This window comes from Bradyrhizobium sp. 192, from assembly GCF_023100965.1.
Classification (GTDB): Bacteria; Pseudomonadota; Alphaproteobacteria; order Rhizobiales; family Xanthobacteraceae; genus Bradyrhizobium; species Bradyrhizobium symbiodeficiens.
On sequence record NZ_CP064690.1, the window covers coordinates 114904 to 576276 of the forward strand.

Sequence of the window (461373 nt, forward strand, 5' to 3'; positions counted from 1 at the left end):
GCCGAACGTCGCCATCATCACCGGCGAGGGTATGTCGGGCGGCGCCATCGCCATCACCACCGCCAACAAGGTGCTGATGCTCGAGCACGCGATCTACAGCGTGATCTCGCCCGAAGCGGCGTCCTCGATCCTCTGGCGCGACGGCACCAAGGCCCAGGAAGCCGCCAACAACATGAAGATCACCGCCCAGGACATGCTGCGTTTCGGGGTGATCGACAGCATCCTCAAGGAGCCGGTCGGCGGCGCCCACCGCGACCCCGCCGCCATGATCGCCACCACGGGCGACGCCATCGCCAAGGCCTTCGACGAGCTCCGGGGAATGGACGGAACCGCCATCCGCCAGCAGCGGCGGCAGAAATTCCTCGATATCGGCCGCAAACTGGGTTGATTCGGGCTGGTTTAGCGCCGCAACGGCGGTGCGCTCCCTCCCCCGCCTGCGGGGGAGGGTCGGGGAGAGGGTGTCTCCACTCGCGACACTCCCAATGCCGAGCGAGCCCTCTCCCGGCCTCTCCCGCAAGCGGGAGAGGTGAAGAGCTCCCCCGGTAACCCCGCGTTAACCCTTTTTCTGCCCAAATCAGCGATCTCAGTGAGGGTTCGGCCGCAAGGCCCAAGTTCCGGCCTGATTTAAGTCTCTGTTGACCACACCATTGGGCCAACGGCCTCGTGATCCCCGCTCGGGTTGCGACCACATGACCCAGCGGTTAGAATTTTAATCAATGGCTTCAGGGCATAGCGCTGGGGCGTGAGCTGACAAAGCCCGTCACGACGGGTCCGGTTCGCCGGTCGGATCATGCGCCAAACGAATTGGGGTTCGCGCATCCATGCCCGGCACGCTGTGGGGTCCGTCTTGATTTCTCGTTCGCTTGCTCGCGCGCTTTTGGCTTCGGTTGCGCTGATGACGGCCAGCGTGCTGCTGGCCGGCTGCGACACCGACCAGGTCTCGCTCGCGAACAACGCCAAGGCCAACCAGCCGGTGCCGCCGAAGCTACTCGCCGCGATGGTCGAGAAGGACATGGATCTGCAATCGCCGATCCTGGTGCGCCTGTTCAAGCAGGAGGCCGAACTCGAGGTCTGGAAGCAGACCCGCAACGGCCAGTTCGCGCTGCTCAAGACCTATCCGATCTGCCGCTGGTCGGGCGATCTCGGCCCCAAGGTGCGCGAAGGCGACCGCCAGGCGCCGGAGGGATTCTACTCGATCAACCCGAGCCAGATGAATCCGCAATCGGCCTATTACCTCTCCTTCAACACCGGCTATCCGAACGCCTTCGACAAGGCGCTTGGCCGCACCGGCTCGCAGCTGATGGTGCATGGCGACTGCTCCTCGCGCGGCTGCTACGCGATGACGGACGAGCAGATCGCCGAGATCTATTCGTTGGGGCGCGAGTCCTTCTTCGGCGGCCAGAAGGCGTTCCAGCTGCAGGCCTATCCGTTCAGGATGACTCCGGTGAACATGGCCAGGCACCGCAACAATCCGAACATGCCGTTCTGGAAGATGATCAAGGAAGGCTATGATCATTTCGAGGTGACGCGGCAGGAGCCGAAGGTCGATTTCTGCGAGAAGAAATACGTCTTCGACGCGACCCGCGCGCCCGATGCGAAGCGCGATCCGGTGTTCGACGCCTCGGCAAAGTGCCCGGCCTATGTCATCCCCGAGGACGTCGTCGCCGCCGTGCGCGGCAAGCAAGCCAGGGACGAGGCGGAATACGCCAAGCTGGTCGCCAAGGGCACGCCGGTGGCGCGCATGAACACTGGCATCGACGGCGGCATGAACAAGATATTTGCCGCGAAGATTCCGGAAGGCTCGACCGGCCTGTCCGAAGGCGCCGAAGGCACCACGCTGCAGATGCTGGCCATGGCCAAGGCGCCGGGCACGATCCCCGGCCACGTCAATCCGCCCAAGCCGAACCTCGACAGCGTGGCGTCCGCGCCTGCGCCGCAGGAAGAGCCGGTCGTCGCCGTCAGCGCGCCCGCGACGAACGCCCGCGTCGCCGCGGTTCAGCCGGCCGAGAAGCCCCAGGAGAAGTCCGGCGGCTTCTTCTCCAATCTCGGCCGCAAGATGGGCATGGGCTCGTCCGAGACGACCGCCACCACCCCGCCGCCGCAAGCGACCGCGTCCGTAGCCCCGGCCACGACGACGCCGACCACCGCGGCGTCGCGGCTCAAGGCCGCCGTGACCCGGTTCGTGCCGGGGCATGACAAGTCCAAGGAAGCGGCGAAGGAAGCTGCGAAGCCGGCCGCGACCGTGGCCGCCAAGCCCGCCGAGCCGGCAAAGCCCGACACCCGCCTCGCCCAGACGCGGCCGACGCTGAAGCCGTCGGTGAGCGATGGCGCGAGCGAAGCGACCCAGATCATGGGCGCCGCGCCGGTGGTGTCGTCGAACTCGTTCGAGAGCCGGTTTGGGGCGGTGAAGTAGGCGGGCAAGCGATGCTGCCCCTTCCAAAGTGGGCCAAGCACAACGTGCTCATGTTCCTTCCCTGCGGATGGGCTCACCGCTGGAATAGCCGCATGCGATCCGCCAGCCTGTCGGGACGTTTGATCGCGCAAAGCGGAACACAAGAAATCGCGACTTGAGAACGGCAGGAGAAAAGTTCGTTGTAGAGTACGAACGCATCCGCTCCGACGACGCCGCCCTGGTGAGGATTGAGAAAACAATTAGTTCCCTACAAGGATCCGCAGCGCCTTTCGATGTGCCGGATTGCATCGCGCGGTCACCCAACTATAGTTACGCTGTTGGCTCTTTCGCGCTGCACATGAGTGGATTTGGGCATCTCGATCATCTGATTGACCGCATCTACGAGGCCGGGCTCATACCGTCATTGTGGCCCGATGTCCTCAACGAAATCGCCAACGCTATCGGCGGCAATGGCGGACTGCTTTTCGCGGTACGCGACGGCTATGTCAGCGGGGTCAATTCCGTCAATCACGACCAGACTATGCCCCGTTTCTTGCAAGAGGGATGGAGTGAGCGCGACCCGCTGCTGCCGCGCGCCGCCGCTCTCAACTACGCCGGCTTCCTCAATGACGGCGACCTTCTATCGGAGGAGGAGATCGCGACCAATGACGTGTACTGCAATTTCTATCGCAGGCACGGAATCGGCTACAGGGCCGGGACCATCATTTCAATACCGAGCGGGGATTCGATTGCGATCGTCATGCCGCGACACCAGGACAACGGACCGGTCCCGCGCGACGTCGTCGCGTTCCTTGATGGCCTGAGGCCTCATCTGGCTCGGGCGTCCTTGACTGCAAACCGCCTTGGCTTCGAGCGTGCGCGCGCGCAAGCCGATGCATTGCAGGCCATTGGGCTGCCTGGAGCGATATTGCGCGAACGAGGCAAGTTGCTCGCGGCGAACGGCCTGTTCGAAGCGCTGATGCCGTCGCTGTTCCAAGATCGCGCAGAGCGGTTGACCCTGGCCGATGGCACTGCAGACGGATTGTTCTTGGCGGCGCTGGGGACCTCGTTCGGTGGCAACAGCCCGGCCGTCAAGTCTCTCGCCATCGCAGCGGGGATGGATCGCGTACCGATGGTCCTGCATGTCGTGCCGGTGCGCGGATCCGCACGCGATATCTTCACGCAAGCCACCTTCATGCTCATCGTAACGCCCGTCGATCGCGGCGCGGTACCGAGTGCGGAAGTCCTGCAAGGTCTGTTTGACCTGACGCCGGCAGAGGCCCAGGTTGCACGTGGCGTTGCACAGGCGGGATCGATCGATGCACTCGCAGCAAAAATCGGCGTGACGCGGGAGACGGTGCGCACGCAGCTCAAAGCTGTGTTTTCGAAGACCGGCCTTTCCCGTCAGCAGGAGCTCGTCAGCTTGCTCGCTGGCAAGGCATTGCGCGGCGGTTAGACTGTTCCGTCCGCAGACACATCCCTCATTGCCTTTGCGCCCGGCGCACCAATCGGGCTTTGCCTTGGTCTGTGCAAACCCCCTTTCACCCAAATGGGTGAAGACAGGGGTCAGACCTCCGGGTTCAAGTTTGTCGGGTTGGATGCATGGCGAGAAGCGGCAACAATGGTCAGGCCGGAGTTTCCGACATTCGAAGTGACTTTGGTGCCGCGCAGGCGAAAAAGATGGGCCTGGAGCATCTGCAACAGCCAGGGAGCAGTTGTGGCGCAGGGGCGAGAATCAACTCGATCTGCCGCAAAGTACCAAGCCGAACGAGCGCTTTTCATGCTGCTTCTGACCGCGCCCTATCGGTCGCGACTTCCCGTATAGCAAGCAGGCTCCCGGCGCGGTGCTGCGCATCGCCCCACTCGCACCTCAGGATGACGGAACACCCGGGGGCCCAAGACAGATGGTGTCGGCAGCACTTGCTTACGGCGCCAGATACCGCACCAGCTCCGGATTGTCCCTCACCTCGCCCGCCTGCCCCTGCAGCGCGACGCGACCGCGGTCGAGCACATAGGCGTAATCGGCGACGCGGAGCGCGAGGTCGAGGTGCTGCTCGACGATGATGACGGAGATGCTTTGGGCGAGCTCGATCAGTCGCTCGGTGATCTCCTCGATGACGCCGATCCAGACGCCCTCGGTCGGCTCGTCCAGCAGCAGCAGCTTGGGATCGCCGAGCAGGGCGCGGCCGATCGCGAGCATCTTGCGTTCGCCGCCGGAGAGCGTGCCGGCGGGCTGGTCGAGGCGCTGGCCGAGCTTGGGGAAGATCGTCAGCACGTGGTCGACGGCGTCGGCCTTGCTGCTCGCGAGCGAGCCGACCGCGAGATTGTCGCGCACCGACAGGCGTGCGAACACCGAATGCTCCTGCGGCACGTAGCCGATGCCGGCGCGGACGCGTTCCTGGGTGGCGCGGCGGCTGATGTCGCGGCCGTCGAAGGCGACCTCGCCCTTCCACGCCGGCAGCTCGCCGACGATGGTCTTCATCAGCGTGGTCTTGCCGGCGCCGTTGCGCCCGAGCACGGCGACACCGCCGCGCCAGGGGATGCCGAGGGTGACGTCGAACAGGACCTGGCTGCGGCCATAGCCGGCGTCGAGATGCTTGATGTCCAAAAATTCAGGCACGGCGCAGATAAATCTCCTGGACGGCCTTGTTGGCCTGGATCTCCGACACCGTGCCCGACGCCAGCACCTTGCCCTGGTCGAGCACGGTGAGGCGATCGCAGATGTCGCGGATGAAATCGAGGTCGTGCTCGACGATGACGAGCGAGCAATGCTGCTTGATCGGCTGCAGCAACTCGCCGGTGACGCGGCGCTCCTCGAGGCTCATGCCGCCGGTCGGCTCGTCGAGCAGCAGCAGCTTCGGCTTGCCGGCAAGCGCCATCGCGATCTCCAGCCATTGCTGCTGGCCGTGCGACAGCGCCGCTGCGGGCTCGAAGGCGCGATCAGCGAGGCGGAACTGCGTCAGCATGGTCATGACCTGCTCGTGCAGCGCATCCCGCGTGCGCGAGAACAGGAGGTCGATCAGCGAGGACTGCGCCTGCAGCGCGAGCAGGATGTTGTCGTACAGCGTCAGCGACGGCAGCACGGATGTGATCTGGAATTTCAGGCTCATGCCGGCGCGCGCCCGCTCGGTCGGCGTGAACGCGGTGATGTCGGTGTTGACGAACGAGACCTTGCCTTGCGTCGGCACCTCGGCTCCCGCGATGCACTTCATCAGGGTGCTCTTGCCGGAGCCGTTCGGGCCGATCAGGCCGTGGAACTCGTTCTCTCCGACGCTGAGCGCGGCGCCGTCGAGCGCGGTGAGCTTGCCGAATATCTTCGTGATGCCGGCGGCTTCAAGGAGCATTGCGCTTCTCCTTGACGTTTTCTTTGGGTTTCGCACCGAAGCTGCCGACGCGCTCGCGCTCACCGAGCACGAAGCTGATCAGGCCGAGCGGCCGGAACAGGATGACGAGCAGCAGCAGCACGCCGAGAATGATCGGCCAGACGTCACGGTAATTGTCCGAGAGCCAGAAGCTGACGCCCTCGACGATGACGGCCCCGATGACGGCGCCGATCAGCGTGCCGGAGCCGCCGAACAGCACATAGAGCACGACTTGCGTCGAGACCACGACGCCGACCATGTTGGGCCAGACGAAGCCTTCGTGGAAGGCATAGAGGCTGCCCGCCATCCCCGCAACGGCGCCGCCGATCGCGAAGATGATCGCTTTCAGGTGCTGCGCCTTGTAGCCGAAGAAGGCGATGCGCTGTTCGTTCTCGCGCAGCCCTGCGAGCGCCAGCCCGAATTGCGAGCGCACCAGGAAGCGGCAGAGCAGGTAGACGACCACGAGAATGCCGAGCACCAGATAATAGAAGGGCGGCCCTTCGGTGAACTCGTAGCCGCCGAGCGTCATCGGCGCGATCGAGGGGATGCCGTTCTGGCCGCCGAGATAATACCAGCCGCGCGCGAGGCGATCGGCTGCGTAGGAGCCGGTCAGCGTGCCCAGCGACACGAAGATCACGCTGGAGGGATGCCGACCCAGCAGCAGGAAGCCGCCGAGCAGCAGCGCGAAGGTGAGGCCGATGATGGTGCCCGCGGGCAGCACCAGGAAGATGTTGGTGATGTCGAGGTCGCGCGCGAGCAGCGCGACGCCATAGCCGGCCGAGCCGAAGAACAGGGCCTGGCCGAAGCTCATGATGCCGGCGTAGCCCCAGACCAGGTCGAACGACAGCGCAAACAGCGCCAGGATGATCACGCGCGTCGCGAACACCGTGAGATAGTCCTGCAGCAGCAACGGCGCGAGCAGCGCCGCGACCAGCACGACGCCCTCGACGATCGGCAGGATTTTCCGCGTCGATTTTTGCTTCGCCGCCCTGCTGCTATCCATGGCGACGTCCGCCTCCCCGCCGATTGCGGCGGGGATCGCCTGTTTCACTGCGCCCATCGACTTCGGCATTCCGCTTTAGCATTCCTTGGGATCGACGAGCCCGTTGCTGCGTCCGACGATCTCGTAGTTCCCGGCCTTGGCGACCGCGGTGTACATCTTCATCTTGCAGTGCCGCTTGCCCGGCACCATCTCGGCCGGCCCGCCCGGGCCTTCCGCGATCTTGGCATGATCGAGCGCGGCCGCAACGGAGTCGCGATCGACCTTGCCGGCTTCCTTCACGGCGGCTTCCCACAGCTTGAGGCCGCGATAGGTGCCAGTCGCGGCGCTGCCGGCGGCGAACAGGAAGTTGCCGGGGAAATCCTTCTCGTAGGCCGCCTGGATCTTGGCGTCGAACGGGTTCTCCTTGGTCAACACCTTGAAATAGTCGAGACAGCTGGCGAGGCCCTCGATCTCGGCGGCCTGATTGATGTTGAGCGTGTTCTCGTCATAGTAGACGCAGGCGAGACGGCCGCCGTTCTTGAGGAAGCCTGCTTCATAGAGCTGCTTGAAGAACGGGCCGACGCCCGGCGGAATGACCGTGTTGAAGACGACGTCGACCTTGTTGGAGATGATGCGGTTGACGGTCGAGGAGAAGTCGACCTGATCGAGCGGGTAGTATTCCTCGAACACGACCTCGCCGCCGTTGGCTTCGATCACCTTGCGGGCATAGACGTTCAGGGTATGCGGCCAGACGTAATTGGCGCTCGGCAGCGCGAACTTCTTGCCGCCGTTCTTGATCAGCCAGGGAATGAATTCGTCGCACTGCTGCGCCGGCGTCGGCCCGGTGCAGAACAGATAGGGCGTGCACTCCTTGCCCTCGTAGAGCTGCGGATAGATGTAGAGCGTCTTGCCGCGCGCCACGATGGGGTCCTTGATCGCGTTGCGCATCGAGGAGGTGATGCCGCCCAGCACCATGTCGACCTTGTCGCGCTGGATCAGTTTTCGCACGTTGCCGACGGCGACCGATTCGTTCGAGGCGGTGTCCTCGATGTAGAGCTCCAGTGGTCGGCCGAGCAGGCCGCCGGCGGCGTTGATCTCCTTGATCACCATTTTCGCGACGTTGGCGTCGGCGTTGCCGGCATAGGCGATCGGGCCGGTGAGGTCGGTGGCGATACCGACCTTGATCGGGGCTTCGGCCGCATTGGCCCAGGGCGCCGGGATCACCCAGCTGCCGACCCCGGTCGCGACCGCGCCGGAGGCAAAGGCAAAATTGGAGAGAAAGCGGCGGCGGGAGAGCTGAGTACGATCGAACATGTGGTTAAACCCCTTTTCCAGCGATGAGGCCCTGCGGGCGGAATTTGATGAAGGCAATGGCGAGAACGAAGACGAGGACGTCGGCGACGACGGGCGCCATGATCCACGGCAGCGCAGCGCTGAGCGTGCCGATGACGCCGGCGCCCGCGACCGGCCCGATGAAGGAGCCGACGCCGCCGACCATCACCGCGACGAACCCCTGGATCAGGAAGCGCAGGCCGAGATCGGCATAGAGGCTGAACACCGGTACGATCAGCGCACCGGCAAGGCCGGCGAGCGCGGAGCCGAATGCGAAGGTGGCGCCGTACATCAGGGGCGTGGAAATGCCCGAGGCCCGCGCCAGCGATGGATTTTCGAGCGTGGCGCGCATGCGCAGGCCGAAGTTGGTGCGCGACAGCAGGAGATAGCAACCGGTCATCACCAGCAGCGTGATGACGATGATGGTGAAGCGCCAGGCCGAGATGTGCATGGCGCCGATGTCGATCGAGCCGCCGATCGGCTCGGGCACGGTGAGATAGAAGCCGCCGATCAGGCCGCGGACGGATTCGCGGATGATCAGGCCGAGCGCATAGGTGCCGAGCATGGCGACGATCGGCGCGGCATAGAATCGCCGGATGATCAGAGCCTCCAGCACGAAACCGAGTGCGCCGACCACGAAGGGCGCCGCGACCATGCCGGCCCAGATCGGCAGACCCTTGGCGTAGGCGAGATAGGTGATGTAGGCCCCGAGCAGGACGAACTCGCCCTGCGCGAAGTTGAAGATGCCCATCATGCTGGCAATGATCCCGAGCCCCAGCACGATCAGGACAATGATCGCGCCGAAGCTCAGGATCTCGAACGCCGCGACGAACGCGTTAGCCATACCTTGCTGCCCCGTCCGCCTGCATCAATGCCGCGCTCACATCTTCTTCCAGTCGCCGATCTGCTCGAACGCATGCGCGGCGCGATAGATGGTGGATTCCTCGAACATCCGGCCGACCAGCATCAGGCCGACCGGCAGGCCGTCAACCATGCCGCAAGGCAGCGACATCGCCGGATGATGGGTGATGTCGAACGGCGCGGTGTTGGAAATCATCTCCAGCGCGCGGGCGACATAGTCCTCGCGACTGGCTGTCGGCTCCGGCAGCTTGGTCGCCTTCATCGGCGTCGTCGGCAGCAGCAGCAGGTCGTAGTCCTTGAAGGCCTTGTCGTAGGCCGCGGTCAGGCGCCGCGAGATGTTGAGCGCCTTGCCGTAATAGCGCGGACCAAAATTGTTGTTGATGTAGGTGCCGAGCAGCAGGAACAGTTTTGTCGTTTCCGACAGCGAATCCGCCTGGCGCCGCCAGCCGCGATGGAAATCCATCAGCGTGGTCGAATAGAGGTCGGACCGGCTCAGGCCATAGCCATCGCCATACATCATGGTCTGGGTCATGCCCTCGGTGCCGATCGGGGTCCAGATCGCGGGGCCGGCGAGATGCATCGGGATCGAAACGGTCTCGACCGTCGCCCCCAAATCCTTGAAGCGCTTGGCGGCCTCGCGGACGCTTTCGTTGACGGCGGCCTCGGCGGTCGCCTGCTCGAAGCCCTCCTTCAAGATGCCGATCTTCATGCCCTTGACGCCCTGGCCGAGCGCCTTGGTGTATTCCTCGACCTTCGGCGCCTTGATGCGGGGATCGTAGCCGTCGTCGCCGGCGAGCACTTCGAGCATCAGCGCGTTGTCGGCGACGGTGGCCGTCATTGGGCCGGTGTGGTCCACGAAGATCTCGATCGGCATGATGCCGGTATACGGCACGAGGCCCCAGGTCGGCTTCATGCCGTAGGTGCCGCAGAACGACGACGGCATGCGGATCGAGCCGCCCTGGTCGCCGCCCATCGCCATGTCGGCTTCGCCGAGCGCTACGACGACGCCGCTGCCCGACGACGAGCCGCCGGCCGAATAGCCCATCTTGTAGGGATTATGCACCGCACCGACCGCGCCGGTGTGGCTGCCGCCGGACATGCAGAAGGATTCGCAATGGGTCTTGCCGAGGATTTCCCCACCGGCGTCCAGGATGCGCGTGACGACCGTGGCGTCGAAATCGGGGATGTAGCCCTCGAGCGTCGCCGAGCCGTTCATCATGGGAACGCCGGCGAGCATGATATTATCTTTCAGCGCAACCGTCTTGCCCTTGAGCTTGCCCGAACTGGCGCCCTTCACCGTCGACTTGCGATACCAGGCGTTGCGCGGATTCTCCTCCGCCGACGGCCGGTAGCCCGGCGTGCGCGGGTATTTCACCTCCGGCACCTCGTCCGGCATCGCCCCCACGAGATTGTAGGCCTCGATCGAGCCCTGCATCAGGCCACGGAACGAGGTGACGTCGTCGTCGGTCAGCGAAAGGCCGCACTGCTTGGCGACATCGAGAAGCTGGGCTGGTGTGGGAAGGACAACTGTCACGGGCGTTCTCCTGAAGTTTCTTGAACGGCGCGCGGCCACGATTTGCGCGACATGCGCATCGGCCGGCCGAAACATTCAAGGCGGAAATATTTTCCTTTTCAAGTATTATTTTGCGAAAGGGCGAGAGCGGATTGCCGCGCCGGCGTCAGACCGGCTTGATCAGCTTGAAGTCGAGGCCGTCGGCCTCAGCGAGATACATCTGCATCCGGGCGTGACCGTCGCGCACCGTCACCGGGCCGCGCGCGCCGCCGTAGACGATGTTGCGACCCGCGGCGAGCATCGGCGCCATCGACAGCGAACCGGCCTTGTTCGCGACGGCTTCGAGGAAGCGCAGGCCTTCATAGCTGGACTGGCCAAGCGAGCCGATCGGCGGCGCGTTGGCGCCGAACATCGCGCGATAGCGGCCTTGGAAATCATCATTGGCGCGCGAGCCGACGCCGGGGAAGTAGCCGGAAGCACAGAACATGTTCTCGCTGTTGTCGGCGCCGATACCGAGCAGCACGGTCTCGTCCATCGCACCGGCGAGCCGCAGCGCGGTTGCACCAAGGCCGCTTTCGCCAAAGGCGCGGTTGAAGGTGATGCTGTCGGTGCCGATCAGCGAGATCAGGACCACATCCGGTCTCGCAGCGCGGATACGCTCCAGATGAGCTTCGTGGTTATCCTCACCGAGAGGAACGAACTCCTCACCGACGACGCATCCTCCGGTTTCCTTGATGTAGCGCTTCACCGCGCGATGCGACTGCCAGGGCCAGACATAGTCGCTGCCGATCAGGTACCAGCGCTGCGCCTTCTTGACGTCGGCGAGCCAGTGGATCGACGGCCTGCTCTGCCAGCGCGGCGTCTCGCCGATCGCCATCACGCCGGGCGTACGCTCGCCGCCTTCATAGACGGGCGTGTAGATGTAGGGGATCCGGTTCGCGGTGGTGATCTTGCGCAGCGCGACGCGGACCGCGCTGGTGTGCATGCCGACGATGAGATCGATCTCATCGTCGACGACCGCCTGCTCTGCGCGGTTCAGAACACCGTCGAGCGCGCCGCCGGCGTCGTAGATCGACAGCTCGATCTCACGTCCCAGAATGCCGCCACGCTTGTTGATCTCGGCGACCGCGAGCTGCGCGGTGTTGGTCGCGCATGGCCCCCAGATGCCGGGCGGACCGCTGCAGCAGATGAAGCAGCCGACGCGCAGCTTGTTGGCGCCGCCCCGTCGAAGGAAAGCGTGATCGCTCGGCGACACCGCACCGTTGGCCGCCGGTGACGACAGATTCCTGAGCAGCAGGGACGGCGGCAACGCCGGACCGCCGTGAGCCGGGAAGTTTACCGTCGCGCGCACGCCAACTCCTGTCTGGCACCAGACTTGAAAGCACATTGTTCGGGCGGCCGCGGCCTCCGCCCTTTTGTTAGGCAAACATCCTATTTTGAAAATATTGAATGTTCAACAATTGAAGTGCATATAGATGCAGCATTGATTGCAAGACATTCACTCATTCGGGTCAAGACGAAGTCTTAGCCGTGGCAAAACCAAACACTCCAATCACCGAACACCTCGCTTATCTGCTCGCGCAAGCCAACCGGGAGATCAACCGGCAGCTGGAACTGCGTTTGAGCAAGGAAGGCGTTCCCGTCGAACAATGGCGCATCCTTAAGGTGCTGTCGGACGGTAATGGCCACTCGATGGGCGAGCTTGCGGACGCCGTGCTGCTCAACCATCCGACGCTGACCAAGATGATCGACCGCATGGTCTCCGACACGCTGGTCTATCGCGTGCAGGACCCGAACGACCGCCGCAAGGTGCTGATGTTCATCTCCGACCGCGGCAAGGTGCTGAGCAAGAAGCTCAACTCGCTCGCGGTCGATCAGGAAGAGCACATCCTGGAAAGCTATGGCGACAAGTCGACGAGCGAGCTCAAGCGGCTGCTGGAGAGCTTGATCGACAGTTCGAATTAGACCTCGTGATTGGAGCGTGGGGGCCTTGCGAAGCCGCCACGCTCATCCGCCATTCATCATCGCCAGCACGAGAGGCGATAGCGTTGGCCGTTCCATGTCGTCCAGCCCGCGGCCTTGTTGCTGACCGGTTTGGCTAAATACCATTTATTGCCGTCGGCATGGTTGAAGTATACGCCGCCCTGCGTTCCGCTGCGTGGATTTGTCAACTTCACCCATCGCGAGCCATTATCCGAGAAGCTGCCTGCCCAGCGTGCTCCCGAGCTGGTGGTGCAAGTGTCGCCGTCGCAGCTTGTCTGACTGTCATCAACGGCGGCCCATTTCATCCGGGCCGGCCGGCCGTCTATGTTGCACGACCATGTTCCGCCCCACCATCCGCCCACTTGGCTCGCAGGGGCGGAATCGCAAGCGTAGAAACTCAGGACAAGAACACACAAGGTGGTTGGCAGCGCGCGTCTGGACATTGTCTGGCTCCCAATTTTCGGCCCCCCTGCAATTCAATCAAAACACGGATTGAGCGCAGGTGAGGTGAACCAGATCACAATGAGCAGTAGCAAAAGATTGAATGATCTACCCGCAGGCGTTCTCCGGGACACGATGCTGCGCTTTGACCATCGGCTTTCCGGGCTTCAGCTGCGTGCGCCTGCCATTCGAGATGCCCCTGAAGATCAGCAGGCACCGATCGGAAGCATTTCAATCCCTCGCGAACTCGCAGGCCAATGCGGCACCGCGAGTTCGCCGGGTATCGAGATCATCGATCAGGCATACCGCCCATGGCAGTGCTTGTACTTCTTGCCTGAGCCGCAGGGGCAATCCTCGTTGCGGCCGACCTTGCCCCAACTGGCGGGGTTGTTGGGATCGCGCAGCGCGGCATCGGAGGTCTGGGCTCCGAGCGTGACGCTGGCGAGCGCCATTTCGTCCTCGCCGGTATTGGGGTCGAACTTGTGCGCCTCCATCGGCGGCAGCACGGGCGCTTCCTGCTCCGGCGGGACGATCTCGACCCGCATCAGCTGCGCCGTGACCGCCTCGCGCAGATGCGCGCTCATCTCCTGGAAGAGATTGAAGGCTTCGGTCTTGTACTCCTGCAGGGGATCGCGCTGGCCGTAACCGCGCAGGCCGATGACCTGGCGCAGATGGTCGAGCATGATCAGATGCTCGCGCCAGAGATGGTCGAGCGTCTGCAGCAGGATGGTCTTCTCGACGTAACGCATCACGTCGGGGCCCCATTGCGCCACCTTGGCCGCCATATGCTCGTCGGCGCGGTTCTCGATGCGGGTGAGCAGCTCCTCGTCGGCGATGCCCTCTTCCTTGGCCCATTCGTCGACCGGCAGGTCGAGATCGAGCACGCGCTTCAGCTCTTCCTTCAGGCCGGCGACGTCCCACTGCTCGGCATAGGCATGCTCCGGCACGTGCTTGGCGACGAGATCGTCGATGAAGGCGTGGCGCATGTCGTTGACGGTCTCGGCGACGCTCTCGTCCTTCATCAGGTCGATGCGCTGGTCGAAGATCACCTTGCGCTGGTCGTTCTGGACGTTGTCGAACTTCAGGAGGTTCTTGCGGATGTCGAAGTTGCGCGCCTCGACCTTCTGCTGCGCCTTCTCCAGCGCCTTGTTGATCCAGGGATGGATGATGGCCTCGCCCTCTTGCAGGCCGAGACGCTGCAGCATGCTGTCGAGGCGATCCGAGCCGAAGATGCGCATCAGATCGTCTTCCAGCGACAGGAAGAATTTCGAACGGCCGGGATCGCCCTGACGGCCGGAACGGCCGCGCAGCTGGTTGTCGATACGGCGGGATTCGTGGCGCTCGGAGCCCATGATGTAGAGGCCGCCGGGCTTGGTCACGGTCTTGGCGGGCTTGTTGCCCTTCGCCGGCTCGATCTCGACGGTCTCTTCGGCCTTCAGCACGATGTCGCGGAAGCGCTCGACGTCGGCCTTGATCTGCTCGATCTTCCTGGCCTTCTCGGCCTCGTCCTCGATGCCCGCGGTCTCCTTCGGGACGCGCATCTCGAGCGAGCCGCCGAGCTTGATGTCGGTGCCGCGTCCGGCCATGTTGGTCGCGATCGTGATCGCGCCGGGCACGCCGGCCTCCGCGACGATATAGGCTTCCTGCTCGTGGAAGCGCGCATTCAGCACCGCGAACAGTTTCGCCGGCTTGCCGGCGCGGGCGGCAGCGTAGAGCTTGTCGAGCGCGTTCTCCTTGCCGAAATCGATCTGCTTGTAGCCGTTCTGCTTCAGAAACTCGGCCAGCACTTCCGACTTCTCGATCGACGCCGTGCCGACCAGCACCGGCTGGAGCCGCGAATTGGCCCGCTCGATCTCGGCGAGGATGGCCGTGTATTTCTCCTTGTGGGTGCGGTAAACCTCGTCGTCCTCGTCGAGACGGCCGATCGGCACGTTGGTCGGGATCTCCACGACCTCGAGCTTGTAGATATCGAACAGCTCGTCGGCTTCCGTCAGCGCCGTGCCCGTCATGCCGGCGAGCTTCTCGTACATCCGGAAATAGTTCTGGAAGGTGATCGAGGCGAGCGTCTGGTTTTCCGGCTGGACCTGCACGTGCTCCTTTGCTTCCAGCGCCTGGTGCAGGCCTTCGGAATAGCGGCGGCCGGCCATCATGCGTCCGGTGAACTCGTCGATGATGATGACCTCGTCGTCGCGCACGATGTAGTCCTTGTCGCGCGTGAACAGCGTGTGCGCGCGAAGCGCCTGGTTGATGTGGTGCACGACGGAGACGTTCTCGACGTCGTAGAGCGACTCGCCCTTGAGCTGGCCGGCATCGCGCAGCAGGGTCTCGATCTTCTCCATGCCGGCTTCGGTCAGCGTCACCGTGCGCTGCTTCTCGTCGACGTCGTAGTCGGTCTTGTCGAGCTTGGGCAGGAAGCCGTCGATGGTGTTGTAGAAATCGGAGCGGTCGTCGAGCGGACCGGAGATGATCAGCGGCGTGCGCGCCTCGTCGATCAGGATGGAGTCGACCTCGTCGACGATGGCGTAGAAGTGCGGGCGCTGGACCATGTCCTCGAGCCGGTACTTCATGTTGTCGCGCAGATAGTCGAAGCCGTATTCGTTGTTGGTGCCGTAGGTGATGTCGCAGGCATAGGCGGCCTTGCGCTCGGCATCGTCGAGACCGTGGACGATCACGCCGGTGGTCATGCCGAGGAAGCCGTAGATCTGGCCCATCCAGCCGGAGTCGCGGCGGGCGAGGTAGTCGTTGACGGTGACGACGTGGACGCCCTTGCCGGCGAGCGCGTTGAGGTAGACCGCAAGGGTCGCCACCAGCGTCTTGCCTTCGCCGGTCTTCATCTCGGCGATGTCGCCCTCGTGCAGCACCATGCCGCCGATCAGCTGGACGTCGAAATGGCGCTGGCCGAGCGTGCGCTTGGCGGCCTCACGCACGGTGGCGAAGGCGGGCACCAGCAGGTCGTCCAGCGTCTTGCCCTCGGCGAGCTGTTTCTTGAAGTCGGCGGTGCGGGCCTTGAGCGCCTCGTCGGAGAGCTTCGAGACCTCTGCCTCCAGCGCGTTGATCGCGGTGACGCGGGACTGATATCCCTTCACCCGCCGGTCGTTGGCGGAGCCGAAAAACTTGCGGGCGAGCGCGCCGATCATGCCTGGTTCCTGTGTTCGCGATTCAACCGCGTTGGGCCTAAGAAGTTGTCACCCGCCTGCCCATCAACTCACCGTGACGCCTCGCGGAGTCAGAGCCCGGACTGCGGGTTCATCCGCTATATGGGTGGGAATTGGACAAGTCTGGGTTCAACGGCCAAAAACGCAGCAAAATAAACGCCATCGCCATGGTCGCGACCGGGCAGAGATATGGCCCGGTCAGGGCCTTGTCAACGGCGGGCACATTGCGGCTAATTCATCATTTTGACAGACTTTTCGCGTTGCCAAGCCCCCCTGAATTGGGCGAGTGTCCGCCCCGCTTCGAGCAGCCCCCTGCTTCAACATAAGGATTTTCCATGACCACCTCGTTCCCGGCAACCACCGGCCAGCGTTTCCGCCATGCGTCCGCCCTGGCTGGCTGCCTCGCCTTGGGGCTGTCCCTGGCGATCGCGGGCCCGCTCCGGGCCGCCGACGATCCGGTGCTGGCGAAGGTCAACGGCGCGGAAATCAAGAAGAGCGACGTTGCCATGGCCGAGGAGGAACTCGGAGCGAGCCTCGCCCAGATGGACCCGGCAACCAAGGACGAGAACGTCCTGTCCTTCCTGATCGACATGAAGATCGTCGGCAAAGCCGCCGAGGACAAGAAGATCGCCGACAGCGAGGAGTTCAAGAAGCGCCTGGCATTCGCCCGCACCCGCCTGCTGATGGACAGCCTGCTGGCTCAGGAAGGCAAGGCCGCCACCACCCCCGACGCCATGAAGAAGGTCTATGAGGAGGCCTCCAAGCAGATCACCGGCGAGCAGGAAGTGCGCGCCCGCCACATCCTGGTCGAGACTGAGGACGAGGCCAAGGCGGTGAAGGCCGAGCTCGACAAGGGCGCCGATTTCGCCGAGCTGGCCAAGAAGAAGTCCAAGGATCCGGGCTCGGCCGACGGCGGCGATCTCGGCTTCTTCACCAAGGAGCAGATGGTGCCGGAATTCTCGGCTGTCGCCTTCGCGCTGGAGCCGGGCAAGATCTCCGACCCCGTCAAGTCGCAGTTCGGCTGGCACGTCATCAAGGTCGAGGAAAAGCGCAACCGCAAGGCGCCTGATTTCGAGCAGGTCAAGGCCCAGATCGAGCAGTACGTCACTCGCAAGGCCCAGGCCGACTACGTCGCCAAGCTGCGGACGGAAGCCAAGGTCGAGCGGCTGGACAAGCCGGCGGCGGACGCCAAGCCAGACGCCAAGCCGGCGGACGCAGCCAAGCCGTCCGACAGCAAGATGGCGCCGCCTGCAAAGAAGTAAGCCCGCGAAGACGTAAGAATTCGCTGTCACTTCACGGACGCCAAGAGTATCTAACGTCGCAATGGCCGGGCCACTTGATGGTCCGGCCATCTGCATATCCAGACCCCACCAAGGCGCCCCCGCGATGTCCTCCTCCGTCTCTCCCCTCGCCCCGAAAAACGTTCCCGATATGCCCGTGATCGCGGGCATTCGTCTTGCGACGGCCGAGGCCGGCATCCGCTACAAGAACCGCACCGACGTGCTGCTGGCGGTGATGGACAAGGGCACCGCGGTTGCCGGCGTCTTCACCAAATCGAAGTGCCCCTCCGCACCGGTGGAATGGTGCCGCGCCAAGCTGAAGGGCGGCAAGGCGCGCGCGCTCGTCGTCAATTCCGGCAACGCCAATGCCTTCACCGGCAAGACCGGCCGTGCCTCCACCGCGCTGACTGCGAAGATCGCGGCCAAGGCGGTCGGATGCAGCGAAAGCGAGATCTTCCTGGCCTCGACCGGCGTGATCGGCGAGCCGCTCGACGCGACCAAGTTCGACGGCGTGCTGGGCCGGTTGGCCGAAGCCGCCGAGCCCGGCGATTATCTCAATGCTGCCAAGGCGATCATGACCACCGATACCTTCCCGAAGGTCGCGACCGCGACCGTCAAGCTCGGCAAGGCCAGGGTCACCATCAACGGCATGGCCAAGGGTGCCGGCATGATCGCCCCCGACATGGCGACGATGCTGTCCTTCGTCTTCACCGACGCACCGATCGCGCCCGCGGCCTTGCAGGCGCTGCTCAAGGCCGGCGTCGAAGACACCTTCAACGCGGTGACGATCGATGGCGACACGTCCACGTCGGACACGCTGCTGGCCTTCGCCACCGGCGCTGCCGCCGAGCACGGCGCCCCGAAGATCAGCCGCGCCAGTGATCCGCGCCTGAAAGCGTTCGTCAAAGCCTTCAATCAAGTGCTCGCCAATCTTTCCGAGCAAGTGGCCCGCGACGGCGAAGGCGCGCGCAAGCTGGTCGAGATCACGGTCGAGGGCGCCAAGACCAAGGCCTCGGCGCGCAAGATCGCGATGTCTATCGCCAACTCGCCGCTGGTCAAGACCGCGATCGCCGGCGAAGACGCCAATTGGGGCCGCGTCGTGATGGCAGTCGGCAAGGCCGGCGAGCCGGCCGATCGCGACAGGCTCTCGATCTCCTTCAACGGCATCCGCGTCGCCAGGAGCGGCGCGCGCGATCCTGATTATGACGAGGCGCAGGTCTCGGAAGCGATGAAGGCGCCGGAGATCGCGATCAAGGTCTCGCTCGGCCTCGGCAAGGGCCGCGACCGCGTACTGACATGCGACCTCACCAAGGAGTATGTCGCGATCAACGGCGATTACAGGTCGTAGCTCCCGCTTGCGGGGAGAGGTGAGCAACTCACCCCGAGATGCGCGCGTCCGCAACCGCCTTCTTGAACAGCGCGTTCATGGCATCCGCGATGCCCTGGGTCGGGCTGACCTCGAAATAGAACCCGGGTGAGGCGCAGCTCTGCATGTTCTGCGCGACTTGGCTGTTCGGCGATGGGCCGAACGGGCCCTGGTTGAATGGGTCGATCCAGTCCATGTACCACTTGTTGGTCGGCAGTTTCAGATACGTTGTGTACAGCACTGCAATCTTGACCCCGCGATCTTTCATCGCCTTGCAAAGCGAGGCATTGAGCGGCGACTGACATCGCGAGCTTCCCGAGAGCGGCTTCAGGCAGCCCGCGTTGCTTTCGTCGGCAACGCCATCGGAAACGAAGAATAGATATTTCAGGGGCGAGTTGGACGTGCCGCTTCCGGGATTCGGGATCTCGTTGCTGATCGCCGGAAAGAGCGTACTGAACTGCGTATCCTGGTCCTTGGTATAGCTGTCGTTGTTGCCGTAGACGCCCATCAGGTCAATGTTGCCGGCCGCCGTCTTGGCGCTCGACAGACTCGACGAGAGCGAGAACAACGCGCGCAGACCGATCGTCTTGGACGAGGCGCCGAAATCGTAGATCGCCATGCGAAACTGATTGGAATAGGTCTGCGTGGCAGCGGCCGTGTCCATCAGCGACTGCGTCGCGCTGCGGAGCACGTCGATCCGGGTCGTCACGCCGAGCGTCTTGGCGAGATTGTAGTAGTTTTTGGAGTCGTTGTAGTCGTGGCAGGCGAAGGCACATTTATCGGACGTGTTGTTGACCATCTTGGTCACGTCGTCCGGCGTCGCCGCGACGCCCATCGACGGCGAATTGTCCAGCAGCAGGTAGAAGTCGATATAGAGCGGCATGCTGGCCGTCGCTTTCGACGTACCGGTCAGCGCCAGTGCGGTCTTGCCGATCAGGCCGAGAAACATGGTGTTGATGGTGGCGTTGAACGCGACAGTCGAGGTGACGGTCGAGCCGGTCTTGACCACGGTCGGCGTGACGCTGTTGAGGGTATAGCCGGTCAGATTGGCGCGATTGGCGTTGAAGATGTTGTTGGCGTCGGTGACGCCGACGGAAATCGAGCCATCCGACGTCATGGTGCCGGCGGCCTTGAAGGCCGGCGACGCCTTGGCGATCGAGCCGACGCTGGCGGCGTCGGCCGCGGCCTGAAGCTTGGCCCGGGTCTGCGTCGCGCGCGAATAGTCGACCGCGCAGCCGACCGCGGTGATCAGTGGGACGCAGCCAAGCGCGAAGATCACCGCGATATTGCCGCGCCGGTCGTGAACGAACCGGCGGATGATGGTGGAAAGCGCAGCGCGCATGGTTCGGGCCCGGAGTGGTTAAGCGTTTCCACTCTAGGAACCCCGGATTAAATATGACTTATGGAACTTGGAAACCCCGGCCGCAACGGGGTTAACTAACCGTTGCGGGTGATCTTCAGCGAGCGACATTCACGTATGGCCGATCTGAAACTGACATTGGTTGTGGCCTGCGCGCTGATCGACGCCGACAAGCGCGTCCTGATCGCGCAGCGCCCCGAGGGCAAGACGCTGGCCGGCCTCTGGGAGTTTCCCGGCGGCAAGTGTGAACCGGGCGAACGGCCGGAGCAGAGCCTGATCCGCGAGCTGCACGAGGAGCTCGGCATCACCGTCGCCGAGCCGTGCCTGGCGCCGCTGACCTTTGCGAGCTACGGTTACGAGACCTTCCACCTGCTGATGCCGCTCTATGTCTGCCGGCGCTGGGAGGGACAAATGGCGCCGCGCGAAGGCCAGACCCTGGCCTGGGTCCGCGCCAACAAGCTGCGCGACTACCCGATGCCGCCCGCGGACATTCCGCTGATCCCGCATTTGATTGATCTGTTGATGTGAGCACGGGCCTCATCCTGAGGAGACCGCGAAGCGGTCGTCTCGAAGGATGGCCAAACGGCAAGAGCCGGGCCTGCATGGTTCGAGACGGCGCTTACGCGCCTCCTCACCATGAGGATCACTCCTTCCCCGCCTTCTTCACCGCGTCCGCCAGGCTCGCCTTCGCCGATCCCGGCTTCAGCGGCTGCTGCTGGCTCGCATGCGGGGACCAGCCGGAGAGCCAGATGATGTCGAAGGTCGCACGGATCCGGCCGTCGGCATCGGCAAAAAGCTCGGCATAAATCTCCGCCATCCGCAACAGCGTCGCGCGCCGGCTCGGCGTGCGACGCCGCTCGATCAGCACATTGGCCGCGCCCATGCGGCGGAGATCCTGCATCAGCGCGAACGCATTGCCGTAGCGCACCACGACACGGTCGACGTCGGTCACCGGCAGGGCAAATCCCGCCCGCTGCAATAGCGCGCCGATGTCGCGCAAATCGGCGAACGGCGCCACGCGCGGCGAGACGCCGCCCTCGCATTCGGCCTCCGCCGTGGCAAAGGCCTGTCGCAGCTCGGTCAGGCTGTCCCCGCCGAGCATCGCGGCGAGCAGCAAGCCATCGGGCTTCAGCGCGCGCCGAACTTGCGCGAGCACGCCAGGCAAATCGTTGACAAATTGCAGTGCCAGCGCGGAGACGACGAGATCGAGGCTTTCCGGCGCGAAGGGCAGTTTCTCAGCACCGGCCGCATCGAGAGCGATGTGCGCGATAGACGGAAGCCGCGTACGCAGGTCCGCAAGACCTTCGCCGGGCGTCCAGAGATCGGCCGCCGCGTGGAAATCCCGCATCACCGCGGCCAGCCGGTCAGACATGTCCTCGGCGACTCGATCGAGCAGGAAGCCCACGGCACCTTGCGCCTGCGCCCGCCGTTGCCGCGCATGCAGCAAGGCACGATCGAATAAAGCGGGCGGGGTTTGGGGTGTCTGGGCCATGCCGCTGGTTATGCCGATCTCGACGGTTCTGGCAATCCGGCCTGTGCGGCGCTAGCCTTCCCCTATGGAAGCCGAGACCGCCCCCAACCGTTCCATCGCCGCACCGCTGCGTGCCGCATGGACGGCCGGCCGCCACATCCTGTCGCGCGCGGCACGGCTGGCGCTCGACATCGCGCTGCCGACGCTGTGCGTGTCGTGCCGCGAGCCGGTCGACGGCGAGGGCGTCTGCGCGGCCTGCTGGGCGCGACTGTCGTTCATCGAGCGGCCCTATTGCCCGCGGCTCGGAATTCCCTTCGTCTATGATCCCGGCCCCGACATGCTGTCGATGGAGGCAATCGCGAGCCCGCCGGCCTACCAGCGCGCCCGCGCGGCTGTCCGTTACGACGACGTCGCGCGCACGCTGGTGCATGCGCTGAAGTACCAGGACCGCACCGATCTGGCGCCCGCGATGGGCCGCTGGATGGCGCGGGCGGGCGGCGAACTGCTTGATGGCGCCGACATGCTGTTGCCGGTGCCCCTGCATTGGCGGCGGGCCTGGCGCCGCCGCTACAACCAGTCCGGGGCGCTGGCGCAGGTCATCGAGCGGCAGAGCGGGGTCAAGGCGAGGACTGAGGTGCTGCGCCGGGTGCGCGCCACCGAGCAGCAGATAGGCCTGTCGCGGGCCCAGCGCGCCACCAATGTGCAGGGCGCGTTCCAGGTATCCCCCGACCGTCAGGCGGAAATCCAGGGCCGCCGCCTTGTCCTGATCGACGACGTCCTGACCTCGGGGGCGACGCTGGATGCCTGTGCGCGGGTCCTGCTCCGGGCCAAAGCCGCCCAGGTCGACGTGCTGGTCTTCGCCCGGGTTGTCGAGAGCGGCCCTCGTCCCATATAATTCAATGACTTCATGACATGAGAGCGCCGGACGCCATGACTGCTGCTGTCGAGATCTACACCAGGCCGGGCTGCGGTTATTGTTCCGCGGCGAGGTCCCTGCTGACCCGCAAGAAGGCGACTTTTACCGAATTCGACGTCGCTAAGAACCCCTCCTGGCGGGACGAGATGTACGACCGCGCCGGCGAGGGCTCGACCTTTCCGCAGATCTGGATCGGCGGAACCCATATCGGCGGCTGCGACGATCTCTACGCGCTCGATCGCGAGGGCAAGCTCGACGGCATGCTCGAAGGTGTGAAGGCCACGTCATGAGCGAGAACCGCACGTTCACCGCCGCCATGGTGCAGATGCGCACCGGCCTGATGCCCGAGCCGAGCTTGGCCCAAGCGACGAAGCTGATCCGGCAGGCGGCCGCCAACGGCGCCGACTACGTGCAGACGCCCGAAGTCAGCAACATGATGCAGCTGAACCGCAAGGCGCTGTTCGAGCATCTGCAGAGCGAAGAGGACGACACTTCGCTGAAGGCCTACCGGGCGCTCGCGGCGGAACTGAAAATCCATCTCCATGTCGGCTCGCTGGCGCTGCGCTTTTCGCCGGAGAAGGCGGTCAACCGCTCCTTCCTGATCGGGCCCGAGGGCAATGTGCTCGCGAGCTACGACAAGATCCACATGTTCGACATCGAGCTGCCGGACGGCGAGAGCTATCGCGAATCCGCCAATTACCAGCCGGGCGAGACCGCGGTGATCTCCGATCTGCCCTGGGGCCGCGTCGGATTGACGATCTGCTACGATGTGCGCTTCCCGGCGCTTTACCGCGCGCTGGCCGAGAGCGGCGCATACTTCATCACCGTGCCCTCTGCCTTCACCCGCAAGACCGGTGAAGCGCATTGGCACGTGCTGCTGCGTGCGCGCGCGATCGAGACCGGCTGCTTCATCTTCGCCGCGGCCCAGGCCGGCACCCACGAGAACAAGCGCGAGACTTACGGCCATTCGCTGATCATCGATCCCTGGGGCGAGATCCTCGCCGAGGGCGATGTCGAGCCCGGCATCATCATGGCCAGGATCGACCCGGCCAAGGTCGAGACCGCACGCCGCGCGATCCCCTCGCTCCAGCACGGCCGTCGTTTCGGCGTCGCCGACCCCAAGGCGGGGCCGGATCATTTGCACCTGGTGCGAGGATCGGCATGATCCGCTACGCGCTCCACTGCGACAAGAGCCACGAATTCGAAAGCTGGTTCCAGAGTTCGTCGGCGTATGATTCGCAGGTTAAGCGCAAGCTCGTGACCTGCCCGATCTGCGGCTCGGCCAAGGTCGAGAAGGCGATCATGGCCCCGCGCATCGTCGGCAAGAAGGGCCGCGGCCGTGCAACGCCGCCGCCTGAGCCCGCGGCTGCTCCCGCGCCCGAGGCTGCACCGTCAGGACCGACCTCGCTGTTGATGGCGCAGGAGAAAGAGCTGCGCAGCAAGCTGAAGGAGCTGCGCGATCACATCGTGAAGAACGCCGACAATGTCGGTGAGCGCTTTGCCAACGAAGCCCGCGCGATGCATTACGGCGACAAGGAGCACCGTCCGATCTACGGCGAGGCCTCGCCCGAGGAGGCGAAATCGCTGATCGACGAGGGCATCAAGGTATCGCCGCTGCCGACATTGCCGGAAGACAGGAACTAGGCTCCCACCAGCACCGCCACGCCGATGATGATCAGCGCGATGCCTGCAAGCTCGCGTGGCGCGATCGGCTGCTTGAACGAGTAATACGCCACGGCTTGCGCGAACAGCACCTCGATCAGAGCGAGTGTGCGGACATTGGCGGCGGCCGTCAGCGCGAACGCCAGGAACCAGAACTGCGAGGCGAAGGCGCCCATGAAGCCCGCTAGCATCGACGGCTTCCACAAGCCCAAAATCGCCTGCAGCACCTTTGGCGCGCGCCAGAGCAGATAGATGGTCAGGATCAGCGTCTGCACGAACAGGCCAAGCACCAGCGTGAGCGAGGCCGCGGTCACGAAAGAGACGCCGGGAACATTGATAATGGCGCCGCGAAAGCCGACAGCGGACAACGCGAAGGCCGCCGCGGCAACGAGCCCGGTAATGGTCGGCTTCAGCTCCGCAAAACTCTTCTCGCCGCCGGACCTGAGCGCGGTGATGACGACGCCGATTGTCGCGATGACGATCGCCAGCACCTTCAGCCAGGTCAGGTGGTCGCCGAGGAAGACGAAGCCGAAGATCGCGGTCTGGATCGCCTCGGTCTTCAGATACGCCGTCGTCACCACGAAGGAACGGTCGTTCATCGCGAGCAGCATCAGGCCGGTGGCGACGATCTGGCTGAGCGCACCCAGCAGCAGCCACGGCCAGAACACGGAGGGCGGCGGGCCGAGATGATCGCCGGTCGCGATCAGCACCACGCCCAGAAACAATAGCGAGAACGGAAAGCCGAACAGGAAGCGGATATTGGTCGCTCCCCAGGTCCCCAACGGCTTCGTCAGCGACCGCTGCATCGCATTGCGCGCGACCTGCCCGAGCGCGGCGACGACGGTGAAGGGAATCCAGAGGCTGGCGACGGTGAACATGAGGGGGCTATGCAGGGAAGGGACCGCAGCCAACCTGCCGCTAGCGCTCAAGCCCGTCAATCACGCCCACGTCATAGGAGCGATGCTTGAGCCTGCTTGCGCCCTCACACCATCCCTTCCGCCACCACCATGTAGTTCACGTCCATGTCCGACGAGAGCGACCATTTGTCGGCGAAGGGCGAGTAGACCACGCCGGTCTGCTCGGTGATGACGAGGCGGTTGTCGAGCAGGTATTTGGCCAGCTCGTCGGGGGTGACGAACTTGTTCCATTCGTGGGTGCCGCGCGGCAGCCAGCGCAGGACGTATTCGGCGCCGACGATGGCGAGCGCAAAGCTCTTCCAGTTGCGGTTCAGCGTCGAGACCACCATGAGGCCGTTCGGCTTCAGCATCGCGGCGCAGCGCTTCAGGAAGACGCCGACATCGACGACGTGCTCGACCACTTCCATCGCCAGCACGATGTCGAAGCGCTCGCGCGGGTCGATCTCCTCGACCGTGGTGCAGCGGTAGTCGATCGCGAGATGGCCCTTGTCGGCATGCAGCTTCGCCGCGGCGATGTTGCTCTGGGAGGGATCGACGCCGATGACCTGCGCCCCGAGCCGCGACAGCGGCTCGCACAACAGGCCGGCGCCGCAGCCGATGTCGAGCACGCGCAAGCCGCCGAGGCAATTGAGGCTGCGTAAATTGCGCTCGAACTTGCGGCAGGCGGCATCGCGGATATAGCCGAGCCGCAGGGGATTGATCCGGTGCAGCGGCGCCATCTTGCCGTTGGGGTCCCACCACTCCGCCGAGAGTTTTGAAAATTTCGCGATCTCGGCGGCATCGACGGTCGAGCCCTGCTGCGGGCTTGTGGTTGCGGAAGTATCTTGCTGCATGCTCATGGTTACGCGCGGTCCTACCGCGTGGTGATCGAACTACGGAAGGCGAGCGGCGAGGCGATGGTCTTGATCGTCTCGATCCCCTCGCCGACGCCGCGAATCGTCACGTCGCCGTAGTTGAGAACACGTCCAAGGATGGTCTGATCGACGTCGACGCTTTCGACCTTGTCCAGCGCCATCTCGAAGGTGCGGCGCTTGATGAAGCCGGTCTTGTGCACGACCCTGAGATTGGTGACGTCGGTCTCGGTGGTGAAGCGGTGGAACCAGCCCTTCAGGGTCCAATAAAGCGCGGCAAGCGCAACGAGGCCGGAGGCGACCAGACAGAGCAGGACGAGCCAATCGGCGATCGGCTGCCGGGATGCCACGAAGAGCGCGCCGGCCACGATCCAGGCCACGATGGCCGGGAAATAGAAGATCCAGTGCGCATTGGTCGAATACAGCACCCGTTCGCCGGGCTGCAGAATCTCGTCGATGTAACGCGCCATGACCTCGGTTAACCCATTGCCGCACCCGGTCCCGCAGGAACCCGCTTGCCCCCGGCCCCGCCGCTATGTATACGCGCGGTCGGTGTCCACAGGCACCCGTCCGGTGCGGGTCACCATACTGATCCCTTTGAAGGAATGCACGCGTCGTCATGAGCCGCCTCGTGATGAAATTCGGCGGCACATCCGTCGCCAACATCGAACGTATCCGCAACGTCGCACGCCATGTGAAGCGTGAGGTCGACGCCGGCCACGAAGTGGCCGTGGTCGTCTCGGCGATGTCCGGGAAAACCAACGAGCTGGTGGCCTGGTGCACCGAGGCCTCGCCGATGCACGACGCGCGCGAATACGACGCCGTCGTCGCCTCCGGCGAACAGGTGACATCCGGCCTGCTCGCCATTGCGCTCCAGGGCATGGGCATTCAGGCCCGCTCCTGGCAGGGCTGGCAGATCCCGATCAAGACCAGCGACGCCCACGCCTCGGCCCGGATCGAGGACATCGACGGCACCGAGATCATCAAGCGCTTCAGGGAGCGCAAGGAGGTCGCGGTCATCGCCGGCTTCCAAGGCATCGAGCCCAAGACGGGCCGCATCACCACGCTCGGCCGCGGCGGCTCCGACACCTCGGCCGTGGCGATCGCCGCCGCCGTCAAGGCCGACCGCTGCGACATCTACACCGATGTCGACGGCGTCTACACGACCGACCCGCGAATCGTTCCGAAGGCCAAGAGGCTCGACAAGATCGCATTCGAAGACATGCTGGAACTGGCCTCCCAGGGCGCAAAAGTGCTCCAGGTTCGCTCGGTGGAACTCGGCATGGTCCACAACATGCCGATCTTCGTCCGTTCGAGCTTCGACAAGCCCGAGGATATCGACCCGCATGCCAACCAGCCGCCCGGCACGCTGATCTGCAGCGAGGAGGAGATCATGGAAAGCCACGTCGTCACCGGCATTGCCTTTTCGAAGGACGAGGCCCAGATCTCGGTGCGCCAGATCGAGGACAAGCCGGGCGTTGCCGCCTCGATCTTCGGCCCGCTGGCGGATGCCAACATCAACGTCGACATGATCGTGCAGAACGTCTCGGAGGACGGCAAGACAACCGACCTCACCTTCACGGTGCCGGCAGCCGATTATACCCGCGCCAAGGACACGATTACCGCCGCCAAGGCCAAGATCGGTTATGCACGGCTGGATACCGCTACCGACGTCGCAAAAATCTCGGTGATCGGCAGCGGCATGCGCAGCCATGCCGGCGTCGCCGCCCAGGCGTTCTCGGCCCTTGCGGGGCGGAATATCAACATCCGGGCCATTACAACCTCCGAGATCAAGTTCTCGGTTTTGATCGACACCGCCTATACCGAGCTTGCGGTGCGCACCCTGCATACGCTCTACGGTCTCGATCAGGCCTGAAGCGCGACCATCGTCACGCTTCAGGTTGTTGTTTGAGCATGGTCTTTCCGGAAAACCGCTTCGCACTTTTCCGGACCATGGCTGGACTAATTTTCTCTTAGCGGTCGCAGCAAACGCTGAGGTCTCCACACATTCGCGTTTGGCAGGCGTTTTGCTTGGCAAAACAAGCCTCAATTCGCTATACGGCGAACAGGGTGGGCTGCCGCAGACTGTGTCCCAGTTCAGGGCGGCGCTGATTCGGTACAAGCGCTGATCTCAAGTAGATTTTGGGTTTGTGCCTGCGCCGGACGAACAATTTGGTTGTTTTTCTGGATTTTTGGGCCAGCCGCCGGCCGATACCGCCGGGCCGGGCAGACGGAGGAGATTGAGGGGACATGCGGAGCGCGTCGGGAGGTCCCCGCGTCTTGTTGAGACGGCTCCGCGAAACCATGGCGGAGCAGGTCTCGGCCCAGGAGCGGCTGGACAAGATCGTGGTGCTGATCGCCGCCAACATGGTGGCCGAGGTGTGCTCGGTCTATGTGCTGCGCGTCGACAACACGCTGGAGCTCTACGCCACCGAAGGCCTCAACCGCGAGGCCGTGCATCACACTGTGCTGAGCGCCCATGAGGGCCTGGTCGGCCTCGTCGCCAGCGAAGCGACGCCGCTCAACCTCAGCGATGCGCAGAGCCACCCGGCCTTCTCGTTCCGCCCCGAGACCGGCGAAGAAATCTACCACTCCTTCCTCGGCGTGCCGATCCTGCGGGCCGGCAACACGCTCGGCGTGCTGGTGGTGCAGAACCGCGCCAAGCGCAATTATGTCGAGGAGGAGCTCGAGGCGCTGCAGACCACCGCGATGGTGCTTGCCGAGCTGATCGCCTCGGGCGAGCTGTCCGCGCTGGCGCAGCCAGGCCAGGAGCCGGCCGCGCGCCATTCCGCGCAGAAGGTCGGCGCCATCCTGTCGGAGGGCATCGCGCTCGGCCATGTCGTGCTGCACGAGCCACGTGTCGTCATCAAGGACTACATCGCCGAGGACCTGCCCAAGGAGATCAAGCGGCTCGACACCGCGCTGGCCAAGCTCCGCGCCGATCTCGACCGCATGCTCGAGCGCGGCGACGTCGCCGAGGGCGGCGAGCATCGCGAGGTGCTGGAAGCCTACCGCATGTTCGCCAACGACCAGGGCTGGTCGCACAAGCTGCATGAGGCGGTCGCCACCGGCCTCACCGCGGAAGCCGCGGTCGAGCGCGTGCAGTCCGACACCCGCGCGCGCATGCTGCGCTCGACCGATCCCTATTTGCGCGACCGGCTGCACGATCTCGAAGATCTCGGCTACCGCCTGATGCGTCAGCTGGTCGGTCAGGACCACGCGCCGTCACGCGAGCAGTTGCCCGACAACGCCATCGTCATCGCCCGCGCGATGGGGCCGGCTGCGCTGCTCGACTACGACCGCAAGCGCCTGCGCGGCATCATATTGGAGGAAGGCACCGCCAATTCCCACGTCTCGATCGTGGCGCGCGCACTCGGCATTCCCGCGGTCGGCGAGGTGCCGAACGCGCCTGGTATCGCCGATCCCGGCGACGCCGTCATCGTCGACGGCACCTCCGGCATGATCTATGTGCGCCCGTCGCAGGAGGTCGAGGCGGCCTTCGCCGAGCGTGTGCGCTTCCGTGCCCGCCGCCAGGCGCAATATCTGGCGCTGCGCGACCGGCCCTGCGTCACCCGGGACGGCCAGAAGGTCGAGCTGATGATCAATGCAGGTCTCGCCATCGACCTGCCGCATATCGAGGACACCGGCAGCGCCGGCATCGGCCTGTTCCGCACCGAGCTGCAGTTCATGGTGGGCCAGAGCCTGCCGCGGACCAGCGACCAGCTGGCGCTGTATCGCACCGTGCTGGATGCCGCCGGCACCAAGCCCGTCACCTTCCGCACCCTCGACATCGGCGGCGACAAGGCGCTGCCCTATATGGAAGCGGTGATCGAGGAAAATCCCGCGCTCGGCTGGCGCGCGATCCGGCTTGGGCTCGATCGTCCCGGCCTGTTGCGCGGCCAGATTCGTGCGCTCTTACGCGCCGGCGGCGGCCGCGCGCTGCGCATCATGTTCCCGATGATCTCGGAGGTCGCCGAATTCGATTCGGCGAAGGCGCTGGTCGAGCGCGAACTCACTTACCTGCGCCAGCACGGCCACACGCTGCCTGAGCGAATCGACATCGGCACCATGGTCGAGGTCCCCGCGCTGCTCTATCAGCTCGACGAGCTCCTGAAGAAGGTCGACTTCATCTCGGTCGGCTCCAACGATCTGTTCCAGTTCCTGTTCGCGGTCGACCGCGGCAATGCAAAGGTCTCTGAGCGCTTCGACACCATGTCGGCGCCGATCCTGCGCGCGCTGCGCGACATCGCGCGCAAGTCGCAGGCGGCGAAGAAGTCGCTCTCGCTCTGCGGCGAGATGGCATCCAAGCCGATCGGCGCACTGGCCCTGATTGCGCTCGGCTACCACTCACTGTCGTTGTCGGCTACCGCACTCGGCCCGGTCAAGGCGATGGTCATCGATCTCGATGCCAAGAAGGCCGAAGCCATGCTCGGCCCGCTGCTGGACGCGCCGGCGGGCAGCGTCTCGATCCGGCAGAAACTGACGGAATTTGCCGAAGCCGAAGGCCTGGCGTTGTAGCGGGCCTCGTCGCCGCTCCTTGCCGCCTCGCCGCCTTCCGCCATTTGAGACTGAACCGATGTCGTCACTCCCCGAAGCCAAACTGGACCTGCTCCTTGCACATCATGCCTCGCTCGAGGCCGAATCGCTGGGGCAGCTCGCCTCCGAGCGCTATGTGCAGATCACGCGCGAGCTCGCCGAGATCACCCCGCTGATCGACGCCGTGAAGGCCTATCGCGCGGCGGTCAAGGAGCTCGCCGACACCGAGGCGCTGATCTCCGATCCCGCAACCGATGCCGAGATGCGCGCCATGGCGGAAGCCGAGCGTGACGAACTCACGCCGAAAATCGAGGAACTGGTCCAGAAGATCCGCGTCGCGCTCTTGCCCAAGGACGCCATGGACGACCGCAACGTGGTGCTGGAAATCCGGGCCGGCACCGGCGGCGACGAGGCCTCGCTGTTTGCCGGCGACCTGTTCCGGATGTACGAGCGCTTCGCTGCCTTGCAGGGCTGGAAGGTCGAGGTGATCTCGGCCAGCGAAGGCACCGTTGGCGGTTACAAGGAAATCATCGCGGAGGTGCAGGGCCGCGGCGCGTTCTCCAAGCTGAAGTTCGAATCCGGCGTGCACCGCGTGCAGCGCGTGCCCGACACCGAGACGCAGGGACGGATTCATACATCTGCCGCGACTGTCGCCGTGATGCCGGAGGTCGAGGAAGTCGACGTCGACATCAAGAACGACGATCTCAGGATCGAGACCATGCGCGCGCAAGGCGCCGGCGGCCAGCACGTCAACAAGACCGAATCGGCGATCCGCATCACCCACATTCCGACCGGCATCGTGGTGATGATGCAGGACTCGCGCTCGCAGCACAAGAATCGCGCCTCCGCCATGAACATCCTGCGCTCGCGCATCTATGACGCCGAGCAGCAGCGCCTCGACGCCGCGCGGTCGGCCGAGCGCAAGGAGAAGGTCGGCTCGGGCGACCGCTCCGAGCGCATCCGCACCTACAATTTTCCGCAAGGGCGCGTCACCGACCACCGCATCAATCTGACGCTCTACAAGCTGCCGCAGGTGATCGCAGGCGAAGCGCTTGGCGAGTTGACCGACGCGCTGACCACGGAGCATCAGGCAGCCCAGCTCGCCGCCCAAGGCGCGGCGGCCTGACCGGCGCGATCGGCCGCGAAGTCAGCTTTCGCTGAAGACCCGGAACGACTTCAACAGACGACTCAAGGCCGGGCTCGCAGCACGGCGAAGCTCTTCGAGGTTCTTCCGCGAGAGCGCCCGAAGCTTCTGCTCGCCCTTCCTGGTGAGCTTGAGGTGCACGCGCCGGGCGTCGTCGGGGTCGGCAAGCCTGCTGACCAGTCCGAGCTTGGCCAGACGGTCGACCAGTTCGACTGCGGAATGATGCCGGATCAGCAGGAAGCGCGCGACGTCGCCGACGCTCGCGGGCCCCGGACGGACAAAGCCCTTGATGCCGAGCAGCGCCTGGTGCTGCGTCGGCGTCAATCCCTCCTTCGCCGCAGCCTTCTCGCTGAAGGCGAGGAAGCTCCGGATCTGATAGCGGAACTGCGCCAGCGCCGCGTAATCGGCATCATGCATCGTGCGGCTATTCGAGCGCGATGGGGTGACCGTTGCCTTGGATCGCTTGGCTTGCATCCTGGACCATGTCGAGCCGCCCTACCTCGGGCTTCCAGCTCGAGAAGGCGGGCGACTTAGACAAAAGTAGCAAGACGCCGCCCCGAAACCAACCGGACGAGGCCGTGGATGCACAGCTATCCGGTCGCTATTCGAAGCTCGACAGCAGGATCTTCACCAGGATGACCTGAAAGGCGATCGGAATTCGGACGCTCTTGCGCCTGATCGAGCGCTGCAGCGCTCCGGCGATCTGGGCGCTGGTCAGGCTGCCGGCCGACGCTTTGGCGATCAACTCGCCCCACATCTGCGACAGCGAGCCGCCCGGCGGGAGCACCGGGCCGATGGTCACGCCACAGCCCTGCGCCCAGTCCACGATCTCCCGCATGGTATGAGGACCGCAGTTGCGCGCCGTCGCGAGGCGTTCGGCCGTCAGCGCGCGAAGCAATTTCTGTGAGGGCGACCAAGTCCCTTTCGGCGGCTGTTCGCCGGTGAGTTCGACCGCAAGCTCCTTCAACACGTTCTGGGCGCGCACGCTGAGCTTCTGCATCGGGCCGGGCTCGCGCTTCGAATGAACGCTGCCGACGACGAGCCCGTGTCGGCCGGTGGACCGATTGCGCGGTTCGGCAGTGCGGGCGGCATCGCCAGGCTGCGGCGCCGCATGCCGATCGCTCCCCTCCGTTGCCTGTCGCTCCGCCGCTTGCGGCCATGCCTGCTGCTTCCGGGCACCCGCCACTGGTGTCTGCCGCGCCATTTTCCTCCGCCGAACCCGCCAGCCTCGTACTCACAAAGACTAATATATATCGTGATCCGATATGTTTTCACGCGATAATCTCGATCGTTCGACCAAAGACGAAATTGACAGAAGGTGTTCACAAGCAATGTTTACGTCTGGGAGCCACACGCGGATGTGACATGCCCGGCGCAGACAGGCCCTTCGAGGCCGGTTGCCGCCGGACAAGTTGTGTTTTGCCTGCAAACAAGAACGATATCCGGAGGAAACGATCATGACTGACCATCTCATTCGCCGTGGCCTCTCGCGCCGTGGTCTGCTCCAGACCACGGCGGGCCTCATCGGCGGCTCGGTGCTGCCGGCAATGCCGGCCTTTGCCGAGGACAAGCCGATCGGCTCGTATCCCGCGGGCGTCTCGGGTTCCACCGCCTTCATCGGCATCTCGGTTCCGCGCACCGGCACCTATGCCGTGCAGGGCGAGGACGAGCTCAAGGGCTATCAGCTCGCGATCGAGCACATCAACAGCGGTCACGACCTGATCAAGAAGATCTCGCCGAAGACCAGCAAGGGCGTGCTCGGCAAGGAGCTGAAATTCGGCGTCGCGGATTCCGCGGCCAAGCCGAACGAGGCGGTGCAGGCGCAGCAGCGCTTCATCAGCGAGAACAAGGCGATCATGATCACCGGCGGCACCTCGAGCGCCGTTGCGGTCGCACTCAACAAGCTCGCCCAGCGCGAGAAGGTGATCTTCGTGTGCGGCATCTCCGGCTCGAACGACACGACCGGAAAGGACTGCGTCCGCTACGGCTTCCGCCAGAACTTCTTCGGCCAGACCGCCGCGGCGGCGATCGGCCCCGTGATGGTCAAGGAATTCGGCAAGGGCAAGAAGGCCGCCTATCTCACGCCGGACTACACCTACGGCCACACCGTCACCAAATCGATGCAGGACTTCCTCGCGACCGCCGGCTGGACCACCGTCACCAACCAGGTCGCGCCGCTGGGCGCGCCCGATTATTCCTCCTATCTGCTGAACGTCGCGAATTCCGGCGCCGACGTGCTGATCAACGTCAATTGGGGCCACGATGCGGTGCTGTCGACCCAGCAGGCCAAGCAGTTCGGCGTGCTCGACAAGATGAAGCTGGTCGTCCCCTACCAGGTGCCCTTCATCGCACGCGAGACCGGCGGGCTGATGCAGGGCGTCTTCGCCGCCACCGACTATTGGTGGACCCTCGAGGACAAGTTCCCGCTCGCCAAGATGTTCAACGAGGCTTTCGAGAAGAAGCACGGCTACAAGCCGGAATGGGGCGCGGAGAACGCCTATGTCAGCTTCGCGCACTGGGCGCGCATGTGCGAGCAGGCCGGCAGCTTCAACCCGCCCGACGTGATCAAGGCCTATGAAAAGGGCGAGACGCTGCCGTCACTGGTCGGCGACGTACATTACCGTCCCGAGGACCATCAGTGCGTCCGTCCCGTGATCATCGTCAAGGGCAAGCAGCAGAAGGACATGAAGAACAAGGAAGACTGGTACGATGTGGTCGAGATCGTCCCGGGCGAAGGCTTGATGCAGAAGCCGGACGCCTTCGGCTGCCATCTCGGCGATTACAGCTGAGCTCGCGCTAACCCCTGTGACGCCGTAGGTCGCCTCCGGCTCCTGCGGCGTCACCCTTTTTTGCGCACCGCCGGAACGCGCCACAACCGTGACCATTGCATGATTAGTTGGCCCAACCTCGTCTCGCAGCTCTTCAACGGGCTCGCGCTCGGCGCGCTGCTCGCGCTGATCAGCTCCGGCCTGACCATCATCTACGGCACGCTCGGCGTGCTCAACCTCGCGCATGGCGCGATGTTCATGATCGGCGGCTATGCCGGCTTCGTCGCCTACCAGTATACGGAATCGTTCATCATCGCCGTGATCGCCGGCTCCCTGTTCGTGATGCTGCTGGGCGTCGCGATGGAACGCGTCATCATTCGCCATTTCTATCATCGGCCGCACGAGGATCAGCTGCTCGTGACGTTCGGGCTCGGCATCTGCTTCGTCGAAATCATCCGGTTGATCTTCTCCAGCCAGTCGCAGCTGGTCCCGCCGCCGGCGATATTCCAGGGCATCACCAATCTCGGCTTCATGTTCTATCCGACCTACCGCCTCGCCGTGGTCGGCATCGTCGCGATCGCGCTCGGGGCGCTGTTCATCATCCTCTACCGGACCCGGCTCGGCATGATCGTGCGGGCCGGCATTGAGGATTCGGTGATGGTGGATTCGCTCGGCATCAACGTCTATCGCGTCTTCATGGTGGTGTTCGGCATCGGCGCGATGGCCGCCGGCTTTGCCGGCATCGTCAACGCGCCGGTGGTGTCGCTGACACCGGGCATCGGTGACGACATCCTGGTCCAGACCTTCGTGGTGGTCGTGATCGGCGGCGTCGGCTCGTTTCCGGGCGCCATCCTCGGCGGCCTGATCGCCGGCGAAATCATCAGCGTCACCTCCATGTTCAACCCCGGCTACGCCTATGTGATGCTGTTTGCGGTCATGACGCTCGTGCTCGTGGTGCGACCGCATGGCCTGCTCGGCGTCCAGGGCCGCGAGTAAGCGATTTCCCATGTTCAAGCAACGCCCGTTCCTGATCGAGACACTGACGGCCGTTGGCCTGATCGTGGCTCCCTTCGTGCTGCCTCATCTCGGCTTCGCGCCCAACACTGTGAACCGGATCCTGGTCTGGGGCCTGTTCGGGCTCGGCTTCGACATCCTGTTCGGCTTCACCGGACTGTTGTCGTTCGGCCAGTCGGCCTTCTACGGCACCGGCGGCTTCGTCGCGGCCTACCTCCTGACGCGCGCCGGCTTCGGCAACGTGCTGGGTGCACTGATCATCGGCATGATAGCGGCCGCCGCGACCGGATACCTCGTCGGCCTGATTGCACTGCGCCGGACCGGCATCTATTTCGCCATGATTACCGTGGCGATCGCGCAGGTGTTCTTCTTCGTCGAGTTCAATCCGCTGTCCGATTTCACCGGCGGCGAGAACGGTCTGCCGGGGGTGCCGACGCCGAGCTTCAATCTCGGCTTCACCACGCTTCACTTCACCAATGGCTGGTCGCTCTATCAGTTCATCGCGCTGTGCTACTTCGTCGGCGTCATCATCGCGCTCAGGATCGTGCGCTCGCCGGTCGGCGCTATCTTCAGCGCGATCCGGGATAATCCGCTGCGCGCCACCGCGGTCGGGCACAACATCCACGGCTACAAGCTGACGGCCTTCGTGATCGCCGCCGCTTACGCCGGTTTCGCCGGCGGCCTGCTCGGCGTGCTCCAGGCCTTCATGCCGCCCGATGCCTTCACCTTCGACACCTCCGGCCAACTGGTGATGCAGACCGCGATCGGCGGCCGCGGCACGCTGTTCGGGCCGCTGGTCGGCGCGACCGTCTGGCTGTTCCTGCAGGATTTCCTCCAATCCGCGCTGGGCCTGGGCGCCGCCTGGAAGCTGGTGCTGGGCGTCGTGTTCGTGCTGCTGGTGTGTTTCCTGCGCGGCGGCATCATCGGCGGTCTTGCGGACCTCTATCGCCTCGTCTCCGGCAGGCGTCAGCGGAGCGATACGGAGTCTGAGCCGGACGCTGAGGCGACACTGCAACCTCCGCCGGCGCCCATGCAGGCCAAGGAGGTCGCGCACCCCGTCTATTCCGGGCCGATCCTGAAAGCCACCGGCCTCACCAAGCGCTATGGCGGCCTCGTCGCCAACAGCGACATCGATTTCAGCGTCAATCAGGGCGAGCTGTGCGGCATCATCGGCCCCAACGGCGCCGGCAAATCGACCTTCTTCAAGATGCTGACCTGCGAGATCGCGCCGACCTCGGGCCAGATCGTGCTCGAGGGGCGTGATATCACGGGATTGAAGGTCACCGAGGTTTGCCAGCTCGGGCTCACCAAGAGCTACCAGGTCAACCAGCTCTTCACCGGCCTCACCGTACGCGAGAATCTGACGATCGCCGCGCTCGCCGAGCTGCGCGGCAAGTTCCGGCTCGACCTGTTCCGCAAGCTTTCCAGCGTCAAGGGCCTGGACGAGCAGGTGGAGCATACGCTCGCTTTGGTCAACTTGACCCGCCGCGCGGACACGCCGGTCGCCGAGCTCGCCTATGGCGAGAAGCGCAGGCTCGAGATCGGGCTCGCGCTCGCGACCTCGCCGCGCCTGCTGCTGCTCGACGAGCCGCTCGCGGGCATGAGCCCGCGCGAACGGGTCGAGACCGTCAAGCTGCTCAAATCGATCGCGCGCGGGCGCACCATGATCATCATCGACCACGACATGGATTCGCTGTTCGAGCTGGTCGAGCGCGTCACGGTGCTTCAGGAGGGCAAAGTGCTGGTCTCCGGCACACCCGAGGAAATCAAGACCAACGCCGCGGTGCAGGAGGCCTATCTCGGCGGCGTGCATGGGGAGATCGCCGCATGAGCCTGATCGAGGTCAACGGCCTGAACAGCTATTACGGCGATTCCCACATCCTGTTCGACGTCGCCATGCACGTCGAACGTCACGAGGTGGTGGCGCTGCTCGGCCGCAACGGCGCCGGCAAGAGCACGACGCTGAAGAGCCTGATGGGCGTCGTGACGCCGCGCAGCGGCAGCGTGAAGTTCGACGGCATCGACATCGCCGGACGCAGGAGCCACAGGATCGCGCAGGCGGGAATGCAGCTCGTGCACGAGGAGCGCCGCGTCTTCGGCAGCCTGTCGGTGGAGGAGAACATCGTCCTTGCCGGGATCACCGCTCCGAAGCGCTGGCCGCTCGGCCGCATCTACGAGATGTTTCCGCGGCTGAAGGAGCGGCGCAGCAACCGCGGCACCGAGCTCTCCGGCGGCGAGCAGCAGATGCTCGCGATCGCGCGGGCGCTGGTGCGCGATCCCAAGATCGTGCTGCTGGACGAGCCGTTCGAGGGACTTGCGCCCGTCATCGTCCACGATCTCGTCAAGGCCTGCCGCGAGCTGGCGGCGGCCGGCCAGACCATCGTGCTGGTCGAGCAAAATCTGGCCGCGACGCTGGCGCTGGCGAGCCGGATCTACATCATCAACAACGGCCACATCGTTCACGAAGGCCCGGCTCAGGAGCTCAAGGCCCAGCCGGAGCTGCTGCAGCGCTATCTCGGCGTCTAATCAGTCGCCGCAATCAGTTGCCAAGCGCCGCGATCATGCGCTTGGCGTGATCGGCGAGCACGGCCATATCTTCCTTGCGCGTCTGCGCCGGCAACAGTTCGACGCCGGCCCTGACGGGCATGACGTGCATGTGCAGGTGAAGCACCACCTGCCCGCTGGCCGGCTCGCTGAACTGCTGAAGGATAATTCCCTCCGCGTCAAACGCCTTCATCGCCGCAAGCGCGATCCGCTTGGCCGTCCGGGCAACGGCGGCGAGATCATCCTCCGCGATATCCAGAATGCCGCGCGCCTGCGCCCGCGGAATCACCAGCGTGTGTCCGGGTGCGCGCGGCATGATGTCGAGGAAGGCCAGGCTGCGGTCGTCCCTGAAAACCTCGAAGCAGGGAATCTCGCCGCGCAGGATCTTTGCGAAGACGTTCTGGTCGTCATAGGCCGTCATGGACCCCTCCACGCTTGCGAGGCGCGATCAAACGCGCTCCTTTCCGTTGACGCAAGCAAGCCTGCCGATCTATCCACGATGCCAAGGCAGGATGGTTCCATTGACGACAGGCTTCGGTCCCGGACATGACGTCGAGAGTGCGCGGCGCGCGCTCGCGGCACGGCTGCAATCGGCCGGCATCGAGGACGCCGCCCTCGATGCGCGCCTGCTCGTCGGGGCAGCGCTGGAGCTCGATCTGACCGGCATGGTGACGCAGGCATCGCGACGACTCACGCCTGACGAGGCCATGCGGCTCGAACGATACGCGCAGCGCCGGCTCGCGCATGAGCCGGTCGCCCGCATTCTCGGCGCGCGGGAGTTCTGGGGCATGCCGTTGCGGCTGTCCGAGGCGACGCTGGTACCGCGGCCGGACACCGAGACCGTCGTCGAGCTGGCGCTCGAGATTTTTCGTGGGCTGGCGATATCGGGGCGGCGCCCGCTCATCGCAGATATCGGCGTCGGATCGGGCGCCATCCTGCTCGCATTGCTGCGCGAGATTCCCGACGCGTTTGCGGTCGGCACCGATGTCAGCCTGACGGCGCTCGATACGGCGCGCGACAACGCGGTCGCCCTCGGCCTCGCCGGCCGCGCCGGCTTCGTCGCCTGCTCCTATCTGGCGGCGCTGCGCGGCCCGTTTGACCTGATCGTCTCGAACCCGCCCTATATTCCCTCCGCCGAAATCCCGATACTTAGCATCGAGGTACGCGACCACGATCCGCATCTGGCGCTCGACGGCGGCAATGACGGATATGACGCCTATCGCGCCCTGATCCCGCAGGCCGCCGAGCGTCTCGCCCCTGGCGGAGCGCTGATCGTCGAGGCCGGACAGGGGCAGGCCCGGACTATTGAAACCTTGATGGCGGCCGGCGCGTTAACGGCGGACAGGCCGCCCAAGGCCGATCTGGCGGGCATTCCGCGGGCCGTTTCAGCCCGAAAAATGCCTCCATAAAAGCCGGATTGGCCTGCAAAAAGCTCTTGGAATATCCCTTGGGAACGACTACCTTCCGATCAACAGATCGGTGCCGGCCCCGTAGACCTACGGGTGAAAGCCGGGCTCTCGGGCGAGAGCTTTACTGATTAACGGTTCCAAGCCGCAGGTCCTGTTGAGCGCGATGGCCATTGGAGCTGCGCCGCTCTCCGACCGCAAAGTGAACGAAAGCCTGATATTGCGCTTGAAGACTTACGCAACACAGCTGGGCTTGTTTCGACAAGCAAAATGAATGGGTTCGCTGGCGATCAGTGCTGGCGGGTGGGGAACGCGTCCTTGTTGAACGCGACGGTCGACGTACATCGGCAGGGTTCGATCCGCTCTTGCGCGCGGTGCGCGCGAGCGATGTGAACCGCTGTCACCAGGTCACTCCTAGCAATCAGTAACGCGTGCAACGTTTAGGGCTGGAATTAAAGGCAGGACATGAGAAACGGTCAGAACAAGCAGCGGATGCGCAACCGCAATAATAACAATAATAACAACAACAATAACCGGCGCAGCCAGAACCCGATGACCCGGGTCTACGAGTCCAACGGACCCGACATCAAGATCCGCGGCACCGCCTCGCACATCGCCGAAAAGTATCTCCAGCTCGCACGCGACGCGCGCTCCTCCGGCGACCCCGTTGCGGCCGAGAACTACTACCAGCACGCCGAGCATTATTTTCGCCTGATCGCCGCGGCCCAGGAGCAGTTCCGCCAGAACCAGCAGCCGCGCGGTGACGAGCCGATCAGCAGCAATAGCGACGACGGCGACGACGACGGCGAGAATTTCTCGAATTTCGGCCAGGAGCCGGGCTTCGTCCCGCAGCCGCAACAGCAGCAGCCCTTCGCGCGCGACCGCGACGGCCAGCGCGATCACCAGCGTGATCATCAGCAGCGCGAAAACCAGCCCTATCAACGCGAGAACCAGCAGCCGCGCGAGCACCGCGAGCGCGAGCACCGTCCGCAGCCGCAATATCAGCCCCAGCCTCAGCCGCTGCCGCTGCCGCTGAACCAGCCGCAGCCCGTCGTTGCCGACGCCGGCAGCGTCGACCGTCTGCCCTCTTTTATCACCGGCCCGCAGCCGCAAGTGAATGGTGGCGCGAATGTCCCGGGCGCCTTCGAAGGCGGTGGCGCCGGTGAGCGTTTTCCGCGGCGGCGCCGCCGGCCGCATGGCCCGCGCCCCGAGCGCGAAGCTGCTCCGGCCGCCTCGAGCGACGAAGTGGCCCCCGGCGAGTAGACTGCAAAGGCGTCGCCAGACGTCCTGAACCAGATTTCCTGAACTGAATCGTCCCGGCCTCGCCGGGACGATTTGTTTTCAGCCGCGCGTCGCCGTCGTCGAGGACGGCACCAGCACCGGCTTGGCCAGCGACGGAATCAACCGCGCCCGCTCGCGCTTGGCGGGAATGGCGCGGTAGACCTGCTTGGTGGCCTCGACGATGTGCACGCCGGCGAAGGGCAGCGACAGCGCCGCACCGGCGCGCTCCCACATCTGCGCGGATTTCAGCACCCAGCCGCCGGCATAGGGCGGCATGAAAAGCGCCTCGCCCCAGGCGGTCGGGGTGAACCAGGTCTGGCGCAAAAGGTCGGTGATCTGCGAACGCGAATACGGTCGGCCGTGACCGAACGGCGTGCTGTCCGTGCGGGTCCACACCCCGCGCCGGTTCGGGATGACCGCGATCACGCGGCCGGATGGCGACAGCACGCGCCACGCCTCGCGCAGCAGCGCGGCCGGATCGTCCGACATCTCCAGCGCATGAACCAGCAGGATGCGGTCGACCGCGGCGTCAGGAAGCGGCAGCGAGAATTCGTCGACCAGCGAGGCCAGCGCCGGCCGCCCCGTCGGCCATTTCAAGACACCCTGGGCCGCCGGCATGAAGGCGAGGCAGCGCTCGGCATCTTCGCGGAACAACCCCAGATAGGGCGTGGGATAGCCGAGGCCGAGAACGCGCTGGCCCACCGCGCTCGGCCAGCGTTCCCTGATGCCGCGATTGATCATTTGCCGCGCCACGATCCCGAGGCGGCGGGAATAGAACTCGCGGAGGTCGACGACGTCGATGGTCATGACGGCAATGTAACATGCGCGAGAGCGCCGCCGCGTGCGGAATATTGCATTGCCTGCGCAACGTTAACGCCATATTTGTCTGGCGGGGCTGAGCCCGATGGAGATGACATGGCCGCCGAAATTCGTACTTTCAGCTGTTTAAACGACAATTTCGGCTATCTGATCCACGATGTGGAAACCAAGGCGACGGCGTCGATCGACGCGCCCGAGGCTGGCCCCATCCTGGCGGCGCTGGAGCGCGAGGGCTGGCAGCTCACCGACATCCTGATCACCCATCATCACGGCGATCATGTCGGCGGGGTCGCCGAACTCAAGCGGAAATACAATTGCCGCGTCGTCGCGCCGCACGACAAGACCACTGAAATCGCCAATGTCGATCTGCGTGTCGCCAATGCCGACGTGGTCAAGATCGGCAATTTGCTGGCGCGCGTTCTGGAGACGCCGGGCCACACGCTCGACCACGTCTCCTACGTGTTCGACACCGAGAAGACGGTGTTCGCTGCCGACACGCTGTTTTCGATCGGCTGCGGCCGCGTGTTCGAGGGCACCTATCCGATGATGTGGGATTCGCTTCTGAAGCTGCGTGCCCTGCCCGACGACTTCAATCTCTATTGCGGCCACGAATACACGGCCTCCAACGTCAAGTTCGCGCTCACCATCGACCCCGACAATGCGGCGCTCCAGGCGCGCGCCGCCGAGGTGACGAGATTGCGGGCCGAGAACAAGGCCACCATTCCCTCACTGCTTGGTGACGAGAAGCGAGCAAACGTGTTCCTGCGCGCTGATGCGCCCGAGGTCGCAGCCAGGCTACACATGAAGGGCGCGGATGCCGCCGCCGTGTTCGGCGAATTGCGCGAGCGCAAGAACAAGTCGTGAAGCATAAGTCGCGAAGAACAAGTCCTGACGGGGATCGATGCCGACCGCAGCCGAGATCATCGCGCGCCTCGAATTGCGGCCGCATCCCGAAGGCGGCCATTACCGCGAGACGTTCCGCGACCAGGCCACGGACGCCAACGGGCGTTCGCGCTCGACCCTCATTTACTTCCTGCTGACGCGCGGCGAGCGTTCGCACTGGCATCGCGTCGATGCGGTCGAGACATGGCACTATTACGCCGGCAGCCCCCTGATGCTGCGCATCGCGCATGAAGGGTGTTCGCAGCACGAAGTGCGGCTCGGTACCGACCTCGTCGGCGGCGAGCGGCCGCAGGCCATTGTGCCGGCGGACGCTTGGCAGATGGCGGAGACGACCGGCGATTGGACGTTGGTCGGCTGCACCGTCGCACCCGCCTTTGAGTTCGCGAAATTCGAGCTCGCACCGAAGGGCTGGCAGCCGTAGGTCCACTCCGCCCCGGAATGACGATCATCGCTTCCGCAGCACCATGTCCTTCGCCGCGATCAGGCCGCCGCCGGCAATCAGGATGGCGGCAAGGGCGATGTTGGCGCTGGCCTTGGCAAAACCGGCCGCGATGAGGAAGCCGGTCGAGAGCAGCGGCGTCGCGTAGGAGGCGGCGCCGAGCACGCGGATGTCACCGCGCTTCATGCCGATGTCCCAGGCATAGAAGGCGGCACCGACGGGACCGATGCCGAGCGCGATCACAGAGAGCCATTGCAGCGTGGTCTCCGGCCAGACGGTGGTCTCGAGCAGGCCGTGCATCAGCGCGGCAAGCACGGCGGTGGCCAGGCAGAATCCGGCGACCGCATCGGTCGGAACGGCTTTGAGCCGGCGCGACAGCACCGAATAGGCGGCCCAGACGAATGCAGCGATGAAGGCCGCTGCCAATCCCGGCACCTGCCCCGCCGCGAAGCCGGAGGTGTTGCCGGCGAACAGCAGCACGGTGCCGACGAGCCCGAGCATCGCGCCGACGATGTGATGCAAGGCGAGCCGCTCGCCGGGCAGGAAGGACGAGAACAGCACGATCAGCAGCGGCCACAGATAATTCAGCAGGCCGGCTTCGGCCGGCGGCGCAAAGCGCAGCGCGAGAAAATACAGCGCGTGGTAGCCGAACAGGCCGCCCACGCCGGCCGCCCAGACGACCAGCGGCTGACGCAGGCTCTTCGCCGCCTCGCCGCGGCCGATCCAGGTGAGCAGGCCGACCAGGCCGCCGATAGCGAAGGTCATCGCAGCAAGCTGGAACGCCGGGATCCTTCCGGTCGCCACCGTCATCACCGACAGCAGCGACCACATCAGGATCGCGGTCAATCCGATCAGCGTGGCTGTGCGCGGGGTCATTGACGAAGGCTCTGAGGACAACGATGCCCGGCACGAGGCCGGGCATTTTCATCTTCACTATCGCCTTGTCGCGCTTGAGGCTACAGGCTTTTGACCTGATGGCCTGGCGCCATATCAGGTCTGATATTGGCCGCCGTTGATGGTCATCGTCGAGCCCGTGATGAAACCGGCCTCGTCGGCTGCGAGGAACACCACCGCGCGGGCGATCTCCTCGGGCTCGCCGAGCCGGTTGACCGGGATCTGCGGGATCACGTTCTTCTCCAGAACGTCTTTCGGCACCGCCTGCACCATTTCGGTGTTGATGTAGCCGGGGCAGATCGCGTTGACGGTGATGCCGCCCTTGGCGTTCTCGAGCGCGAGCGCCTTGGTGAAGCCGATGTCACCCGCCTTCGCCGCGGAATAATTGACCTGACCGAACTGCCCCTTCTGGCCGTTGATCGACGAGATCGAGATAATGCGGCCGAATTTGCGCGAACGCATGCCCTCGATGACCTGGCGTGTCATGTTGAACAGCGAGCCGAGATTGGTGTTGATGACCGCGTTCCACTGCTCCAGCGTCATCTTGTGGAAAGCGGTGTCGCGGGTGATGCCCGCATTGTTGACGAGCACCTCGATCGGCCCGAGGTCGGCCTCGACCTTCTTCACGCCCTCGGCGCAGGCATCGAAACTGCTGACGTCCCATTTGTAGACGGCGATGCCGGTCTCGGCCTTGAACTTCTCCGCCGCCGTATCATTGCCGGCATAGCTCGCCGCAACCTTGTATCCCGCCGCCTTCAGTGCCTTGCTGATCGCAGCACCGATGCCCCGCGTACCACCCGTCACCAACGCAACTCGTGCCATGTCGTATTCCTTCCCTTGGACTCTTCGGACGTTTCTGACGTGATTGCTTTTTAGCGTTGGATTATGCGGTTGGTTTGACGGACATCAAGAACAAACGCCCGGCGTTGAGCCGGGCGTTTGTATTTAATCGAGGCCTGCGCGGTTGCGAAGAATATTTGATTTGCAACCGCTGCCTTTTTAGTCGCGTGCAACGCACTCACTGACGTGTGCAGCGCACGCGCAAACTGCGCGTCAGCTACGTGTCAGCAATCTTCAGTCGCGCGCGATGCACATCGCGATACCCATGCCGCCGCCGATGCACAGCGTGGCGAGGCCCTTCTTCGAATCACGCTTCTGCATTTCGTGCAGCAGCGTCACCAGCACGCGTGCGCCGGACGCGCCGACGGGATGACCGATCGCGATCGCGCCGCCGTTGACGTTGACCTTGGAGGTGTCCCAGCCGAGGTCCTTGTTGACGGCGCAGGCCTGCGCCGCGAAGGCCTCGTTGGCTTCGATCAGGTCGAGATCGCCGACATTCCAGCCGGCTTTCTTCAGCGCGGCACGCGAGGCCGGGATCGGGCCAGAGCCCATGATCTTCGGATCGACGCCGGCCTGTGCCCACGACACGATCCGCGCGAGCGGCTTCTTGCCTTCCTTGGCGGCCTGCTTGGCGGTCATCAGCACCACGGCGGCCGCGCCGTCATTGATGCCGGATGCCGAGCCTGCGGTGACCGTGCCGTCCTTCTCGAAGGCGGGCTTGAGCTTGGCCATGCCATCGAGCGTGGCGCCATGACGCGGATATTCGTCGGCGCTGACGACGATGTCGCCCTTGCGGCTCTTGATGGTGACGGGGACGATCTCGTCGTTGAACTTGCCGGCCTTCTGCGCCGCCTCGGCCTTCTGCTGCGAGGCGACCGCGAACTCGTCCTGCTGGGTACGGGTAATCTGCCACTGCCGTGCGACGTTCTCGGCGGTGTTGCCCATGTGGTAGCCGTTGAAGGCATCCCACAGGCCGTCCTTGATCATGGTGTCGACGAACTCGACCGGGCCCATCTTGACGCCGCCACGCAGATATTGGGCGTGCGGAGCCATGCTCATGGATTCCTGGCCGCCGGCGACCACGATCTCGGAATCGCCGTTGAGCAGCGCCTGGTAACCGAGCGCAACCGTGCGCAGGCCCGAGCCGCAAAGCTGGTTGACGCCCCAGGCCGGGCTCTCCACCGGGATCCCGGCGGCGATCGAAGCCTGACGGGCCGGGTTCTGGCCCTGGGCGGCGGTCAGGATCTGACCCATGATGACTTCCGAGACCCGGCCGGGCTCGATGCCCCCGCGCTCCAGCGCGGCCTTGATGGCGATGGCGCCAAGGTCATGGGCGGGAAGGGTCGCGAACGCTCCGTTGAAGCTTCCGACCGGGGTGCGGGCGGCGCTGACGATGACGACATCGTCTGACATGGGCATCTCCTGGGTTTGAAAGGGGGCAGGCGTGGCTGTGGAAACGGCTCGCCAGTCTCGAATGGCATCCTGTTAACGTCGTTGAGGCATGTCAATCGAACCTTCACCGAATTCATGCCGCAGCGCATTCAAAATAGCGTTCTTGGCGCTTTCGCAAGCAGGATTTTGCTGTGCGATTAACCGTGCCGCACAAAACGGTAGCGTGAGCCCTTTGAAAATGCTTATTTTGTTGCGTTGCGTACTCTTCCCGCCCTGCGGCATAGCCCGCTCGGTTCCCGTTCTCCGCGTTTGCAAGTGAGAGCCCATGGCGAAATCAGACCAACCCACCACCATCAAGAAATACGCGAACCGCCGGCTCTACAACACCGGAACGAGTACCTATGTGACGCTGGAAGACCTCGCCTCGATGGTCAAGGATGGCGAAGATTTCCTGGTCTATGACGCCAAGACCGGCGACGACATCACCCGCTCCGTGCTCGCCCAGATCATCTTCGAGCAGGAGAACAAGGCCGGCCAGAACCTGCTCCCGACCACGTTCCTGCGCCAGTTGATCCGCTTCTACGGCGACAGCATGCAGATGGTGGTTCCGAAATATCTGGAGCAGGCCATCGCGTCGCTGACCCAGGAGCAGGAGAAGTTCCGCAAGCAGATTGCCACCTCGCTTTCCGGAACCCCGTTTGCGCCGCTGGAAGAACAGGTCCGCCGCAACATGGAGCTGTTCCAGCAGACCTTCTCGATGTTCAAGCCGTTTGTTCCCAATGCGGCCCGCCCGGCGACCGCCGCCGAGCCGGAGGCCGATGCGACTGTCGAGACGCCGAAGGACAGCAACATCGACGATCTGCGCCAGCAGATGAAGGACATGCAGGAGCGCCTGGAGCGCATGTCGAAGAAGGAGGAGTAGTTCCTCCTTCGCCGCCGGGCAGCTGAGCCGGAGGACGCGCGATGTGCGACCGAAACGCCCATTGGGAGAACGTGTACGCCACCAAGGGCGAGGCGGAAGTCAGCTGGTTTCAGGACAGCCCGGCGATTTCGCTCGGAATGATCCGCGCGGCCAGGCCCGATCAGCGCGCTGCGATCATCGACATCGGCGGCGGCGCTTCGCGGCTGGTCGACACTCTCTTGCAGGGCGGATATCGCGATCTCGCCGTGCTGGACCTCTCCGCCAACGCGCTTGACGCCGCCAAGCGCCGTATTGGCCAAGCCGCTTCGACCATCGACTGGATCGTCGCCGACGCCACGACATGGCGGCCGGCGAGGATCTACGATGTATGGCACGATCGCGCGGCGTTTCACTTCCTGACCGATCCCCGCGACAGGGCGGCTTATGTCGAGCGCCTGCGGTCTGCGGTTGCGCCCGGCGGCCACGTCATCATCGCGACGTTTGCGCCCGACGGTCCGGAGAAATGCAGCGGCCTGCCGGTGCAGCGCCATGACAGCGCCAGCCTCGCAGCGGAGCTCGGGCCGGAGTTTGAGCTGGTCGAGACGCAAAGCGAGACACATCATACGCCGTGGAATTCGACACAGGCGTTTCAGTTCAGCCGGTTTCGGCGCAGCAGCTGACTGCCCCTCAAGCCGCCAGCTTCACCGCATGCGCAAAGTCCCAATAGAGCTTGCGCGCTTTGGCGTAGAACGGGCCCGGCTTCAGCTCGCGTTCGTCAATACGAATCACCGGCGCGACTTTCGCAAAATTGCCGGTTGAGAAGATCTCGTCCGCGGCCACGAAATCCGCATAGCGCAACGTCTTCTCGACCACGGTGACGCCGTCGCCGCGAAGCAGGTCGATAACGCGCTGGCGCGTGATGCTGGTGAGGAACGTGCCGTTCGGCACCGGCGTATAGACCACGCCGTCCTTGGCCATGAACACGTTGGAATTGCCGAACTCCGCGACGTTGCCGAGCATGTCGAGCATCAGCGCGTTCTGGAAGCCGCGGGACGCGGCCTCCGCAAGCGCGCGCGAATTGTTCGGATAGAGGCAGGCCGCCTTCGCCTCGACCGGCGCGCATTCGGCCGTGGGCCTGCGGAACGGCGACAGCGTGATCGCGTTGCCGACAGGTTTGGGCATCGGCGCCTCGTAGATGCACAGGCACCAATTGGTGGTCTCGGGGTCGAACAGCACGCCGCCGCCCGAGCCGTTCTGCGCCCAGTACATCGGACGGACGTAGAGCTCGGCATTGGCCGCAAAGCGCGCGATGCCTTCGGTTGCGAGCGTCAGCCAGGTGCCGGTATCGACTACCGGCTTCAGGCCGAAATTGATCGCGGATTGATTGGCGCGGGCAACGTGACGGTCGAGATCTGGCGCGACACCCTCGAACGCGCGTGCACCGTCGAACACCACCGAGCCGAGCCAGGCCGCATGCGTGCGCGGACCCATGATCGGGACATTGCCGTCGTGCCATTTGCCCTCGAAGAAGGTCCAGCTCGGCGAATATTCGATCGGCTTCCTGATTTCGGCCATGACCGGCCTCCCCTTGGCGTGATGCCGCAATATCGCGCCACTATTGGACGCAACATCTAAATGATTCCCTGCGGTCAAGGGGTGGGTTACCCTCGCTGCCGGGGGAGAAAGGAAGCAGCATGTCGCTCGATCCGCTCGCAAAGCGCTTGTTGACCATGATGGCGGCGGCCGCTCCGGAGGCGAGGGGCCGGCCGAGCGTGGAGGCGCGGCGGCAATCGCTGGCGAAGCTGATGCAGTTCGCACGCGTAGATGCCCCGGATGTGACCTCGCGCGACAGCATGCTGCCCGGCCGCGCCGGCGAACTGCCTTATCGGCTCTACACGCCCGCAAATGCCGATGAGCGAGCGCCCGGCTTCGTATTCTTCCACGGCGGCGGGCTGGTCGCAGGCGGTATCGCCACCCATGATCGCATCGCGGCGGCGCTGGCGCATGCCACCGGTTGCCGCCTCGTGTCGGTCGACTACCGGCTCGCGCCGGAGCACAAATTCCCGGCTGCGATCGACGACGCGATCACCGCCACCGAATGGGTCGCGCGCGAGGCCGCATCGCTCGGCATCGACGCGGACCGTCTGGTGGTCGGCGGCGATTCCGCCGGTGCAACGCTCGCAGCCATCGTGTGCCAGGAGGCGGCGCAGACCGCGGGCCTCGCCATCGCCGCGCAATGCCTGATCTGCCCGGTGCTGGATTTCGAGGAAACCTCGCCCTCGCGCGAGGCCTTTGCCGAGGGCCATCTGATCGACCGCGTCACGATCGAGGCCGATCTCTCAGACTATCTGCCCGAGGGCATCGACACCGCCGACCCCCGCGTTTCTCCCTTACGGGCAACGCGGCTCACGGGCCTGCCGACCGCGATCATCCACACGGCCGAGTACGACCCGATGCGCGATGAAGGCAATGCCTATGCCCGCAAGCTGCTCGCCGCGGGCGTCGCCGTCGAGCACGTCTGCCACGACGGCATGGTTCATAATTTCCACGCCATGGGCGCGATCCTGCCGCAGGCTCAGCTGGTGCTGTCGCAGATCGGCGAGCAGGTGCGGCGAGCGGTTGCGAGGTAAGTGCGCGAATCAGACGCGCGCATCGATCACGGCCCTGGCTGCCATGACATAGTCAGGCCAATGCGCGTCCGCATAGCGCGCCGCCTGCCGGGCGCAGGTGACATCCGGCGCATGCGCGGCTGCGATCGTGCGTGCAAAGCGTTCTTCGGCCACCGTCACTTCGCCAGGCTCGCGAGACGACACGGCGGCAGCCACCGCCGTCGGAGCGACAGCGAGCCCCGCCAGACCGGTGAGCAGGATGCGGCGTGACGTATTCATGGCTGTCGTCCTTCCAATGTCCGGCCTGCACTCGGGCCGGCGCGTGTGTCAGTGCGATTCCCCGCAGAGTAACCGCGCACGTCCGTGCCGTCCATCGCTTGCGGATAGCGCTTGACCGCGGCAACGATCACGTTCCATCTAGCACACGATCCCGCCACCGCAGCCCTACGCGTCGGATTATCACTTGTCCCAGCACAGCCCATCGCACCATCAGGCTTTGCGCGCTACCGCGATGGGGCTGGCCTGTCTGGCGATTTCGACCGGCACCGCCTTCTCCTCCGAAGCGGATGAGGACGCACCGGCAAAACCAGCGGTTCCGAACATCTACCTCGATCTGCGCATGACCTATGCGACGATTCCGGCGGGCACGCTCGGGCTCGGCTTCGGCAGCACGTCTTTGTCGGCCGCGTTCGAAGCTCTGGCGGTACGAAGAGGCACAACGCTGCCGAACGGCTTGCCTGCCGCGAAATCGATTGCGATCGACCTGCCACTGACCGTCGACGTCAACGACCGCGTCTCGCTCTACGGCGGCGTGTCGGGCTCGACGACCGACATCGGCGGCGGCTGGTCGACGTTCGACATTACGAGCTGGAACATCGGCTTGCAGGCCGACCTTTATCAGCAGAATGGCGGAAACGTTCCGACCATCACGCTGCAATCGACCCTGACGCAGTCGGTGCCCAACGAGCAGGGCATGACCAATTCGTTCAACAACATCCTGGAATTCGACTACGCGCTCGACGAGGATGAAACGCGGGGCTGGCTCGCGGGCATGCAATATACTTACACCACCATCGCCAGCCCGTTCGCAAGCATCCGGCCGAACACGATCCTCTATGCCGGCGGCTACTACCAATGGCCGAGCAACTGGAAGTTCACGGGACGCCTCGGCGTGCAGTCGTTCGGCGGCGCAGAGCTCGCGGGCCGGACGATCGCGGAGTCATTCACCCAGCCGGTCCTGCGGCTCGACCTCGACCGCATGGACGACAATGACAACCGCTTGTTCGGCATCACGGCGCAGATCGCGTGGATTCCGAAGCCGTCATATCAGGTGACGCTGCGCACGCCGCTCTACGCCGTGCGCAACTAGTCCGGCACCGGCACGTCGAACGTGTTGAGTGTGACCGAGACCATGCAATAGACGCCGACGAGATAGGACAGCTCGGCCGCGCCGTGCTCGCCGAATTCCTTCACCGCAGCCCGATAAGTCAGCTCCGGCAGCACGCCGCCGCTCACCAGTGCCGAGGCCATGTCGTAAGCGACGGCCTCCTGCTTGGTGAGATCCACCGGCCGCTGGCCGGCGACGATGGTCGCAAGCTTTTCGTCGGAGAGGCCGCGCTGCTCGGCGACCAGCACGTGAGCATAGAGCTCGTAGCCGGATCGGAAATGCGAGCCGGTGACGAGGATCGCGACCTCGCGCACCGGGGCCGGCAGCAGCGGGTTCGACGCGATCGCCTTGACCAGCTCCCACACCGGCCCGCCGAAGCGCGGCTCGCGGATCCAGGGATTCCAGGGCCCGAGCAATGCGCCATCGTCGCGCATGTTCACGAAGCCCTTGAAATGATCCTTGATGCCGGCTTGCATGTCCTCATAGAGCGGCTTCTGTTCAGCACTCAGGTCTTTCGGATCGAGAATGGGAAGGCGCACGGTGGAGATCTCCTCGTTGAGACGATGAGGCTTGCCCGCATGTGCGCGCAAGGCAAGTGAAGTTGCCGTGACATCGCACCCCCGTCGGGCGTTCCGACAAATTCGACTATGTCGTCTCGGGGATTTGAGCGCTCTGGGGATTTGCGACGTCGTCGACGGCGAGCGTCATCGGCTCACCGGTGGCGAGGAACGACGACAAGGTCGCCTCGAACGGCGCCGGATCGAGGCCGCGCGCCTTCAGCCATTCGGGCTCATAGTAGGTTTGCCGATAGCGCTCGCCGGAATCGCAGATCAGCGTCACCAGCGACCCCGTCGCGTTCGCCTGCCGCATCTCCGAGGCGAGCCGGCACAGCGCCAGGAAATTTGTGCCGGTTGACCCGCCTACCGGGCGGCGCAGCCGGCGCGATAGCACGTTCATCGCCGCGATCGTGGCCGCGTCCGGGATCTTGATCATGCGGTCGACCACGCCAGCCACGAAGGAGGGCTCGCAACGCGGCCGGCCGACGCCCTCGATCAGCGACGGGCGGTCGCAAACATGGGAGCGGTCCTGCGAGCGGAAGCAATCGAAGAAGGCGGAATGCTCGACATCGGCGACACACAGCCGCGTCGGATATTGGCGATAGCGCAAATAGCGTCCGATGGTGGCCGACGTGCCGCCGGTGCCCGCGCCCATCACGATCCAGTCCGGCAGCGGGCGCGGCTCGCCCTGCAATTGCGTGAAGATCGATTCGGCGATGTTGTTGTTGCCGCGCCAATCCGTTGCGCGCTCGGCGAAAGTGAACTGGTCCATGTAGTGACCGTTCAGGCGCGCGGAGAGCGCGGCCGCTTCCGCATAGAGAGCGCGGCCGTCGTCGATCAGGTGGCAATTGCCGCCATAATGCTCGATCGCGGCGATCTTCTCCGCCGAGGTCGTGCGCGGCATCACGGCGTAGAATGGTACGCCGATCATTTGCGCGAAATAGGCTTCCGACACCGCCGTCGACCCGGACGAGGCCTCGACGACAGGTGTGCCTTTGCGGATGTGGCCGTTACAGAGCGCATACAGGAACAACGAGCGCGCGAGCCTGTGCTTCAAGCTGCCGGTCGGATGGGTGGACTCATCCTTCAGATAAATGTCGATGCCTGACAGCGCCGGCACGATCAGCCGGATCAGATGCGTGTCGGCGGTGCGGCACTGGTCGGCCTCGATCGCCGCCACGGCCTCGTCGACCCAGCCGCGCCGATAGGCCGGCCCGGCCGGATTGGGGTGGCGGAAGGGAAGCGGCTCCATCGGCATGACCAGGCGATTCCTTGAAAAGCGACGTCCATCTAGCATGAGGACGCTTGTGCACCCCGCTCAAAATTCGAGCGGCGCGTTGTCGACGACCTCCTTCATCACGAAGAAAGTGCGGGTCTGGCGCACGCCGGGCAGCGCGATCAGCTGCTCGCCGTGGATGCGGTTGAAATCCTCCATGTCGCCGACGCGGATCTTGAGGAAGTAGTCGAAGTCGCCGGCGACGAGATGGCAGTCGAGCACGAATTTCAGTTTGGCGATCGCCTGCTCGAAGATCGCAAAGCTCTCCGGTGTGGAGCGGTCGAGCACGACCCCGACCATGACCAGGGTGCCCTTCGCCACCTTCTTCGGCGCGACCATGGCGCGCACGGCCGCGATGAACCCGTCCTCGAACAGGCGCTGGGTGCGGCGATGGCAGGTCGCGGGGCTGATTGCGACTGATACGGCCAGCTCGGCATTGCTGAGCCGACCGTTGTTCTGCAGCAATCTCAATATCTTAAGGTCGATGCGATCAAGCCGGGCGGCCATGAAAGAAACTTCCGGAAAAAGGCGACATCCTGGAAGATATATCAGCATTGATCGCAGTAAATGCAAGAAAAATCGCAATATTGGCGCAACATTCGAGAGCACCTTCTTCCGACGCGATGCTAGGCAAATGGCAACACCAACGCCAATCGGGATGACCCATGAAGCTCGACAAGTTTCCGCGCTACAAGCTGACCTTCGGCCCGACCCCCATCGAGAAGCTGGAGCGGCTGTCAAAGCATCTCGGCGGCAATGTCGAGGTCTATGCCAAGCGCGAGGACTGCAATTCCGGCCTCGCCTATGGCGGCAACAAGCTGCGCAAGCTCGAATACATCATCCCCGATGCGATCGCTTCGAACGCCGATACGCTGGTCTCGATCGGCGGCGTGCAGTCGAACCACACCCGCATGATCGCGGCGGTCGCGGCCAAGATCGGCATGAAGTGCCGGCTGGTGCAGGAAGCCTGGGTGCCGCACGAGGACGCCGTCTATGACCGCGTCGGCAACATCATGCTGTCGCGGATCATGGGCGCCGACGTGCGCCTGGTCGATGACGGCTTCGACATCGGCATCCGCAAGAGCTGGGAGCAGGCGATCGACGAAGTGAAGGCCGCGGGCGGCAAGCCCTACCCGATTCCCGCCGGCGCCTCGGTGCACAAGTTCGGCGGCCTCGGCTATGTCGGCTTCGCCGAAGAGGTGCGCAAGCAGGAGGCCGAGCTCGGCTTCAAGTTCGACTATATCGTCGTCTGCACTGTCACCGGTTCGACCCATGCCGGCATGCTGGTCGGCTTCGCCGCCGACGGCCGCGCCCGCAAGGTGATCGGCATCGACGCCTCTTTCACGCCGGCGCAGACGAAATCGCAGGTGCTCGAGATCGCGCAGAACACGGCTGAGCTGGTCGAGCTCGGCAAGGATCTCGTCGCTGACGACGTCGTGCTGATCGAGGACTACGCCTATCCCGCCTATGGCGTGCCGTCGGAAGAGACCAAGGAAGCGATCCGCCTCACCGCGCGTCTCGAAGGGATGATCACCGACCCCGTCTACGAGGGCAAGTCGATGCAGGGCCTAATCGATCTCGCGCAAAAGGGCTATTTCGAGAAGGGCGCGAAGATCCTGTACGCCCATCTCGGCGGTGCGCCCGCGCTGAACGGGTACGCATATGCGTTCCGGAACGGGTGAGTGAGGGCTTAGCTCTCGCCCGCCCTCTTCGCAGCCCGGATGGAGCGCACGCTCCATCCGGGCTGCGTCATCTATTCCTACCGCGTCCTGACGATCTGCAGCAGCTCGTCGCCGTAATGCTCGAGCTTCTTGTCGCCGATGCCGGGCACGTTGCGGAGTTCGTCGAGGGTCGTCGGCCAGGCCCGGACGATGCCGTCGATGGTGGCATCGTGCAGCACCACATAGGCCGGCACGCCGCGCTCGCGCGCAATGTCTGAACGCCAAGACCGCAGCCGCGCGCGCAGTTCGGGATCGACATCGCCTTGCGGCGCGTTCGCCGCCGGCGCGAGATCGCCGCGGCGGGATTTGCCGCGGCTCGCGCGAAGGCGCGTGCCGGGCGCCTCCTCGCGCAGCCACACTTCGGTTTCGCCGCGCAGCACGCCGCGCGCGGTCTCGGTCAGCTTCAGCGCCCCATAGGCTTCGCTGTCGCTCAGCAAATGCCCCATCGCCACCAATTGACGCAGCACGGTGCGCCACTGCTTCTCGTTGAGCTCGCGGCCAATACCGAACACGGACAATTTGTCGTGGCCGAACTGCGTGACCTTCTCGGTCAGGCGTCCGATCAGCACGTCGATCAAGTGCATCGCGCCGAAACGCTGCCCGGTGCGGTAGACGCAGGACAACAGCTTCTGCGCCAGCACCTTGCCGTCGCGCATCTTCGGCGGCGTCAGGCAATTGTCGCAATTGCCGCAGGTCTCGCCCATCGCGATCTCGCCGAAATAGGCGAGCAGCCGGTGGCGCCGACACTGCGCGGTCTCGGCAAGGCCTACCAGCGCATCGAGCTTGCCGATCGAGACCCGCTTGAATTCGTCGGAGGCGCTGGATTCGTCGATCATGCGGCGTTGCTGCACGATGTCGGAGAGGCCGTAGGCCATCCAGGCCGCCGACGGCTTGCCGTCGCGGCCGGCGCGGCCGGTCTCCTGGTAATAGGCCTCGATGCTCTTGGGCAGGTCGAGATGGGCGACGAAGCGCACGTCGGGCTTGTCGATGCCCATGCCGAACGCGACGGTCGCGACGATGACGATGCCGTCCTCGTTGAGAAAGCGGTCCTGGTTGCGCGAGCGCACCTGGCTGTCGAGCCCGGCGTGGTAGGGCAGCGCCGCAATGCCGGCCTCGTCGAGCGCGGCGGCGACCTCCTCGACCCGGTTGCGGGACAGGCAATAAACCACGCCGGCATCGCCCGCATGCCGCTCCCGGATGAACTCCTTGAGCTGCGACACCGCACTGCGCTTGTCGACGATCTCGTAGCGGATGTTCGGCCGGTCGAAGCTGGAGACGAACTGCGGCGAATCCGCGAGCTGAAGCCGCGCCACGATCTCCTTGCGCGTCAACTCGTCGGCGGTTGCCGTCAGCGCGATGCGCGGCACATCGGGGAAGCGCTCGGCGATGATGGAGAGGCCGACATATTCGGGGCGGAAGTCATGGCCCCATTGCGAGACGCAATGCGCCTCGTCGATCGCAAACAGCGCCACCTTGGCCTGCGCCAGCAGCGACAGGCAGCGCGGCGTCACCAGGCGTTCAGGCGCGACATAGAGCAGATCGAGATCGCCTGCGAGCAGGCGCCGCTCGATGTCGGAGGCCTCCTGGAAGCTCAGCGACGAGTTCAACGCGGCGGCGTTGACGCCGGCCTCGAGCAGGCCCGCGACCTGGTCGCGCATCAAGGCGATCAACGGCGACACCACGATGCCGCAGCCTTCGCGTAGCAGTGACGGGAGCTGGTAGCACAGCGACTTGCCGCCGCCGGTCGGCATCAGCACCAGGCAATTGCCGCCGTCCGTGACGTGCCGGATGATCTCGCCCTGCGAACCGCGAAAACCCGGCAGGCCGAACACCGAATGCAGCACCGACAGCGCGTCGCGGCCGTTGGCCGGCGCAGGTCGCGGGACGGTGGAGGGGGCGGACATGAGAGGGCTGGAACCAGAGCCGTGAGATTCGTCACAAGGCCAGTCGCATGGCGCTGCGGCCGTGGCAAGACTGTTTGAGGGGCGGGCGCGACTCTTCCCCTCTCCCCTTGTGGGTGCTCATCCGGCGCTTCGCGCCACCTTCTCCCACAACGGGGGAAGGGAAAAAGAAACTACGCCCCGATCCTGCGCAGCGCCTCTGCGACCGTCACGATCGGCATGTTGCGCTGTCCGGCAGCTTCCAGCGCATGACGCATCAGGTCCGGGGTGCAGCCATAGGGGCTCGGCGCCTTCGCAACGTCATGGCCGTAGAAGATCAGCCATCCGCCGCTCGCGATCGCTTGGTCGAAATAGCGATCGACGCCCGCCTTGTCGATCTCGCAATCGACCAAGGGCGACGCACGCAGGAACTGGAGATCGATGACGTCGCTGTTGACGCCGGGAAGGATGCCGCGCGCCGAACGGAAGGCCTTGGCGAGCTGCGGCTTGCGCCAGACCGAGGCGATCCCGTAGGGATAGGCGAAATTCTCCAGATTGATCGAGGAATCGATATTGCGGAAATAAGCCCGGTTCCGCTCGATCTCGCGCGCCATCGCGGTCTCGTCGAGATTGGCCGAGCTCTGGTGCGAGAAGGTGTGGCAGGCGATCTCGTGACCGGCGCGGTGAAGCCGCACGATCGCGTCATCCGACAGGCCATGCCAATGGTCGGAGGGCTGATCGATCAGGCTGCCGGCGAGATAGAACGTACCTCGGCCGCCATGATCTTCCAGAAGCGCGGCGCCCTCGCCTGCAGCGCTATCCGGGGCATCGTCGAAGGTGAAGCTCACGATCGGCGCATGCGCGGGCAGCCGATGCGGCGCGGCGCGGAAATGCCGGGCCAGCCGATTGCTCACGCGTCTCTGGAGTGCCGACCACACGACTGCATTTCCCGTGATTGACGTATCTCTGTACTGAAACATTCGCGCGCCGGTTGAGGCAAGCTTAACGCCTGAGTAATCCTAACGCGGAACCAACACCTTGGGCTGACGCGCAAGGACCGGCGCTTCGACCTCCATACTGAGGTATTGCAACCAATTGCGGAAAAGCACCGCCGCCGCGCTGCCGGCGTCGATATCGGCGCGCAAATTCAACCCGGGCAGCTCGTTGGTGAGCGCCGGGTGGCGCTGGTGAACCGCCTTCTTCTCGAAGCGAGCCAGTTTGTCTTCCGTCGCTGCGTCAAAATAGCTCACGGGCAGTCGCGGATAAGTCTCGCGCTCCCGCGCAAGGTAGCGGCCGATGTCGCGAAGATATTCGCGCTGGAGCGACAGCGCGTCGTATTCCGGATGCCCCTGGAAGAACACGAAGCGGCTGGCATACTGGCGAACGAAAACGTCGACGCCTGCGTGGGCCGAGCGTGTCAGCACCTGATAACCGGCCTGCGCCAAGTCCCTCTCCGCGAGTTCGTTCAGGCGCGAATGCGACACTTTCAACGGCGCCGGCGCGGCGAGCGTCAGGGCATCGCTCGTCACGGCGTCGCAATCGAAGATGCCATGACATTTGGCCGGCAGCCGCCGCCGTGCGATGCCGTCGAGGTGCAGCACCGCCGCATGCGCGGCAAGACACGACCAGATCGTCGAGCGCGTGTTGGCCTTGGCCCAGTCGATGAGGTCGGTGAGGTCGCGCCAGTACGGCTCCTGGTCGAGCTCGGGCGCAACCGGCTCGGCGCCCGTCACGATCAGCCCGTCGAATTTCTGGCGCTTCAGGTCGGAAAGGTCGGAATATTCGCTCTCGACATGCCACTTCGCTTCCGGTGAGCGCTTCACGCTAGGAAGCGAAAAGCAGTGGAGGCGGATGCGGCGCGGACCGGCCGCAGCCTGAAGCAGCTTCAAGAACTGCCGCTCGGTCGCCTTCAGCGCCGGATCCGGCATATTGTTGACGAGCCCGATCGTGAGCTCGCCGCCGCCATCTCGCGCGAGATCGCGTTCGGCCGGCACCAGCGCCGGGCTCGAGATGACTTGATCCCCGTCGATCAGGATCGTCATGGGCGCCGCCGCCTACTCCGCGGCCTCGAGGCGCGCTGACCGACAGGCCTTGTCCAGCGCCTGGTCAATGTCCTCGATGATGTCGGAGACGTGCTCGATGCCGATCGAGAGCCGGATGGTTTCCGGCAGCACGCCGGCCACGCGCTGTTGCTCTGCCGACATCTGGCGGTGGGTGGTCGAGGCCGGATGGCAGGCCAGCGACTTGGCATCGCCGATATTGACGAGGCGCGTGATCAGCTTCAGCGCGTCATAGAAGGACTTGCCCGCCTCCATCCCGCCCTTGATGCCGAAGGTGAACAGCGAAGAGGCGTTGCCGTCGAGATATTTCTGCACCAGCGGATAATAGGGGCTGTCGGGGAAGCCGGTGTAATTGACCCAGGCGACGCGCGGATCCTTGCGGAGGAATTCGGCGACCTTGCGGGCGTTCTCGACATGGCGCTCCATGCGCAGCGCGACGGTCTCGATGCCCTGGAGCAGCAGGAACGCGTTGAACGGCGACAGCACCGAGCCCATGGTGCGCTGATAGACGCTGCGCGCCCGCTCGATATAGGCGGTCTTGCCGAAGCGATCGGCATAGACGAGGCCGTGATAGGAGGCATCCGGCTTGTTGTAGGCAGGGAAGCGGTCGGCGTATTTCGCCCAGGGGAAGTTTCCGGAATCGACGATGGCGCCGCCGAGCGTGGTGCCGTGACCGCCCAGGAACTTGGTCAGCGAGTGCACGGCGATATCGGCGCCGTAGTCGAACGGCTTGAGCAGAATCGGAGTTGCGACGGTGTTGTCGACGATCAGCGGCACGCCATGCGCATGCGCGATCTTGGCCAGCGCCTCGATGTCGCAGACATTGCCGGCAGGATTTCCGATGGTCTCGGCGAACACCGCGCGGGTGTTCTCGTCGATCAGCTTCTCGACCGCCTCCGGCTTGTCGCTCTCGGCGAAGCGGCCGGTGATGCCCTGGCGCGGCAGGATGTGCGAGAGCAGCGTGTGCGTGGTGCCGTAGAGCTGCGGCATGGAAACGATGTTGCCGCCGTGATCGGCGACGTTGACGAAGGCGAAATGCAGCGCCGCCTGGCCGCTCGCGACCGCGAGCGCGCCGACGCCGCCTTCGAGCTCAGCGATACGCTTCTCCAGCACGGCGCTGGTCGGATTGGCGATGCGGCTGTAGCGAAAGCCTTCGGCCTCGAGATTGAAGAGCGCCGCACCGTGATCGGCGCTGTCGAAGGCGTAGGCCGCGGTCTGGTAGATCGGCACGGCGACCGCGTGCGTGGTGGCTTCGGGCTCGTAGCCGGCGTGAATAGCGATCGTCTCGTTGCGCATCGTGCCACCTCCGCGTGGTGCGGGCCGCACTTATTGGCCTAGAATGAGGCATGTGCGTTGTCCGCCGCCCTCCTGTTAGAGGCGGGTGGTAAAGCGGACAATAATTCGCTTAGAGATCGAGGAAGTAACCCTAACGCTTGTGGGCGAATTGGCCGGGATTCGGGTTAAAGCCCATTAACGAAGTTCGACCCGCATGGCGGTGACGGCGCCATGCCTTCTCCTTGCGGAGAAAGATGGCGCCGCCAATGCGGCAACGAAGAGCTTGGACTATAGGCTCTCCCAGAGCCGATGGCTGAGCACGCCAGCGCGCTTCTCGATCGCGGCCGCCGCATCGAGCGCGAGGTCCTCGCGATAGCGCCCGGCAATGAGCTGCACGCCGATCGGCTTGCCGTCGTGAAGCGCCACCGGCACCACGGCGCCGGGCAGACCCAGCACGTTGATCGCAGAGATGAAGCGGATCTCGCCCCAGAAGATCTCGCGCACGCGCTCGGCGCTGACGGTGTCGTCGCGCGGCCCCGGCGTCGGCTTCACCGTGGTCGGCGCCAGCACCACCGGATATTCCTCGAAGAACAGCTGCCAGGCGCGGATGTGGCCGCTGCGCGCCGCGGTCGCCTGCATCCAGGCCTTGAGGTCGAGCACGTTCGCCTTGTCCTTCATGCCGCCCCAGGCCTTGTGGAAGTCCTCCGAGGTGACCTTCAGCATGCCCGCTTCCTGCATCACCACGGTCTCGTTGGTGATGATGTCGCACCAGGTCTGCCAGACGCCGTTGATGTCGGGCACCTCGACCTCGCTGACGCGATAGCCGGAGCGTTCGAGATGGTCCGCGGCCTGGCGCAGCGCCGCCCGCACGGATGGGTCGACCTCCATATCCTCGGGGATCTTGGCCAGCGCCACCTTGATCGGCCCCTTCGGCCTCTCGCCGACCAGCGGCGCCGGCACCCACCAGGGATCGCGCGGATCGCGACGGCTCATCACCTCGAGTGCAAGGCGAACGTCCGCGACGTGGCGGGCGAGCGGCCCCTGCGCCGACATCAGATGCGCCAGCATCGGCCGTTCGGCCGTTGCGCTCGCATTGAACGCAGGGATGCGTCCCTGCGTCGGCTTGATGGTGGCGACGCCGTTGCAATGCGCCGGCCAGCGCAGCGAACCGCCGATGTCGTTGCCATGGGCGATGGTGCCGATGCCGGCGGCGACCGCCGAGCCTGCGCCGCCCGACGAGCCGCCGCAGGTGATGTCGGGATCCCAGGGATTGAGCGTCAGTCCGTGCAGGGGATTGTCCGTAAAGCCGCGAAAGGAGAATTCCGGCGTGTTGGTGAGCCCGATGACGATCGCACCTGATTTCTTCAGGTTGCGCACCACTGGCGCGTCCGACGGCGCGATGAGGTCCTTGTTGGCGGGCACGCCGTTGAAGTTCGGCCGCCCCTCGTAATCGACGTTTTCCTTGATGGTGACAGGGACGCCGTGCAGGAGGCCGAGCTCGCCGCCCTTGGCGCGCTGCTTGTCCGCGGCATGCGCAGCCTTCAATGCCTCTTCCGAGAGATCGACGACGACCGCGTTCAGCTTCGGATTGACGGCGCGCATCCGGTCGAGATGTGCTTCGACGGTCTCGACCGCGGAGATTGCGCCGGAGCGGATCGCAGCCGCGGTCTCGACCGCGGACCATTGCCAGGCCGGTCCCTTGGGACGGCGCGGTGAAGCCGGTTTGCGCGGGATGGCCTTCTTGGCAGAAGCCTTCTTCGCCCCAGACTTCGCAGCAACGCCCTTCGGGGTGGAGGATGTCTTGCTCGATGCTTTCGTCGTCGGCTTCCTGGAAGCAATTGTCTTGCCCGAAACCTTCTTGCCTGAAATCTTCTTGGCCAAAACCTTCTTGGCCGCCGCCTTCTTCGCCACCTGGTATCTCCTGAAATTACGCGGCGCGAGGTTACGGAGGCGGATCGGGCATGTACAGGTGCGTTTCTGCATGGCGCGTTGGCGCGAGCGCCAATGCGAACAATCCTCAGGAATGGTCGCTGCGACTTCGCTTCATTCGGCGGGACACGCCGCGATCGCATCCCGCGCGCGGTCGAGCCGGAGGCTCCACAGCGCCAGCACGAGCCCGACAGCGGTAATACCGGCTGCAACCAGCGGCAGCGCCGAGAGGCCGAGCCCGCGATCGATGGTGGCGCCGCCAACCCAGGCGCCGAGCGCGTTGCCGAGATTGAACGCGGCGATGTTGAGGCTCGAGGCGAGCGTGCGCCCGCTGGGGCCGGCCGCCTCCAGCACGCGAAGCTGGAGTGGAGCGACGGTCGCAAAAGCGGCGATGCCGAGCAGCAGGATCAGCACGATCGCCCCGACCTTGATCGACAGCACGGCGGCGAGGCCAAGGAGCACGATAGCGAGCGCGGCAAGCGTGCCGATCAGCGCGCCGGCGAGGCCGCGGTCGGCGAGCTTGCCGCCAGCGACGTTGCCGATCGCGAGTCCGACGCCGAATACCAGCAGGATCGGCGAGACCGCCGCCTCCGAGAATCCGGTGAAGCGCGTCAGAATCGGCTGGATGTAGGTGAAGACGACGAACAGGCCGGCAAAGCCGAACACGGTCATGGCTAGGCCGAGCAGCACCTGCGGCTGTCGCAGCACCGATATCTCCTCAGCGAGCGAGATCGGCTTGTCGCCGCTGCCGACATGGCCGGGCACGAACACTGCCACCACCGCGAACGCCATCACGCCGATGACCGTCACCGCCCAGAACGCCGCGCGCCAGCCGAGCATCAGCCCGAACCAGGCCCCGAAGGGCACGCCCAGCAACGTCGCGACCGTGAGGCCGATGAACATGGTGGCGATCGCGGAGGCGCGCTTGTTCTCAGCGACCAGGCTGGTCGCCACCACCGATCCGACACCGAAGAAGGTGCCGTGGGCCAACGAAGTCAGCACCCGCGCCGCCATCAGCAATTCGTAGTTCGGCGCGGCCGCGCAGGCCGCATTGCCCACTGTGAAAATCGCCATCAGCGCCAGCAGCACGGTTTTGCGCGGCATCCGCCGTGTGGCGAGCGTCAGCACCGGCGCTCCGACGAACACGCCGAGCGCATAACCGGAGATCAGCAGGCCCGCGATCGGTATCGAGACGTGCATGTCGGCGGCGACCTGGAGCAGGAGCCCCATGATGATGAATTCGGTGGTGCCGATGCCGAAGGCACCGGCGGTGAGAGCGAGGACGGCGGGAGGCATGAGTGGCTCCAATGGATGAGACGAGCCACGCAGATAGCCGTGCCGCGGCGAAACCGATAGGATGTCCGCAATCCAATCATTTGTGACGTGAATTCACCATGGCCCGTTTCGACACCAACCGCTCCGCCGAGATGGAAGTTTTCCTCCGCGTCGTCGATCTCGGCGGGTTCACCCCGGCCGCGCGAAAACTGCGCCTGACGCCGTCGGGCGTGAGCAAGCTGATCTCGCGGCTCGAAGCTCGGCTCGGCTCGCGGCTCGTCAACCGCACCACGCGCAAGCTGACGCTGACCGAAGAAGGCCAGGCGTTCTACCAGCGGGCTGTTCGGATCCTCGCGGAGATGGAGGAAGCCGAACGCGAGGCAGCCTCCGGCGCAGCCCCGCGCGGCCGCCTAACGGTGAACAGCAACATTCCATTCGGCATGCTGCATGTGATGCCGCTGATCCCGCGCTTCCTGAAAGAGCATCCCGACGTCACGCTCGATCTCATGCTCACGGACACCCTGATCGACCTGATGCAGGAACGGGCCGACGTTGCAATCCGTGTCGGCCCATTGCGCGCGTCACGCCTCATCGCACGAAAACTCGGCACCAGCCGCATGGTCGTGGTCGGCGCGCCGGATTATCTCGCCCGCTGCGGCACGCCGAAGACCCCGGCCGATCTCGCCGATCACCGCGGCATCGGCTGGACCTTTCCGCGCGCGATCCGCGGCTGGCCATTCAAGCGCGGCGATCACACCGAGGAAGCCGTGCCGCCGCCCGTGGCGCGCGCCAGCGACGGCGAAGTCGCCCGACGCCTCGCACTGGGCGGCGTGGGCCTTGCCCGCCTCGCCCTCTTCCACATCGGCCCCGACATCGAATCCGGCCGTCTCGTGCCGGTGCTGCAAGGCAACAATCCGGGCGACCGCGAAGACATCCACGCGGTCTATGTCGGCCATAGCGCGCCCCTGCCCGCGCGCGTGCGCGCGTTCATCGATTTCCTCGCCGAGCATGTGCGTGTGAGCGACCCCACGCTGAAGCGGACGGGGGATGGGAAGTGGAAATTGGTGGGATGAGGCCTATGGCGGAGGGAGAGCAACCGGGCTCGAACATTCTCCATGTTGAGCCGCCCCAGCCAACTAAAACGGTTTTAATTGCAATCACTTAGTGTGGCGGATAGAACCGCGTAGGTAGGATCACTTAGCTGACCGGCGAAGCGAACGAATGAGCTGCTGCCGGTTTGATGGACACCAGGTTAAGCTAATCCCACCTTACGCTCGAACTCAACGGGGCTGAGATAGCCGATGGTCGAATGACGCCGGACGGCGTTATAGAACCGCTCGATGTAGTCGAACACATCTGCTCTTGCCTCGTTCCTGGTGCGATAGGTCTTGCGCTCGGTGCGCTCGGTCTTCAACGACGAGAAGAAGCTCTCCATCGCCGCGTTGTCCCACACATTGCCGGATCGGCTCATGCTGCAAACGATCCCGCTGTCGGCCATCAGGCGCTGGAACTGTTCGCTGACGTATTGGCTGCCGCGATCGGAATGATGCATCAAAGCATCCGGGTTGCCGCGGCGCCAGACTGCCATCAACAGGGCATCGGCAACCAATTGCGCTGTCATACTAGAGCTCATCGACCAGCCGACCACACGGCGCGAGAACAGGTCGATCACGGCCGACACGTAGAGCCAGCCCTCGGCGGTCCAGATGTAGGTGAAGTCGGCGATCCACTTCTGGTTCGGCCGCTCAGCCACAAACTGACGATCCAGAAGGTTCGCCGGCACGTTCGCTATCTGCCGGTCGCCTTCGTCCTTCGGCAGGCGCCGGCGCCTTGGTCTCGCCCGCAAGGCCTGCAGGCGCATCAGCCGCTCGATTCGATGCAGGCCGCAGTCGACGCCGTCTGCCAGAAGGTCTCTCCAGACGCGCCGTGCGCCATAGGTCCGGTCGCTGGCAACGAAGCTCGCCTTGACCCTCTGGCCTACCGTCTCGTCGCTTCGGGATCTGGCGCTGGGCGATCGGTTCAGCCAGGCATGGAAGCCCGACCGCGATACGCCCATTGCTTCGCATAGCCATGCCACCGGCCAGATGGTCCGGTGCTTCGCGATGAAGCCGAACTTCATGTCGCTTCCTTCGCGAAGTAGGCAGCGGCCTTTTTTAGGATGTCCCGCTTCGCCTTCAGCTTGGTGACCTCGCGCCGCAGCCGCTCGATCTCCAATTGCTCAGGCTTCATTTGCCCGTGGCCGGGGAAGGCCTGAACGGGATCGGAGCCGAACTCCTTCACCCATTTGCGCAGCACGTTCTCATGAACCCCCAGGTCGCGGCCGGCTTGCGCCACCGACACCCCTCGTTCCCTGACAAGCTTGACCGCCTCGACCTTGAACTCTCGACTGAACTTCCGTCTCTGCATGACCACCTCCGGCTTCATGAAACACCCAATCTCGGTGTCCATCAAACCGGCAGCAGCTCAGATGCTGCCAGCGCCGCGGTAACCTGCAGGACTAGCGTCTCGGACTTGATCTGGGCGGATGACAAGTTAACGGCAACGGCGATGCTTTGAGGCCACGGGCCGCGGCAACGCGGGCGTTACGCAGTGCCCAGTGGCCTAGTTGGCTGATGAGGCCGCATTCCTCGGCAACAGGAATGAATTCTGCGGGAGGCACCATGCCACGCACCGGATGATGCCACCGCAGCAGCGCCTCGCAGCGTTTCACCTCCCCGCTTTTAAGGTCAACAATAGGCTGGTAGCAGAGTTCGAACTGCTCTTTCGCCAGCCCGACACGCAAATCTGCCTTAATCTGACGACGCGCCTTGATGCGGGCGTCCAGCTCCTCCCGGTAGAAATGATAGGAGCCCCGCCAGACGCGAGAAGGCCTCAAAAATTCACTGCAGACTTCCAGCAGCACGATCACTGCCAGTGCGGAACTGACCGGGGCTCAGGTCGCAGCGCAAGCTCGGGCTGCTCGGCCGTCGCTCAAGGTCTTGGTTGGATACGCGCGAAATGAGCTGATGCACCAAGGGCGCCTAGACAAGGGTGTCCACCTCATCACCAAGCCATTTGGCTTTGCCGAGCTGGGAGCAAAGGTCCGAGACATAATCGACAACTAGAGGCCCAGCTCAAATCAATAGTTCTGTTGAACTCAGACACCCTTCGGATGGCTAGCGCGATTCGCCGACCGACCATGTCGTTGGCGGCAAAAAGCCGCCGCGATGCAGATCAACGATGGATCAGGCGGCTCCGACGTACCGATTACCCTCCAGGATCCGGCTTCTCTGCTTTAGGTATTTGGGTTTCCAGATCCTCTGCGAGACGGTTTAGTTCGGCCGCGGCCTCGGCGTCGCTCACTAGAATCGCGAGATTCCGGAGTTGGTCAGACTTGGGTGTGGTTTTGTCAGATGCTTGCACGCACAAGCAACGCGCCGCACGATCAACCGTTGCACATTGGGCGGATTCAACCGTTCGTCGCAACAGTCTAACAAGGAGGTTGCGATGGAGAAGGGTGTGCGGGCAGGTCGTGCTCGAGAGGCGCTTCGAGAGGATTACAGACCGTTCTGGGCTGCGATTGCCTTGGGACGATCGAGCGGGGATGCTGCAGTTGAGGCCGGGGTGTCGCCGTCGGTCGGAGTACGCTGGTTCCGGAGGGCGGGCGGTATGCCGCCAACACATTTGTCGCGATCGTCCAAACCTCCGTCGGCGCGCTATCTGTCGTTTGCCGAACGTGAGGAGATTGCCATCTTGCGTGCGCAGGGGCATGGGGTGCGAGCCATCGCTCGTCAGCTCGGTCGGCCTCCATGCACGATCTCTCGTGAGCTCCGGCGCAATGTGGCGCGCCGCCGCGGCGCTCCAGAGTACCGAGCGACCACGGCCCAATGGCACGCTGATCGGTCCGCCCGACGGCCCAAGTTGGCGAAGTTGGCAATCAACCCGACCCTGCGGGATTATGTGCAGGACAGGCTTGCCGGTATGATCGCCAAGCCAGACGGGTTGCCCCTCGTTGGTCCGAAGGTCGTGTGGAAGGGACGCCGGGCCGTGCATCGGCAAAACCGACGCTGGGCGAGGGCATGGAGCCCGGAACAGATTTCTCGGCGTCTTCGGCTCGACTTTCCCGAGGATGAGACGATGCGCATCAGTCACGAAGCAATTTATCAGGCACTTTATGTGCAGGGTCGAGGAGCTTTGCGCCGCGAACTGACGGCCTGCTTGCGCACCGGGCGGGTCTTGCGGATGCCGAGGGCGCGCGCCTGCAAAGGCAGAAGCTTCATTCCTTCCGAGATCATGATCAGTCAACGTCCGGCGGAAGCCGCCGATCGAGCTGTGCCGGGTCACTGGGAAGGTGACCTCATCATGGGGCTTGGTAGTTCCGCGATCGGCACCTTGGTGGAGCGCACGACCCGTTTTACCATTCTGCTGCATCTGCCGCGCATGACCGGTCAGAAACAGGAAGCTCGCGTGAAGAACGGACCTGCACTCGCCGGACATGGCGCTGAGGCCGTGCGCGACGCCATCACCCGCGCAATCTTCACCATGCCCGAGCAACTGCGGCGGTCTCTAACTTGGGATCAAGGAGCTGAGCTGGCTCAGCACGCGCGTCTGAAGATTGATGCAGGCGTGCAGGTCTACTTCTGCGACCCCCATAGCCCGTGGCAGCGCGGCACCAACGAGAACACGAATGGGTTGTTGCGCCAGTACTTTCCAAAGGGGACGGATCTCAGCATGCATGATGCCGACGATCTCGAGGCCGTGGCTCTTGCACTTAACACCAGGCCCCGGAAAACCCTCGGCTGGAAAACACCGGCAGAAACCCTCGACGAACTGCTCCAAGTGAGCGATACACAGACTGTTGCGACGAACGGTTGAATCCGCCTTGTCCCCGCTAGTCAGGTTGCGGAACCAACAGAAGGTGGCTATCGAGAGCCCCTCTGATCCAACCCACTGCGCAGCTCTTTGCCTACCCGCAGAATGTCCAAGTGAGCAACAACGAATACAGATTTGGTCGGATTAGCAAAGAAAGAGGCTCCCGGCAGAAACGGGAGCCTCCGGCGCAATCAGGGGTACATCCGCCCTGACCACGTAAAACAAATCTCGGTGCTGCTCTTACCGGAGCAGCATAATCAGGATAATCAGTGGGATCGGAATTCCGATTAGCCAAAGCAAAATGGGCATGATATTTCCTCCTATCGACGTCGCAGATGCCAGGTACCATCACGAAGACCGCCGCCCTCGGTTGCTGCAAGGCTGGCGCAGAAAGCTCCAAGGAGCATTGCTGCCGTCAACCAAAAGGCAAGAGAGGCAGTCGCCTTTCGAGCCGCATCCATATCGGCTTTCACTTGGGTCACGACGTCATTGACCCGCTTGTCCGCATCCGCCTGGCTCATCCCTGTGCGGGACGCGACGACCTTCGCTGCATATTCACGGTCGGAGCCCTTCAGGTCGCTGCCGTCGCGAAAACTTCGCGTGAAGAGGCGCACCATCTCACTGCGAGAATCTGCTGCGCTGGTCATTGCTGCCGAGGTTGCACCCGTTGCACCCCCTGCCCCAGCCGGGTCAGGTCGTAGAAGCGTATCAACATAGCCATCCATGGGCCCGCTGATCTGCGCGGCGTTCACGGCCCCCTGAGATGCGCCGACGGCGCTTCCTCCTAATAGACTCGTTGCCGGTATGGCAAGAGCGGTGGCGCCGAGAATAGTTGCCAAAGCCCAGGCGATGAAGCCGTGGGCCGTATCGCGGAAATAGACCTCGTCACGCTCGACATCGGTCCAGCTCGAACGCAGCCGTCCGGCGATGTAGCCGCCAACCGACGAAGAAAGCATAGCGATGACGATGAGATAGAGGCCGGTTGTAATCTTGAACGTCGTTGCTGAAACGCCTGATCCCGACCACGGCGAGACCATGGTAAGGCCAAGGCCAGTCCCGAAAGCCAGCAACACTAACGTCAGCGCGAAGGCAACGACCGCACCCGCCACGATGGACGGCCACGATAATCCCGTAAGCGTGGACGAAGACGTTCCTCCCGGGGTGGGAGCAACCACGACAGTATCAATCATCAAACTCTCCTCAGCGAGCCCGTCAGTGGCGCGTTAATGAGCAGCTGAGTCAAAAGTTCCTTCGAAGTTCGGGTCGCGGGCCGCGGGACGGCAGCAGGCCGGCGGAGCTCGCGTCCGCTTCTGGGTGCAGCGCAGAATTTCGGTGATGAGTTGCTGAGCTCGTTTAGCCGAGCCTACGACCCGCCTACGGCGGAGGGTCCACGTCGAGGCGGCTTTGCTCTCCAACGGCCTCTCATGGTCGGCCTTTGAACCAACTTCGTATAACCCCCGCAATAGTCCGCCTCACCCGAGATCTTGAATTTTTCGTGTTCCATGGGGTAAAGTTTATTCTTCGGGGAACGATCGCCGTGGACTATCGGGCATACATCCTGGACGACGAAGGGCACATAACCGGCGTGCATGAGCTACAGTGCGCTGGTGACGAAGAGGCCAAACAGGAGGTGGCCAAGTTGCTGGATGGGCATGACCTGGAAATCTGGCAGCGACAACGGCGCGTGGCTCGATTGAAGCACCATACCCGACAGTAGACCCGCCTCGGTTCCAGGTGCCTGAAGGCCTTAGTGATCCGATTGAACGCTATAGGAGTCCACATGCGTTCGCTAAAGGGTATCGATGCCCGTCGTGTCAAACTAAGAGCAGTGCATTCGGCCATGCCCGATTCCAATAGACCGAATGAGAATAAGGAAGCCAAGTCGTCCCGCTCCGACGAGGCGCGGCACATCATCGAGGACTACGTCGCCGACCTCCGCGAGTTGATCAGAAAACTAGCCCCAAAGCTACATTGAGCCGCCTTAGCTGTTTTTCCCAAATTCCGCCTGAACTTACACGAGGCTTGGGCCTTTAAGTTTCCAGTACTTGGCGAACCTTTTTCGCCAGTGCCTCAACGCTGAAGGGTTTCCCGAGCAAGTCGATCCCACGGTCGAGCGTGCCATTGTGCACAATCGCGTTTCTCGTGTAGCCCGTCGTGAACAGTGCCTTGAGACCGGGTTGCAGTTTACGCGCTTGTTCGACGAGTTCACGACCATTGACCCCGCCCGGCAGCACGACGTCTGTAAAGATGAGTTCAACGTGAGAGTTCGTTTTGAGCTGTTCGAGCGCTGAGCGGGCTTCACTTGCCTCCAGCACAGCGTAGCCGAGCTCCTGAAGTGCGCTGCAGCTAAAAGAGCGAAGAGCTTCATCATCCTCGACCACGAGGATGCACTCCGACCCCCTGTAGTAGCCAGTCGCATCGCGCTCTTCGGGTTGGAAAGTGGCGAGGTCGGCATCTGCACGGGGCAGGTAGAGCTTTACAGTCGTGCCATGACCGACCTCGCTGTATATGCGAACGTGGCCGCGGCTCTGTCGCAGGAATCCGTACACCTGACTTAAGCCAAGCCCTGTGCCCTTGCCCACTTCCTTGGTGGTGAAAAATGGCTCGAACACCTTGGCCAAAGTGTCTTTGTCTATGCCATGCCCTGTATCCGAGACCGCGATCATAACGTATTGCCCGGGCTCTACCGGCTCGTCCAATGCTTCGACATAGGCTTCATCCAGATGGGCATTGCCAGTCTCGATGGTAAGCTTGCCTCCACTGGGCATTGCATCCCTTGCGTTCACCGCAAGATTCACAATCGCATTTTCGAGCTCTGCCGGGTCCGCCATCGCGAGCCATGTCCCTGCTCCAGTCACGACCTCGAAAGCGATGTTCTCGCCAATCGTTCGCTGCAGCAGTTCGGCGATACCCTTGATCAGCAGGTTAGGATCGACAGACTTAGGGTCCAGCGCTTGCCGGCGTGAAAAGGCCAACAGACGTGCCGTCAGGGTGGCTGCGCGCCGTGCCCCGTGAGCTGCCATGTCTCTTAGCCGGTTTAAGCGGGCGGTTTCCGGTGAGGCTGGTAACCCCTGCAATACTCGGCCCATGGATTCGATGCTGCCGATGATGACCGTGAGGAGGTTATTGAAATCATGAGCCACGCCGCCAGTCAGTTGGCCGATCGCTTCCATCTTTTGGCTTTGGCGCAACGCGGCTTCTGCTTTCATGCGCTGCTCGACTTCCGCAGCCACGCGTGCTTCCAGCGTCGCGTTCAATTGCTGCAAAGCTTCGCTGGCTTCTTCCGCTATACGCTTCGCCTTCAGAAGCTCGGACTCATACCGTCTTCGGTCAGTTGAATTAAACACAGAGATCCGAATAAACTCCACCTGACCGTCAGAGTTTTTGCGCTCAATCGCATTCACCAGGACAGGCATTCGCTCGCCCGCCGAATTGACCAAGTCGAGCGCAACTTCATTGAATGTCCCTTGCATCCTTAACAAAGGTGCAAAGTGAGTTTCAAAATAGATGCGGCCCGGCAGCGTCAGTAGTTCCTGGAAGCGCTTGCCGGCCAGATCCGCCTTGGTAAATCCAGTCCACAAGCAGAAGGTGGCGTTCGCGATACTAATCCTGCCTTGCGGATCGGTCGCGAGATAGCCGCACGGGGCGTGCTCGAACAGGTCGGCGAAATCCGGAGGTGCGGCGTGATTAGTGGACAAAGGACCGGATCGCGGCAACAGTCTCAGTTGGCGCACTCAGGTTCGGGCAGTGCCCCGTTGCCTCCATGAGCGCAAGCCGGCTGCCAGGAATTTGAGCGTGGACGTACTCCCCCACGCAAGTCGGCGCGATGACGTCCTCGCTACACTGCAGAATGAGGGTCGGCTGGGTCACTTTCGCTAGGTCGCTCCGGTTATCGGAAAGGAATGTCGTTCGCGCGAAGTGCTTTGCGATCTCAGGATCCGTCCGGCAGAAACTGTTTGTCAGTTCTTCTGCCAGCTCGGGCCGGTCGGGATTGCCCATAATGGTCGGGGCCATGGCCGCAGACCAGCCCATATGATTGCTCTCAAGAAACTCCAGCAGCTCATCGATCTGCTGCCGCGAGAAGCCGCCAACATAGTCCTCATCGTTTACATAGCGTGGCGAAGGTCCAACGAGGACCAGCGCCTCAAACAGCTCGGGGGCTTCCGCCGCGGCAAGGACTCCGATCATGCTGCTGACGGAATGCCCCACGAACACGGCCCGCCGGATGGCAAGATCATTGCAGATTTCGACGATGTCGGTCGCATATCCGCGGAGACTTGAATACTTGGAGCGATCGTAGGCAGAAAGGTCGGATCGGCCGGCGCCGACATGATCGAATACGATGGTTTTAAACTCGTCTTCGAAAGCGGGAGCTACGAAGCGCCACATGTTCTGATCGCAACCAAATCCATGGGCGAAGATCATCGGACGGCTTCCGTTGCCGCCAACCACGACGTTGTTCCGCGACAGACTTGTCATGGGGTCCCCGATCGCTGCGGCTACTTTAGGTGCCTTGCTACCACACGCTGGGGGAATGTCTACCTGAACCGCCGTCCGCGCGTGGGCGCTGGCCTATTCCGTATAAGCTCACCGCTTCATCGGCTCGACAACTACCGCAATTGGGGGGACGGCGCGTCAATGAGATGGCGATTGTCGATCCGCGTGAGGGGCGTCAGATCGCATCTTATCAGTGCTGACCTGGCCTCGGCTCGCTTGGGAAGACTGATCGTGAACGCTGTCAGCCGGGCTAGGAGCAGGGAGGCCGTATTCCCTAGCTCGCTTTGCGGCAAGCTTTCGATATGCGGCCGCCTGCTCGAGCAATTGCGATCTAAAGGCGGAGTCGCATTCACTGGCTACAAGTCTTTCAAGCTGCACCGCACGCTCGAGATACTCCGTCAGCAGCTTCATGGCATTTCACGCGTCGTTTTCGCTGTGAATTGCTCAAGTGCAGAGGGTGGCCGTGCACCCGGCGCAGCCAGCCAGTCATTGATTTGCAATGCGGCTTCAGCCTGTCTCACCCTCTTCATCAGCAGCTCGCGCGCAGTCCCGGGGGGCAACTCTTCAGCGGCTTTACGGAATTTGGCAGCCTCATCCGCGAGCCGCTGACTAAAAGAGATAGTCTGTTTGATCCGGCGCCGCATGCCAAAACCTCCGCGGGGTCGCCCCCAACCCGCCCCCACAACGCGCCACGTTCGACTTGGGTTCCTAGCGGGGAACTAGCGGCTTGGCCAGATGGGAAGCCAAGGGCAGGAGCGCGAATCTGCCTCAGGCGAGCAACCGCGCCTTCCGATGCAAAGCCTGTGGGGTAGAATGGAACCATTCATTATCTCAGGCGTTCTGGTTTGTTGGTCGGCCCAACGGGGGTGTCCGTCAAACCCTTCCAAGCAGAATGGCCCCAGCGGCCGCCTCATCTCGCCCCGAGAGACCATTCATGTCCAATGTCGAGGAGTTTCCGCTCTCCGCCCGTCGCCAGCCGACGGAGTTCGAGGCGCTGGTGGCAGCCGGCCAAGCCGCACTGGATGCCATTCCGGGGGCGGTTTACCTATGCGATGCAGCTGGATTGCTGGTCGCCTACAACACAGAGGCGGTTCAATTGTGGGGCAGGACCCCCAACCCTGCCAGAAAGGAACGCTTCTGCGGCTCGCACCAGCTCTTTCTTCTCGACGGAAGTCCGCTGGCCCATAGCGAATGTCCTATGGCCATGGCGGTTCGGACTGGAACGCCCACGCGCAACGCCGAAGTCATCATGGCGCGGCCGGACGGCTCTCGCTTTACGGCCCTGGTCAACATCCGAGCGTTGCGCGACCATTCCGGGATCATCCAGGGCGCCATCAACTGCTTTCAAGACATCACTGAACGAAAGCAGATCGAGGAGGAGGTCAGACAGAAAACGCAGGACTTGGAGGACTTCTTCGAGAACAGCGCGGTCGGTCTTCATATCGTCAGTGGTGAAGGCATCATCCTTCGCGCAAACAGAGCCGAGTTAGCTCTGCTCGGGTATAGCCCAGAGGAGTACATTGGCCGCCACATCGCGGAACTTCATGCCGACGCTCCTGTGATTGGCGACATCCTTCAGCGCCTTTCCTGCGGCCAGCCGCTCGAACGTTATCCCGCGCGGTTGCGGGCGCGCGACGGCTCGGTGAAGCATGTGCTGATTACGTCAAACAGCCGGTTTGTGGACGGCAAGTTCGTCAACACACGTTGCTTCACCGTCGACGTCACGGATTTGCAGGCCGCCAATGAGGCGCGTCAGGCCAGCGATGCTCGACTCGCGGCAACGTACGAGGCCGCCATCGTCGGGATATCCGAGGCGGACGAGAGCGGCCGCTTCTTGCGGGTGAATGATTCTCTTTGTCGGATCACTGGGCGGTCACGCGACGAACTGCTCGCAATGACCTTCTATGACTACACCGATCCGGATGACCGGCCAAAGGACGCCGAGCTCTATGCAGCTCAGGTGCGCGGCGAGGTCGATAATTACACGATCCGCAAGCGTGTCCTTCGCCCCGACGGTTCGGTACGCCACCTCGATATCTCGAGTTCGTCGGTGCGCGACCCGAGTGGTCGTTTTCTCTATGGGGTGCGTGTTGCCCAGGACGTCACATCCACAAAGCAGCTGGAGGATCGGCTGCGTGAAGGCGAGCAGCGCATGCGCGAGCTCCTTGAGGCTCTGCCCGCGGCGATCTACACCACTGATGCCGAGGGCCGTATCAATTTCTTCAATCGCGCCGCGGTCGAAATGGCGGGCAGAACCCCCCAGCCTGGCGATGAATGGTGCGTAACCTGGAAGCTTTATTGGCCCGACGGTTCGCCTCTGCCACACAATGAATGTCCAATGGCGGTTGCGCTGCGTGAAAACCGCCCGGTTCGCGGGGCGGAGGCCATTGCCGAGCGTCCGGATGGCAAACGCGTGCCTTTCATCCCTTATCCGACGCCGCTGCGCGATGCGGAGGGAAACTTGGTCGGCGCCATCAACATGCTCGTCGATATCAGTGAGCGTAAGCAGGCAGAGAATGCCCAGAAGGTGCTCATCGACGAGTTGAACCACCGTGTTAAAAATACGCTTGCCACTGTGCAGTCCCTTGCGAGTCAGACCGCCCGCCATGCTGTCGATCTGCAGGAGTTTCTGCCGACATTTACAGGACGGCTGTTGGCCCTGGCGCGTGGGCATGACCTTCTGACGAGACGAAATTGGCAAGATGCCCCCTTTGAGCAATTGGTCCACGATATCGTCACGCCGGTCTCCGGCGGACGGGTTGTCACTGGCGGACCGAACGTCCATCTAGACGCGCGCACGGCGCTAAGCGTCACCATGGTGCTCAACGAGCTTTTGACCAACGCAGCAAAATACGGCTCCCTGTCGGTACCGGGTGGAACCGTGTCGTTCGTCTGGAGGGTCGTCGAAGGCGAACGGACCCAACTCACGTTAGTATGCGAATGGTGCGAACGCGGAGGTCCCGGGGTTGCGCCACCCAAGCGGCGCGGGTTCGGCACGCGGCTGATGGAGCGATGCGTCGAACATGATCTCGCCGGCGAGTTCGACTTGGTGTTCGAGTCGGAAGGTACGCGCTGCCGCATGGACTTTCCCATTAGGGTCACGTCCGCCAATGTCTGAGTTATTGGCCGCCAGGGTTCTCCTCGTCGAGGATGAGGGCTTGGTCGCCCTTATGATCGAGGACATGCTGGACGAATTGGGCCTCAGAGTTGTTGCCTCTGCGGCTCATCTCAAGACCGCATGCGAGTTGGCGACGACCGGCTCCTTCGATCTAGCCCTGCTGGATGTCAACTTGGCTGGAGAGCTGGTTTTCCCTGTGGCTCGCGTCCTACGCGAGCGGGGGATTCCCTTCCTGTTCAGCACGGGCTACGGCGCACCGCCCCTCGACGAGGAGTTCAACGGTGCTCCCGCGATTGGTAAGCCCTTCTCCATAGACCAATTGAATGAAAAATTACGGACGCTTCTGTCGCCTTCGTGAGCAGCCACAGTGTCAAGGACGTCTTCCAGCACTAAGGCCAATTATTAATTGGGCAGGTGAGTTAGATCTGGCTGGGCCAAGCCGGACAATCGTGAATATGAATGAGAATTGGCCGGCCGGATCGGCGTTCAGCTCACTTTAATCTTGACTGACGGCAACCTAAAGGAAAACACCGCGCCGCGCGTTCGGTTCTCAGCCCAGAGCTCGCCCCCATAGCTTTCAACGATTGTTCTGGCGATTGGAAGCCCCAGCCCAGTCCCATGTGGTTTCGTTGTAACAAACGCATCGAAGATCTTGGTTAGCTGCTCTTTGGAGATACCAGGCCCAGAATCGGAGATCCTAGTTTCGACCTTGCCAGTATCAGCCAGTTTCGTTCGGATCGTCAATTCATGCGGGTTGGCAGCCTCTTCCATAGCGTCAATGCCGTTCATCACCAGGTTGATCATGACCTGCTGCAAATGAATTGGATCGCAGCGCACCCATAATCGCTCCGTTGCCAGAATGGTGCGTAAAACAACTCCCCGCCTTGTGATTTCAGGAGATACGATCCTGACGACGTCGCGAACGGTGGCGTTCAAGTCGAGAGGCTGCAGATCAGCTCCTGTTCTGTTGTTGAGCAAGTTCCGCAATCCGTTGATGATTTCGCTCGCACGTTGCTCATCACGGACGATGTCGGAAAGGATTTCTTCAAGCTGAGCGACATCTAATGGATGAGCCTTGATCAACATCTGCGCGGCCTCGGTGTTGCTCAAGATCGCACCAAGCGGCTGATAGAGTTCGTGAGCAATGGAAGACGAGAGAACGCTGGCGGTCGTGATCCTGTTCAAGCGAACAACCTCGTGCCGCCTACTGGTCGCCTCCCCCTGGGCGACAAGCCGTCGTCGTCGCTCGACGAGCAGCAATGCAATGATGCCAGCTTGCAGCAAGAGGGCGGCCATGATGGCCGTCAGCTGCGGCCGATACTGCTCCCAGAGGCTGGGAACGCGAAAGAACACTTCGCTGCCCCGCGGCAATTGGCTTTCGCTGATGTTCCAGCGGTTCAGCTCCCTCCAGTCGAATCTGGGATGAGCAGCGGGGATTGGAGGCGTTTTGATGCTGTCCGGCGACTCGCCGCCCAGAATGCGGACGGCAACTGCGGCGGTCTGGCGGCTTACAGCGGATATGTTCGTCATCCGGCCACCGACGATCCCTCGGCCGAAGAACGCGTCTTGTTCTGAAAAGATCGGAGCATTGGCAACCGCGTGAATCCGATCTATGGCTTGCTTGCCCTCGTGTACGACGCCGGCCGCATCCACCAACATCTGCCCGTAGACGATGAAAGTGTGGGGTGCCAAGGTAGCGACTTGCCTAAGGATCTGCTCCAACGACAGTGCATTCGAATAAGTGATTTCGACCCGGCTTGCAAACGGCTGGAACAGCTTGCGCATTTCCTCCAACCATAGCTTCTCGATGGGAGAATTTCCCATCACGACGAAGACCTTGGTCGTCTCCGGAACCAGATTCAAAATTTGGTGGAGAGTGCTTAGCACATCGACATCAACCGAAACCATTGCATCGTTCGCTGGCGCAACAGCAGACATCTGCTGCGCGAGGGCAGCGTACAATGTTGGGACTGAGGGAAAAATCTGTTCCCGGTTCTGCTGAAAAAATCGTGCTGCAGGACCGCCTATCGTCATGATCAGGTCGAGCTTGCGCTCCGAAAATACCGCGTTCAAGTAGCTGACAAAGGCATCCTCATTCCCGTCAGGGAAGCGGGCCGTCGACAGGGACACCTCAAAGATGTCAACGGGATCTTTCGACTGAATTCTCAACTCTTCGCGTATCATTCTACCGTAATCATCCCACGGCGAAAAATCGCGACCTACAGAGTGAACAATCAGCACCCGCTTTGGCTGGGATAAAGCGGAATCCGACATCGCCAAGAGCAGAACGATCGAACTGAAGATGATTCGAGCTATCATGCGAAAAGGCAGCCAATGCGCTGGACATCAAACTGTGACCCGTAACCCAATTCAACGCAATTTAGGCAGCCCGCACGAAGCATTCATGACCATCAACTGCCAGTACAATTCGCCGAAATCTTTAAGGAACTGGGCTGCCTTCGTGGGTAATCCTATCCAGCGCATCGATGAGCAGCTTCGATAGAAACGGCTTCTTCAAAAAGTCAGTGCAGCCTGCGTCAAACGCTTCTTGCCGAATGGCTTCACTATCGATCGCTGTCATGATGATGACCGGAACATCTCGGCCCGACGAAATCAATTGTCGTTGCAGTTCGATGCCTGAGATTCCGCGAAGGTGAACGTCCAGGAGCAAACAATCAGCTTCACACTCGGCATCGGCCTCCAAAAACGACTCCGCCGATGCAAACGTCAGAACTCGGAATCCATAGGCTGACAAAAGGCGATTTAAACCTTGCAGCATGCTCGGGTTATCATCGACTACCGCTATAGTGCGCATGGCGACACATCATTGCAGTTTACAGTATTCCCTATGACAAGATCTCCCAGACTAATTGCACTGGCAAACCGCCAGATCTCAGGGCTTCAAGTCGATTCCCAGCTTCGTGCGCATGTCCTTGAACACGACCGCGATCGCCTCGATGATCAGTCGTTCGCGGTTCGCCTTGCAATAGACAATTAGTTCGTGCTCGGCCTCTTTGGCTTTGACGATATCCATATAGTGCTTGTGGGCGAGTCCGTTGTACCAGCCGCTATACCAGGCTGCCAACCGGTCTGCATCGCCCTGCCAAGTCCCCGCGAGTTGAGCGCACGTCAGTTTCTGAACATCCAAGAATCCGTTACCGTCGGCATAGGTACTGAGATCGACCTGTGAGCGAGCAGGCAAGATCCCTGCTCCGCATAGCACTACCGTCATAGCGAGTAGTCTAAGCATTTCAGCTCTCCCGACTGCCCCTGAACGACCGCTGGCGCGGCCAACATCTGCTACGCCAGCGCTCGATACATCGCGCGACACCTGATCAAGATACCTTTTTCACGGGCGGTACCTTCCAAGATCCTTTGAGGATTGATGGACTGTTCTCGCGGGGCCAATACAGGCGCATCATCAAAATGAAATCTCCGGGAGGTGCCGGCAACCAGTTCGATTCCTTGTCTTTGCCGGGCGACTCATTCTGGATGTAGAGATCAGTGGAGCCGTCCGGGTTAGACTTCAGTTTCTCTCGCGCGCTGATTGAATATCGGTTGAGCGGATTGTTGACGAAGAAATAGCTGGAGTCGTACATCGTGAGCGACCAGAATCCCTCAGCCGGTGGCAGTTGTCCCTTGGGATAATGCATCACGTACTTGTTGGCGCCGTTATATTTGCGGCCTTCCCCGTCCTTCTGTGACGTCGGATAGACTGCATCTTGCGGCCGGTTAGCCCCCAGCCCTATTGCGGTGACGAGCGCGCGCATCAGATAGTCAGTGCCGTAGATGCCGGTCTTGGTCGTAAAGGCCCAGCCGTTCTCGTCAGTCACGTCCTTATTTACCTTGAACTGCAGCATGATTCGATCAAAGGCAACCTCGGGTATGCGCTTGACGAAATCCGCCTTGAGCTTGCTCGAGTCGAAATCTCGTCCGGGGACGATGCCGAGCTTGCCGAATTTTGCCAACTGCGGTGCATCTGCCGCCGACGGAGGATTATCCTTCATCAGCTTGCAAAGAAGCGTGAAGTACTCGACCGCATCCATCCGGTTGACTTGCTCGCGCACCGCCGTCTTCATGTCCACCGATGAGTCGACAGTTCCTGGAGGTGGGATGTAAGGCTTGCCGTACGAGCTCAGCGGCACCAGCTTGAATTCATCCTGCAGCTTGTGAACTTCGGCGTAGTCCTCCGTTGTGCCGGTGCAGTAAATGCGCCCAAGTAGCCATACGATTGCCGTGGGCGACTTGTACTGCTTAACTCCCTCGGGCAGCGTGCCCTTCCAGCCAGGGCCGGTGATCGCATAGATCTGGGCACCAGTGCCAGTTGTGCGCTTGCCCGGGACCTCGAAGACGGTGGTCCAGCCGTCCAGCATCGGAAATAGCGCGTAGCGGCCCTTCATGTCAGGGATGCTGAGCACCCACGGCTCTTTGCTGACATCGAAAAACGATGTCGTGTAAAGGGTGTCGGCGTTCGGCGCGGTCACGTCACGAAAGGATGCGTCCGGATATTGCCGCAGCTTGATTATCTGACCCATCGGCCCGCGGGTTCCGACCGGAGACGCCACATTGGTGATCACTCTGCGCGTCATCTCCATGGTCACAAGCGGATAGCCGAAGATGTAAGCATCGGTGGCAAGCAAAAAATCCTCAACGCCCTCCCCGATGCCGAGGAAAGAACCGAGTTCGGCTCGGCTGATGGTGCTTGCGGAGGCGCCCATCAGCAGGCTGATGCCGCCTAGTGTGAGATTGCGTCGCGTGAGGTCCATTGAAGAGTCTCCGTTCGAACGGGATCGTTGCTTGGGTGGTATCTTCTTCAAGATCAAAGGGCCGGACGAGCCGGCGAAACTTCGAGCCAACGGGAGAGAGCGCCTCCCGTCGTCATCTCAATAGCAGGGCGGATACGGGTAGTAGCCACAGACCGGACGGGCGTAGGCATATGGATGGTAATAAGCAGCCGCACCATACGCCGCCGCACCAGCTGCGCCAGCATACATCGCGCCCCGGAATGCCGAACGCCGCGCGACACCGGCAAAAGACATCGGCGTGAACGGCCGGCCGATGATGTCAATGAACAGAGCCGCCCCGCCATCCGCACCGGCGATATCCCCTTCAAGGGTCTGAACCGCAAATGTCAGCTTGTCGCCATCGAGCTTCGGGTTCTTCAGTACCAGCACCGCGTCCTTCACCGCGCCATCCTTGCCGAACACAGACAAAGTCGCGTTGGGAGGATTCTTGGCAAAGCTGTCATCGCCCGATCCCCATTCCGCAATAACGTCCGCCGTCGGCTGATGACCTGCGGATCGCACCGGGCGATCGGCAAAGATGATGGAGCTGGGGGTTACACCTGTCAGGATCAGGGTGTCCCCCTGCAGAGTTGCCCCACGCGAATTGAACACGAACAATGACGGGACTATTTCGGGTTTGGCCGGAGCGGAAGGAGTGCCGATGGTCTTCATGGCAGACGACGCTGGGGCATTCTGAGCGAAGCTTACGTCCGCGCCCCCTATTGCTACCGCTGCGGCCATCAGTCCTGCGATCAGTCTCAGTCTCGCGCGCATCATGTCCATCTCTCCTGTCGGATTTCGGTGAGTTATCGCGACGTCGTCGCTCAGCATCACGTTCGTTGCCAACTATGGAAGGCCCAAGCAGCATCCCGCTATGCAAAAACGACCAGTTTTGAAATGTCGCGGGGTGCTTAGCAAGAAGAGAAGGCCGCGTCGTTTTTGCATAGTTCGGCCATTGAACGTTGTGCAGAATAGATTTGGCATCAACCAACGACGGGAGGCTCACCGTGGTCATTATCCTATGCCTCTATGTTGTAGCGTTGTGGGCGGTATTCTCGAGGTTCAAGCTCGTGCGCTGGGACTGGGCCTCAGGCACAGTCGCGACGCTTGTCGGCGCGTTCATCCTCGCGACATTTATGGCACTCTTCAATTTTCTTACTCCGGCAGGAAAGGTTACGGTGGCGGGCAAGGTTGTCGAGGTGACCCCGAATGTAACTGGCCAGGTCATCGCCATTCCGGTCAAGCCGAACCTGCCGGTGAAGGCTGGTGACGTGCTGTTTCAAATCGATCCGACCCCGTTCCAGTACACCGTGAAGCAGCTTCAAGCGTCCCTTGCCGGAGCACGGCAGCAGGTGCAGATCTTAAAATCCAACTATGATCAGGCTACGGCGAACGTAGCGGGCCTTTCCGCACAGCTAAAGTACAATACGAAACGCCTCGCCGACATCCAGACGCTCTCGACAGAGGGGGCAAACACCGAGTTCAAGGAGCAAGACACCCAGGTCCAGTTCGAAACGGTGACCGCGCAAGTCAATGCCGCGAAAGCAACGCAGCAGAGCGCGAAGCTTGCCATGGAATCCGAGATCGGCGGCGTCAACACGACCGTCGCGCAAATTGAGACTCAATTGGAGAATGCGAACTGGGAGCTATCGCAGACGACCGTCCGTGCACCGGCGGATGGTTATGTGACCGCGGTGGCTCTGACGGTGGGTGACCGGGCCAAGCAGCTGCAATCCGCAATGTCGTTCATCGTGGAAAATGAGATTACAATTGTCGGGATGTTCTCGCAGAACGGCTTCCAAACCATCAAGCCCGGCACTCACATTGATATCGTGTTCGACAATGATCCCGGACGAATTTATCACGCAAGAATTGCCGCCATTCCCAAAGGAGTGGGCCAGGGGCAAATTTCTGTTTCCGGCACGCTGGCACGCACTAACGCACTCGGGGGTGCATCGGCGTTTCCGGCGGTCATTTCCATACCCGACGAGATGAGCCGAGACTCGCTGCGTCTCGGAATGTCAGGCACGGCCACAGCATTTTCTGAGAAAGCGGGCGTGATCGGTCTCCTCGCCTCGATTCTGGTCTGGGTCAGTGCCTATACTGCCTATCTTTAGCCGCACGGCGTCGGGATAGCGCTGCCTGCGGCAAAGTGACCGGCGCCGCGGTGCACAACGCTGAGTTGACCGCTCAGCCCGGGCCGAGCTATGCTCATTCCGCATTGTCTCACTGAGGTTCAGCCGCCGCAGATCGCGGTTGACACGGCTGCAGCATCGAAGACTTTTCGGATTTGTCCGGCGGTCCTTGAGAAAGCGAAAAACCGTATGAGCAGCGGCCCGGTGGTTCATGTCGTGGACGACGACCCATCATTCCGTAGCGCGATTTCTCGCCTGCTCAAAATCGCGGGTTATCAAGTCGCTGACTACGAGACCGCTGCCTTCTTCCTGCAAAACATCAAGGAGGCCAAGCCGGGCTGCCTCCTCCTCGATGTCCAGATGCCCTCTCTGAACGGATTGCAGTTGCAGGAAGAGCTTGCCAAATTGTCCCCGGATTGGCCCATTATCTTCATGACCGCGCATGGGGATATTCCGACCAGCGTACGCGCTATCAAGGCCGGCGCCGAAGACTTTCTCGCAAAACCCGTCGCCAAGGACACGTTGCTTCCGGCAATTGAGCGGGCGCTCGTTCGCTCCGAGTGTATGCGCGAGAGCCAAAGTCAGCAAAAGTCGCTTAAATCCCTGGTCGAGACATTGACGGCCAGGGAAAGCGAAGTTTTTTCCTTGATGGTGCGCGGCAAATTAAACAAGCAGATTGCCCACGTACTGGGTACGTCCGAGCGAACCGTCAAGGCCCATCGGCAAGCGGTTATGCAAAAGCTGCAGGTTCAATCATTTGCACAGGCCGTTTCTGTTGCGGAGCGCGTCGGATTGCTGGCGGCGCCCTCCCCCGGCGCCAATTCATAGAGACGTCCCGCTTACACCGAGTCCGCACAAGATCCTCCAACTTGGTTTTGCCCCCAAGGACAATACCCCCGGGACGTCCGGAGTGTTGTCTTTCCTCCAAAGAGCCCGTTGTTCGGCTCACGGTCGGGGGTTTTTTCGATGGCGATGCATCGGGGGGCTGCAAGGGTGCCGGGAATGCTATCCAAGCCGACAAACCGGGCCTGCTACGATCTTGTGGTGCAGGCGGAAACCCTTGCGCTTTCAGAGCCGGACGAACCGCTTAACATTTCGGCCGTTTGTAGCGCGCTTGCGGTCAGCGAGCGAACGCTGCGCAAAGCCTTCCATAAGGTCCGTGGCATCCCACCATGCCGGCATCTCCGGATGTTGCGATTGTCCGAGGCTCGACGCGCCCTGTTGTCAGCAGACGGCCAGCTCGTAACTGTAACGGAAATCGCAACTGGCTTTGGTTTTGCGGAGCTGGGGCGCTTTTCCGTCGAATATCGCAAACTGTTCGGCGAAAGTCCCTCGAAGACGCTGCATCAGGCGTCTCTCGGTAGGCTTTCTGTCAAAGGTGCTGCCGACATAGATCCAGTCTTCAACTTGGATTGTAGGTCGGCGTGACTTTCCTGCATCAGCTTGGGCCGATTTTGCATAGCGCCGATTTGTGTCGAGACATTCAATCGCTCGACTGACACAGTCCAGTTCTCGGGGGATTAGAGATGACACGCAAGACATCCGAACGAAAAATCAGTCGGCGGGTCTTGCTCGCCGGCTTTGGCTTGGCTGTGACGATGTTCGGGTCTGCATCTGTTCCAGCCTACGCCGACGAAGGCGGAGTTTCATACTGGCTGCCGGGCCGGTTCAGCAGCCTCGCAGCCACGCCTCAGGTGCCCGGATGGTCCATGGCGGAGGTCTACTATCATACGTCGGTCTCGGCATTCGGTGCCGCGGCCGCAGCCAGAGAGATTCAGATCGGCAGATTTCCCGCGGCGGTCAACGCCAATTTGAATCTGCATCTAAACGCGCAGGCCGACTTGGTCCTGCTCAACCCTACCTACACGTTCGCCACGCCGGTGCTAGGGGGGCAACTCGCGATCGGCATCACGGGCATATTCGGCCGAGCAAGCACCAGCTTGGACGGGACGCTCACCACCGCAATCGGTCCGCTGGTCACAACCCGCACAGGAAGCATCTCGGATTCACTTACATCAGTCGGAGACCTGTATCCGCAAGCGACCCTGAAATGGAATGCCGGCGTACATAATTTCATGACCTACGTCACTGGAGACATTCCAGTTGGGGCCTACGATTCCAGCCGCCTCTCCAACCTTGGCATCGGTCATGGTGCTATCGATGGTGGCGGCGGCTACACCTATTTCAATCCGGCTACCGGCCACGAATTTTCCGTCGTTGGCGGGCTGACTTACAATTTCAAGAACCAGGACACGCAATATCAGAACGGGGTCGATTTCCACGTCGACTGGGGCGCGTCCCAGTTCCTTTCGAAGCAGGTATTTGTGGGCCTTGTCGGATATGCCTATCAACAGATCACGGACGATTCCGGTCAGCATCCGATCCTCGGCGGGTTCCGCTCTCGTGTCCTCGGAATCGGTCCCCAAGTCGGGTATCTCTTCCCGGTGGGAGGCATGCAGGGTTACTTCAATCTGAAGGCATACGGCGAGTTCGCCGCGGAGAATCGGCCGGCTGGGTGGAACACCTGGCTGACATTCTCGATCTCGCCCATGGCGCCTGTCAGCACCGTGGCGCCGACCCGGCGAATGGTGACAAAATAGGAGTCTTTGGCGGATCGCCAAGCCTCGCTTGAGATTCGCTGTACAGCGCCACGACTGGACTTCCTGCATGCATGACGGTTTCAATGAATATTGGCTCTAAGGGCCGCAAACGTCCGATTGTCCTGCTTCTAAATCGCAAAGATCTCTTTTACGTGACACTCACTCACCTCGTTCTGCCCGCGACATGGTCGCGGATCGAGCGAGAGCCGGGGCTCGCAAAGCGAGCGATGTTGCCCGCGACCGCACAAGGAATACCCGGAGGCCCTATCAACGTCGGCCTCATCGGAAGTTGCCAGGACTGTCCGCGCCTTTCACGCTGCCGCTTGGAATTCTGCCGATCCCATCTCGTTGCGAACCAGTTTGGGGATTGTCGGGAGTGTGTTACTCGATCGCTCTTACAAAGATGCGCCAGTCGGTCCGCTGTTCTTTGAAGGCTGCCAACAGGATCTAGCCTTGAAAAGCCCGACGGGATCAGCGCCGACTGTCGTCAGCATGTCCGGCTATGGACAACCCTGGAAAATGGCAGCGAGGATAGACCAGTCTGGTTCGGAGCCGTCACTTTCGACGACGGAGTCACGCTCAGCCGCGATACCGGCAAGGTGACGCATCGCATCGCTCCAGACATCGACAACGAGCGAGACAGGCCAATCGACTCGCTCAACGATGCTCCTATGCTCACTGCCATTTACCAGATGAAGGGAGTGGGCCCGACCCTGAATGGACGCAATGGTGAAGGTGACCCCTACAGCACGGATGGAGAGATATGGATTGCCAAGCTCGTTCGGAACGGAGACAAGGCTGATTAGCGTGCCGAAATGGTCTCTCCGCCCGTATTGATTCAGATGAAGGATGCGCTGTTTTCCTGGTCTCTTACCGGCAGCTAGGCCATTGGGCAGATCCCACACTGAACTCTGCGACCTCTCGCTGCATCTATTTGCCCGTCGTAGCAGCCCCATCTGTGATCAGCCCCAACGGGTTCGCGGCGCCGGAACGCTGGTCGGCCAGCGACTGTCCTTCACTCAAACGCTGTTTGATCATCCCCATGACCGAAGTAACGTCCTCGAATGCCCGATCGTGAGCATCGTCTCCAGCTTGGGCAAGAGTTGTCAGGTCGAATGTGACTATTCTGTCTCGAGCAAGTTCACTTCGATATGGCTCCAGCTTCGGATCGATGTCCCCCAGTCGCGGCACATCACCCCAGAGTGTCTTGGAGAGACCAAGTGCCTCATCATCCTGCGATACGAACAAGCCAATCTGCGGTCGTGCCGATCCCATGCGTTGGATCTGTGCGCGGAAGACATCGACATCGACGTCCGGGGCCACGAGCAGGACATTCTTTAATTTGTCCGGTTTCAAGCGAGCAGCAGCAAGCTCTCGGCGTATCGATCGCCCGCGCAAAGCTTCCAGCGCCACCCAATTTCCCATCGAGTGGGCCAACAGGGAAACCTCGGTGACGGCAGGATGGGCCGTTAGCGAGCCGAGCAAGCCTTCAAGTGCATCGCGAGAGTAATTCGCACTTTCCCGGTCATATGTATAAGCGCGCAACCGCAATTCGCCGCGAGATGGCCAAGTAAACAGCACGGGGATGACGGGCGTCTTCGAATCATGAACGATTTGCGCAAACCGGTACACCGAATCGTCGAAACGATTATTGAAGCCATGCACAAGACCAGGACTTTGCTCCGGCCCGACTTTTTGGCGAATGCAGCGATCGAAGCGGCGAAGGTTTGTTTCTCGATGTAGTCAGCTGACACCGTCATGAAGTTGGTGCGTGGATCTCCAGGAAGCGTCGTCGGCCACTGCACTTCTCCAATTTTTCGAAACGCATCCGCCGGTATCGATACCGTGACGGCAGCGTAGGAGACCGTGGCGGCACGCTCCCCGCTGAACATTTCGCCGGGGTCTGTTGCTGAACGCTGTCGTGTTGTGGCGACAAAGATAGGAACGATCGACGTTCCGGCGACGGTGGCGGTCGGTATCATGACGCCTTGTGAGGGACGTCCAGCACAGGCTGCGAGAACAAGCACAGTCAAGCCCATCGATGCCGCGGAGATGATCCTCGACTGTGTCAACTCGATTTACCCCGTGGACACGCCGGAGCAGCAGGCATTATTTGGCTGCCGCAAGAGCTTCGACTCTTTGGATGGCATCCACACAGTCCTTCGAGGCCGTGGATTTGTTTGTCATCAAACAGGCTGCGATACGGCCTTGGCCCGGCACAGTCTTGCCGCAGATACCGTTGATCTCCGACTTACATGCGATCACAGCTTCCTTCAGAGTATCTGCCGCAATTTGCACGGTCGACGCTGTTTCCTCGAGCTCGTAGGTGCACTTGGGACTAATTTTGTCCTCATGGGCTTGCAGGCAATAGATCACGCGCCCCTCCCCCGGGGTCACGGTCTTACAGTATTGCTTAATGTCGCGTCCGCATGCGCCCTGAAGCTGCGCAACCTTTGCGGTGAGCTTTTCTACAATCGTTTTGCCGATCTCCCCCTCTGCCGTCGCGGATCCACTCCCCAGAATCGAGTAAATCACAGCGAATCCGAGCGCGGCCAAGGGCTGCATTTTGATCTTCATCGAACATCCTCTAAAGACTAGCTGGAGCGAAGGGGTTGCTGAACGCGACTCGCGGACCAGGCGAACCTACGGTTATGACAGCCAACTCTTCATTGCGCGGACGCCAGCGTGAGGCCGGAGACCCCAAGCGAGATATTGATTCCGACCGACCCTTCTACCGAGAGCGGTTGGAGTGCGATCGAGCGGCCACTCCCGCCGAATAGAAGGTTGGCGCCGACGCCTACACCGACGCCTATTGCCCCGCTGCCTCCAACATAGGTGCCCGCGAGTCTACCCGGCATCGGCCCGGAAGAAGGAGCGAATACTCCCCATGCCATCACGCCGCCGCCAGTGATGCCGATGTCAAGACCGATCGTATTCATGACGCCGACATATGCTTCCGGTTGGTAGGGACCGTTCGGCGTGAAGCGGCAGGCCATTCGCTGTCGAGACCCGAAGATCAGGCCGATAGACGGGGCCAATTTGCAGGTCAGCGATCCAACATTTGTTCCTGGCGGGGTCTGCGCGGATGCTGGAGAAGCGGACAAGAATGCGAGCGCAGTCAATGCCGGAACGATACAAGTCTTGATCATGGCAGACTTCCCGACTGAGCTCTGAGAGCCCTACCCTAGAAAGTCGGTGTTGCCATGACTATGCAATTTCGACCCGCAGCTCGCTAGTCAGGAGGACCACCCAACCCTTTGCCCGATAGCATCTCAACAGAACACATCTCCGTGTAGGGTTTTACAACTAAGAGCTTGGCACTTATTTGGCCTTTGTAAACTCTTCAACTGCCGGTGCCTCGCGAAGCAGAGTTCGGCGATGACCCATCAGATATTGCAGTCTATGAGCCGCTAAACTCAGAGCGGCAACATCGGCATTATCGGCCCCCTCGCCGTTTGCATTCCTGGCGAGCTCAACTTTCAGGATATCGTCAATCTTCTTTTCGATCTCCTGCAATTCAGCCTCGCTATCGGCACCCTTGATCTCGCGGCCGAGTTCGTACAGCGGTTCAAGCATGCTTTTGGATTCAACGCCCGAGCCGGCGAAGCGCCAGGCCGCTACGACGATCGAAATCAGGGACCCAAGCAGTAACGGTAAATAATAGAGCCTGTCATCGTATTTATCGAGGAAGCTTTGCTGGTTGCCGTTGTAGTAGGTGGCGACCCCCGGATGGATTGGAATTAGCGCATTAGCATCGGTACTGGGCGCGCCGGCTTGGGCTAAGATTGGATATTGCGACAGCAGATCCCGGCGAACATCCACCAACGATTGCGTCAGGTCTGTTATCGTGTCCGCATCGACGGATTTGGTGGCGACAGACAGAAAGAGACTCGCAGCGAAGTGAGATCATCTGGCGGTACCGGCGGAGCTCCGCGCAAGGTTCCCTTTGGAATGTCGTAGCTCTCATAGTATTGCGCAACGTTGGCGACCGCCCCGGCCGATTCGATTTCAATCGGCTTCGGAGCCGATGCCTTGGCACCATTCTGCTGAAACATCTCTCGGATTTTCGCCAGGTAGTTCTCGGTCAGAGGAACGACAGCAAGCAGGGCGTGAACCTTTCCCGACGACAGCGCGGCCGCCGCCTCCGCAACGAAAACGTTCTGGAAGCTCACCTTGGCACGATCGAACTGATAGACTTGCTTCAGGGCTTCGACGACCGTCCGATTAGCCTGTCCTCCGATCACGCCAATTGTTGTGTTGTGCAGATCGCCCAGACCTTCGGCGCTCACAGTTGACGAAGCCACGATGAGAACCACACCGTGGGTCACAAGAAGCACGCTTCGCGCGTCTGAAAGGCCGCCTGTATCGGCACGAATCACAGCAAGGTCCGCTCTGCCCCTAGTCAGCATATCGGCGGCCTCCGCGGACGTGCCTGCATTGACGACTTTAAGTCGGACAAGAGCGCCTGATGCAGTTAGCCGGGCCGAGATCGTGGAGGTGAGCAGTTGCGCTTCACCGTCAGACGATCCCGTTGCGACCGTTAGAATCACCGGTCTGGTAAAATGGCGATAAATGAACCAGCCGCCGCCAATGATGGCAGTAGTTGCAACCCCGACAACGACGATCCGGAGCCATCGCGGCAGGTCGGTGACGAGAGTCGGCATAGCCCTCAAGCCCAGCGAACTACGTCCACATCCTTGATACGAACACGCGAGATTGTTCGTCTATGCAAATCGGACGTCAGAGAGATGCTCTTCGGGGGGATTTTCCGCGCCTTGTGCTCTGGTTTTGCCGATTGTCAGCCGCAGCGGTGCTCACAAACAAAGGAGATGACCGTTTTTGCATAGTCGCCGCAGCCATGCAGCCGGTAGGATTGCGGTCAAGTTCCTCGAGGCTGACACCAAAGCCCGAATACATTTTAGGGAATGTTCACATGTTAACGAAACGCGACCTGCTTCGCTCCGCTGCGGTAGCCGTAATCGTCGCCCCGATCGTGAAGTCTGCCCCTGCAGAGGCACAGAACAAAGCCGACTGGCCCCATCTATTGGAGGCCAAGGACATCGCCGAAGAAGGCTTCATCTACGGCCTGCCGATCGTAATGAACTACGCGGTAATGCAAGAGTATGCCGTGGACAGAAATTCAGGGCAGTTCAAAGCGCCGTTCAACGAAATCAAAAATCTGCATCACGTCGCTACCCCAGAGGATACTGCTGTTATTACGCCGAACAGCGACACCCCCTACTCGGTGCTGTGGCTGGATTTGCGCGCGGAACCCGTGGTTGTCTCGGTGCCGGCGATCGAAAGGGACCGCTACTACGCGGTCATGCTAATCGACGGCAACACCTACAATTACGGCTACATCGGCACGCGCGCCACGGGGACGGAGGCAGGCGACTATTTGGTAGTCGGCCCTGACTGGAAAGGCGGAACGCCGAGCGGAATCAAGAAGGTCTTCCGATCGACGACGCCGTTCACGCTCGCGGTTATCCGCACCCAACTCTTCAATCCCGGCGACATGCCGAACGTCGAGAAAATTCAGTCCGGCTACAAGGCGCAGCCGCTTTCTGGTTTCCTCAAACAGCCAACCCCGCCCCCTGCACCGAAGATTGATTTCCTCCCCGCCACCACGGCCGGGATTAAGGATAACTTCTTCCAATATCTCGACGCGGCCCTGCAGTTCGTCCCAGAGACGCCCAAGGACAAGGCGATACGCGCAAAACTAGCGAGGATTGGCATTGGTCCCGGAAAGACCTTCGTGTTCAAGGATCTCTCGCTCGAACACAAAGCCGAAATCCTGGTGGGTATGAAGCAGGGCGACGACAAGGTCGATAAATGGCTGGCTACCGGAAATAAAACCATCAACGGCTGGAGCGTCGGCTCGTTCTTTGGCGACGAGGCATTCTTCAACGGCGACTGGCTGATGCGGGCCGGCGCTGCCAAGGGCGGTATCTATGGCAACGATGCCGTAGAAGCCATGTACCCGTATACCCGAACGGATGCGACCGGTGACGCGCTCGATGGCAAGCACAAGTACACACTCACATTCGCGCCCGGCCAGTTGCCGCCAGTGAATGCGTTTTGGTCCGTTACCATGTACGACGGCAAGAGCCAGCTCTTGGTCAAGAACCCGATCAACCGCTATCTAATCAACTCCCCGATGTTGCCGGGGATGAGAAAGGAGGCGGACGGCTCAGTGACGCTGTACATCCAGAAAGACAGTCCCGGTACGGACAAGGAAGCAAATTGGCTCCCGGCACCCGATGACAAGATCTATCTCGTGATGCGCCTGTATTGGCCAGACCCGAACCCCCCATCGATCCTGCCGGCTGGACAGGGAACATGGCAGCCACCTGGCATAAAGCGGGTTTCGTAGCAGGGTTGGTCCCTCGCGCAGATAACTGACTGAGTGCAATGTCCCCAGATACACCGACGGTCAGCCAGCTATCGCATGTCATCTCCCAATCGGCAGCGCCAGCGTTCCTTCTTGGAGCGCTGGCCGCCTTCATTTCTGTCCTGATTTCCCGCTTGAATAGGATCATCGATAGAACAATCCTCTTGAACGGCATCGCCGACGAAGACACGGGCAGGTCCCGGCTGAAGATGGATCTTCCGCGGCTCATGCGTCGAGCAGCGATGCTGAACCGGGCGATCTTCTGGGCAGTAACCGGCAGTATCGCCGTGACCGTCCTTGTGATGGTCGCGTTTGCGAGCGCTTTCCTTGAGATCCGCCACGAGCACGGAGTGGCTATTCTTTTCATGGTTGCACTTGCCGCGTTCGGGGTAGCACTTGTTGATTTTGCGCGGGAAGTGCGGATTGCGCTGGGCGAGCTAGATCATTTCGCTTGATGCCGTTGCTCAGCCCAGCGCCAGACGTCAGCATGAGTATGCATTATGGCTGACGAGCCCACTGATCCATCTGAAGACATGTCAGCAAGCTGACGTAGCTTGGGGTCCCACCGACGGCCTCCTGCCCGACGCAGCTCTCCTTTTGCAGCCCCGGCATTTTTGACCATAGGGAGCCGAGCTGCCGCCGTGCCTTTTGCTCATCATTGACGCAGCTCTTGAGCGACTGACCTACGCTGAGCCCAGCCGTCGCAGCTAGGTCGAGCTTGCAACTGCGGGCAACGTCGAATTTCGGCACGGTGTCAGCTACGGGGACAAGCAGCTGTGAGCCCACAATCAGCACCGAGATTGAAATTGGCATGATGGCACCCTGCCCGTTCGAGGTCGCTCGCTAGAGATCTCCTTCTCCAGCATGTGCTCAGTTCGGGCGGAGGTCTATGCAAAAACCGACAGGCTGACGTCTCAGGCGCAGAAGGAAGGATTGGGACCGATCCATCAAACCACAACAAAAACGCTTATTTACTGCTGCACCAACTCCATTGCTTGTACCACAGGACTGTGCTCGTGTCGATTGTGCCCTGTGGGTCCTTCACAATGCCGGATAGCGCAGCAATACCTATAAATAAGCGTGGGAGGCTGGGCAGTTTGTCCAGCACTCGGACGCGCGACGGCCACCGCTCCTAGACTCGCACCCTTTGGTCTGCTCTTCCACTACGAGGGGACGTTATGGCCCAGCACCTGCGATGCCGGCTTCGGGCCGATTTTGTTGCAAAAGTCGGTTGAGACAAGTCACGAAGCGTGATTCCGTTGTGTTGACGCGAATCTCGGCGAGGTCGATCCATGATGGGCCGTCTGAAGAGTGACCAAGGTCAACTGTTCTACGAGTTTTGTCTTGGCGACGCGGTTCCTGAAGATCATTTGGTGCGGAAGATCGATGCTGCTCTCGATCTGTCCTGGCTTCGCGGTGAACTAGCATCTCACTATTCGTCGATGGGGCGCCCGTCGATTGATCCGGAACTGATGATCCGGATGCTGGTCGTGGGGTATGTCTTTGCGATCCGCTCGGAACGGCTGATCTGCCGTGAAGTGCAGGTGAACCTCGCCTATCGCTGGTTCTGTAAGCTCGGTATCGAGGACGCTGTCCCGGATCATTCGGCGTTCTCGCGCGCCCGCAACGAGCGCTTCCGCGATGGAGATGTTCTCCGCCGCGTGTTCGAACGGATTGTCGAGACATGCATTGCCGCCGGTCTGGTTGGTGGCGAAGGATTTGCAGTCGATGCGAGCCTGATTGCGGCCGACGCGAACAAGCAGCGCTCGATCGCAGGTCACGATTGGCGCAGGGATCGCGATCCGGCCAGGTCTAGCCGCGCGGTGAAGGAGTATTTGGCAACCCTCGACGATCCGGCGTGGGGAGCCGCCAGCGATGTCATCCCGAAATTTGTCTCGCCATCCGATCCGGCAGCGCAGTGGACCGGCGCTCACAAGGGGCCGGCATTCTTCGCGTACTCCGACAACTATCTCATCGACGTGAAGTTCGGCGTCATCGTTGATGTCGAGGCCTCCCGCGCCATTCGCCAGGCCGAGGTCGGTGCAGCAAAGACCATGATCGAACGGACCGAGGAGCGCTTCGGTCTCAAGCCAGAGCGACTTGTCGGGGATACCGCTTACGGAGCGGCTCCAATGCTGAACTGGCTGGTCGAGGAGAAGGGCATCGCGCCACATATCCCTGTGTTCGATAAGTCGAAGCGGGATGATGGCACTTTCTCGCGGAGCGACTTTCGATATGACCCGATCGGCGACGTTTACCACTGCCCGGGTGGTAAGCGGCTTGGGACGAGCGGTACCGTGCACGAGGGCAAGACCCTTCTGTATCGTGCAAGCAAGCTCGACTGCGATGTATGCCCGCTCAAGCCGCAGTGCTGCCCAAAGGAACCATCACGCAAGATCCCGCGCGATATCCATGAGCATGCCCGAGACGTTGCCCGGTCGTTCGCTGGCACCGAGGGCTTCGAGCTCTCTCGGCGTCAGCGCAAGAAGATCGAGATGAGGTTCGCACACTTGAAGCGCATCCTGAAGCTTGGTCGGCTCCGATTGCGCGGCCCGCAAGGTGCCCAGGATGAGTTTGTTCTAGCCGCCATCGCCCAGAATCTGAGGCGATTTGCATCGCTGGTCGCACGACCGCCACCGGCTCAGGCTCTGCGCATCGCGTAGCGTAGCGTCGAAGTTGCGTAAAATGCGTCAGGGCCAGCGCTTCAGAGCGCGGCTCAACGAAAGGCCCAGCGGCCAAATCCATTGCAGCCGACTTTTGCAACAAAATCGGCCAGTTGCCGACATCGCGGGCCAAATAGCCCAGACGACCACGGGCGCGAACTAGCGAGCCAAGGCGGCTATTTGCGCCGGTCGAGAGATTATCCTGGCCCATGAAGGCGGCGCACAGTTTTGGGCGGGCGAGCCTGCATATCGCGCTCATGCCGTTCTTGGCAGGTACCCCGCTTCAGGGTTACGCAGCCCTCACTGTGCTAAGAAACTTGCCAACCTCTAGCTTGAGACGATTAGAATCACCGGAGAGTAATTGCGCAGCAGATAAAACTTGCGAGGAAGCCGACCCGGTCTCGCTGGCTCCCCGCTGCACATCCATGATGTTGGAGGAGACCTGCTGGGTGCCTTGCGCCGCCTGCTGGACATTGCGGGAAATCTCCTGCGTCGCCGCGCCCTGCTCTTCCACCGCCGCGGCAATGGTCGACGAAATCTCCGACAGCCGCTCGATGGTGCCGCTGATTTCCTTGATGGCGCTCACCGATTCCTGGGTCGCCGCTTGAATACCGGTGATCTGCTGACCGATCTCGCCGGTCGCCTTTGCGGTCTGCTCGGCCAGGGCTTTAACCTCCGACGCCACGACTGCGAACCCGCGACCGGCTTCACCGGCACGCGCGGCCTCGATGGTGGCATTGAGAGCCAGCAGATTGGTCTGGCCGGCTATGGTATTGATCAGTTCTACGACGTCGCCGATGCGCGCGGCGGCCCTCGACAATTCGCCGACGCGATCATTGGTAGTGCGCGCTTGATTGACGGCGTCACTGGCTATCCGGGCCGAGTCCTGCACTTGGCGGCTGATCTCGTTGACGGACGACGTCAGTTCTTCGGTGGCCGACGCCACGGACTGCACATTAGTTGAGGCTTCCTCCGAGGCCGCCGCAACCATGGTGGTGAGCTTCTGCGCTCGCTCGGCAGTGGAGGTGAGCGTGCTCGCGGAAGCCTCGAGTTCGGTCGAGGCCGAAGACACGGTATCGATGATCTCGCCGACAGCGCCTTCAAAACTATCCGCGAGCTTGATCATGTCCGCCTTGCGCTGCTGCGCGGCAGCTTGGTCTTGCTTGATCTTGGCTTCGGCTTCCGCTTGGGCCTTCTTTGCTGACACCACCTTGAATTTCTCGACCGCGCCAGCGACCTGGCCAACTTCGTCCTTACGGCCGAGGCCGGGCAGCACCACTCCGAAATCACCCTCGGCAAGCTTCTCCATGGAAAGGCTTAATGCGCGCATGGGACGGGCGATAGTAAAAATCGAGAACAGGCAGCTTGCGATCAAAAGCAACGCCGCCGACAGTCCTATCGTCAGCGAGAGGAGCTCGGCCGAAGCCATTTCCTTTGCCGCAGTGGCGTTGGCCTCATCCGCGCTGCTCTTTGCAAATTCAACAATCTTATTGGCAAGGGCCTCAACTTCATTCGCGATGGGCAAAGTCACCTCGCGAGCGACGCGGACGGCTTCGTCGTTGAGTTTCGCGATCTTTGCAACAGCCTCAGCCGGCAGTTCGCCGCCGGCGGCACGCTTAGCTTCGATGCCGATGATCTCGGTCCTGATCGTTGCGATCTGCTGGGCACCCTTGGCGTATTCGCCAATACCGCCCTTGAGCTTCTCCATGCGTCCGCGATTTTCCGAGGAATGGCTCAGCTTCAACATCGCATCGGCAAATCCGTGGGCCCGCGTCACTCGGGCCGCAAGGTACTCGCTGGCCGCTTTGAAATTCTCAGGGCCGTTGGCGAGGCGCATGTCGCGAACGCCGATCTGCATACCGCGCTGGGCCGCCTTCGCCTCGGCAGCAGTGAGCGCGATTGTCTGTTGCTCGGTCGCGGTCTGACTAGCTTTTTTAACGGCCCAATTGCCGGACATCTGCGCGTAGATCATGAGGCCCACCAGAAGAATGCTCAGAGCCGAAGCGATCCCAATCTTGGTTCCAATGCGCAAATTCTGGATCATGCCAATCATATCGGTACCTCAAATTGTGTTCAGCACATCTACGATGTCCAGTCCGCAATTGCTGATTTTGGGGGGCGAGCGACGGTGCTCCTGGCTAAACCTGAGGCACGACCGGTGTCATTAGTGTTAACACTTGGTTACGTAGAATTACGGGTGCGTCCCCGCATGCCGTTGCGGACGACCTCGCCGCAACGGCATAGTTGGACATGGTCGTGGTCGGGGAAAGATGGTCTGCAGTGGCGGGATACCAGGCGATCCTGGCTCGTAAGCGCCGCTATCGAGTTCAAAGAGAAGTCCGTTATGGGTCAAAGGCTGCCCTACCAGGGCTGCTTCACCTGGGTCGGCTCATCTGTTGCAAGCCGGCGGCTCTTCGAGCACAGGGCGGCAACGGGGCCACAACCAGAAGTCGGGGTCCGCCAAATAGCGGGGCGCACATCAAGATGCAGCAAGCGCGATTCATGCGCTGGCTTTGGTCGCAGCCCTAGTGCTCGACTGGTGTGCCAGCCGGGACCTGAGCGCCTGACGCAGTCCACTGGTCGTAAGTCTGAAACTTCACTCCAACCATGTCATAAGAGACTCGTAGGTAACCGTCGCTCCCGCGGAGCACCGCACCGGGTATTATCGTCTGCACTTCCTGAGCCATCACTCCGACGTAGGCCTTATTGCCGCCGTTGTAAGTGAAGCGATAGAAGCCGATTCCATTTTCGAGGTGTCCAATAAGGGAGATGTCGTGCTTGAGCATCATGTCGGACCTGCGGACTACCCGGCGCGTAGTTCGCCGTGCAACACCTCGCACTCCGACTACTGGTGCGACAACGGCCGCGCCCACGGGTCGGACGACGCAGCCGGCGCGGTAAACACCCGCGGCACAATAAACAACAGCGTTCGCTTCAGGTATCTCGACAGCCATGATTGCGGAGAAGGTCGTAACGCCGAGCACTGCGAGGAGGATCGAACGCATCATTTTCTCCCTCATCTTATGTTGACTGGTAAGAGGTTCTCACCAGGATAGGAACAGACTTCTGTCTGGCGAGCAAGCGTTCTTAGAAGAAGTACCTGCCGCCAGTGCGCGATATACGATCGAAGTAGCAGGCATAAACGCCCCTCAATGTCCGCTCAGCACCAGGGTCCTGTCTGGCAGGACCAAGGCCTGGATGCGCAGCAATGTTGCGCGCACGATACCGGTGGTGTCAACGGCGTGTAGCGCAAAGACACCCTCGACAATGCGTTCAATTGAGGTGTTTGCGCAGCTTCCTGAGGATCTCCCGTAGATCGGGCGCGTACTCTTCGACTATTTCCCGAATTTCAGTGGCGGGCGGCAAAGTCGGCTCCACTGACCTCTGCCCGATGGTGGTTTCTTGTCGGTAAATCGATGCTTGCCTTGGGTTCGCGCCCACCGTTACTCGTGGAGCTTGATGTCGCGCACGCCTTCTTCACCGGGCGTATGTGGCTCTTTTCCGGTGAGCACGCATTCGCCACATGTCCAGTTTCAATGCGAACTCGTCCTTCGCAGAGGCTTCGATCGTCATGAAGGCTAATAGCAGGGATGCAACCGGCAGCCTCGCGCCTGCGAGTTGGCGGCGGAAATGCAGCGACTGAATGGTGATTGCTCGGCGAAAGGTTTTTCAGCATCATGCGAGGCCTTTGTTCGCGAGTTGGCGGGAAGCCTTTGAAACCTCTGCTAAGGGCCGATTTTGTTGCAAAAGTCGGTTGAGACAAGTCACGAAGCGTGATTCCGTTGTGTTGACGCGAATCTCGGCGAGGTCGATCCATGATGGGCCGTCTGAAGAGTGACCAAGGTCAACTGTTCTACGAGTTTTGTCTTGGCGACGCGGTTCCTGAAGATCATTTGGTGCGGAAGATCGATGCTGCTCTCGATCTGTCCTGGCTTCGCGGTGAACTAGCATCTCACTATTCGTCGATGGGGCGCCCGTCGATTGATCCGGAACTGATGATCCGGATGCTGGTCGTGGGGTATGTCTTTGCGATCCGCTCGGAACGGCTGATCTGCCGTGAAGTGCAGGTGAACCTCGCCTATCGCTGGTTCTGTAAGCTCGGTATCGAGGACGCTGTCCCGGATCATTCGGCGTTCTCGCGCGCCCGCAACGAGCGCTTCCGCGATGGAGATGTTCTCCGCCGCGTGTTCGAACGGATTGTCGAGACATGCATTGCCGCCGGTCTGGTTGGTGGCGAAGGATTTGCAGTCGATGCGAGCCTGATTGCGGCCGACGCGAACAAGCAGCGCTCGATCGCAGGTCACGATTGGCGCAGGGATCGCGATCCGGCCAGGTCTAGCCGCGCGGTGAAGGAGTATTTGGCAACCCTCGACGATCCGGCGTGGGGAGCCGCCAGCGATGTCATCCCGAAATTTGTCTCGCCATCCGATCCGGCAGCGCAGTGGACCGGCGCTCACAAGGGGCCGGCATTCTTCGCGTACTCCGACAACTATCTCATCGACGTGAAGTTCGGCGTCATCGTTGATGTCGAGGCCTCCCGCGCCATTCGCCAGGCCGAGGTCGGTGCAGCAAAGACCATGATCGAACGGACCGAGGAGCGCTTCGGTCTCAAGCCAGAGCGACTTGTCGGGGATACCGCTTACGGAGCGGCTCCAATGCTGAACTGGCTGGTCGAGGAGAAGGGCATCGCGCCACATATCCCTGTGTTCGATAAGTCGAAGCGGGATGATGGCACTTTCTCGCGGAGCGACTTTCGATATGACCCGATCGGCGACGTTTACCACTGCCCGGGTGGTAAGCGGCTTGGGACGAGCGGTACCGTGCACGAGGGCAAGACCCTTCTGTATCGTGCAAGCAAGCTCGACTGCGATGTATGCCCGCTCAAGCCGCAGTGCTGCCCAAAGGAACCATCACGCAAGATCCCGCGCGATATCCATGAGCATGCCCGAGACGTTGCCCGGTCGTTCGCTGGCACCGAGGGCTTCGAGCTCTCTCGGCGTCAGCGCAAGAAGATCGAGATGAGGTTCGCACACTTGAAGCGCATCCTGAAGCTTGGTCGGCTCCGATTGCGCGGCCCGCAAGGTGCCCAGGATGAGTTTGTTCTAGCCGCCATCGCCCAGAATCTGAGGCGATTTGCATCGCTGGTCGCACGACCGCCACCGGCTCAGGCTCTGCGCATCGCGTAGCGTAGCGTCGAAGTTGCGTAAAATACGTCAGGGCCAGCGCTTCAGAGCGCGGCTCAACGAAAGGCCCAGCGGCCAAATCCATTGCAGCCGACTTTTGCAACAAAATCGGTCACAAGCTGACCATGCCAGGCGTTCACGACAAGTCAGCTGTTGATGCAAAACCGGCCCGGTGCGTCGCCGGGGTGTGCGGCCATGCTTTGGTAGGCAGCCCTCCTTGAATGTCCTTTGCAAATTCTGCGGCATCCAGCGGGCCGATCGCTTCATCGCGGTCGATCCCTTTTGTTTCATGGGTCCTTCTGGCTTCTCGACCGGCCGCGGGTAATTCGCACCCCTCAGTATCGCTAGCCGGAGCACTCCAAAAGTTAGGTTGACACGGTTGACAAGGTTGACACCCGGTTGACATCGAACCTGCGCGCGCTCCGACACTTCAGTGTCCTGAGCTAGTCCTTCCTGCGCGCGCGGGCGCGCGCTTAGGGGGTTATGTGCAAAGAAGTGTCTAAAGTGTCGAAACTGTCGGAAAGCCTCAGTTTTCTCGGTGTTTTTGGGCCCCGACACTTCCTGACCTCTCGCATTCCCCGACACTTTCAACTGTCGTTTTCGGCCTCATCGCCGTCCAAATCGTCCTCAGCCGGGGCGCCAACCGCGATGTCAGCCACAGCCTTGGTGGCCACGATGTCCTTCCAATAGCGCTCCTCCCCTCGGGATTGCTCGTAGTCTCGCTCCTTCATCGCGCTGGTGAGGCTCTTCTTCGTCCACGGCCGCTCGCCGTTCCTCCTGCTCCAAACTACAAACAGGTTATGGAGCTCCGCATTGGACAGACGCTGCCCCTCCGCCCGCATAGTGCATTCTTGGAGGAAGCGACCGAGAACGTCGCTATCACTGCGGTATTCCTCCGTCGTCTCCTTGATCTCATCGGGGACAAGAAGGCCGCGGTCCATCCAATCGCGCAGCCCATCAAGCAATCGGTTTAAGATGCCCGAAGCCTCCGCCTTGAGCTTCGTCGACAGCTGCCTATCAACATCTTGTTCGGGAACGGTAATTGCCCAGCGGACCATGATCAGGCGGCGCCACGTCCCCTGAGACGCCTCACCACCGTCCACTTTCGGCCGGTAGTTGCCCGACATCGTCAACTTGAACTGCGGCTTAAAGCTGAAAAAGCCCTTGTTCAGCTCACGGGCTTGGATCGTATCGCCTCCGGTCAGAAGCTTTACGTGGCTTTCCGACAAACGCGCGTTGCGCGCCGGCTCATCAGTATGAACGAACCTGATCCCTGGCAGGAGCGCGAGATCCGGCGTCGCCTGGCCTCCGCTCCGTCCCCTGCCGTTGTCCATGAAAGTTTCAACGGCGAGCGAGCACGCATAGTCGCCGTAAATCGACGCCCACGCCTCCACCAGCGTTGTCTTGCCGTTGCGTCCCTTTCCCCAGAAGAACAGCAGCTTTTGTTCTGACGTGTCGCCGGTCAGCCCGAGTCCCGCCCATTGGTGTAGGAACCGCTGCACTTTAGATGAGGGCTGAACCTTCTTCAGGAAGGCGTCATACACCGGACACGTCGCGCTTGCCTCGTATTCGGCATCGATGACCTTTGTGATCAGATCGGCGGGATCATGAGGATAAAAGCTGATCGGATCCTCGTCTGCGCAGTTGCGATTGACCTTAAGAGTCCCGTTCTTTGTGTTGATCTTCATGGGATCGGCATCGAGCCGCGCCTGGTCGACCGCCATCATCGGCCCGGCCTGCTTGCGCAATGCGGTCAAATGCCGATCGTTTTCTGTTTCTCTGCCCCAATCCCTCAACTTGTCGGACAGCCTGATTTCGCGCTCGCATTTGGCGCCGGGAGATCGAACTTCAACGACTGCATCTTCATCGCTCCCGCACAGCGCATCCGCCTCGCGCTGGATGGATCGCGCCACGTACTGAGCCGCAATTCGCGCCGCGTCCTCTGCGCCGTTCATCGTCCATCGGCAGCCGTCCCACTGAAACCACCCTCGCGTCGGCACCGCCATGAGCCGATCCTGCATCCGGCGGGCAAAGCGTTCGGCATTACCTAGATCCGTAAGGGGACACTGAGCCAGTTCTCTGTCGAGCAGGATTTGATGATCCTCATCCAATCCGAGGCGCTCAAGGACAGAGGCGGCGATATTCGGTGCCGCTTGCGCGACGTGGGCGACCTGCTCAGCAGGACGGCTTTTGGCCGCGCGCGCCGGGACTGACCTCGGTTCCGCGAGACCGCGCGCAAAGCCGGAGGCGATTGTCGTTTTTGACTTTTCAATGTTTGGCCATTGCCGAGCGACCGCTTCCAGGGAGGCGCGGGCCAAAAGCTCATCAAGATGTCCCGAGGCTGCAAGTTGCGCCAGCTTTATGGAGCTATGAAATAGCGTATCATTGCGAGTGCCATCAGCCGCGTTTCGCAAGGCGCTGATTTCATCGGCAAGTGCTTTTAGCCCGTAGGTTTCTTTAGCCGATGCGCCGGCGGTCTGGGGCGAACTCTCGCGTCGAGGTGTTATCGCCAAGAAGCGCAGGAGTTCGGCGGGAGCGCAGGCCACGGCGGCATCCTCCTCGCCTTGCCAAATATAATCGGCGCCGTCTGATCGAAGTGAAGGAGGAACAACGACATATCCGCCGTCCCCTCTCACATCGATGCGCTTCAAGATGCCGGCACGATTGCGCAGCATCGCTCCGCCGCCCTCCGGCAATCGAAAGTACAGATGCAAACCACCACGCGGGGTGCGGCAGACCCGTGTCGGCGGCAGTGGGCAGCCCAGCGTGGCTTCGAGGCGACCGAGGATTTCCGCCGCGTCATAGATCTCGCCTGTCTTGCTATCCGTTCCGGCGTCGATATCGACCACGAAGGCGCCAATGGGCGCGCCAGTCGGCACCCCGATCATCGCGGCAGGATATTTTCGCCACCAAGCTTCGATCTGCGCCTTGTCTTTGGTCGCCTTCTTGAGACCCCCAGACCCTGGGATGGCTTTGCCAGTGGCCGGATCAGCGTCTCCCTTGACGAGCGGCTGCTTAGTCTCGGGATGACACGGGAAGACCGGCCAGCCCCTGGCAGCGTACGCCAGCGCCGCGGCCTTTATCCTGCCGGGCTGTCCAACCCGCCCCCGTTCCCGGCTATTCATCGTGCACTCCTTCCACCTCGAAAACGAGGTCGAAGAAGGCCGTTACCCGGATGATTCGAGCACGCGGCCTACTTGCCGGTTTTTTGAGGAGGTAGGCCTTTTTGACCGAGGGCTGGGACGAGCTTCCTTTCGTGCAGCTCCATCTGCCTCTTCGCTTTCCTTTGGCGCCTTTTGAGATCGTCCCTGGTTGGGTCGCTTTGGTCGCCGGCGTCGAGCATCAGCTCAATGGTCCAATATTCAGCCTTTGCCCGGCTATAGCCGTGCAGCGCGCTAATGAGCTCTCGCAGCTTATATCCAAGGGCCATCTTGTCTTCGTCATGCTCGCCGGTTGCAAACTCAAAGACCTTGTGTACGAAGCAGAAAAACGGCGAGCCGTCCGACGAGCTCGCGCTTCCAGGGTGATAGGCGTCGAACACATCGAAGGCCTCCCGAATGAACCTGTTCTTCACCGGGCCGAGAAATCGGTCTTCATAGTTTTGAGCACCGCCGCGGTCAGCGACCTGACCGTCGCCAAACACCTTTTGCAGCGTGCCGACAACCTCGTCCATCTGGTCGGCTATGCGCGAGGACAGTTCAACAAACTCGCCGGCATTTTCGTCTTCGTAGGAAGGCAGCCAGCGAAGCGCCACGCCATCGCTAGAACGTTCCGAAAGGCCCCGAAGATGGAAGCGAGACCATCCTCCGAGTGAGGCAATCGCCGAATTGGTGTGTTTCGGCATGGAATAAGGACCCCGTTTTCGGGGTGATCGGCATCCAATCGGGACCCCGGGATAAGGGTCCACAGTGGCTTCCATCGAGTCATGGAAGCCGAGGTTGGGATGCTGGTGGTGGAGACGATTGGTAAGATCCGTCGCGCCTACTTTGTTGATGGTCGTCCGATCAAGGCGATCTGCCGAGAACTTGGCGTATCGCGGAAGGTGGTTCGCAAGGTCATTCGTTCTCAAGCGACGGAGTTCCGGTACGAGCGCGAGACGCAGCCGCTCCCGAAGATGGGTGCCTGGAGTGCCGAGCTTGATCGGTTGCTGGCAGGGAATGAGAGCAAGGCGGCGCGGGAACGGCTGACACTGATCCGGCTATTCGAGGAGCTTCGCGGCCTGGGTTATGCCGGCGGCTATGATGCGGTTCGTCGATACGCCAGGCGCTGGAGCAAGGAACGCGGGCAATCGACCGCGGCCGCTTATGTCCCGCTGAGCTTTGACCCAGGCGAAGCCTACCAGTTCGACTGGAGCCACGAGGTGGTCCTGTTGAGCGGCACCACGGTAATGGTGAAGGCCGCCCATGTCCGGCTCTGTCACAGCCGCATGCTGTTCGTGCGGGCCTATCCGCGGGAGACGCAGGAGATGGTGTTCGACGCCCACGACCGGGCGTTCGCCTTGTTCAAAGGCACCTGCACCCGCGGCATCTACGACAACATGAAGACCGCCGTAGAGACGATCTTCGTCGGCAAAGGGCGTCTCTACAATCGTCGCTTCCTGCAGATGTGCAGCCACTATCTGGTCGATCCGGTCGCCTGCACGCCAGCGTCGGGCTGGGAGAAGGGGCAGGTCGAGAACCAGGTCGGGCTGGTCAGGGAACGCTTCTTCACGCCGCGGCTGCGGTTCAAAAACCTCGAGGAATTAAACGCTTGGCTGCTCGACAAATGCATCGCCTACGCCAAGGCTCATCGCCATCCGGAGCTAGTCGATCAGACGATCTGGGACGTGTTCGAAGCCGAACGCCCCAAACTCGTTCCCTATGCCGGCCGCTTCGACGGCTTCCATGCGGTGACGGCATCGGTCTCGAAGACCTGCCTGGTGCGCTTCGACAACAACAAATACTCGGTCGCAGCCAGCGCAGTCGGACGACCGGTCGAGGTTCAAGCCTATGCCGATCGCATCGTGATCCGTCAGGATGGACGCATCGTTGCCGAGCACCCGCGATCCTTTGGGCGCGGCGATACCGTTTACGACCCCTGGCATTATGTGCCGGTGCTCGCCCGCAAACCCGGCGCCTTGCGCAACGGTGCTCCCTTCAAAGACTGGGTGTTGCCGGCCGCGATCGAGCGGATCCGGCGCAAGCTTGCCAGCACCGACGATGGCAATCGGCAGATGGTCGATATCCTCAACGCGGTGCTGACTGACGGTCTGCCCGCGGTGGAAGCGGCCTGTGCCGAAGCGCTCAGTCACAGCGTCCATTCCGCCGATGTGGTGCTCAACATCCTGGCCCGTCAACGTGAACCCGCCCCACCGGCCAACATCATGACACCGGCCGCACTGACGCTCCGTCATGCACCGATCGCCGATTGTGCCCGCTACGACAACCTCCGGAGGACCATCTGATGGAACGAACCCAAATCTTCGACCTCATGGGCGAACTCAAGCTCTACGGCATGAAGGCTGCCTTCGACGAGATCATGGCAACTGCCGTCAAGCGCCAGCACGAACCTCAGCGCATTGTCGGCGATCTGCTCAACGCCGAGATCAACGAGAAGCAAGCCAGGTCGATCAAATATCAGCTCACCATTGCCAAGCTGCCGCTTGCCAAGGACATCGCCGACTTTCAGTTCGACGGCACGCCGATCAATCAGACTCTCGTCAATGATCTCGCTGGCGGCGGCTTCATCGCCCAGCAACGCAACGTCGTGCTGGTTGGCGGCACTGGCACCGGCAAAACCCACCTGGCCATTGCAATTGCAAGAAGCTGCATCCGATCCGGTGCCCGCGGCCGCTTCTTCAACGTCGTCGACCTCGTCAATCGCCTCGAGACCGAGACCCGCAACGGACGGCAAGGACGGCTCGCCGAGCATCTGACCCGGATGAACTTCATCGTGCTGGATGAACTCGGCTATTTGCCCTTCGCCCAGTCCGGTGGCCAGCTTCTGTTCCATCTCGTCAGCCGGCTCTATGAGCGCGCCTCCGTCATCGTGACCACCAATCTTGCGTTCGGCGAATGGCCGAGCGTGTTCGGCGATGCCAAAATGACCGCCGCGCTACTCGACCGATTGACCCATCACTGCGACATCGTCGAGACCGGCAACGACAGCTGGCGATTCAAAAGCCGCGACGATGTTCAAACAACCCGCGCTCGCGCCGTCTCCGCAACCCCGACCAGCTCCGACGACCCGAGCGCTACCAGCAGAGCACGCCGATCAAAGGGGTCCATTTTGGATGCCGATAGGGGGTCCCAGTCAAACGCCGATTGACACCCCGCCCTCAAGCGCCTCCTGGTCGACATAGAGGCGGGCAAAGTCGACGTGGTCGTCGTCTACAAGATCGACCGCCTGTCGCGGTCACTGATGGATTTTTCCAAGCTGGTGGAAGCGTTCGACCGACGCACGGTCACCTTTGTCTCCGTCACACAGGCCTTCAACACCACGACGTCGATGGGAAGGCTGACGCTCAACATCTTGCTGTCCTTTGCACAGTTCGAGCGCGAGGTCACCGGCGAGCGCATTCGCGACAAGTTCGCGGCTTCTCGCAAGAAGGGCATGTGGATGGGCGGTTGGGCCCCATTCGGCTACGAGGTCAAAAATCGGAAGCTGGTGATCAATGAGCAGGACGCGGAGACTGTCCGGTGGATCTTCCGCAGGTTCGTGACCCTCGGTTCTGCCACCCTCCTCGCCCGAGAGCTCAAGCAGAAGGACGTCCGCAATCGCTACGGCCAGGCCATCGACAAGGGCGTCCTCTACAAGATGCTCAACAACCGGACCTACATTGGAGATGCCGTACACAAGGGTACCGCGTATCCCGGCGAGCACGATGCGATCATCGAACGCAAGCTTTGGGACCAAGTGCACTCCATCCTGCAGGAGAGCCCTCGCAAGCGTGCCGCAAAGCACCGGGCGCAGACCCCTGCCCTGCTCAAGGGCCTGATTTTCGATCCCGCTGGCGTTGCAATGTCTCCCACTCATACCCGCCGCCGTGGCAAGCTGTACCGCTATTACGTCAGCCAGCAGACCATCAAAGGCGCGGCTGCATCCAGCGCAGCCTTCCGCGTCCCTGCAGGCGAGATCGAGGAGATTGTCGTCGACCAAGTCCGGCGCGTACTCGCTTCGCCCGAGCTGATTGTCGCGACCTGGAAGCAAATGCGTGTCCACATGCCCGGGGCCACCGAGCGATGGGTCCGCGATGCCCTCGTCGATTTTGACCAGGTGTGGGGCGAGTTATTCCCAGCTGAGCAATCCCGCATCCTCCATCTGATTACCGCCAAGGTGGTCGTCGGCGCTGCAAAGGTGGATTTGCACCTTCGGGTGGATGGCTTCGCTTCGCTTGTCGCGGACCTGAAGGGCAACGGGACAATCGCGGAGGCCGCGTGACAGCCAAACTCAAACAGAATGTGCGGCTCAGCCGCGATGGACGCGAGCTAGTCGTTAGCATCCCGGTCGATTTCCGGCAGAGCGGCGGCAGGAAGCAAATTGTAGTCCCTGCCGGCGTGGAGGCCTGGACCGCTCCTCGATCACGACCAAGCAACAGCCTGATTACTGCTCTGGCGAAGGCGCACCGATGGCGCCGACTTATTGAGATTGGACATTATGCTTCGGCCGCAGAGCTTTCCAAACGCGAGGCAGTTAACGAGTCCTACGTCTGCCGAGTGCTCCGCCTTACTTTACTCGCTCCGGATCTGATCCAGTCGATCTTGGATGGTCGGCAAAGCAAAACACTTGAGCTGAAATCGTTACTGAAACCATTCCCCGCGGACTGGTCGGCGCAGCGGAAGCACTTCATTCAATAGCGGCAGGCAGGCATCCGGCCTTCGGCCGGCCAATACGTGTTCGGCAATTAAGGCGAGCCTCAACCGAGTTCTTGATAGTGTTTCTTGAGAAATCGGTTGCTCTTGGTAAAAGACGCTATGACGCTCTGCTCCAGTTCGTCGAACCAGACCTCTTGCCGGCAGTGCTCAATTCGGTCGATGTTTAGCGTCAAAATATACTGCTGATCGTCGTCAAAATCGGCCCGAGTAAGCAGAAATTCCAAGCTCCTTTGCAAGGTGTCATCGTCTACATCAAAGATGTTATCGTGCACCAATAATCCAGGATGGCGAACCTTGGTGAAATCGTTCAGCATCAGCGCGACGTCGTAGATGAAGACCTTTTCCCTCTCGACACTATGGCTGCCATCGTCGTCTATCCGTAGCACGATATCGACGACGTGCTTCTTGTTTGTGGTGCGAACGTCGAATGATGCTTTGCGACTACCTTGAACAAACTGATGAATGGCCAGGATCGTCCGCTCGAAGGAGCGAAGCCGGTCCGCAGCGCTCGATATACTCGCCTGAAGCCTCAACCTTTCGGCCTCAATCTCCGACTTTTTGGTTTGGCGTTCGATCAGCAATTGGTCGTACCGGCTGAAAAACCCTTTGAGTTGACCGAGTTCGTCGCTCTTGGCTTGGAAAGATGCGTAAGTCTGACGTAGATTGCGCAACTGGCCCTCTTGGTCGAGGACGGTCACGAGCTTGCCATAGCGCCTGTCGAACTCAGCAAGCTGCTTGTTGATATCCCGGATCTCGATGTCGAGAACTTTCGACTTCTCATTCAAGAGGTGCCGCTGAAACTGTTCGATCTTCGACTTGAACGAGATGACCTCCGTTAACTCGCGAACGATGCTGGTACCCAAGCCGGCACGCAGCTGGTCGTAGAAGTCGCGAATCTCTTCGCTGTCTATGCTTGGTTCGACTGCGATCGGTGCCAAACTGGCCGAACGCCGAACCAGCACCTCCTTTCGACTGCGCAACTCCCCCATTTGGTCTTCGATCTCAAGAATCTCGTCTTTTACTATGTCGTAGGTTGGCGCATTCTCTAAAGCGTCAATGCCTTGACGTATTGTTTCGACTTCCTCATCGAGGGCATTAAGGTCGGACCTGGCATCGTCGAGATCCTTCTGACGGACGAGCCTCACGCTTTCCTTGATCCGAGCCTCCTCGATGGCGATCGCGTCGAGCTCTTTCTGAGTGCGCTTGATTGCCCGGTATATGCCGAGGTCGACTCCGAGCAGCATTAGGTGAGGTGCGTAATTGTCTGGAATGCGGGCCTTGGTGTCGAAGCAGGATACGATCGACTTGAATTCTGACCGTTCGTCTCTGATCAAAGGGCCGAGGATCTCCCGAAACCCAACGCGCGTATCACCTCCTTGGAAGAGCCTCCCCGTGAGGAACTCGGTTGCGTCCTCAACCTTGGCGTACACCGTTTCATGTCCGTTCACCACAACACGAGGATGCTCCGACTCCTGAAGGGACCTTTTAATGGTGTAGCGGACGGCATTCAGCTCAAAGTCGACGCAGATAAAAGTACCTGGATCAAAGCTCGCCTTTGGAATTTTGGCCACTCGGCTCTCTGCTTTGCGCTTTAGCAAAGCGAAGTTTAGGAACTCGATGCAAAGCGACTTGCCGACACCATTGTTCTTGGAACTGGTGTCGTCACTTTCCCCCAATATGACGTTGACCCTCGGTTCGAAAACGATGGGGTCGATAGTGGGGGGCTCGGTGTAGAGGCGATTAATCCGCATCGCGGACGACCACGTATGGTTCGTCAAACTCGATGAGTCCGACAGCGTAGAGGAAGGTTAGGCCAAAAAGGAACGAATTCGAGGAGAACCAAGCCTCGCGCTTGAAATGGTCTACGACATCAAAAATGCTCATCCGGCCCCCGCCAGACTTTTTCAGATAGCGCGCAATCTCGAAGCCGATGATAGCCGGGGCCTTAGTCAAAGCTTCGTCCTTAAGGAAAATATTAGGCATCGAACGCCCGCTTGTTCGGGAATATGTTGCACGCGATCAACTGATCAATAAGGTAGTAGCCGATGGCCCCGTCATCGAACGGCACTTCACTGGCGCCCATCATAAGAAGCACCTTCCGCGCCAACACATCCAGCGCAGCCTTCGGGTCGCCTCCGCAGTCGGTAAGCACGCGGTCGCTCCAGTTCATGAGGTAGACTTGTAGCTTGCGCACGCGAACGTGTCCGAGGTCGGAATACTTGTTCACTTCTGCAAGAGCGCGTCCGTATATCTCGTGTAGGTCCACGTACCTGCGCTCAAGAAATGCAGCGTGGTCCGCGAACCTGTCTCGGATTTTTCCCTCAGGATCGGGATCTTCCCGGTTGTCGGACGCCGACTGCCCTCCTTCGGCAGCGCTGAGGACCTCGATAACTCGGATCAGTGTGCCAACCTCATTCGCTTGGCGGGGCACCGCTATAGCGAGCTCATCCCGAAGGAAGTCCCGGCAACGTTCGAGCTTCCCTAAGGACAAATCTCCAATCTTCCTCAGCAGTTCTCGGACGTCCCAGACGTCGTCTGTCAGGGACAAGCTAAAGCCGCCATTCCCTACGAGCGTCTCGCGGTATCTCTTCTTCTCCCCGATTATCAGGACCACCAACCGATCGTACTTTCCGTTGAGCCCGGAAGCGACGAAGCCATTGTGGGTATGCTTGATCTTGGCAAGGTCCGAGGTCGAAGTCACCTGGATGGCGATCCGCCCCGTTTCATCGCCCAAGTCGATTGCCCGGGCGTTCTTTTCCACGATGTTGATATTTTTGAGCTGGTATCCAAGCGCCAAGTTTAAGAAATCACGGAAGAACGTCTCGGCATGAATGTTGATGTCTTGAAGATTGAGACCATTGAGGTGCTCGACCGACATCCTCAGGTGCGTCAGGTAATGAGAGATGTCTTCGAGAAGGCGTGCGCGGTTCATAATGATGCCAGACCCGTCTCGTAAACCTTCATTAGTGTTAGCGTTAGGGGGCCTCGTTAGCTACTTCGAACTTGCCAAAGGACAACCTTGCTGTGGAGTGAGGCTTCGACGCAGATTAGCTTTTTGCTTCGCAATCAGCGGCTCCGAACACAGCATTCGCGCGAATTTCTCAACTCGGCAGGGGGGCGAAGCTGCAATCGTCCGAGCATTAAGCACAGCGCGGGCAAGTTGTTTTTGGCGTTCTTGCGGGGCGAGTGGACGAGAAAACCGGCCGCTTGTGGGGAAAGTAAATACCTGCATCGCAATGCTTTTTGACGTCCGTTCCTTATCGACGAAGTACAGAGGTCTGGAGAAACCAGGCGCGAGAGAGAACAGCCTGGGTGCAAGCTTACTGCCCGAGTACGGTTTACCTGTAGAAGGCGAGCCATATCAGCGGCTAAAAGCGCCCTCAAATACTCCAGAGAGGACGTTCGAAACTGAGGGTGGCGGAGAGAGTGGGATTCGAACCCACGGTACGGTTTCCCGCACACACGCTTTCCAAGCGTGCGCCTTAAGCCACTCGGCCATCTCTCCGGAGCGCCCTCTCTTGAAGGGGCGCCGATGATTTTGCAAGGGATCGCAGGGAAATCGGGCGATTTTTCCGTAAGATATTGTATTTACGAGATAATATCTGGCGTTGCGGATGTCCTGACCCGCCTACCGGCTGAACCCTTGACGGGTTTGGCGCGACGATTCACGTGAGAACAGCAAACCCGACTGGGGACGCCATGACCCTCCGCAGCACCATCGCCGCCCTCAGCCTGATTTCGGCCCTCGGCCTCGCCTTCGCTGTGCCGGCCGCCGCCCAGATCTGCAACCGGCAAGGCGTCGACGTGAGCTGCGACGACGGGCGGCGCGGGGTGCTGTCCGGCGATGCCATCCTCTGGCGGACGGCACGCGCTCGAGCTCGACGCCGCATCAGAGCGTGATCATCGGCAACAAGAGCTCGGTGCATGTCGGGCCCGGCGTGTTCGTCGGCCAGGGCAAGGGCGTGGTGCCGATGGACGATCCCAATGCGCCGAACAAGCGGCAATGCGCGATTCTGGATGGAGTGTCTTATTGCTATTGACGTCTTTCCTTCGCCCCTTGCGGGAGAAGGGAAGAACATCGAGCGGCTCTCGAGAGCTAAATCAACCGCACGCCTGAGATCGCCGACTTCAGCCAGCGCAATGCCTGGGGCGGCTGCGCGGCGAGCGGGGCGACCGCAGCCTTCTCGGTCCGGCACTTCTCCAGTTCCTCGACGAAATCGGCCGACCATTGCTGGATGGTGTGGCCGCGCAGCTTCTTCATCATCGCGTCCCAGCGCATCTTGCGCTCGGTGAGCGGCATCGCTGCGGCGACCGCAATCGCGCGCGCCATGCCGTCGATGTCGTGCGGATTGACGAGCAGCGCGGCATCAAGCTCTTTGGCCGCGCCGGCGAACTTCGACAGCACCAGCACGCCGGGGTCGGCCGGATTTTGGGCTGCGACATATTCCTTGGCGACGAGGTTCATGCCGTCATGCAGCGGCGTCACCACGCCGATCTGCGCGGTCCGGTACAGGCCCGCCAGCACGGCCTGGCTGAAGCCCTTGTTCAAATAACGTATCGGCGTCCAGTCGACCTCACCGTGGCGGCCGTTGACGTCGCTGACGAGGCGAGCGACGTCTTGCTGCAGATTGCCATAGGCTTCGATGCCGCCGCGCGAGGGGTTGGCGATCTGGAGCAGCGAGATGCTGCGCGAAAACTGCGGCTGTTCGGTCCAGAGCCGGTCGAACGCGCTGATGCGGTTGACGAGGCCCTTCGAATAGTCGAGCCGGTCGACACCGATTGCGAGGCGCTCGCCATTGAGGCTGCGCCGCAGCCGCGACACGTCGGGATGCGTGGCTGATTTTGCCGCGTATTGCGCGAACTTCTCCGCATCGATCCCGATCGGGAAGACCTCGCAGCGGGTGCGGCCGTGCTGCGAGATCGCAACGCCGTCCTCGACAGCGAGGCCGAGCTCGCTTGCGACATAGCCGAGAAAATTCTGGCAATCCTCCGCGGTCTGGAAGCCGAGCAGATCGTAGGCCAGCATTGCCGTGACCAGCTCGCGATGATTGGGCACGCCCTGCATCACCGCGGCGACCGGCCACGGCGTATGCAGGAAGAAGCCGATGGGGTCGTCGACGCCGAGATCGCGCAGTTCGGCGCCAAGCGCGAGGAAATGATAATCCTGCACCCAGAACGCGGTTTTGTCCTTTCGGAAGCGCATCAAGGCGCGCGCCATGAAGGCGTTGACCTCGCGATAGCTCACGTAATCGTCGCGCGAGACGCGGATCAGATCGCTGCGCGAATGCAGCGCGGGCCACAGCGCCGAATTGGCAAAGCCTTCGTAATAGCCACCGTAATGCGCCGCCGGCAGATCCAACGTCGCAATCGCGCCCGATCCGAGCGCCTCGATCTCAGCGAACGGTTCCTTCTGATGGCCGTCACGCACGCGGCCCGAAGAACCCACCCAGATCGCGCCCGAATGTTCCACCACCGGCAATAAGGCCGCCGCGAGGCCGCCCGTCATGGGCTCGTTAGGCTTGCCGCGCGCGACGCGATTTGAAACGACGACTAAGTTCACAGGTCGTCCCCTCCTGTTTCATTCCACCCCATTTAACTGCCGTTCATCAATATGGTTCCTGTCATCGTTTCAACCAATTGAAACCAAAATCAGGCACGCGCGTTGGAACGGGTTTCCCTTTTTGGAACCCGGGATTCCACTGCAAAGTCAGCTTATGCCGCCAGGTTACGCAGCACGCATCGCGGCGCGCGACGGCCCCGCTCCCAAAACATCATGTCTGCGGCGTGGCGTTGCCTTTGTTTCACCTTGGATCGAGCAGGCGGGCAAGAAAGGCACGCACGTCGTTCGGTGCGTCGAAATGGCCATTCACGCCCATCGCACGGCGACCGACCGAGAAGGCAAGCCCGTTCATGTCGGGCATGATCGCGAAAACGGTTTCGTCGGTGACGTCGTCGCCGATGAAGATCGGACGCCGTCCCTTGAACGGCTCGCGCGTCATCAACTCACGCACGCCGGTCGCCTTGGTGAAGCCGGAATGCTTGATCTCGCAGACGAACTTGCCGGGCAGCACCTCGATCGGCGCGTTGGGCAGATCCGCACGGATCACCGAAACCGCTTCGTAGATCGCCTTCTCCGCATGCGGCGCGAGGCGGTAATGCAGTGCGAGCGAATAGCCCTTGTCCTCCAGCAGAATGCCGGGGCTGAGCTTTGCGATCGCAGCTAGCCGCCGCTTCAGCTCCTTGTCCAACGGGGGCGCGGGTACGTCTTCGGCATCATCACCCACGGACAACCGCAACTCGGCGCCGTGACCGCCGACGGCGCTGAACACTTCGGGAGCGAAGATCAGATCGATGTCGTTGAGCGAGCGGCCGCTGACCAGCGCCAGCGCCCCGGAGGTGCGCTCTGTCAGCCGGTTCAGCGTGTCCGACAGGCCCGGCGGCACCCACACTTCGCGCGGCGTCGGCATCAGGTCCAACAGCGTGCCGTCGATGTCGAGCAGGATCGCGATGTCGTCGAGATGCGGCACCAGCGCGTGCGGCACCGGCACCGCGTCGGGCGCTTCGTCATCCAGCATGGTGCGGTTCTGGTCCGATGCCATTTCTGCAAGTTCCGATTTCATCAGTCTACTCCATAAAGGCGAGCGGCCGGGCGATTTGTTCGAGCGATTTGCGTTCGGCGGAGACGGCGTAGCGCCACGCCACGATCGCGGCGGCGATCATCAGGGCCGACCCCAGCAGATAGCCGGCGAACACGCTGGTACGAGAGCCGGTATCGATCAGCACGCCGAACAGCGCGGGGCCGGCCACGCCGCCGATCCCGGTGCCGACCGCATAGAACACCGCGATCGCCAGCGCGCGAACTTCAAGTGGAAAGGTCTCGCTGACGGTGAGATAGGCCGCGCTGGCGGCCGGCGAGGCGAAGAAGAAGATCACCATCCAGGCGATGGTCTGCCCCTGCGCCGTGAGCACGCCGATCGAGAACAGATAGCCCGAAAGCGCCAGCAACAGGCCCGATGCGCCATAGGTGAACATGATCATGACGCGGCGCCCCAGCGTATCGAACAGCCGGCCGAGCAGCAGGGGCCCAAGGAAATTGCCGGCGGCGAAGGGGAGCAGGTACCAGCCGACGTGATCGGCCTTGATGCCGTAGAAATCGGTCAACACCAGCGCGAAGGTGAAGAAGATGGCATTGTAGAAGAACGCCTGCGCGCTCATCAGAACGAGGCCGACCACCGCGCGCTGCCGGTATGCCGAGAACAGCGTGTGAACGACCTCGCGGATCGGCGTGTGATCGCGCATCTTCAGCCGCATCTTGGCAAAGCGTCCATCGCTCGCGTCCTGGTCGTGTCCGATCACGGAGCGTTCGATCTCGTCGACGATGGTGTGGGCCTGCTCGGGGCGACCATGAATCATCAGCCAGCGCGGACTTTCCGGAATCCACATTCGCATCAGGAGCACGAAGAGACCGATGACGGCACCGATCAGATAGGCGAGACGCCAGCCGTAATCGGGCGCGATCACGGCGGGATCAAGCAGCACGATGGACGCGACCGCGCCCATGGCGGCGCCGATCCAGAAACTGCCGTTGATGACGAGATCAGTCCAGCCGCGATAGCGCGCCGGCACCAGCTCCTGGATGGTCGAGTTGATCGCGGTGTATTCGCCGCCGATGCCGGCGCCGGTGAGGAAACGAAACAGCGCGTAGCTCGCGACATCCCAAGACAGCGCGGTCGCGGCCGTCGCCGAGAGATAGAGCGCCAGCGTGATGAAGAACAGCTTCTTGCGGCCGATGCGGTCGGTGAGCCAGCCGAAGCCGAGCGCGCCGAGCACCGCGCCGGCGAGATAGGCGGAATTGGCAATGCCGAGATCGAAATTCGAGAAGTGCAGCGACGGACTTTGCTTCAGCGCGCCGGAAAGCGCGCCGGCCAGCGTCACCTCGAGCCCGTCGAGGATCCAGGTGATGCCGAGCGCCACCACGACTCGGGTGTGAAAGCCGCTCCAGGGCAATGCGTCGAGCCGCGCGGGAATATCGGTCTCGACGATGCGACCGGTCACGGCTGCCGCAACCAGAGGAACATCATTCGGCGCTGGGCTTCGCTGCAATTCCATCGGGCCATTGCGTTCGATCAATGGAAACGACCCCGGTTCACATGGTGCGAAACGGGGACGATCCGATCATTGGGGGTGCGGCATTCCGCCTGCCACCTGCGACAACGTCTGCGGCAAGGCCGGGTTCCCGCGCAAGGGCGCTTGTGGTTGCCCGTTTCGGCTGACGCCGCAGGGAGTTGACGCATGACCGGTGTCGGAAAGACGACACAATCGTGCTGGTCAACGCACGAAGGCGCAAGCGCCCTGCTAAGGCGCGCTTGCTCAAAGACGATACCGAATTGACGGCGCGGCGAGCCTTACGCCGCCCGGATATTTCCCATGAACCGATCGAGCTCGGCGCGGAGGCGGGTGCTTTCGGACGACAGCGTCTTGGCCGAGTGCAGCACTTCCTCCGAGGCCGAGCCGGTTTCAGCGGCGCCGCGGTTGACCTGACCGATATCGGTGGCTGCGGTCTGGGTCCCCTGGGCGACGGTCTGGACGCTGCGCGCGATTTCCTGCGTCGCGGCGCCCTGCTGCTCGACCGCGCTGGCGATCGACGTCGAGATCGAGGAGATCTGGCCGATGGTCGCGCCGATCTCCTTGATCGCGGCGACCGATTCGGCCGTGGCGCCCTGCATGCCCGTGATGTGCGAGGAGATCTCGTCCGTCGCCTTCGCGGTCTGGCTCGCCAGCGACTTCACTTCGCTGGCAACCACCGCGAAGCCGCGGCCGGCTTCACCGGCGCGCGCCGCCTCGATGGTGGCGTTGAGCGCCAGAAGATTGGTCTGCTCGGCAATCGCGGTGATCAGCTTGACGACCTCGCCGATCTGCTGGGCGGCATGCGAGAGCTTGCCGATGCGGCCGTCGGTCTCCTTGGCCTGGACCACGGCAGCTTCCGCAATGCGGCTGGAGTCGCGGACCTGACGCCCGATCTCCTCGACCGAGGCGGACAGCTCTTCCGTCGCGGTGGCGACCGACTGCATGTTGGAGGAGGCCTGCTCGGAGACGCCCGCGACCTGGCTCGACAGGCTCTGGGTGGTCTCGGCGGTGCGGGTCAGCGTGGAGGCCGCCGATTCCAGCTGCACGGCCGAGGCCGACACGTTGGAGACGATGGCGCCGACCGCGCTCTCGAAATCATCGGCGAAGCGAATCAGCTCGGAGCGGCGGGCAGCGCTCGCCTCCCTGTTCTGCGCTTCGCTGGCGGCGGCATCGCGCTCGGCTTTTGCCACGGCCTGGACCTTGAACTCTTCGACGGCGCCGGCCATCTCGCCGATCTCGTCCTTGCGGCCGAGACCCGGCAGCACCACGTCGAAATTGCCCGAGGCCAGCTCGCGCATCGCCTTGCACATCGCGATCATCGGACGCGAGATGCCGTTGCCGAGCCACAACGCCAGCACGGCCCCGACGGCAAGGCCGCCGAGCGCCAACATCAGCATCAGCTGCTCGGTTTCTCCAATGGTCGCGTTGGCGCTCGCCTCGATGCGCTGCTGGTCGGCGGTCAGGTCCGAACGCAGCTCGGCCGAGAGCTTGAGAATGGTCGCCGCCGTCTTGGTCATCTCGCCGTTCGACTTGGCGATGATCTTCACGTTCTCGGTCAGCTTCGCGAACGAGGTGCGGTACTGCTTCAGCAGAGTGCCGATCTCGGTGACGCGGTCGGTGATCTTCTGGTCGTTGGCATAGATCGAGACCAGCAGGGTCTCCAGGAATTTGATGCGGGCGATCACGCCATCGGCGGTCTTCGGCTCCGGCTTGGCCACGAAGGCACCGACGGAGGTGGAAACCGCCAGATATTGCGAGGTGATGTCCTTGGCCGTGGTCTGGACCGATGCCAGCCCCCCCAGCGCGGCAGTGTCGGCGAGATCGTCGAACTTGAAGCGGATCTTGTTGCCGACGCTGTTGAGCTCATCGGCCGCGATCTTGTTGTTCTCGCGCGTCAGGACGATGATCTCCCCGAACACCTTCGTGAAGCGCTGGAACTCCGCCTCGAGCTTGCCGACCTGCTCACGGCGGGCGGCGCCGGTCGTGGCCGACACCGACTTGGCGATCGCGCTCTTCAGATTGTTTTCGGCGGCCTTGGCTGCAGTCTCGTCATCTGCCGCCCCCGTCAGGGTATAGGCCCGAGCCAGTCCCTGATAGGCAACCAGCTCGCGATCGACCGTCCGCGCGAGGTCGGCTTCCGACACGCTGGCGCGGTAGGAAGCCACAGCGGCCTGGATCCGCTCGAAGCCGAAATAGGCGAAGGCCATGCTGACGGCGAGGATGGCTAGCACCGCCACGAAGCCGAGGATGATTTTTGCGCGAAAGCGCAAGGTTGGCAGCTTCGATTGGTTCGATTTCGACGTCGACTTGGACTTGGACTTGACCGACATTTCCCCCACCCCATTCCATTCGCGGAAAACCAGGCGCAGCCCGGAAGCAGCCCGCTTCCTGACTCGCCTGCACGGTAATTGGCAAAGGATAAGCTGTGGTAAATTTGTGGCGCCGCAACTCGCGGTTAGGTGACGCCGGAAATTGTTAAGGTGCGCTTTCTCGCGCCGTTATAAATCGACCGTCGCGCCAATCTCCGCGGTCGTCCCGAACAAGCGGAGTGTGGGGCGACGGCTGAGCGTCTGACGCGCAACGAAGCCAGGCAACTTACGCCGCCCGGATATTTCCCATGAACCGATCGAGCTCGGCGCGCAGGCGGGTGCTTTCGGACGACAGCGTCTTGGCCGAGTGCAGCACCTCCTCCGAGGCCGAACCGGTCTCGGCGGCGCCGCGGTTGACCTGACCGATATCGGTGGCCGCGGTCTGGGTCCCCTGGGCGACGGTCTGGACGCTGCGCGCGATTTCCTGCGTCGCGGCGCCCTGCTGCTCGACCGCGCTCGCGATCGAGGTCGAGATCGACGAGATCTGGCCGATGGTCGCGCCGATCTCCTTGATCGCGGCGACCGATTCGGCCGTGGCGCCCTGCATGCCCGTGATGTGCGAGGAGATCTCGTCCGTCGCCTTCGCGGTCTGGCTCGCCAGCGACTTCACTTCGCTGGCAACCACCGCGAAGCCGCGGCCGGCTTCACCGGCGCGCGCCGCCTCGATGGTGGCGTTGAGCGCGAGAAGATTGGTCTGCTCGGCAATCGCCGTGATCAGCTTGACCACTTCGCCGATCTGCTGGGCGGCATGCGAGAGCTTGCCGATGCGTCCGTCGGTCTCCTTGGCCTGAACCACGGCAGCCTCCGCAATGCGGCTGGAGTCGCGGACCTGACGGCCGATCTCCTCGACCGAGGCGGACAGCTCTTCCGTCGCGGTGGCGACCGACTGCATGTTGGAGGAGGCCTGCTCGGAGACGCCCGCGACCTGGCTCGACAGGCTCTGGGTGGTCTCGGCGGTGCGGGTCAGCGTGGAGGCCGCCGATTCCAGCTGCACGGCCGAGGCCGAGACGTTGGAGACGATGGCGCCGACCGCGCTCTCGAAATCGTCGGCGAAGCGAATCAACTCGGAGCGGCGGGCAGCGCTCGCCTCCCTGTTCTGGGCTTCGCTGGCGGCGGCATCGCGCTCGGCTTTTGCCACGGCTTGAACCTTGAACTCTTCGACGGCGCCGGCCATCTCGCCGATCTCGTCCTTGCGGCCGAGACCCGGCAGCACGACGTCGAAATTGCCCGAAGCCAGCTCGCGCATCGCCTTGCACATCGCGATCATCGGACGCGAGATGCCGGTGCCGAGCAGGAAGGCGAGGACCACACCAAGCAACGTACCGCCGATGGCGAGCATCAGAACCAGTTGCTCGGTCTTCCCGATGGTCGCTTCCGACTCCGTGTCCAGCCGTTGCTGTTCGGCGACGAGGTCCGCCTTCATGGCGGTCGCTCCTTGCAGGATCGCACCGGCTGAACCGTTCATTTCGGTGACGAGCTGGTCGACCAGCTTGGCGTTGGCAATCAGCTTCTCCAGCGCCTCGCGATAGGCGGTGAGGATGGCCTTGGCGTCCTTCAGGCCGGCGACGATCTTCTCGTCCATGGAATAGATCGCGCCGAGCGAGTTCTCGACGAATTTCAGCCGCGCCAGCGCGCTGGTCGCGATCGCCTGATCGGACGTCAGCACGAAATTGGTGGCGGCAGCGCTCGCGGTCTGGAATTGGGCGTTGACCTGCTTGGTGCCGAACTCGATCGCCTGCGCCTCGGAATCGGAAGCGTTGTTGCCGACGTCATCGAGCTTGTACTTCAGGAGATTGGCTTGGCGCTGCAACTGGTTCTGCACCAGCAACGTGCTGTCACGCTTGGCCTGGAGGACCTTGCCGAAGGTCGCTGAGAAATTCGCGAACTCCTTGGCGAGCTTGTCGAGCCCTTCCTTTCGCGCCGGGGTCTTGGCGCTCTTGACGGCCTGGTCGATGGCATTTTTCAGGCTGGCCTCGGCATCGAGCGCCGCCTTGGCATCGTCTTCCTTGCCGGTCACGACGAAATATTTGGCGGCCGAACGGTAGCCGAGCAGCTCGCGGTCGATGTTACGGGCGAAATCGGCCTCCGACACGCTGCTGCGGTACGACCCGACTTCGGCCGAGACCCGCTCGAAACCGAAATAGGAGAAGGCCATGCTGCCGGCGGAGATCGCCAGCACGACCGCAAAACCCAGGATGATCTTGGCGCGGAACCTGAGAGTCGGAAATATTGTGCGCTTAGACGGCGACGCGATACGTCCGGTCATTCCCACCCCCAAAAGATCGGTTCTTGCACGTGCAGCACGGTCCGGGAGCAGCCCTCCCCGATCCGGATGCGCAAAACTAGGGCAGAATCAATAAAGGGCGGTAAATTCGGCTGACCCGCGCAATTTCGGTCTCATCGGCCAAAGGCCGGTCCATCCCAGGGCGGAAAACGGTTGGCATCCCAGGTTGGCCAGACCGCTGGTTTCGGGCCCGCGCACCATGCAAATCCTCACGCGCCCGGGGCATCAATGACTTTTCCATGACGCAGGCGACCAAAATCCTAGTTGCAAAGTTCCGGGCCGCTGTCTCTAATTAGAAGCAATCAAAATCAATCCCGGGAGGACTACACCGTGTCTACAGTCAAAATGACAGTGAACGGCAAAGCCGTTGCTGTCGACGTCGAGGACCGCACGCTGCTGGTCCAGCTGCTGCGCGATCACCTCAACCTCACGGGGACCCATGTCGGCTGCGACACCAGCCAGTGCGGCGCCTGCGTCGTGCACATGGACGGCCGCGCGGTAAAATCCTGCACCATGCTGGCGGGACAGGCCGACGGCGCCAGCATCACCACCATCGAAGGCATCGCCAAGGGCGACGAGCTGCACCCGATGCAGGCCGCCTTCCGCGACAATCACGGCCTGCAATGCGGCTATTGCACGCCGGGCATGATCATGTCGGCGATCGACATCGTGCACCGTCACGGCGGCCAGCTCGACGAAGCCACCGTCCGCACCGAGCTCGAAGGCAACATCTGCCGCTGCACCGGCTACCACAACATCGTCAAAGCCGTGCTGGATGCAGCCGGGCGCATGAAGGTCTCGCAGGCAGCCGAGTAAAGCGGCGCGCCTCGAACGAACACAAAATCACCGCTGCCGCTCTCGAAGGAAAGCGCAGCCATAAAATTTCCGGTCGGGAGGACCAGACATGGGTGTTGAAGGCATTGGCGCACGCGTCGTGCGCAAGGAAGACAAGCGTTTCATTACCGGCAAGGGCCGCTACGTCGACGACATCAAGCTGCTGGGTATGACCCATGCCCATTTCGTCCGCAGCCCGCACGCACACGCCAAGGTGAAGGGGATCGATTCCTCCGCCGCGCTGAAGATGCCGGGCGTGGTCGCCGTGCTCACGGGCCAGCAGATCGTCGACGACAAGGTCGGCAACCTCATTTGCGGCTGGGCCATCACCTCCAAGGACGGCAGCCCGATGAAGATGGGCGCATGGCCGGCAATGGCACCGGAGACGGTGCGTTTCGTCGGTCAGGCCGTCGCGGTCGTGATCGCCGAGACCAAGAATCTGGCGCGCGATGCGGCGGAGGCCGTCGTCGTCAGTTACGAGGAACTTCCCGCGGTCGCCGACGTCCACGCCGCGATCAAATCGGGCGCGGTGCAACTTCATCCCGAGGCTCCCGGCAACCAGGTCTATGACTGGGTGATCGGCGACGAGGGCGCCACCGATGCCGCCTTCGCCAAGGCGGCCAATGTGGTGAAGCTCGATGTCACCAACAACCGTCTCGCCCCGAACGCGATGGAGCCGCGGGCGGCGATCGCCGACTACGACGCGGCGGAAGAGCATTTCACGCTCTATACGACCTCGCAGAACCCGCACGTCGCCCGCCTCGTGCTGTCGGCGTTCTACAACATCGCCCCCGAGCACAAGCTGCGGGTGATCGCGCCCGACGTCGGCGGCGGCTTCGGCTCCAAAATCTTCATCTATCCCGAGGAGATGGTGGCGCTGTGGGCTTCGAAGAAGGTCGGCCGTCCCGTGAAATGGACCGGCGATCGCACCGAAGCCTTCCTCACCGACGCGCATGGCCGCGACCATGTGACCCATGCCGAGATGGCGTTCGACGCCCAGAATAAGATTTTGGGCCTGAAGGTGAAGACCTACGCCAATTTCGGCGCCTACATGTCGCTGTTCTCGTCGTCGGTCCCAACTTACCTCTACGCGACGCTGCTGTCGGGCCAATACAACATCCCGGCGATCCATGCCGAGGTGGTCGGCGTCTACACCAACACCACGCCGGTCGACGCCTATCGCGGCGCGGGCCGTCCCGAGGCGAGCTATCTGATCGAGCGGCTGATGGAAACGGCGGCGCGGCAGCTGAAGGTCGATCCGGCCCAGCTACGGCGGAGCAACTTCATCACCCAGTTCCCGCATCAGACGCCCGTCATCATGGCCTACGATATCGGCGACTTTAACGCCTCGCTCGATGCCGCGATGAAGGCGATCGACTATGCCGGCTTCCCCGCCCGCAAGGCCAAGGCGAAAGCCGACGGCAAGCTGCGCGGCATCGGCTTGTCCTGCTACATCGAGGCCTGCGGCATCGCGCCGTCGAAGGCGGTCGGCAGTCTGGGCGCCGGCGTCGGCCTGTGGGAATCGGCCGAGGTACGCGTCAACCCGGTCGGCACCATCGAGATCCTCACGGGGTCGCACAGCCACGGCCAGGGTCACGAGACCACCTTCTGTCAGTTGGTCTCCGAGCGGCTCGGCATTCCCATCAGCCAGGTCTCGATCGTCCACGGCGACACCGACAAGGTGCAGTTCGGCATGGGCACCTACGGCTCCCGCTCGGCCGCCGTCGGCCTCACCGCGATCCTGAAGGCGATGGAGAAGATGGAATCGAAGGCCAAGAAGATTGCAGCGCATGCGCTGGAAGCTTCCGAGGCCGACATCGTCATCGAGAACGGCGAGTTCAAGGTGACAGGCACCGACAAGGCGATTGCGCTGCCGATGGTCGCACTCGCGGCCTATACCGCGCACAATCTGCCTGACGGGATGGAGCCGGGTCTGAAGGAAAGCGCCTTCTACGATCCGACCAACTTCACCTTCCCGGCCGGCACCTATATCTGCGAGCTTGAGGTCGACCCCGGCACCGGCAAGACCTCCTTCGTCAACTTCGTCGCGGCCGACGATTTCGGCCGGCTGATCAACCCGATGATCGTCGAAGGCCAGGTCCATGGCGGCCTCGTTCAAGGCATCGGGCAGGCGCTGCTGGAACATGCGATCTACGACGCAAGCGGCCAGCCGGTCACGGCCTCGTTCATGGACTACGCCATGCCGCGCGCCGACGACGTGCCGTCCTTCAACCTCTCCCACACCACGACGCTGTGTCCGGGCAATCCCCTGGGCATCAAGGGTTGCGGTGAGGCCGGCGCGATCGGCGCCTCTGCGGCCGTGATCAACGCGATCACGGATGCGATCGGGACGAACAATCTGGAAATGCCCGCAACCCCTGACAGGGTGTGGCGCACGATCCACGCGGCTTGAGAGGAGCATCGAAGATGTACCAGACCACTTATCATCGCGCATCCTCTGTCGACGAAGCGGTAAGCCTGTTTGCCAAGGGCAGCGAAGCAAAATTCCTCGCAGGCGGCCAGACGCTGCTGCCTGTGATGAAGCAGCGCCTCGCCAGCCCGTCGGACGTGATTGACCTCGGCAAGATCAAGGAACTGCAGGGCGTCGAATTGTCCGGCGACACGCTGACCATCAAGGCCGGCACGATCTATTACGACATCATGACGAATGCAGATGTGAAGAAAGCGATTCCCGCAATCGCCCATCTCACCTCGGTGCTCGGCGATCCCGCGGTGCGCTATCGCGGCACGATCGGTGGCTCGATCGCCAACAACGATCCCGCGGCGGACTTCCCCGCCGCGCTGCTCGCACTCGGTGCCACCGTGAAGACCAACAAGCGGTCGATCTCGGCCGAGGACTTCTTCCAGGGCCTGTTCACCACGGCGCTCGAAGATGGCGAGATCATCACCGCCGTGTCGTTCCCGGTGCCGGCGAAAGCGGGCTACGAGAAGATGCGGCATCCGGCCTCGCGCTTTGCGCTGACCGGCGTGTTCGTCGCGCAGACCAAATCGGGCGAGGTTCGGGTGGCCGCTACCGGTGCCTCACAGAGCGGCGTGATGCGGGTACCCGCGATCGAAGCCGCGCTGAAGGCGAACTGGTCACCGGCGGCGATCGACGGCGTCAGCATTTCGGCAAGCGGATTGCTGGCCGACATCCACGGCACCGCGGAGTACCGCGCCAACCTCGTCAAGGTGATGGCGCAGCGCGCGGTCGCGGCTGCCGGCTGACGCTCACGCGCTAGCGTCTCAACACAAATTTTCCGCGGCGCGCACTTCGGTGCGCGCCGTTTTATTTTGACCGTGCGGCATGAAAACCGCTTGCCTCGCTGGCATGAAGGCGAGAAAAGTTAATCAGACGATTAACTCGCTCCAAAGAAGAACGTCAGCGGCGATTGCCGAACCAGCGGCATCGGCTCCGCGACCCGAGGAAACAACAACGTGCTCGACAAATCAGCTCCCTCCGCATCCGTCCGCGCCTCCGGCCCGCTCTCGGGCTTCCGCATCGTCGAATTCGCCGGCATCGGCCCCGGCCCCTTCGCCTGCATGATGCTGGCCGACATGGGTGCCGACGTCGTCACGCTCGACCGCGTCGGTGCGAAGAAGAGCATGAAGTCGGTGGCGGGGCGGGGCCGCAAGGTGATCGAGCTCGACCTCAAGGATAAGGCGGCGATCGCGCAAGTGCTGGATCTGCTCGCCAGCGCCGATGCGCTGGTCGAAGGCTTCCGCCCCGGCGTGATGGAACGGCTCGGTCTCGGGCCGGACGTCGTGCTCGCGCGCAACCCCAAACTGGTCTATGGCCGCATGACCGGCTGGGGCCAGGAAGGCCCGCTAGCCAATGCCGCCGGCCACGACATCAACTACATCTCCATCACCGGCGCGCTTGCCGCGATCGGCACCAAGGAAGCGCCGGTGCCGCCGCTCAACCTGGTCGGTGATTTCGGTGGCGGCGCGCTCTATCTCGTCGTCGGCGTGCTCGCCGCGCTGCTGGAAGCCCCGCGCTCCGGCAAGGGCCAGGTGGTCGATGCCGCGATGTGCGACGGCGCGGCATCGCTGATGTCGTTCTTCTTCGACATGACGACGCTGGGCCGCTGGACCGAAGGGCGCAACCAGAACTTCCTCGACGGCGGCGCGCATTTCTACGGAGTCTATGAATGCGCCTGCGGCCACTTCGTCTCGATCGGGTCGATCGAACCGCAGTTCTACGCGCTGCTGCGCGAGCACGCAGGCCTCACCGATGCCGATTTCGACGCACAGATGAATCCCAAAGCCTGGCCGGCGCTGAAGGAGAAGCTGAAGGCGGTGTTCAAGAGCAAGACGCGCGAGGACTGGTGCAAGATCATGGAAGGCACCGACATCTGCTTCGCACCGGTGCTGACCATGTCGGAAGCAACCCAGCATCCGCACATGATCGCCCGCAACGTCTTCGTCGAGCGCCACGGCGTGAAACAGCCCGCGCCGGCGCCGCGCTTCTCGCGGACACCATCGGCGGTGCGCGAACCGGAAGGCGCCGAGATCGGCGCTGTGATGGCTGCGTGGAAGCGATAGATCTAGCTGCGGCAAAGATCGCGCAGGGTGGGCAAAGGTGCGAAGCGCCGTGCCCACCATCTACCCTCGATAGTAGCGAAATTGGTGGGCACGCTTCCGCTTTGCCCACCCTACGGCACTGTGCCCGAGAGCAGCGTCCTTACGCCGCATCCACCTTCAACACGCCGCGCCGGATCTGATCCTCCTCGATCGATTCGAACAGGGCCTTGAAATTGCCCTCGCCGAACCCGTCGTCGCCCTTGCGCTGGATGAACTCGAAGAAGATCGGGCCAATCGCGTTGGCCGAGAAGATCTGCAGCAGCACCTTGGTCTGGCCGCCTTCCACCACGCCTTCGCCGTCGATCAGGATGCCGTTCTTCTGGAGGCGTGCGATGTCCTCGCCATGCCTGGGCAGGCGCGTGTCGACCTTCTCGAAATAGGTCGCGGGCGGCGAGGGCATGAAGGGCAGGCCGGCATCGCGCAGGCCCTCGATGGTGCGGTAGATGTCGCGGCAGCCGCAGGCGATGTGCTGGATGCCCTCACCGCGATAGGTCTTCAGATATTCCTCGATCTGGCCGGCATCGCCGGCGTCCTCGTTGATCGGAATCCGGATCTTGCCGTCGGGGCTGGTCAGCGCGCGCGAGAACAGGCCGGAGGCGCGGCCCTCGATGTCGAAGAAGCGGATCTGGCGGAAGTTGAAGATCCTCTCGTAGAAGCCGGTCCAGACATCCATGCGGCCGCGATGGACGTTGTGGGTGAGATGGTCGAGATAGAACAGGCCGGCGCCGGCAGGCCGCGGATCGTGCGCGCCGAGCCATTCGAACTCGGCATCATAGGCAGAGCCCTTGGCGCCATAGCGATCGACGAGATAGAGCAGGCTGCCGCCGATGCCCTTGATCGCGGGCGCGTCGAGCGTCTTCTGCGCCGATGGCACATCGGCAGGTTCGGCGCCGAGCGAAATGGCGCGGTCATAGGCCGCCTTCGCATCGACGACGCGGAACGCCATCGAGGGCGCGCAAGGCCCGTGCGCGGCGACGAACTCGTAACCGTGGGTGCCGGGCTGCTCGTTGACGAGGTAGTTGATGTCGCCCTGACGGTAGACCGTGATCTTCTTCGTCTTGTGGCGCGCGACGGGCGCGTAGCCCATCAGGTTGAACAGCGCATGCAGCTCTTGCGGATCGGGATGCGCATATTCGACGAACTCGAACCCGTCGGTGCCCATCGGATTGTCGGCGCTGACGGTGGCCGGCGGTGCATCGTGCGGAAACGGTCCCATTGGCGGCTCTCCCAGATTGCTGCAGGGAGGAACTATCCTTCATGGGGCCTGCAATGAGCGTGCAAACGGGACGGATCCTGGCTATCGTATGCACGATCCATGCATGGAATGGACAAATGACGCATGATTTCGGTTGACGCCTTCGACCTCAAGATCCTCCGTGCGCTCCAGGACGATGGTCGCCTCACCAATCAGGAGCTCGCCGACCTCGCGGGACTTTCGGCCTCGCAGTGCTCGCGCCGGCGGATGCGGCTGGAAGAGGAGAAGATCATCGCGGGCTATCATGCCGACCTCTCCAGCGAGGCGCTCGGCTTCGGCGTGATCGCCTTCATCCAGGTGACGCTTGCGACGCACTCGCCGGACAATTCGAAGCGGTTTCGCGCGCTGGTTGGCCGTATCGACGAGATCCAGGAGGCCTATTCGCTCACCGGTGACGCCGACTACGTGTTGAAGGCGGTGCTGCGCGATCTCAAGGGCCTCTCCAACCTCGTCAACGACGTCCTGATGCCGCACCAGAGCGTGGCCCATGTGCGCTCCTCGATCGTGCTCGACCGGCTGAAGGAGAGCACGCGGCTGCCGCTGAGGGAGATCAAGGCCGGCTGAAATCGAGGGAACTACGTCATTCGCGCTCCACGCAGGATCTGCGATGATCGCAGCCAATCCGGAGATTCAGCCATGGCGCTCCAGCTTCGACCGAACTGCGAGTATTGCGACCGCGACCTGCCGCCGAACGCAGTGGAGGCGCGAATCTGCTCCTATGAATGCACGTTTTGCGCGGATTGCGTCGAGACCAAACTGTCCAACGTCTGCCCGAACTGCGGCGGCGGCTTTGCCCCGCGCCCGATCAGGCCCGCGCAGGAATGGCGGCCGGGCGTCTGCGCTGTGAAACAGGCGCCGTCGGACAAACGGGTGCACTTGAAGTACACCCTCAAGGAGGTTGCCGCGCATTGCGCGCGGATACGCGATGTGCCGCCGGAGAGACGGTGATCGAGCCGGTCACTCCGCCGGCAAAATCATCCCCTCCACCTCCCCAAAACCGACGCGGTAGCCGTCGGCCTGGCACCAGCCGCGCATCACGAGGCTGTCGCCGTCTTCCAGGAACGAGCGCTTGACGCCGCCGGGCAATTCGACCGGCTCGGTGCCGTTCCAGCTGATCTCCAGGAGGCTGCCGCGCTGGTTCTTCTCGGGGCCGGAGATGGTGCCGCTGCCGAGGAGATCGCCAACGTTCATGGCGCAGCCGGAGGAAGCGTGGTGCATCAGCTGCTGCACCGAGGACCAGTACATGTATTTGAAATTGGTGCGGCTGATGCCGGCGGGCGCGTTGGCGCTCGCCGCACGCAAGGAGACGTCGAGCGCGACATCGTAATTCTGCGGCTTGCCCTGCTTGAGATAATCGAGCGGCACCGGCTCCTGCTCTGGCCCCGTCAGCCGGAACGGCTCCAGCGCCTCGCGCGTCACTACCCAGGGACTGATCGAGGTCGCGAACGCTTTGGCCAGGAATGGACCGAGCGGCACGTACTCCCATTGCTGAATGTCGCGCGCGCTCCAGTCGTTGAGCAGCACAAAGCCGAAAATCATCTCTTCGGCCTGTTGCTCGGTGAGCATCCCGCCCATCGGCGAGGGCTGGCCAATCACGACGCCCATCTCCAGCTCGAAATCGAGCCGCTTGCACGGGCCGAAGCTCGGCGCGTCCACATTCGGCGGCTTCAGCTGCCCGCGCGGGCGCTTCACCTTGGTGCCCGATACGACGACGGTCGAGGCGCGGCCGTTATAGGCGATCGGCATGTGCAGCCAGTTCGGCTGCAGCGCGTTGTCCTTGCCGCGGAACATCACGCCGACATTGGTGGCATGCTCCTTGGAGGAGTAGAAATCGGTATAGCCGGAGACAGTGAACGGCAGATGCAGCCTTGCGTCGCGCATCGGCACCAGCGCGCGGCTGCGCAGCTCCTCGTTGTCGCGCAGCTCCGGATGATCCTGGCGCAACAGCTCACTGATGCGCGCGCGCGTCCTGGTCCAGACTTTCGGTCCCAGCGCCATAAAGGGATTGAGCGAAGCCCCCGAGAATACGCCGAGCGGGCCGACATCGAGCCGGCAGTCCTGCTCGAGCTCCCAGAGATCGAGCACGTAGTCGCCGATCGCGACGCCGACCCGCGGCGTCGGATTCGCCGCGGTGGAGAACACGCCGTAGGGCAGGTTCTGGATCGGGAAGTCGGAAGAAGGATCGACGTCGATGAAGGAGCGGAGGGTGGGGTCGTTGGGATGGAGCATGGGTTTCCTGCCGGATGTTTCTTGACGGTTTTTCCGCCATCATTCCGGGGCGCGCGGAGCGCGAGCCTGGAATCCATACTCACGATCGTGGTTATGGATTCCGGGCCTGCGCCTTCGGCGCATCCCGGAATGACGAAGCAACGAACTACGGCTTGCTCGGATCGAACCGCTTCTCCAGGCCCTTCCAGCAATCCGCGTAATCGTCCTGCAGCGTGGACGCGTTCGCGGCATGCGCGGTGACGCGCTGCGGGTAGCGGGTCTCGAACATGAAGGCCATGGTGCCCGTCAGCTTCACCGGCTTCAATTCGCCGTTGCTGGCATGCTCGAAGGCGTCGCGGTCGGGGCCATGCGGCAGCATGCAATTGTGCAGGCTCATGCCGCCGGGGACGAAGCCCTGCGGCTTGGCGTCGTAGACGCCGTAGATCAGGCCCATGAACTCGCTCATGATGTTCATGTGATACCAGGGCGGACGGAAGGTGTTGTCCGCGACCATCCAGCGCTCCGGGAAGATCACGAAGTCGATATTCGCGGTGCCCGCGGTCTCTGACGGCGAGGTCAGCACCGTGAAGATCGAGGGATCGGGATGGTCGAAGCCGATCGCGCCTACGGGAGAGAAGGTGCGCAGATCGTATTTGTAGGGCGCGTAATTGCCGTGCCAGGCGACCACGTCGATCGGCGAATGCGGCAAATTGGTCTTGAACAGCGCCCCGCCCCATTTCACGTAGAGCTCGGTCGGCGTGTCCTTGTCCTCATAGAACGCAACCGGCGTGAGGAAGTCGCGCGCATTGGCCAGGCAATTGGCGCCGATCGGCCCGCGCTCCGGCAGCGTGAACGCGCCGCCGTAATTCTCACAGAGATAGCCGCGCGCCGGCCCGTTCGGAATCTCGACGCGGAACTTGACGCCGCGCGGGATCACCACGATCTCGCCCGGTTCGGCATCGATGCGGCCGAACTCGGTGACGAGACGCAAGTTTCCCTGCTGCAGCACGAACATCAGCTCGCCATCGGCATTGTAGAAATGCTGGTTCACCATCGATTTGGTGATGAGATAGACATGCGCGGCCATGCCGGCTTGCGTATTCACATCGCCCGCCGTCGTCATGGTCTGCACGCCCTGAACGAAGGTCACGTCGTCCTTCGGGAGCGGCGTCGGATCCCAGCGCATCTGCGCGATCGGCAGATCGTATTCATGGCACGGCGCCGAGCGCCACAGGCCGGCATCAGCCTTCTCGAACCGGCCGGAGTGTTTCACCGAGGGGCGGATGCGATAGAGCCAGGAGCGCTCATTGCTGCCGCGCGGCGCCGTGAAGGGCGAGCCGGACAATTGCTCGGCATAGAGCCCATAGGCGCAGCGCTGCGGCGAGTTGCGCCCGATCGGCAGCGCGCCGGGCAGCGCCTCGGTCTCGAAGCTGTTGCCGAAGCCGGACATGTAGCCCGGGGTGACCTGCGCCGAGCTGCGGATGATCTGATCAGGCGAGGTGTTGATGTTCATGTCTATCCTCCTCCTTGCAGGGCGGCCCACATCTCCTGGTCGCGCTTGTCGGTCCAGATCACGGGATCGTCGATCCCCGATGCTTCGTCATAGGCGCGCGACACGTTGAACGGCAGGCAGTGCTCGTAAATGGCGAAGCTATGGAATTTCGGGTCCATCACCTCGCGCGTCGCGGCCATCGATTCCTTCAGCGTGCGCCCCTTGGCGACCGAAATTTCGGCGGCGCCATAGAGCGAGGTGACGAAGTCGCGCGTCATCGCGATGGCTTCGCGCACGGTGGCCGTGCCCTTGAGCGCATCGCCACGCCCCGGCGCGATCGCCTTGGGATTGAAGTTGCGGATCTCGTTCAGCGTCATCGGCCACTCGCGCAAGTGCGCATCGCCACAGTAGCAAGCCGAGTGATATTCGATGAGATCGCCGGAGAACATCACCTCGGCATCCGGCACCCAGGCGACGATGTCGCCGGAGGTGTGGCCGGCGCCAAGCTGCATCAGCCGCACCTCGCGCTTGCCGAGAAAGATCGACATCTCGCCTTCGAAGGTCAGCGTCGGCCAGGTCAGGCCGGGAATGCTCGATGCGTCCTGGAACAGCCGAGGGAAGCGGCCGTATTCGGAATCCCAGTCCTGCTGGCCGCGCTCCTCGATCAGCCGATGGGTCTCCTGCGAGGCGACGATGCCTTGCGCCTTGTAGGCGGAGGCCCCGAGCACGCGCACGGCGTGATAGTGCGACAGCACGACATACTTGATCGGCTTGTCGGTGACGGCGCGGACGCGCTCGATCACCTTGTTCGCCATCGCAGGCGTCGCCTGCGCGTCGAACACCAGGCAGCCGTCGTCGCCGACGATCACGGCCGTGTTCGGATCGCCCTCGGCGGTGAAGGCGTAGAGATCGGTGCCGATCTCGGAGAAGGTGATCTTCTTCTCGGAGAGATCGCCGGTGGATGCGAAGTTCTTCGCCATCAATTCGTCCTTTGAGTCTTCTGGGTTATTGCTGTTGCTGTTGCTGTTGCTGGCCGTCGATCATGCGGCGCTTGGCGAGCCCGATCGCCTCACGCAGCACATCGATGTCGCCGATATGGTTGGCGAGGATCAGCACCAGCGCCGAATCGAAATCGGCGCTCTGCTCCTCGGTGAACCCGCGATGCGCTTCGACGATGGCACGGAAGGCATCATCAGGTCGCGCGAAGTTGGAGCTGGTGGACAGCGGCATGCGAAACCTCAATTGAGACCTTGGGCCTGCGACAACGCCGCCGCGATCGCAGCACGCGTCGGATGGCGGAAACGCGCGGCGACATAGCCATCGGGCCTGAGCAGATAGGCCGTATCAGGCGCGGCGTCGTAGCGCTTTGCGACAAGGCCCGAGGAATCGGCAAGTCCGCCCTCGCCGCCGATGCGGATATTCCTGATGCCATCGGGCCCATCGATCGCCGCGCCATTGCTGAACGAGAGCAGGGTGAAGTCCGTTCCACCCTTGCGGAAGGCGTCCGTCAGATAGGCCTGCCCGGCGATTGGCGCGTCGAGCATGGAACAGCCGGGCGGCGGTCCGCCGCCCCACACATCTTTATCCGGTGACGACAGCGGCGAATCATAGCTGCACGGCACCGACAGCCGCCCACCATTGACCATACGCTTGCCGAACTCGGTCTCCTTGGCAAGCGACAGCACCGCCTTGCGCAGCCGCGCTTCCTGATGCGAGTTCGGCGCCATGAAATCGGTCGAGCGGGTGGATTCGCGGATGTTCTCGTCGGCCGCAAGGCTCCGCTCGGCATGATAGCTCTCGAGCAGGCTTGCGGGCGAAGTGCCACGCAGCACACGGTCGAGCTTCCACGAAAGATTTTCCGCGTCCTCCAGGCCGGAATTTGCGCCCCGCGCGCCGAACGGCGAGACCTGATGGGCGGAATCGCCGGCAAAAATCACGCGGCCATGGATGAAGCGATCCATCCGCCGGCACTGGAATTTGTAGAGCGAGATCCACTCGAACTCGAACGCGTCGTGGCCGAGCATGCGCGCGATCCGCGGCCGCACGTTCTCCGGCTTCTTCTCGACGAGAGGATCGGCGTAGCGGTTGAGCTGGAGGTCGATGCGCCAGACGTCGTCGGGCTGCCGGTGCAACAGCGCCGAGCGTCCCGCATGGAACGGCGGATCGAACCAGAACCAGCGCTCGGTCGGGAATTCCGCGGTCATCTTGACGTCGGCGATCAGGAACTGGTCCTCGAACACCTGCCCCGCGAAGTCGGCGCCGACCATCTGCCGCAGCGAGGAGCGCGCGCCGTCGCAGGCGATCACATATTGCGCATGCAGGCGATAGGCGCCTTCGGGTGTCTCGATCGTCAACGCGACGGAATCGTTGCGGCTCTCCAGCGCCGTCACCTTGTTGCGCCAGCGCAGGTCGATCTCGGGCAGATCCTGGATGCGATCGACCAGATAGGCTTCGGCATAGTATTGCTGGAGGTTGATGAAGGCGGGCCGCTTGTGGCCGTCCTCGGGCAGCAGGTTGAACTGGTAGAGCAGGGACTCCCCGTGGAAGATCCGGCCGACGCTCCACACCACGCCCTTGGCGACCATGCGGTCGCCGACGCCGAGCCGGTCCCAATATTCCAGCGAGCGCTTCGAGAAGCAGATCGCGCGCGAACCCTCCCCGATGCGATCGGCGTCGTCCAGCAGGACGACCCGCTGGCCGCGCTGGGCGAGATCAATCGCGAGCGACAGCCCGACCGGGCCGGCGCCGACAACCACGACCGGATGCTCGGCCGGATTCTGACCGGGACGATCCTGATCGGAGTGGCGGCGATAGCCGAATTGGATTTTGGCCTGATGCGTATTGGCCTGCGCCATGCGCTAACCTCAGCTCTGGTCAGAAGAGGGCTGATCTGCTAGATAGTCTCACGTGCAACTATTTTGGACCGGAGCCGGCCGGCCGTCAACTGGAATTCGGAGCGCGCTCCTTTGGCGAGGACATCTGGCGATATCGAACTGAAGGCACACGAGGCCGATGAAGCCTCAACGCGGCCAAAGGCACGGCTCGACCTGTTCAAGTTCGTGCCGTTCCGCCTCAACCGGCTCGCAGCGGAAGTCAGTTCCGCGCTCTCGGTCGAATATCAGGAACGGCATGGTCTCGATATTCCGGCCTGGCGCGTGATCGCCACGCTCGGGTTCCGCAACGATGCCTGCAGCGCGCAATACATCGCGCAATGCACCCGCACGCACAAATCCACCATCAGCCGCGCGGTGACGACGCTGCTCGGCGAGGACATGATCGAGCGGGTCGAGAACGAAGCCGACCGCCGCGAATTCCGCCTGCAACTGACGAAGAAGGGCCGGGCGCTCTATGAAGAGCTGTTCCCACAATTGCTGCGGCGAGAGGACGAAATCCTCGCCTGCCTCTCCGCGCAGGAGCGCAAGCAGCTCTCGGCGCTGCTCGGCAAGATCGAGGACAGTCTCGATCTGATCCAGACCAGCAAAGAGGCGGACGCCAAGCAGGCGTATTAGCTCGTTCTGTCATTCCGGGGCGCCGCGCCAGCGGCGAACTATGGTGCGCGATTGCGCACCTGAGAATCCATCCCGCCACCGGTTACGATGATCAATGGATTCCGGGCTCGCGCTTCGCGCGCCCCGGAATGACAACTTCTATTTCGCAAACGACCGCGACGGCGGCAGATGCAGCGCCCAGGCGTCGACCTTGTCGCTGGCGCGCGGATAGATCTCCGTCACGATCGGATCGTGGCCGGGGATGAATCTATCGGGATGGCCGGCGAGGCGCTCGATCGTCTCCCAGCCGACCGCCATGTCGCCGACATTGTAGACGATCGGGAACGGGCTCTTGCGCTGCAGATTGGCGTAGTAATGCGCGGCATCGGATGCGAGCACCACCGGCCCGCGTGCGGTTTCGACCCTGACCACCTGCAGGCCGTCGGAATGGCCGCCGACACGATGCACGGTGACGCCGGGCGCGACCTCGCCGTCGCCGGAATAGAAAGCGACGCGCTCGCCATAGACGTGGCGCACCATCTGCGTGACGTGCTCGACCGAGAACGGATGTCGCAGCAGGCCGTTGCACATGCAGCGTCCCGTCGCATAAGCCATCTCACGCTCCTGGAGGTGGAAGCGCGCATTGTGGAAGCGGTCGAGATTGCCGGCATGATCGTAATGCAGATGCGTCACGATGACGTCGCGAATGCTCGAGGCCGCGACGCCAAAACGCTCCAGCGCATCGACCGGATTGAGTGTCAGCTTGCGCGCCCGCGCGCTCGCCTCCTCGGCATTGAAGCCGGTGTCGACCAGGATGTCGCGGCCGTGCCCTCGGATCAGCCAGACGAAATAGTCGAGATCCTGCGCCGCACTGTCATGCGGATCGGGCTGAAGGAAGTTCATGCTGGGGGTGCGCGGCGACATCGTCGCGTAGCGCAGGGCGTAGATTTCGTAGGCGTTTCCCATGATTCTTGCTTTTGCTTTGCTTTTCTGAGTGGACCTTCCGGGACGACCCTGCGCACCAAGCCATTGTCCGCTGCAAAGGTCAAACGCCTCGCGGCGCGACGGAGCTACGCTCTCAATGTGAGACCAATCACATTTTTATCGCCATGGAGGCCCTAACGTGCCGCCGGTAAGATCGAGCCGGACCACGTCGAGCACAAGCATGACATCCCCTTTATTCCCCTTGCGGCACACCCGGGCGTTGCGGTCAATCGTCGCGATAACGCCGAATCTCCAAGCGGTTGACGCGATCCGTCCCCGGTTTGATAATGCAGGAAGCGTAAGTTAAGGTCGCCGCGGCGCAAGCTGGTAACGGCGCCTTTTTGGCTGGACCGCGCTGATTATGAAAATTCGCTTCTTTTTTCTTCTGCCCTTGCTCGTCTTGCTCGTTCCGACTGCCCCGTCGCTTGCGGCCGGTGATCGCTTTGCGCTGGTCATCGGCAACGCCAAATATCCGGACGCGGATGCCCCGCTGAAGGAACCGATCAACGATGCCCGTGACGTCGCCGACGAGCTCAAGCGCGATGGCTTTTCGGTCGAGATCGCCGAGAATCTGACCGGCGACGGAATGCGCCGTGCCTTCGACAAGCTCTACGGCAAGATCAAGCCGGGATCCGTGGCGCTGGTGTTCTTCAGCGGCTTCGGCATCCAGTCGGCGCGCCAGAGCTACATGCTGCCGATCGATGCGCAGATCTGGACCGAGTCCGACGTGCGCCGCGACGGTTTCAGCCTCGAGACCGTCCTCGGCGAGCTCAACACCCGCGGCGCCGGCGTCAAGATCGCCCTGATCGACGCCTCCAGGCGCAACCCGTTCGAACGCCGGTTCCGCAGCTTCTCGGCCGGCCTGACCCCGGTGATCGCGCCGAACGGCACGCTGGTGATGTATTCGGCAGCGCTGGCCTCGGTGGTCTCCGACGCCGGCGGCGAGCACAGCCTGTTCGTCCAGGAGCTCCTGAAGGAAATCCGGGTCCCCGACCTGATGGCCGAGGAGACGCTGAACCGGACCAAGATGGGCGTCACCCGCGCTTCGCGTGGCGAGCAGGTGCCGTGGATATCCTCTTCATTGGCCGAAGATTTCTCCTTCAGTCCGGGAGGTGGCGGATCACGTCCGGCACCTGGCGCGACGCCTGCGCCTCCCGCCCCGCCGCCGTTCGTCGCCAAGACCCCGCCGCCGGCACCGCCCGCCCCGCCGACACCGCCGCCGCCGTCAAAGCCGGTCGACACCGCCGCGGCGCCTGCGCCTCCTCCACCACCTGCGCCCGCACCGGCTCCTGCGCCGAAGCCGCAGGTCGAGGCTGCTCTGCCCCCGCCGTCACCGCCGGTAATACCGGCTGATCCCGCTCCGGCGCCGAGCATGGACAGCGGGCCGAGTGCCGCCGCGCTGGCTGACGATCCCACGATCAAGAGCCTGACCACCAAGATCGCGGCCAATCCGGACGACGTGAACGCGCTGTACCGGCGCGGCCAGGTCTATGCCAGCAAGGGCGCCTACAGCCTCGCCATCAAGGATTTCGACGACACGCTCCGAATCAACACCAAGGATGTCGAGGCGCTGAACAACCGCTGCTGGACCCGCACCGTGGTCGGCGACCTCCAGGGCGCGCTGAAGGATTGCAACGAGGCGCTGCGGCTGCGGCCGAACTTCGTCGATGCGCTAGATAGCCGGGGCCTCGTCAACCTCAAATCGGGCGCGGTCAAGAATGCCATCGCCGATTTCGACGCGGCCCTGAAGATCAACCCGCGCCTGACCTCCTCGCTCTACGGACGCGGCCTTGCCAAGCAGCGCAACGGCTCCGCCCAGGAAGGCGCGCTCGATATCGCCAATGCCAAGGCGATGGATCCGAACATCGTTCAGGAATTCGCAAGCTACGGAGTGCGCTAGTATTTTTTTGAATTGAGGCAGGCGGCGCCTCGAACCCTTGGTGGCCCCGGGAAGACTAACGAACGGATGCCGCAGGCGGCCTTCCCCGGGGGGCTCATTGCAGGAATTTTGGAACCGCGCGAAGCTGGCTGCGCAGGAGGGACTGGCTATGAAATCGGCTGCAAGAGGACTTATCGCGATCCTGTCCATCATCACCCTTGGCACCGCCCTGTCGCTGCCGCCCTCGTCCGCATTCGCCGGCGATGACGGCAACAGCAAGAACCTCACCGAGGACGACATCGTCCGCGCACTGGCGCCGGCGCCGAAGAAGCCCCTGACCCGCGGCCTGTCGATCGGCGCCCCGCAAGCCGACCTCGCGCCGAACGCGGCGGAGACCAAGCTGATCCAGTCCGTGCGCGGCCGCTCGACGCGTTCGCTGTCGTCGACCGAGCGTGAGGAGATCGCGTCCGTCGCCAAGGACAAGCCGAACATCGATCTCGAGATCACGTTCGACTACAACTCGGCCAATATCAGCGCCAAATCGCTTGCTTCAGTGCAGGCGCTCGGCCGCGCGCTGACCAGTCCCGACCTGAAGGGCTCCACCTTCGTGGTCGCCGGCCACACCGACGCCGCCGGCGGCGAGGCCTACAACCAGGACCTGTCGGAGCGCCGCGCGGATTCGATCAAGCGCTACCTCGTCGAGAAGTACAGCATCTCCGCGAGCGATCTCGTCACCGTCGGCTACGGCAAGAGCAAGCTGAAGGACCCGAGCCAGCCGATGGCGGAGGCCAACCGCCGCGTCCAGGTCGTCAACATGGAAAACAAGACCACCGCATCGAAGTGAGCACGACGTAATCCTTTGAAGTGACAAGTCGTGATGTGGTGTAAAGTCTTGCTTCCAGAGCGCGTCCCGCAGCCTTGCGGGACGCCGCTTTGTTTCAGGGAAACGCTTTCCATGGGCCTCGCGCGGCCGGCCGTGAGCCAGGCCAGGATGATCCGGCGATGAACCTCTCCGAATATCTCAAGCCCGCCGGAACCGTGGTGTTCGTCGTCGCGCTCGGCGTCGGCTATTACCTGTTCGAGCATCGCAAGCGTCCCGAGCCTAAGGAGACGCAGAGCGAGGCGCTGGTCATCGTGACGAAGTCGACCAATGCCTGCTTCTCCGATCTCGTGCGCGTGACCGGCTTCTTCGTGCCGCGCCGCGAGGCCGTGGTCATCGCCGACCAGGAGGGATCCAGGGTCACCGATCTCTTCGTCACCGAGGGCGCCGTCGTCACCGACAACCAGGAGCTGGCGCGCCTGACCGCGCCGCCGCAAATCCCGGGCCAGCCGCAGCGACCCGGTCCGCAAGGCCCGATCTCGCTGAAGGCACCTGCACCGGGCCTCGTCACCGAGATCCGCACCATCGTCGGCGCGCCCGCTTCGCCGCAGGCCGGCCCGATGTTCCGCATCGCCGTCAACAACGAGATCGAGCTCGATGCCCAGGTGCCGGCGGTGCACATGCCAAAGCTCAGCGCCGGCGCCACCGTGCGCATCAGCCGCGACGACGCGCCCGATCTGATCGGCCGGGTCCGGCTGGTTGCGCCCGAGATCGACCGCGCCACGCAGCTCGGCCGCGTCCGCATCAGCGTCACCAACAATCCGTCGCTGAAGATCGGCGTGTTCGCCCGCGCCTCGATCGACGCCAAGCGAAGCTGCGGCGTCTCGATCCCCAAGACAGCCATCGACCATCTCACCATTCAGGTCGTCAAGGACAACACGATCGAGACGCGCAAGGTGCGGGTCGGACTGTCGTCCGACAGTGCCACGGAAATCCTGGAAGGGCTCGAGGTCGGCGAAATCGTCGTAGCCGATGCCGGCTCTTCGCTCCATGACGGCGACCACATCAAAACCATGTTCGCCGATGAACTCGATCGCACGCGGGTACGCTGATGGCACTCAATATCTCGGCATGGTCGATCCGTAATCCGCTGCCGTCGGTCGTCTTCTCGATCATCCTCCTGGTTCTCGGCTGGGTCTCCTTCACCAAGCTCGCCGTGACGCGGCTGCCGTCGGCCGACATTCCCGTGATCTCGGTCGTGGTCTCGCAATTCGGCGCTGCGCCCGCCGAACTCGAATCGCAGGTCACCAAGACGGTCGAAGACGCGGTCTCCGGCGTCGAGGGCGTGCGGCACATCACCTCACAGATCACCGACGGCGTGTCGGTGACCACGATCCAGTTCGCGCTGGAGACCAACACCGACCGCGCCCTCAACGACGTCAAGGACGCGGTGACGCGCGTGCGCTCCAACCTGCCGCAGAACGTCACCGAGCCGCTGATCCAGCGCGTCGACGTGATCGGGCTGCCGATCGTCACCTATGCCGCGATCTCGCCCGGCAAGACGCCGGAGCAGCTCTCCTATTTCGTCGACGACGTGGTCAAGCGCGCCCTGCAAGGCGTCCGCGGCGTTGCCCAGGTCGAGCGCATCGGCGGTGTCGAGCGCGAGATCCTGGTCTCGCTCGATCCCGATCGCCTGCAGGCGATGGGCCTGACTGCCGTCAATGTCAGCCAGAGCCTGCGCGGCACCAATGTCGACGTCGCCGGCGGCCGCGCCGAGATCGGCAAGAACGACCAGGCGATCCGCACGCTCGCCGGCGCCAAGACGCTCAGCGACCTCGCCGGCACCATGATCCCGCTGTTCGGCGGCGGCGAGGTCCGGCTCGACGATCTCGGCACCGTCACCGACACCATCGCCGACCGCCGCACCTTCGCCCGCTTCAACGGCGAGCCCATCGTCGCGCTCGGCATCAAGCGCTCCAAGGGCGCCAGCGACGTGAAGGTGGCCGAGGCCGTGCAGAAGCGCGTCGACGCGCTCAAGGCCGCCTATCCCGACGTCGACCTCAAGGTGATCGACACCTCGGTCGAATACACCAACGGCAATTACCACGCGGCGATCTCGACCCTGTTCGAGGGCGCCATCCTCGCCGTCATCATCGTGCTGCTGTTCCTGCGCGACCTGCGCGCGACCATCATTGCCGCGATCTCGCTGCCCCTGTCGATCTTCCCGGCGTTCTGGGCGATGGACCTGCTCGGCTTCTCGCTCAACCTCGTCAGCTTCCTCGCCATCACGCTGTCGACAGGCATTCTCGTCGACGATGCCATCGTCGAGATCGAGAACATCGTCCGGCACATGAACATGGGCAAATCGCCCTATCGCGCCGCCCTCGAAGCCGCCGACGAGATCGGCCTCGCGGTGATCGCGATCTCGCTGACGATCATCGCGATCTTCGCACCCGCAAGCTTCATGTCGGGCATCGCCGGACAGTTCTTCAAGCAGTTCGGCATCACCGTCTCGGTGCAGGTGTTCTTCTCGCTGCTCGCCGCGCGCTTCGTCACGCCGGTGCTGGCGGCCTACTTCCTCAAACACCATACGCACGAGGAGCCGCCGCCCGGCCGCATATTGCGGTCCTATCACCGGCTCGTGGCCTGGTCGGTGAAGCATTATTTCATCACGGTGCTGATCGGCTTCGGCGTGTTCGCCGCCTCGATCTGGAGCATCACGCTGCTGCCGCAGGGATTCCTGCCGGCGCAGGACAGCGCACGCTCGCTGCTGGCGCTCGAGCTGCCTCCGGGCACTCAGCTCGCCTACACCGAAAAGGTCACCGAGGACATCGTCGCACGCCTGCGCAAGCGGCCCGAGGTAAAGAGCATCTTCGTCGACGGCGGACGTGTCCCGCCGGGCACGCAGGAGGTCCGGCGCGCCGCGCTGATCATCAACTACACGCCCAAGGATGCCCGCGACATCACCCAGCGCGAGCTCGAATTCTCGATCAGCCAGGAATTGGAGAACATCCCCGACATCCGCTTCTGGTTCCTGGACGAAAACGGCCTGCGCGCCATCTCGCTGGTCGTGACCGGTGTCGACGCCAACATCGTCAATAATTTCGCGAGCGAGCTCGCGACGCAGATGAAGCGCATTCCCACCATCTCCAACGTGATCTCGGAAACCACGCTGGAGCGGCCCGAGCTACGCGTCGAACCGCGCGCCGATCTCGCCGCGCGGCTCGGCGTCTCGACCGAAAGCCTGTCGCAGACCATCCGCGTCGCCACCATCGGCGACGTCGGACCCGCGCTCGCCAAGTTCGACGTCGGCGACCGTCTGGTGCCGATCCGCGTGCAGCTCGAGGACGCCGCGCGCGGCAATCTGAAGACGCTGGAACAGTTGCGCGTGCCGCTCGGCGAACACGGCGAGAAGGGCGGCGTGCCGCTCTCGGTCATCGCCGACGTCAAGCTCGACCAGGGTCCGACCAGCATCAACCGGTATGATCGCGAGCGGCAGGCGACGGTCGCCGCCGACCTCGTCGGATCCGCTGCGCTCGGCGACGCCACCAAGAAGATCTACGACCTGCCGGTGATGAAGAGCCGGCCGAAGGGCGTGAAGGTCTCTCCCTCCGGCGACGCCGAAAGCCTCAACGAGCTGTCCGACGGCTTCGCCACCGCGATCACGGCGGGCCTGATGATGGTCTACGCCGTGCTGGTGCTGCTGTTCGGCACCTTCCTGCAGCCGATCACCATCCTGTTCTCGCTGCCGCTCTCGATCGGCGGCGCCATCGCGGCCCTGCTCCTCACCGGCAAGCAGCTGACCACGCCGGTGTGGATCGGCATCCTGATGCTGATGGGCATCGTCACCAAGAACGCGATTATGCTGGTGGAATTCGCGATTGAAGCGATTCACGCCGGCAAGCCGCGCGAAGAGGCCATGATCGACGCCGGCATGAAGCGCGCCCGCCCGATCGTGATGACCACCATCGCAATGGCCGCGGGCATGATGCCGAGCGCGCTCGCGGTCGGCGCCGGCGGCGAGTTCCGCTCGCCGATGGCGCTCGCAGTGATCGGCGGCCTGATCTTCTCGACCATCCTGTCACTGGTGTTCGTGCCCGCGATGTTCATGGTGATGGACGATCTCGGCGCCCTGATCTGGCGCTTCGCCAAGCGGCTGATCGTGCACAGCGAGGATGCGGAGGCGGACGCTCATCACGGATCGGCACCGGCGGAAGCAGGGCCAGCGCCGAAGAATATCATCCACCCCGCTGCGGAGTGAGGCTCCGAACGAGCGAGCTTAGAGTCACACGCTGGCGCAAGTCGTTCGTTCGCGCTAGCCTATGCCATGGCTTTTGTGCGTATCACGATGGACCCTGCCGTCTGCGCTGGCAAAGCCTGCATTCGCGGGCTGCGGTTTCCAGTCGCGCGATTGCTCAGCCTACTGGCAGCCGGCGAGACGCGCGAAGCCATCCTTAATGACTACCCGTATCTCGAGCGCGAAGACTTTGGCGAGGCATTGCGATACGCGGCCTTCCTCGCAGAGGACATGGCCGTCGATCTGCCTCGCCCGTCCAAGCGAAGTGAAATTCGCTAGACTCACTCGTTCCGCGCGATCGCGGTCAGCTTGGTCATGTTCCGCAGCAGGATGCGGCCGCGCTGCAGATCGAGGATCGCTTCCTTGCGCCAGGCCTGCAGCTGGCGGTTGACGCTCTCGCGCGCGGCGCCGACGAAGACGCCGAGCTGCTCCTGCGAGATGTGCACCTCGGAACCGAAATCGGCAGCGAGCGCGCAAAGCCGCCGCGCCAGCCGCACCGGCAGCGGCTGCAGCATGGATTCCTCCATACGCTCGCTCTGCCAGCGGATGCGCTGGCACAGCAGCGCGATGATCTTGATCGCCACCTTCGGCTCCCGCTCGAGGAAGGCGAGAAAATCTTCGCGCCGCAGCACGAACAATTCGCTGGCCTCGCCCGCGGTCGCATCCGCGGTGCGATTCTGGCCGTCCAGCACCGCGACTTCACCGAACAGATCGCCCGGTCCCATGAAATTCAGCGTCAGCCGGCTGCCGTCGGACGAGCCGGTCTCGATGCGGACCTGGCCGCGGCGCACGCCGAACAGCGCGTCGCCGGCATCGCCCTTCTGGAACAGCACCTCGCCGTTCCCCAGATGCTGGGTGTGGCAGAGATTGGACAACCGCTGGAGCTCGTCCGTACCGAGATCAGCGAACATGGCGTTCATCTTCAGAATGACCGCAAATTCGGCCTGCTTGCTCATTTCAATGTCCTTGTGAACGTCCTGGTCAGTCTTGTTGGCAAATCGCTTGAAACCATCAACATCAGCATCGCGTAAAACCGCGCCGGCGAAGTGTGTCATAAGTCACATAACTTTGCAGCACCTCCTGATTATTTTTACGCGCTTGGAGCCGCTTCCCGTCCGGGGATAAACTCGGGCGCGAAGGATGGTCAGCCGGCGGCATTCGACGCCGATTGTCCGTCAGTGGAAAGTCGATATGAGAGCAGTGAAATTCGCCGGCGCGGCTTTGGCCGCCGTCATCATCGTGGTCGCAATCCTGCTGGTGATCGGGATCCCCTCGGGCTTCCTGACCTCGACGATCGCCTCGCGCGTCGAGAGCGCGACCGGCTATCGCCTGTCGATCGACGGCACCACCAGGATCAGCCTGTGGCCGACGCTGAACGTCACGCTGAACGACCTCTCGCTTGCCGACCCCCGGGATCGCAGCGGCATCACGCGCTTGACGGTCGACAGCGTGCAGGCCGACATGTCGCTCTCCAGCGTGTGGTCGGGCCGCCCCGAGATCAAGGAGCTGATCGTCACCCATCCCGTGCTCTACCAGCCGCTGCTGCGTGAGCGCCTGCCGAATACCGGAGGCTCGTCGAAGCCGCTGGCGATCGACGTCGACGGTGCGTCCATCGGCCGCGTCAAGGTCACCGACGGCGAAGTCGCATTCGCGCGCATGCGCGATCGTGTCGAGGGCCGCATCAGCGCCATCAACGCCGACGCGACCATCGGCCGCGACCGCAAGGTCAGCATCACCGGCACCGCGCGTGTCGGCGACCACCCGACCAAGTTCGACATCAAGGCGACCACGCCAGCGCCGCCGGTCGACCGGCCGACGATCCCGGTGGATTTCGCCATCGACATGCCCGACGTGCTGAAGTCTCAGCTCACCGGTCATGCCGAGATGCGGATGAACGGCGATATCGTGATGATCAACGGCGTGAATGGCCGGCTCGGCGACGACGCCTTCAACGGCTGGGCTTCGGTCGACATCGCCAGCAAGCCGCTGGTCAAGCTCGACCTCGACTTCCAGCGGCTGGCTGTACCGCTGGCGAAATCGCCGCAGGGCACGGCCGGGCAGCCCTGGAGCGATGCGCCGATCAACGTGTCCGGGCTCAACTATGTCGATGCGCAAGTGAGGATCTCCGCGAACGAAGCCGTGATCGGCGATGCCCGCATCGCGCCGCTGGCGCTCGATGCCAAGCTTGCCGGCGGCGTGCTGAAGGTCGGCACCGCCAATCTCGGCGCCTATGGCGGCCAGGTTTCGGGCGAGGTTATCCTGGACGCGACCACCGGCGCGCCGAGCTTTGCCATGCATTCCGACCTCGTCGGCGTGCGCGCATTGCCGCTGCTGCAGGGCCTCGCCGAATTCGACCGCATTGACGGCAAGCTGCAGGCCAAGCTCGCTTTGCGCAGCGCCGGCACCAGCCAGCGCGCGCTGATGGCGAACATGCAGGGCACGGCGTTCGTCAATTTCCAGGACGGCGCCATCCGCGGCATCAACGTCGCGCAGATGATCCGCTCGCTGACATCGGGCACGCTGTCCGGCTGGCAGGACAGCCATAATGCCGGCCAGGAGCAGAGCACGGATCTGTCGCAGCTCTCGGCCTCCTTCCGCATCGACAAGGGCCAGGCGGTGACGACCGATCTCAACCTGATCGGACCGCTGGTGCGCGTCACCGGCGCCGGCACCATCGCGCTCGATACCAAGATGATGGGTTTTCGCGTCGAGCCGAAGCTGGTGATGACGACCGAAGGTCAGGGCCGCGCCAATGAGCCGGTCGGCTTCGGCATTCCCGTGATGATCCAGGGCCCCTGGTCGCAGCCGAAGATCTACCCCGACATGGCCGGCATGCTGGACAATCCGGATGCCGCCTATGCCAAGCTGCGCGAGATGGGCAAGGGCCTGTTCGGCCCCGACGGCGCCGGGCTCGGCAACATCCTGGGCAGTCTGGGCAATCTCGGCCTCGGCGGCACGACCGCACCCGGCGGCAACGCAGCCGGCAATGCCAATCCGCAGGCGCAGCAGCCGGGGCAGAACAATCTGCTCGGCGGCCCCTTGGGCGAGGCGATCGGCAATTTGCTTCAGCAGGGACTGTCCAATGGCGCGGGAAGCAGCACCGGCGCCGCGCCAGGCAGCGGCCGCAGCCGCAGCCTGCCGGCGACGCCTTCCACACCGGCGCCGCAGGCCTCGCCTGCAGCTCCGGCCCTCGACGACCCGCCGGTCGCGCAGCAGGACAGTCAGCCAATGAACGACGTGCTGCGGCAACTTTTCAACCGGTAATGGGCGGATTCGCAGGCCTGGCTCCAAGGCCATCCGCTTACACCAGCCGCCCCGCTTCCGGCTTCCTCCGAACGGATGAGGCAGGGGCAATCCGTCCCTTCTTACCTGCCACCGCGAGTAACCACGCCGGCTGCTCGGCGGCCCTTTGGCCCGAATTGTGATAGAAGGACCCCGCAGCGCCGGCGTCGATGGCGGCGCAAGAGGATCGGGATGGCAGGAGCGAACGACAAGACACGGTTTCTGCGCGAGGGTCTGTTCGCCAAATACGTCGTCTCCCTCGTCGGCCTCGTCGTGTTCGTGCTCGCCGTCAACGGCGCGATGGAGACCTGGATCTCCTACCGCGCCACGAGGACCCAGCTGACCGACGGGCTGGAGGACAAGGCGCAGGCCGCCGCCCGGCGGATCGAGCAGTCGATCTCGGAGCTCGACCGCCAGATCAGCTGGGTGACGCGGGCGAGCCAGGACACGCTCGAAAAGCGCCGCGCCGATTACGCGTCGCTGCTGCACCAGGTCTCGGTCGTCAACCAGCTGTTCCAGCTCAACGGCGAGGGCCGCGAGGTGCTGCGCGTCTCGCGCCAGTCGACCACGACCGGCAGCAACGCCGATCTCTCCCGCGACATGCGCTTCACCGACACGGTCGCCCGCGGCGTCAGCTATGCGCCGGCCTGGTTCGCCGACAAGACGCCGTTGATGTCGATCTCGGTGGCGCATTCCGGCTTCAATGCCGGCGTCACCGTGGCCGAGATCGATCTCGGCTTCCTCTCCGACTTCCTGTCCGACGCGCAGGTCGGCAAGGCCGCCTTTGCCTATGTCGTCGATCCCCGCGGCCGCGTGCTGGCGACGTCGTCCAAGGGGCCCGAGATCGGCAAGGATCTGTCGAAGCTGCCGCAGGTCGCAGCCGCGATCGCGCCCGGCCATGAGGGCGACAGTTCGGGCACCGACTTCAACGGCCAATCGGTGATGAGCGCCGCCAGCACCGTGCCGAAGCTCGGCTGGAGCGCGCTGTTCGAGCAGCCGACCACGCAGGCCCTGATGCCGATCCGCGACCAGCTGGTGCGCATCGCGCTGCTGATCGGCATGGGCCTGATGGTCGCCATCCTTGCCGGCACGCTGCTCGCGCGCCGCATGATCATCCCGATCACGGCGCTGCGCGACGGCGCGCACAGGCTCGGCGAGGGCGATTTCAGCCACCGCATCGACGTGAAGACATCGGACGAGCTGGAAGATCTCGCCAGCCAGTTCAACCGCATGGCCGGCCAGATCCAGGAGACCTATTCGGACCTGGAGACCAAGGTCGAAGAGCGCACGCGCGATCTGGCGCAGTCGATCAACGAGCTGAAGGTGCTGGAGGAAGTCGGCCGCGCCGTCGCCTCCTCGCTCGATCTCAACGCCGTGCTGCCGACGATCGCCGCGCGCGCGATCGAAATCACCCATGCCGACGCCGTGCTGATCTACGGCTTCGATGCGGAGACGCGCCGCTTCAACCTGGTCGAGGCCGGCGGCATCGACAGATCCGCCGACGGCGCCCACGTCACCATCGACGAAGGCGAGAACATCCTGAGCGATGCCGCGAGATGCGGCGAGCCGATCGCGCTTGCCGACATCGACCGGGCCAGCGAGCAGCCGTTGCGCGAGGTCGCGATCGCGGCCGGCTTCCACTCGGTGCTGGTCGTGCCGCTGGTCGACCAGCAGGGCACGCTCGGCGCGCTGGTGGTGCTGCGGCGCGCGAGCGGCGAGTTCGCGGCCAGCATCATCGGCCTGATGCGCACCTTCGCCAACCAGGCCGTGCTGGCGATGCGCAATGCGCGGCTGTTCACCGAGGTCGACCACAAGAGCCACGCGCTGGAGACCGCGAACGAGACCGTGCGCGCCCAGGCCGACAAGCTGCGGATGCAGACCGAGCAATTGAAGGACTGGAACAAGTCGCTGGAGGAACGCGTCAAGACCCAGCTCGGCGAGATCGAGCGCATCCGCAAGCTCGAGCGTTTCCTGGCGCCGCAGGTGGCGCAGCTGATCGCATCCTCCGACAGCCCGGAAGGATTGCTCACCAGCCAGCGCCGCGAGGTGACCGTGGTGTTCTGCGATCTGCGCGGCTTCACCGCGTTCACCGAAGCGACCGAGCCGGAAGAGGCGATGAACGTGCTGCGCGAATATCACGCAGCGCTCGGCAAGCTGATCTTCAAATACGAGGGCACGCTCGACAAATATGCCGGGGACGGCGTGATGATCCTGTTCAACGCGCCGATCCAGTTCGAGGATCACACCCAGCGCGCCGTGAAGATGGCGGTGGAGATGCGCGAGACCATCGGCCCGCTGACCGAGCGCTGGCGCAACCGCGGGCACAGCCTCGGCTTCGGCATCGGCATCGCGGTCGGCTATGCCACGCTCGGCCAGGTCGGCTTCGAGCAGCGGCTGGAATATGCCGCGATCGGCAGCGTCACCAACCTCGCCTCACGACTCTGCGGCGAGGCCAAGCCCAACCAGATCGTGGTCAGCCGCCGCGTCTACGGCATCGTCGAGCAATGGGTCGAAGCGCAGCCGCTCGACGATCTCCAGCTCAAGGGCTTCAATCATCCTGTGCTGGCGATGGAGATCCTGAACTGGCGCGAGGAAGTCGAGAACGTGGTGGACGCGTCGGTGGCGCGGCGGCGCGGGTAGTCGCTGGCGAAAAACGCGAAAACAACCCCATGCACAGTAGACGGGGCCTGCAAGATCAACGAGTTACAAATGGCGTTTGGACGCTCGCTTGCACGGCTGTTTGACACGTCGGGCAGAACACCGAGGGAGCGCTTTACCTCGCCTCCCCTCACGAACCCCATCCCCGTTCCCCGCGACTAACCTTCGCCTCAACGGCGAGGCAACGATCCGGATGGAGACCACCCGTGGCGCTTGCCTTGCCTTCGCGTGCTTATGATCTGCAGATGCTGGGGCGTCCCGTCGACCGGGCGCGCGACCAGGGCTGGGTGTTTGGGCTGCCGCCGGGCATCACGAGCGCGCAATGGCCGCTCGATCCCGTCACCGGCTATCCGCTGATACACGGCTTCACGCTGCTGCTGCCGGAGGATTATCGCGTGCATGGGGCGGACATCGTCGCATTGTCGTTCTTTGCCACCGCGCCGATCACAATGACGGCGGCGCGCCTGACGATCCTGAAGTGCGCGAGGCCGTGCTGGCGAGGCCTTCTCATCCGCGCCTGTCGCGGATGACCGACATTCTCGACTACGACTATGCCGCGCTGCTGCTGACGCGCGCCGAATATGAAGGCCCGTTCGCGACACCGCCGGCGCCGCTTGCACTGGCGACCGCCGAGCGGCCACGCTGGCTCGATGTCGGCGGCGCCAGCGCCTTCTTCGAGGCTGCTCCGACTTTCGCCAAGAAGATGCTCGGCGCGTCGCCGCGCGCCGATCTCGGCGAGACCCGCGCCATCGTGCTCGCGCCGCGCGCTGATGACCCCAACGCCGGCAAGGGCCCACAGGACGAGCACGTTCGCAGCAACCCGCCGACCGGCTATCAGCCCTATTACTATTATGTCGGCGGCAAACCGGGCCGCGACAATTTCCGCCTGCACGAGTGGAGCAAGGACCACGCCCCGAACCATCTCGGCGGCACCATGCGGCCTTGCCAGGCGGTGCCGGAGATGAGCCCGTTCTACGTCGAGTTCGAGGAATATTTCGGAGGCTATAATTTCGGCGGCGGCAATGCGCAGCTCGATTTCAAGGCGATGAAGTTCGACTGGGCTTGCGGGTGATCGCGGCGAGCGTGCGGCTTGTGCCCGCGCTCAACCAGGAGGCTACAAAAAATCGATTTTCGATTTTCTGTTGACCCGTCGGCGCGTGCTTGCGATCATCGCCGGATGGGTCCGCTTCAGTTCGATATGTCCGGGAGCCCGGGCGATGGTCCGCGCAGCCTGACCTCGGCGCTGCATGAGCGGCTGCGCGCCGATATCCTGGCCGCGCGGCTGCTGCCGGCGCAGAAGCTCCATATCGCAGGCCTCGCCAAGCAGTTTTCGGTGAGTCTTGCCGCGGTCCGCGAGGCGCTGTCGCGCCTGGTCGCCGATGGCCTGGTGCAGGCCTCGGACCAGCGCGGCTTTCGCGTCAGCCCGGTGTCGCTCGCCGATCTCGCCGACGTGACGCAGACGCGGATCGATATCGAGGGGCTCGCGCTGCGGCGCTCGATCGAGCGCGGCGACGAGGCCTGGCTTGCATCGGTGAAATCGACCTGGTCGGCCCTGAAGGCCGTCCCCTATCACTATCCCGACGATCCCACGGTGCATTACGAGGAATGGGTGATCCGTCACCGCATTTTCCACCGCGCGCTGGTCAATGCCTGCGGCTCGCCATGGCTGCTCGGCTTCCGCGACGTGCTGCACGAGCAGAGCGAGCGATATCGCCGCCTCTCGATCCGCCGCGAGCCCGGCGTCAAGCCGCGCGACGTCGAGGCCGAGCACGAGGCGATCGTCGCCGCCGTGACGAAGCGCGATGCCGATGCGGCAGTTCACGCCTTGTCAAAGCATTTCGGCACCACCAAGGAGTTCGTCGAGCTCGCCGCCTCGCGCATCGCGGAGGTGAGCCGCACGATTTGACGATCCGGACAAATCCGGCACGTAAAAAACAGAAACCGGGAGAAAACAATGAAGATCAATCGACGCCACGCGATCCTGTCGCTGGTTGCCGCCACCATGCTGGCCGGCCCTGCGAACGCTGCCGACACCATCCGCGTCGGCCTGCCCACCAAGACATATTGGCCGACGACGATCGCCGAGACCGCGGTGCGGCAAAAGCTGTTCGAGAAGGAAGGCATCCAGGCCGAGCTGACGATCTACCGCAGCGGCGCCGAAACCTTCGAGGGCATGGCCGCGGGCGCGGCCGACATCATCCTCGATCCGCCGTCGCTGGTCTCCGCGGGGCGCAAGAAGGGCGTGATGTCGCGCATCGTCGCCAACGCCGCGATGGGCAATTTCGGCTGGCAGCTGATGGTGCCGACCAAATCGACGCTCGAGGTCAAGGATCTCAACGGCAAGAAGGTGGCGATCACCGCGGCCGGCTCGGGCTCGGACCTGCTCGCGCTGTGGACCATCCAGGACAAGAAGATCGACTTCACGCGCGTTCCCGTCGGCGGCGGCGGCCTGGTGCCGAACCTGCTCGCCGGCAATGTCGAGGCCGCCGTGGTCTATTCGCCGCTGAGCTTCCAGATCTCGAAATCCGGCGAAGCCAAGTCCATCCTCGACTATTCGACCGCGGTGCCGCCGAACCTCACCGCGGGCTGGATCGTGCTCGACAAGCTCGCGGAGGCGAAGCCTCAGCTGGTGCAGAAGGCGGTGAACGCGCTCTACGGCGCGGTCGCCTTCATGCGCGCCAACCGCGAAATCACCGTCAAGCTGATCGCCGAGCTCTACGAAATGCCGCCGGAGATCGCCGCCCTCGAATACGACAACACGATCATGAAGCTCGAGACCAGCGGCGACATGGGCGCGGCCAATGTGAGCGCCGCCGTGCAGCTGTCGCTCGATCTCGCCAAGCTCGGCGGGCTCAAGGACATCGTGCCGGCCGAGGACGTGATCTCGACCAAGTTCAAGCCCGTCCCGACCAAGCCGTAACGATGCAGGGCTCGCTTGCCATCAACCTCGCCAGGATCGCGATCATCCTCGCGGTCCTGGCGCTGTGGGAGGCGCTGTCGCGCACCGGCATCGTCAATCCCCGCCTGCTGCCGTCGGCGTCCGACACGTTCGCGACGCTCGGCGAGCTCTTGCAGCGCGCCGCGGTGCAGAAGGACCTGATGGTCACCGCGACCGAGGTGCTGACGGCGTTCGCGCTGGCCGTGCCGTTCGGCGCGCTGATCGGTTTTTTGGTCGCGGAGAACCGCTACTTCGCAGACGTCGCCAAGCCGCTGCTGTTCTTCGCCTTCAGCATCCCGAAATCGATCTTCCTGCCGATGTTCATCCTGGTGTTCGGCGTCGGCTTCGCCCAGAAGGTCGGCTTCGGCTTCTTCTCGACGATCTTCATCGTGATCATGTCGACCACGACCGCAGTGGAATCGGTCAAGGTCGAGCATCTCACGGTGGCGCGCTCCTATGGCGCCACGCGGATGCAGACCGCGTTCCGCGTCTACCTGCCGAGCATGCTGCCGGTGCTGCTGGAGGCGCTGCGGATCTCCATGATCTTCAACCTCACCGGTGTGATCCTCGCCGAGATGTATGCCTCGCGCGACGGCATCGGCCATCAGATCGCGACCTGGGGCGAGAATTTCCAGATGAAGCAACTCCTCGCCGGCGTCGTGATGGTCGCCGCGATCGCCATGACCTTCAACGAACTTGTCAGATGGGTGGAAACGCGATGCAGCCATTGGCGAACGTGACCCAATTGAAGCCCGCGGCGCGCGCCGGCGCGATCGAGGTGAAGAACGTCGGCCAGGTGTTCAAGACCCGGTCGCAGGACGTCGTCGCGCTGGAGGACGTCTCGCTCGAGGTCAAGCCCGGCCGCTTCGTCGTGCTGGTCGGCCCCAGCGGCTGCGGCAAGTCCACGCTGCTGATGATGATGGCGGGCCTGCGCCAGCAGACCGCGGGCACCATCACCATCAGCGGCGCGCCGATCCTGCAGCCCGACCCTGATAGAGTCGGCGTGGTGTTCCAGGAGGCGAGCCTGTTTCCGTGGCTGACCGCCGAGGACAATGTCGAGTTTCCACTGGCGCTGCGCGGCGTGCCGAAGGCCGAGCGACACGCCAAGGCGCAGGATGCGCTCAAGCTGGTCGGGCTCGACGGTTTCGGCAGGCGCCATCCGCACGAGCTCTCCGGCGGCATGAAGCAGCGCGTCTCGATCGCGCGCGGCCTTGTGCAGGACCCGCCGGTGCTCTTGATGGACGAGCCGTTCGCCGCACTCGACGAGCAGACCCGCATGACCATGGGCGACGAGCTGCTGCGGATCTGGGCGGCCACCGGCAAGACCGTCGTGTTCGTCACGCACAGCCTGACCGAAGCGGTCTATCTCGCCGACGAGGTGATCGTGATGTCGGCGCGGCCCGGCCGCATCGTCGACCATCTCCAGGTCCAGCTGCCGCGGCCCCGCACCTACGAGATGCTGAGCGGCGATGCGTTCGGAACCTTGCGCGACCGCATCTGGCGGCACATCCGCAAATCGGCGTGAGACGACGATGAGCGCGAGAATCAGTGCGAAGTCGTTGCGATATCTGATCGTGATCTGCTTGATCGCGTTGTGGGAGCTACTGCCACGCACCGGACTCATTGCCGAGCTGTTCCTGCCTTCGCTGTCGTCCACGCTGATCGCCGGATGGACGGACGCGGGCGAATACGGTCATGCGCTGGCGGTCACGCTGTACGAGGTCGTGGTCTCCATGGCGTTCGCCTGCGGCGGCGGCATCCTGCTCGGCGCGATCGTCGGCAGCCTGCCGCGGCCGCGAATCCTGATCATGCCGATGGTGTCGAGCCTGTATGCGGTGCCATTGGTGATCCTCTATCCCGTCTTCACCGTGTGGCTCGGCATCGGCTCGGAATCCAAGATCGCGTTCGCCTCGATCTACGGCTTCCTGCCGACGATGCTCGCGACCGCCGCCGGCATCCAGACCATCGACCCGCAGCTGCTGCTCGCCGCCCGCAGCATGGGCGCGACGCTCAGCCAGCGGCTGGTCCGCGTCATCATCCCCGCTGCGATCCCGACGGTGCTGTCGGGCCTGCGCGTCGGCGGCGCGCTTGTCATCGTCGGCGTGGTGGTCTCGGAGATGCTGATCTCCTCGGCCGGCATCGGCTATCTGATCTCGCGCTACCGCACCATCCTCGACAGCCCACACGTGTTCGCGGGCGTGCTGCTGGTGCTGTTCCTCGCCATCGGCTTCAACGCCGTGATCCGCTGGATCGAGCGCAAGGCGGCGATCTGGCAGACCGGCACCCGCGCCGGCCAGGCCAACGACGAGATCGCGGTGAACGCGATGCAGCCGGCGACCTGAGGTATTGGCGTGTACGATCTGACCCTGACATTCGACAACGGCCCCGATCCCAACGTGACGCCGCGCGTGCTCGATGTTCTGGCCGCGCGCGGGATCAAGACCACGTTCTTCGTCATCGGCGAGAAGCTTGCCGATCCCGCGCGGCGCGCGCTTGCGGAGCGCGCCCATGGCGAGGGACACTGGATCGGCAACCACACTTTTACGCACAGCATTCCGCTCGGCGAGCAATCCGGGCGCGACACCGCGGAGAACGAGATCGGCCGCACGCAAACTGCGATCGGCGACCTCGCGCATCCCAATCGCTGGTTCCGGCCGTTCGGTGGCGGCGGCAATCTGGACCAGCGGCTGCTCAAGCCGTCAGTGGTCGGCTATCTCACCCGCAACAGACACAGCTGCGTGCTCTGGAATTCCATTCCACGCGACTGGGCCGATCCTGACGGCTGGACCGAGCGCGCACTTGATCAGTGCAGCCGGCAACCCTGGACGCTGATGGTGCTGCACGATCTGCCGACCGGCGCGATGGCTCATCTGGAGCGCTTCCTCGACCGCGCCGAAGCGGCCGGCGCCCGCTTCCGCCAGGACTTCCCGCCATCATGCGTTCCGATCCGCAATGGCGATATCGCGCTTCCCATCAACGACTTTGTTTCCTCCATCGAAGAGAGTGTTTGATCCATGAAAGTCGCAAGCTTCACCATCTCAGGCACCGCGAGCTACGGCATCGTCACCGACAAGGGTGTCATCGACGCCGGCAAGCGCCTGAAGGCCACTCCGACGCTGAAGGCGCTGCTGACGAAGGGCTCGCTCGACGCGTTGAAGAAGCTGGCCGGCGATGCACCCGACTACGCGCTTGCGGACGTCGCCCTGCTGCCGACCGTGCCCGATCCCGACAAGATCTTCTGCATCGGCGTCAATTACGCCACGCATCTGGCCGAGAGCGGCCATCCGACGCCGGCACATCCGATGATCTTCACCCGCTTCGCCAACAGCCAGGTCGGTCATGGCCAGCCGATGATCCGGCCGCTGGAATCCGAGCGTTTCGACTACGAAGGCGAGATGGCCGTGATCATCGGCAAGGCCGGCCGCCGCATCTCGCGGGAAGCCGCGCTCGGCCATGTCGCCGGCTATGCCTGCTACAATGACGGCAGCATCCGCGACTGGCAGCGCCACACCTCGCAATTCGCGCCGGGCAAGAATTTTGCCGGCACCGGCGGCTTCGGGCCATGGATGGTCACGACCGACGAATTGACCGACGTCACCAAGCAGACGCTGATCACACGGCTCAACGGCGTCGAGGTGCAGAAGGCGCCGATCTCCGATCTCGTCTTCGACGTACAGGCTTTGATCGCCTATTGCTCGACCTTCACCGAGCTCGTGCCCGGCGACGTGATCGTGACAGGCACGACCGGCGGCGTCGGCGCCTATCGCACGCCGCCACTGTGGATGAAGGGCGGCGACACCGTCGAGATCGAGATCTCCGGCATCGGCATCCTCAGTAATCCCGTCAAGGACGAGGGTTCAGTCGCGGCAACGCGGGCGGCCTGAACTCACGCGTTCAATAACAATAAGAAGGAGAACCCCATGCCCATGCCAACGCACATCCTGCCGACCACCGTGGTCGGCAGCTATCCGCAGCCGGAATGGCTGGTGAATCGCGCCATGCTGTCGAAGGTGGTGCCGCGCACCCGCCTGCACGACATGTGGCGGTTGCCGGCGGAGCATCTGGAGGAAGCTCAGGACGATGCCACCATCGTCGCGATCCGCGACATGGAACGCGCCGGCATCGACATCGTGACCGACGGCGAAATCCGCCGCGAGAGCTATTCCAATCGCTTCGCCACCGCGCTCGACGGCATCGACGGCGACAATCCCGCGATGATCGTGGCGCGCACCGGCAACACTCAGACGCCGGTGCCGCGCGTCGTCGGCCCCATCAAGCGCAAGGGACCGGTCGAGCTGCACGACATGCAGTTCCTGCGCAAGAACACCGAGCGTGCGGCGAAGATCACCCTTCCCGGCCCGTTCACGATGAGCCAGCAGGCCAAAAACGAGTTCTACAAGGACGAGGAAGAGCTGGCGATGGCGCTCGCCGAAGCCGTCAATGCCGAGGCGCTCGATCTGCAAAAGGCCGGCGCCGACGTGATCCAGCTCGACGAGCCCTGGGTTCGCAACAATCCCGAGCTCGCCAAGCGCTACGCCGTCAAGGCGATCAACCGCGCGCTGCAAGGCATCACGGTGCCGACCGTGGTGCATCTCTGCTTCGGCTACGCCGCCGTCGTGCCCGGCTCGAACAAGCCGGCCGGCTATTCTTTCCTGGCCGAGCTCGACGACACCATCGCCGACCAGATCTCGATCGAGGCGGCACAGCCCAAGCTCGACCTCGGCGTGCTCAAGGATCTGTCGTCCAAGAAGATCATGCTCGGCGTGCTCGACCTCGCGGACCCTGCGATCGAGAGCGTCGACACCGTCGCCGAGCGCATCCGCAACGGGCTCAAGCACGTGTCGCCCGATCGCCTGATCGCAGCGCCCGATTGCGGCATGAAATACATGCCGCGCGCGACGGCGTTCGGGAAGCTGAAAGCGATGTGCGATGCGGCCGCGAAGATCAGGCGGGAGATCGGCTGACGGTTTTCAGGTGAGGCGCCGTTGCCGTCGCGCCTCACGCTCCCCGCTTCGGTCCGATCGCCTCGAAGCCGGCCTTCTGCTCGTCACTCAGGTCGGCCTCGAAATCGTCGAGCGCATCAGCGACGCCGTTCACGGCCTGCAGCATCGTCTCCAGCCGCGCTTTCACGGCGGTGAGGCGGGCCTGCGGGGTCTCCGGCGTCTGTGACGGACAGGCGCTGAGCGTTTGCATGGTGCGCAGGGCGGTGTCCTGGAGCACTTCGAAGCGAGCGCGGGCGGTGTCGTCGAGGCGGAGCGTGGTGGCGATGTCGTTCGCCGGCCATTGCTGCTGCACCAGCTGCTCGTATTGACGCTGCAGCTTTTCGTCATAGCGGGGATCGCTGTCGGGGTCGCAGGCGCTCGACGCCTTGGCGTCCTTGTTCACATCCTTGCGCTGCATGGCCGCGAGAGCGACGCGGCGGCCCTTGCCGAGCGCTTCGAACTTTGCCTTCTGATCGTCGTCGAGCAGGTCGGTGAATTTGGCCAGCGGCGGCGCGACCGCGTCGATGGCCTTGATCATGGCCTCGAGCCGCTCGCGCATCAGGCCGAGGCGGTCCGCGGCCGTAGTGGGGACCTGTGCCGGGCAGGCCGCGCGAATGGTGTCGCGCGCGGCATTCCAGGCCGATGCGAGCTCGTCGAGCGCGGTGCGCTGCAGTTCGTTCGGCTGCACCGCCTCTGCGATGCGTTCGACGGGCAGGCCGCCGGTGTCGCTGGCGTCGCAGAGTGTCTCCGCGGTCGGGACGCGCCGGCCGCGCCGGCCTTGCGATGCCGTGTAGGCCGCGAGCTCGGTCGCAGCATAGGGCGCGAAGATCGCGGCATAGATGTCGCCATAGCCGTAGAGCGAGAGGCTGGTCGCATCGCCGAGGACGACGGCATTGGTGAGGTCGTCATGCGCGAACGGCCAGAACACCGGGCCGACCCAGCCATAATTGCCATCCGGATGACGCCACCAGCCTTGCGCGCGGCGGCCGCCGTGCCAGCCCGCAAGTGCGGCTTGCGCCGTGAGCGCAGCGCGCAGAACGTAAGGATTGGCAGGCTGCCCGCGCTCTGCGCCGCGCGGATCTTGTGACCTCAGCGCGGCGGAGCGGTATCGGCTGCTTCGCACCGCCATGCGGGAATGGCGCAGGCGCGACAGGCCCATCATGTGACCGACGGCGAAGCGCGCGACGCCGAGCGGACCGCCGCGCAGTCCGAATTGCGCCTCGGCTCTCGCAGGCAACAGCACCGCCGCGATCAGGACGGTCGCGCCCGCCAGCGCCAATCCCATGCGTCCCGACATGACCGCTGACCTGACCAATTCGGCCTCCCTCCCAGCTGCCCACGCGCGCACTGCGCCGTATCGGGATGACTCGCGAGGGAACCGATCGTTCCGAAAGGACACAGGGCAAAGCGTCGCGGGCGTCTGGAAAGATCGCCGCGGCGAAGCTCTCTCAAACGCGGCCGCCCCCAGTAAGACGGGAAGGAAGACGCCCTCACTCCGCCTTTTGCGGCATCACGAAGGTCTGGCCGGGGTAGATCAGATTGGGATTGTGGATCTTGTCGCGGTTGGCCTTGAAGATCACGGCATAGCGGGCGCCGTCGCCATAGGCGAGCCGGCTGAGTGCCCACAGGCTGTCACCGCGGGAGATCACCCGGCTGCCTGTCTCCGCCGGGGCGGCATTGAGGATTTCCGCGGGCGAGGCGGATGCAACCGTCGTCGCCGCCGGCGCCCGCGCCATCACCCGGGGTTTCGGCGCGCCGACTGGCCTCGGCCGCGCCGCGGGCCTGTCGGAGGCCGAGGCGAGATGCGACGAGGCCGACGGCAGGGACGCCACGACATCCGATTTGTCGTCCGGCTTCTCGGCCTGCTTCGGCTCTTGCCTTGCAACGGGTGCCGGGCGCGCGGGCGGCGGCGCCGCCTCGGCGATGGTGACCGGCATGGTCCGGCCCGACTGCGTGACCGTGCCATCCGGCGCCCTGGCCCGCAGCGTCAATTCATAGGAACCTGCGGGAAGCTGCGGCGGGGTCATCACGAACTGACCCGAGGCGTCGGCAGTCACGGTATCGAGTGGCTTGCCGTCGCGCAGCAGCTCGACCTTGGCACCCGGCACGGCACGGCCCGCAATGACAGCCGCCTCGCCGTGATCGTCGACGCGGGCGACGTCGAAACGGGGGCCGGTGTCCGCGACCGCTGCCGGCGGCTTGGCCGGTGCGAGGTCGGGCAGCGCCGTGACCTGTTTCTGGATCTCGGCCAGCGCACCTGGCTCGGGCTTGGGCTCGGGCGCCGGGACCGCCGCCGGCGCGGATACAGGCGCAGACGGCGTAACGGCGGCCAGCTTCGGCTGGTCCGGCTTCAGGTCAGCCTTGAGGTCAGGCTTGAGGTCAGCCTTGGCCTCAGCCTTGGCCTCGACCTTGGCTTCTGGCTTGGCGGCAACAGCGGTCTTGGTCCCGTCCGACAGCAGGCGTCGCAGCTCGGTCGGACCGATCACCAGAACCGTGCCGGCCATCGCGAGCAGGCAGAAAGCAATGAAGGCCTTGGATGCGGTCATCATCGGAAAAGAACCTTGGGTGGCAAATCAACCGAGGGCGGCAAGGTGCGCCGAATTGGCTGCGGCATCAAGACGGTCGATGGGATGATAGCCCGCCCTGGCGCCTATCAAGGATGAACCGGCACCACGGCGCCGGCGTCAAATCATGCGAGGCCGCATCGCGGCATTCTTTAAGGAATTTTCCTGTGACCGCATTTCGCCGTCCTGACTGGTGGCTGGCGCTTGCCCTGACGCTCGCCGCCGCCCCTGCCCTTGCGGCCTCCGGCCCGCCGTCCGGCTTCGTCCTCTCCGATGATACCGAGCTCGCCTTCACCTCGCCGGACAAGACCGTCAGGCTCGAGCAATACATGAAGGACAGCGGGGATTTCGACATCAAATGGCAGGCCTGGGCGCGGCACGGCGAGCAGATGACGGAGCTGAAGCCCGAGCAGGGCTATCCGGCCGGCTTCCGCTTCACCAGCGACTCGCAATGGCTGGTGCGGATGCAGAAGACCGGCTCTGGCGAGCAGGATCTGTTTCTCTATCACGTCGAGAACGGCGCCTTCGTCAGCGCGACCAAGAAATCACTCGGCGATCTCGCCTGGGCCTATTTCCACAGCCGTCCCGACACCAGGAAGATGAAGCTCGACTACCACATCTCGGCCAATCTGATGAAAGGCACCGAAACCGCCTATCGCTGGCTCGGCGTCGACTGGCCCGACAACCGCTATTTGCTGATCTCGCTGTCGGGCGAAATGGACAAGTATCCGAAGAACGTCGCCGTGAAGGGGCTGGCCGACTGGAAATGCCGCTATGACCTCAAGACCGGCCAGTTCGATGTCCCCGAGATGTTCGCCAAGGGCAATGCGGAAGCGCTGAACTGGGAGATCAAGCGGTGAAAACTGCACCGCGATCGTCGTGCTCGGGCTTGTCCCGGGCATCCACGTTCTTTGTGCCGCGAAGAAAGACGTGGATGGCCGGGACGAAGCCCGGCCATGACGCTGCGGAGGGTTTGGTGCCCAACAAAACTCCGCGCCGGAACCAACCCACTGATTCCACTCCGATTCATAGTTCCTTAACCTTCGCTGGTAACGGGGTCTTGTCGGTTTTGCTGCACCTTGCGTGCCACGGGAGGGCTGCATGGGCACATCGATCCGATGGACCGCACGCATGCGCGCGTTGCTCCGTCGCTGGCGGGGAGCGCCACTGACATGGCTGATCGCGGGCGGCTTCGTGCTGATGGTCGCAATGGCCATCGGCACCGCGCTGACCGTCGACCGCTTCAGGCAGAACGCGATCGAGAGCGGCCGCGACAGCCTTGAAAGCTCCGTGCGTCTGCTGGCCCGGCATTTCGACCGCGAGTTCGAGGATTTCGCGGTGCTGCAGAAGAGCATCCTCGCCGAACTTGAGAGTCACGGCATCGAATCCGCCGACATCTTTCGCAGCGAGATGGGCACGCTGGCGATGCACGAGGTGATGCGTGCAAAAGCCAGCGGCTGGTCCGACGTCGCCGGCGCAAATCTGTTCGATTCCAGCGGCATGCTGATCAACTCGTCGCGCCGCTGGCCGGTCGCCGATATCTCGGTCGCCGACCGTGGCTACTTCAACCGCCTCAGGAACGATCCTGCCGCGCAGGAAGAGGTCGAGGTCGTCCCCGGCCGGCTCGGCAACGGACCGGCGATCGTGTTCGCCCGGCGCGTGTCCGGCCCGCATGACGAATTTCTCGGGGTAATCTCGCGCGCGATCACGCCCGACCAACTCGAATCCTTCTTCGCCTCGACCGGGCTCGGCGAGGACTCCTCGATCGCGATGCACCACCAGAACGGCCAGTTGCTGGCGCGCGTTCCGCGTGTCGATGCGATGATCGGCCAGAACTTTCGCAAGGGCACGCCGGAGCAGATGGCGGTGTTCGAGCGCACCTTCGTCACGATGCAGCTCGCCAGCCCGATGGACGGCAAGGACCGCATCGTCGCCTCGCGCATGTTGACCGGCGAGCCGCTGGTCGTGGTTGCGACCAGGTCGCTGGATGCGACGCTCGCCACATGGCATACGCAGACGAAATTCTTCGTCACCATCGCCGTGCTCTCGATCGGCCTGCTGGTGCTGACGCTGTTCCTGATCTTCCGCCAGGTCACGCACCGGCTCTCGCTGGAAAAGCAGCGGCTCGACACCGCGATGAACACGATGACGCAAGGGCTGCTGATGTTCGATCAGGACCAACGACTGATCGTCTGCAATAGCCGCTACATCGAGATGTACGGCCTGTCCCCCGCAGTGGTGAAGCCCGGCGCCGATTTCCGCGACGTGATCCGGCACCGCCATGACACCGGCTCGTTCCACGGCGACGTCGAGGCCTATTGCGACGACATTCTGAGCCATGTCGGACGCACCCAGAGCTCCATCGTCGAGACCGCGGACGGCCGCCTGATCGAGATCAAGAACCAGCCCGGCGCCGCCGGCGGCTGGCTTGCGACCCATGACGACGTCACGGCGCGCATCCGCGCAGACGAGCGCATCGCGCATATGGCGCATTACGACGCGCTGACCGACCTGCCCAACCGCGTGCTGCTACGCGGCCATCTGGAGCGGCGCGTCGCCGAGCTCAGCCAGGGCAAGCCGTTCGCCATCCTCTATATCGACGTCGACGAGTTCAAGGGCGTCAACGACTCGCTGGGACATGAGGTCGGCGACGAATTGCTGCGGCAGGTGGCGAACCGCCTGCGCGCCTGCGTTTCCGGCAACGACCTCGTCGCGCGGCTCGGCGGCGACGAGTTCGCCATCGTCAAGGCCGCGACCTGCGATCCGGCCGAGCTGTCGGCACTGGCGGAAGAAATCCTCAAGGCGTTGCGTACGCCGGTGGATTGCAAGGGCCTGGACATCCCGACCGATGCCAGCATCGGCATCGCGATCGCGCCCGATCACGGCGACAATCTCGACGATTTGCTCAAGCGCGCCGATCTCGCGATGTATGCGGCGAAGTCGGAGGGGCGCCGCACCTACCGCATCTTCACGCCCGAATACGACGCCAAGGCGCGGCTGCGCCGTCAGCTCGAGCTCGATCTGCGCCAGGCGCTGGCTCGCGGCGAGTTCGAGGTGCACTACCAGCCGCTGGTCGATCTCGCGGCCAATGTCGTCACCGGCTGCGAAGCGCTGCTGCGCTGGCGCCATCCCGAGCGCGGCATGGTCTCGCCCGCGGACTTCATTCCCGTCGCCGAAGACACCGGGCTGATCGGCGAGATCGGCGAATGGGTGCTGAAGCAGGCCTGCCATGAGGCCGCCTCCTGGCCCGACCAGATTCACATCGCCGTCAACGTTTCGCCGGTGCAGTTCCGCTCGCGGACGCTGGCGCTCAAGGTCGCCGCCGCGCTCGCGGAGTCGGGACTCGCGCCCGGACGGCTCGAGCTCGAGATCACCGAGACCGTGCTGATCCGCGACGACGAGGAGGCGCTGACGATCCTGCAGCAATTGCGCGAGCTCGGCGTGCGCATCGCGCTCGACGATTTCGGCACCGGCTATTCGTCGCTGAGCTATCTGCACCGCTTCCCGTTCGACAAGATCAAGATCGACCGCAGCTTCATCAGTGACATCGGTCAGTCCGAAGATTCATCGCCGATCGTGCAGGCGGTGGTGCACATGGCCGCCGCGCGCCACATGGCGACGACCGCCGAGGGCGTCGAGACCGAAGCCCAGCGCGAGGTGCTGCGCCAGCTCGGATGCAGCCAGATGCAGGGCTGGCTGTTCAGCCCGGCCGTGCCGGCGGCGAAGCTGAAGCAGTTGCTGGCCGCGCAGGCGGCGGCGGCTTAACGCGGCGACGCTCCCTCGTCGGCCAGATGTCCAGCCCTTCGCGTGCAGACTCTAGGAGTCGATCGGCTAAGTTCCTCACGATTCAGCAGCGAGAGCTGCCGTTGTGTCGTCCCAACGAAGTGCAAGAGCCGGCGTCGCGAAGGATAGAGATCTCGCGCGACACGGTTTCGAGCGTCAGTCCAAGGTAGTCGCCAATGTCACGACGACTCGTTGGCCCCAGAAGCAACATGTGGCTTTCAGCATGCTGCAAATTCTGGGTGACCAGCCGGATAAGCTTGGTCGTGCCGCCTGCCTGATCAGCCATGCTGCAAAGCAAGGCACGCTGTCTGACAATCCGCACTTTGGTTTCGACGAGAGCTTCTGCGGAAAAGCGGTGGGATTTGTCGCTCTCGAAACCGAACATGTCGCCCGGCAAATGGAACGAGTTGATCTGGCGGCGACCGTCCGAGAGCAGCCGGTAGGTTCGCACCGCTCCGGAGACGATCTAGTAGACGTACTCCGGCTCGTCTCCTTCGCCAAACACCTCGGTACCCCTGCGATACTTGAACTCGCTGGATGAGACGCGGTCTCCTGCCAAAGCCGCCAAATGCCCATCGTTCAAGCGACGCCCTGTTTCGTTAGTCCTGATGAGCATCGCAACGCCACCCGGAAATGTTAACGTAGGGAGACGGCGGCGGCCGGAATTGAGCCGGCCCAAATGCGGCGCACAAAAAGAGTAAGCCGCCAGCCTTGGGGAAGCTGACGGCTCAGCTTAGGAAACGGCGCAGCTGGGCTACGCGCTGTCCTCGTGCTCGCTTCCCGAAGCCGGAGGGAAACGCTAACTCACCATACCGATCCTCACCCTCGCTTGCCCGCCGCCTGGCTCCGAAAATTTAGGATCGAACCTTTGATGCCCGGCAGCATGACGTAAACCGAGACCTCACTGCGAAGTCGGGACGTTCACACCTACCGCCTGTCGGCCTGCACTTCGACAAACTCGGAATCGGGGTGGCTCACGATGGTGGCGACCATGATGCCGCTGATGATCAGCGACCAGGCGGTGTTCCAATAAATCCAAAACACGAGCCAGCCTCCGTTTCCATCTGTCACGCCTGCGGGGACGGGTAACGGCACGGCAATGCCGCCGTTCCCAACACGAGGCGCGGCACGACCGCGCGGCAAGACGCTATTTTGGTTTGGTCGGCGGCGAGGCGCGATCGGTTTGGCCGGTGTGGCGCTTTGCCACGACGTCCTCATCGCGCTCGCCTTCGCGCGGCCGAGGCGGCGGCTCGGGCTGGCCGGCTTGACCGCCATGCTTGCCGCCCATGTCGGGCTTGCCTTCGAGATCGTTTTCACTGGGCATGCCGGTTCAATGCGCTCGCGCACCATTGGTTCACAGCCGCATCGGCTGTTTTCGCCCTGTGTACGGACTCATGGGATCGCCGTCCTTTGCAGTGCGGGATGACTGGCGCGCGCCAGCGCGGCGCAACGCATCTGTCCTCCTGCTCCGCAGCAGTGCGGCAGCCCACCCCGGCGCGACCGATACAATTTCGGCATCGATCGATCCCAATTGGAATTTGGTGCGACGGCGCGCCGCCCGCTAACCTCCTGGGCAAAACAACAAGGCCGCGACCGGCCCGCGAGGAGGAGCCCCATGTTGAGACCGACCCGACGACGCATCGCATCCAAAGCGCCACGCGCTGCGATCGCCACCACCCTCACCTTCCTCGCCCTCGTTTCTGGAGTCCGCGCCGGCATGGCCGAGACCTTCGCCTATGTCGGCAACGCCGACAGCAACGACATCAGCGTGTTCAAGATGGATGACAGCGGCGAGATGATTCCGGTGCAGACCGCCGCCTTCAAGGGCGTCGACAAGCCCGGCTCCTCGACGCCGCTCGCGATCACGCCCGACCACCGCGTGCTGATTGCCGGTGTCCGCTCGCAGCCGTATCTCGCGGTGAGCTTTGCGATCGATCCCGGGACGGGCCAGCTCAGCCCCATCGGCAACGGACCGCTCGCCGACAGCATGGCGAACATCGCCGTCGACCGCGGCGGAAAATTCCTGTTCAGCGCCTCCTATGGCGGCAACAAGGTCGCGCTGAATCCGCTTGCCGGAAATGGCGTCGCCGGCGAGCCGAAGCAGGTGATCCCGACCGGGCTGAACGCCCACGCCTTCCTGCCCTCGCCCGACAACCGCTTCGTATTCGCGACCAATCTCGGCTCGGACCAGGTGCTGGCCTTCGCGTTCGATGCCACAGCCGGCACGCTGACGCCGAACGATCCGCCGGCTCACAAGGTGCCGGAAAAATCCGGGCCGCGGCACTTCGTATTCCACCCCAATGGCAAATTCGTCTATCTCGTCCACGAGTTGAACGGCGACGTCGCTGCATTCAGCTATGAAGCCAGGAGCGGCGCCTGGGACGAGATCCAGCGCACCACCGCGCTGCCGGACGGCTTCAATGAGAAAGAGACTGGCAAGAAGCCCTGGGCCGCCGACATCCACATCACCCCGGACGGCCGCTTCCTGTACGCCTCCGAGCGCACCACCAACACGCTCACCGCCTACAAGGTCGATGCCGCCAGCGGCAAGCTGACCACGATCGGCAGCGTGCCGACCGAGAAGCAGCCGCGCGGCTTCCAGATCGATCCGACGGGACGCTACCTCGCCGCGGTCGGCGAGCTCTCCGACAGCATGACGGTGTATGCGATCGACCAGGGCAGCGGCGCGCTGGCCAGGCTGAAATCCTACTCCACCGGCAAGAAGCCGAACTGGGTGGAGTTCCTGAAACTGCCGTGACGGGCACCGCCGCCGACCTACGTAAACATCCGTAATTTCGTTGGCCGCACCTTGGCTTCATATCTCGCCGATGGACCGTCAGATCGTCTTCAAATGCCCGCAGACCGGGATGAACGTGCAGCATCGGCTCGGCGAGGAGCCGGCCGACCACACCCATGTGTCGGTGTCCTGTCCGGCCTGCACGCGCCTGCATTTGATCGACCGGGCCACCGGCAAGCTGCTGGGTGAGCGCCGCGGCTGACGAGGCGTTTACGGCCGCGCCGCGACCTGCGCGGTGACGTCTTCGACGTGGTGCAGCAGGTAAACCAGATGGCCCGTGGTGTCGTGGATCGGCGAGTTGATCGGCTGCCAATGACGCTCGACGAAGGTGCCGGCGGGATCCCGGATGTCGTAGCGCTGGATCGCCATGGCATGCGCGCGCCCGGTTTCGCCGACGATCCTCAAGCTGCCGTAGAGATTGCTGACGCCGTCGGCGAGCGGCTCGTCGGGATTATCAGGGAATATCTCGAACAGCGAGCGGCCGACGATGTCGGCGCGGCCGGTCAAGGTCGCGGCTGCATAAGCGTCATTGACGTCGACGATCAGCAGGCCCGGCCCGGGGTCCAGCAGCAGGTAAGGATGCGGTGAGGCATCGAATTCCGGCTGGAATTGTTGCCGGATCGTGTCGGCGTCACCGTGCTGCCGCCGACGCTGTTCGAGCGGCGTCGTATCGGCCCCTGATGCCGCCGAGTTCAGCAGCGCCAACTGGCGCCTGGCCGACGCCAGCAGCGCGCGCACGGTGCTCTGCACCGTCGGGTCGGCCGTTTCGTTGAGCAACCGCTCGAAATGAACGATGTTCTGCTCGCAAACGAACCGCTGCATCCCACCACGACCAAAAGTTGTGCGACCGCGATGCCGCGTCATCTTGATCCTAGTTCAATACAGGCGGCCCGGGCAGATGAGAAGACGGTGAGCCACGGCACTTTGGGAGTAGTGCCGACCACAGCGCGCCGCCCGGGAAAAGCGAACCTGTTCTCCAATCGCGCGACTAATCAAAGACTTGCTGCGACGGCCAGCGGCGGTGTGGCCTTCCTTTTTGAGGCAACGCTGCCATAGTCCGCCGCCCTGCCATCTGCTATCGATTGGAGGCATAGCCCCCGTGGAATTTCCGATGCGTCATTTGCCCCGCGCCGTTGCTCGAAGCCTGTGTCCCGCGGCCATCGCCGGTATGGTCATCCTCGGTCCCTCTCCGGCCGGAGCCGATGACGACGCGCCCAAGGGGCCGGCGGTCACGGTGCTGAAAGTCGCAAAATCCTGCTTCTCCGACATCGTCGAGGCCGCCGGCACGATCATCGCGCGGGCGGAGACGTCGGTGCGGCCCGAACGTCCGGGTCTGAAGGTTACCGACGTGCTGGCGGAAGCCGGCGACACCACCACCGCCGGCCAGGTGCTGGCGCGGCTGGCGCTTCCCGAGGGCGGCACGCTGCAGGTCGCCGCGCCGGTGGCGGGCGTGATCGCGACGTCGACCGCCCAGATCGGCAATTTCGCCTCGACCAAGGGCGAGGCCCTGTTCACCATCGTGGCGCGCAGCGAATACGATCTCGTCGCTCTGGTGGCGACCACCGATATGCGCAAGCTCGCGGTCAATCAGCCGGCGACCGTGCGGATCGCAGGCGCCGGCGACATCGACGGCAAGGTGCGCCGCATCGGCCCGACCGTCGAGCCGAACATCCAGCAGGGCATGGTCTATATCGGCATCTCCTCGCAGAAGCGGCTGCTGCTGAAGGCGAGCGGACGTGCGCTGATCAAGACCGGGCAGAGCTGCAACGTCGCGGTGCCGCTGACATCAGTGCAATATTCATCCGCCGGCACCGTGGTGCAGGTGATCCGCCGCAACCGCGTCGAGACCAAGCGTGTCGAGGTCGGCTTGATGTCGGGCGGCAATATCGAGGTCCGCGACGGCCTCAATGAGGGCGATGTCGTCGTCGCCCGCGCCGGTGCGTTGCTGCGCGAAGGCGACCCGGTGCGTCCGGTGATGGCCGCGGAAGCGGCGAAGTAGGCTTCCTCGTGTCCCGGACGCGTGCAGCGTGTAACGCTGCTGCGCTGAGCCGAGACCGTTCTCGTCACACAGCGGCAGTCAAAAAAACTGGGCCCCGGCTCAGCGTCGCATCATTGCATGATGCGCCGCGTCCGGGGCACGAGAGATCGTTGATTTGAAAAAAACTAGCCGCCGGCTGCGTCGAAATGGACGTCTTCGAGCAGCGAGGAGGAGACTGTCGGGACCTGATCGCCTTCGCTGGCGCGGGAGATGGCGACGCGGGTCTTGTTGAAGACGCTCTCGGCGCTGCCCTTCGCACTGAGGTTGTTCAGGAACTCGCTGACCAGCACGCTGTGCTCGCCCTTGCCGTCGTCGACGACCTTGCCGGGCGAGGCCGAGGTGAGGATCAGCGCGTTGTCGGACGCGCTGATCGGCGCGAGGCCGTGGCTGTAGGAGCGGAAGCGGCGCTCGTATGGGTTACGGCGGGAGGCGTCGACGACGACGAGCTTGGCCTTGGCGCCCTGCTCCTTCATCATGTCGATCACGCCATCGATCGAGACGCCCTGGCGGCGGACGTCGCTTTCCTTCCAGATCACGGCATCGACCGGCAGCATGTAGCTCTCGCGTCCGGCTTGCACGCCGTAGCCGCCGAAGAACAGCATGACGACGGTGTCGCGCTTGATCCGGGACTTCAGGCGGTTGACGGCGCGGACCATGTCGTCCTTGGTCGCGTCTTCCACCATGTCGACGTCGAAGCCGTTCTTGCGCAGCGAGGAGGACAGCGCGCGGGCGTCGTTGATCGACTGCGTCAGCGGCGCGCTGGCGTCGGGATAATGTCCATTGCCGATGACCAGCGCGAGGCGCGAGGTCTGGCCGATCGAGCCGGTGATCTGGTCGGTCGAGACGGCCTTGGCAGCATCGATCGCACGCATGTTCAGAGCAGCATGGGCGCCGATCACCAGCGAGGCCGTGCCGATCAGGGCGGCGGCCAACGCGATGGTGCGTCGGGAAAGGTCGAGCTGCTTTACATTCATCTCGGTTCGTTCCTGTGCCAAAGACCAGCCAAGCGCGCGCACACTGTTTGAGTAGCGCGATAGCGTCTTTAGGTTTGAGGGATTGGCCGGGGAAGTGCCCCCGAATTGCGCGCAATTTGCGGCGCCGCACCAAACAAACCTTTAACCGCATATAGGGTGGCGGGCAATAGATTGCCCAAAATTTGAGCTAAGCGGTTGAACCCGTTGGTTAATTCCCCGCCGCAAATCGTTCCTTTTTCGCGTCCCCGTAGCCTTCCGGGGGCTCATCATGCAGCCCTCGTGCCCACTTTTTCTGTGACTTTTATCACATTTGTATTTCCTGCGAATCCGGGTAGCTTTTTCAACGACTTGCTGGGGGTGGCGCGTGGCTGGAGCGCGCTTGGGGCCCCCGGCCAGAACCCGCCCAAGTGCCCGCGACCAGGTATTTCATGAACTTTCATTATTTTGCCGGCGCCGCCTGCCGGGCGCTGCTGGCGCCGAAGGACGGCCCCTCGCTTTACGATGTGTGCGATCCCGTATTGTCGGGGCCAGCCAGCGGCGATCCGCATCTGGCCAAATTCTACAAGACCGCGCTCGGCAATCCCGCGCTGCGGATGCTGCTGCGGCGGGCCGGACTGCCCGAGCTGCGCGACGAGGCCACGCTGACGGCGCTGCGCCAGGCGCTGGTGCGCGCCCGCGACGAGGCCGAGCCCGATTGGGCAGCGGTCGGCCAGCCGGTCGCCGACCTCGTCGACAGCATTGCGCTCGACCATCCCAAGCCGCCGCCGGCGATGTTCACGGGCTCGGCGCCGCCCGCGCCGCAGATCGACGGCGTCATCCGCGACTGCGCGCAGCATCTGCTCGGCTCCTACCGCAAGAACGGTTTCCTGCCGACCTATGCCGCCTTCAACCTGATCGGCGATCCGGATTTCCGCGGCCGCGAGCTGATCATGGCGCTCACGGGGCTGAACGCCCGCGGCTACAAGAATTCCTCGCTGCTGTTCAACCTCGCCCGTGTCTTCATCGCGCGCTCGCCCGCGCATGCCGTGGTCAATCCGCCCTGGCGAGGGATCGCCGAGCCGATGTGGGAGCCGGTGCAGATCCGGCACCGCTCGGCCTATTACGATGCGTTCTTCATCGAGGCGCTGCTGAGCTATGGCGAGTCCGGGCTCGCCTCGCCGGCCGACAAGATCGCGGCCGAGCGGGCCATCGCCGACATGGTGGATTTCTGCGTCAACATCAGCCGCGAGGAGGTCGAGGGCATCGACGGCGCGCGCTTCAACGTCGTCACCGCGCTGGCGCCGCCGCCGCATCCGCGCTTTTCGCGCTACTTCGCGCAGATCAAGCAGGACCTCGGCTTCGGCATCTACGTGCCGGATTGCGACACCACGGCCTGCTCGATCTCGGCGGCGACGCAGGCCGGCTGCACCGATCCGATCATCGATCAGCCGCTGCTGGATTTCTACGCCGGCTACCAGGTGCGCGCCGGCGTCAATGAACCGCGCGTGACCGTGCCGCTCAACGAGAATATCGACTACGAGGGCGGCGTCGCGACCTGGATCGACAACCTCCGGGGCGAGCGTCCCTACGGCAACGATCTCGATCCGACGCTCAATCTCGACATTCTCGAAGTGAGCTTCCGCAACCTGGCGCGCTGGAAAATCCTGGAGACGCCGGCGCGGCTCGCCACGGTGCACCGCATCATCGGCTTCCAGAAGCGGCTGGCGGCGAGCGGCGCCTTCGCCAATCCGCGCTCGCACATCTATTACCTGCCGGAGCTCTACAGCGCCTATTTCGGCCGCTGCTATGCGGCCTTCCTGGCGCTGCCGCTGGCGGCGCAGGCCGCGATCGACCCGAACGGCGATTTCGACTTCATCCGCCATCGCGTTCTGTCCTACGTCAAGGGCGAGCTGATGGCCGCCGAGATGAACGTGTTCGACGCGGCGCTGGCGCTGATCGCGCTCGGCCATCTCGGCGCCGACCCGCGCGCCTTTGCACCGGCGTTGAACGTGATCGTCGGCGCCATCGGCGAGGGCGGCCGCCGCGGCCCGTTCCGCGCCTATGAGTGGAACAAGATGAAGACGCCGACGCGGATCTTGGTGGGTGGTCCGGAGGTGACGTCGGCCTTCGTACTGATGGGGCTGGCATTGGCGAAGCGGGCGATGGCGCGGGGGTGAGGCGCTCTCGTGCCCTGGCTCTGCGGAGCGGCGATGCACGCCGCACCGCGTCCGGGACACGAACCGAGTGACCGCCGCAATGACGGGAAGTTGAAAGCCTCTCTGTTAGGCATAAGCTGGCCCGACGGCCAAAAGCCGACCACAATTGCGCGATCTATCGAATTGTCCTGAACACGCGGGCCGGCATGTTGCGAAAAGTCCTGATTGCGCTGTCTCTCCTCGCTCTCCCCTCGCTGGCTGAGGCCGCCGATATCACCGGCACGGCAAAGGTCCGCGCCGGCGATGCCGTCGTGATCGGCAACACGCGGATCCGGCTCGGCGGCATCGACGCGCCCGCGGTCGATCAGCTCTGCCTCAACACCAAGGCCGAACGCTGGACCTGCGGCGTCGCGGCGCGCGACGAGCTCGCCAAACACGCTGACGGCAAGAGCTGGGCCTGCCATGCCCGTTCGATCGACCGGCGCGGCCGCACCGTGGCGCGCTGCGAGGTCGGCGGCGAGGACATCCAGAAATGGCTGGTGCGCAGCGGCTGGGCGCTTGCCTACACCCGCCTCTCCAGGGACTACGAGCTCGACGAGGCGGCTGCGCGCGAGGCAAAAGCCGGAATGTGGCAGGGCGCCTTCATCGCGCCCTGGGACTGGCGCGTCCGCAACAAGAAGACTCACATCCTGGGTGCGACCAAGCCACCCGACGGGGCGCATGCGGTGCTGCTCGCCTCGGCGTCGGGACCGGTGGCGCCCTCCCCGGACTGCACCATCAAGGGCAACGTCAACAGCGCCGGAGAGTGCATCTTTCACCAGCCGACCAGCCGCTGGTACACCCAGATCAAGATGAAGATCGCCAAGGGCACCCGCTGGTTCTGCTCGGTCGAAGAGGCGGAAGCCGCCGGCTGCCGCGAGACGAAGCGTTAGCCCACCTCAGACCCGCGTTTTGCGTGCTTTTCTTGCACTGCAGCGCAGCGTAAAGATAAAACTCAGCGATCCACCAGCCTGTTCTCAAGAAACAAGGACCAACAGCAATGACCGTTCGCGCGGGCCGGGAATTTCTGGCCATCCCCGGGCCCACCACGATGCCCGACGAGGTGCTGCGGGCAATGCACCGTCCGGCGATCGACATCTATTCCAAGCAGATGACCGATCTGACCGAGAGCCTGCTCAGCGACATCTCGAAACTGTTTGCGACCAAGGGCAAGTCCTACATCTACATCGCCAACGGTCACGGCGCCTGGGAAGCGGCGCTCAGCAACGTGCTGTCGCGCGGCGACAAAGTGCTGGTGCTGGAGAGCGGGCGCTTTGCGATCGGCTGGGGCAATGCGGCAGCGCTGATGGGCGCCGAGGTCGAGGTGCTCAAGGGCGACTGGCGCCGCGCGGTCCGGCCGAGCGAAGTCGAGGAGCGCCTGCGCCGCGACAAGGAGCACACCATCAAGGCCGTCGTCGTGGTCCAGGTCGACACCGCCTCGGGCGTGCAGAACGACATCGAGGCGATCGGCAAGGCGATCAAGGCGGCCGGCCATCCGGCACTGTACATGGTCGATACCGTTGCCTCGCTCGGCTGCATGACATTCGAAATGGACAAATGGGGCATCGACGTCGCGATGTCCGGCTCGCAGAAGGGCCTGATGACGCCGCCCGGCCTCGGCTTCGTCGCCGCCAATGCGCGTGCGCTCGAGGTGCACAAGAAGGCGAACATGTCGACGCCCTATTGGAGCTGGAGCGAGCGCGAGGGCAGCGAGCATTATCGCAAATATGCCGGCACCGCGCCGGTGCATCTCTTGTTCGCCTTGCGCCAGGCGATCGATCTGCTGCACGAAGAAGGCCTGGAGAACGCCTTCCGCCGCCACAGCCTGCTCGGTGAAGCCACGCGCCGCGCGGTCGGCGCATGGTCGGAGGGCCAGGTGCTCGGCTTCAACGTCGCGGAGGCCAGCGAGCGCTCCAACACCGTGACCACGGTGACCATGAGCAACGGCCACGATCCGGCAATCCTGCAGCGCTATTGCAAGGAGAAGTGCGGCGTCGTGCTCGGCACCGGCATCGGCGACCTCTCGGGCCAGGCCTTCCGCATCGCCCATATGGGTCATATCAACGCACCGATGCTGCTCGGCACGCTCGGGGTGATCGAGATCGGCCTCAACGCGCTGAAGATCCCGCACGGCAAGGGCGGGCTCGAAGCCGCGGTGGCGTATCTCGGTGACGAGGTGGCGGCGTAGGAAAGCGGCGCTCGTGCCCCGGCTCTGCGGAGCGGCTCTTCGCGCCGCACCGCGTCCGGGACACGAGACGGGGAGTCGATCGCAGTCTCGTAGCCCGGGTGAGCGAAGCGACACCCGGGACTCTTATGCGAGGCCCCGCATGTCGCTTCGCTCATGCGGGCTACGGCAGCCCCGGCACCCGATATACCTCGACCTGCGCCTTCAGCTCATCCAGCGACGTCAGCGGCGCTTTCGGATCGACGCGATACTCCCCGCTCGCCAGCCATTTCAGCACCATCGCGTCCACCACCGGAGAATGGTGGATGACGTCGCCGTAATTGCCGAGCTCGTGCGTCACCGCCTTGATCGCGCGGAAATCGTGGAGGCGGACGTTGGGAAGCTGCGTCAGGCGGGTCGCGATGACGGCCGTGAGATCGGTGACGATCTTCAGCGTCTCCGGCGAGGCATCGCGCATCGCGACGAATTGCAGGATCGAATAGGGCGGGAAGTAGACGTCGAAGATCACGTCGGGGTGGCGCGCGACCAGGGCGACGGCATCGCGCTCGAAATGCCTGACCATGGCGTCATAGCCGTAGCCTTCGCCGAGAAAGCGGCTGCGTACGGGGCTCGTGATGTAGGCGAAGGCGGCGAGCGCCTTCTTCGCATTGTACTCGCGAGCAATGTCGAAATCCCGCGGCAGCGCGTAGATGTCGTCGACATCAGCCAGCGCGAACTTGATGGGAAGAACCGGCGCCGCGCGGGTCAGCGGCCCCTGTAGCGGCGGGACCGAGCGCAGCAGCGCGAACAGGGACTCTTTCGCCATCGCGGCGCTGAACAGATAGGACGCGATGCCCTTCGCTGTTCCGCGGTAGAGATCGACCGAGAGATAAGGATCGGCCTCGATATCGGCGGCATCGACGAAGATGAAATCGTCCATCTCCCAGATCACGCGCCTTGCGCCGCGCGCGATCGCCTGCTCCAGCACGAAGGCCTGCTGGCGGGAGTTGGAGCCGGTCATCGCCAGCTTGAGCGAATGCACACCAAGCGCGCGGTCGATATCGCTCTGGCGGAAATGGATCGCGAGCGAGGTGCCCATGAAGGCGGTGTCGAACGACTGGCTGCGGATCAGCCCGGCATTCTGCACGCGCGTGTCGTCGGAATAGAAGGCGGAGCCCGAGGGGCGGAACAGCTGCAGGGGATCGACGAAAAGAGTGAGCCCGGCCGCACCGAGCACGAACGCGATGCTCGCGAGCAGAAGGCGCTTGAGACTGGTGAACGTAGCGCGCATCAGAACCGGAAATAGATGAATTCGCTGTGGCTCTGGATGCCCAGGATTCCGAACGCAAGCACCAGCGATGCGCCATAGAGAAACAGCGGCCGCATGCGCCCTGCCCGCAAGTTCTCGCCGACCCTGCGGTTAGCGTGATCGTATCCCAGGATGCCTTGCGTGTTCGGCGCCAGCCAGACCAATGCGGCGTAGACGGCGATCATCACCAGCGCCGCGATCTCCTCGCGGCCGAACACGATATTCGAGGGATCCGCCATGGCGTGGAGAACCCGCAGCGCCCACGCAACGCTCTCGGCGCGGAAAAAGACCCAGGCGACGACGACGGCGAGGAACGTCAGCACGGCCCCGCCGATGCGAGCCGGGCGCGCAAGAGCCGAGGGGATGGTCGGCACCACCGCATTGAAGGCGTGATTGACGCAGAGATAGGCCCCGTGCAACGCGCCCCAAACGACAAAAGTCCAGGCCGCGCCGTGCCAGAGCCCGCCGAGCAGCATCGTGATCAGCAGGTTGACGTAGCGCAGCACGCGGCCATGGCGGTTGCCGCCGAGCGGAATGTAGAGATAGTCGCGCAGGAATTGCGACAGCGTCATGTGCCAGCGGCGCCAGAACTCGACGATGCTGGTCGCCTTGTAGGGCGAGTTGAAATTCACCGGCAGGAAGATGCCGAACATCAGCGAGATCCCGATCGCCATGTCGGAATAGCCGGAGAAATCGAAATAGAGCTGGAAGGTGTAGGCGAGTGCACCACACCAGGCCTGGTCGAAGCTCGGCGAGCGCGTCTCGAAGGCGAGCGCGACCAGCGGCTGGATTCCGTCGGCAAGGCAGGTCTTCTTGAACAGGCCGATGGCGAAGATGATGACACCGCACAAGATGAGATGTCCGTCCGGACGCTTGGTCTCCTCCCGCTCGAATTGCGGGATCATGTCCTTGTGGTGGAGGATGGGCCCCGCAATCAGATGCGGAAAATATGTCACGAACAGTGCGTAATGCGGCAGCGCATAGGCCGCGACCTGGCCGCGATAGGCGTCCACCAGGAACGCGATCTGCGTGAAAGTGTAGAAGGAGATGCCGACCGGCAGCAGGATGTGGACCGCAAAATGCGTGCCGAGCAGCGCGTTGACGTTCTCGGTGACGAAGCCGGCATATTTGAAGATGCCGAGCACGAGCAGATCGCCGGCGACGCCGAGCGCGAGCGCCGCCTGGCGTCGTGACGGGCCGAGCTTCGCCACGATCAGGAGATGCCCGACGCCGTAATTGAACGCGATCGACAGCAGCAACAGCGCCACGAACTGCCAGCCGCCGATCGCGTAGAAGGCGATCGAGGCCAGCGCCAGCCAGATCACAGGGGTGAGATTGCTGCGCCGCCCGAGCCAGAAATATCCGGCCAGCACGACCGGGAGGAACAGCAGGATGAACGGGTAGGAATTGAACAGCATCAGGCTGGACCGGCGGCGGGGATTTTGGTCCGTAAAGCATAGAAGCGGCGCATCAACAACCCGGCGACTTGGCGTAGTCCCGCTGGCAATTCGTGCGCTTGTCGCCATATTATGAACGACCCGCCGTCTTCTACGGCCGTCATTGCCGGGCTTGACCCGGCAATCCATCGTTCCGGGAATCGTCTTTGATGGATGCGCGGGGCAAGCCCTCGCATGACGAGATGGGGTTCGGTGAGACGCAACGAGGATCGAGTGACACAAGCCAAAACCCCTTCCCAGCCCCCCGTCGCCCCGCGCCGGCCGCATTCCTTCACGCGGCATGGGATCACCGTGACCGACGACTATGCCTGGTTGAAGGACGCGAAATGGCAGGAGGTGCTGCGCGATCCCAAAGTGCTGGATCCCGACATCCGCAAATATCTCGACGAGGAGAACGGCTACACCGAGAGCCTGCTCGGCCATACTGCGCCGCTCCAGAAGACGCTGGTGCGCGAGATGCGCGGGCGGATCAAGGAGGACGATTCCAGCGTGCCGTCGCCGGACGGCCCGTACGCCTATTTCCGCAGATTCCGCGAGGGCGGACAGCACGAGCTGTTCGGCCGCATGCCGCGCGACGGCGGCGACGGCGAGATCGTGCTCGACGGCGACGCGCTCGCCAAGGACCACAAATATTTCAAGTTCGGCGGCAGCCGGCATTCGCATGACCACAGGATGCAGGCCTGGAGCGCGGACACCAAGGGCTCCGAATATTTCTCGATCCGCGTGCGCGACTGGGCGAGCGGTAAGGATTTCGACGACCTCGTCGAGGAGACCGATGGCGGCGTGGTCTGGGCCGCGGATTGCAAGAGCTTCTTCTATGTCCGGCTCGACGACAACCATCGGCCGATGCAGGTGTGGCGGCACCGGCTCGGCACCAGGCAGGCCGACGACTCGCTCGTCTTTGAAGAGCAGGATGCCGGCTGGTTCACCCATCTGCACGAGAGCACCAGCGGCCGCTTCTGCGTGATCGCGGGCGGCGATCACGAGACTTCGGAGCAGCGGCTGATCGATCTCGCCAACCCCGAGGCGCCGCCGCGGCTGGTCGCGGCGCGCGAGGAAGGCGTGCAATATTCACTCGCCGACCGCGGCGACCAGCTCTTCATCCTCACCAATGCCGATGATGCCATCGACTTCAAGATCGTCACCGCACCACTCTCTTCGCCCGAGCGCAAGAACTGGCGCGATCTGATCCCGTATCGTCCCGGCATCTACATCATCGACCTCGATCTCTACGCCGGCCATCTGGTGCGGCTGGAGCGCGCCAACGCGCTGCCGTCGATCGTGATCCGCGATCTCGCCTCGAACGAGGAGCATGCCATCGCCTTCGACGAGGCAGCCTATTCGCTGGACGCGATGGGCTCCTACGAATTCGAGACGACGAATTTGCGCTTTGCCTATTCGTCGATGACGACGCCGTCGGAAGTCTACGATTACGACATGGTCAAGCGCACCCGCACCTTGCGCAAGCGCCAGGAAATCCCGTCCGGCCATAACGCGGCCGATTACGTCACCACGCGCATCATGGCCAAGGCGCAGGACGGCGCCGAGGTGCCGGTGTCGATCCTCCATCGCCGCGGGCTCAAGCTGGACGGCTCGGCGCCGCTGCTGCTTTACGGCTACGGCTCCTACGGAATGGCGATGCCGGCCTCCTTCAGCGCCAACCGCCTCTCGCTGGTCGATCGCGGCTTCGTCTACGCCATCGCGCATATCCGTGGCGGTGCCGACAAGGGCTGGGGCTGGTATCTCGACGGCAAGCGCGAGAAGAAGACGAATTCGTTCGATGATTTCTCAGCCAGCGCCCGCGCGCTGATCGAGACGAACTACACCAGCGCCAGGCGCATCGTCGGCCATGGCGGCTCGGCCGGCGGCATGCTGATGGGCGCGGTGGCGAACCGCGCCGGCGAGCTGTTCGCCGGCATCGTCGCGGAAGTGCCGTTCGTCGACGTGCTCAACACCATGCTCGACGACACGCTGCCGCTGACGCCGCCGGAATGGCCGGAATGGGGCAACCCGATCGAGAGCGAAAAGGATTTTCGTACCATCCTGTCCTACTCGCCCTACGACAACGTCGCCGCGAAGGACTATCCCGCGATCCTGGCGATGGGCGGCCTGACCGATCCGCGCGTCACCTATTGGGAGCCGGCCAAATGGATCGCGCGCCTTCGCGCCACCATGACAGGCGGCGGCCCGGTCCTGCTCCGCACCAACATGGGCGCCGGCCACGGCGGCGCCTCGGGGCGGTTCGACCGGCTGGATGAGGTCGCGATCGTGTATGCGTTCGCGCTGTGGGCGGCGGGCATGGCGGACAAGGTGGAAGCCTGACATCCTCCCTCTCCCCATTCTTACGCGAGGCAATCGCATATGGCGCGCAAGATGTGGCGGCAACGGCAGTGAGCTCCCTCCCCCGCGTGCGGGGGAGGGTTGGGGTGAGGGTTCTCACCACTCGGGGACGTCCTCCGCAGTTCTCAAGAATCCCAATGCGGAGACAGCCCCCACCCCAGCCCTCCCCCGCAAGCGGGAGAGGGAGACGACTGCCAATGTCGCCGCACCGTGCACACTATAAGCAATAGCCCTGCCTCACGCGGCAGGAGGCGAAGGCCTATTACCGCCCGTTCTTCTTCCGCCATTCCGCGAAGTCGGTGAGCGTCTGCGGATCGGTGGCGGGGTAGAGACCGAAGATGCCGCGGCCCTTGCCGACCTCCTCCGTGACGAAGTCTTCGAACGCGGTCATTTCAAACGTCTCGTTCGCAATCTCGTCAGCCAGATGGGCCGGGATCACGATGACGCCGTCGGCATCGCCAAGGATGATATCGCCGGGAAACACCGGCGCATCGCCGCAGCCGATGGGAACGTTGATCTCGATGGCTTGATGCAGTGTCAGGTTGGTCGGCGCGCTCGGGCGATGGTGATAGGCGGGAATGCCGAGCCTGGCGATCTCGGCGGAATCGCGAAAGCCGCCGTCGGTGACGACACCGGCGACACCGCGCTTCATCAATCGCGTCACCAGGATCGCGCCGGCCGACGCCGCGCGCGCGTCCTTGCGGCTGTCCATCACCAGCACCGCGCCCGGCGGGCAGTCCTCGACCGCCTTGCGCTGCGGATGGGCGCGGTCCTTGAAGACGTCGATGGTGTTGAGATCCTCGCGCGCCGGCATGTAGCGCAGCGTGAAGGCTTCGCCGACCATGGTCGGCTGGTCGGCGCCGAGCGGGTGCACATCCTGGATCATCTGGATGCGCAGGCCGCGTTTGAACAGAGCGGTGGCGACGGTCGCGGTGGAGACGGATTTGAGCTTGGTGCGGGTGGCTTCGCTGAGTTTTGTCATCTGATACTCTCTCTTTCGTCATTCCGGGGCATCGCGAAGCGATGAGCCCGGAATCCATAACCACGATCGTGAGTATGGATTCCGGGCTCGCGCCAATTGGCGCGCCCCGGAATGACGGGTGGCTAGTAAATCGACGGCTCGCCGATCGGCGCGCCGAAATCGGTCTCGAGGAAATCGAAGTCGCAGCCGTCATTGGCCTGCTTGATGTGCTTGGTGAACATCCAGCCATAGCCGCGCTCGAAACGAACTTCCGGTTGCTTCCAGGCGGCGCGGCGTTTTTCCAGCTCGGTTTCGCTGACATCGAGATTGATGGTTCGCGCGGCAACGTCGAGCGTGATGCGGTCGCCGTTCTGCACCAGCGCCAGGGGGCCGCCGATATAGGATTCCGGCGAGACGTGCAGGATGCAGGCGCCGTAGCTGGTGCCGCTCATGCGAGCGTCCGAGATCCGCACCATGTCGCGCACGCCCTGCTTTACGAGCTTGGTCGGGATCGGCAGCATGCCCCATTCCGGCATGCCCGGGCCACCTTGCGGCCCCGCATTGCGCAGGATGAGGATGTGGTCCTCGGTGACATCAAGGTTGGGATCGTCGACTGCCTTCTTCATCGAGGGATAGTCGTCGAACACCAGCACAGGCCCGGTGTGCTCGAGGAAGCGCGGCGCGCAGGCTGACGGTTTGATGACGCAGCCGTCGGGCGCGAGATTTCCCTTGAGCACGGCGAGCGCGCCTTCCTTATAGATGGGATTGTCGATTCCGCGGATCACGTCGTCGTTGTGAACTTCGGCACCCTCGATATTCTCACCGATGGTCTTTCCGGTGACCGTGATGCAGTCGAGATGCAGATGCGGCTTGATCTGGCCCATCAGCGCCGGCAGGCCGCCGGCATAGAAAAAGTCCTCCATCAGATACGCATCGCCGCTGGGCCGCACGTTGGCGATCACGGGCACCTTGCGGCTCGCGATCTCGAAATCGTCGAGGCTGATGTCCTGGCCGGCGCGGCGAGCCTGCGCGATCAGATGGATGATGGCGTTGGTCGAGCAGCCCATCGCCATCGCGACCGCGATCGCGTTCTCGAAAGCCTTCCGGGTCTGGATCACCTTCGGCGTCAGATCCTCCCACACCATCTCGACGATGCGGCGGCCGCATTCGGAGGCCATGCGGATGTGGTTGGCATCAGCCGCCGGGATCGAGGAGGCGCCCGGCAGCGTCATGCCGATCGCCTCGGCGATCGCGGTCATGGTCGAGGCCGTGCCCATGGTCATGCAGGTGCCATAGCTGCGGGCGATGCCGGCCTCGATGTCGAGCCAGTCCTTGTCGGAGATTTTTCCGGCGCGGCGCTCGTCCCAGTATTTCCAGCCGTCGGAGCCGGAGCCGAGCGTCTTGCCCTTCCAGTTGCCGCGCAGCATCGGGCCCGCCGGCAGATAGATCGCTGGAATGTTCATCGAGGTCGCGCCCAACAGCAGCGCCGGCGTGGTCTTGTCGCAGCCGCCCATCAGCACCACGCCGTCGACGGGATGGCTGCGCAGCAATTCTTCCGCGTCCATCGCCAGCAAATTGCGATAGAGCATGGTGGTCGGCTTCAGCAGCGATTCCGACAGCGACAGCGCCGGCAGCTCGATCGGCAGGCCGCCGGCCATCAGGATGCCGCGCTTGACGTCGTCGACGCGCGACTTGAAATGCATGTGGCAGGGCTGCGCGTCCGACCAGGTGTTGAGGATCGCGATGATCGGGCGGTCCTTCCACTCCTCAGGAGCGTAGCCCATCTGCATGGCGCGGGAGCGATGGCCGAACGAGCGGAGATCGTCGGGCGCGAACCAGCGCGCGCTGCGGAGTTGGTCGGGCGTTTTCTTCTTGGTCATTGCTTTTTCCTCTGCGAATCCGTCCGCTCTTCTCACACGCCGTCCACCCGTCGCAAGTCGCCGGATGCGCCGAACTCAGCCTTCCGCTATGCACGCAAACGTGCATATATTGGGATACGAAGCAACAGCGACCGACCGGCCCCCGTAATCGCGCGAAGTGCTTGCAGGCTGAGCGGAATCCGCGCAACAATTTCATTTTTGATAGTTTGATTTGCGGCCGGCGGGGAGGCCCCATCCGGCCCGGAGGAATTCAGACGTGGCCAACATCCTGATCGTGGATGACGACCCGGCCGTTCAAATCACGATCCGGCTGCTCCTGGAGAGGGCCGGTCATTACGTCACCGTCGCCGGCGATGGCCGCAAGGGGCTTGCGCTGTTCGAGGCCAGCGGGTTCGACCTGCTGTTTCTCGATATCTTCATGCCCGGCATGGACGGGCTGGAGACGATGCGTCACATCCGGGTGCTGGCTCCGGCCATTCCGATCATCGTCATGTCCGGCCGCTCGGTCACGCCGGATGCCTATGCGGAGCCTGACTTCCTGAAGATGGCGACCAAGCTCGGCGCGGCGGCAAGTTTGCAGAAGCCATTCCCACCCGACGCCCTGCTCGCCGCGGTCGATGGCTGCCTGAAAGCAGGCGAGGGGTCCAATGTCAGCTCCGGCCGCCGGTGACGGAGGTGCCTCGGCTTCAGGCCAGACCAGGCGCGGTCGTCCGGGAAGCCCTGCGAACATCCGCATGACGCTCGCAACGCGGTTGGCGATTGCGATGATCCTGCTGGTGACGGTCACCGTGGCCGCTGTCGGATGGCTGGGTTTCCGCAACACCACGCAAGCGGTGATTCCGCGCGTCCTGGAACGGGTCGAGGCCCAGTCACGCCTGCTCGCGACCGGTCTGGAATCCTATGTTGCCGGCGCTCGCGGCGATCTGGTCGGCTATCGCTCCGCTGCGGCCATCAACGGTCTGATCCGCGCTCACCTCGCCGGCGGTGTTGACCCCGCAGACGGCGTCTCGGAGCAAACCTGGCGCGAGCGCATCGCGACGCGGCTCGCGGCCGAGATCGAGGCCAAGCCCAGCTACGCGCAGTTTCGAATCATCGGCATCGACGACGACCAGCGCGAGCTGGTTCGGGTCGACCGCTCCGGCCCGAACGGGTCGGTGCGGATCGCCCCCAACAGCGAGCTCGAGCGCAAGGGCGACCGAGCCTACTTTCGTGACACGATACGACTGGCACCCGGCGATATCTATGTTTCGGCCGTCGATCTCGCCACGCGTCAGGGAGGGACCACCGAACCGCACGTTCCGACGCTGCGGGTCGCGACGCCGCTGTTCACGCCGGATGGCAAGCCGTTCGGCATCATCATCGCCAATATCGACATGCGCCCGGCCCTGGACCACGTGCGCGGGACGGCGAACTCGGGTGGCGAGATCTACGTCGTGAATGCGCGCGGCGATTATCTCGTTCATCCGGATCGCACGCGAGAATTCGGCTCCTCGCACGGCCGCCCCACCAACTGGCGCGATGATTTTCCGTTCTTCGCAGGCCTGGCCGGCACGTCGGACGTATCCACGCGGCTCATGACCGACGGGGCGGGCCGGCCGAGCGGCGCGGCGATCGCGCCGGCACTGCTGGCCGGCAAGGAATGGACCGCAATCATCGTGACCATTCCGCCGGCCGTGTTCGGCCGGGTGCCGGCCGCCATTCAAAAGACCTCCCTGCTGGTCGGCGTGCTGGCCATCCTCGCTGCGGCATCACTCGCAGTGCTGTTGGCGCGCTCGCTGACCCGCCCGATCGGCCGCCTGACCGCGGCCGTGGAGGCGATCGGCCGCGGACAGCAAGCGGACATCCCCGTCGACGCCGGCGGCGAGACGGGCGTGCTGGCGCGGGCATTCGCCCGGATGGTCGAAGAGACGCGGGCAAAGACAGCCGCTCTCGAGCAGGAGGTCCGGGAGCACCGCCGCACCGAGGCGGCGCGAAGTCATCATGCGGCCCGCGAGCACTTGTTCAGCGCCGCCGTCGAATCATCCGACGACGCGATCGTGATGCAGACGCTCGACGCCATCATCACAGGCTGGAATCCGGCCGCCGAGCGGCTCTATGGCTATGCGGCAAGTGAGGCGATCGGGAAATCCACCGCGATCATCGTCCCGCCCGACCGCCGCGCACAGGGCAAGGAAATCCTGCGGCGGATCGCGCGAGGCGAGCCAATCGAACGGTTCGAGACGGTGCGCCTGCGCAAGGACGGCACGCCGATCGAGATCTCACTCAGCCTCTCGCCGATCAGGGGATCGTCGAGCGAGATCGTAGGCGTCTCCGGGACCGCGCACAGCCTCACCGAGGCGCGGCGGGCCGAGCGGCAGGTGCAGCAACAGCTCGAAGAGCGCCGGCAGATCTTCGACACTTCGCAAGACCTGATCATGGTCATGAACTCGCGAGGCAACATCGCGCAGATCAGCCCGAGCAGCGAGGCCATTCTCGGTTATCGGCCGGATGAGATGATCGGCCGCAGCGGCGCCGACTTCATTCACCTGGATCATCTCGAGCACGCCCGCGACGAGATGCGCGCGCTACGCCGCGGCGAGCGCATCAAGCTCGCCGACACGCGCTGCTTCCACCGCAATGGACACGGGGTCTGGCTGTCCTGGCTCGGCAGCTGGTCCGAGCAGGCGCAGCGCTACTTCTTCGTCGGGCGCGACATGACGGAGGCGCGGCTCGCGCAGGAATCGCTGCGCGAGAGCGAGCGGCTCGCCCGCAAGATCGTCGAGACCTCGCTCGACGCCTTCATCCAGACCGACGAGACCAGCAGCATCCTGAACTGGAACTCGCAGGCCGAGCAGCTGTTCGGCTGGCGGCGCGACGAAGTGCTCGGCAAGAGTACGATCGACCTCATCGTGGCCGAGAGCGAACGCGAGAGGGTCAAGGCAGGCCTGAAAGATTTCCTGGAGAACGAGGACGACAGGACACTGAACCGCCGCCGCGAGCTGATGTGCCGTCGCCGCGACGGCAAGGAATTCAGGGCCGAGGTCAGCCTGACCGCGCTGAAGCGCCGCGAGGGCCTGCTGTTCAACGTGTTCTATCGCGACCTCACCGACAAGATCGCCGCCGAGGAGCGCATCCGCCATGCCGAGAAGATGGAGGCGGTCGGCCAGCTCACCGGCGGCGTGGCGCACGATTTCAACAACATCCTCACCGTCATCACCGGCACGATCGAGATCCTCGCGGAGGCCGTCGAGAAGGAGCCGCAGCTTGCGGCCATCACGAGGATGATCGACGAGGCCGCCGCGCGCGGCGCCGAGCTGACCCAGCATTTGCTCGCCTTCGCGCGCAAGCAGCCGCTCCAGCCGCGCGAGATCGACATCAACTCGCTGATCGTCGACACCACGAAGCTGTTGCGACCGACGCTGGGCGAGCAGATCCAGATCGAATCGGTGTTCGAGGAGGAGTGTTGCGTCGCGATCGTCGATCCCAACCAGCTCACCACCGCGATCCTCAACCTCGCGCTCAACGCCCGCGACGCCATGCCCGGCGGCGGCAAGCTGATCGTGGAGACCGGCGCCGCCTATCTCGACGAGGTCTATGCCAGCGGCAACGACATCCGCCCCGGCCGTTACGTGCTGATCGCCGTGAGCGACACCGGCAGCGGGATCCCCGCGAACCTGCTGACCCGGGTGTTCGACCCCTTCTTCACCTCGAAGGGACCGGGCAAGGGCACCGGACTCGGGCTGTCGATGGTCTACGGCTTCATCAAGCAGTCGGCGGGCCATATCAAGATCTACAGCGAGGAAGGCCACGGCAGCACGATCAAGATGTACCTGCCGCCCGGCAAGACGCCGACAGCCGTCAGCGAGGGCGTGACGCCGGCGACGATCGAGGGCGGACACGAGACGATCCTGGTGGTCGAGGACGACCGGCTGGTGCGCGACTACGTGCTGACGCAGCTGCACTCGCTGGGTTACGTCACCCTGCAGGCCGCGAACGCGGCGGAGGCGCTGGCGATCGTTGCCGCCGGCAAGCCGTTCGACCTGCTGTTCACCGACGTCATCATGCCCGGCAAGATGAACGGACGGCAACTCGCCGACGAGTTGATGAAGACGCGGCCCGATCTCAGGGTGGTCTACACGTCAGGCTATACCGAGAATGCGATCATCCATCACGGCCGGCTGGATTCCGGCGTGACGCTGCTGGCCAAGCCCTACCGCAAATCGGATCTGGCGCGGATCATCCGCAAGGCGCTGAGCGCCTGAAACTGAGTAGCGCCGTAGCCCGGATGGAGCGAAGCGCAATCCGGGACAGTCTTTCAGCATGCGCGAGCCCCGGATTACGCTACGCTCCATCCGGGCTACGAAACGTCACTGACAGGCCTTACGATGCGCGCTGCGCCGCGGTCATCACGATGCGGATCAGATCGGCGGCGTTGCGCGCACCGAGCTTCTTCATGATGTTGGCGCGGTGATCCTCGATGGTGCGCGGGCTGATGCCGAGGGTGCGGCCGGCTTCCTTGTTGGACGCACCGGAGGCGAACTGCTCGAGCACCTCGCGCTCCCTGCGCGTCAGCGGCTCGCGTCCGGGGAAATGCAGCGAGCTGAATTTCGGCGAGGCGTTCTCCGCCTGCCTGCGTGCATAGGCGCCGATCGCCTCGTCGAGCCGGCCGACGATCTCGCTGCCGCGGAACGGCTTCTCGATGAAGTCGAGCGCGCCGCTCTTGATCGCGCCAACTGCCATCGCGATGTCGCCCTGTCCGGAGATCATGAAAATCGGCGCCGGATAGTCCTCGCCCTGGAGCTCCTCCAGAATGTCGAGGCCCGACTTTCCGGGAATGTGCACGTCGAGCAGGATCGCAGCCGGTGTGCGGTTTCGCGCGACGGCGAGCAGCGCTGCGCCGTCGGCAAAACAGATCACCTCATAGCCCGCCGCTTTCAACACCATCGACAGGGTGTCGCGAACTGCAGGGTCGTCGTCGACCACGAAGATTTCACCGCGAGAGCTTTGTTCGGCCATGTGCCACATCCAGTTGGCATGAAGGACTCGCGTCCGCGCCTCCCGTTTGGCGTTCGGCGCGGATTCGGCCCACCCGTATTTGTACGGGACATGGACTTAACGCACAAGTAGCGACGAGGTGCCTTATTGCGGGGGACGGAGAATATCCATGCTAAATTACGCAGGCACACCCCCGCTCGCCGCGTTGGCCGACGCCGACAGCCGTCAGTTGATCGCAGCCGAACTTCGCTCGCTGATCGCGCGCATCGACATCAGTGTGCGTCTGATCGACGCGGCGATGAAACCGGAACAGGTCGAGCCCGTATCCGATAGCGCTATCGCGGGTTCCACCGAAATTTTCGTGCTGGACGACGTCACGCCGCGTTATGCGACGGCGAGCGCCGCCCTCAATGCCTGCCGGGCGGGCCTTTGCCACGCCTTGCAATCGCTATCGGAATCCGGCGACGCGGCATAGAGTGCGATCGGCGCGGCGCAGCAGCCGCGCCCGATCGCATGGCGGCTCCGCAAGTCTCAAGCGCGATGCCGTTCCACGATCGCGTCGGTGGCGACGCCGCCCCACGTGTGAATCGCAGGAAGCCCCATCGCGGTCTTGCCGAGATTGGCGAGGCTGATGCGCAGGGCCGCGAGGTCGAGCGGCTTCGGCAGGCTCTGGAGTTCGATCCCGACGGACCGGGCGAAGCTGCGTGCTGCGCTGCGGCGCTTGCCGTCCATGCCGCTGATGACGATCACGGCGCCACCGAACTTCGCCGCCGCCATCTCGCGCAGCACGTCGATGCCGTCGCCATCCTCCAGCACGAGATCGAGCGTCACGCAGTCGAAGCGCGCGGCGCGTAGCTTCTCGATCGCATCCGCCACGGACGGCGCCACGGTGACTTCGTGGCCGGCCTGCTTGGCGGCGACCGTGATCAGGCTGCGCTGCGTAGCGTCGTCATCGACCACCAGGAGCTGAAGCGCGCGCCGCTCGGCGCCGTCGGGCAGGTTCGAGGAGATGGGGGAAAGAGAACTTCTGGGCATTTCAGTATCCTGAGATTGGGATCGTCAACGGATACACGGTTCGCGCTTAGGCCACGTAAAGCCGCTGTCGCGAATTCATTCGGATGTTTTCAGAAAATATGAAGCAATGGACCGGAAAGGACGTGGGCGGATCACGCCGCTTCGTCACGGCCGCCGGCTGCGCCGCGCTTCTTCCGGTTCTTGCCGCGCAGGAACTGGATGTCCATTTCGGCGCCGTTGACGCGGACCAGCTCGCAGCGGCGGTAGGCTAGGCCCGTGGACGACAACAGCAGGAAGAACTCCTTCAGGTTCAGCCCCTGGATCGAGCCTTCCACCGTGAGGATGGCGTCGATATCGGAGATCGCGTTGAGCTTGCAGTCGCGGCGCCAGGTGCCGTCGATGGCCATGATGCAGACATCGTAGCCGCGACTGAAAGTCACGCGTTCCGTACCCTTGCCATCCTCGGCCATCTCTATCGTCCTGCCATGACCGCCAGTCGCGGCGCCGCGCCGGCGAGAGCCGGCTTGGCGGCTGCGGCACGCGGATCGTTCGGCTTGTAGAGGCCGCGCCGCTCCGGAATCGGGCGGAACGTATCGGTCAGGCCGACCACGGTTTCGGCCGCGCCCAGCACCAGGAAGCCGTCGGGCTCGATCTGGCGCGCCAGCCGGTTGAAGATGTTGATCTTGGTGTCCTGGTCGAAATAGATCAGCACGTTGCGGCAGAAGATGACGTCGAAGGTGCCGAGCTGCGCGAAATCGTGCAGCAGGTTGAGCTGCCGGTGCTGGATCATCGCCCGCAATTCGGGATTGACCTGCCAGGTCTCGCCCGTCTGCTTGAAATATTTCATCAGCATCTGGATCGGCAGGCCGCGCTGCACCTCGAACTGGCTGTAGATTCCGGCCTTGGCCTTCTCCAGCACCTCCTGCGACAGATCGGTCGCGATGATCTCGATGCGCCAGCCGGTGAGGGCCGCACTCATGTCCTTCAGGCACATCGCCAGCGAATAGGGCTCCTGCCCGGTCGAGCCGGCGGCGCACCAGATCCGGACGCTGCGCTTGGCTGCCCGTGCCTTGATGATCTCCGGCATGATGTGGTCGCGGAAATGATCGAACGGGACCTTGTCGCGAAAAAAGAACGTCTCGTTGGTGGTCATGGCTTCGACCACGTCGGTGATCACCGTGCGCGCGCCGCCTTGCAGCTTCTGCACGAGTTCGCCGATGCTGGAGAGCCCGGCCTTGCGGGCCAGCGGCAGCAGGCGGCTTTCGATCAGATATTGCTTGTCTGCGGACAGGTCGAGACCGGAATTGTCCTTCAAGAACTTACGCAGATACTCATACTCGGTCGGATTCACGGAAGACCTCTTGAAGTTAACGAAGGCGTCTCAGGCGGCGGTTTGTTCGTCCAGCGCGATCAGACCGACTTCCTGGAATTTCGCCAACACGATGTCCTTGTCGAAGGGCTTCATGATGTACTCGTTGGCACCACCGCCCATTGCCTTCGTGATGTGATCGATGCCGGTTTCCGTGGTGCAGAACACGACCATGGGCTCGTCACCGCCGGGCATGCGGCGCAGCGTGCCCAGAAACTGGAAGCCGTCCATGACGGGCATGTTCCAGTCGAGCAGGATGGCCTCCGGCATCGCCTTCTTGCAGTGAACCAGAGCCTCGACGCCATCTTCAGCTTCGATCACTTGAAAGCCCAGCGCCTCGACGATCCGGCGGGCAACTTTTCGGACGATGCTGGAATCGTCAACAACCAAACAAGTCTTCATTTTTCTTCTCCGACTTCGGTGTTCTCTGGTGTCAGTTTACGCAGCCATTTGCACTCTGGTTTCGAGCTCGAGGACGCGGTCGATGTCGAGGACGACCATGAGCTGGCCGTCGAGACGGTGGACGCCGCCGGCGAGCTTGGCCATGCGCGGGTCGAGGTTGACGGGGTTTTCCTCCATGCCGGCCTCGGGCAGGCGCAGCACTTCGCCGATCTGGTCGATCAGCAGGCCGTAGGATTCACCGCGCAAATCGACGCCGACCGCCATCGGCACCTTGCCGTCCTCGGGCTGCGGCAGGCCGAGACGGGCGCGCATGTCGACCACGGTGACGATGCGGCCGCGCAGGTTCAGCACGCCCGCGATCTCGCGCGAGGACAGGGGCACGCGGGTGACGCGTTCGGGCATGAACACGTCCTGGACGCGGGAGATCGGCAGGCCGAACAGCTGGCCGCCGATCATCGCGGTGACGTATTCGACCATGGCGCCTTCGGCGGATTGGGTCTTGCTCTTGCTGGTCATGTTGGGTGTCTCCTGATCCTGTCCGTTACGCCGCCGCCCGGCTCAGATCGGAGGCGCCGGCAGCGCTCGCGGTCTGTTCCTTCAGCGCCGCGATCAGACCGGGACGGTCGAACTTGGCGACATAGTCATGGAAGCCGGCCTGACGGCCGCGCTCGATCGCCGCCGGCGACACCAGCGCCGACAGACCGATGATCGGCATCGAGCCCAGATTGTTGTCCGAGCGGATGGTCTCGGCGAACTCGAACCCGTTCATGTCGGGCATCTCGATGTCGGTCAGCACCACGTCGAAGGTCTGCGCGCGCAGTGCCGCGAGGCCCTCCTGCGCGGTCGGGGCGGTGCGGACGCGGTAGCCGGCCGCCTTGAGGACGGGCGCCAGCATGTTGCGGAAGAACGCGGAATCGTCGACCAGCAGCACCGACTGCGAGTGCAGCGACGGCTTCATCTCCTTGCGGGTGAACCAGTCGGAGAACGCCATCGGCAGGAAGTGGCCGACGTCGATCACCTCGGTGGCCTGGCCCTTGATCACGGCCGAGCCCAGGATGCCGGAAGCGGAGCCGCCGACCTCGATGTTGAGCCGTTCCTCGACGATGTCGATGATCTCGTCGACGACGAGGCCCATGGAGCGGCCGTCGTCGGCGAACACCAGGATCGGCTGGGCGCCCTGGCTGGCGATGGTGACGCCGTCCATGGCAATGAGCGGCATCAGCTGCTCGCGATACTGCACCATGTAGCGGCCGTTGGAGAACTCGATCTTGTCGGCGGGGAGCTCTTCCAGGCGCGTGACGAGGCCGAGCGGGACCGCCTTGGGCTGCGACGAGCCGGCGCGGAACACCAGCAGCGAAGTGGTCTGCTCGCCCGAGCCGATGTGATGGGCGCCGTTCTCGTCACCCATGTCGTGGGCCGAGGAGCCGGCGGCGCCGAGCGCTTTCGCGATGCCGTTGGGATCGATGATCATGATGACCGCGCCATCGCCCAGGATGGTGTTGCCGGAGAACATGTCGATGTGACGCAGCTTGGTCGACATCGGCTTGACCACGATCTCTTCGGTGTGGAACACGCCGTCGACGACGATGCCGAAGGTCTGGCTGCCGACCTGGGTCACCACGATGAAGCCGTTCTCGGGATCGGAGGCCGCGCCGTCGTCGATCTTGAGGAGCTTCTTGAGGTGGATCAGCGGCAAGAGCTTGTTGCGCAGGCGCAGCACCGCGGTGTCCTTGATGCGCTCGATGCGGTGCTCGCTGTTGGCGCGGGCACGGACCAGCTCGACCACCGAGAGCTGCGGGATCGCGAAGCGATCACCGGCGGCTTCGACGATCAGGGCCGAGACGATCGCGAGCGTCAGCGGGATCTTGATGGTGACGGACGAGCCCTCGCCGGCCACCGACTTGATGTCGATGGTGCCGCCGATCTGGTCGATATTGGTACGCACCACGTCCATGCCGACGCCGCGACCGGAGACCGAGGTGATGGCGGCGGCGGTCGAGAAGCCCGGCGCGAAGATGAACTTGTGGATCTGGGCTTCGCTCATCTTCTCGAGCTCGGCCTCGGTGACGAGGCCTGAGGAGATCGCCTTGGCCTTGATCTTGTCGGTGTTGAGGCCGCGGCCGTTGTCGGCGATGCAGATGATGATGTGGCCGCCCTCGTGATAGGCGGACAGGCGGATGGTGCCCTGCTCGCCCTTGCCGGAGGCGAGGCGCTCGGCGGGGGTCTCCAGGCCATGATCGGCGGAGTTGCGCACCATGTGGGTGAGCGGGTCCTTGATCAGATCGAGCACCTGGCGGTCGAGCTCGGTGTCGGCACCGTGCATCTCCAGTTCGATCTGCTTGCCGAGTTCGCTCGAGAGGTCGCGGACGATGCGGGGCAGCTTCTGCCAGGCATTGCCGATCGGCTGCATGCGCGTCTTCATGACGCCTTCCTGCAGCTCGGCGGTGACGTTGGAGAGGCGCTGCAGCGGCACCTTGAACTCGGTGTCCTCGTTGCGGCGGGAGATCTCCAGCAGCTGGTTGCGGGTCAGCACCAGCTCGGAGACCATGGTCATCAGATGCTCCAGCGTATCCACGTTGACGCGGATCGACTGGTTGGCGATGCTGGCGCCTTCGCCGCCGGTCTCATCTGCCGCCGACTTCTTGGCGACGGCCTTCTCCTTGGACGCCTTGGCGTCCTTGACGACCGCTCTGGCAACCGGCGCCGCTGCTTCAGCGGCGGGCTCGGCCTTGACTTCGGCGACGGGCTCCGCCGCTTCGATCGGGGTCTCGCGGAAGGCGCGCTCGAGCTCGTCGAGCGAGACTTCGCCCGGACGCAGCGGACGCTCCAGGGTCTGGTCGATCAGCGTGCCCGTTGTCATCTCCTTTGCGGGCGCAGTCGCAGTGGCGGGCGCTTCCGGCACCAGCGGCGGCGCCTCGGCCACGGGAGCAGCGGCTGCAGCGGCCGGCATCGGCTGCGCCGAGCCTGACGCGATCGGCGGCGCCGACGCTGACATAGCCGCCATGCCCCGCTCGACCATCGCTTCCAGCTGGTCGATGAGATCGCGGTCGTTGCCCTCGGGCTCGGCTTCGGTCGCCTCGAGACCGGCCAGGATCTCCTTGATCCGGTCGATCGAAGCCAGAATCAGCGACACCGCGTCCGCCGTCACCGGCATGCCGTCGCGGAATTTGCTCATCAGGGTCTCGCCGGCATGCGCCAGCGCTTCCAGCCGCGGCAATCCGAGGAAGCCGCAAGTGCCCTTGATGGTGTGGACCAGGCGGAAGATGTTATCCAGGATCTTGGCGTTGTTCGGCTCCTGCTCGAACTTCACCAGCTGATTGTCCACGGTGTCCAGGCTCTCGCTGGTCTCCGTCAAAAACTCCCGCAACAGATCATCCATGAGCTACGCCTTACTGACCTGACCCTGGACCTCGACGCCCCGCGCCACTTTTGGCATGGACGGAAGCCCTCCTCTCGATCGTTAGACATCCCCTTTCACAGTCCCGTTAATTTCATCCTCCGTGCTAATACGGATATTGAAGAGAAGTTTGCGGTTCGACGGCGTGCGGCAGCGCTTTTCGGCAAAACCAACTCAACGCCGCAACCGCGGCGACGCGTGAGGTAAACGGGCCGATAACAGCGAGCGAGGCGCGCTGGAAAGTCCCGCTCGCGAAGGACGATAGGGCGGCCTGCGGGACATCGAACCGAGCCGCCCGCAACCGGAGCGCAGTCGCGCCGCTCCGTTCGTGTTGACGCAGCGACCTGCGTGGTCCGCACGCGCGGTAAACGAACGGTTACCCCGTGGCCATGGCGGCCCGCGCCGCGCTAACCCAATCGCGCGACCGAGGCGAGGTCGCCGTCGGGACGATGCTCCGCCAGGCAATCGTTGATGGCGGCGAGCAGCGCATGCGGCGTGAACGGCTTGCGCAGACAGCGTGCGGCGCCGAGCTCGAGCGCGATCCGGAGGAAATCGGGTGCAGGCGAATTCAGATCCGCAAAGGCGTAGCCGGACATCGCGATCAGCGGAATGACCGGCGCCCGCTCGTGCAAGATCCGGATCGATTCGAACCCGCGCATGTGCGGCATGAAAATGTCGATGATCATCAGATCGAATTGCTGGTGTTCGAGTGCGCGCAGTCCGGCTTCACCTCCTTCGGCAATCGTTACCCGAAAATCGTTGCGCTGGAGATAGACCTCGATGGCCATGCAGACCATCGGGTCGTCGTCGACGACGAGAATATTGCGCAGACCTGCCGTCCCCGTTTGAGCTTCCCGTTTCGGCGATTCAATAATTGAACCGTGGGGCACGCCTTTCCCCTTTGCTTGCAGTCGAAAGAATGACGGTCGCGAACCTCATTGGCGGCGCGGGGAGGATCGACGCGACATCCGCGGCCGCGCGACGCCAGGCTTCATGGCAGTATTGGATGACAGTCATTGCTGGTCCAACGGACGAGACTGCACGGGTCGGGCAACGTCTGGCCGCAGCGCGGATGCAATGCTCCCGGTTCACGAAGAGTCCCCTTGCCGCTTTTTCCTGCACAACCCTGCAGGACCGGCGCAATGGCTCATGAGCGAGTCAGCGCGCCGTTCTTATTTCCGCCGCAAATGCTGCAGCCTGTCTGCCTCCCAAAGGTTATATGGACAGCATTACAACCTTTATAATATGCTTTTATTTCCGTGCAACTGGATGACGAACGGGCCTCGCACCCGATCGTGCATCGAAAATGCCCGATTGATCTTCGATGATCGCGAGCGGCTGCCCGTCCAACCAAGCGCTGCAAATGCTCGACGCGGCAGATCTCGATCTGCTGCGTCCGCATCTCGCGACGGTCGAAATGGTCAGGTAATCTGTCTTGAGCGAGGCGGGTGCTGCGCTGAATTACGTTTACTTCCCGCATGGCGGATCCGTTTCAATCACGGTGGGCCTGTCCGAGGGACAGATGAGCGAGGTTGCGGTGCTCGGGCAACTTGTCCCAATTGCCAATATATCCCGACGCGAACATGATGGACCCTGCGACGGACGCATGACGGGATGTCGTCGATCGCGATTCGGTGGTGCGGGAACGGAGGGCAGCTCTTGGAAACGATGGTGCGCTCGGCCAACGGATTCCTGTCCGCACTGTCGGCAGACGACTATGAATTGATCCGTCCGCACCTGCGAACAGTCGATCTGCCCCATGACGCGGTGCTGGTCGAGACCGGCGAGGTGCTGAAGCGCGCCTATTTTCCCCACCGCGGCGTCATCTCGCTGGTGGTGAAACTCGCCAAGGGCGAGCATGTGCAAGTCGCCATGATCGGTCGCGACAGCCTGCTCGGGACGCTCTCGACGATGGGCGATGCGTGCGCGCTGAACACCGCCGTCGTGCTGGTTCCCGGCGTCGCGTCGGTGATGGATCTCGACCGGCTGCGGATCGCCGCCGACCAGAGCGGCACCCTGCGCACGTTGCTGACGCGTCACGGGCTGGCGGTCTACGCCCAGGTCCAGCAGGCCGCAGGCTGCAATGCCGCCCATCCCGTGGAGTCGCGGCTGTCACGCTGCCTGTTGCACACCCATGACCTCTCCGGCGACACCCGGCTGCTGCTGACCCAGGAGACCATGGCGCAGATGATCGGGGCGCGGCGCAACAGCGTGTCGCTGGTCGCCAACACCCTGCAACAGGCCAATTTCATCCATTACAGCCGCGGACACATCCAGATCACCAACCTCGACGGCCTGCGCCAAACGGCGTGCGAATGCTACGCCACCGTGAAGGCCCAGTACGACCGGCTGCTCGGCGCGCGCTGACCGCCGCGCGCGCATGGTAAACCGCCGGCTAATGCCGGCCTGCAAACACCTTGTGTCCTGCTACCGGAACGGAAATTCGAATGCCGTAGACACGGGCAGCCCTCGCGCCGGGACTGTGCCGCGCGACAGACGAATGATCCGTGATCGAGGCAGCAGGCCCATGTTTGAAGTCACCGTCGCGCCCGCGCACGAGCCGATCGAGGCCGAGCCTGCGCGCGAGCCGCACGCTTACGAAGCGCTGGTGCGCGAGATCGGCGAGGACGGTGCCTGCGAAGTGCGCGATGTGTTCTGGAGCGAGACCTGCGCGCGCCTGCAATTGTTCCGCACGCTCTCGCTGGCGCAGCACCACGCCAGGATCGCGCGCGAAGCGCATTCGCTGAAGAGCTCGGCCGGGACCTTCGGCTATGTCAGGCTCGCGGCGCTGGCGCTGCGACTGGAGCAGTCCGCAGAGAAGCTCGGCGACGGCGGATTCCGCGATCTCCTGGACCTGATGGACGCCGCCTACGCCGCCGCGCGCGCACAGGAGCCGCAGGGCTAGCACGGCCCGCGTGCATCCCCGCCGTGCTTCTACGGCTTGGGATTTTCACAGATGGCTAATCATAGGCGGCGATAGTCCCGGAAAACCAGGAGGGTTTTCCATGTTCACCTACGAGACCGCGGACCAGAAAGAAGTTCGCCGCTTCCGCATCGCACAGTTCAACGGCCGGATGGCGACGGTGAAGGCCGGCGAGTCAACGGTGACAGGCTTCGTGCGTTCGGTGCTGGAGCAGGATTCGAGCATGCCGCCCCGCTGGACCATCACGATCATCCCGAACGGGCCGAAGGAAGAGATCAAGCCGCTGCGTCCCGCCTCGCGCGCGCGTCCCTTCGCCGAAGACTATTTCTGAGCGCGATCGGGTTCTCAGGACGTCCCGGGAGATCTCTCGGGGCGTTGTCCGCACCGCCTGCCGGCGATGCAACACACCAGCCTCAGTCGATCGAGTGCAGCAGCGCCGCGCGGACGAGGTCCGCGGTGTTGCGCGCACCGAGCTTGCGCATCGCCTCGGCGCGATGGCTCTCGAACGTGCGCGGACTGATCTGCATCCGAAGCGCGCCCTGCTTGTTCGAGTAGCCTTCGCTGATCAGTCTCAGCACCTCGCGCTCGCGCTTGGTCAGCCGCTTCTGACCCGACAGGCTGACGAGTTCGGCGCTCGGCACACGCTGGGGCTGCTGTGCGCGGACGGTTTTCGATTCTGCGTCCTCGGCGCTGGACGGGATCGACAAGCCGCCCTTTTGAGGACCGGCCAGCTGCTTGACCAGTCCGCAGACGCGCTCGGTTTGTGCCAGGGCATTCTCGACCACCCGCCGCAAATAGGCACGGTCGCCGGTCACGGGCGCGAGTTGATCGCTGTGATGCTTGATCTCGCCCATGTAGAGCAGCAGGGCAGTCAGGGGGCCGTTGAGCTCGCGGGCGATGGCAGCGGCCATTTCGTCGCCGGCCTTGGCCCGGGCAGCGCTCAGGCGGACGAAATCGGGCTCTTCAGCTGGAGCAGCGCTGCCTTCGTACCATTCCGACGGCCGCGAATCGGTGGCCGTATCATTCTGTGACCCCATGTCACTCGTTTAGCGGAACCCGGGGCGGTCTGTGGTTAACTTTTTGCTCCGTAAGACTACGGTGATTTTGTCGGTTTTGCGCGGAAATGGCGGCGTCGGCACAATTTGTGCTTGCGCCTGGCCGCATGGAACCATGCAGGGGTTGCGTTTCCCACTGAAGTCTTGAGCAAACGAGCGAAAACCCCTTAACCGCCGCCTTCGCGCGGACGTCGTCCCCCGGTTTTTACGGAATAATTAACGGCGGCTTGCTTCTCTTAGGGAAGTTGAGAGCGCGCAAATGCCTCCACGCATTGGGCCCGCACACGCGGGAAATGCTGCGAAAGACTGCGTGCCATGGACGAGATCGATCGGCTGTCGGAATTCCTGCAGAGGCTGACGCCGCTGTCGCGCAGCTGTCTGCTCAGTGAACTCGAGCGGCTCGAGCTGTGCGGCATCGACATGCCCGGCTCGTCCGAGATCCAGTCGCGCCTGCGCGCCGAGTTTCGCAAGGACGGATCGACCCAGGCGCGCGCTACCAACCCGTCGCGCTATTTCTTCGCGCCGCTCGAGCTGTTCCTGATCAACGGCGCGCCCGAGCACCCCAACATGGGGCGGATCTCGCGCAATACCCTCACGCCGATCTGGGAATGGATCTGCCGCGACCTGCTGCCGACCATGGCGCGCGACTACATCAAGGCGATCAACGACCAGGTTGCCGCCAACAACCCGAAGGAGGTCCTGAAGGTCGCCTCGACGTTCCAGACCAAGGTCGTCAAGGTCCTGGAGAGCACCTTTGCATCGGCGGAGAGCACCGAATTCGCGCGCGGCAAGCTCGCGCAATACACGGCGTCGCGCACCGCATTCGACGACGTCAGGAAGATGCAGCACGTGCTGCGCGCCGGCAATGTGCTGACGAAATTCAACGAAAAGCTGCCCGAGAAGATCGCCAAGTTCGACGACGACCGGGTTGCCCAGATCACCGCGCAGCTCGACGCCTTCGGGAAGGCGCATGCCGAGGCCCTTCCCTTCGCGCTGACGCTGGTGGCGCGGCGCCTGGCGACGCCCTGGCAATTGACGCGTCTCGCCACCAAGGCGGCCGCGAGCAAGAGCGCCACCGATGTCGCCGCCACACCCTATGCCTGCGTCGTTCACATGGTGCTCGACCGGCTCGACGACAAGCGCCTCGCGCTTCGGATCGCGCTCCGGAACAACCGGGTGCTGGTCGCCCGCGACCTGCTCGCCGATATCTACGACACCGAATATTCCCTCAAGGTGCGCATCGACGGCATCGAGAGTTCCGAATGGGGAATCCGGCTCCAGCAATTGATGGACGCGATCGCGGCGCTGGTGTCCGCCGAGGTGGCCCGCTTCCCGTCCAATGTCGGCCACATCCTCGGCTCTCGCCGTCTGCGCAGCCACGACACGCTCGGCGGCAAGCTGACCTATCTGGCCTGGAAGGGCCGCGACGTGGTGCAGGATGGCGCGGCGGCGTTTCGCAAATTGATAGGGCAGACCTGAGCTCGCGCCTCAGTTTATTGTTTGAGCATGATCTTTTCGGAGAACCGCCGCACACTTTTCCGGATCATGCTCTAATGCGCGCGCGGCAGGCACAGGAAGCGATCGAGAAATCGCCCCGACATCACCACCCTGAACCACCAGACCATCATTCGCCGCATCGTCATTGTCGTAATCCTCGATACAGCCCACCACCGGCTGTGCCGAGCAATAGCGCAGATGCAGCAAACCGTGTGTGATGCGTTTCACACTTTGTGTGATCGCGTTCGACGGCCGCAATCCGGACAAACCAGCGACGGCGATTAATCTTGCGACGGCTTCCCGGGTGCTTCGAAAAGGCACACCGCGTCATCGCTTGCCCGCTTTCGTCCGCGAACCGCAAGCTCGATGTCACACGACGGACATTTGCGCAGCGACTGCAATCGTCATGTTTGCCGTCGCGCCGTCTTTGGAGAGAGTTTGTCGAAAGCTTAGCGCGAATTGAGGGGTTTAAGGTTACCCAGATAATCCAGTGAAGATCTGAAGCTCTCCTTATTTGAACCCACGCTCGCCGTTTAGAAAACCGTCACGGAACGGGAGTGGTGTAGCGATGAACGATGGGATGATTGAACTCGTCGGACGAAGGCCTGTGACCTTCGGACGGCGAAAGGTGACGCCGCGCGCCTGCGTGGCCGACAGCAAGCGGCATCTGCGCGCCTTCCTCAGCGAGGTGCTGGAGGATCTCGGCTTCGTCACCAGCGAATGCGCCAGCTCGGACGAGCTGCAGGCGGTGCTCGCCACCGAATTGCCGGACCTGATCCTGCTCGGCGTCGCCGCCGACGGCATCGAGCCGGGGAGATTCCTTGAGATCCTGGTGCGCGAGGCGTTCGCCGGCAAGGTTCTCGCCGTCGGCGCGCGCGAGTCGATCATCGTCAAGGCGGTGCGGCAGGTCGGCGAGGAATACGGCCTTGCGATGCTGCCGCCGCTGACCACGCCCTTTGCGGCGGAAACGCTGCGCGAGCGCATCGCCATGCTGCTGCCGGAGGAGCCGGCGCCGAGCCCGGCCGTGCATGTCGGCGAGGCCCTGCATGCCGGCTGGCTCGAGCTCTGGTACCAGCCCAAGATCGACGCGCGCACGCTGGTCCGCAGCGGCGCCGAGGCGCTGGTGCGGATGCGGCATCCGACCTGGGGCGTGGTGCCGCCGGCCTATTTCATTCCCGAAGAGAGCGACCCGCATCTGCGCGCGCTCTCCGAATTCGTGATCGATCGCGCCATGCAGGACTGGCACTATCTTCTGGAGCAACAAAGCGCTGTCGATCTCTCGATCAACCTGCCCGCGTCCTATCTCAGGGAGCCGCAGGCGGTGCGCGATCTCTGCCGCCGCGTGCCGACGCATCCGGCCTTCGGCGGGCTGACGGTCGAGATCGACAGCGAGGAGGCGATCCGCGATCTCGATCACCTGACCGAGGTCGCGCGCGAGGTCGGCCTGCACAATATCGGCCTGTCGATCGACAATCTCGGCGCCAACTGGCCGGCGCTGATGGAGCTGGACAGGATTCCGTTCGTCAAGCTGAAGGCCGACCGGCAATTCGTCACCGGCAGCGGCAGCGACCGGTTGAAGCGCACGGTGTGCCGTCACATCGTCGAGCTGGCGCAGGGCTTTGGCGCGCGCAGCGTGGCGCAGGGGGTGGAAAGCCGCGCCGATCTCGTCGCCGCCAACGAGCTCGGCTTCGACTTCGTGCAGGGCTTCCTGTTCGGCAAGCCGATGCCGCTGAAGAAGTTCGCCAAGGGCGCGCTGACGAGGACGGTGATGGGGCAGGCGTGAGGCAAGAGGCCTCACGCAAACCGTCGCGCGAAAAACACGCAGGCGACCACGAGGCCGGTTGCGACGATCATGCTCCACGCGACGGGCTCGTGCAGCAGGAGGCCGGCGAGTGCGAGGCCGAAGAACGGCTGGAGCTGCTGCAGCTGGCCGACGCGGGCGATGCCGCCGATCGCAAGCCCGCGGTACCAGAAGATGAAGCCGACGAACATGCTGAAGATCGAGACGTAAGCGAGCCCGATCCAGGCGGGCACGCTGATGCCGCTCCAGCTTGCCGGCCAGGTGAGGATCGCGAGCGGCACCATCAGCGGCAGCGCGAGCAACAGCGCCCAGGAGATCACCTGCCAGCCGCCGAGCCGGCGCGACAGCGCGGCGCCTTCGGCATAGCCGAGGCCGCACAGAACGATCGCGGCGACCATCAGCAGATCGCCGGTGAGCGAGGCCGCACCGCCATTCGACAGGGCAAAGCCGGCCACCGTGGCGCTGCCGAGACCGGCGAACATCCAGAACAGCGGCTGCGGCCGCTCGCCGCCGCGCAGCACGGCGAAGATCGCGGTCGAGAGCGGCAACAGGCCGATGAAGACGATCGACCGGGCCGAGGTGATGTGCTGCAGCGCCAGCGCCGTCAGCAGCGGAAAGCCGACCACGACGCCGATCGCGACGATGGCGAGCGAGACGAGATCGCCTCGCTGCGGCCGCGCCTGCCGCAGCAGGCCGAGCACGGCCACCCCGATCAGCGCCGCGATGACCGCGCGCGCCGAGGTCAGGAACAGCGCCGAGAAGCCGCCGACCGCAACCCGCGTCGCCGGCAGCGAGCCGCTGAAGATGATGACGCCGAGCAGCCCGTTGCCCCAGCCGGTGGCGGAAGAGTGCATGTTGGTCTCGCTTGGTGGGGGCGACGCGGCCGGGTAAAGGCGCTTGCCGTGGCGTTACGGTCGCGGCCTTCTGCCATACGATAGCAAAATATGCGAAAACAACCCCATGCACAGTAGACGGGGGTAGGAAGATCAAGGGGTTACGGGGCTGAGTTTTTGGCCAAGATGCGTCAGTTTTTGACACGACAGCTGGGGTGGCCTCGTCGCGGAATCTCCGAGCGGCGCCGGTCAGGATCTGCGGCGCCGGCCTTTGGTCTTCCGCGAACGATCGAGGGTGGCCAGCGCTTCTTGGAGCATATGCAACAGCGCTGCTACAAATTCAACATCGATCGGCGGCCTGTCGCCACTCCCCAGACGATCCAAACCCTGCCCGATCAGCTCCGCGCTCGCAGCGGTAATGGGGCGTCCCGACAGAGCCCTAGTGATCAGCGAATGGTTCATATTGAGCCTGCGCGCAAGTTCTCGCTTGCTCCATTGAGGATGCCCTTCGGCGAACTCCCGCAGCCGCGCAACAGCGGAGTGATCGACCTTTCCTTGGGGCATGACCGCATCATAAGAGGATGGGAGAACGTTTTCATTTGCGACATTTTTGTTTCATATGCAACAACATTCATTGTAGGATGAGGACGATGGCGCTGCGTTGCGCGCCGAATTATACTGATGGGGTCTGATGTCCTGGAAGAAGAGTGCGATGGTCGCAGTCAAGGTCGAAGTGGGACCGTCGATCATGCTCCATAGCGGCGCATGGTTCGATTTCGCCTCGCCCCACACCAGCGACTTCACGGTCGAGGACATCGCCCACGGACTCGCGCACATCTGCCGGTATTCCGGCCAATGCAGCCGGTTCTACTCGGTGGCCGAACACAGCCTGCTGGTGAGCGACGTCGCCGAAGGGTTCGAATTCGAAGCGCTCCTGCACGATGCGGCCGAGGCGTTCATTGGCGACATCACACGCCCGCTCAAGCAGATGCTCCCTGACTTCAAGCGGATCGAAGCCGCGGTCCAGGATGCCGTCCTGAAGCGGTTTGGCATCGCGTCCCCTCTTCCTCCCCAGATCAAGGAAGCCGACCTGCGGGTGCTCGCGGCCGAGCAAAGACAGATCATGCCGCCGGGGACGGACGGCTGGCTCGCCGGGTTGACCATACAGCCGGCTCCGATCCTAGTCCGGCACCTTCAACCGGAAACCGCCAAGCGGATGTGGCTCGATCGGTTCGAGACCCTACGGCGAGAAAGGATTGTCAAGGGACAATCCCAGGCCCGGTGAAAGGCGGTGATATTTCTCCGGAACGGCTGGAGCCCGCGGCCGTTTGCGCCTTTATGCCGAAGCGGGACGCGTAACAGGGGCCGTGTTGATGTCATTGCGTAAGGACGTGTCGTTGGACGAACTCGCCCGCGTCGGGAACGTCGCGCAATTCGTGAGCTTCTCCCCTGATGCAGACCGACCGCGTCAGGAATTTTGCCGCGTCGCTGGGTTCGACGCGAACCACAAGTTCCCGACGTTGGCGGACGCGCTCCGCGCCCTGATCGGGCAAAGTCCTGAAGGGACGATAAATCTTCGCAGCTTCACACCAGACAGTCCGAGAAGCCGCGACTTCCATTACGGCCTGTCCGATCTTACCCAGGTCGAAACGCTGGTCCGACGCATGTCGGCCGAGGGTCTCTTTGTCATCGCGAACGAGACGGTCGACGTGTCCGACGGCGGCGTGTCCGGCGTCCTCCAGGGCGGCGTGGCCGAGTTCGCGCCGGACGACACTCCACGCTGCGTCGAAAAGGGTGGCACCGCGTCTCTTCCGCTGGATTGGGCCCTCGCTCTGATCGAAACGGTGTACGGCATCCCGGTCGAAACGGTCGACGCCGGTCGCGGGCGACTCGAGTTCAGTATTCATCCCAAGCCGCGTGGCTGGCGACGAACCCACACCTTGATGTGGGAATACGAAGGATCGGACAGCGCGCCGGCCATGGCGGCCGTCAAATGGCCGAACCGCTTCAGCCAGATGATCGGCGACAAGACGTTCGGTCTGTTGATCGCCCACGTCATGGGCCTTCCCGTTCCCCGGACGACCTGCATTTCCCGGCGCATCGCGCCGTTCACTTTCGGCGAAGCGACTTCGTCGAAGGAAGTGTGGACTCGCACGTGCCCGCGCGAACAGGAACCCGGCAGATTCACCACCATCAAGGGCTGGCTCGATCCGTTCCGCCTGCTCAACGCGGAGGACCCGAGCGGCGAAGCGATCTCGGCGATTCTCTCTCAGGCCGCAGTCCCTGCTACTTACGCCGGCGCCGCCATCACGGATGCGCTGGGTGAAGTCGTCGTCGAAGGCGCCGCCGGCGAAGGCGATCGCTTCATGCTTGGCCAGAAGGTGCCGGAACGCCTGCCGCGAAGCGTAGTGGGCGACGTCGAGGCGATCTATCATCGGACGAAGGAGCGGCTCGGGCCGGTGCGGTTCGAATGGGTCCACGACGGCATGCGCGTCTGGATCGTCCAACTCCACAAAGGCGCTACGGACAGCGCGGCGTCCACGCTCGTTCCGGGCGAAGCCGACCGCTGGGAGACGTTCGATGTGTCGAGCGGCTTGGAAGAACTGCGCAGCCTGCTGCACCGACTGCCGTCGGGCGTCGGCGTCCGTATCCGCGGCGAGGTTGGCTTGACGTCGCATGTGGCCGACCTGCTGCGCAAGCATCGGCGCCCCGCGCGTCTAACTGAGGCCTCGGCGGCGTAGGCCGCCGTCTACGGTCCCTCGCCGGGATCGCTGCCTTCGCGCCTCCAAAGCACTTTTTTCTCGCCTTTGAAGACGCGATGTGCCGCTAGAGCGTGAGCTTCGATGTCGGGCACGCCACCCATGACGGTCAACTCGACTACCGCGTCCTTGATCGGCTTCTTCAGCTTCTTGCGGCGCTCGTCGAAGGGAAAGTCGGCGATGGGCTTGAACGTGCTGCGTCCCCTCGGCACCGGATTGTAGATCGTGGCGCCGCTGTTGATCGGACTGAGCGTGATGGCGTCGCGATGCGCAGCGACCAGGCTCTTCGTATCCAGCGTGATGACGGTCTGCGGTTTGTCGCGATAGGCCCGTGCGCCGAGGAGTCCCTGAAGCCGATCCTTGGAGAGCCAGAAGAACACCCGCGCGTTCAACGTTTCGAACCATTCTTCGGGCGTCGTGCCGTCGGTCAGACACTTTTCCAGCGCGGAGCGGGTCATCGGCTTCTGGTCGCGGACCACCGCCACCGGCAACCCGTCCCGCGATATCTTGACCGATTCCGGTCGGCGTTCGGATTCCAGCTTACTCCGTTCCTCGCCCCCGAGTTCGTAGAGGTCGAGCAGCGCAGTCGTCGACAGCAGGCCGTGGCGGGCGACCGACTCCCAACTCGCGTCTTCCGCCATGTGGTAAAGACGCGGATAGTTCTCCAGCAGTTCTTCTTCCGTCACCGCCAATCCCTTCGATCAATGACGCCGAACTTGGCGAACCGCGTCGATATCAACGATACAGGCGCGTTCGCAACCTTTTCGATGGACGCGATGAATTCATGCGTTTCGGCGGTGAGTTGGTCGTAGGTTTGGGCCTTTCGGTTGTCGATGCTGATGTAGTCCGAAAACGACAATGCGATGTCGGTGGCCCCGTTGAGGATCGACGAACGACGAAGCTGCTCGAAATCGAACTCGGCGATCCGGCGCTTGTTTCCCGACACCGACCCGACTTCGGTGTCCTCGATCTCATTCAGGGGCACGCCCGACCGTTTCGATATCGTTTCGAAATCGAGCAAGATCCCCATTGGGCCCGACTCGCCGCCGACCCGGATCGGATATCGCCTCATGACCATGACAACCCTGCGCACGCGCGACGGAGCTATTCCGGCGTCTGCGAGACAGCCGGCGGCCGTGGTCTCGCGCGCCGTGACGTTCGGGTAGTGACCATGATGGATGCTCAGATCGGTGCCTTGCGTGCCTTCGAGCATCACGCGCGTCCCCGAGGAATACGCCTTCTCGAGCTCTCGCCCGACCGAGCCGACGAACGGCAGCAGGTCGGGATGGTGCTTCGCCAACCGGACGGGCCCGCCCAACATCGGCTCTTTACCTCGATTCAATATCTTCCGCGCCAGCGCGGAGCCGGCGCCTTGTTTTGTCGAACCGATCGTTCCGAGACCGCCTTCTTGGCTCTCGAACGCCACATCGGCATCTTCGATCACCATGGCCTGCTCGTCGATGACGATGCGGCGCGCGGCATCGCACTCGGCGATCTCGCGAAGAATGCGCGTGGGCGAGATCGTCGATCCCGCAGCGATCAATATCTTCGCATCCGGGTTGGACTGCGTGCCGGACGGCAGCTGTCTGTAGTTGTATCTGGGGTCCGCGACCTGGTGACCGGCGTTGGGGCCGCCGACCCGCACCAGGATGCCGTATTCCGTAGCGATATGGGCGCAGATATGCCCCTTGCCTTCACTGCCGTATTGACCGCTCACGATAACATCGACGAGCGGAACGGCCTTACCCGGGAAGAGCTCGAGCCCAGCCACCGCCAAGGCAAGCAGCGACGCAGGCTCCTGATTGTGATTTTCGACGACCCTGTCGGCCGTGTCGCCCAGCGACCAGACGCCGGACTCGGTCGGATCAGCTCTGACCTGGTCGTACGTCATGCCGGTGTCGGCGACAGAGCCGCGATCTTCGTAGCGCTTCCTGACCATCTCGAACGGTGCCGTCACATGCACGTGGACAAGCTGATGGCCGTAGGTCTCCCGAAGGTGAGCGACCTGCCGGGCGGTCCTGACCGCATCGACCAGGATCACGTCCTTGCCTGCGTGCTCGGTGACGTATCGAGCTATGCCGTCGCGCACCCATCGGCCGTCGGTGTCAACGTCCAAGCGCTTGCCTGCCTCGATCAGCGCATCCCGTTCGTTCGCGCACCCCCCATCCAGCAACAACGTTCGCGTGGAAATCCGATGAGAACTGAATCTTTTAAGTAGTGCGTCGGCCAGCGCAGATTTTCCGACCGCAACGGGTCCCGAGATCGCAATAATGTACCGCACGCATAAACCTCTGATTGAAATGTTTGGCGCAAGGTAAGTGTTGCGTGCCGCCGTTGTCCACCCCGAACCCGATCACCCCGACGAATTACCGAGAGATCTCCGAGACCGAGTCGGACGCGGCAGCCGCCGCAATCCTTGTATCGGAGTTGGTGCATTGCAGGATGCTGGAATCTATGGCGGAGAGGGAGGGATTCGAACCCCCGATAGGCTTGCACCTATGCCGCATTTCGAGTGCGGTGCATTCAACCACTCTGCCACCTCTCCTGAAGGCGCCATGGAAGGAGCAGGGCCCCTGTGGTTGGGGGCGTTAATAGGCGAGGATGGCGGGACAGACAAGGCGGGCAAGGCGAAAATCCGCTGCCTGTTTCGGCCCCCTGCCCGGGACTTCCGTCATGAACGTAGGGAATGCTGCTCCCGGTTGCGGTTTTGGCGTGTTTTTTTTGGGGGGCGCTTGTGGGAGAGACCGATGCGCCCCGGGCCGGGCATGGTCGCGCGCGCGGAGGGTGAGGGCTCTCGGCGCAGGGATATTTGGCAAAGCGCGACCAACCCCAATGGGGAGACACCCTCTCCCCAACCCTCTCCCGCAGGCGGGAGAGGGGGCGCGCCGGCATTGGGGCGGGCGGCTGGGGCTTATCGCTTGTTTTGAAAAACGGGGTGGGACCGCCAGACGCGGTAAACACTGGCGGTCCCGGTGCCGCTCATTGAAATACTGGCTGGGAAGGGCGGCTTCGCCGGCCAGGTGAGGCGACGATTCGACCCTAGCGTGCGGGGGGCGTGCCGCAACGCAATCCGGTCCTTAACCTAACCGGTCAAGGTTACTCGGGGGGTGGTTCGGGGTGGCGCCGGCGGTGGCGCGGGGTTTCCTGTCGGAGAGGGTCCCATTGCGGAGGCACCCTCTCCCCGGCCCTCTCCCGCAGGCGGGAGAGGGGGTGGACCTCCGTCGTGGCGGCGATCATCACACTCAGCGAGAAGGAGTGGCTAGTCGCCCTTCTTGCTGTCCTTGTCCTTTTTCTTGCCGTTCTCCGCGGAGTCCTTGTCCTTGCCGTTCTCCTTGCGGCGGTTGGTGAAGCGGGCGTTGCCGAGGCCGGTGCCGATGGTGAGCACGCCCCAGCGCTCGACGTCCTGCATGAACGGCACCTCGGAGAGGCCCTGAACCACGCCGTCATTGTGCATCAGGATCGCGGTGTCGTGCTCGCCGATCTGCGGAATGCCCTCGATCAGGCTCGCCGGCAGGTTGAACTTGCTGCTCTCCCAATTGCCCGGCAGGTTCTGCGCGCCCTTCTCGATCGAGCCGTCGGCGTTGATGACGCCGGGACAGGCGATGCCGATGAACGGCGCGAGCTTGTAGCCTTCCTTCTCGGCCTCCGTGATCAGCCCCTTCAGCATCTTGGTGAGCCGCTTCACCGCGCCTTCGCGGGTCGGCTCGTCGTCGGCATGGCGCCACAGCTCGGAGTGCACGACCTTGGCCTTCGAGAGGTCCTTGGCCTTCTTCCAGCTGGTTTCGACCAGGCCGCAGCGGATGTTGGTGCCGCCGATGTCGACGGCGAGGATGCTGTCATGGGCCTCGAAAATCCACGACGGCGCCAGATGCAGCGCGCCGATCAGGCCGGCTTCGTCCGGATGATGCCGGATCGGCACCATCTCGATCTTGAGATCCTCGTGCCTGAGGATGATCTCGGTGCGCGCGATCGCGAGCTCGCCGAGCTTGGAGTCGCGAAAGCCGCCGCCGACGACGATACGCTCGGTCTTGGCCCAGGCCTTGGTCTTGAGGAAACGCCGCGTGACATAGGCGAGCTCCTGGGCGAACTCCTCGATCGCGCTGTGGACCAGGGCGGTCGCCTTGATGTCATCACCGGCCAGGATGCCATCCAGGGTCTTCTTGCTGATGTCTTCCGAGGGCTCGTCGCCGAACGGGTCCTCGCCGGATTTGCGCAGCGGCTTGCGCCAGCGGTCGAGCATGTCCCGGAACGCGCCCTTGCTGGCGCGGTCGCCGAGGAAACCGTCCTCGTCCTTCATCTCGATGTTGAAGCTGTCGATCTCCACCGACGGCAGCCGCTCGGCGCCGTGATGGGCGATGCCCGTCGTCGTCTTGACCAGTTCGTCCGTTGCCATGAGAGCCCTTGCCCGCGTATCTGTTCCGGCCGGGACAACGGCGGCGGAACCGGTTTGTTGCATTGCCGGTCGCAATTCGGCTGAGGCTGTTGGACGCTGCCAAATCCTTCAAATCCGGAGCTTTTCGCGCCCTTTTCCTTGACTCCTGACGGCCGGCGGCTATAAGTCCCACAACCGGCGCGGGGCGTTTCTCGCGCCGCTTGTTTTTGCGTGGGTTTTCAAGGGGATAATCCCCGCCCGCACAAGACTCGCAAGTAACCCATAGCGACTGACAAAAAGCCGGCCCGGACGATGTTCGTCGCGAGGCCGGGATTTGAACACGGAGAAAAAACGATGTTCGCAGTCATCAAAACCGGCGGCCGGCAGTACCGCGTCGTTCCGGATGATGTTCTCGAAGTAGGCAAGATCGAAGGCGAAGTCGGCTCGATCATCCAGTTGAACGAAGTCCTTCTGGTCGGCGGCGACACGCCGGTGCTGGGCATTCCGACGGTCGCAGGCGCGTCCGTCGCGGTCGAGGTGCTCGACCACAAGCGCGGCCCCAAGGTCATCGCGTTCAAGAAGCGCCGCCGCAAGAATTCGCGCCGCAAGCGCGGCTATCGCGACGAGATCACGGTGCTCCGCATCTCCGAGATCCTGACCGACGGCGCCAAGCCCACCAAGGGCCCGCGTCCGAAGCGGGAGAAGGTGGTGAAGGAGCCGGCAGCGGAAGCCGCCGAGTAACGCAGAATCGATCACGCCAATTCACGAATTGATGCGTGATAAATTTTGAAATGATTCCGTCAAGGAATTGATCTAGACAAGCGCATTATCTTGCGCAGGATTTCGGAGACGAACCATGGCTCACAAAAAAGCAGGCGGTTCATCGCGCAACGGACGCGATTCCAAGGGCAAGCGCCTCGGCATCAAGGCGTTCGGCGGCGAAGTCGTGATTCCCGGCAACATCATCGCACGTCAGCGCGGCACCACCTGGCATCCCGGCCTTAATGTCGGCATGGGCACGGACCACACTCTGTTCGCCAAGATCGAGGGTCGCGTCACGTTCCAGGCCAAAGCCAACGGCCGCACTTTCATCTCGGTACTTCCGGTCGCTGAGGCCGCTGAATAGACGGCGATCCAAATTTGGAGTTCGCCGGGTCCTTGACCGAACCGGCGGAGTCCACAAGACGGCTCCAGGGGAGGCAGGGAAACCGGCCTCCCCTTTTCTTTTGACTTGCTCACTTTGATTTAGTGACTTTCACGGAGCCGGACATGTTGCAGGATTTCTCGAGCGCGACCCTGGCCGAGGCCAGACCGAGCGTCGTCGCCACCGAACGGCTGACCTTGCGGCGGCCGACCCTCGCCGACGTCAGGACCATCGCCCACCTCGCCAACGACCGCCGCGTCGCCGAAAACACCCGCCGCCTGCCGCATCCCTATTCGCAGGACGACGCCGTGGAATTCATCCGCGCCACGGCTTCGCTCGGCAGTGAGACCGTGTTCCTGATCGAGCACGACAGCGGACCGGTCGGCATGGTCGGAATCGACCGCTCCACGCCTGATAATGCCGAGCTCGGCTACTGGCTCGGCGTCGAGCATTGGGGCCGGGGCATTGCCACCGAGGCCGCACGCGGGGCGATCGACTTCTTCTTCGAGGAGTTCGAGGACGAGCACCTCTATGCCGGCGCGCGCGTCACCAACCCGGCCTCGCGCAACGTGCTGGAGAAGTGCGGCTTCCAGTGGAGCGGCGTGCAGCTGCACCGATTTTTGGCGCTGGGCTCCTCGACGCCGGTCGATTGCTTCCGCCTCTCGCGCGGGGTGTGGTCGTCGTTGAAGAGCTGGAGCAGTGCACGACGGGTGAGGTGACTTACCCTCCCCTGGAGGGGGAGGTCGGCTCACGTTGAGCGCAGCGAAACGTGAGACGGGGTGGGGTGACAGTCTCTCAGCGGAAGCAGTGCCCGAGTGGAGAGATCACCCCACCCCGCTCGCGCTGCGCGCGATCGACCCTCCCCCTCCAGGGGAGGGTAAGAGCTATGCCGGCGGATTCACTTCCTCACTCGGGCGCCCAAGATCCCGCTCGCGCAGATAGATATAGAACCCGGCGCCGATGATGATCGTGGCGCCGACGAGCGTCGCGACCGAGGGCACGTCGCCGAACACGACGAAGCCGAAGATCACGGCCCAGACGATCATCGAATATTGATAGGGCACCACGACGCTGGCCGGCGCCAGCTTCAGCGAGCGGTTGACGCAGAACAGCGCCGTCACCGAGATCAGCCCGGCGGTGGCGAAGATCACGAGGCTGCCCGGCGTCGGCGGCACCCAGTTGAAGGCCGACAGCACCGCGCCGAGCGAGAAGGTGCCGACGAATTGCGAGGACGCCATCACGATATCAGGCGTCTTGCGCAGGCTGCGCGTGATCAGCATCAGGGTCGCGAAAGAGAGACTGCCGCCGAGCGCGATCAGCGCCGGCAGGCTGACGGTCTGCGCCGACGGCCGCAGCGCGATCAGCACGCCGCAGAAGCCGATCAGGATCGCAGTCCAGCGCCGCCAGCCGACCTTCTCGCCCAGGAAGATCGCCGACATCGCGGTGACGAAGATGGGTCCGGCGAGATAATAGGTGATGACGTCGGCGAGCGGCAGATAGACGGTGGCGAGGAAGAAGGCGGCGACCTCCAGCGTCGAGAGCACGACGCGAAACAGCTGCAGGCCCGGCCGCTCCAGCTGCAGGAACTGGTGACGCTGCGTCCAGATCAGCGGCGACAGCAACAGCAGCGCCGCGCAGGCGCGCAGGAACAAGAGCTGCCCCACCGAATAGGTGCCCACCAGGAACTTGCCCATGGCGTCGCCGAACGAGAACATGAAGATCGACAGCACCATCAGCCCGATGCCGGCAAGGCGCGCGGAGCGATCGTCATAGGCGGAGAGATTCTTGAACAGGGGCATCGAGGCGTTTTAGTCGGGTCGACGCGCGGGACAAGCCCACCTCCGACGAATTGAACGCATTGTCGCACTGCGCCTCACGCGGTACGGATCACTCTCCGAACGCGTCCTGATGGTGCAGCGCATGAGCGACTTCGATCCGACCCAGCATCGCATGATCCCGGCGCAACGCTGGTTCGAGGATTTCGTCCTCGGTGAACGTTTCGTGCTGCCGAGCCGGACCCAGACCTCTGCGATATTCGCCGCGTTCCAGACCGCGAGCGGCGACACCCATCCCGTGCACTACGATCTGGAATATTGCCGCAGCCGCGGCATGCCGCATCTGCTCGCCCACGGCTTCCAGACCCTGATCCACACCGCGCCCGGCGCCGGCCTGTTTCCGTTCATGGTCGAGGAGTCCCTGGTCGGCTTTCTCGAACAGTCGAGCCGGTTCCTCAAGCCTGTCTACGCCGACGACACCATCTATCCCGCGCTCGAGGTCACCGAGCTGGTGCCGGGCCGCACCACCGGCGCGGTGACGCTCCGCAGCACCGTGTTCAACCAGCGCAAGGAGCTGGTGCTGGAGGGAATGCAGAAATTCCTGATCCGGCGCCGGCCGGCTGGTTAAGCAAGGGCCGCAATTCGCGGAAATTCGGCCGATTTGCGGGTCTCTCCGGGTTGCCGCGGGAGACCTGCTGGCCTACCTATGGCCCATGAAATTCCTCGACGAAGCAAAGGTCTATATCCGCTCCGGTGACGGCGGGAACGGCTGCGTGGCGTTCCGCCGCGAGAAGTTCATCGAATTCGGCGGCCCCTCCGGCGGCAATGGCGGCCGCGGCGGCAACGTCATCATCGAGGTCGCCGACGGCCTCAATACGCTGATCGACTACCGCTACCAGCAGCATTTCAAGGCCCAGAAGGGCGAGAACGGCTCGGGCTCGGACCGCCACGGCGCCAACGGCAAGAACATCGTGCTGAAGGTGCCTGTTGGCACGCAGATCTTCGACGAGGATCGCGAGACGCTGATCCACGACTTCACCAATGTCGGCGAAAAGTTCGTGCTGGCCGAGGGCGGCAATGGCGGCTTCGGCAACGCGCATTTCAAGACCTCGACCAACCGCGCGCCGCGCAACGCCAATCCCGGCCAGGTGGGCGAGGAGCGCTGGATCTGGCTGCGGCTGAAACTCATTGCCGATGCCGGCCTCGTCGGCATGCCCAATGCGGGCAAGTCGACCTTCCTGTCCAAGGTCAGCGCGGCACGGCCGAAGATCGCCGACTACCCCTTCACCACGTTGCATCCGCAGCTCGGCGTCGTGAACGCCGACGGCCGCGAATTCGTGCTGGCCGACATTCCCGGCCTGATCGAGGGCGCCCATGAAGGCACCGGCCTCGGCGACCGCTTCCTCGGCCATGTCGAGCGCTGCCGCGTGCTGCTGCACCTGATCGACGCCACCTGCGAGCATGCCGGCAAGACCTACAAGACGGTGCGCAAGGAGCTCGACGCCTATGGCGGGCTCTTGACCGACAAGATCGAGATCGTCGCGCTGAACAAGATCGACGCGGTCGAACCGGACGAGCTCAAGAAGCAGAAAGAGCGCCTGAAGCGCGCCGCCAAGAAGACGCCGCTGCTGATGTCCGGCATCACCGGCGACGGCGTCAAGGAAGCCCTGCGTGCACTCGTCGAGGTGATCGGCGAAGCCCCGGTGTCGGCCAAGGCCAAGAGCGCGGCCGAAGCGGAGCCGTGGTCGGCGTGAGCAATCACCCTTAGTCCCTCATGGTGACGAGCGCGGAACGCGCGTCTCGAACCATGAAGGCCCGGCTCTCGCCCGCAGCCATCCTTCGAGACGCCCGCGGCGCGGGCTCCTCAGGATGAGGGTCGGTGGTCTTGACGGGAGCAAATTGAGCACTGGCTTGTCTTCGCCGCTCCGATATCGCAGCATCGCACCATCAAGAAAATGCAGGGATGACGCATGGCGCGCGCGAAGAACGTTCTCTGGATCATGTGCGACCAGCTTCGCTATGACTATCTCGGCTGCACCGGCCATCCCACGCTTAAGACGCCGAACATCGACGCCATGGCCAAGCGCGGCGTGCTGTTCAGCAAGGCCTATGTGCAATCGCCGATCTGCGGCCCGTCGCGGATGTCGTTCTACACCGGGCGTTACATGCGCTCGCACGGCTCGCACTGGAACGGCTGGCCGCTGCGCGTCGGCGAGCCCACGCTCGGCGATCACCTCAACAAGATCGGCGTACGCAACGTGCTGGTCGGCAAGACCCACATGGCGCCCGATCTCGAAGGCATGAAGGCGCTCGGCATTCCCCCGGAATCCATGATCGGCGTGCACGTCGCCGAATGCGGTTTCGAACCCTACGAGCGCGACGACGGCCTGCATCCGACCGGACGGCCGCGTCCGAAATACGACGAGTATTTGCGCAGCCAAGGTTTTGAAGCGACGAACCCGTGGGAGCACTGGGCCAATTCGGGCGCAGCGGAGGACGGCTCCCTGCAGAACGGCTGGCTGCTGGTGCACGCCGACAAGGCCGCGCGGGTGCCGGACGAACATTCCGAGACGCCCTACATGACGCGGCGCGCGATGGACTTCATCAGCGAGGCCGAAACCGACGGCAGGCCATGGTGCCTGCATCTGTCCTACATCAAGCCGCACTGGCCCTATATCGCGCCCGAGCCCTACGCCAGCATGTATGCGACCGGTGACATGACCCCGGTGATCCGCTCCGAGCGCGAGCGGCAAAATCCGCATCCGGTGTTCGGCGCCTATATGGACATGCGCTACTCCCGCAACATGGCGCGCGACGATGCCCGCGAGAAGGTGATCCCGACCTATATGGGCCTGATTACCCAGATCGACGACCAGATGGGCGTGCTGATGAAGTTCTTGGGTGAACGCGGCCTGCTGGACACCACCATGATCGTGTTCACCTCCGATCACGGCGATTATCTCGGCGATCACTGGATGGGCGAGAAGGATCTGTTTCACGAGCAGTCGGCGAAGATCCCGCTGATCGTCATCGATCCCTCGCAAGAGGCCGACGCCACGCGCGGCACGCGCAGCGATGCGCTGGTCGAGGCGATCGATCTCGCGCCGACCTTCGTCGATTATTTCGGCGGCAAGGTGCCGGGCCACATCCTCGAGGGACGCTCGCTGCTGCCGCTGCTGCGCGGGCCCACGCCGCCGGACTGGCGCAAGGTCGCGTTCTCCGAATACGACTATTCCATGCAGGACGTGCGGCTGAAGCTGAACCAGCCGATCGAGCGCTGCCGCCTGTTCATGGTGTTCGACGGCCACTGGAAATACATCCACGCCTCCGGCTTCCGCCCGATGCTGTACGATCTCGACACCGATCCGGAGGAGTTTCTGGATCGCGGCGACGATCCGGAATGCGCCGGCATCATCGCGCGGCTGCAGGCCGAGCTGTTCGACTGGGCGCTGCATCCGAGCGGCCATATCACCACGCCGCGCGAGAAGATCGCGGCTTATGCCGACAATCAGCTCCAGGTGAAAGGCGGGATTCTGATCGGCATCTGGGACGAGACGGAGCTTGCTGCGATCAAGGACGGGATAGCCGAGCGCGGCAAACTATAAGATCCTCATGGTGAGGAGGCGCGAAGCGCCGTCTCGAACCATGCAGGCCCTGCTGGCAGACGGGCTTTCATCCTTCGAGACGCTTGCTTCGCAAGCTCCTCAGGATGAGGTTAAAGAGCGAGCGCGCAGCTCTCTCGGTTCGTCATGCCCGGGGCGACCACTGGATGGGTGAGAAGGATCTGTTTCACGAGCGGTCGGCAAAAAATCCCGCTGATCGTCATCGATCCCTCGCAAGAGGCCGAAGCCACGCGCGGCACGCGCAGGGATGCGCTGGTCGAGGCCGTCGATCTCGCGCCGACTTTCGTGGATTATTTCGGCGGCAAGGCGCAGGGCCCCATCCTCGAAGGCCGCTCGCTGCTGCCGGTGTTGCGCGGGCCGACGCCGCCGGACTGGCGCAAGGTGGCGTTCTCCGAATACGACTACGCCATGCAGGACGTGCGGCTGAAACCGGCCTGAGGCGGCCCCACGATCCGGTGCCTCACTCCGTTGCGATCTGCGCCTGCCGCCAAGCCGCCGGGGGCGTTCCAACCGTCCGACGAAAGGCGCGGTTGAAGGCCGCCTCGGAATCGTATCCCACCGCCTCGGCGATCCGCGAGATCGGTTCACGCCCGGACGCCAGCAAGCCCGCGGCAAGTTGCATGCGCCAACGCGTCAGGTACTGCATCGGCGGTTGGCCGATCAAATGGGTAAACCGCTGCGCGAGTGTCGAGCGCGACAGGCCGACCGATTTCGCGAGTTCGTCCAATGTCCAGTCCGCAGCCGGGCTGCCGTGCAGCAGGTTCAACGCCTGGCCGACATGCCGGTCGCCAAGCCCGGCCAGCCAACCGGTCTGTTCAGGATCGAGGCCTTCGACGTGGCAGCGTATCGCTTCGACGAACAGTAATTCGCCGAGCCGGGCAAGCACCCCCTCTCCTCCTGACCGGCGGCCCTCGGTTTCGTTGCGCGCGGCATTGATGAGAAACACCAGGCTGGAACGGTCGCGATACGCTTGGCCCCGCAGATGCAGGACCGGCGGCAACGCCTCCAGCAGCGGATTGAAGGGACGCGCGTCGCAACCGAGAAACCCGCACAGGATGCGCGCGTCGGCGGGGCCGTTGTCGCCGAGGCTGATGCGGTGCGGCAGCTGGTCGGCGGTCGGCTGGCGGTAATAACTCAGGTCGGGGATCGCCTGCATGCCTGGCCCGCTGGAGAGCACGTGCGGCGCGCCTTGCGGAAACGCGATGATGTCGCCGGCGACGAGTTGCACCGGCGGTTCATCGATCAATCCGCCCCAGCAGCAACCATCGAGCACGACATGATACTCGATGACGTGCTGGGCACCGGGCAGGACAGCCGAGGCACAGGCAGACGAGGCCGGCGCCGCGGCCACCCAGGGGGCGCGGACATCGAGATGAAAGAACATCGCACTGCTGAGCCGTACTGCGCGCAACACGTCAGACAGGGCATCCGCGCCCATGATTGGCTGCTCCAATCGCCGGACGCTCGGTCATGCGAGCCGGACGAACGGCAAAAAATAGAGATGAATCAGACGCTCAGTCAAGCCATCCGGCGGTCTGGTCATTTGTCGCAGCCTCGCAAAGACGTAGGTCTTGTCGCGTCAAAGGAGGCAGCAATGAACATCATGGTTAGAGAGTTGAACGAGCAGAAGCTCGAGACATTCGTTACGCGGATCCTGGACGATCTCGGAGCCGCCATGACCGCACCGCTGGTGCGCATCGGCGACGAACTCGGCTTCTATGACGTGCTTGCGCAGTCGGGACCGACCACGCCGCAGGAACTGGCGCACCGCACGGGGACGGTCGAGCGCATGGTACGCGAATGGCTGAGCGCCCATGCCGCCGCCGGCTATCTGGACTATGACGCTGCGAGCGGGCGCTTCTCCATGAACCCCGAGCAGGCCATGGTGTTTGGCAATCCCGACAGCCCGGTCTACATGCTCGGTTCATTCGAGGTCTGTCAGGCGGTGATGGTCGACCAGCCGAAGGTGACCAAAGCGTTCCGCAAGAACGGCGCCGCCGGCTACCACGAGCGGTGCAATTGCCTGTTCAGCGGCATGGCGCGCTTCTTCGGCGTGAGCTACAAGGCGCATCTCGTACAGGAATGGCTTCCCGCGCTGGACGGCGTGGTGGAAAAGCTGGAACGCGGCGCGCATGTCGCGGATATCGGCTGCGGCCACGGCATCTCGACCACGCTGATGGCGACGGCGTTCCCCCGCTCGAAATTCTGGGGGTTCGACAACCACGAAGGCTCGATTGCCTGCGCAAAGGACACGGCAACGCGCGACGGGGTTGGGGCAAGGACGACGTTTGAAGTCGCCACCGCCAAGAATTTTCCGGGCGACAACTTCGACCTGGTCTGTTGTTTCGATGCACTCCACGACCTCGGCGATCCCGTCGGCGCGGCGCGCCGCGTCCTGCAGGCGCTCGCAGCCGACGGCACATTCATGGCCGTGGAGCCTCGCGCAGGCGACGCATTGCAGGACAACCTCAATCCTGTCGGCCGTCTTTACTATGCCGGCTCCACCATGATCTGCACGCCGGTCTCGCTGGCGCAAGAGGTCGGGCTTGCGCTTGGCGGACAGGCGGGGCCGAGACGCCTGGAGGCGGTGCTGCGCGAAGCCGGATTTCGGAGCGTAAGGATCGCCGCCGAAACGCCTTTCAACATCGTCATCGAGGCACGGCGCTGAATTCAGGCGACGCTGTACTTCTTCTGAGTCGGGAGCGGCAGATGCTCAGCTTTTTTGGCAGGGATGTTTTTTCATGAAGCGGACATTACGGGCAAAACAATTCAGTCAGGCGCCCAGTCGAGCTAGCTGGATTCTGGATCGTTGGGTCGCCGCCCTGATCGCCGCAATGGCGCGCGCGATACGGCATGGACGCGCAGATCACCGCCGCGATGCACATCGCCAACAGGGTCGGCGCTGCAACTACGCATCATGTTGCGACGCAGGCGGCGTCAATTCGTGATCTTGTATCCCGTCGCCTTCACGATCGGCTGCCACAGCGCGATGTTCGCGGCGAGCTCCTTCGTCAATCCTTCCGGCGTCGAGCCGACCGGGATCAGCCCGATCGCGGTGAGCTTCTCCTTCACCTCGGGCTTGGCGAGTGCGGCACTCGCGGCGGCTCCCAGCTTGCTGGCAAACTCCGGCGGGCTGCCGGCCGGAAGCCACATGCCGTACCAGGCGTCCGCGACGAGATCGATGCCGTTCTCCTTCAGCGTCGGGACATCGGGCGCGAATGGCGAACGCTCCGCGCTCGATGCCGCGATGATCTTCACGCCCTTGGCGCGATGCTGCGGCAGCGCATCCGCCAACGTGACGATCCCGAACGAGATGTGGCCACCGATGATGTCGTTGAGGATCGGCGCGCTGCCGCGATAGGGCACGCGGGTCAGGGGCATGCCGAGATCCTTCTCGAGCTTGGAGCCCATGAAGTGCGGAATGGTGCCGTTGCTCGGCACGCCGAACGAGGCCTTGTCCGGATGCGCCTTCAGCCATGCCACGAAGCTCTTGAAATCGGTGGCGTCGATCGCCGGGTTGATCACCAGCGCGAATTCGAACCGCGCCAACAGCGACACCGGCATGAAGTCCTTTGCCGTGTCGAAGCTCGGTGTCGTCTCCACCATCGGCAGCAGGTACATCGTGGGCCCCGTCGTCACCAGCACCATGCTGCCGTCGGGGCTGCCGCCCTTCACCGCCTTGATGCCGATCAGACCGTCGCCCCCGGTGCGGTTCTCGACCACCATGGTCCGCTGAAGCACCGGCGCCATCTCCTGCGCCATCAGCCGGCACAGCGTGTCGCCGCCCGCGCCTGCCGCGAACGGGAAGATGATCTTGCTCAGCCCGGCCTGCGCTTGCGCCCCACCTGCCTGCGCCAGCAGCGGCAGGCTGATACACCCGGCCATGAATTTGCGGCGATCCATGCGTTTCCCCTCCGACCCTTTATTGGTTGCCGGCATTAGAACCGGACCGGCGCCCAAGACAAGGCCGACCTTGGTTTGTTTACCATGTCGCCCGCCTTGCGCCGGCCATCGTCCTGCTGCAAAAGCGGGCCTATCGGCGCCGCTCTCTCGCTCCGCCGTTTCCGATGCAGAGCAGACCGTCAAAGCGCGCCAACACACATACCCACATGGCCAGTCCCGAACTCAGTCAATTCCGCCGCATCGTCGTCAAGGTCGGCTCCGCGCTGCTGGTCGATTCCGACAAGGGCGAGGTGCGGGCATCCTGGCTCGCCGCGCTCGCCGACGACATGGCCAAGCTGCACAAGGAGGGGCGCGACGTCCTCGTCGTCTCCTCCGGCTCGATCGCGCTCGGCCGCAGCCGCCTCAAGCTGCCGCGCGGCCCGCTCAAGCTGGAAGAGAGCCAGGCCGCCGCCGCGGTCGGCCAGATCGCGCTGGCGCGGATCTGGTCCGAGGTGCTCGGGGCCCACGGCATCGGCGCCGGCCAGATCCTGGTCACGCCCGGGGATACCGAGGAGCGCCGCCGCTATCTCAATGCGCGCTCCACCATCGGCAAGCTGCTGGAGTGGCGCGCGATCCCCGTGATCAACGAGAACGACACGGTGGCGACCAACGAGATCCGCTACGGCGACAACGACCGTCTCGCCGCGCGCGTCGCCACCATGGCGAGCGCGGACCTGCTGGTGCTGCTGTCCGACATCGACGGGCTCTACGATGCCCCGCCGAAGAACAATCCGAACGCAAAGCTCATTCCGGTGGTCGAGAGCATCTCCTCGGAAATCGAAGCGGTGGCGGGCGACGCCGAATCCGAACTGTCGCGCGGCGGCATGCGCACCAAGGTCGAGGCCGCCAAGATCGCCACCACCGGCGGCACGCATATGCTGATCGCCTCCGGCAAGATCGAGCATCCGCTGCAGGCGATCGCCGATGGCGGCCGGTGCACCTGGTTCCTGACGCCCGCCAACCCCATCACCTCGCGAAAACGCTGGATCGCGGGCACGCTGGAGCCGAAGGGCACCCTGACGATCGACGCCGGCGCCGTGACGGCGCTGCGCGCCGGCGCCAGCCTGCTGCCCGCCGGCGTGATCAAGGTCGAGGGCCAGTTCGCCCGCGGCGATGCCGTGATCGTGCGCGGCCCCGACACCAGCGAGATCGGCCGCGGCCTGATCGCCTACGACGCCGAGGTCGCCGAGCGGATCAAGGGCCGCTCCTCCCCTGATGTGATGACCATCCTGGGTATCAGCGGGCGCTCGGAAATGATCCACCGCGACGATCTGGTGGTGGGCGGGTAAGGGCCGAACGAAGTTATCGAAGGTCAAACCTTTTTGCCGAGCTTCTGCGCCGCAAGCCGTTCGCGCCCCCTAGCCTTGATCCCTTCGAACCACTGATGGAGATCGCCGATCTCTTCCATTGGTCCACTATCGAAGCCCTTCTGGATTTCGGCCCTTAGCGCCTCAAGCTTGGCCCTTCGTCGCTGTTCACGTTCTTCGGCGGTCGGCATCGCAACCTCCATTATTGAGCATTGATATTCCGAGATATTTTGGCGTCCTGCAAGTCGCGCCCAACCCGGCCATTGGCAGAGCTGGCGGCGCGAACCGAAGCCCTGCCATACCCTCCCCGCCCTTCGCAAAAGCGGGATTTCCGTGCTAGGACACTGCCTTAGCAGAAGGTTGAAACTCCAATGGCCGCCCCCCTCAAAGCCGTTGACGGCAATGCCGATCTCCAGGCCCTGATGTCCGATCTCGGTACCCGTGCCCGCGCTGCCGCGCGTATCCTGGCGCTGGCGCCGCCGGAGCAAAAGAACCGGGCGCTGGAAGCCATGGAGCGGGCGATCCGCGCCAACGCGGCCGCCATTCTCGCCGCCAATGCCGAGGACGTCACCGAAGCCCGCGCCTCCGGCAATGCCACCTCCTCTTTCATCGATCGCCTGACGCTGACGCCGGCGCGGGTCGAGAGCATGGCCGAAGGCATCGGCATCGTGCGCGGCATCGCCGATCCCGTCGGCATCGTCACCGAGAGCTGGCAGCGGCCGAACGGCATGACCATCGAGCGCGTGCGCGTGCCGCTCGGCGTCGTCGGCGTGATCTTCGAGAGCCGGCCGAACGTTGCGGCGGATGCCGGCGTGCTGTGCCTGAAGTCCGGCAATGCCGTGATCCTGCGCGGCGGCTCGGACAGTTTTCGCTCCTGCCACGCGATCCATGACTGCCTTGTGCAGGGCCTGCGCGAAGCCGGTCTGCCTGAAGCTGCGATTACGCTGGTGCCGACGCGCGACCGCGCCGCGGTCGGCATGATGCTGTCGGGCCTCGACGGCGCCGTCGACGTGATCGTGCCCCGCGGCGGGAAGAGCCTCGTCGCGCGCGTCGAGCAGGAAGCGCGCGTGCCTGTGTTCGCGCATCTCGAAGGCGTCAACCACGTCTATGTCGATGCCAGCGCCGACCTCGCCATGGCGAAGTCGATCGTGCTCAACGCGAAGATGCGCCGTACCGGCGTCTGCGGCGCGGCCGAGACGCTGCTGGTCGACCGCGCCGCGGCCGGCAAGACCCTTAAGCCGCTGGTCGAGATGCTGATCGAGGCCGGCTGCGAAGTGCGCGGCGACGAAACGGTGCAAGCAACGGATGCGCGCGTAAAGCCTGCGAGCAAGGACGATTGGGACACCGAATATCTCGACGCGATCATCGCGGCGAAGGTCGTGGACGGCGTCGACGGCGCAATCGCGCACATCCAGAACCATGGGTCGCATCACACCGATGCGATCGTGAGCGCGGATGAGGCTGCCGCGAAGAAATTCCTGAGCGAGGTCGATTCCGCGATCGTGCTGCACAACGCCTCGACACAGTTCGCCGATGGCGGCGAGTTCGGCTTCGGCGCCGAGATCGGGATTGCGACCGGCCGCTTCCACGCCCGCGGCCCTGTCGGCGCCGAGCAACTGACGAGCTTCAAATATCGCGTTCACGGCACCGGACAGACGCGGCCGTAAGTGATGGCGCGAGGCGCGGGGCATTGAGCAACAATTTCGTCGCGCCACGGTTCTTCGCGCAAGCCATACCGCCCTATACGAAGGGCATGCGCGTCGGCCTGCTCGGCGGCTCGTTCAATCCGCCGCACGAGGCCCATCGCGCGATCAGCCAGTTCGCCCTGAAGCGCCTTCAGCTCGATCGCGTCTGGTGGCTGGTGACCCCAGGCAATCCGTTGAAGGAGAACGGTACGCTGCACGAGCTCGGCGAGCGCATGCAGGCGGCACGCGACGTCGCCGACGACCCGCGGATCGAGGTGAGCTGTCTCGAATCCGTCATTCGCACCCGCTATACTATCGACACGATCAACACCTTGCGCCGCCGTCTCAGTGGCTTGCGCTTTGTCTGGATTATGGGCGCTGACAACCTCGCTCAATTCCATCGTTGGCAGCACTGGCGGCGCATCGCCGACCAGGTGCCCATTGCGGTCATCGATCGCCCGCCGCAGAGTTTCCGTGCTCTCGCCTCGCCCGCCGCCCAGGCGCTGGCGCGCTACCGCGTGCCCGAGAATGAGGCAGCATTGCTGGCAGACCGGCCGGCCCCGGCCTGGATTTTCCTGACCGGATTGAAGCTTAATCTCTCCTCGACCGGCTTACGGAACCCGGACGGGAGCTGGAAAGGTACGAAGTGAGACGGAGTGGCGGCGTCGTGGGGACGTCGGGCTCTCTGGCATATTGAAACCCTTAACCCCACATGATGTAGTGTAACCGGTGAGCGCCGGATTCGGCGTTCGCGATACAGTGAAAGGAATGGTCCCTGGCCACATCTGTATTGTCCAAGTCAGCTTCCACGAAGTCAGCTTCGACGAAGTCTGTTTTACCCAAGGTTGCCAAGCCGGCGCGTAAAACATCGGCCAAAGCTGCGACCTTGAAGGCGCAACCCGACGCCGACAAGACGCTGAGCCTGATCCTCTCCCGCCTCGAGGACATGAAGGCGGAAGAGACTGTCACCATCGACCTTCGCGGCAAATCGGCGTACTCTGACTACATGATCGTCACCACCGGCCGCGTGAACCGGCACGTTGGCGCGATCGCGGAAAACGTCGCCAAGGGCCTCAAGGAAAACGGCATCAAGAACATCCATGTCGAGGGCTTGCCCAATTGCGACTGGGTGCTGATCGATTCCGGCGACGTGATCGTGCACGTGTTCCGACCCGAGGTCCGCGAGTTCTACAATCTCGAGCGATTGTACACGCAGGGCCCGGGAGCGGCGAAAGCGATCGCGGCGAAGGCGATCTAGGCTCGCTGAGCCGATTTCGAATCGGCTGACGCGCATGCTAGCGTCGTGCGCGCGCCATTTGCGCGCGTTCTTGAAAACACGACCCTGAAGATATCATGCGCGTTGCTGTCATTGCGGTGGGCCGGCTAAAGCAGGGCCCCGAACGGGAACTTGCCGACCGCTATTTCGAGCGGTTCGACGAGGCCGGCCGCAAGCTCGGATTCCGCGAGCTGCTGGTCCACGAAATCCCCGAGAGCCGCGCGCGCGACACCGCGACGCGGATGACCGAAGAGGCCGCCGCGATCTCCGCGCATATCCCGGACAAATCGATCCTGGTGGCGCTGGACGAGCGCGGGCAAAATCTCGACTCCACCGTATTCGCACGGCATCTCGGACGCTGGCGGGACGAAGGTGCCGGACATACTGTCTTCGTAATCGGAGGGGCGGACGGACTTTCGCCCGAATTGCGCCGTAAGGCCAAGCTCGCGATTGCGTTCGGCTCTGCGACCTGGCCGCACCAAATGGTCCGCGTCATGCTTCTGGAACAGCTTTATCGGGCCGCCACCATTCTGGCCGGCCACCCCTATCACCGCGCGTGATGCGCGCCACAACGAGCACCTTTGCCGACACGATGCGAGCGCCGCTCCTCAACCTGCTGCTGATCACAAGCGTCGCCGGCGCAAGCCTCGCGCAAGCCCAGACGACAGCGCCGGCGCCGCAGACCGCCGCGGTTTCGCCCGACGCCATCAAGCAGCGCGAGCAGGAGCTGGAAGCCGCGCGCGCCAGGCAGAAGAGCGCCGAAGAAGCCCAGGCCAAGCTCAAGGCCGAGATCACCTCGCTCGGCCAGGACCGCACCCAGCTCAATCAGCAGCTGATCGACACCGCCGCCAATGTGCGCAGCGTCGAGACCAAGATCGACGAGACCGAAGCACGGCTGCGCGCGCTCAACGGACGCGAGCAGGCGATGCGCAGCTCGCTCGATTCGCGCCGCGCCGACATCGTCGAGGTGCTGGCGGCGCTGCAGCGGGCAGGACGGCGCACGCCGCCGGCGCTGCTGGTGCGGCCCGAAGATGCGCTGCAATCGCTGCGCACGGCGATGCTGCTCGGCGCCGTAGTACCGGAGTTGCGCGGCCGCGCCGAAAAGATCGCAAGCGAGCTCGGCGAGCTCGTGGCCTTGCGCAAGAATATCGCCACCGAGCGCGACCAACTCGCCTCCGACCGCGACAAGGTCCGCAACGACCAGACCCGGCTCACCGCCCTCGTCGACGAGCGGCAGCGCCAGCAGGCGGCGCGCGAAAAGGATCTCGACGCCGAGAATTCGCGCGCGATCATGCTTTCAAAGCAGGTCGGCGATCTCCAGGGCCTGATCACCAAGATGGAGCAGGATCTGCAGAGCGCCGCCAGGGCCGCCGAGAAGGCGGCCGAGGCCGCAAGGCAGGCCGAGGCCAAGGCGGCGGCCGCCAGCGCCAGCGCCAAACCCGGCCCGGGCGTGTTCAAGGACCGGTCCCGGACCACCCCCGCGATCGTCTTTGCTTCCGCCAAGGGCCTTCTGCCGCTTCCGGTTAACGGTAACAAGATCAGGGATTTCGGCGGTTCCGACGGGGTCGGCGGGGTCCAGAAGGGCATTTCGCTGGCGACCAAGCCCGGCTCCCAGGTCACAACGCCGTGTGACGGCTGGGTGGTCTATTCAGGTCCGTTCCGCAGCTATGGACAACTCTTGATCCTCAATGCCGGGGGCGGGTATCATGTCCTGATCGCCGGGATGGAGCGCATTTCGGTCAACATCGGACAGTTTGTGCTCACGGGGGAGCCGGTTGCGACGATGGGATCGACCTCTCAGGTCGCCTCCATTCTCGCGACGAACGCGAGTCAACCTGTGCTGTATGTCGAGTTCCGTAAGGACGGCACTCCAATCGATCCAGGCCCATGGTGGGCCGCAAATGAAGGCGAGAAGGTTCGCGGATGATGCGCAAGACTTCAGTAATCCTCCTCAGCGCGGCCACCGGTGCGGCGCTGATGCTGTTCGTGACCCAGCCGCGCGCAGTGTTCATGGGCTCCAGCGCGCGAGCCGCCACCGCGGACACCTATCGCCAGCTCAATCTGTTCGGCGACGTCTTCGAGCGCGTGCGCTCCGACTATGTCGAGAAGCCCGACGACACCAAGCTGATCGAATCCGCCATCAGCGGCATGCTCACCGGCCTCGATCCGCATTCGAGCTACATGGACGCCAAGAGCTTCCGCGACATGCAGGTGCAGACCCGCGGTGAGTTCGGCGGCCTCGGCATCGAGGTGACGATGGAAGACGGCCTCATCAAGGTGGTCTCGCCGATCGACGACACCCCGGCTTCGCGCGCCGGCGTCATGGCCAACGACATCATCACCAATCTCGACGACGAGGCGGTGCAGGGTCTGACCCTGAACCAGGCGGTCGAGAAGATGCGCGGCCCGGTCAACACCAAGATCAAGCTCAAGATCATCCGCAAGGGCCAGGACAATCCGATCGATGTCACCCTGGTGCGCGACAACATCCGCGTCCGCTCGGTGCGCGCGCGCGTCGAGGCCGACGACATCGCCTATATCCGCATCACCACCTTCAACGAGCAGACCACCGAGGGCCTGAAGCGCGAGGTTGCCAACCTCTCGAATCAGATCGGCGACAAGCTGAAGGGCTACGTCATCGACCTCCGCAACAATCCGGGCGGCCTGCTCGAGGAAGCGGTCACCGTTTCCGACTCGTTCCTGGAGAAGGGCGAGATCGTGTCGACGCGCGGCCGCAATGCCGAGGAGACCCAGCGTCGCACCGCGCATTCGGGCGATCTGACCAAGGGCAAACCCATCATCGTGCTGGTCAATGGCGGCTCGGCCTCGGCGTCGGAGATCGTCGCCGGCGCGCTGCAGGACCACAAGCGCGCGACCATCGTCGGCACGCGCTCGTTCGGCAAGGGCTCGGTGCAGACCATCATTCCGCTCGGAAGTGGCAATGGCGCGCTGCGGCTGACCACGGCGCGCTATTACACGCCGTCGGGCAAGTCGATCCAGGCCAAGGGCATCGTGCCCGACATCGAAGTGCTGCAGGACGTGCCGGACGAGCTGAAGTCGCGCACCGACACCAAGGGCGAGGCTTCGCTGCGCGGCCATCTCAAGAACGACGGCGACGAGAAGACCGGCTCGCAGTCCTACGTCCCGCCGGACGCCAAGGACGACAAGGCGCTCAAGCTCGCCGACGACCTGCTCCACGGCATCAAGAACAGCGCCTCCGCCGCGCCCGCCCCCGGCGGCGACAACAAGGCCACGACCGACAAGCCCAAGGCGGCGAACTAAGGCCTCAAGCCAAATCCTGGCATCACGCAATCTGAGGAAAAGGGCGGCTCCTGGAGCCGCCCTTTTTGCTTGGAACTCCTGGTCCCCCGGCCTATCCCGGCCTGCCGCCCCTTGACCCCGGCGTGGTATCGTCATTGGCAGTGATTCGGGATCGCGCATGACTGAAACGGCCGATGATCTGAGCGCCCCGCTCGGACAGGACAAGCCGCGCCGGAAACGCCGGCTGCGGCTGCCGTTCACGGCCATGCAGGCACTTGCCGTGCTGCTCGGCCTGTTCCTCCTCACCTTTGCCGGCTTCGCCATCTTCAACAAGGATCCGCTCGGCGGCGAGCCGATGACCCGGATCGCGATCCGCGAGAACGGCGCCAACAAGGCGACCGATGAGAGGCCCGCCGCCGGCCACGGCCAGAATAGCAAGCAAGACAGCAAGCACGACAGCCAGGAGGCGCCGAAGCAGGCCGCGCCCGGCGAGCAGAAGACCGTCACCATGATCGACGGCTCCACCGGCGCCCGCCACGACGTGGTGATCGGCGCCGGCGAGGACGCAGGCGACAAGGCCGGAGCGGCGTCTGCCCCGCCCGTCATGACCGGGATCAATCCAAAACTGCTGGAGAAGTCACGCTACGGCATGATCCCGGTAGTGGCCGACGGGCTGAAGCCGTTCAACGTCTATGCGGCGGACGCCGATCGCGCCAAGGCCGCCAAGATGCCGGTGGTCGCCATCGTGATCGGCGGCCTCGGCGTCGGCGCCGCCAAGACCACCGATGCCATCATGAAGCTGCCGGCGGCGGTGACGCTGGCCTTCACGCCTTATGGCACCGATCCCGGCAAGCTCGCCGAACGGGCCCGCGCACAGCGCCACGAGATCTTCCTCCAGATCCCGATGGAGCCCTACGACTTCCCCGACAATGATCCGGGACCGCAGACGCTGCTGACCTCGCTCAGCGCCGACCAGAACATGGACCGCCTGTACTGGCATTTCAGCCGGATGCAGGGCTATGCCGGCATCACCAATTTCATGGGCGCCCGCTTCATCGCGACGGAGGCGGCGATGCAGCCGATCATTCGGGAGGCGGCCAAGCGCGGCCTCGGCTTCTTCGACGACGGCTCCTCGCCCCGCAGCATCGCACCCCAGGCCGCGGCCAGCGCGGCGATGCCGTTCGGCAGGGGCGACATCGCGATCGACGTGGTGCCGACGCCGACCGAGATCGACCGCGCTCTGAACAAGCTCGAATCGGCGGCGCGCGAGCGCGGCGCGGCTGTCGGCACAGCTAGCGCCCTTCCCGTCTCGATCGAGCGCGTCGGCGCCTGGACCAAAACCTTGGGCGACCGTGGTATCCTTTTGGTGCCATTGACAACCGCGATGCTGAAATCAAAATCCAGCTAAATCAACGGATTGGTACGGCACGGGTCCCCCCGGAACCGGTCAAGCCGCAACCAGCAGCATGCGAGAGGTCTGGCGGAATGGCGCGTTACGAGGATCTGCCCTACCGGACCTGCGTCGGCGTGATGCTGATCAACGCAGAGGGACTGGTGTTCATCGGCCGCCGCGCCGGCGGCATCGAGCATGTCGACGACACCCATGTCTGGCAGATGCCGCAAGGCGGCGTCGATCCCGGCGAGGACACCTGGGACGCCGCCAGGCGCGAGCTCTATGAGGAGACCAGCGTGCGCTCGATCGAGCGGCTCGGCGAGGTCTCGGACTGGCTCACTTACGACATTCCGCGCACGGTCGCCGGGCGCGCCTGGAAGGGCCGCTACCGCGGCCAGCGCCAGAAATGGTACGCGGTACGCTTCACCGGCAAGGACAGCGAGATCAATGTCGAGAAGCCCGGCGGCGGCGGCCACAAGGCCGAATTCGTGAGCTGGCGCTGGGAGCCGATGAAGAACCTGACCGGGCTGATCATTCCCTTCAAGCGCCCGGTCTATGAGCGCGTGGTACAGGAATTTTCCGCGCTGGCCGATCAATAAATCGAATTGTCGTCCCGGCTTCGGTGCTAATGCATCGCCGGACGACGATGAGAGATTGACGCGTGACGAATGAAAAACCCTACCGCCCCAACGTGGGGATCGCCCTCTTCAATGCCGATGGCCGCGTTCTGATCGGTCACCGCTTCAAGGGCGACGGGCCCGAGATCATTTTACCGGGGCTCGACTGGCAGATGCCGCAGGGCGGCGTCGACGAGGGCGAGGTCTTGCGCGATGCCGCGATGCGCGAGCTATGGGAGGAGACCAGCGTCAAAAGCGCAACCTATCTCGGCGAGACTGACTGGCTCACCTACGAATTCCCGCCTTACGACGGACCGCAGACGCATCGCCTCGCGAAATTCCGGGGCCAGCGGCAGAAATGGTTCGCGCTGCGCTTCACCGGCAAGGATAACGAGATCGACCCGCTGACACCCCGCAACGGCCAGCCCGCGGAATTCGACGCCTGGCGCTGGGAACGCCTCGATCGCGTCGCCGACCTTGTCGTGCCGTTCCGCCGCGAGGTTTACCGAGCGGTCGCGCAGCAGTTCGCGCCTTTGGCAGGATAGAGCGCGTCGCGGGCTGTCGCTGACAGCGCGTCTTACTTGGCTGCGAAGAAGAAGTCTTCCCGCCCCGGCAAGGAGCCATAGGTATAAGGCTCTTGCCGTCCGGCCGTCGCCTCCATCACGTCGTCGCGGACGAGGCGGAAGATCTTGTTGATCTCGACTCCAGGTGTGGCGATACGCTGGACCAGCGCGATCGTGAACGGCGAGTTTTCACCCTCGCCATCCAGTGCGGTCTGCCCGTGCTTGGCCGCAAACACGACCAGCGACGCGCCCTTCACCTTGACTTCGCCCAGGCCGCGGCCGATAGACCGTGTGCCAATGCTGCCGCCTTCCGTGTCCATCGCGACTGTGTCGCGCGTCCCGGTCTTTTGAATCTTGGCTGCGAAGGGATTGTTCCGGCAAGCGTCCAGGATGATGAGCTTCAGCTTCCTTGCACCGTCAATCGACGCCATGATCTGGTCCACAGGCACTGCTTCGAATTGAACATCCCTGTCGGTCTTGAGTGTCGCATCTACGGGGATGATGTAATTCTGGCCGTTCACCTCAATGCCGTGTCCGGAGTAATAAACCATCGCCCAATCTGCTTGATCGGCGTCGGCCGAAAAGGCTCTCAGCCTTGTAATGACTTTCTCTCTCGGTTCATCGATCGTCACCGTAACGACCTCAAAGCCCAGGTTGCGCAGAGAGGAGGCGACTGCCGCGGCATCTCGTCTTGGATTGCGTAATTCGCCGGCCTTTTGATATGCGGCATTGCCGATTACCAGCGCGACCCGGCGGCCCTGTTTGATCGTGGCCTGCGCATTGGCGGGTGCCAGGGGCGTCGTCAGAATGGGAGCGACGATCGCAGGTGTCGGGACCGAGGTTTCCGTGGTCACCTTGATGGGCGCCGGCAGAATGACGGGTTGCGGCGCACCTGAGTCATAAGCAGCCAGCCGCGCTCGCGCTGTTTCCTTGGCGCGGCCGGAAACATCGCTCGCGCCGAGCGAGTCGAGTTTCAAAACAGCGTCTTGAAAATCTGCGCGCGCTTTCTGCAGGTCTCCCATTTTCTCGTAGGCCAGGCCCCGGCTCAGCAAGGCCGGAGAATAGTTCGGCTCGTTCGCGAGCGCCGTGTTGTAATCCGCGATCGCAGCATTCAATTCGCCGCGAAACCTGAGCGTGTCTCCACGCGTGACGTGGGCCAGCGCATTCGAAGGTGCGGCTTTGATCGCCGCGTTTGCATCCTGCAATGCCGCATCAAGGTCGCCCCGCAGCCGCCATGCCTCGCTGCGAGAGGCATACGCCTTGTGTACGTTGGGATAAGGGCGAATTGAGATCGCCTTGGTCAGGAGCGGGATAGCGTCAGCGTATTGCTGGGTACGGTTGAGGGTGTCACCCAGATTTGCCAGGGTGTTGCTGTCGACCTTGAATGACAGCGATTTACGAAAGTCCTGGATCGCCTTGCCGTACTCGGCCCTGTTGAAATAGACGATGCCCCTCTGCTGATACGTGACCCACCCCGGTGCAAGGGCGACCTTACGGTCGGCATCGGCCAAGGCCCTTGGATCCAGAGGGTCGCATTTCAGATAGACCGATGAGCGATTGGTCAGGAGTTGCAGATAGTTGAAGTCGCGGTTCGGCCACAGATCCAGCGCCTGCGTCAGATCCTCGGCTGCAGCGGCACACCCTTCGTTGGAAGCGGGATAGGCATCAGCACGGAGCGACAGGAGTATGGCCCGCTTGATACGGCTGAGCCCGGGATTGTCCAGTGCATCTGAACACGCGCGCACTTTTTCTTGCCCGCGCGTTTCCCGACAGACTTTTTCGCCGCGAACAAACTGAGCGGAAGCTTCCGTCGACAACAGCGCCAGGAGTGCGGTCAGCAAGAACGCGCGGCATTCCGAAGCTGTCATGTCCTTGCCCAAGATCTATACGGCAGCAATCATGCCTATCTATCTTCGAGGCTCTGTCCTGTAAACCTTCGGCGCCGGGAGCTGCCGCGCCTCTCCCACGTGCGACCACTGCGACCACTGCGACCACTGCGACCACTGCGACCACTGCGACCACTGTCGCGACAGCGGTAGAATCGACAGGGCGCAATAAAAATTCAGCGCCCGTCATGGAAATGACGAGCGCTGAACTAAACCAGAAGTTTCCGATTCAAGCCCCGAAGCGGTGCCCCGGGGCTTAGTGCATAGCCGTGCTGTTGAGCTGCTGCTGAATGCTCTTGAAGTGGTCGAGCCGCTCGATCGCGTTATCGAGCTCGCCATCTTCGTGCTCCTTCAGCCCCTCTTCCATCTCCGAGATGGTCGCGGCGAACTGGGCACGGTCGAGCTCGGCCAGCGACGTCGCGACGTCGGCGAGCACGGTCAGGCCCTTTTCGGAGACTTCGGCGAGACCGCCGAGCACGATGACCTTCTCATGCCTGCCGCCGGAGGTGATGGTGAGAATGCCGGGCCGGATCGCAGCCACGACCGGCGCATGTCCTGCCAGCACGCCGAAATCACCCTCGACGCCGGGGATGTCGACCTGATCGACCTCGCCCGAGAATGCGAGCTTTTCCGGAGAGACGAGATCGAAGTGGAAGGTAGCCATGGTGTACCTGCGAATGGTGAGTAGCGAATCGCGAGTGGCGGTCGGGAGCAGCGGACTATTCGCTACTCCCCATTCGCCATTCGCTTCTTAGGCCGCTTCCGCCGCCAGCTTCTTGCCCTTCTCGACGGCTTCCTCGATCGTGCCGACCATGTAGAAGGCGGCTTCGGGCAGGTGGTCGTATTTGCCTTCCACCAGACCCTTGAAGCCCTTGATGGTGTCGGCGAGCTCGACGAACTTGCCCGGCGATCCCGTGAAGATTTCGGCGACGTGGAACGGCTGCGACATGAAGCGCTCGACCTTGCGGGCGCGCGCCACCGTCAGCTTGTCCTCTTCCGAAAGCTCGTCCATGCCGAGAATGGCGATGATGTCCTGGAGCGCCTTGTAGCGCTGCAGCACCTGCTGGACCTGACGGGCCACAGCGTAGTGCTCCTCGCCGACGACCAGCGGAGAGAGCATGCGCGAGGTCGAGTCGAGCGGATCCACCGCCGGATAGATGCCCTTTTCGGCGATCGAGCGCGACAGCGTGGTGGTCGCGTCAAGATGCGCGAACGAGGTCGCGGGCGCCGGGTCGGTCAAGTCGTCGGCCGGAACGTAGATGGCCTGCACCGAGGTGATCGAACCCTTCTGCGTGGTAGTGATGCGCTCCTGCAGCGCGCCCATGTCGGTGGCGAGCGTCGGCTGATAACCCACGGCCGAAGGAATACGACCCAACAGCGCCGACACTTCCGAGCCGGCCTGGGTGAAGCGGAAGATGTTGTCGACGAAGAACAGCACGTCCTGGCCCTTGTCGCGGAAGTCTTCCGCGATGGTGAGACCCGTGAGCGCGACGCGGGCGCGGGCGCCGGGCGGCTCGTTCATCTGGCCGAACACCAGCGCGCACTTCGACTTCACGCTCGGATCCGGATTCTTCGGATCGGCGTTGACCTTGGATTCGATGAACTCGTGATAGAGGTCGTTGCCCTCGCGGGTACGCTCGCCGACGCCGGCGAACACGGAGTAACCACCGTGCGCCTTCGCGACGTTGTTGATCAGCTCCTGAATCAGCACGGTCTTGCCGACGCCGGCGCCGCCGAACAGGCCGATCTTGCCGCCCTTCGCATACGGAGCCAGAAGATCGACGACCTTGATGCCGGTCACCAGAATTTCGGCTTCGGTCGACTGGTCGGTGTAGCTCGGCGCGTCCTGGTGGATCGGGCGCAGGCCTTCGGACTTGACGGGACCGGCTTCGTCAATCGGCTCGCCGATGACGTTGATGATGCGGCCGAGCGTGCCTTCGCCGACGGGAACGCGGATCGGCTGGCCGGTGTCGGTCACTTCCTGGCCGCGCACCAGACCCTCGGTCACGTCCATCGCGATCGTGCGCACGGTGGACTCACCGAGATGCTGCGCAACTTCCAGCACGAGGCGGATGTTGCCGTTCCTGGTTTCCAGCGAATTCAGAATGGCCGGCAGGTGGCCGCCCTCAAACTTGACGTCGACGACGGCGCCCATGACCTGGGTGACGCGACCGACCTGGTTAGCTGCTGTAGCCATGAAGCTCTCCTTCGAAATTCTGTACTTGAACGACCGTCGTTGAGTTCTTGCGTCAGACCGCCTCGGCGCCGGAGATGATCTCGATCAGCTCCTTGGTGATCTGGGCTTGACGGGTTCGGTTGTAGATCTGGGTTTGCTTGCGGATCATTTCGCCGGCGTTGCGGGTGGCGTTGTCCATCGAGCTCATCTGCGCGCCGTAGAACGAAGCGTTGTTCTCCAGCAGCGCGCGGAAGATCTGCACCGCGATGTTGCGCGGCAGCAGGCCCGAAAGGAGTTCGTCCTCCTCCGGCTCGTATTCGTAGGACGTCACCGGCGTGTTCGCCGCCTTCGCTTCCACGACCAGCGGAATGATCTGCTGCGCGGTCGGGATCTGGGCGATCACCGACTTGAACTGCGCGTAGAACAGCGTGCAGACGTCGAACTCGCCGTTCTCGAAACGGGCCAGCACCTTCCTGGCGATGTCCTCGGCGTTGACGAAACCGAGCTGACGAACGCTGCGCAAATCGAGATGCTCGACAATCTGCTTGTCGAACAGGCGGCGGAGCTGCTCATAGCCCTTGCGGCCGACGCAGAAGAATTTGACTTCCTTGCCCTGCGCCATGAGCGCCTGGGCGCGATCGCGGGCGAGACGCACGATCGAGGAGTTGAAGGCACCCGACAGGCCGCGTTCGCCGGTGCAGACCAGCAGCAGGTGAACCTGGTCCTTGCCGGTGCCGGCAAGCAGCGCCGGCGCGCCGGGCGAACCGGCGGCAGCGCCGGCGATGTTGGAGATCACCGCGCTCATCTTGTCGGCATAGGGGCGTGCGGCTTCGGCCGCCTGCTGGGCACGGCGCAACCTGGACGCAGCGACCATCTGCATGGCCTTGGTGATCTTTTGCGTCGCCTTGGTGGAGGCGATGCGCACGCGCATGTCTTTAAGTGACGCCATTCTTCGTTCACCCCGGCGATCAGCCTGTGGCTGGACCGCGACCCTATCCTGTCGTCATGCCCGGGCGTGTCCCGGGCATCCACGTCTTCGTCTCCACGCAGCAACACGTGGATGGCCGGGACTTCAATTGCGAAGACGCACTTCGCACTTTAGCCTGGCCCTGACGCTTCTCGATTACGCGAAGCTCTTCGCAAAACCTTCGACCACCGACTTCAGCTTGGCGGCAGTGTCGTCGGTGAGGTCGCGGGTGTCGCGGATTGAATTGAGGATATCGGCATTCTTGCCGCGCAGCAGCGACAGCAGACCGTCCTCGAAAGCGCGCACCTTGTTGACCGGCAGCGGATCGAGATAGCCGTTGGTGCCGGCCCAGATGACGCAGACCTGCTCTTCCATCTTCAGCGGCGAGAACTGCGGCTGCTTCAGGAGCTCGGTCAGGCGCGAGCCGCGGTTCAGCAGCCGCTGGGTCGAGGCGTCGAGGTCGGAGCCGAACTGCGCGAACGCCGCCATTTCGCGGTACTGCGCCAGCTCGCCCTTGATCTTGCCGGCGACTTTCTTGGTGGCCTTGGTCTGCGCCGAGGAGCCGACGCGCGACACCGAGAGACCGACGTTCACCGCGGGACGGATGCCCTGGAAGAACAGGTCGGTTTCCAGGAAGATCTGACCGTCGGTGATCGAGATGACGTTGGTCGGAATGTAGGCCGACACGTCGTTGGCCTGGGTTTCGATGACCGGCAGCGCCGTCAGCGAGCCCGAGCCCTGGTCCGCGTTCAGCTTGGCCGCGCGCTCGAGCAGGCGGGAGTGCAGATAGAACACGTCGCCGGGATAGGCTTCGCGGCCCGGCGGGCGGCGCAGCAGCAGCGACATCTGGCGGTAGGCGACGGCCTGCTTGGACAGATCGTCATAGATGATGACGGCGTGCATGCCGTTGTCGCGGAAATACTCGCCCATGGTGCAGCCGGTGAACGGCGCGATGTACTGCATCGGCGCCGGATCCGACGCGGTGGCGGCGACGACGATCGAATATTCGAGCGCGCCCTGCTCTTCCAGCACCTTGACGAACTGGGCGACGGTCGAACGCTTCTGGCCGACTGCGACGTAGACGCAGTACAGCTTGATGTTCTCGTCGGGCTGCGCGTTGAGCGGCTTCTGGTTCAGGATGGTGTCGAGCGCGATCGCAGTCTTGCCGGTCTGACGGTCGCCGATGATCAACTCGCGCTGGCCACGGCCGATCGGGATCAGGGCGTCGATCGCCTTGAGGCCGGTCGCCATTGGCTCGTTCACCGACTTGCGCGGAATGATGCCGGGTGCCTTGACGTCGACGCGCATGCGCTTGTCGGCCTGGATCGGGCCCTTGCCGTCGATCGGGTTACCGAGACCGTCGACGACGCGGCCGAGCAGGCCCTTGCCGACCGGCGCGTCCACGATGGCGCGGGTGCGCTTGACGGTCTGGCCTTCCTTGATCTCACGGTCGCCGCCGAAGATCACGACGCCGACATTGTCGGTTTCGAGGTTCAGCGCCATGCCGCGGGTGCCGTTCTCGAACTCGACCATTTCGCCGGCCTGGACGTTGTCCAGACCGTAGACGCGGGCGATACCGTCGCCGACGGACAGCACCTGTCCGACTTCGGAGACTTCAGCTTCCTGGCCGAAATTCTTGATCTGGTCCTTGAGGATCGCGGAAATTTCCGCGGCGCGGATGTCCATCAGCCTGCCTCTTTCATCGCGTGCTTGATCGAATTGAGTTTGGTGCGAAGCGAACTATCGACCATGCGGCTGCCGAGCTTGACGACGAGGCCACCGATGATCGAGGGATCGACATTCACGTTGAGCGCGACGTCCTTGCCGGTCACCGACTTCAGGGCAACCTTGAGGGCGTCGAGATTCTTGTCCGAAAGCGTTTCCGCCACAGTGACGTCGGCCGTCACCTCGCCCTTGAACCTGGCGACCAGGGCGCGGTAGGCGCGAATGACGTCGACCACCACGAACAGCCGGCGATTGGCAGTCAGGACTTTCAGGAAATTGGCGGAGATGCCGGCGATGCCGGCCTTGGCCAGCACGGCCGAAAGGGCCCTGGACTGGGCCTCGGCTGCGAAAACCGGGCTGCGGACGAGGCGCCTCAGGTCGGCGCTCTCGTTCAGCAGGGCCTCGAATTTCTCGAGATCTGCCTTGACCTCGTCGACCACTTTCTGATCGCGGGCCAGATCAAACAAGGCCGTTGCATAACGGCCGGACACACCGGAAACGGACGTATCTTCTGCAGCCACAGACGCGCTCTTTTTGCTGTCAAACTCGCAAGGGAAAAACCGTCGCCACGAAGCGGCGCCAAGCGATCCAAGCCCTTGGAATTCAAGCGGGACTTCGATTTCCGGCCGACACGGGACGTGCCGGGTCCGTTAAAATCGCGGCTTTGCTAACATAGCAGGCGCGCAGGTGCAACATGACGCCAAATTAAAGGCACGAGGTTCTGTCGCCAGTTCGTCGCACGCTGGAGGCGTCGATCACCTGATCCGAAGACGCATCGAGGGACTCGAGCGAGAACCTGGTGACGACCTACCGCGTCGCGGAATTGTTGCGGGGGCTCCACCCTGGTCTCCCCCTTTTTGGTTCCTGCCCTCAGCGCATAGCGGCCATGAACACGGATCGCTGAGGCGTGACCCCAGTGCCGTCAACTCCACTCGCCGAATACTTACCGAATTCTAAACGCAGCAAGCGAGGACTTCGTTTTACAGTATTGATAAGTAATTAGCAGATTAAATAATCGTTAAAGCCGAAGAATTCAAAACATCAGCTGCAATATCGGTGCCAGTAACAAGATGTTTCGTGATGACACAGAACAGATTTACTGCCCAATTCACGCCGCATTGGGAATCGAAACGCCAACCCGCTCACAAACTGATGGGGGCTCCACTAGCCACACATGTGGCAATACTAGCTTAGGGACCACTAAATGCTGTCTTTGAAGACGCTGGGCTCCGTGACCCGGCCGCGTACGGCGATCGCTTTCGTTGCCGCAACTCTCCTCATCGGTGGCACCGCCACCGAAGCTTCCGCCAAATCCCGGCATCACCGGCATCATCATCACCGCCACCATGCTCAGACCGATACCAACGCGACCTCCGATTGGCGCAATGCCAATGCGTCGATGACGCCGTCACAGGGCTCGGGCCGCAGCTTCTCCGGCATGGCCTCCTTTTACGGCAACGAGTCCGGCAGCCGCACGGCCTCGGGCCAGCGCTTCAACCAGAACGCCTTGACCGCGGCGCACCGCTCGCTGCCGTTCGGCACCAAGCTGCGTGTCACCCATGGCGGCCAGAGTGTCATCGTCACCATCAATGACCGCGGCCCCTTCATTCGCGGCCGCGTGCTCGACCTCTCCACGGGCGCAGCTCGCGCCATCGGCCTCACGAGCCGCGGCGTCGGCCGCGTCACCGCGGAAGTCGTCTCCTGAGGCGCTTCACACGCCCTCACAATACGCGCAGATTTCCATCAGTTTGATGCGCGTCTGAAACAAGCCCGCGGTCTTGGGGGACCGCGGGCTTTTTTGCGTCCTGTCATTCCGGGGCGATGCGCAGCATCGAGCCCGGAATCCATCGGGCGTCAGGGACCGCGGTGAAATGGATTCCGGGCTCGCGACTTCGTCGCGCCCCGGAATGACGACGGAGGGTATGGACGCGGCGGTGGTCTTACAAAAAGCTCTGCGGATCGACGTCCACTTCGAGCTTCTGATTGCCCGTCGGCTTCGGGCAGACCGCGAGCCAGTTGCGCAAATAGTCCGACAGGTCGAAGCCGCGCGCCGATTTCACCAGGATGCGGAAGCGGTAGCGGCCCTTGATCACGGCGAGCGGTGCTTCGGCCGGTCCCAGCACCACGACGCGCTCGTCGCGCGGGGCGAGCGCCACGATACGACGGCCGAGGCCTTCGGCGCTCGGGCGGTCGCCGGCGGAGATGATCAGGCTGGCGAGCCGGCCGAACGGCGGATACAGCGTGCGCTCACGCAGATCGATCTCGCTGTCGTAGAAGGCCTCGCGGTCGCAGGCGATCAGCGCCTTCATCACGGGGTGATCGGGCTGGTGGGTCTGAAGATAGCCGATGCCGCGGCCCTGCTCGCGCCCGGCGCGGCCGATCACCTGGTTGAGCAATTGCCAGGTGCGCTCCGCCGCGCGCGGATCGCCGTTGGAGAGGCCGAGATCCGCATCGATCACGCCGACCAGATTGAGCCGCGGGAAATTGTGGCCCTTGGCCACCAGCTGCGTGCCGATGATGATGTCGACGCGGCCCTCCGCGATCTCGGCAAGCTCGCTGCGCATGGTCTCGATCGAGGTGATGAGATCGCTCGACAGCACCATGGTGCGCGCGTCCGGAAACAGCGCCGCGGCTTCCTCCTGCAAACGCTCGACGCCGGGCCCGACCGCAACCAGCGATTCTTCCGCCGAACAGTTCGGGCAGAGATGCGGACGCGGCATCGAGAAGCCGCAATGGTGGCAGACCAGGCGCTGGCGAAAGCGGTGATCGACCAGCCAGGCATCGCAGATGGTGCAGGCGAAGCGATGGCCGCAGCCGCGGCACAGCGTCAGCGGCGCGTAGCCGCGGCGATTGAGGAACAGCAGCGCCTGCTCGCGCTTTTCGATCGCTTTTCTGATCTCGCCGGCAAGCCGCGGCGAGATATAGCGGCCGCGCGCCGGCGGCTCGCGGCGCAGGTCGATGGCCTCGATATGCGGCATGTGCTGGCCGCCGAAGCGCGAGGGCAGCGCGATGCGCTGATAGCGGTTCTTGCGCGCATTGACCTCGGACTCGACCGACGGCGTCGCCGAGGCCAGCACGATCGGGATCTTGGCGATATGCCCGCGCACCACCGCCATGTCGCGGGCATGATAATGCACGCCCTCGTCCTGCTTGTAGGCCTGGTCGTGCTCTTCATCGACGACGATCAGCCCGAGATTCGCGTAGGGCAAGAACAGCGCCGAGCGCGCGCCGACCACGACCGGGGCGGTGCCTGCGGAGATCGCCGCCCAATTGCGGGCGCGGGTGCGCGGGGTCAGCTCGGAATGCCATTCGATCGGCCGCGCGCCAAAGCGTTGCGCGAAGCGGTCGAGGAACTGGCCGGTGAGCGCGATCTCCGGCATCAGGATCAGCGATTGCCCGCCGCGACGGATGGTTTCAGCAACGGCCTCGAAATACACCTCGGTCTTGCCCGAACCGGTGACGCCGTCGAGCAGCGCGACGTGAAAGCTCCCATTGGCCGCAAGCGCGCGCATCGCGTCCACGCCGGCGCGCTGCAGCGGCGAAAAATCCGGCCGGGCGAAATCGGGATCGGGGCTGGGTGGCGGTGCGGGCGGCGGCATCGGCTCGACCGTGAGCGTGCCTTCGTCGACGAGGCCGTCGATCACGCCTGCGGATACGCCCGCCTCTTTCGCAGCCTCCGACTTGCCGTGCAGCAGCCGGTCCGACAGCACCTCGATCAGTCGCTGGCGTGCCGGGGTCAGCCTCTTCGGGGGATCGCCGACCAGGCGCACGCCGGGACGCACCCGCTCGGGCCCGAGATTTTCGCCCATCCGCAGGCACATGCGCAGCACCATGCCGCGCGGGCTCAGCGTGTAATTGGCGACCCAGTCGACCACCGCCCGCAGTTCGGGCTTGAGCGGCGGAATGTCGAGCTTTTCGCTGACCTCCTTGAGACGGTTATGCAGGCGGGGATCGGGATTGGCGTTCTCTCCCCAGACCACGGCCAGCACCTCGCGCGCGCCGAGCGGCACGCCGACGAGATCGCCCGCTTTAAGCTCCATCCCGCGCGGCACCTTGTAGGAATAGGTCTGGTCGAGCGCGACCGGCACCAGCACGTCGACCATGCCGGTCGCGTGGGTGGGGGCGGTGGTGCTGCGCGGCGTGTGATCCATGAACGGAGAATCGGAACCCGGGGGCTTGAAGGCTAGCGCCCAGGGGCCGCCTTAGCGAACGATAAACGAGTGTGATGCGATATACTGGGTGGAATCATTACGTCCAGTGCGCATGAGCAAAGCCGCCGCCCCACCACTCGAGCTCGCCAGCGCCGATCCCTCGATCGCGCAGGAGATGGCGCGCTGGCTGTTGCATCTCGGCGCCGAGCGGCGGTTGTCGCCGAAGACGCTGGAGGCCTATGGCCGCGACTTGCGGCAGTGCCTGGATTTCCTCTGCAGCCATTGGGGCGAGCGCGTGACGCTCGAGCGCTTCGCGGCGCTGGAGGCCACCGACGTCCGTGCCTTCATGGCGATGCGCCGCGCCGACGACATTGCCGGCCGCTCGCTGATGCGCGCGCTGGCCGGCCTTCGCTCGTTCGGCCGCTTCCTCGAGCGCGAAGGCAAGGGCAAGGTCGGCGCACTCTCGGCGATCCGTGCACCGAAGGTGGCCAAGACCTTGCCGAAGCCGCTGCCGATGGCATCGGCCAAGCGCCTTGCCGATGCCGACGAGCGGGCCGGCGAGGATCGCGAGACCTGGATCCTTGCGCGCGATGCCGCGGTGATGGCGCTGTTGTACGGCTCCGGCCTGCGCATCTCCGAGGCGCTCGGCCTGAAGCGCCGCGAGGTGCCGCGTCCCGGCGAGGGCGACGTCTTGATCGTGACCGGCAAAGGCAACAAGACCCGGATGGTGCCGGTGCTGCAGAACGTGCTGAGGCTCGTGCAGGACTACGTCGCGATGTGCCCCTATCCGCTGCCCGCCGAAGGCCCGATCTTCGTCGGCGCGCGCGGCGGCCCCTTGAGCCCGCGCATCATCCAGCTCGCGATGGAGCGACTGCGCGGCGCACTCGGCCTGCCCGACAGCGCGACGCCGCACGCGCTCCGGCATTCCTTCGCTACACATCTGCTGTCACGCGGCGGGGATTTGCGCGCAATCCAGGAATTGCTCGGCCATTCCTCGCTCTCGACCACGCAGATCTACACCGGCATCGATTCCGAGCGCCTGCTGGAAGTCTATGCCAGCGCGCATCCGCGGCGGTGAACGCCACTGATTCCTGACATGAAGCTGTCACAGCGCGCGTGCCTCTTGCGCTGGCCTCGCGGTTCGGTCAATCGTTGCGGAACCGAGGCAGGAGACCCTTATGAGCGCACATGAAAGCATGGAGCATGCCGAGCACGCCGAACACGCGTCCGGCTCGAACAAGAAGATCGCGCTCCTGATCGCCGTGCTGGCGCTGTTCCTGGCGATCTCCGAAACGCTCGGCAAGGGCGCCCAGACCGAATCGATCAGCAAGAACGTCGAGGCTTCCAACCTCTGGGCGTTCTTCCAGGCCAAGAGCATCCGACGAACCGTGGTGCAGACCGCGGCCGACCAGGGCAAGCTCATCCTCGGCGCGGCGAGCGACGAGGCTAACAAGGCGGCGGTGCAGAAGCAGATCGAGGACTGGCAGAAGACCGCGGCGCGCTATCGCTCCGAGCCCGAGACTGGCGAAGGCACCGAACAGCTCGCCGAAAAGGCCAAGCACGCCGAGCACGAACGCGACGAGGCGACCGCGAAGTACCATCATTTCGAGCTGGCGTCGGCCGCCTTCCAGATCGGCATCGTGCTGGCGTCAGCCACCATCATCACGGGCATGATCGCGCTCGCCTATGTCGCCGGTGCTTTGACGCTGGCCGGCATCTTCATGACCGCACTCGGCCTGTGGATGCCGCATATGTTGCATTTGCATTGAGAGGTTGAAGGGCACTTGTAGCCCGGATGAGCGAAGCGATATCCGGGAAGCCGCGACAAAGAATCCCGGATATCGCTTCGCTCATCCGGGCTACGGCACCGTGATTGCGGAGACGCTCACCGCGCTTCGTGCACGCTCTTGCGAAAACGCTGGATCAGACGCAGCGTTCGGGACGACCAGCCTTCGCCGTTGCCGGCGATCAGCTCGCGGATGCGGCGCTTGATCGGGTCGACCAGCTCGGACGCCTTGGCGCGCAGCTTGAGCACCAGATCGTAGATACGCTCGAACCAGTGCATCTCCAGGAGCTTGTCGCGCGTCACGTCGAACACGAAGGCGGTGACGCCGACGCCGAGCATTTTCGCGAAGACGATCGTGAAGACCGCGCTGGTCCAGTATTCATGGGTCAGCAGCCACAGGCCGACCAGCTTGAGCGGAAACAGCGGGACGATGGGGACCGCGAACACGATCAGTGTCATGGCCGGCGACAGCGCATCGACGCGCTCCGACAGCCATTGCTTGAATCGGGCGAGCGGGACGATTGCGACAACCCGCGCGACAATGGGCTCGAGATGGTCCCACAGCCAGGCTTCGATCAGGAAGACGATCGCAAGCAGGACCCAGACCGGTTGAAGAAGGCGGCGCAACATGTGTTTCCCGCCCGATTCGGCGCTGGGCGCGCTGCTACATATGGATGGCCCGCTTGCCGACTGCAAGCGCAGCCTCCTTGATGGCCTCGGAGCGGGTCGGATGCGCGTGGCAGGTGCGCGCGAGATCTTCCGCACTGCCGCCAAATTCCATGAGAACGCACGCTTCATGGATCATTTCGCCGGCTTCGCGGCCGATAATGTGCACGCCGAGCACGCGATCGGTCTTCGCATCTGCGAGAATCTTCACGAAGCCGTCGGTGGTCTGGTTGACCTTGGAGCGGCCATTGGCGGTGAACGGAAATTTTCCGACCGTATAGGCCACGCCCGCCTGTTTCAGCTCCTCCTCGGTCTTGCCGACCGCGGATACTTCGGGCGTGGTATACACGACGCCCGGGATCACGTCGTAATTCACGTGGCCGGCTTGCCCTGCGATGATCTCGGCGACCGCAACGCCTTCGTCCTCCGCCTTGTGCGCGAGCATCGGGCCTGCGACGACGTCGCCGATGGCATAGACGCCCTTCACGCTGGTGGCGAAATGCGGATCGATCTGCACGCGGCCACGATTGTCTAGCGCGACGCCGGCCTCCTTCAGGCCGAGCGCGTCGGTGTAGGGGACGCGGCCGATGCAGACTAGCACGACGTCGGCTTCGAGCGTCTCGGCGGCGCCCCCGGCGGCGGGCTCGATCGTCGCCTTCAGCATCTTGCCTGACGTGTCGACGGCGGTGACCTTGGCGCCCAGCTTGAACGCAAAGCCCTGCTTCTCGAGGATGCGCTGGAATTGCTTGGCGATCTCGCCGTCCATGCCGGGCAGGATGCGATCGAGGAATTCGACGACGACGACTTCGGCGCCGAGACGATGCCAGACCGAGCCGAGCTCGAGGCCAATCACGCCGGCGCCGACGATCAGGAGCTTGCCGGGGACCTTGTCGAGCGACAGCGCGCCGGTCGAGGACACGATGCGCTTCTCGTCGATCTCGATGCCTTTGAGGCGCGCGATGTCGGACCCGGTAGCGATCACGATGTTCTTGGTCTCGATGATCTGCGACTTGCCGTCGGCGGAGACTTCGACCTTGCCGGTCCCCAGGATCTTGCCGGTGCCCTTGAGCACGTCGACCTTGTTCTTCTTCATCAGGAACTCGACGCCCTTGACGTTGCCGTCGATGCCCTGCTGCTTGAAGTTCATCATCGCAGGCAGGTCGAGCTTCGGCGAGGAAACGCTGACGCCCATCTTGGCGAAGGAGTGTCCCGCTTCCTCGAACATCTCGGAGGCGTGCAACAGCGCCTTCGAGGGCATGCAGCCGACATTGAGGCAGGTGCCGCCGAGCGTGGCGTTCTTTTCGACCACGGCGACCTTCATGCCGAGCTGGCTGGCGCGCACCGCGCAGACATAACCGCCAGGTCCGGTGCCGATGACGACGAGATCGTAGGGTGCCATGAGAGAAAGTCCCGTGAGTTTAGCGTGATGAGGATGTGTCAGCGTCCGCGCGGCGCGTCAGCGTCCGCCGGACACATCGAGAGTGGCTGCGGTGACGTAAGAGGCCTCGTCCGACATCAGCCAGACGATGGCATTGGCGATTTCATCCGCGGTGCCGACGCGCTTCATCGGCACCATGTGGGCCAGACGATGGTGACGGTCGGGCTCGCCGCCCGAGGCGTGGATTTCGGTGTCGATCAGGCCCGGGCGGATGCCCGCGACGCGAATGCCTTCGCCTGCGACCTCATAGCCGAGGCCGGTGGTGAAGGAATCGATCGCGCCCTTGGACGCGGCGTAGTCGACATAGGTGTTGGGCGCGCCGAGCTTGGCAGCGACCGACGACAGATTGACGATGACGCCGCCCTTGCCACCGTGCCTGGTAGACATGCGCTTGACGGCCTCGCGCGCGCAGAGGATGGAGCCGGTGACGTTGACTGCCATCACGCGCTGGATGCGCTCGGCCGACATTTCGTCGACGCGCACGCCGCTCGTGCCGACGATACCGCCGTTGTTGACGAGTGCGCCGAGGGTGCCGAACTTGTCGGCTTCCTTGAACAGGTCGACGATGTCGCGCTCCTCGGCGACGTCGCACTTTACCGCGATCGCCTTGCCGTTGCTGGCCTCGATCAGCGCGACGACCTCGTCGGCGGCTCTCTTGTTGCTGGCATAGCCGACCACGACTCGGTAGCCGCGCGCAGCCGCCGCAATCGCAGTCGCCCGCCCGATGCCGCGGCTGCCGCCGGTGATGACAACGACTTTATCTTTCACGCGCGCCTCCATGGTTCGACATGCGCCGTCGCAAAGAGCGACGGCGCTCGCAGAGCATCAGGGATCAGAGATCGAGCACCAGGCGAGCCGGATCTTCCAGGCTCTCCTTGACGCGCACCAGGAAGGTGACGGCTTCCTTGCCGTCGATGACGCGGTGATCGTAGGACAGCGCCAGATACATCATCGGGCGGACCTCGATCTTGCCGCCGACGACCATCGGCCGCTCCTGGATCTTGTGCATGCCGAGGATGCCGGACTGCGGCGCGTTCAGGATCGGGGTCGACATCAGCGAGCCGTAGATGCCGCCGTTGGTGATGGTGAAGGTGCCGCCCTGCATTTCGTCGATCTTGAGCTGACCGTCACGGGCGCGGCGGCCGAAATCGGCGATGCCCTTCTCGATGTCGGCGATCGACTTGTTATCGCAGTCGCGCACGACGGGCACGACGAGCCCCTTGTCGGTGCCGACGGCGACGCCGATGTGATAGTAGTTCTTGTAGATCAGATCGGTGCCGTCGATTTCGGCGTTGACGGCCGGGATGTCCTTCAGCGCCTGCACGACGGCCTTGGTGAAGAAGCCCATGAAGCCGAGCTTGGAGCCGTGCTTCTTCTCGAACGCGTCCTTGTAGTGCGCACGCAGCGCCATCACGTTGGTCATGTCGACCTCGTTGAAGGTCGTCAGCATGGCTGCGGTGTTCTGCACATCCTTGAGACGGCGCGCGATGGTCTGGCGCAGGCGGGTCATCTTGACGCGCTCTTCGCGGGCGGCGTCATCGGCCGGCGAGGGCGCGCGCACCTGCACGGCGGCGGCGGGCTGGTTGACCGGGGTCGGCGCCGAGGCCGCACGCTCGATCGCAGCCAGCATGTCGCCCTTGGTGACGCGGCCGTCCTTGCCGGAGCCCGGAACGGTGGAGGCATCGACGCCGGTCTCGGCCGAGAGCTTGCGCACGGAGGGGGCGAGCGGTGCGTCGGCCGGCGGCGCCTTCGCGGCCGGAGCCGGTGCGGAAGCAGCAGCGGCGGCAGGAGCGGCAGCGGCGGGCTTGGCGGGTGCAGCAGCGGGCTTGGCAGCGCCGGCACCATCGGTGATCTGGCCGAGCAGCGCGCCGACCGCGACGGTCGTGCCGTCGGCGGCGACGATCTCGCTCAACGTGCCCGCCGAGGGCGCCGGGACCTCGATGGTGACCTTGTCGGTCTCGAGCTCCACGAGGGGCTCGTCGACGGCGACGGGGTCGCCGGCCTTCTTGAACCAGCGGCCGATGGTGGCCTCGGTGACGGATTCGCCGAGCGTCGGCACACGAATTTCAGTCATGGTCTTTTCCTTAAGGGATCGCCGGTGCGGTCATGAATTCCGATGTCATCGCTCGCGTAAGGCAAGCCATCCAGCAAGCCGGGCGTTCGTACTCTGCACGGACGTCGCGGCGTACTGGATGCCCCGCTCCAGTGCGTAGTTGCGCACGAGGCAGGGCATGACGCAGTTCGAAAAAATTCAGCTCAGTGCTTCGTCCAGGAACGCCTTCAACTGCGCCTGATGCTTGGACATCAGACCCGTGGCGGTCGCGGCGGAAGCGGCGCGGCCGACATAACGCGGACGCCGGCTCGCGCCGTTCACCTGGTTCAGCACCCATTCCAGATAGGGCTCGATGAAGTGCCAGGCACCCATGTTGCGGGGCTCTTCCTGGCACCACACCACTTCGGCCTTCTTGAAGCGCGACAGCTCGGCCACCAGCGCCTTCAACGGCACCGGATACAGCTGCTCGACGCGCATCAAGTAGATGTCGTCGATGCCGCGCTTCTCGCGCTCCTCGTAGAGGTCGTAATAGACCTTGCCGGTGCACAGCACGACGCGGCGGATCTTCTCGTCCGGAACGAGCTTGATCGCCTCGCTCGGCAGCATCTGGGCGTCATCATAGAGGATGCGGTGGAACGTCGTTCCCTTCGCGAGTTCCTCGATGCGCGACACCGCCCGCTTGTGGCGCAGCAGCGACTTCGGCGTCATCAGGATCAGCGGCTTGCGGATCTCCCGATGAAGCTGCCGGCGCAGCACGTGGAAGTAGTTCGCCGGCGTGGTCGGGTAGACCACCTGCATGTTGTCTTCGGCGCACATCTGCAGGAAACGCTCCAGACGCGCCGAGGAATGCTCCGGTCCCTGGCCCTCATAGCCGTGCGGCAAGAGGCAGACGAGGCCGGACATGCGAAGCCATTTGCGCTCGCCCGAGGAGATGAACTGGTCGAACACGACCTGCGCGCCGTTGGCGAAGTCGCCGAACTGGGCTTCCCAGAGGGTCAGCGTGTTCGGCTCAGCGAGCGAGTAGCCGTATTCGAAGCCGAGCACGGCTTCTTCAGACAGCAGCGAGTTGATGACCTCGTAATGGCCCTGCTCGTTGCCGAGATGGTTGAACGGCGTGTAGCGGCTCTCGTCTTCCTGGTCGATCAGGACCGAGTGACGCTGCGAGAAGGTGCCGCGCTCGGAATCCTGGCCGGACAGGCGGACATGGTGGTTCTCGTTGAGCAGCGTGCAGAACGCCAGCGCCTCGCCGGTCGCCCAGTCGATGCCCGCGTTGCCGTCGATCGCCTTGGCGCGGTTTTCCAGGAAGCGCTGGATGGTGCGGTGGACGCGGAAACCATCCGGCACCTTGGTGATCTTGCGGCCGATGTCCTTCAGCGTGGCGATGTCGACGCCGGTGACACCGCGTCGCGCGTCCTCTTCCTGATCGGCGATCTTGAAGCCCGCCCACTTGCCGTCGAGCCAGTCGGCCTTGTTCGGCTTGTAGCCGGAGCCGGCTTCGAGTTCGGCATCGAGCCGCGCGCGCCAGTCCGCCTTGGCTTTCTCGACCTCGCCCTCGGTCAGCACGCCTTCGCTGATGAGGCGGCGGGCATAGAGTTCGAGCGTGGACGGATGGGCCGCGATCTTCTTGTACATCACCGGCTGGGTGAAAGCCGGCTCGTCGCCTTCGTTGTGGCCATGCCTGCGATAGCAGAACATGTCGATGACGACGGGCTTGTGGAATTTCTGCCGGAACTCGGTCGCGACCTTGGCCGCGAACACGACGGCTTCCGGATCGTCGCCGTTGACGTGGAAGATCGGCGCGTCGATCATCTTCGCCACATCCGACGGATAGGGCGAGGAGCGCGAGTAACGCGGATAGGTGGTGAAGCCGATCTGGTTGTTGACGATGAAGTGCACGGAGCCGCCGGTGCGGTAGCCCTTCAGGTCGGACAGACCGAAGCACTCGGCGACCACGCCCTGGCCGGCGAACGCGGCGTCGCCGTGCATCAAGAGCGGCATCACGGAGATGCGCATGTCCGGGGGATCGCCGTGCTGGTCCTGCTTCGCGCGCACCTTGCCGAGCACGACGGGATCGACGATCTCGAGATGCGAGGGGTTGGCGGTCAGCGACAGATGGATGCGGTTGCCGTCGAACTCGCGGTCCGAGGACGCGCCAAGGTGATATTTGACGTCGCCGGAGCCTTCGACCGCGTCGGGATTGGCCGAGCCGCCCTTGAACTCGTGGAACAGGGCGCGATGCGCCTTGCCCATCACTTGCGTGAGCACGTTGAGGCGGCCGCGATGCGGCATGCCCAGCACGATCTCCTTCACGCCGAGATTGCCGCCGCGCTTGATGATCTGCTCGAGCGCGGGGATCAGCGATTCGGCGCCGTCGAGACCGAAGCGCTTGGTACCGGTGAACTTGGTGTCGCAGAATTTCTCAAAACCCTCGGCCTCGACCAGCTTCATCAGGATGGCGCGGCGACCTTCGCGGGTGAAGGAGATCTCCTTGTCCGGACCCTCGATGCGCTCCTGGATCCAGGCCTTCTGCGCGGCGTTGCTGATATGCATGAACTCGACGCCGAGCGTCTGGCAGTAGGTGCGCTCGCAGATCGCGGTGATCTCGCGCAGGCTGCCGTATTCGAGACCGAGCACGTGGTCGAGGAAGATCTTGCGGTCGAAATCGGCTTCGCTGAAGCCGTAGGTGCGCGGATCGAGCTCTTCGCGGTTGCGAGGAGCTTCGATGCCGAGCGGGTCGAGCTTGGCGTGGAAGTGACCTCGCATGCGGTAGGCGCGGATCAGCATCAGGGCGCGGACGGAATCGCGCGTCGCCTGGAACAGGTCGGCGGAGGAGAGGCCGGCGCCCTTGTCGCCACCCTTATCGCCTCCCTTGGCCTGCGCCTTGGCGGCAATCTTGGCACCGATTGCCTTCTCGACTTCAGCCCAATTGCCGTCGAGGGCGGAGGTGAGATCGTCCTGCGGGGTCAGCGGCCAGTTGGCGCGCTCCCAGGACGGGCCCGCGGCGTTCTTCCGGACGTCGGCCGGCTGGTCGTTCAGGCTCTTGAAGAACTCCTGCCACTCGGCGTCGACCGAGGACGGGTCCTTCTCGTAGCGGGCGTAGATTTCGTCGATGTAGGTGGCGTTGGTGCCCTGCAAAAAGGAGGACAAGGCAAAGGCTGCGTTCGCGTCCTGGCGAGACATACTGGAGTTCCTGGCGATTTCGGTTCGCGCATAACAAACGGCGCTGGCACCGAGCTCCCCGGCAGAGGCTCGGCGCGACAGGCACCCTTTACCCTATTTGCTGCGAAACTTCGCCCGGAAAAGTACGAAGAAGTGAATTAGCCTTTCAACTTTTCGGCAAGCGTATGGCCGAGGCGAGCGGGCGACGGCGACACTGTAATCCCTGCCGATTTCATCGCGTCGGTCTTGGAACCGGCGTCGCCTTTGCCGCCCGAAATGATCGCGCCGGCATGGCCCATGCGGCGGCCGGGAGGGGCGGTCACGCCGGCGATGAAGCCGACCATCGGCTTCTTGCGGCCGCGCTTGGCCTCGTCCTTGAGGAACTGGGCGGCGTCCTCCTCTGCGGAACCGCCGATCTCGCCGATCATGATGATCGACTCGGTCTTGGGGTCGCCGAGCAGCATCTCGAGCACGTCGATGAACTCGGTGCCCTTGACCGGGTCGCCGCCGATGCCGACCGCGGTGGTCTGGCCGAGGCCTTCCTGGGAGGTCTGGAACACGGCCTCATAGGTCAGCGTGCCCGAGCGGGAGACGATGCCGACCGAGCCGGTCTTGAAGATGTTGGCCGGCATGATGCCGATCTTGCACTCGCCGGCGGTCATGACGCCCGGGCAGTTCGGCCCGATCAGGCGCGACTTGGAGCCGGCCAGCGAACGCTTCACGCGCACCATGTCGATGACCGGAATGCCTTCGGTGATGCAGACGATCAGCGGGATCTCGGCGTCGATGGCTTCGCAGATCGCATCGGCCGCGCCCGGCGGCGGCACGTAGATCACCGACGCATCCGCGCCGGTCTTCTCACGCGCCTCGCGCACGGTGTCGAACACCGGCAGGCCCAGATGCGTCGCACCGCCTTTGCCCGGCGAGGTGCCGCCGACCATCTTGGTGCCATAGGCGATCGCGGCCTCCGAATGGAAGGTGCCGTTCTTGCCGGTAAAGCCCTGGCAGATGACCTTGGTGTTCTTGTCGATGAGGATGGACATGAGGTCTGCTTTCGCGAACTAACGAGTGAGAGGTCAGTGGATGCGGCGGTAGACGCCGGTGAGCACGTCGGCCCAGCCTTCCGCGTCCGGCGAGAACTGGATCTTCAACGAGTAGGAATTGTCGTCGATGATTTCGTAGACGTGGCGCGCATTGCCGCGGAGCGAGCCGCGCACCAGCGTCAGGGTCTTGCCGACCCACCCGCCGGAGGCGGGCGAGGGCGGCGTGTAGCCGAGCGAATCGTACCAGAACAATTTGTAGGTCCGGTCGTCGCGGTCGAAGGTGAAGATGCCGTGGGTGGCGAAGACCTGCTTGCCGTCGCGCATCTGAACCGAGTCCTGGATCAGGTAGAACCCGTTGAGATCCATGCGCGCGACGGTGCGCGATGTCGCGGGCCCGCCTTCGGTCCAGCGCGACGGGAAGACCATCTCTTCGCCATTCCATTCGCCGGCGAACGCGGCGAGACGCGCGTGCTCTGCAAGCGGGGATGATGCGGCGAGATGGTCCTGGGTCATGGCCTTAGCCTCCCTTGACGGCCTTCACGATTTTCTGCGCAGCGTCGTCGAGATTGTCGGCCGGCACCACGTTCAGGCCGGATTCGCGGATGATCTTCTTGCCGAGCTCGACATTGGTGCCTTCGAGGCGAACCACCAGCGGCACGCTGAGGCCGACTTCACGCACTGCAGCCGTGACGCCCTCGGCGATCACGTCGCACTTCATGATGCCGCCGAAGATGTTGACCAGGATGCCCTTCACGTTGGGATCGGCGGTGATGATCTTGAAGGCGGCCGCGACCTTTTCCTTGCTGGCGCTGCCGCCGACGTCGAGGAAGTTCGCCGGCGCCATGCCGTAGAGCTTGATGATGTCCATCGTCGCCATGGCGAGACCGGCGCCGTTGACCATGCAGCCGATATTGCCGTCGAGGGTGACGTAGTTGAGGTCGTACTTGGACGCCTCGATTTCCTTGGCGTCTTCCTCAGTCAGATCGCGCAACGACACCGCGATCTCGGGATGGCGGAACAGGGCGTTGTCATCGAACGACACCTTGGCGTCGAGCACGCGGAGCTCGCCCTCCTTGCTGACGACGAGCGGATTGATCTCCAGCATCGACATGTCCTTGGCGACGAAGGCGGCGTAGAGCTGCGCGGTGAGCTTCTCGGCCTGCTTGGCGAGGTCGCCCGACAGGTTCAGCGCCTTCGCAACGGTGCGGCCGTGATGGCCCATGATGCCGGTGGCGGGATCGACCGAGAAGGTGACGATCTTCTCGGGCGTGTTGTGTGCGACGTCCTCGATGTTGACGCCGCCTTCGGTCGACACCACGAAGGCGACGCGCGAGGTCTCGCGGTCGACCAGGATCGAGAGGTAGAATTCCTTGTCGATGTTCGATCCGTCCTCGATGTAAAGACGGTTGACCTGCTTGCCGGCGGGACCGGTCTGCACGGTCACCAGCGTGGCGCCCAGCATCTGCTTGGCGAATTCGTTGACCTCTTCGACCGATTTGGCGATGCGGACACCGCCCTTGTCCCCCGCGGACGCCTCCTTGAACTTGCCCTTGCCACGCCCGCCGGCATGGATCTGGCTCTTCACCACCCAGACCGGGCCGGGAAGCTGTCTTGCGGCGGCGTCGGAGTCCGAGGCCTTGAGAACCGCTACACCGCGCGAAATCGGAACGCCGAATTCATGCAGCAGCGCTTTGGCCTGATATTCATGGATATTCATATGGTCGCTCCCTGAACCCGCGGGCGGTGACCTCTTGGGCCCACCTCAGTCTTGTGGCTGGCATACCATATACCACAGGAACTGCAAACCTGGATTCTCTGCCTTCAAATCTCTGGACTGCCGGATCCGGAAACCCCGCCAAGTTCGTCAACCAGGCCCCGGAAGTGAAACCGCCGAAGACCGGGTCTCGGTCTTCGGCGGGGAATGCTTGAATTACTTGCCGAGAAGGTCGGGTGCGATCTTCTTGCAGGCGTCGACCAGGCCCTGTACTGCGCCGACCGACTTGTCGAAGGCCTCGCGGTCCTTGCCGGCGAGCTCGATCTCGACGACGCGCTCGACGCCCTTGGAACCGATCACGACGGGCACGCCGACATACATATCCTTCACGCCGTATTCGCCGTTCAGGTATGCGGCCGAGGGCAGCACGCGCTTCTTGTCACGCAGATAGCTCTCGGCCATCGCGATCGCGGAGGCCGCCGGCGCGTAGAAGGCCGAGCCGGTCTTGAGCAGATTGACGATCTCGGCGCCGCCGTTGCGGGTGCGGTCGACGATCTCGTCGAGGCGCGCCTGCGAGGTCCAGCCCATCTTGACGAGATCGGGCAGCGGGATGCCGGCAACGGTGGAGTACTTCACCAGCGGCACCATGGTGTCGCCATGGCCGCCGAGCACGAAGGCGGTGACGTCCTCGACCGAGACATTGAACTCGTCGGCCAGGAAGTAGCGGAAGCGCGAGGAATCCAGCACGCCGGCCATGCCGACGACCTTCTTGTGCGGCAGGCCCGAGGCCTTCTGCAGCGCCCAGACCATCGCATCGAGCGGGTTGGTAATACAGATGACGAAGGCGTCGGGGGCGTACTTCTTGATGCCGGCACCGACCTGCTCCATGACCTTGAGGTTGATGGAGAGAAGATCGTCGCGGCTCATGCCGGGCTTGCGCGGCACGCCGGCGGTGACGATGCAGACCTTGGCATTGTCGAGCGCTTCGTAGGAATTGGCGCCGGTGTAGTGGGCGTCGAAACCGTCGACCGGCGAGGACTGCGCGATGTCGAGCGCCTTGCCCTGCGGCACGCCTTCGGCGATGTCGAACATCACCACGTCGCCCAGCTCTTTCAGGCCGATGAGATGAGCCAGCGTTCCGCCGATCTGACCGGAGCCAATCAAAGCAATCTTGTCGCGCGCCATGTGAGCCTGTCCTTTAGACACGTAAGGAGGGAAAACTGAGACGGGTGGTTATCCCTTTCGCCTCCCCCGTTCAAGTCGCCGGATGCCCAATTGTCGGGCTTGGCGCGATAGCAGCCATACAAGTCCGTCATCCCGGGGGCGCGAGGCGCGAACCCGGGATCCATACTCCTCTCCCGATGGTCGTTATGGATTCCGGGCCTGCGCCTGTCGGCGCATCCCGGAATGACAGCGCTGGCAAATAGGACTTAAGTCTCGACCAGACCCTTGGTGGAGCCGCTGGCGGTGGAATCCTTGCGGCCGTGAGCCAGCGCCAGATAGGATTCCGAACTCATCTCGATCAGGCGCGATGCCGTCCGCTTGAACTCCATGGCCTCGGTGCCCTCATGGGAGAGGTAAAGCGAGATCGGGTTGGCGTCGGCAGAGGCCATCAGCTTCACCGCATTGTCATAGAGCGCGTCGATCAGCGTGATGAAGCGCTTGGCCGCATTGCGCTGGGACAGGTCCATCACTGGAATATGGTCGACCAGGATGGTGTGATAGTCGTGCGCCAGCCTGAGGTAGTCGGATGCCCCCAGCGGCTTCTCGCAGAGATCGGCAAACGAGAACCGCGCCACGCCGTGGGCCGAGCACGGCACGTGCAGGATGCGGCCCTTGATCGAAATGTCGCGCGAACGACATTTGGCGCTGCCCGACATCCGCGACCAGGCGCGGTCGAGCGCAGCGTCCGCGTCGCTATCTGCCGGCGTCAGCCACATCGGCACGCCCTGGAGTTTCTCCAGCCGGAAATCGGTGCGCGCATCGAGCCGCGCGACGTCCATGTGGTCAGTGATCTGCTTGATGAAGGGCAGGAACAGCGACCGGTTCAGGCCACCCTTGTAGAGATCGTCGGGCGCGACGTTGGAGGTCGCGACCACGACGGTGCCGAGCTCGAACAATTTGGCGAACAGGCGGCCCAGGATCATCGCATCCGCGATGTCGGTGACGTGGAATTCGTCGAAGCAGAGCAGCCAGCTCTCCTCGAAGATCGCATTCGCGGTCAGCGCGATGACGTCGCCGTCGGCGATCTCGCCGCGCGCGATGCCCTGGCGATAATCGTAGATGCGCTCATGCACGTCCGCCATGAATTCGTGGAAATGCGCCCGCCGCTTGTGCTCGACCGAGGCGTGCTGGAAGAACAGATCCATCAGCATGGTCTTGCCGCGGCCGACCTCGCCATGAATGTAGAGCCCGTGCGGCGCCTCGTCCTTGTCGCTGCTGAACAGGCGGGCGAGCAGGCCCTGCTTGCGCGCGGGCTTGTAGCTTGCGAGCCGCTGGTCGAGCGCGGCATAGGCCGCCGCGACCTCGGCTTGCGCGGCATCCGGTTCGATTGCGCCGGAGGCGATCTGGGCCTGATAGGCTTCGCTGAAGGGGGAACTGGGAGTGGAGAGCATGGCCCTTTACCGCCAGAGACGGACGGAAATTGCAAGCCGGGAATTGGTGCAGGGCGCTATGCGTTCCGTGACCCGGACGCGGCGCGAAGTGCCGCTGCGCAGCGTCCGCGGCACGAGAGCTACATCACTCACACAGCTCGTAGGCGTCCTCGACCACGTACGGGCCGCCGCCGGTCGATGCACGCGACGAGAACAGCACGAAACGTTCGGCCGTGAACGCCTTGCTGGGGAAGTAGCCGCGCATCGAGAGATAGTCGGCGACGTCGCGATCAGTGGCGTCGTGCAGCCGGGCGAGCGTGACATGCGGGATGAACTTGCGTCCCTCGGGATCGAGACCGATCCGCTGCATCAAGCGTTCGAGCTCGGCCTGCAATTCCATCAGCGGCCTGCTCGGCGCGATGGTCGCGACCACAGCGCGCGGCTTGCGTCCGCCAAAGCTCTGCAAGCCCTGCACCTTCACCTCGAACGGCTTGCGGTCGACGCGAAACAGCATCGAGGCGATCTCGTTGGCGGACATGCCGTCGATATCGCCGATGAAGCGCAGGGTGACGTGATAATTTTCGGGATCGATCCAGCGGGCGCCGGGAAGGCCACCCCGCAAATGGGAAAGCGTCTGGCTGACTTCAGCCGGGATTTCCAGACCAGTGAACAAACGCGGCATCGTTTCGCACTCCCGATGCTTGGGCATGATCCCTGGGAAGGATCATATCCAAATTTTAGAGCCGGCGACGAATCACCGGTACCCTGATTCCTATCGCGTTTGTGTGACTCTGCGAAGCATCGCGCGCCTCACCCCGGTAAAACCCTGGGAATTAGGGTTAGCGTTGCCTGCTTTTCAACGCCGTTGCTCAGCGATCGTGCCAATGAATGCCTCTACCGTGGGCATGATGTTGCCGACGATGATGTCGACGCCTTCAGCGGTCGGATGAATGCCGTCGGCCTGGTTGAGCTTGGCGTCCGCCGCAACGCCGTCGAGAAAGAACGGATAGAGCGGCACGTCGAATTTTTTCGCGAGGTCCGGATAAATCGAATTGAAGCGCGTGGCATAATCGGCGCCGTAATTCGGCGGCGCCAGCATGCCGCACAGCATCACCGCGATCTTGCGCGCCTTCAGCCGCTGGACGATGGCGGTCAACGCGGCGCGCGTCAAATCGGGATCGACGCCGCGCAGGGCGTCGTTGGCGCCGAGCTCGACGATGACGCCATCGGTTCCGTCGGGGACCGACCAATCGAGCCGGTCGCGGCCGCCCGAGGAGGTATCGCCGGACACGCCAGCATTGGTCATATCGACCTCTATACCCTTGTTCTGCAACGATTTTTTTAGCTTGGCCGGAAATGCGTCCTGGCCCGAAAGGCCGAGGCCCGCGCTCAAGGAATCGCCGAGGACCACGAGCTTCACCGGCTTGGCCGCCGGCTGGGCCTGCAACGACGGCGTTGTCGCGATCGTCATCAAACCGAGCATCAACACGGCTATGTGCATGAACAATCCGTAACGCCTCTCGACCGCGCTAGCGGAGTTGCCATATGACCGGACCATGGACACTCGCATCAATTCCTCTTCGCTCGCCGCTGCCGCGGACACCATCTCCATTTCCAACGTCAATCTCTCATTGGGAACGGGGGCGGCACGCGTTCACATCCTCAAGGATATCAGCTTGCGCGTCGGCCGTAGCGAGGCGATCGGCCTGATCGGCCCGTCAGGCTCGGGCAAATCCACGCTGCTGATGGTGATGGCGGGGCTGGAGCGTCCTGATAGCGGAGAGGTGGTGGTGTCAGGCACGCCTTTCAATGCCCTCGACGAGGACGCGCTCGCCCGCTTCCGCGGCCGCCAGGTCGGTATCGTCTTCCAGTCCTTTCATCTGATCCCGACCATGACGGCGCTGGAGAACGTCGCGGTGCCACTGGAGCTCGCCGGCAATCCCGACGCCGCCAAGCGCGCGGCGCAGGAGCTGCAGTCGGTCGGGCTCGGCGACCGCCTGCATCATTATCCGACGCAATTGTCCGGCGGCGAGCAGCAGCGCGTCGCGCTCGCCCGCGCGCTGGCGCCCGATCCCGCCATCCTGGTCGCGGACGAGCCGACCGGCAATCTAGACGAGACGACCGGAAAGCAGATCGTCGATCTCCTGTTCAGCAAGCATGCCGAACGCGGCATGACGCTGGTTCTGGTCACGCACGATTCCTCGCTCGCGCATCGCTGCGACCGCGTGATCCGCCTGCGCTCGGGCCGCATCGACACCCAGTCTGCACCGGCATGAGCATCGCGGCCGAACCTTTCGCGAGGCCAAACGGCATCGCGCTGTCACTGCGTTACGCGCTGCGCGAATTGCGCGGCGGCCTGCGCGGCTTCTATGTCTTCATCGCCTGCATCGCGCTCGGCGTGATGGCCATCGCCGGCGTCGGCTCGGTGTCGGCGAGCCTCTCCGACGGCCTTGCCCGCGAGGGCCGCACGCTGCTCGGCGGCGACGTCTCTTTCGTGCTGTTCCAGCGCGAAGCCAAACCGGAAGAGGTCGCCTTCCTGCGCTCGCGCGGCACGGTCTCGACCGCGGCAACCCTGCGCGGCATGGCGCGCGCGGCCGATGGCCAGCTCGCACTGGTCGAGATGAAGGCGGTCGACGATACCTACCCGATGCTGGGACAATTGACGCTGGCGCCGGCTCTGCCGATGTCCGACATCCTGGCCGAACGCGACGGCGCATTCGGTGCCGCCGCCGATCCGACGCTGCTGGCGCGGTTGTCGCTGAAGACCGGCGACCGCGTCACCATCGGGTCCGCGACCTTCCAGATCCGCTCGACCGTCGAGGCCGAGCCTGACAAGCTCGCCGGCGGCATCGGCTTCGGCCCGCGCTTCCTGATCAGCGAGGCGGGCCTGCGCGCCACCGGCCTGATCCAGCCCGGCAGTCTGGTGCGCTGGGTCTACCGGGTGAAGCTGCCTGAGGCCGCCAACAGCGAGCGCGCCACCGAAGCCTTCATCGCGGACGCGCGGAACGCCGCGCCGCAGGCGGGATGGGAGATCCGCAGCCGCTCCAACGCGTCGCCGCAGCTCGAACGCAACATCAACCGCTTCACGCAGTTCCTGACACTGGTCGGCCTTGCCGCGCTGCTGGTCGGCGGTGTCGGCGTCGCCAATGCCGTGAAGAGCCATATCGACCGCCGGCTCGAAGTGATCGCCGCCCTCAAGGCCGTCGGCGCCACCGGGCGCGACGTGTTCGGCATCTATCTGGCGCAGGTTCTCCTGCTCGCCGCGATCGGCTCGGTGATCGGCCTCGCACTCGGCGCCGCCATGCCGTTCGCCATCGTCGGCCTGTTCGGCAAGCTCTTGCCGCTGCCGGTGGTGCCGGCCGTGCATGCCGACGAGCTCGCGCTGTCCTTCCTCTACGGCCTGCTCACCGCGCTTGCCTTCGGCCTGTGGCCGCTCGGTCGCGTCCACGACGTGCCGGTGGCGGCGCTGTTCCGTGACACCATCAGCTCCGAATGGCACCGCCCGCGCATGGGCTATGTCGTATTCATGGCCGTCGTGGTCGCGCTGCTGATCGCGGTCGTGATCGGGCTGTCGTTCGACAAGCGCATAGCGGCGGTGTTCGTGGCCTCCTCGGTCGTCGTGTTCGCCCTGCTGCGCGGCATCGCCGCCCTCTTGATGGCGATCGCGCGGCGGCTGCCGCGCTCGCGGCTGCCGATGCTGCGGCTCGCGATTGCCAATATCCACCGGCCGGGCGCGCTGACGCCCTCGGTCGTGCTGTCACTGGGGCTTGGGTTGGCCGTGCTCGTCACCATCACCCAGATCGACGGCAATCTGCGCCGCCAGTTCCTTGCAGCCCTGCCCGATCGCGCGCCGTCGTTCTTCTTCATCGACATTCCGAGCACGCAGGCCGCACCGTTCGACGACTATCTCCACAAGATCGCGCCGGGCGCGACCGTCGAGGACGTGCCGATGCTGCGCGGGCGCATCGTCGGAGCGCGCGGCGTGCGCGCCGAGGAGCTCAAGCCGACCACCGATTCCGAATGGGTGCTGCAGAGCGACCGCGGCCTGACCTATACGGCGGAGCTCCCGAAGGGTTCCAAGGTGGTCGAGGGCGAATGGTGGCGCGCCGACTATTCCGGGCCGCCGCTGGTCTCGATGGAGAAGAAGATCGCCGACGGGCTCGGCCTCAAGCTCGGCGACGAGATCGTGGTCAACGTGCTCGGCCGCGACATCCCGACCAGGATCGGCAATCTGCGCACCATCGACTGGCAGGGGATGGGCATCAACTTCGTGCTGGTGTTCTCCCCGAACGCGTTCAAGGGCGCCCCGCATACCCATATCGCAACGCTGACGGAAACGGGCGGAACTGCCGCAGGCGACGGCAAGATCATCAAGCAGGTCGCCGACGCCTATCCGATGGTGACGAGCGTGCGCGTGCGCGAGGTGATGGAGACGGTCGGCTCGGTCGTGACCAATCTGGCGCTGGCGATCCGCGGTGCCAGCGCCGTGACCCTGATCTCGGCGATCCTGGTGCTCGGCGGCGCCCTCGCCGCCGGCCACCGCCACCGGGTCTATGATGCGGTGATCCTGAAGACGCTGGGCGCGACGCGGCTGCGGCTGCTCGGCGCCTATGCGCTCGAATACCTCCTGATCGGGCTCGCGACCGCGGTGTTCGGCGTGATCTCAGGCAGCGTCGCGGCCTGGATGATCGTGACGCGGCTGATGACGCTGAGCTTCGTCTGGCAGGCCGGCAGCGCGGCCGGCGTGGTCGCAGCCGCGCTGGTCGTCACCGTCGGGCTCGGTCTTGCCGGCACGCTGCTGGCATTGAACAAAAAGCCCGCCACGGTGTTGCGGAATTTGTGACAAAATGTAGCGGATGGCCGCACGAGAGCGAAATCGCACGATTCCTGCGATTAACCACGACTGCTCGTCAGGTTCGCGTCAGGATTGCCGCCAAGGGCGACATTCAGCCGCGCGTGGAAGGTTGCAGCGGATGTGTTAGTTTCCCACATATCCAATGGGTTCGGAGTCCCGATTGTTAGCTAGAATTTAGTCGGCAGGCATCGGTATCCGAGATAGAATTTGACGAACCGGGCGGCATGGCGACCCTCATGCCGGACCGGACCAACCAACGGGAATTCGACCATGTCGGACCTAGACCGTAACTACGCTTCTCCTTTCGGCAGGGCCGCCGGGCGTGTTGACGCCGCGACGGTCGATGCCGGCCTGCGCGCCTACATGCTGCGCATCTACAACTACATGAGCATCGGCCTCGCCATCACCGGCCTTGCCGCGCTCGGCGTCTACATGGCTGCCGTGACCGACGTCCCGACCGCGGACGCCGTCCGCGTCGGCAAGCTGTTCCTGACGCCGTTCGGCTACGCGATGTTCGTCAGCCCGCTGAAATGGCTGTTCATGCTGGCGCCGCTCGCCATGGTGTTCGTCATCTCGGCGGGCATCAACCGTCTGGCTCCCTCGACTGCCCAGATCTTGTTCTGGGTGTTCGCGGCGCTGATGGGCATCTCGCTGTCGTCGATCTTCCTGGTGTTCACGCACACCTCGATCGTGCGGGTGTTCTTCATCACCGCGGCCACGTTCGGTGCGCTGAGCCTCTACGGCTACACCACCAAGCGTGACCTCACCGCGATGGGCTCGTTCCTGTTCATGGGCCTGATCGGCATCATCATCGCGAGCCTGGTGAACCTGTTCCTGGCCAGCTCGATGCTGCAGTTCATTGTGTCGGTGGTTGGCGTGCTGGTGTTCTCGGGCCTCACCGCCTGGGATACGCAGCGGCTGAAGAACGACTACATCTACGGCTACGCTTCGGCCGGCGGCGACATCGCAGAGCGTGCAGCCATCACCGGCGCGCTCTCGCTGTACCTGAACTTCATCAACCTGTTCACGCTGCTGCTGCAGCTCCTCGGCCAGCGCGAGTAAGCGACGGACCAGAGAGAACGGACACGAACCCCGGCCGAGAGGCCGGGGTTTTTGTTTTGGGCGAGCGGAAGCGACGCCGTCCTTCGTACGGCTATGCCCGGCCATGACGTATGCGGGAACAGCGTTGCTCATCGCGGCGCCCCTGCTATCTTTGCGGCATGTCCGCACCCGAAATCAGGCCTGCAACCGAGGCCGACCTTCCCGCCATCACCGCCATCTATCAGCAGGCCGTCCGCGAGGGTACCGCGACGTTCGAGCTGGAGCCGCCGGACCTCCCCGAGATGACGCGGCGCTATCGCACGCTGGTCGACGGCGGCTATCCCTATTTCGTCGCCATGCTCAACGGTCGCGTGGCCGGCTATGCCTATGCCGGCGCCTACCGCCCGCGCCCGGCCTACCGCTTCACGGTCGAGAATTCGATCTATCTCGATCCCTCCTTCCACCGCCGCGGCATCGGCTCGTTGCTGCTGGACCGGCTGGTTGCCGAATGCGAGGCGCGCGGCTTCCGTCAGATGATCGCGGTGATCGGAGATTCCGCCAATGCCGGCTCGATCGGGGTCCACACCAAGGGCGGCTTCAAGATGATCGGCACGCATCCCAATGTCGGGCTGAAATTCGGCCGCTGGCTGGACACCGTGATGATGCAGCGCGACCTCGGCGAGGGCGCGAAGACGGTGCCGGGGAAGTAGGGCTTGTAGGGTGGGCAAAGCGTCAGCGTGCCCACCATCTCCCCGCGATAGAGAAAGAACGTGGGCACGGCGCTTCGCGCCTTTACCCACCCTTGTATTAGCGCATCGGTATAGGATTGGCCCCGTTCCGTGAGGAATGGCCCAGCCCGGGTGGCCACCCTGGCTGGGCCGCCGATCGATCGGATCGATGCCCACCGAAGCCTTGAGGGCTGCGTTTCGTAGCAAGATCGCGGTCGGCACTTCATCGGGACCCGCATGGTTGAACGAACTTCAGGTTCGCATAACAAGGGAGGGTCGAGGAAGATGGCCAAGCGTAACACGATCTGTGCCGGGATCGATACCGGCAAACGCAAGCTCGACGTGGCGATCGATGGCAACTCTGAGCAGTTGCGGGTCGACAACACGGCAAGAGGTCACCAGGCGCTGGTGGAGTGGTTGAAGTGCCGCAAGGTAAAGAGGGTCGGGATCGAGGCAAGTGGAGGCTACGAGCAGGCGGTCGTTGCGGAGCTGCGGCGCAAGCGTTTCGTCGTCGTGCTGTTTCAGCCGAAGCAGGTCCGCGCCTATGCCACGTTCCGTCTGCTGCTGGCTAAGAACGACAGGATCGACGCGGCGCTGATCGCGACGTGCACTGCCGCGGTCAAGACGATCCATCCTGCACCGGATCCGCGGTTGCAGCCCTTTGCCGAGCATCTGACCATGATCGATCAGATCACGGAAGACATCGCAAGGCTGAAGAACCGGCTCGAGAGTTGCCGCGACAAGCGGATTCAAGGGGTTTGGAAGGCGCAGATCGCGCTGTTGGCAAAGTCCAAACGAGCCGAGTTCAAGGCGCTGCTGGCGGCGATCCGCAAGCATCCTGATCTCGCCGCACGGCTCGATCTGATCTACAGCGTCGCCGGCTGCGGTCTGCCGACCGCGGCTGCCGTCCTGATCAGGATGCCCGAGATCGGCAACATCACACGCGAACGGGCCTCAGCTCTCAGTGGACTGGCGCCTTACGACGACGATAGCGGCGAACGATCCGGTGCCCGTCACATCAAAGGTGGCCGTGAGCGGCTGCGTTGGGCGCTCTACAACGCGGCTCTTCCGGCATCCTCCCGATGGAACCCGCAGATGAAGGCTCTCTATACAAGGCTGATCGCCGCCGGAAAATCTCATAAATGCGCGCTGGTCGCTTGCGCCAGAAAGTTGCTCGTCACGATCAACGCCGTGGTCGCCCGCGGAACTCCGTGGATCGCCGAAGCGCCTCAAACTGCCAAGCTGCCCGCCACCTGATCGCGTTTCTTTGTTCGATCAGGCGGCCGTTTCTTCGTCCCGACCTTCCGCCTGGACGACGCCGTGCGCCGCGGCCGTCAAGGTTGGCCGTCGCGAACGCCCCGCGTCAAACTCGCTGCCGCCAGGCCACACCTTGACGGCTGCAAGCCCGGCGTCATGCTTGCGGAAAATCGGGAGAACCTTAATGGTTGCTACGGCACCGTTCGTGCGGCTACACCACCGCCAGCTTGCGGTCGATCACCAGGAGCACGCGCTCCAGTTCGTGGCCGCGGCGCAGGATCAGGCCCGTCGCCGAGATCACGCTGTACATGCCCTGCTTGCGCGCCAGCCGCGGGTCCTTCTCGATGCGGTAGATCGGCACTTCCGAGGCACGGCGATAGACCGAGAACACGGCGCGATCCCTGAGGAAGTCGATGGCGTAGTCGCGCCATTCGCCATCGGCGACCATGCGGCCGTAGAGATTGAGAATACGATGCAGCTCGAGCCGATTGAACGTCACCCGGCTCAGTTGCGTGGCCGCAGCAGCGGGGCGCGCCGCCGCGCGCTGCTCGCTCGGATCGGCATCCTCCGACAGACTCATGGAGCGCTTCCTCATCGCACGGCATGACCCCGTCCGCGAAGACCGTCCCCGGAACCCGGATCATGACAGCTCCATGATTGCGCCAACCGGTCAGCGCCGCAAGAGGCTCCTGATCCAACCTGTCGAATCGGGTGCGAATCCGTGCACACGCAATGGTGGAACTCCGTCGCGGCAAACCGTCACGGGATCGTTAGCAGGAATCATAGTCTCGCCGCTTTTCCGCCTAGCGACTGCCGCCCTGCATTGCGAAAAGATTCGTGTGCGTTGACCCGGTCCTTTCGGTTCCGGATTCCTCAGCCCCCAGCCCCCCGGGGTCGAACAGGATCGGGTCTGTACGCACAACAAGGAGGGCCAACGCAAGTTGGTCCTTTTTGTTTGTGTCGGGACGTTTCGGCCTCGACGAGTTTCTCCGGACATCCGTGCGAGAATTCTCTCCTCATCCTGACGGCCGCGCTCTTGCGCGGCGTCTCGAAGGATCGAGGCCGAGTGAGCGGGCCCGCATGGTTCTCGCGGCGATGCACAGCATCGTCCGCCTCGCGCGCAGGGGCGCGTTCCTCACCATGAGGATCGAGAGCGGAGCCTGGGAGAGATTCTGATGGATCAGTGCAGCGACGTGTACGCTGCACCCAGCATCGTGCCGGGCTTGTCGCGGCTGCCGTCCTGGACATAGACCACCGCGCCGTCGACGCCGTCGCGCGTGAGGTTCTCGATCGGCACAGTCCAGCTTTCCGAACGCCCGGTCCAGTCACCGACCTTGAGCAGGTTGCGCACCACGTTGTGATAGGTGACCTGCTGTCCGCGATTCTCGCCGCGGGTGATCGCGATCGGGACCGACTTGGCGATCGAACAGATCCAGACCTCGCCATGCGAGACGGCCGGCTCGTTGCTCGCGGCCACCGACACGTTGATCTGCTTTCCCTCGAGCGACATCGTCACCGGCACGCTCATGACGCCCGTACCCTTGTCGCTCTTGCCGATCGCGCTCTCGATGCCGGCACGATCGCTGCCGACGATATGGGTGGAGCCGTTGACCACGACTTGCGGCGTGTAGACCTCGCGGTCGCCGCGCATGCGCGAATAGGCACGCTGCCGTGCAGAGAAGCGCGAATCCGCCAGCGTGTCTTTCCAACCGAGATAGTCCCAATAGTCGATCGGCATGCTCAGCGCGATGATCGAGGGGTCTTTGGAGAGATCACCGATGATCTGGTCGGCGGGCGGACAGGAGGAGCAGCCCTGCGAGGTAAACAATTCGACGACGGCGCGGGGGTCGGCCTCGGCAGGACGGATGACGGCGACGATCGCACAGATGCCGAGAGCTCCCGACCAGAGCGCACCGGACCACCTCGAGACCACGTTGCGTGAAATCAGATGAGAAGCCGTCATTGCTGTCATGTTGAACGCCGCACGCCATTGCTCGTGGGAAGAGAGATCTTAAAGCCGGATGGTCACCGTAGTCTTACGGGGCGCGGCACACTCAACCGTCCGGGCGGACCACCCGAAAGAGGGTTTTCCGCCGGGCGGGCCCATCTGGAGCATGCCGCAAACGCACGAAGGCGGCCTTGTGATAGGCCGCCTTCGTTTAACCTTCTACTCACGTCGCAGTGAGCCACCGTTCACAAATTCGCGCTCAGGCCGCGAGCTTGCGCAGCACGTAGTGCAGGATACCGCCGTTCCGGTAGTAGTCGAGCTCGTCCAGCGTATCGATGCGGCAGAGCAGCGAAACGCGCTGCAGCGAGCCGTCGCCGGAGACGATCTCCGCGGTCAGCTTCTGGCGCGGCTTGAGGTCGCCCTGCAGGCCACGCAGCGTGACCTTCTCGTCGCCCTTGAGGCCGAGCGACGACCACGAGGTGCCATCCTCGAAGGTGAGCGGCAGCACGCCCATGCCGACCAGGTTGGAGCGATGGATGCGCTCGAAGCTCTGGCAGATCACGGCGCGCACACCGAGCAGGCGGGTGCCCTTGGCCGCCCAGTCGCGCGAGGAGCCGTTGCCGTATTCGGCACCGGCGAACACCACCAGCGGCACCTGCTCCTGCTGGTACTTCATCGCGGCATCGTAGATCGACATCTGCTCGCCGTCGGGCCAGTGCTTGGTCAGACCGCCTTCGGGGATATTTCCATCCGCGCCCTTCAGCATGAAGTTTTTGATGCGGATGTTGGCGAAGGTGCCGCGCATCATCACTTCATGGTTGCCGCGGCGCGTGCCGTACTGGTTGAAGTCGGCGGGGCGCACCTGGTGCTCGCTGAGGTATTTTCCGGCGGGCGAGGTGAGCTTGATCGAACCGGCCGGCGAGATGTGGTCGGTGGTGATCTTGTCGCCGAACATGGCGAGGACGCGCGCCTCGACGATGTCGGTGACCGGCTCCGGCTCCTTCTTCATTCCTTCGAAATAGGGCGGGTTCTGCACGTAGGTCGAAGACATGTTCCAGCGATAGGTCTCGCTCTCGACGGTCTTGATCTTGCGCCAGTTGGTATCGCCCTTGAACACGTCGGCATATTTCTTCTTGAAGATCGCCGCGGTCACGAACTTCTTCATGAAGGCGTTGATCTCCTTGGTCGTCGGCCAGATGTCCTTGAGGTACACCGGCTTGCCGTCCTTGCCTTCGCCGAGCGGCTCGACCGCGAGGTTCTTGGTGACGCTGCCGGCGAGCGCGTGCGCAACGACCAGCGGCGGCGAGGCCAGATAGTTCGCCTGCACGTCCGGCGAGACGCGGCCTTCGAAGTTGCGGTTACCGGAGAGCACGGCGGCTGCGACGATGCCGTTGTCGTTGATCGACTTCGAGATCTCCTCAGGCAGCGGACCGGAATTGCCGATGCAGGTGGTGCAGCCGAAGCCGACCAGGTTGAAGCCGACCTTGTCGAGATCCTTCTGCAGACCGGAATCAGCAAGATAGGCCGCGACCACCTGGCTGCCCGGCGCGAGCGAGGTCTTCACCCACGGCTTCGCCTTGAGGCCCTTCGCGGCTGCATTCCGGGCCAGCAGGCCGGCGCCGATCAGCACGCTCGGATTTGAGGTGTTGGTGCAGGACGTGATCGCGGCAATCACGACGTCGCCATGGCCGAGGTCGAAATTCTTGCCTTCGACGGCAAAGCGCTTCGCCGGCTCTTCGCCCTTCTTGTACTCATTGCTGAGCGCAAGCGAGAAGCCTTCGGCCACCGACGGCAGCGCGATGCGACCTTCGGGGCGCTTCGGACCGGCCATCGACGGCACGACGTCGCCGAGATCGAGCGTCAGCGTCTCCGTGAACACCGGATCGGCCGACTTGGCGGTGCGGAACAGGCCCTGTGCCTTGGCATAGGCCTGCACCAGCGCGACGCGCGGCGCCGCGCGGCCGGAGGTCTTGAGATAGTCGATCGCGGCAGCGTCGACCGGGAAGAAACCGCAGGTCGCGCCATATTCGGGTGCCATGTTGGCGATGGTCGCCTTGTCGGCGACGGAAAGATGGTCGAGGCCCGGGCCGAAGAACTCTACGAACTTGCCGACCACGCCGAGCTTGCGCAGCATCTGCGTCACTGTCAGCACAAGGTCGGTCGCGGTGACGCCTTCCTTCATCGCGCCCTTCAGCTTGAAGCCGACGACGGTGGGAAGCAGCATCGACAGCGGCTGGCCGAGCATGCAGGCTTCCGCCTCGATGCCGCCGACGCCCCAGCCGAGCACGGCGAGACCGTTGACCATGGTGGTGTGGGAGTCGGTGCCGACCAGCGAGTCGGGATAGGCGACCTCGAAGGTGCCGGTCTTCTTGCCGACCGTCATCTTCTCCTTCTTGGTCCAGACCGTCTGGGAGAGGTATTCGAGATTGACCTGATGGCAGATGCCGGTGCCTGGCGGCACGACGGAGAAGTTCGAGAACGCCTTCTGGCCCCACTTCAGGAACTCGTAGCGCTCCTGGTTCTGCTTGTATTCCTCGGTGACGTTCTTGCCGAAAGCCTTGTTGTCGCCGAAGAAGTTCACGATCACCGAGTGGTCGATGACGAGATCGACCGGCACCAGCGGGTTGATCTTCTCGGCATCGCCGCCGAGCTTCTGCATCGCGTTGCGCATCGCGGCGAGGTCGACCACCGCGGGCACGCCGGTGAAGTCCTGCATCAGCACGCGCGCCGGGCGGAAGGCGATCTCATGCTCCAGCGACTTCTTCCGCAGCCACTTCGAGACCGCGACGATGTCTTCCTTCTTGACCGTGCGGCCATCCTCATTGCGGAGGAGATTTTCGAGCAGGACCTTCATCGAATAGGGAAGTTTCGAAATTCCCTTCAGACCATTCTTCTCGGCCGTGGGCAGGCTGTAATAGACATAGGTCTTGGCGCCGACCTTGAGGGTCTTTTTGCATTTGAAGCTGTCGAGCGAGGTCATGTAGGAATCCCAATTGTTAGCTATACCCGGCAGGGTATCTTAACACCGTCAGCGTATCAGGCTGGGCCGCTTGCAGGGGCAGGTTGAGTTGCTGCATCAAGTAGTTCCGGGCTTATAGAAGCTTTCTAACCGCGCCGCCACAGCCACAATCGTACCGCAGCATTCGCGAGCCAAAAATTCCCATGCGCTACCCCAAGTTTTCCTGAGGCCCGGCTTTGAGCGGGGTGGACCGAGACAAGATGCAGCTTTCCGGACGCGACGTCACCTGCGTGCGCGGCGGCCGCGAGGTGTTTGCCGGGCTCGATTTCGCGGCCGTCGCCGGCGAAGCGGTGGCGGTCGTCGGCCGCAACGGGTCGGGCAAGACCTCGTTGCTGCGGCTGATCGCGGGCCTTCTCGTTCCGGCGGGCGGGACGATCGTGCTGGGCGGCGGCGATGCCGAGCTGACGCTGCCGGAGCAGTGCCACTATCTCGGCCATCGCGATGCCCTGAAGCCGGCGCTCAGCGTAGCGGAGAACCTGTCATTCTGGGCCGATTTCCTTGGCGGGGAGCGTTTCGACTTCGCCGAGAGCCTCGCCACGGTAGGGCTCGAGCATACCATCCACCTGCCCGCCGGCTTCCTGTCCGCCGGCCAGCGCCGCCGGCTGTCGCTGGCCCGGCTGCTGACCGTCCGCCGCCCGGTCTGGCTGCTGGACGAGCCGACCAACGCGCTGGACGTGACCGGCCAGGACATGTTCGGCGGCCTGATGCGCGAACACCTCGCGCGCGGCGGCATGATCGTCGCGGCGACCCACGCGCCGCTGGGGATCGAGACGCGGGAGCTGCGGATTGGGGGTCTGGGGTGATGCGGCCCGACCCTCAGCTTTTCGAGCGGCAAGGTGCCGCGCTCGCACCCGGCACGCAGCCGTCGCCGCGGGCTCCCTCGCCTCTCCCGCTTGCGGGAGAGGTCGGCGCGCAGCGCCGGGTGAGGGTTCTCTCCTCTGAGGGAGTCTTCGTTGTCGAGATACCCTCTCCCCAACCCTCCCCCGCAAGCGGGGGAGGGAGCGCACCGCCCTTGCGGCACAAGGGGAGCCTCCCATGACTGCCCTGTCCGCCCTCATCCGCCGGGACGTCCGGATCGCGCTGCGCGTCGGCGGCGGGGCGCTGATTGGCGTGCTGTTCTTCCTGACCGTCGTCGTCCTGATGCCGTTCGCGGTCGGGCCGGATCTGGCGCTGCTGTCGCGGCTGGGGCCGGCCATCCTCTGGCTCGGCGCGTTGCTGGCGAGCCTGCTGACCCTGGACCGGCTGTTCATGGCCGACCACGAGGACGGCTCGCTCGACCTGATCACGATGAGCCGGACCCCGCTGGAACTCGCCTGCGCCGCCAAGGCACTGGCGCATTGGCTGGCCGCCGGCCTGCCGCTGATTGTCGCAACCCCGGTGCTCGGCCTGCTGCTGAACCTCGACATGGTCGCGACCGGTGCGGTGGCACTGACGCTGCTGGCGGGCACTCCGGCGCTGACGTTTACCGGCATGATCGGCGCGGCGCTGGCGGTGACGCTGCACCGCGGCGGGCTGCTGATGGCGGTGCTGGTGCTGCCGCTGTCGATTCCCGTGCTGATCTTCGGTGTTGCCGCCTCGCAGGCCGTGATCGTCGGCCCCATGACCTTCGGTGCGCCGTTCTCGATCCTGTGCGCGCTGTCGCTGGTCAGCCTCGTGATCGGCCCCTTCGCAGCCGCAGCGAGCCTGCGTCATGGACTTGATTGAAATGGGCTCGACTGAGATGCGCGCGACTGACTTGACCCCGATCAACTTTCGCTGCGGGCTTTCGTGCTGATTGCCTGAGCGGCCACCGATGATTATCAGGGTACCATGACACTGATCGACCTCGCCAACCCCACGCGGTTCCTCGCGCTGACAGCGCGGGTCCTGCCGTGGCTTGCGGCCGCCACCGTCCTCCTGCTTGCGATCGGCCTCTATCAAACCGCGTTGGCGCCCGACGACTACCAGCAGGGCGCGACGGTAAAGATCATGTTCATCCACGTGCCCAATGCGTGGCTGTCGATGTTCGTGTGGGGCGTCATGAGCATCGCTTCGCTGGGCACGCTGGTGTGGCGGCATCCGCTCGCCGACGTCGCCGCCAAAGCCGCAGCGCCGATCGGCGCCGCCTTCACCTTCCTCGCGCTGCTCACAGGTTCGCTGTGGGGCCGGCCGATGTGGGGCACCTATTGGGAGTGGGATGCGCGGCTGACCTCGGTGCTGATCCTGTTCCTGATGTATCTGGGCCTGATGGCGCTGTGGCGCGCGGTCGACGATCCCTCGCGCGCGGCGCGCGCCGCCGCCGTGCTGACCCTGGTCGGCGCGATCAACCTTCCCATCATCAAGTTCTCGGTCGATTGGTGGAACACGCTGCACCAGCCGGCCTCGGTGATGCGCATGGGCGGCTCCGCCCTCGACAAGTCGTTCCTGATTCCGCTGCTGGTGATGGCGATCGCCTTCACGCTGCTGTTCGTCACGCTGCATCTGGCGGCGATGCGCAACGAGATCCTGCGCCGCCGTGTCCGCTCCCTGCAGATGATGCAGGCGAGCCGTGTGGCGTTCTCGAGCGAAATAGGCGCCGGCGCGCGCGGACAAAACGTGTCGAACGAAGTTGGGGCCGCCTGATCATGTCGCTCGGTCCCTATGCATCCTTCATCGTGACGTCCTATGTCGCAGCGGCCGTCGTGGTCGTCATCCTGATCGGCTGGATCGTGCTCGACTATCGCAACCAGACGCAGCGCCTGCGCGAGCTGGAGGAGCGCGGCATCACCCGCCGCTCCGGCCGCAGCGCGACGGACGCGTCATGAGCGAACAATCGACTTCCGCACCGCCGCACCGCCGCACCTTCCTGATGGTGCTGCCGCTGATCGCCTTCATCGGCCTGGCGCTGCTGTTCTGGTTCCGGCTCGGCAGCGGCGATCCCTCGCGGATTCCGTCCGCGCTGATCGGTCGTCCGGCGCCGCAGACGGCGCTGCCGCCGCTGGAGGGATTGCAGATCGAAAACGCGCAGGTGCCGGGCCTCGACCCCGCCGCGTTCAAGGGCAAGGTCAGCCTCGTCAATGTCTGGGCGTCCTGGTGCGTGCCGTGCCACGACGAGGCGCCGCTTTTGACCGAGCTCGCCAAGGACAAGCGCTTCCAGCTGGTCGGCATCAATTACAAGGACGCATCCGACAATGCGCGCCGCTTCCTCGGGCGCTACGGCAACCCGTTCGGCCGCGTCGGCGTGGATGCCAACGGCCGCGCCTCGATCGAATGGGGCGTCTACGGCGTGCCCGAAACCTTCGTCGTGGGACGCGAGGGCACCATCGTCTACAAGCTGGTCGGCCCGATCACGCCGGACAATCTGCGGACGGTGCTGTTGCCGCAGATGGAGAAGGCGCTGAAGGCGGGGTCTTAACGCCGCTCTGCCCCGGATCTCCACAACGGCACTCTTGGGAAAGTTCTGGGTCCCGGCTCGCGCTACGCACGTCCCGGACACGAACCTGCTCACCCCTTCCGCACATCCCCTGCCTCGGCCTCGCTCGCCTCCAGCGACGCCGGCTCGAGGTGGTAGCGCTTGGTCAGCGGCATCTGGGCGATGGCGAAGATCATCGTGATCGGGGTCACGCCGAACACCTTGAAGTTCACCCAGAAATCCGTGCTCTGGGTGCGCCAGACGATCTCGTTCAGCACCGCCATGCCGGCGAAGAACAGCGCCCAGCGCAGCGTGAGGATGCGCCAGCCCTGCGGCGTCAGATTGAACATCTGGTCGAACATGACGGCAATGAAGGAGCGGCCGAACAACAGGCCGCCGCCGAGGATCGCGGCGAACAGGCCGTAGATGATGGTCGGCTTGAGCTTGATGAAGGTCTCATCATGCAGCACCAGCGTCAGCGTGCCGAACACCAGCACGATCACGCCTGTGACAATCGCCATGATCGGGATGTGACGCGTCACCACGTAGGACGCAACCATCGCCGCGACGATCGCGACCATGAAGGCGCCGGTGGCGGCAAACAGATTGAACTTCGCATTGACGAAGAAGAACACGAGCAGCGGACCGAGCTCGGTCGCGAGCTTGAACAGCGGATGCGGCTGGGTCTTGTCCATTCTCTAGCTTTCGATTCCGGCGATAGCGCGGGCGAAGTCGCGCGCGGTGAAAGGCGCGAGATCGTCGACACCCTCGCCGACGCCGATGAAGTGCACCGGCAATTTGAATTTCTCCGCGAGCGCGACCAGAATGCCGCCGCGCGCGGTGCCGTCGAGTTTCGTCATCACGAGGCCGGTGACCCCCGCCGTGCGATGGAAGGCCTCGACCTGCGACAGCGCATTCTGGCCGACGGTGGCGTCGAGCACCAGCAGCACGGCGTGCGGCGCAGTGTCATCCACCTTGCGGATCACGCGCACGACCTTTTCGAGCTCGTTCATCAGCTCGGCCTTGTTCTGCAGGCGGCCGGCAGTATCGATCAGCAGCACGTCGATGGCCTGCTCCTTCGCCGCCGTCAGCGCGTTGAAGGCGAGGCTCGCCGAGTCCGAGCCCTGCGCGCCCGCGATGACCGGCGTCTTGGTGCGCTCACCCCAGACCTTGAGCTGCTCGATGGCCGCCGCACGAAACGTATCGCCGGCGGCGAGCATCACCTTGCGGCCCTCGGAGGCGAATTTCTGCGAGAGCTTTCCGATGGTGGTGGTCTTGCCGGAGCCGTTGACGCCGACCACGAGGATGACGAACGGCTTCTTGCCCGCATCGATCACGAGCGGCTTCGCAACCGCCGTCAGCACCTTCTCGACCTCGGTGGCGACGACGTCCTTGACCTCGTCGGCCGAGATCGCCTTGTCGTAGCGGCCGGTGCCGACGGCTTCCGCGATCCGGACCGCGACCGACGTGCCGAGGTCGGCACGCAGCAGCACGTCCTCGATGTCGTCGAGCATGGCGCGGTCGAGCTTGCGCTTGGTGACGAGGTCGGCGACCGCGGTCCCGAGCGAGGACGAGGTGCGCTTCAGCCCGTCGGACAGGCGGCGCCACCAGCTCAGCTTGGGGGTCTCTGGGGTGGTATCGTTCATGGTGGCGGTGTGTTAGCCGTTCCGGCTCCCAAACGAAAGTCTTGACCGAAAGTCTTGCCGGCAACGAAAGTCTTGCAATTGCTCGATGTTCCCCAATTGACCGCCGACGAGATTTTGGCGCGCGTGCTCCATCGCGACGGGCTGATGCTGATTATCGACAAGCCGGCCGGGCTTCCCGTGCATCGCGGCCCCAAGGGCGGCGCCAATCTGGAGGCCTCGTTCGACGCGCTCTGTTTCGGCCTGCCGCGGCCGCCGGTGTTGGCTCACCGGCTGGACAAGGACACCTCCGGCTGCCTCGTGCTCGGCCGCCACCGCAAGGCAACGGCCTCGCTCGGCCTCCTGTTCAAGCACGGCAAGATCGGCAAGACCTATTGGACCGTGGTCGAGGGTGGCCCCACCGAGAACGAGGGCACCATCGACATGCCGCTCGGCCGGCTCAACGCCGAACGCGGCTGGTGGCAGAAGCCCGATCCCGAGGGACAGAAGGCGATCACCAACTGGAAAGTGATGGGCCGGGGCGACGGCTTCACCTGGCTTGCCATGGAACCGGTGACCGGGCGGACCCATCAATTGCGGGTGCATTCGTCGGCGACCGGCTGGCCGATCTTCGGCGATAACATTTACGGCAACGGCCCCCGTTTCGGCGAGCCGAAGCTGCATCTGCATTCCCGCGAAATCGTGGTGCCGATCTCCCGGAACAAGGAGCCGGTCCGCGTCGTGGCGCCGGCCCCGCCCCACATGCACGAGAAGCTTCGCGCCTGCGGGTGGAATGGGGAATAGCCGCATCCGTATTCGCCCGTAGCCTTGGTTTACGAAACGTTCAGTGCTCGTCGCTAATGATAGCGGTTGCTTAGAACAAGCTTCCGTCAATCTGCTCAGGACGAGCTGCGCGTCATGTCCACGGCCGGGCTATCGATCATCGACGAAGTCGAATCCGCGATTCGGCTCGGCTCGGCGGAAAAGGGGCTGGAAACGGCCCGGCGCGTCACCGACCTGTTCCTGTCCTCCGCCGGCAGTTTTGACGACGAGCAGATCGCGCTGTTCGACGACGTGCTCGAGCGCCTGATCGGCACGATCGAGCTGCGGGCGCTTGCCGACATGGGCGCACGCATTGCGCTCGCCGAGATCAGCGCGCAGCTGGCGCCGATCGCGCAGGCGCCGCCCTCCGTGATCCGCCGCCTCGCCGGCAATGACGAGATCCGCATCGCAGGTCCCGTGCTGCAGGAATCCGCCCGCCTCGACGACGGCGATCTGGTCAAGATTGCAGCATCCAAGGGCGAACCGCATCTGCTCGCGATCGCCGGCCGCTGGTGGCTGAAGGAGATCGTCACCGACGCACTTCTGGCACGCCGCTATCCCAGCGTCAGCCGCCGGCTCGCCGCAAATCCCGGCGCGCGCGTCTCCGGAAACGGATTCGCTGCCATGGTCGGGCAGGCCGAGGCGGATCCTGAACTTGCCGTCAGCGTCGGCGTCCGCGTCGACCTGCCGTCGGAGTTGCGCCGCCGGTTGCTGCGCTCGGCCAGCGATGCCGTGCGCGCCCGCTTGCTGTCGCGCGCACCGCCGCATCTGTTCGAAGAAATCCAGGGCGCGATCGCGGCCGTCACCGTCGGTGTCGATCGCGAGATGTCGGGTGTCCGCGATTTCGAAGGGGCAAAACGCGCGATTGCAATGCTCAAGGCGACCGGCCAGCTCAGCGAAGCGACGCTGCTCGGTTTCGCCACGCAGCGGCGCTATGAAGAGACCGCCGCGGCGCTGGCCGCGCTGTCCGGATCGACCGTCGAGGTGATTCGCCCGCTGATGCAGAGCCTGCGCGACGACGGCTTGTTGGTACCGTGCAAGGCGGCGCAGCTCAGCTGGGAAACCACCACCGCCGTGCTCGAATGCCGTTTTGCGACGGGTGCGATGAAGCCTGCGGACCTTGCAAGAGCGCAGGGGAATTACGCCCGGATGACGGCGGAAAATGCCAGGCGGACGCTGCGGTTCTGGCAGGTCAGGGCGTCGTAGCTTCTTCCCCTCTCTCGCAAGGGGAGAAGGAAGAGCCGCGAGTTATGCGATGAGCCGCTCGCCATCACTGCCGCCGATCGTCAACGAAACGACGCTGCCGACACGCTCGCCCGCGATCGCCACCGGCAGATAATGCTCCGTGCGCCCCTGTCCGTCGTTCTCGATCAGCACCTCGCGCGTCGCGCCGATCTCGGCTTGCAGCCGCTTCCGCAGCGCGGCTTCGCCCGCCGTACGCAGCCGCTTCGCACGCTCCTTGATCGCACCGCCTGCCACCTGCGGCATCCGCGCGGCCGGCGTGCCGGGGCGGGGCGAATAGGGGAAGACGTGCAGGAATGTCAGGCCGCATTGCTCGACCAGATCGAGCGAGCGCGAAAACATCTCATCCGTCTCGGTCGGGAAGCCCGCGATGATGTCGGCACCGAAGGCGATGTCCGGGCGCAGGCGGCGGACCTGCTCGCAGAACGCGATCGCATCCTGCCGCGAATGCCGCCGTTTCATGCGCTTCAGGATCATGTCGTCGCCGGCCTGCAGCGACAGATGCAGATGCGGCATCAGCCGCGCATCATCGGCGATGGCATCGAGCAGATCGGCGTCCGCCTCGATCGAATCGATCGAGGAGATGCGCAGGCGCCTCAGCTCCGGCACGTGTCGCAGGATCTGCTTGGTCAACATGCCGAGCTTCGGCGCGCCCGGCAGATCCGAGCCGTAGCTGGTGAGGTCGACGCCGGTCAGCACGATCTCGGCATGGCCGCGTTCCGCCAGTGTTCGCACCTGATCGACCACCGCGCCCATCGGCACCGAGCGCGAATTGCCGCGGCCGAACGGGATGATGCAGAAGGTGCAGCGATGGTCGCAGCCGTTCTGCACCTGCACGAACACGCGCGGCAGGCCGTTCGCAAAGCCGTCGATCAGATGCGGCGCCATCTCCTTGACGGCCATGATGTCGCTGACGGCGATCTTCTCGCCGGCGCCGAGATCGAACGCGCTGCGTGTCTCGCGCCACGCGGATGACCGCATCTTGTCGTCATTGCCGACGACGCGGTCGACCTCGCTCATGTCGGCGAACATGCCGCTTTGCGTCTGCGCAGCGCAACCGGTGACGACGATGCGCGCCTCGGGCCGCTCGCGCTTCAATTTACGGATCGATTGCCGCGCCTGCGCCACCGCCTCATTGGTGACGGCGCAGCTGTTGATGACGATGGTGTCTTTGAGCCCCGCAGCTTCCGCCTCGCGGCGGATCACCTCGGCCTCGAACGCATTGAGGCGGCAACCGAAGGTGACGATGTCGACCGCCATCAGGCGGCCGGCGCGAACAGCGCCGGATCGAATCGGCCCTCATATTCGAAGGTCGCCGTGCCCGTCATCAGCACGTGGTCGTCGCGCTCGCGCCATTCGATGCCGAGCTTGCCGCCGGGCAGCGTGATCTCGACTTTGCGTTCGGTGCGCTTCAGCCGCGCGGCGGCAACCGCGGTGGCGCAGGCCGCCGAACCGCAGGCCCTGGTCAGCCCGGCGCCGCGCTCCCAGGTGCGGATCGTGACGTGCTGGGGATCGACGATGTGGGCGAGCGTGATATTGGCGCGCTCCGGGAAGATCGGGTGGTTTTCGAGCAAGGGACCGAAACGCTCGAGATCATAGGCGTTGACGTCCTCGACCCAGAAGATCGCATGCGGATTGCCCATGCTCACCACCGAGGGCGAATGCAGGATCGGATTGTCGATCGGCCCGATCTGCAATTCGATGTAGCGGGTGTCGCGAAACTCCTCGGCCAGCGGAATCTCCTGCCAGCCGAACTTCGGCGCACCCATGTCGACGGTGTAGAGATCCGGAGCCGGGCCCTGCCAGGCATTGAGCAAGCCGGCCGCGGTCTCGAACGTCGCGGCGGTCTGCCCGGTCTTCTCGAAGATGCGCCGCACCACACAGCGCATCCCGTTGCCGCAGGCGCCGGCCTCCGAGCCGTCATTATTGTAGATGCTGATAAAGGCCTCGGTGCCGTCGAACCGCGGCCTCGAGAGCACCATGAGCTGGTCGTAGGCCACGCCGCCATGTGCCGACGCCACCGCGCGGGCGTCGTCCGGCGTCACCCCGCCTGCGGAATCGCGCATGTCGACGACGACGATCTCGTTGCCGATGCCGTTCATCTTGGCAAATGCGTGGTTGGCCAGCGCGCTCATGAAAATTCCCGAATTTCGCCTGCCTTATATGGCGATCCTTGGCGGCTTGGCCAGTGATTTGGGGCGATGGCCAGGTCTTCTGCCATGAAGCATCTGTCATGGGACGAATTCGACGCTCGCGTGTTAGAACGGCGCGGTTCGCGCGGATCCGGGACGCGCGGCCGGGTTAAGGCCTTTTGGGGGCGTAGGGCCTTGCCGGGTAAGGTTTTGGGGAGAATAGAATGAACCGTTTTCGTCGTATCGCTCTGGCCGCGCTGATCCCGGCAGCGGCCTTGTCGTTTGGCCTGTCCGCCACGCTGGCGCAAACCCCGAGCCCGGCGCCGGCTGCATCGGCAAGTCCTTCTTCGACAAGTCCTTCTTCGACAAATCCCTCGCCGGCCCCGTCGGCTTCGCCCGCTCCGGCCGCGAGCGTCTCGCCGGCACCTGCGGCAACGCCCTCACCTGCGCCAGCCGCCAGCGCCTCACCGTCACCCAGCCCGGCCGCGCCGGCTGCGGCCGCAACGCCGGCTCCCGTGCAGACCGCCGATCCCTTCGGCCAGGAGACCACGCTCGAGCCCAGGAAGGTCGTGATGGTCAAGGGCACCGCCAATTGGGATTCGGCCTTCGACACGCTGGTCGACGCCTTCAAGGCGCTGAACACGCTGCTGGACAAGCAGGGCATCAAGCACGCCGGCAATTCGATGATCGTCTACACCTCGACCGACGATACCGGCTTCACCTTCCTCGCCGAGATCCCGGTCGATCAGGATCCGCAGAAGCTGCCCAAGGACATGAGCATCGGCAAATCGCCGGAGGGCAAGGCGCTGAAATTCGTCCATCGCGGTTCCTACGACAACATGGACAACACCTATGAGGCGATCACCAATCACCTTGACGACAAGAGGCTGGAAGCCAAGGACACCTTCATCGAGGAATATCTCACCGATCCCCTGAAGACCGCAGAAGACAAGCTCGTGATCAATGTTTTCGTGCCGCTGAAGTGAGACCAATGAAAAAGCCTGCCGTACTCGTTACGTCCCTTGCCGCCGTTTTCGCCGCCACGCTGCTGACAACGCCTGCGCTTGCCGATGATTTTCCATCCGCCATAACGGTGAGCGGCGAAGCCAACATTTCCGCGGCGCCCGATCTCGCGCAGATCGACGCCGGCATCGCCAACGACGCCAAGACGGCGAAGGAAGCCTCCGACGCCAACAACGCCGCGATGGGCAAGGTGCTGCTGGCGCTGAAGGGCGCCGGCATCCCCGAGAAGGATTACCAGACCTCGCGGCTGTCGCTGCAGCCGCAATACGGCCAGAACAAATCCACCGGCGCCTCGCCCGTGGTGGGTTTCCGCGCCTCCAATCGAGTCACGGTAAAAATTCGTGACGTGACCAAGGTCGCCGGCATCATCGACGCGCTGGTCGGTGCCGGCGCGAACGATATCGGCAACATCTCCTTCGAGGTGACGCAGGCATCAAAGCTGCTCGACGATGCCCGCGAGCAGGCGGTCGCCGATGCGCGCCGCAAGGCCGAGATCTACGCCAAGGCGACCGGCGTGACGCTTGGCGCACCGCTCAGCGTGTCCGAAGGCGGCGCTCCCGTGCCGCTGTTCAAGGCGCGGATGGCGACGCCGCAAATGGCGCCAGCCGCAGTTGCGCCGGGCGAGGAAACGCTGTCGGTGACGGTGAATGTGAGCTGGGCGATCAAGGCGAAAGAGCAATAAGTCCCGTGTCCCGGACGCGCTGCGGCACGCAGTGACGCTGCGCAGAGCCGGGCCCCAGGAGCGATACAGTACAATACGGCGACATGGGCCCCGGCTCAGCAGCGCATCACGCCGGACGATGCTTCGCATCGCCGGGAGTGATGCGCTGCGTCCGAGGCACGAGCGGCGCTTGCAGCGAGACCTAAATCTCCACCACCTGCCCGGGCTTCATCGCCACGAACCGCTCCTGCGAAATCTCCGCCGCGTCGAGCGCTTCCGACAGTGCCTTGGCCGGCGCGTCGATCGCTTCGTCGGTGAGCTGGAACGTGCCGTGATGATGCCCGAGCGCGGCCTCGGCGCCGCAATCGGCCAGCGCCTTCACCGCGTCTTCCGGATTCATGTGCTGGTCGCGCATGAACCAGCGCGGCTCGTAGGCGCCGATGGGAAGGATGGCGAGGCGCAGCTTGCCGTGCCTCTCGGCGACGCGGCGGAAATGCCGGCCGTCGCCGTAGCCGGAATCGCAGACGACGTAGATTTTCCCCGCAGGGGTCTCCAGCACAAAACTCGCCCACAGCGCCTTGTTGCGGTCGAACATGCCGCGCGCCGTCCAGTGCCGCGTCGGCACCAGATGCACGGCGATGCCGCCGCCGAGCTCGATGCGATCATGCCAGTCGAACGCTTCCGCCTTGATCGTGGAATCCCAGCTGCGCATCGTCACGTCGTTGCCGAGCGGGGTGACCACGCGCGGGGCAAAATTTTTGGTGAGCCGCGACAGCGTCGCGATGTCGAGATGATCGTAATGGCCGTGCGAGACCAGCACGACGTCGATCTGCGGCAGTTTCTCGAAGGCGATGCCGGGATCATTGTGCCGCTTCGGCCCGGCAAAGCTCACCGGCGAGACCCGCTCCGACCAGACGGGGTCGACCAGGATGTTGAGGCCGCCGGCCTGGATCAGCCAGCTGGCGTGGCCGACGAAGGAGAGCCGCACCTTGTCGCCATCGACACGGGCGGGCGGGGTGTCGGCATGCGGGCTGGGCGCCCAGTCGGGCCATTTCGCCCGCTGCCGCTTGCCGCCGAACTGCCAGCGCAGCACCTCGCGGAGCGATTTCGGCGGCGCACCGTCCGGATCGAAGAAGTTCAGGCCGTCGAAATGGTCGGAGGCGGGGCCGTCATAGGTTTTCATGCGGGACATCCAGAGGGACGTGATACCGGCCAGCGCGCCCGCCCCGGCAAGCAGCCCGAAAACGCGGCGGCGGGTGACCGGCACGGGCTGGCTTCAGGGCTGGCGGGAAAGGTAAGTCATCACCTTCTATATGGGCGGGACCCAAGGAAAAAGAACCGGCCGGCAAAAGAGGCCTGTTTTCAGGACCTTACCTTGGAAAAGCCGCCCGGGCGCCCTAACTTTCCTTGACTTTTGGGCAGGAGCGGCGTTTAACCCCGCCACTTTCTCGGAAAGGCTTTCTTTTCGACCCGCCGACTGGCCCTGGAGGCCGGAGGTCAACGCCCGACAGCGCGATGCGCCCTCGGGCGTGAAGGTGTTTGGAAGATCGCCATTCTGGCGAGCAGGACAAGGACGACTTCATTGTTCGACAATCTGTCGGAACGGCTTGGTGGCATTCTCGATCGTCTGACGGGGCGCGGTGCGCTGACCGAAAAGGACGTCGACGCCGCGATGCGCGAAGTGCGCCGCGCGCTGCTGGAAGCCGACGTCGCGCTCGAAGTGGTCCGCAGCTTCACCGAGCGCGTCCGCGAGCAGGCGATCGGCGCCACCGTCGTCAAGTCGGTGACCCCCGGCCAGATGGTGGTCAAGATCGTCCATGACGAGTTGATCAACACGCTCGGCGCCGAAAGCCAGACCATCGACGTCAATTCCGTGCCGCCGGTGCCGATCATGATGGTCGGCCTCCAGGGCTCGGGCAAGACCACCACCACCGCCAAGCTCGCCCGCCGCATGGTCCAGCGCGACAAGCGCAAGGTGCTGATGGCCTCGCTCGACGTGTACCGTCCGGCGGCGATGGAGCAGCTGGCCGTGCTCGGCCGCGATCTCGACATTCCGACGCTGCCGATCGTCGCCGGCCAGCAGCCGCCGCAGATCGCCAAGCGCGCGATGGAAGCCGGCAAGCTCGGCGGCTACGACGTCGTGCTGCTCGACACCGCCGGCCGCACCACGCTCGACGAAGACATGATGGCGGAGGCAGCGGCGATCAAAGCGGCTGCGAATCCGCATGAAGTGCTGCTGGTTGCAGACTCGCTCACCGGTCAGGACGCCGTGAACCTCGCGCGCGCCTTCGACGAGCGCGTCGGCCTCACCGGCATCGTGCTGACCCGCGTCGACGGTGACGGCCGCGGCGGTGCTGCGCTGTCGATGCGCGCGGTCACCGGCAAGCCGATCAAGCTGCTCGGCACCGGTGAAAAGACCGACGCACTGGAAGATTTCCATCCCGACCGTATCGCCGGCCGCATCCTCGGCATGGGCGACGTGGTCTCGCTGGTCGAGCGCGCCGCCGCCAATATCGACGCCGAGAAGGCCGCGCGCACCGCCGAGCGCATGCGCAAGGGTCAGTTCGACCTCAACGACATGCGCGAGCAACTGCTGCAGATGGCCAGCATGGGCGGCATCAGCGGCCTGATGGGCATGATGCCCGGCATCTCCAAGATGAAGAACCAGATCGCAGCCGCCGGCATCGACGACAAGATCCTGAAGCGCCAGGTCGCGGTGATCGATTCCATGACGCGCGACGAGCGCCGTCATCCCGATCTGCTCAAGGCTAGCCGCAAGAAACGTATCGCCGCGGGTTCCGGCCAGAGCGTAGAGCAGGTCAACAAGCTGCTGAAGATGCACCGGAACATGGCCGACGTGATGAAGGCGATGGGCTCGGGCAAGCGCGGCCCGCTCGCCGGCATCGCACAGGCGATGGGCTTTGGCGGCGGCATGAAGCCGCCCTCGCCGGAAGAGATGAAGGCGCTGCAGGAAAAGATGCAGAGCGGCGGCGGTGGCCTTCCGAATCTGCCGAAGGATTTGCCGGCCGGGCTACGCCAGGGGCTGCCGAACGTTCCGGGACTCACCGGGCTGAGCGGCAAGCCGATGCTGCCGGGCCTCGGCGGTTTCCCGGGCAAGAAGAAATGAGGAATTCGTCGCACGGGTCGCAAGTGCCCCGCGCGCCGCGAAAATACCAATCAACCGAACAAAGCGTACTTTGAAGGAGAACTAAAATGTCCGTCGTCATCCGCCTCGCCCGCGCAGGCACCAAGAAGCGTCCCGTCTATCACGTCGTCGTCGCCGATTCGCGCTTTCCCCGCGATGGCCGCTTCATCGAGCGTCTCGGCTATTTCAACCCGCTGCTGCCGAAGGACAACGAGACCCGGCTGAAGCTGGACATGGACAAGGTGAAGGCCTGGCTCGCCAAGGGCGCGCAGCCGTCCGACCGCGTGTCGCGTTTCCTCGATGCCGCCGGCGTCAAGAAGCGCGAAGCGCGCAACAATCCGGAAAAGGCCGTGCCGCGCAAGGAGCGCAAGGCGCAGGCTGAAGCCGCCGCGAAGGGTTAAGGCCAGATCATGTCGGCGCTGGTCTGCGTCGCGCGGATCGGCGCCGCGCATGGTGTGCGCGGTGCGGTCAAATTGTGGACCTTCACCGAAGATCCCTTTGCCGTGAAGCGGTACGGTCCGCTGCTGTCCAAGGACGGCAAGCGCCAGTTCGAGGTCGCAACGGCGCGCGAGGCCAGGGATCATCTGGTCGCGACGTTCAAGGGCGTCACGACCCGCGAGGAGGCCGAGCGCCTCAACGGCATCGAGCTCTACGTCGCGCGCGACAAGCTGCCTGCGACCGACGATGACGAATACTACCACACCGATCTGATCGGGCTCGCCGCCGTCACCACGGAAGGCGATGCGCTCGGCCGTGTGCTCGCGATCCATAATTTCGGCGCCGGCGACATCATCGAGATCGCTCCGCCCAAGGGCGCGACGCTGCTGCTGCCGTTCACCAACGCCGTGGTGCCCGAGGTCGATCTCGCAAGCGGACGCGTCGTGATCGCGCTGCCGCAGGAGATCGAGGGCGAGGATCGTGGCGAAGCTCTCTCCCCGAGTAGTCCCCGCGAAAGCGGGGACCCATAACCACAGGCCGTGGTTTTGGCTAAGCTGGCTGCAATGACCAACTCCTCCCCCTGGCGCACGACGGTGCTGACGCTGTTTCCGGAGATGTTTCCGGGGCCGCTGGGCGTGAGCCTGGCCGGCCGGGCGCTGGCCTCCGGGCTCTGGCAGCTTGAGGCGCGGGACATCAGGGCGTCCGCTACCGACCGCCATCGCAGCGTCGACGACACTCCGGCCGGCGGCGGCCCGGGCATGGTGCTGCGGGCGGATGTTCTGGCGGCGGCCATCGATGCCGCCGAGATCGCCCCTGAGCGGCCGCGGTTGCTAATGAGCCCCCGGGGTCGGCCATTGACCCAGGCTCGCGTCACAGAGCTCGCCCAGGGCCCAGGCCCCCTGATCATCTGCGGCCGGTTCGAGGGGATCGACCAGCGAGTGATCGACGCACGGGGCCTGGAAGAGGTCTCGATCGGCGATTACGTGCTGTCCGGGGGCGAAATCGCAGCCTTGGCCCTGATCGACGCCTGCGTGCGGCTGTTGCCGGGGGTGATGGGCAAGGAAGCCTCTGGAACCGAGGAAAGCTTCTCTGACGGCCTGCTCGAATACCCCCAATACACCCGCCCGCAGCTGTTCGAGGGGGCCCAGATCCCGGAGGTCCTGACCTCCGGCGACCACGCCAAGGTCGCGGCTTGGCGGCGGGTGCAATCCGAGGCTCTGACGGCGGCCCGGCGGCCCGATTTGTGGGCCCAGATCCCGGCAAAGGCCCCGAATCGGACCGGGCGCCAAAAAACGCCAAAAAACAAGACAGACGGGTGACAAACGCTCCGGCTTGCCTTATAGGAGCGGCCACATCCGCAATAGCTGGATCAACGAATTTCGCGCAGCCCCCGTGTCTCGCGGCTGGGCGCGCCGATGGAGATTACCCCATGAACCTGATCCAACAGCTCGAAAAAGAGCAGTTCGACAAGCTGTCCGCCGGCAAGGACATTCCGGAATTCGGTCCCGGCGACACCGTGATCGTCAACGTGAAGGTCGTCGAAGGCGACCGTACCCGTGTGCAGGCCTATGAAGGCGTCTGCATCGGCCGTTCCGGCGGTGGCCTCAACGAGAGCTTCACCGTCCGCAAGATCTCCTACGGCGAAGGCGTCGAGCGCGTGTTCCCGGTGATGTCGCCGATGATCGACTCGATCAAGGTGGTGCGCCGCGGCAAGGTGCGTCGCGCCAAGCTCTATTACCTGCGTCAGCTGCGCGGCAAGTCGGCTCGTATCGTCGAAAAGACCGAGCACGCCAAGGCCGTCAACGAGTAAGCTCTCGCTCAGAGTCGTGTTTTTCGAAAGCGCGGGGCAAAACCCCGCGCTTTTTTGTTGCGTCAGCCGTGCGTGTCAAACCGCTCGCGATTCCAATTCGGCCTGCTATATATTCCTGGAATGTTTCCAGATCCGACCAGCCTCGCCCCCGTCCAGCGCATCGTCATCGACGATCGTTCGCGGCTGCCTGGCCGGTTCTTCGGACGCTTCGCGACCTCGGCAACGTCAGAGCTTAGCCGCGCAGCCTGAAAGCTGCGCTGACGATTTGTTGCCCGCGCGCCGCGCGCGCCTATCCGCTGACTCAACATTCTTTCGGAGCTCAAGCTCATGTCCAAGCCGACCACATTGTACGACAAGATCTGGAACGACCATCTGGTGCACGAAGCCGAGGACGGCACCTGCCTGCTCTATATCGACCGCCATCTGGTGCACGAGGTGACCTCGCCGCAGGCGTTCGAAGGCCTGCGCGCCACCGGCCGCAAGGTCCACGCACCCGAGAAGACGCTCGCCGTCGTCGATCACAACGTGCCGACCACCGATCGCACCAAGCCGAATCCCGATCCGGAAAGCATCGAGCAGATCAAGGCGCTGGCCGAGAACGCCAAGGAATTCGGCATCGAATATTACAACGAGTTCGACAAGCGCCAGGGCGTCGTCCACGTCATCGGCCCCGAGCAGGGTTTCACCCTGCCCGGCACCACCATCGTCTGCGGTGACAGCCACACCTCGACGCATGGCGCGTTCGGCGCGCTCGCGCACGGCATCGGCACTAGCGAGGTCGAGCACGTACTGGCGACGCAGACGCTGATCCAGAAAAAAGCAAAGAACATGCGCGTTACCGTCGACGGCAAGCTGCCTGACGGCGTGACGGGCAAGGACATCATCCTCGCCATCATCGGCGAGATCGGCACCGCGGGCGGTACCGGCTATGTCCTGGAATACGCCGGCGATGCGATCCAGGCGCTGTCGATGGAAGGCCGCATGACGGTCTGCAACATGTCGATCGAAGGCGGCGCCCGCGCCGGCCTCGTTGCACCGGACCAGAAGGCTTACGACTTCCTGCGCGGCCGCCCGAAGGCGCCGAAGGGTGCGGACTGGGATGCGGCGATGCGCTACTGGGAAAAGCTGCGGTCCGACGAAGGCGCGCATTTCGATCACGAGCTGCGCCTCGACGCCGCAAAACTGCCGCCGATCGTGACCTGGGGCACTTCGCCTGAGGACGTCATCTCGGTGACGGGCATCGTGCCAGATCCCGACCAGATCGCGGACGAGGCCAAGCGCCTCTCCAAGCATCGCGCGCTGAAGTACATGGGCCTGACGGCGGGAACGAAGATCACCGACATCAAGCTCGACCGCATCTTCATCGGCTCCTGCACCAACGGCCGCATCGAGGATCTGCGCGCTGCTGCAAAAATCGCCGAAGGCAAGACCGTCTCGGCGCATGTCAACGCCATGGTCGTGCCGGGCTCCGGCCTCGTGAAGGAGCAGGCGGAAGCCGAGGGTCTCGACAAGATCTTCCTCAAGGCTGGCTTCGAATGGCGCGAGCCGGGCTGCTCGATGTGCCTCGCTATGAACCCGGACAAGCTGGCCCCGGGAGAGCGCTGCGCCTCGACCTCGAACCGCAACTTCGAAGGACGCCAGGGCTTCAAGGGCCGCACCCATCTGGTGTCGCCGGCAATGGCGGCAGCCGCCGCGATCGCGGGTCACTTCGTTGACGTCAGGGACTGGCGCTAAGCCGGTCCCTGCAATTGTAGCGATCGCGGCAAACCGCCGTTAAACGATCGCCTGACATTCTCGTCCTCGCGAGATTTTCGCGAGGACGCGCCATGGCCAACAAGCCCGAATATGTCGACCTGATCGGCGAGGCCACGCGGCAGCACCGCCGGCGCGCGCCACGATTGCGCATCGTCGCCAAGCCGGATGTCGAGGAGACCTCGAAGCTCAGCCGCTGGCCGCCCGCGATGTTCAAGCAGTGGAAGGTCGAGAATTTGATGCCGTGGAAAGCTTCGTCGTGGAAGCTGAAGGATTGGCTTTAGTCGCCGGATAGACAAAGGGCGCCGCTGAGGCGCCCTTTGTACTTTCATCGTGCTTATCAATAGTACCTGTACGGATGGTGCCAGCGATGCCAGCGGCAGATGCGGCGCGGGCCGTAATAGGTCCAGATGACCCGGCAGCGGCGCGCGTGATGGTAAGCGGGATAATAGCCGCCGTAATAATAGCGCCGGTGGAAGTGGCGGTGGCCGTAATGAGGCCGATAGATCCCGTAGCGATGGAATCCGCCGTAGCGGTGAACGCCACCATAGCGGTGAAGCCCGCCGTAGCGATAGCCGCCGCCGTGGAAGGCCGGCGCGGCGCGGAAGCCGCCGATATGGCCGCCATGGAATCCACCGCCGCGAAAACCGCCGACATGTCCGCCGCCACCGCGGAAGCCGCCGCCGCCGTGAAAATGTCCGCCGCCATGACCACCGCCGCCGTGGCGAACCTGGGTGACGAGGCCGTCGCTCGCAGCCTCACTCGCGCCCTTGGCCGCTTGTGACGACGCCGGATTGATCAAGCTCAGCGCTTCGGCACGACGCGCGGTTCCGGCCGATAGCATCAGCGTCGCGGCGGCCGCAATCCCGAGCAGGCGCACCGGGCCTGCCCTGAGACCCAAACTCTTCAGCATGGACTTCTCCCTGGATATGGACAGCGGAGTGGCGATGCTCGTTCCCGGCACGCGTCATCCCTGTTCATTTGCAGTCGCACCCGAGGGCACGCTAGGGACGCCTACGTGAATGCCTCATGAATGAACGGCGTCGCGCTGCGACGTCATCAGAAGGGGCCGTAGCCGAACACGAACGGCGCGGGAACTCCGTAGGGGTAGGAACGATAGAAGACCGGCCGTGCGTAATAGCGTGGATCACGGCGCACGACGGACCACACCATGCCGCGGGTTCGCGCGTGTCGCACATCGAAAACCGCGATGCCGGCCGAGGCCTCTGGAATCGTCACCCTTTGCGCAGCGAATGCACGAGGCAGGCCGGCGCCAAGCGCGACGGCAACGGCCAATGCAAACCATTTCGCCATGACGCCTCCTTGAGGCTCCTGTGCTGCGCGCCGGCGTCGTATCAACGCTAACCGGGGCGCCAAAAGCAGCTCACACGCGGCACGATCACCGTGCCGCTCGGCCGAAATTCCTGGACATAGGTCGCGTTGCATTCGCGGACGGCATTGGGGCCGGGATTGTAGCGCGGATAGACGCCGTCAGGGCTGTAATAGGGCGTGACGCGCAAGCGCGGCGGGGGCCGCTTGCGCGGCCGGGCATCAGGCGGGGTCGCCTGGGCGAGGCGGATCTCAGGGCCCTCGGCCGTCTGGGCCTCGGCGCCACCCCAAAATTGCGAAAACAACCCCATGCACAGTAGCGTCAGCGCTGTTTTTGCTCGCATTTTATTGCCCACCCGAAGCCCTCAATCGAGGCCCACGCTCCCCGTTTTGGCGGCGCCCGTCAACCTCGCCGCGCTTTATAAAGCGGGATGCATCAGCGGGAAACCCGCGCTAAGAGAAACCCCATGTGGACGGAATTGAAAGCGCCCTCGCTGGCCGAGATGGAAGCGACGGCGCATGAGATCTTCGATCGCCTGCCGGCGGAGTTTCGCGCTCTCTGCGAGGGCGTGATCCTCCGCGTCGACGACTTCCCGACCGAGGAGGTCATGGACGAGATGGAGTGCGAGAGCGAGTTCGACCTGCTCGGCCTGTTCCAGGGCGTCGGCCTGCCGCAGCAGAGTTTCGGCGATGTGGCGCGGCTGCCCAACATGGTCTGGCTCTACCGCCGGCCGATCCTGGATTACTGGGCCGAGCACGACGAGAGCCTCGGCCACATCGTCCGCCACGTCCTGATTCACGAGATCGGCCACCATTTCGGCCTGTCCGACGACGATATGGAAGCGATTGAGGCTCAGGCAGAGTAGACCTGCCGAATTCGGCCTAGGATTCAGGCCCCGATCGCGATAGATACAAGTTCCCCCAGAACCACCCGGGAAATCGCAACCATGGACAAGTTCACCACGCTGGAAGGCGTCGCGGCGCCGCTGAAGATCATCAATGTCGACACCGACATGATCATTCCGAAGCAGTACCTCAAGACCATCAAGCGCACCGGCCTTGGCAAGGGGCTCTTCTCCGAGCAGCGCTACAAGGACGACGGCAGCGAGAACCCGGATTTCGTGCTGAACCAGCCCGCCTATCGCAATTCGAAGGTGCTGGTGGCCGGCGACAATTTCGGCTGCGGCTCGAGCCGCGAGCACGCGCCCTGGGCGCTGCTCGACTTCGGCATCCGCTGCGTGATCTCGACCTCGTTCGGCGACATCTTCTACAACAACTGCTTCAAGAACGGCATTCTGCCGATCCGTGTCAGCCAGGAAGACCTCGACAAGCTGTTCGACGACGCCGAGCGCGGCGCCAACGCGACGCTGACGATCGACCTGCCGAGCCAGGAGATCCGCGGCCCCGACGGCGGCAAGGTCAAGTTCGAGATCGATCCGTTCCGCAAGCACTGCCTGATCAACGGCCTCGACGACATCGGTCTCACCATGGAGAAGAAGTCCTCGATCGACACCTATGAGGACAAGCTCAAGCGCGAACGCGCCTGGGCCTGAGCTCGCGTCTTCATTCGAGCCCCGGTGCTGTCGGCGCCGGGGCTTTTTCTTTGCTCTGAATATTATGGCTTCCGCATATGCTGCCCGAGATCGTCACCTTCTGGCACGGCCCGATGGATGCGCTGCGCCAGACCTGTCTGCGCTCGCAGCTGGCGGCCGGTCACAAGGTTACGGTCTACAGCTTCGACACCATTCCCGGCCTGCCCGCCGGCGTCGCCAACGCGGAAGCCGAAGCGATCCTGCCGCACGCGTTCTCGGAGCGCTTGCGGCCGCCGCAACCGGATGGAAGCTGGCGCGACTGGACCACGCTGCAGTTCAGCGATTTCTTCCGCATGAAGCTGATGGCGAAAGGCCTCGGCCTCTGGCTCGACGCCGACGTGCTGCTGCTCAAACCCGTCGAGATCGATCCGGCAAAGCCCTACTTTGCCTGGGAGCGGCCGCGCCAGCTCGGCAATTCCGTGATCTACCTGCCGCCTGGGCACGGCATCGTCGCTGCCTTCGAGGAACTGATGGAGCAGGAGGAGCTGACGCCTAACTGGCTGTCGGTCCGCCATCGCATCACCTTCATGATGCGACGCTTGCGCGGCGGCTCGAGCCGTCTTGCGGATATCCGCGTCGCGATCTTCGGGCCCGCGGCCCTCACCGCGCTCGCGCGCCGCACCGGCGAACTCGCCTGCGCGCTGCCGAAGCAATCGTTCTACGCGGTGCATGCCGAGCCAAAACTGTTCTTCGATCCCTCGAGCTATCTCGGCCTCGTCACCAACCCCGAGATCATCGGCCTGCACATCTCGCCCAAGGGCCGCGGCGGCGAGAAGCCGATACCGGGCAGCCTGTATGCCTGGGCGTCGGAGAGGTTCGCGTAGCTGCCTGGGGCAATCGCATGGAAGCGTCGTAAGAGGTCGTCATTCTCGGGCTTGTCCCTCGCATCCACGTTCTTCGCGCTGCCCGGTAAGGCGTGGATGGCCGGGTCAAGCCCGGCCATGACGATGTGGAAGGATTTGCTCCTCGCAGGCGATCACGTTGCACCCGTCACCGACACGCTGCAGCGCGTCCGGGACACAGGATTCCAATTTGATCCAGCGCAACGCGCACCTGCACCATTGTGCCTAATCTCGCTCCAATTCCGCCGTTCCAATGGAGCTTCGCATGAGCACCGCAAGCAGGCCTTATCCCATCGTCCAGGACCTCATCGACTCCTTTGCGAACTGGCTGAAGCATCGCCGCGAGCTGAGCGAGATCCGGCAGCTCGATCGCGCCGATTTCGACCGGATCGCGAGCGACCTGCGGATCGCGCCTGACGATCTCGAGGAGTTGGTCCGTCACGGCAAGCATTCTGCCGACGAGCTGCCGAAGATGCTGGGGCAGCTCGGCATCAACGCAGACGGGCTCGGTCGCGCGCAGCCGCTGTTGCTCCGCGACATGGAGCGGGTTTGTTCGCTTTGCGCTCACAAGGCACGGTGCGACCGCGATCTCGCCGACGGCACCGCCGCAGAGAACTATCACGGCTATTGCGGCAACGCGTCGACGCTGGAGTCGCTCGATCGCGCCGACGTCGCGCCGCGGTAACGCGCGCGCTTACACGATCCATTCTGGCGCGTGAGGCAGCTTGTCGCTCTGTGCCGTATCGTGATTGATCCAGATTTCGGCATTCTCGGAACGAAGCAGCTCGACAACTTTGGTCATGGACGCGACCGTTGCCTGCGGATCGGCATTGAAGGACGGCACGCGCATGTGCCGGAGGTTCTCGCGATTGTGCGCGACGTCGCCGCTCAGCAGCACGGCGCCGCGCCGCGGTAGCCTCACCATCAGCGAGCAATGCCCGAGGGTGTGGCCCGGCGTGAAGATCATGCGCACGGCGCCGTCGCCAAATACGTCGTGGTCGCCATCGACGATCTCGTAAGGCCGCTCCTTCAACGCCTTGTAGTGCTGTAGCGAATAGCCGAATTCTTCAGGCTCCGGTCCGAACATGGCCTCGAATTCGGCCCGCTGAGCAATCCATCTTGGATTTTCGAACAGATCGACATTTCCGATATGATCGAAATGCGCATGGGAAACCAGGATCGTGCTGATGTCGCGGGGCCGCACTCCGATCTCGTCCAGTTGGTCAGCGATGGGACGACGCACGATGCCGCGTAGGCCATGCGCGATGACGCGTCCTTGCGGATGCTTCGATAGCTCATCCTCGATTCCCGTATCCCAGATCAGCCATTCGCCACGATGACTGACGAGGTAGGCATTGCAGCTCAGCGTCATGGGGACGCCGACATTGATGCCCGGAGAATAGATCGAACCGTCCATGACCTCTGCAATGCCGCCGTCGAGGATGTAGAGTCTGTCAACGGTCGCCATTGGAGAACTCTTCAAGCCGCCGGTTCAATACGCCGCTTCGCCTCGCGCATGTCGCGCCCAGGCGGCATACCGAACAACCTGGAATATTCCCGCGTGAACTGCGTGACGCTTTCGTAGCCGACTTGATGAGCTGCGGTCGCGATCTGCGTACCGTCGGCCAGCATCGCGCGGCGGGCTTCGATCAGGCGAAGCTGTTTCTGAAACTGTAGCGGGGTCAGCGAAGTGACGCTCCGGAAGTGCGCGTGAAATGCCGACGGGCTCATCGCCGCGGCCTTGGCCAATCGATCGACGCGCAACGGCTCGGCATAGCCGGCACGGATGATCGCAACCGCGCGGCCGATCCGCTGTGCATGGCTATCGGCAATTCCGAGCGCCCTGATGGCCCCGCCGTGGCGGCCGGCCAGCAGCCAATAATGCAGCTCTCGCATCAGCTGGCTGTGCAGGATCGGCAAGGCCGAGGGACGGTCGATCAGGCGCAACAGCCGGAGCGCCGCGTCCGCAAGTTCCTGCTCCGTCGGCTCGACCCGCAGCGGCCGGGACGGAATGAACGGGAGCGAACCCATCTCGACCACCAGCCCCTCGATGATTGTGGGGTCGAGCTCGACGACGAGCGAAAGATAGGGCGCGGCCGCCGTCGCGCGCGTGATCTGGCTGACCGTCGGCACATCACTCGCAATCAATAAGGAATCGCCTGCACCGAAGTCGAAGGACGTCCGGCCGGTCGCCACACGTTTGGCGCCTTGCAGGACGATTGCGACCAGAGGCCTGGAGATCGCGTACAGGAGCGCACTCGGCGCGGTCTCGCGGATGATCGAGACGCCGGCGAAGGGGGTGGAGGCGACGCCCTTGTCGTCGGCGTGAGCCACGGAATAACGACTGGCGATCTGGAGCAGCGTTTCAGTCACGCGCCAATTTTAGGCCGAACCCGGTGCCCAAGCAATCGGCACCGGCCGTTCAGGCAGAAAATCAGGAGTTTTGGGCAAGTCTGCCGTCGCCGCATTCCGGAATGTTGGGCAAGACACTCCGAGGATCCGGCAACACCGGACGATCGATCGCGGGCAAACGGAGATCACCGCAACGCTTCGAGGAATTTCCGATGCCCACCATTTCTCTCGTCACCGGCGCCAGCCGCGGCCTTGGCCGCAACACCGCCATCGCCATCGCACGTCACGGCGGCGATGTGATCGTGACCTATCGCAGCGCGGTCGCCGCAGCACGCGACGTCGTCGCAGAGATCGAAGCGATCGGTCGAAAGGCCGTCGCGATCGAGCTTGACGTCACCTCCATCTCGACCTTTCCCGACTTCGTCGCCAAGGTCCGGTCGGCGCTGACGAACCATTGGGGCGCCGAGACGTTCGATCACCTCGTCAACAATGCGGGCCAGGGAGAAATGGCTGCCTTCGCCGAGACGACAGAGCAGCAGTTCGACGCCCTCTTCGACACCCATGTCAAAGGGCCGTTCTTCCTGACGCAGGCCTTGTTGCCGCTGTTGGCCGACAAGGGCCGGATCATCAATTTCTCAAGCGGGCTGACGCGCGTGTCTTTCCCCGGTTTCTCGGCCTACGCGGCCGCGAAGGGCGCCGTCGAGGTTCTGACCGTCTACCTGGCCAAGGAATTTGGTGGACGCGGCATCACGGCCAACGTCGTCGCGCCGGGTGCGATCGAAACCGATTTTCTCGGCGGCGCGGTTCGGGACATGCCGGACTTGAACAACCAATTTGCGCAGATGACCGCACTGGGCCGCGTCGGTCTGCCCGACGATATCGGACCGATGGTTGCGAGTCTGCTCGGTCCCGACAATCGTTGGATCACGGCGCAGCGGATCGAGGTGTCTGGCGGCCAGACAATCTGAGCGAGGCGCGATTGGGTTACGAAGCGGGCGCGTCCCGGCGCGCCCGCTTCGTCGCCTTTTGATTCCCGCACGGCTACTGCGCAATGCGTCAATGCTGGAGTCGCTCGATCGCGCGGACCATGCGCATCGCTGACGGGAGCGGATTTCTGCGACAGCGGGCGAAACGGACAGCTCTCCAGCTCCGCGCAAAGATCAGGCACTAGCGGCCATCGCGGCGGCTTCCGCTGCGGCGCGCTGCATGCTGGTCGACATCTCGTTGGTCACGGTGCTTTGCTCCTCGATTGCCGCGGCCGTCGACGTCACATATTCGCTGACGTTGTTGATGGCCGTCTTGATCGAAGCCAGGGCGGTGACGACGTCGCCGGAGATGCCGTTGAGACTGCCGATCTCGGCGCCGATCTTGTCGGTGGCCTGCTTGGCCTGGTTAGCGAGGCTCTTGACCTCCGAGGCCACCACCGCGAAGCCACGCCCCGCTTCGCCCGCGCGCGCCGATTCGATCGTGGCATTGAGCGCGAGCAGGTTGATCTGCCCGGTGATGTTGTTGATGAGCTCGACGATCCCGCTCATCGCCAGCGCCGCTTCGGTGAGGCGCTGCGCCTGGGCGTCGGCGGCGGCGACCTGATCGACCGCACTGCTGGCAGTCTGGCGCGATTTGGTCATGGCCTCGGAGATCTCTCGCACCGAGGCGTTCAGCTCTTCCGAGCCGGCGGCGACGGATTCCATCATGGCGCGGACGCGCTCATTGCCCATGCGGACCAGCACCTGCTGCGTGGTGTCGGTCGCATATTTCACGACCTTGAACGGCTTGCCGTTGAGATCGAGGATCGGATTGTAGGAGGCCTGGATGTAGACCTCCTTGCCGCCCTTGCCGATGCGCTTGTATTCGGCCGCCTGGTACTCACTGCGGTTGAGCGCGGCCCAGAACTCGCGATAGGCGACGCCGTCGCGTTCCGCAGGATCGACGAACATGCTGTGATGATGGCCCTTGATCTCAGCCAGCGAATAGCCGAGCGCACCGAGAAAATTGGCGTTGGCAGTGATGATCGTGCCGTCCATGTTGAACTCGATCACGGCCTGGGCCTTGTCGATCGCCGCGATCTGGCCGGCGAGATCTGCGGTCTTCAGTTTCTCCGCTGTGACGTCGGTGGCGAACTTGACCACGCCGAAGGGCTTTCCGGTATCGTCCATCACGGGGTTGTAGCTCGCCAGGATCCACACCTCCTTGCCGCCCTTGCCGATGCGCTTGAATTCGCCGGCCTGGTACTCACCCCGATTGAGCTTCGCCCAGAATTCACGATACGCCGCGCTGTCACGGTCTGCCTGGGGGATGAAAAGGCTGTGATGCTTACCTTCGATCTCGGCCAGCGAATAACCGAGCGCGTCGCAGAAATTCTGGTTGGCGGTGACGATGGTGCCATCCAGCTTGAACTCGATGACGGCCTGGGCGCGGTTGATGGCGGCAAGCTTGGCGCATCGGCCATGCTGCGAAGCTTCTTCGCCGTGATCTCGGTCGCGATCTTGATCACCTTGACCGGCTTGCCGTCGTTACCGAGCACCGGGTTGTAGGACGCTTCGATCCAGACCTCACCGCCGCCACTCGCGATGCGCTTGAACTCGGCCGCCTGGAATTCGCCGCGGCGCAGGGCAGCCCAGAACGCCTGGTACTCGGCGCCGTCACGCTGATCGACCGGCACGAACATGGAGTGGTGCTTGCCCTGGATCTGCTCCAGGCGGTATCCAAGTGCGTCCAGGAAGTTCTTGTTGGCTGTGATGATCGAGCCGTCCATGTTGAACTCGATCATTGCCTGCGAGCGGCCGATCGCATCGATCTGCGCCTGAGCATCGCCGTGGGATTTGCGACCGAACATTTCTCTTGCTCCAAAATTGACATTTCGCTCGCGGCGTAATCGCCCGAAGCGGCTTCAGCATTCATCGTCTCGCCCGGATGCCGTGCGGTCCGAATCTCATCCGGCACGCATCCACGCGTAGGAGCAGGTATCTGAAGCGAATTATCAGAGTATTTGTCCGATCGAAGACACAACAGCCGGATTTTGCCAGCGCGATTAACCTGACAACGACGCGCGGCCACCTCCGCAGGGGCCGCAGGCCTTGAACTGCGAAGGCAACGCTAAAATCGCTATCGGTATTCGGCAAAGCGCCGGGGCGCGGCTAATCTGCAGGCCAATAGGATGGATCTCGCACCCGCGCGAAGTGCTCAGGCATTTTGTCGCAGTGACCAATAATTCGGTGCAGTTGCACGCTTCGGCGGAGATCGCCCACGCCACTGGTCGTTCCGTGCAATCTCCAATTGGTAGCGCCGAGATTCGGATTCAGTAATTTTGAGCCTTTGAGGATTCTGATTTGGGCGCCGTCTCCTACCTCGACCGCTATTCCCTGCTTCGGTCGCGCGACAGCGAGTTCGCGCGCGACCGCTTGTTCGCAGCGTATGGCGCCGATCGGTTCGAGACGCATGACTGCGAGTTCGGTATCCAGGCCAATCTTGCCCGCTTGAGTTCGATCGGCCTCGCCTTTTGCGCCTACGATGGTGCAGCGTCACTGTCCTTTCCGAGATCACAGATCCTCCGCCAGTTCTTCTCCATTCAGGGAGCCGCGGGCTTCAGGACCAACGGACATAGCCGGCCGATCGGGGCCTGGAGCCCGATGATCTGCGGCGACGCCAGGCTCGATCTCGACTTTGCGCCGGGCTACCGGCAACTGGTGCTGAGGATGGATGCCGCCGCACTGGAGCGTCTGGCGAAGAGCCTGGTCGGCGACGACAGCAGCACGAAGCTGCATTTCGTCGACGGCAAGGCCGATCCGGCGATGATGGCGCATGTGCGCCAGGACGTCTTCAGATTTGCCGAGGAGCTGGAACGGTTCGGGCAGGATTACGCGCCCATAGCCATCGCCGAGCTCGAGCGGGCGCTGATGGTGCGAATTCTTCTGGCGCATCCGCACAGCTTCACGGACCGGCTTCACCGCGCGCCGCCCGGCGCCAATCGGAGTGTGGTCGATCTCGTGGAGTCCTATGTCGCGGCGCATTGGGACGAACCGCTCGATCTGGAAAAGATCGCCGAGATCGCCAATGTGAGCGTGCGGACGATTTTCCGCGAATTCTCCAATGCCGGACGGGGATCGCCCGGCCAGTTCGCGCGGCGCATTCGGCTCGATCGCGCGGCGGAGCTATTGCGACGACCCGACGACCAAACCAGCGTGCTGGCCGTGGCGTTCAAATGCGGCTTCCAGAACCTTGGCCGCTTCGCAGCCGAATATCGGCGGGTCATCGGTGAGCTGCCATCCGAGACGTTGAAGAATGCGAGACGCAGGCAGTAAGAGACCGGTGCGCTCAACGGCGGCGCCGCGCTGCGAATGAGCAACGCGTCGTCTTGAACGGCGCGAAAGCTGAGTACGCCCTCAACCCTTTCCCATCGCCGCGATGGCGTCCGCGATCTCGATCGTGCGCCGTGCCATGTCGGCGTGCAGGCGCTCCACCATCGCCCCATCCAACCGGATCGCGCCGCGCGAGACGTTCTCGGGCAGTTCGAACGCCGCGATGATTTTTCGCGCGCGGGCGACCTCCTCTTCGGGCGGGGTGAAGATCGCGTTGCAGGCGTCGATCTGCGAGGGGTGGATCAGCGTCTTGCCGTCGAAACCGAGATCGCGGCCTTGCGCGCATTCGGTGGCAAAACCGTCGGGATTGGCGATGTCGCTGTAGGGGCCGTCGAGGATTTCGAGGCCATGGGCGCGCGTCGCCAGGATGCAGTGGGTGATCATCGGGATCATCGCGGCGCGACCGGGCAGCATCCTGATGCGCGTCTCGCGCGAGATGTCGTTCGGACCGAACACGAAACCGGCGAGGCGCCGCGATGGATCGCGCCCCGCCTCGGCCAGCTCTTCGGCATGCAGCACGGCGCGCGCAGTCTCGATCATGGCCCAGACCTTCACGGTGGGCGCGGCGCCAAGCGCGGCGAGCTTCCCGCCGATCGCATCGAGATCCTCGACGCTTGAAACTTTTGGAACCAGGATGCCATCGGGCGAGACCTTGGCGGCCATGGCGACGTCGTCGGCCCACCAGGGCGTGTCGAGACCGTTGGTCCGGATCAAAATCTCGCGCTTGCCAAAACCCTTGGCGGCGATTGCGGCGGCGATGCCGTCGCGCGCCACCGCCTTGGCATCGGGGGCGACGGAGTCTTCCAGGTCCAGGATCAGGCCGTCGGCGGCAAGATTGAGCGCCTTTTCCAGCGCGCGGGGATTGGAGCCGGGCATGAACAAATGGCTGCGGCGCGGACGGGTCATGCAAGCGTTCCTTCCGGTTTCCTCAAACGGGCTCTCGACCGGAGCCGATAGCATCTGGCCTGCCTGTTCGAAAGGCTTGTTCGCCCCGGCGGTATATGATTAGGCATAGGCCATGATGACATTCCCGAAGCATTTGCTGGAAGGCTATCAGGCCTTCGCCACCCAGCGGCTGCCGACCGAGCAGAGCCGCTACCGCGAGCTCTCCGTGAAGGGGCAGTTTCCGGAAGTGATGGTGATCGGCTGCTGCGACAGCCGCGTCTCGCCCGAGGTGATCTTCGACGTCGGCCCCGGCGAGTTGTTCGTGGTCCGCAACATCGCCAACCTAGTTCCGGTGTATCAGCCCGACGGCAACGCGCACGGCGTCTCGGCCGCGCTGGAATACGCAGTGACGGTGCTGAAGGTGAAGCACATCGTGGTGCTCGGCCACGCGCAATGCGGCGGCATCCGCGCCTTCGTCGACAAGATCGAGCCGCTCACGCCCGGCGACTTCATCGGCAAATGGATGCAGATGTTCATCAAGCCCGGCGAAGTGGTCGAGCAGCGCGACCACGAGACCATGGCGCAATTCGTCGAGCGCATCGAGAAGGCCGCGGTGTTCCGCAGCCTGGAAAACCTGATGACGTTCCCGTTCGTGCGCAAGGCGGTCGACAGCGGCCAGATGCAGACCCACGGCGCCTATTTCGGCGTCGCGGAGGGATCGCTGTTCGTGCTCGACAAGGCGAGCAAGGAATTCAAGAACGCGCGCGAGGGCGAATAGCGAATGGCGAGTAGCGAATGGAAAGCCCCACTCGCCATTCGCTACTCCCCATTCGCCTATCTTACGCCGCCTTCTTCTTCGCGCTGATCAGCTTGCGGTTGATCAGGACTTCCGCGATCTGGATCGCGTTGAGGGCTGCGCCCTTGCGGAGGTTGTCGGACACGCACCACAGCACGAGGCCGTTCTCCACCGTCGCGTCCTCGCGGATGCGGCTGATATAGGTGGCGTCCTCGCCGGCCGCTTCGTACGGCGTGGCGTAGCCGCCGGGCTCGTGCTTATCGATGACGAGGCACCCGGGCGCCTTGCGCAGGATGTCGCGCGCTTCATCCGGGGTGATCGGATTCTCGAACTCGATGTTGACCGCTTCGGAATGGCCGACGAAGACAGGCACGCGCACACAGGTCGCGGTGAGCTTGATTTTGGGATCAAGGATCTTCTTGGTCTCCATCATCATCTTCCACTCTTCCTTGGTGTAGCCGTCCTCCATGAAGACGTCGATCTGGGGGATGATGTTGAAGGCGATGCGCGCGGGAAACTTCTTATTGACGATCTCGCTGTTGGTGTAGACGGCCTTGGTCTGCGAGAACAGCTCGTCCATCGCGTCCTTGCCGGCGCCCGACACCGATTGATAGGTCGAGACCACGACACGCTTGATCGTCGCCTTGTCGTGCAGCGGCTTCAGTGCGACCACGAGCTGCGCGGTCGAGCAGTTCGGGTTGGCGATGATGTTCTTCTTCTTGAAGCCGGCCGTCGCATCCGCGTTCACTTCGGGAACGATCAGCGGCACGTCCGGGTCCATGCGCCAGGCCGAGGAATTGTCGATCACGACAGTGCCGGCGGCGCCGATCTTCGGCGACCATTCCTTCGACACCTCGCCGCCGGCCGACATCAGGCAGATGTCGACATCGGAGAAGTCGTAATGCTCGAGCGCCTTGCACTTCAGGGTCCGGTCGCCATAGGAGACTTCGACGCCGACGCTGCGGCGTGAGGCCAGGGCCACGACCTCGTCCGCGGGGAATTTGCGCTCGTCGAGAATGTTGAGCATTTCCCGTCCGACATTGCCGGTCGCGCCGACGACTGCGACTTTGTAACCCATCGTTCACTCTCCGATGAAATAGCCCGTTCCCGAAGCTGACGCTTAAACAGGAAGAGCAGCGCTTCTATGCGAGAACCAGCCGCAAGACAACGTTGGACCATGCCTGAGGGACGTGGATGCAGTCGCTCGAGGCCGGCACGGCCGCAATCCCCACCCGGACCAGTCTCTATCTGACGCTGGCAGCCTTCGCCGACGAGGTGATCGGTACGCTGGCGCGCCTGATTGCCTATGTGGGGACGCTCGCTTTGTTTGCCATCCTCGCCCTCGCTGCGCTCGGCCAGCTGCCCGAACTGCGCGACGGCGAGCCGGCGCTGAAGCCGGGCTGGAGCACGGCCGACCGATCGCACCCGGCCTTCGTTTTGAGCCGGATCAATTCATCAGAAAAAACAGCCTCTTACACCATCCTTCGGCATCCTGAAGGCGGCCGCAAGGACGTCATGCGCTGGACGAGTGCGGCGGACCAGCCGCTGGCCGAGCTCGAAATCTATCGGGAAGGGGGCGAATTCGACGTGGCCCGTCCTGTCGCGATGGACCTCGCCGTCCAGATGGGCCTCGGGGCGGGCACCCCGCTCGAGCAAGCCGGTCTGATCGAGACGAAATTCGGCCCCGTCGCCCTGTTCCGGCCGATCGGCACGGACAAGGGGACGCCGGCCTGCCTCGGCTACCTCAAGCGCAACGAGGCGCCGGGCTTGCAAATCTCCGGCTTCTCCTGCCAGGGCGATACAATGCCCGCCCGGCGTGCGGCGATCGCCTGCACGCTGAACCGGCTGACGCAGCTCGCCTCGGGCAACGAGCCGAAGCTGGCGGAATTGTTCGCCCGCGCCGAGCTGAAGCGCCGTGCTTGCGACCCCGCGGGCTCGCCGGACTGGCTGCTGGGCGCGGCGAATGCGCAGTTGCGCGGGGCGCTTTGACCCGTATCAAGCTCAAGTAGCTGGTATTGATGCAACTTTTGCCAGGGCGCACGATTATTCCAAGCTGGTGTGACCCAATAGACCTAGTTGCGCTCACCCCGGCCGGGCTAGTATGGGGATGAAATCGACTGGCGGCCTGCCGCCTGAAGGGGACGTGATGAGCTCGAAATTCTCTGCCAAATTGGCGACCATGCTTGCAGCGGGCGCCGTGATTGCAACGTCCCTCGTGACGCCCGCCTCGGCCGACAACAAGACCAAGCGCTATGACGAGCGCGGCCGGCATTATTACGGCCCGAGCGGCCCCAACGCCGTCTACCAGCAGGGCCGCACCCGCATCTATGTCAGCAAGCGCTCCTGGCTCGACGGCGGCACCGAAGTCAATCCGGGCGACCGCAAATTCTCCGACTACGCCTTCCCGCCGGCCGTGGGCTATCCGTCCTTCGCGCGCGAAAACCTCAACCGTCCGATTGATCGCCAGCCGCTCAGCCCGCCGCAGGATGTCGGCGGCTATCCGCAGAATTTCCCGCTGTACTGAGGCGGACGTTGCGACCGAATCAAAAGGCCGGGCTCACGCCCGGCCTTTTGTTTTATGAGATTCTATAGGTGAATCAGCTGGGCGGATTGCGCGGGGTCGTCCGTCAGCAGGGCGACGCCCGCAATCCCTGCAGAGACCAGGCCGATCCCACGCAAGTCGCTGACAACGAGGCAATTCGCCTCTGGAAGTTCGGGGGCGCGTGAGCCGCCTGTCCTATCTCGTCGGCGCCATCCTCCGACGCGCTCGCCAGAACAGACCCGGCCTACGGGATCAAGCGAGCCTCCCGCAGGCGCTTGAATAGAACGAAGAAGGCGTCGTCCGTCGGTTGGTAGGCGGTGAAGCCAAGCCGTCGACTCTTCGACATATCGGTCACGACTTCGATCGGCCGACCGAGATCGGCATCCGTGTGCCAAGGCGACGAAAGGCGATCGAGATCTGGCTCGGCCAGCCCTTCTCGCTCCGAAATGCGCCGCCAAACGGGAGCATCGTGCTTCATCTGCTCTTCGAGTGGCAGGATGCTGCCATCGAATGGCCCTGGCTCCAGGCCAAACCAGTTGGCGATCTGTCCCCACATCCATCTCCAGCGGAAAACGTCGCCATTCACGACATTGAACGCCTGGTTCGCAGCGCCGGGCGCCCCAGTCGCCCACAGGAGATGACGGGCGAGCAGCCGCGCATCGGTCATATCGGTAAGACAATCCCACTGCGCTTGCGAACCAGGAAAGCGGAAGGCCCGACCGGTCTCGCGGCAGATCGTGGCGTAAACGGCCAACGTCGTCCCCATGTTCATCGCGTTGCCGACGGCCTTACCGATCACGGTGTGCGGCCGATGGATGCTCCAGGAGAAGCCGTCACGCTCGGCAGCCGCGAACACCTCGTCCTCCTGCGCATAATAGAAGTTGGCAATGTCGAGTCGGCCTTGATCCTCGCGAAATGGCGTCTGCGGCAGCGAGCCCTTCCCATAGGCTTCGAAAGGCCCGAGATAGTGCTTCAGACCCGTCACCAGCGCGACATGGCGCGGCGTCCGGCCCGAGTTGCTAAGGCCATCCAGCAGATTGCGGACCATGACCGAGTTCACCCGGATGTTCTCGGCTTCGCTGTCCTGACGGAGCCAACTGGTGATGAACACCGCGTCGACCTGCAACCCCTTTAACGCTGCCACCGTCGCGACCGGGTCCTGAAGATCGACCGCGATCGGCCTGACGCCGGCCTGCTCAACGGGACGACGCGCAAGACCATGCACAGTCCATCCATCTTCCGCCAGAAGCGCCGCAATTGCGTTTCCGACAATCCCGCTCACGCCCACGACCAACGCGTTCCCTGTCATCCTGAGCTCCTCTCGTAAGCTTGGTAATTAGAGAGCCTTGTCGAGCGTTCTAGACGGCACCATTTGGGGACATAGACACCACGAGGTAACCAGCATGAAGGAAGGCACGCCGGACGACGAGTGGCGGGAGGATTGTGCGCCGCGACGCGTACTAGAAGTTTTCTCGACGAAATGGACCAGCATGATTCTCCATGTTCTCCATGTCCGATTGGATGGTGCCGCTCGCACTGGCGTACTCCAGCGCAGCATTCCTGGCATCTCCAAGAAGATGCTGACCCAGACGCTGAGGGAGATGGAAGGCAGCGGCCTCCGTCATGTCAGAGGCACGATACCCCCGGCGGTGGCGTATAGGCTGACGCCGCTTGGGACGCGCTTCGTTGAACCGATCGAACTCCTCTACAGCTGGGGCCGCGGTAACGCCGATGCCCTGGACGCCCTTGTCAGCCGGCCAACCTCTCGTCGCTTGTCCGATCGGGAGAGGGTACAGACTGATAAGGGCCGCGAAATCTGAAGGGGCTGCGACATATTTCGGACGCTGGCTCGGACAGGAGCCGGATCGATGTCCTTCAGCGACGCGCGAATAGTCCTGCGCCAGCAGCGGCAACCAAGAGCAATGCACTCTGGACGCGACGCGGACCAAAGCGATCCAACAGTATGCCTGACCCACCCTACGATTCAGCGACCGGAGCAAAATCCGGGTCGTAACGCGCGCAAAATTGCTCGATCGCCTCCGAGCGGAAATCGCCGAGGCGCTCGAAGATGAGTTCGTCCGGCCAATCCCACCAGGCGATGCGGCGCAGGCTGTCCGCGACTGGAGCAGGAAAGCGCTGGCGGATGGGGCGCGCGGGAACGCCGCCGACGATCGTGTAGGGCTCGACATCGCGGCTGACGACCGCGCCCGCGGCAATCACCGCGCCGTCGCCGACGGTGACGCCCGGCAGCAAGATCGCGGCGTGCCCGATCCAGACATCATTGCCGACGATCACCCGGTCGCCGCGACGGTCCGCGAAGAAGTCGCGGTCGCGCGTCACGCCGGCCTCGTAATATTCCGGGCAATAGGTGAAGCGATGCTGCGACGGCCGTCCCATCGGATGATTGGGCGCACCGATCCGCACCGAATTGGCGATGGCCGTGAACTTTCCGATTTCCGCGTCGGCGACCTCGCAATTCTCGCCGAGATAGGAGTAGTCGCCGAGCGAGGCATATTCGATGCGGGTGTTTGCGAGAATTTCGCAGCGCCGCCCGATCTGCGCCTCGCGCTGGCGCACCGTGTCATGGATGATAGTTTCCGCGATCTTGGGGCGGGGCGAGGCATCCATGAGGTGGCTCCGAGAGCAGGTGCCGTAGGGTGGGCAAAGGCGCGAAGCGCCGTGCCCACCATCTCGCGGCAATCGCGATAGAAGCGGTGGGCACGCTAGCGCTTTGCCCACCCTACGATAGCGGTGCGTCTGCCTACGCGTGCAGCTTCTGCAATCCCTTCAGGATCGCTTCGCCCATCTGCGTGGTCGAGGCGGCAATGGTGCCCTCCGACTTGATGTCGGCGGTGCGCAGGCCGCTGGCGAGCACCGCGGCGATCGCTGCATCGACCTTGTCGGCGAGCGCGCCCATGTCGAAGGAATAGCGAAGCGCCATGCCGAAGGACGAGATCATCGCGATCGGATTGGCGAGACCCTGGCCTGCGATATCAGGCGCCGAGCCGTGCACCGGCTCGTACAACGCCTTGCGCTTCTTGCTCTTGACGTCGACCTCGCCGAGCGAGGCCGACGGCAGCATGCCGAGCGAGCCGGTCAGCATCGCGGCGATGTCGGACAGCATGTCGCCGAACAGATTGTCGGTGACGATGACGTCGAACTGCTTCGGCGCCTTCACCAGCATCATGCCGCCGGAATCGGCGAGCTGGTGCTCGAGCGTGACGTCAGGGTATTCGCGCTTGTGGACCTGGGTCATGACCTCGTTCCAGAGCACGCCCGACTTCATGACGTTGCGCTTCTCCATCGACGTCACCTTGTTCTTGCGCTTCCGGGCAAGCTCGAAGGCGACGCGGCCGATGCGCTCGATCTCATAGGTGTCGTAGACCTGGGTATCGATGGCGCGCTTCTGGCCGTTGCCGAGATCGGTGATGGTCTTGGGCTCGCCGAAATAGACGCCGCCGGTGAGCTCGCGCACGATCATGATGTCGAGGCCTTCGACCGCCTCACGCTTCAGGCTGGAGGCATCGGCCAGCGCCGGATAGCACACCGCGGGACGCAGGTTGGCAAACAAAGCCAGATCCTTGCGCAGGCGCAGCAGGCCGGCTTCCGGGCGCACCTCGTAAGGCACCGCGTCCCATTTCGGACCACCGACCGCGCCGAAGATGATGGCATCGGCGGCAAGCGCCTTGGCCATGTCGCCCTCGGAGATCGACACCTTGTGCGCATCATAGGCGGAGCCGCCGACGAGGCCGGTGTCGGTCTCGAACTTGGCGATCCCGGCCGAATTGAGCCAGTCGATCAGCCGCTTCACCTCGCCCATCACCTCGGGGCCGATACCGTCGCCGGGAAGCAGCAGCAGATTGTGGGTCGCCATAGTCGATTTCCTTCTCAATCCTCTGTCGTCATTCCGGGGCGCGAGCAAAGCGAGCGAGCCCGGAATCCATCGGGCCACGGCGCAAGCGGAAAAATGGATTCCGGGCTCGCGCCAAAGGGGGCGCGCCCCGGAATGACGATCGGCCGGATTGCTAGAGCGGCGTTGCGTGCTTGGCAAGACACCATTGCCGCGGCGCGGCTGTGCAAGGCGGGCGGGGCCTGCCACAGTGCAGGACGCCGGAGTACCCCCTTGCACGCAACTGACCCGCCCCCGCCCGACGCGCATCCCGCGCGGCTGATCCTGACGCTGTCGCTGGCGGCCACCGTCGGGCTCGGCATCGGCCGCTTTGCCTATGCCCTGGTGCTGCCGGACATGCGGGAGGACCTCGGCTGGTCCTACTCGGCGGCCGGATTCATGAACACCATCAACGCCGTCGGCTATCTCGTCGGCGCGCTCGTGGCCTCGCGCCTGATCCAGCGCGTCGGCTGGGCGGCCGCGATCCGCGGCGGAACTGTGGCCTGCGTCGCGGCGCTCGCCGTTTGCGCGCTGACGGGGAATTTCGTCGCGCTGAGCCTGGCACGCCTCGTGCTGGGCCTCGGCGCCGCGGCCGGGTTCGTCGCCGGGGGCGCGCTCGCGGCGACCATCGCCCAGTCGCGCCCCGAGCGGGCCAACTTCCTGCTCAGCCTGTTCTATGCCGGGCCCGGCATCGGCATTCTGTCCTCCGGGCTGATCGCCCCGTTCACGCTGCAATATTTCGGGCCCGGCTCATGGTGGATCGTGTGGTGGGCGCTGACGCTGCTGTCCGTCACGATGACGATCCCGCTGTTCCTGATCCGCATCGAGAGCAGCGTCCGCTTCTCCGAGGGCAGCCGCGCGTCGTTCGCGGTTTTCCCCGTGCTGATCTATCTCGCCGGCTACTTCCTGTTCGGCGCCGGCTACATCGCCTACATGACCTTCATGATCGCCTATGTGCGCGACGGCGGCGGAGGGGCCACGGCGCAGGCCGCGTTCTGGGGCCTGATCGGCCTGTCCGCTTTCGTGACACCCTGGGCCTGGCGCGGCGTGCTGGCGCTCGATCGCGGCGGATTGGCTACCGCCATCATCCTCGGCACCAACGCGCTCGGTGCGGCGCTGCCGATGCTCGGACATTCGCCGGCATGGCTCGCGGTCTCGGCGATCGTGTTCGGCGTCGCCTTCTTCGCCGTGGTCGGCTCGACCACCGCCTTCGTGCGCTTCAACTATCCGCCGGCGATGTGGCCGACCGCGATCGCGGCGATGACGATCTCGTTCGGCGTCGGCCAGACGCTCGGGCCGATCGTGGTCGGCGCGATCACCGACGCGCTGGGGAGCTTGAGCTACGCGCTCAATGTATCGGCGGCATTGCTGGCGCTGGGGGCGGTCGCGGCGTTGTGCCAGCGGAAGGTAGGGCCGAAAGCGGCGAATAGCGAATAGCGAGTGGCGAATGCGTTGACCTATTCGCCATTCCCCATTCGCTATTCGCCCTCTCAGCTCCCGCTGAACGAATTATACCCCTGGTCTTCCCAGTAGCCGCCCTTGTAGTCGTTCGTGACTTCCATCGAGACGACGTATTTCGGGTTCTTGAAGCCAAGCTTTGTCGGCACGCGGATCTTCATCGGGAAGCCGTAGGCGCGCGGCAGAATCTCGTTGGCGTATTTGAACGTCATCTGGGTCTGCGGATGCAACGCGCTGCGCATGTCCAGAGGCGAATTGTAGCCGTCCTTGTCGGCGCACTGGAACCAGACGTATTTGGCGCGCGTGTCGGCACCGATCAGCTTGAGGAAATCGCGCAAGGGCGTGCCGGTCCAGCTGCCGATCGCGCTCCAGCCCTCGACGCAGATGTGGCGGGTGATCTGCGTGACCTCAGGCAATTTGTAGAGTTCGTCCAGCGTCCAGGACTTCTTGTTCTCGACCAGGCCGCGGACCTCGAGCTTCCAGTCCTTGCCGTCGATATCGGGTGCATCGTCGAGATCGTAATAGGCATTGAACGGAAACGGCTTCGTGATCGCGCTCTCGGGAAAGGTCGGCGCCAGCGCATCGGGATTGAAGATGAAGGCCTGCACCGCGTCGTTGAATTTCGAGATCTGGGCCAACATGTTTTCAGCCGAGGACGAATCGACCACGTCGCAGCCGGTGAGCAGCGTCAGCGCGCCCAGGCTGGCGCCGCCCGCGATGAAGCGGCGGCGGGTCACGTCGGGCATGGTCTTGATGGAGTCCTTGATCAGCAGCCGCTTGTCGACGCCGGGGATCAGGAATGAACGCTTTGCCATCACTTGCTCCCTTAACGGCCGATGATCATGGCGCGCAGGCTCTTCGGCACCAGCAGCGCGAGCAGGACGTGAACGACGAGAAAGGCGCAGATCGCGGCCATGCAGAAGAAGTGGACATAGCGTGCGGTCGGATAGTCGCCGAACAGCATCACCAGCCAATGCAGTTGCACCGGTTTCCACATCCCGAGGCCCGACAGCACGATCAGCACGCCGACCACGATGATGCCGGCATAGAGCAGGCGCTGCACGTAATTGTAGACGGTGAGGTCGTCATGGCCGAGCTTGAAGGTCAGCGCAGCCCTGACGTCGTGAAGCACGCCCGACGCGGTGATTGGAAACAGCTTCTTGCGGAAGCGGCCGGTGGCGAATCCGGTGACGAGATAGGCGAGGCCGTTGATCATCAACAGCCACATCGCCGCGAAGTGCCAGAGCAGCCCGCCGCCGAGCCAGCCGCCGAGCGTGTACTCGCGCGGGAAGCTGAAGCCGAACAGCGGCGAGGCGTTGTAGATCTGCCAGCCCGACAGGATCATCAGGATCATGGCCAACGCATTGACCCAGTGCATGACGCGGACCCAGGCCGGCTGGATCACTTTGGCCAGGGCGGCACTGACCTGCTCGTCGGAAACTGTGAGGCTCGCCATGATGGTTCCGTCCTGGGGATCGTGTGTTGGCAATTATACGCCGGGCCGCCGGCTTTCGTTACGCCCTTATCAGCCATTGAACCGATGCCGTCAGGCTATGGTGGTCACAAAAAGGCGAGCCGGGCATCCCCGGCTCGCCGTTTCGAAGCATCCCGTCGGGATGAAACAGGAGCGTGCGGCGTTACGACGCCGGCATCAGCACGGTGTCGACCACGTGGATGACGCCGTTCGACTGGTTGACGTTGGGGATCGTCACCATCGAGGTGCCGCCCTTGGCATCGACAATCCAGACCTTGCCGTCCTGCTTCTTCACCGTCAGTTCCTCGCCTTCGGCGGTCTTCAGCTTCTTGCCGTCGGTGAGGTCGGAGGCCTCCAGCTTGCCGGGGACGACATGGTAAGTGAGGATCTTGGTCAACGTCGCCTTGTTCTCGGGCTTGACCAGATTGTCGACGGTGCCGGCCGGCAACTTGCCGAAGGCGGCGTTGGTCGGCGCGAAAACGGTGAAAGGACCCTTGCCTTCCAGCGTCGGCACCAGGCCGGCCGCCTTCACCGCCGCCACCAGCGTGGTGTGGTCCTTCGAATTGACCGCGTTCTGCACGATGTTCTTGGACGGGAACATCGCGGCGCCGCCGACCATGACGGTCTTCTCCTCGGCGCGGGCAGGCGCGACGACGGTCGCGGTGATGGCCATGGCGCTGAAGGCGGCGGCAGCGAGATAGGCAATGCGCTTCGACATGGAAGGTCTCCCGATTGAATTGTAACCGGCGATGGCCGGTCTTGAGTTGGGGTAACAACGGCAGCTGCGACCTTTTGGCGTGAAGCAGCAGCGCCGTCGTTGCACCGAACTACGGGAGGGTTCACCGTGCGGTTTCGGAGAAAAATTCTTTGTGATGCGTGAAACTATGGAGTGGCGAATTCGTGGGGTGCGTGAACGTCCCACACTGTCGTCCCGGACAAGCACAGCGCAGATCCGGGACGACGAGGGAAGATTGCCGCGCGGTCGTCGCGCCTCAGTCCCTGTTGTTCGGCGTCTGGATGAATCCGCGATTATGCGTGGGACTGATCAGCACCTCGTTGATGCAAACTCTGGCCGGCATGCTCGCGATGAACGCGATGGTGCGGCCGAGGTCTTCGGATTGCAGCATCTTCGCCTGCTCCTCATCGCTCGGCACCACCGGGCGCAGCTTCAAGATGGGCGTCGCCACCTCGCCCGGCATCAGGCAGCAGGCGCGCAGGCCGTTGACGCATTCGTCCATGTTGAAGGAATGGGTCAGCGCCAGCACCGCATGTTTGGTGGTGGTGTAGGCCGGGCCCGGCATCTTCGACACATGGCGGCCGGCCCAGGACGAGACGTTGATGATCGCGCCGTCCTGCTGCTTGCGCATGGTCGGCAGCACCGCGCGCATGCAATAGAGCACGCCGTTGAGATTGACCTGGACCAGTTGGTCCCAGCCTTCCAGTTCCATGTCCTTCCAACTGCGCTTGGGGACATTGATACCGGCATTGTTGACCAGGAGGTCGATGCGGCCGTGCTTTGCAACAATCTGGTCGGCCGCCTTTTGGGCTTCGGCAGCATTGGACACGTCGAGGGCGATGGCCTCCGCCGACCCGCCGGCCCCGGTAATCTTCGCCACGACGGCATCCAGGGCGTCCTTCCGCCGGCCCGACACCACCACCGTCCAGCCGTCGGCAGCCAGCGCCTCGGCGCCGGCCTCCCCGATCCCGCTGCCGCCACCCGTGACCCAGGCCACGCGTTTCCCGTTTTTTGACATGCAAACTGTCTCCGTTGCTTCATCGGGGCGGTTTTTGCTAATCCAGCCCTCGGTTTGACCGGCCTTCGCCGGTGAGGAATGTTGCATGAACCCAGCTGCCAACGCCAATTTGTTTTCCCGCCTGTTCGACGGCCTCGACAACCCTGCGCGCCTTGCGATCGAGACGCATGACAGCGGCCATATCAGCTATGGCGATCTGATCGCGCGGGCCGGGCAGATGGCGAATGTGCTGGTCGCGCGCGGCGTGAAGCCGGGCGATCGCGTCGCGGTGCAAGTCGAAAAGTCCGTCGCCAATATCGTGCTGTATCTCGGCACTGTGAGGGCCGGCGCGGTCTATCTGCCGCTCAACACCGCCTATACGCTCAACGAGCTCGACTACTTCATCGGCGACGCCGAGCCCTCGCTGGTGGTGTGCGATCCCTCAAAGGCCGAGGGCCTCGCCCCGATCGCCGCCAAGGTGAAAGCCAAGATCGAGACGCTCGGAGCCGACGGCAAAGGCTCGCTGACGGAAGCCGCCGACAAGGCGAGCCCCGAATTCGCGACCGTGGCGCGCGCAAACGACGATCTCGCCGCGATCCTCTACACCTCGGGCACGACAGGGCGCTCCAAGGGCGCGATGCTGACGCATGACAATTTGGCGTCCAATTCGCTCTCGCTCGTCGGCTACTGGCGTTTCACCGACAAGGACGTGCTGATCCACGCACTGCCGATCTATCATACGCACGGCCTGTTCGTGGCGACCAACGTGACGCTGTTCGCACGCGCCTCGATGATCTTCCTGCCGAAACTCGACCCGGATTTGATCATCAAGCTGATGGCGCGGGCCACGGTGTTGATGGGCGTGCCGACCTTCTACACGCGGCTTCTGCAGAATTCCGCGCTATCGCGCGACACCACGAAGCACATGCGGCTGTTCATCTCGGGTTCGGCGCCGCTGCTGGCGGAGACCCATCGCGAATGGTCGGCGCGGACGGGCCACGCCGTGCTCGAGCGCTACGGCATGACCGAGACCAACATGAACACGTCGAATCCCTATGACGGCGAGCGCGTGCCCGGCGCAGTCGGCTTTCCCTTGCCCGGCGTCTCCGTGCGCGTGACCGAGCCCGAGACCGGCAAGGAGCTGCCGCGCGAGGAGATCGGCATGATCGAGGTCAAGGGCCCGAACGTCTTCAAGGGCTATTGGCGCATGCCGGAGAAGACCAAGTCCGAATTCCGCGACGACGGCTTCTTCATCACCGGCGACCTCGGCAAGATCGACGGCAAGGGCTACGTCCACATTCTCGGCCGCGGCAAGGATCTCGTGATCTCGGGCGGCTTCAACGTCTACCCCAAGGAGATCGAGAGCGAGATCGACGCCATGCCGGGCGTGGTGGAATCCGCGGTGATCGGCGTGCCGCATGCCGATTTTGGCGAAGGCGTTACGGCGGTGCTGGTCTGCAACAAGGGCGCCGATGTCACTGAAGCCGCCGTGCTGCACGCGCTCGACGGGCGGATCGCGAAGTTCAAGATGCCCAAGCGCGTCTTCGTCGTCGACGAACTGCCGCGCAACACGATGGGCAAGGTGCAGAAGAACGTGCTGCGCGATACGTACAAGGACATTTACGCGAAAAAATAGGGGCGATCGCTCCGGGGGATGGGGGACATGAACCGAGAGCAAGCCAAGAAGATACACAAGCACCTACTCGATGCAGCCGCCGCATTCCGGCGAGCGGAGGCCGCGATCGTCGAGGTTGGCGATGACGGCAGAAGGCTATTTGCAGAACCGCTCGTAACGGCAGTTTTCCATTTGCAATTCGAGCTTCTGCGACTGATCTACAAGCGATTTCCCGACCTTGAACCGCCGGGACCGCCTGCCACCATCCACAGCAGACTTCGGTGGGAAGACGCTTCACTTCCGTCCTCTGTGCTGGAGACCGATTTGGATCGCGTCATTTTCTCTGTCATGGAGCCACGATGGCAGAAGGTGGCAATGGTCCTGTACCGCGCGGTTGAGAGGGTCGAAAAAGAAGAAGCGCTAGCGGCTCCTGTCGATTTTGAGGTCTTTGCAGCCCGCATTCAGGCGTTGGTCGATTCCGATCTTCTGGAAGCGCAAGGCAATCTTCAAATGTGGGGCCACAGCGAAGTGAGATTGAAGGACGGGGCGGTCAATTAGTGTCCGCCGACCAAGCTCAGCACGAATCGGCTGCCAACGACAAATAGATAGCAGCCGAACGCCACCTCCAGCGTCCGCTTCGACATCGCATGCGCGGCCCGCACGCCCAACGGCGCGGTGACGAGGCTCATCGGCATCACCAGCACCGCGCCGATCAACGAGACGTAGCCGAGCGCGAACGGCACTTGCAGCGCTGCGACGGCCGGATAGTTCGCCGCCGCCGGCCAGCCGGCATAGATGTAGCCGAGCGCGCCGGGGATCGAGATCAAGACTGCCAGCGCCGACGAGGTCGCCACCGCCTGATGGATCGGACGGCCGTAGAACGTCATCAGCAGATTCGAGAACAGGCCGCCGCCGATGCCCATCAGGGTCGAGAGGATGCCGACACAGAAGCCGTAGGCGCGCATCAGCGGGCCCTTCGGCAGGTCGTCGCCGAACTTCCAGCCTTCGCGCGCGAAGATGAGTCTCGCGGCCGCGGACCAGGCGACGCAGACGAACACGATCTTGAACAGCCGCTCCGGCGCGTAGCGCGCGACGACGCTCCCGGCGACGACGCCGATCACGATCGGCAACCACCACGCGCGCAGGATCGACAAATCGACGGCGCCGCGCTTGTAATGCGCCTGGAACGAGCGGATCGAGGTCGGGATGATCACCGCGAGCGAAGTGCCGATGCAAAGCGGCATACGCACCTCCAGCGGCACGCCGGCGATGCGAAAGCATTCGTAGAACACCGGCACGAGAATCGCGCCGCCGCCGATGCCGAACACGCCGGCCAGGAATCCCGAAAGCGCGCCGGTTGCGATCAGCAACAGCGCGAGCTCGGCGATGTCCTTGATATCAAGTCCTGCAATCACCCCTGACCTGCCCCGGCGACTGGTCGCAACTTCTCCGAGATGCGGGTTCGAAGACAGCTGCGTTCCCAGCTTTAGGCGATCTGATTGGTCCGGTCGACGCTCGGAGCGTTCCGGCTGGGGTGGAATGCGGGCCGCGCATATCCGCGGCCGCAGCGGACAGAGCCGGCGTGCGGGGACCGGGTCGCCCTCTGCCTTGGAGAGGGCCGATCGGGCCGCATGGACCAACCGGAGCGAGCGCCAAGCGCCGAACGGCGGGTTAGAGGCGTTCCAATAGTGATTTCAACGCGTCTCACACGCTCCTAAAATAATGAATCGAGATTCGATATTTAGTTGGCGGACCGACGCTCTGGTATACCAAGCCCCTGATTGGCCTTGTTTCATCAAGGCCCTAGAGCTGAACCACCGTTCGATTTATGTCAATTTGGAGATTGCGCAGGCCAAATCGACTCCGTAAATAGAGCCGACCTTTCCGATCCCCGCGCGCCCCTGCCGGGCCGCCATAAAACATCAAAGCCCATGACCGCACGGATCGAACGACCCCTTTCGCCGCACATGCAAGTGTACCGCTGGACGCTGACGATGGCCCTGTCCATCATCCATCGCGCCACCGGTATTGCCCTCTATTTCGGAACCCTGCTGCTGGTCTGGTGGCTGGTTGCCGCGGCTTCCGGCCCTACCGCCTACGCGCACGTCCAGGCCTTCGCTGGCAGCATCATCGGGCGGCTGATCGTGTTCGGCTACACTTGGGCGCTGATGCACCATATGCTCAGCGGCATCCGGCATTTCATCTGGGACCTCGGCTACGGCTTCAAGGCCAATGAGCGGGAAGCGCTGACCTGGGGCGCCCTGATCGGCGGCATCGCGCTGACGGTGCTGATCTGGATCGTCGCCTATGCGAACGGAGGTGGCCGATGAGCGCATCCGATACGCCGAAGCGCAGCCTGCGCACCCCGCTCGGCCGCGTCCGCAATCTCGGTGCCGCCCATTCCGGCACGTCCGATTTCTGGCGCCAGCGCATCACCGGCGTCGCCATGACGCTGCTGATGATCCCGGCGCTGGTGATCATCGTGATGCTGCTCGGCCGCAACCAGGTCTACGTTGCGCAGACCCTGAGCTCCATTCCCGTCGCGGTGATCCTGCTCCTCTTCATTTTCGCCAGCGCCTGGCACATGAAGATCGGCATGCAAGTGGTGATCGAGGACTACGTCCATAACGAGAAGCTGAAGCTCGTCTCGGTCATGCTCAACAACTTCTTCTCGGTCGCCGTGGCGCTCGCCTCGACCTACGCGATCCTGAAACTTTCCTCCGGAGTGTAACCCATGGCCACCGAGACCAATGGCAAGGGCAACGGCGCTCCCGCCACGAACGGAAAAGCCTATCCGATCGAAGACCACACCTATGACGTCGTCGTGGTCGGTGCCGGCGGCGCGGGACTGCGCGCCGTGGTCGGCTGCAGCGAAGCGGGCCTGAAGACAGCCTGCATCACCAAGGTGTTTCCGACCCGCTCGCACACGGTCGCGGCACAGGGCGGCATCTCCGCCTCGCTCGGCAACATGCACAAGGACGACTGGCGCTGGCATATGTACGACACCGTGAAGGGGTCGGACTGGCTCGGCGACCAGGACGCGATCGAATACATGGTGCGCAACGCGCCCGACGCGGTCTACGAGCTCGAGCATTGGGGCGTACCATTCTCGCGCACCGAGGACGGCAAGATCTACCAGCGCCCGTTCGGCGGCATGACCATGGACTTCGGCAAGGGCCAGGCGCAGCGCACCTGCGCCGCCGCCGACCGCACCGGTCACGCCATGCTGCACACGATGTACGGCCAGTCGCTGCGCCACGCCGCCGAATTCTTCATCGAGTTCTTCGCCATCGACCTGATCATGGACGACCAGGGCACCTGCCGCGGCGTCATCGCGCTCAAGCTCGACGACGGCACGCTGCACCGCTTCCGCGCCCAGACCGTGATCCTGGCGACGGGCGGCTACGGCCGCGCCTACGCCTCCTGCACCTCGGCCCATACCTGCACCGGCGACGGCGGCGGCATGGTGCTGCGCGCCGGCCTGCCGATGCAGGACATGGAGTTCGTGCAGTTCCACCCGACCGGCATCTACGGCTCGGGCTGTCTCGTCACCGAGGGCGCGCGCGGCGAAGGCGGCTATCTCGTCAACTCCGAGGGCGAGCGCTTCATGGAGCGCTATGCGCCGTCGGCCAAGGACCTCGCTTCGCGTGACGTCGTCTCGCGCGCGATGACCATCGAGATCCGCGAGGGACGCGGCGTCGGCAAGAAGAAGGATCACATCTTCCTGCATCTGGATCATCTCGATCCCGCGGTGCTGGCCGAGCGGCTACCGGGCATCTCCGAATCCGCAAAGATCTTCGCCAATGTCGATGTGACGCGCGAGCCGATCCCGATCGTGCCGACCGTGCACTACAACATGGGCGGTATCCCGACCAACTATCATGGCGAAGTGCTGACCAAGAAGGACGGTGACGACAACGCCATCATCCCCGGCCTGATGGCGATCGGCGAAGCCGCCTGCGTCTCGGTGCACGGCGCCAATCGCCTCGGCTCCAACTCGCTGATTGATCTCGTCGTGTTCGGCCGCGCCGCGGCGCTCCGTCTCGCCGAGAAGCTGACGCCGAACGCCAAGCAGCCCGAGCTGCCGGCGAACTCGTCGGATCTCGCGCTGGGTCGCCTCGACCATTACCGCTACGCTTCCGGCGGTACGCCGACCGCGAAGCTGCGCGAAGGCATGCAGAACGTGATGCAGACCAATTGCGCGGTGTTCCGCACCGGCGAAGTCCTGAGCGAAGGCCAGAACCTGATCGCGAAGGTCCACAGCGGCATCACCGACATCGCCGTGTCCGACCGCTCGCTGGTGTGGAATTCCGACCTGGTCGAAACGCTGGAATTCGACAATCTGATCTCGCAGGCGGTGGTGACGATGAACTCGGCCGCCAACCGCACCGAGAGCCGCGGCGCGCATGCGCGCGAGGACTTCTCCGACCGCGACGACAAGAACTGGATGAAGCACACGCTGGCCTGGCTGGAGGACTCCGGCAAGGTCAAGATCGAGTATCGCCCGGTTCACGACTACACCATGACCAACGACGTGCAGTACATCCCGCCCAAGGCGCGCGTTTACTAAGCGACGCGCGTGTACTGATCGAACAGCGAAGGCCTTATCGAGATGGTTGAATTCGCACTTCCGAAGAACTCCAAGATCACCGGCGGCAAGACCTGGCCGAAGCCCGCGGGCGCGACCGAGACCCGCGAGTTTCGCGTCTATCGCTGGAACCCGGACGACGGCAAGAATCCGAGCGTCGACACCTATTACGTCGACACCAATGATTGCGGTCCGATGGTGCTGGACGGCCTGATCTGGATCAAGAACCACATCGACCCGTCGCTGACCTTCCGCCGCTCCTGCCGCGAAGGCGTCTGCGGCTCCTGCGCCATGAACATCGACGGCCAGAACACGCTGGCCTGTACCCGCTCGATGCACGACGTGAAGGACGGCGCGGTGAAGATCAATCCGCTGCCGCACCAGCCGGTCGTGAAGGACCTCGTCCCCGACCTCACCAATTTCTACGCGCAATATGCCTCGGTCGAGCCGTGGCTGAAGACGACCTCGCCGACGCCGCAGAAGGAATGGCGTCAGACCCACGAGGATCGCGAGAAGCTCGACGGCCTCTACGAGTGCATCCTGTGCGCCTGCTGCTCGACCTCGTGCCCGAGCTATTGGTGGAACAGCGAACGTTATCTCGGTCCCGCCGCGCTGCTCCAGGCCAACCGCTGGGTATCCGATTCGCGCGACGAGGCGACCGGCGAGCGGCTCGACGATCTCGAGGATCCGTTCCGCCTCTACCGCTGCCACACGATCATGAACTGCGCCAAGGCCTGCCCGAAGGGACTGAACCCGGCCGAGGCCATCGCCGAGCTCAAGCTCAAGATGGTCGAACGCCAGATCTGATCAGCGCTGCGTGACACTCACCTCGTGTCACGCACTGCCCTGCCGATGCTCGGCGTCGCGCTTGTTGTCGGACCGGGCTGGCGCCGCGGCCGCGCTTCCCCTTGAAGTCCCGTGCTCGACCGCCCGGCGCAATTGGCGGTCGGTGACGCGCAGCTTGATCTCGTCCGAAGCGAGCGCAGCGAGACTGGCGAGGATCTGCTTCTGGGTATCGTCGAGCGTGCGGGGCCTTGTGTCGATCACGCAGAGCGAACCGAGCGTGAAGCCGTCGGGATCGACCACCGGGCAGCCGGCGTAGAACCGAAACCCCAGTTCTCCCGACACGGCCGGATTCTCCACGAAGCGCTCGTCGGTCGCGAGGTTCTCCGCGACCATGATATCCTTCTGCAGAATGGTGTAGTTGCAGAACGCCCAGCCGCGCGGCGTATCGGCCATATCGAGCCCGTAGCGCGACTTGAACCATTGCCGGGTCGGAGTGAGCAGCGTCAGCAGTGCGACGGGAGCATCGAGGCTGCGCGCTGCCAACCACGTCAGACGATCAAAGGCATCCTCCGGCGGCGTGTCGACGAGGCCGGAGCGTTCGAGTGCAACAAGCCGCTGGCCCTCGTTGGCCGGAAACGGAAAAGACGGCGGCGTCTCGAACGGAGCGGGAGGCTCGACGGCACCCCGGATCGCGGTCTCGACTGCCTCGGGTAGCGCGGGCAATCCATCGATGAACCGCGTCATCCCGACGTCTGCCGCCGAACGGCCGACAACCAGGATCTGTGTGCCTCCAAGCGCCGGATCGGAGCGCAAGCTCTCCAGCACGGCCAACCTGGCGGCGTCCGATGGTTCGGCTTCGATGACGACCGCCGCCGGCAGCCGGGAGCCGATCGCGAGCAGCGCCGCATAAACGTCGGTGTAGCGCTCGACGACGCAATATTTGACCTTCGCGACAGCCGCTTCGTAATCGGCCATGCGTTCCGGGCGCGCAATGACGATCACCCGCGCGGAAGCAGCTATTGCCGTCTGAGCGGGCCCGGTGATCTGCGCGAGAACGTCGCGGCGGTAGACCCGTCGATGGCCACCTGGAGTTTTCCAGGAGGTGATCGAGCCGCCTTCGATCAGAAGCTGTGCCGTGCGGACCGAGACTCCCAAAATCTTGGCAGCCTCCGCCGTGGTCAGAATGTCCTTGTCCATAGAGCCCAACTTTGCCCCGGCCGTTCAGCGGCCGTGCCCGTCCCCGACCTCACAATGTCGTGCTCCCGCCCCCGTTGACAAGGGGAGGCTCCTCCTATTTTGATAAATTTGATGATAATGATAGATTTGATAAATCTGATAGACTGGCTGCGCACTGCTTGGCAGATGCGACGGGCCAAGGCCCATCCCTTCCGAAGGAGTACACCATGGCCTGACGGCCCAAGCCCCAATCCTCCCCGCCCAACCGGGGAGCGGTCCTCGCACGAGCAGAGGCGCGCCTCGGTCAAGCAGCCCGCGGGATCCCAGCTGCAGGAACGGCGCAAGCCGTGACGCCCGCTCTATCGGCCGGAGCCGCACCGCCGACGGCGGTCCTCCTCCTCTTCTCACCCTCCTCCGCCCGGAACGTCCCGTTCCGGCAGCGCCCCCTTGCCTGGAGCAATCTCATGAACGACGTCGTGCCTTCCGATCTTCCAGAGTTTGCTGATCGCGTTGCTGCCAATCAGCGCCAGCTCAGCGAAAACCCTCGCGCCAGCTACGATTTCATCGTCTGCGGCGCCGGCAGCTCAGGCTCGGTCGTCGCACGGCGTCTTGCCGAGAATCCCTCTGTCGCTGTCCTGCTGATCGAAGCCGGCGGCAGCGACGATGTGCCGACCGTGATGGAGCCGGCGGCATGGCCGGGCAACCTTGGCAGCGCCACCGATTGGGGTTTTGTCGCGGAGCCCAATCCGCATCTGAACGGTCGCGCGCTTCCGATGTCGATGGGGAAGGTTCTCGGCGGCGGGTCGAGCATCAACGTGATGCTGTGGGCGCGCGGCCACCGCAGCGACTGGGATTTCTTCGCCGAGCAAAGCGGCGATGAATCCTGGGGCTACGACGCGGTCTCGACGATTTTCCGGGAGATCGAGAACTGGCAGGGCGCGCCCGATCCGCGTCATCGCGGCACCGGCGGCCCGGTCTTCGTGCAGCCGTCACCCGATCCCGGGCCGGCCGCATTGGCGATGCTGGGCGCGGCGAAGGAGATCGGCATTCCAACTTTCGAAAGTCCCAACGGTGAGATGATGGAGGGCGATGGCGGCTGCGCCATCACGGACATCCTCGTCCGCAACGGCAGGCGCAACTCCATCTTCCGCGCCTTCACCTATCCCTATCTCGATCGACCCAATCTCACTCTGCTGACCGGCACGCAGGTCTCTCGCATCCTGATCGAGCGCGGAAAGGCCGTCGGCGTCGAGGCGATCCGTGACGGCCGGACCGTGCGAATCAGCGCGGCACGGGAAGTTGTGCTCGCGCTCGGGGCGATCCAGACGCCGTCCGTGCTGATGCGCTCCGGTATCGGCGATAAGAACGAGCTTCGAGCGCTCGATATACCCGTGGTCCAGCACCTGCCCGGTGTCGGTCAAAATCTGCAGGACCATGTCTCGTTCGGATGCATCTGGGAGTATCGCGAGCCGATCGCGCCGCGCAACACCGGCAATGCAGCAACGCTGTACTGGAAATCTGATTCCGCGCTCACGTCTCCCGACCTGCTGTTCTGCCAGGTCGAATTTCCGGTGCCGAGCCCCGACACGGCAAGCCGGGCCCCCGCTCACGGCTGGACGATGTTCGCTGGCCTCGCTTTGCCGAAGAGCCGGGGCCGGGTCAGACTCCGAAACGCCGAGCCGCTTGCAGCTCCGCGCATCGAAGCCAACATGTTGTCGCATCCTGATGATGTGAAGACGGCGATCGCTTGCGTCGACCTCTGTCGTACGCTCGGCAATACCCGCGCCTTCGCGCCGTTGGTGACGCGCGAGTCGATGCCCGGTCCCCTCGACGCCACCGGGATGGAACGCTTCGTGCGCGACTCCGCGGTGACCTATTGGCACCAGACATGCTCGGCGAAGATGGGACGTGACGCGATGTCCGTGGTCGACAGCAAGCTCAAGGTCTATGGGGTCGACCGGCTTCGCATCGCCGACGGCTCCGTGATGCCGCGAATCACAACCGGCAACACGATGGCGCCGTGCGTCATCATCGGAGAGAAGGCGGCGCGCGCAATGCGGGACGAGCACGACATCTGAACGCCGCCCTGGACCTGGGAACTCGAGTGGCGTTGTCCGCACATAGACAAGCAGGCTGGTAGGCGTGAGCGGGGCAAGAAGCCGCCCATCGTCAAGATCAAGGGCGAGAGCGGCGACGAAGTCAGTCCCCCTCCGCCCGAATTGGTCGAGCCTGATCCCAAGCTCTCGCCCGAAGAGGCCGAGCAGGCCCGCAGGGATCATCCATCTCAAGGAGAAGGACGAGCAGAAGGGGCCGTAGGACCAGACGCTGTCAGGCGGCGAGAAACAGCGCCTCGCCTTCGCGCGGCTGCTGCTGCACAACCCGACATCGTCGTGCTGGATGAGGCTACCTCGGCGCTCGGCGAGAAGAGCCTGGACAAAATGATGAAGATGGTCACCGACGAACTGTCGAAGGCGACGATCGTCAGCGTCGCGCATCGCGTCGAGCTGGAAGCCTTCCACAGCCCCAAGATCGTGCTGGAGCGCCGCAAGGGCGGCGCCAAGCTCGTCAGCGACATCGACCTGATCCCACGCAAGGGCAAGCGCAGGCTGCTCGGGCGATTTCTGCGGCAACGGAAGGCACCGCCGAAGAAGGCAGCGTGAAGTCCGTAGCCCGTACATTCTTATCCCATAGCGTTGGAGTCCTCCGCAAAACCGGCTATGCATGCGCCGCTTGTAACGAGGACCGCCTGCTTGACGACCGACAATGCCCCTTCGTCCGCGCCGTTCGGCGCGTTTGCGCCCAATGCGGCGCAGGCTGCGATCATTCGCCTCGCACAGCAGTCGGGGCTGAAGCGCGGCGCGTTCCGGCCCTGGATGTCGCGGCTGGTCAACCTGCTGGGCGGCGGCCCGCTCGACGTGCAATATCAGGGCGCATCGTTCCGCTTCTATCACCAGGGCAGCGCGACCGAGCGCGGCGCGTTGTTCAATCCCGATTACAATCTCGACGAGCTCGAGTTTCTGCGCCGGCACACCCCGGCGGGCGGCGTGTTCGTCGACGTCGGCGCCAATGTCGGCACGTTTGCGCTGGTGATGGCGCGGCAGGTCGGCACCACGGGCAAGGTGGTCGCGATCGAGCCGCATCCGCTGACGTTTGGACGGCTTTCGTTCAATCACGCCGCATCGAAGACGGCGCAGGTGCGCCTGGTGCAGGCCGCGGCCGGCGACAGCGACGGCGAGCTGATGATCGAGAGCGGCGGCGGCAATCTCGGCGCCACTCACGTCGTCACCGGCCCGGCGAGCGCCGAGGCCATCAAGGTGCCGTCGCTGCGGCTGACACGCATTCTCGACGAGGCCGGCGTCCGCCAAGTCGATTCGCTGAAGATCGACGTCGAGGGTTTCGAGGACCGCGTGCTGATCGGCTTCTTCCGCGATGCGCCGCCCGCGCTATGGCCGCGCGCGGTCGTCATCGAGCATCTGTCACAAAACGAATGGCAGCAGGATTGTATTGCCGACATGGTCGCACGCGGATTCGCGATCGCGCGCAGGACACGAAGCAATACGTTCCTCTCGCGCTGACAAGGACGAAGGAGGTTGCGATGATCGACCATCTGGGATTCTCCGTCTCCGACTATGAGCGCGCCAAGGCCTTCTACACCGAGGCGCTGGCCCCGCTCGGCTACGGCCTGATCATGGAGGTTACGGCGGAGCAGACCGGCCACGCCGCCGCCGCAGGCTTCGGCGCCGACGGCAAGCCGGACTTCTGGATCGGCGGCGAAGGCGCCATGAACAAGCCGGTGCATGTTGCGATCGCGGCCAAAGACCGCGCCACCGTCGATGCCTTCTACAAGGCGGCCATCGCAGCCGGTGGCCGGGACAACGGTCCGCCCGGCATCCGCCCGCATTACCATGCGAACTATTACGGCGCTTTCGTGCTCGATCCCGATGGCCACAATATCGAGGCCGTGTGCCACGCGCCGGAATAAGGCGGGAGTTCCGGCAGGAACATCGTTCCATGCAGGTCGTTATCGTTCCTTGCAGAAGGAGTACGATATGGCCAACGATAATACTGGCGATGTGGACCGCGCCTGGGATCTGATGAAGAAGATCGGCTTCGCGATGCTGGTGACGCGCGACGGCGACAAGCTGCGCGCTCGGCCGATGAGCGCTTTTCTCGATCGCGACGCCAACGCGATTCTCTTCCTGACCGACGCGCGGCGCCACAAGGACGAGGAGATCGCACGCGATCCCTCCGTCAACCTGTCGTTCGCCGATGCCAGCAGTCAGAAATATGTTTCGCTGACAGGCACCGCTGTCGTCTCCAACGACCGCGCCAAGATCAAGCAGCTGTTCTCGACGCCGGCGAAGGCGTGGTGGGACAGCGCTGAAGACCCCAACATTCGCGTGCTCAAGATCACGCCGGACGATGCCGAATTCTGGGATTCGCCGGGCACGGTGATCTCCTATGTGAAGATGGCTGCGGCAGCGGTGACGAACACGCGGCCCGACCTTGGCGAGAACCGCAAGGTCTCGCTGTGATGCCGATCGAGCCGCCCGAGATTCCGCCTTCGACACCGGGCACGCCGACCGAGCCGCCGCCGGGAATTCCGCCCGGCAGTCCGCAGCCCGAAATCGCACCGCCGGTGCGCGAGCCCGGCGAATCGCCGCAACCCGACGAATTGCCGGGCCGCACGCCGGAAGAGATTCCATCACGCGGGCCGAACGGCCCGCTGACGCCAAATCCAGCGACGGATGCAAATCCGCCGCGGGAGCGCGCGTGAAGCGACCGATCGCACGTGGGGCAATTGCAACCAGCGTCTGAATGCGCAATGAACGTTGCTTTAGTGACCTGATTCCCGTGCAGAAATAAATCGAGCGGCGACCGCTTCGCCCGCCACAATCCGGCCTAACGCGTAGCTGTTCATCCCAACTCTTCGTCAAAGAACCTTCCGGGGAAGTTCACCACCATGACCAATCTTCGTTTCGTGCTGCTTGCGACGACGGCTCTGACCGCGATGCAATTCGCAAGCTCCGCATCGCAAGCGCAAACTGCGCCGCCGCTCGTGGTCGCGCAGGCGCAGCCTCAAGACGCGGGCCCTGACGGAAAACCGAAGCAACCGCCGAAGGGACCGCCCTCGGTTGCGCCGCCCGCTGCGCCCGCGCGCCCGGCCGCTCCGCCACCCGCCGCGGCACCGCCCCGCCCGCCCGCTGCGCCGCCGCCGGCCGCCGCACCACCGCGTCCCGCCGCGCCGCCACCGCCTCCGCCGCCACCTGCGGCCCGTCCGCTCCGCCGCCACCACCCCCCGCCGCCTGCCGCGCCGAAGCAGCCGTCGCCGCCTCCGGCCGCGGCACCTCAGCATCACGCCCCGACACCTCCGCCGCCTGCCGCACGCCCGGCCCCGACGCCGCCACCCGCAGCAGCGCCGCAGCAGCACACGCCCCCCACGCCGCCGCCTTCGGCTCGCCCGACTCCACCGCCACCTCCGGCAGCGGCTCCCTCGGCGCGACCCGCGCCTGCGCCAACCGCGACACCGCCTGCTCCGACGACAGGGCCTGCGGCCCGCCCCGGCTCACCCGCGCCGGCAGCGACTCCTGCTCCGACGGCAACCCCTGCGCCGACCGCAACGCCTGCACCGGGCAGCACGCCAGCCGCCCCGCCGGCTGGCCGCCCCGGTACGCCGCCGCAAGGACGTCCCGGCGCGCCTCCTCCGGCAGGATCACCCGGTGCCGCACCCGCTCCGACGGCAACGCCTGCTCCCGGTGGCACTCCGACGCCACCGCCCGGACGTCCCGGTGCGGCGCCAGCCCCGACCGCGACGCCAACTCCTGGTCAACAGGGTGGAACGCCTCCTGCGGGCGCGCCCGCTGCCGGAGCTCCGCCTGCGTCACCGCAGGCTGGCGCGCCGCCCCGGCCGCCGGCGCCTCCCGCCGGCGCCGCAGCGCCGTCGGCCGTCTCCGGTTCGGCGGCCGCAACGCCGCCGCCGGACAGAAAGCAATACGCCACGCCCACGGTTTCGCCGGCCTTCCGGGCCGCGCCGACAGTCTCAGCGCCGTTGCCGCCGGCGCCACGTCCGCCACAGCGTGACCTGACGCCGCTCGCGATTGGCGCGGGCGTGGTAGCCGGCGCCGTGATCGGCGCGACCATCGCCGATCTCCACAACCAGCGACGCGAGACCATCGAAGGCGGACGCACCGTCTACACCGAGCCGGACCGCATCATCATCCGCGATCCGGGCGGGCAGGCCTACGTCCGCGGTAACGATCTCTATCGCTTCCGGTATGGCGCTCGCGACATCCGCACCGACACCGTCGGCGGCGAAACCCGCACGGTCGTCATTCGTCCCGACGGAAGCGAGATCATCACCGTCGTCGGTCCCGACGGCCGGTTGATGCGACGTATCCGCAGGGATCCCCGCGGACGCGAGCTCATCATCATCGACAACACCTTCCGCGATCCGCGGGCGGTCGGCGGCTTCTATGTCGACGTGCCTCCGCCGGTCGTGAACATCCCCTACGATCGCTACATCGTCGACGCCCAGGAAGCGTCACCGGAGGTCATCTACCAGACCATGGTGGCACCGCCCGTGCAGCGGATCGATCGGCGTTACTCGCTCGACGAGATCCGCTACAGCCCCAATGTTCGCATGCAGATGCCGAGCATCGACGTCAACACGATCATCTTCGAGACAGGATCGTGGACCATCCCGCCGGACCAGGCGAGCCGGCTGCAGGTGATCGCCGACGGCCTCAACCAGGCGATCCAGCGCAATCCGCGCGAGGTGTTCCTGATCGAGGGACATACCGACGCGGTCGGCAACGAAGTCGACAATCTGTCATTGTCGGACCGCCGTGCGCAGTCCGCGGCGGAATTGCTGACCCAGCAGTTCGGCGTGCCGGCGGAGAACCTGACATCGCAAGGGTATGGCGAGCAGTATCTGAAGGAGCAGACGCAAGGGCCGAGCGCGATCAACCGTCGCGTGACCATCCGCAACATCACGCAGCTGCTCAACGGCGGCCAGGCCTCGCTGCCGCCGCCCCCGCCCGGCACCGCGCCGCCACGCTGAGGCGAAGCACAAACGCAAATGGCCGGGAGCGATCCCGGCCATTTTGTTTGCGATGGTGGTCATCAAAGTAGCATCGTGAATTCTTTCACATCCAGATAGCCTGATACAGGACTTCTCGAATGCGTTTAATAGTGGCGCCTCCGATGTAATCAATTTGATCCAGCTTGCGATCGTCTGTGGTCGCAAGTTGACCAACAGTAGTGATGCCTGCTCCCGTCAGACGGTCAATCAAGTTATCCGTGAGTCCGTACGGGTAAGCTGGTGACTTACGCAAAACCGTCACAGCCTTGTCCAAGATTGCGAGTCCATGCTCGACCGGCAGCACCGGGAGCTGCACATTATGAAAGGCTTGACCGGATACATGGAATTCTGCGGGTTCTGGAACGGCCCCAATCCATTGGTCAATCATTTCAAACGTGAGCCGCTTTGATGGAACACTGTCCAAAAGATTGCAGAGGTTAATTGCGAATACCGGTCCGCGCCCTCCCGACTTCAACGCTCGCGAAGCTTCGCGCCTTGCAAGAAACCCCAAGTATTCAAGGATCTCAAAGATCTTGCTAAACTGTCCGACTATCTGTCGATGAACTAAGACCCGGTCCGGCGCAACTGTCCGACCGTCTCGGACTGATCTTGAAGCTTGCTCAACGATAATTTCCATTACCTCGCGAGCAGGCTCTACCAGCGGTTCGTAGACGCCTAGTTTTGGGGCCACTTCTTCCATCAAGGGCCAATAGTGATCCGTCGCCATATCCAAGATGCATTTGTTCACATCCGGGATCCCAATCTTGTCTTGGCCGTCAAAGCGGTTGCAGGCCAAAATAAGCCCACGGAGATTGCCAACAACAGCTCGACCTAGGAGGTTGGCGAACTGCGCAGGCAGCAGCCGGTCGGAGAAGGTCGACCGATCTCCCAACTTTGGATATCTTGCCCGGACCACCTCTGGAAAGAAGGACGAGTCGACGGATACATCTGACCGTTCGATATCAATTACTGTAGAATCATTAAAGACGTCGAACCTTACGCCAAACTTCGTCACCCCCGGATAGATTGAGGCTTTGCAAGAGACAAGACTGCTGGAAAGCGCCCTGAACAAATCAAAGAAGACCTCTAAGGGCTTCTCTCGCCCGATATGGGCGGCATCGTCGAATAGCAAAACAATTCTCTTGTTCAGCCTTTGAGATAGATCCATCAAACCGAACTGCAAAGCGGTCTGATCTGGTGCCAGCGCAAAGTCATGCGCAAAGGCTCTGCTCAGGATTTCCTTTTGAATCGCAACAGAAAGTATCTGACAGAAGTGGCCGATGTACTCTTCACCGTCAGATTGCAGTAAAGGCAGGTACCGCAGACTTAGATAAACCGGAAATACCGTCTCACTTTCCTTCATACGACGATAGGCTTCTATTAAGAGCGCACTCTTCCCACTTCCGCGACCACCGCGCACGAGAACTGGACCATGCGCGCTCAACTTACGAATGATTACGTCGTCATGCGAAGAGAAGCTGTGATACTTGGAGAACGATTCCGGCGGACATTCTTCCGCGGCGAGAATCAATCCTGAGTCTGCATCATCGATGCTTTGAACAATCATGATAACGTCCTTCGGAAGGATAGATATGCTTCCAGGGCGAGCTGTGGTTGAAGTGAGGCGTACGCGGTGGGGATAAAGTGAGACGTCAAGCCTAAGTGACCCACCAGGAGACAAGTATCACGGATAGCGTTCTTCACTGTGGCTTCATCAAAAACGAGCGCGCTATTGAAGAATTCCCAGTGAACGCCCTTTGAAAGGGTCGAATACAGTTGCTGCCCCTGGCCCTTCGTGGTCCGGATGTAACTTTCTGAACTAAGCGACAGTATCTCTCTAAGAAAAGGGTCTGATCCGCTTGCGGAAACGTAGTCTAGCATATTCTCAACTGCTGGCTGCCAACAAACGCGATCGATATGCTTCGAAAACAGTGCGCGACCGATCTTTGAAAGATCGTGATCAATATTCCAAAGGTCCGCATTCTTTTCATCGGCCGGCATTACATCACCGAACCAAGAGAACGCAGACCTCGCTCGTTTTCCGGGTTCGTATTCGGGCTGCCCCTGAAACTCGCTTAGATACAATATTCGAAATGTGTCCAACCGACCCACAAGTGCGGCGCACGAATTCTCAAGCACGACTCGAGCGAAGAAGGGCCCCAGAGCCGTCGCTTCGCCCGATGCTTCTTCCTTCAGGATATTTATGGCTCTTGTCGCAAATGCATCGATCGAGAGCGCGAGTTGGTTTAGTGCGGATTTGGCAAGCCCATCAGCGAGCGGCTCGCCACAAATCAAACGTCCAATATCCGACATTTGAAAAACTTACCTCCTATCGATGGGGAACTGCAACATATACGAGAGATATTCGCACCCACAACCCTTCTCTCAATGAGATCAACCGTCGCGTGACCATCCGCAACATCACGCAGCTGCTCAACGGCGGCCAGGCCTCGCTGCCGCCGCCCCCGCCCGGCACCGCGCCGCCACGCTGAGGCGATGCACAAACGCAAATGGCCGGGAGCGATCCCGGCCATTTTTATTTTGACAGCAACGCCGCTACTGCCGAGCCGCAAGCCCAAGTGCATCGGCCATGACGCGAAAGACCTCGGTATTGTCCATCGAGCCGCGCACGCCATCGCTGCCCGGCCCCGTCGCCGTGAGGATGACGTCCTCGCCCGAATGCACGCTGGCGCCGATCATCGCAGACAGATTGCCGGGACGCAGCACCGCGCCCGGGACGTCCTTGTATTTGTCGTTGGCCTTGAAGGTGCCGTCGTCGCCGGCCTTCACGGTCGGCTCGTTGGGATTGTCGAGTTTTGGGCGGAACGTCTCGTAATGATCCGGGAGGCTGGCCGAGAAGATCGCGAGCCTGCGGCTGACGTCGACGCGTGACGGATAGCCGTCCGCATCGGGGGGCGGGTAGTTGGGGAATCCAGCCTGATCGTAAACACCGACGCGCTCGCGCAGCGGCACGTTGGGTGTCGTACCCATATCGTCATTCACCGTGCCGACGAGGCTGTTGGGATGATTGTGATCCGCCAGCACCAGGATGAGGGTGTCCTCGCCACGCGCACGCGCCCATTCACGCGTCTGGCGCACCGCGTTGTCGAGCATGATCGTGTCGAAGACGGCGCGCTCCATGTCGAGCAAATGGGCGTATTTATCGATCATTCCGGACTCGACCATCAGGAAGAAGCCGCTCTCTTTTCGCGACAGGAGCTTGAGCGCGGCCTGCACCTGCTCGGTCAGGTCAGGCTGCTCGGGAAACTTCTTCACGCCGCCGCCTCTCAGAAATTTGCGGTCAAGCGCGCCGTCCATGTTTCCCGTGGCGAACAGGCCGAGCAGCTTGTCCGTCTCCGGCTTTGCGGCAGAAGCGCTGAGCTCGCCCGCGGTGGTCGCCACCTGGTAGCCCGCGTCACGAAACTTCGCGATGTAGTCGGTCTCGTCCTTGCGCCTGGAGCCGGCGGCGGATTTCGGCAGAAAGTTCGCGCTGCCGCCGCCCATCAGCACGTCAGGCCTGGCAGCAAAGAACTGCTCGACGATCTCGTCATAGGCGGCGCGCCGGCGCGTATGCGCGATCATCGCGGCCGGCGTTGCATCCTCGATCTCGGTGTTGGTGACGATGCCGATCGCCATGCCGAGCCGCCTCCTGGCAAGACTCGTGATGGTCTCGACCCGGGGATCGTCGAACGGGCTCAGCGTGCGATCGGCATAGACGCCCAGCGCGTTGACGGCGCTCTTGTGCCCGGTCGCATAGGCGCTGGCCGAGTTCGCGGAATCCGTGATGATGGAGTCCGAACCTGCGGTCGCCACCAGGGCCATATGCGGCATGTCGTCGATGGCGAGCTTGCCTCGGCTCTTGCCCTCCGCAATGCCCTTGGACAGGATTCGAGCAGCGACCCGATGCGCCGGCGACATGCCGTCACCGATGAACAGGATGACGTTCTTCGCCTTGCGCGGACCGGTGTCGTAGATGGTCCATGTGACGCTGCGCTGGCGTGCGCCATCGCTCACATCCACGGCAATGCTGCCCGGCGTGGTCAGCGTGACGTCGCGCAGGATCAGCGCCGACTGCTCCTTGCCGTCCTCGCGCTCGATGAAGGCCGCCGAACGGCCGAAGGCGGTCGCATAATCCGCACCGTTCACCGTCACTTTCAGCTTGGCGGGATCGATCAGCCCGGGGAATTCGACCTTGAAATCGAATTGGGCTCCGGCCAGGATCTCGGCACGATCGATCGGATAGATCGTCTGTGCCGGCAGTGACGTTGTCCAAAGCAGGACGATGAGAGAGGCGACAGCCGACCCCTTGACCATGTTCGATGCTCCGCGATTTCGTTCACGACAGGAGCGAAACCGTAGCGATCGCGCATGACACCGTCATTAAGTCTCTAGCATCAACCCTTGTCACTCTCGAGCCGGAAGATCTGCGAGCCTTCGCTGCCCGAGAGCAGGCCGGTGTCGCTGTAGAGCTTCAGCTTGGTGCGGGTGTCGGCGATGTCGAGATTGCGCATGGTGAGCTGGCCGATGCGGTCGGCCGGCGAGAACGCGGCATCCTCGACCTTCTCCATGCTGAGCCGCTCCGGCGCATAAGTGAGGTTCGGGCTTTCGGTGTTCAGGATCGAATAATCGTTGCCGCGGCGCAGCTCCAGCGTGACTTCGCCGGTGACGGCGCGCGCAACCCAGCGCTGCGCGGTCTCGCGCAGCATCAGGGCCTGCGAGTCGAACCAGCGGCCCTGGTAGAGCAGGCGACCGAGCCGCATGCCGCTGATGCGGTACTGCTCGATGGTGTCCTCGTTGTGGATGCCGGTGACGAGGCGCTCATAGGCGATGTGCAACAGGGCCATGCCGGGCGCTTCATAGATGCCGCGGCTCTTGGCCTCGATGATGCGGTTCTCGATCTGGTCGCTCATGCCGAGGCCGTGACGGCCGCCGATCGCATTGGCTTCGAGGAACAGCGCGACCGGATCAGAGAAGGTCTGGCCGTTCAGCGCCGTGGGCTGGCCTTCTTCGAAACGCACCACGACCTTCTCGGCCTTCACGGCGCAATCGTCGCGCCAGAACGGCACACCCATGATCGGGTTGACGATCTTGATGCCGCTGTCGAGGCTTTCGAGATCCTTGGCCTCGTGCGTGGCGCCGAGCAAATTGCTGTCGGTCGAATACGCCTTCTCGGCGCTCATCTTGTAGGCGAAGCCCTGCGCGGTCATGAACGCCGACATCTCGGCGCGGCCACCGAGCTCGTCGATGAATTGCTGGTCGAGCCAGGGCTTGTAGATCTTCAAGCCGGGATTGGTGAGCAGGCCGTAGCGATAGAAGCGCTCGATGTCGTTGCCCTTGAAGGTCGAGCCGTCGCCCCAGATGTTGACGCCGTCCTCCTTCATCGCCGCGACCAGCATCGTACCGGTCACCGCGCGCCCCAGCGGCGTGGTGTTGAAATAGGTGATGCCGCCGGTCGAAATGTGGAAGGCGCCGGACTGGATCGCGGCGATGCCTTCATGGACCAGCTGCGTGCGGCAATCGACGAGCCGGGCCTTCTCGGCGCCGAACTCCATCGCCTTGCGCGGGATCTCGTTGTAGTCGGCCTCGTCGGGCTGGCCGAGATTGGCGGTGTAGGCGTAGCAGCGCGCGCCCTTCTGCTTCATCCAGAGCAGCGCCGCGGAGGTGTCGAGGCCGCCCGAAAAAGCGATGCCGACTTTCTCACCCTTGGGCAGGCTTTTCAGGATCGTGGTCATGGGGCTTCCAATCGGGTCTCAAGGGCTGATGTCATGGACGGGTTTGACCGCGCGAATATCAAATTTCGCGGGGCTCGGCACCCATTTAATGGCTTAAACTTGGGGTTCGGGACCGGTCTTACGGCCGAACAGGCGCTGCCGGAGCCGGTAGGCCGGCATGTTCAGCCGGGTCAGGGCGGCATCGACCGCCTCGTCGGAAAAACGTGTCCGCGGCCAACGGTAAATCGGCGCGTAGGCGAACCAGATCACGACGAAGGTCACCAGGCCGGCAATCGAAACATCCGTGAAGAAGTGCCCGCCGAAGGCCATGCGCAGGCCGCTCGTGACGGCGCCAAAGATCACGGCGGCGGCATAAGCGAGCGGCCGCCACGCCGGCGGCGCCAGCGCGGCCGGCGCCAGCGTCCAGAACGCCGTCGCGCCCTCGCCCGAGAAGAACGAGCAGTTGCGCGCGCAGCCGCCGCGCGGATCCCACCACGGCACGAATTGCTGGTCGCCGGCAAATTGCGTGACCACCACCGGGCGCGGCCGGCCCCAATAGGTCTTGAAGGTGAGGTTGGTGAGAATGCCGGCGGACATGATGATCGTGACCAGCAGGAACACGATCGCGCGTCCCGAAACCATCAAGGGACGATCGGGCCGGATCATCTTGACCACGAGCGCGACCAGCGACGGCGCCACGAAGGCCCAGGCGACCCACATCGCAGCGTCACGCGCAAAGCCCGCCCAGTCATTCAGCTTGAGCGGAAATGTTTTCGTCTCGGGGTCGAAGAACAGCGACGCGAGCTTGAGATCGAGCTCGGGATAGAGGCCGAAAACGACGCCGATGACGAGCCACAGCGCCAGGGCGATGAAGAGTCCAGTCCGGTTCATGGCGCGCGGTTTAGCGGAGTGGGACGGGGATGGAAACCCCGGAAGCGGCGCGGCTCATCGGACATCCGGCCTTGAGTTCGACGGCAGCGGCGGCGGCGGTTTCCGCGCGGGCGGCGGGTTGCGCCAGGCGCCGGCATTGCGCCCGGCGATCAACCAGTAGACCACGCCGGCGACGATGCCCGCACCGGTCATGATCTCCAGATGGCGCCGCACGATGCCTTCGAACTGAAACGTGTCGGAGTGAAAGGGAACGAGCCCAAGATAGCAGGCGAGCCCGACGAGGCCGCCGCCGACGGCATAAGCGAGCGCGCTGCGGATGTAGAGCGCTTCGGTGATCGCAACGATCACGGCCGCCGGCACCAGCGCGAAGCCCGAGACGAATATGAAGCCGAAGCCGAGCAGGATGTCGATCGCGCCCTGGTCGACTGGACCGGCGCCGAGATCGGAAAATTCCGGAAACAGCAGCGCGACGACTACGATCATGCCGCCGACGAAGCAGGCGGCAAGAAAGCCGATGAAGATGACGATGAGGCGGCCGATCAGGGACATGACATAAGCAAGTTGCCGATCAACGACATCGCCACGCATTCAGCCGTCATGCCCGGGCTTGACCCGGGCATGACGAACGTTGAGGGAGTCGCCATTATCAATCCGTCATCGCCATGGCGCGCAGCGCCTGGCGTTCGCGTGCGCTGAGCTTCTCCGTCTCCGACTTCAGCTGACCGCAGGCGGCGAGGATGTCGCGACCGCGCGGGGTACGCACCGGCGAGGAATAGCCGGCGTTGAAGATGTATTCGGAGAATTTCTCGATCTGGTCCCAGTCCGAGCATTCATAGGCCGTGCCGGGCCAGGGATTGAACGGGATCAGATTGATTTTGGCATGAATGCCCTTGAGCATCTTCACCAGCAGCTTTGCATCATCGAGCGAATCATTGACGCCCTTGAGCATCACATATTCGAAGGTGATGCGGCGCGCGTTGGAGGCGCCGGGATAGTCGCGGCAGGCCTGCAGCAATTCCTTAATCGGATATTTGCGGTTGAGCGGCACCAGCTCGTTGCGCAGCTCGTCGCGCACCGCATGCAGCGAGATCGCGAGCATGACGCCGATCTCTTCGCCCGCGCGCACGATGTTCGGCACCACGCCCGAGGTCGACAGCGTGATGCGGCGGCGTGAGATGCCGATGCCTTCATTGTCGCCGACGATCAGCAGCGCATCGCGCACCGCGTCGAAATTGTAGAGCGGCTCGCCCATGCCCATCATCACGATGTTGGTGACGCGACGCGTGCCGTCCTCGCGATCGGCCCAGTCGTTCAGGCGATCCCGCGCCACCATGATCTGTCCGACGATCTCGCCGGCGGTGAGGTTGCGCACCAGGCGCTGCGTGCCGGTGTGGCAGAACGAGCAGTTCAGCGTGCAGCCGACCTGCGAGGACACGCACAGCGTGCCCCGATCGGTCTCGGGGATATAGACGCATTCGACTTCATGGGCGCGCTCGACATTGTCGCCGCTCGGCAGCCGCAGCAGCCATTTGCGGGTGCCGTCGTTGGAGATCTGTTCGGCCACGACTTCGGGCCGGTCGACGGTGAAGTGCTGCGCGAGTTCGGCGCGAATGCCCTTCGAGATCGAGGTCATGTCGTCGAAGCTTTGGGCGCCGCGGAAATAGAGCCAGTGCCAGAGCTGCTGCACCCGCATCTTGCGCTGCGCCGGCGCGACACCGATCTCGCCGAGTCGGTCGGCGAGCTCCGTGCGCGACAGGCCGATCAGCGACGGCTTTGCCGGCGGCACATAAGTTTCGAGCGGAGTCTTCTCCACGAGGATTGCGTTGTGCGGCTCAGTCGTCGGTTGCATTGAGAGGCCTGAAGGTTTTGCGTCGTTCCGGGATGGTCCGAAGGACCATGCCCGGAACCTCGAGATTCCGGGTTCGCGCTTCGCGCGCCCCGGAATGACGGAAGAAATCTGGAACCGGCCCTATATAGCAACCGGAGCCGCCGATTGCGACCTTATCGGCCGCAGGCTTAACGCCGGCAATCCTGGCCGATCTTGTCCAGCGCCTGGGCGAGGCCCTTCAGCGAGAAAGTGTCGGTCGTCTCCGTTCCCTTGGCAGAGACGCCCTTGACCACGAGGTCGGCGGATTTGCGCATGGCCTCGACCATCCGCTCCTCCTCGGCCGCGTTCTTGATCCAGAGGCCGTCGCCCTGCGTGTACATCGCGAAGGCGGCGCCGCCGACCTCGACCGAGGATTCCGAGCCCGGCTTCAGCGCGTAGCCGATCATGACCGAGACTTCGTTGTTGACCTTCTCGGCCGGACGGGTCGAGACGAAGGCATAGGCGGGATCGCGCGGCCGGTTCGGCGGATTGGTCTTCGACGACGAGGGTTTTGCAAGCGCGAAGCAGACCTTCTTGCCGTTGGGCGTCGCGGAATAGGCACCCCAGGTGCCGAACTGGCCGATCAGGGTCGGCTCCGCGCCACCTGCAACCGCCGCGGGTGGGGCCACTGGTTTGCTCTCCGGCTTTGCAGTGGACTTTGCCGTCGTATGGGCGGGCGGCGCGGCCGGCTTCGGCGGCGCTTTCGGCGCCGGTTGCGCCGTCTGCGCCCGCGCAGAATCGAGGATTCCCCCGGCCGCCACGCCAGTCATCAAAGCTAAAATCAGCACCCGCCACATGCTGGAGTGGTTCCCTCAATATTGTGACTGGAAGATGGCTCGGTCGCGCTTTGTCCCACGGCAGAGATAACCGGGAAAGTCCAATTTGGGAAGGTAGTTAGCGGGATCAGCCTTTGGATCGCGCAGCGCGCTGGTCGGCCCATTGCGCCTCGGTCCAACGCAACAAATCCTCGGCGCCGGAACTGCGCAAATGCGCGCCGCCGTCGATCACGACCATCTCGCCATTGACGTAACCAGCACGATCCGAGATCAGGAAGCTGGCGAGATCGGCAAGTTCGCTGTGCTCTCCGGTCCGGCCGAGCGGATTGCGCGCGGTCCAGCCTTCGTCACGGCCCTCGGGGCGGAGCTGCCCCGATGCGCCCGCGGTCGGGAACGGACCCGGTGCGATCGCGACGGTGCGGATGCCCTTCGGGCCCCACTCGACCGCGAGGCTCTTGGTCATCGCCAGCACCGCCGACTTCGCCATCGCGGAGGGAACGGTGAAGGCGCGTCCGGTGATGGCCGACGTCGAGAGAATCGAGAGCACGACGCCGTTGTGATTGCCCTCAATCCAGCGCCTGCCGGCTGCGAGCGTGCAATACATCGCACCATGCAGCGTCGGCGCCAGGATCGCGTCGGCCGCTCGGAACGACAGATGCTCGCTCTGTGCAATGAAAGTCGCAGCGGCGTTGTTGACGAGGATATCGAGCGGCGCCTCGCGCCAGAGCCCGTCCATCATGCTGTCGACGGCGGCACCATCGCGGATATCGCAGGCGATGGTGGTGACCTTGCCGCTGGTTTCTTCGCGCATCTCGCTCGCGGTTGCTTCCAGCCGGTCGAGCTTGCGACCGCAGATCACGAGCTCGGCGCCGAGTGCAAGGAAACGGCGTCCCATCGCGGCGCCAAGGCCCGAGCCCCCGCCGGTGACGAGGATGCGCTTGTCCTTGAGCAGACCCGTTTCAAACATCGTTTGAATCCCTTCTTTTTCTTCTTGCTCCGTCCTTGCGAGCGTAACGACTTGTCCGCCGAAAGCTTTGGCGAAGGCGAAAGCAATCCAGACTATTTCCGCAGCACGGGTTCTTCGCCGCGCTCGCAATGACGAGGATAGGCCGAACGTCGCGTCCAGCAAAGAATCCGGATTGTCCAGCCGCAGTAAATCCGGCAGAAACGCCCCAACTATAATTCCACTCGAAACACCCAAGGTGCCGCCATGAAAGCCATCCTCTGCTCGCAATATTGCCAGCCCGACGATCTCGTGCTGGCCGATGTGCCGGATCCGGTGGCCGGTCCCGGCGAAGCGGTGATCGCGATCAAGGCGGCGGCGCTGAACTTCTTCGACATCCTGATGATTCAGGGCAAGTACCAGATCAAGCCGCCGTTCCCTTTCTCGCCGGCGGCGGAAGTCGCGGGCGTGATCGAGAGCATCGGCGCCGGCGTGACCGATCTGAAAGTCGGTGATCGCGTTGTCGCCTCCTGCGGCCACAACGGCGCGCGCGAGAAGATCGCGCTGCCGGCGGCTTCGATCGTGAAGATCCCCGACAATCTCGACTACGACCGCGCGGCGGGCATCATCATCATCTATGGCACCGCGCTGCATGCGCTGGAAGATCGCGCCAGCCCGAAGCCGGGCGAAACGCTCGCTGTGTTGGGCGCGGCCGGCGGCACCGGCCTTGCCGCCTGCGAGCTCGGCAAGCTGATGGGGTTGAAGGTGATCGCCTGCGCCTCGTCGGACGAGAAGCTCGAATTCGCCAAGGCGCATGGCGCAGAGCTGACCCTGAACTACGGCAAGGAAGATCTCAAGGAAGGTCTGCGCAAGCTCACGGGCGGCAAGGGCGTCGACATCATCTTCGATCCGGTTGGCGGCGCGTATGCCGAGCAGGCGCTGCGCTCGATCGCCTGGGAAGGCCGCTTCCTCGTGATCGGCTTTGCCGCGGGCGACATTCCGAAAATGCCGCTGAACCTCGCGCTGCTGAAGGGCTGCGATATCCGCGGCGTGTTCTGGGGCGCCTGGACCCGGCTCAACCCGGAAAAGAATCGCGCCAACCTCGAGAAGCTGGTGAAGTGGACGGCGGAAGGAAAGATTTCATCGCATGTCGATCGCACCTTCCCGCTGGCGCAGACCGCGGACGCACTGAAGGTGCTGGCGGGACGCAAGGCCATGGGCAAGGTGATCCTGCATCCGTGAGGATGTGCATGCGTGGCGCCGCCCAGGCTCGCCACACTCAACTGTCATCGCCCGCGAAGGCGGGCGATCCAGTATTCCAGAGACGCCAGCGATTGAACCGACAAGCCGCGGCGTACTGGATTCCCCGCTTGCGCGGGGAATGACACCGCGCTTGTGGTAAACGCTCCTAAGCTTCGGCTTCCGCGCTCGCCTCATCCACCCCACGCTTCAGCACCGCACGCGCGGCTTGGCGGTGCTCGTTCGTGATATGGCCGGAAACCATGCGAATGGCGGTGGCGAGCACCGCGGCGTCGTCGGCGAAACCGAGGACCGGCATCACGTCGGCGACGAAGTCGAACGGCAGGATGAAATAGGCGATCGCCCCCAGCAGCGCGGCCTGGACGTGGCGCGGTGTCTGCCGGTCGAAGGCGCAATAATAGGCCGCAAGCAGGTCTTCCGCGAATGGCAGATGCGCGGCGACACGCTTCAGCTTGCGCCAGAAGCGGCGGCGCACGCTCTCGCGATCTCCTGCGAGCCGATCGGCCGGCTCGAAACCGACGCTGTGTTCGGCAGCCATGTTCGATAAACTCCCGGTTCAGCCCAGGCCGGCAGATCGCCGCGCCCCGGCTGATCACAAGATGGGGATGTCGCCGATCCCTGCAAGACGCCGGCCGATCTCAGCCTGCGATCGCATTCATCGTCTTGGCCAGCGCGATGTCGAGCGCGGTGACGCCGCCGGCATCGTGGGTCGACAGCACCACCTCCACCGTCTTGTAGACGTTGCGCCATTCGGGGTGGTGATCCATCTTCTCGGCGGCCAGCGCGGCCCGGGTCATGAACCCGAACGCCTCGTTGAAATCCTTGAAGATAAAGGTTTTCCCGATGGCATCCCGGCCCTGAACCTCGCTCCAATCCGGTAGTCCGCCCAGCGCCTGCCTGCGCGCCTCCGCCGAGAGTCGTTCTGCCATAGTCGTCTCCGTCCTTCAGGGGAACTTTACCCTAACACCCCGCTGATGCCCGGGTTCATACGGGATTTCCGCCATCCGCTAACCATGACGGAGATGTAACCCCGCCGGACAGGAAATTTGCTACAATTATGAGCGTAAATCGCCGGCCAAGATGAAACTGAGCCTGAAGCGCCTGTTTGGGAGATCGATGACCGGGGGATTTGACCTGGCCGAAACGCCCTTTCCGCCTTCGCCGCGATCCGCGGCGCGGAAGACCGCACTTGTGTCTCTTGCGTTCGTGCTCGCGATCATCGGCGCGCTCGCCGGCGGCTATTACTTCGCCATGCGGCCCGTGACGTTGAAGATCGCGGTCGGCCCCGCAAACAGCGATGACGTCAAGGTCGTGCAGGCGCTGACGCAAGCCTTTTCACAGCACAAGAGCCAGATCCGGCTGCGGCCAATCCAGACCGACGGCGCTACGGCCAGCGCCGATGCGCTTGCGGAAGGCAAGGTCGATCTCGCCATCGTGCGCGGCGACATCGACGTGCCCAAGAACGCGCAAGCGGTCGCGACCCTGCGCAAGAACGTCGTGGTGCTGTGGTCCGTACCGGGCAAAGGCAAGAAGCGGGGCCCGAAGATCACCAAGATCTCGCAGCTCGCCGGCCATCGCGTCGGCGTCGTCGGCCGCACCCAGGCCAACGTCAATCTGCTCAAGGTGATCCTCCAGCAATACGGCGTCGATCCCGCCAAGGTCGAGATCGTGCAATTCCCGGCCAACGAGGCGGCCGAGGCGATCAAGGCCCAGAAGGCCGACGTCTATCTCGCGGCCGGCCCGGTCAACAGCAAGATCACGGCGGACGCGATCGCCGCCTCCACCAAGGATTTCGGCGCACCCAGCTTCCTCGCGATCGAGTCGGCGGATGCGATCGCGCAGAATCATCCGGTCTACGAGGCGTCCGAGATTCCCGCCGGCACCTATGGCGGCTCACCCGCCCGCCCGGATGATGAGGTCAAGACCATCAGCTTCTCGCACCACATCGTGGCGCGCAAGGGCGTGTCCGAAACCACCATCGCAGCGTTCACGCGCCAGCTGTTCGCCGTGCGCCAGCAACTGGTGACGGAATTCCCGCTGGCGGCGAAGATCGAGACGCCCGACACCGACAAGGACGCGGTGATCCCGGTGCATCCCGGTGCAGCCGCCTTCGTCGACGGCGAGGAAAAGACCTTCCTCGACAAATACAGCGATTACATCTGGTGGAGCCTGATGGCGCTCTCCGCCATGGGCTCGATCGGCGCCTGGTTCGCGGGCTATCTGAAGAAGGACGAGCGCGACAACAACAGCCATCTGCGCGAAAGGCTGCTCGACATGATCGCGGCCGCGCGCAAGAGCGAGGCGACCGAAGAGCTCGACCAGATGCAGGCCGAGGCCGACGAAATCCTGCGCGACACGTTGCGCTGCTTCGATCACGGCGCGATCGAGGAGGGCTCGCTTACGGCCTTCAACATCGCGCTGGATCAATTCCACGCCGCCGTCGCCGACCGCAAGGCGGTGCTGTCCAGCCTGCCGCAGAACCTGCAACGTGCGGGCGCGCAATTCAGGGCCGCCGGCAACGCGTAACCCTTGCGCGCGTAATCGCTGCGTCACATTGTCTCAATATAGGTTCACCGTCATTCCGGGGCGCGCAACGCCCGGACCCCGATTCCATCGAGCCACATTCGCAGGGTTCGGAGCCATCCTTCATGAACATCAAATTCTCCCGCCGGCGTTTCCTCGCCACCGGCGCCGGTGTGCTCGGCACCGTCGCGATGCCCTATCTCTCGCGCGCAGCCGATCGGCCCGCGGTCACCCACGGCGTGCAGTCGGGCGACGTCACGGTCAACGGCGGCATGGTGTGGGCGCGCGCCGACCGGCCCGCGCAGATGCTGGTCGAGGTCGCGACAACCGAGTCCTTCAGGGATGCCCGGGCGCTGCCGCCGATCGCGGCGCTGCCCGAGAGCGATTTCACCGCAAAGATGCTGATCGAGAACCTGCCTGCCAGCCAGGACATCTTTTACCGAATCCGCTTCCGCGATCTCTCCCACAGCGCGATCGAGGGCGAGCCGGTGACCGGCCGCTTCCGCACCGCGCCCGCCGACCGCCGCGACGTCAGTTTCGTCTGGGGCGGCGACGTTGCAGGACAAGGCTGGGGCATCAATCCCGATGACGGCGGCATGTTCACCTTCTCGGCGATGCGCAAGCACCGTCCGGATTTCTTCCTGCACTCAGGCGACACCATCTATGCCGACGGACCGATCGTATCCGAGGTGAAGCTCGCCGACGGCAAGATCTGGAAGAACGTCACCATCCCCGAGAAGGCCAAGGTCGCGGAGACGCTCGACGAGTACCGCGCCGCGCACAAATACAATCTCACCGACGAAAACCTCCGGGCCTTCAATGCCGAGGTCCCGATCTTCGTGCAGTGGGACGACCACGAGGTGACCAACAACTGGTCGCTGTCGAAGGAGTTGCCGGCCGCCTACAAGGAGCGCGACATTTCGCTGCTCGCCGCCCGTGCGGGACGCGCCTTCCACGAGATGTATCCGATGCGCGAGAGCATCGCTGAGCCGGGCCGGGTCTATCGGCAGATCTCCTATGGCCCGCATCTCGACGTGTTCGTGCTCGACGAACGCAGCTACCGCGGTCCGAACGGCCCCAATCTCGAAACCGCCTACGGCCCCGCCAGCTACTTCCTCGGCCCGGACCAGATCGCCTGGCTCAAGCGCGGCCTGCTCAATTCGCGCGCGACCTGGAAGGTGATCGCCTCCGACATGCCGCTCAGCCTCGTCGTGTCGGACACGCCGAAGGGCGGCTCGGAAGCGATCGCGCAGGGCGACGGCCCGGTGCGCGGCCGCGAGCTCGAGATCGCCGACATTCTACGCTTCATCAAGATGGCGCCGATCAGCAACACGGTGTGGCTGACCGCCGACGTGCACTACGCTGCCGCGCATTATTACGATCCGAACAAAGCACAATTCCAGGAGTTCGAACCGTTCTGGGAATTCGTGTCGGGCCCGCTGCATGCCGGCACCTTTGGTCCGAACGCGCTCGACAACACCTTCGGACCCGAAGTGCGCTTCGTCAAGGCGCCTGGCAAGGACAGCCAGAACCTGCCTCCGTCCGCCGGCATGCAGTTCTTCGGTCACGTCAAGATCGACGGCGCCTCGGGCCAGATGACCGTGACCTTGCGCGACCGCGCCGACGTCGCCCTGTGGTCGACCACGCTCGATCCGAAGCAGGCCTGATCGCTAATCGAGGGCGCGCGCCTTGAGCGCCGCCTCCAGCGCGTCGCTCAAGCACGGCTTCTGCAACCGCGGCTGGACGGAGAATTCAGGCGGAATTCGCGCCTCCGCGCCGTAGCCGGTGACGAAGACGAACGGGATCTTCAGCGCTGCCAGCCGCTCCGCGACCGCAAAGCTCGTTTCGCGGATCAACTCGACATCGAGCAGCGCGAAATCGGGCGCACGTTTGTCGATGGCGCCCAGCGCCTGGGTCACCGACCCGACGCTCCGCACGCCCGTCACCCCAAACCCGAGCAGACGGTCCTCGAAATCGATCGCGATGATCGGGTCGTCTTCGACGATCAGAACATCGGCCGGCCAGCTTGAGCCATTGGAAAGTGCGGGTGTCATGATCGCATCTTGTGTGGAGGGTTCGGATCAGGACTGCCGCGACACGATGTCTGCGCGCAGCCCGGAGGGTTCCCGGAACGAAACCCACCACATCGCCGTTCTCCAGTCTGTCCACTTGTGCACACAGGGAAGGCACGGAACCCGTTAAGATGGGAGCGGGATGGGAGTTCACGATGGATGCGCGTATCAGCAAGATGACCGAGGTCGAGAGCCGTCCGGCCAACAATTTGTTGCGGCGCCTGAGCCAGGCAGACTACGCCCTGCTCGCGCCGCACGTGACCGTCGAAAACGCCGTAGCCAACCAGCTGCTCTACAGCCCCGGTGACGACGTCCAGGTCGTCCACTTCCCCTGCGGACCGGCGCTCGCGACCTTTCTCGTCCCCAATGAGGATGGCCGAGACGTCGAGACCATCCTGGTCGGCCGCGAAGGCGCGGTGGGCGGCATCGTCAGCGAGGGATTCCTGCCGGCCTATACCCGGATCTGCGTGAAATTTAGCGGCCCGTTTGCGCGCGTTCATGTCGCCAAGCTGGAAGCGGCCAAGCTGCGCTCGGTATCAATGCGCAATATCTTTGCCCGCTATGCCGATTGCATGCTGGCGCAGATTTTCCAATCGACCGCCTGCAATGCGATCCATTCGATCGAACAACGGACCGCCAAATGGATCCTGGCGGCGATGGAGCGGACCGGCGACGAGGACAGCGTACCGCTGACCCACGAACAGCTTGCCACGCTGCTCGGCGTTGGCCGCAGCTACGCCAGTCGCGTGCTTCAATCGTTCAAGGCGGAACGGATTCTCGACACGAGGCGCGGATCGATTCTGGTTCGCAACCGCGACGGCCTGAAGCTTCGCGCCTGCCTGTGCAACGACGCGGTGAAAATGCATTTCGAGGAGGTGCTGCGCGGCGTCTACCCGACCGAGCAGCAGGAAGCCGGCTAGCGCCCCGCCTCGCTTCACCGGCGTGAAGAAGGAGCGGGCGCCTATCCCGCGCGGCTGGAACCTGGGCTAATATCCCCCCATGAGCGGGGCCTTTGTTCACACCATCTTCGACGTCCTGGCCTGGCTGGCGGCGGCGGCGGCCGTCTACTGGCTGTCGCGGCAGCGCCTGCAGTTTCCGGCGCAATCCTTCGAGCTGCCCTATATCGCGGCGCTGGTGTTCGGCGCGGGCCTCGGGGCCTATCTGTTCGGCTCCGCCAATCTGTGGCTGTCGGGCGAGAGCGGTATTGCCCGCTCGGTCGAGGGCGCGATCGCCGGCGGCATCGTCGCGATCGAGCTCTACAAATGGTCCGCGGGGATCGCCGCGCGGACCGGCGCGCGCTTCGCGCTGCCGCTGGCGCTCGGCATCGCGACCGGCCGGCTCGGCTGCTACTTCGCGGGCCTCGACGATTTCACCTATGGCACGCCGACCGCGCTGCCCTTCGCCCATGATTTCGGCGATGGCATTCCGCGCCATCCCGTGCAGCTCTACGAGAGCGCAGCCATGGCGGTCTTTGCGCTGCTCTATGTGCTGGCGGTCTTGAACCGGAATGCCTTTGTGATCACCAATGGTTTCTACCTGATTCTCGTCTATTATGGAGCGCAACGCTTTCTGTGGGAATTCCTGAAGCCCTACGGCACGCTGATCGGCCCCTTCACCCTGTTTCACCTGCTGTCGCTGTCCATTTTGCTCTACGCCGGCGTCATGCTGGCGACGGCGCCCAAAGCGAGACCCATGCATGAACGCGCCGTTGCGTAAGTCGCGGCCCTATATTTTCTGGGGGCAGACCCAATCTCTTTGCGAGACCTGCCTGAAGCTGGTGCCGACCAAGATCCAGATCCTGGACAACGAGGTCTGGTACGAAAAGCGCTGCCGGGAGCACGGCGTCCAGTCGACGCTGGTGTCGACGGATGCCGCCTATTGGCGCCTGTGCAAGGATTTCATCAAGCCCGGCGACCGGCCGCTGCAATTCCAGCAGCGCACGGAATTCGGCTGTCCCTATGATTGCGGTCTCTGTTCCGACCACGAGCAGCATTCCTGCCTGGCGCTGATCGAGATCACCGAGCACTGCAATCTGACCTGCCCGGTCTGCTTTGCAGACTCCTCGCCGGCACGAACGAAATTCACCCCGCTCGCGACGGTGGAGAAGATGCTCGACGCGCTGGTCGCGAGCGAAGGCGAGCCAGATCTCGTGCAGATCTCCGGCGGCGAGCCGACGCTGCATCCGGATTTTTTCGAGATCCTGGACGCGGTGCGGGCCCGCCCGATCCGCCACGTCATGATCAACACCAACGGACTGCGCATCGCGCGCGAGAGGGATTTCGTGGCGCGGCTCGCCGAGAACAAGCGCGGGCTGGAGGTCTACCTCCAGTTCGATTCGCTGCAGCGTGACGCGCTGATCGACCTGCGCGGCGCGGATTTGCGAAAAATCCGCCAGCAGGCGCTAGAGAATCTCGAGCATTTTGACGTGTCGACGACGCTGGTCGCGACCATCAAGCGCGGCGTCAATGATGCCGAAATCGGCGATATCGTCCGCCACGCGCTGACCTGGACATGCGTGCGCGGCGTCACCCTGCAGCCGGTGCAGGACGCCGGCCGCAACGAGAACTTTGACAAGAATACCGACCGCATCATGCTGTCGGAGATCCGCAAGCGCGTGATCGAGACCGGCGTGTTCCGCGACAAGGACATGATCCCGCTGCCCTGCAATCCCGAAAGCATCTCGATCGGCTACGGCCTGCGCAACGGCGAGAAGGTGCTGCCGCTAACCTCGCTGATCCCGCAGGAGCAGCTGGTCGCGGTGATGCCCAACACCATCAGCCCGGAGAAATATCCGGTGCTGCGGGAGAAGTTTGTCGATCTGTTCTCGCTGTCGTCGGGGCCGCTGAACACGAGCGAGCGCGTCTGCGAACTGCTGTGCTGCCTGCCCAGCTTTCAGGTGCCGGAAGGCCTCGCCTACGAGAACGTCTTCCGCGTCACCATCGTGCAGTTTCTCGACCGCTTCAATTTCTGCGTCGGCAACGTCAAGCGCAGCTGCATCCATTTCGTGACGGAGCGGGGCGCGATCATTCCGTTCGACACCTACAATCTGTTCTACCGAAACGGAAAGATCGACGGCATCCGCGCCGCGCTTGCCGCGCAGGCGAGTGAAGGGGTCCTGCAGGCATGAGCATCAGCGACACACCGCCACCGGCGCCCCCGGGTCCGCCTCCTGCGCCGACGGAAAAGCGCAGCGGCTGCCTCACCGCGCTGATGGCGATTTTCGGGATCATGCTGCTGCTGCCCGGGATCTGCGCGGTGCTGTTCGGCGGAATTTCGATATCCGACAGCGGCAAGATCGCCTCCGACATCGCGCCCCTGGTCTTTTTGGGCCTGGTCGTGGGGATCGGAGGGGTCGCCCTGATCTGGGCAGCCGTCAAGGGACGGCGCGGTTAGGCCGGTCTTCTCCTAACCCCCGGAGATTCCCGGACAAAATTCGATCAACCAACGGGCAAAGAACACATTGTTTTTTGGCCGTTTTTGCATATATTGCGCCGCAACGCGTAGGCTGCCCGGTCGATATGGCCGGGCTTCCTTTTTGGGCGGAAAGCGCCCCGTTTCCAGTCTTCCAGCGTTGTTTCGAGAAGAGGTCCCGGTCCGACCGGCGAGATCGCGCTTAACCCATTGTTCGAACGTAAAGAAGCTCACTCATGAACCTCCGCAACGTCGCCATCATCGCTCACGTCGACCACGGCAAGACGACCCTCGTCGACAAACTCCTCCAGCAGTCCGGCACGTTCCGCGAGAACCAGAAGGTGACCGACCGTGCCATGGACTCCAACGATCTGGAGCGCGAGCGCGGCATCACCATCCTGGCCAAGGCGGCCTCGGTGCAGTGGAAGGACACCCGCATCAACATCGTCGACACGCCCGGCCACGCCGATTTCGGCGGCGAGGTCGAGCGCATCCTGAACATGGTGGATGGCGCCCTGGTGCTGGTGGATGCCGCGGAAGGCCCGCTGCCGCAGACCAAGTTCGTGGTCTCCAAGGCGCTCAAGGTCGGCCTCAAGCCGATCGTCGTCATCAACAAGGTCGACCGCCCCGACGCACGCCCGACCGAAGTCATCAACGAGGTGTTCGACCTGTTCGCGGCGCTCGACGCCAGCGAGGAGCAGCTCGACTTCCCGATCCTCTACGGGTCGGCCAAGCAGGGCTGGATGGCCGACAGCCCGGAGGGTCCGAACGACAAGGGCATGGAGCCGCTGTTCGACCTGATCCTGCGCCACGTCGCCCCGCCGACGGTGGAAGAGGGTCCGTTCCGCATGATCGGCACCATTCTCGAAGCCAATCCCTATCTCGGCCGTATCATCACCGGCCGCATCTCCTCCGGCGTGCTCAAGCCGAACCAGCAGGTCAAGGTACTCAACGCCGAGGGCAAGCTGGTCGAGACCGGGCGCATCACCAAGATCCTGGCCTTCCGCGGTCTCGAGCGCACGCCGCTCGATGAGGCCGAAGCCGGCGACATCGTTGCCATCGCGGGCCTCACCAAGGGCACCGTCGCCGACACGTTCTGTGATCCGACCGTCGAGGTGCCGCTGCCGGCGCAGCCGATCGATCCGCCGACCGTGTCGATGTCGTTCATCGTCAACAACTCGCCGCTCGCCGGCACCGAAGGCGACAAGGTGACGAGCCGCATGATCCGCGACCGCCTGTTGCGTGAAGCCGAAGGCAACGTCGCGCTGCGCGTCGTCGAAGCTTCCGACAAGGACGCGATGGAAGTCTCGGGCCGCGGCGAATTGCAGCTCGCGATCCTGATCGAGACCATGCGCCGCGAAGGCTTCGAGCTCTCGGTGTCGCGTCCGCGCGTCGTGTTCCAGAAAGACGAAGCCACCGGCGCCACCATGGAGCCGATCGAGGAAGTCGTGATCGACGTCGACGAGGAGCATTCCGGCGTCGTCGTGCAGAAGATGAGCGAGCGCAAGTCCGAGCTGGTCGAGATGAAGCCGTCCGGCGGCAACCGCCTCCGCCTGGTGTTCTACGCTCCGACCCGCGGCCTGATCGGCTACCAGGGCGAACTGCTCACCGACACCCGCGGCACCGCGATCATGAACCGCCTGTTCCACGGCTACGCGCCGTACAAGGGCGAGATCCAGGGCCGCCGCAACGGCGTGCTGATCTCCAACGACCAGGGCGAAGCGGTGGCCTACGCCATGTTCAAGCTGGAAGACCGCGGCCCGATGATGATCGAGCCGGGCTGGAAGGTCTACAAGGGCATGATCGTCGGCGAGCACACCCGCGACAACGACCTCGAGATCAACGTGCTCAAGGGCAAGCAGCTCACCAACATCCGCACGACGTCGAAGGACGAAGCGGTGCGCCTGACCCCGCCGATCCGCATGACGCTGGAAAAGGCGCTCGCTTATATCGAGGACGACGAGCTCGTCGAGGTCACGCCGAAGTCGATCCGCCTGCGCAAGAAGCACCTCGACCCGAACGAGCGCAAGCGCGCCGAAAAGTCCAAGGAAGCGGTGGCGTAAGACCAGCGCTCTCGTGCCCCGGACGTAGCGCCTTAGGGTGGGCAAAGCGCAAGCGTGCCCACCACTTGAAGTTTTGATCGACAGTGGTGGGCACGGTGCAGAGCGCCTTTGCCCACCTCGCAAATCCGCTTTCTGAAATGCCGGATCACCCGCTCTCGTGCGCGGGCGCGCCGCACGAGCAATGACATTTCTGTGCTGTCGTTAGCGCGCATTACAGACGTGCTATAGCTCACCCATGAGTTCCCTCCCTTCCTCAGTCGACGTCGCGATCATCGGTGCCGGTGCCGCCGGCCTCGGCGCCGTGCATGCGTTGCAGGGCTCGGGCCTCTCCGTGATCGTGCTGGAGGCGCGTAACAGGCTCGGTGGCCGCGCGTGGACCGTGCAGGCCTCGCCCGAGGTCATCTTCGATGTCGGCTGCGGCTGGCTTCACTCGGCCGACAGGAACTCTTTCGTCGCCATCGCCAAGCGCTTGGACTTCGCGCTCAACACCGACCTGCCGCCTTGGCGCGATCGTGCCTTTGGCGAGGTGTTTCCGGAACGAGAGCGCGACGAGTTCGCGCGCGAGATTGACGCGTTCTACGACCGCGTCAGCGAGGCTGCGGAAGCGGGCGTGGATGCGCCGGCCGAGCGATATCTCGAGCCGGGCAATCGCTGGAACCCGATGATCAATGCCGTCTCGACCTATGTGAATGGCTGTGAGCTCGATCGGGTCTCGATCCTCGACATGGACGCTTACGAGGACACCTATTTCAATTGGCGCGTCCGGGCCGGGTATGGTGCGCTGATCGCTGCCTATGGCGCCTCCTGCCCCGTGGTGCTGAACTGCAACGTCTCGCTGGTCGACCATTCCGGCAGGCGAATTCGGATCGAGACGTCGTCGGGCACGCTCACTGCGGACAAGGTGATCGTCACGGTGCCGACCAACCTGATCGCGGACGAAGCCATCCGCTTCTCGCCGCCGTTGCCGGCCAAGGTCGATGCTGCGGCTGGCCTGCCGCTCGGCGTCGACGACAAGGTGGTGCTGGCGCTGGAGGACGCAGAAGCCTTTCCAAAGGAAGGCAATCTGCGCGGCGCGACCATGCGCACCGCAATGGGCACCTACCATATCCGCCCGTTCGGCCAGCCCTGCATCGACGGCTTTTTCGGCGGCACCTTTGCGCGCGAACTGGAGGACGCCGGCGAGGGCGCCTTCGCCGCGCAAAGTATCGATGAAATCGCGGACTATCTGGGCAACGACATCCGCCGCAAGCTGAAGCCGCTCGCAGAGTCGCGCTGGGGCCACGACCCCTTTGCGCGCGGTGCCTATTCGCATGCGCTGCCGGGCCATGCGGGAGATCGCGCCGCGCTGGCCGCGCCGGTGGATGGCCGGCTGTTCTTCGCCGGGGAAGCGACGTCGCCGAATTTCTTCACGACGGCGCATGGAGCGCGGGACAGCGGGGAACGGGCGGCGAAGGAAGTACTGGCGGCTTTGCTCAGGCCGTAGCCACAAGCGCCGTCATTGCGAGCGCAGCGAAGCGATCCGGGCTGTCGCCGCGGAAAGATTCTGGATTGCTTCGTCGCTTCGCTCTTCACGGTGACAAGGAGGCACTATTCAAGCACTCGCGCCTGCAACTCCGCATCGGGGACGAAGCACGCGTCATACTTCCCGAAGATGCGATAGCGGTTGTGCGCGACAAGGCTATAGACAAAATCGCGCAGCGGTTTCGGCACCGCGAATAGCGCGCGCGCCCAGTTCCAGCCACGCAACTGCGACAGCACCGTCAGCGCGGCGTCCGACTTCATGAACACCTCGCCGCCATGAAGAACGGCGTTGGTGTCGGGGTCCTCCGGATCAATCTCAAATGTCCGCGCGAGCCGGGCTCCATACTCCGACTGGACCGGCGTGAAACGAAACCGCTTCGCCGTATCGCGCGCAGCGACGAACCGCACCCAGCGCGAGCAGAAGATGCAGACGCCGTCATACAGGATCACGTCATCATCGGGCCACTTGCTCATCAGCGGTTGTCCTGTCGCTTCACAGGCGTCACAGGCAGGTTCAGCACGCGATCGAGTTCGGTCCTCGCTGCGTCGACGCCGGCCTCACTGTCGATCATCCAATGCCCCTCGCTGCCGACGGCCGGCAAGGTGTGGAAGTCGACCTTGCCGCCGCTGCCACGAAACGCATCGGCCAGCGCTCTCGAGAATGCCGGCACAAAATAGCTGTCATTGGTCGCAACGAGCCATGTGACGGGAATCCGCGCGCCCTTGCCAAACTCGGTCGCGGCCGCAAGAAGCGTGTGCTTCGCGCAGATCCGGTTCGGCTCGTCGTTGGCGTGGCCGCCACGCCCCGGCGCAAACGCGATGATGGCCGAGATCGCCTTCGGATCGACATTGGCGAGCGCCAGCGCACCCCAGCCGCCGGCGGAATGGCCGAGCACGATCGCGGCATCCTTGCGAATGAAATCCTGCTTTCGCAAGAACTCCAGCGCGAGCCGGATTTCCTCGGCCGTTGCACGGCCCGAACGCGCATAGTCCGCCTCATCACAGCCGCCCTGGTCCTCGACATAGCGGCCGCCGGTCGCACCATGGCCGAGCCGCTCCGGCACCAGCACGGCAAAACCGCGCGCGACGAGAAAGGCGGCGAGCGGACGGTATTCCGGCTGCGGCATTTGCGCTCGACGCAAGGTATTCTGCGTCGAGGCGTGCGCGACGACCGCAAGCCGGAACGGACCTGCACCAGTGGGGCGAAACAGCAGGGCACGCGCAGCAATATCGGTATCCGGCGACGGCACGAGCCACGTTTGTCGGCGAAACGGTTCGCCCTCCTCGCCCGATGGGCCAAACGTGACCTGGGCGCACAGAGGCGCAGTCGACAAGGCCAGCAGAGCCAGGAGCGCTAGGATGATGTTGAGAAGCCGCATGAATGGCCGGAGGCGAGAACAGCGACAATCAGACTAGTCGGAACGAATCAGTATCGGCAGACTTTCTGCGTTGCCATTGCCGCTCATTCGTTGCCGCAGAGGGAGTTTTGCACCGACGCGTGGCACGCCGGTGCCATTCGAGTCGGCGTCTTGTCTTTTTTCGATACAACATGGTTAGGAACTGATGCACAAAATCCACACGTTAACCGATAATTAACGATAGGTCTTGCCGCCGGCGCGGCGACTTGGTTTGATTGCGCCCATGAGCACAACCCTGATCGAGGTCCGGCCGGCCAAAGCTGCAGATGCAACTGCGGTGGCGTCAACTCATGACGAAGCCTGGCGCTCGGCCTATCAGGGCATTATTCCCGGCGCCGAGCTGGAAAAGCTCATCAACCGCCGCGGCCCGCAATGGTGGGACAGTGCGATCCGCAAGGGTAGCCGCGTCAGCGTGCTGGTGTTCGGCGACAAGATCGCAGGCTACGCCAATTACGGCCGCAACCGCGCCCGCAGCCTGCATTTCGACGGCGAGATCTACGAGCTTTACCTGCGCCCCGAATTCCAGGGCCTTGGTTTCGGCCGCCGCCTGTTCGCCTCTGCCCGCCGCGACCTGATGCAGAGCGGGCTGAAGAGCATGGTGGTGTGGGCGCTCTCGGACAACGACCCTGCGACCGAGTTCTACCGGGCGCTGGGGGGCCGTATGGTGGCGCGCTCCTCGGAGCGATTCGGGCCGAAGTCGCTCGACAAGGTTGCCTTCGCCTGGACCAATTGAGCTGCTGAAAGCTTATCCGGCAGCGTTTCCCGTCCGTCGATACCGTTGCCTTTGAGCCGGTGATCTCCGGATTCATTATTTCACAAGAACACGATGGATCAGCGGGCCAAGCCCGCGTATGACAGCGCCAAAATCGCTGCCGGGCGCGATTTACCCTCGGCAACAACGGAGCCTTCAATGCGTATCGATGCGATCTCGATCGGGAAAAACGTACCACACGAAGTCAACGTCCTCATCGAAGTCCCCGTGGGCGGCGAACCGATCAAGTACGAGATGGACAAGGAAGCCGGCACGCTGGTGGTCGACCGTTTCCTCTACACGCCCATGCGTTACCCCGGTAACTACGGTTTCATTCCGCATACTTTGTCGGATGACGGCGACCCCTGCGACGTCCTGATCATCAACACCCGCGCCATCATTCCCGGCGCCGTCATGAGCGTGCGCCCGGTCGGCGTGCTGTTCATGGAAGACGAAGCCGGCGGCGACGAGAAGATTCTGGCGGTGCCGTCGTCGAAGCTGACGCAGCGCTACGACAAGGTGAAGTCGTATTCCGACCTGCCCGACATCACGCTGCAGCAGATCCAGCACTTCTTCGAGCACTACAAGGATCTCGAGAAGGGCAAATGGGTGAAGATCCTGCGCTGGGGCGGCCCGGAGGACGCGCACAAGCTGATCCTCGAAGGCATGGATCGCGAGAAGAAGAAGAAGGGCTGAGCCTCTGGGCCCCGGCTCAGCAGCGCACCGCTGAAGAAGCGCTGCGCTGCGTCCGGGGCACGAGAGTTCAGCTACACCGCCGGCTTCGGTAGCTCGGCAATCGCGCAGGCCGCACGCAGCGTGTTGACCAGCAGGCACGCCACGGTCATCTGGCCGACGCCCCCCGGCACCGGTGTGATCGCGCCGGCAACTCCAAGCGCTTCTCGATAGGCGACGTCGCCGACGAGGCGCGTCTTGCCGTCTTCTTTGGGTATCCGGTTGATGCCGACGTCGATTACGGTCGCGCCCGGCTTCAGCCAATCACCGCGCACCATCTCGGGCCTGCCGACCGCGGCATAGACGAGATCGGCCTGCTTCACGAGGCCGGGCAGGTCGCGCGATCGCGAATGCGCGATCGTCACCGTGGCGTTCTCGTTCAGCAGCAATTGCACCAACGGGCGGCCGACCAGGTTGGAGCGGCCGATGACGATGGCGTTCATGCCTTCCAGCGAGGCGTGCACGCTCTTGGTCAGGATGATGCAGCCGAGCGGCGTGCAGGGCGACAGTGCCTCGAAACCGCCGGCGAGCCTGCCGGCATTGTTCGGATGCAGCCCATCGACGTCCTTGGCGGGGTCGATGGCGTTGACGACGGCTTCGGTGTTCAGCCCCTTCGGCAGCGGCAGTTGCACCAGAATGCCGTGCACGGCCGGATCGCGGTTGAGCTTTGCGACCAGCGCCAGGAGATCTGCCTGCGAGACGTCGGCCGGCAGCTTGTGCTCGAACGAGGCCATGCCGGCGGCCTGGGTCTGGGTGTGCTTGGAGCGGACATAAACCTCGCTGGCGGGGTCGCTGCCGACCAGCACGACCGCCAGGCCGGGCACCAGATTGTGCTCGCGCTTGACGCGGGCGACCTCCTCGGCGACGCGGGCCCGAAGTTCCGCGGCGATGACTTTTCCATCGATGATCTCAGCGGTCATGTCAGTTCCCTCAGTCTTTCGATTGGGCCGAGACCAGCTGGCGCAGGGCTTCGCCGAGCCGTGCCGGATCGCCATCGACCGCGATCAGCTTCAGCCGCGAGGTGGCGCCGGACAGGAGCTTGACGCCGGCCTTGGGGACGCCCAGCGATTTCGCCAGCAGGATCAAAACGGCCTTGTTGGCCTCGCCGCCATCGGCGATGGCGCGCACCCGCACCTTGAGCACGCTGCGGCCGTCAGAGAGCTGTTCGATCCCGTCGATGCCGTCGCGGCCGCCGCGCGGCGTCACCCGCAACGCGATGCTGATGCCTGCGGCCGAATAACGCCAGGGTTCCTTACAAGCTTCGTTGGCAACCAAGGGCTCCAGCCCGCTCAGACCACGTTCGGGTAGATGTAGTACAGGATCACCCGCTCGATGAACATGATGAGCAGGATCAGGATGATCGGCGAGATGTCGAGACCGCCGAGGCTGGGCAGGAAATTGCGAATCGGCGCCAGCACCGGCTCGGTGATCCGGTACAGGAACTCCGCCACCGCCGACACGAACTGGTTGCGCGTGTTCACGACGTTGAAGGCGATTAGCCAGGACAGGATCGCGGAGGCGATCAGCAGCCAGACGTAGAGGTCGAGCACGATGATGACGATGTCGAGAACGGCACGCATGATTTGAAAGACTCTGGCTTTTGAAGACTCTGACTATCGAACTCTGGCTGCGGTCGGATTGACGCCTTTTGCTAGATATCGGTTCCCCCCCGCCCAAACAAGGGAAGTCGGTGCCCCGAATGGCTAAAACCGCCTTACACCCGTCCTTGACTTGACCTTGGCGGGGACTTAAATGGCGCCCGGTTGTCGGCCGCATTCACCAGAGTGGCCAGCAAACGGGGCCATAGCTCAGCTGGGAGAGCGCGTCGTTCGCAATGACGAGGTCGGCGGTTCGATCCCGCCTGGCTCCACCACGCTTCGCCCTTCGGGCTACGCGTGGCGCAGCCACGAGGAGCCCGAAGGGTGAAGCGTGGTGTCCGGCGAAGCCCGAAGGGCGAAGCCGGGCTAGCTCCTCAGCCGTCCCCTACCTCCCCGTAAACCGCGGCGGCCGCTTCTCCATGAAGCTCGCGACCCCCTCCCGGAAATCGCTACCAGCCAGCGCCACCATCATCTCCCGGTTGGCCTCGATCGTTGCCTCCGCCAGCGTCTGGAACGGCACCTCGTAGAGCTGGCGCTTGATTACGCCCATTGCGCTCGGCGAGACGAAATCGGCGAGGTCGCGCGCATAGGCATAGGTCTCCTCGCGGAGTTTTTCGGGCGAGCAGAGCCGGTTCACCAGGCCGATCCGCAACGCCTCGTCGCTCGGCACGCGCCTTGCCGATAGCAGCAGATCCATCGCGTTGGCGTGGCCGACGATGCGCGGCAGCATCCAGCTGATGCCGTGCTCGGCAATCAGGCCGCGCCGCGCGAAGGCGGTCGTGAACACGGTGTTATCGGCGGCAAAGCGCAGGTCGCAATAAAGCGCGTGCACGAGGCCGATGCCGGCCGTGGCGCCATTGAGCATGGCGATCACAGGCTTCTTGATCGACGGATAGAAACCGTAGCGCGTCTGCCAGTCCGGGCGCCGGTTCATGTCGAACGGAGGCAGATTCGTTGCGCGCCTGACGTCTTCGGGGTCGAGCCCCTTCAGCGCATCCATGTCGGCGCCGGCACAGAAGGCGCGGCCCGCGCCGGTGAGGATGATGACGCGGACATTGTCATCATAGCTCGACGCCTCCATTGCGTGGCGTACGTCGCGCTCCATGGTCGGCGTCCACGCATTCATGCGGTCGGGGCGATTGAGCGTGATGGTCGCGATCTTGTCGCTCACCTCATAAAGAATGTGCTCGTAGGCCATGACGCTCTCCCTTTGTCTTCCGGCACGCATTGGTGTGCGCTCGTTGGCAGAGAGCCTAGCATATCCAGGGAAGAGGCAAGGGCTTGCGCCAAGGACCTGCGCGAAGGCGCAATTACTCGGCGGCCTGCGCCAGCACCGCACGGCGCGCCAGCCAGCCATTCATGAAATGGTCGAGCCAGGCGCGCTCTGCGGCGTCGTACACGGCACGATCGGCGAAGTGATGATGCCGCTGCCGCGCACCGGGCGCGCTGAAGCCGTCATAGCCGCGCGTGGTCCAGCGATGCATCATCGCGTAGGTCACGTCGGGATGAAACTGAACGCCGAAGGCATTGCCGGCACGGAATGCCTGTACCGGGAAATCGTCGCCTTCTGCCAGCAGCTCCGTGCCGACCGGCAGCTCGAAGCCCTCGCGATGCCAGTGATAAACTTGGGCCGGCCAGGCCGGGCAGAGCGCGTGGCCCGCGGCTGTGGGCCGGATCGGGTAGTAGCCGATCTGGGTCAGGGCGTCGGCATGCGGGGCGACGCGCGCACCGAGCTGCATCGCCAGCATCTGGGCCCCAAGGCATATGCCGAGAAACGGCCGCTGCTCGCGGAGCGGAATTTCGATCCAGTCGATCTCGCGGCGGATGTAGTCATCGGGATCGTTGGCGCTCATCGGCCCGCCGAAGATCACGGCGCCGGCATGCCGGTCGAGCGTCTCGGGCAGGGGATCGCCGAAGCGCGGACGGCGGATATCGAGGCGATGGCCGAGCGCACGGAGCGCGTTGCCGACACGGCCCGGCGTCGAGGATTCCTGGTGCAGGATAATCAGAACCGGCAATAGGGTTTCAGAGGTGGCGGCGCCTGGCGTCCTTCTCGGGAAGGGCACCAATTCTGCGCCAACAAACCTGTTCGTCCGGAACGACATGGCCTCTGCGAGTGCTATCAGTTCAGACCGCCAGCATAACTAAGCGATCGTTAATTTCGTGTGAGTTCGCGCACACATCAAAACCGAAGCAAGCTCCGGGCCAATACGGGCGCTTCGAGACCTAATGCCTCTGCCTCTGGAACCGACTGGTGGCGGCCAGGATGAAGCCCCGCGGGAAGAAGCGCAGCGCAAAGGGCACAATCTTGATGCCGAGACCGGGCAGCACTGCCCGTTTGTTGGCCATCAGGCCACGATAGGCCTCCCGTGCAACCTCGGCGGCCGAAACATTGAGAAGCGCCGTATCATGTCCGGAGCCGACGCCGGCACGCGCCTGGAATTCGGTGGGCACGGGACCCGGGCAAAGCACGGTGACGCGAACGCCGCGCGGCGCGAGCTCGGCCCGGAGCGCTTCGGTGAAGGAAATCACGTAGGCCTTGGACGCATAATAGACGGCCATGCCGGGACCGGGCAGGAAGCCTGCGACCGAGCCGACATTGAGAAGACCGCCCTTGTTCCTGATGAGCTGATCGGCGAAGCGCAGCGACAAATCCGTCAGAGCCCGCACGTTGACGTCGACAATCCCGACCTGCTCGCCGCGATCGCGCTCGATGGCATCGCCGAACACACCGAAGCCGGCATTGTTGACGAGGTGATCGAGCTCGACGCCTTCGGCGGCCAGCGCCGCCGCGATCGTCTCGCCGGCGCCGGGGTTCTCGAGATCGCAGGCAATCACGATCGGCTTCCTGCCGCCCTTGGCGGCGAGCTCGTTCGCGAGCGCCTCCAATCGATCCGCGCGCCGCGCCGTCAACGCGAGGCGATGTCCATTGGCGGCAAACACGCGCGCCAGCTCCGCACCTATGCCCGCCGAAGCACCGGTGATCAACGTTACCCGCTCGGTCACGATAGAAGTCTCTCGAATTGAAGTTCTTGGCCCCGCAAGTTCCTGGCCCCGCAATAGCGGAACGAGAGCACAAGCCGTGCGCGACAGGCAAGCGGCGTCGGCCGCATGGCCGCTTGAGCGGGCGACAGGGGGAGCAGGAAACCGGGTATTTACGGATAAATCCGGAGCCGGACGGGCGACACCTACATTAAAGTTTCGCCATGTGGTCAGCACAACCGGCCATCCGGCGGTTTGCGCGGATCAGCCGCCGACGGCGCTGTCCTTCACCTGACCAGCGGCGCGCTCAGCCACCGCATGCTTCAGGTCGATCCGGTCGCGCTGGGAGATTCCGAGCAGGTCGGAGGCGCGCCAGACGACGTTGTCTTCGAATTCGGAGACCTGGCCGTCGGCATAGACCAGCTCCCACATCATCCGGACGATGCGCTTGCGGCCCTCTTCGTCGAGCGAGCGCATGATGACACTGGTGAAGTGATAGAGGTCCACCGCCTCACCCTCGACCTGGGTGGCGTCCGCAATCAGGCGATCCGCAGTGCCGCGATCGAGCCCAAAATGGCTTTCGATCAGGCTGTGCAGCTTGCGCTGCTCACCCGCGCTCGGCTGGCCGTCCAGCGAGACCACGTGGACCAGCAGTGCGGTGGCAGCCAACCGATAATCGCTGTCACCGAAGGTGCGGTTCTGGTCGTGGGGAGCGACAATGTCGGCGATGAATTGGCGCAGGCCGTCGAGCATAAGGTCCTACCGAAATTGATACAGCCGCGAAGCGCGGCCGCTACCAGCATTATATGAGCAGGAAACTCAACCGGCGCAACGTGCGGCAGTTCCGCGCGCTGCATTACGTTTCCGCAATCTCGGTTGCCTCATTCACCGTCATGGCTGGCCTATTCCAGGGCGGCTTGGAGCCGCCATCGACCATCCCTCAAGGAATCTCGTACACCACCATCTTGTCGGCGATGCCGCGCAATGCGGCCTGCTTCTGGATCGGCCTGATCTCGCGCTGCTTCAGCACTTCCGCCACGGCCGGCGCATCGAGCACCGGGCCGGTGATGTGGATCTCCTGCGCGGTCGACAGGCTCTGCACGCGGGCGGCGATGTTGACGGTCTGGCCGAAATAATCCTGCCGCTCGTTGAGCATCACCGCGAGGCAGGGGCCTTCATGGATGCCGATCTTGACGATGAGATCGTCGGTGCCGCGCCGCTTGTTGAGCTCGTCCATCGCCGCGCGCATCCGCAGGCCCGCGACGATGGCGTGCTCGGGCCGGACGAAGGTCGCCATCACCGCATCGCCGATGGTCTTCACCACCGCGCCCTTCTCGGAGGAAATGATCTCGAGCAGCGCCTGGAAATGCGCACGCACGAGATCGAACGCGGCGAGGTCGCCGACGCGCTCGTAGAGCGCGGTCGAGCCCTTCAGATCGGTGAACAGGAAGGTCAGCGACGTAATCTGGAGCCGCTGATCGAGACTGAGATTGTCCGCCTTGAACACATCGCGAAAGGTCTGGTTCGACAGCATCCGCTTGGCGGTGAGGAACGGCTTGCGCTTGCCGATCAGATGGTGGAGCGCTTCGGCAGCGATGAACACCGACGGCAGCACGCGCACGCCGGCCTGGTTCTCCAGCGACAGCCGCAGCGGGCCGGGCCGCATCGTCGTGGTCCCCGTCGGGGCCTGCACCTTGTTGTACATGATGGCGAGCTGCTGACGGTCCCTGGTCGGCTCGCCCTGGACGTCGATGAAATGGGCGGCGTGCGTCACCGGCTCGAAAATGATGACGAAGTCACCAGGCAGTTGCAGCGACATGGTCGCCTTCTCGCCGGCCGGCAGCTCCATCGTATCCAGCGTCACCTCGTTCGCCAGCGTCGCGAACGAGTCCTTGTTGAAGTCGACGCCGGAGCTCCAGAACACCTGCTTGAAATACTCCCACACCGGAAGCATATCGGGGTCGTGCGCCGCGATGCGCCGGACCCGCGGATTCACGGTGAAGGAGACCTCGACCTGATCGTCGACGGAGGCCTTGTAGCCGCAAGCGCAGAGCGCGCAGTGATAGTCGTCGGGCTTGAGCGCCTTCAGCGTCGTATGCGCGCCGAGCACGCCGCCGCAACCCGGACATAGCACATTCCAGCCGAGATCGAACAATCCGAGCCGCGCCGCATGCAGGAAGGCCGAGATCGCGTGTTCTTCGTCGACGGCATGCTGCGTGGCGAAGTCGAGGACATTGACGCGGTTGAGCTCGTGATCCTCGCCATCCTCGATCAGACGCGCAATCGCATCGACCACCTTGGCGTCGGCGGTCTGCTTGAGAACGGAAAACTGGGCCTGAATGTCGCTCATGGCGGGACTCTATCTAGGGTGGATCACGCCATCGGCCAGACGAGGAGCCTGTCACCGACGTGTGATGCGGAACATGGGTGAGTGGTCCGGCTGCGTCGTGACGACGCCCAGCGGGATCACGGGATTCGCCTGGTCGGCGAGCTCGACCCGGAACGCGCCGATCAGCCGGGCCAGCGCCAGTACGGATTCGGCTTGCGCGAACGGCGCGCCGATGCAGACGCGCGGCCCTGCGCCGAACGGCAAATAGGCGAAGCGGTCCGGCGCCTCCGCCGACATGAAGCGCTTTGGAATGAACGCGTTCGGCTGATCCCACAGCTTCTCGTGCCGATGCAGCAGCCATGGCGCGATCATGATGATGTCGCCCTTGCCGATCTCGATTCCGGCCGCGTTGTCCTTTTCGCGTGCGGCACGCGCGACCAGGAAGGCCGGAGGATAGAGCCGCATGGTCTCGTCGATCAAGGCACGGGTGAGTTTCTGCCGGTCGATGTCGGCCATGCTGTCGAGATGCTCGCCGCTCGTCTCGGACGCCACTTCCTCCTGCGTATCAGGATCGAGCGCGAGCAGATAGAGCGCCCAGAACAGCGCCGTCGCCGTGGTCTCGTGACCCGCCAGGATCATGGTCGCGACCTCGTCGACGAGCTGCTCGTCGGAAAAGCCCTTGCCGGTTTCCGGATCGCGCGCCGCGTCCATCAGATCGAACAGGTCACGCGGCGGCGCGCCGTCCTTCTTGCCGGCAGAACGCCGCTCGGCGATCAACATCGCGACGAATTCGGTCCAGCGCTTGCGGAAGCGGGCGCGGGCAAAATCCATCGGGCTCGGCCACGACACCGGCAGCAGCATGTCGAGGAAGTAGGGCCGTCCGAGCCGGGACGCATATTCCATGATGAAATTGCGCAAGGTCGCGCCGTGCCGGTCCATGCCGAACGAGAACATCGTGCGTCCGGCGATCTCCAGCGTCATCCGCTGCATGATTTCGCGCAGATCGACCGGCGCGCCCGTCTGCGTATCGAGCTTGGCAATGGTCTCGTCGAGCACCGCCGTCATGTGCGGCACGAGGTTGGCGGTGGCGCGCGGGGTGAAGGCCGGCGCGAGCGTGCGGCGCTGGAACGTCCATGAGTGACCTTCTGCGATCAGAAGACCATCGCCCAGCACGGGACGCAGCATGCGGATGCCCGCCGGCGTGCGCGTATAGTTCTCGTAATTGGTGAGCAGGACGTGCCGGATTGCATCCGGCTGGTTCAGGATGAAGCTGTTGTGGAGGAAGAAGCGCCCCTTGATGACGTCTTCCTCATAGGCGGGCTGCCCCCACGTCGCGATCATGTTGTGCCGGATCACGGCAAGCCGGCCGAAGAAGGACATGTCGTCGGGCGCACGCGGGGGCGCCGGAGGGATGATGGGCCTGCGCACGCTGGCGATGTTCATGGCTCTCTCCCGATATGACGCAGGCAAATAGCTAGTAAGTCAGCTCGGCAATCGCAATCCTGTTCTCCGGGGCAGGCCAGGCACGCGCCACAATTCGTTCTTCGCCGAACTCGGCCACGATGTTGCGCCCAACGCCGCCGGCGGGAAGCCGCAGGGTTGCTGCCGAATCCGTGGGCACGCCCGGCTTGACGTCCGCCGGCTCCTTTCCGTCGAGCAGCACCACGTCCCGCGGCAGGCCGAAATAGCCCCTCGGCCGCGACATGATCACGACAGCTCCTGCGTCCTTGTCAGCAGGCCCGAGCGGACGCGCGGCGCGCAAATGCACGACGTCGGAAGAACGCGGGAAAGGCGAGCGGTAGATATGCGTCGTCGGCGCGTCCGGCGATGTCAGCACGAATTCAAGCGACCAGGCGGGATCGACCTGCGCCGGCCCCCAGCGGCCATCGGCACCGGTCTTCGCGCTGTGCAGCGCACCGCCGTTGCGCTCTCCGGTTTCAGGATCGACACGAAAGATATCGACGGTTGCGCCCGTCACCGGGCGATTGGTCGGCACGCCGCCCGGCGTCCCCGTGACGAGGCCGCTCAGCCGCACGCTTGGGTCCGGCACGATCGCAATGCGCGCGGGCTCGCGGCCCGCGATGAATTTGTAGATCTCGCGGAAGGCGCGCGGATGGAACGCCACCTCGCGATGGTCGAGCGCGCCGAGCACCAGATTGGTGGCGCCCTTCAGCTCGGGTCCTTCGACGGTGACACCGGTCGACGTGCCGGGCTTGCCGATGAAACGGCCGTCGGCCTGGGCGTATTTGTCCATGCCATCGCTGCGCAAGGTGAGGAAGGCGACACCCGGCGTCACCTCGCTCTCGCCCTCGTTCAGGCCGCGCAGGAATACGCCGCGGCCGTTGAACTCGTTGTTGGGCTGGTCGTCGGTGGCGAACACGCCGTGATTGGGCGTGCCGCACAAGACGGCATGGCTGACATCGCCGGCGCCGCCGTTCTTGATCACGTTGCGGATCGCGTAGCCGCCGCGCGAGCTGCCGACCAGCGCCACGCGAGGCGCACCCGTGCGGCGCTTCAGTTCCGCGATCGCAGCGGCAAGCTCGCGGCGCTGGTCCTCGGTCGAGGATCGGTTCGCCTGCTCGACCTTGTCGTCGGTGCGCGCATTGGGATCGGTGAAATTGATCGCCATCATGCGATCGCGCGCGATGCCGTTGGATTCCATCCGCCACAGCGTCGTCATCCAGAGCGCGTCGTAGTCGCCATTGCCGTGGACGAACAGGATCGGCGGCACCTCGGTGCCCGGCGCCGCGGCGGGCGCAGATTGGGCCCATGCGCCCGTCCGCAAGCTCGCAATTGCGAAAGGCAAGCTGCCCGCCCCTTGCAGGATCGTCCGTCGCGACAGCTTCATATGTTCCTCCCGGCAAACCGCCTCTTTGCACCGCTTATAGCGGCCTAACCACTGGACAGCGAATGACTTTCGCAGGCATCACTGAATTTGCCGGAATCGCCCGGGATCACTCCAAGACCATTTCCCAAGACCATCTCCCAGGACCATTTCCGAAGACCATTTCTGCCAGCCCGTTTGGAAGGGGATATGACCGAGCAGACGAACCGCCAGAAAATCGCCGCCGACGGCATTACCGCGCCTCTGCGGTACACCGTGTTCCGGCGCATCTGGCTCGCCAGCCTGCTCTCCAATCTCGGCCTCCTGATCCAGGGCGTCGGCGCGGCCTGGGCGATGACGCAGATGGCTGCCTCGGCGGACAAGGTGGCGCTGGTGCAGACCGCCTTGATGCTGCCGATCATGCTGATCTCGATGCCGGCCGGCGCCATCGCGGACATGTATGACCGCCGCATCGTCACCCTGGTCTCGCTGATGGTTGCACTCACCGGCGCGACCGCACTGACGGTGCTGGCCGGGTTCAATCTCATCACCCCGGAGACGCTGCTCGCCTTCTGCTTCGTGGTGGGCAGCGGCAATGCGCTGTTCGGCCCGGCATGGCAATCTTCGGTCAGCGAGCAGGTGCCGCCCGACGCGCTGCCTTCGGCCGTTGCGCTGAACGGCATCAGCTACAACATCGCGCGCAGCTTCGGTCCCGCGGTCGGCGGCGTCATCGTCGCCGCGCTCGGCGCGGTGGCCGCTTTCGCCTGCAACGCGATCCTCTATCTGCCGCTGCTGGTGGTGCTGTTGCTGTGGCGGCGCAACACCGAGCCCTCGCGGCTGCCGCGGGAGAAGCTCAACCGCGCCATGGTGTCGGGCTTCCGCTACATCACCAATTCACCGCCGATCAAGATCGTGCTGCTGCGCACGCTGGTGATGGGCCTGATCGGCGGCGCCATCATGGCGCTGATGCCGCTGGTCGCGCGCGACCTCTTGCATGGTGGTGCACAGACCTACGGCATCATGCTCGGCGCCTTCGGCATGGGCGCCGTCGTCGGCGCGCTCAACATCCACGAATTGCGCAAGCGCATGAGCGGCGAGGCCGCGATCCGTGCGTGCACCATCTCGATGGCGTTCGCGATGGCCGCCCTCGCAGTGAGCACGGAACCGGTGCTGACGGCAGCTGCGCTGGTGCTGGCCGGCGCGGTCTGGATGGCCGCGGTGGCGCTGTTCAATATCGGCGTGCAGCTGTCGGCGCCGCGCTGGGTCGCCGGCCGCTCGCTCGCGGCGTTCCAGGCCTCGATTTCCGGCGGCATCGCGATCGGTGCCTGGGGCTGGGGCCATCTCACCGACTATGCCGGCGTCGAGGTCGCGCTGCTGACGGCGGCAGGCCTGATGCTGGTCTCGCCGCTGCTCGGGATCTGGCTCACCATGCCGCGCGTCGGCGCCCGCAACGAGGACGCTGACGTGCTCGCCGATCCCGAGGTCAAGCTCTCGATCACCGGCCGCAGCGGGCCGCTCGTGGTGGAGATCGAATACCGTGTGTCCCAGGAGAACGCGCGCGCCTTCCACAACGTGATGCAGGACGTACAGCTCTCGAGGCAACGCAACGGCGCCTATGGCTGGTCGATCGCACGCGACATCGCCGATCCGGAATTGTGGACCGAGCGCTATCACTGCCCGACATGGTTCGACTATCTGCGCCAGCGCAACCGCTCGACCCAGTCCGAACGCGCGCTGCACCAGGAGGCGATCGCTTTCCACGTCGGTCCCGAGCCGGTGCGGATCCGCCGCATGCTCGAGCGTCCGTTCGGTTCGGTGCGCTGGAAGGAAGAGACTCCGGATCGTGCCAGTGCCGAGGTGCTGCCGGTGGTCGCGAGCGCCGCGGGAAGCAGCACATAGGTTCTTCGCTACGGAAATTACTACTGCCCGTGCTCCTTGAGCACCTTGTCGCAGCCCTTGCTGAGTCGGGCGCGGTTCTCCTTCAGGCAGGCGAGCACAGCGCCATCGCCATTGTTCATCACGGCGCGGCAGAAGCGGGTGACGTCGCGCGCGCAGGCATCGTGGCCCGGCTGCTGCGCGGATGCGACCGATGCGCCGAGGAGCAAAGGAAGAATGAAAAGAAATCTGGTCATCGCGTAATGCCTCTTGCCCGGACGAACGTGCGGGCGAAGCTAGTGCGACGATCCCTCAGCCGCAACGGCTTTGTTGTCGGGCTGAAATGGCGCCGCCGCGTTGCCCCGGCTCGATGCCGGGGCCTGTCGCGAGGGGAGCCAACCGACGCAAGACCGTGTTGCGTGCTGTTACTGGCTGTCCTGGGCGTCAGCGACCTTGCGCGAAGCGCCCTTGGCGAGATCCTTGTCCATCACGGCGCGGCAGCCGGTGCTCAGATCCGCGCGATGCTTCTTCATGCACGCCGTGATCTTCGGGATGTTGGGGATTTCCGACGAGCACAGGCGGAAGGCGTCGCCGGTGCACTGCTGCTGCGCTTCGGCCGAGAACGCGAAGCTCGAGGTCGCCGAGACGAGCGAGACGATGGCGGCAAAGCCGAGGGCCAGGCTGGTGTCGCGGATACTGGCAGAGAAGGACTTGGTCAGAGACTTGGTCATTTGAAGCTCCCATTGGCGCCGTCACAACGGCACCCGTTGTTGATGGGAACGACGATGCTCCATCAAAACAGTTTCCACTGTGATGATGGTCACGCGAGCCCCCTCCTCTGTGACTTCGGTCACTTTGGAGCACCTCGCTGAAATTCCTCGGCAACCGTTGTCGTGTTGGTGTCACGTTAACTCTTCCTTCGCATTAATGGCTCGTCGCGCGGGAAATTCCGCTGGTTTGGTTGCGTGATTGGAAAGAGTAGCGATGCGTAATGCGTTGGGCCTGATGCTGGCCAGTGTAGTTGCGGCGGTCGTGATCGCCGCCGGCGGTTGGTTTTATTATTCCTCGCGCGCCGACCAGGCCGCTCCCAAGACAATTGCCGCCCGTGCCGCCGATCCATTGCCGGCACCGGCGAAGCTCGCGGCCAGGGATGACGTCGAGACCACCGCGACGATCGCGGCCAGGCCGACGGCCCTTGCTCAGGCGCCCGCGCCGGCCATGCCGGTTCAGCAGAAATCGACCTGCGCCAATCCGAACGCGCTGGGCGTCTCCCGCGTGGTCGAGATCGACACCACCGGCGGCCCCGGCTTCGGCTTCGATCATTTCAAGCAATTCGATTTCCTCACCGACAAGGAGGTCGTGCTGACCTTCGACGACGGTCCCTGGCCTGTGAACACGCCGAATGTGCTGAAGGCGCTCGCGGATGAATGCACCAAGGGCCTGTTCTTCTCGGTCGGCAAGCACGCGACCTATCATCCGGAAATCCTGCGCCAGGTGCTGGCCCAGGGCCATACGGTCGGCACGCACACCTGGTCGCACGTCAATCTGAACGGCAAGAAGATGACCGAGCAGATGGCCAAGGACGAGGTCGAAAAGGGCATCAGCGCGGTGAAATTCGCGCTCGGTGCCAACCCGGCGCCGTTCTTCCGCTTCCCGCAGCTCCAGCATAATCCGGCGATCGTGAGCTATTTCGGCACCCGCAACGTCGCGATGTTCTCGACCGACGTCGACTCCTTCGACTTCCGCAAGAGCGCGACGCCGGAGAAGATCGTCGAGACGGTGATGACCCGGCTCGACAAGCTCGGCAAAGGCATCATCCTGATGCACGACTTCCAGAAGAACACCGGCATCGCCCTGCCGACGCTGCTCGCGCGCCTCAAGGCTGGCGGCTACAAGGTCGTGCAGATGAAGGCCAAGACGACGCTCGCGTCGCTGCCGGAATATGACGAAGCGATCATGAAGGACATGAAGGTGCCGACCGCGAGCACCAACACGCGTCCGATCGGAAGCGTGGTGCAAACGGTGTCGCAGTAAACGCCATCGATCCAATCCAAGACTCTTGCGACCTGGCCGGGCATTTGCCCGGCCATTTGCTTTGAGCGAGCGGCTTACCATTAGATGCCGTGGCGGTGCAGCTCGCTGATGATGCGGCGCTCGGTCCAGCGCTTGGATTTCGGCTTGTCCGCACTTACCGTTTTCCTGGTGGCGGGCTTGGTCGTCGCGACCGGCGCCGGGGTGGGCGCGGGCGTCGACACCGCCGGAGCCGCCGGTGTGACCGTAGCGGCCGGTGCAGAGAGCGATACTGCCGGCGGACGATCGGAATATTTCGGCGCCTCCGCGGCTGGCGCAACTTCGCTCACCTGCGCGGTGGCGGCGGTCGGCGTGGTCAGCAGAGCAGGGGCCTGAGCGCCCGTCGCGGACAGCGACAGGCTGCGCGAGTCGCCTGCCTGGGCAGAGGCGGAAGCCAGGACCATGGCGGCAACCAGAATGATCTTACGCATGTGAAATCTCCCCGTGTTGGCGTGACCGCGACATTACGGGCAGGATGTTCGAGGTTAAGTGATCGGCCTCACATAAGCGCGCGCAATCTCGAACCGGCCGGCTGCGATCAACACCTGCGCCGATAGACCCGCAGCGTCACGTCCGGAAAGCTCATGCTGTCGAGCAGGCAGACGCCCTTGTCCGCGTCCATGCGCGCGATCAGCTCGTCGCCGACCCGCCGTCCGACCAGCGTGTGCTGGATCGAGTTCGAGACGACGAGGATGTCCGACTGCAGAAGCGCGTCTGCGGTGGCCGCTGCCGTTCGATGCAACATCTCGCCGCGGACGACGAAATTCATCCGCGCCTGCGCCAACATACAATTGAATGGTCGCGGGCGTGAACGGGTAGGACTCGAAAAACCGACATCGAGTATCGTAGAGACACTAGCATCGCGCGCAACGCGCCGGATGCAATGTCCGGGACCTTGGCTCTCTTCTTCGATCGGATGAAAACGGGACGCTGGTGCCGCAAGAGGGATTCGAACCCCCGACCCCGTCATTACGAATGACGGATCAAGGCCGGTCCCTCGCGGTCAGCAGAATACAATCGCAGACATCCTTCGTCGAAAAGATGTTTTATTTAAACTCGTTAAAGCGTTTTCTTCCCTTCTGTCCGGACAGGAGATGACAACCCTAGACACGCAAAAAACCTTACCCTACAGGAGGTGGGGTAAGGACCCGATCGAAAGGGGGAAGCATGATCAAGTCCAAATCGCTGACAGACGTCACGATCAGGAACCTGCAACCTGGCGACACCCGCCGGGAGGTTCCAGACCCCGGCGCACCAGGCCTGTACGTCGTTATCCAACCATCGGGCGTGAAGAGTTTCGCGGTCCGCTACACTCTCAAAGGGGGCAAGAGCAGCAAGCTTACGCTGGGCCGTTGGGTACCCCCGGGAGACCGGATCGAAGGCAAAGCGTCTGCGGAGCCAAAGGTTGGTGACGCCATGTCACTGGGCTATGCGCGCAAACTCGCCGCTGACGTGAGAATCAAGGTCCGGCAAGGCCGCGATCCGGCGGGCGAGAGGCGCGGGGTCAAGGAGGAACGACGGGCGGCCGAGGCAAATACCTTCAGGACCGTCGCCGATGAGTTTTTCAAGCGCAAATGTGGGATGAAGATCGACGCGAAGGGCAACGTCACCTTCGACACGATAAGAATGCGGAGCGGTGCAGCTTGGCACGCCACACTTGAGCGCCTTGTCTGTCCGGTGATCGGCGAAACACCGATTTCGGACATCAAGCGGAAGAAGCACATCACAGCATTGCTCGATAAGATCGAGGACGGAAGCGGGGCGGTCATGGCCGACCGCGTACTGGCGATCCTCCGCGCGATCATGAACTGGCACGCGACCAAGGACGAGGACTACGTATCACCGATCGTGCGCGGTATGGCCCGAACCAAGCCCAAAGAGCGCGCCCGGAAGCGGATCCTTACTGATGACGAGATCCGGGACGTCTGGACCGCGCTCGACAACGCCGACCTGCCGACGTGCTATCCAGCGTACATCAGATCGCTGCTGCTCACCGCCACACGTCGGAACGAGGCAGCCGACATGAGTTCGAGCGAGATCGAGGATGATCTTTGGACGATCCCTGGGGAGCGGTACAAGACCAAGCTAGATCACGTCGTACCATTGACCCAGCAGGTTCGGGTCCTGATCGGCGGCAAGCCTAATGGCACTAATTCGTCGTTCGTGTTCTCGACCACGGACGGCACCAAGCCGTTCAGTGGCTTCTCCAAGGCCAAGAAGGAATTAGACGCTGAGATTGCCAGGGTCCGGAAGCGGGAGGAACGGCTACCTATGCCGCGATGGACCTTGCACGATCTGCGGCGAACCGCGAGGTCGTTGATGAGCCGAGCAAAAGTGCCAGCCGATCATGCGGAGCGTGCAATTGGTCACGTCATTGGGGGTGTGCGCGAAACGTACGACCGATACGAATATCTTGATGAGAAGCGAGCAGCGTTCGAGGCGCTCGGAGATCTTGTCGATCTGATCGTCGATCCAAAAGCCAACAAGGTCATTCAGTTTCCCAAAGCCGTGGGAGCGCCGTGATGGCTGAGAACTCCACTCTGGCGGAAGCGCCAGCCGGATCGGTCGAAATAGGTGAAGGATAGATCAAGATCAGCCCGAGGCGCTCCAGTCGCGCAATGCGGTTTTGGAGAAATGATAGCCGGTGTGTTCGGCGCAACTTACGGGTCGGGCAAGTGAAAGAGCTTTGACTGCTTTCTCTGACCTCAAAGAACGGGAGACCGAGTTCAAGTGAATGACGCCGTTCGGCACGCCCTGATTGATTTTGTCGCGAGTTTCGAAAAGTTCGCGGAGGAAGCCGCTAGCGGCGTGGGTATCGGGGACGATTTTCTGAAACTCTGCGTCGATCAATTCCGTGGCACGGCGCCGGATACGGAACGGTCTCCCGTGCCTGGAGAGCCTAATTGCGGCGCAGTACACAATTTGATCGCAGTTGTCGACGACTATGAACGCCTGTCTCTATGGCTGGTGGAGGTCCTGGATTTTGTGCGGGATCTTAGCAGGAACGATCAGAACAACTTCCCCGATCTGCCTGCTCTCGGTCCGTTCTTGCCGAACGCTTATGTCGACCTCTCGAGCGCGCTCTCGGCAGCGATCACCATCGGCGGATATGCCCCCAAGGACCCCGTTTTCGCAGCGCAGCTTCGGAAGCTCACGCAAGCTGCGAGGAATTGCAGGCATCCAGGTTCTGACGAGATAAACGCGCGTTTGGTGGAGCTAATCCAGCTCGGGACCGAGGTAAAACAGATCCCGGCTATTTTGGGCATTAGCAAAGACGCGGTCAGGAAGCGACTTAAACGGTTGGGCCTGCCCCAAAAGCGTAGCCGTAAGTCACGAGCCACAAACCGGACGTCAGGCTGACGTCTCAATTTCGAGACTTACGATTTGCCTCGAAACACTCCTTAGTCAGGTCACTTCCGGACTCAGACCAAGGAGGAGCTTCGTGGACGTCAGTGAATCCAGTGCCAACGAGCGGAGCGCGCTCGCAGAAAGACGGCAAGATAGCAGACCGCTATTGTCGTCACGCGCCGTCTGCGAGCATTTCGGTATTGTCCCCCGAACCTTACACCGGTGGGTAGCCGACCGGGAGCTTGCCTTTCCGAAGCCTCTCATCGTCAAGAGGAGGCAATATTGGCGGCCGCGAGAGATCGAGGATTTCGAGCTCACCCGCAAAGACAACTCGAAACACGCGGCGGCGTGAGCCATGCAACGCTCTCACAATGGAACGCCGGCTCTCGCAAAGGCGAGCAGCTCGTTTCGCAACGAAGATCTCCAGGCAGAAGTGCTTCCTTCAAATATCGTGTATCGACCACTTGGGAACCGCGCAACGACCCGCCCGGAGAAGGCGGACGCCTATTTCGGCTTCGTCGTTCAGCTCAATCCGAATTGGCGTGTCGTTGGATGCTGCGATCGGATCCAGTGGATCTTGCAGCGCCGAGGATCGCCAAAAAGGTCACGCAGAGACGATTGGCGAGGTCGAAGCTACTGTCGGACCTCTGAAGCGTTGCGACGATGTGCGCGAGAATATGCCGGAGCCATGGATGAGTCTGCGGAGATTGTCTTAAACGCACTCCCTGCCTGGATCGAGAGCGACATTACATGTGTCGCCGCGGGCTGAAAGCCTGAGCTCACGCAAACGATAAGTTCGAAGATCTATCGAACGAATGGGCCGGCCATTGGTGGGGCCGGCCCATTTTTAACCTTGGAGCGCCGTTAGCAGCGGCACGTCTTCCCAGTGATGCCAGACAATAACAACGTGCGGCCGCGCGCACAAGATCATGACCTCCTTCATGCGGAGATCGCGCGACGCTATTCCCGCCAGCCCGACGATCAGCAACAGCGTATCAGCCTGGTTGCCGCAAGGCGCATTCGCGATCTTGAGCTCTATCTCGAGTGCCGCTACGGCAAGGTATTGCCAGAGGGTGACGATGCCGCGCGTGAGGACTTGGTCATCTTATTGAACCACCTTGCGCAAAACCCGTATGGCGCCTTTAGCAAAATGCGGCATTCTATTCAGCTTTGGGCGCCATGGATGCACCCAGTAGAAGCTGGCATCATTACTGACATGGTACTGAGAAGGCCACGCCGCTATGGCGCGGCCAAGCTAGGCGATCTACTGGGCCTAACCGTTGACGAGCACGCTAGACTCATGATCTGGACGATCAGGGCAGTCGGCGTGACCGACGCAGCCTTGAAGGAAAAGAGGCAGTGCCGCGACCGTATGGCGAAAGCCGCAAAGCGAGCGATGAAGCCGTTGAAGCGTCCTCGTGGTCGTCCGAAATTGAACAAACCCGGGCCATGGCTGGCACTTGGTTTGTCGAGAGCGACCTATCATAGGCATAAGGCTGCCGGGAAGCTTCCCGGCAGCCTTCCGGGTGACGCTAAAAACGGATCGCCTCGAATAGAAGATGGTCCTATCGATACGATACCTTTTAGAGCGTGTACTCATAAACGTCATCTTTCGAGGGTTACGCGGAAGTCGCCCCGCTCGGTCGGGGTCGGCTGCTTATGACCCGAATGTATGGACCGGCTGCGTTTCGCAATAGAGATTGTGCGTGGATTGCGGAAGTCGCTGATATGTATCCCGCTTGTTTGATCGGCTCGCGGGCCGTGGCCTTGATGGGAATAGCCGGTGCTGGCGCGCCAGGCATGCGATGAAAACCCGGTGCTTTCCTTGAAGGCACGCGGCAGAGCCGGCAAGCTCGAGGCCAAGGGCAAGCCGGTCGAATTCAAGCAATTGCTCCGGATGGAGCGGGACGGCGGCACGACCAACATCCGCAACGTGAAGAGCAAACACGGTCCCCCCGGACGAAGCCCTCAAGCTGCAGCGGCCGCTGCCGGACGGGGCGCTGCAGATCGTTGCCCCCGGCGTCAAGGAAGATTCAGCCGGGTCGACGACGTGACGTCCAAGACGGCGGCCAGGTTTGGCCGTAAATTGTCCGCTTTGGGGCACTGAGCACACGTGGCCAGAGCGACGCGCGACTTCAGCTAATGGCCCATCTGCGACGTTGCACCGGGTCTGGCGGAAGTCCGCTTATTGAGACAGAGCGGACCAGATTTTCTGAACCTGAGTTCTTCGCGTTTTGACCCACAGCGGACAGAACGTCGCACCACCGCACTCTCAGAGACCAATAGCTCTCCCATTGGAACTCCGCTATCCTCCGGGCACCCGCAACGCGTGTTAGAGGCGAATCATGCAACATTTATTGCGCGCATTCTCGATGCAGGCGCTTATCCTCGGCACAATGGTTTTCAACGGCGGAACTGAAGCTGCCGCCCAGACGAGCGCCCCGATCTCTCCGGCGATCAGCACGCCGGACAAAGTCGAGACGCGCATCGGCACGCTGGACTTCAAGGACGGCATGCCGAGCAAAGAAACCATCGCCAAGATCTATGACAACCGGGATTTTACGCATGCCTTCTCGGCGTTCGCCAACACCCTTCAAGGGGTCAGCATTCGCGCCCTCCACAAGGGCTTTCTGAGCATCGGGGTCAAGGACAACGAAGTTCTAGTTTTCTCCGAACTGATGGATGCTAAGTCCCTGTTCCTGACAGCCAATGCGGACACCGTCTATTACATGGGCATGCTCGATCTGACCAAGGGTCCGATGGTGCTCGAGGTGCCACCCAAGGCGCTTGGCGCCATTGATGACTACTGGTTCCGCTGGGTCATCGATATCGGTCTGCCTGGGCCTGATCGCGGTGAGGGCGGGAAGTATCTCGTCCTGCCACCCGGCTACGAGGGTCCGGTGCCTGATGGCTTCAATGTCGCCCGCGCCCGGACCAACCTCGTGATATGGTTCGCTCGCTCGTTTCTGGAGAACAATGATCCGAAGCCTGTAGCTGAAGCGATCCGAAAGTTCACCAAGGTCTATCCATACGAGGCCGGTGGCGTCGGCACCCCCATCGCGGAATTCCTGAGCGGCAAGGCCAAACTTGGAAAAGTCACGCCACCGCCGCCGACCGTGTTCCACGAAGGCACCGGCAAGGTGATGAACACCATCCCACCGAACGACTTCAGCTTTTACGAAATGCTCAATGAGGTCGTGCAGCAGCAGCCTGCAGGGTCGCTCGACCCCGAGCTGATGGGCCCCATCGCCGCCATCGGCATCATCAAGGGCAAACCCTTCGCGCCAGATGCGCGGATGAAGAAAATTCTCGCCGAAGCGCTTACGCTCGCCAACGCCCACTCGCGCACCCTGTTCATGGCCCCTCGCGATCCGACTTTGTATTACTACCCCGGCTCGGGTTGGCAGAACATGCTGTTCGAGGTCGGCTACGAGTTCGAGACGCCGATCCCGCTGATTACCCCCGAGGGCGTCAAGCCCTTACCACCCACCGGCTATCGCACGCTCGACGCACGGACAGACTTCTTCTACGGCGTCACCGGGATCACGCCCGCGATGGCGATGCGTCTGCCGGGCATCGGCTCAACCTACCTATGGACGATGGTCGATGCAAAGAAGGAGCCCTTCGATGGAGCCAAGACCTACAAGGTGACTTTGCCGAAAGACATTCCCCAAGCGAATTTCTGGTCGTTCACGCTTTACGACAACATGTCACGCTCGATGCTCGACACACCACAGCGCTACCCGCGCGCGGGCAGCCAGAGCTTCCCCTCGCCCGCCGCTGAAGCCAGCGCAGACGGTACCACGACGATCTACTTCGGCCCGACACAGCCAGCAAACGTCAAACGGGGCAACTGGATACAGACCATGCCGGGCAAGGGCTTTATCCCTTGCCTGCGGCTCTACAGCCCGCTTGAGCCGTTCTTCATCAAGACATGGCGGCCGAGCGAGGTTGAACTCGTTTTGTGAATTCAACCCATGGAGCGATCAAGGGGCCGCGCGGGCTCCTTGACCGCTTCTGGCCCATTCGAGACCTCCCGGCCCGGTCTGACCACGTCCGCTTAACCGGTCAGACCGGAAGTCACCGCCTCACGGGAAAACCGGCGCCTTTGACCCTTAGCGGCCCTCGAAGCCCAATTCGTCTAGGAGACCGCTGTAAAATTCGTGAAGTCGGACAGAACGTTGCGCCGCCAATTTGCGCCCTGTAGCGGTGCAGAACTTATCCGCGAGACCGAAAAGCTTAGTTTGGAAGTGGTCTAACGCGTAGGAAATATCATCGGGCTTCCTTCGGGCAGCTGTTGGGTCTTCAAAATGATAGATTGCTGCCCTGCGCGTTCCGGCGAGATAGAGGCAACGCGCAATGCCGATCCAACCAATGGCGTCCAGTCGGTCAGCGTCCTGGAGTATTTTTGCTTCGAGACTGATCGGAGGGATACCGGCAGAGAAACTGTGCGCTTCGATGGAATGGCAAACTTGACTTCTGCGGTCGTTTGGCCATCCGAGGACAGACAAAACCTTGTTCGCTTGCTCTGCCGCAAGGCTTGACGCTCTGCCCCGCTCGGGCGACGCCTTGTCGATCCAAACGCAATCGTGAAGAATTGTCGCGGCAACCAAGATCTCCGTGTCTCCGCCCTCGTGATGAGTTATCTGGGCGACATTGCGCCACACGCGCAACAGATGAGCCTCGTCATGAGCACCGTCACGGGCGTCGAACGCATAAGGAAGAATAGCCTGGGCGAGCGTTGGATGGGGGAAATGGATGTGCAGCATCGTACTTTGCCAGACGTGACAGGAACGTACCTCTTAGCATTTAGCTTTAGCTCCGCCGAGATGAAATGTCGGCTCGTGGCCCATCGCGTCGTTTGGCGCACTGAATCGGCAGGTCTGGAGTCGGGGGCAGAGCAGAAGTAGTTGTCTCCGACGCGGACCGCCGCCTTTGACCCATTGCGGACCTGAGACCGTGGACCGATGATAGGCCGTGACCAAATCAAAACAGGTGCTGCGGGAGCGATACAGGTGAAGGCTTATTTCGTCCTCGACATCACTGTGCATGACTACGGCCGATTCAAAACGTACCTCGATGCGATCCCCGCGATTATTGCGAGACATAATGGCAAGTATATCGTTCAGGGCGTGGAGCCAACGCCGCTCGAAGGCGAATGGAAGCATGAGAGACTTGTAGTTATTGAGTTTTCTAGTCGTACAGATGCCGAAGCGCTGTTGAACGACCCTGAGGCACACGAGCTTTTCGCAATTCGTCATGCTTCGACGACCGGCCGTCTGCTTCTAGCTGATGGGTGCACCTAGTGTCGGTTTCTGGCCCCGTGGCGACCCACGCTTTGGTCGACATTGGCAGCCGAAAACTCAACACAATTCTATCATAGGTGGGTTAGATCAATTTCCTTGGCTGAATTTTTGGGGCGGTTTGGTGCTCAACTATTTTGCTTGTACCGTGGTCCTTTGTTGTTTGGTCTCTCCTGCCGGGGCAGCAGGCATCCAGCTTATCGACTCAGGCCCCGGCTTAGCTGGCGCTATTTGGTATCCATGCGAAGGCGAATCGAAAGATGTAGCGCTCGGCAGACTTGCGCCTCCCGTCGATATTGCTTTAGCTGGCGCAAAGGATTGCGCCGTCGTTGGGGCGAAGTTGCCCCTTGTTATTTTCTCTCACGGTCGGGGCGGTTGGTTCGGCGGTCACAATGACACTGCAGAGGCGTTGGCCAAGGCCGGCTTTGTAGTCGCAGCCGTCAACCATCCCGGCGACAACGGCAGCGATTCTTCGCAGCGAGACAGCCTGTCCGTCTTGGCGTCACGTCCGGCGGATATGGTCCGCTTGCTCGATTTCATGTTGAGTAGCTGGAAGGACCGCGCCGCCATCGATCCCGCCAAAGTCGGCTTCTTCGGCTTCTCCGCCGGTGCCTATACAGGCTTGGTATTGGCGGGAGCAAATCCGGATTTTCGCAGGATAGCTCCTCTGTGTACGGAGTCGAACAAATCGAGAGGATGCGAACAGTTTCGCAACAACGACATTCCATCCAACCTGCCGCATGAGCCCCGAATCCGGTCCGCTGTGTTTGCCGATACCGCAGTGAACTTTGCGTTTACAAAGGAAGGCTTGGCCGAGGTCAAAATCCCACTCCTGATCTGGCGATCTGAGTTGGGAGGCGGAGGCGTGGACCCGAAAAATTCGCTACTCACTGCGAACAATCTGCCGGGCAAACCAGACATTCGCACCGTGCCGGCCAATCACTTTGCCTTCCTACCACCGTGCCCACCGCAACTCGCAACGGCGGTGCCGCGCATCTGCACCGACGTGCCCACTGGTTTCGATAGAGCGGCCTTTCATCGCGATTTCAACGCGAGCGTTGTGACGTTTTTTCGGAATCATTTGGCTAGTGATGGCGCGGCTCGCTAACTTTGTGGGATTGCCGGAATGGCGGCTGTTGGCCCATCGCTACAGTTCAGGCGTTGCCGCGACATGTCGCTCAGACCGGAAGTTGGCTGCCGGCGCCAGTTCGGCGGCTTTGTGACCCACTGCAGACTTCAGCAAAGCTGGTCCGTTTCCATATTCGGCCGAAATCTCTCCGAAACGGATTGTCCGAAAGAGCAAAATTTGCTCAACTAAATTGTGTTACCTGCGCGAGCGTCAACTTCCATGAACAATAACGGTTCTTTTGTCCCGCCGCCCTTTGCTACAGGCGATTTGATTCGACGGATGCTAGTCGACCGCGTTGATGAGCGTCGATTGAGTGTTGGAATGGTCATCGGGACAACCGAAAGCAAAAACCATCAGGTGATAAGCCGCGGCTACCGAGATGCGCGCACCGAGGCGCCGGTGAATGAAGACACCCTATTCGAAATCGGTTCGATCACAAAGCTTTTCACCGCTCTGCTATTGGCTGATATGGCCAATCAGGACGAGGTCGGCCTCGACGAGCCTATCGCTGAACTCCTTCCCGCTGGAACACGTGTTCCGTCTCGCAATGGCAAGGCCATTACCCTGCGCGATCTTGCCTCGCATCATTCCGGCCTCCCTCGAATACCGACGAATCTGAGGCGGGAAGATTATCCGAATGATCCGTATGCTAGGTACACGGCCGAAAGTCTTTATCAGTTTCTCGCAACCCACGAATTGGTACGAACGCCTGGCGACAGCTTCGAATACTCCAACCTTGGAGTGGGATTGCTCGGCCACGCGCTGGTCCTCCGCGCAAATGCGCATGACTATGAGAGCCTGATCCGATCTCGCATTCTCGATCCATTGCGAATGGACGACACGCTGATCGCGATCCCTCCTCGATTGACGAGCAGTATTGCATCCGGACACGACGACAGCTTCGATCCGGTGTCGAACTGGAATTTTGACGTGCTGGCCGCGGCGGGCGCGTTCCGCTCAAACGTTTCCGATCTGTTGCGATTCATGGACGCGCTTTGCGACGGCGATTCGCCGATTTCGTCCATGATAGGCCCGCTAATTACGCCACGGAGCCAAGGTGGATTGGAATTAGGACCACCTCATCCAGATGGTGGCATTGCCATTTCGCACTCAGGCGGCACCGGGGGATTCCGCTCCTTCGTTAGGTGTGTTCCGGAGTGGAAGCGCGGGGTGGCTGTGCTCAGCAACACGTGTATTGATGCCGTCGTCGACCTCGGTGTTCACGTGTTGGACGGACGGTGCGGGTTGAACTGGTACCGCAGGGAGAATGCCGTGGATCCAGCGTGTTTCGCGCGTCTCTTGGGACGCTATCGGCTACGCCCGAACTGGGATTTCGAAGTGACATCGGCCGCCGACCGGCTCTACATTCGGCTCGCTGATCAAGCAGCGCTGCGGGCTTTTCCGATTTCGGAGTGGCACTTTTTCTACAAGTGCGTAGGAGCGCAGGTCACGTTCGAAGCGGGAGAAGACGGCCGAGCCGCCCGCTTGATTTTGCATCAGAACAGCATGGATCAGATTGCCGAACGGATTGAGTAATATCGGGCGGGTGCTTATCCCCACCGGAGCAGCCGGTTACTTCATCCTCGGCCCGCAGCTGACCTTCACGGCGATGCCATCGAGGGCCGCTTCTGGCCGATTTTGTTGCAAAAGTCGGTTGAGACAAGTCACGAAGCGTGATTCCGTTGTGTTGACGCGAATCTCGGCGAGGTCGATCCATGATGGGCCGTCTGAAGAGTGACCAAGGTCAACTGTTCTACGAGTTTTGTCTTGGCGACGCGGTTCCTGAAGATCATTTGGTGCGGAAGATCGATGCTGCTCTCGATCTGTCCTGGCTTCGCGGTGAACTAGCATCTCACTATTCGTCGATGGGGCGCCCGTCGATTGATCCGGAACTGATGATCCGGATGCTGGTCGTGGGGTATGTCTTTGCGATCCGCTCGGAACGGCTGATCTGCCGTGAAGTGCAGGTGAACCTCGCCTATCGCTGGTTCTGTAAGCTCGGTATCGAGGACGCTGTCCCGGATCATTCGGCGTTCTCGCGCGCCCGCAACGAGCGCTTCCGCGATGGAGATGTTCTCCGCCGCGTGTTCGAACGGATTGTCGAGACATGCATTGCCGCCGGTCTGGTTGGTGGCGAAGGATTTGCAGTCGATGCGAGCCTGATTGCGGCCGACGCGAACAAGCAGCGCTCGATCGCAGGTCACGATTGGCGCAGGGATCGCGATCCGGCCAGGTCTAGCCGCGCGGTGAAGGAGTATTTGGCAACCCTCGACGATCCGGCGTGGGGAGCCGCCAGCGATGTCATCCCGAAATTTGTCTCGCCATCCGATCCGGCAGCGCAGTGGACCGGCGCTCACAAGGGGCCGGCATTCTTCGCGTACTCCGACAACTATCTCATCGACGTGAAGTTCGGCGTCATCGTTGATGTCGAGGCCTCCCGCGCCATTCGCCAGGCCGAGGTCGGTGCAGCAAAGACCATGATCGAACGGACCGAGGAGCGCTTCGGTCTCAAGCCAGAGCGACTTGTCGGGGATACCGCTTACGGAGCGGCTCCAATGCTGAACTGGCTGGTCGAGGAGAAGGGCATCGCGCCACATATCCCTGTGTTCGATAAGTCGAAGCGGGATGATGGCACTTTCTCGCGGAGCGACTTTCGATATGACCCGATCGGCGACGTTTACCACTGCCCGGGTGGTAAGCGGCTTGGGACGAGCGGTACCGTGCACGAGGGCAAGACCCTTCTGTATCGTGCAAGCAAGCTCGACTGCGATGTATGCCCGCTCAAGCCGCAGTGCTGCCCAAAGGAACCATCACGCAAGATCCCGCGCGATATCCATGAGCATGCCCGAGACGTTGCCCGGTCGTTCGCTGGCACCGAGGGCTTCGAGCTCTCTCGGCGTCAGCGCAAGAAGATCGAGATGAGGTTCGCACACTTGAAGCGCATCCTGAAGCTTGGTCGGCTCCGATTGCGCGGCCCGCAAGGTGCCCAGGATGAGTTTGTTCTAGCCGCCATCGCCCAGAATCTGAGGCGATTTGCATCGCTGGTCGCACGACCGCCACCGGCTCAGGCTCTGCGCATCGCGTAGCGTAGCGTCGAAGTTGCGTAAAATGCGTCAGGGCCAGCGCTTCAGAGCGCGGCTCAACGAAAGGCCCAGCGGCCAAATCCATTGCAGCCGACTTTTGCAACAAAATCGGCCCATCTCGGACCTTACAGTCCGTGCCGAGCACTTCCGCTTACCGGGCTGAACCGGAATATGCAATGACTGAGACCGGATCGGTCTCTTTCGATGCGGCGATCTGCGCGAGCATTCGCGCATGGAAACCCGGATCGTCGATACCATGCCCGAGTGGCGCTATCAGGCGGAAGTCATTGCTCGCCTTCACGCGCTCGAAGACGAGGGGCTTCCGATCACCTGTGCCGGTGATATGAACCGAGCCAAGCGTTCGCGACGCGAGCGCATGGAAGCCAAGGTCACGGGCCTTACGGCGGGCGAGCCCGACGTTCGCGTTTATGTCACCGGCGGCGTTCTACTCAGCATCGAACTGAAGACGCCCACGGGATCGCGCTCGAAGGATCAGAAGGCGCGCCACGCGAAGCTGACCGCCCTGGGCTTCATCGTCATCACGGCGAAGGCTGCCACCCCTGACGAGCTCGCGGACGAAGTCGAGCGGATCGTGGCGCTGACGTTCACCGCGCAGGATGCGCAGCAAGCGTTGCGTGTCCAAATCCCAGGCATCTTCGTCCTCCGTCGTCCGTGGGTCGTCAGCGGCATCCGCATTCGCCCGGCGAACGGCGGCAATCTCACGTCAGTGGTCGGCTCCATCGACAAGTACATGGAGCGCCATGTCATCGGAGCGGGCAAGGAGAAGTATCCCGACAGCGCGCTGTCGATCCACTCGAACCGCAATAGCAGCGGCCGTCTCGCGACCGGCGGCATCCTGATCAAACCCTACGGATCGATTGGCAGCGCCCCGGTGCATACCGTGGTGCGTCGCCAGTTGATGCGCATGGACGGCCAGAAGCGGAAGACGTTCCAGATCGTGGTCAACGAGAAGGTCTTAATCGTGCGTCGTCGCACGAAGAAGCGTCTGCCGCTGCAAAGGCTCGCCGTGCTGCAAGGGAGCGCGACGATCAATGAGCATTGGGATTTCCTCGGGACCGTGTCCGGTGTCGTCCAGGCGCGCTTCCCGCAGCATTTCTATCGCGCGGTGGTCAATGCAGCGACGCGATAGAGGGTCCATGCGTCCGTTGCAATGTCAGCTACCGGTGGCATACCGGACGTGGGGGAGCGCTTGCCAGACAGCCGCTTGTGACCCAATGCGGAATGCAGCCGTTCGGTGGATTCGGTGTCCCTGAGGGGGGACGTTGATTTCACGGCTGGAACCACATCTGATGTGCCGAGTTTCCCCGGTGCGCGGGCTTTGAACGCGTTCTAGGGCTGGTACCAGCTCGCATCCCATTGCCCCGCGAGCTGGTGCCTGCCCTAGGAACCAGCGCATAAGAGTTGGCATCACGCCTTATGCTTACATCCGCAGAATGTCGCAACTTAGCCGAGCACTATCGGGGACAGGCTAGTCTCAGTGGGTCAGCAGAACGTCTGGTCAACGTCTTGCTAAGCGTTTCAAATGCCTACTTGGCCTTAGCGAGCCAACTTGATCTCCTTGCAGCTGTGCAAAGACAGGAGGCCGCAAGGCTTGCCAGCCGGTCCGATCAAATGGAGTGACGGAGCTATCTTGCTGCGCCTAAAGAGTGAACGTTTGCGGTTAGTCCAAGTGAGCGCCCCTTTGCAGCCACGGTATCCTCTTTTGAGAAAATGGACTGAAGAGCAGCACCAAAGGCTGAAGGCAATGGCCGAAGCGGGAACCGTCCGGATGAGATTGCTATTGCGCTTGGCCGCAGCGAAGCTGCCGTGCGTGTTCGGGCTTGGCAGCACGGCATCCCGCTGCGGCTAGTCACGAAAAAGCGCAAGTAGCGTCGCTACCTGAAAGGGTGAAGGCAAGTCAACGTCGGCTCTTGGTCCGAACCTGCCTCTCTGCTGCTACACTTGACGTCTGCTCACGCCGCCACGCCCGCATGTGTGACGCAAAGCCGCCCCTGCACATTGCAGTGATCGAGTTTTTTGCACGCCGCCATTTCACCTGCTTGGGCGTTCTATTTTTCTTCGCGGCGACTGTGGAGACTTCGACGAATATGTTCCGCGACGATGATCTTATTAGCAAAGTACCCGCCGTTACGCTCGGCTTCTGGGTGATCAAAATACTTGCCACCACGTTGGGAGAAACGGGCGGCGACGCCGTGACCATGAGCTGGTTGCACGCAGATCAGAATGCTCAGAACGGCGGATATCTGGTCGGAACAGCAATCTTTCTGACGATTTTCGTGGCGGCCGTGATCGCCCAGATATCTGCCAAGCGATTTAACCCATGGGTCTACTGGCTGTCGATTGTGGCTTCCACCACCGTTGGCACGGCGATGGCGGACTTCTTCGACCGCTCACTGGGTATCGGCTACATAGGAGGCTCATTGATCCTAATCACCTGCGTTCTCGGCTCGCTCGGGGCTTGGTACTCGACTTTGGGATCCGTGAATGTGGACACAGTAACTTCGCCCAGGGCTGAAATATTCTACTGGATGACGATCATGTTTTCGCAAACGTTGGGGACCGCTCTGGGAGATTGGATCGCCGATGACACCGGGCTGGGCTACGACGGAGGCGCCTTGCTATTCGGAGCAGGATTGGTTGTGCTCGCCGCGCTTTATTACTTGAGCACGGTCTCGCGCGTCATTCTGTTCTGGACCGCCTTCATTCTGACACGCCCGCTTGGGGCCACGATTGGAGATTTTCTTGATAAGCCCGTCAGCCATAGTGGGCTCGCTCTAAGTCGGCCTCTCGCCTCGCTGGTCCTTCTGGCCGCGATTGCTTTGCTTATTGCGATTCTGCCGCAGCGGCCCGGACGACATTCCGTCGATTGGAATTCGCAGCCAAGGACCGAGTAGCCCAAGGTCGCTTATTGGCCCAAGGCGGAAGTCCCTCAGCATTCGAAATTAGGGCCGCTATCGGAGACATAGCGGACGTCAAATCTCGATTTATGAGTACACGCCCTTCTGTAATGGGCCCGATGATGTCAAGCCTCCCGAGTGAACGTCACGCCGCCAAGCTCATGCTTCTGTTCGTGGTCGACGCCTGGCCGCCACATCATGCTGTCAGAGGGAGCGGTGAGCCTATCTAGATACGCGTGGTTCGTCGGACGACGGCCACTGGGCGTGTAACGGCTTCACCGCATCCACCGTCCCGGCGACGGGACTTCGGGCACCGGGCTTCAGTTCATCCCGGTTGCGTTCTTGATCTCCTCCACGTCTTCTATGCTGCGATTGAGCCCGCTTCGGCCCATCGGTAGGTCGTGCCATCGACCCAGATCCGATGCAGGATCACTGCGAGCTTGCGTGCCAAGGCGACCTTTGCGCGCTTCGAGCCTCTCCGCTTGGCGACGTCCATCCCCCAGCGTTTGAGTTTTGAGAACCGCGTGATGCGCGATAGCAGAACGTTGGCGGCTTCGTACAAGGCCGTCCGCACCGTCTCATCGCCGGCCAGCGTGATTCCGCCAGTGACGTCCTTTTCTCCCGATTGATATTTCTTTGGCGTGAGCCCGAACAGCGCGCCTGCTGCCTTTGACTTTACAATGCGATGAGGATCATCAATCGCCGATTTGTAGGTGATGGCCACCAGGGGACCAACGCCTGGTACTGTCATAAGCCGGCTGCAGACTGCATCATCACGCACAATTGCCAGCACAGCCTTGTGTAGTTTTCCGTATTCTGCCTTCAGGGTGTCAATCGGCGTTTGACTGGGACCCCCTATCGGCATCCAAAATGGACCCCTTTGATCGGCGTGCTCTGCTGGTAGCGCTCGGGTCGTCGGAGCTGGTCGGGGTTGCGGAGACGGCGCGAGCGCGGGTTGTTTGAACATCGTCGCGGCTTTTGAATCGCCAGCTGTCGTTGCCGGTCTCGACGATGTCGCAGTGATGGGTCAATCGGTCGAGTAGCGCGGCGGTCATTTTGGCATCGCCGAACACGCTCGGCCATTCGCCGAACGCAAGATTGGTGGTCACGATGACGGAGGCGCGCTCATAGAGCCGGCTGACGAGATGGAACAGAAGCTGGCCACCGGACTGGGCGAAGGGCAAATAGCCGAGTTCATCCAGCACGATGAAGTTCATCCGGGTCAGATGCTCGGCGAGCCGTCCTTGCCGTCCGTTGCGGGTCTCGGTCTCGAGGCGATTGACGAGGTCGACGACGTTGAAGAAGCGGCCGCGGGCACCGGATCGGATGCAGCTTCTTGCAATTGCAATGGCCAGGTGGGTTTTGCCGGTGCCAGTGCCGCCAACCAGCACGACGTTGCGTTGCTGGGCGATGAAGCCGCCGCCAGCGAGATCATTGACGAGAGTCTGATTGATCGGCGTGCCGTCGAACTGAAAGTCGGCGATGTCCTTGGCAAGCGGCAGCTTGGCAATGGTGAGCTGATATTTGATCGACCTGGCTTGCTTCTCGTTGATCTCGGCGTTGAGCAGATCGCCGACAATGCGCTGAGGTTCGTGCTGGCGCTTGACGGCAGTTGCCATGATCTCGTCGAAGGCAGCCTTCATGCCGTAGAGCTTGAGTTCGCCCATGAGGTCGAAGATTTGGGTTCGTTCCATCAGATGGTCCTCCGGAGGTTGTCGTAGCGGGCACAATCGGCGATCGGTGCATGACGGAGCGTCAGTGCGGCCGGTGTCATGATGTTGGCCGGTGGGGCGGGTTCACGTTGACGGGCCAGGATGTTGAGCACCACATCGGCGGAATGGACGCTGTGACTGAGCGCTTCGGCACAGGCCGCTTCCACCGCGGGCAGACCGTCAGTCAGCACCGCGTTGAGGATATCGACCATCTGCCGATTGCCATCGTCGGTGCTGGCAAGCTTGCGCCGGATCCGCTCGATCGCGGCCGGCAACACCCAGTCTTTGAAGGGAGCACCGTTGCGCAAGGCGCCGGGTTTGCGGGCGAGCACCGGCACATAATGCCAGGGGTCGTAAACGGTATCGCCGCGCCCAAAGGATCGCGGGTGCTCGGCAACGATGCGTCCATCCTGACGGATCACGATGCGATCGGCATAGGCTTGAACCTCGACCGGTCGTCCGACTGCGCTGGCTGCGACCGAGTATTTGTTGTTGTCGAAGCGCACCAGGCAGGTCTTCGAGACCGATGCCGTCACCGCATGGAAGCCGTCGAAGCGGCCGGCATAGGGAACGAGTTTGGGGCGTTCGGCTTCGAACACGTCCCAGATCGTCTGATCGACTAGCTCCGGATGGCGATGAGCCTTGGCGTAGGCGATGCATTTGTCGAGCAGCCAAGCGTTTAATTCCTCGAGGTTTTTGAACCGCAGCCGCGGCGTGAAGAAGCGTTCCCTGACCAGCCCGACCTGGTTCTCGACCTGCCCCTTCTCCCAGCCCGACGCTGGCGTGCAGGCGACCGGATCGACCAGATAGTGGCTGCACATCTGCAGGAAGCGACGATTGTAGAGACGCCCTTTGCCGACGAAGATCGTCTCTACGGCGGTCTTCATGTTGTCGTAGATGCCGCGGGTGCAGGTGCCTTTGAACAAGGCGAACGCCCGGTCGTGGGCGTCGAACACCATCTCCTGCGTCTCCCGCGGATAGGCCCGCACGAACAGCATGCGGCTGTGACAGAGCCGGACATGGGCGGCCTTCACCATTACCGTGGTGCCGCTCAACAGGACCACCTCGTGGCTCCAGTCGAACTGGTAGGCTTCGCCTGGGTCAAAGCTCAGCGGGACATAAGCGGCCGCGGTCGATTGCCCGCGTTCCTTGCTCCAGCGCCTGGCGTATCGACGAACCGCATCATAGCCGCCGGCATAACCCAGGCCGCGAAGCTCCTCGAATAGCCGGATCAGTGTCAGCCGTTCCCGCGCCGCCTTGCTCTCATTCCCTGCCAGCAACCGATCAAGCTCGGCACTCCAGGCACCCATCTTCGGGAGCGGCTGCGTCTCGCGCTCGTACCGGAACTCCGTCGCTTGAGAACGAATGACCTTGCGAACCACCTTCCGCGATACGCCAAGTTCTCGGCAGATCGCCTTGATCGGACGACCATCAACAAAGTAGGCGCGACGGATCTTACCAATCGTCTCCACCACCAGCATCCCAACCTCGGCTTCCATGACTCGATGGAAGCCACTGTGGACCCTTATCCCGGGGTCCCGATTGGATGCCGATCACCCCGAAAACGGGGTCCTTATTCCATGCCGAAACACAAACGGCCTGGCGTCGAACGGCTGAATACCGTGCGCGACGATGGCCGCGTGAAAGCGGTCCACGAAGGCCGGTCGGGCATCCGAGGGCGCGGCGGGATCCTCTATCCTCATCCTGCAGCGCGCGAGCCTTGCCAGCGTCCTATTGAACTCCGGATTTCGCCGGTCGATCGCATCATGATCGATCTGGTTGTAGTAGGACAGGAGGCAGCGATAGCAGCCCGCGACGCAGGCGGCGCCGTCCACGTCGTGCAGGTCCATTTCGCCGGGTGTGCAGGCGAAACGCTGCTGATCGAAATGACAGATCCTGATGGCTTCGGCGATGACCTGACCGAACGCGCGCGCGTCGTCTGCGATGCGCCCGAGGACCCCGGCCCCGCCCTCGGCGGCTTCGTAGATGAGGATGGCGCGACGGTCTGCCCGCGAAGGGAGCGCTTCGCCGAGCAGTTCGCCTTCTTCCAACTGGAAGGTCATCTCGAGCCCGCGGAGGATGGCGTACTGAAGGTCGGCCATCTCGGTCGCGTCGCGTGTCTCGCCCCCGAAACGCAGCAGCAGCGCGTTCTTACGGTCCTCCACGTAGGGAACGATCGGTTGCGGGACTACGCGGGTCGGATCGGGCGGTGCGTCCGCGTCGTCGTCGTCGGACGCGCGCTCCCAATAACCGTTGCGCGGATTGATGTTGAACCCGAGTCCCGCCTCCGGATCGCGCCTGCGAAGTCCGACGTTGAAGCGCTTGATGGGCGTAGCCGGCGCGTAGGTGAGCGACGCGATGACGCCTTCATCGTCCTCGAGGACCGCGTTCTTCACGTCCAGTCGACCGTTGTGCCGCTGCGGCCACTGGAAGCCGGTCCGGATCTCGAAGCCCTGTCGCTGACGCTCCTCATCGTTCGCCGTGACGCGGGCGGCCGGTGCCGTCTGGACGTTCTCGATCTTGTAGCAGTGCGGAATCTCCTCGCAGCCTGCCAGGGCGGCGTTGCAGACGTGGCAGAACTCCGGCTTTGGCGCCTGATGGGAGGCTCCGCATGCGCCGCAGACGAAGAACCGCTGAGTTGTCAGGTCCCCGCTTCCCGTATTCATGCCGGCGTTGAGCAGCACGCGGACGACGCGGTGCGTGCGGCCCTCATGGTAGACGAGGCTTCTCGGGCCGAACTCGCTGATGGCAAGGAAACGCGGCCTCTGGATCACCGACTGGTTCTTGCGGTTCGATCCAGATGTGACATAGGCCGTCAGCGGCAATCGCGGGAAGTTGTAACCCGGCAGGAATCCTTCGGTCGCGAGGTAGCGGTACGTGTAGTAGTCGGATTGATAGGACTCGGAGCCGTCGCGCAGCAGCTTGATCTGCGCTCCGGCAAGGTCCCGCAGCCGCTCCGCCATCCGGTGCTCCTCGCGCGTCGCGCCGTGCCGCGTGAACGTCTCGTTCGCTTCCCGATACTGCTTCTCCGCCGAGGCGAGAAGGTTGCGCCAACGATTGAAGGCTTCGTCGAAGCGCGCGGGCGACCGACCCACTATGCTTTGAGCGTAGGTCGGCAGGTCGCCCAGCCAGGCGGGATTGCGCTTCGTGTCCTCGAAGAGGCCCTTCAGGATTCCGGCAATGCGGCCTAGAGCCCTCTCTGCGGCCTCGGGGTCGCCGATCTTCCCGGCGATCTCGCCCACCAGTTTCCTGTCTTCCGTCCCCAGGTCCACGACCTGCGCGATCTGCGCGTTCAGAGCGGCACGCGTCTCAGCAAGCCAGATCGCCTGCAGATGGCTTTCGACCAGATCCTGATTGGTCAGGTCGATCGTCGGCGGCCGCACGTGGCCCTTCACCACGGCCGCTGGATCCCGGAAGAAATACTGGTCGTGTGGGCTCTGGGCGGCGCAATAGGTCACGATCAGCGCCGGTTGACCGCCGCGGCCGGCCCGACCGCTGCGTTGCGCGTAATTCGCAGGCGTCGGTGGAACGTTGCGCAGATAGACGGCGTCGAGATCGGCGATGTCGACGCCCAGCTCCATGGTCGGCGAACAGACGAGCACCGGCAGGAAGCTCTCGGTGTCGGCGACCTCCTGGAATTTCTCCTGGAATTCCGCCTGCTTCAGACGCTGCTTGTCCGGGTCTCGCCAGCGGAAGCGTGATTCGCGAAGCTGGCGCGTCTTGTTGTCGACCTGCGCGGTGTGTTCGCGGGCCTCGAAGGAGAATACGGCGCGGTTTTTGCCGTCGATCATGGCGGCCAGCGCCTGATAGAACTCCAGGAAGAAAGGATTGGGCTCTCGATCCGGAGGAACGCCGGCGCCGAGCTTGAAGACGACCGCATTGCCGTAGATGTCCCAATTGTCGATGCGCTCGCCCATGAACATCGGGCGTTTGCGGATGAGCTGATTCTCGGCGGCTCTCAACATGTCGAGCACGACGGTCCGGTAGTCGGCCGCGGTCAGGCGCGTGCCCCAGATCGAGAAGTCGGAGAGCAACCGCCCGAGCGCGCTGGTCGGGCCGCCGCGGACGCGCAGGACCTCCTCGTCCGCCGGGATCTGCGCACGCTGGGATCGTCCCAGCACCAGTGCGGCCCCGATCCGAGGTCGTTCGTCCGAAAGTGTCCAGGGCGCCTTCAGAAGTCCGGATCGGCGCTGCAGCGCTTCGATCGAAGACTGGTCGAGGCTGTCGGTCGCGACCGCCAGCGACTTGCGCATGTGATCGAGCAGAACCGTGAACGCGCGCTTGCGCCGGTCGGGCGTAGCGTTCCGCAGGATCGGGTGCGAGTCCTTGAACTTCTCTTCGTTGCGGCAAAGAGCGTCCAGACCCTTGTACTCGACGCGCATCAGACCGAGACGCTCGAGATTGGGGTTCGTAACGCGCCACGTCCGCCCCTGGTCGACCCAGATGCGGTAAGCGAGGACGTCGCGAACCGCTCGTTCGGCATCGTTGAGCGTCGACCCCTCGCTGTTCGGATTGGCGAGCCACTCCGCGTAGGTGTCGGGACTGTTCTGGTCGAACCCCAGGGCACGCTGGAGAGAACGTCCCATGAGGTCGTCTTCAAGACCGTCGTCGCCAGCCTTGCGGAGCGCCGAGATCATCGCCGCTCTGAGCAGCGACACGAAGATGAAGTCGTTGAAGTGACCCGCCTGCAGCGCACCGTCCTGCCGATTGTCGGTGAATCCGAGGATCTTGCGCTTGAGTTCGTCGATCGAGTTGTTCTGGTCGTGCATCCACTTCAGGATCGAAGCGATGATGATTGTCGTCGCTGAGCTTCGGCCTTCCGCCGTCAGGCCCGCGAGGCGGTACGTGTCAGCGCCTCTCCCGCCAGTGATCTCACCGCAGGCTGCGCAGAAGCGGAAGCGCTCCGGGTGGAACCATCCCTGTACCCCGCTCCCCGTGCCGCCGTCCGGGCGGACCAAGATATTCTCCAGCTGGAATGGGCGGTATCGTGCGATGAGGCGCGGAGTGCCGTCTCTAGCCTGCTCCACCCAGTTGTCCGGATAGTCGTCCGGTTCGCCCTTGAAATCTATGCCGGTCGGCGGCGTCGGCATGAAGAAGCCGTAGACGCGTCCTTGCGCATCGGTCCGGTTGCCTGCCGGTGGCCGATCCTCGATGTCCCTCTGCTCGAGCGTCTTGGACTCGTTCGCGGTCTTGAGCCAGACGGGATGATGTTCCTGGCCGCAGTTGTGACAGAAGTGAAGCGCGAACAGCGCCTTTTCGCCATCCGAGCCCGGCAGGAAACGCTGTCCGTCGAAGACAACCTTGCGCGTTCCGGGCCGCTCGATGGTCGCATATGCGCGACCGGCACCCGAGATGAATTGATGGAGCCGTACCCCGAAGAACGGATCGTCCGAACCGCGGCCCATACGCGACTTCTCCGATTTGCTGGCGACGAGGAAGAGTTGCTCGAGCGCTCTACGGCACGCCTCCTTCGGAACGCCGGCGTCTTTAGCGAGCTCGATCGCCGCATTGCTGAGGGAAAGGGGACGCGCGCGCACCCAGCGGCCGCCCGGCGTTTCCGGAACGATGCCGAGGCGTGTTTCGGCCCAGATGGAAAGCGGGTGAGCGGCCAGCACGGGATTCGAGGCGTTGCCGGGAACGCCGCTGTTGACGGCTTTAGCCAAGCCGGGCTTGACGGACTCCCAGGTCTCATCGACCTTGGTGACCCTCTCGAGCGTCTCGTTGATCACGCAGTCCTTGGTGATGGCGGTCGAAAAGAGTTCGCTGGCCACTCTGGCGACGGTCTCGTTGCCTTGTTCGCCGGCGTCGCTCGTCATGGTCGCCGACGTACCGATGCAGGTCAGCGTCTTGCCGCCGGCCAGGCGATCCTTGGCCCGGCGGACCAGCATCGCGACGTCGGCACCTTGCCTGCCGCGATAGGTGTGGATTTCGTCCAGGACGAGATAGTCGAGCCCCTCGCAGTTGCCGACGACCCTCCGGTCCAATTCGTCCTGCCGGGTCAGCAGGAGTTCCAGCATCATGAAGTTGGTGAGGATGATGTCGGGCGGATTGTCCGCCACCGCCTGCCGCTCGGCCTCGGTCTCCTGACCGGTATAGCGGGCATAGGTCACCCGGTGTTCGGGAGCGACATCCTTGAAGTATTTGTCGAGTTCTCCCAGCTGGCTATTGGCGAGCGCGTTCATCGGATAGACCACGATGGCGCGCGTGCGCGGACGACCGTCGCTCGCCCGGGCCTTGAGGGCGGAGTTTATGATCGGAATGAAGTAGCAGAGCGACTTGCCTGAGCCGGTGCCCGTCGTGACGACGAAACTCTTGCCGTCATGATCCATCACGATGGATTCGGCCTGGTGTTTTCGCAGAGCCCAATCCTTGAAGACGATGTCGCAGCCAGGGTGCAGCAGGTTCCGCTCGACGAAGGCGTGGATGCTCCCCTCTATCTTGAACTTCGGATTGATCTGCACGATCGGCTCCGGCCAGAATTGGCCGGAGTCGTATTGGGCGTCGAGTTGACCCTTGATGTCCTCCGCCTTGATCTTCGTGAACGAACGCGAGAACCGCGCGTACTCCTCCACCAGATTGCGGCTGAGATCGAAGACGTTCATGCCTTCTTCCCGTCTGGATGCTTCTCAAGCCACTCTCGCGCGACCGTTTCCCGCAACAGCGACGCCGTCGTGTCGCGCCGGGCGACCGCGGTTTTGATCCGGCGGATGACCTTTGGATCCATCGGCGTTAGAAATTGCCGCTTTTCACCATCAGTCGGCTTTCTGCCCCTGATGGTCGGTTTTCGACCCGCCATTATCTTGCCCATCCCCACGCGTTGTGCGAATCGTCGCATTGGCTGCGAGGAGCGGCAAGCGCTAGGCCCGGCTTCCCGAAAACTTTTCTCGTTAATCGTTGACGCCTCTGGGAGGTCAAGTCCCTCCTCTCCCTAAGATGCGGCGACTTCCTCAAAGCCGACCTTGTTTGGTGAGTTCGCCCTCGTGCGTTAGTGGGGACGAATTGGTCACGGCGGACAAGTGAAGCACCCCTACCCTACGTCGGGAGAGGCGCAGGAGGCTTTCGATCGTCAACGCTTGGCGAAAGTTCGCTGCGGATACGACGTTTTGAAAACCGACCGGAAGCGGACGGAGGTTCTTACCCCGCAGCTTACCCTGCTGGTCGTGTCGATACCGCGTCGATACGAAGCGACTGATATATAAGAGGAAATTGGTGCCGCAAGAGGGATTCGAACCCCCGACCCCGTCATTACGAATGACGTGCTCTACCAACTGAGCTATTGCGGCGAACCCTGCCGGGGCCAAGGCGATGCCGGGCCCGATACGCGCGCTCCTGATATCGGGCATGGCCCGAATTGGCAAGGACATGCCGGGTTCGAAATGCGGCTCACGCGCCCCAGCGGGACCAGAATCCGCGCCAGCCCCCGGCCTGGGCCTTGGGTGTGCCGATTTGTTCCGTAAATTCATCGCTCGGACCCTCGTCGTCGATCCCGGGATCGTCGGGGGCCCGGACGATCGGGATGACCGCGGGAATCGGCGCGGCCGCGGGTTTGCCGAGGTCGGCGCGGCTCCGGAACACCGGTGTCGCCGCCGGCGGCGATGATTCGGCGGCCTCAGAGGCCGGCTGGACCGGTTCGGCGGTCGCAACGGCCGGCTCTTCCGTGGTCATCGGGGGCGAATTGTCCTGTGCCGCCGGCAGCGGTGCCGGTGCTGCCGCGGGCAGTTCCGCCGGGCCTTCGCTCGGAGCCGCCGTCACCCGCTTCGGCGGCGGAGCCGCCAGCATGGCCTCCTCGAAGGCCGAGGATTCGATCGTGGTCCCCTTGTCCGAAGGCAGGCTCGCGACCGGCGTCTGCCACTGGAACGCATCGAGCCGGCCGGTGACCGGGGAGACCGGGCGCCAGCGGTCGCTGACATAGCCGTCGGCAGTCCAGGCCGGATCGTGCCGGCCGCGCACCGCGCGCAAGGTCCAGGCGCGGGCACGGCCGCTATCGCCATGCTCGGCACGCTCGATCTCGGCCATCAGCAGCGCGACGCGCTGGGTCGGATCGTTGACGTAAGGCGCGAGCACTTCGCGCGCACGCGCGAATTCGGAAGCGTCGATCGCGACGCGCGCGATCGCGATCTGACCTTCGACATGGCCAGGCTTGTCGGCTGGGGTCTTGGCCGCGAGCGTCTCGACCCGCTGCAGGCGTTGACGCGCAGAATCGCCGAGCTTCACATGCGCATAGGCGTCCGCAAGATCGGGATGCGGATTGGCGAGCCAGGCGGCTTCCACCAGCTTCATCGCACGGCGCACCTGATGCGCCTCGCTCTCGAATTTAGCCGCGAGCACGGCGGCGGGCACCAGCGTCGGCGCCAGCTTGATCGCCACCATCACGCTCTCGCGCGCGACGTCGCGGTCCATGGTTTCCAATTCCAGCGCGCGTGCGGTGAGCAGCACGCCGCGCTGGCGGCGATAGGCCGGCTTGTCGATCAGTCCTGCGGACAAATTCGAATCGAGGATCGCGAGCGCGCCGCTCCAGTCGCCACGCGCGCAGCGGAAGCCGAGCACCGCATGCGAGGCCCAGGTCGAGGATGGCGACAGCTTGATCGCTTCCTCCGCGATCATCACGGCGCCGACCGCATCGTCGGCGCGCTGCGCCTCGATGAACAGCCCGCGCAGGCCGAGCAGGCGGGTGTCCTCGCGCTCGGCCATGACGCGGAAGACGCGCTGCGCCTCGTCGCGATTGCCTTCGAGCTGCGCCGACTGCGCATGCAGGAGCAGCGCGAGCGGATCGTTCGGCGCATGCCGCCGCGCCGCCTCGGCGTGACGGCGGGCGAGCGCGGTGTCACCATGACCGATCGCGAGCAGGCCGTGGGTGATGGCGTGGCGGCCCCGCGCGTGGCGCTTCTCGTGGCGACGGCGGCGCAGACGGCCCGGCGTGCGCCAGATCGTCGTCAGGATGCTCCAGACCAGCACGACGGCAACGGCAAACAGGCCAAGCAGGAACACGAATCTGGGAAGCGTCGTCGAGAGGCGGAAACCGCCCGCGGTCAGGACGAGATCGCCGGGCTGGTCGGCAACCCAGGCGGCGCCGGCCGCCGCCAGCGCGATCAGGACGAGGAAGAGGACGATGCGAAGCATGACGATCCCTATACGCGCTGATTGTTGCGCGAACCTTTATTGAGCAGGCTTGACGAGATCCGCCATCGCATCGTCGGCGAATTTGCGGGAGGCGGCGAGCGCAGCGTCGCGGGCATCGGCCTTGTCGAGCCAGGCCTGTGCCGGTGCACGGTCGGCCTCGGGCAGCATCTTGAGTTCGCGTCGCGCTTCCACGAAATCATTGCGCAACGCAGCCGCCGTCACCCGCGCGACGATGGCGCCGCGGTCATTGCCGACCCCGTCGGTGCGCTCGATGCGGACGAGCTTCGACGCTCCTGCCTGGAGGCGCTCGACGATGCCCGTGCCGCTGGTCTGGGCTTCCACCGGCGGCGACAGCTTCGGCACGATGTTGAGCAGCTCGCGGCTCAGCGCCACCGGCGTCGGGATGCCTGACGCGGCAAAGGTGTCGAGCGGCTTCAGCATATCGGGCTTTGCCGCCATCGACCGCGCTGCGGCCAATTGCGATTGGTACGCATCGCCGTGACGAACGGCGACATCGAGCAGGGCCGCCGCCACCACATGGCGCAGCGGCTTGTCATCCATCGTCTTCGCATCGGCGATCTTCTCGCCCTGCTGCGCGAGCTCGGCGCGTTCGGTCTTGGCGGCGCGCTCGAGCTGGGCGATGCGGTCGCTCAGAGCGGCGAGGTCGGGTGCGGCAGCGCGCGGCGCCGATTGGGCATCGTTCAATGTGCTCGCGGTCTTGTCGAGTTGCGTCCGCAGATTGGCGACGTCGCTGCGCAAGCTGCTTGCGGACTTCTCCAGCGCGTCGATCCGCGCCGCCATCGCCGGATCGACGGCGGGCTTGCCGGCCCTGGCTTCGACTGCCGCAACGCGGCCGCTCAGCGCATCGACCGTCGTGCTCGTGACTTGCGGGGTGGCCGGCGGCGCCTGCACGGCGGGCCAGCCCAGGATCCAGCCGACCCCGATCACGACCGCGGCTGCGGCAGCGCCGGAGAACGGCGCGATGATCCAGGGCGAAATCGGCGCGGACACGACGGCAGGCTGTTCCTCGGCGCGTTCAGGCTGCGGTTCGGACTCGATCTCTTCAGACTTGAACGCTTCGGACTTGATCTCTCCGAACTCGGCTCCCTCGACCCTGGCCTGCTCGTGCGCGGCCGGCTCGGGCTCTGGGTGCGCCTCCGGCTCGACGGCCGTTTCCTGCGGCTGGGTCGAGACTTCGGTGGCTTCGAGGTCGATGGTGGGCGGAGTGCGCTTGGCACGGCCGGACTCAGGAGCCAATCCTGCGTCTTCGGGCTTGTCGTCGGCCATCGTGACGGTTCCTCACACTTCCATACTCGGGACGGACCCGATTACGTCGGATTCGGCCCGACCTCTTACGCCAAACGGGTGCGCAAAGCACGCTCCAAGGTGTCAAATAGGGCATTTTCGTCCGGCGTTGCAGCCACCAGGACCTGCGACGCGCCGGCATCGCGCAGCACGCTGGCGACCGTCTCGGACAGGCAGCATTGCGGGATCGCCAGCGCCGAGATCTCGACGCCTTCGTCCCTGGCGGCATCCAGGAATGCCCGGGCGCTGCGCCGGGAGTAGTGCAGCACCGCCTCGACGCCGTGGGCCGCGAAGCCCTCGCAGACCTCGCGCGGCAGATGCTTGACCGGCGCCATGCGATAGGTCGTCTGCGTGACCACGCTAAACCCCTCAGCACCAAGCTCGCCGCCGAGGTCGCGCGACAGATCCGCGCCTGCAAGATACAGCAGCGTGCTCTTCTTCTTCAGCACCTTGTCGCGGGCGCTCTGCATCACCTTGTCGCGCAAGGACGCGGCATCGCCGCTGGCGACGAGCACCTCGGCAAAGCCGGCGCCGCGCGCCGCAGCAGCCGTATGCTCGCCGACCGCAAACAACGGCAGCTCCAACAGACCAAGATCCCGCAATTGTGGCGCGACGGCACGGATCGCGTTGGCGGATGTGACGAGGATGGCGCCGTAGGTAGCTTCACTCCCGTCATGGAAGGCAACCGGCTCGAACTTGAGCACCGGCGCAAGCAGCACCGCAAGCCCCCGCGCGCGCAGACCTTCCGCCGTCGCCTCATTGTCGGGATGCGGCCGAGTAACGAGAATGGACATCGCTGGTGTTCCCGAACCAATTGGCGGCGACGCATTCGTGAGGAAGCCGCGCGCGGCGATTGCGCAATCTGGCCCCGGAATGCTACCGGACGTACCAGAACTCTGCTTTGCGGATGAGCGCAAGGGGGATGAGAAGGGCGCAAATTGGATAACAATTCGCCAATGCTGGTACTGGGCATCGAAACAACCTGCGACGAGACCGCCGCGGCGGTGGTCGAACGCACGCCTGACGGCAGCGGCAGGATCCTGTCCAACATCGTGCGCTCGCAGATCGAGGAACACGCCCGCTTCGGCGGCGTGGTGCCGGAGATCGCCGCCCGCGCTCATGTCGACCTGCTCGACGGCATCATCGAGCGCGCGATGCAGGAGGCCGGCGTCAGCTTCGCCCAGCTCGGCGGCGTCGCGGCCGCGGCCGGGCCGGGCCTGATCGGCGGCGTCATCGTCGGACTCACCACCGCAAAGGCGATCGCGATGGTGCACGACACGCCGCTGGTCGCGGTCAACCATCTCGAAGCGCATGCGCTGACGCCACGCCTCACGGACGGAATCGAATTTCCCTATTGCCTGTTCCTCGCCTCGGGCGGCCATACCCAGATCGTCGCGGTCACCGGCGTCGGCCAATATGTGCGGCTCGGCACCACCGTCGACGATGCGATCGGCGAGGCCTTCGACAAGGTCGCGAAGATGCTGGGCCTGCCTTATCCAGGCGGTCCGCAGGTGGAACGCGCGGCCGCAAGCGGCGACGCCACGCGCTTTGCGCTTCCGCGACCGATGCAGGGACGACCCGATGCCAATTTCTCGCTGTCGGGATTGAAGACGGCGGTCCGCACCGAAGCGAGCCGGCTAGGCGAGATCACGCCGCAGGACATCAGCGATCTCTGCGCGAGCTTCCAGGCCGCCGTGCTGGATTCGACCGCCGACCGGTTGAGCGTCGGCCTCAGGCTGTTCCGCGAAAAATTCGGCGCGCCGCGCGCGTTGGTCGCGGCCGGCGGCGTCGCCGCCAATCAGGCGATCCGCGGTGCCCTCGATGAGGTCGCACGGCAAGCCGGGACGCAATTGATCATGCCGCCGCCTGCGCTCTGCACCGACAATGGCGCAATGATCGCCTGGGCCGGCGCCGAACGCCTTGCGCTCGGCCTGACCGATACGATGGAAGCGCACCCCCGCGCGCGCTGGCTGCTCGACGCCAACGCAACGGCGCCGGCGGGCTACGGCAAGACCCGGGCTGGATACTAGCAATGCCAGCGTTCGATTCCGTCGCGGTGATCGGAGCGGGGGCCTGGGGCACCGCACTCGCAACCGTGGCGGCGCGGGCGGGACGGACCGTCACGCTCTGGGCGCGCAATGCCGAGCACGCCGCGCGGATCGCATCGACGCGCGACAATCCGCGGCTGCCCGGCGTGCGGATCGCTCCAGAAATCGTCGTCACCAGCGATCTCGCCAAGTCGTCGCGCGCCGGCATATTGCTGATCGCAACACCGGCGCAGCATTTGCGTGGCGCGGTCAACATGCTGGCCTCGCATCTGACAAGGCCGGTGCCGATCGTTGCCTGCGCCAAGGGCATCGAGCACGGCACCCATAAATTCATGACCGATGTGATCGCGGAGGCCGCGCCGCACGCGCAGCCTGCGATCCTGTCGGGCCCGAGCTTTGCCGACGATGTCGCGCGCGGCTTGCCGACGGCAGTGACGCTGGCGGCAAAGGACGAGGCACTGGCGAGCAACCTGGTGCAGGCGCTGGGCTCACCGACGTTCCGTCCCTATCACTCCACCGACATTCGCGGCGTCGAGATCGGCGGCGCGGCCAAGAACGTGCTGGCGATCGCGGTCGGCATCGCGGTCGGACGCAAGCTCGGCGCCTCCGCCCAGGCTGCGCTGACGACCCGCGGCTTTGCCGAGCTGACGCGCCTCGGCCGCGCCCTCGGCGCACGCAGCGAGACGATCACCGGCCTGTCCGGCCTCGGCGATTTGATCCTGACCTGCTCGAGCCCGCAGTCGCGCAATTTCGCCCTTGGCCTCGCACTCGGCCGCGGCGAGCAGCCACCCGCGGGCAAGCTTGCCGAGGGCGAGTTCACCGCGCCGGTGCTGATCGAACTCGCGGCTTCGCGCAACGTCGAGATGCCGGTGTCAGAAGCTGTGGCTTCGATCCTGAGCGGCCGGAGCACGATCGACGCCGCGATCTCCGCACTGATGACGCGCCCCTTCAAGGCAGAGGAATGACATCTTCTCGTCATACCCAAGCTTGTCGCGGGCATCCACGTCTTGATATGAATTGATGGTAGAGGTTTGGATGGCCGGGACATAGGCGAGCGGAAGCGACGCCGTCCTTCGGACGGCTATGCCCGGCCATGACGAACGGATAGGGCGCGCGCTATGAACTACTGGCTGGTGAAATCCGAACCATCGGTGTGGTCCTGGGACCAGCAGGTCGCAAAGGGCGCCAAGGGCGAAGCCTGGACCGGCGTGCGCAACTACACCGCACGCATCAACCTCGTGAACATGAAGAAGGGCGACAAGGCGTTCTTCTATCATTCCAACGAAGGCAAGGAGATCGTCGGCATCGCCGAGATCATCAAGGAGGCCTATCCCGACCCGACGGACAAGACAGAAAAATTCGTCTGCGTCGACATCAAGGCCGACAAGCCGTTGAAGACACCGGTGACGATGGCCGCAATCAAGACCGAGAAGAAACTCGCCGAGATGGCACTGGTGAAATATTCGCGCCTGTCGGTGCAGCCGGTGACGGCCGAGGAATGGAAGCTCGTCTGCAAGATGGGCGGGGTTTAGAGCGGCAGATGCAGCTCTGAGCAAAGCGCGCTTAGCGCCGTGCCCACGATCTTTCTCGATATCTCGTTAGAAGTGGTGGGCACGCTGCGCTTTGCCCACCCTACGGCACCGCGTTACACTGCGGCGGTCGCGACAACCTGCTGCAAGAGCTGCTCGCGCCGCGCCTGCGAGCGCTGGCCCTTCATGGTCGCGGCGAAGCGCTCGAGGATGCCATCCTCGAAAGCGGTGACGATGGTGTCGTGGACGTAGCTTTTGCGGCAGATTGCCGGCGTGTTGGAAAGCTTGTCGGCGGCGGCGCGGATTGCGTCCAGCACCTGCTTCTTGCGGCCGCGCTGGCTGGTCGCCGGTGTGATCCGCGACAGCGATTCGACGACGACGGCCGAGGCCATCAGCGTGCGGAAATCCTTCAGCGAAATCTTGATGCCGGCGATCTCGCGCAGAAACGCGTTGACCTGCGTGGTGCTGACCGCCCGCACGATGCCGTAGGCATCGCGATACTGGAACATGCGCTTGCCCGGAACGTCGCGGAGAATACCGATAGCGCGCACCAGCTTGGCAGCGTCGCATTCTTTCCGCACCGCCTTGCCGCCCTTCGCCTTGAAGGTCAGCACGAAGCTGTCGTCTTCCAGCGTGACGTTGGACTTCAGCATCGTGGTCGCGCCACGCGTGCCGTTGAGACGGGCGTAGGATTCATTGCCGGGGCGGATCGCGGTGCGCGCGATCAGCTCGATCACGGCCGAGAGCGCGAATTCACGCGTCGGTTCGTCGCCCGACAGGAACGCCGAGACCTTGCGCCGGATCTTTGGCAGCGCGCCGACGAGCTTTTCCAGGCGATGCGCCTTGCGGTGCTCGCGGACCTTCTCCCAATCGGCATGATAGCGATATTGCAGCCGGCCCGCGGCATCGCGTCCCACGGCCTGGAGATGCAAGCTCGGATCGGCGGAGTAACGCACCTCGCGATAGGCCGGCGGCACCGCCATGGCGTGCAGCCGGCGGATGGTGCGGGCGTCGCGAATATGTGCGCCGTTGGGGCGGACGAAGGAATAGCCTTTGCCGCGCTTGATGCGGCGGATGGTCAGCTCGTTCTGGTCCCCGAGCCGCAGGCCGAGCTCCTTGGCGAGCGCCTCGACCGTCGCCGCGGGCGCCGTGTCGAAGGCCTTTTTCGGGCTCGGACGCCTGAAAGGGGCCGGTTTCGGCCATTGACCGAGGGCTTTGGCCAGCGCAATAGCGGCAGGATCGGCTGAAGCGGGCCGTATCGTCCCGAGATTCTGCTGATCCATCATAGCCTTATGCCTAAGCCCTGTCTGTTATCGGTCAATGCCGCTGTTCTGATTTTTGTTCCGAAGGATCTCGTTGGACCCGGGTTGGCCATTTAGGGTGTTCCGAACCGTATTGCGAGTCCCGAATCAGTGAGATGTGGTTTCTAAATACCTCTGTCGGTGCATGAGGGCTCTGCGCAGGCCCGATCCGCACACCTGAGGAAAGAACCCGAAGCCGCCCGTTTGGCCTGTTTCAGAACTGCGACAATCACAACGGGTGACCTTGATCTTCCGCATGGCCGGTGGGCCGCCGAAGGTCCAGCTTGTGCTCCTTGTCGGGCCCGGTTAGCCCGACGCATAATCAGTCAATGATCAAGTCGGCTCGCCAGTCGCTAGCGTTCGGCCTGCCGTATGTGGAGGGAAAGCATGTCCGAGAAGATCTACGACGTCCCCGCGGAATGGGCGAAGCGCGCCTGGGTCGACCAGGCCAAGTACAAGGAAATGTACGCTCGCTCGATCTCGGACCCGAACGGTTTCTGGGCCGAACAGGCCAAGCGCATCGACTGGATGCACGCGCCGACGAAAATCGAGAACGTCTCCTTTGCGCCGGGCAACATCTCGATCAAATGGTTCGAGGACGGAATCCTCAACGTCGCCCATAACTGCGTCGATCGGCATCTCCACACCCGCGGCGACCAGACCGCGATCATCTGGGAAGGCGACGACCCCTCGCAGTCCAGGCACATCACCTACAAGGAGCTGCATGACGAAGTCTGCCGGATGGCCAACATCCTGCGCACCCGCAACGTGGGGAAGGGCGACCGCGTCACCATCTACCTGCCGATGATTCCAGAGGCGGCCTATGCGATGCTCGCCTGCGCGCGCATCGGCGCGATCCACTCGGTGGTGTTCGCGGGCTTCTCGCCGGACAGCCTCGCCCAGCGCATCAATGACTGCAAATCCAAGGTCATCATCACCGCGGACGAAGGCCTGCGCGGCGGCAAGAAGGTGCCGCTGAAGGCCAATGTCGACGCCGCGCTCGCCAAGGCCGATGACGTCGACTGGGTCGTGGTGGTCAAGCGCACCGGCGGCAAGGTCGACATGAACCCGACGCGCGACCTCTGGTACCACGAGGCGGCGGCGATGGTGACGACGGAATGCCCGGTCGAGCACATGCACGCCGAAGACCCGCTGTTCATCCTCTACACTTCAGGCTCGACCGGCCAGCCCAAGGGCGTGCTGCACACCTCCGCCGGCTATCTCGTGTTCGCCTCGATGACGCATCAATACGTCTTCGATTATCATGACGGCGACATCTACTGGTGCACCGCCGACGTCGGCTGGGTCACCGGCCACAGCTACATCCTCTACGGGCCGCTGGCGAACGGCGCGACCACGCTGATGTTCGAAGGCGTGCCGAATTATCCGGATAATTCCAGGTTCTGGAACGTCATCGACAAGCACAAGGTCAACATCTTCTACACCGCGCCGACCGCGATCCGCGCCCTCATGCAGAGCGGCGACGAGCCGGTGAAGAAGACCTCGCGCGCCTCGCTTCGTCTGCTCGGCTCGGTCGGCGAACCCATCAATCCCGAAGCCTGGGAGTGGTATCACCGCGTCGTCGGCGACGACCGCTGCCCGATCGTCGATACCTGGTGGCAGACCGAGACCGGCGGCATCCTGATCACCCCGCTGCCGGGCGCGACCAGGCTCAAGCCGGGCTCGGCGACACAGCCGTTCTTCGGCGTGGTGCCTGAGATCGTCGACGCCGACGGCAAGGTGCTGGACGGCGAGACCTCGGGCAATCTCTGCCTGACGCGATCCTGGCCCGGCCAGATGCGCACGGTCTACGGAGACCATGCCCGCTTCGAGCAGACCTATTTCTCGACCTACAAGGGCAAGTACTTTACCGGCGACGGCTGCCGCCGCGATGCCGACGGCTATTACTGGATCACCGGCCGCGTCGACGACGTCATCAACGTCTCCGGCCATCGCATGGGCACCGCGGAAGTCGAGAGCGCGCTGGTGGCGCATGAGAAAGTCTCGGAGGCTGCCGTGGTCGGCTTCCCGCACGACATCAAGGGCCAGGGCATCTACGCCTATGTCACCCTGATGGCCGGCATCGAGCCGACCGACGACCTGCGCAAGGAGCTCGTCACCTGGGTGCGCAAGGAAATCGGCCCGATCGCCTCGCCCGACCAGATCCAGTTCGCGCCGGGCCTGCCCAAGACCCGTTCCGGCAAGATCATGCGCCGCATCCTGCGCAAGATCGCCGAGGACGAGCCGGGCAGCCTGGGCGACACGTCGACCCTGGCCGATCCCGCCGTGGTCGATGATCTCGTCCAGAACCGGCAGAACAAGAAGTCGGCCTAAGGCAAGCTCTTGTGCCCCGGACGCAGCGCGGCGCGCACTTCGCGGTGCGCTGCCGAGCCGGGGCTCATCCAACCGTGCAACGAAAGAACCGAGTCCGGCTCGGCGCAGCAGCGCCAGGGCGCTGCAGCGCGTCCGGGACACGAGTCGGCCTTTCGCGCCGAGGCCCCCTGAAACAACAGCCGTTCACACCCTCACGGACTTGTCAGGGCTTGCACCCGCGCGGCCGCATCTTTCCGGCCGAGTGTTGTTTTCAGGTCATTTACTTTATTTCGAACATTTCCTTTGTTTCCCCCGCTGGCTGCCCCTTGGCGGCCGTGCGTGGAAACCAACCGGTTAACGGGCGCGGTTAAGATTGTCCCCTGACAAGGACGGGCAAGGTGGCGATTGCCGGTTGTGCGTCATTTTGGACGATCCGTTGCGGGCTGGGGGAAAATCGATGTCGATAAGGATTGCTGTGGCGCTCGCCGCCACCATCGGGGCAGGTGTGTTGATGCCGACGGCGGCGCAGGCGCGGCCGGAAATGGTGGGGGCCCATCTGGCCGACTATTCGCCGGGCACGATCGTGGTCAAAACCAGCGAGCGGCGGCTTTACCTCATTCTCGATAGCGGCCACGCCGTGCGCTATCCGGTCGGCGTCGGCAAGTCCGGCAAGCAGTGGGCCGGCACCACGCGCATCGACGGCAAATATCGCAACCCGGCCTGGGCACCGCCGGCCGAGGTGAAGCGCGACAAGCCGAGCATCCCGGACGTCATTCCCGGCGGCTCGCCGCGCAACCCGATGGGCGTCGCGGCGATGACGCTGGCCGGCGGCGAATATGCGATCCACGGCACCAACGTGCCGGGCTCGATCGGCGGCTTCGTTTCCTATGGCTGCATCCGCATGCTCAACGACGACATCACCGATCTCTACGGCCGCGTCTCCGTCGGCACGACGGTGGTCGTGACGCGCTGATCGCCGCGCCCGACCTGAATTGAAAAAGCCGCATCGATCTATGCGGCTTTTTGTTACCAGAAGCGCCAGCCGCGTCCGCACCAGCCGTTGCGGTGGCCACCATCGTAGCTGCGCACATAGCCGCCTGCGAGTAACGCCGCCGAGACGTTGGCAGTGCGTTTGGTCGCGACGTCCGCGAGCACGCGGGCATATTTGTCCTGGCCGAGATTGAAGATCGCGACGCCGCCCTGGCCGAGCAGATTGCGCAGCGCATCGCTCGCGGCCTCGGCCTTGTCGAGCTCGTCCTGGCAGGATGCTTTCATCTCGGGTGCATCGATGCCGCGCAGGCGAACGCGCGCAACGAGATCGCGGCCATTGGGCTGATGCACACGCGCAAGGAAAGTATCGCCGTCGACGGTTCTGACAACATCGACCGGCTGACGCATGTTGGAATTGCCGGAGTGCTGCAGGATGATCTCGGCATCGCGCGACTGTCCGTCATCCGCATGTGGAATGGGCCACGTCGTTCCATGGCGAAAGCCGAGCACGATCGCCGTGACGATGCCGACCACGAACATCCACGGCAGCAGCCCGGAGAAGCGGCGGCCGAAAGGCGAGCCGCTGTAGGAGGGCCGGTAGGGATGGTTGGGATCGAAGCGCGACATCCCGCGCACGCTAGGGCTGAGTCGGCTGAACCGGCAAGAGCGAGTGACCGGCGTCTCAGAAGTCCGAAGCGATACCCTTGCGCTCCCAATCGCCGTAGCGGGTGGGCTCAGGTCCTTTCGGCCCCTGCAATTCCTTCGGCGCGGCCTTATCATGCGCGGCCGCTGCCTGCCGGCGCGCCTCGGCCTCAGCCAGCGCGCGCTGGGCGGCCTGCGGAAGTTTCTTGCGATCGGGAACGGAGGCCTGGTCACTCATCGCGCGGTTCCTAGCGCAGGATCTGGGGACATGCGAGGTCCAATATCGCATTGCTGAGATGGTCATGGCGGGCTGTAAAGGCGAGAGGCCTTTCTTACATTTGGCATATTCGCGTGCCAGAGATCGGGTTCTCAAGGCATGCGCCCCTCGGCGGAACTGCCGCTCGCTCAGAACCTTAAGCCGCATGCCATCTCAACGTTTTGCTCCTCCGTCCGAAGTGCCAGGCCTTGCAGCACGACGGATCGCTGCCGACATCGTCGACGGCGTGCTGCACAAGCACCGTACGCTCGACGACCAGCTCGACGGCAGCGGCGCCCATCCCGGACTGAAAACGCTGGCCGACCGCGACCGCGCGCTGATGCGCCGCCTGGTCGCGACCGTGCTGCGCCGGCTCGGCACGCTCGGCCATGTGCTGTCTCGCCTGCTCGACAAGGGCATCCCCTCCGAGGCGCCGCGCGCGCAGAGCGCGCTCCTGATCGGCGCGGCGCAGATCCTCTGGATGGACGTGCCGGATCACGCGGCCGTCGACCTCTCCGTTCGCCTGGTGCAATCCGACCGGCGCGCCGCGCGCTATGCCGGCCTCGTCAATGCCGTGCTGCGCCGCTGCGCGCGCGAGGGGACGGCGCTGGTCGAGGAGGTCGCGGCGCAATCGCTGGATCTGCCGCCATGGCTGCTCGCGCGCTGGAGCGCGCATTATGGCGAAGCAACCGCAAGGGAGATGGCGCGGGCGCTCGGCCACGAGCCCTCGCTCGATCTCACCGTGAAGTCCGATGCCACGCAATGGGCGAGTCGCCTGCATGGCGAGACGCTGCCGACCGGAACGGTGCGGATGCTGCTGCACGGCTCGGTGACCATGCTGCCCGGCTTCGCCGAGGGACAATGGTGGGTGCAGGACGCCGCCGCGGCGCTGCCGGCCCGGCTGTTCGGCGACGTCAAGGGCAAGTCCATTGCCGATCTCTGCGCCGCCCCAGGCGGCAAGACCGCGCAACTGGCGCATGCCGGCGCGCATGTCACGGCGATCGACCGCTCGCCGGCCCGGGTGGCGCGGCTGCGTGAAAACCTGGCGCGACTGTCGCTCCAGGCTGAGACCGTCGTCGCTGACGCCGTGGAATGGGCCGGCCCTGCCGAAGGATTCGACGGTATTTTGGTCGACGCGCCCTGCACCTCGACCGGCACGATCCGCCGCCATCCGGATGTGGCGTGGCTGCGGCAGGAATCCGATGTCACCGCCATGACCGTGCTGCAGCAGCGGCTGCTGCGAAAATCGGTGACGCTGCTCAAGCCGGGCGGTACGCTGATCTATTGCACTTGCTCGCTGGAACCCGAAGAAGGCGAGCAGCCCGTGGCCACGCTGCTCGCGGCCGAACCTGCGCTTCGCCGCGTTCCGATCGAGGCGCCGGAGGTCGCGGGCCTGAGCGAAATCCTCACCCCCGAAGGCGATCTTCGCACTCTGCCCAGCCATCTGCCGAACGCCGATCCCAAGCTCGGCGGGCTCGACGGATTTTTCGCGGCCCGACTCGTTAAATCCTGATTTTGCACTGGATTTTGCGACCACGACGCTGATTCGCGCCGTTCAAGGTGGTGTCAGCCGTTCGATTTTGGGATTAATAAGGATTCGTCGGAATCCTCTCCCCCTTCAAGGCAAGGCGTGTCAGTCGCTCAACGCAGACGTATCTCGACGCTGGTCATGAACCGCTTCGCGCGGAACGTGCTTGCGCGCGCGAGCGGCGGTTCCGTTGCGCTGTCGCGGGTCTGGCCGGGACGCACGGACAGGCTGATCATCGCACCGCACGATCTGCGCACCGCGGATGCGACTCGCGCCGCCGAAATCTATGCCGGCCGATTCGTCTTCGCCGGCAAGATCGTCAATTGCCACGGCCGTTCGATCTTCGATCTCGAGCCGCCGTCGGAGGATTGGGAGGTCGCGCTGCTCGGCTTCGGCTGGCTGCGCCATTTGCGCGCCGCCGACACTGCGCTGACACGGGCGAATGCGCGCGCGCTGATCGAGGATTGGATCGCCAATCCCGCCAACAAGCGTCGCCCGGTCGCGCGACGCGCCGACGTGCTGGCCCGGCGCGTGATCTCGCTGCTGTCGCAGGCGCCGCTGGTGCTCAACGAGACCGACAACAAATTCTACCGCCGCTACCTGCGCGCGCTCGCGCGCGAAATCCGCTTCCTGCGCTATACCATGGTCGACATTCCCGACGGGGTGCCGAAGCTCCAGGTGCTGATCGCGCTGTGCTATGCGGCCCTCTGCCTGGCCAACCAGGCGCGTCACATCCGCAGCGCATCGAAGAAGCTGTCGGACGAATTGCAGCGGCAGATCCTGCCCGACGGCGGACACATCTCCCGCAACCCGGGCGCGCTGATCGAACTCCTGATCGACCTGCTGCCGCTGCGCCAGACCTTTGCCGCGCGCAACATCGCGCCACCGCCGGCGCTGCTCAATGCGATCGACCGCATGATGCCGATGCTGCGCTTCTTCCGGCATGGCGACGGCAATTTCGCGCTGTTCAACGGCATGAGCGCGACATCGTCCGACTTGCTCGCCACGCTGCTCGCCTATGACGACACCCATGGCGTGCCGATGGCGAACATGCCGCACACCGGCTTCCAGCGCCTCGATGCCGGCCAGACCACCGTGATCATCGACACCGGCCCGCCGCCGCCGGCCGGCGTCAGTCACGACGCCCATGCCGGCTGCCTGTCGTTCGAGCTGTCCTCCGGCATCAGCCGCATCGTCACCAATTGCGGCATGCCGACCACCGGCCGCGACAATTGGCGGCCGTTCGCACGCGGCACGGCGGCGCATTCGACGCTGACCTATCACGAGACATCGTCATGCCAGTTCGTCGAGATGTCGGCGATGAAACGGCTCCTGCACGGCTCGCCTGTTACCAGCGGGCCGGTCGAGGTCGAGAGCTATCGCGAGATCGTGCAGAACGGCACGCTGCTCACGAGTTCGCATGACGGCTATCTCGCCAAGTTCGGCGCTATCCATCGCCGCGTGCTGATGATCGCCGATGACGGCGCGCGCATCGACGGCGAGGACACGCTGTCGCCGCCGCAGGGCGGACGCTTCAAGGGCGCTGATGCCGATTTCGCATTGCGCTTCCATCTGCATCCCGCGGTGAAGGCGAGCCGGCTGTCGGATGCGCGCGGCGTCATGTTGGTGCTACCGAACCGGGATGTCTGGACCTTCGAGGCGCTCGACGACAAGGTCGACCTCGAGGATAGCGTGTTCCTGGCCGGCAATGACGGGCCGCGCCGCACCGCGCAGATCGTGATCCGGCAGGACGCGCGGCAGGCGCCCTCGATCCGCTGGAGCTTCGTCCGCTCCACCGCATCGCCGACCGTCACCAATGCCCGCCGCAACGCCCGGCGCGAACCGGAACTTCCGCTCTAACCGCGGATTCGACCCCATCTGATCGTTGTGAACCGCGCCAAAAACTGCTATCGAGCCCTCGCTCGCGCGACTGGCGACCTTGGATGGAGCACCATCGGGAAGCGCGGGACTGAGAAGCCGCGCGCCTGGGCATAGACACTCCTTAAGACAGAGGATCTTGCTCATGACTGACCATCCCCGCCGCGTCACCCGTGCCCTGCTTTCCGTCTCCGACAAGACCGGCCTGATCGAGTTCGCCAAGGCGCTTGCCGCGCATGATGTCGAGCTGGTCTCGACCGGCGGCACCGCGAAAGCGATCGCTGCGGCCGGCCTCAAGGTGAAGGACGTCTCCGACCTCACCGGCTTCCCCGAGATGATGGACGGCCGCGTCAAGACGCTGCATCCGAAGGTGCATGGCGGCCTGCTCGCGATTCGGGACAACAAGGAGCACGCGGACGCGATGAAGGCGCATGGCATCGCGCCGATCGATCTTCTCGTGGTCAATCTCTACCCATTCGAGGCGACCGTCGACAAAGGCGCCGGCTTCGAGGATTGCATCGAGAACATCGACATCGGCGGCCCCGCGATGATCCGCGCCGCCGCGAAGAACCATGACGACGTTGCGGTCGTCGTCGAGGCAGATGACTACAAGGCCGTGCTCGACGAGCTCGCCGCCAACAACGGCGCGACCACGCTGAAGCTGCGCCGGCGGCTTGCCGCGAAGGCCTATGCGCGCACCGGCGCCTACGACGCCGCGATCTCGAACTGGTTCAACCGTCAGATTGAGATCGATGCGCCTGACTTCCGCGTCCTCGGCGGCCGGCTGATCCAGTCGCTGCGCTACGGCGAGAACCCGCACCAGACCGCGGCGTTCTATGCGACGCCCGACAAGCGCCCGGGCGTCTCCACCGCGCGGCAGCTGCAGGGCAAGGAGCTCTCCTACAACAACATCAACGATACCGATGCGGCCTATGAATGCATCGGCGAGTTCGACGCCAAGCGAACCGCGGCCTGCGTCATCGTCAAGCACGCCAACCCCTGCGGCGTCGCGGAGGGGTCGAACCTCGTCGAGGCCTACCGCAGGGCGCTGGCCTGTGATTCCACCTCGGCCTTCGGCGGCATCATCGCGATGAATCGTCCGCTGGACGCCGACACCGCCCGCGAGATCACAAAAATCTTCACCGAGGTGATCATCGCGCCCGATGCGACCGAGGAGGCGATCGCGATCATCGGCGGGAAGAAGAATCTGCGCCTGCTCCTCGCCGGCAGCCTGCCCGATCCCCGCGCGCCCGGCCTCACCGCCAAGACGGTGGCCGGCGGCCTGCTGGTGCAGAGCCGCGACAATGCCGTGGTCGACGACATGACGTTCAAGATCGTGACCAAGCGCGCGCCCACGGACGCGGAGATGCGCGACCTCAAATTCGCGTTCCGGGTCGCAAAACACGTCAAGTCGAACACCATCATCTACGCCAAGGATCTCGCCACCGTCGGCATCGGCGCCGGCCAGATGAGCCGGGTGGATTCAGCCCGGATCGCGGCGCGCAAGGCGCAGGATGCGGCAGTTGAGCTGAAGCTCGCCGAACCGCTCACCAAGGGCTCGGTGGTGGCGTCGGATGCGTTCTTCCCGTTCGCCGACGGCATGCTCGCCTGCATCGAGGCCGGCGCCACCGCGGTGGTGCAGCCCGGCGGCTCCATGCGCGACGACGAGGTGATCAAGGCCGCCGACGAGCACGGCATCGCCATGGTGTTCACAGGCACGCGTCATTTCCGGCACTAAGGCCGTTAGCAAGAATGCAGCCCGGATGGAGCGAAGCGAAATCCGGGTTTCGCAATCTCACAAAGACCTTCGCGGATTGCGCTTCGCTCCATCCGGGCTACGGAGTGCGGCGGGAGTCATGTTTCCTTCACCCGCATCAACAGCCCCAACCCCGCGACGAAGAACACCACCAGCACGGCCATGCCGGCCTTCTGGCTTGCGGTCACCGCGGTGATCGTGCCGATCAGCAACGGTCCGATGAAGGAGGTCACCTTCCCGGTCAGCGCAAACAGGCCGAAATACTGCGCGATGCGGTCTCTCGGTGCGAGGCGGATCAACAGCGTGCGTGAGGCGGCCTGGAGTGGACCACCGGCGGCGCCGATGAGGCAGCCCAGCACGAGGTAGGCGCGCTCGGCCGCGCTCGAGAATAAGGGTGCATCTGCCTGCGGCGGCGCGACCTGGATGAACAACACACTGTCCTTGTCGACCAGGAGAATCGCCGCCACCGACAGCAGCAGCACGAGCATGCTGCCGGCGATGACGCGCTTCGGCCCGAGACGATCGTCCAGCTTGCCGCCGAACCATGCGCCAAACGCGCCGGCGATCGCGAGCATGATGCCGAAGGTGCCGATCTGGATCGTGTGCCAGCCGAAGGTGCCCGCAGCATAGATGCCGCCAAAGGCGAACAGCGACACCAGACCGTCGGTATAGATCATGTTGGCGAGCAGAAATGCCGCCAGCGATCTCTGCTGCGGCAGGCTTCTGATCGATTGGCCCAGCTCCGACAGCCCCGCACGCAAGGCCTCGCGCATCGGGCGCTTGGCCGGATAATCCGGCGTGAACAGGAACAACGGTGTCACGAAGAGGATGAACCACAGCCCGGTCAGCGGCCCCACGATGCGATCGCCCTGATGGCTGACCGGATCGAGCCCGAACAGCGGCGTGAGGCCCAGCAACGTGCGGCCGGTCTGTGGGTTGGCCGCGAGGAAGCCGAGCACGATGATCAGGCTGACGATGCCACCGACATAGCCGGTGGCCCAGCCGGTGCCGGAGAGCCGGCCGATCCGCTCCGGCGGCACCAGCGTCGGCATCATCGCATTGTTGAAGAGGGTGGCGAACTCAGCGCCGACGCTGGCAAGCGCGACGGCTGTAAGCAGCGGCGGAATGATCGAGGGATCGCCGGGCTTGCCGATCCACAGCGTGCAGGATGCCGCCACCAGCAGCGCTCCGAATCCCGCGATCCACGGCTTCCGACGGCCCGAGGCGTCCGCGATGGCCCCCAGCAGCGGCGACATCAACGCAATCGCAAGGCCCGCGGCCGCCATCGCAAATCCCCACAGCGATTGGCCGGCGGCGGGATTCGGCGCAATGCTGGTGGCGAAATAGGGCGCGAACACGAAGGTCGTGATCAGCGTGAAATAAGGCTGCGCGGCCCAGTCGAAGAAAATCCAGCTGACGACGGCGGCGCGCGGCGGATAGGTCCGCGGCACGCCGGCCATGCGCGCATCCGGGGCGATCGTCGTCATCACGCAGTCCTCATCACGAACAGTTTTGGCTGTCTTGAGGCAAACCGTATAGCATTGCCGCGAGGCGTGTGAACTGTCCGAAGCCACGACGGAAGTTTCATTTTGATGATGTCGTCACATTCGACCCGACGGACGTTTTTCGCCGTCATTGCCACTCTGGCGTTTGGTCTCGCACCCGCGACCGCTCAGGATGCGCGGCGGGCCTATGTTCCTGCTGCACCCGACACGGTGCGCGCCGTAGCCGCCGAGCACGGCATGGTCGTCGCGCAGGAGAAGATATCCGCGCAGATCGGTGCCGATATCCTGCGAAGCGGTGGCAATGCGGTCGATGCCGCGGTCGCGACCGGCTTTGCGATGGCCGTGACCTATCCGCGTGCCGGCAATATCGGCGGCGGCGGCTTCATGGTGATCCATTCCGCGGACCGCAACGAAGACATCACGATCGACTACCGCGAGACGGCGCCGGCGGCGACCACGCCGCAAATCTTCCTCGGCGCCGACGGCAAGCCCGATATTGCGAAGTCACGGGATTCCGCGCTCGGCGTCGGCGTGCCCGGCACGGTTGCGGGCCTCGCTCTGGCATGGGAGAAATACGGCTCGGGACACTTCACGCTGGCGCAATTGCTCGCGCCCGCGATCACGCTCGCCCGCGATGGTTTCGTCGTCAGCGACGACATGGCCGACACGATGCCGGGCTGGCATCGGCGGCTGGCACGCTGGCCGTCTTCGGCCAAGATCTTCTCGCGGCCCGATGGCACGCCGGTCGGTGAAGGCGACAGGCTGGTGCAGGGCGATCTCGCCGAAACCCTGTCGACAATCGCCGCACAGGGGCCACGCGGCTTCTACGAGGGGCCGGTTGCGGAAAAGCTCGCCAAGGCCGTAGCTGAGGCCGGCGGCATCATGACGCCCGCCGATCTGAAGGCCTATCAGGCTGTGATCCGGGCGCCGGTGCGCGGCACCTATCGCGGCTACGACGTCGTGTCGATGCCGCTGCCTTCGTCGGGCGGCGTCGTGCTGGTGGAGACGCTCAACATCCTCGAGGGCTTCCAGCTTGCCGATTTGAAGCAGGGCTCGCCGACATCGTTGCATCTTCTGATCGAGGCGATGAAGCGCGCCTACGCGGACCGCGCGCGCTATCTCGGCGATCCCGCTTTCGTCAACGCACCGATCGAGACGCTGACCGCCAAGGACTACGCCGCCAAGCTGCGATCAGGCATCTCCATCGAACGCGCCACACCGTCGAAGGAGCTCGTTTCCGCGGCCTCCTCGCCGCGCGAGGGCAGCAACACCACGCATTTCTCTGTCGTCGATTCCCGCGGCAACGCGGTCAGCAACACCTACACGCTGAACTTCAGCTACGGCGTCGGCCTCATTGCCGACGGCACCGGCGTGCTGCTCAACAACGAGCTCGACGATTTCACCGCCGCCATCGGCGCCTCCAACGCCTATGGTTTGGTCGGCTTTGAAGCCAATCTGCCCGGACCCGGCAAACGTCCGCTCTCGTCGATGTCACCGACCATCGTGCTCAAGGACGGCAAGCCCGTGCTGGTGACGGGTTCGCCCGGCGGCAGCCGCATCATCTCGACGGTGCTCCAGGTGATCGTGAACGTCCTTGACTACAAGATGGACGTTGCTGCCGCAGTTGCGGCGCCACGGCTGCATCATCAATGGCTGCCGGATGAAGTGCGCATCGAGCGTGGCTTTCGCAGCGATGTTCTGGGCGAGCTGAAGGCGATGGGTCACGTCATCGTCGAGCCCATGGGGCAGACGTCGGCCAACTCGATTGTCGTGACACCCCACGGGCCGCTCGGCGCGCCCGATCCGCGCACGCGGGGCGCCGAAGCAGCGGGGCAGTAACACGTCATTTGCATGGCACGGGAGCGCGGACCCGCTAGCTCTCGCTGCCACGCGTGCTACCAAAGCGCAGCTTTCGAGAAACTGCCGGGGAAACGCACATGACGCCAGCCGATCCGAACCAGCGCATCGAGCGCACGGAGATCGAAGACACCAGCCTTCTTGCGTTCTATCGCGACATGAACGTGCCCGAACGCCGGACGTTCTGGGCGTGCGCGGCGGGCTGGGCGCTCGACGGCATGGACTTCATGATCTATCCGCTGGTGATCGGCACCATCATCGCGCTGTGGAAGGTCGATGCGGCCTCGGCTGGCCTTGCCGGCACGGTGACGCTGCTGGCCTCCGCGATCGGCGGCTGGCTCGGCGGTTATCTCTCCGACCATATCGGGCGGGTGAGGACGCTCCAGATCACCATCATCTGGTTCTCGTTCTTTTCGCTGGTCTGTGCTGTCGTGCAGAATTTCGAACAGCTCCTGATCGCACGTGCCGTGCTCGGGCTCGGCTTCGGCGGCGAATGGGCGGCAGGCGCGGTGCTGATGGGCGAGGCGATCCGGCCGCAATATCGCGGGCGCGCGGTCGGCTCGGTGCAATCTGGCTGGGCAGTCGGCTGGGGCCTCGCGGTGCTGTCGCAGGCGATCCTGTTCTCGGTCTTGCCGCCGGAGATCGCATGGCGCTGGATGTTCGTGATCGGCGCGCTGCCGGCGCTCCTGGTGTTCTACATCCGCCGCTCCGTCACCGAGCCGGCGATCGCGGTCGAGGCTCGCGCCAGGCACGCCGCGAGCGGCGATCGCCCGGCGATCTGGGAAATCTTCTCCGGCCCGATTTTGAAGACCACGATCCTGGCCTCGCTGATGGCGACGGGTTGCCAGGGCGGCTACTACGCCGTCACGTTCTGGGTGCCGCAATTCCTGACCAAGGAGCGCCATCTGTCGATCGTCGGCTCGACCGGCTATTTGTCGACGCTGATCATCGGCTCCTTCATCGGTTATCTCACCGGCGCCTGGCTTGCCGACCGGATCGGGCGGCGCAATTTGTTCCTGATCTTCTCGATCGGCGCCATGGCGGTGGTGCTGCTCTATACGCAGCTGCCGCTCACCAACGAAATCCTCTGGCTACTCGGCTTCCCGCTCGGCTTCTTCGCCTCGGGCTATTTCTCCGGCATCGGCGCGTTCCTGACCGAGCTCTATCCGACGCGGCTGCGCGGCTCCGGCCAGGGCTTTTGCTACAATTTCGGCCGCGGCATCGGCGCGCTGTTTCCATTCCTCGTCGGCGCGCTGTCGGCGTCGACCTCGCTTGCGAATGCGATCGCGATCTTCGCGGTGGTCGCCTATGTGGTGTTCTTCATCGCCGCCTTTGCGCTGCCGGAAACACGCGGACGCGTGCTGCACGCGCACTGATAGGCACCATCGTGCGCCGTCTTCCTGGGGCGGTGAGGAAGCTTACCGCCCCACCTGATACGGCCCGCCCTTCTCCAGCGCGCGCGCATAGGCCGGGCGCGCGTGGATGCGATCCAGGAACGCCATCGTCTTGGGATGGCCCTGCTCGAGCCCGCCGCGCGCTTGCGCCGCTTCCAGCGGGAAGCTCATCTGGATGTCGGCTGCGGTGAATTCGTTGCCGGCGAACCACTCGCTCTTGCCGAGCTCGCCTTCCCAATAATCCATGTGCTGCTTGAGCTGCGGATTGACCAGCGTGGTCAGCGCCTGGTTGGAGACCTTGCGCACCAGCGGACGAAGCAGCGCCGGCGCGCGCTTCGGCATCAGCGTGAACAGCAGCTTGAGCAGCAGCGGCTGCATCGCGGACCCCTCGGCATAATGCAGCCAATAGGTGAAGCGCAGCCGCTCCGGTGTATCAGGCGGCGGAACCAGCCGGCCGTTGCCGTAGGTCCCGACGAGATATTCGATGATCGCGCCCGACTCGGCGATGGTGTTGCCGTTGTCGGTGATGACGGGCGACTTGCCGAGCGGATGGATGGCGCGCAGCTCCTTCGGCGCGCGCATATCCGGCTGGCGCTGATAGCGCACGATCTCGTAGGGCACGCCCAACTCCTCGAGCAGCCAAAGCACGCGTTGCGAGCGGGAGTTGTTGAGGTGGTGAACGGTCAGCATCGGCGAGGTCCCCAGGGCAGGCGTGATGGCTAGGCGTCGTCGGTCGGTCGCGTACCTGCCAGTCCGGGACCGCGATGTCGAGCCTGGGGAGCGGATATTTTCACCCGGGTATATTGACGTCAATAATTTACCCGGGTATTAAATAGTCCGAACGTCGTAAAAGTGGCAATGATTCCAATGAACAAGATTTTCACCGCCTTCCAGGGCCAGCGTCGCCTAGTGTCCGGGCCGGCAGGCGAGGTCGCGCTGGTCGTCAAGCGCGTGGCGCCGCGGCCGGACGAGCCCATCATCATCTTCGAGGACGGCACGGGTCGATCGATCGATTTCGATCTGCGCGGCGGGGATCGCGAGGTGCTGGCGCGGCTGGCCAAGCTCGTGCCGCCGCCGGTCGAGGAAACCGTACCACCGAGCGAGCCGCGCGGGCGCGGCCGGCCGAAGCTCGGCGTGGTCGCGCGCGAGGTGACGCTGTTGCCGCGACATTGGGAGTGGCTCGGCGCGCAGCCGGGCGGCGCCTCGGTCGCGCTGCGCAAGCTCGTCGATGAGGCGAGGCGCGCGAGCGGCGACAAGGACCGCGAACGGCAGGCGCGCGATGCGGCCTATCACTTCATGTCGACCATGGCGGGCAACCTGCCGCAGTTCGAGGAAGCTTCGCGCGCATTGTTTGCGGATGACCGGCGGCGCTTCACCGGACTGATCGCGGATTGGCCGTCCGACATCCGCGACCACATCGTCAAGCTCGCCTACAGCGACCGCGCTTAAGGCGCTCTCACACAACCCCATCGACGGCCGGGCCGCGCCTTGCGCGCGGCAACGGCTCCGTGCGCCCTGATGAAAGGCCGATCCATGTCTGCACCCAAGCCGCTCTCGACAACATTTCTCCGCTTCCTCGCGCCCTTGATGCTGAGCAACGCACTGCAATCGCTGTTCGGCACCGTCAGCAACGTCTATCTCGGCCAGATGATCGGCGTCGACGCGCTGGCGGCCGTGTCGGTGTTCTTTCCCGTGATGTTCTTTCTGTTCGCCTTCGTCATGGGGCTGAGTACCGGCGCGACCGTGCTGATCGGGCAGGCCTTTGGCGCGGGCGAGCACGACAAGATCCGGAGCGTTGCAGGTACGACGCTCGCGATCAGCCTTCTGCTCTCCATTTCGATCGCGCTGATCGGCGGGCTGTTCAGCCGCCCGCTGATGATGGCGCTTGCGACGCCGGCCGACATTCTCGACCAGGCCAGCGCCTACGCGCGGATCATGCTGCTCACCATGCCGCTCGGCTTCGTCTTCCTGCTGATGACGGCGATGATCCGCGGCGTTGGCGACGCGCTGACGCCGCTGCTGGCGCTGGCGTTGTCGACCGCGATCGGCCTGATCCTGACGCCGATGTTGATCCGTGGGTCGTTCGGACTGCCGGCGGCCGGCATCACCAGCCCGGCATGGGCAGCCGCGATCTCGAACGCGCTCACCTTGATCGCGCTGGCGCTGTATCTGCGGCGGAAGAAGCACGCGCTCGCTCCGGACGCGGCGCTGCTGCGTCACCTCAGGCTCGACGGCGCCATGCTCGGAAAGATCCTCGGCATCGGATTGCCGAGCGCCGTCGGCATGGTGGTGATGGCGATCGCAGAGCTGGTGCTGCTCGGACTCGTCAACGGCTATGGATCGGCCGCCACGGCGGCCTACGGCGCCGTCAACCAGGTGATGGGCTACACGCAGTTCACGGCGATGTCGATTTCCATCGCAGTCTCGATCCTCGGCGCGCAGGCGGTCGGTGGCGGCGACAGAACCCGGCTCGACGGCATCGTGCGGACCGGGCTCGCTTTCAACCTGGTTCTGACCGGGGGGCTCGTGGCGCTGATCTATCTCACGCCCCGCGCGATCCTCGGCATCTTCGTCACCGACGGCGCCGTGCTCGATCTGGCGAAGGAGCTGCTCTTCATCGCCTTGTGGAGCTCGGTGCCGTTTGGCCTCGCCACGGTGTTCTCTGGTGCCATGCGGGCGGCCGGCGTCGCGCTGACGCCGATGCTGCTCTCAATCTTCGCGATTCTCGCCATCGAGTTGCCGGCCGCGGTGATCCTGAGCCGCACGATCGGCCTTGCGGGCATATGGGCCGCCTATCCCATCGTGTTCTGCGCCATGTTCGTTTTGCAGATGGGCTATTACTTCCTGGTCTGGCGCAAGCGGGGGAATCCTGCGCTTGGTCTGACGGTCAAAGTATTATGATCATCATTAAACGATGGACCTGTGGGACACGCTGCGTCACAATGCGCGGAAAGTCAGATCAAGATGTCAGGTCAGGGAGATCGAATTGACCCGCATAGCCCCGCAGTTCCTGTTCGATTTCGGCAGCCCCAACGCCTATCTCAGCCACCTCGCGATCCCCGCGATCGAGCAGCGCATCGGCGTCAAGTTCGAATACGTCCCGATCCTGCTCGGCGGCATCTTCAAGTCGACCAACAACAGGTCGCCGGCCGAGACGCTCGCCGGCATCAAGAACAAGCGCGAATTCCAGCAGGTCGAGACCGAGCGCTTCATCAAGCGCTTCAAGGTCCAGCCTTATGTCTGGAATCCGCACTTTCCCGTCAACACGCTAAACCTGATGCGCACGGCGATCGCAGCTCAGCTCGAGGGCGTGTTCGAAAAATACGTCGAGGCCGCCTTCCACCACATGTGGCGCGAGCCGAAGAAGATGGACGACCCCGAAGTCGCGGCGAAGGCACTGGCGTCCTCCGGCCTCGACGCCCAGAAGCTGTTCGCCCGGGCTCAGGAGCCGGAGGTGAAGGGCAGGCTGATCAAGAACACCGAGGAAGCGGTCGCCCGCGGCGCGTTCGGCTCACCGACCTTCTTCGTCGGCAACGAGATGTTCTTCGGCAAGGAGCAGCTGCGCGAGGTCGAGGAGATGGTGTCGGGAAAGTGAAGTGCGCGAATGGGAGGTAGCGAATAGCGAGTGGAAATCTCGCCTGCTATTCGCTACTCCCTATTCGCCATTCGCCAAGCACAATAGCGGAGTTCTCCCATGCGTATCCTCGTGGTCGGCGCCGGCGCCATCGGCGGCTATTTCGGTGGCAGGCTGTTGCAGGCCGGCCGCGACGTCACCTTCCTGGTCCGGCCGCGCCGCGCCGGCGAGCTCGCAAGCGCGGGCCTCGTCATCAGGAGCCCGAATGGCGACGTGACGCTGCAGAATCCGCCAACGGTGCAGGCCGATGCGCTCAAGGACAAGTTCGATGTCGTGCTCTTGAGCTGCAAGGCGTTCGATCTCGACGACGCCATCAAATCGTTTGCGCCGGCGGTCGGACCAAACACCGCGATCATCCCGATGCTGAACGGCATGAAGCATCTGGACATCCTGGATGCCAAATTCGGCAGGGAGCGCGTGCTCGGCGGCCTCTGCGCCATCGCGGCGACCCTGAACGAGAAGCGCGAGGTTGTGCAGCTCCAACCGATGCAGTCGATCAATTACGGTGAGCGCGACGGCAAGCTGTCGGATCGCGTCAAGGCGATCGACGAGGCCTTCAAGAGCGGCATCAACGGTGCCACCGCCAGCCAGAACATCATGCAGGACATGTGGGAGAAGTGGGTGTTCCTCTCCTCGCTCGCGGCCTCCACCAGCCTGATGCGCACCTCTGTCGGCAACATCCTCGCAGCTCCCGGCGGCCGGGATTTCCTGCTCGGCATGCTCGACGAGACCAGCGCGATCGCCACGGCGGCGGGCTATGCGCCGGGCGGGCCGTTCTTCGAGCGGGTGAAGGGCAACCTCACCGCCGAGGGCTCGCCGATGACGGCCTCGATGTTCCGCGACATCAAGGCCGGCCTGCCGGTCGAAGCCGACCACGTCATCGGCGACCTCATCGCGCGCGCCGATGCCGCCAAGGTGCCGGTGCCGAAGCTGCGCATCGCCTACACGCATTTGAAGGCGTATGAGAAGCAGCGGGCGGGGTAACTCAGCACCCGGTCGTCGTGGCAGCCCAGCGCTATTTCAAGTGCGCGAGATAATGCGAGACCGCCGTGATTTCCTCGTCGCTCATGCGATAGGCGACATCGGCCATCGCGGCGACGCCGCCGCCGACGCGCAAGCCGGCTTTGTAATCGTGCAGCGCCTTGACCAGATATTCCTCGCGCTGACCGGCCAGTCGTGCGACTCCCTTGGTGCCGGCGAAGCTGTCCGTATGGCATGAGGCGCAGCGGCGGCCGGCGGCGACTTGCGCACCCTTTTTCGACATATCGGGATCCGCGTCCTCCGAACCCTTCGGCGGCGGCAGCTGCGAGAAATAGGCGCCGAGATTGCGGATGTCCTCGTTGGTGAGCTGCTCGACGATCGGCTGCATCTGCTCGTTCTTGCGCGAGCCGGCGCGGAAGAACACGAGCTGCCATTGCAGGAACTGATCGGGCTGGCCGGCCAGCGAGGGAATATTCTCGGTCTGCGAAACGCCGTTCTCGCCGTGACAGCCGGCGCAGACCGAGACTTTTTCCTTGATCGCGGAATTATCCGCGGCCTGGGCCGGGATGAATGCAAGCGCCGCAAGCGATAGCGCACCGATTGCGGACAAAGATAACTTGCGGCGCATGAGCAGGAATCCGATCTATCGAGCTCGTCGTTCCGGAGCGTGCGAAGCACGAGCTAAGCTGCGCGATTGCGAATCTGAGGATCCATAACCCCGATTCGTGGTTATGGGTTCCGGACTTGCGCTGGGGCGCAATCCGAAACGATAGCGTGGCTTTGACATGAAAGAGGCTGCGGCGCCCCTCGGCCACCGCAGCCTCTTGTCGTGTGCGCGCTACTTCTTGCTGTAGCTGATGCGATAGATCGCGCCGGCCCAGTCGTCGGCCACGAGGATCGATCCGTCCTTGGCAAGGATGATGTCGTCGGGACGACCGAGATAACCCTGGTCGCCCTCGATCCAGCCGGAGGCGAACACCTCCTGCTTGGGGTTCTTGCCGTCAGGCCCGACGATGACGCGCATGATGCGACCGCCCTGGTACTTGTGGCGATTCCAGGAGCCATGCTCGGCGATCAAAATGTTGTTCTTGTACTCGGCGGGGAACTGGTCGCCGGTATAGAACTTCATGCCGAGCGGAGCGACGTGGGCGCCGAGATTCAGCACGGGCGGCGTGAACTCGGAGCATTTGTGGCCCATCGCGAACTTGTCGTCGGGCAGATTGCCCTGGTGGCAGTAGGGATAGCCGAAATGCTCGCCCATCTTGTTGATCATGTTCAGCTTGTCGCTGGGCAGGTCATCGCTGATCCAGTCGCGGGCATTCTCGGTGAACCAGTACTTGCCGGTGCGCGGATCGACGTCGCCGCCGACCGAGTTGCGGACGCCGAGCGCATAGATCTCGGCGTTGCCGGTCTTGGGATCGACGCGCCGGATCTGCGAGACGCTGGTCGGGGGAATGCCGATGTTGAAGGGCGGTCCGAACGGAATGTAGAACCAGCCTTCCTTGTCGACCGCAATGTACTTCCAGCCATGCGCGGCATAGGACGGCATGTCGTCATAGACGACCTTGCCGTCGCCGAGCTTGTCGAGATTGGCTTCGGCATTGTCGTAGCGGATCAGCTTGTCGACTGCGATGACGTAGAGCGCGCCATCCCTGAAGGCGAGACCGGTGGGCATGTTCAGGCCCTTGAGGACGGTCTTGACCTCCTTCTTTCCGTTGTCGTCCTTGATGGCATAGACGTTGCCGAGGCCGAACGAACCGACGAACAGCGTGCCCTTGTCACCCCAGGCCATCTGCCGCGCGGCCAGCACGCCGGAGGCATAGACCTCCATCTTGAAGCCCGGCGGCAGCTTGACCTTCTTGATGATGTTGGCGAGCTCGGCATCGGACGCGCCCGTGGGCGGACCCGACGGCGGCGCGAGGCCCTTCTGTGCCTCGGTTTCGTCGCCCAGGAACCAGTCATCCGGCGGATGGGTCCAGAATTCCTTGGTGCCGGATTCGTATTTCTTCAGCGGCTTGCTTTTGTCTTGCGCGTGACCAGCGCTGGTCCCCGCGAGAAGGGCCACGGCCGCAAGCGCCAGAACGGATTGAAAGACGGATCGATGGAATTTCATCGCGTCACTCCCCTAAAGGCAGCCGTCAGGGCTGCGCATTATTTTATTTTGCTAGTCGAGAGGCGAAGTTTTGGGTCCGCCGGAACGACAGACGCAAAAAGGTTAGCACATCTGCGACCGGAGAGAAGCGCGTCGCGTGCACCGCTCTTGCGCTGCGTAAAAATTGAGACGGAATGTCAACGGAGGAACGCCACAGCGACGCTCTCGCTGCAGCGCGGAATCAATGGGCGCGGGATCGTACGCAGGTGGCAAGAGGGGATGACCCTAAAAATGCGAGAACAACCCCATGCACAGTAGAATGGTTCAAGCCGCTTGCTCCCGGCCAGACCGAACAGCCATTTGAAGCGTCGAGCAAAATAGCAAAGTCGGCGCCTACGAGGCGACCGGGTAGGGCTCGTCGTCGAACACCCCGTCATGATAGCCCTTCGAGCCGATCTCGCGTGCCAGCGGACTGCGAAAATCGCGACCTGCGCGCCGGCTGTCCAACACATGGGCGAAGTCGAATTCGGGCCGCCAGCCCAGCTCGCGCCGCGCGCGGTCGTTGACATAGACGCGGTCGATTTCTGGGAAGAGTTTCCAGCCCCGCGCCGCATACAGCTGCGCGCAATCCGGATAGAGCTCGCGCACGACACCGGCTGCATCGCGCGCGAGCGCCGTGAGATGACACGGCTCGAACGGGCTGGTCGCGGAGACGATGTAGCGGCCGAAGCCGATGCCTGGCCCGCGCTCGACCGCGAGCAGATGAGCGCTCACCGCGTCCGCGATGTCGAGCCGACGATAGAGCAGCTCGTTGGCCTGCGCGTTCTCCAGCGAATAGGCCGAGCGCATCGCGGGATCATCATCGTCTTCCGCAAAGAAGCGCGAGGTCCGCAAGGCAACGACCGGCAGACCGCGCTCCCGATAAAACAGTTCGCACAGGGTCTCCGCCATCAGTTTTGTGGTGCCGTAGATGTTCTTCGGCACCGGCAGCAGATCCTCGGTGACCCAGACCGCCGCCTGTCCGGCCTCGGGGCGGAGCTGCGAGCCGAACGCGCTGGTGGTGCTGGTGAAGACGAAGCTCCTCACGCCGGCGCTCGCCGCCGCCTCGAGCAAATTGAGCGTGCCGGTGACGTTGGTGTCGACGAAGTCTTGCTTGGAGTGGGTCGCCACGTGCGGCTTGTGCAGTGTCGCGGTGTGGATCACGGCGGTGACGCTGGACATCTGCTCGCGCACGAAGCCGGGATCGACGATTGAGCCGACCGCGTCGGTGCAGGGTGATGGTTTCAGGTCGATCCCGCGAGCGGGAGCGCCGAGCTTGCGCAGGGTGAGGAGGATGGCTTCACCGAGATGGCCGGCACTGCCGGTGGCCAGAACTGTCATTGCGAACCTGAGACAGCCGCCAGCAGCGTGGCGAACCACGCTTCCGTCCCGATCGGCTGGATGCTCTGGGAAAACTTGGAGCGGGCGAAGCGCCCTATAGTCAGAGCACCGTAGACAAATTCCTCCGCAGACTCAATTATTTAATACGCCCGCGATGTAAGCGACGCTCAAAATGTTGGACGCTTCGTTAGACGGATTGTTGGCCGAGTTTCCGCATAAAATGACCGTCACTGATGCGGAGGTTCGGGCGGAAAATAGAATAGATTCTCGGCCCGCGCATAGCCGGTTGCATCATAGAGCGCGTTGAAAAATTCCAGCAGGACGCCATCGATCTCGTCGCGATCTCCCGCGTTCAAAGTCCGCCGGACCGTTACCTGATCCACACGAATAGGACCCCGGATGTCGTCCGTATCGACGGCCAATTTGGCGTCGATCACCCCTAAAATGCCGAGTTCAAGTTCACACGGGAAAGAGAGGCCAAGCTGGCTTGCCGCGAACTCGACGGCAGCATGTGTCTTTTGGTGGAACACCTGCTCCGTCAACAACGCAGGAATGAATGGGATCGGCACCCAATCTGGACGCCCTCCACGGTCGCGAATTACGACCGTATTGCTGGCCAGCCAAAGCTCGCCATTCGGGAAGAGTTGGGTTCCCCACGCAAGGGGGGCAGGACCACCTTGGCGACCACCGCCGGGGTCATAGGCAAGGGCTCCCCGGCTGTTCAATGACGTTAGCGCCCCATACTGCCTCGTCTTGAGTAAGGGGGCATAGGTCGCCTTTTCTAACAGCTCGGCGAACGGCAGCGGTTTGGCCCTCGCTTTTGCCGGAATCACCCGCACGAACCCATCGGGCAATTCTTGAAAGCTGAACAGCACCTCATCGACATCGGGCACGCCGACGCGGGCGAGAACTTCGCCCTCGCTGAAGAAACTTCCCGCGTTTAACGTTGCCTTCGTCTCTAAGAATTTGGGAGTGCCCGGAGTGCTGCTCGGCCTTCCACTATCAAAGGCAGCTGGAGGGGTCACGCTTAGGGCGGAGGTTACGGGCATTGCTGGACTGGCGCGCGGTCCGGCGGGCGGCATGGCATGAAGCTGTTTAAGCAATTCGAACGCGGCGGCGCTCGCGGCGTCGGCGGCGCGCAACTGCCAGCCTGCTTTGTCCGAAACCGATTTGCCGCTCAACTTGTCAGAAATGCCGCGAATGACGGTCGCAAGGACGGTGTTCACGTGCGCGGCCTCAAGGAAGCCCCGCCCCTCCATCTCGACCGCAATCACGTCGCTGTATTGCGTTTTAAGGAACTTCGCGGTCTGCGAGCGCTGCGATGCAACAACTTTCTCGCCAGCAGCGACGGGTCCTACCTTCAGGCTGGGAAGCACTGTTCTCTCAATCGTTGGGTCTAACCGCTCCTGCCATTCGTTCCGCTTGTTCAGTGCCCGTGCATATTGTTCAAGCCTGTGTGCACTGCGGCTTAAATCGGTGCGAGGCAGAAAACGTTTCGCGGTGTCCTTGCCGGATTCATAGCCAACAACGCGTGATGCAACCACGACGTCGCCAAGCTCTACGTCCTTGACACCTCCGCCGACGCCGACGAATAGCGCGACCGCAGGGCTGTAATGACCCATAACCTTGCTGGCAAGAGATGCGGTGCTAGCGTTTCCAGCGCCAGCCTCGACCATCACAATATCCCAGCCTTCGAATGTGGTTCTATAGATATACGTCCCATCCAGATCTTCGCCACGCCAATTGTCGCCAAAATGACGAAGCACCGCCCTCGTCTCAACGTCGAGGGCAGTGACAATAGCGACAGTCGGCAGTTTCGGTTCGACAACTGCCTGCGGAAGACCGTGGCTAACCATGATTCCGCAACTTTATCGGTACCGCTGGAGGTATGCCAGAATTTATCCGCTGACCGCCGCCCGCTTCCTTAAGCGGGTATGCGCAGCAAACCGATGGACAGCCATCTTGGCGGGGTGACGCGGTCAAGGCCGGAAAACGCCCTTCGCGCTTTCCGCTCGCCGAAGGGCCTTGAGGGTCGAGGGGTGCATCCCCTTTATTCTGGCGTCGATGGGCCGCTGGGCTTCGCCGCATCTGCCGCTTGTGTGGCTGCCTCCTGCAACGCTTGAATCCGGTCAAGTTCAGCCTTCACCACCTCAGTCCGAAGTGGGTCGCGAACGAAGGCATCTCCTTGCTTGTACTTTCCGGTCCGGGCGGTGTGGCGAACCTCAATCGCTCTCGGGAGCACCAACCGCCGTTTAGGGGCTGGCAATGGAGTAGAATTGCTCGTTTGCCTTCTCGGGTGAGAGCTGGAGTCTCGGAAAGGGCCGGTGGCGCTGGTCTTAGTTGTTCACGTCGCTTTCGGTAGGTCGAAAGCGTCGCTGGCACTTTCGCCGCCGAGGCGAAGTATAAATTTTCGTGCGCGTTGAAGCATTGAGCAATATTAAGCTCGATAACGTCCCGAGCCTTCGCAAGTTTAACGATGCCATTTTCGTCTGTTGCTACCTTGTAAACCTCGCGGTCACTTAAAAGCAGCAGAACACGTGGCGAGAGTGGAAGAAGGACCAAGAGGCCCCTCGATGCAAAGCCGACGTTCGCTCCGTGGGGCGACGTTGCCGGGGGCAAGCTATTGCAGAGGGCAACCGGGTGGTCACTCGTTACGAAGTCCTCGTTGCTTTCATTTAGGAACAGCGCAACCTCGAGATCACCGAGGAGCGGATACATAGTCAGGTGCTGCTGGATTGCATCAAGCACCCCATTGGGAACCGAGATGTTCACGCGATCCAAATAGGCAAGCATGTCGTTGCGGCCATCCCGTTCGAAATGCTTCCGCAAGATCGCTTTTCCGAATTGATTGGCCATGTCGTCTTGATGAGCGGCGGTCGTAACCGTTCGCCCGATTTGGAACATTATGCAGGCAAGCAGATCATGATGGTCCCGTGAGTTGAGGGGCGGAATGTATTGCTGTTCAATTATTCTTGCGAACAACTGCTTTTGCTGACCTTCAATCTTTGTGAATTCGTTCTCGAAGATTGGGTTCTTTGAATAGAAGTAATCGCGCGAGCATTGAGACTTGATAGGGGCCGTTTCGACGGTCAGGCCTGATTTCATGTTGAACAAGCCGACCTGCTTATCGCTAGCCGAGCAAAAAGTGCACCAAATAGCTTCGTGGTACGAAGTGATTATTTTTCTTTTTAGGTTCGTTGGGCAAGCGAGCACCTTCCTGAACCTAATATGGTCGCCTCTATGGGATCGGACCAGCCCGGCAAGCGCGACGGGACCGTTACACTTCTTGCAGCGGCAGAGAATGTGCGCCGACTATTCATGAAGGCTTAGCTCTTCTGTGCCGAGCCCTGGCCGCCCTGGCGCTTAACTTCCTGGGCTTCGTATTGCGCTTTAATCGCTGGATCGGTTGTATCGCCTGCGACGGTGTCGGCTTCACTGCCATCCAAACCGGGGGCGGCCTTGATCGCACTCGCAATGTCTTTCAATTGCGAACCCTTGCGGACGAACGGCTTCAGATACGCATCCAGCTTGCCCTTGCCCGGCGCTTCGAGTTCTTCCGTCAAAGCGGCGAGGTATTTGTCCTTGTCGGTTGCTGCCCAGTCGATGCCGATGCCTGCGCGGCGCGCAAGCTCGGCATGAATGAGCATGATGGTGCGGCCATTGCCATCGAGGAACGGGTGGCCATAAGCGAGATAGCCCATGACTTCGCCGGGCTTCTCCGCCATGAAGGCTTTGTTTTGTCCCTTTTCCAATGCGTAGTCTATCGGTCTGCGAATGTCCTCGGGATGAGCGAAGAACGTTGCGCCTTTTTTCACGTGAATGTGGGACGCGTTTGTGTGTCGATCTTCTCCAGCCCACGGGAATACGGCCCCGAACAGCGTTCCGTGCGTTTTTAGAACGTCGTCGTAGGTCAAGGAGGATCGCACTTTAAGATGATGCAAGGCCGCGTCGATGCCGGTCAGGAAAGAATTGTGCAGGAGGCGTTGAACGATTTCGGGAGTTTTGGCCTTCGCGACGTTGCGCAAATAGCCCCGCGTTGCGAAATCCCCGAATGGATCAAACGTCACGGACGGCTTTCACGAAGATAGCGTGCCTGAAGGCGCACGGCCTGAACACGGTCCAAAATGCCGGCGCGCTGAAGCGCGACGATAATGTTCTCGATAGGATCGAAGTTCACGTCATCGCCGGAGAGCCGCGTCACGTGATGGGCAAAGACATCGTTCGGCGTAACGACCACCGCTACGTTGTTGGCAGTCGCCAACCGTTGGATGACGCCAGCAGTATAGTGGGGCTTGCTCGCGGAACGTTGGGCGGACATGGAACTCTCCTAGCCTCAATATAGGGTGCCGAGGCCTAAAAATCCATTTGGAGCCCTCTGCCACCTGCAGGGTGAAAGGATCCATCCAACTCGCGCCTTGGCACCGAATGAGACACTCAACAAGGAGCGTGCCCTGTCAGACGTTCTCCAGGGGCCACGTCGTATACAGTCGGCGACAACGCCAAACGAGTTCATCCAAGCCACCATTGACCTGAATCGTCCCATTAGGATTACTGCCGAGTTTCATACGAAGCTCTCCTCGGATGAAGAGTGCTTCACAGGACCAGTTTAGGGAAAAACTGGAGCGGGCGAAGGGGCTCGAACCCTCGACCCCGACCTTGGCAAGGTCGTGCTCTACCACTGAGCTACACCCGCATCCTGTGTCGGTCGCGTGACGCGCCGGCAACGGCTGTCGTATGCCAAAAGCGGGAGGGGAATGCAACAGCTACCGGCGGCCTAGATTCGGTTCTTGGGGCCCCATAGGGAGCCTGAATGCGGCCAAATGGCCCGAAAGTGCCCCGGAACCGGCGAATCGGCCGCAATGGATTGAAATTCGGCCGCCCCGGCCCAATCTAGGAGCCGACAGCGAAGCATAGGAAGCGGCTACGTGTTAAAGAGCCGCGATTCCAGACATAGACGAGGGGATGCCGTGACGATCATCGACCAGGGTAACGGAGCCGCAAACCCGGCTGCGGCCGATCTGATCAAGGACACCACCACCCAGACCTTCGTGAAGGACGTCATCGAGGAATCGAAGCGCCAGCCGGTGCTGATCGACTTCTGGGCGGAGTGGTGCGGTCCCTGCAAGCAGCTTACTCCCGTGCTCGAAAAGGCGGTCAAGGCGGCCAAGGGCAAGGTCAAGCTGGTCAAGATGAACATCGACCAGCATCCGGCGATCCCGGGCCAGATGGGCATCCAGTCGATTCCGGCCGTGATCGCCTTCGTCAACGGCCAGCCGGCCGACGGCTTCATGGGCGCGGTGCCCGAGAGCCAGCTCAACGCCTTCATCGAGAAGCTGACCAAGGGCGTGACCGCGCCGGGCGAGCCCAATATCGCCGAGATCCTGCAGGAGGCCGAAGCCGTGCTCGCCGAGGGCGATGCGGCGGCGGCAGCGCAGATTTACGCCGAGGTGCTCCAGCATGATTCCACCAACATCGCGGCGCTCGCTGGCCTGGCGAAATGTTATGCCGTCTCCGGCGCGATGGAGCAGGCCAAGCAGACGCTGGCCATGGTGCCGGAATCCAAGCGCAACGACCCCGCGGTGAAAGCCGTGCAGACCGCGATCGATCTCGCCGAGCAGGCGCAGTCGCTCGGACCTGTCGCCGAGCTGGAACAGAAAGTCGCCGCAAACCCGCTCGATCATCAGGCCCGATTCGACCTGGCGACCGCGCTGAACGCGCAAGGCAACCGTGCGGCCGCGACCGAGCAGCTGCTCGCGATCATCAAGCGCGACCGCAAATGGAACGACGACGGCGCCCGCAAGCAGCTGGTGCAATTCTTCGAGGCCTGGGGCGGCACGGATGATGCAACGGTCGAGGGACGCAAGCGTTTGTCGACGATCCTGTTTTCGTAAGGGCTTTTTCGAGCATGATCTGTTCGGAAAGCCGCTGCACACTTTTCCGGATCATGCGCTAGCAAGTCCAAGGGGGAACCGGGCAGATGCCGATCAACATCGAATATCGCGGGCCCGCCGATCTCCCGGAGATCATTCCGGTGTTTCCGCTGCCGGGCGCGCTGCTGCTGCCCCGCGGCCAGATGCCGCTCAACATCTTCGAGCCGCGCTACCTGTCGATGGTCGACGATTCCTTCCGCGACGGCCATCGCCTGGTCGGCATGATTCAGCCTGATGTCGCGCACTCCCCGAAGAATTCCGACAAGCCGACGCTGTTCCGCGTCGGCTGCGTCGGCCGCATCACCCAGCTCGCCGAATCCGGCGATGGCCGTTACATCCTCGAGCTCACCGGCGTCTCGCGCTTCAAGGTGGTCGAGGAGCTCGAGGTGCTGACGGCCTACCGGCAGTGCAAGGTTGATTTCTTCACCTTTGCCAACGACTTCACCGCGCGGATGGGCGAGGACGAGGTCGACCGCGAAGCGCTCCTGGCCGTGCTGGCGGACTTCCTGAAGGCCAACAATCTCAAGGTCGACTGGGAGGGCGTCGAAAGTGCGCCCAACGAAGCCCTGGTCAACGCGCTGGCGATGATGTCGCCCTATGGCCCCGCGGAGAAGCAGGCCATGCTGGAAGCGATGGACCTGAAGACCCGCGCCGAAATCCTGATCGCAGTGACCGAGATGGACCTCGCCAAGAAGCGCACCAGCGGCGATCCGCCGTTACAGTGAGGGATTCCAAGCTCCGTCATGGCCGGGCATAGCCGTCCGAAGGACGGCGTCGCTTCGCTTGCCTATGACCCGGCCATCCACGTCTTCCCTGCCGCACGAAGGACGTGGATGCCCGGGACAAGCCCGGGCATGACGACGAGAGAGCGTCGGGTCGCCTCTCAACTCTACAAATGCCCACGGATGCGCTTGCGCCCGGTGATCATCGCGCGCACCAGACTTTCGCGCTGGAGCAGTCCCATCAGCAGCACGCCGAGCACGTGCAATACGACCAGAACGATGACGGCGTCGGATGAATAATGGTGGGTGTCCTCGACCCACCAGACGCCGAAGAAGGCGGTGGTGACCGACATCGCGCCCGTGATCGCCGAGACGGCGAGGGCGAGCATCAAGGCCACCAGCATCACCGTGCCCGCGGGATTGAGTCCGATATAGCGGCCGGTCATGCCGCGGCGCAGATTCCAGAGATAGCCTGGTGCCGCGCGAAGCCTGACCCTGATCATGCGGAAGCGCGAATAGCGGCTTCCCCAGAAACCCCAGACGAGGCGGAAGGCGAGAAGCCCCAGCACGGCATAGCCGACGATGCGGTGAAGCCGGTCGTAGACGGGGGGCGTGAACCACGCGGCCAGAACGCAGGCCGCGAGAGCCCAGTGCCAGAGGCGCAGCGGGAGGTCCCAGACTGCGACCGTCCGCGGAGCGGTTCGATCCGCAGGGGTCCCGCCGGACACCCCGCGCGCTTGTGGCATCGCTTCTTCAATCAAGCAAAGACCATCCTCGAGCTCTGCCTTGCGCAATCCATGTCTGCGCAGTCCCGCCCGCGACTTGCTTCAAGCCTTACTTGGCGATCGTGTGCTTCAGGCTGAGATCTTCGGGGCTGTAGAACAGCTCGTACAGCTTGCCTTCCTTGACGCCATAGACCTCGTAGCACGAGCCTTCGATCTTGGAGCGCCGCACCTCGTAGCCGAGCGCCTTGGCCTTGGCTTCGGCCTCGCTGGCCGGCTTCCACGACGCCTTGTCGAGCTTGGTGCAATCCTTGAACCCGTCGGCCATCGCCGCCAACCCCATGCCCATTCCAACCGTCAGTGCAATGGCAACAACACGAATGACCTTCACGAACGTCTCCTCCTCTGTCGTGCGCGCTACGCGAGCCGCGAGCGGCACCGAAGGAAGCAAAGGAGGGGTTGAAGTCAATCCGGTTCAGGCTTGGACCGTTTAGATAAGTTCTAACGGCAGCCAAAAGCTGAGTGCTCTCCGTGCGCAACACACCGCTGCGGCCTTACGCCTCACAGACGGTGCGTGTTGCTAGTAGCCGGCCACTGCCATCGCGACGACAGCACTGAGTGCCATCCAGCCGAAATGCCGGCCGCGCGTCGCCCACGCGTTGGCGAGCGCGGAGAAGCCGAACACGCAGGCCATGGTGGCGACGATCCAGTGGCGCGCCGTCTCCGAGCCCATCCAGGGCACCGCGATCAGCAGCACGCCGCCGCCGATCCAGGCGACGGTCGAGGCCTGCCAGACCAGGCGGATCAGGGTGCGAAGCCGTGCGGGCTCGATGGTAGCGCGGGCGAACACCTTGGCCTCGCCGAGATAGCCGTGGATGAGGGCCACGACGATCGTCAGCGCGCCGGCGCCCTGAAGCAAGAGATCACGCATCGTCGGGACTCCCGAAGGACTCGTCCATACATCTGTGTATGGTGACATAGGCGCTGGCCTCCGCGCTGTCAATACACTAGTGTATGGTTCGCCTCCGGGAACCCGACATGACCGAACAGCTCTCCGCCGACGACTGGATCAAGCAAGGTCTCAAGGCGCTCGCCAAGAGCGGCTTCACCGCGCTCAAGGCCGATCCGCTGGCAAGAGCCATGGGCGTGTCGCGCGGCAGCTTCTATTGGCATTTCGTCGATCTCGGCGCGTTTCAGGCCGCCGTGCTGAAGCGCTGGCGCGAGATCGCGGCCGAGCAGATCATCGCCGATGTCGAAGCCGCCAGCGACGAACCGCTCAAGGCGCTGCTGCGGAGGTCGTTCGGCGCCCGGCTCGAGCTCGAGCGCGCGGTGCGCAATTGGGCGGCCTTCGATGCGGCCACGCAAGGGGCCGTGCGCGCGATCGACCGCCGCCGGCTCGATTATATCGAAGGGCTGCTGGAAAAGCGCGGGCTCACCCCGGCAACAGCGCAGGCGCGGGCGCAGATCCTGTATTGGACATTTCTCGGCTTCGCCCTGTCGGGCGCGCCGGTACCGGCAGCACGGCTGCAGGCCCTGCTCGACGAGGTCTTGACGATGGTCTCCGCGTAGATCCTGTTTTGACGTTTTCCTTACGCGAAAACGCTTTGGCAGCCGCGATGGGCGGGCGCGGATTTCTGTGCTAGAGGCAACCGATTGCCGGAGACTCCAATGAACGCCCCCACCGAACGTCCCGAAGCCAGCGTCGATCCCAAATTGCTGGAGATTCTCGTCTGCCCGCTGACCAAGGGCCCGCTGGAGTTCGATTCCGCGAAGCAGGAGCTGATCTCGCGCAGCGCCAAGCTGGCTTATCCGATCCGCGACGGGATCCCGATCATGCTGCCGGAAGAAGCGCGGAAAATCGATTGAGGCCTGGCGAGTAGGGAGTGGCGAATGGACACTACTCGCCATTCGCCACTCCCCATTCGCTTCTACAACGCCTCGCCCTTCAACAACCTTGGCACCTCGCCCGTGAGGCCGGCGGCCTGGCGGATGAAGAGGTTCTTCAGCGGCGGGGCGCGGTCGACGAGGCCGAGGCCGATGTCGCGGACGGTGCGCAGCAGCGTCGACTGGTTCGAAAACAGGAAGTTCAGCGAGTTGGTGGCAACGCCCATCGCCATGGTGTCGAAACGGCGCCAGCGCTGGTAGCGCTCGAGCACGTCGGCCCCGCCGAGATCCATGCCGAGCCGCGCGGCGTCGACGACGACCTCGGCCAGCGCGGCGACATCCTTCAGCCCCATGTTGAGGCCCTGACCCGCGATGGGGTGGATGACGTGGGCGGCATCGCCGACCAGCGCGAGGCGCGTGGCGATGAAGGAGCGCGCGACGAAATAGGACAACGGAAACGCGCGCGGCTTGTCGAGCGCCTTGACCTCGCCGAGATGCAGGCCGAAACGCTGCTCGAGCTCGGCGTGAAATTCTTCATCGCCGAGCGCAATGATGCGCGCGGCCTCGGCCCGGCGCTCGGTCCACACCAGCGACGAGCGTTTTCCCGAGAGCGGCAGGATCGCGAACGGGCCCGCCGGCAGAAAATGTTCTTCGGCGCGGCCCTCGTGATCGCGCTCGTGACCGACGGTCACGACGATGCCGGATTGGTCATACTCCCAGCCATGGGTGGCGATACCGGCGCGCTCGCGCAGTCTCGAGCGCGCGCCATCGGCAGCGACCAGAAGACTTGCCGCGACGACACTGCCGTCACCGAGCGTCACGTCGATGCCCTCGGGACGCGCGTCGTAGGACGCCACGGTGGTGGCGCGCAGGTCGGTGCCCTCGGCTTCCGCACGCGCCACCAGCGCGTCGATCAGGCGGCGGTTCTCGACCATATGCGCAAAGTGCTCGCCCGGTGCGACATCGCCGGCGAAATTGAGGAAGACGGGACGGGTCGCGTCCTCCAGCTTGGAATCGGTGACGACCATGTCGAGGATCGGCTGCGCCTCGCCCTTGACGTCGTCCCAGGCGCCGATCGCCTCGAACAGCCGGCGGCAGGCGGCCACGATCGCGGTGGCGCGGGGGTCGCGGCTCGGCCTGGTGGCGAACGCAGGATCGGCGACGATCACCGGGATCTCGGGCCCCAGCCCCTGTCGCAACGCCAAGGCCAGCGCAAGCCCTGCAAACGCCCCGCCACCAATGACAATGCTGCCCTGTACCGACATACCCAAATTCCCGGTCAAATCCTGGTCTTGCTAGCAGACTTGAGGTGGGCGAAACAGTGCGGTGAAACAAGGGCGGAACGGCCCCATTGTGTCATTCCGGATCACCGGCCCGGAACGACGGCGAGAAAGCTCACTCCATGTCCAAAAGCCTGATCGACCTGATTTCGATCCTCGACCTCGAGCAGCTCGAGGTGAATCTGTTCCGCGGCAACAGCCCGAAGACCAGCTGGCAGCGCGTGTTCGGCGGCCAGGTGATCGGGCAGGCGATGGTCGCGGCCTGCCGCACGGTCGAGGGCCGGCTGCCGCATTCGCTGCACTGCTATTTCATCCTGCCGGGCGATCCGCAGATTCCGATCATCTACCAGGTCGAGCGCCTGCGCGACGGCAAGAGCTATTCGACCCGCCGCGTCACAGCGATCCAGCACGGCAACGCGATCTTCTCGATCATGGTGTCGTTCCACGCGGAAGAGGAAAGTGCGTTCGACCATCAGGACAAGATGCCCGATGTCCCCCCGCCGGAGAAGCTGACGGCGGAGGAGGTGGCGAAGCAACCGATGTTCCGCGAGATGCCGGAGTTCATCCGCCGTTATTATGAATCCGATCGCCCGATCGAATTGCGCCCTGTCGAGCTCGGCCGTTATTTCGGCCAGAAGATCGATGACGGCCGCATCCATGTCTGGATCAAGACCGCCGCGAAGCTGCCCGACGATCCGGCGCTGCACATGTGCGCGCTCGCCTACGCCTCGGACTTTTCTCTGCTCGACGCGATCATGGCGCGCTATGGCCGCACGCTGTTCGACAAGCGCATGATGCCGGCCAGCCTCGACCATGCGATGTGGTTTCACCGCCCGTTCCGCGCCGACGAATGGCTGCTCTACGCGCAGGATTCGCCGAGCGCGCGCGGCGGCCGCGGCCTGACCCGCGGCTCGATCTTCAAGCCCGACGGGACGCTGGTCGCCTCGGTGGCGCAGGATGGCTCCGTGCGGGAGCGGAAGGCTTAGCGTGCTGCCCCTGGCGTTGCACAAGCTCGAACTGCGCCACGGTCCACGTGAAGTACCAGCGCAGCAGCCACGGAATCGGAATGATCAGAAAGCAGCCGAAACCGAATGCGAGGGTTCGCCACAGCAGCTGAAGGCCGGTGCCGACGAAGATCATCTCGCGCCGCGTTCCCGCGATGTTGCGACAGATCCAGCGCATCCATGCGGCCATGACCCAGGCCCAGCCGATGATCGTGAATATGGCGAGAAACATCAGGAGCTGCCAGCCGATGAAGGCCCATGGGCTGCCGTTGAACGTCATCGGAATCGGCTGACCGTTCGAGCTGAGATTGGCGACCACCCAGCGCATCACCATCCAGGACAGGAAGGCCTGGAGCGGAATCGCCGCAAGCTGAAACAGGTCGTGGACGAACCCCGCATAGCCCGCCAGCGCCATCGCAACGAAGACGTACCAGATATCGCCGACCTGGCCGGTGAAGCTGATGTTCGGCCGCTGCGGAACGTGCACGCGAGGGAAGAGCCAACGGTAGTAGCCGGTGGCGGTCCATGGAGCCGGCACCACGACGGCGTTGCCGATCACCAGCAGGATGCACCATCCAAGGAACGACCACAGCGGCAGGTCGACCGACAGCCGGCCTCCGCTGTCGCCGCTCGAAGCCACCGCAGGCGACCCGCCGGGGACGAGACTGGGGACCGCGCCGGCCTTCTGCCAGCCCGCCATCCCTTCGGTCCAAACCAGCGTATCCGATCGCACGATTCCCCGCGCGATCAGATCGCGGAACTGCGCCTCCGGAAACGGACCCTTCTGCTGGCCTTCAGATGCGTGAAACCAGATTCGATTCGACATCTCGTCTGCTCGCTACCGAACGCCAGCAGCCGTCACATGGCCGCCTGCGACCCGCGCGGCGCGAGAACGGTCTCCGATGCGAACCAGTTCATGATCCAGCGATACACCCACGGAATCGGGATGATGAGGCTGCACAGGATCGCGGCGACGATGCCGCGCCAGAGGATGTCGAGACCACTGCCCTTGAAGACGATCTCGCGCCGCGTGCCTTCGATGCTGCGGCAGAACCAGCGCATCTGGGCTGCAGCGACCCAGGCCCAGCCGACGATGGTGATGATTGAAATTGCGAACAGCAGATTCCAGCCGACATAGGCCCAGATCGAGCCGGTGAAGCTCAGGCCCAACGGCTGCCCGTTGGATGCGAGGTTCGCGACCATCCATTTGACCAGAAGCCAATAGAGCACGAGCTGGACGACGAACAGCAGATTGCTCAGCAATTGGCTGCCGATGAAGCCGATCGCGATCGCCAGAACGATGAAGCCGAAAAACCAGGGCACGATCGCCATCGCGTTGCCGGTGAAGCTGAGATTCGGCCGTCCCGGGACCTTCACGCAGGACACGATCCATTTCGTGTACCAGACGAACAGCCACGGCACCGGGATCACGAAGCACGAACCGATCAGCAGCACGAGCGTGCGCCAGGTGAACTCGAGGATGCCGAAATCGACTGCCAGCGATCCCGCGCCTCCGACTCCGCCTCCGCCGTCGGCATAGCCACCGGAGCCCATCATCGGCGGGCCGCCCGCAGGGATCATCGGCGGGGCGCCGCCGCCCCCGACCAGGCCGGGGATTTCGGCGGCCTTCTGCCAGCCTGCCATGCCCTCGGACCAGACCAGCGTATCCGGGCGCACGACGCCCTGGGCGACGAGATCGCGGAATTGCCCTTCCGGAAAGGGCCCCTGCTGCTTGCCCTCGGATGCGTAGAACCAACTCGCCATGAAGCGCCCCCTCAAAATACTTATGTACCGCCTGGCAGGCGCGGGTTCACGCATCATGCCAAAAATGCATTGTGAAGGATGAACGATTGCCCTGTACAGAGGCGGCCATTCACATGGCCAAACGTTTTTCCGCTTCAATCTGCAACTTTTTTATGCCATTTGCCCGGAAAGATGCCAGATTGACGCTGCGCCGGGGACATACGGCGCGGCGCATCCCGGGGAACAGGCCTGACCATGAAACTCGTCGTCGCGATCATCAAACCCTTCAAGCTCGATGAGGTCCGCCAGGCCCTGACGGCGATCGGCGTCCACGGCATGACCGTGACCGAGGTGAAGGGCTATGGCCGGCAGAAGGGCCACACCGAGATCTATCGCGGCGCCGAATATGTCGTGAACTTCCTGCCGAAGCTGCGCATCGAGATCGCGGTCGCCTCCGACGTCGCCGACAAGGCGGTCAGCGTGATCACTGCGACCGCACGCACCGGGCAGATCGGCGACGGCAAGATCTTCGTCACACCGATCGACAACGCGGTGCGCATCCGCACCGGCGAAACCGATAGCGACGCGCTCTAGATTTTTGTTTTGACGCGTTTTCTTCAAGCGAACCGGTATCCACTTCGCTTGAAAACGCCTTGATCTGCTTCGATCGCACCGGGCAACGACGCCACAATGTGCGACGCCAATTGATGCCGGGGGGAACGACATGGCGGGATATTTGCGCCGCGCAGCTGTCATGGTTGCGCCGATCGGACTTGTGTCGATCATGGCTTCGCCGGCGCGCGCCGCGGCCTCCGAGATCAACACCGCCGACACCGCCTGGATGATCGTCGCCACCGCGCTGGTGCTGATGATGACGATCCCGGGCCTGGCGCTGTTCTATTCCGGCATGGTGCGCAAGAAGAACGTGCTCGCGACCATGGCGCAGAGCCTCGCCGCGGTGACGATCATCTCCATCCTCTGGGTCGCGTTCGGCTATTCGCTGTGCTTCGTCGGCGACGGCCCGTGGATCGGCACACTCGACCGCTGGTTTCTCGCAGGCATGACCATGGACAGCGTCAATCCGGCCGCGAAGACCATCCCGGAAGCGCTGTTCATGCTGTACCAGATGACGTTTGCCATCATCACGGTGGCGCTGGTCGCAGGCTCGGTCGCCGATCGGATGCGGTTCTCGGCCTATCTCCTGTTCTCCGTCGCCTGGTTCATCTTCGTCTACATTCCGCTGGCGCATTGGGTGTGGGGCGGCGGCTTCCTCAGCAGCATGGGCGTGCTCGATTTCGCCGGCGGCCTCGTGGTGCATCTGTCGGCCGGCACCGGCGGCCTCATTGCGGCAAAGGTGATGGGGCGTCGTCACGGCTACGGCACCGAAAATCTGTCGCCGTTCGATCTGTCGCTCGCGGTGATGGGCACCGGCCTGTTGTGGGTCGGCTGGTTCGGCTTCAACGGCGGCTCGGCGGGCGCGGCCAATTCGCGCGCGGTGATGGCGATCATCGCGACGCATCTGGCGGCCTGCTCCGGCGCGCTGACCTGGGGCGCGATCGAATGGTCGACACGGCGCAAGCCCTCCGTGCTCGGCATGATCTCCGGCGCGGTGGCAGGCCTCGGCACCATCACGCCGGCCTCCGGATTCGTGGCGCCCTGGCACGGCATCGTCATCGGCATCATCGCCGGTTCAGTCTGCTATTGGGCCTGCACCTGGCTGAAGCACCGCTTCGACTATGACGATTCGCTCGACGTGTTCGGCGTCCATGGCATCGGCGGCCTGACTGGAACCCTGCTCGCCGGCGTGTTCGCAACCAGCGCCATCGGCGGCACTGCCGGCCTGCTGGAGGGCCACCCTCAGCAACTCCTGATCCAGTTTTACGGCGTCGCCGTCACCTTCGTCTGGTCGGCTGGCGTGAGCTTCATCCTGCTCAAGCTGGTCGGCCTGTTCGTGCCCCTGCGCGTATCCCGTGAGCACGAACTCGAGGGGCTCGATATTTCGCAGCACGGCGAGGCGTTGCAATAAGCGGTGCCGCTACTTTATTACCTCTAGGCTGCCCGACCCATGAGCAGCATTGTGTCGGCAGCCTGTCATGCTCGCATTTTGAGCAGGCGTGACCACGTTTTGAGCGCGACGGAATAGCGCACTGCACCGCAATACCCGTCGACCGCGAAAACACCCGTTTTCATAGTCCGTTAGGCAACGCGCCCGATCTGGCACGGCATTTGATTCTATGGGTCCTGGCTGTGCCCGCGTAGTGAACTTTCTCCCTCGTGGCGAACCAGTCGAGAAACGCCCGGCCACGTCCGGACCGGGCCCAAGCGGGGATAGGACCCATGAAAATTGTTATGGCGATTATCAAGCCATTCAAGCTGGAAGAAGTCCGTGACGCCCTGACCGCCATCGGCGTTCACGGTCTCACGGTGACGGAAGTCAAGGGATATGGCCGCCAGAAGGGCCATACGGAAATCTATCGCGGCGCCGAATATGCCGTGAGCTTCCTGCCCAAGATCAAGATCGAGGTCGCTGTCGCCTCCGACCAGGTCGACAAGACCATCGACGCCATCACGTCCGCCGCAAAAACCGGACAGATCGGCGACGGCAAGATCTTCGTCATCAACCTCGACCACGCGGTGCGTATCCGCACCGGCGAGGCCGATGCTGCGGCCCTTTGATTTCGCGCTCAACCTTTATCCAATCAGGAGTGAATAATATGACGTTCAAGCGTCCCTATGGCGCGGGATTGGCGGCTCTCGCAGTCGGCCTGTTCGCTGCGACCGCAGCCTACGCCGAGCCAACGGTCAACAAGGGAGACAACGCCTGGATGCTGACATCGACAGTACTCGTGCTGTTGATGACGATCCCCGGCCTCGCGCTGTTCTACGGCGGTCTCGTCCGCTCCAAGAACATGCTCTCCGTCCTGATGCAGGTGTTCTACACCGTCTGCGTCGTCACCGTGATCTGGGCCGTGTACGGCTACAGCCTCGCCTTCACAGGCGGTTCCGACTTCATCGGCGGCTTCTCCAAGGCCTTCATGATGGGCGTCACCACCGACTCGAAGGCCGCAACCTTCTCGGTCGACGCCAACATCTCGGAGCTCATCTACATGTGCTTCCAGATGACCTTCGCGGCGATCACGCCCGCCCTCATCGTCGGTGCCTTCGCCGAGCGCATGAAGTTCTCGGCGATCGCTCTGTTCATCCCGCTCTGGGTCACGCTGATCTATTTCCCGATCGCGCACATGGTCTGGTACTGGCAGGGTCCGGACCTGATCCAGGATGCGGCCAAGGCGCTCGCTGCTGCCACTGATGCGGCGGCGAAGACCGCGGCTCAGGCCAAGCTCGACGAGCTCAACGCCGACGCCGGCTGGATCTTCAAGAAGGGTGCGATCGACTTCGCTGGCGGCACCGTGGTGCACATCAACGCCGGCATCGCAGGCCTCATCGGCGCTCTCCTGATCGGCAAGCGCACCGGTTACGGCAAGGAGCTGATGGCTCCGCACTCGCTGACCATGTCGATGATCGGCGCCTCGCTGCTCTGGGTCGGCTGGTTCGGCTTCAACGCCGGCTCCAACCTGGAAGCCAATGGCGGCGCTGCCCTCGCCATGACCAACTCCTTCGTCGCCACCGCAGCCGCCGCGCTGTCGTGGATGTTCGCGGAGTGGATCATCAAGGGTCATCCGTCGGTGCTCGGCGTCATCTCCGGCGCTGTCGCGGGCCTCGTGGCCGTCACCCCTGCCGCCGGCTTCTCCGGCGTGATGGGCGCGATCGTCCTCGGCCTGATCGTCGGCGTGGTGTGCCTGTTCTTCTGCACCGTCGTGAAGAACGCGCTCGGCTACGATGACAGTCTCGACGTGTTCGGCGTGCACTGCGTCGGCGGCATCGTCGGCGCCCTCGGCACCGGCATTCTCGTCAACCCCGCCCTCGGCGGCGCCGGCATCATCGACTACACCGCGATCCCGCCGAAGGTCGCCGACTACGACTTCGCAGCGCAGATGATGTCCCAGATCTGGGGCGTCGGCACCACGCTGGTGTGGTCGGGCATCGGTTCGGCGATCCTCTACAAGGTCGTCGACGTGATCGTTGGTCTGCGCACCAATGTCGAGAGCGAGCGTGAAGGTCTCGACATCACCGAGCACACCGAACGCGCCTACAACATGTAAGTCTCCTCCCGGACGTGGTCTCCCCGGAGACCACGTCCACAACTACGGTTCGGGCACATACCCGGCAATGCCCTGACCGTTGAGGGGCTCCAGCGCAAGTTGGAGCCCCTTTCTTTTGGCAGGGTTGTTTTTGATTGCGCCGCGAAGAAAAGGATTGCCATTCCGCACCGGCGGCGCAGAAATATCGACCACAAGAAGCAACAATCGGGAGGTCGTCATGCGTTTGGAAGGCGGATGCTATTGCGGCGAAGTGCGCTACGTGGCCGAGGGCGACCCGATGATGCAGGCGCAGTGTCATTGCCGCGAGTGCCAGTACATCTCGGGCGGCGCGCCCAACACCTTCATCGCGATGCCGGCGGCCGGCTTCAGCTACATCACCGGACAGCCCAGGCAGTTCACGCGCAAGGACCTCGAACGCGCGGTCACGCGCGAATTCTGCGCCGAATGCGGCACCCATCTCGTGACCAAGGTTCCGGGACTGCCCGCGGCGGTCCTGAAGGTCGGCACGCTGGACGAGCCGGAACAGTTCAAGCCGCAGATGGCGATCTACACCTGCGACATGCAGGAGTTCCATGCGATCCCGGCGGGGATGGCGACGTTCGAGAAGCTGCCGGGGCGTTGAAGGTCGAATCGAGCCGGGAGAACGACGCGCTCCCTCTCCCGCAAGGCCCGCGGGACGGTGAAAACCACCCATGCATCCCGTTGTTATCCGGCCCCATTATTCCTGCTCTGGACGGAGGCGGCGGCCGATGGTTAATCGCGTCTTAACCTCGCCCTATCTATGGTGAACTGAACCGCTTCCCGCCGGGGCCTTCGCGCGACCGGCTGTTCCAAGAGTGCTGGCGCCCAGAATGGTCATGACCGCTTCAACCCGTGCGCCGCAGGCCAGTGGAAGCTCCAAAAACGAGCGCTCGCCCTTCGTCCGGCTGAACGAGCTGCTGGCGCCGTATCAGCCCGGCAAACCCTTGATTTCGCTCGCCGTCGGCGAGCCCCAGCATCCCGTGCCTGACTTCGTCGGCCCGGTGCTGGCCAAGCACATCGCCGATTTCGGCCGCTACCCGATGAACCAGGGCACCGACCCGTTCCGCCAGGCCGCGAGCGCCTGGCTGTCGTCGCGATTCAAGCTGCCGCGAGCGCTCGACCCCAAGAACGAAATTCTCGTCCTCAATGGCAGCCGCGAGGGGCTGTTCCTCGCCGCGATAGCAGCCGCGCGTTATGTCGGCCCGCGTCCGGGCAAGCCCGCGATCCTGATGCCGAACCCGTTCTATCCGGTCTATGGCGCCGGCGCCGGCGCCGCTGCCTGCGAGCCGGTCTATCTGCCGACCACGGTCGAGAACGGCTTCCTGCCCGACCTCGACGCCATCGACGAGGCGACGCTGGCGCGCACGGTGGCGTTCTATCTGGCCTCGCCCGCCAATCCGCAGGGCTCGGTCGCCTCGCGCGACTACTTCACGCGCCTGAAGAGCCTCGCCGACCGCTACGGCTTCATGATCCTCAGCGACGAGTGCTATTCGGAGATCTATACCCGCGAAGCACCCGGCAGCGCGCTCGAATGTGCCGGCCCCGATTTCACCCGCGTGGCCGCGTTCCAGTCACTGTCGAAGCGGTCGAACCTTCCGGGCCTGCGCGTCGGCTTCGCCGCCGGCGACAAGACATTCATCGGCATGTTCCTGGAGCTGCGCAACATCGCCGCGCCCCAGGTGCCGGTGCCGCTCCAGCATGTCGCGACCTTTGCCTACGGCGACGAAGCGCATGTCGAGGAGAACCGCAGGCTCTACCGGATCAAGTTCGATCTCGCCGACCAGATCATCGGAAATCGCTACGGCTATCGCCGGCCCGATGCCGGCTTCTGCGTCTGGCTCAACACGTCCGGGATCGGCGACGACGTCTCGGTGTGTCTGAAATTGTTCAAGGAAGCCGGCGTGCGCGTGGTGCCCGGCAGCTTTCTGGCGCGGCAGCAGCCCGACGGCTTCAATCCCGGCGCAGGCTATATTCGCCTGGCGCTGGTGCAGGATGGCGAGACCACGGCGCAGGCGTTGCACCGGCTGGTCGAGACTCTGGGTTAGGCGGGGCCCATGAGCATGTCGGCAATCGAACGTGTCATTCCACTGGTCGGCCATCTGCCGCCCTCGATCCGCGAGGGACTGGCGCGGCGCGTGCGCGAGCTCACCGGCTTCGGCCTGATCGGGTTGTCGGGCGTCGCCTCGGCAGCGCTGATGACCTGGTCGGTGCAGGACCCCAGCCTGAGCCACGCAACCTCAAGGCCGATCCGCAACATTCTCGGTTATGCCGGCGCGATCGGCGCCGACCTTGCCATGCAGATCCTCGGGCTCGGCGCCGTCATGCTGGTCCTGACCGTCGCGGTCTGGGGCTGGCGCATGATGACCCACCGGCCGTTCGACCGCGAGGCGCTGCGGGTCGGCTCCTGGATTCTCTGCACGGTGATCGCGGCAGGCTTCGTCAGCTGCTGGCCGCATGGCGGCGCATGGCCGCTGCCGACCGGCCTCGGCGGCGTGGTCGGCGATGCGCTCGTGCGCGCGCCCGCAGTGATTTTCGGGCCGGCCGGTACGCTCTATCGCATCGTGCTGGGCACGATCCTGTTCGCCGCGATGGCCGCGACCTTCCTGATCGCCTGCGGTCTTGGCGCCCGCGAGCATGACGACGAGCTCTCGGAGATCGAGGACGACGACAAGCCGCTCGACGAGGACGAAGAGAACGATCGCGGCTCGGTGTCGCTGGGCTGGCTGTTCCACGCACTGATGAGCACCAAGGCGCGGCTGATCTGGCTGTGTGGTGCCGCCTACCGCTCGCTGGTCTCCAGCGGCCCGAAGACCAAGGCCGTGGCGTTCAGCCGCCAGGAGCCGAATCTCGGCGGCGGCCGCGCTGCGCCTTCGATCTCGCCGCAGGCCGAGGACGAGGACGACGAGGACCATCACGAGGAAGAGGAAGACGAGGAGGAGGAAGAAGAGCAGCCCGCCGCGCGCGCCCCGCGCAAGAAGGCCGCGCCGAAGACCCCCGCCAAGAAATCCTCCGACAAATTCGAGCTTCCGTCCGTGTCAGTGCTGGCCGCGCCCAAGGCCGGCGATCGCCAGCCGCTCAGCAAGGCCGAGCTGGAAGCCAATTCGCGTTCGCTCGAAGGCGTGCTGCAGGATTTCGGCGTGCGTGGCGAAATCGTCAAAGCCAATCCGGGCCCCGTGGTCACGCTGTACGAGCTCGAGCCCGCGCCCGGCATCAAATCATCGCGCGTCATCGGGCTTTCCGACGACATCGCCCGTTCGATGAGCGCGCTGTCGGCGCGCGTCGCCGTCGTGCCCGGCCGCAACGCCATCGGCATCGAACTGCCGAACGCGCATCGCGAAAAGGTCTATCTGCGCGAGCTGCTGGTCGCCAAGGAGACTGTCGATTCGGTCGCGAAGCTCCCACTCTGCCTCGGCAAGACCATCGGCGGCGACCCCGTCATCATCGACCTCGCGCGCACCCCGCACATGCTGATCGCCGGTACCACCGGCTCCGGCAAGTCGGTCGCCATCAACACCATGATCCTCAGCCTGGTCTACCGGCTGCGCCCGGACCAGTGCCGCCTGATCATGGTCGATCCGAAGATGCTCGAACTCTCCGTCTATGACGGCATTCCCCACCTGCTCACGCCCGTCGTGACCGACCCGAAGAAGGCGGTGGTCGCGCTGAAATGGGCCGTGCGCGAGATGGAGGAGCGCTACAAGAACATGGCCAAGCTCGGTGTGCGCAACATCGACGGCTACAATACGCGCCTGCTCGAATTGAAGGCCAAGGGGGAAGAGCCGACGCGTACCGTACATACCGGCTTCGACAAGGAGACCGGCAAGGCGATCTACGAGGAAGAGAAGCTCTCGCTCGATCCGCTGCCCTACATCGTCATCATCGTCGACGAAATGGCCGACCTGATGATGGTCGCCGGCAAGGACATCGAAGGCGCAGTGCAGCGTCTCGCGCAGATGGCGCGCGCGGCCGGCCTGCACGTGATCCTCGCCACGCAGCGTCCGTCGGTCGACGTCATCACCGGCACCATCAAGGCGAACTTCCCGACCCGCATCGCCTTCCAGGTCACGTCCAAGATCGACAGCCGCACTATTTTGGGCGAGATGGGCGCCGAGCAGCTGCTCGGCCAGGGCGACATGCTCTACATGGCCGGCGGCGGCCGAATCAGTCGCGTGCACGGACCTTTCGCGTCGGACGACGAAGTCGAGAAGGTGGTGCGTCACCTCAAGACGCAGGGCCAACCGGAATATCTCGAAGCTGTTACCGCCGAGGAGCCGGCCGAAGACGAGGACGGCGGCGCCGTGTTCGACGCCAGTGGCATGGGCGCGGATGGCGGCGGCGATTTGTTCCAGCAGGCCGTTGCGATCGTCAAACGCGACCGCAAGGCTTCAACCAGCTACATCCAGCGCCGCCTGCAGATCGGCTATAACCGCGCCGCATCGCTGATGGAGCGCATGGAACTGGAAGGCATCGTCGGACCCGCCAACCATGCCGGCAAGCGCGAGATTCTGGTCGAGGAAGAAGACAGCCATATGTGAGGCGGGGTCCTCGAGACATCATTTCACGCGAAATCGTTATCTGCTTTTGCCCGAAATCACGCTAAAAGACGCCCAGCCACGTTAGGACGACGCGTTGATCAGACATCCGGACATTCGATTCGCCGCCACCATCGCTGCGCGAAGCGCGCGCGTGGCCGGCGTGCTTCTCGTCACCGCCGCGATGGTGACGGCATCGTCATTCGCGCAGACCGTGCCGGTGCCGAAACCGGCGCCGAAGGGCCGCGAGGGCGGCGCCTCTGCCGGCGGCCCCACAGTCACCGGCGCGACCCAGACACCGCCGAATCCGGTGATCCCGGATCCGCGCCGCAACGTGCCGAGCAGCATCTTCCAGACCTTCGATGCCAACCAGAAGGCGCAGGCCGCCAAGGTCAGCGCGTATCTGTCGTCGCTGTCGACGCTGGTCGGGAATTTCGTTCAGGTCGGTCCCGACGGCAGCAAGACGCAAGGCGATTTCTACATCCAGAAACCCGGCAAGGTGCGCTTCGAGTACAACGCGCCGAGCCCGATCGACATCGTCGCCGACGGATCCTCGCTGGTGGTGCGCGACCGCAAGCTCGCAACCCAGGACGTCTATCCCCTCTCACAGACGCCGCTGCGTTTCCTGCTGTCGGATCGCATCGACCTGATGAAGGACACCAATGTCGTCAACGTCTCGGCCGACGACGTCTTCGTCAGCGTCACCATCGAGGAGAAGCAGGCACTGGTCGGCACCAGCCGGCTGCTGCTGATGTTCGGCGCCAAGGACGGCCAGTTGAAGCAGTGGACCGTCACCGATCCGCAGGGATACGACACCACGATTGCGGTCTACAATCTGGATTCGAGCAAGAAGCTCGATCCCGGTATGTTCAAGATCGATTTCACCAATTACGGCCCGGCGCCGGGATAAACGCTCGACTACCGTAGCCGTAGGGTGGGCAAAGGCGCACTTGCGCCGTGCCCACGATCTCTCGCCTCATGGCAGGCGCGTGGGCACGCTCCGCTTTGCCCACCCTACAAGAGCTCGTTGTGGACAAGCATTCCGCCCTTTGCAATCCATGCTAAGACGCATCTCTCATGCGTTTTTCCCTGACAACCTGGAACATCAATTCGGTGCGGCTGCGCATCGATCTGGTCGCGAAGTTTCTCAAGAGCGCGCGGCCGGACGTGCTGTGCCTGCAGGAGACCAAGTGCATCGACGATGCGTTTCCGCTGAAGCGCTTCAAGCGGCTCGGCTATGAGCACGTCGCGCTGAACGGGCAGAAGGGCTATCATGGCGTCGCCATCGTCTCGAAGATTCCATTCGAATCGACTGATATCCGCACCTTCTGCGACAAGGTGGATTCGCGTCACATCTCGGTGTCGTTCGGCGAGAAGGCCAATATCGCAAGGCCGCTGGTGGTGCATAATTTCTACGTCCCCGCCGGCGGCGATATTCCCGATCCCGCGCTGAACGAGAAGTTCGATCACAAGCTCCGTTTCCTCGACGAGATGAAGGCGTGCGAGCCGCTGCATCCGCGCGGCGAGGATCGCCACATCCTGGTCGGCGATCTCAACGTCGCCCCGCAGGAGAACGACGTGTGGTCGCACAAGCAGCTTCTGAAGGTGGTCTCGCATACGCCGGTCGAAACCGAAAAGCTGCAGGCCGCACTGGCCGCGGGCGAATGGGTCGACGTCGCACGCGACCGGATTCCGATGTCGGAAAAAGTCTACACGTGGTGGAGCTACCGCTCCGCCGACTGGACCGTCGGCGACCGCGGCCGCAGGCTCGACCACATCTGGGTCTCGCGCGCGCTGAAAGACGCGGTCAGCGATTTCACGATCCTGCGCGACGCGCGGAGCTGGGAGCGGCCGTCGGACCATGTCCCGGTGACGGTGACGCTGGAGGTGTGATTGTCATTCCGGGGCGCGCGTAGCGCGAGCCGGAATCCATTCATCCACCGTCTCTGACGCTCAATGGATTCCGGGCTCGCGACTTCGTCGCGCCCCGGAATGACAGCGGAGAAACTCACGATGTCAGCTTCGCACCCGCCATCAGGATATCGCTGGCAATCTGGCTGGAGCGGATCGCGAATTCATCACGCAGTCGAACCGCGGCGGCCGGATCGCTTTCGAGCACGCGCTGGAACAGGCTGCGCGCGACGCGGATGACGGAGGAATGCTCCAGCGCGATCGCGCTCGACGGCCGTTTCATCGGCACCACCAGCGCGAGCTCGCCGATCAACGCTCCGGGACCCGCGATCATCTCGGCGCCTGCGCCGTCATCAACCCGGAAGGCGCCGCGCTGGACCACGAAGCCGGCATCGGCGTCGTCGCCGAGATTGAACAGGGTGTCGCCGCGGACGAAGTTGCGCTGCTCGGAGCCGATCGCCAGCATGCGCAACGACGCGTCTCCCAACAGGCGCAGTGTCGGGACTCGCTCGAGAAGCGCTACGTCGTCGTCGATTGACATTCAGATCCGAGGCTCAAAGGCATGCGATCTAAAACGATTCGCACGCCCTTCGAGCGTATCACGGCACCAGCTTGTAGCCACCGGCTTCCGTAACCAGGATTTCCGGGTTGGCGGCGTCCTTCTCGATCTTCTGGCGGAGGCGGTAGATGTGGGTTTCCAGCGTGTGGGTGGTGACGCCGGAATTATAGCCCCAGACCTCCTGGAGCAGGGTCTCGCGCGAGACCGGCATCTGGCCTGCGCGGTAGAGGAAGCGGAGAATGGCGGTCTCCTTCTCCGTGAGCCGCACCTTGCGCGCATTGGCGGCGGTGAGCATCTTGGAGCCGGGCCGGAAGGAGTAGGGGCCGACCGAGAACACCGCGTCCTCGCTGGCCTCGTGCTGGCGCAGCTGGGCGCGGATGCGGGCCAGCAGGACGGCGAAACGGAAGGGCTTTGCGACATAGTCGTTGGCGCCGGATTCGAGCCCCAAAATCGTATCGGAATCGGTGTCGTGCCCGGTCAGCATGATGATCGGGGCCTTGAAGCCGCCTTTGCGCAGGGAGCGGACCACCTCGCGGCCATCGGTGTCGGGCAAGCCGACATCCATCAGGACCAGATCGGGGGAATTGGCCTTTGCGGCGCTGGCGCCCTTCGCCCCGGTATCGACGGCGGAGGCTTCGAATTCTTCGTGCAGCGATAATTGCTCCACCAACGTATCGCGCAGATCGGTATCGTCATCCACGATGAGGATCTTGCGGGCATTGGCCATAGGGGGTCATCCTTTTGGAGTCCGACTCGGCGCGCATGCATGCTGCACCCAATCGGGAGGGGAAGTTTAGGGGTCGCCGTTATTATTGTTGTTCGTGTTGAAGTAGTGGGCTGTTACCGATTCACAAGCCGGAAGCACTCTAACTCAGAATAGCAGGCCGGTTCGATGAATGTCCTGTAATGAATTCGACATTGCACGTTCACATGAAAAATAAAGCAGCTTCAGCTAGTTACGTTACCAATCGACGGGCCGGACCGCTGTCCGCGATCCGGGTTAAGCCTGCGGCCGGGAATCCGCGCCGGGGATGGCTGTCGGCCGGGACGCTGACCATTCCGGTGGCACTGGGCCGGGGCGGCATTCTCGCCAACAAGCGCGAAGGTGACGGCGGCACCCCGAGGGGCAGCTTCCGTCCCAAGCGCCTGTGGTGGCGGGGCGACCGGCACAGCCGGCCGCGGACCTTCCTGCCGGCCCGGATCATCACCAGCGAGGACGCATGGTGCGAGGACCCCAAAGACCGCCATTACAACCGGGGAATCCGGCTCGGCGCGGGGCAGGGCGGCGACCGGCTCAAGCGGGCCGACCATCTCTATGACTTCATTGTCGAAATCGACCACAATACCAGGCCGCGCATCGCCGGCCGTGGCAGCGCGGTGTTTTTGCACCTGGCCCGCGACAATTTCGGTCCGACCGCGGGCTGCGTCTCGATGACGAAATCTGCGATGCTGCAATTGCTGCGGCGATTGGGACCAGAAACAAAAATCATCATCGGGTGAGGGTACATGCTCGACAGGGATCAGATCGCAGCCGCCGCGCGCGTGCTCGTCCAACATTGGCGCGACGGCACCAAGCTTGACGCGCTGGAGCCACGGCTGCGGCCGCAGAGCCGCGCTGAGGGCTACGCCGTTCAGGCGGCGCTCGAAACATCGTCGCCCGGGACATTGTTCGGCTGGAAGATCGCGGCCACGAGCGTATCGGGACAGAAGCACATCAACGTGACGGGGCCGCTGGCCGGTCGCATCATGAGCGACACCGTGATCGCCGATGGCGGTACCGCGTCGATGAAGGGCAATCAGATGCGCGTCGGCGAACCGGAGTTCGCCTTCCGCATGGGACGCGATCTGCCGCCGCGCGCAACGCCCTACACTGTCGAGGAGGTGCTCGCCGCCGTCGAGACCTTCCATCCTGCGATCGAGATTCCCGATTCGCGCTTTGCCGATTTCGCCAGAGCGGGCGAGGCGCAGTTGATCGCCGACAACGCCTGCGCGCATCTGTTCGTGCTGGGCGCGGCGACGACTGCGAACTGGCGTGCGATGGATCTCGTCGAGGAACGGCCACAGATCACGCTGCGCGGCGAGCGCCATGTCGGCCACGGCAAGAACGTGCTCGGCGACCCCCGCGCCGCGCTCGCCTGGCTCGCCAACGAGTTGCGCGGCCTCGGACTCACCTTGCGAGCAGGGCAGGTGGTGACCACAGGCACGTGTCACCCGCCGCTGCCGATCCAGGCCGGCGATCATTTCGCGGCGGACTTCGGCGTGCTCGGGAAGGTGTCGGTGGGGTTCGCATGAAGTAGCTTCATGCTCCGCTGTTGTCCCTGCGTTCGCAGGGACAACATTCACCTGTGCCCAAAAATCGCACTCCCCACCCGGACATGGGTGGCACCCAGCATGATGGCGTTGGCGAAATCTGCGCTCATGCCCATCGAGAGATTGGTCAATCCGTTGCGCGCGGCGATCTTGGCGGTCAGCGCGAAATGCGCCGCCGGCGGCTCGTCGACCGGCGGGATGCACATCAATCCGGAGATGGTCAGCCCGTAGGTGTCGCGGCAGCTGGCGAGGAAGGCGTCGGCCTCGCCAGGAGCGATGCCGGCCTTCTGCGGCTCCTCGCCGGTGTTGATCTGAACGAAGAGTTGCGGGTGCTTGTTCTGGGATTCGATCTCCTTGGCTAACGCCTGGCAAATGCTCGGGCGGTCGACCGAATGGATGGCGTCGAACAGCGCGACCGCCTCTTTCGCCTTGTTGGACTGCAGCGGTCCGATCAGATGCAGCGCGATGCCCGGGTAAACGGACGTTAACGCAGGCCACTTTCCTTTGGCCTCCTGCACCCGATTCTCGCCGAACACGCGCTGTCCGGCGTCGATAACCGGGATAATTGCATCCGCGTCGAAAGTCTTGGACACCGCGATCAGCGTCACCGAGGCGCGATCGCGTCGCGCATCACTGCAGGCGCGGGCGATTTCGGCTTCGACCGCGGCGAGCGCGTTTGGTGAATGGCCGGTTACCGGCTTGTCGTTTTCATCTGTCATGACGGCGATTGATCAAGGTCGTAACCTGGGTAAGTCCAATTTTACCGAGTTCAAGAAAGAGTTTTTGAACCCTTCGCTTTACCTTGGTCGACGGGGTGGGGTAGCGAAGATGGCAAGCGTCAGTTTCAACCGCAAACGAGCGAAACTCAAGCAGGTTCTCGGAATCCGGGCGCGCCTTGCACTGCTCGCGGTGATTCTGGTGGCGCCCTTGATGCTGGAGCGCATCCGTTCGCTGGAAGACACCCGCACGCGGCAGATCGCGCAGGCCACGGCTGAATTCAACACCGTCGCAAGACACAGCGCGGATGCGCAGCGCGAGGTGATCTCGTCGGTCGAGACCATCCTGAAATCGGAGGCCTTCATTCGCGCCTCCGCCGGCGGCGTCGGCAAGAGCTGCGACGTGCTGCGAGCGAGCCTGCCGTCGAACCTGCCCTGGATCCGCACGCTCTTGATCGCGGGCGCAGACGGGCGCATCCAGTGCGCGACCAACAACATGTATGTCGGCCTCGACCTGAGCGACCGACCCTACTTTCAGCAGGCCCAAACGAGCGGCCGCTTCGTGCTGAGCGATTTCATCCTGTCGCGGCCGGCGCAGACGCCGACCGTGATGGCTGTCTATCCGGTCTCCGCCTTCAGCGGCACATCCGACGCCGTCGTGCTCGCCACGGTCAACCTCGACTGGATGTCGAAGGTCATGAACAATCTCGGCGGCCGCGCCGGCATCACCGCCGTGCTGGTCGACAGCGCAGGCACCGTGCTGGCCGCGCCGGCCGATCAGCACAGTGCGGTCGGCCGTCCGCTCGACAACATGCCGCTGATGTCGGCGATCGCCGACAGGGCGCTGCGTTCCGACCAGGATGAAGGCTCATTGTCCTTCCTCGCCGCCGACGGCTCGCGTCGCGCGGTCAGCTACATCCGCATCTCAGGCACCAACGCCCGCCTGATCGCCAGCATCGACGAAGACAAGGTGTCCGCGGCGGTCAACCGCGACATCCGTACCGCCTATCTCCAGCTCGGTTTCGTCGTCGTGTTCGTCCTGCTCGGCGCGCTGATCGCCGCCGAGAAGCTCGTCATCAACCCGATCGAGATGCTCGCCGACATGGCCAAGCGTCTCGGCGAGGGCGATCTGTCGGCCCGCGCGGCGCGCAACCGCCTGCCGGCCGAGTTCGTGCCGCTGGCCCGCGCGTTCAACGCAATGGCGGCGCAGCTGAGCCAACGTGAGCGCGAGCTGATCGCGAGCAACGACCGGCTGACGGTGATGGCCTCGATCGACATGCTGTCGGGGCTCAACAATCGCCGCGGCTTCCAGAGCCGGCTCGACTTCGAATGGATGCGCGCGCAGCAATATGGCAGCGACCTCGCGCTGCTGATGATCGACGTCGACCACTTCAAGCTGTTCAACGACACCTATGGCCATCTCGAAGGCGATTCCTGCCTGACCCGGCTCGGCGAATCCCTGTCCGGCATCGCCGCCGACACGATGGGTTTCGCGGCCCGCTATGGCGGCGAGGAGTTCTGCCTGCTGCTGCCGAACACCGACGTGAACCGCGCCGTCGAGATCGGCGAGCAGGTGCGCGCGGCGGTGCTGAGGCTGTGCCTGCCGCACATCACCTCGGCCCACATGATCGTGACCGTCTCGATCGGCGTTGCCGCAGCGAAGCCCAACGAGGCCTTGCGTCCCGGCGACCTGATCGAAGCCGCCGACGCCGCGCTCTACGCCGCAAAACACCGCGGCCGCAACAAGGTCGTCGAGCACGGCGTTCAGGCAACCGAGACCGGCGCGGCGGACATGATGATGGCGGGCTGATCTTCAGCCAAGGCCGACGTCGTCGTCGGCACGCCCCGCAACAGGCTAACCCGCAGTCCCCGCGCGATCGAGCTCGGTCTCCGTCACCACGCGATTGCGACCGCTGCTCTTGGCGAGATAGAGGGCGCGGTCACAGCGCTCGATCAGATCGGCGATAGCTTCGCCGGCCCGGTATTGCGCCACGCCGATCGACACGCTGATGCTGGGCAGGACTTCTCCGGTCGAGCGGCGGGTGATCGTGCACTCGGCGAGCGCGTGCCTGATGCGCTCGGCGAGATCGGCACAGGTGGCGAGATCGGCATCCGGCAGCACCGCGATCAGCTCCTCGCCGCCATAGCGCGCCGGCAGATCCTGCTCGCGAACCTTTTCGCGCAGCACTTTCGCCATCAGACGCAACACCTGGTCGCCGACGCCGTGGCCGAAATTGTCGTTGAACGCCTTGAAGTGGTCGATGTCGAGCATCAGCATGCTGAGCGGCTCGCCCCACGCCGCAGTCGCCTGCGCCTTGCGCAGGAATTCGTCGAGCGCCCGCCGGTTTGCGAGGCCGGTCAGCGTGTCGGTCCGGGCGCGCTCCTCGGACCTCGATAGCGAATCGCGGATGACATCGAGCTCGCGGGTCTTTTCCGCAAAGCCCGCTTCCAGCCGTGTCGCCCGCGTGGCGGCCCGTGCCAGCTCGTTCATGAGCTGGGCGACCAGCGCCTTCGGATCGACGCCGGCCTTGCCCTGGTCCGCCACCTCGCTGATGACCTGCATCTGCGAATGGTTGTCGGCGATCGCGGTCGTCAGAAATTCCTTCGCGGCCCCCATGAGCGCCTGCAGCCGCTCGGACGTGTCGACCACGGCGGCGGCACTCACCTGGGGCGCGACGTAGGTCTTGAACAAGTCCTGATTGGTCCTGCTGTCGAAGGGACGATTGTGGTCGATCAGGATATCGATGGCGTTGCGCAGATCGTCCTGGCCGCCCGCGAAATACAGGAACCAAACGGCAAAATTGGCCGGGGTCGGCGCAATCCGCTGTTCGGCCATGCTCCGCATCGCCCGTCCGGCGACGGACGCGGCATAGTCGTAATCGGGTTCGTCGAAGCTGGAATCCATCGTGCTCATGCGGTCTCGTCGGGCCGCAAATTGGCATCGAGCCCTTAATCCCACCCCAACGTGGGCCCTCGTAGTTATGCGGAGACGCCGTGCAAAGTTCCAAATCGCGGCAACCCATTGACCCCTTAAGGACTTCTATGGCCTAGTCCGCCGTCTTGAGACGGCCGAACCCACGAAAACCCCAACGATTCCATGACCTCCGAACGCTATAACGCCCGCGACGCCGAACCGCGCTGGCAACGCCTCTGGGACGAACAGGCGATCTTCGTCTCCAAGAACGACGATTCGCGGCCGAAATACTACGTGCTGGAGATGTTCCCCTACCCGTCCGGACGCATCCATATCGGCCATGTCCGAAATTATACGCTCGGCGACGTGCTGGCCCGCTTCATGCGCGCCAAGGGGTTCAATGTGCTGCATCCGATGGGCTGGGACGCCTTCGGCCTGCCGGCCGAGAATGCCGCGATCGAGCGCAAGGTCGCGCCGAAGGCCTGGACCTACGACAACATCGCCGCGATGAAGAAGCAGCTTCGCTCGATCGGGCTGTCGCTGGACTGGTCACGCGAATTCGCGACCTGCGACCCTGGCTACTACAAGCATCAGCAGAAGATGTTCTTGGACATGCTCGCCGCCGGCCTCGCCGAGCGCGAGAAGCGCAAGCTGAACTGGGATCCGGTCGACATGACCGTGCTCGCCAACGAGCAGGTGATCGACGGGCGCGGCTGGCGCTCCGGTGCCGTCGTCGAACAGCGCGAGATGAGCCAATGGGTCTTCAAGATCACGAAGTACTCGCAGGAACTGCTGTCCGCGCTCGACGGGCTCGATCGCTGGCCCGACAAGGTGCGGCTGATGCAGCGCAACTGGATCGGCCGCTCGGAAGGGCTGCTGGTCCGCTTCGCGCTGGATGCGGCGACGACGCCCGCCGGCGAAAACGAGCTGAAGATCTTCACGACGCGCCCGGACACGCTGTTCGGCGCAAAGTTCATGGCGATCTCGGCGGATCATCCGCTGGCGCAGGCAGCCGCCGCGAAGAACCCGAAGCTTGCGCAATTCATTGCCGACATCAAGAAGATCGGCACCGCGCAGTCGATCATCGACACCGCAGAGAAGCAGGGTTTCGATACCGGTATCCGCGCGGTCCATCCGTTCGATCCGAGCTGGAAGCTGCCGGTCTATGTCGCCAATTTCGTGCTGATGGAATACGGCACCGGTGCGATCTTCGGCTGCCCGGCGCATGATCAGCGCGACCTCGATTTCGTCAACAAATACGGCCTCGGCAACATTCCGGTGGTCTGCCCCGAGGGCCAGGATCCCAAGACGTTCGTCATCACCGACACCGCCTATGACGGTGACGGCCGCATGATCAATTCGCGCTTCCTCGACGGCATGACCATCGAGCAGGCCAAGGACGAGGTCGCCAGACGGCTGGAAAGCGAGCTGCGCGGCAACGCGCCGGTCGGCGAGCGTCAGGTGAATTTCCGCCTGCGCGACTGGGGCATTTCGCGCCAGCGCTATTGGGGCTGTCCGATTCCCGTCATCCACTGCCCGAAATGCGATGTGGTGCCGGTACCGGATGCCGACCTGCCCGTGGTGCTGCCGGAGGATGTGAGCTTCGACAGACCGGGCAACGCGCTCGACCATCACCCGACCTGGAAGCACGTGACTTGCCCCAAATGCGGGGCTAAGGCCCAGCGCGAAACCGACACCATGGACACCTTCGTGGATTCGTCCTGGTATTTCGCGCGCTTCACCGATCCCTGGAACGAGAGCGCGCCGACGACGCCCGCGGTGGCCAACCGGATGCTGCCGGTCGACCAGTATATCGGCGGCGTCGAGCACGCGATCCTGCATCTGCTCTACAGCCGCTTCTTCACCCGCGCGATGAAGGCGACCGGGCACCTCGCGCTGGACGAGCCGTTCGCCGGCATGTTCACGCAGGGCATGGTGGTGCACGAGACCTACCAGAAGGCCGACGGCACCTATGTGCAGCCGGCCGAGGTCAAGGTCGAGGTGGGCGGCAATGGGCGCCGCGCAACGCTGCTGACGACGGGCGAAGACATCCAGATCGGTCCGATCGAGAAGATGTCGAAGTCGAAGAAGAACACGGTCGATCCCGACGACATCATCGAGACCTACGGTGCGGACGTCGCCCGCTGGTTCATGCTGTCCGACTCCCCGCCCGACCGCGACGTGATCTGGAGCGACGAGCGCGTCCAGGGCGCCTCGCGTTTCGTGCAGCGGCTGTGGCGGCTGGTGAACGATTCCGTCGAACTCGGCAACGCCGCGCCGGCGGCCCGGCCGGGCAGCTTCGGTCCGGACGCGACGGCCCTGCGCAAGGCCGCCCATGCCGCGCTCGACAAGGTCACCACCGGGATCGAGCGGCTGCACTTCAACGTCTGCCTGGCCCATATCCGCGAATTCGCCAATAGCTTCTCGGAGATCCTGCAGCGACCCGGGCAGCCGGCAGGCGATCTCGCCCCAGATCTGGCTTGGGCGATCCGGGAAGCCAGCCAGATCCTGGTCCAGCTGTTCTCCCCGATGATGCCGCACCTCGCTGAGGAGTGCTGGCAGGCTCTCGGCCAGACCGGGTTGGTTTCAGAGGCCAATTGGCCTCAAATGGAACGCGATTTGCTGGTCGAAGACAGCGTGACCCTGGTGGTCCAGGTCAACGGCAAGAAGCGGGGTGATGTCACAGTTGCAACAGCGGCCCAGAATCCGGAAATCGAGGCTGCCGTTTTGGCGCTCGATGCGGTAAAGCTGGCCCTGGACGGCAAGCCCGTCCGCAAGGTGATCATCGTCCCCAAGAGGATCGTGAATGTTGTCGGCTAGGATCCGCATCGCAGCCCGCTTGCTGGCGGTCGCCGCCTTGGCGGCGCTGACGGCTGGCTGCTTCCAGCCGATGTATGCCGAGCGCGGCGATGGCACGCCCGGCTTGCGCGAGAAGCTGATGGGGGTGGAGCTGCCCCCGATCAACAAGCCCAATGCCTCGCGCGAGGCCCGCGTCGGCGTCGAAATCCGTAACGCCCTGGCCTTCAAGCTTTACGGCAGCGCCACGGGCATGCCGCCGACCCATAAGCTGGAAATCCGCTTCACCACCAGCCGTTCCTCGCTGATCGTCAGCGCCACGACGGGACTGCCGACCAGCGAAAATCTCGGCATCGACGCCCAGTACAGGCTGGTCGAGGTTGCCACCGACAAGCCTGTCATGACCGGCACGACCTTCTCACGCGTGTCCTACGACATGCCGGGGTCCTATCAGCGCTTCTCCCGCACCCGCGCCGTGCGCGATGCCGAGGATCGCGCCGCCAACGAGATCGCCGAGAACATCACCACCCGGCTCGCCTCGTTCTTCACAGCAGGCACCTAAATTTGCTCCGTCATTTCCGGGCGTGACGACATCGCGAGCCGGGCAATGACGTCCTTGAGGCCCGATGGTTGCGCTGCGTGGAAAAGAGATCGACGCCTTCCTCGCCCGCCCCGATGCGGGCCGTCCGATCATCCTGCTCTACGGTCCCGATGCCGGCTTGGTGCGTGAGCGCGCAGACGCGCTGATCGCCTCTGCCGTCGATGATCCCAACGATCCATTCTCGCTGGTCAAGCTCGACGGCGACGAGCTCTCCGCCGAGCCCTCGCGCCTCGTCGACGAAGCCATGACGGTGCCGCTGTTCGGCGGCCGCCGCGCCATCCGCATTCGCGCAGGCTCGCGCAGCTTTGCCAGCGGCATCGACACCCTGGCCGAAATGAACGTGAGGGATTGCCGCATCGTGATCGAGGCCGGCGAGCTGCGACCGGAATCGCCGCTGCGCAAGGCCTGCGAGCGCGCCAAGGCAGCCGTTGCGATCGGCTGCTATCCCGACACCGAGCGCGACCTTGCCAAGTTGATGGAAGACGAGCTCCGCATCGCGAATTTGCGCATCGCGCAGGATGCCCGCGCGGCGCTGATGTCCTTCCTCGGCGGCGACCGCCAGGCCTCGCGCAACGAGCTGCGCAAGCTGGCCCTCTATGCCCATGGCAAGGGCGAGATCACGCTGGACGACGTGATGGCGGTGGTTGCGGACGCGTCCGAGCTCAAGCTCGACCCGATCGTCGACGGGGCCTTTGCCGGCCGGCCCGACATCGTCGAGACTGAATTCGCCAAGGCCATGATCGCCGGCACTTATCCCGGCGTCATCATCTCCGCCGCGCAGCGCCAGGCTGCGTGGCTGCACAAATCGGCGCTCGCGATCGCCGACGGCCAGCCTGCTTCCGCCGTGCTCGACGGCGGTTATCCGCGCCTGCATTTCTCACGCAAGCCAGCGGTCGAAACGGCACTGCGCAATTTCAGCGTGGCGCGGCTCGCCGCCATCATTGAGCAGCTCGCGAACGCGGCGCTCGACACCCGCAAGCAATCGACGCTGGCGGCCGCCATCGCCCAGCGCACGCTGATGGCGATCGCCGCGAACGCGAAGCGGCGGGGCTGAGCCTCCACGTCGTTGCGAGGAGCGCAAGCGACGAAGCAATCCAGAGTCTCTCCGCGGGAAGATTCTGGATTGCTTCGCTGCGCTCGCAATGACGTGGAGAATGCGGGGGGCTACAGCCCGCCCTTCGCCAGCCGCTTCATCACTTCGTCGAGCTGATCGAGGTTGCTGTAGCTGATCTGGACCGAGCCGCCGGGGTCGCGGTGACTGACGGTGACCTTGAGGCCGAGCGCATCGCTGACGCGCTTTTCGAGATCGATCGTATCGGGGTCTTTTTCCTTGCCCCCGGTGGCGCGCGCCTTTTGCGGCTTGCGCTCCGGCACGCCCTCTTCATGTGCGAGCGCCTCCGCCTGGCGCACGTTGAGGCCCTCCTCGACGATGCGCTTGGCAGCCGCGAGCGGATCGGGCACGCCGATCAGCGCGCGGGCGTGACCGGCGGTCAGCTCGCCGGTCGCGATGAAGGCCTGCACCTCGGCCGGCAGCTTGGTCAGCCGCATCATGTTGGCGACGTGGCTGCGGCTCTTGCCGACGACTTTTGCGATGTCTTCCTGGCTGCGTTTGAACTCGTTGGCGAGCGCGTGATAGCCCTGCGCCTCTTCCATCGGGTTGAGGTCTTCGCGCTGCACGTTCTCGACGATCGCGAACTCCAACGCGTCGCTGTCGCTGATGTCGACCGGGACGATCGGCACTTCATGCAGGCCGGCCATCTGCGAGGCGCGCCAACGCCGCTCGCCGGCGATGATCTCGAAGCGGTCCTGTGCGCCCTTCACCGGGCGCACCACGATCGGCTGGATCACGCCGTGCTGCCTGATGGACTCGGAGAGCTCCTTCAGTTCGGTGTCCGAAAAGGTGCGGCGCGGATTGCGCGGATTGGCCTTGATGAACTCGATCGGCACCTTGCGCTGCGCGCGCGGCCGATCGACATGCTGAGCCTCGCCGCCGACATCACCGATCAGACTTGCAAGACCCCGGCCCAGTCGCGAACGCGCTTCGTCGGCCATCGCCAGCTCCCTTGGATTCACGCTGCAGCACTCCAGAACTGAATTTCGAAATCGTAGATCGTAGGGTGGGTTAGCGAAGCGTAACCCACCATTGGTTTGTTCGAGGCGGCAGACGTGGTGGTTTACGCCTTCGGCTAACCCACCCTACAGGCCTCGTCGATCAATGCGTGACTCGCAGCTCGCGCTCGCGCTGGATCACTTCGGTGGCAAGCCGCAAATAGGCTTCGCTGCCGACGCATTTGAGATCGTAGACCAGCACCGGCTTGCCGTAGGACGGCGCCTCCGAGATGCGGACGTTGCGCGGGATCATGGTCTTGTAGACCTTCTCGCCCATGAACTGCCGGACGTCGGCCACGACCTGGTTGGAGAGGTTGTTGCGCGAGTCGAACATGGTCAGCACGATGCCGTGGATTGACAGATTCGGATTGAGCGTCGAGCGCACCTGCTCGACCGTCTGCAAGAGTTGCGACAGACCTTCGAGCGCGAAGAACTCGCATTGCAGCGGCACCAGGATCGCGTCCGACGCCGCCATCGCGTTGACCGTGAGCAGGTTGAGCGAGGGCGGGCAGTCGATCAGCACATAGGTGTAGTCGGCATCCGGCGAGACGTTGTTGTTGAGTGCGCCGATGGCGTCGCGCAGCTTGAAGGCGCGGCCGGGCGTGGTGCCGAGCTCGAGCTCAAGGCCGGAGAGATCCATGGTCGAGGGCGCGATGTGCAGCCGCGGCACCGCGGTCGACACCACGGCTTCACGCAGGCCGGCTTCCCCGATCAGCACGTCATAGGTCGAGCAGGAGCGGTTGCGGCGGTCGATGCCGAGGCCGGTCGAGGCATTGCCCTGCGGATCGAGATCGACAATCAGGACGCGCTCGCCGATCGCGGCGAGTGCCGTGCCGAGGTTGATCGCTGTGGTTGTTTTTCCCACACCGCCCTTCTGATTCGCCAGCGCCAGGATGCGCGGGTGACCGTGCGGGACCTCGGAAGTCTTCTCTTGCTGCGGCTCGTCAATCACGCTCATCGAAATTCCCCACTCAGCCCCTGACGCCTCACCCGCGCCGTTCGACGGACATCAGCTCGACGATCCACCCGTCACCTGTCCGGCTTTTGTGGAGCTGCGGCTGAATATTCCAATATTTAGCGGCTTCGGTCAATTCAGCCTCTACATCTTGACCCTTGAGAAACAGCGCCTTTGCGCCCTGGCGCATCAGCGGCTCCGCAAAACCGATGAGTTGATGTAGCGGAGCCAAGGCACGCGCGGTGACGCAATCGACGGGGCCGGTGATTCTATCCACATTATCCCCGATCTCAGCCAGATGTACGACTCCCGGAGATGTGGTGACGCGGACCGCTTCGCGCAAAAACGCGGCCTTCTTGGCGATTCGCTCGACAAGATGAACGCTAGCGCCTGGACTCCCTGCCATGGCGCAGGCAAGCACGACGCCGGGGAAGCCGCCGCCGCTACCGAGGTCGGCCCAGCGCTTTGCGGACGGCGCGAGATCGACGAGCTGAAGCGAGTCGGCGATGTGCCGGGTCCAGAGCTGCGGCAAAGTCGAGGGAGCGACCAGGTTGGTCTTGGCCTGCCACTCCCGGAGCAACGCGATATAGCGGTCAAGCCGTGCTTCCGTTTCATGTGAAACAGGCGCGAGCTTCAGCGCCTCGCCCTTGTCCGCGGCAATGACGGAGTCGAGCGCCTGATCGTTGGCGCTGGCCTTGTCGATCTTCGGTTTGGCCGGGGCCGGTTCGGACCGACGAACCGCGCCCTCACCTGATCCTGGTCGTCGCGTTAGCGGTCTGTCCCCGCCCGGTCCGCGCTGTTTCACGTGAAACGCCTATGCGATTGCTTTGGAGGTCTTCCGGGCCTCACGGCGGAGATAGGCCGCGAGGATGCCGAGCGCCGCCGGCGTCATGCCGTCAATCCGGCCAGCCTGCCCGACGGTGAACGGCCGTGCCTTCTTCAGCTTGGCGCGGACCTCGTTGGAGAGCCCGGGCACCTGCTGATAATCGACCTCCGACAGGACCAGCCCCTCGTCCCGCCGGAAGGCTTCGACGTCGGCGCTCTGGCGCTCGAGGTAGACATCGTACTTGGCGTCGATCTCGAGATGGGTGGCGATGACAGGGTCGATGGCGGACAGCTCCGGCCAGATCGCGCGGACCTGGCTCCAGCCGATGTCGGGATAGGCCATCAGCGAGAACGCCGACCGGCGCTGGCCGTCCCGGTTCAGGGATAGTCCGTGCTTGATCGCCTCGTTCGGGGTGATCGCCAGCGACTTCGATAGCGTTCGAGCCGCATTCAGAGCGTCCATCTTGGCGCGGTGATGCTGTGTCCGGGCGTTCCCGACGCAACCGAGCGCAATCCCCTTCTCGGTCAGGCGCTGATCTGCGTTGTCAGCCCGCAGCGTCAGCCGGTACTCGGCCCTGGAGGTAAACATCCGATAGGGCTCACTGATGCCACGGGTTACGAGGTCGTCGATCATCACACCGAGATAGCCATCGGCGCGGTCGAACACGGTCAGTTCGGCTCCGCTCGCAGCCAACGCCGCATTCAGGCCGGCCACGATGCCCTGCCCGGCGGCCTCTTCATACCCGGTGGTGCCGTTGATCTGTCCGGCCAGGAACAGGCCGCGCAGGCGCTTGGTCTGGAGGGTGGGATCGAGTTCGCGCGGATCGATGTGGTCGTACTCGATGGCATAGCCCGGACGAACCATCTTCACCCGCTCCAAGCCGGGAATGGTGGCGAGGATCGCGAGCTGGACCTCTTCGGGTAGCGAGGTCGAGATGCCGTTGGGATAGACGGTGCTGTCGTCGAGCCCTTCCGGCTCCAGGAAGATCTGGTGGCCGTCGCGGTCGCCGAAGCGGACGATCTTGTCCTCGATCGAGGGGCAATAGCGCGGGCCGGAGCTCTTGATCTGGCCGGAATACATCGGCGAGCGATGGACATTGGCCCGGATCACCTCATGGGTCGCAGCCGTGGTCCGGGTGATGCCGCATTGGATCTGCGGCGTCGTGATCCGCTTGGTCATCACCGAGAACGGCTCCGGCGGTTCGTCCCCGGGCTGCATCTCGACCGCCGACCAGTCGATCGTGGCGCCGTCGAGGCGCGGCGGAGTGCCGGTCTTCAGCCGTCCGAGGGTGAAGCCGGCGCGCTCGAAGGAGGTGGAAAGACCCATCGCGGGCGCCTCATCGACGCGGCCGGCTGGCCAGTTCTTCTCTCCCAGATGAACGAGACCGCGGAGGAAGGTGCCTGTGGTGACAACCACAGCCCCTGCCCGAAGCTCTCGACCGTCGGCCAGGCGCAGACCGGTGACGCGGCCGTCGACCACGATCAGTTCGTCTGCCTCGCCTTCGGTCACCGAGAGACCCTCGGTCTGCCGGATCGCGGCCTGCATCGCGGCGGCATAGAGTTTTCTGTCCGCTTGAGCTCGAGGACCGCGGACCGCAGGACCCTTCCGCCGGTTCAGGACACGAAACTGGATGCCGCCGGCATCGCCCACGCGACCCATCAGACCGTCCAGCGCATCGACTTCGCGAACGAGATGTCCCTTACCGAGGCCGCCGATTGCTGGATTGCAGGACATCGCGCCGACGGTGGAGAAACGATGCGTCACCAGAGCCGTCGCAGCGCCCATCCGCGCAGATGCAGCCGCGGCCTCACAGCCGGCGTGGCCGCCGCCGATCACGATGACGTCGAAGCTCTCTCGCTCTGTTCGCATGAATGGACTTCTAGCTCAGAGGCCGCTGGGCCGGAAGTGGAAACTAATGAGGGGGATGTTTCACGTGAAACACCGATCTTGGCCGGGGGGCAATTTTTGCGAAAACAACCCCATGCACAGTAGGACGGGCATTGAATTATCTCGCGTTTTCACGTGAAACGAAATCGGGCGTCACGGCGGAAAAAACGCCCGTTGGGACCCGCAAGAGCACGTTCAGTCTTCGCGAGCGCCGCTAGTAACCCCCGGCCTTCCACGGCGGCGATCCGGATTCCTCGCGCCAGAGGACTCCTCGTCATGATGAGGTGAGCGCGACCGACCTTGCACTCGCGGACTGAAAGACCCTCAGTTGGTCCCGCCACCCGGCCGAATAATGTTTCACGTGAAACAGCGGCGAATCCAAGACGGCGAAAGAGCCCGAGGCCTCGGTGCGCTGCACACTATCCGTCCAAGAGCGCGGGTTCCGAGACAGGGACCAAGCGATGGATGTTTCACGTGAAACAAAGGAATGGAACAAGCGCTAGTTCTACACTCAAGAACTAGTCCTACTTTCCGATGCAAAACTTCTGAAAAATCGCGCCCAAGACGTCCTCGACGTCCACCCGGCCAAGCAGCCGGCCCAGGGCATAGGCCGCTGCGCGCAGCTCCTCGGCCGCAAGCTCCTCGCCGTCTTCTACAAGGTCAAGACTCCGGCGCAAGCTTTCCGATGCCCGGCTCAGCAGGTCGCGCTGGCGGGCCCGGGTCACGACTGCGCCCTCGGTGGCTCCGAAAAACTCGGAAGCGAATTTCACCAGCGCATCGACCAGCTCGGGGATGCCGTCGCCACGCCTCGCCGAGATCCCGAACTCACCGCTCGGTCTGGTACCGCCAGCCATGAGATCGATCTTGTTACGGACGATCCAGACCGATCCTTCTGACCGATCGCTGTCTCCGGATTTCCAAAGGGAGCGCATCGCGTCCGGATCGACGGCTTGCTCTCCCTCCATCAGCCACAGCACGAGGTCGGCATCCTCGGCCCGCGCTCGCGCGCGGCGAACGCCCTCCTGCTCGACCGGGTCGTCCGTCTCGCGAATACCGGCGGTATCGATGATCGTGACGGGATAACCATCGAGATCGAGCTGGACCTCGATCAGGTCACGCGTGGTGCCGGCATGCGGCGAGACGATCGCGACCTCGCGACGTGCGAGCTGATTGATCAACGTCGACTTGCCGACATTGGGCTCGCCCGCGATCGCGACCACGAGGCCCTCGCGCAGGCGTTCAGAATGTCCCCGTGCCGCAAGGACTTTTGTGATTTCACCGTGCAGCGCTTCGATCGCCTTGATCGCCGGCGCCCTCAGCTCCGCCGGCACATCGCCCTCATCGGAAAAATCGATGCCGGCTTCGATCAGCGCCGACGCCTCGATGACGCGCTCGCGCCAGTCGCGCGCGCGATCGCCGAGCAGGCCTTGTAGCTGCCGCAGCGCCTGGCGATGCTGGCGGTCCGTGTCGGCGTGGATGAGATCGTCGAGGCCTTCGGCTTCGGTGAGATCAAGCTTGCCGTTCTCGAAGGCGCGCCGCGTGAACTCGCCCGGCTCGGCGGCTCGAATATTCGGAATTACAGCAATCTCGGCAAACAGCACCGACAGCACGGCGCGGCCGCCATGAACGTGGAATTCGGCGACGTCCTCGCCGGTCGCGCTGGACGGCCCCGGAAACCACAGCACGACCGCATCGTCGATCGGCTGGCCCGCGCTGTCACGAAGCAGCCGGCGACTGGCCCGCCTCGGTGCCGGCAGCTTCCCCGCCAAGGTCGTCAGTGCCAGGCCGGCTTGCGGGCCTGAGACGCGCACCACGGCGATCGCACTCGGCGTCCGGCCGGACGATAACGCAAAGATGGTCTGGTCCCGCGGATGCATTGACCTATTTGTCCGGCTGGCGAGGAAAAGGCAAACGGCCCGTTCCTGGACCACGGCGAGCCGTTTTGCTGCGCCCTTGCTGCAGCAAAGATCATACTGCAATGCAATATGATCCCCGCCATTCTGCTGCAAAAACCTCCCCGCCTGAGGAACATCTGCAAAATTTTATCAAGAATTATGTAGCCATATCAGCATCTTCTTGGAAAATCGGATCCGCCCTTCCACACGGTTGCATGCTGCGCCTTCGCTGCAGCAGGCCGCACAACGAAAAAGGGCGCCCGAAGGCGCCCTTTAACTTATTGCTGCACTGCACTCAGGTGTTCATGGAGTCGAAGAACTCCGAATTGCTCTTCGTCGAGCGCAGCTTGTCGAGCAGGAAGTCGATCGCGTCCATCGTGCCCATCGGGTTGAGGATGCGGCGGAGCACGTACATCTTCTTGAGCACCTGCGGATCGGTGATGAGCTCCTCCTTGCGCGTGCCGGAGCGCGAGATGTCGATCGCCGGGAAGGTGCGCTTGTCCGAGACCTTGCGGTCGAGGATCAGCTCCGAGTTACCGGTGCCCTTGAACTCTTCGAAAATGACTTCGTCCATGCGGCTGCCGGTATCGACCAGCGCGGTCGCGATGATGGTCAGCGAGCCGCCCTCCTCGATGTTGCGGGCGGCACCGAAGAAGCGCTTCGGCCGCTGCAACGCGTTGGCGTCGACACCGCCGGTCAGCACCTTGCCGGATGAGGGAACCACGGTGTTGTAGGCGCGGCCGAGGCGGGTGATCGAATCGAGCAGGATCACGACGTCGCGGCCGTGCTCGACCAGGCGCTTGGCCTTTTCGATCACCATTTCGGCGACCTGGACGTGACGCACCGCAGGTTCGTCGAAGGTCGAGGACACGACCTCGCCCTTCACCGAGCGCTGCATGTCCGTGACTTCTTCCGGACGCTCGTCGATCAGCAGCACGATCAGATAGCATTCGGGGTGGTTGTGCGTGATCGAGTGCGCGATGTTCTGCATCAGCACGGTCTTACCCGTGCGCGGCGGCGCCACGATCAGTGCGCGCTGGCCCTTTCCGATGGGCGCGACAATGTCGATCACCCTTGCAGAAAGGTCTTTTCGCGTCGGATCGTCGATTTCCATGCGGAAACGCTGGTTCGGAAACAGCGGCGTGAGGTTGTCGAAATTGACCTTGTGCTTGGCCTTTTCCGGGTCTTCGAAATTGAGTGTGTTGACCTTCAGCAGCGCGAAATAGCGCTCGCCCTCTTTGGGGCTGCGGATGTGGCCTTCGATGGTGTCGCCGGTGCGCAGACCGAAACGGCGGATCTGCGACGGCGAAACGTAGATGTCGTCCGGGCCCGGCAGATAGTTCGCATCGGGCGAGCGGAGAAAGCCGAAGCCGTCGGAGAGAACCTCGACGACACCCTGGCCGACAATGTCGGTCTCGGCGAGCGCGAGCTGCTTGAGGATGGCAAACAGCAGTTCCTGCTTGCGCATCGTGCTGGCATTCTCGACCCCATTCTCCTCCGCAAACGAGACGAGCTCGGCCGGGGTTTTGGACTTGAGGTCTTCGAGTTTAATTTCCCGCATTGGGGTGGTCCTGTGGGGTAACCTTGGGAGGGGGTGCGAGGAGGCTCTGAAATGCGGACGCGTGAAGATAAGGTCCGCAGGTCTGGCAAGGTTAAGTGCCGATGAGGCTTCAAACCTGATGCGGTGTCCGGCCTCTGGAAAGCTCAGACACAACCACATCCGCCTGCGTTGGGTGGGATATCGACAATATAGAAAATCGCTCGCCACTCCGCAAGCCGAAGCGCTGAGCGTTTCGTCGTGCTGTGCCTAGAACGGCTTCACGATCACCATCACGACGATGATGATCATCAAAATGGTCGGCACCTCATTGATTATCCGATAGAATTTCTGGGTCCGCGAACGCCGGTCGGCGGCGAAGTCCTTGACCCACCGGGAAAAAAAGCCGTGGACCCCCGACATCGCCAGGACCATTGCCAGTTTTACGTGCAGCCAGCCGAATGAAAACCAGTGGCCGGACCAGGCAAGGTAGAGCCCGGCGAGCCAAGTGACGATCATGGCGGGGTTGATGATCGCCTTGAGCAGCCGGCGTTCCATCACCTTGAACGTTTCCGACTGCTTCGAGCCGATCTCGGCCTCGCAGTGATAAACGAACAACCGCGGCAAATAGAGCATGCCGGCCATCCAGGCGATGACCGCGATCACATGCAGCGCCTTGATCCAGAGATAGACGTCTTCGAACATTTTTGGCGCCCGGGGTTTCTACCAGCGAATGGAACTGGGGATAGTAAGAACTCGTTAAGGTCTCACCTGCACACATAGTCCATCTGGAGCGTCCCTTCTCCAATAAAGAATCTTAGATTCTTAAGGTTTGAGTCTATGTGACCGTGAATTGGACTCACAAGATTCTGTCCGCACGTTCGCGCTCGTTTGTTCACATCCATCAACATATCCCCGGCAGCTCTGGCGGTTTGCGATAAGTCAGCCAGCTTCAAAGGCTTGCGTGCTTCTGTCGGCAGCTTATCAACGGGGTTGTCCGCGTCATCCCGTTTCCCTCCTGACGAGCCGCTGAACTTATGCCGGCGGGCAGTGGTGTGAAGAAAATCGGCACTTGTCCCGCCCTCGGTGTCGCGCATCCCTTTCCGAGGGGTTAAGGTCCACAGAAATCCACAAACCACACCGACTCCATACAAAGGGATTTTGTGCCCACCTCGAACAATTATTTCCATCTGCACCTGGTGTCCGACTCGACCGGCGAGACGCTGATTACGGTGGCGCGCGCCGTCGCCGCGCAATACGCCAACGTCACCCCCGTCGAGCATGTCTATCCGCTGGTGCGCAGCCAGAAGCAGCTCGACCGCGTGCTCGACGAGATCGAGGAGGCGCCGGGGATCGTGCTGTTCACGTTGCTGGAGAAGGATCTGGTCGCCCGCCTCGAGGACAAGTGCAAGGGCATCAACGTTCCGAGCCTGTCGATCATCGGTCCGGTGATGCAATTGTTCGAGGCTTATCTCGGCGCTGCGACCACGGGCCGGGTCGGCGCCCAGCACGTCCTCAACGCGGAATATTTCAAGCGCATCGATGCGCTGAACTACACGATGATCCACGACGACGGTCAGCATGTCGAAGGTCTTGACGATGCCGATGTCGTGCTGGTCGGCGTGTCCCGCACCTCCAAGACGCCGACGTCGATCTATCTGGCCAATCGCGGCATCCGCACCGCCAACGTGCCGCTGGTGCCCGGCATTCCCGTGCCGGAGCAGCTGGGGAAGCTGACGCGGCCGCTGGTGGTCAGCCTGCACGCGACGCCGGAACGCCTGATCCAGATCCGCCAGAATCGCCTGCTCTCGATGGGGTCCGATTCCGGCAACGAGACATATACCGACAGGCAGTCGGTGACCGAGGAGGTCGCGTTTGCGCGCAAGCTCAGCGCCAAGCACGATTGGCCGCTGCTCGACGTCACGCGTCGCTCGATCGAGGAAACCGCGGCGGCGATCATGAAGCTCTACAGCGATCGCCAGCGCAACCGGCATTCCGGATAGTCCTTGCGATGGGTCTGTGGCTCGGCAAACATCCGTTGATCCTGGCCTCGCAAAGCAGCGCCCGGAAAATGCTGTTGGCCAATGCCGGGCTGGAGTTCAAGGCTGTTACTGCCGATATCGACGAGCGCGGCATTCAATTGGCTTCGGCGCTTTCAAATCCGCGCGAGATCGCTCTGCTGCTGGCGCGCGAAAAGGCCAAAGCGATCTCGGCCAGCTATCCCGGGAGCTACGTGATCGGGGCCGATCAGACCCTGGCTCTTGGCAACCGTCTTTTCAACAAGCCGGCGGGCCGGCCGCAGGCATTGGCGCAATTGCGCGATCTCGCCGGCAACAGCCATGAGC

411 protein-coding genes, 5 tRNA genes, 8 pseudogenes and 1 riboswitch (2 of these 425 cut by a window edge) are annotated in these 461373 nt (G+C 63.7%); of the genes and pseudogenes, 214 read left to right on the forward strand and 210 right to left on the reverse strand.

Annotation, left to right across the window (positions count from 1 at the left end; all coding sequences use genetic code 11):
* From IVB24_RS00560 to IVB24_RS00570, 3 genes are all read left to right on the forward strand, one after another.
* Window positions 1-388 carry the 3' end of an acetyl-CoA carboxylase carboxyltransferase subunit alpha gene (locus IVB24_RS00560; RefSeq protein ID WP_094973557.1) on the forward strand. 575 nt of this gene lie to the left of the window's left edge, so 388 of the gene's 963 nt are visible here — the last part of the coding sequence; its start codon lies beyond the left edge, outside the window; it ends in the stop codon at window positions 386-388.
* 507 nt (window positions 389-895) lie between these two features.
* Window positions 896-2413 carry a murein L,D-transpeptidase family protein gene (locus IVB24_RS00565; RefSeq protein ID WP_247771725.1) on the forward strand — a complete coding sequence of 506 codons (1518 nt, stop codon included), beginning with the start codon at window positions 896-898 and terminating at the stop codon, window positions 2411-2413.
* Window positions 2414-2567: 154 nt separating this feature from the next.
* Window positions 2568-3848, forward strand: coding sequence for a LuxR family transcriptional regulator (locus IVB24_RS00570; RefSeq protein WP_247771726.1), 1281 nt, complete (start codon window positions 2568-2570; stop codon window positions 3846-3848).
* A gap of 468 nt (window positions 3849-4316) precedes the next feature.
* On the opposite strand, the gene IVB24_RS00575 is transcribed toward IVB24_RS00570, so the two are convergent.
* From IVB24_RS00575 to IVB24_RS00605, 7 genes are all read right to left on the reverse strand, one after another.
* Window positions 4317-5012 carry an ABC transporter ATP-binding protein gene (locus tag IVB24_RS00575; RefSeq protein WP_247771727.1) on the reverse strand — a complete coding sequence of 232 codons (696 nt, stop codon included), beginning with the start codon at window positions 5010-5012 and terminating at the stop codon, window positions 4317-4319.
* The gene (locus IVB24_RS00580; RefSeq protein WP_094973561.1) at window positions 5005-5736 is read right to left on the reverse strand and encodes an ABC transporter ATP-binding protein; all 732 of its coding nucleotides are present in this window, start codon (window positions 5734-5736) and stop codon (window positions 5005-5007) included. The genes IVB24_RS00575 and IVB24_RS00580 overlap by 8 nt, the downstream gene beginning before the upstream one ends.
* Window positions 5726-6826 carry a branched-chain amino acid ABC transporter permease gene (locus tag IVB24_RS00585; protein ID WP_247771728.1) on the reverse strand — a complete coding sequence of 367 codons (1101 nt, stop codon included), beginning with the start codon at window positions 6824-6826 and terminating at the stop codon, window positions 5726-5728. The genes IVB24_RS00580 and IVB24_RS00585 overlap by 11 nt, the downstream gene beginning before the upstream one ends.
* A gap of 6 nt (window positions 6827-6832) precedes the next feature.
* Complete coding sequence (locus tag IVB24_RS00590) at window positions 6833-8050, reverse strand: substrate-binding protein (RefSeq protein WP_094973563.1); 1218 nt, start codon at window positions 8048-8050, stop codon at window positions 6833-6835.
* Between the two features lie 4 nt (window positions 8051-8054).
* Complete coding sequence (locus IVB24_RS00595) at window positions 8055-8912, reverse strand: branched-chain amino acid ABC transporter permease (protein ID WP_247771729.1); 858 nt, start codon at window positions 8910-8912, stop codon at window positions 8055-8057.
* A gap of 36 nt (window positions 8913-8948) precedes the next feature.
* Window positions 8949-10463 (reverse strand): amidase, encoded by a 1515-nt coding sequence (locus IVB24_RS00600; RefSeq protein WP_094973639.1) that lies wholly within the window; start codon window positions 10461-10463, stop codon window positions 8949-8951.
* A 145-nt stretch (window positions 10464-10608) separates the two neighbouring features.
* Window positions 10609-11793, reverse strand: coding sequence for a substrate-binding domain-containing protein (locus IVB24_RS00605; RefSeq protein ID WP_247771730.1), 1185 nt, complete (start codon window positions 11791-11793; stop codon window positions 10609-10611).
* 179 nt (window positions 11794-11972) lie between these two features.
* On the opposite strand from IVB24_RS00605, the gene IVB24_RS00610 reads away from it, so the two are divergent.
* Window positions 11973-12407, forward strand: a complete 435-nt coding sequence (locus IVB24_RS00610) for a MarR family transcriptional regulator (RefSeq protein ID WP_007599198.1) — start codon at window positions 11973-11975, stop codon at window positions 12405-12407.
* Window positions 12408-13162: 755 nt separating this feature from the next.
* Here the strand turns inward: IVB24_RS00610 and secA are convergent.
* Complete coding sequence (gene secA / locus IVB24_RS00615) at window positions 13163-16003, reverse strand: preprotein translocase subunit SecA (protein WP_094973566.1); 2841 nt, start codon at window positions 16001-16003, stop codon at window positions 13163-13165.
* A gap of 353 nt (window positions 16004-16356) precedes the next feature.
* Here secA and IVB24_RS00620 point away from each other — a divergent pair, with 353 nt between their 5' ends.
* Window positions 16357-17283, forward strand: a complete 927-nt coding sequence (locus tag IVB24_RS00620) for a peptidylprolyl isomerase (RefSeq protein WP_247771731.1) — start codon at window positions 16357-16359, stop codon at window positions 17281-17283.
* Between the two features lie 124 nt (window positions 17284-17407).
* Window positions 17408-18649, forward strand: coding sequence for a bifunctional glutamate N-acetyltransferase/amino-acid acetyltransferase ArgJ (gene argJ, locus IVB24_RS00625; protein ID WP_166467440.1), 1242 nt, complete (start codon window positions 17408-17410; stop codon window positions 18647-18649).
* Between the two features lie 28 nt (window positions 18650-18677).
* Here the strand turns inward: argJ and IVB24_RS00630 are convergent, their stop codons facing one another.
* Window positions 18678-20009 (reverse strand): TadE/TadG family type IV pilus assembly protein, encoded by a 1332-nt coding sequence (locus tag IVB24_RS00630; RefSeq protein WP_166467441.1) that lies wholly within the window; start codon window positions 20007-20009, stop codon window positions 18678-18680.
* Between the two features lie 135 nt (window positions 20010-20144).
* Here IVB24_RS00630 and IVB24_RS00635 point away from each other — a divergent pair, with 135 nt between their 5' ends.
* Complete coding sequence (locus tag IVB24_RS00635) at window positions 20145-20555, forward strand: (deoxy)nucleoside triphosphate pyrophosphohydrolase (protein WP_094973570.1); 411 nt, start codon at window positions 20145-20147, stop codon at window positions 20553-20555.
* A gap of 115 nt (window positions 20556-20670) precedes the next feature.
* Here the strand turns inward: IVB24_RS00635 and IVB24_RS00640 are convergent, their stop codons facing one another.
* On the reverse strand, window positions 20671-21519 hold the full coding sequence (locus tag IVB24_RS00640; protein WP_247771732.1) for a methyltransferase domain-containing protein: 849 nt from the start codon (window positions 21517-21519) through the stop codon (window positions 20671-20673).
* A gap of 64 nt (window positions 21520-21583) precedes the next feature.
* On the opposite strand from IVB24_RS00640, the gene IVB24_RS00645 reads away from it, so the two are divergent.
* From IVB24_RS00645 to IVB24_RS00660, 4 genes are read left to right on the forward strand one after another with little or no spacing between them, the layout of a single operon-like run.
* Window positions 21584-22393 (forward strand): ComF family protein, encoded by an 810-nt coding sequence (locus IVB24_RS00645; protein WP_247771733.1) that lies wholly within the window; start codon window positions 21584-21586, stop codon window positions 22391-22393.
* Window positions 22394-22428: 35 nt separating this feature from the next.
* A complete protein-coding gene (gene grxC / locus IVB24_RS00650; protein ID WP_094973573.1) occupies window positions 22429-22704 on the forward strand; it encodes a glutaredoxin 3 in 276 nt (91 codons plus the stop codon).
* Window positions 22701-23579, forward strand: coding sequence for a carbon-nitrogen hydrolase family protein (locus tag IVB24_RS00655; RefSeq protein WP_094973574.1), 879 nt, complete (start codon window positions 22701-22703; stop codon window positions 23577-23579). The genes grxC and IVB24_RS00655 overlap by 4 nt, the downstream gene beginning before the upstream one ends.
* Window positions 23576-24058 (forward strand): DUF1178 family protein, encoded by a 483-nt coding sequence (locus tag IVB24_RS00660; protein ID WP_247771734.1) that lies wholly within the window; start codon window positions 23576-23578, stop codon window positions 24056-24058. Before IVB24_RS00655 ends, IVB24_RS00660 begins: the two co-directional genes overlap by 4 nt.
* On the opposite strand, the gene IVB24_RS00665 is transcribed toward IVB24_RS00660, so the two are convergent.
* From IVB24_RS00665 to IVB24_RS00675, 3 genes are all read right to left on the reverse strand, one after another.
* Window positions 24055-24954, reverse strand: a complete 900-nt coding sequence (locus IVB24_RS00665; protein WP_166467445.1) for an EamA family transporter — start codon at window positions 24952-24954, stop codon at window positions 24055-24057. The genes IVB24_RS00660 and IVB24_RS00665 overlap by 4 nt on opposite strands.
* A 104-nt stretch (window positions 24955-25058) precedes the next feature.
* Entirely contained in the window at window positions 25059-25832 is a 774-nt protein-coding gene (gene ubiG / locus IVB24_RS00670) for a bifunctional 2-polyprenyl-6-hydroxyphenol methylase/3-demethylubiquinol 3-O-methyltransferase UbiG (protein WP_247771735.1), read from the reverse strand.
* A 14-nt stretch (window positions 25833-25846) separates the two neighbouring features.
* Window positions 25847-26314 carry a PH domain-containing protein gene (locus IVB24_RS00675; protein ID WP_247771736.1) on the reverse strand — a complete coding sequence of 156 codons (468 nt, stop codon included), beginning with the start codon at window positions 26312-26314 and terminating at the stop codon, window positions 25847-25849.
* 149 nt (window positions 26315-26463) lie between these two features.
* Between IVB24_RS00675 and IVB24_RS00680 the strand changes: the two genes are divergently transcribed.
* From IVB24_RS00680 to prfA, 3 genes are all read left to right on the forward strand, one after another.
* Window positions 26464-27720 (forward strand): aspartate kinase, encoded by a 1257-nt coding sequence (locus IVB24_RS00680; protein WP_094973578.1) that lies wholly within the window; start codon window positions 26464-26466, stop codon window positions 27718-27720.
* 374 nt (window positions 27721-28094) lie between these two features.
* The gene (gene ptsP, locus IVB24_RS00685) at window positions 28095-30362 is read left to right on the forward strand and encodes a phosphoenolpyruvate--protein phosphotransferase (RefSeq protein WP_140482158.1); all 2268 of its coding nucleotides are present in this window, start codon (window positions 28095-28097) and stop codon (window positions 30360-30362) included.
* A 58-nt stretch (window positions 30363-30420) separates the two neighbouring features.
* On the forward strand, window positions 30421-31506 hold the full coding sequence (prfA, locus tag IVB24_RS00690) for a peptide chain release factor 1 (protein ID WP_247771737.1): 1086 nt from the start codon (window positions 30421-30423) through the stop codon (window positions 31504-31506).
* Window positions 31507-31527: 21 nt separating this feature from the next.
* Here prfA and IVB24_RS00695 read toward each other — a convergent pair whose 3' ends face one another.
* Window positions 31528-31941, reverse strand: a complete 414-nt coding sequence (locus tag IVB24_RS00695) for a MarR family transcriptional regulator (RefSeq protein WP_244642735.1) — start codon at window positions 31939-31941, stop codon at window positions 31528-31530.
* A gap of 184 nt (window positions 31942-32125) precedes the next feature.
* On the reverse strand, window positions 32126-32524 hold the full coding sequence (locus IVB24_RS00700) for a hypothetical protein (RefSeq protein WP_244621126.1): 399 nt from the start codon (window positions 32522-32524) through the stop codon (window positions 32126-32128).
* 457 nt (window positions 32525-32981) lie between these two features.
* On the opposite strand from IVB24_RS00700, the gene IVB24_RS00705 reads away from it, so the two are divergent.
* From IVB24_RS00705 to IVB24_RS00720, 4 genes are all read left to right on the forward strand, one after another.
* Complete coding sequence (locus IVB24_RS00705) at window positions 32982-34313, forward strand: substrate-binding protein (RefSeq protein WP_247771738.1); 1332 nt, start codon at window positions 32982-32984, stop codon at window positions 34311-34313.
* Window positions 34314-34412: 99 nt separating this feature from the next.
* The gene (locus IVB24_RS00710; protein WP_094973583.1) at window positions 34413-35288 is read left to right on the forward strand and encodes a branched-chain amino acid ABC transporter permease; all 876 of its coding nucleotides are present in this window, start codon (window positions 34413-34415) and stop codon (window positions 35286-35288) included.
* A gap of 10 nt (window positions 35289-35298) precedes the next feature.
* The gene (locus IVB24_RS00715; protein WP_247771739.1) at window positions 35299-37137 is read left to right on the forward strand and encodes a branched-chain amino acid ABC transporter ATP-binding protein/permease; all 1839 of its coding nucleotides are present in this window, start codon (window positions 35299-35301) and stop codon (window positions 37135-37137) included.
* Entirely contained in the window at window positions 37134-37832 is a 699-nt protein-coding gene (locus IVB24_RS00720) for an ABC transporter ATP-binding protein (RefSeq protein ID WP_094973585.1), read from the forward strand. The genes IVB24_RS00715 and IVB24_RS00720 overlap by 4 nt, the downstream gene beginning before the upstream one ends.
* A gap of 13 nt (window positions 37833-37845) precedes the next feature.
* On the opposite strand, the gene IVB24_RS00725 is transcribed toward IVB24_RS00720, so the two are convergent.
* Window positions 37846-38271 carry an HIT family protein gene (locus tag IVB24_RS00725; protein WP_247771740.1) on the reverse strand — a complete coding sequence of 142 codons (426 nt, stop codon included), beginning with the start codon at window positions 38269-38271 and terminating at the stop codon, window positions 37846-37848.
* A gap of 91 nt (window positions 38272-38362) precedes the next feature.
* On the opposite strand from IVB24_RS00725, the gene prmC reads away from it, so the two are divergent.
* Window positions 38363-39259, forward strand: a complete 897-nt coding sequence (gene prmC / locus IVB24_RS00730; protein WP_247771741.1) for a peptide chain release factor N(5)-glutamine methyltransferase — start codon at window positions 38363-38365, stop codon at window positions 39257-39259.
* Between the two features lie 462 nt (window positions 39260-39721).
* Window positions 39722-40519, forward strand: coding sequence for a DUF4167 domain-containing protein (locus IVB24_RS00735; protein WP_247771742.1), 798 nt, complete (start codon window positions 39722-39724; stop codon window positions 40517-40519).
* Window positions 40520-40597: 78 nt separating this feature from the next.
* Here IVB24_RS00735 and IVB24_RS00740 read toward each other — a convergent pair whose 3' ends face one another.
* Entirely contained in the window at window positions 40598-41344 is a 747-nt protein-coding gene (locus tag IVB24_RS00740) for a methyltransferase domain-containing protein (RefSeq protein ID WP_247771743.1), read from the reverse strand.
* A gap of 108 nt (window positions 41345-41452) precedes the next feature.
* On the opposite strand from IVB24_RS00740, the gene gloB reads away from it, so the two are divergent.
* Window positions 41453-42220, forward strand: coding sequence for a hydroxyacylglutathione hydrolase (gene gloB / locus IVB24_RS00745; protein WP_247771744.1), 768 nt, complete (start codon window positions 41453-41455; stop codon window positions 42218-42220).
* 37 nt (window positions 42221-42257) lie between these two features.
* Window positions 42258-42680, forward strand: coding sequence for a cupin domain-containing protein (locus IVB24_RS00750; RefSeq protein ID WP_247771745.1), 423 nt, complete (start codon window positions 42258-42260; stop codon window positions 42678-42680).
* Between the two features lie 24 nt (window positions 42681-42704).
* On the opposite strand, the gene IVB24_RS00755 is transcribed toward IVB24_RS00750, so the two are convergent.
* The 3 genes from IVB24_RS00755 to IVB24_RS00765 all read right to left on the reverse strand — a co-directional run bounded on the left by IVB24_RS00755 (window position 42705) and on the right by IVB24_RS00765 (window position 45845).
* A complete protein-coding gene (locus tag IVB24_RS00755; protein WP_247771746.1) occupies window positions 42705-43574 on the reverse strand; it encodes an EamA family transporter in 870 nt (289 codons plus the stop codon).
* Window positions 43575-43688: 114 nt separating this feature from the next.
* Window positions 43689-44414 (reverse strand): acetoacetyl-CoA reductase, encoded by a 726-nt coding sequence (gene phbB / locus IVB24_RS00760; RefSeq protein ID WP_247771747.1) that lies wholly within the window; start codon window positions 44412-44414, stop codon window positions 43689-43691.
* Window positions 44415-44666: 252 nt separating this feature from the next.
* The gene (locus IVB24_RS00765; RefSeq protein WP_094973642.1) at window positions 44667-45845 is read right to left on the reverse strand and encodes an acetyl-CoA C-acetyltransferase; all 1179 of its coding nucleotides are present in this window, start codon (window positions 45843-45845) and stop codon (window positions 44667-44669) included.
* A 304-nt stretch (window positions 45846-46149) separates the two neighbouring features.
* Between IVB24_RS00765 and phaR the strand changes: the two genes are divergently transcribed.
* Together phaR and IVB24_RS00775 are read left to right on the forward strand one after the other, a co-directional pair.
* On the forward strand, window positions 46150-46746 hold the full coding sequence (phaR, locus tag IVB24_RS00770; protein WP_247771748.1) for a polyhydroxyalkanoate synthesis repressor PhaR: 597 nt from the start codon (window positions 46150-46152) through the stop codon (window positions 46744-46746).
* A gap of 41 nt (window positions 46747-46787) precedes the next feature.
* Window positions 46788-47405 (forward strand): class I SAM-dependent methyltransferase, encoded by a 618-nt coding sequence (locus IVB24_RS00775; RefSeq protein WP_247771749.1) that lies wholly within the window; start codon window positions 46788-46790, stop codon window positions 47403-47405.
* A gap of 7 nt (window positions 47406-47412) precedes the next feature.
* Here IVB24_RS00775 and IVB24_RS00780 read toward each other — a convergent pair whose 3' ends face one another.
* Window positions 47413-48300 (reverse strand): branched-chain amino acid aminotransferase, encoded by an 888-nt coding sequence (locus IVB24_RS00780; RefSeq protein ID WP_247771750.1) that lies wholly within the window; start codon window positions 48298-48300, stop codon window positions 47413-47415.
* 119 nt (window positions 48301-48419) lie between these two features.
* Between IVB24_RS00780 and IVB24_RS00785 the strand changes: the two genes are divergently transcribed.
* Window positions 48420-49355, forward strand: coding sequence for an alpha/beta hydrolase (locus tag IVB24_RS00785; RefSeq protein WP_247771751.1), 936 nt, complete (start codon window positions 48420-48422; stop codon window positions 49353-49355).
* A gap of 9 nt (window positions 49356-49364) precedes the next feature.
* On the opposite strand, the gene IVB24_RS00790 is transcribed toward IVB24_RS00785, so the two are convergent.
* Window positions 49365-49613: a hypothetical protein gene (locus tag IVB24_RS00790; protein ID WP_094973597.1), complete on the reverse strand. Its 249-nt coding sequence runs from the start codon at window positions 49611-49613 to the stop codon at window positions 49365-49367.
* A gap of 217 nt (window positions 49614-49830) precedes the next feature.
* On the opposite strand from IVB24_RS00790, the gene IVB24_RS00795 reads away from it, so the two are divergent.
* The gene (locus IVB24_RS00795) at window positions 49831-50703 is read left to right on the forward strand and encodes a hypothetical protein (protein WP_247774261.1); all 873 of its coding nucleotides are present in this window, start codon (window positions 49831-49833) and stop codon (window positions 50701-50703) included.
* Here IVB24_RS00795 and IVB24_RS00800 read toward each other — a convergent pair.
* The 3 genes from IVB24_RS00800 to IVB24_RS00810 form a co-directional block, all read right to left on the reverse strand.
* On the reverse strand, window positions 50700-51260 hold the full coding sequence (locus tag IVB24_RS00800) for a hypothetical protein (RefSeq protein ID WP_094973643.1): 561 nt from the start codon (window positions 51258-51260) through the stop codon (window positions 50700-50702). The two genes, IVB24_RS00795 and IVB24_RS00800, sit on opposite strands and share 4 nt — an antisense overlap.
* A 106-nt stretch (window positions 51261-51366) precedes the next feature.
* Complete coding sequence (locus tag IVB24_RS00805) at window positions 51367-52530, reverse strand: PLP-dependent cysteine synthase family protein (protein WP_166469971.1); 1164 nt, start codon at window positions 52528-52530, stop codon at window positions 51367-51369.
* A gap of 66 nt (window positions 52531-52596) precedes the next feature.
* Window positions 52597-53061, reverse strand: coding sequence for an Lrp/AsnC ligand binding domain-containing protein (locus tag IVB24_RS00810; RefSeq protein WP_247771752.1), 465 nt, complete (start codon window positions 53059-53061; stop codon window positions 52597-52599).
* A 158-nt stretch (window positions 53062-53219) separates the two neighbouring features.
* Between IVB24_RS00810 and IVB24_RS00815 the strand changes: the two genes are divergently transcribed.
* On the forward strand, window positions 53220-54236 hold the full coding sequence (locus IVB24_RS00815) for a 1-aminocyclopropane-1-carboxylate deaminase (protein WP_247771753.1): 1017 nt from the start codon (window positions 53220-53222) through the stop codon (window positions 54234-54236).
* A gap of 77 nt (window positions 54237-54313) precedes the next feature.
* Here IVB24_RS00815 and recQ read toward each other — a convergent pair whose 3' ends face one another.
* From recQ to IVB24_RS00845, 6 genes are all read right to left on the reverse strand, one after another.
* Window positions 54314-56179, reverse strand: a complete 1866-nt coding sequence (gene recQ / locus IVB24_RS00820; protein ID WP_247771754.1) for a DNA helicase RecQ — start codon at window positions 56177-56179, stop codon at window positions 54314-54316.
* A 170-nt stretch (window positions 56180-56349) separates the two neighbouring features.
* Window positions 56350-57093, reverse strand: a complete 744-nt coding sequence (locus tag IVB24_RS00825; RefSeq protein ID WP_346771352.1) for a polysaccharide deacetylase family protein — start codon at window positions 57091-57093, stop codon at window positions 56350-56352.
* Between the two features lie 81 nt (window positions 57094-57174).
* Window positions 57175-58197 carry a homoserine O-succinyltransferase gene (locus IVB24_RS00830; protein ID WP_094973603.1) on the reverse strand — a complete coding sequence of 341 codons (1023 nt, stop codon included), beginning with the start codon at window positions 58195-58197 and terminating at the stop codon, window positions 57175-57177.
* Window positions 58198-58209: 12 nt separating this feature from the next.
* Window positions 58210-59511 (reverse strand): O-acetylhomoserine aminocarboxypropyltransferase/cysteine synthase family protein, encoded by a 1302-nt coding sequence (locus IVB24_RS00835; protein WP_247771756.1) that lies wholly within the window; start codon window positions 59509-59511, stop codon window positions 58210-58212.
* Window positions 59512-59778: 267 nt separating this feature from the next.
* Entirely contained in the window at window positions 59779-61371 is a 1593-nt protein-coding gene (locus IVB24_RS00840; RefSeq protein WP_247774262.1) for an amidase family protein, read from the reverse strand.
* Between the two features lie 162 nt (window positions 61372-61533).
* Complete coding sequence (locus IVB24_RS00845; protein WP_247771757.1) at window positions 61534-62715, reverse strand: MFS transporter; 1182 nt, start codon at window positions 62713-62715, stop codon at window positions 61534-61536.
* Between the two features lie 98 nt (window positions 62716-62813).
* On the opposite strand from IVB24_RS00845, the gene IVB24_RS00850 reads away from it, so the two are divergent.
* Window positions 62814-63767 carry a LysR family transcriptional regulator gene (locus tag IVB24_RS00850; protein WP_166476780.1) on the forward strand — a complete coding sequence of 318 codons (954 nt, stop codon included), beginning with the start codon at window positions 62814-62816 and terminating at the stop codon, window positions 63765-63767.
* Window positions 63768-63946: 179 nt separating this feature from the next.
* Here IVB24_RS00850 and IVB24_RS00855 read toward each other — a convergent pair.
* Together IVB24_RS00855 and IVB24_RS00860 are read right to left on the reverse strand one after the other, a co-directional pair.
* A protein-coding gene (locus tag IVB24_RS00855) for an IS3 family transposase (protein ID WP_247771758.1) occupies window positions 63947-65100 on the reverse strand; the annotation gives its coding sequence in 2 pieces (ribosomal slippage) (window positions 63947-64851 and window positions 64851-65100; 1155 coding nt in all).
* A gap of 91 nt (window positions 65101-65191) precedes the next feature.
* Entirely contained in the window at window positions 65192-65602 is a 411-nt protein-coding gene (locus IVB24_RS00860; protein WP_247771759.1) for an EAL domain-containing protein, read from the reverse strand.
* Between the two features lie 578 nt (window positions 65603-66180).
* Here IVB24_RS00860 and IVB24_RS00865 point away from each other — a divergent pair.
* Window positions 66181-67548 (forward strand): IS30 family transposase, encoded by a 1368-nt coding sequence (locus IVB24_RS00865; RefSeq protein ID WP_247770902.1) that lies wholly within the window; start codon window positions 66181-66183, stop codon window positions 67546-67548.
* A 317-nt stretch (window positions 67549-67865) separates the two neighbouring features.
* On the opposite strand, the gene IVB24_RS00870 is transcribed toward IVB24_RS00865, so the two are convergent.
* The 4 genes from IVB24_RS00870 to IVB24_RS00885 form a co-directional block, all read right to left on the reverse strand.
* Complete coding sequence (locus IVB24_RS00870; protein WP_247771760.1) at window positions 67866-68735, reverse strand: hypothetical protein; 870 nt, start codon at window positions 68733-68735, stop codon at window positions 67866-67868.
* Between the two features lie 840 nt (window positions 68736-69575).
* On the reverse strand, window positions 69576-71243 hold the full coding sequence (locus IVB24_RS00875; RefSeq protein ID WP_247771761.1) for a PAS domain-containing hybrid sensor histidine kinase/response regulator: 1668 nt from the start codon (window positions 71241-71243) through the stop codon (window positions 69576-69578).
* The gene (locus IVB24_RS00880; RefSeq protein ID WP_247771762.1) at window positions 71233-72024 is read right to left on the reverse strand and encodes an alpha/beta hydrolase; all 792 of its coding nucleotides are present in this window, start codon (window positions 72022-72024) and stop codon (window positions 71233-71235) included. The genes IVB24_RS00875 and IVB24_RS00880 overlap by 11 nt, the downstream gene beginning before the upstream one ends.
* Window positions 72025-72449: 425 nt before the next feature.
* Window positions 72450-72686: a hypothetical protein gene (locus IVB24_RS00885; RefSeq protein WP_247771763.1), complete on the reverse strand. Its 237-nt coding sequence runs from the start codon at window positions 72684-72686 to the stop codon at window positions 72450-72452.
* A 290-nt stretch (window positions 72687-72976) separates the two neighbouring features.
* Between IVB24_RS00885 and IVB24_RS00890 the strand changes: the two genes are divergently transcribed.
* A complete protein-coding gene (locus tag IVB24_RS00890) occupies window positions 72977-75160 on the forward strand; it encodes a PAS domain S-box protein (protein ID WP_247771764.1) in 2184 nt (727 codons plus the stop codon).
* Window positions 75153-75518, forward strand: coding sequence for a response regulator (locus tag IVB24_RS00895; protein WP_247771765.1), 366 nt, complete (start codon window positions 75153-75155; stop codon window positions 75516-75518). The genes IVB24_RS00890 and IVB24_RS00895 overlap by 8 nt, the downstream gene beginning before the upstream one ends.
* A 128-nt stretch (window positions 75519-75646) precedes the next feature.
* Here the strand turns inward: IVB24_RS00895 and IVB24_RS00900 are convergent, their stop codons facing one another.
* From IVB24_RS00900 to IVB24_RS00920, 5 genes are all read right to left on the reverse strand, one after another.
* Window positions 75647-77479, reverse strand: coding sequence for a sensor histidine kinase (locus IVB24_RS00900; protein ID WP_247771766.1), 1833 nt, complete (start codon window positions 77477-77479; stop codon window positions 75647-75649).
* A 121-nt stretch (window positions 77480-77600) separates the two neighbouring features.
* Window positions 77601-77975: a response regulator gene (locus IVB24_RS00905; protein WP_247771767.1), complete on the reverse strand. Its 375-nt coding sequence runs from the start codon at window positions 77973-77975 to the stop codon at window positions 77601-77603.
* 78 nt (window positions 77976-78053) lie between these two features.
* Window positions 78054-78410, reverse strand: a complete 357-nt coding sequence (locus IVB24_RS00910) for an HdeA/HdeB family chaperone (protein ID WP_247771768.1) — start codon at window positions 78408-78410, stop codon at window positions 78054-78056.
* An 85-nt stretch (window positions 78411-78495) separates the two neighbouring features.
* Window positions 78496-79926 carry a DUF1254 domain-containing protein gene (locus IVB24_RS00915; RefSeq protein WP_247771769.1) on the reverse strand — a complete coding sequence of 477 codons (1431 nt, stop codon included), beginning with the start codon at window positions 79924-79926 and terminating at the stop codon, window positions 78496-78498.
* A gap of 117 nt (window positions 79927-80043) precedes the next feature.
* Window positions 80044-80718, reverse strand: a complete 675-nt coding sequence (locus tag IVB24_RS00920; RefSeq protein ID WP_247774263.1) for a hypothetical protein — start codon at window positions 80716-80718, stop codon at window positions 80044-80046.
* A gap of 233 nt (window positions 80719-80951) precedes the next feature.
* Here IVB24_RS00920 and IVB24_RS00925 point away from each other — a divergent pair, with 233 nt between their 5' ends.
* From IVB24_RS00925 to IVB24_RS00940, 4 genes are all read left to right on the forward strand, one after another.
* Complete coding sequence (locus tag IVB24_RS00925; protein WP_247771770.1) at window positions 80952-82061, forward strand: HlyD family secretion protein; 1110 nt, start codon at window positions 80952-80954, stop codon at window positions 82059-82061.
* A 207-nt stretch (window positions 82062-82268) separates the two neighbouring features.
* The gene (locus IVB24_RS00930; RefSeq protein WP_247774264.1) at window positions 82269-82907 is read left to right on the forward strand and encodes a response regulator; all 639 of its coding nucleotides are present in this window, start codon (window positions 82269-82271) and stop codon (window positions 82905-82907) included.
* 174 nt (window positions 82908-83081) lie between these two features.
* Window positions 83082-83507 carry a helix-turn-helix domain-containing protein gene (locus tag IVB24_RS00935; RefSeq protein WP_247771771.1) on the forward strand — a complete coding sequence of 142 codons (426 nt, stop codon included), beginning with the start codon at window positions 83082-83084 and terminating at the stop codon, window positions 83505-83507.
* A 170-nt stretch (window positions 83508-83677) separates the two neighbouring features.
* Window positions 83678-84679, forward strand: a complete 1002-nt coding sequence (locus IVB24_RS00940; RefSeq protein WP_247774265.1) for a transporter — start codon at window positions 83678-83680, stop codon at window positions 84677-84679.
* A gap of 930 nt (window positions 84680-85609) precedes the next feature.
* On the opposite strand, the gene IVB24_RS00945 is transcribed toward IVB24_RS00940, so the two are convergent.
* The 5 genes from IVB24_RS00945 to IVB24_RS00965 form a co-directional block, all read right to left on the reverse strand.
* Window positions 85610-86344: an alpha/beta fold hydrolase gene (locus IVB24_RS00945; RefSeq protein WP_247771772.1), complete on the reverse strand. Its 735-nt coding sequence runs from the start codon at window positions 86342-86344 to the stop codon at window positions 85610-85612.
* Window positions 86345-86788: 444 nt separating this feature from the next.
* Window positions 86789-87256, reverse strand: coding sequence for a cysteine rich repeat-containing protein (locus IVB24_RS00950; RefSeq protein ID WP_247771773.1), 468 nt, complete (start codon window positions 87254-87256; stop codon window positions 86789-86791).
* Window positions 87257-87345: 89 nt separating this feature from the next.
* Entirely contained in the window at window positions 87346-87828 is a 483-nt protein-coding gene (locus IVB24_RS00955; RefSeq protein ID WP_247771774.1) for a DUF992 domain-containing protein, read from the reverse strand.
* 172 nt (window positions 87829-88000) lie between these two features.
* Window positions 88001-88504 carry a hypothetical protein gene (locus IVB24_RS00960; protein ID WP_247771775.1) on the reverse strand — a complete coding sequence of 168 codons (504 nt, stop codon included), beginning with the start codon at window positions 88502-88504 and terminating at the stop codon, window positions 88001-88003.
* A 17-nt stretch (window positions 88505-88521) separates the two neighbouring features.
* A complete protein-coding gene (locus IVB24_RS00965) occupies window positions 88522-89343 on the reverse strand; it encodes an ABC transporter substrate-binding protein (protein WP_247771776.1) in 822 nt (273 codons plus the stop codon).
* A gap of 269 nt (window positions 89344-89612) precedes the next feature.
* Here IVB24_RS00965 and IVB24_RS00970 point away from each other — a divergent pair, with 269 nt between their 5' ends.
* The 3 genes from IVB24_RS00970 to IVB24_RS00980 all read left to right on the forward strand — a co-directional run bounded on the left by IVB24_RS00970 (window position 89613) and on the right by IVB24_RS00980 (window position 93733).
* Window positions 89613-91052 (forward strand): DUF1254 domain-containing protein, encoded by a 1440-nt coding sequence (locus tag IVB24_RS00970; protein WP_247771777.1) that lies wholly within the window; start codon window positions 89613-89615, stop codon window positions 91050-91052.
* Between the two features lie 38 nt (window positions 91053-91090).
* Entirely contained in the window at window positions 91091-91525 is a 435-nt protein-coding gene (locus tag IVB24_RS00975; RefSeq protein WP_247771778.1) for a DUF2721 domain-containing protein, read from the forward strand.
* An 837-nt stretch (window positions 91526-92362) separates the two neighbouring features.
* Window positions 92363-93733 carry a transposase gene (locus IVB24_RS00980; protein ID WP_247771006.1) on the forward strand — a complete coding sequence of 457 codons (1371 nt, stop codon included), beginning with the start codon at window positions 92363-92365 and terminating at the stop codon, window positions 93731-93733.
* A gap of 289 nt (window positions 93734-94022) precedes the next feature.
* Here IVB24_RS00980 and IVB24_RS00985 read toward each other — a convergent pair whose 3' ends face one another.
* Together IVB24_RS00985 and IVB24_RS40145 are read right to left on the reverse strand one after the other, a co-directional pair.
* Window positions 94023-95786 (reverse strand): HAMP domain-containing methyl-accepting chemotaxis protein, encoded by a 1764-nt coding sequence (locus IVB24_RS00985; protein WP_247771779.1) that lies wholly within the window; start codon window positions 95784-95786, stop codon window positions 94023-94025.
* Window positions 95787-96258: 472 nt separating this feature from the next.
* The gene (locus tag IVB24_RS40145; RefSeq protein WP_346771353.1) at window positions 96259-96741 is read right to left on the reverse strand and encodes a tail fiber domain-containing protein; all 483 of its coding nucleotides are present in this window, start codon (window positions 96739-96741) and stop codon (window positions 96259-96261) included.
* An 807-nt stretch (window positions 96742-97548) separates the two neighbouring features.
* On the opposite strand from IVB24_RS40145, the gene IVB24_RS00995 reads away from it, so the two are divergent.
* Window positions 97549-98919: a transposase gene (locus IVB24_RS00995; protein ID WP_247771006.1), complete on the forward strand. Its 1371-nt coding sequence runs from the start codon at window positions 97549-97551 to the stop codon at window positions 98917-98919.
* Window positions 98920-99503: 584 nt separating this feature from the next.
* Here IVB24_RS00995 and IVB24_RS01000 read toward each other — a convergent pair.
* Complete coding sequence (locus IVB24_RS01000) at window positions 99504-102041, reverse strand: phage/plasmid primase, P4 family (protein ID WP_247771780.1); 2538 nt, start codon at window positions 102039-102041, stop codon at window positions 99504-99506.
* 68 nt (window positions 102042-102109) lie between these two features.
* Window positions 102110-102760 carry a hypothetical protein gene (locus IVB24_RS01005; RefSeq protein ID WP_247771781.1) on the reverse strand — a complete coding sequence of 217 codons (651 nt, stop codon included), beginning with the start codon at window positions 102758-102760 and terminating at the stop codon, window positions 102110-102112.
* A 99-nt stretch (window positions 102761-102859) separates the two neighbouring features.
* On the opposite strand from IVB24_RS01005, the pseudogene istA (IVB24_RS01010) reads away from it, so the two are divergent.
* The 4 genes and pseudogenes from istA (IVB24_RS01010) to IVB24_RS01025 all read left to right on the forward strand — a co-directional run.
* Window positions 102860-104350, forward strand: a pseudogene (gene istA / locus IVB24_RS01010) (IS21 family transposase); the annotation flags it as partial.
* An 8-nt stretch (window positions 104351-104358) separates the two neighbouring features.
* On the forward strand, window positions 104359-105222 hold the full coding sequence (gene istB, locus IVB24_RS01015) for an IS21-like element helper ATPase IstB (RefSeq protein WP_346771335.1): 864 nt from the start codon (window positions 104359-104361) through the stop codon (window positions 105220-105222).
* 51 nt (window positions 105223-105273) lie between these two features.
* A complete protein-coding gene (locus IVB24_RS01020; RefSeq protein ID WP_346771354.1) occupies window positions 105274-106335 on the forward strand; it encodes a recombinase family protein in 1062 nt (353 codons plus the stop codon).
* Window positions 106332-106751 carry a hypothetical protein gene (locus tag IVB24_RS01025; RefSeq protein ID WP_247771782.1) on the forward strand — a complete coding sequence of 140 codons (420 nt, stop codon included), beginning with the start codon at window positions 106332-106334 and terminating at the stop codon, window positions 106749-106751. The genes IVB24_RS01020 and IVB24_RS01025 overlap by 4 nt, the downstream gene beginning before the upstream one ends.
* A 59-nt stretch (window positions 106752-106810) precedes the next feature.
* Here the strand turns inward: IVB24_RS01025 and IVB24_RS01030 are convergent, their stop codons facing one another.
* The 4 genes from IVB24_RS01030 to IVB24_RS01045 all read right to left on the reverse strand — a co-directional run bounded on the left by IVB24_RS01030 (window position 106811) and on the right by IVB24_RS01045 (window position 110274).
* Window positions 106811-108520: a DUF2326 domain-containing protein gene (locus IVB24_RS01030; RefSeq protein WP_247771783.1), complete on the reverse strand. Its 1710-nt coding sequence runs from the start codon at window positions 108518-108520 to the stop codon at window positions 106811-106813.
* Window positions 108510-108752 carry a hypothetical protein gene (locus tag IVB24_RS01035; protein WP_247771784.1) on the reverse strand — a complete coding sequence of 81 codons (243 nt, stop codon included), beginning with the start codon at window positions 108750-108752 and terminating at the stop codon, window positions 108510-108512. The genes IVB24_RS01030 and IVB24_RS01035 overlap by 11 nt, the downstream gene beginning before the upstream one ends.
* The gene (locus IVB24_RS01040; RefSeq protein ID WP_247771785.1) at window positions 108745-109701 is read right to left on the reverse strand and encodes an SMEK domain-containing protein; all 957 of its coding nucleotides are present in this window, start codon (window positions 109699-109701) and stop codon (window positions 108745-108747) included. The genes IVB24_RS01035 and IVB24_RS01040 overlap by 8 nt, the downstream gene beginning before the upstream one ends.
* A gap of 483 nt (window positions 109702-110184) precedes the next feature.
* A tRNA-Ser gene (locus IVB24_RS01045) sits at window positions 110185-110274 on the reverse strand.
* Window positions 110275-110468: 194 nt separating this feature from the next.
* Between IVB24_RS01045 and IVB24_RS01050 the strand changes: the two are divergent.
* A pseudogene (locus IVB24_RS01050) lies at window positions 110469-110809 on the forward strand (hypothetical protein).
* 56 nt (window positions 110810-110865) lie between these two features.
* Here the strand turns inward: IVB24_RS01050 and IVB24_RS01055 are convergent.
* From IVB24_RS01055 to IVB24_RS01075, 5 genes are all read right to left on the reverse strand, one after another.
* The gene (locus IVB24_RS01055) at window positions 110866-112329 is read right to left on the reverse strand and encodes a trehalose-6-phosphate synthase (protein WP_247771786.1); all 1464 of its coding nucleotides are present in this window, start codon (window positions 112327-112329) and stop codon (window positions 110866-110868) included.
* A gap of 241 nt (window positions 112330-112570) precedes the next feature.
* Window positions 112571-113389: a trehalose-phosphatase gene (otsB, locus tag IVB24_RS01060; RefSeq protein WP_247771787.1), complete on the reverse strand. Its 819-nt coding sequence runs from the start codon at window positions 113387-113389 to the stop codon at window positions 112571-112573.
* Between the two features lie 4 nt (window positions 113390-113393).
* A complete protein-coding gene (locus IVB24_RS01065; RefSeq protein WP_247771788.1) occupies window positions 113394-114878 on the reverse strand; it encodes an MFS transporter in 1485 nt (494 codons plus the stop codon).
* Between the two features lie 296 nt (window positions 114879-115174).
* Window positions 115175-117226, reverse strand: a complete 2052-nt coding sequence (locus IVB24_RS01070; RefSeq protein WP_247771789.1) for a HAMP domain-containing methyl-accepting chemotaxis protein — start codon at window positions 117224-117226, stop codon at window positions 115175-115177.
* A gap of 265 nt (window positions 117227-117491) precedes the next feature.
* Complete coding sequence (locus tag IVB24_RS01075) at window positions 117492-119531, reverse strand: methyl-accepting chemotaxis protein (RefSeq protein WP_140482098.1); 2040 nt, start codon at window positions 119529-119531, stop codon at window positions 117492-117494.
* Window positions 119532-119879: 348 nt separating this feature from the next.
* Between IVB24_RS01075 and IVB24_RS01080 the strand changes: the two genes are divergently transcribed.
* The 4 genes from IVB24_RS01080 (at window position 119880) to IVB24_RS01095 (ending at window position 124928) form a co-directional block, all read left to right on the forward strand.
* Window positions 119880-120365: a (2Fe-2S)-binding protein gene (locus tag IVB24_RS01080; RefSeq protein ID WP_094897155.1), complete on the forward strand. Its 486-nt coding sequence runs from the start codon at window positions 119880-119882 to the stop codon at window positions 120363-120365.
* Between the two features lie 88 nt (window positions 120366-120453).
* On the forward strand, window positions 120454-122796 hold the full coding sequence (locus IVB24_RS01085) for a xanthine dehydrogenase family protein molybdopterin-binding subunit (RefSeq protein WP_247771790.1): 2343 nt from the start codon (window positions 120454-120456) through the stop codon (window positions 122794-122796).
* A gap of 14 nt (window positions 122797-122810) precedes the next feature.
* Window positions 122811-123611, forward strand: a complete 801-nt coding sequence (locus tag IVB24_RS01090) for a xanthine dehydrogenase family protein subunit M (protein ID WP_140482096.1) — start codon at window positions 122811-122813, stop codon at window positions 123609-123611.
* Between the two features lie 210 nt (window positions 123612-123821).
* Window positions 123822-124928, forward strand: coding sequence for a CaiB/BaiF CoA-transferase family protein (locus tag IVB24_RS01095; RefSeq protein ID WP_247771791.1), 1107 nt, complete (start codon window positions 123822-123824; stop codon window positions 124926-124928).
* A 139-nt stretch (window positions 124929-125067) separates the two neighbouring features.
* Here IVB24_RS01095 and hppD read toward each other — a convergent pair whose 3' ends face one another.
* Window positions 125068-126183: a 4-hydroxyphenylpyruvate dioxygenase gene (gene hppD / locus IVB24_RS01100; RefSeq protein WP_247771792.1), complete on the reverse strand. Its 1116-nt coding sequence runs from the start codon at window positions 126181-126183 to the stop codon at window positions 125068-125070.
* A 123-nt stretch (window positions 126184-126306) separates the two neighbouring features.
* Here hppD and IVB24_RS01105 point away from each other — a divergent pair, with 123 nt between their 5' ends.
* Complete coding sequence (locus IVB24_RS01105) at window positions 126307-126786, forward strand: Lrp/AsnC family transcriptional regulator (RefSeq protein WP_247771793.1); 480 nt, start codon at window positions 126307-126309, stop codon at window positions 126784-126786.
* 72 nt (window positions 126787-126858) lie between these two features.
* Window positions 126859-127170 (forward strand): DUF1272 domain-containing protein, encoded by a 312-nt coding sequence (locus IVB24_RS01110; protein WP_247771794.1) that lies wholly within the window; start codon window positions 126859-126861, stop codon window positions 127168-127170.
* Window positions 127171-127179: 9 nt separating this feature from the next.
* On the opposite strand, the gene fahA is transcribed toward IVB24_RS01110, so the two are convergent.
* The 5 genes from fahA to IVB24_RS01135 form a co-directional block, all read right to left on the reverse strand.
* Window positions 127180-128451, reverse strand: a complete 1272-nt coding sequence (gene fahA, locus IVB24_RS01115; protein WP_247771795.1) for a fumarylacetoacetase — start codon at window positions 128449-128451, stop codon at window positions 127180-127182.
* A 145-nt stretch (window positions 128452-128596) separates the two neighbouring features.
* The gene (gene hmgA / locus IVB24_RS01120) at window positions 128597-129943 is read right to left on the reverse strand and encodes a homogentisate 1,2-dioxygenase (RefSeq protein WP_247771796.1); all 1347 of its coding nucleotides are present in this window, start codon (window positions 129941-129943) and stop codon (window positions 128597-128599) included.
* Between the two features lie 2 nt (window positions 129944-129945).
* Window positions 129946-130902, reverse strand: coding sequence for an MBL fold metallo-hydrolase (locus IVB24_RS01125; RefSeq protein ID WP_247771797.1), 957 nt, complete (start codon window positions 130900-130902; stop codon window positions 129946-129948).
* A 25-nt stretch (window positions 130903-130927) separates the two neighbouring features.
* Window positions 130928-131152 carry a DUF2783 domain-containing protein gene (locus IVB24_RS01130; RefSeq protein ID WP_094973874.1) on the reverse strand — a complete coding sequence of 75 codons (225 nt, stop codon included), beginning with the start codon at window positions 131150-131152 and terminating at the stop codon, window positions 130928-130930.
* Between the two features lie 8 nt (window positions 131153-131160).
* Window positions 131161-132777, reverse strand: a complete 1617-nt coding sequence (locus IVB24_RS01135; RefSeq protein ID WP_247771798.1) for an FAD-dependent oxidoreductase — start codon at window positions 132775-132777, stop codon at window positions 131161-131163.
* Between the two features lie 111 nt (window positions 132778-132888).
* Between IVB24_RS01135 and IVB24_RS01140 the strand changes: the two genes are divergently transcribed.
* Window positions 132889-133431, forward strand: a complete 543-nt coding sequence (locus IVB24_RS01140; protein WP_247771799.1) for a MarR family transcriptional regulator — start codon at window positions 132889-132891, stop codon at window positions 133429-133431.
* Between the two features lie 138 nt (window positions 133432-133569).
* Here IVB24_RS01140 and IVB24_RS01145 read toward each other — a convergent pair whose 3' ends face one another.
* Window positions 133570-134376 carry an N-acyl homoserine lactonase family protein gene (locus tag IVB24_RS01145; protein ID WP_247771800.1) on the reverse strand — a complete coding sequence of 269 codons (807 nt, stop codon included), beginning with the start codon at window positions 134374-134376 and terminating at the stop codon, window positions 133570-133572.
* Between the two features lie 379 nt (window positions 134377-134755).
* Here IVB24_RS01145 and IVB24_RS01150 point away from each other — a divergent pair, with 379 nt between their 5' ends.
* The 5 genes from IVB24_RS01150 to IVB24_RS01170 all read left to right on the forward strand — a co-directional run bounded on the left by IVB24_RS01150 (window position 134756) and on the right by IVB24_RS01170 (window position 141669).
* Window positions 134756-136294: a caspase family protein gene (locus IVB24_RS01150; RefSeq protein WP_247771801.1), complete on the forward strand. Its 1539-nt coding sequence runs from the start codon at window positions 134756-134758 to the stop codon at window positions 136292-136294.
* Window positions 136295-136442: 148 nt separating this feature from the next.
* Window positions 136443-137117: an OmpA family protein gene (locus tag IVB24_RS01155; RefSeq protein WP_166467473.1), complete on the forward strand. Its 675-nt coding sequence runs from the start codon at window positions 136443-136445 to the stop codon at window positions 137115-137117.
* A 158-nt stretch (window positions 137118-137275) separates the two neighbouring features.
* The gene (locus IVB24_RS01160; RefSeq protein WP_094973869.1) at window positions 137276-138205 is read left to right on the forward strand and encodes an efflux RND transporter periplasmic adaptor subunit; all 930 of its coding nucleotides are present in this window, start codon (window positions 137276-137278) and stop codon (window positions 138203-138205) included.
* Window positions 138205-141354, forward strand: coding sequence for an efflux RND transporter permease subunit (locus tag IVB24_RS01165; protein WP_094973868.1), 3150 nt, complete (start codon window positions 138205-138207; stop codon window positions 141352-141354). Before IVB24_RS01160 ends, IVB24_RS01165 begins: the two co-directional genes overlap by 1 nt.
* A gap of 87 nt (window positions 141355-141441) precedes the next feature.
* Window positions 141442-141669, forward strand: a complete 228-nt coding sequence (locus IVB24_RS01170) for a DUF433 domain-containing protein (protein ID WP_247771802.1) — start codon at window positions 141442-141444, stop codon at window positions 141667-141669.
* A 2-nt stretch (window positions 141670-141671) separates the two neighbouring features.
* On the opposite strand, the gene IVB24_RS01175 is transcribed toward IVB24_RS01170, so the two are convergent.
* Window positions 141672-142346 (reverse strand): Crp/Fnr family transcriptional regulator, encoded by a 675-nt coding sequence (locus IVB24_RS01175; protein WP_094973866.1) that lies wholly within the window; start codon window positions 142344-142346, stop codon window positions 141672-141674.
* 235 nt (window positions 142347-142581) lie between these two features.
* Here IVB24_RS01175 and IVB24_RS01180 point away from each other — a divergent pair, with 235 nt between their 5' ends.
* From IVB24_RS01180 to IVB24_RS01235, 12 genes are all read left to right on the forward strand, one after another.
* Entirely contained in the window at window positions 142582-144654 is a 2073-nt protein-coding gene (locus tag IVB24_RS01180; RefSeq protein WP_247771803.1) for an AsmA family protein, read from the forward strand.
* A 210-nt stretch (window positions 144655-144864) separates the two neighbouring features.
* Window positions 144865-147312: an adenylate/guanylate cyclase domain-containing protein gene (locus IVB24_RS01185; RefSeq protein WP_247771804.1), complete on the forward strand. Its 2448-nt coding sequence runs from the start codon at window positions 144865-144867 to the stop codon at window positions 147310-147312.
* Between the two features lie 224 nt (window positions 147313-147536).
* A complete protein-coding gene (locus IVB24_RS01190; protein ID WP_247771805.1) occupies window positions 147537-147860 on the forward strand; it encodes a hypothetical protein in 324 nt (107 codons plus the stop codon).
* Window positions 147857-148402 (forward strand): hypothetical protein, encoded by a 546-nt coding sequence (locus tag IVB24_RS01195; protein WP_247771806.1) that lies wholly within the window; start codon window positions 147857-147859, stop codon window positions 148400-148402. The genes IVB24_RS01190 and IVB24_RS01195 overlap by 4 nt, the downstream gene beginning before the upstream one ends.
* Before the next feature lie 126 nt (window positions 148403-148528).
* A complete protein-coding gene (locus IVB24_RS01200; RefSeq protein WP_247771807.1) occupies window positions 148529-149236 on the forward strand; it encodes a GntR family transcriptional regulator in 708 nt (235 codons plus the stop codon).
* A gap of 48 nt (window positions 149237-149284) precedes the next feature.
* On the forward strand, window positions 149285-150250 hold the full coding sequence (locus IVB24_RS01205) for an ABC transporter substrate-binding protein (protein ID WP_247771808.1): 966 nt from the start codon (window positions 149285-149287) through the stop codon (window positions 150248-150250).
* Window positions 150251-150252: 2 nt separating this feature from the next.
* Complete coding sequence (locus IVB24_RS01210) at window positions 150253-151008, forward strand: ABC transporter permease (protein WP_247771809.1); 756 nt, start codon at window positions 150253-150255, stop codon at window positions 151006-151008.
* A complete protein-coding gene (locus IVB24_RS01215; RefSeq protein WP_247771810.1) occupies window positions 150987-151793 on the forward strand; it encodes an ABC transporter ATP-binding protein in 807 nt (268 codons plus the stop codon). The genes IVB24_RS01210 and IVB24_RS01215 overlap by 22 nt, the downstream gene beginning before the upstream one ends.
* 7 nt (window positions 151794-151800) lie before the next feature.
* Entirely contained in the window at window positions 151801-152610 is an 810-nt protein-coding gene (locus IVB24_RS01220; protein ID WP_247771811.1) for an ABC transporter permease, read from the forward strand.
* 9 nt (window positions 152611-152619) lie between these two features.
* Entirely contained in the window at window positions 152620-153279 is a 660-nt protein-coding gene (locus IVB24_RS01225; RefSeq protein WP_247771812.1) for a polysaccharide deacetylase family protein, read from the forward strand.
* A 3-nt stretch (window positions 153280-153282) separates the two neighbouring features.
* Window positions 153283-154152, forward strand: a complete 870-nt coding sequence (locus IVB24_RS01230; RefSeq protein WP_247771813.1) for a fumarylacetoacetate hydrolase family protein — start codon at window positions 153283-153285, stop codon at window positions 154150-154152.
* Window positions 154153-154188: 36 nt separating this feature from the next.
* Window positions 154189-155232, forward strand: a complete 1044-nt coding sequence (locus IVB24_RS01235) for a uroporphyrinogen decarboxylase family protein (protein ID WP_247771814.1) — start codon at window positions 154189-154191, stop codon at window positions 155230-155232.
* 34 nt (window positions 155233-155266) lie between these two features.
* Here IVB24_RS01235 and IVB24_RS01240 read toward each other — a convergent pair whose 3' ends face one another.
* Window positions 155267-156547, reverse strand: coding sequence for a Spy/CpxP family protein refolding chaperone (locus IVB24_RS01240; RefSeq protein ID WP_247771815.1), 1281 nt, complete (start codon window positions 156545-156547; stop codon window positions 155267-155269).
* 193 nt (window positions 156548-156740) lie between these two features.
* Window positions 156741-157799: a LysM peptidoglycan-binding domain-containing protein gene (locus IVB24_RS01245; protein ID WP_094973855.1), complete on the reverse strand. Its 1059-nt coding sequence runs from the start codon at window positions 157797-157799 to the stop codon at window positions 156741-156743.
* Between the two features lie 182 nt (window positions 157800-157981).
* Here IVB24_RS01245 and IVB24_RS01250 point away from each other — a divergent pair, with 182 nt between their 5' ends.
* Window positions 157982-158674: a hypothetical protein gene (locus IVB24_RS01250; protein ID WP_247771816.1), complete on the forward strand. Its 693-nt coding sequence runs from the start codon at window positions 157982-157984 to the stop codon at window positions 158672-158674.
* Window positions 158675-158915: 241 nt separating this feature from the next.
* Entirely contained in the window at window positions 158916-161579 is a 2664-nt protein-coding gene (locus tag IVB24_RS01255) for an EAL domain-containing protein (protein WP_247771817.1), read from the forward strand.
* 82 nt (window positions 161580-161661) lie between these two features.
* On the opposite strand, the gene IVB24_RS40150 is transcribed toward IVB24_RS01255, so the two are convergent.
* A complete protein-coding gene (locus IVB24_RS40150) occupies window positions 161662-162048 on the reverse strand; it encodes a helix-turn-helix domain-containing protein (RefSeq protein WP_346771355.1) in 387 nt (128 codons plus the stop codon).
* Window positions 162049-162744: 696 nt separating this feature from the next.
* Window positions 162745-162921: a hypothetical protein gene (locus IVB24_RS01270; RefSeq protein ID WP_155526039.1), complete on the reverse strand. Its 177-nt coding sequence runs from the start codon at window positions 162919-162921 to the stop codon at window positions 162745-162747.
* A gap of 291 nt (window positions 162922-163212) precedes the next feature.
* Here IVB24_RS01270 and IVB24_RS01275 point away from each other — a divergent pair, with 291 nt between their 5' ends.
* Both IVB24_RS01275 and IVB24_RS01280 read left to right on the forward strand, forming a co-directional pair.
* Complete coding sequence (locus IVB24_RS01275; RefSeq protein ID WP_247771818.1) at window positions 163213-164355, forward strand: lactonase family protein; 1143 nt, start codon at window positions 163213-163215, stop codon at window positions 164353-164355.
* Window positions 164356-164425: 70 nt separating this feature from the next.
* The gene (locus IVB24_RS01280) at window positions 164426-164596 is read left to right on the forward strand and encodes a hypothetical protein (RefSeq protein ID WP_247771819.1); all 171 of its coding nucleotides are present in this window, start codon (window positions 164426-164428) and stop codon (window positions 164594-164596) included.
* A gap of 8 nt (window positions 164597-164604) precedes the next feature.
* Here IVB24_RS01280 and IVB24_RS01285 read toward each other — a convergent pair whose 3' ends face one another.
* Window positions 164605-165216, reverse strand: coding sequence for a PAS domain-containing protein (locus IVB24_RS01285; protein WP_140482046.1), 612 nt, complete (start codon window positions 165214-165216; stop codon window positions 164605-164607).
* Between the two features lie 289 nt (window positions 165217-165505).
* Here IVB24_RS01285 and IVB24_RS01290 point away from each other — a divergent pair, with 289 nt between their 5' ends.
* Complete coding sequence (locus tag IVB24_RS01290; RefSeq protein ID WP_247771820.1) at window positions 165506-166393, forward strand: HlyD family efflux transporter periplasmic adaptor subunit; 888 nt, start codon at window positions 165506-165508, stop codon at window positions 166391-166393.
* A gap of 164 nt (window positions 166394-166557) precedes the next feature.
* Here IVB24_RS01290 and IVB24_RS01295 read toward each other — a convergent pair whose 3' ends face one another.
* Window positions 166558-167406, reverse strand: a complete 849-nt coding sequence (locus IVB24_RS01295) for a caspase family protein (protein ID WP_140482044.1) — start codon at window positions 167404-167406, stop codon at window positions 166558-166560.
* Between the two features lie 428 nt (window positions 167407-167834).
* Here IVB24_RS01295 and IVB24_RS01300 point away from each other — a divergent pair, with 428 nt between their 5' ends.
* From IVB24_RS01300 to IVB24_RS01310, 3 genes are all read left to right on the forward strand, one after another.
* Window positions 167835-169562, forward strand: coding sequence for a hypothetical protein (locus IVB24_RS01300; RefSeq protein ID WP_247771821.1), 1728 nt, complete (start codon window positions 167835-167837; stop codon window positions 169560-169562).
* A 185-nt stretch (window positions 169563-169747) separates the two neighbouring features.
* Complete coding sequence (locus IVB24_RS01305) at window positions 169748-170473, forward strand: thermonuclease family protein (RefSeq protein WP_094973847.1); 726 nt, start codon at window positions 169748-169750, stop codon at window positions 170471-170473.
* Between the two features lie 107 nt (window positions 170474-170580).
* On the forward strand, window positions 170581-171768 hold the full coding sequence (locus IVB24_RS01310; RefSeq protein ID WP_094973846.1) for an aminotransferase class V-fold PLP-dependent enzyme: 1188 nt from the start codon (window positions 170581-170583) through the stop codon (window positions 171766-171768).
* Between the two features lie 160 nt (window positions 171769-171928).
* On the opposite strand, the gene IVB24_RS01315 is transcribed toward IVB24_RS01310, so the two are convergent.
* Together IVB24_RS01315 and IVB24_RS01320 are read right to left on the reverse strand one after the other, a co-directional pair.
* Complete coding sequence (locus IVB24_RS01315) at window positions 171929-173035, reverse strand: hypothetical protein (protein WP_247771822.1); 1107 nt, start codon at window positions 173033-173035, stop codon at window positions 171929-171931.
* Window positions 173035-174471: an MBOAT family protein gene (locus IVB24_RS01320; protein WP_247771823.1), complete on the reverse strand. Its 1437-nt coding sequence runs from the start codon at window positions 174469-174471 to the stop codon at window positions 173035-173037. The genes IVB24_RS01315 and IVB24_RS01320 overlap by 1 nt, the downstream gene beginning before the upstream one ends.
* A 252-nt stretch (window positions 174472-174723) precedes the next feature.
* On the opposite strand from IVB24_RS01320, the gene IVB24_RS01325 reads away from it, so the two are divergent.
* Window positions 174724-176832 (forward strand): S9 family peptidase, encoded by a 2109-nt coding sequence (locus tag IVB24_RS01325; protein ID WP_247771824.1) that lies wholly within the window; start codon window positions 174724-174726, stop codon window positions 176830-176832.
* Between the two features lie 280 nt (window positions 176833-177112).
* On the opposite strand, the gene IVB24_RS01330 is transcribed toward IVB24_RS01325, so the two are convergent.
* Window positions 177113-177832, reverse strand: a complete 720-nt coding sequence (locus tag IVB24_RS01330; protein ID WP_166467491.1) for a ribonuclease activity regulator RraA — start codon at window positions 177830-177832, stop codon at window positions 177113-177115.
* 122 nt (window positions 177833-177954) lie between these two features.
* A complete protein-coding gene (araD, locus tag IVB24_RS01335; protein ID WP_247771825.1) occupies window positions 177955-179691 on the reverse strand; it encodes an L-arabinonate dehydratase in 1737 nt (578 codons plus the stop codon).
* A gap of 256 nt (window positions 179692-179947) precedes the next feature.
* Between araD and IVB24_RS01340 the strand changes: the two genes are divergently transcribed.
* Window positions 179948-180361: a response regulator gene (locus IVB24_RS01340; RefSeq protein ID WP_247771826.1), complete on the forward strand. Its 414-nt coding sequence runs from the start codon at window positions 179948-179950 to the stop codon at window positions 180359-180361.
* Window positions 180362-180425: 64 nt separating this feature from the next.
* Window positions 180426-183932 (forward strand): PAS domain S-box protein, encoded by a 3507-nt coding sequence (locus IVB24_RS01345; RefSeq protein WP_247771827.1) that lies wholly within the window; start codon window positions 180426-180428, stop codon window positions 183930-183932.
* Between the two features lie 118 nt (window positions 183933-184050).
* Here the strand turns inward: IVB24_RS01345 and IVB24_RS01350 are convergent, their stop codons facing one another.
* Complete coding sequence (locus IVB24_RS01350) at window positions 184051-184686, reverse strand: response regulator (protein WP_094973837.1); 636 nt, start codon at window positions 184684-184686, stop codon at window positions 184051-184053.
* Between the two features lie 148 nt (window positions 184687-184834).
* Between IVB24_RS01350 and IVB24_RS01355 the strand changes: the two genes are divergently transcribed.
* Window positions 184835-185140 (forward strand): hypothetical protein, encoded by a 306-nt coding sequence (locus IVB24_RS01355; protein WP_247771828.1) that lies wholly within the window; start codon window positions 184835-184837, stop codon window positions 185138-185140.
* A gap of 56 nt (window positions 185141-185196) precedes the next feature.
* On the opposite strand, the gene IVB24_RS01360 is transcribed toward IVB24_RS01355, so the two are convergent.
* The 7 genes from IVB24_RS01360 to IVB24_RS01390 all read right to left on the reverse strand — a co-directional run bounded on the left by IVB24_RS01360 (window position 185197) and on the right by IVB24_RS01390 (window position 191737).
* Window positions 185197-185700 (reverse strand): response regulator, encoded by a 504-nt coding sequence (locus tag IVB24_RS01360; RefSeq protein WP_018321616.1) that lies wholly within the window; start codon window positions 185698-185700, stop codon window positions 185197-185199.
* Window positions 185701-185831: 131 nt separating this feature from the next.
* On the reverse strand, window positions 185832-186149 hold the full coding sequence (locus tag IVB24_RS01365; RefSeq protein WP_247771829.1) for a PilZ domain-containing protein: 318 nt from the start codon (window positions 186147-186149) through the stop codon (window positions 185832-185834).
* Between the two features lie 2 nt (window positions 186150-186151).
* Window positions 186152-187030: a protein-glutamate O-methyltransferase CheR gene (locus IVB24_RS01370; RefSeq protein WP_247771830.1), complete on the reverse strand. Its 879-nt coding sequence runs from the start codon at window positions 187028-187030 to the stop codon at window positions 186152-186154.
* 30 nt (window positions 187031-187060) lie between these two features.
* The gene (locus IVB24_RS01375; protein WP_094973834.1) at window positions 187061-187450 is read right to left on the reverse strand and encodes a response regulator; all 390 of its coding nucleotides are present in this window, start codon (window positions 187448-187450) and stop codon (window positions 187061-187063) included.
* A 36-nt stretch (window positions 187451-187486) separates the two neighbouring features.
* Window positions 187487-187966: a chemotaxis protein CheW gene (locus IVB24_RS01380; protein ID WP_247771831.1), complete on the reverse strand. Its 480-nt coding sequence runs from the start codon at window positions 187964-187966 to the stop codon at window positions 187487-187489.
* 25 nt (window positions 187967-187991) lie between these two features.
* Window positions 187992-190829: a hybrid sensor histidine kinase/response regulator gene (locus IVB24_RS01385; RefSeq protein ID WP_247771832.1), complete on the reverse strand. Its 2838-nt coding sequence runs from the start codon at window positions 190827-190829 to the stop codon at window positions 187992-187994.
* A 425-nt stretch (window positions 190830-191254) separates the two neighbouring features.
* On the reverse strand, window positions 191255-191737 hold the full coding sequence (locus IVB24_RS01390) for a response regulator (protein WP_247771833.1): 483 nt from the start codon (window positions 191735-191737) through the stop codon (window positions 191255-191257).
* Window positions 191738-192515: 778 nt separating this feature from the next.
* On the opposite strand from IVB24_RS01390, the gene IVB24_RS01395 reads away from it, so the two are divergent.
* From IVB24_RS01395 to IVB24_RS01405, 3 genes are all read left to right on the forward strand, one after another.
* The gene (locus IVB24_RS01395) at window positions 192516-193214 is read left to right on the forward strand and encodes a Crp/Fnr family transcriptional regulator (RefSeq protein ID WP_247774267.1); all 699 of its coding nucleotides are present in this window, start codon (window positions 192516-192518) and stop codon (window positions 193212-193214) included.
* Window positions 193215-193374: 160 nt separating this feature from the next.
* Entirely contained in the window at window positions 193375-193752 is a 378-nt protein-coding gene (locus IVB24_RS01400; RefSeq protein WP_247771834.1) for an Hpt domain-containing protein, read from the forward strand.
* Window positions 193753-193852: 100 nt separating this feature from the next.
* Window positions 193853-194101, forward strand: a complete 249-nt coding sequence (locus IVB24_RS01405; RefSeq protein WP_247771835.1) for a hypothetical protein — start codon at window positions 193853-193855, stop codon at window positions 194099-194101.
* 82 nt (window positions 194102-194183) lie between these two features.
* On the opposite strand, the gene IVB24_RS01410 is transcribed toward IVB24_RS01405, so the two are convergent.
* Window positions 194184-194807: a helix-turn-helix transcriptional regulator gene (locus IVB24_RS01410; protein ID WP_140482016.1), complete on the reverse strand. Its 624-nt coding sequence runs from the start codon at window positions 194805-194807 to the stop codon at window positions 194184-194186.
* 333 nt (window positions 194808-195140) lie between these two features.
* Here IVB24_RS01410 and IVB24_RS01415 point away from each other — a divergent pair, with 333 nt between their 5' ends.
* Window positions 195141-196304 carry a hypothetical protein gene (locus tag IVB24_RS01415; RefSeq protein ID WP_247771836.1) on the forward strand — a complete coding sequence of 388 codons (1164 nt, stop codon included), beginning with the start codon at window positions 195141-195143 and terminating at the stop codon, window positions 196302-196304.
* A gap of 9 nt (window positions 196305-196313) precedes the next feature.
* Here the strand turns inward: IVB24_RS01415 and IVB24_RS01420 are convergent, their stop codons facing one another.
* Window positions 196314-196550, reverse strand: a complete 237-nt coding sequence (locus tag IVB24_RS01420; protein WP_166476745.1) for a hypothetical protein — start codon at window positions 196548-196550, stop codon at window positions 196314-196316.
* A gap of 340 nt (window positions 196551-196890) precedes the next feature.
* Between IVB24_RS01420 and IVB24_RS01425 the strand changes: the two genes are divergently transcribed.
* The gene (locus IVB24_RS01425) at window positions 196891-198105 is read left to right on the forward strand and encodes an EAL domain-containing response regulator (protein ID WP_247771837.1); all 1215 of its coding nucleotides are present in this window, start codon (window positions 196891-196893) and stop codon (window positions 198103-198105) included.
* Between the two features lie 11 nt (window positions 198106-198116).
* On the opposite strand, the gene IVB24_RS01430 is transcribed toward IVB24_RS01425, so the two are convergent.
* Both IVB24_RS01430 and IVB24_RS01435 read right to left on the reverse strand, forming a co-directional pair.
* Entirely contained in the window at window positions 198117-198977 is an 861-nt protein-coding gene (locus tag IVB24_RS01430; protein ID WP_247771838.1) for a DMT family transporter, read from the reverse strand.
* A 228-nt stretch (window positions 198978-199205) separates the two neighbouring features.
* Entirely contained in the window at window positions 199206-199520 is a 315-nt protein-coding gene (locus tag IVB24_RS01435) for a hypothetical protein (RefSeq protein ID WP_247771839.1), read from the reverse strand.
* A gap of 127 nt (window positions 199521-199647) precedes the next feature.
* Between IVB24_RS01435 and IVB24_RS01440 the strand changes: the two genes are divergently transcribed.
* Together IVB24_RS01440 and IVB24_RS01445 are read left to right on the forward strand one after the other, a co-directional pair.
* On the forward strand, window positions 199648-200241 hold the full coding sequence (locus IVB24_RS01440) for a hypothetical protein (RefSeq protein WP_247771840.1): 594 nt from the start codon (window positions 199648-199650) through the stop codon (window positions 200239-200241).
* Window positions 200242-200347: 106 nt separating this feature from the next.
* On the forward strand, window positions 200348-201697 hold the full coding sequence (locus IVB24_RS01445) for a hypothetical protein (protein WP_247774268.1): 1350 nt from the start codon (window positions 200348-200350) through the stop codon (window positions 201695-201697).
* An 8-nt stretch (window positions 201698-201705) separates the two neighbouring features.
* On the opposite strand, the gene IVB24_RS01450 is transcribed toward IVB24_RS01445, so the two are convergent.
* From IVB24_RS01450 to IVB24_RS01465, 4 genes are all read right to left on the reverse strand, one after another.
* Window positions 201706-202401 carry a hypothetical protein gene (locus tag IVB24_RS01450; RefSeq protein WP_247771841.1) on the reverse strand — a complete coding sequence of 232 codons (696 nt, stop codon included), beginning with the start codon at window positions 202399-202401 and terminating at the stop codon, window positions 201706-201708.
* Window positions 202398-203996, reverse strand: coding sequence for an adenylosuccinate synthetase (locus tag IVB24_RS01455; RefSeq protein ID WP_247771842.1), 1599 nt, complete (start codon window positions 203994-203996; stop codon window positions 202398-202400). Before IVB24_RS01455 ends, IVB24_RS01450 begins: the two co-directional genes overlap by 4 nt.
* Window positions 203997-204170: 174 nt before the next feature.
* Window positions 204171-204260 (reverse strand) — tRNA-Ser (locus IVB24_RS01460).
* Between the two features lie 714 nt (window positions 204261-204974).
* Window positions 204975-206108: an ROK family protein gene (locus IVB24_RS01465; RefSeq protein WP_247771843.1), complete on the reverse strand. Its 1134-nt coding sequence runs from the start codon at window positions 206106-206108 to the stop codon at window positions 204975-204977.
* A 333-nt stretch (window positions 206109-206441) separates the two neighbouring features.
* Between IVB24_RS01465 and rplU the strand changes: the two genes are divergently transcribed.
* The 3 genes from rplU (at window position 206442) to IVB24_RS01480 (ending at window position 207950) form a co-directional block, all read left to right on the forward strand.
* The gene (rplU, locus tag IVB24_RS01470) at window positions 206442-206828 is read left to right on the forward strand and encodes a 50S ribosomal protein L21 (protein WP_247771844.1); all 387 of its coding nucleotides are present in this window, start codon (window positions 206442-206444) and stop codon (window positions 206826-206828) included.
* A 115-nt stretch (window positions 206829-206943) separates the two neighbouring features.
* The gene (rpmA, locus tag IVB24_RS01475) at window positions 206944-207213 is read left to right on the forward strand and encodes a 50S ribosomal protein L27 (protein WP_092028004.1); all 270 of its coding nucleotides are present in this window, start codon (window positions 206944-206946) and stop codon (window positions 207211-207213) included.
* Window positions 207214-207356: 143 nt separating this feature from the next.
* Complete coding sequence (locus tag IVB24_RS01480) at window positions 207357-207950, forward strand: GNAT family N-acetyltransferase (protein WP_247771845.1); 594 nt, start codon at window positions 207357-207359, stop codon at window positions 207948-207950.
* Between the two features lie 165 nt (window positions 207951-208115).
* On the opposite strand, the gene IVB24_RS01485 is transcribed toward IVB24_RS01480, so the two are convergent.
* On the reverse strand, window positions 208116-209030 hold the full coding sequence (locus IVB24_RS01485) for a DMT family transporter (protein ID WP_247771846.1): 915 nt from the start codon (window positions 209028-209030) through the stop codon (window positions 208116-208118).
* Between the two features lie 121 nt (window positions 209031-209151).
* Between IVB24_RS01485 and IVB24_RS01490 the strand changes: the two genes are divergently transcribed.
* From IVB24_RS01490 to IVB24_RS01505, 4 genes and pseudogenes are all read left to right on the forward strand, one after another.
* Window positions 209152-209634 carry a MaoC family dehydratase gene (locus IVB24_RS01490; protein WP_094972796.1) on the forward strand — a complete coding sequence of 161 codons (483 nt, stop codon included), beginning with the start codon at window positions 209152-209154 and terminating at the stop codon, window positions 209632-209634.
* Between the two features lie 85 nt (window positions 209635-209719).
* Window positions 209720-210760 (forward strand): GTPase ObgE, encoded by a 1041-nt coding sequence (obgE, locus tag IVB24_RS01495; RefSeq protein ID WP_247771847.1) that lies wholly within the window; start codon window positions 209720-209722, stop codon window positions 210758-210760.
* A gap of 216 nt (window positions 210761-210976) precedes the next feature.
* Window positions 210977-212611, forward strand: a complete 1635-nt coding sequence (locus IVB24_RS01500; RefSeq protein WP_247771848.1) for an alkaline phosphatase family protein — start codon at window positions 210977-210979, stop codon at window positions 212609-212611.
* A gap of 152 nt (window positions 212612-212763) precedes the next feature.
* Window positions 212764-213058, forward strand: a pseudogene (locus tag IVB24_RS01505) (sulfatase/phosphatase domain-containing protein); the annotation flags it as partial.
* Window positions 213059-213089: 31 nt separating this feature from the next.
* Here IVB24_RS01505 and IVB24_RS01510 read toward each other — a convergent pair.
* Window positions 213090-214067, reverse strand: a complete 978-nt coding sequence (locus IVB24_RS01510) for an AraC family transcriptional regulator (RefSeq protein WP_094972770.1) — start codon at window positions 214065-214067, stop codon at window positions 213090-213092.
* A 156-nt stretch (window positions 214068-214223) separates the two neighbouring features.
* On the opposite strand from IVB24_RS01510, the gene IVB24_RS01515 reads away from it, so the two are divergent.
* Complete coding sequence (locus tag IVB24_RS01515; protein WP_247771849.1) at window positions 214224-215297, forward strand: class I SAM-dependent methyltransferase; 1074 nt, start codon at window positions 214224-214226, stop codon at window positions 215295-215297.
* Between the two features lie 269 nt (window positions 215298-215566).
* Here the strand turns inward: IVB24_RS01515 and IVB24_RS01520 are convergent, their stop codons facing one another.
* On the reverse strand, window positions 215567-216532 hold the full coding sequence (locus IVB24_RS01520) for a Bug family tripartite tricarboxylate transporter substrate binding protein (protein WP_247771850.1): 966 nt from the start codon (window positions 216530-216532) through the stop codon (window positions 215567-215569).
* A gap of 206 nt (window positions 216533-216738) precedes the next feature.
* Here IVB24_RS01520 and proB point away from each other — a divergent pair, with 206 nt between their 5' ends.
* Window positions 216739-217860 carry a glutamate 5-kinase gene (gene proB / locus IVB24_RS01525; RefSeq protein ID WP_094972768.1) on the forward strand — a complete coding sequence of 374 codons (1122 nt, stop codon included), beginning with the start codon at window positions 216739-216741 and terminating at the stop codon, window positions 217858-217860.
* 23 nt (window positions 217861-217883) lie between these two features.
* Here the strand turns inward: proB and IVB24_RS01530 are convergent, their stop codons facing one another.
* On the reverse strand, window positions 217884-218069 hold the full coding sequence (locus IVB24_RS01530) for a hypothetical protein (RefSeq protein WP_247771851.1): 186 nt from the start codon (window positions 218067-218069) through the stop codon (window positions 217884-217886).
* A gap of 180 nt (window positions 218070-218249) precedes the next feature.
* On the opposite strand from IVB24_RS01530, the gene IVB24_RS01535 reads away from it, so the two are divergent.
* The 9 genes from IVB24_RS01535 to IVB24_RS01575 all read left to right on the forward strand — a co-directional run bounded on the left by IVB24_RS01535 (window position 218250) and on the right by IVB24_RS01575 (window position 226655).
* Complete coding sequence (locus IVB24_RS01535) at window positions 218250-219545, forward strand: glutamate-5-semialdehyde dehydrogenase (protein WP_247771852.1); 1296 nt, start codon at window positions 218250-218252, stop codon at window positions 219543-219545.
* Between the two features lie 23 nt (window positions 219546-219568).
* Window positions 219569-220213, forward strand: a complete 645-nt coding sequence (locus IVB24_RS01540) for a nicotinate-nucleotide adenylyltransferase (RefSeq protein ID WP_094972766.1) — start codon at window positions 219569-219571, stop codon at window positions 220211-220213.
* A 236-nt stretch (window positions 220214-220449) separates the two neighbouring features.
* Entirely contained in the window at window positions 220450-220821 is a 372-nt protein-coding gene (gene rsfS / locus IVB24_RS01545; RefSeq protein WP_094972765.1) for a ribosome silencing factor, read from the forward strand.
* Window positions 220822-220916: 95 nt separating this feature from the next.
* On the forward strand, window positions 220917-221399 hold the full coding sequence (gene rlmH / locus IVB24_RS01550) for a 23S rRNA (pseudouridine(1915)-N(3))-methyltransferase RlmH (RefSeq protein ID WP_094972764.1): 483 nt from the start codon (window positions 220917-220919) through the stop codon (window positions 221397-221399).
* Window positions 221400-221431: 32 nt separating this feature from the next.
* Window positions 221432-222766, forward strand: coding sequence for a peptidoglycan DD-metalloendopeptidase family protein (locus IVB24_RS01555; RefSeq protein ID WP_247771853.1), 1335 nt, complete (start codon window positions 221432-221434; stop codon window positions 222764-222766).
* Window positions 222763-224121 (forward strand): S41 family peptidase, encoded by a 1359-nt coding sequence (locus IVB24_RS01560; protein WP_247771854.1) that lies wholly within the window; start codon window positions 222763-222765, stop codon window positions 224119-224121. The genes IVB24_RS01555 and IVB24_RS01560 overlap by 4 nt, the downstream gene beginning before the upstream one ends.
* Window positions 224122-224278: 157 nt before the next feature.
* Window positions 224279-225508 carry a divergent polysaccharide deacetylase family protein gene (locus IVB24_RS01565; RefSeq protein WP_247771855.1) on the forward strand — a complete coding sequence of 410 codons (1230 nt, stop codon included), beginning with the start codon at window positions 224279-224281 and terminating at the stop codon, window positions 225506-225508.
* Between the two features lie 77 nt (window positions 225509-225585).
* A complete protein-coding gene (locus IVB24_RS01570) occupies window positions 225586-226092 on the forward strand; it encodes an RNA pyrophosphohydrolase (protein WP_247771856.1) in 507 nt (168 codons plus the stop codon).
* 62 nt (window positions 226093-226154) lie between these two features.
* Window positions 226155-226655, forward strand: coding sequence for an RNA pyrophosphohydrolase (locus IVB24_RS01575; RefSeq protein WP_247771857.1), 501 nt, complete (start codon window positions 226155-226157; stop codon window positions 226653-226655).
* 32 nt (window positions 226656-226687) lie between these two features.
* On the opposite strand, the gene IVB24_RS01580 is transcribed toward IVB24_RS01575, so the two are convergent.
* The 6 genes from IVB24_RS01580 to IVB24_RS01605 all read right to left on the reverse strand — a co-directional run bounded on the left by IVB24_RS01580 (window position 226688) and on the right by IVB24_RS01605 (window position 233948).
* Complete coding sequence (locus tag IVB24_RS01580) at window positions 226688-228541, reverse strand: caspase family protein (RefSeq protein WP_247771858.1); 1854 nt, start codon at window positions 228539-228541, stop codon at window positions 226688-226690.
* Between the two features lie 274 nt (window positions 228542-228815).
* Window positions 228816-229223 (reverse strand): F0F1 ATP synthase subunit epsilon, encoded by a 408-nt coding sequence (locus tag IVB24_RS01585; protein WP_140481964.1) that lies wholly within the window; start codon window positions 229221-229223, stop codon window positions 228816-228818.
* An 87-nt stretch (window positions 229224-229310) separates the two neighbouring features.
* Window positions 229311-230756 carry a F0F1 ATP synthase subunit beta gene (gene atpD, locus IVB24_RS01590; RefSeq protein WP_094972757.1) on the reverse strand — a complete coding sequence of 482 codons (1446 nt, stop codon included), beginning with the start codon at window positions 230754-230756 and terminating at the stop codon, window positions 229311-229313.
* A gap of 52 nt (window positions 230757-230808) precedes the next feature.
* On the reverse strand, window positions 230809-231684 hold the full coding sequence (locus tag IVB24_RS01595) for a F0F1 ATP synthase subunit gamma (protein WP_094972756.1): 876 nt from the start codon (window positions 231682-231684) through the stop codon (window positions 230809-230811).
* 174 nt (window positions 231685-231858) lie between these two features.
* Window positions 231859-233388 (reverse strand): F0F1 ATP synthase subunit alpha, encoded by a 1530-nt coding sequence (atpA, locus tag IVB24_RS01600; protein WP_140481962.1) that lies wholly within the window; start codon window positions 233386-233388, stop codon window positions 231859-231861.
* Window positions 233388-233948, reverse strand: a complete 561-nt coding sequence (locus IVB24_RS01605; protein WP_140481960.1) for a F0F1 ATP synthase subunit delta — start codon at window positions 233946-233948, stop codon at window positions 233388-233390. The genes atpA and IVB24_RS01605 overlap by 1 nt, the downstream gene beginning before the upstream one ends.
* 683 nt (window positions 233949-234631) lie before the next feature.
* Here IVB24_RS01605 and IVB24_RS01610 point away from each other — a divergent pair.
* Window positions 234632-235132, forward strand: a complete 501-nt coding sequence (locus IVB24_RS01610; RefSeq protein ID WP_094972753.1) for a septal ring lytic transglycosylase RlpA family protein — start codon at window positions 234632-234634, stop codon at window positions 235130-235132.
* A gap of 235 nt (window positions 235133-235367) precedes the next feature.
* On the opposite strand, the gene IVB24_RS01615 is transcribed toward IVB24_RS01610, so the two are convergent.
* Window positions 235368-237578: a primosomal protein N' gene (locus IVB24_RS01615; protein ID WP_247771859.1), complete on the reverse strand. Its 2211-nt coding sequence runs from the start codon at window positions 237576-237578 to the stop codon at window positions 235368-235370.
* 112 nt (window positions 237579-237690) lie between these two features.
* Between IVB24_RS01615 and IVB24_RS01620 the strand changes: the two genes are divergently transcribed.
* Entirely contained in the window at window positions 237691-238656 is a 966-nt protein-coding gene (locus tag IVB24_RS01620) for a tyrosine recombinase XerC (protein ID WP_094972751.1), read from the forward strand.
* Between the two features lie 100 nt (window positions 238657-238756).
* Complete coding sequence (locus IVB24_RS01625) at window positions 238757-239347, forward strand: DUF4337 domain-containing protein (protein ID WP_094972750.1); 591 nt, start codon at window positions 238757-238759, stop codon at window positions 239345-239347.
* Between the two features lie 116 nt (window positions 239348-239463).
* Here the strand turns inward: IVB24_RS01625 and IVB24_RS01630 are convergent, their stop codons facing one another.
* From IVB24_RS01630 to IVB24_RS01685, 12 genes are all read right to left on the reverse strand, one after another.
* Window positions 239464-239994 carry a hypothetical protein gene (locus IVB24_RS01630; protein WP_094972749.1) on the reverse strand — a complete coding sequence of 177 codons (531 nt, stop codon included), beginning with the start codon at window positions 239992-239994 and terminating at the stop codon, window positions 239464-239466.
* A gap of 34 nt (window positions 239995-240028) precedes the next feature.
* The gene (gene lpdA, locus IVB24_RS01635; protein WP_247771860.1) at window positions 240029-241429 is read right to left on the reverse strand and encodes a dihydrolipoyl dehydrogenase; all 1401 of its coding nucleotides are present in this window, start codon (window positions 241427-241429) and stop codon (window positions 240029-240031) included.
* 57 nt (window positions 241430-241486) lie between these two features.
* Entirely contained in the window at window positions 241487-242236 is a 750-nt protein-coding gene (locus tag IVB24_RS01640; RefSeq protein ID WP_247771861.1) for an SDR family oxidoreductase, read from the reverse strand.
* A 64-nt stretch (window positions 242237-242300) separates the two neighbouring features.
* Window positions 242301-243542: a 2-oxoglutarate dehydrogenase complex dihydrolipoyllysine-residue succinyltransferase gene (gene odhB / locus IVB24_RS01645; protein WP_140481949.1), complete on the reverse strand. Its 1242-nt coding sequence runs from the start codon at window positions 243540-243542 to the stop codon at window positions 242301-242303.
* A 177-nt stretch (window positions 243543-243719) separates the two neighbouring features.
* Window positions 243720-246701, reverse strand: a complete 2982-nt coding sequence (locus IVB24_RS01650; RefSeq protein ID WP_247771862.1) for a 2-oxoglutarate dehydrogenase E1 component — start codon at window positions 246699-246701, stop codon at window positions 243720-243722.
* Between the two features lie 137 nt (window positions 246702-246838).
* Complete coding sequence (gene sucD / locus IVB24_RS01655; RefSeq protein ID WP_094890720.1) at window positions 246839-247723, reverse strand: succinate--CoA ligase subunit alpha; 885 nt, start codon at window positions 247721-247723, stop codon at window positions 246839-246841.
* A gap of 33 nt (window positions 247724-247756) precedes the next feature.
* On the reverse strand, window positions 247757-248236 hold the full coding sequence (locus tag IVB24_RS01660) for a DUF1579 family protein (RefSeq protein ID WP_247771863.1): 480 nt from the start codon (window positions 248234-248236) through the stop codon (window positions 247757-247759).
* A gap of 4 nt (window positions 248237-248240) precedes the next feature.
* Window positions 248241-249440 carry an ADP-forming succinate--CoA ligase subunit beta gene (sucC, locus tag IVB24_RS01665; protein ID WP_247771864.1) on the reverse strand — a complete coding sequence of 400 codons (1200 nt, stop codon included), beginning with the start codon at window positions 249438-249440 and terminating at the stop codon, window positions 248241-248243.
* A 213-nt stretch (window positions 249441-249653) separates the two neighbouring features.
* Window positions 249654-250622 (reverse strand): malate dehydrogenase, encoded by a 969-nt coding sequence (gene mdh / locus IVB24_RS01670; RefSeq protein ID WP_140481943.1) that lies wholly within the window; start codon window positions 250620-250622, stop codon window positions 249654-249656.
* Between the two features lie 245 nt (window positions 250623-250867).
* Window positions 250868-252052, reverse strand: coding sequence for a cell division protein ZapE (gene zapE, locus IVB24_RS01675; RefSeq protein WP_247771865.1), 1185 nt, complete (start codon window positions 252050-252052; stop codon window positions 250868-250870).
* Between the two features lie 124 nt (window positions 252053-252176).
* Window positions 252177-252713 (reverse strand): RNA 2',3'-cyclic phosphodiesterase, encoded by a 537-nt coding sequence (gene thpR, locus IVB24_RS01680; protein ID WP_094972793.1) that lies wholly within the window; start codon window positions 252711-252713, stop codon window positions 252177-252179.
* Window positions 252714-252887: 174 nt separating this feature from the next.
* The gene (locus tag IVB24_RS01685) at window positions 252888-253532 is read right to left on the reverse strand and encodes an arylesterase (protein ID WP_247771866.1); all 645 of its coding nucleotides are present in this window, start codon (window positions 253530-253532) and stop codon (window positions 252888-252890) included.
* Window positions 253533-253587: 55 nt separating this feature from the next.
* On the opposite strand from IVB24_RS01685, the gene IVB24_RS01690 reads away from it, so the two are divergent.
* The 5 genes from IVB24_RS01690 to IVB24_RS01710 all read left to right on the forward strand — a co-directional run bounded on the left by IVB24_RS01690 (window position 253588) and on the right by IVB24_RS01710 (window position 259912).
* Window positions 253588-254307, forward strand: coding sequence for an ABC transporter ATP-binding protein (locus IVB24_RS01690; protein ID WP_094972738.1), 720 nt, complete (start codon window positions 253588-253590; stop codon window positions 254305-254307).
* Complete coding sequence (locus IVB24_RS01695) at window positions 254304-256874, forward strand: FtsX-like permease family protein (RefSeq protein WP_247771867.1); 2571 nt, start codon at window positions 254304-254306, stop codon at window positions 256872-256874. The genes IVB24_RS01690 and IVB24_RS01695 overlap by 4 nt, the downstream gene beginning before the upstream one ends.
* A 282-nt stretch (window positions 256875-257156) precedes the next feature.
* Window positions 257157-257948 carry a Bax inhibitor-1/YccA family protein gene (locus tag IVB24_RS01700; protein WP_094972736.1) on the forward strand — a complete coding sequence of 264 codons (792 nt, stop codon included), beginning with the start codon at window positions 257157-257159 and terminating at the stop codon, window positions 257946-257948.
* 158 nt (window positions 257949-258106) lie between these two features.
* Window positions 258107-258637, forward strand: a complete 531-nt coding sequence (locus tag IVB24_RS01705) for a GNAT family N-acetyltransferase (RefSeq protein WP_247771868.1) — start codon at window positions 258107-258109, stop codon at window positions 258635-258637.
* A gap of 303 nt (window positions 258638-258940) precedes the next feature.
* Window positions 258941-259912 carry an IS110 family transposase gene (locus IVB24_RS01710; RefSeq protein ID WP_247768358.1) on the forward strand — a complete coding sequence of 324 codons (972 nt, stop codon included), beginning with the start codon at window positions 258941-258943 and terminating at the stop codon, window positions 259910-259912.
* Window positions 259913-260123: 211 nt separating this feature from the next.
* Here IVB24_RS01710 and IVB24_RS01715 read toward each other — a convergent pair whose 3' ends face one another.
* The 3 genes from IVB24_RS01715 to acnA all read right to left on the reverse strand — a co-directional run bounded on the left by IVB24_RS01715 (window position 260124) and on the right by acnA (window position 264840).
* Window positions 260124-260492 (reverse strand): DUF2794 domain-containing protein, encoded by a 369-nt coding sequence (locus IVB24_RS01715; RefSeq protein WP_018318882.1) that lies wholly within the window; start codon window positions 260490-260492, stop codon window positions 260124-260126.
* A 600-nt stretch (window positions 260493-261092) separates the two neighbouring features.
* Window positions 261093-261884: a DUF1223 domain-containing protein gene (locus IVB24_RS01720; protein ID WP_247771869.1), complete on the reverse strand. Its 792-nt coding sequence runs from the start codon at window positions 261882-261884 to the stop codon at window positions 261093-261095.
* Between the two features lie 235 nt (window positions 261885-262119).
* On the reverse strand, window positions 262120-264840 hold the full coding sequence (acnA, locus tag IVB24_RS01725) for an aconitate hydratase AcnA (protein WP_094972733.1): 2721 nt from the start codon (window positions 264838-264840) through the stop codon (window positions 262120-262122).
* Between the two features lie 239 nt (window positions 264841-265079).
* Here acnA and ccmA point away from each other — a divergent pair, with 239 nt between their 5' ends.
* The 5 genes from ccmA to IVB24_RS01750 all read left to right on the forward strand — a co-directional run bounded on the left by ccmA (window position 265080) and on the right by IVB24_RS01750 (window position 268252).
* The gene (ccmA, locus tag IVB24_RS01730) at window positions 265080-265682 is read left to right on the forward strand and encodes a heme ABC exporter ATP-binding protein CcmA (RefSeq protein ID WP_166476720.1); all 603 of its coding nucleotides are present in this window, start codon (window positions 265080-265082) and stop codon (window positions 265680-265682) included.
* Window positions 265683-265914: 232 nt separating this feature from the next.
* Window positions 265915-266583 carry a heme exporter protein CcmB gene (ccmB, locus tag IVB24_RS01735; protein WP_094972731.1) on the forward strand — a complete coding sequence of 223 codons (669 nt, stop codon included), beginning with the start codon at window positions 265915-265917 and terminating at the stop codon, window positions 266581-266583.
* Window positions 266584-266688: 105 nt separating this feature from the next.
* On the forward strand, window positions 266689-267480 hold the full coding sequence (locus IVB24_RS01740; RefSeq protein ID WP_166467523.1) for a heme ABC transporter permease: 792 nt from the start codon (window positions 266689-266691) through the stop codon (window positions 267478-267480).
* 2 nt (window positions 267481-267482) lie between these two features.
* Window positions 267483-267662 (forward strand): heme exporter protein CcmD, encoded by a 180-nt coding sequence (ccmD, locus tag IVB24_RS01745; RefSeq protein ID WP_247771870.1) that lies wholly within the window; start codon window positions 267483-267485, stop codon window positions 267660-267662.
* The gene (locus IVB24_RS01750) at window positions 267659-268252 is read left to right on the forward strand and encodes a DsbE family thiol:disulfide interchange protein (RefSeq protein ID WP_094972729.1); all 594 of its coding nucleotides are present in this window, start codon (window positions 267659-267661) and stop codon (window positions 268250-268252) included. Before ccmD ends, IVB24_RS01750 begins: the two co-directional genes overlap by 4 nt.
* Before the next feature lie 89 nt (window positions 268253-268341).
* Here the strand turns inward: IVB24_RS01750 and IVB24_RS01755 are convergent, their stop codons facing one another.
* The gene (locus IVB24_RS01755) at window positions 268342-268944 is read right to left on the reverse strand and encodes a septation protein A (protein ID WP_094972728.1); all 603 of its coding nucleotides are present in this window, start codon (window positions 268942-268944) and stop codon (window positions 268342-268344) included.
* Window positions 268945-268947: 3 nt separating this feature from the next.
* A complete protein-coding gene (ftsY, locus tag IVB24_RS01760) occupies window positions 268948-269895 on the reverse strand; it encodes a signal recognition particle-docking protein FtsY (protein WP_247771871.1) in 948 nt (315 codons plus the stop codon).
* A 78-nt stretch (window positions 269896-269973) separates the two neighbouring features.
* Between ftsY and IVB24_RS01765 the strand changes: the two genes are divergently transcribed.
* Both IVB24_RS01765 and IVB24_RS01770 read left to right on the forward strand, forming a co-directional pair.
* Complete coding sequence (locus IVB24_RS01765; RefSeq protein WP_166467526.1) at window positions 269974-270675, forward strand: RNA pseudouridine synthase; 702 nt, start codon at window positions 269974-269976, stop codon at window positions 270673-270675.
* 114 nt (window positions 270676-270789) lie between these two features.
* Entirely contained in the window at window positions 270790-271899 is a 1110-nt protein-coding gene (locus tag IVB24_RS01770) for a DUF2336 domain-containing protein (RefSeq protein WP_094972726.1), read from the forward strand.
* Window positions 271900-271941: 42 nt separating this feature from the next.
* Here the strand turns inward: IVB24_RS01770 and mtaB are convergent, their stop codons facing one another.
* Entirely contained in the window at window positions 271942-273195 is a 1254-nt protein-coding gene (gene mtaB, locus IVB24_RS01775) for a tRNA (N(6)-L-threonylcarbamoyladenosine(37)-C(2))-methylthiotransferase MtaB (RefSeq protein WP_247771872.1), read from the reverse strand.
* Window positions 273195-274070 carry a diaminopimelate epimerase gene (gene dapF, locus IVB24_RS01780; RefSeq protein WP_247771873.1) on the reverse strand — a complete coding sequence of 292 codons (876 nt, stop codon included), beginning with the start codon at window positions 274068-274070 and terminating at the stop codon, window positions 273195-273197. Before dapF ends, mtaB begins: the two co-directional genes overlap by 1 nt.
* Window positions 274071-274291: 221 nt before the next feature.
* On the opposite strand from dapF, the gene IVB24_RS01785 reads away from it, so the two are divergent.
* Together IVB24_RS01785 and IVB24_RS01790 are read left to right on the forward strand one after the other, a co-directional pair.
* Window positions 274292-275053, forward strand: a complete 762-nt coding sequence (locus IVB24_RS01785) for a GyrI-like domain-containing protein (RefSeq protein WP_094972723.1) — start codon at window positions 274292-274294, stop codon at window positions 275051-275053.
* A 5-nt stretch (window positions 275054-275058) separates the two neighbouring features.
* Window positions 275059-275772: an SIMPL domain-containing protein gene (locus tag IVB24_RS01790; protein WP_162308843.1), complete on the forward strand. Its 714-nt coding sequence runs from the start codon at window positions 275059-275061 to the stop codon at window positions 275770-275772.
* A 181-nt stretch (window positions 275773-275953) separates the two neighbouring features.
* Here IVB24_RS01790 and IVB24_RS01795 read toward each other — a convergent pair whose 3' ends face one another.
* On the reverse strand, window positions 275954-277018 hold the full coding sequence (locus IVB24_RS01795; protein WP_247771874.1) for an MBL fold metallo-hydrolase: 1065 nt from the start codon (window positions 277016-277018) through the stop codon (window positions 275954-275956).
* A gap of 315 nt (window positions 277019-277333) precedes the next feature.
* On the opposite strand from IVB24_RS01795, the gene ffh reads away from it, so the two are divergent.
* The 7 genes from ffh (at window position 277334) to IVB24_RS01830 (ending at window position 283180) form a co-directional block, all read left to right on the forward strand.
* Window positions 277334-278878, forward strand: a complete 1545-nt coding sequence (gene ffh, locus IVB24_RS01800) for a signal recognition particle protein (protein WP_247771875.1) — start codon at window positions 277334-277336, stop codon at window positions 278876-278878.
* 86 nt (window positions 278879-278964) lie between these two features.
* A complete protein-coding gene (gene rpsP / locus IVB24_RS01805; protein ID WP_014438992.1) occupies window positions 278965-279297 on the forward strand; it encodes a 30S ribosomal protein S16 in 333 nt (110 codons plus the stop codon).
* A gap of 9 nt (window positions 279298-279306) precedes the next feature.
* Window positions 279307-279864 (forward strand): ribosome maturation factor RimM, encoded by a 558-nt coding sequence (gene rimM / locus IVB24_RS01810; RefSeq protein WP_247771876.1) that lies wholly within the window; start codon window positions 279307-279309, stop codon window positions 279862-279864.
* Window positions 279865-279897: 33 nt separating this feature from the next.
* Window positions 279898-280653 carry a tRNA (guanosine(37)-N1)-methyltransferase TrmD gene (gene trmD / locus IVB24_RS01815; RefSeq protein WP_247771877.1) on the forward strand — a complete coding sequence of 252 codons (756 nt, stop codon included), beginning with the start codon at window positions 279898-279900 and terminating at the stop codon, window positions 280651-280653.
* A 110-nt stretch (window positions 280654-280763) separates the two neighbouring features.
* Window positions 280764-281144, forward strand: coding sequence for a 50S ribosomal protein L19 (gene rplS / locus IVB24_RS01820; protein ID WP_094890672.1), 381 nt, complete (start codon window positions 280764-280766; stop codon window positions 281142-281144).
* Window positions 281145-281471: 327 nt separating this feature from the next.
* Window positions 281472-282878, forward strand: coding sequence for a 3-isopropylmalate dehydratase large subunit (gene leuC, locus IVB24_RS01825; protein ID WP_094972718.1), 1407 nt, complete (start codon window positions 281472-281474; stop codon window positions 282876-282878).
* A gap of 92 nt (window positions 282879-282970) precedes the next feature.
* The gene (locus IVB24_RS01830; protein WP_166476712.1) at window positions 282971-283180 is read left to right on the forward strand and encodes a hypothetical protein; all 210 of its coding nucleotides are present in this window, start codon (window positions 282971-282973) and stop codon (window positions 283178-283180) included.
* 56 nt (window positions 283181-283236) lie between these two features.
* Here IVB24_RS01830 and IVB24_RS01835 read toward each other — a convergent pair whose 3' ends face one another.
* The 3 genes from IVB24_RS01835 to IVB24_RS01845 all read right to left on the reverse strand — a co-directional run bounded on the left by IVB24_RS01835 (window position 283237) and on the right by IVB24_RS01845 (window position 284536).
* Complete coding sequence (locus tag IVB24_RS01835) at window positions 283237-283809, reverse strand: hypothetical protein (protein WP_166467537.1); 573 nt, start codon at window positions 283807-283809, stop codon at window positions 283237-283239.
* Window positions 283810-283955: 146 nt separating this feature from the next.
* Entirely contained in the window at window positions 283956-284210 is a 255-nt protein-coding gene (locus IVB24_RS01840) for a hypothetical protein (protein ID WP_247771878.1), read from the reverse strand.
* 47 nt (window positions 284211-284257) lie between these two features.
* Entirely contained in the window at window positions 284258-284536 is a 279-nt protein-coding gene (locus IVB24_RS01845) for a hypothetical protein (protein WP_247771879.1), read from the reverse strand.
* 156 nt (window positions 284537-284692) lie between these two features.
* On the opposite strand from IVB24_RS01845, the gene IVB24_RS01850 reads away from it, so the two are divergent.
* The 4 genes from IVB24_RS01850 to IVB24_RS01865 all read left to right on the forward strand — a co-directional run bounded on the left by IVB24_RS01850 (window position 284693) and on the right by IVB24_RS01865 (window position 287344).
* A complete protein-coding gene (locus IVB24_RS01850; protein WP_094972713.1) occupies window positions 284693-285091 on the forward strand; it encodes a metallopeptidase family protein in 399 nt (132 codons plus the stop codon).
* Window positions 285092-285172: 81 nt separating this feature from the next.
* Window positions 285173-285778: a 3-isopropylmalate dehydratase small subunit gene (gene leuD / locus IVB24_RS01855; RefSeq protein ID WP_247771880.1), complete on the forward strand. Its 606-nt coding sequence runs from the start codon at window positions 285173-285175 to the stop codon at window positions 285776-285778.
* Between the two features lie 77 nt (window positions 285779-285855).
* Complete coding sequence (locus IVB24_RS01860) at window positions 285856-286641, forward strand: capsular polysaccharide synthesis protein (protein ID WP_247771881.1); 786 nt, start codon at window positions 285856-285858, stop codon at window positions 286639-286641.
* A 283-nt stretch (window positions 286642-286924) separates the two neighbouring features.
* Entirely contained in the window at window positions 286925-287344 is a 420-nt protein-coding gene (locus tag IVB24_RS01865) for a hypothetical protein (RefSeq protein ID WP_247771882.1), read from the forward strand.
* A 9-nt stretch (window positions 287345-287353) separates the two neighbouring features.
* On the opposite strand, the gene IVB24_RS01870 is transcribed toward IVB24_RS01865, so the two are convergent.
* Together IVB24_RS01870 and IVB24_RS01875 are read right to left on the reverse strand one after the other, a co-directional pair.
* Window positions 287354-288127, reverse strand: coding sequence for an N-acyl homoserine lactonase family protein (locus IVB24_RS01870; RefSeq protein WP_247771883.1), 774 nt, complete (start codon window positions 288125-288127; stop codon window positions 287354-287356).
* Window positions 288128-288138: 11 nt separating this feature from the next.
* Window positions 288139-289032, reverse strand: coding sequence for an AraC family transcriptional regulator (locus IVB24_RS01875; protein WP_166467543.1), 894 nt, complete (start codon window positions 289030-289032; stop codon window positions 288139-288141).
* A gap of 191 nt (window positions 289033-289223) precedes the next feature.
* On the opposite strand from IVB24_RS01875, the gene IVB24_RS01880 reads away from it, so the two are divergent.
* Complete coding sequence (locus IVB24_RS01880) at window positions 289224-289979, forward strand: SDR family oxidoreductase (RefSeq protein WP_247771884.1); 756 nt, start codon at window positions 289224-289226, stop codon at window positions 289977-289979.
* A gap of 192 nt (window positions 289980-290171) precedes the next feature.
* On the opposite strand, the pseudogene IVB24_RS01885 reads toward IVB24_RS01880, so the two are convergent.
* Window positions 290172-291847, reverse strand: a pseudogene (locus IVB24_RS01885) (PAS domain-containing methyl-accepting chemotaxis protein).
* 493 nt (window positions 291848-292340) lie between these two features.
* On the opposite strand from IVB24_RS01885, the gene IVB24_RS01890 reads away from it, so the two are divergent.
* The gene (locus IVB24_RS01890; RefSeq protein WP_247771885.1) at window positions 292341-293312 is read left to right on the forward strand and encodes an AraC family transcriptional regulator; all 972 of its coding nucleotides are present in this window, start codon (window positions 292341-292343) and stop codon (window positions 293310-293312) included.
* An 81-nt stretch (window positions 293313-293393) separates the two neighbouring features.
* On the opposite strand, the gene IVB24_RS01895 is transcribed toward IVB24_RS01890, so the two are convergent.
* The gene (locus tag IVB24_RS01895) at window positions 293394-294275 is read right to left on the reverse strand and encodes a CoA ester lyase (RefSeq protein WP_247771886.1); all 882 of its coding nucleotides are present in this window, start codon (window positions 294273-294275) and stop codon (window positions 293394-293396) included.
* Between the two features lie 112 nt (window positions 294276-294387).
* On the opposite strand from IVB24_RS01895, the gene IVB24_RS01900 reads away from it, so the two are divergent.
* Window positions 294388-295032: a carbonic anhydrase gene (locus IVB24_RS01900; RefSeq protein WP_094972703.1), complete on the forward strand. Its 645-nt coding sequence runs from the start codon at window positions 294388-294390 to the stop codon at window positions 295030-295032.
* A gap of 61 nt (window positions 295033-295093) precedes the next feature.
* On the opposite strand, the gene IVB24_RS01905 is transcribed toward IVB24_RS01900, so the two are convergent.
* Window positions 295094-296128, reverse strand: a complete 1035-nt coding sequence (locus IVB24_RS01905) for an aspartate-semialdehyde dehydrogenase (protein ID WP_140481882.1) — start codon at window positions 296126-296128, stop codon at window positions 295094-295096.
* Between the two features lie 116 nt (window positions 296129-296244).
* On the opposite strand from IVB24_RS01905, the gene IVB24_RS01910 reads away from it, so the two are divergent.
* Together IVB24_RS01910 and IVB24_RS01915 are read left to right on the forward strand one after the other, a co-directional pair.
* Window positions 296245-297039: a hypothetical protein gene (locus tag IVB24_RS01910; protein WP_247771887.1), complete on the forward strand. Its 795-nt coding sequence runs from the start codon at window positions 296245-296247 to the stop codon at window positions 297037-297039.
* 112 nt (window positions 297040-297151) lie between these two features.
* A complete protein-coding gene (locus IVB24_RS01915) occupies window positions 297152-297574 on the forward strand; it encodes a hypothetical protein (RefSeq protein ID WP_106947165.1) in 423 nt (140 codons plus the stop codon).
* Window positions 297575-297836: 262 nt separating this feature from the next.
* On the opposite strand, the gene IVB24_RS01920 is transcribed toward IVB24_RS01915, so the two are convergent.
* Window positions 297837-298901, reverse strand: a complete 1065-nt coding sequence (locus tag IVB24_RS01920; RefSeq protein WP_247771888.1) for an SDR family oxidoreductase — start codon at window positions 298899-298901, stop codon at window positions 297837-297839.
* Between the two features lie 94 nt (window positions 298902-298995).
* On the opposite strand from IVB24_RS01920, the gene IVB24_RS01925 reads away from it, so the two are divergent.
* The gene (locus tag IVB24_RS01925; protein ID WP_247771889.1) at window positions 298996-299412 is read left to right on the forward strand and encodes a helix-turn-helix domain-containing protein; all 417 of its coding nucleotides are present in this window, start codon (window positions 298996-298998) and stop codon (window positions 299410-299412) included.
* Window positions 299413-299569: 157 nt separating this feature from the next.
* Here IVB24_RS01925 and IVB24_RS01930 read toward each other — a convergent pair whose 3' ends face one another.
* A complete protein-coding gene (locus tag IVB24_RS01930; RefSeq protein ID WP_247771890.1) occupies window positions 299570-300220 on the reverse strand; it encodes a DapH/DapD/GlmU-related protein in 651 nt (216 codons plus the stop codon).
* A gap of 133 nt (window positions 300221-300353) precedes the next feature.
* Entirely contained in the window at window positions 300354-301466 is a 1113-nt protein-coding gene (gene leuB, locus IVB24_RS01935) for a 3-isopropylmalate dehydrogenase (RefSeq protein ID WP_247771891.1), read from the reverse strand.
* 249 nt (window positions 301467-301715) lie between these two features.
* On the opposite strand from leuB, the gene IVB24_RS01940 reads away from it, so the two are divergent.
* Complete coding sequence (locus tag IVB24_RS01940) at window positions 301716-302918, forward strand: YbfB/YjiJ family MFS transporter (RefSeq protein ID WP_247771892.1); 1203 nt, start codon at window positions 301716-301718, stop codon at window positions 302916-302918.
* A gap of 53 nt (window positions 302919-302971) precedes the next feature.
* Here the strand turns inward: IVB24_RS01940 and IVB24_RS01945 are convergent, their stop codons facing one another.
* From IVB24_RS01945 to IVB24_RS01960, 4 genes are all read right to left on the reverse strand, one after another.
* Complete coding sequence (locus IVB24_RS01945; protein WP_094972696.1) at window positions 302972-303754, reverse strand: molybdopterin-binding protein; 783 nt, start codon at window positions 303752-303754, stop codon at window positions 302972-302974.
* Window positions 303755-303765: 11 nt separating this feature from the next.
* Window positions 303766-304395 (reverse strand): cytochrome b/b6 domain-containing protein, encoded by a 630-nt coding sequence (locus IVB24_RS01950; protein WP_247771893.1) that lies wholly within the window; start codon window positions 304393-304395, stop codon window positions 303766-303768.
* Between the two features lie 181 nt (window positions 304396-304576).
* Window positions 304577-305131 (reverse strand): fasciclin domain-containing protein, encoded by a 555-nt coding sequence (locus IVB24_RS01955; protein ID WP_094972694.1) that lies wholly within the window; start codon window positions 305129-305131, stop codon window positions 304577-304579.
* 274 nt (window positions 305132-305405) lie between these two features.
* Complete coding sequence (locus IVB24_RS01960) at window positions 305406-306167, reverse strand: SDR family oxidoreductase (RefSeq protein ID WP_247771894.1); 762 nt, start codon at window positions 306165-306167, stop codon at window positions 305406-305408.
* Between the two features lie 85 nt (window positions 306168-306252).
* Between IVB24_RS01960 and IVB24_RS01965 the strand changes: the two genes are divergently transcribed.
* Both IVB24_RS01965 and IVB24_RS01970 read left to right on the forward strand, forming a co-directional pair.
* The gene (locus tag IVB24_RS01965; protein WP_247771895.1) at window positions 306253-307782 is read left to right on the forward strand and encodes a malonyl-CoA synthase; all 1530 of its coding nucleotides are present in this window, start codon (window positions 306253-306255) and stop codon (window positions 307780-307782) included.
* 27 nt (window positions 307783-307809) lie between these two features.
* Window positions 307810-308319, forward strand: coding sequence for a hypothetical protein (locus IVB24_RS01970; RefSeq protein ID WP_247771896.1), 510 nt, complete (start codon window positions 307810-307812; stop codon window positions 308317-308319).
* Here IVB24_RS01970 and IVB24_RS01975 read toward each other — a convergent pair.
* On the reverse strand, window positions 308316-309176 hold the full coding sequence (locus IVB24_RS01975; protein WP_247771897.1) for a sulfite exporter TauE/SafE family protein: 861 nt from the start codon (window positions 309174-309176) through the stop codon (window positions 308316-308318). The two genes, IVB24_RS01970 and IVB24_RS01975, sit on opposite strands and share 4 nt — an antisense overlap.
* Before the next feature lie 516 nt (window positions 309177-309692).
* Here IVB24_RS01975 and sdhC point away from each other — a divergent pair.
* The 4 genes from sdhC to IVB24_RS01995 are packed head-to-tail and all read left to right on the forward strand — an operon-like array spanning window position 309693 to window position 313156.
* A complete protein-coding gene (gene sdhC / locus IVB24_RS01980; protein WP_094972689.1) occupies window positions 309693-310091 on the forward strand; it encodes a succinate dehydrogenase, cytochrome b556 subunit in 399 nt (132 codons plus the stop codon).
* Window positions 310088-310492 (forward strand): succinate dehydrogenase, hydrophobic membrane anchor protein, encoded by a 405-nt coding sequence (sdhD, locus tag IVB24_RS01985; protein WP_094890230.1) that lies wholly within the window; start codon window positions 310088-310090, stop codon window positions 310490-310492. Before sdhC ends, sdhD begins: the two co-directional genes overlap by 4 nt.
* Window positions 310493-310495: 3 nt before the next feature.
* Window positions 310496-312331, forward strand: coding sequence for a succinate dehydrogenase flavoprotein subunit (gene sdhA / locus IVB24_RS01990; protein WP_094972688.1), 1836 nt, complete (start codon window positions 310496-310498; stop codon window positions 312329-312331).
* Window positions 312332-312373: 42 nt separating this feature from the next.
* Window positions 312374-313156, forward strand: a complete 783-nt coding sequence (locus tag IVB24_RS01995; RefSeq protein WP_018318931.1) for a succinate dehydrogenase iron-sulfur subunit — start codon at window positions 312374-312376, stop codon at window positions 313154-313156.
* Between the two features lie 27 nt (window positions 313157-313183).
* Here the strand turns inward: IVB24_RS01995 and IVB24_RS02000 are convergent, their stop codons facing one another.
* Window positions 313184-314332 carry a GAF domain-containing protein gene (locus IVB24_RS02000; protein WP_247771898.1) on the reverse strand — a complete coding sequence of 383 codons (1149 nt, stop codon included), beginning with the start codon at window positions 314330-314332 and terminating at the stop codon, window positions 313184-313186.
* 443 nt (window positions 314333-314775) lie between these two features.
* Between IVB24_RS02000 and IVB24_RS02005 the strand changes: the two genes are divergently transcribed.
* The 7 genes and pseudogenes from IVB24_RS02005 to IVB24_RS02035 all read left to right on the forward strand — a co-directional run bounded on the left by IVB24_RS02005 (window position 314776) and on the right by IVB24_RS02035 (window position 321371).
* Entirely contained in the window at window positions 314776-316389 is a 1614-nt protein-coding gene (locus IVB24_RS02005) for a GMC family oxidoreductase N-terminal domain-containing protein (RefSeq protein WP_247771899.1), read from the forward strand.
* Between the two features lie 193 nt (window positions 316390-316582).
* Window positions 316583-316971: pseudogene (locus tag IVB24_RS02010) on the forward strand (ATP-binding cassette domain-containing protein); the annotation flags it as partial.
* A 90-nt stretch (window positions 316972-317061) separates the two neighbouring features.
* Window positions 317062-317886 (forward strand): FkbM family methyltransferase, encoded by an 825-nt coding sequence (locus IVB24_RS02015; protein WP_247771900.1) that lies wholly within the window; start codon window positions 317062-317064, stop codon window positions 317884-317886.
* A gap of 20 nt (window positions 317887-317906) precedes the next feature.
* Window positions 317907-318293: a VOC family protein gene (locus tag IVB24_RS02020; protein WP_106947182.1), complete on the forward strand. Its 387-nt coding sequence runs from the start codon at window positions 317907-317909 to the stop codon at window positions 318291-318293.
* A gap of 67 nt (window positions 318294-318360) precedes the next feature.
* Window positions 318361-318846, forward strand: a complete 486-nt coding sequence (locus IVB24_RS02025; protein ID WP_247771901.1) for a pyridoxamine 5'-phosphate oxidase family protein — start codon at window positions 318361-318363, stop codon at window positions 318844-318846.
* A complete protein-coding gene (locus IVB24_RS02030) occupies window positions 318846-319088 on the forward strand; it encodes a hypothetical protein (protein ID WP_247771902.1) in 243 nt (80 codons plus the stop codon). Before IVB24_RS02025 ends, IVB24_RS02030 begins: the two co-directional genes overlap by 1 nt.
* A 186-nt stretch (window positions 319089-319274) precedes the next feature.
* Window positions 319275-321371, forward strand: coding sequence for an OmpA family protein (locus IVB24_RS02035; RefSeq protein WP_247771903.1), 2097 nt, complete (start codon window positions 319275-319277; stop codon window positions 321369-321371).
* Between the two features lie 85 nt (window positions 321372-321456).
* On the opposite strand, the gene IVB24_RS02040 is transcribed toward IVB24_RS02035, so the two are convergent.
* The 9 genes from IVB24_RS02040 to IVB24_RS02085 form a co-directional block, all read right to left on the reverse strand.
* Entirely contained in the window at window positions 321457-322959 is a 1503-nt protein-coding gene (locus tag IVB24_RS02040; protein ID WP_247771904.1) for an ATP-binding protein, read from the reverse strand.
* The gene (locus IVB24_RS02045) at window positions 322956-323705 is read right to left on the reverse strand and encodes a hypothetical protein (RefSeq protein WP_247774288.1); all 750 of its coding nucleotides are present in this window, start codon (window positions 323703-323705) and stop codon (window positions 322956-322958) included. Before IVB24_RS02045 ends, IVB24_RS02040 begins: the two co-directional genes overlap by 4 nt.
* A 243-nt stretch (window positions 323706-323948) precedes the next feature.
* Window positions 323949-325706, reverse strand: a complete 1758-nt coding sequence (locus IVB24_RS02055; RefSeq protein WP_247771905.1) for an alkaline phosphatase — start codon at window positions 325704-325706, stop codon at window positions 323949-323951.
* A gap of 80 nt (window positions 325707-325786) precedes the next feature.
* The gene (gene argG, locus IVB24_RS02060) at window positions 325787-327124 is read right to left on the reverse strand and encodes an argininosuccinate synthase (protein WP_094975895.1); all 1338 of its coding nucleotides are present in this window, start codon (window positions 327122-327124) and stop codon (window positions 325787-325789) included.
* Between the two features lie 93 nt (window positions 327125-327217).
* On the reverse strand, window positions 327218-327994 hold the full coding sequence (locus IVB24_RS02065) for a phosphatase PAP2 family protein (protein WP_247771906.1): 777 nt from the start codon (window positions 327992-327994) through the stop codon (window positions 327218-327220).
* A gap of 54 nt (window positions 327995-328048) precedes the next feature.
* Window positions 328049-328543 (reverse strand): hypothetical protein, encoded by a 495-nt coding sequence (locus IVB24_RS02070; protein WP_094975897.1) that lies wholly within the window; start codon window positions 328541-328543, stop codon window positions 328049-328051.
* Between the two features lie 97 nt (window positions 328544-328640).
* Window positions 328641-329843, reverse strand: coding sequence for a 23S rRNA (adenine(2503)-C(2))-methyltransferase RlmN (rlmN, locus tag IVB24_RS02075; protein WP_094975898.1), 1203 nt, complete (start codon window positions 329841-329843; stop codon window positions 328641-328643).
* Between the two features lie 167 nt (window positions 329844-330010).
* Window positions 330011-330658: an invasion associated locus B family protein gene (locus IVB24_RS02080; protein ID WP_094975899.1), complete on the reverse strand. Its 648-nt coding sequence runs from the start codon at window positions 330656-330658 to the stop codon at window positions 330011-330013.
* Window positions 330659-330764: 106 nt separating this feature from the next.
* Complete coding sequence (locus IVB24_RS02085) at window positions 330765-331604, reverse strand: SDR family oxidoreductase (protein ID WP_247771907.1); 840 nt, start codon at window positions 331602-331604, stop codon at window positions 330765-330767.
* A gap of 243 nt (window positions 331605-331847) precedes the next feature.
* On the opposite strand from IVB24_RS02085, the gene IVB24_RS02090 reads away from it, so the two are divergent.
* Window positions 331848-332822, forward strand: a complete 975-nt coding sequence (locus tag IVB24_RS02090) for an NADPH:quinone oxidoreductase family protein (RefSeq protein ID WP_094975901.1) — start codon at window positions 331848-331850, stop codon at window positions 332820-332822.
* 166 nt (window positions 332823-332988) lie between these two features.
* Here the strand turns inward: IVB24_RS02090 and IVB24_RS02095 are convergent, their stop codons facing one another.
* A complete protein-coding gene (locus IVB24_RS02095) occupies window positions 332989-333378 on the reverse strand; it encodes a YkvA family protein (protein WP_094975902.1) in 390 nt (129 codons plus the stop codon).
* A gap of 100 nt (window positions 333379-333478) precedes the next feature.
* A complete protein-coding gene (locus tag IVB24_RS02100) occupies window positions 333479-333769 on the reverse strand; it encodes a 4a-hydroxytetrahydrobiopterin dehydratase (protein ID WP_166467563.1) in 291 nt (96 codons plus the stop codon).
* Between the two features lie 151 nt (window positions 333770-333920).
* Between IVB24_RS02100 and IVB24_RS02105 the strand changes: the two genes are divergently transcribed.
* Window positions 333921-335366 carry a TAXI family TRAP transporter solute-binding subunit gene (locus tag IVB24_RS02105; RefSeq protein ID WP_247771908.1) on the forward strand — a complete coding sequence of 482 codons (1446 nt, stop codon included), beginning with the start codon at window positions 333921-333923 and terminating at the stop codon, window positions 335364-335366.
* A gap of 122 nt (window positions 335367-335488) precedes the next feature.
* The gene (locus IVB24_RS02110; protein ID WP_247771909.1) at window positions 335489-337030 is read left to right on the forward strand and encodes an alkaline phosphatase D family protein; all 1542 of its coding nucleotides are present in this window, start codon (window positions 335489-335491) and stop codon (window positions 337028-337030) included.
* 3 nt (window positions 337031-337033) lie between these two features.
* On the opposite strand, the gene IVB24_RS02115 is transcribed toward IVB24_RS02110, so the two are convergent.
* Window positions 337034-337417, reverse strand: a complete 384-nt coding sequence (locus IVB24_RS02115; protein ID WP_247771910.1) for a response regulator — start codon at window positions 337415-337417, stop codon at window positions 337034-337036.
* A 173-nt stretch (window positions 337418-337590) separates the two neighbouring features.
* Between IVB24_RS02115 and IVB24_RS02120 the strand changes: the two genes are divergently transcribed.
* The 6 genes from IVB24_RS02120 (at window position 337591) to IVB24_RS02145 (ending at window position 344392) form a co-directional block, all read left to right on the forward strand.
* Complete coding sequence (locus IVB24_RS02120; protein WP_162308838.1) at window positions 337591-338355, forward strand: Crp/Fnr family transcriptional regulator; 765 nt, start codon at window positions 337591-337593, stop codon at window positions 338353-338355.
* Window positions 338356-338434: 79 nt separating this feature from the next.
* Window positions 338435-339151 carry a prolipoprotein diacylglyceryl transferase family protein gene (locus IVB24_RS02125; RefSeq protein WP_247771911.1) on the forward strand — a complete coding sequence of 239 codons (717 nt, stop codon included), beginning with the start codon at window positions 338435-338437 and terminating at the stop codon, window positions 339149-339151.
* Window positions 339132-340562, forward strand: a complete 1431-nt coding sequence (locus tag IVB24_RS02130; RefSeq protein WP_247771912.1) for a radical SAM protein — start codon at window positions 339132-339134, stop codon at window positions 340560-340562. Before IVB24_RS02125 ends, IVB24_RS02130 begins: the two co-directional genes overlap by 20 nt.
* Complete coding sequence (locus tag IVB24_RS02135; RefSeq protein ID WP_162406944.1) at window positions 340559-340828, forward strand: hypothetical protein; 270 nt, start codon at window positions 340559-340561, stop codon at window positions 340826-340828. Before IVB24_RS02130 ends, IVB24_RS02135 begins: the two co-directional genes overlap by 4 nt.
* A 254-nt stretch (window positions 340829-341082) precedes the next feature.
* Complete coding sequence (typA, locus tag IVB24_RS02140) at window positions 341083-342909, forward strand: translational GTPase TypA (RefSeq protein WP_094975909.1); 1827 nt, start codon at window positions 341083-341085, stop codon at window positions 342907-342909.
* 235 nt (window positions 342910-343144) lie between these two features.
* Window positions 343145-344392, forward strand: a complete 1248-nt coding sequence (locus tag IVB24_RS02145; RefSeq protein WP_247771913.1) for an NAD(P)/FAD-dependent oxidoreductase — start codon at window positions 343145-343147, stop codon at window positions 344390-344392.
* Between the two features lie 104 nt (window positions 344393-344496).
* Here IVB24_RS02145 and IVB24_RS02150 read toward each other — a convergent pair whose 3' ends face one another.
* Window positions 344497-344904, reverse strand: coding sequence for a thiol-disulfide oxidoreductase DCC family protein (locus tag IVB24_RS02150; RefSeq protein ID WP_247771914.1), 408 nt, complete (start codon window positions 344902-344904; stop codon window positions 344497-344499).
* Window positions 344904-345809, reverse strand: coding sequence for an alpha/beta fold hydrolase (locus IVB24_RS02155; protein ID WP_247771915.1), 906 nt, complete (start codon window positions 345807-345809; stop codon window positions 344904-344906). Before IVB24_RS02155 ends, IVB24_RS02150 begins: the two co-directional genes overlap by 1 nt.
* A gap of 262 nt (window positions 345810-346071) precedes the next feature.
* On the opposite strand from IVB24_RS02155, the gene IVB24_RS02160 reads away from it, so the two are divergent.
* Together IVB24_RS02160 and ppa are read left to right on the forward strand one after the other, a co-directional pair.
* Window positions 346072-346581, forward strand: a complete 510-nt coding sequence (locus IVB24_RS02160; RefSeq protein ID WP_018318962.1) for a GNAT family N-acetyltransferase — start codon at window positions 346072-346074, stop codon at window positions 346579-346581.
* Between the two features lie 177 nt (window positions 346582-346758).
* A complete protein-coding gene (gene ppa / locus IVB24_RS02165; protein WP_018318963.1) occupies window positions 346759-347295 on the forward strand; it encodes an inorganic diphosphatase in 537 nt (178 codons plus the stop codon).
* A gap of 71 nt (window positions 347296-347366) precedes the next feature.
* Here ppa and folD read toward each other — a convergent pair whose 3' ends face one another.
* Genes folD through IVB24_RS02180 form a run of 3 tightly spaced genes read right to left on the reverse strand, consistent with a single transcriptional unit; the run spans window position 347367 to window position 348911 of the window.
* Window positions 347367-348251, reverse strand: coding sequence for a bifunctional methylenetetrahydrofolate dehydrogenase/methenyltetrahydrofolate cyclohydrolase FolD (gene folD / locus IVB24_RS02170; RefSeq protein ID WP_247771916.1), 885 nt, complete (start codon window positions 348249-348251; stop codon window positions 347367-347369).
* 10 nt (window positions 348252-348261) lie between these two features.
* Entirely contained in the window at window positions 348262-348606 is a 345-nt protein-coding gene (locus IVB24_RS02175) for a DUF167 domain-containing protein (protein ID WP_247771917.1), read from the reverse strand.
* Window positions 348607-348620: 14 nt separating this feature from the next.
* A complete protein-coding gene (locus tag IVB24_RS02180) occupies window positions 348621-348911 on the reverse strand; it encodes a YggT family protein (RefSeq protein ID WP_094975914.1) in 291 nt (96 codons plus the stop codon).
* 217 nt (window positions 348912-349128) lie between these two features.
* Here IVB24_RS02180 and IVB24_RS02185 point away from each other — a divergent pair.
* Window positions 349129-349204: transfer RNA gene (locus tag IVB24_RS02185), tRNA-Ala, on the forward strand.
* Window positions 349205-349314: 110 nt separating this feature from the next.
* Here the strand turns inward: IVB24_RS02185 and IVB24_RS02190 are convergent.
* The 7 genes from IVB24_RS02190 to IVB24_RS02220 form a co-directional block, all read right to left on the reverse strand.
* A complete protein-coding gene (locus tag IVB24_RS02190; protein WP_247771918.1) occupies window positions 349315-350127 on the reverse strand; it encodes an enoyl-CoA hydratase in 813 nt (270 codons plus the stop codon).
* Between the two features lie 112 nt (window positions 350128-350239).
* Window positions 350240-351034, reverse strand: a complete 795-nt coding sequence (locus IVB24_RS02195; RefSeq protein ID WP_094975916.1) for a glutamine amidotransferase — start codon at window positions 351032-351034, stop codon at window positions 350240-350242.
* 121 nt (window positions 351035-351155) lie between these two features.
* Window positions 351156-351935: an SDR family oxidoreductase gene (locus IVB24_RS02200; protein WP_247771919.1), complete on the reverse strand. Its 780-nt coding sequence runs from the start codon at window positions 351933-351935 to the stop codon at window positions 351156-351158.
* A 240-nt stretch (window positions 351936-352175) separates the two neighbouring features.
* Window positions 352176-352664, reverse strand: coding sequence for a TerB family tellurite resistance protein (locus IVB24_RS02205; RefSeq protein ID WP_094975918.1), 489 nt, complete (start codon window positions 352662-352664; stop codon window positions 352176-352178).
* A gap of 187 nt (window positions 352665-352851) precedes the next feature.
* Window positions 352852-354261, reverse strand: a complete 1410-nt coding sequence (locus IVB24_RS02210) for an adenylate/guanylate cyclase domain-containing protein (protein ID WP_247771920.1) — start codon at window positions 354259-354261, stop codon at window positions 352852-352854.
* A gap of 51 nt (window positions 354262-354312) precedes the next feature.
* Entirely contained in the window at window positions 354313-355683 is a 1371-nt protein-coding gene (locus tag IVB24_RS02215) for a cytochrome P450 (protein ID WP_247771921.1), read from the reverse strand.
* 31 nt (window positions 355684-355714) lie between these two features.
* Window positions 355715-357088, reverse strand: a complete 1374-nt coding sequence (locus tag IVB24_RS02220; RefSeq protein WP_247771922.1) for a hydrolase — start codon at window positions 357086-357088, stop codon at window positions 355715-355717.
* 186 nt (window positions 357089-357274) lie between these two features.
* Here IVB24_RS02220 and IVB24_RS02225 point away from each other — a divergent pair, with 186 nt between their 5' ends.
* Window positions 357275-358963 carry an MFS transporter gene (locus IVB24_RS02225; protein WP_247771923.1) on the forward strand — a complete coding sequence of 563 codons (1689 nt, stop codon included), beginning with the start codon at window positions 357275-357277 and terminating at the stop codon, window positions 358961-358963.
* Window positions 358964-358983: 20 nt separating this feature from the next.
* Here the strand turns inward: IVB24_RS02225 and IVB24_RS02230 are convergent, their stop codons facing one another.
* Together IVB24_RS02230 and IVB24_RS02235 are read right to left on the reverse strand one after the other, a co-directional pair.
* Entirely contained in the window at window positions 358984-359196 is a 213-nt protein-coding gene (locus tag IVB24_RS02230; RefSeq protein ID WP_094975923.1) for a cysteine rich repeat-containing protein, read from the reverse strand.
* Window positions 359197-359364: 168 nt separating this feature from the next.
* Complete coding sequence (locus IVB24_RS02235; RefSeq protein ID WP_247771924.1) at window positions 359365-359670, reverse strand: hypothetical protein; 306 nt, start codon at window positions 359668-359670, stop codon at window positions 359365-359367.
* A 253-nt stretch (window positions 359671-359923) separates the two neighbouring features.
* Here IVB24_RS02235 and IVB24_RS02240 point away from each other — a divergent pair, with 253 nt between their 5' ends.
* Window positions 359924-360973: a polysaccharide deacetylase family protein gene (locus IVB24_RS02240; RefSeq protein WP_247771925.1), complete on the forward strand. Its 1050-nt coding sequence runs from the start codon at window positions 359924-359926 to the stop codon at window positions 360971-360973.
* Window positions 360974-361053: 80 nt separating this feature from the next.
* On the opposite strand, the gene IVB24_RS02245 is transcribed toward IVB24_RS02240, so the two are convergent.
* A complete protein-coding gene (locus IVB24_RS02245; protein WP_247771926.1) occupies window positions 361054-361440 on the reverse strand; it encodes a hypothetical protein in 387 nt (128 codons plus the stop codon).
* A 107-nt stretch (window positions 361441-361547) separates the two neighbouring features.
* Window positions 361548-361778: a hypothetical protein gene (locus IVB24_RS02250; protein WP_247771927.1), complete on the reverse strand. Its 231-nt coding sequence runs from the start codon at window positions 361776-361778 to the stop codon at window positions 361548-361550.
* A gap of 398 nt (window positions 361779-362176) precedes the next feature.
* Here IVB24_RS02250 and IVB24_RS02255 point away from each other — a divergent pair, with 398 nt between their 5' ends.
* The 5 genes and pseudogenes from IVB24_RS02255 to IVB24_RS02275 all read left to right on the forward strand — a co-directional run bounded on the left by IVB24_RS02255 (window position 362177) and on the right by IVB24_RS02275 (window position 368325).
* Window positions 362177-363532, forward strand: a complete 1356-nt coding sequence (locus IVB24_RS02255; RefSeq protein WP_247771928.1) for a site-specific integrase — start codon at window positions 362177-362179, stop codon at window positions 363530-363532.
* 207 nt (window positions 363533-363739) lie between these two features.
* On the forward strand, window positions 363740-364369 hold the full coding sequence (locus IVB24_RS02260; RefSeq protein ID WP_247771929.1) for a hypothetical protein: 630 nt from the start codon (window positions 363740-363742) through the stop codon (window positions 364367-364369).
* A gap of 877 nt (window positions 364370-365246) precedes the next feature.
* Window positions 365247-366020, forward strand: a complete 774-nt coding sequence (locus IVB24_RS02265) for a hypothetical protein (RefSeq protein WP_247771930.1) — start codon at window positions 365247-365249, stop codon at window positions 366018-366020.
* Between the two features lie 171 nt (window positions 366021-366191).
* A pseudogene (locus IVB24_RS02270) lies at window positions 366192-366411 on the forward strand (hypothetical protein); the annotation flags it as partial.
* 342 nt (window positions 366412-366753) lie between these two features.
* Complete coding sequence (locus IVB24_RS02275; protein ID WP_247774269.1) at window positions 366754-368325, forward strand: DUF1254 domain-containing protein; 1572 nt, start codon at window positions 366754-366756, stop codon at window positions 368323-368325.
* Between the two features lie 147 nt (window positions 368326-368472).
* Here the strand turns inward: IVB24_RS02275 and IVB24_RS02280 are convergent, their stop codons facing one another.
* Entirely contained in the window at window positions 368473-369126 is a 654-nt protein-coding gene (locus IVB24_RS02280) for an HD domain-containing protein (RefSeq protein WP_247771931.1), read from the reverse strand.
* A gap of 246 nt (window positions 369127-369372) precedes the next feature.
* Here IVB24_RS02280 and IVB24_RS02285 point away from each other — a divergent pair, with 246 nt between their 5' ends.
* The 6 genes from IVB24_RS02285 to IVB24_RS02310 all read left to right on the forward strand — a co-directional run bounded on the left by IVB24_RS02285 (window position 369373) and on the right by IVB24_RS02310 (window position 376787).
* Entirely contained in the window at window positions 369373-369663 is a 291-nt protein-coding gene (locus tag IVB24_RS02285) for a DUF1330 domain-containing protein (protein WP_247771932.1), read from the forward strand.
* 121 nt (window positions 369664-369784) lie between these two features.
* Window positions 369785-370768, forward strand: coding sequence for an alpha/beta fold hydrolase (locus IVB24_RS02290; RefSeq protein WP_247771933.1), 984 nt, complete (start codon window positions 369785-369787; stop codon window positions 370766-370768).
* Window positions 370769-371008: 240 nt separating this feature from the next.
* Complete coding sequence (locus IVB24_RS02295) at window positions 371009-372325, forward strand: serine hydrolase (RefSeq protein ID WP_247771934.1); 1317 nt, start codon at window positions 371009-371011, stop codon at window positions 372323-372325.
* 179 nt (window positions 372326-372504) lie between these two features.
* Entirely contained in the window at window positions 372505-373875 is a 1371-nt protein-coding gene (locus tag IVB24_RS02300; protein WP_247771006.1) for a transposase, read from the forward strand.
* Between the two features lie 229 nt (window positions 373876-374104).
* Window positions 374105-375022, forward strand: coding sequence for a VRR-NUC domain-containing protein (locus tag IVB24_RS02305; protein ID WP_247771935.1), 918 nt, complete (start codon window positions 374105-374107; stop codon window positions 375020-375022).
* Between the two features lie 958 nt (window positions 375023-375980).
* Entirely contained in the window at window positions 375981-376787 is an 807-nt protein-coding gene (locus IVB24_RS02310; RefSeq protein WP_247774270.1) for a hypothetical protein, read from the forward strand.
* Window positions 376788-377151: 364 nt separating this feature from the next.
* Here the strand turns inward: IVB24_RS02310 and IVB24_RS02315 are convergent.
* The 9 genes and pseudogenes from IVB24_RS02315 to IVB24_RS02355 all read right to left on the reverse strand — a co-directional run.
* Window positions 377152-377622, reverse strand: a pseudogene (locus IVB24_RS02315) (transposase); the annotation flags it as partial.
* Window positions 377621-378484 (reverse strand): IS21-like element helper ATPase IstB, encoded by an 864-nt coding sequence (istB, locus tag IVB24_RS02320; protein WP_346771335.1) that lies wholly within the window; start codon window positions 378482-378484, stop codon window positions 377621-377623. The gene istB (IVB24_RS02320) and the pseudogene IVB24_RS02315, both read right to left, overlap by 2 nt.
* A gap of 8 nt (window positions 378485-378492) precedes the next feature.
* A pseudogene (istA, locus tag IVB24_RS02325) lies at window positions 378493-379983 on the reverse strand (IS21 family transposase); the annotation flags it as partial.
* A gap of 72 nt (window positions 379984-380055) precedes the next feature.
* Window positions 380056-385104, reverse strand: coding sequence for a DEAD/DEAH box helicase (locus tag IVB24_RS02330; protein ID WP_247771936.1), 5049 nt, complete (start codon window positions 385102-385104; stop codon window positions 380056-380058).
* The gene (locus IVB24_RS02335) at window positions 385101-385310 is read right to left on the reverse strand and encodes a hypothetical protein (protein WP_247771937.1); all 210 of its coding nucleotides are present in this window, start codon (window positions 385308-385310) and stop codon (window positions 385101-385103) included. Before IVB24_RS02335 ends, IVB24_RS02330 begins: the two co-directional genes overlap by 4 nt.
* 399 nt (window positions 385311-385709) lie before the next feature.
* Window positions 385710-385785 (reverse strand) — tRNA-Thr (locus IVB24_RS02340).
* 100 nt (window positions 385786-385885) lie between these two features.
* Window positions 385886-387622, reverse strand: a complete 1737-nt coding sequence (locus IVB24_RS02345; RefSeq protein WP_247771938.1) for a heme biosynthesis HemY N-terminal domain-containing protein — start codon at window positions 387620-387622, stop codon at window positions 385886-385888.
* 36 nt (window positions 387623-387658) lie between these two features.
* On the reverse strand, window positions 387659-388909 hold the full coding sequence (locus IVB24_RS02350) for a hypothetical protein (RefSeq protein ID WP_247771939.1): 1251 nt from the start codon (window positions 388907-388909) through the stop codon (window positions 387659-387661).
* Window positions 388910-388974: 65 nt separating this feature from the next.
* The gene (locus IVB24_RS02355) at window positions 388975-389721 is read right to left on the reverse strand and encodes a uroporphyrinogen-III synthase (RefSeq protein ID WP_247771940.1); all 747 of its coding nucleotides are present in this window, start codon (window positions 389719-389721) and stop codon (window positions 388975-388977) included.
* A gap of 162 nt (window positions 389722-389883) precedes the next feature.
* Between IVB24_RS02355 and tsaD the strand changes: the two genes are divergently transcribed.
* From tsaD to IVB24_RS02370, 3 genes are all read left to right on the forward strand, one after another.
* Window positions 389884-390957 carry a tRNA (adenosine(37)-N6)-threonylcarbamoyltransferase complex transferase subunit TsaD gene (gene tsaD / locus IVB24_RS02360; RefSeq protein ID WP_247771941.1) on the forward strand — a complete coding sequence of 358 codons (1074 nt, stop codon included), beginning with the start codon at window positions 389884-389886 and terminating at the stop codon, window positions 390955-390957.
* Between the two features lie 2 nt (window positions 390958-390959).
* Complete coding sequence (locus IVB24_RS02365; protein ID WP_247771942.1) at window positions 390960-391940, forward strand: NAD(P)H-dependent glycerol-3-phosphate dehydrogenase; 981 nt, start codon at window positions 390960-390962, stop codon at window positions 391938-391940.
* Window positions 391941-392093: 153 nt separating this feature from the next.
* Window positions 392094-392507: an EVE domain-containing protein gene (locus tag IVB24_RS02370; RefSeq protein ID WP_247771943.1), complete on the forward strand. Its 414-nt coding sequence runs from the start codon at window positions 392094-392096 to the stop codon at window positions 392505-392507.
* A 113-nt stretch (window positions 392508-392620) separates the two neighbouring features.
* On the opposite strand, the gene IVB24_RS02375 is transcribed toward IVB24_RS02370, so the two are convergent.
* Complete coding sequence (locus IVB24_RS02375; protein ID WP_166467580.1) at window positions 392621-393790, reverse strand: DNA topoisomerase IB; 1170 nt, start codon at window positions 393788-393790, stop codon at window positions 392621-392623.
* A gap of 402 nt (window positions 393791-394192) precedes the next feature.
* Here IVB24_RS02375 and acs point away from each other — a divergent pair, with 402 nt between their 5' ends.
* Window positions 394193-396139, forward strand: a complete 1947-nt coding sequence (gene acs / locus IVB24_RS02380) for an acetate--CoA ligase (RefSeq protein WP_247771944.1) — start codon at window positions 394193-394195, stop codon at window positions 396137-396139.
* 436 nt (window positions 396140-396575) lie between these two features.
* Window positions 396576-397091, forward strand: coding sequence for a L,D-transpeptidase (locus IVB24_RS02385; protein ID WP_094975935.1), 516 nt, complete (start codon window positions 396576-396578; stop codon window positions 397089-397091).
* 53 nt (window positions 397092-397144) lie between these two features.
* Here IVB24_RS02385 and IVB24_RS02390 read toward each other — a convergent pair whose 3' ends face one another.
* Both IVB24_RS02390 and IVB24_RS02395 read right to left on the reverse strand, forming a co-directional pair.
* The gene (locus IVB24_RS02390; protein WP_247771945.1) at window positions 397145-397735 is read right to left on the reverse strand and encodes a thermonuclease family protein; all 591 of its coding nucleotides are present in this window, start codon (window positions 397733-397735) and stop codon (window positions 397145-397147) included.
* Window positions 397736-397790: 55 nt separating this feature from the next.
* The gene (locus tag IVB24_RS02395) at window positions 397791-397988 is read right to left on the reverse strand and encodes a DUF1674 domain-containing protein (protein ID WP_247771946.1); all 198 of its coding nucleotides are present in this window, start codon (window positions 397986-397988) and stop codon (window positions 397791-397793) included.
* A 184-nt stretch (window positions 397989-398172) separates the two neighbouring features.
* Here IVB24_RS02395 and IVB24_RS02400 point away from each other — a divergent pair, with 184 nt between their 5' ends.
* The 3 genes from IVB24_RS02400 to purH all read left to right on the forward strand — a co-directional run bounded on the left by IVB24_RS02400 (window position 398173) and on the right by purH (window position 403150).
* Entirely contained in the window at window positions 398173-399519 is a 1347-nt protein-coding gene (locus tag IVB24_RS02400) for a transcription antitermination factor NusB (RefSeq protein ID WP_247771947.1), read from the forward strand.
* A 156-nt stretch (window positions 399520-399675) separates the two neighbouring features.
* Window positions 399676-401394 (forward strand): heparinase II/III family protein, encoded by a 1719-nt coding sequence (locus IVB24_RS02405; protein ID WP_162406942.1) that lies wholly within the window; start codon window positions 399676-399678, stop codon window positions 401392-401394.
* Between the two features lie 56 nt (window positions 401395-401450).
* Window positions 401451-401532: riboswitch (ZMP/ZTP riboswitch) on the forward strand.
* Between the two features lie 25 nt (window positions 401533-401557).
* Window positions 401558-403150, forward strand: a complete 1593-nt coding sequence (purH, locus tag IVB24_RS02410; RefSeq protein WP_247771948.1) for a bifunctional phosphoribosylaminoimidazolecarboxamide formyltransferase/IMP cyclohydrolase — start codon at window positions 401558-401560, stop codon at window positions 403148-403150.
* A 116-nt stretch (window positions 403151-403266) separates the two neighbouring features.
* Here the strand turns inward: purH and IVB24_RS02415 are convergent, their stop codons facing one another.
* Complete coding sequence (locus IVB24_RS02415; protein ID WP_247771949.1) at window positions 403267-404655, reverse strand: MFS transporter; 1389 nt, start codon at window positions 404653-404655, stop codon at window positions 403267-403269.
* A 105-nt stretch (window positions 404656-404760) separates the two neighbouring features.
* Here IVB24_RS02415 and ggt point away from each other — a divergent pair, with 105 nt between their 5' ends.
* Together ggt and IVB24_RS02425 are read left to right on the forward strand one after the other, a co-directional pair.
* Window positions 404761-406512 carry a gamma-glutamyltransferase gene (gene ggt / locus IVB24_RS02420; RefSeq protein WP_247771950.1) on the forward strand — a complete coding sequence of 584 codons (1752 nt, stop codon included), beginning with the start codon at window positions 404761-404763 and terminating at the stop codon, window positions 406510-406512.
* A gap of 98 nt (window positions 406513-406610) precedes the next feature.
* Window positions 406611-407906 carry an MFS transporter gene (locus IVB24_RS02425; RefSeq protein ID WP_094975942.1) on the forward strand — a complete coding sequence of 432 codons (1296 nt, stop codon included), beginning with the start codon at window positions 406611-406613 and terminating at the stop codon, window positions 407904-407906.
* A 42-nt stretch (window positions 407907-407948) separates the two neighbouring features.
* Here the strand turns inward: IVB24_RS02425 and IVB24_RS02430 are convergent, their stop codons facing one another.
* Window positions 407949-408614: a glutathione S-transferase gene (locus IVB24_RS02430; protein WP_247771951.1), complete on the reverse strand. Its 666-nt coding sequence runs from the start codon at window positions 408612-408614 to the stop codon at window positions 407949-407951.
* 177 nt (window positions 408615-408791) lie between these two features.
* Here IVB24_RS02430 and IVB24_RS02435 point away from each other — a divergent pair, with 177 nt between their 5' ends.
* From IVB24_RS02435 to panE, 4 genes are all read left to right on the forward strand, one after another.
* Window positions 408792-409373: a DUF2239 family protein gene (locus IVB24_RS02435; protein WP_162308835.1), complete on the forward strand. Its 582-nt coding sequence runs from the start codon at window positions 408792-408794 to the stop codon at window positions 409371-409373.
* Between the two features lie 84 nt (window positions 409374-409457).
* A complete protein-coding gene (locus IVB24_RS02440) occupies window positions 409458-410825 on the forward strand; it encodes an MATE family efflux transporter (protein ID WP_247771952.1) in 1368 nt (455 codons plus the stop codon).
* 85 nt (window positions 410826-410910) lie between these two features.
* Window positions 410911-411519: a 2-hydroxychromene-2-carboxylate isomerase gene (locus IVB24_RS02445; RefSeq protein WP_247771953.1), complete on the forward strand. Its 609-nt coding sequence runs from the start codon at window positions 410911-410913 to the stop codon at window positions 411517-411519.
* A gap of 99 nt (window positions 411520-411618) precedes the next feature.
* Window positions 411619-412542, forward strand: a complete 924-nt coding sequence (gene panE / locus IVB24_RS02450) for a 2-dehydropantoate 2-reductase (protein ID WP_247771954.1) — start codon at window positions 411619-411621, stop codon at window positions 412540-412542.
* Between the two features lie 31 nt (window positions 412543-412573).
* Here panE and IVB24_RS02455 read toward each other — a convergent pair whose 3' ends face one another.
* The 8 genes from IVB24_RS02455 to IVB24_RS02490 all read right to left on the reverse strand — a co-directional run bounded on the left by IVB24_RS02455 (window position 412574) and on the right by IVB24_RS02490 (window position 420704).
* On the reverse strand, window positions 412574-413167 hold the full coding sequence (locus IVB24_RS02455) for a c-type cytochrome (protein WP_094975948.1): 594 nt from the start codon (window positions 413165-413167) through the stop codon (window positions 412574-412576).
* A 210-nt stretch (window positions 413168-413377) separates the two neighbouring features.
* Window positions 413378-414652: a PQQ-dependent sugar dehydrogenase gene (locus IVB24_RS02460; protein ID WP_247771955.1), complete on the reverse strand. Its 1275-nt coding sequence runs from the start codon at window positions 414650-414652 to the stop codon at window positions 413378-413380.
* 372 nt (window positions 414653-415024) lie between these two features.
* Window positions 415025-416011: an NAD(P)-dependent oxidoreductase gene (locus IVB24_RS02465; protein ID WP_247771956.1), complete on the reverse strand. Its 987-nt coding sequence runs from the start codon at window positions 416009-416011 to the stop codon at window positions 415025-415027.
* Between the two features lie 227 nt (window positions 416012-416238).
* On the reverse strand, window positions 416239-417867 hold the full coding sequence (locus tag IVB24_RS02470) for a hypothetical protein (RefSeq protein WP_247771957.1): 1629 nt from the start codon (window positions 417865-417867) through the stop codon (window positions 416239-416241).
* 286 nt (window positions 417868-418153) lie between these two features.
* Window positions 418154-419116 carry a DUF4238 domain-containing protein gene (locus IVB24_RS02475; RefSeq protein WP_247774271.1) on the reverse strand — a complete coding sequence of 321 codons (963 nt, stop codon included), beginning with the start codon at window positions 419114-419116 and terminating at the stop codon, window positions 418154-418156.
* Between the two features lie 221 nt (window positions 419117-419337).
* A complete protein-coding gene (locus IVB24_RS02480; protein WP_247771958.1) occupies window positions 419338-420078 on the reverse strand; it encodes a Fic family protein in 741 nt (246 codons plus the stop codon).
* Entirely contained in the window at window positions 420075-420329 is a 255-nt protein-coding gene (locus tag IVB24_RS02485; protein ID WP_247771959.1) for a hypothetical protein, read from the reverse strand. The genes IVB24_RS02480 and IVB24_RS02485 overlap by 4 nt, the downstream gene beginning before the upstream one ends.
* 300 nt (window positions 420330-420629) lie before the next feature.
* Window positions 420630-420704, reverse strand: a tRNA-Gly gene (locus IVB24_RS02490).
* A gap of 274 nt (window positions 420705-420978) precedes the next feature.
* On the opposite strand from IVB24_RS02490, the gene trxA reads away from it, so the two are divergent.
* Window positions 420979-421902 carry a thioredoxin gene (trxA, locus tag IVB24_RS02495; RefSeq protein ID WP_094975951.1) on the forward strand — a complete coding sequence of 308 codons (924 nt, stop codon included), beginning with the start codon at window positions 420979-420981 and terminating at the stop codon, window positions 421900-421902.
* An 86-nt stretch (window positions 421903-421988) separates the two neighbouring features.
* On the forward strand, window positions 421989-422666 hold the full coding sequence (locus IVB24_RS02500) for an LON peptidase substrate-binding domain-containing protein (protein ID WP_247771960.1): 678 nt from the start codon (window positions 421989-421991) through the stop codon (window positions 422664-422666).
* Window positions 422667-422830: 164 nt separating this feature from the next.
* On the opposite strand, the gene IVB24_RS02505 is transcribed toward IVB24_RS02500, so the two are convergent.
* The 3 genes from IVB24_RS02505 to IVB24_RS02515 form a co-directional block, all read right to left on the reverse strand.
* Window positions 422831-423409: a cytochrome b/b6 domain-containing protein gene (locus IVB24_RS02505; RefSeq protein ID WP_247771961.1), complete on the reverse strand. Its 579-nt coding sequence runs from the start codon at window positions 423407-423409 to the stop codon at window positions 422831-422833.
* An 88-nt stretch (window positions 423410-423497) separates the two neighbouring features.
* Window positions 423498-423776 carry a PepSY domain-containing protein gene (locus tag IVB24_RS02510; protein WP_247771962.1) on the reverse strand — a complete coding sequence of 93 codons (279 nt, stop codon included), beginning with the start codon at window positions 423774-423776 and terminating at the stop codon, window positions 423498-423500.
* A gap of 189 nt (window positions 423777-423965) precedes the next feature.
* Window positions 423966-424316 (reverse strand): hypothetical protein, encoded by a 351-nt coding sequence (locus IVB24_RS02515; RefSeq protein ID WP_247771963.1) that lies wholly within the window; start codon window positions 424314-424316, stop codon window positions 423966-423968.
* A 107-nt stretch (window positions 424317-424423) separates the two neighbouring features.
* On the opposite strand from IVB24_RS02515, the gene IVB24_RS02520 reads away from it, so the two are divergent.
* Entirely contained in the window at window positions 424424-424954 is a 531-nt protein-coding gene (locus IVB24_RS02520) for a TetR/AcrR family transcriptional regulator (RefSeq protein WP_247771964.1), read from the forward strand.
* Between the two features lie 99 nt (window positions 424955-425053).
* Window positions 425054-425251 (forward strand): Trm112 family protein, encoded by a 198-nt coding sequence (locus tag IVB24_RS02525; protein ID WP_007598651.1) that lies wholly within the window; start codon window positions 425054-425056, stop codon window positions 425249-425251.
* A gap of 62 nt (window positions 425252-425313) precedes the next feature.
* On the opposite strand, the gene IVB24_RS02530 is transcribed toward IVB24_RS02525, so the two are convergent.
* Window positions 425314-426534, reverse strand: coding sequence for a ubiquinone biosynthesis hydroxylase (locus IVB24_RS02530; protein ID WP_247771965.1), 1221 nt, complete (start codon window positions 426532-426534; stop codon window positions 425314-425316).
* A 137-nt stretch (window positions 426535-426671) separates the two neighbouring features.
* Here IVB24_RS02530 and tesB point away from each other — a divergent pair, with 137 nt between their 5' ends.
* Window positions 426672-427535 carry an acyl-CoA thioesterase II gene (gene tesB, locus IVB24_RS02535; protein ID WP_247771966.1) on the forward strand — a complete coding sequence of 288 codons (864 nt, stop codon included), beginning with the start codon at window positions 426672-426674 and terminating at the stop codon, window positions 427533-427535.
* Here the strand turns inward: tesB and IVB24_RS02540 are convergent.
* Complete coding sequence (locus IVB24_RS02540) at window positions 427468-428379, reverse strand: DUF4339 domain-containing protein (RefSeq protein WP_247771967.1); 912 nt, start codon at window positions 428377-428379, stop codon at window positions 427468-427470. The two genes, tesB and IVB24_RS02540, sit on opposite strands and share 68 nt — an antisense overlap.
* A 32-nt stretch (window positions 428380-428411) precedes the next feature.
* Window positions 428412-429317, reverse strand: a complete 906-nt coding sequence (locus IVB24_RS02545; RefSeq protein WP_247771968.1) for a DUF4339 domain-containing protein — start codon at window positions 429315-429317, stop codon at window positions 428412-428414.
* Between the two features lie 234 nt (window positions 429318-429551).
* On the opposite strand from IVB24_RS02545, the gene IVB24_RS02550 reads away from it, so the two are divergent.
* From IVB24_RS02550 to xth, 9 genes are all read left to right on the forward strand, one after another.
* Entirely contained in the window at window positions 429552-429890 is a 339-nt protein-coding gene (locus IVB24_RS02550) for a P-II family nitrogen regulator (protein WP_094894041.1), read from the forward strand.
* A gap of 130 nt (window positions 429891-430020) precedes the next feature.
* Entirely contained in the window at window positions 430021-431322 is a 1302-nt protein-coding gene (locus IVB24_RS02555) for an ammonium transporter (protein ID WP_247771969.1), read from the forward strand.
* A gap of 311 nt (window positions 431323-431633) precedes the next feature.
* Window positions 431634-431972, forward strand: a complete 339-nt coding sequence (locus IVB24_RS02560; protein ID WP_008142813.1) for a P-II family nitrogen regulator — start codon at window positions 431634-431636, stop codon at window positions 431970-431972.
* A gap of 38 nt (window positions 431973-432010) precedes the next feature.
* Complete coding sequence (locus tag IVB24_RS02565; protein WP_094975961.1) at window positions 432011-433459, forward strand: ammonium transporter; 1449 nt, start codon at window positions 432011-432013, stop codon at window positions 433457-433459.
* A gap of 217 nt (window positions 433460-433676) precedes the next feature.
* Complete coding sequence (locus IVB24_RS02570) at window positions 433677-434081, forward strand: GFA family protein (RefSeq protein ID WP_140481801.1); 405 nt, start codon at window positions 433677-433679, stop codon at window positions 434079-434081.
* 229 nt (window positions 434082-434310) lie between these two features.
* Complete coding sequence (locus tag IVB24_RS02575; RefSeq protein ID WP_247771970.1) at window positions 434311-435525, forward strand: aminotransferase class I/II-fold pyridoxal phosphate-dependent enzyme; 1215 nt, start codon at window positions 434311-434313, stop codon at window positions 435523-435525.
* 9 nt (window positions 435526-435534) lie between these two features.
* Window positions 435535-438015: a DNA translocase FtsK gene (locus IVB24_RS02580; RefSeq protein WP_247771971.1), complete on the forward strand. Its 2481-nt coding sequence runs from the start codon at window positions 435535-435537 to the stop codon at window positions 438013-438015.
* 151 nt (window positions 438016-438166) lie between these two features.
* Window positions 438167-438922, forward strand: coding sequence for an outer membrane lipoprotein carrier protein LolA (locus tag IVB24_RS02585; RefSeq protein WP_094975964.1), 756 nt, complete (start codon window positions 438167-438169; stop codon window positions 438920-438922).
* Window positions 438923-439089: 167 nt separating this feature from the next.
* Window positions 439090-439905, forward strand: a complete 816-nt coding sequence (gene xth, locus IVB24_RS02590; RefSeq protein WP_166467599.1) for an exodeoxyribonuclease III — start codon at window positions 439090-439092, stop codon at window positions 439903-439905.
* A 115-nt stretch (window positions 439906-440020) separates the two neighbouring features.
* Here the strand turns inward: xth and IVB24_RS02595 are convergent, their stop codons facing one another.
* Entirely contained in the window at window positions 440021-440464 is a 444-nt protein-coding gene (locus IVB24_RS02595) for a cyclic nucleotide-binding domain-containing protein (protein WP_094975966.1), read from the reverse strand.
* 58 nt (window positions 440465-440522) lie between these two features.
* On the reverse strand, window positions 440523-441209 hold the full coding sequence (locus tag IVB24_RS02600; RefSeq protein ID WP_008142830.1) for a response regulator: 687 nt from the start codon (window positions 441207-441209) through the stop codon (window positions 440523-440525).
* A 179-nt stretch (window positions 441210-441388) separates the two neighbouring features.
* On the opposite strand from IVB24_RS02600, the gene IVB24_RS02605 reads away from it, so the two are divergent.
* Window positions 441389-441982 carry a L,D-transpeptidase family protein gene (locus IVB24_RS02605; protein WP_247771972.1) on the forward strand — a complete coding sequence of 198 codons (594 nt, stop codon included), beginning with the start codon at window positions 441389-441391 and terminating at the stop codon, window positions 441980-441982.
* A 6-nt stretch (window positions 441983-441988) separates the two neighbouring features.
* The gene (locus IVB24_RS02610; RefSeq protein WP_247771973.1) at window positions 441989-442774 is read left to right on the forward strand and encodes a fumarylacetoacetate hydrolase family protein; all 786 of its coding nucleotides are present in this window, start codon (window positions 441989-441991) and stop codon (window positions 442772-442774) included.
* A gap of 47 nt (window positions 442775-442821) precedes the next feature.
* Here the strand turns inward: IVB24_RS02610 and IVB24_RS02615 are convergent, their stop codons facing one another.
* On the reverse strand, window positions 442822-443511 hold the full coding sequence (locus IVB24_RS02615; RefSeq protein WP_094975969.1) for a YggS family pyridoxal phosphate-dependent enzyme: 690 nt from the start codon (window positions 443509-443511) through the stop codon (window positions 442822-442824).
* A 109-nt stretch (window positions 443512-443620) separates the two neighbouring features.
* Between IVB24_RS02615 and IVB24_RS02620 the strand changes: the two genes are divergently transcribed.
* Window positions 443621-445318: a diguanylate cyclase gene (locus IVB24_RS02620; protein ID WP_247771974.1), complete on the forward strand. Its 1698-nt coding sequence runs from the start codon at window positions 443621-443623 to the stop codon at window positions 445316-445318.
* Between the two features lie 45 nt (window positions 445319-445363).
* Here IVB24_RS02620 and IVB24_RS02625 read toward each other — a convergent pair whose 3' ends face one another.
* Window positions 445364-446413, reverse strand: a complete 1050-nt coding sequence (locus tag IVB24_RS02625; RefSeq protein ID WP_247774272.1) for a GGDEF domain-containing protein — start codon at window positions 446411-446413, stop codon at window positions 445364-445366.
* Window positions 446414-446605: 192 nt separating this feature from the next.
* Between IVB24_RS02625 and leuS the strand changes: the two genes are divergently transcribed.
* From leuS to holA, 3 genes are all read left to right on the forward strand, one after another.
* Window positions 446606-449242: a leucine--tRNA ligase gene (leuS, locus tag IVB24_RS02630; RefSeq protein ID WP_247771975.1), complete on the forward strand. Its 2637-nt coding sequence runs from the start codon at window positions 446606-446608 to the stop codon at window positions 449240-449242.
* Window positions 449229-449780 (forward strand): LPS assembly lipoprotein LptE, encoded by a 552-nt coding sequence (gene lptE, locus IVB24_RS02635; RefSeq protein ID WP_094975972.1) that lies wholly within the window; start codon window positions 449229-449231, stop codon window positions 449778-449780. The genes leuS and lptE overlap by 14 nt, the downstream gene beginning before the upstream one ends.
* Window positions 449781-449844: 64 nt before the next feature.
* Window positions 449845-450873 carry a DNA polymerase III subunit delta gene (gene holA / locus IVB24_RS02640; RefSeq protein ID WP_247771976.1) on the forward strand — a complete coding sequence of 343 codons (1029 nt, stop codon included), beginning with the start codon at window positions 449845-449847 and terminating at the stop codon, window positions 450871-450873.
* Between the two features lie 110 nt (window positions 450874-450983).
* On the opposite strand, the gene IVB24_RS02645 is transcribed toward holA, so the two are convergent.
* The 7 genes from IVB24_RS02645 to hemJ all read right to left on the reverse strand — a co-directional run bounded on the left by IVB24_RS02645 (window position 450984) and on the right by hemJ (window position 459733).
* Window positions 450984-451871, reverse strand: coding sequence for a ParB/RepB/Spo0J family partition protein (locus tag IVB24_RS02645; RefSeq protein ID WP_247771977.1), 888 nt, complete (start codon window positions 451869-451871; stop codon window positions 450984-450986).
* A gap of 160 nt (window positions 451872-452031) precedes the next feature.
* Entirely contained in the window at window positions 452032-452886 is an 855-nt protein-coding gene (locus tag IVB24_RS02650; RefSeq protein WP_106947282.1) for a ParA family protein, read from the reverse strand.
* 28 nt (window positions 452887-452914) lie between these two features.
* Window positions 452915-453586 (reverse strand): 16S rRNA (guanine(527)-N(7))-methyltransferase RsmG, encoded by a 672-nt coding sequence (gene rsmG / locus IVB24_RS02655; RefSeq protein WP_247774273.1) that lies wholly within the window; start codon window positions 453584-453586, stop codon window positions 452915-452917.
* A 111-nt stretch (window positions 453587-453697) separates the two neighbouring features.
* Window positions 453698-455578: a tRNA uridine-5-carboxymethylaminomethyl(34) synthesis enzyme MnmG gene (gene mnmG / locus IVB24_RS02660; protein ID WP_247771978.1), complete on the reverse strand. Its 1881-nt coding sequence runs from the start codon at window positions 455576-455578 to the stop codon at window positions 453698-453700.
* A 542-nt stretch (window positions 455579-456120) separates the two neighbouring features.
* Entirely contained in the window at window positions 456121-457473 is a 1353-nt protein-coding gene (gene mnmE, locus IVB24_RS02665; RefSeq protein WP_247771979.1) for a tRNA uridine-5-carboxymethylaminomethyl(34) synthesis GTPase MnmE, read from the reverse strand.
* Window positions 457474-457786: 313 nt separating this feature from the next.
* Window positions 457787-459052 (reverse strand): transcription termination factor Rho, encoded by a 1266-nt coding sequence (gene rho, locus IVB24_RS02670; RefSeq protein ID WP_008133567.1) that lies wholly within the window; start codon window positions 459050-459052, stop codon window positions 457787-457789.
* Window positions 459053-459298: 246 nt separating this feature from the next.
* Entirely contained in the window at window positions 459299-459733 is a 435-nt protein-coding gene (hemJ, locus tag IVB24_RS02675) for a protoporphyrinogen oxidase HemJ (RefSeq protein ID WP_094975979.1), read from the reverse strand.
* Between the two features lie 458 nt (window positions 459734-460191).
* Between hemJ and IVB24_RS02680 the strand changes: the two genes are divergently transcribed.
* Together IVB24_RS02680 and IVB24_RS02685 are read left to right on the forward strand one after the other, a co-directional pair.
* Window positions 460192-461031, forward strand: coding sequence for a pyruvate, water dikinase regulatory protein (locus tag IVB24_RS02680; RefSeq protein ID WP_247771980.1), 840 nt, complete (start codon window positions 460192-460194; stop codon window positions 461029-461031).
* An 8-nt stretch (window positions 461032-461039) separates the two neighbouring features.
* On the forward strand, window positions 461040-461373 hold the 5' portion of the coding sequence (locus IVB24_RS02685) for a Maf family nucleotide pyrophosphatase (protein WP_247774274.1). It continues 275 nt past the right edge of the window; only the first 334 of its 609 coding nucleotides appear in the window; its start codon is at window positions 461040-461042; the stop codon falls past the right edge of the window.

Coding starts and splice junctions, on each gene's coding strand:
- IVB24_RS00565 (WP_247771725.1), top strand. CDS start 896: ATGACGGCCAGCGTGCTGCTGGCCGGCTGCGACACCGACCAGGTCTCG.
- IVB24_RS00580 (WP_094973561.1), bottom strand. CDS start 5,736: ATGCTCCTTGAAGCCGCCGGCATCACGAAGATATTCGGCAAGCTCACC.
- IVB24_RS00585 (WP_247771728.1), bottom strand. CDS start 6,826: ATGCCGAAGTCGATGGGCGCAGTGAAACAGGCGATCCCCGCCGCAATC.
- IVB24_RS00590 (WP_094973563.1), bottom strand. CDS start 8,050: ATGTTCGATCGTACTCAGCTCTCCCGCCGCCGCTTTCTCTCCAATTTT.
- IVB24_RS00595 (WP_247771729.1), bottom strand. CDS start 8,912: ATGGCTAACGCGTTCGTCGCGGCGTTCGAGATCCTGAGCTTCGGCGCG.
- secA (WP_094973566.1), bottom strand. CDS start 16,003: ATGATCGGCGCGCTCGCCCGCAAGTTTTTCGGCTCCGCCAACGACCGG.
- IVB24_RS00620 (WP_247771731.1), top strand. CDS start 16,357: ATGACCACCTCGTTCCCGGCAACCACCGGCCAGCGTTTCCGCCATGCG.
- argJ (WP_166467440.1), top strand. CDS start 17,408: ATGTCCTCCTCCGTCTCTCCCCTCGCCCCGAAAAACGTTCCCGATATG.
- IVB24_RS00630 (WP_166467441.1), bottom strand. CDS start 20,009: ATGCGCGCTGCGCTTTCCACCATCATCCGCCGGTTCGTTCACGACCGG.
- IVB24_RS00635 (WP_094973570.1), top strand. CDS start 20,145: ATGGCCGATCTGAAACTGACATTGGTTGTGGCCTGCGCGCTGATCGAC.
- IVB24_RS00640 (WP_247771732.1), bottom strand. CDS start 21,519: ATGGCCCAGACACCCCAAACCCCGCCCGCTTTATTCGATCGTGCCTTG.
- IVB24_RS00645 (WP_247771733.1), top strand. CDS start 21,584: ATGGAAGCCGAGACCGCCCCCAACCGTTCCATCGCCGCACCGCTGCGT.
- grxC (WP_094973573.1), top strand. CDS start 22,429: ATGACTGCTGCTGTCGAGATCTACACCAGGCCGGGCTGCGGTTATTGT.
- IVB24_RS00655 (WP_094973574.1), top strand. CDS start 22,701: ATGAGCGAGAACCGCACGTTCACCGCCGCCATGGTGCAGATGCGCACC.
- IVB24_RS00660 (WP_247771734.1), top strand. CDS start 23,576: ATGATCCGCTACGCGCTCCACTGCGACAAGAGCCACGAATTCGAAAGC.
- IVB24_RS00665 (WP_166467445.1), bottom strand. CDS start 24,954: ATGTTCACCGTCGCCAGCCTCTGGATTCCCTTCACCGTCGTCGCCGCG.
- ubiG (WP_247771735.1), bottom strand. CDS start 25,832: ATGAGCATGCAGCAAGATACTTCCGCAACCACAAGCCCGCAGCAGGGC.
- IVB24_RS00675 (WP_247771736.1), bottom strand. CDS start 26,314: ATGGCGCGTTACATCGACGAGATTCTGCAGCCCGGCGAACGGGTGCTG.
- IVB24_RS00680 (WP_094973578.1), top strand. CDS start 26,464: ATGAGCCGCCTCGTGATGAAATTCGGCGGCACATCCGTCGCCAACATC.
- ptsP (WP_140482158.1), top strand. CDS start 28,095: ATGCGGAGCGCGTCGGGAGGTCCCCGCGTCTTGTTGAGACGGCTCCGC.
- prfA (WP_247771737.1), top strand. CDS start 30,421: ATGTCGTCACTCCCCGAAGCCAAACTGGACCTGCTCCTTGCACATCAT.
- IVB24_RS00695 (WP_244642735.1), bottom strand. CDS start 31,941: ATGCATGATGCCGATTACGCGGCGCTGGCGCAGTTCCGCTATCAGATC.
- IVB24_RS00700 (WP_244621126.1), bottom strand. CDS start 32,524: ATGCAGAAGCTCAGCGTGCGCGCCCAGAACGTGTTGAAGGAGCTTGCG.
- IVB24_RS00705 (WP_247771738.1), top strand. CDS start 32,982: ATGACTGACCATCTCATTCGCCGTGGCCTCTCGCGCCGTGGTCTGCTC.
- IVB24_RS00710 (WP_094973583.1), top strand. CDS start 34,413: ATGATTAGTTGGCCCAACCTCGTCTCGCAGCTCTTCAACGGGCTCGCG.
- IVB24_RS00715 (WP_247771739.1), top strand. CDS start 35,299: ATGTTCAAGCAACGCCCGTTCCTGATCGAGACACTGACGGCCGTTGGC.
- IVB24_RS00720 (WP_094973585.1), top strand. CDS start 37,134: ATGAGCCTGATCGAGGTCAACGGCCTGAACAGCTATTACGGCGATTCC.
- IVB24_RS00725 (WP_247771740.1), bottom strand. CDS start 38,271: ATGACGGCCTATGACGACCAGAACGTCTTCGCAAAGATCCTGCGCGGC.
- prmC (WP_247771741.1), top strand. CDS start 38,363: ATGGTTCCATTGACGACAGGCTTCGGTCCCGGACATGACGTCGAGAGT.
- IVB24_RS00735 (WP_247771742.1), top strand. CDS start 39,722: ATGAGAAACGGTCAGAACAAGCAGCGGATGCGCAACCGCAATAATAAC.
- IVB24_RS00740 (WP_247771743.1), bottom strand. CDS start 41,344: ATGACCATCGACGTCGTCGACCTCCGCGAGTTCTATTCCCGCCGCCTC.
- gloB (WP_247771744.1), top strand. CDS start 41,453: ATGGCCGCCGAAATTCGTACTTTCAGCTGTTTAAACGACAATTTCGGC.
- IVB24_RS00750 (WP_247771745.1), top strand. CDS start 42,258: ATGCCGACCGCAGCCGAGATCATCGCGCGCCTCGAATTGCGGCCGCAT.
- IVB24_RS00755 (WP_247771746.1), bottom strand. CDS start 43,574: ATGACCCCGCGCACAGCCACGCTGATCGGATTGACCGCGATCCTGATG.
- phbB (WP_247771747.1), bottom strand. CDS start 44,414: ATGGCACGAGTTGCGTTGGTGACGGGTGGTACGCGGGGCATCGGTGCT.
- IVB24_RS00765 (WP_094973642.1), bottom strand. CDS start 45,845: ATGTCAGACGATGTCGTCATCGTCAGCGCCGCCCGCACCCCGGTCGGA.
- phaR (WP_247771748.1), top strand. CDS start 46,150: ATGGCGAAATCAGACCAACCCACCACCATCAAGAAATACGCGAACCGC.
- IVB24_RS00775 (WP_247771749.1), top strand. CDS start 46,788: ATGTGCGACCGAAACGCCCATTGGGAGAACGTGTACGCCACCAAGGGC.
- IVB24_RS00780 (WP_247771750.1), bottom strand. CDS start 48,300: ATGGCCGAAATCAGGAAGCCGATCGAATATTCGCCGAGCTGGACCTTC.
- IVB24_RS00785 (WP_247771751.1), top strand. CDS start 48,420: ATGTCGCTCGATCCGCTCGCAAAGCGCTTGTTGACCATGATGGCGGCG.
- IVB24_RS00790 (WP_094973597.1), bottom strand. CDS start 49,613: ATGAATACGTCACGCCGCATCCTGCTCACCGGTCTGGCGGGGCTCGCT.
- IVB24_RS00805 (WP_166469971.1), bottom strand. CDS start 52,530: ATGGAGCCGCTTCCCTTCCGCCACCCCAATCCGGCCGGGCCGGCCTAT.
- IVB24_RS00810 (WP_247771752.1), bottom strand. CDS start 53,061: ATGGCCGCCCGGCTTGATCGCATCGACCTTAAGATATTGAGATTGCTG.
- IVB24_RS00815 (WP_247771753.1), top strand. CDS start 53,220: ATGAAGCTCGACAAGTTTCCGCGCTACAAGCTGACCTTCGGCCCGACC.
- recQ (WP_247771754.1), bottom strand. CDS start 56,179: ATGTCCGCCCCCTCCACCGTCCCGCGACCTGCGCCGGCCAACGGCCGC.
- IVB24_RS00830 (WP_094973603.1), bottom strand. CDS start 58,197: ATGACGATCCTGATCGACGGGGATCAAGTCATCTCGAGCCCGGCGCTG.
- IVB24_RS00835 (WP_247771756.1), bottom strand. CDS start 59,511: ATGCGCAACGAGACGATCGCTATTCACGCCGGCTACGAGCCCGAAGCC.
- IVB24_RS00845 (WP_247771757.1), bottom strand. CDS start 62,715: ATGCCTCCCGCCGTCCTCGCTCTCACCGCCGGTGCCTTCGGCATCGGC.
- IVB24_RS00850 (WP_166476780.1), top strand. CDS start 62,814: ATGGCCCGTTTCGACACCAACCGCTCCGCCGAGATGGAAGTTTTCCTC.
- IVB24_RS00865 (WP_247770902.1), top strand. CDS start 66,181: ATGGAGAAGGGTGTGCGGGCAGGTCGTGCTCGAGAGGCGCTTCGAGAG.
- IVB24_RS00870 (WP_247771760.1), bottom strand. CDS start 68,735: ATGATTGATACTGTCGTGGTTGCTCCCACCCCGGGAGGAACGTCTTCG.
- IVB24_RS00880 (WP_247771762.1), bottom strand. CDS start 72,024: ATGACAAGTCTGTCGCGGAACAACGTCGTGGTTGGCGGCAACGGAAGC.
- IVB24_RS00885 (WP_247771763.1), bottom strand. CDS start 72,686: ATGCGGCGCCGGATCAAACAGACTATCTCTTTTAGTCAGCGGCTCGCG.
- IVB24_RS00890 (WP_247771764.1), top strand. CDS start 72,977: ATGTCCAATGTCGAGGAGTTTCCGCTCTCCGCCCGTCGCCAGCCGACG.
- IVB24_RS00895 (WP_247771765.1), top strand. CDS start 75,153: ATGTCTGAGTTATTGGCCGCCAGGGTTCTCCTCGTCGAGGATGAGGGC.
- IVB24_RS00900 (WP_247771766.1), bottom strand. CDS start 77,479: ATGATAGCTCGAATCATCTTCAGTTCGATCGTTCTGCTCTTGGCGATG.
- IVB24_RS00905 (WP_247771767.1), bottom strand. CDS start 77,975: ATGCGCACTATAGCGGTAGTCGATGATAACCCGAGCATGCTGCAAGGT.
- IVB24_RS00910 (WP_247771768.1), bottom strand. CDS start 78,410: ATGCTTAGACTACTCGCTATGACGGTAGTGCTATGCGGAGCAGGGATC.
- IVB24_RS00915 (WP_247771769.1), bottom strand. CDS start 79,926: ATGGACCTCACGCGACGCAATCTCACACTAGGCGGCATCAGCCTGCTG.
- IVB24_RS00920 (WP_247774263.1), bottom strand. CDS start 80,718: ATGCGCGCGAGACTGAGACTGATCGCAGGACTGATGGCCGCAGCGGTA.
- IVB24_RS00930 (WP_247774264.1), top strand. CDS start 82,269: ATGAGCAGCGGCCCGGTGGTTCATGTCGTGGACGACGACCCATCATTC.
- IVB24_RS00935 (WP_247771771.1), top strand. CDS start 83,082: ATGCTATCCAAGCCGACAAACCGGGCCTGCTACGATCTTGTGGTGCAG.
- IVB24_RS00940 (WP_247774265.1), top strand. CDS start 83,678: ATGTTCGGGTCTGCATCTGTTCCAGCCTACGCCGACGAAGGCGGAGTT.
- IVB24_RS00950 (WP_247771773.1), bottom strand. CDS start 87,256: ATGAAGATCAAAATGCAGCCCTTGGCCGCGCTCGGATTCGCTGTGATT.
- IVB24_RS00955 (WP_247771774.1), bottom strand. CDS start 87,828: ATGATCAAGACTTGTATCGTTCCGGCATTGACTGCGCTCGCATTCTTG.
- IVB24_RS00965 (WP_247771776.1), bottom strand. CDS start 89,343: ATGCCGACTCTCGTCACCGACCTGCCGCGATGGCTCCGGATCGTCGTT.
- IVB24_RS00970 (WP_247771777.1), top strand. CDS start 89,613: ATGTTAACGAAACGCGACCTGCTTCGCTCCGCTGCGGTAGCCGTAATC.
- IVB24_RS00975 (WP_247771778.1), top strand. CDS start 91,091: ATGTCCCCAGATACACCGACGGTCAGCCAGCTATCGCATGTCATCTCC.
- IVB24_RS00980 (WP_247771006.1), top strand. CDS start 92,363: ATGATGGGCCGTCTGAAGAGTGACCAAGGTCAACTGTTCTACGAGTTT.
- IVB24_RS00985 (WP_247771779.1), bottom strand. CDS start 95,786: ATGATTGGCATGATCCAGAATTTGCGCATTGGAACCAAGATTGGGATC.
- IVB24_RS40145 (WP_346771353.1), bottom strand. CDS start 96,741: ATGATGCGTTCGATCCTCCTCGCAGTGCTCGGCGTTACGACCTTCTCC.
- IVB24_RS00995 (WP_247771006.1), top strand. CDS start 97,549: ATGATGGGCCGTCTGAAGAGTGACCAAGGTCAACTGTTCTACGAGTTT.
- IVB24_RS01000 (WP_247771780.1), bottom strand. CDS start 102,041: ATGAATAGCCGGGAACGGGGGCGGGTTGGACAGCCCGGCAGGATAAAG.
- IVB24_RS01005 (WP_247771781.1), bottom strand. CDS start 102,760: ATGCCGAAACACACCAATTCGGCGATTGCCTCACTCGGAGGATGGTCT.
- istB (WP_346771335.1), top strand. CDS start 104,359: ATGGAACGAACCCAAATCTTCGACCTCATGGGCGAACTCAAGCTCTAC.
- IVB24_RS01030 (WP_247771783.1), bottom strand. CDS start 108,520: ATGCGGATTAATCGCCTCTACACCGAGCCCCCCACTATCGACCCCATC.
- IVB24_RS01035 (WP_247771784.1), bottom strand. CDS start 108,752: ATGCCTAATATTTTCCTTAAGGACGAAGCTTTGACTAAGGCCCCGGCT.
- IVB24_RS01040 (WP_247771785.1), bottom strand. CDS start 109,701: ATGAACCGCGCACGCCTTCTCGAAGACATCTCTCATTACCTGACGCAC.
- otsB (WP_247771787.1), bottom strand. CDS start 113,389: ATGAAATCGGAACTTGCAGAAATGGCATCGGACCAGAACCGCACCATG.
- IVB24_RS01065 (WP_247771788.1), bottom strand. CDS start 114,878: ATGGAATTGCAGCGAAGCCCAGCGCCGAATGATGTTCCTCTGGTTGCG.
- IVB24_RS01070 (WP_247771789.1), bottom strand. CDS start 117,226: ATGTCGGTCAAGTCCAAGTCCAAGTCGACGTCGAAATCGAACCAATCG.
- IVB24_RS01075 (WP_140482098.1), bottom strand. CDS start 119,531: ATGACCGGACGTATCGCGTCGCCGTCTAAGCGCACAATATTTCCGACT.
- IVB24_RS01085 (WP_247771790.1), top strand. CDS start 120,454: ATGGGTGTTGAAGGCATTGGCGCACGCGTCGTGCGCAAGGAAGACAAG.
- IVB24_RS01090 (WP_140482096.1), top strand. CDS start 122,811: ATGTACCAGACCACTTATCATCGCGCATCCTCTGTCGACGAAGCGGTA.
- hppD (WP_247771792.1), bottom strand. CDS start 126,183: ATGGGACCGTTTCCGCACGATGCACCGCCGGCCACCGTCAGCGCCGAC.
- IVB24_RS01105 (WP_247771793.1), top strand. CDS start 126,307: ATGATTTCGGTTGACGCCTTCGACCTCAAGATCCTCCGTGCGCTCCAG.
- IVB24_RS01110 (WP_247771794.1), top strand. CDS start 126,859: ATGGCGCTCCAGCTTCGACCGAACTGCGAGTATTGCGACCGCGACCTG.
- fahA (WP_247771795.1), bottom strand. CDS start 128,451: ATGCTCCATCCCAACGACCCCACCCTCCGCTCCTTCATCGACGTCGAT.
- hmgA (WP_247771796.1), bottom strand. CDS start 129,943: ATGAACATCAACACCTCGCCTGATCAGATCATCCGCAGCTCGGCGCAG.
- IVB24_RS01125 (WP_247771797.1), bottom strand. CDS start 130,902: ATGGCGAAGAACTTCGCATCCACCGGCGATCTCTCCGAGAAGAAGATC.
- IVB24_RS01130 (WP_094973874.1), bottom strand. CDS start 131,152: ATGCCGCTGTCCACCAGCTCCAACTTCGCGCGACCTGATGATGCCTTC.
- IVB24_RS01135 (WP_247771798.1), bottom strand. CDS start 132,777: ATGGCGCAGGCCAATACGCATCAGGCCAAAATCCAATTCGGCTATCGC.
- IVB24_RS01145 (WP_247771800.1), bottom strand. CDS start 134,376: ATGGGAAACGCCTACGAAATCTACGCCCTGCGCTACGCGACGATGTCG.
- IVB24_RS01150 (WP_247771801.1), top strand. CDS start 134,756: ATGAAAATTCGCTTCTTTTTTCTTCTGCCCTTGCTCGTCTTGCTCGTT.
- IVB24_RS01155 (WP_166467473.1), top strand. CDS start 136,443: ATGAAATCGGCTGCAAGAGGACTTATCGCGATCCTGTCCATCATCACC.
- IVB24_RS01160 (WP_094973869.1), top strand. CDS start 137,276: ATGAACCTCTCCGAATATCTCAAGCCCGCCGGAACCGTGGTGTTCGTC.
- IVB24_RS01165 (WP_094973868.1), top strand. CDS start 138,205: ATGGCACTCAATATCTCGGCATGGTCGATCCGTAATCCGCTGCCGTCG.
- IVB24_RS01170 (WP_247771802.1), top strand. CDS start 141,442: ATGGACCCTGCCGTCTGCGCTGGCAAAGCCTGCATTCGCGGGCTGCGG.
- IVB24_RS01175 (WP_094973866.1), bottom strand. CDS start 142,346: ATGAGCAAGCAGGCCGAATTTGCGGTCATTCTGAAGATGAACGCCATG.
- IVB24_RS01180 (WP_247771803.1), top strand. CDS start 142,582: ATGAGAGCAGTGAAATTCGCCGGCGCGGCTTTGGCCGCCGTCATCATC.
- IVB24_RS01185 (WP_247771804.1), top strand. CDS start 144,865: ATGGCAGGAGCGAACGACAAGACACGGTTTCTGCGCGAGGGTCTGTTC.
- IVB24_RS01195 (WP_247771806.1), top strand. CDS start 147,857: ATGACCGACATTCTCGACTACGACTATGCCGCGCTGCTGCTGACGCGC.
- IVB24_RS01200 (WP_247771807.1), top strand. CDS start 148,529: ATGTCCGGGAGCCCGGGCGATGGTCCGCGCAGCCTGACCTCGGCGCTG.
- IVB24_RS01205 (WP_247771808.1), top strand. CDS start 149,285: ATGAAGATCAATCGACGCCACGCGATCCTGTCGCTGGTTGCCGCCACC.
- IVB24_RS01210 (WP_247771809.1), top strand. CDS start 150,253: ATGCAGGGCTCGCTTGCCATCAACCTCGCCAGGATCGCGATCATCCTC.
- IVB24_RS01215 (WP_247771810.1), top strand. CDS start 150,987: ATGCAGCCATTGGCGAACGTGACCCAATTGAAGCCCGCGGCGCGCGCC.
- IVB24_RS01220 (WP_247771811.1), top strand. CDS start 151,801: ATGAGCGCGAGAATCAGTGCGAAGTCGTTGCGATATCTGATCGTGATC.
- IVB24_RS01230 (WP_247771813.1), top strand. CDS start 153,283: ATGAAAGTCGCAAGCTTCACCATCTCAGGCACCGCGAGCTACGGCATC.
- IVB24_RS01235 (WP_247771814.1), top strand. CDS start 154,189: ATGCCCATGCCAACGCACATCCTGCCGACCACCGTGGTCGGCAGCTAT.
- IVB24_RS01240 (WP_247771815.1), bottom strand. CDS start 156,547: ATGTCGGGACGCATGGGATTGGCGCTGGCGGGCGCGACCGTCCTGATC.
- IVB24_RS01245 (WP_094973855.1), bottom strand. CDS start 157,799: ATGATGACCGCATCCAAGGCCTTCATTGCTTTCTGCCTGCTCGCGATG.
- IVB24_RS01255 (WP_247771817.1), top strand. CDS start 158,916: ATGGGCACATCGATCCGATGGACCGCACGCATGCGCGCGTTGCTCCGT.
- IVB24_RS01270 (WP_155526039.1), bottom strand. CDS start 162,921: ATGCCCAGTGAAAACGATCTCGAAGGCAAGCCCGACATGGGCGGCAAG.
- IVB24_RS01275 (WP_247771818.1), top strand. CDS start 163,213: ATGTTGAGACCGACCCGACGACGCATCGCATCCAAAGCGCCACGCGCT.
- IVB24_RS01280 (WP_247771819.1), top strand. CDS start 164,426: ATGGACCGTCAGATCGTCTTCAAATGCCCGCAGACCGGGATGAACGTG.
- IVB24_RS01285 (WP_140482046.1), bottom strand. CDS start 165,216: ATGCAGCGGTTCGTTTGCGAGCAGAACATCGTTCATTTCGAGCGGTTG.
- IVB24_RS01290 (WP_247771820.1), top strand. CDS start 165,506: ATGCGTCATTTGCCCCGCGCCGTTGCTCGAAGCCTGTGTCCCGCGGCC.
- IVB24_RS01295 (WP_140482044.1), bottom strand. CDS start 167,406: ATGAATGTAAAGCAGCTCGACCTTTCCCGACGCACCATCGCGTTGGCC.
- IVB24_RS01300 (WP_247771821.1), top strand. CDS start 167,835: ATGAACTTTCATTATTTTGCCGGCGCCGCCTGCCGGGCGCTGCTGGCG.
- IVB24_RS01305 (WP_094973847.1), top strand. CDS start 169,748: ATGTTGCGAAAAGTCCTGATTGCGCTGTCTCTCCTCGCTCTCCCCTCG.
- IVB24_RS01310 (WP_094973846.1), top strand. CDS start 170,581: ATGACCGTTCGCGCGGGCCGGGAATTTCTGGCCATCCCCGGGCCCACC.
- IVB24_RS01315 (WP_247771822.1), bottom strand. CDS start 173,035: ATGCGCGCTACGTTCACCAGTCTCAAGCGCCTTCTGCTCGCGAGCATC.
- IVB24_RS01320 (WP_247771823.1), bottom strand. CDS start 174,471: ATGCTGTTCAATTCCTACCCGTTCATCCTGCTGTTCCTCCCGGTCGTG.
- IVB24_RS01330 (WP_166467491.1), bottom strand. CDS start 177,832: ATGACAAAACTCAGCGAAGCCACCCGCACCAAGCTCAAATCCGTCTCC.
- araD (WP_247771825.1), bottom strand. CDS start 179,691: ATGACCAAGAAGAAAACGCCCGACCAACTCCGCAGCGCGCGCTGGTTC.
- IVB24_RS01345 (WP_247771827.1), top strand. CDS start 180,426: ATGACGCTCGCAACGCGGTTGGCGATTGCGATGATCCTGCTGGTGACG.
- IVB24_RS01350 (WP_094973837.1), bottom strand. CDS start 184,686: ATGGCCGAACAAAGCTCTCGCGGTGAAATCTTCGTGGTCGACGACGAC.
- IVB24_RS01355 (WP_247771828.1), top strand. CDS start 184,835: ATGCTAAATTACGCAGGCACACCCCCGCTCGCCGCGTTGGCCGACGCC.
- IVB24_RS01360 (WP_018321616.1), bottom strand. CDS start 185,700: ATGCCCAGAAGTTCTCTTTCCCCCATCTCCTCGAACCTGCCCGACGGC.
- IVB24_RS01365 (WP_247771829.1), bottom strand. CDS start 186,149: ATGGCCGAGGATGGCAAGGGTACGGAACGCGTGACTTTCAGTCGCGGC.
- IVB24_RS01375 (WP_094973834.1), bottom strand. CDS start 187,450: ATGAAGACTTGTTTGGTTGTTGACGATTCCAGCATCGTCCGAAAAGTT.
- IVB24_RS01380 (WP_247771831.1), bottom strand. CDS start 187,966: ATGACCAGCAAGAGCAAGACCCAATCCGCCGAAGGCGCCATGGTCGAA.
- IVB24_RS01385 (WP_247771832.1), bottom strand. CDS start 190,829: ATGGATGATCTGTTGCGGGAGTTTTTGACGGAGACCAGCGAGAGCCTG.
- IVB24_RS01395 (WP_247774267.1), top strand. CDS start 192,516: ATGGTGCGCTCGGCCAACGGATTCCTGTCCGCACTGTCGGCAGACGAC.
- IVB24_RS01400 (WP_247771834.1), top strand. CDS start 193,375: ATGTTTGAAGTCACCGTCGCGCCCGCGCACGAGCCGATCGAGGCCGAG.
- IVB24_RS01405 (WP_247771835.1), top strand. CDS start 193,853: ATGTTCACCTACGAGACCGCGGACCAGAAAGAAGTTCGCCGCTTCCGC.
- IVB24_RS01410 (WP_140482016.1), bottom strand. CDS start 194,807: ATGGGGTCACAGAATGATACGGCCACCGATTCGCGGCCGTCGGAATGG.
- IVB24_RS01415 (WP_247771836.1), top strand. CDS start 195,141: ATGGACGAGATCGATCGGCTGTCGGAATTCCTGCAGAGGCTGACGCCG.
- IVB24_RS01425 (WP_247771837.1), top strand. CDS start 196,891: ATGAACGATGGGATGATTGAACTCGTCGGACGAAGGCCTGTGACCTTC.
- IVB24_RS01430 (WP_247771838.1), bottom strand. CDS start 198,977: ATGCACTCTTCCGCCACCGGCTGGGGCAACGGGCTGCTCGGCGTCATC.
- IVB24_RS01435 (WP_247771839.1), bottom strand. CDS start 199,520: ATGCCCCAAGGAAAGGTCGATCACTCCGCTGTTGCGCGGCTGCGGGAG.
- IVB24_RS01440 (WP_247771840.1), top strand. CDS start 199,648: ATGTCCTGGAAGAAGAGTGCGATGGTCGCAGTCAAGGTCGAAGTGGGA.
- IVB24_RS01465 (WP_247771843.1), bottom strand. CDS start 206,108: ATGGCAACGGACGAACTGGTCAAGACGACGACGGGCATCGCCCATCAC.
- rplU (WP_247771844.1), top strand. CDS start 206,442: ATGTTCGCAGTCATCAAAACCGGCGGCCGGCAGTACCGCGTCGTTCCG.
- rpmA (WP_092028004.1), top strand. CDS start 206,944: ATGGCTCACAAAAAAGCAGGCGGTTCATCGCGCAACGGACGCGATTCC.
- IVB24_RS01480 (WP_247771845.1), top strand. CDS start 207,357: ATGTTGCAGGATTTCTCGAGCGCGACCCTGGCCGAGGCCAGACCGAGC.
- IVB24_RS01485 (WP_247771846.1), bottom strand. CDS start 209,030: ATGCCCCTGTTCAAGAATCTCTCCGCCTATGACGATCGCTCCGCGCGC.
- IVB24_RS01490 (WP_094972796.1), top strand. CDS start 209,152: ATGAGCGACTTCGATCCGACCCAGCATCGCATGATCCCGGCGCAACGC.
- obgE (WP_247771847.1), top strand. CDS start 209,720: ATGAAATTCCTCGACGAAGCAAAGGTCTATATCCGCTCCGGTGACGGC.
- IVB24_RS01500 (WP_247771848.1), top strand. CDS start 210,977: ATGGCGCGCGCGAAGAACGTTCTCTGGATCATGTGCGACCAGCTTCGC.
- IVB24_RS01510 (WP_094972770.1), bottom strand. CDS start 214,067: ATGGGCGCGGATGCCCTGTCTGACGTGTTGCGCGCAGTACGGCTCAGC.
- IVB24_RS01515 (WP_247771849.1), top strand. CDS start 214,224: ATGAACATCATGGTTAGAGAGTTGAACGAGCAGAAGCTCGAGACATTC.
- IVB24_RS01520 (WP_247771850.1), bottom strand. CDS start 216,532: ATGGATCGCCGCAAATTCATGGCCGGGTGTATCAGCCTGCCGCTGCTG.
- proB (WP_094972768.1), top strand. CDS start 216,739: ATGGCCAGTCCCGAACTCAGTCAATTCCGCCGCATCGTCGTCAAGGTC.
- IVB24_RS01530 (WP_247771851.1), bottom strand. CDS start 218,069: ATGCCGACCGCCGAAGAACGTGAACAGCGACGAAGGGCCAAGCTTGAG.
- IVB24_RS01535 (WP_247771852.1), top strand. CDS start 218,250: ATGGCCGCCCCCCTCAAAGCCGTTGACGGCAATGCCGATCTCCAGGCC.
- rlmH (WP_094972764.1), top strand. CDS start 220,917: ATGCGCGTTGCTGTCATTGCGGTGGGCCGGCTAAAGCAGGGCCCCGAA.
- IVB24_RS01555 (WP_247771853.1), top strand. CDS start 221,432: ATGCGAGCGCCGCTCCTCAACCTGCTGCTGATCACAAGCGTCGCCGGC.
- IVB24_RS01560 (WP_247771854.1), top strand. CDS start 222,763: ATGATGCGCAAGACTTCAGTAATCCTCCTCAGCGCGGCCACCGGTGCG.
- IVB24_RS01565 (WP_247771855.1), top strand. CDS start 224,279: ATGACTGAAACGGCCGATGATCTGAGCGCCCCGCTCGGACAGGACAAG.
- IVB24_RS01570 (WP_247771856.1), top strand. CDS start 225,586: ATGGCGCGTTACGAGGATCTGCCCTACCGGACCTGCGTCGGCGTGATG.
- IVB24_RS01580 (WP_247771858.1), bottom strand. CDS start 228,541: ATGACAGCTTCGGAATGCCGCGCGTTCTTGCTGACCGCACTCCTGGCG.
- IVB24_RS01585 (WP_140481964.1), bottom strand. CDS start 229,223: ATGGCTACCTTCCACTTCGATCTCGTCTCTCCGGAAAAGCTCGCATTC.
- atpD (WP_094972757.1), bottom strand. CDS start 230,756: ATGGCTACAGCAGCTAACCAGGTCGGTCGCGTCACCCAGGTCATGGGC.
- IVB24_RS01595 (WP_094972756.1), bottom strand. CDS start 231,684: ATGGCGTCACTTAAAGACATGCGCGTGCGCATCGCCTCCACCAAGGCG.
- atpA (WP_140481962.1), bottom strand. CDS start 233,388: ATGGACATCCGCGCCGCGGAAATTTCCGCGATCCTCAAGGACCAGATC.
- IVB24_RS01610 (WP_094972753.1), top strand. CDS start 234,632: ATGCTGTCTTTGAAGACGCTGGGCTCCGTGACCCGGCCGCGTACGGCG.
- IVB24_RS01615 (WP_247771859.1), bottom strand. CDS start 237,578: ATGGATCACACGCCGCGCAGCACCACCGCCCCCACCCACGCGACCGGC.
- IVB24_RS01620 (WP_094972751.1), top strand. CDS start 237,691: ATGAGCAAAGCCGCCGCCCCACCACTCGAGCTCGCCAGCGCCGATCCC.
- IVB24_RS01625 (WP_094972750.1), top strand. CDS start 238,757: ATGAGCGCACATGAAAGCATGGAGCATGCCGAGCACGCCGAACACGCG.
- IVB24_RS01630 (WP_094972749.1), bottom strand. CDS start 239,994: ATGTTGCGCCGCCTTCTTCAACCGGTCTGGGTCCTGCTTGCGATCGTC.
- lpdA (WP_247771860.1), bottom strand. CDS start 241,429: ATGGCACCCTACGATCTCGTCGTCATCGGCACCGGACCTGGCGGTTAT.
- odhB (WP_140481949.1), bottom strand. CDS start 243,542: ATGACTGAAATTCGTGTGCCGACGCTCGGCGAATCCGTCACCGAGGCC.
- IVB24_RS01650 (WP_247771862.1), bottom strand. CDS start 246,701: ATGTCTCGCCAGGACGCGAACGCAGCCTTTGCCTTGTCCTCCTTTTTG.
- sucD (WP_094890720.1), bottom strand. CDS start 247,723: ATGTCCATCCTCATCGACAAGAACACCAAGGTCATCTGCCAGGGCTTT.
- IVB24_RS01660 (WP_247771863.1), bottom strand. CDS start 248,236: ATGACCCAGGACCATCTCGCCGCATCATCCCCGCTTGCAGAGCACGCG.
- sucC (WP_247771864.1), bottom strand. CDS start 249,440: ATGAATATCCATGAATATCAGGCCAAAGCGCTGCTGCATGAATTCGGC.
- mdh (WP_140481943.1), bottom strand. CDS start 250,622: ATGGCGCGCGACAAGATTGCTTTGATTGGCTCCGGTCAGATCGGCGGA.
- zapE (WP_247771865.1), bottom strand. CDS start 252,052: ATGCTCTCCACTCCCAGTTCCCCCTTCAGCGAAGCCTATCAGGCCCAG.
- thpR (WP_094972793.1), bottom strand. CDS start 252,713: ATGCCGCGTTTGTTCACTGGTCTGGAAATCCCGGCTGAAGTCAGCCAG.
- IVB24_RS01685 (WP_247771866.1), bottom strand. CDS start 253,532: ATGCACATAGCCGTGTTGATGCTCGGTTTGATGACGATCGCGACAACG.
- IVB24_RS01690 (WP_094972738.1), top strand. CDS start 253,588: ATGGACACTCGCATCAATTCCTCTTCGCTCGCCGCTGCCGCGGACACC.
- IVB24_RS01695 (WP_247771867.1), top strand. CDS start 254,304: ATGAGCATCGCGGCCGAACCTTTCGCGAGGCCAAACGGCATCGCGCTG.
- IVB24_RS01700 (WP_094972736.1), top strand. CDS start 257,157: ATGTCGGACCTAGACCGTAACTACGCTTCTCCTTTCGGCAGGGCCGCC.
- IVB24_RS01705 (WP_247771868.1), top strand. CDS start 258,107: ATGTCCGCACCCGAAATCAGGCCTGCAACCGAGGCCGACCTTCCCGCC.
- IVB24_RS01710 (WP_247768358.1), top strand. CDS start 258,941: ATGGCCAAGCGTAACACGATCTGTGCCGGGATCGATACCGGCAAACGC.
- IVB24_RS01715 (WP_018318882.1), bottom strand. CDS start 260,492: ATGAGTCTGTCGGAGGATGCCGATCCGAGCGAGCAGCGCGCGGCGGCG.
- IVB24_RS01720 (WP_247771869.1), bottom strand. CDS start 261,884: ATGACAGCAATGACGGCTTCTCATCTGATTTCACGCAACGTGGTCTCG.
- acnA (WP_094972733.1), bottom strand. CDS start 264,840: ATGACCTCGCTCGACAGCTTCAAATGCAAAAAGACCCTCAAGGTCGGC.
- ccmA (WP_166476720.1), top strand. CDS start 265,080: ATGCAGCTTTCCGGACGCGACGTCACCTGCGTGCGCGGCGGCCGCGAG.
- ccmB (WP_094972731.1), top strand. CDS start 265,915: ATGACTGCCCTGTCCGCCCTCATCCGCCGGGACGTCCGGATCGCGCTG.
- IVB24_RS01740 (WP_166467523.1), top strand. CDS start 266,689: ATGACACTGATCGACCTCGCCAACCCCACGCGGTTCCTCGCGCTGACA.
- ccmD (WP_247771870.1), top strand. CDS start 267,483: ATGTCGCTCGGTCCCTATGCATCCTTCATCGTGACGTCCTATGTCGCA.
- IVB24_RS01750 (WP_094972729.1), top strand. CDS start 267,659: ATGAGCGAACAATCGACTTCCGCACCGCCGCACCGCCGCACCTTCCTG.
- IVB24_RS01755 (WP_094972728.1), bottom strand. CDS start 268,944: ATGGACAAGACCCAGCCGCATCCGCTGTTCAAGCTCGCGACCGAGCTC.
- ftsY (WP_247771871.1), bottom strand. CDS start 269,895: ATGAACGATACCACCCCAGAGACCCCCAAGCTGAGCTGGTGGCGCCGC.
- IVB24_RS01770 (WP_094972726.1), top strand. CDS start 270,790: ATGTCCACGGCCGGGCTATCGATCATCGACGAAGTCGAATCCGCGATT.
- mtaB (WP_247771872.1), bottom strand. CDS start 273,195: ATGGCGGTCGACATCGTCACCTTCGGTTGCCGCCTCAATGCGTTCGAG.
- dapF (WP_247771873.1), bottom strand. CDS start 274,070: ATGAGCGCGCTGGCCAACCACGCATTTGCCAAGATGAACGGCATCGGC.
- IVB24_RS01785 (WP_094972723.1), top strand. CDS start 274,292: ATGAACCGTTTTCGTCGTATCGCTCTGGCCGCGCTGATCCCGGCAGCG.
- IVB24_RS01790 (WP_162308843.1), top strand. CDS start 275,059: ATGAAAAAGCCTGCCGTACTCGTTACGTCCCTTGCCGCCGTTTTCGCC.
- rpsP (WP_014438992.1), top strand. CDS start 278,965: ATGTCCGTCGTCATCCGCCTCGCCCGCGCAGGCACCAAGAAGCGTCCC.
- rimM (WP_247771876.1), top strand. CDS start 279,307: ATGTCGGCGCTGGTCTGCGTCGCGCGGATCGGCGCCGCGCATGGTGTG.
- trmD (WP_247771877.1), top strand. CDS start 279,898: ATGACCAACTCCTCCCCCTGGCGCACGACGGTGCTGACGCTGTTTCCG.
- rplS (WP_094890672.1), top strand. CDS start 280,764: ATGAACCTGATCCAACAGCTCGAAAAAGAGCAGTTCGACAAGCTGTCC.
- leuC (WP_094972718.1), top strand. CDS start 281,472: ATGTCCAAGCCGACCACATTGTACGACAAGATCTGGAACGACCATCTG.
- IVB24_RS01830 (WP_166476712.1), top strand. CDS start 282,971: ATGGCCAACAAGCCCGAATATGTCGACCTGATCGGCGAGGCCACGCGG.
- IVB24_RS01835 (WP_166467537.1), bottom strand. CDS start 283,809: ATGCTGAAGAGTTTGGGTCTCAGGGCAGGCCCGGTGCGCCTGCTCGGG.
- IVB24_RS01840 (WP_247771878.1), bottom strand. CDS start 284,210: ATGGCGAAATGGTTTGCATTGGCCGTTGCCGTCGCGCTTGGCGCCGGC.
- IVB24_RS01845 (WP_247771879.1), bottom strand. CDS start 284,536: ATGGGGTTGTTTTCGCAATTTTGGGGTGGCGCCGAGGCCCAGACGGCC.
- IVB24_RS01850 (WP_094972713.1), top strand. CDS start 284,693: ATGTGGACGGAATTGAAAGCGCCCTCGCTGGCCGAGATGGAAGCGACG.
- leuD (WP_247771880.1), top strand. CDS start 285,173: ATGGACAAGTTCACCACGCTGGAAGGCGTCGCGGCGCCGCTGAAGATC.
- IVB24_RS01860 (WP_247771881.1), top strand. CDS start 285,856: ATGCTGCCCGAGATCGTCACCTTCTGGCACGGCCCGATGGATGCGCTG.
- IVB24_RS01865 (WP_247771882.1), top strand. CDS start 286,925: ATGAGCACCGCAAGCAGGCCTTATCCCATCGTCCAGGACCTCATCGAC.
- IVB24_RS01870 (WP_247771883.1), bottom strand. CDS start 288,127: ATGGCGACCGTTGACAGACTCTACATCCTCGACGGCGGCATTGCAGAG.
- IVB24_RS01880 (WP_247771884.1), top strand. CDS start 289,224: ATGCCCACCATTTCTCTCGTCACCGGCGCCAGCCGCGGCCTTGGCCGC.
- IVB24_RS01895 (WP_247771886.1), bottom strand. CDS start 294,275: ATGACCCGTCCGCGCCGCAGCCATTTGTTCATGCCCGGCTCCAATCCC.
- IVB24_RS01900 (WP_094972703.1), top strand. CDS start 294,388: ATGATGACATTCCCGAAGCATTTGCTGGAAGGCTATCAGGCCTTCGCC.
- IVB24_RS01905 (WP_140481882.1), bottom strand. CDS start 296,128: ATGGGTTACAAAGTCGCAGTCGTCGGCGCGACCGGCAATGTCGGACGG.
- IVB24_RS01910 (WP_247771887.1), top strand. CDS start 296,245: ATGCAGTCGCTCGAGGCCGGCACGGCCGCAATCCCCACCCGGACCAGT.
- IVB24_RS01915 (WP_106947165.1), top strand. CDS start 297,152: ATGGGGATGAAATCGACTGGCGGCCTGCCGCCTGAAGGGGACGTGATG.
- IVB24_RS01920 (WP_247771888.1), bottom strand. CDS start 298,901: ATGACAGGGAACGCGTTGGTCGTGGGCGTGAGCGGGATTGTCGGAAAC.
- IVB24_RS01925 (WP_247771889.1), top strand. CDS start 298,996: ATGAAGGAAGGCACGCCGGACGACGAGTGGCGGGAGGATTGTGCGCCG.
- IVB24_RS01930 (WP_247771890.1), bottom strand. CDS start 300,220: ATGGATGCCTCGCCCCGCCCCAAGATCGCGGAAACTATCATCCATGAC.
- leuB (WP_247771891.1), bottom strand. CDS start 301,466: ATGGCGACCCACAATCTGCTGCTGCTTCCCGGCGACGGTATCGGCCCC.
- IVB24_RS01945 (WP_094972696.1), bottom strand. CDS start 303,754: ATGGCAAAGCGTTCATTCCTGATCCCCGGCGTCGACAAGCGGCTGCTG.
- IVB24_RS01950 (WP_247771893.1), bottom strand. CDS start 304,395: ATGGCGAGCCTCACAGTTTCCGACGAGCAGGTCAGTGCCGCCCTGGCC.
- IVB24_RS01955 (WP_094972694.1), bottom strand. CDS start 305,131: ATGTCGAAGCGCATTGCCTATCTCGCTGCCGCCGCCTTCAGCGCCATG.
- IVB24_RS01960 (WP_247771894.1), bottom strand. CDS start 306,167: ATGTCAAAAAACGGGAAACGCGTGGCCTGGGTCACGGGTGGCGGCAGC.
- IVB24_RS01965 (WP_247771895.1), top strand. CDS start 306,253: ATGAACCCAGCTGCCAACGCCAATTTGTTTTCCCGCCTGTTCGACGGC.
- IVB24_RS01970 (WP_247771896.1), top strand. CDS start 307,810: ATGAACCGAGAGCAAGCCAAGAAGATACACAAGCACCTACTCGATGCA.
- sdhC (WP_094972689.1), top strand. CDS start 309,693: ATGACCGCACGGATCGAACGACCCCTTTCGCCGCACATGCAAGTGTAC.
- sdhD (WP_094890230.1), top strand. CDS start 310,088: ATGAGCGCATCCGATACGCCGAAGCGCAGCCTGCGCACCCCGCTCGGC.
- sdhA (WP_094972688.1), top strand. CDS start 310,496: ATGGCCACCGAGACCAATGGCAAGGGCAACGGCGCTCCCGCCACGAAC.
- IVB24_RS01995 (WP_018318931.1), top strand. CDS start 312,374: ATGGTTGAATTCGCACTTCCGAAGAACTCCAAGATCACCGGCGGCAAG.
- IVB24_RS02000 (WP_247771898.1), bottom strand. CDS start 314,332: ATGGACAAGGACATTCTGACCACGGCGGAGGCTGCCAAGATTTTGGGA.
- IVB24_RS02005 (WP_247771899.1), top strand. CDS start 314,776: ATGAACGACGTCGTGCCTTCCGATCTTCCAGAGTTTGCTGATCGCGTT.
- IVB24_RS02020 (WP_106947182.1), top strand. CDS start 317,907: ATGATCGACCATCTGGGATTCTCCGTCTCCGACTATGAGCGCGCCAAG.
- IVB24_RS02025 (WP_247771901.1), top strand. CDS start 318,361: ATGGCCAACGATAATACTGGCGATGTGGACCGCGCCTGGGATCTGATG.
- IVB24_RS02030 (WP_247771902.1), top strand. CDS start 318,846: ATGCCGATCGAGCCGCCCGAGATTCCGCCTTCGACACCGGGCACGCCG.
- IVB24_RS02035 (WP_247771903.1), top strand. CDS start 319,275: ATGACCAATCTTCGTTTCGTGCTGCTTGCGACGACGGCTCTGACCGCG.
- IVB24_RS02040 (WP_247771904.1), bottom strand. CDS start 322,959: ATGATTGTTCAAAGCATCGATGATGCAGACTCAGGATTGATTCTCGCC.
- IVB24_RS02045 (WP_247774288.1), bottom strand. CDS start 323,705: ATGTCGGATATTGGACGTTTGATTTGTGGCGAGCCGCTCGCTGATGGG.
- IVB24_RS02055 (WP_247771905.1), bottom strand. CDS start 325,706: ATGGTCAAGGGGTCGGCTGTCGCCTCTCTCATCGTCCTGCTTTGGACA.
- argG (WP_094975895.1), bottom strand. CDS start 327,124: ATGACCACGATCCTGAAAAGCCTGCCCAAGGGTGAGAAAGTCGGCATC.
- IVB24_RS02065 (WP_247771906.1), bottom strand. CDS start 327,994: ATGAACCGGACTGGACTCTTCATCGCCCTGGCGCTGTGGCTCGTCATC.
- IVB24_RS02070 (WP_094975897.1), bottom strand. CDS start 328,543: ATGTCCCTGATCGGCCGCCTCATCGTCATCTTCATCGGCTTTCTTGCC.
- rlmN (WP_094975898.1), bottom strand. CDS start 329,843: ATGCAACCGACGACTGAGCCGCACAACGCAATCCTCGTGGAGAAGACT.
- IVB24_RS02080 (WP_094975899.1), bottom strand. CDS start 330,658: ATGTGGCGGGTGCTGATTTTAGCTTTGATGACTGGCGTGGCGGCCGGG.
- IVB24_RS02085 (WP_247771907.1), bottom strand. CDS start 331,604: ATGTTTGAAACGGGTCTGCTCAAGGACAAGCGCATCCTCGTCACCGGC.
- IVB24_RS02090 (WP_094975901.1), top strand. CDS start 331,848: ATGAAAGCCATCCTCTGCTCGCAATATTGCCAGCCCGACGATCTCGTG.
- IVB24_RS02095 (WP_094975902.1), bottom strand. CDS start 333,378: ATGGCTGCCGAACACAGCGTCGGTTTCGAGCCGGCCGATCGGCTCGCA.
- IVB24_RS02100 (WP_166467563.1), bottom strand. CDS start 333,769: ATGGCAGAACGACTCTCGGCGGAGGCGCGCAGGCAGGCGCTGGGCGGA.
- IVB24_RS02105 (WP_247771908.1), top strand. CDS start 333,921: ATGAAACTGAGCCTGAAGCGCCTGTTTGGGAGATCGATGACCGGGGGA.
- IVB24_RS02110 (WP_247771909.1), top strand. CDS start 335,489: ATGAACATCAAATTCTCCCGCCGGCGTTTCCTCGCCACCGGCGCCGGT.
- IVB24_RS02115 (WP_247771910.1), bottom strand. CDS start 337,417: ATGACACCCGCACTTTCCAATGGCTCAAGCTGGCCGGCCGATGTTCTG.
- IVB24_RS02120 (WP_162308838.1), top strand. CDS start 337,591: ATGGATGCGCGTATCAGCAAGATGACCGAGGTCGAGAGCCGTCCGGCC.
- IVB24_RS02125 (WP_247771911.1), top strand. CDS start 338,435: ATGAGCGGGGCCTTTGTTCACACCATCTTCGACGTCCTGGCCTGGCTG.
- IVB24_RS02130 (WP_247771912.1), top strand. CDS start 339,132: ATGAACGCGCCGTTGCGTAAGTCGCGGCCCTATATTTTCTGGGGGCAG.
- IVB24_RS02135 (WP_162406944.1), top strand. CDS start 340,559: ATGAGCATCAGCGACACACCGCCACCGGCGCCCCCGGGTCCGCCTCCT.
- typA (WP_094975909.1), top strand. CDS start 341,083: ATGAACCTCCGCAACGTCGCCATCATCGCTCACGTCGACCACGGCAAG.
- IVB24_RS02145 (WP_247771913.1), top strand. CDS start 343,145: ATGAGTTCCCTCCCTTCCTCAGTCGACGTCGCGATCATCGGTGCCGGT.
- IVB24_RS02150 (WP_247771914.1), bottom strand. CDS start 344,904: ATGAGCAAGTGGCCCGATGATGACGTGATCCTGTATGACGGCGTCTGC.
- IVB24_RS02155 (WP_247771915.1), bottom strand. CDS start 345,809: ATGCGGCTTCTCAACATCATCCTAGCGCTCCTGGCTCTGCTGGCCTTG.
- IVB24_RS02160 (WP_018318962.1), top strand. CDS start 346,072: ATGAGCACAACCCTGATCGAGGTCCGGCCGGCCAAAGCTGCAGATGCA.
- ppa (WP_018318963.1), top strand. CDS start 346,759: ATGCGTATCGATGCGATCTCGATCGGGAAAAACGTACCACACGAAGTC.
- folD (WP_247771916.1), bottom strand. CDS start 348,251: ATGACCGCTGAGATCATCGATGGAAAAGTCATCGCCGCGGAACTTCGG.
- IVB24_RS02180 (WP_094975914.1), bottom strand. CDS start 348,911: ATGCGTGCCGTTCTCGACATCGTCATCATCGTGCTCGACCTCTACGTC.
- IVB24_RS02190 (WP_247771918.1), bottom strand. CDS start 350,127: ATGGCCTACGAGCACATTCTTTATGAGGTGAGCGACAAGATCGCGACC.
- IVB24_RS02195 (WP_094975916.1), bottom strand. CDS start 351,034: ATGTCGTTCCGGACGAACAGGTTTGTTGGCGCAGAATTGGTGCCCTTC.
- IVB24_RS02205 (WP_094975918.1), bottom strand. CDS start 352,664: ATGCTCGACGGCCTGCGCCAATTCATCGCCGACATTGTCGCTCCCCAC.
- IVB24_RS02210 (WP_247771920.1), bottom strand. CDS start 354,261: ATGAGCGACATTCAGGCCCAGTTTTCCGTTCTCAAGCAGACCGCCGAC.
- IVB24_RS02215 (WP_247771921.1), bottom strand. CDS start 355,683: ATGAACATCGCCAGCGTGCGCAGGCCCATCATCCCTCCGGCGCCCCCG.
- IVB24_RS02220 (WP_247771922.1), bottom strand. CDS start 357,088: ATGAAGCTGTCGCGACGGACGATCCTGCAAGGGGCGGGCAGCTTGCCT.
- IVB24_RS02225 (WP_247771923.1), top strand. CDS start 357,275: ATGACCGAGCAGACGAACCGCCAGAAAATCGCCGCCGACGGCATTACC.
- IVB24_RS02230 (WP_094975923.1), bottom strand. CDS start 359,196: ATGACCAGATTTCTTTTCATTCTTCCTTTGCTCCTCGGCGCATCGGTC.
- IVB24_RS02235 (WP_247771924.1), bottom strand. CDS start 359,670: ATGACCAAGTCTCTGACCAAGTCCTTCTCTGCCAGTATCCGCGACACC.
- IVB24_RS02240 (WP_247771925.1), top strand. CDS start 359,924: ATGCGTAATGCGTTGGGCCTGATGCTGGCCAGTGTAGTTGCGGCGGTC.
- IVB24_RS02245 (WP_247771926.1), bottom strand. CDS start 361,440: ATGCGTAAGATCATTCTGGTTGCCGCCATGGTCCTGGCTTCCGCCTCT.
- IVB24_RS02250 (WP_247771927.1), bottom strand. CDS start 361,778: ATGAATTTCGTCGTCCGCGGCGAGATGTTGCATCGAACGGCAGCGGCC.
- IVB24_RS02255 (WP_247771928.1), top strand. CDS start 362,177: ATGATCAAGTCCAAATCGCTGACAGACGTCACGATCAGGAACCTGCAA.
- IVB24_RS02265 (WP_247771930.1), top strand. CDS start 365,247: ATGCCAGACAATAACAACGTGCGGCCGCGCGCACAAGATCATGACCTC.
- IVB24_RS02275 (WP_247774269.1), top strand. CDS start 366,754: ATGGTTTTCAACGGCGGAACTGAAGCTGCCGCCCAGACGAGCGCCCCG.
- IVB24_RS02280 (WP_247771931.1), bottom strand. CDS start 369,126: ATGCTGCACATCCATTTCCCCCATCCAACGCTCGCCCAGGCTATTCTT.
- IVB24_RS02295 (WP_247771934.1), top strand. CDS start 371,009: ATGAACAATAACGGTTCTTTTGTCCCGCCGCCCTTTGCTACAGGCGAT.
- IVB24_RS02300 (WP_247771006.1), top strand. CDS start 372,505: ATGATGGGCCGTCTGAAGAGTGACCAAGGTCAACTGTTCTACGAGTTT.
- IVB24_RS02305 (WP_247771935.1), top strand. CDS start 374,105: ATGGAAACCCGGATCGTCGATACCATGCCCGAGTGGCGCTATCAGGCG.
- IVB24_RS02310 (WP_247774270.1), top strand. CDS start 375,981: ATGTTCCGCGACGATGATCTTATTAGCAAAGTACCCGCCGTTACGCTC.
- istB (WP_346771335.1), bottom strand. CDS start 378,484: ATGGAACGAACCCAAATCTTCGACCTCATGGGCGAACTCAAGCTCTAC.
- IVB24_RS02330 (WP_247771936.1), bottom strand. CDS start 385,104: ATGAACGTCTTCGATCTCAGCCGCAATCTGGTGGAGGAGTACGCGCGG.
- IVB24_RS02335 (WP_247771937.1), bottom strand. CDS start 385,310: ATGGGCAAGATAATGGCGGGTCGAAAACCGACCATCAGGGGCAGAAAG.
- IVB24_RS02345 (WP_247771938.1), bottom strand. CDS start 387,622: ATGCTTCGCATCGTCCTCTTCCTCGTCCTGATCGCGCTGGCGGCGGCC.
- IVB24_RS02350 (WP_247771939.1), bottom strand. CDS start 388,909: ATGGCCGACGACAAGCCCGAAGACGCAGGATTGGCTCCTGAGTCCGGC.
- IVB24_RS02355 (WP_247771940.1), bottom strand. CDS start 389,721: ATGTCCATTCTCGTTACTCGGCCGCATCCCGACAATGAGGCGACGGCG.
- tsaD (WP_247771941.1), top strand. CDS start 389,884: ATGCTGGTACTGGGCATCGAAACAACCTGCGACGAGACCGCCGCGGCG.
- IVB24_RS02365 (WP_247771942.1), top strand. CDS start 390,960: ATGCCAGCGTTCGATTCCGTCGCGGTGATCGGAGCGGGGGCCTGGGGC.
- IVB24_RS02370 (WP_247771943.1), top strand. CDS start 392,094: ATGAACTACTGGCTGGTGAAATCCGAACCATCGGTGTGGTCCTGGGAC.
- IVB24_RS02375 (WP_166467580.1), bottom strand. CDS start 393,790: ATGATGGATCAGCAGAATCTCGGGACGATACGGCCCGCTTCAGCCGAT.
- acs (WP_247771944.1), top strand. CDS start 394,193: ATGTCCGAGAAGATCTACGACGTCCCCGCGGAATGGGCGAAGCGCGCC.
- IVB24_RS02385 (WP_094975935.1), top strand. CDS start 396,576: ATGTCGATAAGGATTGCTGTGGCGCTCGCCGCCACCATCGGGGCAGGT.
- IVB24_RS02390 (WP_247771945.1), bottom strand. CDS start 397,735: ATGTCGCGCTTCGATCCCAACCATCCCTACCGGCCCTCCTACAGCGGC.
- IVB24_RS02395 (WP_247771946.1), bottom strand. CDS start 397,988: ATGAGTGACCAGGCCTCCGTTCCCGATCGCAAGAAACTTCCGCAGGCC.
- IVB24_RS02400 (WP_247771947.1), top strand. CDS start 398,173: ATGCCATCTCAACGTTTTGCTCCTCCGTCCGAAGTGCCAGGCCTTGCA.
- IVB24_RS02405 (WP_162406942.1), top strand. CDS start 399,676: ATGAACCGCTTCGCGCGGAACGTGCTTGCGCGCGCGAGCGGCGGTTCC.
- purH (WP_247771948.1), top strand. CDS start 401,558: ATGACTGACCATCCCCGCCGCGTCACCCGTGCCCTGCTTTCCGTCTCC.
- IVB24_RS02415 (WP_247771949.1), bottom strand. CDS start 404,655: ATGACGACGATCGCCCCGGATGCGCGCATGGCCGGCGTGCCGCGGACC.
- ggt (WP_247771950.1), top strand. CDS start 404,761: ATGATGTCGTCACATTCGACCCGACGGACGTTTTTCGCCGTCATTGCC.
- IVB24_RS02425 (WP_094975942.1), top strand. CDS start 406,611: ATGACGCCAGCCGATCCGAACCAGCGCATCGAGCGCACGGAGATCGAA.
- IVB24_RS02430 (WP_247771951.1), bottom strand. CDS start 408,614: ATGCTGACCGTTCACCACCTCAACAACTCCCGCTCGCAACGCGTGCTT.
- IVB24_RS02435 (WP_162308835.1), top strand. CDS start 408,792: ATGAACAAGATTTTCACCGCCTTCCAGGGCCAGCGTCGCCTAGTGTCC.
- IVB24_RS02440 (WP_247771952.1), top strand. CDS start 409,458: ATGTCTGCACCCAAGCCGCTCTCGACAACATTTCTCCGCTTCCTCGCG.
- panE (WP_247771954.1), top strand. CDS start 411,619: ATGCGTATCCTCGTGGTCGGCGCCGGCGCCATCGGCGGCTATTTCGGT.
- IVB24_RS02455 (WP_094975948.1), bottom strand. CDS start 413,167: ATGCGCCGCAAGTTATCTTTGTCCGCAATCGGTGCGCTATCGCTTGCG.
- IVB24_RS02460 (WP_247771955.1), bottom strand. CDS start 414,652: ATGAAATTCCATCGATCCGTCTTTCAATCCGTTCTGGCGCTTGCGGCC.
- IVB24_RS02465 (WP_247771956.1), bottom strand. CDS start 416,011: ATGACAGTTCTGGCCACCGGCAGTGCCGGCCATCTCGGTGAAGCCATC.
- IVB24_RS02470 (WP_247771957.1), bottom strand. CDS start 417,867: ATGGTTAGCCACGGTCTTCCGCAGGCAGTTGTCGAACCGAAACTGCCG.
- IVB24_RS02475 (WP_247774271.1), bottom strand. CDS start 419,116: ATGAAATCAGGCCTGACCGTCGAAACGGCCCCTATCAAGTCTCAATGC.
- IVB24_RS02485 (WP_247771959.1), bottom strand. CDS start 420,329: ATGTCCGCCCAACGTTCCGCGAGCAAGCCCCACTATACTGCTGGCGTC.
- IVB24_RS02500 (WP_247771960.1), top strand. CDS start 421,989: ATGCCGATCAACATCGAATATCGCGGGCCCGCCGATCTCCCGGAGATC.
- IVB24_RS02505 (WP_247771961.1), bottom strand. CDS start 423,409: ATGCCACAAGCGCGCGGGGTGTCCGGCGGGACCCCTGCGGATCGAACC.
- IVB24_RS02515 (WP_247771963.1), bottom strand. CDS start 424,316: ATGCGTGATCTCTTGCTTCAGGGCGCCGGCGCGCTGACGATCGTCGTG.
- IVB24_RS02520 (WP_247771964.1), top strand. CDS start 424,424: ATGACCGAACAGCTCTCCGCCGACGACTGGATCAAGCAAGGTCTCAAG.
- IVB24_RS02525 (WP_007598651.1), top strand. CDS start 425,054: ATGAACGCCCCCACCGAACGTCCCGAAGCCAGCGTCGATCCCAAATTG.
- IVB24_RS02530 (WP_247771965.1), bottom strand. CDS start 426,534: ATGTCGGTACAGGGCAGCATTGTCATTGGTGGCGGGGCGTTTGCAGGG.
- tesB (WP_247771966.1), top strand. CDS start 426,672: ATGTCCAAAAGCCTGATCGACCTGATTTCGATCCTCGACCTCGAGCAG.
- IVB24_RS02540 (WP_247771967.1), bottom strand. CDS start 428,379: ATGTCGAATCGAATCTGGTTTCACGCATCTGAAGGCCAGCAGAAGGGT.
- IVB24_RS02545 (WP_247771968.1), bottom strand. CDS start 429,317: ATGGCGAGTTGGTTCTACGCATCCGAGGGCAAGCAGCAGGGGCCCTTT.
- IVB24_RS02550 (WP_094894041.1), top strand. CDS start 429,552: ATGAAACTCGTCGTCGCGATCATCAAACCCTTCAAGCTCGATGAGGTC.
- IVB24_RS02555 (WP_247771969.1), top strand. CDS start 430,021: ATGGCGGGATATTTGCGCCGCGCAGCTGTCATGGTTGCGCCGATCGGA.
- IVB24_RS02560 (WP_008142813.1), top strand. CDS start 431,634: ATGAAAATTGTTATGGCGATTATCAAGCCATTCAAGCTGGAAGAAGTC.
- IVB24_RS02565 (WP_094975961.1), top strand. CDS start 432,011: ATGACGTTCAAGCGTCCCTATGGCGCGGGATTGGCGGCTCTCGCAGTC.
- IVB24_RS02570 (WP_140481801.1), top strand. CDS start 433,677: ATGCGTTTGGAAGGCGGATGCTATTGCGGCGAAGTGCGCTACGTGGCC.
- IVB24_RS02575 (WP_247771970.1), top strand. CDS start 434,311: ATGGTCATGACCGCTTCAACCCGTGCGCCGCAGGCCAGTGGAAGCTCC.
- IVB24_RS02580 (WP_247771971.1), top strand. CDS start 435,535: ATGAGCATGTCGGCAATCGAACGTGTCATTCCACTGGTCGGCCATCTG.
- xth (WP_166467599.1), top strand. CDS start 439,090: ATGCGTTTTTCCCTGACAACCTGGAACATCAATTCGGTGCGGCTGCGC.
- IVB24_RS02595 (WP_094975966.1), bottom strand. CDS start 440,464: ATGTCAATCGACGACGACGTAGCGCTTCTCGAGCGAGTCCCGACACTG.
- IVB24_RS02600 (WP_008142830.1), bottom strand. CDS start 441,209: ATGGCCAATGCCCGCAAGATCCTCATCGTGGATGACGATACCGATCTG.
- IVB24_RS02605 (WP_247771972.1), top strand. CDS start 441,389: ATGAATTCGACATTGCACGTTCACATGAAAAATAAAGCAGCTTCAGCT.
- IVB24_RS02610 (WP_247771973.1), top strand. CDS start 441,989: ATGCTCGACAGGGATCAGATCGCAGCCGCCGCGCGCGTGCTCGTCCAA.
- IVB24_RS02615 (WP_094975969.1), bottom strand. CDS start 443,511: ATGACAGATGAAAACGACAAGCCGGTAACCGGCCATTCACCAAACGCG.
- IVB24_RS02620 (WP_247771974.1), top strand. CDS start 443,621: ATGGCAAGCGTCAGTTTCAACCGCAAACGAGCGAAACTCAAGCAGGTT.
- IVB24_RS02625 (WP_247774272.1), bottom strand. CDS start 446,413: ATGGATTCCAGCTTCGACGAACCCGATTACGACTATGCCGCGTCCGTC.
- leuS (WP_247771975.1), top strand. CDS start 446,606: ATGACCTCCGAACGCTATAACGCCCGCGACGCCGAACCGCGCTGGCAA.
- lptE (WP_094975972.1), top strand. CDS start 449,229: ATGTTGTCGGCTAGGATCCGCATCGCAGCCCGCTTGCTGGCGGTCGCC.
- holA (WP_247771976.1), top strand. CDS start 449,845: ATGGTTGCGCTGCGTGGAAAAGAGATCGACGCCTTCCTCGCCCGCCCC.
- IVB24_RS02645 (WP_247771977.1), bottom strand. CDS start 451,871: ATGGCCGACGAAGCGCGTTCGCGACTGGGCCGGGGTCTTGCAAGTCTG.
- IVB24_RS02650 (WP_106947282.1), bottom strand. CDS start 452,886: ATGAGCGTGATTGACGAGCCGCAGCAAGAGAAGACTTCCGAGGTCCCG.
- mnmG (WP_247771978.1), bottom strand. CDS start 455,578: ATGCGAACAGAGCGAGAGAGCTTCGACGTCATCGTGATCGGCGGCGGC.
- mnmE (WP_247771979.1), bottom strand. CDS start 457,473: ATGCATCCGCGGGACCAGACCATCTTTGCGTTATCGTCCGGCCGGACG.
- rho (WP_008133567.1), bottom strand. CDS start 459,052: ATGCGGGAAATTAAACTCGAAGACCTCAAGTCCAAAACCCCGGCCGAG.
- hemJ (WP_094975979.1), bottom strand. CDS start 459,733: ATGTTCGAAGACGTCTATCTCTGGATCAAGGCGCTGCATGTGATCGCG.